Annotated in this window: 393 protein-coding genes, 3 tRNA genes, 3 rRNA genes, 4 pseudogenes and 1 riboswitch (2 of these 404 cut by a window edge); of the genes and pseudogenes, 179 read left to right on the top strand and 224 right to left on the bottom strand. The window is 64.2% G+C overall.

The genetic code is table 11. The features are described 5' to 3' along the window. The 7 genes from hflX to ACMGT0_RS03600 form a co-directional block, all read right to left on the bottom strand. A protein-coding gene (gene hflX, locus ACMGT0_RS03630; protein ID WP_054059424.1) for a ribosome rescue GTPase HflX crosses the window boundary here: on the bottom strand, positions 1 to 599 show its 5' portion. The gene continues 703 nt to the left of window position 1, outside the view; 599 of the gene's 1302 nt are visible here — the first part of the coding sequence; it begins with the start codon at positions 597 to 599; its stop codon lies off the left edge, out of view. A 12-nt stretch (positions 600 to 611) separates the two neighbouring features. Next, positions 612 to 872 (bottom strand): RNA chaperone Hfq, encoded by a 261-nt coding sequence (gene hfq, locus ACMGT0_RS03625; RefSeq protein WP_054059423.1) that lies wholly within the window; start codon positions 870 to 872, stop codon positions 612 to 614. A 91-nt stretch (positions 873 to 963) separates the two neighbouring features. Continuing rightward, a complete protein-coding gene (gene miaA, locus ACMGT0_RS03620) occupies positions 964 to 1944 on the bottom strand; it encodes a tRNA (adenosine(37)-N6)-dimethylallyltransferase MiaA (RefSeq protein ID WP_054059422.1) in 981 nt (326 codons plus the stop codon). Continuing rightward, on the bottom strand, positions 1944 to 3848 hold the full coding sequence (gene mutL, locus ACMGT0_RS03615; RefSeq protein WP_162491333.1) for a DNA mismatch repair endonuclease MutL: 1905 nt from the start codon (positions 3846 to 3848) through the stop codon (positions 1944 to 1946). Before mutL ends, miaA begins: the two co-directional genes overlap by 1 nt. Positions 3849 to 3859: 11 nt before the next feature. Further along, positions 3860 to 5299 carry an N-acetylmuramoyl-L-alanine amidase gene (locus ACMGT0_RS03610; RefSeq protein ID WP_206542421.1) on the bottom strand — a complete coding sequence of 480 codons (1440 nt, stop codon included), beginning with the start codon at positions 5297 to 5299 and terminating at the stop codon, positions 3860 to 3862. Positions 5300 to 5302: 3 nt separating this feature from the next. Further along, positions 5303 to 5773, bottom strand: a complete 471-nt coding sequence (gene tsaE / locus ACMGT0_RS03605; protein ID WP_416771517.1) for a tRNA (adenosine(37)-N6)-threonylcarbamoyltransferase complex ATPase subunit type 1 TsaE — start codon at positions 5771 to 5773, stop codon at positions 5303 to 5305. Beyond that, on the bottom strand, positions 5761 to 6621 hold the full coding sequence (locus ACMGT0_RS03600; RefSeq protein ID WP_054062137.1) for an NAD(P)H-hydrate dehydratase: 861 nt from the start codon (positions 6619 to 6621) through the stop codon (positions 5761 to 5763). Before ACMGT0_RS03600 ends, tsaE begins: the two co-directional genes overlap by 13 nt. Positions 6622 to 6684: 63 nt before the next feature. On the opposite strand from ACMGT0_RS03600, the gene queG reads away from it, so the two are divergent. Beyond that, a complete protein-coding gene (queG, locus tag ACMGT0_RS03595; protein WP_416771515.1) occupies positions 6685 to 7770 on the top strand; it encodes a tRNA epoxyqueuosine(34) reductase QueG in 1086 nt (361 codons plus the stop codon). On the opposite strand, the gene ACMGT0_RS03590 is transcribed toward queG, so the two are convergent. Further along, positions 7752 to 8366 (bottom strand): trimeric intracellular cation channel family protein, encoded by a 615-nt coding sequence (locus ACMGT0_RS03590; RefSeq protein ID WP_192842745.1) that lies wholly within the window; start codon positions 8364 to 8366, stop codon positions 7752 to 7754. The two genes, queG and ACMGT0_RS03590, sit on opposite strands and share 19 nt — an antisense overlap. Positions 8367 to 8488: 122 nt before the next feature. After that, on the bottom strand, positions 8489 to 9031 hold the full coding sequence (gene orn / locus ACMGT0_RS03585; protein ID WP_416771513.1) for an oligoribonuclease: 543 nt from the start codon (positions 9029 to 9031) through the stop codon (positions 8489 to 8491). Between the two features lie 110 nt (positions 9032 to 9141). On the opposite strand from orn, the gene rsgA reads away from it, so the two are divergent. Further along, positions 9142 to 10173 carry a small ribosomal subunit biogenesis GTPase RsgA gene (gene rsgA / locus ACMGT0_RS03580; protein WP_054059414.1) on the top strand — a complete coding sequence of 344 codons (1032 nt, stop codon included), beginning with the start codon at positions 9142 to 9144 and terminating at the stop codon, positions 10171 to 10173. A 48-nt stretch (positions 10174 to 10221) separates the two neighbouring features. On the opposite strand, the gene motB is transcribed toward rsgA, so the two are convergent. Both motB and motA read right to left on the bottom strand, forming a co-directional pair. Then, positions 10222 to 11268: a flagellar motor protein MotB gene (gene motB / locus ACMGT0_RS03575; protein WP_416771510.1), complete on the bottom strand. Its 1047-nt coding sequence runs from the start codon at positions 11266 to 11268 to the stop codon at positions 10222 to 10224. Positions 11269 to 11271: 3 nt separating this feature from the next. Next, positions 11272 to 12123: a flagellar motor stator protein MotA gene (gene motA, locus ACMGT0_RS03570; protein WP_054059412.1), complete on the bottom strand. Its 852-nt coding sequence runs from the start codon at positions 12121 to 12123 to the stop codon at positions 11272 to 11274. Positions 12124 to 12330: 207 nt separating this feature from the next. Between motA and ACMGT0_RS03565 the strand changes: the two genes are divergently transcribed. The 4 genes from ACMGT0_RS03565 to ACMGT0_RS03550 all read left to right on the top strand — a co-directional run bounded on the left by ACMGT0_RS03565 (position 12331) and on the right by ACMGT0_RS03550 (position 17617). Then, a complete protein-coding gene (locus tag ACMGT0_RS03565) occupies positions 12331 to 13872 on the top strand; it encodes an HDOD domain-containing protein (protein ID WP_054059411.1) in 1542 nt (513 codons plus the stop codon). 43 nt (positions 13873 to 13915) lie between these two features. After that, positions 13916 to 14731, top strand: a complete 816-nt coding sequence (locus ACMGT0_RS03560; protein WP_054059410.1) for a rhodanese-like domain-containing protein — start codon at positions 13916 to 13918, stop codon at positions 14729 to 14731. Between the two features lie 18 nt (positions 14732 to 14749). Next, on the top strand, positions 14750 to 15613 hold the full coding sequence (asd, locus tag ACMGT0_RS03555; protein WP_416771507.1) for an archaetidylserine decarboxylase: 864 nt from the start codon (positions 14750 to 14752) through the stop codon (positions 15611 to 15613). Between the two features lie 198 nt (positions 15614 to 15811). After that, complete coding sequence (locus tag ACMGT0_RS03550) at positions 15812 to 17617, top strand: hypothetical protein (protein ID WP_054059408.1); 1806 nt, start codon at positions 15812 to 15814, stop codon at positions 17615 to 17617. A gap of 153 nt (positions 17618 to 17770) precedes the next feature. Here ACMGT0_RS03550 and serB read toward each other — a convergent pair whose 3' ends face one another. Further along, positions 17771 to 18982: a phosphoserine phosphatase SerB gene (gene serB, locus ACMGT0_RS03545; protein WP_416771506.1), complete on the bottom strand. Its 1212-nt coding sequence runs from the start codon at positions 18980 to 18982 to the stop codon at positions 17771 to 17773. Positions 18983 to 19114: 132 nt separating this feature from the next. Between serB and ACMGT0_RS03540 the strand changes: the two genes are divergently transcribed. Further along, complete coding sequence (locus ACMGT0_RS03540) at positions 19115 to 20641, top strand: AhpA/YtjB family protein (protein ID WP_054062131.1); 1527 nt, start codon at positions 19115 to 19117, stop codon at positions 20639 to 20641. 55 nt (positions 20642 to 20696) lie between these two features. On the opposite strand, the gene ACMGT0_RS03535 is transcribed toward ACMGT0_RS03540, so the two are convergent. The 10 genes and pseudogenes from ACMGT0_RS03535 to ACMGT0_RS03490 all read right to left on the bottom strand — a co-directional run bounded on the left by ACMGT0_RS03535 (position 20697) and on the right by ACMGT0_RS03490 (position 30903). Further along, positions 20697 to 21916 (bottom strand): IS3 family transposase gene (locus ACMGT0_RS03535; RefSeq protein WP_152973122.1). Its coding sequence is split into 2 segments (ribosomal slippage): positions 20697 to 21568 and positions 21568 to 21916, totalling 1221 coding nucleotides; the frame shifts between segments, so codons are not numbered across the junction. Positions 21917 to 22024: 108 nt separating this feature from the next. Then, positions 22025 to 22714, bottom strand: a complete 690-nt coding sequence (locus ACMGT0_RS03530; RefSeq protein ID WP_081006017.1) for a PqiC family protein — start codon at positions 22712 to 22714, stop codon at positions 22025 to 22027. Positions 22715 to 22914: 200 nt separating this feature from the next. Continuing rightward, positions 22915 to 25173: a DNA topoisomerase IV subunit A gene (parC, locus tag ACMGT0_RS03525; RefSeq protein ID WP_416771504.1), complete on the bottom strand. Its 2259-nt coding sequence runs from the start codon at positions 25171 to 25173 to the stop codon at positions 22915 to 22917. A 10-nt stretch (positions 25174 to 25183) separates the two neighbouring features. Then, positions 25184 to 25255: pseudogene (locus ACMGT0_RS03520) on the bottom strand (TIGR02281 family clan AA aspartic protease); the annotation flags it as partial. Then, the gene (locus ACMGT0_RS03515) at positions 25252 to 26235 is read right to left on the bottom strand and encodes an esterase-like activity of phytase family protein (protein WP_416771502.1); all 984 of its coding nucleotides are present in this window, start codon (positions 26233 to 26235) and stop codon (positions 25252 to 25254) included. The pseudogene ACMGT0_RS03520 and the gene ACMGT0_RS03515, both read right to left, overlap by 4 nt. Then, positions 26235 to 28139: a DNA topoisomerase IV subunit B gene (parE, locus tag ACMGT0_RS03510; protein WP_054059403.1), complete on the bottom strand. Its 1905-nt coding sequence runs from the start codon at positions 28137 to 28139 to the stop codon at positions 26235 to 26237. The genes ACMGT0_RS03515 and parE overlap by 1 nt, the downstream gene beginning before the upstream one ends. Positions 28140 to 28178: 39 nt before the next feature. Further along, positions 28179 to 28787 (bottom strand): YqiA/YcfP family alpha/beta fold hydrolase, encoded by a 609-nt coding sequence (locus ACMGT0_RS03505; RefSeq protein ID WP_054059402.1) that lies wholly within the window; start codon positions 28785 to 28787, stop codon positions 28179 to 28181. 93 nt (positions 28788 to 28880) lie between these two features. Next, entirely contained in the window at positions 28881 to 29699 is an 819-nt protein-coding gene (gene cpdA / locus ACMGT0_RS03500) for a 3',5'-cyclic-AMP phosphodiesterase (RefSeq protein WP_054059401.1), read from the bottom strand. A 143-nt stretch (positions 29700 to 29842) separates the two neighbouring features. Beyond that, on the bottom strand, positions 29843 to 30295 hold the full coding sequence (locus ACMGT0_RS03495; protein ID WP_054059400.1) for a DUF1249 domain-containing protein: 453 nt from the start codon (positions 30293 to 30295) through the stop codon (positions 29843 to 29845). After that, positions 30286 to 30903, bottom strand: a complete 618-nt coding sequence (locus ACMGT0_RS03490; protein ID WP_054059399.1) for an NUDIX domain-containing protein — start codon at positions 30901 to 30903, stop codon at positions 30286 to 30288. Before ACMGT0_RS03490 ends, ACMGT0_RS03495 begins: the two co-directional genes overlap by 10 nt. Positions 30904 to 31112: 209 nt before the next feature. Here ACMGT0_RS03490 and ACMGT0_RS03485 point away from each other — a divergent pair, with 209 nt between their 5' ends. Then, positions 31113 to 31844 carry an RsiV family protein gene (locus ACMGT0_RS03485; protein WP_416771500.1) on the top strand — a complete coding sequence of 244 codons (732 nt, stop codon included), beginning with the start codon at positions 31113 to 31115 and terminating at the stop codon, positions 31842 to 31844. Here ACMGT0_RS03485 and cytX read toward each other — a convergent pair. Then, positions 31813 to 33105, bottom strand: a complete 1293-nt coding sequence (gene cytX / locus ACMGT0_RS03480) for a putative hydroxymethylpyrimidine transporter CytX (protein WP_054059397.1) — start codon at positions 33103 to 33105, stop codon at positions 31813 to 31815. The genes ACMGT0_RS03485 and cytX overlap by 32 nt on opposite strands. Positions 33106 to 33285: 180 nt before the next feature. Further along, entirely contained in the window at positions 33286 to 35175 is a 1890-nt protein-coding gene (thiC, locus tag ACMGT0_RS03475) for a phosphomethylpyrimidine synthase ThiC (protein ID WP_054062126.1), read from the bottom strand. 147 nt (positions 35176 to 35322) lie between these two features. Then, positions 35323 to 35428: riboswitch (TPP riboswitch) on the bottom strand. A 187-nt stretch (positions 35429 to 35615) separates the two neighbouring features. Here thiC and ACMGT0_RS03470 point away from each other — a divergent pair. Continuing rightward, positions 35616 to 37055 carry a TolC family outer membrane protein gene (locus ACMGT0_RS03470; RefSeq protein ID WP_054059395.1) on the top strand — a complete coding sequence of 480 codons (1440 nt, stop codon included), beginning with the start codon at positions 35616 to 35618 and terminating at the stop codon, positions 37053 to 37055. Positions 37056 to 37100: 45 nt separating this feature from the next. Here the strand turns inward: ACMGT0_RS03470 and waaA are convergent, their stop codons facing one another. Then, positions 37101 to 38396 carry a lipid IV(A) 3-deoxy-D-manno-octulosonic acid transferase gene (gene waaA / locus ACMGT0_RS03465; protein ID WP_416771497.1) on the bottom strand — a complete coding sequence of 432 codons (1296 nt, stop codon included), beginning with the start codon at positions 38394 to 38396 and terminating at the stop codon, positions 37101 to 37103. A gap of 22 nt (positions 38397 to 38418) precedes the next feature. Next, the gene (locus tag ACMGT0_RS03460) at positions 38419 to 39303 is read right to left on the bottom strand and encodes a LysR family transcriptional regulator (RefSeq protein WP_416771495.1); all 885 of its coding nucleotides are present in this window, start codon (positions 39301 to 39303) and stop codon (positions 38419 to 38421) included. 110 nt (positions 39304 to 39413) lie between these two features. Between ACMGT0_RS03460 and ACMGT0_RS03455 the strand changes: the two genes are divergently transcribed. From ACMGT0_RS03455 to ACMGT0_RS03440, 4 genes are all read left to right on the top strand, one after another. Then, positions 39414 to 39746: a DMT family transporter gene (locus tag ACMGT0_RS03455; protein WP_054059392.1), complete on the top strand. Its 333-nt coding sequence runs from the start codon at positions 39414 to 39416 to the stop codon at positions 39744 to 39746. A gap of 69 nt (positions 39747 to 39815) precedes the next feature. Next, on the top strand, positions 39816 to 40991 hold the full coding sequence (locus tag ACMGT0_RS03450) for an NAD(P)/FAD-dependent oxidoreductase (RefSeq protein WP_416771493.1): 1176 nt from the start codon (positions 39816 to 39818) through the stop codon (positions 40989 to 40991). Continuing rightward, the gene (locus ACMGT0_RS03445) at positions 40988 to 41800 is read left to right on the top strand and encodes an aldo/keto reductase (protein ID WP_054062121.1); all 813 of its coding nucleotides are present in this window, start codon (positions 40988 to 40990) and stop codon (positions 41798 to 41800) included. The genes ACMGT0_RS03450 and ACMGT0_RS03445 overlap by 4 nt, the downstream gene beginning before the upstream one ends. 41 nt (positions 41801 to 41841) lie before the next feature. Continuing rightward, positions 41842 to 42807 carry a hypothetical protein gene (locus ACMGT0_RS03440; RefSeq protein ID WP_054056548.1) on the top strand — a complete coding sequence of 322 codons (966 nt, stop codon included), beginning with the start codon at positions 41842 to 41844 and terminating at the stop codon, positions 42805 to 42807. 93 nt (positions 42808 to 42900) lie between these two features. Here ACMGT0_RS03440 and hldE read toward each other — a convergent pair whose 3' ends face one another. The 4 genes from hldE to msbA form a co-directional block, all read right to left on the bottom strand. Then, the gene (gene hldE / locus ACMGT0_RS03435; RefSeq protein ID WP_054056547.1) at positions 42901 to 44322 is read right to left on the bottom strand and encodes a bifunctional D-glycero-beta-D-manno-heptose-7-phosphate kinase/D-glycero-beta-D-manno-heptose 1-phosphate adenylyltransferase HldE; all 1422 of its coding nucleotides are present in this window, start codon (positions 44320 to 44322) and stop codon (positions 42901 to 42903) included. A 63-nt stretch (positions 44323 to 44385) separates the two neighbouring features. Further along, on the bottom strand, positions 44386 to 45036 hold the full coding sequence (gene cysC / locus ACMGT0_RS03430) for an adenylyl-sulfate kinase (protein WP_416771490.1): 651 nt from the start codon (positions 45034 to 45036) through the stop codon (positions 44386 to 44388). Continuing rightward, entirely contained in the window at positions 45029 to 45733 is a 705-nt protein-coding gene (locus ACMGT0_RS03425) for a sulfotransferase family 2 domain-containing protein (protein WP_054062120.1), read from the bottom strand. The genes cysC and ACMGT0_RS03425 overlap by 8 nt, the downstream gene beginning before the upstream one ends. 186 nt (positions 45734 to 45919) lie before the next feature. Then, positions 45920 to 47725 (bottom strand): lipid A export permease/ATP-binding protein MsbA, encoded by a 1806-nt coding sequence (gene msbA, locus ACMGT0_RS03420; RefSeq protein WP_054056544.1) that lies wholly within the window; start codon positions 47723 to 47725, stop codon positions 45920 to 45922. Positions 47726 to 47881: 156 nt separating this feature from the next. Between msbA and ACMGT0_RS03415 the strand changes: the two genes are divergently transcribed. Continuing rightward, a complete protein-coding gene (locus ACMGT0_RS03415) occupies positions 47882 to 49741 on the top strand; it encodes an O-antigen ligase family protein (protein WP_416771488.1) in 1860 nt (619 codons plus the stop codon). Between the two features lie 49 nt (positions 49742 to 49790). Here ACMGT0_RS03415 and ACMGT0_RS03410 read toward each other — a convergent pair whose 3' ends face one another. The 16 genes from ACMGT0_RS03410 to glnE all read right to left on the bottom strand — a co-directional run bounded on the left by ACMGT0_RS03410 (position 49791) and on the right by glnE (position 68762). Beyond that, the gene (locus ACMGT0_RS03410) at positions 49791 to 50411 is read right to left on the bottom strand and encodes a CatB-related O-acetyltransferase (RefSeq protein ID WP_054056542.1); all 621 of its coding nucleotides are present in this window, start codon (positions 50409 to 50411) and stop codon (positions 49791 to 49793) included. Between the two features lie 14 nt (positions 50412 to 50425). Next, entirely contained in the window at positions 50426 to 51310 is an 885-nt protein-coding gene (locus ACMGT0_RS03405; RefSeq protein ID WP_054056541.1) for a glycosyltransferase, read from the bottom strand. Then, entirely contained in the window at positions 51307 to 52461 is a 1155-nt protein-coding gene (locus ACMGT0_RS03400; protein ID WP_054056540.1) for a glycosyltransferase family 4 protein, read from the bottom strand. Before ACMGT0_RS03400 ends, ACMGT0_RS03405 begins: the two co-directional genes overlap by 4 nt. After that, positions 52458 to 53342, bottom strand: coding sequence for a DUF6625 family protein (locus tag ACMGT0_RS03395; RefSeq protein WP_054062117.1), 885 nt, complete (start codon positions 53340 to 53342; stop codon positions 52458 to 52460). The genes ACMGT0_RS03400 and ACMGT0_RS03395 overlap by 4 nt, the downstream gene beginning before the upstream one ends. A 55-nt stretch (positions 53343 to 53397) precedes the next feature. Further along, positions 53398 to 54810: a PIG-L deacetylase family protein gene (locus tag ACMGT0_RS03390; RefSeq protein ID WP_054056538.1), complete on the bottom strand. Its 1413-nt coding sequence runs from the start codon at positions 54808 to 54810 to the stop codon at positions 53398 to 53400. Further along, complete coding sequence (locus ACMGT0_RS03385; RefSeq protein WP_416771484.1) at positions 54807 to 55703, bottom strand: GNAT family N-acetyltransferase; 897 nt, start codon at positions 55701 to 55703, stop codon at positions 54807 to 54809. The genes ACMGT0_RS03390 and ACMGT0_RS03385 overlap by 4 nt, the downstream gene beginning before the upstream one ends. Continuing rightward, positions 55703 to 56833 (bottom strand): glycosyltransferase, encoded by a 1131-nt coding sequence (locus ACMGT0_RS03380; RefSeq protein WP_416771482.1) that lies wholly within the window; start codon positions 56831 to 56833, stop codon positions 55703 to 55705. Before ACMGT0_RS03380 ends, ACMGT0_RS03385 begins: the two co-directional genes overlap by 1 nt. After that, a complete protein-coding gene (locus tag ACMGT0_RS03375) occupies positions 56817 to 58574 on the bottom strand; it encodes a carbamoyltransferase (protein WP_054056535.1) in 1758 nt (585 codons plus the stop codon). The genes ACMGT0_RS03380 and ACMGT0_RS03375 overlap by 17 nt, the downstream gene beginning before the upstream one ends. Positions 58575 to 58754: 180 nt before the next feature. Beyond that, positions 58755 to 60206, bottom strand: a complete 1452-nt coding sequence (locus ACMGT0_RS03370; RefSeq protein WP_416771479.1) for a lipopolysaccharide kinase InaA family protein — start codon at positions 60204 to 60206, stop codon at positions 58755 to 58757. Further along, entirely contained in the window at positions 60206 to 60958 is a 753-nt protein-coding gene (locus tag ACMGT0_RS03365) for a lipopolysaccharide kinase InaA family protein (RefSeq protein ID WP_054062112.1), read from the bottom strand. Before ACMGT0_RS03365 ends, ACMGT0_RS03370 begins: the two co-directional genes overlap by 1 nt. Next, positions 60955 to 61689: a lipopolysaccharide kinase InaA family protein gene (locus ACMGT0_RS03360; RefSeq protein WP_416771477.1), complete on the bottom strand. Its 735-nt coding sequence runs from the start codon at positions 61687 to 61689 to the stop codon at positions 60955 to 60957. Before ACMGT0_RS03360 ends, ACMGT0_RS03365 begins: the two co-directional genes overlap by 4 nt. Next, positions 61689 to 62495, bottom strand: a complete 807-nt coding sequence (rfaP, locus tag ACMGT0_RS03355; RefSeq protein ID WP_416771475.1) for a lipopolysaccharide core heptose(I) kinase RfaP — start codon at positions 62493 to 62495, stop codon at positions 61689 to 61691. Before rfaP ends, ACMGT0_RS03360 begins: the two co-directional genes overlap by 1 nt. Further along, the gene (locus ACMGT0_RS03350; RefSeq protein WP_416771473.1) at positions 62495 to 63616 is read right to left on the bottom strand and encodes a glycosyltransferase family 4 protein; all 1122 of its coding nucleotides are present in this window, start codon (positions 63614 to 63616) and stop codon (positions 62495 to 62497) included. Before ACMGT0_RS03350 ends, rfaP begins: the two co-directional genes overlap by 1 nt. Continuing rightward, positions 63616 to 64680, bottom strand: coding sequence for a lipopolysaccharide heptosyltransferase I (waaC, locus tag ACMGT0_RS03345; protein ID WP_054056529.1), 1065 nt, complete (start codon positions 64678 to 64680; stop codon positions 63616 to 63618). The genes ACMGT0_RS03350 and waaC overlap by 1 nt, the downstream gene beginning before the upstream one ends. 1 nt (position 64681) lies before the next feature. Then, positions 64682 to 65716: a lipopolysaccharide heptosyltransferase II gene (gene waaF / locus ACMGT0_RS03340; RefSeq protein WP_054062110.1), complete on the bottom strand. Its 1035-nt coding sequence runs from the start codon at positions 65714 to 65716 to the stop codon at positions 64682 to 64684. Between the two features lie 106 nt (positions 65717 to 65822). Then, positions 65823 to 68762, bottom strand: coding sequence for a bifunctional [glutamate--ammonia ligase]-adenylyl-L-tyrosine phosphorylase/[glutamate--ammonia-ligase] adenylyltransferase (glnE, locus tag ACMGT0_RS03335; RefSeq protein WP_416771470.1), 2940 nt, complete (start codon positions 68760 to 68762; stop codon positions 65823 to 65825). 9 nt (positions 68763 to 68771) lie between these two features. Between glnE and ACMGT0_RS03330 the strand changes: the two genes are divergently transcribed. From ACMGT0_RS03330 to msrA, 5 genes are all read left to right on the top strand, one after another. Beyond that, entirely contained in the window at positions 68772 to 68966 is a 195-nt protein-coding gene (locus ACMGT0_RS03330; protein WP_152972970.1) for a hypothetical protein, read from the top strand. Positions 68967 to 69145: 179 nt separating this feature from the next. Continuing rightward, positions 69146 to 71791 (top strand): pyruvate dehydrogenase (acetyl-transferring), homodimeric type, encoded by a 2646-nt coding sequence (gene aceE / locus ACMGT0_RS03325; RefSeq protein ID WP_054056526.1) that lies wholly within the window; start codon positions 69146 to 69148, stop codon positions 71789 to 71791. Between the two features lie 11 nt (positions 71792 to 71802). Then, a complete protein-coding gene (gene aceF, locus ACMGT0_RS03320) occupies positions 71803 to 73755 on the top strand; it encodes a dihydrolipoyllysine-residue acetyltransferase (RefSeq protein WP_054062108.1) in 1953 nt (650 codons plus the stop codon). Positions 73756 to 74084: 329 nt separating this feature from the next. Next, complete coding sequence (locus tag ACMGT0_RS03315) at positions 74085 to 76778, top strand: putative bifunctional diguanylate cyclase/phosphodiesterase (protein WP_416771467.1); 2694 nt, start codon at positions 74085 to 74087, stop codon at positions 76776 to 76778. 80 nt (positions 76779 to 76858) lie between these two features. Then, entirely contained in the window at positions 76859 to 77506 is a 648-nt protein-coding gene (gene msrA, locus ACMGT0_RS03310; RefSeq protein ID WP_054062107.1) for a peptide-methionine (S)-S-oxide reductase MsrA, read from the top strand. A gap of 105 nt (positions 77507 to 77611) precedes the next feature. On the opposite strand, the gene ACMGT0_RS03305 is transcribed toward msrA, so the two are convergent. Then, complete coding sequence (locus ACMGT0_RS03305) at positions 77612 to 78448, bottom strand: 23S rRNA (adenine(2030)-N(6))-methyltransferase RlmJ (protein WP_054062106.1); 837 nt, start codon at positions 78446 to 78448, stop codon at positions 77612 to 77614. Between the two features lie 145 nt (positions 78449 to 78593). Between ACMGT0_RS03305 and ACMGT0_RS03300 the strand changes: the two genes are divergently transcribed. Beyond that, positions 78594 to 79088 carry a DUF2165 family protein gene (locus ACMGT0_RS03300; RefSeq protein ID WP_054060245.1) on the top strand — a complete coding sequence of 165 codons (495 nt, stop codon included), beginning with the start codon at positions 78594 to 78596 and terminating at the stop codon, positions 79086 to 79088. Between the two features lie 170 nt (positions 79089 to 79258). After that, complete coding sequence (locus tag ACMGT0_RS03295) at positions 79259 to 80527, top strand: O-acetylhomoserine aminocarboxypropyltransferase/cysteine synthase family protein (RefSeq protein WP_054062105.1); 1269 nt, start codon at positions 79259 to 79261, stop codon at positions 80525 to 80527. Positions 80528 to 80597: 70 nt separating this feature from the next. Here ACMGT0_RS03295 and putP read toward each other — a convergent pair whose 3' ends face one another. After that, positions 80598 to 82082, bottom strand: a complete 1485-nt coding sequence (putP, locus tag ACMGT0_RS03290; RefSeq protein ID WP_054062104.1) for a sodium/proline symporter PutP — start codon at positions 82080 to 82082, stop codon at positions 80598 to 80600. Positions 82083 to 82537: 455 nt separating this feature from the next. Here putP and putA point away from each other — a divergent pair, with 455 nt between their 5' ends. From putA to selO, 5 genes are all read left to right on the top strand, one after another. Continuing rightward, positions 82538 to 86491 (top strand): trifunctional transcriptional regulator/proline dehydrogenase/L-glutamate gamma-semialdehyde dehydrogenase, encoded by a 3954-nt coding sequence (gene putA, locus ACMGT0_RS03285; RefSeq protein ID WP_416771465.1) that lies wholly within the window; start codon positions 82538 to 82540, stop codon positions 86489 to 86491. 188 nt (positions 86492 to 86679) lie between these two features. Continuing rightward, a complete protein-coding gene (locus tag ACMGT0_RS03280) occupies positions 86680 to 88482 on the top strand; it encodes an acyl-CoA dehydrogenase (RefSeq protein WP_054060683.1) in 1803 nt (600 codons plus the stop codon). Between the two features lie 102 nt (positions 88483 to 88584). Continuing rightward, positions 88585 to 90327 (top strand): potassium/proton antiporter, encoded by a 1743-nt coding sequence (locus tag ACMGT0_RS03275; protein WP_054060682.1) that lies wholly within the window; start codon positions 88585 to 88587, stop codon positions 90325 to 90327. Positions 90328 to 90366: 39 nt separating this feature from the next. Then, on the top strand, positions 90367 to 93708 hold the full coding sequence (gene mscK, locus ACMGT0_RS03270) for a mechanosensitive channel MscK (protein WP_416771462.1): 3342 nt from the start codon (positions 90367 to 90369) through the stop codon (positions 93706 to 93708). A gap of 53 nt (positions 93709 to 93761) precedes the next feature. After that, positions 93762 to 95225: a protein adenylyltransferase SelO gene (gene selO / locus ACMGT0_RS03265; RefSeq protein WP_416771460.1), complete on the top strand. Its 1464-nt coding sequence runs from the start codon at positions 93762 to 93764 to the stop codon at positions 95223 to 95225. A gap of 22 nt (positions 95226 to 95247) precedes the next feature. On the opposite strand, the gene ACMGT0_RS03260 is transcribed toward selO, so the two are convergent. Next, on the bottom strand, positions 95248 to 95649 hold the full coding sequence (locus ACMGT0_RS03260) for a helix-turn-helix domain-containing protein (protein WP_416771458.1): 402 nt from the start codon (positions 95647 to 95649) through the stop codon (positions 95248 to 95250). Then, positions 95649 to 95942 (bottom strand): type II toxin-antitoxin system HigB family toxin, encoded by a 294-nt coding sequence (locus ACMGT0_RS03255; protein ID WP_416771456.1) that lies wholly within the window; start codon positions 95940 to 95942, stop codon positions 95649 to 95651. The genes ACMGT0_RS03260 and ACMGT0_RS03255 overlap by 1 nt, the downstream gene beginning before the upstream one ends. Positions 95943 to 96166: 224 nt before the next feature. On the opposite strand from ACMGT0_RS03255, the gene trxC reads away from it, so the two are divergent. Beyond that, complete coding sequence (gene trxC / locus ACMGT0_RS03250; RefSeq protein ID WP_416771454.1) at positions 96167 to 96607, top strand: thioredoxin TrxC; 441 nt, start codon at positions 96167 to 96169, stop codon at positions 96605 to 96607. A gap of 5 nt (positions 96608 to 96612) precedes the next feature. Here the strand turns inward: trxC and ACMGT0_RS03245 are convergent, their stop codons facing one another. After that, positions 96613 to 97389, bottom strand: coding sequence for a ParA family protein (locus tag ACMGT0_RS03245; protein WP_054060676.1), 777 nt, complete (start codon positions 97387 to 97389; stop codon positions 96613 to 96615). 364 nt (positions 97390 to 97753) lie between these two features. On the opposite strand from ACMGT0_RS03245, the gene ACMGT0_RS03240 reads away from it, so the two are divergent. The 22 genes from ACMGT0_RS03240 to ACMGT0_RS03135 are packed head-to-tail and all read left to right on the top strand — an operon-like array spanning position 97754 to position 116683. After that, positions 97754 to 98473, top strand: coding sequence for a beta-ketoacyl synthase chain length factor (locus ACMGT0_RS03240; protein WP_054060675.1), 720 nt, complete (start codon positions 97754 to 97756; stop codon positions 98471 to 98473). Next, complete coding sequence (locus ACMGT0_RS03235) at positions 98449 to 99267, top strand: lysophospholipid acyltransferase family protein (protein ID WP_054060674.1); 819 nt, start codon at positions 98449 to 98451, stop codon at positions 99265 to 99267. The genes ACMGT0_RS03240 and ACMGT0_RS03235 overlap by 25 nt, the downstream gene beginning before the upstream one ends. After that, positions 99236 to 99508, top strand: coding sequence for a phosphopantetheine-binding protein (locus ACMGT0_RS03230; RefSeq protein WP_017903727.1), 273 nt, complete (start codon positions 99236 to 99238; stop codon positions 99506 to 99508). The genes ACMGT0_RS03235 and ACMGT0_RS03230 overlap by 32 nt, the downstream gene beginning before the upstream one ends. A 9-nt stretch (positions 99509 to 99517) precedes the next feature. Continuing rightward, complete coding sequence (locus tag ACMGT0_RS03225; RefSeq protein WP_054060673.1) at positions 99518 to 99772, top strand: acyl carrier protein; 255 nt, start codon at positions 99518 to 99520, stop codon at positions 99770 to 99772. Next, positions 99769 to 100314, top strand: coding sequence for a hypothetical protein (locus ACMGT0_RS03220; RefSeq protein ID WP_054060672.1), 546 nt, complete (start codon positions 99769 to 99771; stop codon positions 100312 to 100314). The genes ACMGT0_RS03225 and ACMGT0_RS03220 overlap by 4 nt, the downstream gene beginning before the upstream one ends. Beyond that, positions 100311 to 101981 carry an AMP-binding protein gene (locus ACMGT0_RS03215; protein WP_416771450.1) on the top strand — a complete coding sequence of 557 codons (1671 nt, stop codon included), beginning with the start codon at positions 100311 to 100313 and terminating at the stop codon, positions 101979 to 101981. The genes ACMGT0_RS03220 and ACMGT0_RS03215 overlap by 4 nt, the downstream gene beginning before the upstream one ends. Then, positions 101974 to 102708 (top strand): glycosyltransferase family 2 protein, encoded by a 735-nt coding sequence (locus ACMGT0_RS03210; protein ID WP_416771448.1) that lies wholly within the window; start codon positions 101974 to 101976, stop codon positions 102706 to 102708. Before ACMGT0_RS03215 ends, ACMGT0_RS03210 begins: the two co-directional genes overlap by 8 nt. Then, on the top strand, positions 102705 to 103643 hold the full coding sequence (locus ACMGT0_RS03205) for a glycosyl transferase (protein ID WP_054061256.1): 939 nt from the start codon (positions 102705 to 102707) through the stop codon (positions 103641 to 103643). Before ACMGT0_RS03210 ends, ACMGT0_RS03205 begins: the two co-directional genes overlap by 4 nt. Continuing rightward, the gene (locus ACMGT0_RS03200; RefSeq protein WP_054062095.1) at positions 103624 to 105168 is read left to right on the top strand and encodes an HAL/PAL/TAL family ammonia-lyase; all 1545 of its coding nucleotides are present in this window, start codon (positions 103624 to 103626) and stop codon (positions 105166 to 105168) included. Before ACMGT0_RS03205 ends, ACMGT0_RS03200 begins: the two co-directional genes overlap by 20 nt. Further along, entirely contained in the window at positions 105161 to 105586 is a 426-nt protein-coding gene (locus ACMGT0_RS03195; RefSeq protein ID WP_054060931.1) for an acyl-CoA thioesterase, read from the top strand. Before ACMGT0_RS03200 ends, ACMGT0_RS03195 begins: the two co-directional genes overlap by 8 nt. Continuing rightward, a complete protein-coding gene (locus tag ACMGT0_RS03190) occupies positions 105583 to 106206 on the top strand; it encodes an outer membrane lipoprotein carrier protein LolA (RefSeq protein ID WP_054060930.1) in 624 nt (207 codons plus the stop codon). The genes ACMGT0_RS03195 and ACMGT0_RS03190 overlap by 4 nt, the downstream gene beginning before the upstream one ends. Then, positions 106190 to 108532, top strand: coding sequence for an MMPL family transporter (locus ACMGT0_RS03185; RefSeq protein WP_416771445.1), 2343 nt, complete (start codon positions 106190 to 106192; stop codon positions 108530 to 108532). Before ACMGT0_RS03190 ends, ACMGT0_RS03185 begins: the two co-directional genes overlap by 17 nt. Then, the gene (locus ACMGT0_RS03180) at positions 108526 to 109683 is read left to right on the top strand and encodes a sodium:proton antiporter (protein ID WP_416771443.1); all 1158 of its coding nucleotides are present in this window, start codon (positions 108526 to 108528) and stop codon (positions 109681 to 109683) included. Before ACMGT0_RS03185 ends, ACMGT0_RS03180 begins: the two co-directional genes overlap by 7 nt. Beyond that, positions 109680 to 110921, top strand: coding sequence for an NAD(P)/FAD-dependent oxidoreductase (locus ACMGT0_RS03175; RefSeq protein WP_416771441.1), 1242 nt, complete (start codon positions 109680 to 109682; stop codon positions 110919 to 110921). Before ACMGT0_RS03180 ends, ACMGT0_RS03175 begins: the two co-directional genes overlap by 4 nt. Next, positions 110918 to 111652 (top strand): class I SAM-dependent methyltransferase, encoded by a 735-nt coding sequence (locus ACMGT0_RS03170; protein ID WP_054062092.1) that lies wholly within the window; start codon positions 110918 to 110920, stop codon positions 111650 to 111652. The genes ACMGT0_RS03175 and ACMGT0_RS03170 overlap by 4 nt, the downstream gene beginning before the upstream one ends. Beyond that, complete coding sequence (locus tag ACMGT0_RS03165; protein WP_054062091.1) at positions 111649 to 112131, top strand: DUF3261 domain-containing protein; 483 nt, start codon at positions 111649 to 111651, stop codon at positions 112129 to 112131. Before ACMGT0_RS03170 ends, ACMGT0_RS03165 begins: the two co-directional genes overlap by 4 nt. Then, positions 112128 to 113324 (top strand): beta-ketoacyl-[acyl-carrier-protein] synthase family protein, encoded by a 1197-nt coding sequence (locus ACMGT0_RS03160; RefSeq protein ID WP_054062090.1) that lies wholly within the window; start codon positions 112128 to 112130, stop codon positions 113322 to 113324. The genes ACMGT0_RS03165 and ACMGT0_RS03160 overlap by 4 nt, the downstream gene beginning before the upstream one ends. Further along, the gene (locus tag ACMGT0_RS03155) at positions 113321 to 113785 is read left to right on the top strand and encodes a hotdog family protein (protein WP_054060923.1); all 465 of its coding nucleotides are present in this window, start codon (positions 113321 to 113323) and stop codon (positions 113783 to 113785) included. The genes ACMGT0_RS03160 and ACMGT0_RS03155 overlap by 4 nt, the downstream gene beginning before the upstream one ends. Beyond that, complete coding sequence (gene fabG, locus ACMGT0_RS03150) at positions 113778 to 114506, top strand: 3-oxoacyl-ACP reductase FabG (protein ID WP_054060922.1); 729 nt, start codon at positions 113778 to 113780, stop codon at positions 114504 to 114506. Before ACMGT0_RS03155 ends, fabG begins: the two co-directional genes overlap by 8 nt. Then, entirely contained in the window at positions 114506 to 115732 is a 1227-nt protein-coding gene (locus ACMGT0_RS03145) for a beta-ketoacyl-ACP synthase (protein ID WP_017903710.1), read from the top strand. Before fabG ends, ACMGT0_RS03145 begins: the two co-directional genes overlap by 1 nt. Positions 115733 to 115756: 24 nt before the next feature. Next, a complete protein-coding gene (locus tag ACMGT0_RS03140) occupies positions 115757 to 116197 on the top strand; it encodes a hypothetical protein (protein WP_054060921.1) in 441 nt (146 codons plus the stop codon). A gap of 39 nt (positions 116198 to 116236) precedes the next feature. Beyond that, positions 116237 to 116683: a hypothetical protein gene (locus ACMGT0_RS03135; protein WP_054060920.1), complete on the top strand. Its 447-nt coding sequence runs from the start codon at positions 116237 to 116239 to the stop codon at positions 116681 to 116683. A gap of 108 nt (positions 116684 to 116791) precedes the next feature. On the opposite strand, the gene ACMGT0_RS03130 is transcribed toward ACMGT0_RS03135, so the two are convergent. The 3 genes from ACMGT0_RS03130 to ACMGT0_RS03120 all read right to left on the bottom strand — a co-directional run bounded on the left by ACMGT0_RS03130 (position 116792) and on the right by ACMGT0_RS03120 (position 118365). Further along, entirely contained in the window at positions 116792 to 117079 is a 288-nt protein-coding gene (locus tag ACMGT0_RS03130) for an addiction module antidote protein (RefSeq protein ID WP_054060919.1), read from the bottom strand. Then, positions 117076 to 117381 carry a type II toxin-antitoxin system RelE/ParE family toxin gene (locus tag ACMGT0_RS03125; protein WP_081006091.1) on the bottom strand — a complete coding sequence of 102 codons (306 nt, stop codon included), beginning with the start codon at positions 117379 to 117381 and terminating at the stop codon, positions 117076 to 117078. Before ACMGT0_RS03125 ends, ACMGT0_RS03130 begins: the two co-directional genes overlap by 4 nt. A gap of 84 nt (positions 117382 to 117465) precedes the next feature. Further along, entirely contained in the window at positions 117466 to 118365 is a 900-nt protein-coding gene (locus ACMGT0_RS03120) for a LysR family transcriptional regulator (RefSeq protein ID WP_054060918.1), read from the bottom strand. 118 nt (positions 118366 to 118483) lie between these two features. Between ACMGT0_RS03120 and ACMGT0_RS03115 the strand changes: the two genes are divergently transcribed. Beyond that, positions 118484 to 119761, top strand: coding sequence for an MFS transporter (locus ACMGT0_RS03115; RefSeq protein ID WP_054060917.1), 1278 nt, complete (start codon positions 118484 to 118486; stop codon positions 119759 to 119761). A 1-nt stretch (position 119762) separates the two neighbouring features. On the opposite strand, the gene gspM is transcribed toward ACMGT0_RS03115, so the two are convergent. From gspM to ACMGT0_RS03000, 23 genes are all read right to left on the bottom strand, one after another. Next, positions 119763 to 120227, bottom strand: coding sequence for a type II secretion system protein GspM (gene gspM, locus ACMGT0_RS03110; protein ID WP_054060916.1), 465 nt, complete (start codon positions 120225 to 120227; stop codon positions 119763 to 119765). Continuing rightward, the gene (gene gspL, locus ACMGT0_RS03105) at positions 120224 to 121321 is read right to left on the bottom strand and encodes a type II secretion system protein GspL (protein ID WP_416771436.1); all 1098 of its coding nucleotides are present in this window, start codon (positions 121319 to 121321) and stop codon (positions 120224 to 120226) included. Before gspL ends, gspM begins: the two co-directional genes overlap by 4 nt. Then, complete coding sequence (locus tag ACMGT0_RS03100) at positions 121318 to 122178, bottom strand: type II secretion system protein GspK (protein WP_416771434.1); 861 nt, start codon at positions 122176 to 122178, stop codon at positions 121318 to 121320. Before ACMGT0_RS03100 ends, gspL begins: the two co-directional genes overlap by 4 nt. Continuing rightward, a complete protein-coding gene (gspJ, locus tag ACMGT0_RS03095; RefSeq protein ID WP_054062086.1) occupies positions 122175 to 122720 on the bottom strand; it encodes a type II secretion system minor pseudopilin GspJ in 546 nt (181 codons plus the stop codon). The genes ACMGT0_RS03100 and gspJ overlap by 4 nt, the downstream gene beginning before the upstream one ends. After that, complete coding sequence (gene gspI / locus ACMGT0_RS03090; protein ID WP_054060912.1) at positions 122717 to 123094, bottom strand: type II secretion system minor pseudopilin GspI; 378 nt, start codon at positions 123092 to 123094, stop codon at positions 122717 to 122719. Before gspI ends, gspJ begins: the two co-directional genes overlap by 4 nt. Then, positions 123084 to 123554, bottom strand: a complete 471-nt coding sequence (gene gspH / locus ACMGT0_RS03085) for a type II secretion system minor pseudopilin GspH (protein WP_054060911.1) — start codon at positions 123552 to 123554, stop codon at positions 123084 to 123086. Before gspH ends, gspI begins: the two co-directional genes overlap by 11 nt. Before the next feature lie 3 nt (positions 123555 to 123557). Next, positions 123558 to 123998, bottom strand: a complete 441-nt coding sequence (gene gspG / locus ACMGT0_RS03080) for a type II secretion system major pseudopilin GspG (protein ID WP_054062085.1) — start codon at positions 123996 to 123998, stop codon at positions 123558 to 123560. A 3-nt stretch (positions 123999 to 124001) separates the two neighbouring features. Then, entirely contained in the window at positions 124002 to 125213 is a 1212-nt protein-coding gene (gspF, locus tag ACMGT0_RS03075; RefSeq protein ID WP_416771432.1) for a type II secretion system inner membrane protein GspF, read from the bottom strand. A gap of 2 nt (positions 125214 to 125215) precedes the next feature. Then, on the bottom strand, positions 125216 to 126679 hold the full coding sequence (gene gspE, locus ACMGT0_RS03070; RefSeq protein ID WP_416771430.1) for a type II secretion system ATPase GspE: 1464 nt from the start codon (positions 126677 to 126679) through the stop codon (positions 125216 to 125218). Then, positions 126676 to 128574: a type II secretion system secretin GspD gene (gspD, locus tag ACMGT0_RS03065; protein ID WP_054059805.1), complete on the bottom strand. Its 1899-nt coding sequence runs from the start codon at positions 128572 to 128574 to the stop codon at positions 126676 to 126678. The genes gspE and gspD overlap by 4 nt, the downstream gene beginning before the upstream one ends. Then, a complete protein-coding gene (locus tag ACMGT0_RS03060) occupies positions 128571 to 129071 on the bottom strand; it encodes a type II secretion system protein N (RefSeq protein ID WP_241494280.1) in 501 nt (166 codons plus the stop codon). Before ACMGT0_RS03060 ends, gspD begins: the two co-directional genes overlap by 4 nt. A 343-nt stretch (positions 129072 to 129414) precedes the next feature. Continuing rightward, complete coding sequence (locus tag ACMGT0_RS03055; RefSeq protein WP_054059807.1) at positions 129415 to 130863, bottom strand: lytic polysaccharide monooxygenase; 1449 nt, start codon at positions 130861 to 130863, stop codon at positions 129415 to 129417. 440 nt (positions 130864 to 131303) lie between these two features. Continuing rightward, a complete protein-coding gene (gene hemE / locus ACMGT0_RS03050; RefSeq protein WP_054059808.1) occupies positions 131304 to 132371 on the bottom strand; it encodes a uroporphyrinogen decarboxylase in 1068 nt (355 codons plus the stop codon). Positions 132372 to 132476: 105 nt separating this feature from the next. Then, the gene (locus tag ACMGT0_RS03045; protein WP_054059809.1) at positions 132477 to 133895 is read right to left on the bottom strand and encodes an FAD-dependent oxidoreductase; all 1419 of its coding nucleotides are present in this window, start codon (positions 133893 to 133895) and stop codon (positions 132477 to 132479) included. Between the two features lie 31 nt (positions 133896 to 133926). Next, positions 133927 to 138375 carry a glutamate synthase large subunit gene (gene gltB, locus ACMGT0_RS03040; RefSeq protein ID WP_054059810.1) on the bottom strand — a complete coding sequence of 1483 codons (4449 nt, stop codon included), beginning with the start codon at positions 138373 to 138375 and terminating at the stop codon, positions 133927 to 133929. Between the two features lie 348 nt (positions 138376 to 138723). Next, the gene (locus ACMGT0_RS03035; RefSeq protein ID WP_416771426.1) at positions 138724 to 140325 is read right to left on the bottom strand and encodes an AAA family ATPase; all 1602 of its coding nucleotides are present in this window, start codon (positions 140323 to 140325) and stop codon (positions 138724 to 138726) included. Between the two features lie 10 nt (positions 140326 to 140335). Then, complete coding sequence (gene aroB / locus ACMGT0_RS03030) at positions 140336 to 141436, bottom strand: 3-dehydroquinate synthase (protein WP_054061336.1); 1101 nt, start codon at positions 141434 to 141436, stop codon at positions 140336 to 140338. 149 nt (positions 141437 to 141585) lie between these two features. After that, positions 141586 to 142104, bottom strand: coding sequence for a shikimate kinase AroK (aroK, locus tag ACMGT0_RS03025; RefSeq protein ID WP_026145113.1), 519 nt, complete (start codon positions 142102 to 142104; stop codon positions 141586 to 141588). Between the two features lie 4 nt (positions 142105 to 142108). After that, positions 142109 to 144184, bottom strand: a complete 2076-nt coding sequence (pilQ, locus tag ACMGT0_RS03020; RefSeq protein ID WP_416771425.1) for a type IV pilus secretin PilQ — start codon at positions 144182 to 144184, stop codon at positions 142109 to 142111. Between the two features lie 11 nt (positions 144185 to 144195). After that, complete coding sequence (gene pilP, locus ACMGT0_RS03015; protein ID WP_054059114.1) at positions 144196 to 144723, bottom strand: type 4a pilus biogenesis lipoprotein PilP; 528 nt, start codon at positions 144721 to 144723, stop codon at positions 144196 to 144198. Next, positions 144720 to 145343, bottom strand: coding sequence for a type 4a pilus biogenesis protein PilO (gene pilO / locus ACMGT0_RS03010; RefSeq protein ID WP_054059113.1), 624 nt, complete (start codon positions 145341 to 145343; stop codon positions 144720 to 144722). The genes pilP and pilO overlap by 4 nt, the downstream gene beginning before the upstream one ends. Beyond that, a complete protein-coding gene (locus ACMGT0_RS03005; RefSeq protein ID WP_054059112.1) occupies positions 145340 to 145906 on the bottom strand; it encodes a PilN domain-containing protein in 567 nt (188 codons plus the stop codon). The genes pilO and ACMGT0_RS03005 overlap by 4 nt, the downstream gene beginning before the upstream one ends. Next, a complete protein-coding gene (locus ACMGT0_RS03000; RefSeq protein ID WP_054059111.1) occupies positions 145906 to 146970 on the bottom strand; it encodes a pilus assembly protein PilM in 1065 nt (354 codons plus the stop codon). Before ACMGT0_RS03000 ends, ACMGT0_RS03005 begins: the two co-directional genes overlap by 1 nt. A gap of 206 nt (positions 146971 to 147176) precedes the next feature. On the opposite strand from ACMGT0_RS03000, the gene ACMGT0_RS02995 reads away from it, so the two are divergent. Next, positions 147177 to 149609: a penicillin-binding protein 1A gene (locus tag ACMGT0_RS02995; protein ID WP_416773405.1), complete on the top strand. Its 2433-nt coding sequence runs from the start codon at positions 147177 to 147179 to the stop codon at positions 149607 to 149609. Between the two features lie 204 nt (positions 149610 to 149813). Here the strand turns inward: ACMGT0_RS02995 and ACMGT0_RS02990 are convergent, their stop codons facing one another. Together ACMGT0_RS02990 and rpmE are read right to left on the bottom strand one after the other, a co-directional pair. Next, positions 149814 to 151082, bottom strand: a complete 1269-nt coding sequence (locus ACMGT0_RS02990; RefSeq protein WP_054062076.1) for a malic enzyme-like NAD(P)-binding protein — start codon at positions 151080 to 151082, stop codon at positions 149814 to 149816. Positions 151083 to 151424: 342 nt separating this feature from the next. After that, positions 151425 to 151643 carry a 50S ribosomal protein L31 gene (rpmE, locus tag ACMGT0_RS02985; RefSeq protein ID WP_054059108.1) on the bottom strand — a complete coding sequence of 73 codons (219 nt, stop codon included), beginning with the start codon at positions 151641 to 151643 and terminating at the stop codon, positions 151425 to 151427. 164 nt (positions 151644 to 151807) lie between these two features. Between rpmE and ACMGT0_RS02980 the strand changes: the two genes are divergently transcribed. The 10 genes from ACMGT0_RS02980 (at position 151808) to ACMGT0_RS02935 (ending at position 164830) form a co-directional block, all read left to right on the top strand. After that, positions 151808 to 154027: a primosomal protein N' gene (locus tag ACMGT0_RS02980; RefSeq protein ID WP_416771421.1), complete on the top strand. Its 2220-nt coding sequence runs from the start codon at positions 151808 to 151810 to the stop codon at positions 154025 to 154027. A gap of 224 nt (positions 154028 to 154251) precedes the next feature. Then, positions 154252 to 155988 carry an arginine--tRNA ligase gene (gene argS / locus ACMGT0_RS02975; RefSeq protein WP_054061522.1) on the top strand — a complete coding sequence of 579 codons (1737 nt, stop codon included), beginning with the start codon at positions 154252 to 154254 and terminating at the stop codon, positions 155986 to 155988. A 1-nt stretch (position 155989) separates the two neighbouring features. After that, complete coding sequence (locus ACMGT0_RS02970; protein WP_054062074.1) at positions 155990 to 156700, top strand: SPOR domain-containing protein; 711 nt, start codon at positions 155990 to 155992, stop codon at positions 156698 to 156700. A gap of 329 nt (positions 156701 to 157029) precedes the next feature. Next, the gene (gene hslV / locus ACMGT0_RS02965) at positions 157030 to 157560 is read left to right on the top strand and encodes an ATP-dependent protease subunit HslV (RefSeq protein WP_017901757.1); all 531 of its coding nucleotides are present in this window, start codon (positions 157030 to 157032) and stop codon (positions 157558 to 157560) included. Positions 157561 to 157613: 53 nt separating this feature from the next. Continuing rightward, positions 157614 to 158951, top strand: a complete 1338-nt coding sequence (gene hslU, locus ACMGT0_RS02960) for an ATP-dependent protease ATPase subunit HslU (RefSeq protein WP_054060056.1) — start codon at positions 157614 to 157616, stop codon at positions 158949 to 158951. Between the two features lie 124 nt (positions 158952 to 159075). Next, positions 159076 to 159456 (top strand): gamma-butyrobetaine hydroxylase-like domain-containing protein, encoded by a 381-nt coding sequence (locus tag ACMGT0_RS02955; RefSeq protein ID WP_054060055.1) that lies wholly within the window; start codon positions 159076 to 159078, stop codon positions 159454 to 159456. 244 nt (positions 159457 to 159700) lie between these two features. Beyond that, the gene (phaC, locus tag ACMGT0_RS02950; protein WP_054062073.1) at positions 159701 to 161380 is read left to right on the top strand and encodes a class II poly(R)-hydroxyalkanoic acid synthase; all 1680 of its coding nucleotides are present in this window, start codon (positions 159701 to 159703) and stop codon (positions 161378 to 161380) included. Positions 161381 to 161489: 109 nt separating this feature from the next. Then, complete coding sequence (gene phaZ, locus ACMGT0_RS02945) at positions 161490 to 162347, top strand: poly(3-hydroxyalkanoate) depolymerase (RefSeq protein ID WP_054060053.1); 858 nt, start codon at positions 161490 to 161492, stop codon at positions 162345 to 162347. Positions 162348 to 162475: 128 nt separating this feature from the next. Next, positions 162476 to 164158, top strand: a complete 1683-nt coding sequence (phaC, locus tag ACMGT0_RS02940; protein WP_416771416.1) for a class II poly(R)-hydroxyalkanoic acid synthase — start codon at positions 162476 to 162478, stop codon at positions 164156 to 164158. Between the two features lie 54 nt (positions 164159 to 164212). Beyond that, positions 164213 to 164830: a TetR/AcrR family transcriptional regulator gene (locus ACMGT0_RS02935; RefSeq protein WP_054060051.1), complete on the top strand. Its 618-nt coding sequence runs from the start codon at positions 164213 to 164215 to the stop codon at positions 164828 to 164830. A gap of 98 nt (positions 164831 to 164928) precedes the next feature. On the opposite strand, the gene ACMGT0_RS02930 is transcribed toward ACMGT0_RS02935, so the two are convergent. The 3 genes from ACMGT0_RS02930 to ACMGT0_RS02920 all read right to left on the bottom strand — a co-directional run bounded on the left by ACMGT0_RS02930 (position 164929) and on the right by ACMGT0_RS02920 (position 166711). Continuing rightward, on the bottom strand, positions 164929 to 165816 hold the full coding sequence (locus ACMGT0_RS02930; RefSeq protein WP_416773403.1) for a phasin family protein: 888 nt from the start codon (positions 165814 to 165816) through the stop codon (positions 164929 to 164931). 10 nt (positions 165817 to 165826) lie between these two features. Then, positions 165827 to 166249, bottom strand: coding sequence for a phasin family protein (locus tag ACMGT0_RS02925; RefSeq protein WP_054060524.1), 423 nt, complete (start codon positions 166247 to 166249; stop codon positions 165827 to 165829). A gap of 186 nt (positions 166250 to 166435) precedes the next feature. Further along, a complete protein-coding gene (locus tag ACMGT0_RS02920; protein WP_054060523.1) occupies positions 166436 to 166711 on the bottom strand; it encodes a polyhydroxyalkanoic acid system family protein in 276 nt (91 codons plus the stop codon). Positions 166712 to 166868: 157 nt separating this feature from the next. Here ACMGT0_RS02920 and ubiE point away from each other — a divergent pair, with 157 nt between their 5' ends. The 11 genes and pseudogenes from ubiE (at position 166869) to ACMGT0_RS02865 (ending at position 175054) form a co-directional block, all read left to right on the top strand. Beyond that, complete coding sequence (ubiE, locus tag ACMGT0_RS02915) at positions 166869 to 167639, top strand: bifunctional demethylmenaquinone methyltransferase/2-methoxy-6-polyprenyl-1,4-benzoquinol methylase UbiE (protein ID WP_054060522.1); 771 nt, start codon at positions 166869 to 166871, stop codon at positions 167637 to 167639. Continuing rightward, on the top strand, positions 167639 to 168256 hold the full coding sequence (locus ACMGT0_RS02910) for a ubiquinone biosynthesis accessory factor UbiJ (protein ID WP_054060521.1): 618 nt from the start codon (positions 167639 to 167641) through the stop codon (positions 168254 to 168256). Before ubiE ends, ACMGT0_RS02910 begins: the two co-directional genes overlap by 1 nt. Beyond that, the gene (ubiB, locus tag ACMGT0_RS02905) at positions 168253 to 169857 is read left to right on the top strand and encodes a ubiquinone biosynthesis regulatory protein kinase UbiB (RefSeq protein ID WP_416771414.1); all 1605 of its coding nucleotides are present in this window, start codon (positions 168253 to 168255) and stop codon (positions 169855 to 169857) included. Before ACMGT0_RS02910 ends, ubiB begins: the two co-directional genes overlap by 4 nt. Before the next feature lie 80 nt (positions 169858 to 169937). Then, the gene (gene hisI / locus ACMGT0_RS02900) at positions 169938 to 170330 is read left to right on the top strand and encodes a phosphoribosyl-AMP cyclohydrolase (protein ID WP_054060519.1); all 393 of its coding nucleotides are present in this window, start codon (positions 169938 to 169940) and stop codon (positions 170328 to 170330) included. A gap of 2 nt (positions 170331 to 170332) precedes the next feature. Then, positions 170333 to 170665: a phosphoribosyl-ATP diphosphatase gene (locus tag ACMGT0_RS02895; protein ID WP_054060518.1), complete on the top strand. Its 333-nt coding sequence runs from the start codon at positions 170333 to 170335 to the stop codon at positions 170663 to 170665. 25 nt (positions 170666 to 170690) lie between these two features. Beyond that, entirely contained in the window at positions 170691 to 170960 is a 270-nt protein-coding gene (locus ACMGT0_RS02890; protein WP_017903199.1) for a twin-arginine translocase TatA/TatE family subunit, read from the top strand. Between the two features lie 10 nt (positions 170961 to 170970). After that, the gene (gene tatB, locus ACMGT0_RS02885) at positions 170971 to 171459 is read left to right on the top strand and encodes a Sec-independent protein translocase protein TatB (protein WP_054062068.1); all 489 of its coding nucleotides are present in this window, start codon (positions 170971 to 170973) and stop codon (positions 171457 to 171459) included. Continuing rightward, positions 171456 to 172247: a twin-arginine translocase subunit TatC gene (gene tatC, locus ACMGT0_RS02880; protein WP_054060874.1), complete on the top strand. Its 792-nt coding sequence runs from the start codon at positions 171456 to 171458 to the stop codon at positions 172245 to 172247. Before tatB ends, tatC begins: the two co-directional genes overlap by 4 nt. Further along, positions 172244 to 172951 (top strand): 16S rRNA (uracil(1498)-N(3))-methyltransferase, encoded by a 708-nt coding sequence (locus ACMGT0_RS02875; RefSeq protein WP_273822609.1) that lies wholly within the window; start codon positions 172244 to 172246, stop codon positions 172949 to 172951. Before tatC ends, ACMGT0_RS02875 begins: the two co-directional genes overlap by 4 nt. A gap of 186 nt (positions 172952 to 173137) precedes the next feature. Next, positions 173138 to 174148, top strand: a pseudogene (locus ACMGT0_RS02870) (methyl-accepting chemotaxis protein); the annotation flags it as partial. A gap of 33 nt (positions 174149 to 174181) precedes the next feature. Next, on the top strand, positions 174182 to 175054 hold the full coding sequence (locus tag ACMGT0_RS02865; protein ID WP_416773401.1) for a methyl-accepting chemotaxis protein: 873 nt from the start codon (positions 174182 to 174184) through the stop codon (positions 175052 to 175054). A 12-nt stretch (positions 175055 to 175066) separates the two neighbouring features. On the opposite strand, the gene ACMGT0_RS02860 is transcribed toward ACMGT0_RS02865, so the two are convergent. The 5 genes from ACMGT0_RS02860 to pip all read right to left on the bottom strand — a co-directional run bounded on the left by ACMGT0_RS02860 (position 175067) and on the right by pip (position 182139). Beyond that, positions 175067 to 175864: a transporter substrate-binding domain-containing protein gene (locus ACMGT0_RS02860; protein WP_081006088.1), complete on the bottom strand. Its 798-nt coding sequence runs from the start codon at positions 175862 to 175864 to the stop codon at positions 175067 to 175069. A gap of 216 nt (positions 175865 to 176080) precedes the next feature. Continuing rightward, positions 176081 to 178651: a glucans biosynthesis glucosyltransferase MdoH gene (gene mdoH, locus ACMGT0_RS02855; RefSeq protein WP_054060878.1), complete on the bottom strand. Its 2571-nt coding sequence runs from the start codon at positions 178649 to 178651 to the stop codon at positions 176081 to 176083. Then, positions 178644 to 180467 (bottom strand): glucan biosynthesis protein G, encoded by a 1824-nt coding sequence (locus ACMGT0_RS02850; RefSeq protein WP_054060885.1) that lies wholly within the window; start codon positions 180465 to 180467, stop codon positions 178644 to 178646. Before ACMGT0_RS02850 ends, mdoH begins: the two co-directional genes overlap by 8 nt. A gap of 266 nt (positions 180468 to 180733) precedes the next feature. Beyond that, positions 180734 to 181171 carry a D-aminoacyl-tRNA deacylase gene (gene dtd, locus ACMGT0_RS02845; protein WP_054060879.1) on the bottom strand — a complete coding sequence of 146 codons (438 nt, stop codon included), beginning with the start codon at positions 181169 to 181171 and terminating at the stop codon, positions 180734 to 180736. Beyond that, complete coding sequence (gene pip, locus ACMGT0_RS02840; protein WP_054060880.1) at positions 181168 to 182139, bottom strand: prolyl aminopeptidase; 972 nt, start codon at positions 182137 to 182139, stop codon at positions 181168 to 181170. The genes dtd and pip overlap by 4 nt, the downstream gene beginning before the upstream one ends. A 242-nt stretch (positions 182140 to 182381) precedes the next feature. Here pip and ACMGT0_RS02835 point away from each other — a divergent pair, with 242 nt between their 5' ends. Continuing rightward, positions 182382 to 183302: a hypothetical protein gene (locus tag ACMGT0_RS02835; RefSeq protein WP_054060881.1), complete on the top strand. Its 921-nt coding sequence runs from the start codon at positions 182382 to 182384 to the stop codon at positions 183300 to 183302. Between the two features lie 43 nt (positions 183303 to 183345). Here the strand turns inward: ACMGT0_RS02835 and hutG are convergent, their stop codons facing one another. The 12 genes from hutG to hutC all read right to left on the bottom strand — a co-directional run bounded on the left by hutG (position 183346) and on the right by hutC (position 198160). After that, entirely contained in the window at positions 183346 to 184149 is an 804-nt protein-coding gene (hutG, locus tag ACMGT0_RS02830) for an N-formylglutamate deformylase (RefSeq protein ID WP_054060882.1), read from the bottom strand. 10 nt (positions 184150 to 184159) lie between these two features. Beyond that, positions 184160 to 185365, bottom strand: a complete 1206-nt coding sequence (hutI, locus tag ACMGT0_RS02825; protein WP_416771409.1) for an imidazolonepropionase — start codon at positions 185363 to 185365, stop codon at positions 184160 to 184162. Between the two features lie 16 nt (positions 185366 to 185381). Further along, complete coding sequence (locus tag ACMGT0_RS02820; RefSeq protein WP_416771407.1) at positions 185382 to 186791, bottom strand: amino acid permease; 1410 nt, start codon at positions 186789 to 186791, stop codon at positions 185382 to 185384. Between the two features lie 300 nt (positions 186792 to 187091). After that, the gene (gene hutH, locus ACMGT0_RS02815) at positions 187092 to 188630 is read right to left on the bottom strand and encodes a histidine ammonia-lyase (RefSeq protein ID WP_273822619.1); all 1539 of its coding nucleotides are present in this window, start codon (positions 188628 to 188630) and stop codon (positions 187092 to 187094) included. 112 nt (positions 188631 to 188742) lie between these two features. Continuing rightward, complete coding sequence (locus ACMGT0_RS02810; protein WP_054057910.1) at positions 188743 to 190266, bottom strand: HAL/PAL/TAL family ammonia-lyase; 1524 nt, start codon at positions 190264 to 190266, stop codon at positions 188743 to 188745. Between the two features lie 11 nt (positions 190267 to 190277). Continuing rightward, positions 190278 to 191108 carry a quaternary amine ABC transporter ATP-binding protein gene (locus tag ACMGT0_RS02805; RefSeq protein WP_054057911.1) on the bottom strand — a complete coding sequence of 277 codons (831 nt, stop codon included), beginning with the start codon at positions 191106 to 191108 and terminating at the stop codon, positions 190278 to 190280. Beyond that, positions 191105 to 191956 carry an ABC transporter permease gene (locus ACMGT0_RS02800; protein WP_054057912.1) on the bottom strand — a complete coding sequence of 284 codons (852 nt, stop codon included), beginning with the start codon at positions 191954 to 191956 and terminating at the stop codon, positions 191105 to 191107. Before ACMGT0_RS02800 ends, ACMGT0_RS02805 begins: the two co-directional genes overlap by 4 nt. 66 nt (positions 191957 to 192022) lie before the next feature. Continuing rightward, on the bottom strand, positions 192023 to 192991 hold the full coding sequence (locus tag ACMGT0_RS02795; protein WP_054057913.1) for an ABC transporter substrate-binding protein: 969 nt from the start codon (positions 192989 to 192991) through the stop codon (positions 192023 to 192025). Positions 192992 to 193092: 101 nt separating this feature from the next. After that, on the bottom strand, positions 193093 to 194565 hold the full coding sequence (locus ACMGT0_RS02790; protein ID WP_054057914.1) for a purine-cytosine permease family protein: 1473 nt from the start codon (positions 194563 to 194565) through the stop codon (positions 193093 to 193095). A gap of 111 nt (positions 194566 to 194676) precedes the next feature. Next, positions 194677 to 196377, bottom strand: a complete 1701-nt coding sequence (gene hutU, locus ACMGT0_RS02785; RefSeq protein ID WP_416771403.1) for a urocanate hydratase — start codon at positions 196375 to 196377, stop codon at positions 194677 to 194679. A gap of 497 nt (positions 196378 to 196874) precedes the next feature. After that, positions 196875 to 197453 carry a HutD family protein gene (locus tag ACMGT0_RS02780; protein ID WP_416771401.1) on the bottom strand — a complete coding sequence of 193 codons (579 nt, stop codon included), beginning with the start codon at positions 197451 to 197453 and terminating at the stop codon, positions 196875 to 196877. After that, on the bottom strand, positions 197450 to 198160 hold the full coding sequence (gene hutC / locus ACMGT0_RS02775; protein WP_192842689.1) for a histidine utilization repressor: 711 nt from the start codon (positions 198158 to 198160) through the stop codon (positions 197450 to 197452). Before hutC ends, ACMGT0_RS02780 begins: the two co-directional genes overlap by 4 nt. Positions 198161 to 198342: 182 nt before the next feature. Here hutC and ACMGT0_RS02770 point away from each other — a divergent pair, with 182 nt between their 5' ends. Then, on the top strand, positions 198343 to 199707 hold the full coding sequence (locus ACMGT0_RS02770) for a formimidoylglutamate deiminase (protein ID WP_416771399.1): 1365 nt from the start codon (positions 198343 to 198345) through the stop codon (positions 199705 to 199707). Between the two features lie 68 nt (positions 199708 to 199775). On the opposite strand, the gene ACMGT0_RS02765 is transcribed toward ACMGT0_RS02770, so the two are convergent. Together ACMGT0_RS02765 and ACMGT0_RS02760 are read right to left on the bottom strand one after the other, a co-directional pair. Then, complete coding sequence (locus ACMGT0_RS02765; protein ID WP_054057919.1) at positions 199776 to 200333, bottom strand: lipocalin family protein; 558 nt, start codon at positions 200331 to 200333, stop codon at positions 199776 to 199778. 31 nt (positions 200334 to 200364) lie between these two features. Then, positions 200365 to 200619, bottom strand: a complete 255-nt coding sequence (locus ACMGT0_RS02760) for a hypothetical protein (protein WP_017903223.1) — start codon at positions 200617 to 200619, stop codon at positions 200365 to 200367. Positions 200620 to 200891: 272 nt separating this feature from the next. Between ACMGT0_RS02760 and ACMGT0_RS02755 the strand changes: the two are divergent. Both ACMGT0_RS02755 and ACMGT0_RS02750 read left to right on the top strand, forming a co-directional pair. Beyond that, positions 200892 to 201926, top strand: a pseudogene (locus ACMGT0_RS02755) (cache and HAMP domain-containing protein); the annotation flags it as partial. Next, positions 201906 to 202784 carry a methyl-accepting chemotaxis protein gene (locus ACMGT0_RS02750; RefSeq protein ID WP_416773398.1) on the top strand — a complete coding sequence of 293 codons (879 nt, stop codon included), beginning with the start codon at positions 201906 to 201908 and terminating at the stop codon, positions 202782 to 202784. The pseudogene ACMGT0_RS02755 and the gene ACMGT0_RS02750, both read left to right, overlap by 21 nt. 185 nt (positions 202785 to 202969) lie before the next feature. On the opposite strand, the gene ACMGT0_RS02745 is transcribed toward ACMGT0_RS02750, so the two are convergent. The 5 genes from ACMGT0_RS02745 to ACMGT0_RS02725 all read right to left on the bottom strand — a co-directional run bounded on the left by ACMGT0_RS02745 (position 202970) and on the right by ACMGT0_RS02725 (position 212372). After that, positions 202970 to 203572, bottom strand: coding sequence for a DUF924 family protein (locus ACMGT0_RS02745; protein ID WP_416771397.1), 603 nt, complete (start codon positions 203570 to 203572; stop codon positions 202970 to 202972). A 4-nt stretch (positions 203573 to 203576) separates the two neighbouring features. Then, the gene (locus tag ACMGT0_RS02740; protein ID WP_054057922.1) at positions 203577 to 204587 is read right to left on the bottom strand and encodes a class 1 fructose-bisphosphatase; all 1011 of its coding nucleotides are present in this window, start codon (positions 204585 to 204587) and stop codon (positions 203577 to 203579) included. Between the two features lie 224 nt (positions 204588 to 204811). Continuing rightward, a complete protein-coding gene (locus ACMGT0_RS02735) occupies positions 204812 to 206176 on the bottom strand; it encodes a DUF3999 domain-containing protein (RefSeq protein WP_416771396.1) in 1365 nt (454 codons plus the stop codon). Next, positions 206173 to 209799: a DUF2339 domain-containing protein gene (locus ACMGT0_RS02730; protein ID WP_416771395.1), complete on the bottom strand. Its 3627-nt coding sequence runs from the start codon at positions 209797 to 209799 to the stop codon at positions 206173 to 206175. The genes ACMGT0_RS02735 and ACMGT0_RS02730 overlap by 4 nt, the downstream gene beginning before the upstream one ends. Before the next feature lie 122 nt (positions 209800 to 209921). Continuing rightward, on the bottom strand, positions 209922 to 212372 hold the full coding sequence (locus ACMGT0_RS02725; RefSeq protein ID WP_054057990.1) for a glycogen/starch/alpha-glucan phosphorylase: 2451 nt from the start codon (positions 212370 to 212372) through the stop codon (positions 209922 to 209924). A 263-nt stretch (positions 212373 to 212635) separates the two neighbouring features. Between ACMGT0_RS02725 and ACMGT0_RS02720 the strand changes: the two genes are divergently transcribed. Continuing rightward, a complete protein-coding gene (locus ACMGT0_RS02720) occupies positions 212636 to 213070 on the top strand; it encodes a YkgJ family cysteine cluster protein (protein ID WP_017901783.1) in 435 nt (144 codons plus the stop codon). A gap of 141 nt (positions 213071 to 213211) precedes the next feature. Here the strand turns inward: ACMGT0_RS02720 and typA are convergent, their stop codons facing one another. Both typA and thiI read right to left on the bottom strand, forming a co-directional pair. Next, positions 213212 to 215032: a translational GTPase TypA gene (gene typA, locus ACMGT0_RS02715; RefSeq protein ID WP_054062061.1), complete on the bottom strand. Its 1821-nt coding sequence runs from the start codon at positions 215030 to 215032 to the stop codon at positions 213212 to 213214. Between the two features lie 139 nt (positions 215033 to 215171). Beyond that, a complete protein-coding gene (gene thiI, locus ACMGT0_RS02710; protein WP_054057992.1) occupies positions 215172 to 216626 on the bottom strand; it encodes a tRNA uracil 4-sulfurtransferase ThiI in 1455 nt (484 codons plus the stop codon). Between thiI and ACMGT0_RS02705 the strand changes: the two genes are divergently transcribed. The 7 genes from ACMGT0_RS02705 (at position 216625) to ntrC (ending at position 223127) form a co-directional block, all read left to right on the top strand. Next, positions 216625 to 216813 (top strand): hypothetical protein, encoded by a 189-nt coding sequence (locus ACMGT0_RS02705; RefSeq protein ID WP_160319833.1) that lies wholly within the window; start codon positions 216625 to 216627, stop codon positions 216811 to 216813. The two genes, thiI and ACMGT0_RS02705, sit on opposite strands and share 2 nt — an antisense overlap. Before the next feature lie 145 nt (positions 216814 to 216958). Next, entirely contained in the window at positions 216959 to 218365 is a 1407-nt protein-coding gene (gene glnA, locus ACMGT0_RS02700) for a glutamate--ammonia ligase (protein ID WP_054057993.1), read from the top strand. 196 nt (positions 218366 to 218561) lie between these two features. Then, positions 218562 to 219122, top strand: a complete 561-nt coding sequence (locus tag ACMGT0_RS02695; RefSeq protein WP_273822643.1) for a chorismate mutase — start codon at positions 218562 to 218564, stop codon at positions 219120 to 219122. A 65-nt stretch (positions 219123 to 219187) separates the two neighbouring features. Continuing rightward, on the top strand, positions 219188 to 219715 hold the full coding sequence (locus ACMGT0_RS02690) for a DUF4124 domain-containing protein (RefSeq protein WP_054057995.1): 528 nt from the start codon (positions 219188 to 219190) through the stop codon (positions 219713 to 219715). 7 nt (positions 219716 to 219722) lie between these two features. Next, positions 219723 to 220361, top strand: a complete 639-nt coding sequence (locus ACMGT0_RS02685; protein WP_416771392.1) for a DUF4124 domain-containing protein — start codon at positions 219723 to 219725, stop codon at positions 220359 to 220361. 247 nt (positions 220362 to 220608) lie between these two features. After that, positions 220609 to 221694, top strand: coding sequence for a nitrogen regulation protein NR(II) (gene glnL / locus ACMGT0_RS02680; RefSeq protein ID WP_054057997.1), 1086 nt, complete (start codon positions 220609 to 220611; stop codon positions 221692 to 221694). Then, positions 221691 to 223127 carry a nitrogen regulation protein NR(I) gene (gene ntrC / locus ACMGT0_RS02675; RefSeq protein ID WP_054057998.1) on the top strand — a complete coding sequence of 479 codons (1437 nt, stop codon included), beginning with the start codon at positions 221691 to 221693 and terminating at the stop codon, positions 223125 to 223127. Before glnL ends, ntrC begins: the two co-directional genes overlap by 4 nt. Before the next feature lie 718 nt (positions 223128 to 223845). Here the strand turns inward: ntrC and ACMGT0_RS02670 are convergent. Then, positions 223846 to 224286 (bottom strand): DUF2283 domain-containing protein, encoded by a 441-nt coding sequence (locus ACMGT0_RS02670; RefSeq protein WP_054062057.1) that lies wholly within the window; start codon positions 224284 to 224286, stop codon positions 223846 to 223848. On the opposite strand from ACMGT0_RS02670, the gene ACMGT0_RS02665 reads away from it, so the two are divergent. Then, the gene (locus tag ACMGT0_RS02665) at positions 224285 to 224749 is read left to right on the top strand and encodes a tRNA (cytidine(34)-2'-O)-methyltransferase (RefSeq protein ID WP_054058000.1); all 465 of its coding nucleotides are present in this window, start codon (positions 224285 to 224287) and stop codon (positions 224747 to 224749) included. The two genes, ACMGT0_RS02670 and ACMGT0_RS02665, sit on opposite strands and share 2 nt — an antisense overlap. 78 nt (positions 224750 to 224827) lie before the next feature. Here ACMGT0_RS02665 and secB read toward each other — a convergent pair whose 3' ends face one another. The 3 genes from secB to ACMGT0_RS02650 are packed head-to-tail and all read right to left on the bottom strand — an operon-like array spanning position 224828 to position 226019. Continuing rightward, positions 224828 to 225307 carry a protein-export chaperone SecB gene (gene secB / locus ACMGT0_RS02660; RefSeq protein ID WP_054058001.1) on the bottom strand — a complete coding sequence of 160 codons (480 nt, stop codon included), beginning with the start codon at positions 225305 to 225307 and terminating at the stop codon, positions 224828 to 224830. 42 nt (positions 225308 to 225349) lie between these two features. After that, the gene (gene grxC, locus ACMGT0_RS02655; RefSeq protein WP_054058002.1) at positions 225350 to 225604 is read right to left on the bottom strand and encodes a glutaredoxin 3; all 255 of its coding nucleotides are present in this window, start codon (positions 225602 to 225604) and stop codon (positions 225350 to 225352) included. Between the two features lies 1 nt (position 225605). Next, positions 225606 to 226019: a rhodanese-like domain-containing protein gene (locus ACMGT0_RS02650; RefSeq protein ID WP_054058003.1), complete on the bottom strand. Its 414-nt coding sequence runs from the start codon at positions 226017 to 226019 to the stop codon at positions 225606 to 225608. 148 nt (positions 226020 to 226167) lie between these two features. On the opposite strand from ACMGT0_RS02650, the gene gpmI reads away from it, so the two are divergent. From gpmI to ACMGT0_RS02630, 4 genes are all read left to right on the top strand, one after another. Next, positions 226168 to 227703 carry a 2,3-bisphosphoglycerate-independent phosphoglycerate mutase gene (gene gpmI, locus ACMGT0_RS02645; protein WP_054058004.1) on the top strand — a complete coding sequence of 512 codons (1536 nt, stop codon included), beginning with the start codon at positions 226168 to 226170 and terminating at the stop codon, positions 227701 to 227703. 139 nt (positions 227704 to 227842) lie between these two features. Then, complete coding sequence (locus tag ACMGT0_RS02640; protein WP_054058005.1) at positions 227843 to 229138, top strand: murein hydrolase activator EnvC family protein; 1296 nt, start codon at positions 227843 to 227845, stop codon at positions 229136 to 229138. Positions 229139 to 229169: 31 nt separating this feature from the next. Continuing rightward, positions 229170 to 230492, top strand: coding sequence for a S41 family peptidase (locus ACMGT0_RS02635; protein WP_054058006.1), 1323 nt, complete (start codon positions 229170 to 229172; stop codon positions 230490 to 230492). Position 230493: 1 nt separating this feature from the next. Further along, the gene (locus tag ACMGT0_RS02630) at positions 230494 to 231273 is read left to right on the top strand and encodes a divergent polysaccharide deacetylase family protein (protein WP_416771388.1); all 780 of its coding nucleotides are present in this window, start codon (positions 230494 to 230496) and stop codon (positions 231271 to 231273) included. A gap of 204 nt (positions 231274 to 231477) precedes the next feature. Here ACMGT0_RS02630 and ACMGT0_RS02625 read toward each other — a convergent pair whose 3' ends face one another. The 7 genes from ACMGT0_RS02625 to ACMGT0_RS02595 form a co-directional block, all read right to left on the bottom strand. After that, positions 231478 to 232233, bottom strand: a complete 756-nt coding sequence (locus ACMGT0_RS02625) for a substrate-binding periplasmic protein (RefSeq protein ID WP_273822654.1) — start codon at positions 232231 to 232233, stop codon at positions 231478 to 231480. A gap of 72 nt (positions 232234 to 232305) precedes the next feature. Further along, on the bottom strand, positions 232306 to 233076 hold the full coding sequence (gene hisF, locus ACMGT0_RS02620; RefSeq protein ID WP_054058009.1) for an imidazole glycerol phosphate synthase subunit HisF: 771 nt from the start codon (positions 233074 to 233076) through the stop codon (positions 232306 to 232308). Positions 233077 to 233085: 9 nt separating this feature from the next. Then, positions 233086 to 233823, bottom strand: a complete 738-nt coding sequence (hisA, locus tag ACMGT0_RS02615; RefSeq protein WP_054058010.1) for a 1-(5-phosphoribosyl)-5-[(5-phosphoribosylamino)methylideneamino]imidazole-4-carboxamide isomerase — start codon at positions 233821 to 233823, stop codon at positions 233086 to 233088. Positions 233824 to 233864: 41 nt separating this feature from the next. Next, on the bottom strand, positions 233865 to 234125 hold the full coding sequence (locus tag ACMGT0_RS02610; protein WP_054058011.1) for a DUF2164 domain-containing protein: 261 nt from the start codon (positions 234123 to 234125) through the stop codon (positions 233865 to 233867). Further along, positions 234125 to 234763, bottom strand: coding sequence for an imidazole glycerol phosphate synthase subunit HisH (gene hisH / locus ACMGT0_RS02605; protein ID WP_054058012.1), 639 nt, complete (start codon positions 234761 to 234763; stop codon positions 234125 to 234127). Before hisH ends, ACMGT0_RS02610 begins: the two co-directional genes overlap by 1 nt. Then, complete coding sequence (gene hisB / locus ACMGT0_RS02600) at positions 234763 to 235356, bottom strand: imidazoleglycerol-phosphate dehydratase HisB (RefSeq protein ID WP_017903926.1); 594 nt, start codon at positions 235354 to 235356, stop codon at positions 234763 to 234765. The genes hisH and hisB overlap by 1 nt, the downstream gene beginning before the upstream one ends. 135 nt (positions 235357 to 235491) lie before the next feature. Then, entirely contained in the window at positions 235492 to 237153 is a 1662-nt protein-coding gene (locus ACMGT0_RS02595) for an OFA family MFS transporter (protein WP_054058013.1), read from the bottom strand. Between the two features lie 389 nt (positions 237154 to 237542). Between ACMGT0_RS02595 and ACMGT0_RS02590 the strand changes: the two genes are divergently transcribed. From ACMGT0_RS02590 to ACMGT0_RS02565, 6 genes and pseudogenes are all read left to right on the top strand, one after another. Next, positions 237543 to 239765: an AsmA family protein gene (locus tag ACMGT0_RS02590; protein WP_416771384.1), complete on the top strand. Its 2223-nt coding sequence runs from the start codon at positions 237543 to 237545 to the stop codon at positions 239763 to 239765. Continuing rightward, positions 239762 to 240829, top strand: coding sequence for an A/G-specific adenine glycosylase (gene mutY, locus ACMGT0_RS02585; RefSeq protein WP_416771382.1), 1068 nt, complete (start codon positions 239762 to 239764; stop codon positions 240827 to 240829). The genes ACMGT0_RS02590 and mutY overlap by 4 nt, the downstream gene beginning before the upstream one ends. Continuing rightward, a complete protein-coding gene (locus ACMGT0_RS02580) occupies positions 240826 to 241098 on the top strand; it encodes an oxidative damage protection protein (protein ID WP_054058016.1) in 273 nt (90 codons plus the stop codon). Before mutY ends, ACMGT0_RS02580 begins: the two co-directional genes overlap by 4 nt. Positions 241099 to 241201: 103 nt before the next feature. Continuing rightward, a tRNA-Phe gene (locus ACMGT0_RS02575) sits at positions 241202 to 241277 on the top strand. Positions 241278 to 241561: 284 nt separating this feature from the next. Further along, positions 241562 to 241753, top strand: a pseudogene (locus tag ACMGT0_RS02570) (PDDEXK nuclease domain-containing protein); the annotation flags it as partial. A 101-nt stretch (positions 241754 to 241854) separates the two neighbouring features. Further along, positions 241855 to 242250, top strand: a complete 396-nt coding sequence (locus ACMGT0_RS02565; protein WP_054058017.1) for a hypothetical protein — start codon at positions 241855 to 241857, stop codon at positions 242248 to 242250. 106 nt (positions 242251 to 242356) lie between these two features. Here ACMGT0_RS02565 and gabP read toward each other — a convergent pair whose 3' ends face one another. Further along, complete coding sequence (gene gabP / locus ACMGT0_RS02560) at positions 242357 to 243748, bottom strand: GABA permease (protein ID WP_416771380.1); 1392 nt, start codon at positions 243746 to 243748, stop codon at positions 242357 to 242359. Positions 243749 to 244280: 532 nt separating this feature from the next. On the opposite strand from gabP, the gene ACMGT0_RS02555 reads away from it, so the two are divergent. From ACMGT0_RS02555 to ACMGT0_RS02535, 5 genes are all read left to right on the top strand, one after another. Continuing rightward, on the top strand, positions 244281 to 245054 hold the full coding sequence (locus tag ACMGT0_RS02555; RefSeq protein WP_017901599.1) for an ABC transporter ATP-binding protein: 774 nt from the start codon (positions 244281 to 244283) through the stop codon (positions 245052 to 245054). A 13-nt stretch (positions 245055 to 245067) separates the two neighbouring features. Next, complete coding sequence (locus ACMGT0_RS02550) at positions 245068 to 245823, top strand: ABC transporter substrate-binding protein (protein ID WP_054058019.1); 756 nt, start codon at positions 245068 to 245070, stop codon at positions 245821 to 245823. Positions 245824 to 245903: 80 nt separating this feature from the next. Next, entirely contained in the window at positions 245904 to 246596 is a 693-nt protein-coding gene (locus tag ACMGT0_RS02545) for an ABC transporter permease (protein WP_054058020.1), read from the top strand. Beyond that, on the top strand, positions 246596 to 247285 hold the full coding sequence (locus ACMGT0_RS02540; RefSeq protein ID WP_054058021.1) for an ABC transporter permease: 690 nt from the start codon (positions 246596 to 246598) through the stop codon (positions 247283 to 247285). Before ACMGT0_RS02545 ends, ACMGT0_RS02540 begins: the two co-directional genes overlap by 1 nt. A 150-nt stretch (positions 247286 to 247435) precedes the next feature. Further along, on the top strand, positions 247436 to 248704 hold the full coding sequence (locus ACMGT0_RS02535) for a methyltransferase (RefSeq protein ID WP_416771376.1): 1269 nt from the start codon (positions 247436 to 247438) through the stop codon (positions 248702 to 248704). A 247-nt stretch (positions 248705 to 248951) separates the two neighbouring features. On the opposite strand, the gene ACMGT0_RS02530 is transcribed toward ACMGT0_RS02535, so the two are convergent. The 3 genes from ACMGT0_RS02530 to ACMGT0_RS02520 are packed head-to-tail and all read right to left on the bottom strand — an operon-like array spanning position 248952 to position 250463. Then, entirely contained in the window at positions 248952 to 249554 is a 603-nt protein-coding gene (locus ACMGT0_RS02530; protein ID WP_416771374.1) for an FMN-dependent NADH-azoreductase, read from the bottom strand. Further along, positions 249551 to 249997 (bottom strand): GNAT family N-acetyltransferase, encoded by a 447-nt coding sequence (locus ACMGT0_RS02525; protein WP_054058024.1) that lies wholly within the window; start codon positions 249995 to 249997, stop codon positions 249551 to 249553. The genes ACMGT0_RS02530 and ACMGT0_RS02525 overlap by 4 nt, the downstream gene beginning before the upstream one ends. Next, complete coding sequence (locus tag ACMGT0_RS02520; protein WP_054058025.1) at positions 249987 to 250463, bottom strand: carboxymuconolactone decarboxylase family protein; 477 nt, start codon at positions 250461 to 250463, stop codon at positions 249987 to 249989. Before ACMGT0_RS02520 ends, ACMGT0_RS02525 begins: the two co-directional genes overlap by 11 nt. A gap of 156 nt (positions 250464 to 250619) precedes the next feature. On the opposite strand from ACMGT0_RS02520, the gene ACMGT0_RS02515 reads away from it, so the two are divergent. The 5 genes from ACMGT0_RS02515 (at position 250620) to ACMGT0_RS02495 (ending at position 255307) form a co-directional block, all read left to right on the top strand. Then, positions 250620 to 252020 (top strand): PLP-dependent aminotransferase family protein, encoded by a 1401-nt coding sequence (locus tag ACMGT0_RS02515; RefSeq protein WP_416771372.1) that lies wholly within the window; start codon positions 250620 to 250622, stop codon positions 252018 to 252020. A gap of 94 nt (positions 252021 to 252114) precedes the next feature. Next, positions 252115 to 252190 (top strand) — tRNA-Thr (locus tag ACMGT0_RS02510). A gap of 245 nt (positions 252191 to 252435) precedes the next feature. Beyond that, the gene (locus ACMGT0_RS02505) at positions 252436 to 252945 is read left to right on the top strand and encodes a Panacea domain-containing protein (protein ID WP_416771370.1); all 510 of its coding nucleotides are present in this window, start codon (positions 252436 to 252438) and stop codon (positions 252943 to 252945) included. Then, positions 252942 to 253295, top strand: a complete 354-nt coding sequence (locus ACMGT0_RS02500) for a hypothetical protein (protein WP_416771368.1) — start codon at positions 252942 to 252944, stop codon at positions 253293 to 253295. The genes ACMGT0_RS02505 and ACMGT0_RS02500 overlap by 4 nt, the downstream gene beginning before the upstream one ends. A 503-nt stretch (positions 253296 to 253798) precedes the next feature. After that, entirely contained in the window at positions 253799 to 255307 is a 1509-nt protein-coding gene (locus tag ACMGT0_RS02495; protein ID WP_416771366.1) for a hypothetical protein, read from the top strand. A gap of 39 nt (positions 255308 to 255346) precedes the next feature. On the opposite strand, the gene ACMGT0_RS02490 is transcribed toward ACMGT0_RS02495, so the two are convergent. The 4 genes from ACMGT0_RS02490 to ACMGT0_RS02475 form a co-directional block, all read right to left on the bottom strand. Continuing rightward, positions 255347 to 257428 (bottom strand): multicopper oxidase family protein, encoded by a 2082-nt coding sequence (locus ACMGT0_RS02490; RefSeq protein ID WP_416771364.1) that lies wholly within the window; start codon positions 257426 to 257428, stop codon positions 255347 to 255349. Between the two features lie 141 nt (positions 257429 to 257569). Further along, positions 257570 to 258505: an alpha/beta hydrolase gene (locus tag ACMGT0_RS02485; protein WP_054060171.1), complete on the bottom strand. Its 936-nt coding sequence runs from the start codon at positions 258503 to 258505 to the stop codon at positions 257570 to 257572. A 141-nt stretch (positions 258506 to 258646) separates the two neighbouring features. Continuing rightward, complete coding sequence (locus ACMGT0_RS02480; protein WP_054060170.1) at positions 258647 to 259933, bottom strand: OprD family porin; 1287 nt, start codon at positions 259931 to 259933, stop codon at positions 258647 to 258649. A 289-nt stretch (positions 259934 to 260222) separates the two neighbouring features. Then, positions 260223 to 260915, bottom strand: a complete 693-nt coding sequence (locus ACMGT0_RS02475) for a DsbA family protein (protein WP_416771361.1) — start codon at positions 260913 to 260915, stop codon at positions 260223 to 260225. Between the two features lie 250 nt (positions 260916 to 261165). Between ACMGT0_RS02475 and ACMGT0_RS02470 the strand changes: the two genes are divergently transcribed. Continuing rightward, a complete protein-coding gene (locus tag ACMGT0_RS02470) occupies positions 261166 to 263256 on the top strand; it encodes a TonB-dependent receptor (protein ID WP_416771359.1) in 2091 nt (696 codons plus the stop codon). Positions 263257 to 263318: 62 nt separating this feature from the next. On the opposite strand, the gene ACMGT0_RS02465 is transcribed toward ACMGT0_RS02470, so the two are convergent. From ACMGT0_RS02465 to ACMGT0_RS02455, 3 genes are all read right to left on the bottom strand, one after another. Beyond that, a complete protein-coding gene (locus tag ACMGT0_RS02465) occupies positions 263319 to 263519 on the bottom strand; it encodes a hypothetical protein (protein ID WP_054060176.1) in 201 nt (66 codons plus the stop codon). Between the two features lie 246 nt (positions 263520 to 263765). Then, positions 263766 to 264872, bottom strand: a complete 1107-nt coding sequence (aguA, locus tag ACMGT0_RS02460) for an agmatine deiminase (protein WP_273822745.1) — start codon at positions 264870 to 264872, stop codon at positions 263766 to 263768. A gap of 146 nt (positions 264873 to 265018) precedes the next feature. Next, positions 265019 to 267931, bottom strand: coding sequence for an aminotransferase (locus ACMGT0_RS02455; protein WP_416771357.1), 2913 nt, complete (start codon positions 267929 to 267931; stop codon positions 265019 to 265021). A 185-nt stretch (positions 267932 to 268116) separates the two neighbouring features. On the opposite strand from ACMGT0_RS02455, the gene rfbB reads away from it, so the two are divergent. The 7 genes from rfbB (at position 268117) to ACMGT0_RS02420 (ending at position 275253) form a co-directional block, all read left to right on the top strand. Beyond that, positions 268117 to 269199 (top strand): dTDP-glucose 4,6-dehydratase, encoded by a 1083-nt coding sequence (rfbB, locus tag ACMGT0_RS02450; protein ID WP_054056349.1) that lies wholly within the window; start codon positions 268117 to 268119, stop codon positions 269197 to 269199. After that, positions 269196 to 270074: a glucose-1-phosphate thymidylyltransferase RfbA gene (gene rfbA, locus ACMGT0_RS02445; RefSeq protein WP_416771354.1), complete on the top strand. Its 879-nt coding sequence runs from the start codon at positions 269196 to 269198 to the stop codon at positions 270072 to 270074. The genes rfbB and rfbA overlap by 4 nt, the downstream gene beginning before the upstream one ends. Continuing rightward, complete coding sequence (rfbC, locus tag ACMGT0_RS02440; RefSeq protein WP_416771353.1) at positions 270071 to 270616, top strand: dTDP-4-dehydrorhamnose 3,5-epimerase; 546 nt, start codon at positions 270071 to 270073, stop codon at positions 270614 to 270616. Before rfbA ends, rfbC begins: the two co-directional genes overlap by 4 nt. Further along, on the top strand, positions 270613 to 271497 hold the full coding sequence (gene rfbD / locus ACMGT0_RS02435) for a dTDP-4-dehydrorhamnose reductase (protein WP_416771351.1): 885 nt from the start codon (positions 270613 to 270615) through the stop codon (positions 271495 to 271497). The genes rfbC and rfbD overlap by 4 nt, the downstream gene beginning before the upstream one ends. A gap of 72 nt (positions 271498 to 271569) precedes the next feature. Beyond that, positions 271570 to 273384: a sensor histidine kinase gene (locus ACMGT0_RS02430; RefSeq protein WP_054062037.1), complete on the top strand. Its 1815-nt coding sequence runs from the start codon at positions 271570 to 271572 to the stop codon at positions 273382 to 273384. After that, positions 273381 to 274775, top strand: a complete 1395-nt coding sequence (locus tag ACMGT0_RS02425) for a sigma-54-dependent transcriptional regulator (RefSeq protein ID WP_054062036.1) — start codon at positions 273381 to 273383, stop codon at positions 274773 to 274775. Before ACMGT0_RS02430 ends, ACMGT0_RS02425 begins: the two co-directional genes overlap by 4 nt. A 22-nt stretch (positions 274776 to 274797) precedes the next feature. After that, positions 274798 to 275253 carry a YiiD C-terminal domain-containing protein gene (locus ACMGT0_RS02420; protein WP_054062035.1) on the top strand — a complete coding sequence of 152 codons (456 nt, stop codon included), beginning with the start codon at positions 274798 to 274800 and terminating at the stop codon, positions 275251 to 275253. A 158-nt stretch (positions 275254 to 275411) separates the two neighbouring features. Here the strand turns inward: ACMGT0_RS02420 and cysQ are convergent, their stop codons facing one another. Together cysQ and nudE are read right to left on the bottom strand one after the other, a co-directional pair. Then, complete coding sequence (gene cysQ / locus ACMGT0_RS02415) at positions 275412 to 276254, bottom strand: 3'(2'),5'-bisphosphate nucleotidase CysQ (protein WP_273826026.1); 843 nt, start codon at positions 276252 to 276254, stop codon at positions 275412 to 275414. After that, the gene (nudE, locus tag ACMGT0_RS02410) at positions 276251 to 276817 is read right to left on the bottom strand and encodes an ADP compounds hydrolase NudE (RefSeq protein WP_054060339.1); all 567 of its coding nucleotides are present in this window, start codon (positions 276815 to 276817) and stop codon (positions 276251 to 276253) included. Before nudE ends, cysQ begins: the two co-directional genes overlap by 4 nt. Positions 276818 to 276906: 89 nt before the next feature. Here nudE and yrfG point away from each other — a divergent pair, with 89 nt between their 5' ends. Then, positions 276907 to 277569 (top strand): GMP/IMP nucleotidase, encoded by a 663-nt coding sequence (gene yrfG / locus ACMGT0_RS02405; RefSeq protein ID WP_054060340.1) that lies wholly within the window; start codon positions 276907 to 276909, stop codon positions 277567 to 277569. Positions 277570 to 277661: 92 nt separating this feature from the next. Here the strand turns inward: yrfG and lysM are convergent, their stop codons facing one another. Continuing rightward, positions 277662 to 278102 (bottom strand): peptidoglycan-binding protein LysM, encoded by a 441-nt coding sequence (gene lysM, locus ACMGT0_RS02400; RefSeq protein WP_416771348.1) that lies wholly within the window; start codon positions 278100 to 278102, stop codon positions 277662 to 277664. Between the two features lie 138 nt (positions 278103 to 278240). Here lysM and ACMGT0_RS02395 point away from each other — a divergent pair, with 138 nt between their 5' ends. From ACMGT0_RS02395 to ACMGT0_RS02315, 17 genes are all read left to right on the top strand, one after another. Beyond that, positions 278241 to 279128, top strand: coding sequence for a LysR family transcriptional regulator (locus ACMGT0_RS02395; protein WP_054060342.1), 888 nt, complete (start codon positions 278241 to 278243; stop codon positions 279126 to 279128). Positions 279129 to 279222: 94 nt separating this feature from the next. Beyond that, on the top strand, positions 279223 to 280062 hold the full coding sequence (gene fdhD / locus ACMGT0_RS02390) for a formate dehydrogenase accessory sulfurtransferase FdhD (RefSeq protein WP_416771345.1): 840 nt from the start codon (positions 279223 to 279225) through the stop codon (positions 280060 to 280062). Beyond that, on the top strand, positions 280059 to 282407 hold the full coding sequence (locus ACMGT0_RS02385) for an FdhF/YdeP family oxidoreductase (RefSeq protein ID WP_054060344.1): 2349 nt from the start codon (positions 280059 to 280061) through the stop codon (positions 282405 to 282407). Before fdhD ends, ACMGT0_RS02385 begins: the two co-directional genes overlap by 4 nt. Before the next feature lie 209 nt (positions 282408 to 282616). Beyond that, positions 282617 to 284632, top strand: a complete 2016-nt coding sequence (locus ACMGT0_RS02380) for a LodA/GoxA family CTQ-dependent oxidase (protein WP_416771343.1) — start codon at positions 282617 to 282619, stop codon at positions 284630 to 284632. Continuing rightward, positions 284633 to 285748, top strand: coding sequence for a tryptophan 7-halogenase (locus ACMGT0_RS02375; protein WP_416771342.1), 1116 nt, complete (start codon positions 284633 to 284635; stop codon positions 285746 to 285748). It abuts the gene before it with no gap. 164 nt (positions 285749 to 285912) lie between these two features. Further along, a complete protein-coding gene (locus tag ACMGT0_RS02370; RefSeq protein WP_054062028.1) occupies positions 285913 to 286359 on the top strand; it encodes a glycine zipper domain-containing protein in 447 nt (148 codons plus the stop codon). A gap of 229 nt (positions 286360 to 286588) precedes the next feature. Next, complete coding sequence (locus tag ACMGT0_RS02365; protein WP_416771340.1) at positions 286589 to 287491, top strand: hypothetical protein; 903 nt, start codon at positions 286589 to 286591, stop codon at positions 287489 to 287491. 463 nt (positions 287492 to 287954) lie between these two features. Further along, the gene (locus ACMGT0_RS02360) at positions 287955 to 289061 is read left to right on the top strand and encodes a methyl-accepting chemotaxis protein (protein ID WP_416771339.1); all 1107 of its coding nucleotides are present in this window, start codon (positions 287955 to 287957) and stop codon (positions 289059 to 289061) included. A gap of 36 nt (positions 289062 to 289097) precedes the next feature. Beyond that, positions 289098 to 289463, top strand: coding sequence for a response regulator (locus ACMGT0_RS02355; RefSeq protein WP_054060801.1), 366 nt, complete (start codon positions 289098 to 289100; stop codon positions 289461 to 289463). A gap of 6 nt (positions 289464 to 289469) precedes the next feature. After that, positions 289470 to 289778, top strand: a complete 309-nt coding sequence (locus ACMGT0_RS02350) for an STAS domain-containing protein (RefSeq protein ID WP_416771336.1) — start codon at positions 289470 to 289472, stop codon at positions 289776 to 289778. A 4-nt stretch (positions 289779 to 289782) separates the two neighbouring features. After that, a complete protein-coding gene (locus ACMGT0_RS02345) occupies positions 289783 to 291813 on the top strand; it encodes a chemotaxis protein CheA (protein ID WP_054062025.1) in 2031 nt (676 codons plus the stop codon). A 2-nt stretch (positions 291814 to 291815) separates the two neighbouring features. Beyond that, on the top strand, positions 291816 to 293453 hold the full coding sequence (locus ACMGT0_RS02340) for a methyl-accepting chemotaxis protein (RefSeq protein ID WP_054059127.1): 1638 nt from the start codon (positions 291816 to 291818) through the stop codon (positions 293451 to 293453). 10 nt (positions 293454 to 293463) lie between these two features. Then, a complete protein-coding gene (locus tag ACMGT0_RS02335) occupies positions 293464 to 293991 on the top strand; it encodes a chemotaxis protein CheW (RefSeq protein WP_054059128.1) in 528 nt (175 codons plus the stop codon). Between the two features lies 1 nt (position 293992). Continuing rightward, the gene (locus ACMGT0_RS02330) at positions 293993 to 294805 is read left to right on the top strand and encodes a CheR family methyltransferase (RefSeq protein WP_416771333.1); all 813 of its coding nucleotides are present in this window, start codon (positions 293993 to 293995) and stop codon (positions 294803 to 294805) included. Beyond that, a complete protein-coding gene (locus tag ACMGT0_RS02325) occupies positions 294802 to 295293 on the top strand; it encodes a chemotaxis protein CheD (RefSeq protein WP_054059130.1) in 492 nt (163 codons plus the stop codon). Before ACMGT0_RS02330 ends, ACMGT0_RS02325 begins: the two co-directional genes overlap by 4 nt. Continuing rightward, positions 295290 to 296345, top strand: a complete 1056-nt coding sequence (locus tag ACMGT0_RS02320) for a protein-glutamate methylesterase/protein-glutamine glutaminase (RefSeq protein WP_054059131.1) — start codon at positions 295290 to 295292, stop codon at positions 296343 to 296345. The genes ACMGT0_RS02325 and ACMGT0_RS02320 overlap by 4 nt, the downstream gene beginning before the upstream one ends. A 128-nt stretch (positions 296346 to 296473) precedes the next feature. Continuing rightward, positions 296474 to 297130 (top strand): response regulator transcription factor, encoded by a 657-nt coding sequence (locus tag ACMGT0_RS02315; protein ID WP_054062023.1) that lies wholly within the window; start codon positions 296474 to 296476, stop codon positions 297128 to 297130. On the opposite strand, the gene ACMGT0_RS02310 is transcribed toward ACMGT0_RS02315, so the two are convergent. Together ACMGT0_RS02310 and ACMGT0_RS02305 are read right to left on the bottom strand one after the other, a co-directional pair. Then, positions 297115 to 297543, bottom strand: a complete 429-nt coding sequence (locus ACMGT0_RS02310; protein WP_054062022.1) for an acyl-CoA thioesterase — start codon at positions 297541 to 297543, stop codon at positions 297115 to 297117. The two genes, ACMGT0_RS02315 and ACMGT0_RS02310, sit on opposite strands and share 16 nt — an antisense overlap. Positions 297544 to 297554: 11 nt before the next feature. Continuing rightward, on the bottom strand, positions 297555 to 298493 hold the full coding sequence (locus ACMGT0_RS02305) for an alpha/beta hydrolase (RefSeq protein ID WP_416771330.1): 939 nt from the start codon (positions 298491 to 298493) through the stop codon (positions 297555 to 297557). Between the two features lie 75 nt (positions 298494 to 298568). On the opposite strand from ACMGT0_RS02305, the gene ACMGT0_RS02300 reads away from it, so the two are divergent. Continuing rightward, positions 298569 to 299183 (top strand): DUF6436 domain-containing protein, encoded by a 615-nt coding sequence (locus ACMGT0_RS02300; RefSeq protein WP_416771328.1) that lies wholly within the window; start codon positions 298569 to 298571, stop codon positions 299181 to 299183. Between the two features lie 119 nt (positions 299184 to 299302). After that, positions 299303 to 301669 carry a penicillin acylase family protein gene (locus tag ACMGT0_RS02295; protein WP_416771326.1) on the top strand — a complete coding sequence of 789 codons (2367 nt, stop codon included), beginning with the start codon at positions 299303 to 299305 and terminating at the stop codon, positions 301667 to 301669. A 12-nt stretch (positions 301670 to 301681) separates the two neighbouring features. Here the strand turns inward: ACMGT0_RS02295 and ACMGT0_RS02290 are convergent, their stop codons facing one another. Continuing rightward, positions 301682 to 302590, bottom strand: coding sequence for an AraC family transcriptional regulator (locus ACMGT0_RS02290; protein ID WP_416771324.1), 909 nt, complete (start codon positions 302588 to 302590; stop codon positions 301682 to 301684). A gap of 114 nt (positions 302591 to 302704) precedes the next feature. Between ACMGT0_RS02290 and ACMGT0_RS02285 the strand changes: the two genes are divergently transcribed. Further along, positions 302705 to 303046: a carboxymuconolactone decarboxylase family protein gene (locus tag ACMGT0_RS02285; RefSeq protein WP_017904402.1), complete on the top strand. Its 342-nt coding sequence runs from the start codon at positions 302705 to 302707 to the stop codon at positions 303044 to 303046. 209 nt (positions 303047 to 303255) lie between these two features. Here ACMGT0_RS02285 and ACMGT0_RS02280 read toward each other — a convergent pair whose 3' ends face one another. Then, entirely contained in the window at positions 303256 to 304221 is a 966-nt protein-coding gene (locus ACMGT0_RS02280) for a GlxA family transcriptional regulator (protein WP_054062017.1), read from the bottom strand. A 224-nt stretch (positions 304222 to 304445) separates the two neighbouring features. On the opposite strand from ACMGT0_RS02280, the gene ACMGT0_RS02275 reads away from it, so the two are divergent. Further along, on the top strand, positions 304446 to 305087 hold the full coding sequence (locus ACMGT0_RS02275) for an HD domain-containing protein (RefSeq protein ID WP_054058705.1): 642 nt from the start codon (positions 304446 to 304448) through the stop codon (positions 305085 to 305087). A 100-nt stretch (positions 305088 to 305187) separates the two neighbouring features. Here the strand turns inward: ACMGT0_RS02275 and ACMGT0_RS02270 are convergent, their stop codons facing one another. From ACMGT0_RS02270 to ACMGT0_RS02235, 8 genes are all read right to left on the bottom strand, one after another. Next, positions 305188 to 306084, bottom strand: coding sequence for an ABC transporter permease subunit (locus tag ACMGT0_RS02270; protein WP_054058706.1), 897 nt, complete (start codon positions 306082 to 306084; stop codon positions 305188 to 305190). After that, entirely contained in the window at positions 306081 to 307001 is a 921-nt protein-coding gene (locus tag ACMGT0_RS02265; RefSeq protein ID WP_054058707.1) for an ABC transporter permease subunit, read from the bottom strand. Before ACMGT0_RS02265 ends, ACMGT0_RS02270 begins: the two co-directional genes overlap by 4 nt. Continuing rightward, complete coding sequence (locus tag ACMGT0_RS02260) at positions 306998 to 308140, bottom strand: ABC transporter ATP-binding protein (protein WP_054058708.1); 1143 nt, start codon at positions 308138 to 308140, stop codon at positions 306998 to 307000. The genes ACMGT0_RS02265 and ACMGT0_RS02260 overlap by 4 nt, the downstream gene beginning before the upstream one ends. Positions 308141 to 308218: 78 nt before the next feature. Then, positions 308219 to 309313, bottom strand: coding sequence for a polyamine ABC transporter substrate-binding protein (locus tag ACMGT0_RS02255; protein WP_054058709.1), 1095 nt, complete (start codon positions 309311 to 309313; stop codon positions 308219 to 308221). 196 nt (positions 309314 to 309509) lie between these two features. Next, complete coding sequence (locus tag ACMGT0_RS02250) at positions 309510 to 310604, bottom strand: polyamine ABC transporter substrate-binding protein (RefSeq protein WP_054062016.1); 1095 nt, start codon at positions 310602 to 310604, stop codon at positions 309510 to 309512. 188 nt (positions 310605 to 310792) lie between these two features. After that, complete coding sequence (locus tag ACMGT0_RS02245) at positions 310793 to 312157, bottom strand: aspartate aminotransferase family protein (RefSeq protein WP_054058711.1); 1365 nt, start codon at positions 312155 to 312157, stop codon at positions 310793 to 310795. Positions 312158 to 312213: 56 nt separating this feature from the next. Further along, on the bottom strand, positions 312214 to 313572 hold the full coding sequence (locus tag ACMGT0_RS02240; RefSeq protein ID WP_054058712.1) for a glutamine synthetase family protein: 1359 nt from the start codon (positions 313570 to 313572) through the stop codon (positions 312214 to 312216). Between the two features lie 41 nt (positions 313573 to 313613). After that, positions 313614 to 314402 carry a gamma-glutamyl-gamma-aminobutyrate hydrolase family protein gene (locus tag ACMGT0_RS02235; RefSeq protein WP_054062015.1) on the bottom strand — a complete coding sequence of 263 codons (789 nt, stop codon included), beginning with the start codon at positions 314400 to 314402 and terminating at the stop codon, positions 313614 to 313616. A 278-nt stretch (positions 314403 to 314680) separates the two neighbouring features. On the opposite strand from ACMGT0_RS02235, the gene ACMGT0_RS02230 reads away from it, so the two are divergent. After that, positions 314681 to 316057: a glutamine synthetase family protein gene (locus ACMGT0_RS02230; RefSeq protein WP_054058714.1), complete on the top strand. Its 1377-nt coding sequence runs from the start codon at positions 314681 to 314683 to the stop codon at positions 316055 to 316057. A gap of 239 nt (positions 316058 to 316296) precedes the next feature. Next, complete coding sequence (locus tag ACMGT0_RS02225) at positions 316297 to 316935, top strand: TetR/AcrR family transcriptional regulator (RefSeq protein ID WP_054058715.1); 639 nt, start codon at positions 316297 to 316299, stop codon at positions 316933 to 316935. 153 nt (positions 316936 to 317088) lie between these two features. Here ACMGT0_RS02225 and tauD read toward each other — a convergent pair whose 3' ends face one another. From tauD to tauA, 4 genes are read right to left on the bottom strand one after another with little or no spacing between them, the layout of a single operon-like run. Then, positions 317089 to 317922, bottom strand: coding sequence for a taurine dioxygenase (gene tauD / locus ACMGT0_RS02220; RefSeq protein ID WP_054058716.1), 834 nt, complete (start codon positions 317920 to 317922; stop codon positions 317089 to 317091). A 50-nt stretch (positions 317923 to 317972) separates the two neighbouring features. Beyond that, positions 317973 to 318803, bottom strand: coding sequence for a taurine ABC transporter permease TauC (tauC, locus tag ACMGT0_RS02215; protein ID WP_054062013.1), 831 nt, complete (start codon positions 318801 to 318803; stop codon positions 317973 to 317975). Then, positions 318800 to 319594 carry a taurine ABC transporter ATP-binding subunit gene (gene tauB / locus ACMGT0_RS02210; RefSeq protein ID WP_054062012.1) on the bottom strand — a complete coding sequence of 265 codons (795 nt, stop codon included), beginning with the start codon at positions 319592 to 319594 and terminating at the stop codon, positions 318800 to 318802. The genes tauC and tauB overlap by 4 nt, the downstream gene beginning before the upstream one ends. Before the next feature lie 47 nt (positions 319595 to 319641). Continuing rightward, the gene (tauA, locus tag ACMGT0_RS02205) at positions 319642 to 320619 is read right to left on the bottom strand and encodes a taurine ABC transporter substrate-binding protein (RefSeq protein ID WP_054058719.1); all 978 of its coding nucleotides are present in this window, start codon (positions 320617 to 320619) and stop codon (positions 319642 to 319644) included. 683 nt (positions 320620 to 321302) lie between these two features. Here tauA and ACMGT0_RS02200 point away from each other — a divergent pair. The 8 genes from ACMGT0_RS02200 to ACMGT0_RS02165 all read left to right on the top strand — a co-directional run bounded on the left by ACMGT0_RS02200 (position 321303) and on the right by ACMGT0_RS02165 (position 328714). Continuing rightward, on the top strand, positions 321303 to 322667 hold the full coding sequence (locus tag ACMGT0_RS02200; protein WP_054058720.1) for an OprD family porin: 1365 nt from the start codon (positions 321303 to 321305) through the stop codon (positions 322665 to 322667). A 323-nt stretch (positions 322668 to 322990) separates the two neighbouring features. Further along, positions 322991 to 323629 (top strand): peroxiredoxin, encoded by a 639-nt coding sequence (locus ACMGT0_RS02195; protein ID WP_054058721.1) that lies wholly within the window; start codon positions 322991 to 322993, stop codon positions 323627 to 323629. 401 nt (positions 323630 to 324030) lie between these two features. Further along, entirely contained in the window at positions 324031 to 324624 is a 594-nt protein-coding gene (gene ssuE, locus ACMGT0_RS02190) for an NADPH-dependent FMN reductase (RefSeq protein ID WP_416771316.1), read from the top strand. Positions 324625 to 324717: 93 nt separating this feature from the next. Then, positions 324718 to 325683, top strand: coding sequence for a sulfonate ABC transporter substrate-binding protein (locus ACMGT0_RS02185; RefSeq protein ID WP_054058724.1), 966 nt, complete (start codon positions 324718 to 324720; stop codon positions 325681 to 325683). A 25-nt stretch (positions 325684 to 325708) separates the two neighbouring features. Beyond that, on the top strand, positions 325709 to 326857 hold the full coding sequence (gene ssuD, locus ACMGT0_RS02180) for an FMNH2-dependent alkanesulfonate monooxygenase (RefSeq protein ID WP_054062009.1): 1149 nt from the start codon (positions 325709 to 325711) through the stop codon (positions 326855 to 326857). A gap of 9 nt (positions 326858 to 326866) precedes the next feature. Beyond that, positions 326867 to 327655, top strand: coding sequence for an aliphatic sulfonate ABC transporter permease SsuC (ssuC, locus tag ACMGT0_RS02175; RefSeq protein WP_416771313.1), 789 nt, complete (start codon positions 326867 to 326869; stop codon positions 327653 to 327655). After that, a complete protein-coding gene (gene ssuB / locus ACMGT0_RS02170) occupies positions 327652 to 328458 on the top strand; it encodes an aliphatic sulfonates ABC transporter ATP-binding protein (protein ID WP_054062007.1) in 807 nt (268 codons plus the stop codon). The genes ssuC and ssuB overlap by 4 nt, the downstream gene beginning before the upstream one ends. Before the next feature lie 40 nt (positions 328459 to 328498). After that, entirely contained in the window at positions 328499 to 328714 is a 216-nt protein-coding gene (locus ACMGT0_RS02165; protein WP_017901475.1) for a TOBE domain-containing protein, read from the top strand. Positions 328715 to 328776: 62 nt separating this feature from the next. Here the strand turns inward: ACMGT0_RS02165 and ACMGT0_RS02160 are convergent, their stop codons facing one another. Then, positions 328777 to 329466, bottom strand: coding sequence for an NYN domain-containing protein (locus ACMGT0_RS02160; protein ID WP_416773396.1), 690 nt, complete (start codon positions 329464 to 329466; stop codon positions 328777 to 328779). A gap of 498 nt (positions 329467 to 329964) precedes the next feature. Here ACMGT0_RS02160 and ACMGT0_RS02155 point away from each other — a divergent pair, with 498 nt between their 5' ends. Then, positions 329965 to 330249, top strand: coding sequence for a DUF6124 family protein (locus tag ACMGT0_RS02155; protein ID WP_416771310.1), 285 nt, complete (start codon positions 329965 to 329967; stop codon positions 330247 to 330249). 157 nt (positions 330250 to 330406) lie between these two features. Here ACMGT0_RS02155 and ycaC (ACMGT0_RS02150) read toward each other — a convergent pair whose 3' ends face one another. From ycaC (ACMGT0_RS02150) to ACMGT0_RS02090, 13 genes are all read right to left on the bottom strand, one after another. Further along, positions 330407 to 331033: an isochorismate family cysteine hydrolase YcaC gene (gene ycaC / locus ACMGT0_RS02150; protein ID WP_054060163.1), complete on the bottom strand. Its 627-nt coding sequence runs from the start codon at positions 331031 to 331033 to the stop codon at positions 330407 to 330409. Between the two features lie 149 nt (positions 331034 to 331182). Further along, positions 331183 to 331812, bottom strand: coding sequence for a class I SAM-dependent methyltransferase (locus ACMGT0_RS02145; protein WP_416771308.1), 630 nt, complete (start codon positions 331810 to 331812; stop codon positions 331183 to 331185). Positions 331813 to 331942: 130 nt separating this feature from the next. Continuing rightward, on the bottom strand, positions 331943 to 332587 hold the full coding sequence (locus tag ACMGT0_RS02140; protein WP_054060956.1) for a methionine ABC transporter permease: 645 nt from the start codon (positions 332585 to 332587) through the stop codon (positions 331943 to 331945). Beyond that, the gene (locus ACMGT0_RS02135; RefSeq protein WP_416771305.1) at positions 332577 to 333698 is read right to left on the bottom strand and encodes a methionine ABC transporter ATP-binding protein; all 1122 of its coding nucleotides are present in this window, start codon (positions 333696 to 333698) and stop codon (positions 332577 to 332579) included. The genes ACMGT0_RS02140 and ACMGT0_RS02135 overlap by 11 nt, the downstream gene beginning before the upstream one ends. A 1-nt stretch (position 333699) precedes the next feature. Continuing rightward, positions 333700 to 334509: a MetQ/NlpA family ABC transporter substrate-binding protein gene (locus ACMGT0_RS02130; protein ID WP_054060193.1), complete on the bottom strand. Its 810-nt coding sequence runs from the start codon at positions 334507 to 334509 to the stop codon at positions 333700 to 333702. Between the two features lie 114 nt (positions 334510 to 334623). Further along, positions 334624 to 336075 carry an LLM class flavin-dependent oxidoreductase gene (locus ACMGT0_RS02125; protein ID WP_416771303.1) on the bottom strand — a complete coding sequence of 484 codons (1452 nt, stop codon included), beginning with the start codon at positions 336073 to 336075 and terminating at the stop codon, positions 334624 to 334626. Then, positions 336075 to 337271, bottom strand: a complete 1197-nt coding sequence (locus tag ACMGT0_RS02120; protein ID WP_054060195.1) for an SfnB family sulfur acquisition oxidoreductase — start codon at positions 337269 to 337271, stop codon at positions 336075 to 336077. Before ACMGT0_RS02120 ends, ACMGT0_RS02125 begins: the two co-directional genes overlap by 1 nt. Before the next feature lie 20 nt (positions 337272 to 337291). Next, the gene (locus ACMGT0_RS02115; protein ID WP_416771300.1) at positions 337292 to 338533 is read right to left on the bottom strand and encodes an SfnB family sulfur acquisition oxidoreductase; all 1242 of its coding nucleotides are present in this window, start codon (positions 338531 to 338533) and stop codon (positions 337292 to 337294) included. A gap of 209 nt (positions 338534 to 338742) precedes the next feature. Beyond that, positions 338743 to 339498: a hypothetical protein gene (locus ACMGT0_RS02110; RefSeq protein ID WP_054062000.1), complete on the bottom strand. Its 756-nt coding sequence runs from the start codon at positions 339496 to 339498 to the stop codon at positions 338743 to 338745. 429 nt (positions 339499 to 339927) lie between these two features. After that, positions 339928 to 340677: an L-cystine ABC transporter ATP-binding protein TcyN gene (tcyN, locus tag ACMGT0_RS02105; RefSeq protein WP_054061469.1), complete on the bottom strand. Its 750-nt coding sequence runs from the start codon at positions 340675 to 340677 to the stop codon at positions 339928 to 339930. Positions 340678 to 340681: 4 nt separating this feature from the next. Continuing rightward, complete coding sequence (gene tcyL, locus ACMGT0_RS02100; protein ID WP_054061468.1) at positions 340682 to 341350, bottom strand: cystine ABC transporter permease; 669 nt, start codon at positions 341348 to 341350, stop codon at positions 340682 to 340684. Further along, a complete protein-coding gene (gene tcyJ / locus ACMGT0_RS02095) occupies positions 341347 to 342144 on the bottom strand; it encodes a cystine ABC transporter substrate-binding protein (protein WP_054061999.1) in 798 nt (265 codons plus the stop codon). The genes tcyL and tcyJ overlap by 4 nt, the downstream gene beginning before the upstream one ends. A gap of 262 nt (positions 342145 to 342406) precedes the next feature. After that, on the bottom strand, positions 342407 to 343402 hold the full coding sequence (locus ACMGT0_RS02090; protein WP_273826357.1) for a D-cysteine desulfhydrase: 996 nt from the start codon (positions 343400 to 343402) through the stop codon (positions 342407 to 342409). 190 nt (positions 343403 to 343592) lie between these two features. Here ACMGT0_RS02090 and epsC point away from each other — a divergent pair, with 190 nt between their 5' ends. The 8 genes from epsC to betT all read left to right on the top strand — a co-directional run bounded on the left by epsC (position 343593) and on the right by betT (position 351009). Further along, the gene (epsC, locus tag ACMGT0_RS02085) at positions 343593 to 344522 is read left to right on the top strand and encodes a serine O-acetyltransferase EpsC (protein WP_054062201.1); all 930 of its coding nucleotides are present in this window, start codon (positions 343593 to 343595) and stop codon (positions 344520 to 344522) included. Positions 344523 to 344754: 232 nt separating this feature from the next. Next, the gene (gene ycaC / locus ACMGT0_RS02080) at positions 344755 to 345381 is read left to right on the top strand and encodes an isochorismate family cysteine hydrolase YcaC (protein WP_019362438.1); all 627 of its coding nucleotides are present in this window, start codon (positions 344755 to 344757) and stop codon (positions 345379 to 345381) included. Between the two features lie 76 nt (positions 345382 to 345457). Beyond that, positions 345458 to 345733, top strand: coding sequence for a hypothetical protein (locus ACMGT0_RS02075; protein WP_054060573.1), 276 nt, complete (start codon positions 345458 to 345460; stop codon positions 345731 to 345733). A gap of 5 nt (positions 345734 to 345738) precedes the next feature. Continuing rightward, positions 345739 to 346758: a hypothetical protein gene (locus tag ACMGT0_RS02070; RefSeq protein WP_054060587.1), complete on the top strand. Its 1020-nt coding sequence runs from the start codon at positions 345739 to 345741 to the stop codon at positions 346756 to 346758. Continuing rightward, positions 346737 to 347513, top strand: a complete 777-nt coding sequence (locus ACMGT0_RS02065) for a hypothetical protein (RefSeq protein WP_054060574.1) — start codon at positions 346737 to 346739, stop codon at positions 347511 to 347513. The genes ACMGT0_RS02070 and ACMGT0_RS02065 overlap by 22 nt, the downstream gene beginning before the upstream one ends. A 7-nt stretch (positions 347514 to 347520) precedes the next feature. Beyond that, positions 347521 to 347727 carry a hypothetical protein gene (locus ACMGT0_RS02060; protein ID WP_054060575.1) on the top strand — a complete coding sequence of 69 codons (207 nt, stop codon included), beginning with the start codon at positions 347521 to 347523 and terminating at the stop codon, positions 347725 to 347727. Between the two features lie 106 nt (positions 347728 to 347833). Continuing rightward, positions 347834 to 348460 carry an isochorismate family cysteine hydrolase YcaC gene (gene ycaC, locus ACMGT0_RS02055; protein WP_186689363.1) on the top strand — a complete coding sequence of 209 codons (627 nt, stop codon included), beginning with the start codon at positions 347834 to 347836 and terminating at the stop codon, positions 348458 to 348460. Between the two features lie 587 nt (positions 348461 to 349047). Further along, positions 349048 to 351009 (top strand): choline transporter BetT, encoded by a 1962-nt coding sequence (gene betT, locus ACMGT0_RS02050; protein WP_193394191.1) that lies wholly within the window; start codon positions 349048 to 349050, stop codon positions 351007 to 351009. A 133-nt stretch (positions 351010 to 351142) separates the two neighbouring features. Here betT and ACMGT0_RS02045 read toward each other — a convergent pair whose 3' ends face one another. Continuing rightward, complete coding sequence (locus ACMGT0_RS02045) at positions 351143 to 351592, bottom strand: DoxX family protein (protein WP_054060577.1); 450 nt, start codon at positions 351590 to 351592, stop codon at positions 351143 to 351145. Positions 351593 to 351690: 98 nt separating this feature from the next. Then, positions 351691 to 352431 (bottom strand): SDR family oxidoreductase, encoded by a 741-nt coding sequence (locus ACMGT0_RS02040; RefSeq protein ID WP_416771294.1) that lies wholly within the window; start codon positions 352429 to 352431, stop codon positions 351691 to 351693. Positions 352432 to 352555: 124 nt separating this feature from the next. Between ACMGT0_RS02040 and ACMGT0_RS02035 the strand changes: the two genes are divergently transcribed. Beyond that, the gene (locus tag ACMGT0_RS02035) at positions 352556 to 353446 is read left to right on the top strand and encodes a LysR family transcriptional regulator (protein WP_054060579.1); all 891 of its coding nucleotides are present in this window, start codon (positions 352556 to 352558) and stop codon (positions 353444 to 353446) included. Between the two features lie 9 nt (positions 353447 to 353455). Here ACMGT0_RS02035 and ACMGT0_RS02030 read toward each other — a convergent pair whose 3' ends face one another. Then, on the bottom strand, positions 353456 to 354499 hold the full coding sequence (locus ACMGT0_RS02030; protein WP_054060580.1) for a LacI family DNA-binding transcriptional regulator: 1044 nt from the start codon (positions 354497 to 354499) through the stop codon (positions 353456 to 353458). Between the two features lie 210 nt (positions 354500 to 354709). Between ACMGT0_RS02030 and ACMGT0_RS02025 the strand changes: the two genes are divergently transcribed. From ACMGT0_RS02025 to mgrA, 3 genes are all read left to right on the top strand, one after another. Further along, positions 354710 to 356959, top strand: a complete 2250-nt coding sequence (locus ACMGT0_RS02025) for a TonB-dependent receptor (protein ID WP_416771292.1) — start codon at positions 354710 to 354712, stop codon at positions 356957 to 356959. Between the two features lie 44 nt (positions 356960 to 357003). Continuing rightward, on the top strand, positions 357004 to 358341 hold the full coding sequence (locus ACMGT0_RS02020; protein ID WP_416771290.1) for an LLM class flavin-dependent oxidoreductase: 1338 nt from the start codon (positions 357004 to 357006) through the stop codon (positions 358339 to 358341). A 451-nt stretch (positions 358342 to 358792) separates the two neighbouring features. Beyond that, positions 358793 to 359830, top strand: coding sequence for an L-glyceraldehyde 3-phosphate reductase (mgrA, locus tag ACMGT0_RS02015; RefSeq protein WP_054060583.1), 1038 nt, complete (start codon positions 358793 to 358795; stop codon positions 359828 to 359830). Between the two features lie 193 nt (positions 359831 to 360023). Here the strand turns inward: mgrA and ACMGT0_RS02010 are convergent, their stop codons facing one another. The 3 genes from ACMGT0_RS02010 to ACMGT0_RS02000 are packed head-to-tail and all read right to left on the bottom strand — an operon-like array spanning position 360024 to position 365241. Then, the gene (locus ACMGT0_RS02010; protein ID WP_054060584.1) at positions 360024 to 363077 is read right to left on the bottom strand and encodes an efflux RND transporter permease subunit; all 3054 of its coding nucleotides are present in this window, start codon (positions 363075 to 363077) and stop codon (positions 360024 to 360026) included. Further along, positions 363074 to 364144 (bottom strand): efflux RND transporter periplasmic adaptor subunit, encoded by a 1071-nt coding sequence (locus ACMGT0_RS02005; protein WP_054060585.1) that lies wholly within the window; start codon positions 364142 to 364144, stop codon positions 363074 to 363076. The genes ACMGT0_RS02010 and ACMGT0_RS02005 overlap by 4 nt, the downstream gene beginning before the upstream one ends. Then, positions 364141 to 365241, bottom strand: a complete 1101-nt coding sequence (locus tag ACMGT0_RS02000; protein WP_416771287.1) for an efflux RND transporter periplasmic adaptor subunit — start codon at positions 365239 to 365241, stop codon at positions 364141 to 364143. Before ACMGT0_RS02000 ends, ACMGT0_RS02005 begins: the two co-directional genes overlap by 4 nt. Positions 365242 to 365411: 170 nt before the next feature. Between ACMGT0_RS02000 and ACMGT0_RS01995 the strand changes: the two genes are divergently transcribed. Beyond that, entirely contained in the window at positions 365412 to 366572 is a 1161-nt protein-coding gene (locus tag ACMGT0_RS01995; RefSeq protein ID WP_054058289.1) for an AAA family ATPase, read from the top strand. A 290-nt stretch (positions 366573 to 366862) separates the two neighbouring features. Here ACMGT0_RS01995 and ACMGT0_RS01990 read toward each other — a convergent pair whose 3' ends face one another. From ACMGT0_RS01990 to ACMGT0_RS01960, 7 genes are all read right to left on the bottom strand, one after another. Continuing rightward, positions 366863 to 367645 (bottom strand): MetQ/NlpA family ABC transporter substrate-binding protein, encoded by a 783-nt coding sequence (locus tag ACMGT0_RS01990; RefSeq protein ID WP_054058288.1) that lies wholly within the window; start codon positions 367643 to 367645, stop codon positions 366863 to 366865. Positions 367646 to 367895: 250 nt separating this feature from the next. Further along, positions 367896 to 368792: a sigma 54-interacting transcriptional regulator gene (locus ACMGT0_RS01985; protein ID WP_054058287.1), complete on the bottom strand. Its 897-nt coding sequence runs from the start codon at positions 368790 to 368792 to the stop codon at positions 367896 to 367898. A gap of 56 nt (positions 368793 to 368848) precedes the next feature. Then, a complete protein-coding gene (locus ACMGT0_RS01980) occupies positions 368849 to 369430 on the bottom strand; it encodes an alpha/beta hydrolase (protein ID WP_416771283.1) in 582 nt (193 codons plus the stop codon). A 320-nt stretch (positions 369431 to 369750) separates the two neighbouring features. Beyond that, the gene (locus ACMGT0_RS01975) at positions 369751 to 370152 is read right to left on the bottom strand and encodes an ExbD/TolR family protein (protein ID WP_054061566.1); all 402 of its coding nucleotides are present in this window, start codon (positions 370150 to 370152) and stop codon (positions 369751 to 369753) included. A gap of 1 nt (position 370153) precedes the next feature. After that, positions 370154 to 370879 (bottom strand): MotA/TolQ/ExbB proton channel family protein, encoded by a 726-nt coding sequence (locus tag ACMGT0_RS01970; protein WP_054061567.1) that lies wholly within the window; start codon positions 370877 to 370879, stop codon positions 370154 to 370156. Positions 370880 to 370920: 41 nt separating this feature from the next. Beyond that, complete coding sequence (locus ACMGT0_RS01965; RefSeq protein ID WP_273825399.1) at positions 370921 to 371745, bottom strand: energy transducer TonB; 825 nt, start codon at positions 371743 to 371745, stop codon at positions 370921 to 370923. 245 nt (positions 371746 to 371990) lie between these two features. After that, positions 371991 to 374363: a TonB-dependent receptor gene (locus ACMGT0_RS01960; protein WP_416771280.1), complete on the bottom strand. Its 2373-nt coding sequence runs from the start codon at positions 374361 to 374363 to the stop codon at positions 371991 to 371993. Between the two features lie 153 nt (positions 374364 to 374516). Between ACMGT0_RS01960 and ACMGT0_RS01955 the strand changes: the two genes are divergently transcribed. Next, positions 374517 to 375464, top strand: a complete 948-nt coding sequence (locus ACMGT0_RS01955; RefSeq protein ID WP_416771278.1) for a LysR family transcriptional regulator — start codon at positions 374517 to 374519, stop codon at positions 375462 to 375464. Positions 375465 to 375659: 195 nt separating this feature from the next. Further along, on the top strand, positions 375660 to 377264 hold the full coding sequence (locus ACMGT0_RS01950; protein WP_416771276.1) for an alkaline phosphatase family protein: 1605 nt from the start codon (positions 375660 to 375662) through the stop codon (positions 377262 to 377264). Positions 377265 to 377322: 58 nt separating this feature from the next. Here the strand turns inward: ACMGT0_RS01950 and ACMGT0_RS01945 are convergent, their stop codons facing one another. Beyond that, a complete protein-coding gene (locus tag ACMGT0_RS01945) occupies positions 377323 to 378231 on the bottom strand; it encodes a TauD/TfdA dioxygenase family protein (protein ID WP_416771275.1) in 909 nt (302 codons plus the stop codon). Positions 378232 to 378413: 182 nt separating this feature from the next. On the opposite strand from ACMGT0_RS01945, the gene ACMGT0_RS01940 reads away from it, so the two are divergent. Beyond that, positions 378414 to 379334, top strand: a complete 921-nt coding sequence (locus ACMGT0_RS01940; protein ID WP_054060965.1) for a LysR family transcriptional regulator — start codon at positions 378414 to 378416, stop codon at positions 379332 to 379334. A gap of 54 nt (positions 379335 to 379388) precedes the next feature. Here the strand turns inward: ACMGT0_RS01940 and ACMGT0_RS01935 are convergent, their stop codons facing one another. Beyond that, complete coding sequence (locus tag ACMGT0_RS01935) at positions 379389 to 380414, bottom strand: ABC transporter substrate-binding protein (protein ID WP_054060964.1); 1026 nt, start codon at positions 380412 to 380414, stop codon at positions 379389 to 379391. A gap of 306 nt (positions 380415 to 380720) precedes the next feature. Between ACMGT0_RS01935 and ACMGT0_RS01930 the strand changes: the two genes are divergently transcribed. The 3 genes from ACMGT0_RS01930 to ACMGT0_RS01920 are packed head-to-tail and all read left to right on the top strand — an operon-like array spanning position 380721 to position 384755. Beyond that, positions 380721 to 382319 (top strand): ABC transporter permease, encoded by a 1599-nt coding sequence (locus ACMGT0_RS01930; protein ID WP_416771272.1) that lies wholly within the window; start codon positions 380721 to 380723, stop codon positions 382317 to 382319. Next, positions 382316 to 383131: an ABC transporter ATP-binding protein gene (locus tag ACMGT0_RS01925; protein WP_054061978.1), complete on the top strand. Its 816-nt coding sequence runs from the start codon at positions 382316 to 382318 to the stop codon at positions 383129 to 383131. Before ACMGT0_RS01930 ends, ACMGT0_RS01925 begins: the two co-directional genes overlap by 4 nt. Before the next feature lie 13 nt (positions 383132 to 383144). Continuing rightward, positions 383145 to 384755, top strand: a complete 1611-nt coding sequence (locus ACMGT0_RS01920; protein ID WP_416771271.1) for an arylsulfatase — start codon at positions 383145 to 383147, stop codon at positions 384753 to 384755. Between the two features lie 122 nt (positions 384756 to 384877). Here the strand turns inward: ACMGT0_RS01920 and ACMGT0_RS01915 are convergent, their stop codons facing one another. Then, positions 384878 to 385966 (bottom strand): fatty acid desaturase, encoded by a 1089-nt coding sequence (locus ACMGT0_RS01915; protein WP_416771269.1) that lies wholly within the window; start codon positions 385964 to 385966, stop codon positions 384878 to 384880. Between the two features lie 96 nt (positions 385967 to 386062). Between ACMGT0_RS01915 and ACMGT0_RS01910 the strand changes: the two genes are divergently transcribed. After that, complete coding sequence (locus ACMGT0_RS01910; protein WP_054061976.1) at positions 386063 to 387067, top strand: AraC family transcriptional regulator; 1005 nt, start codon at positions 386063 to 386065, stop codon at positions 387065 to 387067. Between the two features lie 58 nt (positions 387068 to 387125). Here ACMGT0_RS01910 and ACMGT0_RS01905 read toward each other — a convergent pair whose 3' ends face one another. Then, entirely contained in the window at positions 387126 to 387812 is a 687-nt protein-coding gene (locus ACMGT0_RS01905; protein ID WP_054058217.1) for a Crp/Fnr family transcriptional regulator, read from the bottom strand. A gap of 86 nt (positions 387813 to 387898) precedes the next feature. On the opposite strand from ACMGT0_RS01905, the gene ACMGT0_RS01900 reads away from it, so the two are divergent. Beyond that, positions 387899 to 388423, top strand: coding sequence for a DUF962 domain-containing protein (locus tag ACMGT0_RS01900; RefSeq protein ID WP_054058216.1), 525 nt, complete (start codon positions 387899 to 387901; stop codon positions 388421 to 388423). Positions 388424 to 388569: 146 nt separating this feature from the next. On the opposite strand, the gene ACMGT0_RS01895 is transcribed toward ACMGT0_RS01900, so the two are convergent. The 6 genes from ACMGT0_RS01895 to dibA all read right to left on the bottom strand — a co-directional run bounded on the left by ACMGT0_RS01895 (position 388570) and on the right by dibA (position 394992). After that, complete coding sequence (locus ACMGT0_RS01895) at positions 388570 to 389559, bottom strand: sulfate/molybdate ABC transporter ATP-binding protein (protein WP_054058215.1); 990 nt, start codon at positions 389557 to 389559, stop codon at positions 388570 to 388572. A 3-nt stretch (positions 389560 to 389562) separates the two neighbouring features. Next, entirely contained in the window at positions 389563 to 390435 is an 873-nt protein-coding gene (cysW, locus tag ACMGT0_RS01890; protein ID WP_054058214.1) for a sulfate ABC transporter permease subunit CysW, read from the bottom strand. A gap of 12 nt (positions 390436 to 390447) precedes the next feature. Then, complete coding sequence (gene cysT / locus ACMGT0_RS01885) at positions 390448 to 391266, bottom strand: sulfate ABC transporter permease subunit CysT (RefSeq protein ID WP_054058213.1); 819 nt, start codon at positions 391264 to 391266, stop codon at positions 390448 to 390450. 83 nt (positions 391267 to 391349) lie between these two features. Next, positions 391350 to 392360 (bottom strand): sulfate ABC transporter substrate-binding protein, encoded by a 1011-nt coding sequence (locus tag ACMGT0_RS01880; protein ID WP_054058220.1) that lies wholly within the window; start codon positions 392358 to 392360, stop codon positions 391350 to 391352. Positions 392361 to 392524: 164 nt separating this feature from the next. Then, a complete protein-coding gene (oscA, locus tag ACMGT0_RS01875) occupies positions 392525 to 392707 on the bottom strand; it encodes a sulfur starvation response protein OscA (protein WP_007941032.1) in 183 nt (60 codons plus the stop codon). A 350-nt stretch (positions 392708 to 393057) separates the two neighbouring features. After that, positions 393058 to 394992, bottom strand: coding sequence for a phosphodiesterase DibA (gene dibA, locus ACMGT0_RS01870; protein ID WP_416771265.1), 1935 nt, complete (start codon positions 394990 to 394992; stop codon positions 393058 to 393060). 167 nt (positions 394993 to 395159) lie between these two features. Here dibA and desA point away from each other — a divergent pair, with 167 nt between their 5' ends. After that, on the top strand, positions 395160 to 396344 hold the full coding sequence (gene desA / locus ACMGT0_RS01865) for a delta-9 fatty acid desaturase DesA (RefSeq protein ID WP_054058211.1): 1185 nt from the start codon (positions 395160 to 395162) through the stop codon (positions 396342 to 396344). Positions 396345 to 396492: 148 nt separating this feature from the next. Further along, positions 396493 to 397482: a GGDEF domain-containing protein gene (locus tag ACMGT0_RS01860; RefSeq protein ID WP_054061973.1), complete on the top strand. Its 990-nt coding sequence runs from the start codon at positions 396493 to 396495 to the stop codon at positions 397480 to 397482. Between the two features lie 40 nt (positions 397483 to 397522). Here ACMGT0_RS01860 and ACMGT0_RS01855 read toward each other — a convergent pair whose 3' ends face one another. The 6 genes from ACMGT0_RS01855 to ACMGT0_RS01830 all read right to left on the bottom strand — a co-directional run bounded on the left by ACMGT0_RS01855 (position 397523) and on the right by ACMGT0_RS01830 (position 403200). Then, positions 397523 to 398734 (bottom strand): HDOD domain-containing protein, encoded by a 1212-nt coding sequence (locus ACMGT0_RS01855; protein ID WP_416771263.1) that lies wholly within the window; start codon positions 398732 to 398734, stop codon positions 397523 to 397525. 135 nt (positions 398735 to 398869) lie between these two features. Then, entirely contained in the window at positions 398870 to 400147 is a 1278-nt protein-coding gene (gene gabT / locus ACMGT0_RS01850) for a 4-aminobutyrate--2-oxoglutarate transaminase (protein ID WP_416771261.1), read from the bottom strand. 175 nt (positions 400148 to 400322) lie between these two features. Beyond that, positions 400323 to 401765, bottom strand: coding sequence for an NADP-dependent succinate-semialdehyde dehydrogenase (gabD, locus tag ACMGT0_RS01845; RefSeq protein WP_054058207.1), 1443 nt, complete (start codon positions 401763 to 401765; stop codon positions 400323 to 400325). A 310-nt stretch (positions 401766 to 402075) separates the two neighbouring features. Continuing rightward, a complete protein-coding gene (locus ACMGT0_RS01840; RefSeq protein WP_416771259.1) occupies positions 402076 to 402393 on the bottom strand; it encodes a RebB family R body protein in 318 nt (105 codons plus the stop codon). A 46-nt stretch (positions 402394 to 402439) separates the two neighbouring features. Further along, the gene (locus ACMGT0_RS01835) at positions 402440 to 402976 is read right to left on the bottom strand and encodes a hypothetical protein (protein WP_054058205.1); all 537 of its coding nucleotides are present in this window, start codon (positions 402974 to 402976) and stop codon (positions 402440 to 402442) included. Then, complete coding sequence (locus ACMGT0_RS01830) at positions 402973 to 403200, bottom strand: RebB family R body protein (protein ID WP_054058204.1); 228 nt, start codon at positions 403198 to 403200, stop codon at positions 402973 to 402975. The genes ACMGT0_RS01835 and ACMGT0_RS01830 overlap by 4 nt, the downstream gene beginning before the upstream one ends. A 217-nt stretch (positions 403201 to 403417) precedes the next feature. Here ACMGT0_RS01830 and ACMGT0_RS01825 point away from each other — a divergent pair. Next, positions 403418 to 403494, top strand: a tRNA-Arg gene (locus ACMGT0_RS01825). Between the two features lie 71 nt (positions 403495 to 403565). Here ACMGT0_RS01825 and ACMGT0_RS01820 read toward each other — a convergent pair. From ACMGT0_RS01820 to ACMGT0_RS01725, 20 genes are all read right to left on the bottom strand, one after another. Next, positions 403566 to 408782: a dermonecrotic toxin domain-containing protein gene (locus tag ACMGT0_RS01820; RefSeq protein WP_416771257.1), complete on the bottom strand. Its 5217-nt coding sequence runs from the start codon at positions 408780 to 408782 to the stop codon at positions 403566 to 403568. A gap of 71 nt (positions 408783 to 408853) precedes the next feature. Further along, positions 408854 to 409369: a poly-beta-1,6-N-acetyl-D-glucosamine biosynthesis protein PgaD gene (gene pgaD, locus ACMGT0_RS01815; RefSeq protein WP_054061359.1), complete on the bottom strand. Its 516-nt coding sequence runs from the start codon at positions 409367 to 409369 to the stop codon at positions 408854 to 408856. A 2-nt stretch (positions 409370 to 409371) separates the two neighbouring features. Then, positions 409372 to 410721 (bottom strand): poly-beta-1,6-N-acetyl-D-glucosamine synthase, encoded by a 1350-nt coding sequence (pgaC, locus tag ACMGT0_RS01810; RefSeq protein ID WP_054061360.1) that lies wholly within the window; start codon positions 410719 to 410721, stop codon positions 409372 to 409374. A gap of 4 nt (positions 410722 to 410725) precedes the next feature. After that, positions 410726 to 412723, bottom strand: coding sequence for a poly-beta-1,6-N-acetyl-D-glucosamine N-deacetylase PgaB (gene pgaB / locus ACMGT0_RS01805; RefSeq protein WP_416771254.1), 1998 nt, complete (start codon positions 412721 to 412723; stop codon positions 410726 to 410728). A 12-nt stretch (positions 412724 to 412735) separates the two neighbouring features. Further along, a complete protein-coding gene (pgaA, locus tag ACMGT0_RS01800) occupies positions 412736 to 415216 on the bottom strand; it encodes a poly-beta-1,6 N-acetyl-D-glucosamine export porin PgaA (protein WP_416771252.1) in 2481 nt (826 codons plus the stop codon). Positions 415217 to 415405: 189 nt separating this feature from the next. Next, positions 415406 to 416917, bottom strand: coding sequence for a YdgA family protein (locus ACMGT0_RS01795; RefSeq protein WP_054057378.1), 1512 nt, complete (start codon positions 416915 to 416917; stop codon positions 415406 to 415408). A 252-nt stretch (positions 416918 to 417169) separates the two neighbouring features. Beyond that, positions 417170 to 417805 (bottom strand): hypothetical protein, encoded by a 636-nt coding sequence (locus tag ACMGT0_RS01790; protein ID WP_054057377.1) that lies wholly within the window; start codon positions 417803 to 417805, stop codon positions 417170 to 417172. Between the two features lie 165 nt (positions 417806 to 417970). Further along, positions 417971 to 418621, bottom strand: a complete 651-nt coding sequence (locus tag ACMGT0_RS01785) for a hypothetical protein (protein ID WP_054057376.1) — start codon at positions 418619 to 418621, stop codon at positions 417971 to 417973. Between the two features lie 69 nt (positions 418622 to 418690). Continuing rightward, the gene (locus tag ACMGT0_RS01780) at positions 418691 to 420127 is read right to left on the bottom strand and encodes an efflux transporter outer membrane subunit (protein WP_054061966.1); all 1437 of its coding nucleotides are present in this window, start codon (positions 420125 to 420127) and stop codon (positions 418691 to 418693) included. Continuing rightward, entirely contained in the window at positions 420124 to 421038 is a 915-nt protein-coding gene (locus ACMGT0_RS01775) for an efflux RND transporter periplasmic adaptor subunit (RefSeq protein WP_416771249.1), read from the bottom strand. Before ACMGT0_RS01775 ends, ACMGT0_RS01780 begins: the two co-directional genes overlap by 4 nt. After that, positions 421035 to 421244, bottom strand: a complete 210-nt coding sequence (locus tag ACMGT0_RS01770; RefSeq protein WP_054057374.1) for a DUF1656 domain-containing protein — start codon at positions 421242 to 421244, stop codon at positions 421035 to 421037. Before ACMGT0_RS01770 ends, ACMGT0_RS01775 begins: the two co-directional genes overlap by 4 nt. Continuing rightward, positions 421241 to 423325 (bottom strand): FUSC family protein, encoded by a 2085-nt coding sequence (locus tag ACMGT0_RS01765; protein ID WP_416771247.1) that lies wholly within the window; start codon positions 423323 to 423325, stop codon positions 421241 to 421243. Before ACMGT0_RS01765 ends, ACMGT0_RS01770 begins: the two co-directional genes overlap by 4 nt. Next, on the bottom strand, positions 423322 to 423735 hold the full coding sequence (locus tag ACMGT0_RS01760; RefSeq protein ID WP_054059117.1) for a MarR family winged helix-turn-helix transcriptional regulator: 414 nt from the start codon (positions 423733 to 423735) through the stop codon (positions 423322 to 423324). The genes ACMGT0_RS01765 and ACMGT0_RS01760 overlap by 4 nt, the downstream gene beginning before the upstream one ends. A gap of 132 nt (positions 423736 to 423867) precedes the next feature. After that, positions 423868 to 424113, bottom strand: coding sequence for a DUF2789 domain-containing protein (locus tag ACMGT0_RS01755; protein WP_054059116.1), 246 nt, complete (start codon positions 424111 to 424113; stop codon positions 423868 to 423870). A 240-nt stretch (positions 424114 to 424353) separates the two neighbouring features. After that, entirely contained in the window at positions 424354 to 425286 is a 933-nt protein-coding gene (locus ACMGT0_RS01750) for a sulfotransferase family protein (RefSeq protein WP_416771245.1), read from the bottom strand. Then, positions 425274 to 426062, bottom strand: coding sequence for an aspartyl/asparaginyl beta-hydroxylase domain-containing protein (locus ACMGT0_RS01745; RefSeq protein ID WP_416773393.1), 789 nt, complete (start codon positions 426060 to 426062; stop codon positions 425274 to 425276). Before ACMGT0_RS01745 ends, ACMGT0_RS01750 begins: the two co-directional genes overlap by 13 nt. A gap of 75 nt (positions 426063 to 426137) precedes the next feature. Continuing rightward, positions 426138 to 427655 carry a TolC family protein gene (locus tag ACMGT0_RS01740; RefSeq protein WP_416771243.1) on the bottom strand — a complete coding sequence of 506 codons (1518 nt, stop codon included), beginning with the start codon at positions 427653 to 427655 and terminating at the stop codon, positions 426138 to 426140. Between the two features lie 75 nt (positions 427656 to 427730). Beyond that, a complete protein-coding gene (locus ACMGT0_RS01735; protein ID WP_416771241.1) occupies positions 427731 to 433721 on the bottom strand; it encodes an Ig-like domain-containing protein in 5991 nt (1996 codons plus the stop codon). A 122-nt stretch (positions 433722 to 433843) separates the two neighbouring features. Further along, positions 433844 to 434689, bottom strand: a complete 846-nt coding sequence (locus tag ACMGT0_RS01730) for a sulfotransferase family protein (protein WP_192842830.1) — start codon at positions 434687 to 434689, stop codon at positions 433844 to 433846. Between the two features lie 177 nt (positions 434690 to 434866). Continuing rightward, the gene (locus ACMGT0_RS01725) at positions 434867 to 436456 is read right to left on the bottom strand and encodes a glycosyltransferase family 39 protein (protein WP_416771239.1); all 1590 of its coding nucleotides are present in this window, start codon (positions 436454 to 436456) and stop codon (positions 434867 to 434869) included. Between the two features lie 221 nt (positions 436457 to 436677). Between ACMGT0_RS01725 and ACMGT0_RS01720 the strand changes: the two genes are divergently transcribed. Continuing rightward, on the top strand, positions 436678 to 437265 hold the full coding sequence (locus ACMGT0_RS01720) for a phage tail protein (RefSeq protein ID WP_054061960.1): 588 nt from the start codon (positions 436678 to 436680) through the stop codon (positions 437263 to 437265). A 51-nt stretch (positions 437266 to 437316) separates the two neighbouring features. Further along, the gene (locus ACMGT0_RS01715; RefSeq protein WP_054061356.1) at positions 437317 to 437628 is read left to right on the top strand and encodes a DUF6916 family protein; all 312 of its coding nucleotides are present in this window, start codon (positions 437317 to 437319) and stop codon (positions 437626 to 437628) included. On the opposite strand, the gene ACMGT0_RS01710 is transcribed toward ACMGT0_RS01715, so the two are convergent. Genes ACMGT0_RS01710 through ACMGT0_RS01695 form a run of 4 tightly spaced genes read right to left on the bottom strand, consistent with a single transcriptional unit; the run spans position 437621 to position 442339 of the window. Further along, positions 437621 to 438115, bottom strand: a complete 495-nt coding sequence (locus ACMGT0_RS01710; RefSeq protein WP_054061357.1) for a GNAT family N-acetyltransferase — start codon at positions 438113 to 438115, stop codon at positions 437621 to 437623. The genes ACMGT0_RS01715 and ACMGT0_RS01710 overlap by 8 nt on opposite strands. Before the next feature lie 29 nt (positions 438116 to 438144). Next, positions 438145 to 440241: a biotin/lipoyl-binding protein gene (locus ACMGT0_RS01705; protein ID WP_416771236.1), complete on the bottom strand. Its 2097-nt coding sequence runs from the start codon at positions 440239 to 440241 to the stop codon at positions 438145 to 438147. Continuing rightward, positions 440241 to 441563: an efflux RND transporter periplasmic adaptor subunit gene (locus tag ACMGT0_RS01700; RefSeq protein ID WP_054061958.1), complete on the bottom strand. Its 1323-nt coding sequence runs from the start codon at positions 441561 to 441563 to the stop codon at positions 440241 to 440243. Before ACMGT0_RS01700 ends, ACMGT0_RS01705 begins: the two co-directional genes overlap by 1 nt. Continuing rightward, positions 441560 to 442339 (bottom strand): efflux RND transporter periplasmic adaptor subunit, encoded by a 780-nt coding sequence (locus tag ACMGT0_RS01695; RefSeq protein WP_054061285.1) that lies wholly within the window; start codon positions 442337 to 442339, stop codon positions 441560 to 441562. The genes ACMGT0_RS01700 and ACMGT0_RS01695 overlap by 4 nt, the downstream gene beginning before the upstream one ends. Positions 442340 to 442551: 212 nt before the next feature. On the opposite strand from ACMGT0_RS01695, the gene ACMGT0_RS01690 reads away from it, so the two are divergent. Continuing rightward, the gene (locus ACMGT0_RS01690; protein ID WP_416771233.1) at positions 442552 to 444726 is read left to right on the top strand and encodes an outer membrane assembly lipoprotein YfiO; all 2175 of its coding nucleotides are present in this window, start codon (positions 442552 to 442554) and stop codon (positions 444724 to 444726) included. A gap of 6 nt (positions 444727 to 444732) precedes the next feature. Further along, on the top strand, positions 444733 to 445437 hold the full coding sequence (locus ACMGT0_RS01685; RefSeq protein ID WP_054061287.1) for a DUF3142 domain-containing protein: 705 nt from the start codon (positions 444733 to 444735) through the stop codon (positions 445435 to 445437). Positions 445438 to 445574: 137 nt separating this feature from the next. Here ACMGT0_RS01685 and ACMGT0_RS01680 read toward each other — a convergent pair whose 3' ends face one another. Genes ACMGT0_RS01680 through ACMGT0_RS01665 form a run of 4 tightly spaced genes read right to left on the bottom strand, consistent with a single transcriptional unit; the run spans position 445575 to position 449279 of the window. Continuing rightward, on the bottom strand, positions 445575 to 446441 hold the full coding sequence (locus ACMGT0_RS01680; protein ID WP_054061288.1) for an ABC transporter permease: 867 nt from the start codon (positions 446439 to 446441) through the stop codon (positions 445575 to 445577). An 18-nt stretch (positions 446442 to 446459) separates the two neighbouring features. Then, a complete protein-coding gene (locus ACMGT0_RS01675; protein ID WP_054061289.1) occupies positions 446460 to 447314 on the bottom strand; it encodes an ABC transporter ATP-binding protein in 855 nt (284 codons plus the stop codon). Between the two features lie 5 nt (positions 447315 to 447319). Further along, the gene (locus tag ACMGT0_RS01670) at positions 447320 to 448357 is read right to left on the bottom strand and encodes an ABC transporter substrate-binding protein (RefSeq protein WP_054061290.1); all 1038 of its coding nucleotides are present in this window, start codon (positions 448355 to 448357) and stop codon (positions 447320 to 447322) included. A gap of 25 nt (positions 448358 to 448382) precedes the next feature. Next, on the bottom strand, positions 448383 to 449279 hold the full coding sequence (locus ACMGT0_RS01665; protein WP_054061291.1) for a TauD/TfdA dioxygenase family protein: 897 nt from the start codon (positions 449277 to 449279) through the stop codon (positions 448383 to 448385). Between the two features lie 437 nt (positions 449280 to 449716). Between ACMGT0_RS01665 and ACMGT0_RS01660 the strand changes: the two genes are divergently transcribed. The 5 genes from ACMGT0_RS01660 (at position 449717) to ACMGT0_RS01640 (ending at position 456129) form a co-directional block, all read left to right on the top strand. Next, entirely contained in the window at positions 449717 to 450400 is a 684-nt protein-coding gene (locus ACMGT0_RS01660) for a GntR family transcriptional regulator (RefSeq protein WP_054061292.1), read from the top strand. A 695-nt stretch (positions 450401 to 451095) separates the two neighbouring features. Beyond that, the gene (locus ACMGT0_RS01655) at positions 451096 to 451272 is read left to right on the top strand and encodes a DUF3050 domain-containing protein (protein WP_239688152.1); all 177 of its coding nucleotides are present in this window, start codon (positions 451096 to 451098) and stop codon (positions 451270 to 451272) included. Continuing rightward, positions 451269 to 452216: a diiron oxygenase gene (locus ACMGT0_RS01650; RefSeq protein ID WP_054061293.1), complete on the top strand. Its 948-nt coding sequence runs from the start codon at positions 451269 to 451271 to the stop codon at positions 452214 to 452216. The genes ACMGT0_RS01655 and ACMGT0_RS01650 overlap by 4 nt, the downstream gene beginning before the upstream one ends. Next, a complete protein-coding gene (locus tag ACMGT0_RS01645; protein WP_416771230.1) occupies positions 452213 to 455632 on the top strand; it encodes an amino acid adenylation domain-containing protein in 3420 nt (1139 codons plus the stop codon). The genes ACMGT0_RS01650 and ACMGT0_RS01645 overlap by 4 nt, the downstream gene beginning before the upstream one ends. A gap of 29 nt (positions 455633 to 455661) precedes the next feature. Next, entirely contained in the window at positions 455662 to 456129 is a 468-nt protein-coding gene (locus ACMGT0_RS01640) for an SRPBCC family protein (protein WP_054057380.1), read from the top strand. 93 nt (positions 456130 to 456222) lie between these two features. On the opposite strand, the gene ACMGT0_RS01635 is transcribed toward ACMGT0_RS01640, so the two are convergent. The 4 genes from ACMGT0_RS01635 to ACMGT0_RS01620 all read right to left on the bottom strand — a co-directional run. Then, positions 456223 to 458103: a methyl-accepting chemotaxis protein gene (locus ACMGT0_RS01635; RefSeq protein ID WP_416771228.1), complete on the bottom strand. Its 1881-nt coding sequence runs from the start codon at positions 458101 to 458103 to the stop codon at positions 456223 to 456225. Between the two features lie 316 nt (positions 458104 to 458419). Continuing rightward, positions 458420 to 458535 (bottom strand): 5S ribosomal RNA (gene rrf, locus ACMGT0_RS01630). 109 nt (positions 458536 to 458644) lie between these two features. Beyond that, positions 458645 to 458760: ribosomal RNA gene (gene rrf, locus ACMGT0_RS01625) — 5S ribosomal RNA — on the bottom strand. A 149-nt stretch (positions 458761 to 458909) separates the two neighbouring features. Further along, positions 458910 to 461373: ribosomal RNA gene (locus ACMGT0_RS01620) — 23S ribosomal RNA — on the bottom strand; it runs 427 nt beyond the window's last position.

Here is a 461373-nt window from a genome sequence, read left to right as displayed (position 1 = left end):
GTCGGGATGTCGGCGCGCTTGCGCCCGCGACGGGACTGCTCGCGCTGGCTGCGCACCTTTTCCAAGCGGCCCTTGATCTGCCGCAGACGGACGCGCAACAGGCGCCGGTCGGTTTCCAGCTGGGTTTCACCAGGACCGCGCAAGCCGATACCACCCTTCTGCCGCTCAAGGTGGGTCCAGCCGCGCACCAGCCGCGTGCTCATGTGCTCGAGCTGGGCCAGTTCGACCTGGAGCTTGCCTTCATGGGTACGTGCGCGCTGGGCGAAAATATCGAGAATAAGGCCCGTGCGATCCAGCACGCGACACTCGAAAGCTCGTTCGAGGTTACGTTCCTGACTGGGCGTGAGGACGTGATTGAATATCACGATATCGATCTGCTCGGCCTTGACCAGGTCGCGAAGTTCCTCGACCTTGCCAGTGCCAATCAGATACTTGGCGGTTGGCCGATGACGCGGCACGCTGAACAGCGCGACGGTCTCGGCGCCAGCCGATGATGCCAACTCCTGAAACTCCTGCGGATCTTCGCGCGCCTCAGGGTCCTGACCTTCCAAGTGAACGAGAATGGTCCGCTCACCACCACCGTGGCGCTCAAAGAACAAAGGAGACTCCTATCAGGCGTTACCTGGCTCAGCGCCGCCATTTTCGGAATCGCTGGCGTTAGGCAGGCGAATGGGACGACTCGGCACCACTGTCGAGATAGCGTGTTTGTAGACCATCTGGCTGACGGTGTTCTTCAACAGAATCACGAACTGGTCGAAGGACTCGACCGTACCCTGCAGCTTGATCCCGTTGACCAGATAGATGGAAACCGGGACTCTCTCTTTACGCAAGGTATTCAAGTAAGGGTCTTGTAGCGTATGCCCTTTTGACATGTGCCGCACTCCTTTAAGGATCAATAATAAAAAATGAGCAAACAGTGACTTTTACCGTCCTCCCCCAAGGATAGACGGCATTTACAGGGACTCAGCTCAATATGGAGATGGTCCCGAGGTATTTCAAGGCGCGCGCCAGATTGTCGCAGTCCAGGCTGTCCAGCCAGTGCAGATCAGCCCAACTGCGCAACCAGGTAAACTGGCGTTTGGCCAATTGGCGAGTGGCGATGATACCGCGCTCGCGCATGTCGGCCGCCGTCAGCTTGCCATCCAGGTAATCCCAGACTTGTCTGTAGCCTACAGCACGTATAGACGGCAACCCAACATGCAGGTCACTTCTATTACGCAGGGCTACGACCTCGTCAACGAATCCCTGTTCCAACATTTGTGTGAATCTTTGTGCAATCCGGTCGTGCAATACCTGGCGATTCGCTGGAGCGATGGCCAGATTGGCGACAGTATAGGGTAATTGCGGGCGTCCCGAAGCGGCTGCGTCAGTACTTTGCGCAGATTGTCGCTGTCGGTGGGCCGTCATGCTCAAACCGCTGACCCGATAAACCTCCAGCGCGCGACTCAGACGTTGCGGGTCATTGGGGTGAATCCGCGCCGCCGACTCCGGATCGATGCCTGCCAATTGATCGTGCAGGGCCTGCCAACCAAGGCGTGCAGCTTCTTGCTCGATCTCGGCGCGCACCTGCGGATCGGCCGCGGGCATGTCCGCCAACCCTTCGAGCAAAGCCTTGTAGTAGAGCATTGTACCACCGACCAGCAGGGGGATTTTGCCCCGTGCGGTGATGTCGGCCATGGCCGCCAGGGCATCCTGGCGGAATTCGGCGGCCGAATAGCTCTGGGCCGGGTCGAGAATGTCGATCAGGCGATGCGGGAACTGCGCCAGCAGCTCCTTCGAAGGCTTGGCGGTGCCGATGTCCATGTCCCGGTAAACCAGGGCAGAATCGACACTGATCAGCTCGCAGGGGAGCACCTTGGTCAGTTCGATGGCCAGGTCGGTCTTGCCGGCCGCCGTAGGGCCCATGAGGAAGATCGCCGGCGGAAGGGGTTTTGAAGCTGTCATCAACGTCCGCGCAGGAAAAGTTTGTCCAGGTCATCGAGACCCAGTTGAGTCCAGGTCGGACGACCATGGTTGCATTGGCCGCTCCGCTCGGTATTTTCCATGTCCCGCAGCAGCGCGTTCATTTCCGCCAGTGCGAGCCGCCGGTTGGCCCGCACGGCGCCGTGACAGGCCATGGTCCCGAGCAGTTCGTTCAGGTGCGCCTGGATCCGGTCGCTGGTGCCGTACTCCATCAGGTCCGCCAGCACGTCCTGCACCAACCGGTTCGCCTCGGCCTGCTTGAGCAGGGCCGGGATCTGCCGGATGGCCAGGCTTTCCGGCCCCAGGCGCTGCAGCTCGAAGCCCAGGCGCTGGAACCAGCCCGCGTGCTCTTCGGCACAGTCGGCCTCGCGCTGGCTGAGCGCCAGGGACTCGGGCACCAGCAACGGCTGGCCACTCAGGCCTTCACTGGCCATGGCGATCTTCAGCCGCTCGTACATGATCCGCTCGTGGGCCGCGTGCATATCCACCAGCACCAGGCCCTGGGCATTCTCCGACAGGATGTAGATCCCCTTGAGCTGCGCCAGCGCGTAGCCCAGCGGTGGAACGTCGCCCTGGCCTTCCGGCAGGGCCGGCGCGGCAGCCTCGGGCAAGGGCGCGTAGAACTCGCGATAGACGCTTTGCGCTTCCGCAACGGGCGGCATCTGCGTCGACTGCGGGCGATATTGATACGGGTAGCCGGCCCCCGAACCCGCTCCGGCAGGGGCCGCGGAAGGCGAAAACGGCTGGGACTGTGGCTGCTCCAGCAGGTTGGCCGACAGGCGCATCTCGCCCTGGGGGCCGAATTCGCCGGCCTCAAGACCCGTAGGCCGGACGATGCCGGCGACCGCCGCCGGTGCCGCCAGTTGATCTTCCGGCCGCACATCGCCGAGGGCGCGGTGCAGGGTGCCATAGAGGAAGTCGTGAACCATGCGCCCATCACGGAAGCGCACCTCATGTTTGGTCGGGTGCACGTTGACGTCGACCGCCGCAGGGTCGACCTCGAGGAACAGCACGAAGGTCGGGTGCCGCCCATTGAACAGCACATCGCGATAGGCCTGGCGCACCGCGTGGGCCACCAGCTTGTCACGTACGGCCCGACCGTTGACATAGAAGTACTGCAGGTCAGCCTGGCTGCGGGAGAACGTCGGCAGGCCAACCCACCCCCAGAGATGCAGGCCGTTGCGCTCGACATCGATCGGCAGCGCCTGTTCGAGAAAGCCCGAACCGCAGACAGCCGCCACGCGCCGGGCGCGGGACGCATCGTCATTGGCCTCGTGCAGGGCCAGAATGCCCTTGCCGTTGTGGCGCAAGTGAAAGGCCACATCGAAGCGGGCCAGCGCCAGGCGCTTGATCACTTCCTGCAGGTGATCGAATTCGGTCTTCTCGGCCTTGAGAAACTTGCGGCGGGCCGGAGTATTGAAGAACAGGTCGCGCACTTCCACCGAGGTGCCGACCGGATGGGCCGCCGGCTGGACCCGGGCCTCCATCTCCCGCCCTTCGGTTTCGACCTGCCAGGCCTGATCAGCGTCACGGGTCCGCGAAGTCAGGGTCAGGCGGGCCACGGAACTGATGGACGCCAGGGCCTCGCCACGGAAGCCCAGGCTCATCACCTGTTCAAGGTCTTCCAGGTTGCGGATCTTGCTGGTCGCGTGACGCGCCAGGGCCAGCGGCAACTCATCGGCGGAAATGCCGCTGCCGTCATCACGTACCCGCAGCAGCTTGACCCCGGCCTGTTCGACATCCACGTCGATACGCCGGGCGCCGGAGTCGAGGCTGTTTTCCAGCAGTTCCTTGATGACCGAAGCCGGGCGCTCGACCACTTCACCCGCGGCAATCTGGTTGGCCAGGCGCGGGCTGAGCAGCTCGATACGGGCGCGTTCCTTCAAGACCGACTCACTCATTGCTTGGCCGCCAGTTCGGTGCCGGGAATCGTCAGGGTCTGGCCGACCTTGAGCTCATCGCTGCTGAGGCTGTTGACGCTGCGCAGAGTAGCCACCGACACCTGATAGCGCACAGCGATCATTGCCAGCGTCTCGCCCGGCGCGACGCGATGATCACGCGGCCCCTGGGCGATCTTGCCGGAGTCACGCAACCAGGCGATGTAGGTGCCCGGCGGCGGATTCTGCTGGAAGAACTGACGGATACCGCTGCTGATGGACCGCGCCAGCGCCTGCTGGTGGCTGGTCGAAGCCAGCTTGGAGGCCTCGTTGGAGTTGGAGATGAAGCCGGTTTCCACCAGGATCGAGGGGATATCCGGCGACTTGAGCACCATGAAGCCCGCCTGCTCGACGCGCTGCTTGTGCAGCGGGGTGACCCGGCCGATGTTGTTCAGGACCTTCTGCCCGACGTTCAGGCTGGAGGTCATCGAGGCCGTCATCGACAGGTCGAGCAGCACTCCGGCGAGCATCTTGTCCTTGTCGTCGAGGCTGACATTGCCGGCACCGCCGATCAGGTCGGAACGGTTCTCGCTGTCGGCCAGCCAACGCGCGGTCTCGGAGGTCGCGCCACGATCGGACAGGGCGAACACCGAAGCACCGAACGCAGCCGCCGAAGGCGCGGCGTCGGCGTGGATCGAGACGAACAGGTCAGCGCCTTTCTTGCGGGCGATCTCGGTACGTCCGCGCAGCGGAATGAAGTAATCGCCGGTACGGGTCAGTTCGGCGCGGTAGCCCTTCTGGCCATTGACCTGGCGTTGCAGCTCACGGGCGATCGACAACACCACGTCCTTCTCGTGCTGGCCGCGGGAACCCGAGGCCCCCGGGTCTTCCCCGCCGTGCCCGGCGTCGATCACCACGATGATGTCGCGCTTGCCGGCCGGTGCCGGCGGCAGCTTGATCGCAGGCTCCGCCGGCGTCACCGGAACGGCCGGCAGGGTCGCCACGCTCGGCGCCGGGTTGGAGCTCGGCGTCGGTGTCGGCGCCGCATCGGCCGGGTTGTCGAACAGGTCGACCACCAGGCGGTTGCCGTACTGCGCATTCGGCGCCAGGGTGAAGCTCTTGGGGGTGACCGGTTTCTTCAGGTCGACCACCACCCGCAGGTCGGTCGGGGTACGCTGGGCCGCTCGCACGCTGGTGATCGGCGTATTGGCCGTCGGCACGTTCAGCGGGCTGGCCAGGGTCGCACCATTGATGTCGATCACCAGGCGATCGGGCGCCGTCAGCGTGAAAACGCTGTGCTGGACCGCGCCAGACAGGTCGAATACCAGTCGCGTGTTATCCGGGGCTCGCCACAGTCGAACACTCTTGACCTGTGTCGCCGCCACGGCGTCGACGGTCAGTGCCGCAAGCAACAATCCTGCGACTGCAAGCAACGCGCGAATGCGCATACCAAACCCCATCCTCTATTTGAACTCCAATGCCAAGGCGGCACACCAGGCATCGCCTCGCGATCCCCGGGACAACAGATGCAGCGAACGCCCGCCGCCATGCGGGCTAATGGTAATGGTCAGGTCGGGCTTTGGCAAAAAGCCTGCACCCTTGTCGGCCCACTCGACCAGGCACAGGGCATCGCCTTCGAAATAGTCGCGAATCCCCAGGAATTCGAGCTCTTCCGGATCCACCAGGCGATACAGGTCAAAATGGTAGGCACGAACTTCAGCAAATTCGTACGGTTCGACAAGAGTAAACGTCGGGCTCTTGACCGCACCGGCATGCCCCAGACCGCGAATGATGCCTCGCGACAGCGTGGTCTTGCCGGCGCCCAGATCGCCTTCAAGGAAGATCACCCCGACACCGGCGGTGACTTCGGCAATCTTTCGGCCAAATGCCACCATGCTCTCTTCATCAGGCAATTGAAGGGTTAATTCAGACACGGCGATTGTTCCTCCAACAACTGACGAATAGCTGGAATCAGATCACTGGCCGCCAGCCCACGGCCCTTTTCACCTTGCAACTCGCCGGCGCGGGCATGCAGCCAGACCGCCAGGCAGGCGGCCTCGAAGCCTGCCATGGCCTGGGCACGCAGCGCACCGATCAGGCCGGCGAGCACGTCTCCCAACCCGGCCGTGGCCATTGCCGGATGCCCGCGCTCGCAGAGCGACACCCTTCCATCAGGCGCGGCGACCAGGCTGCCGGCCCCCTTGAGTACGCAGACCGCCTGATATTTCATCGCCAACGCCCGCGCCGCGCCAGGCCGATCGGCCTGCACCTGGGCGGTCGTCAGCCCGAGCAACCGTGCCGCCTCCCCAGGATGCGGAGTGATCACACTGTCGGCAGGCAGGCGTGCCTCGCCATTGGCCAGCAGGTTCAGCGCATCGGCATCCCAGACCTGGGCCACCGCGGTATTCGCTGCGACCGACAACAGGCTGCGGCTCCAGGCGAACCGCCCCAGGCCCGGGCCGACCACCAGCACGCTGGCCTGGCGAAGAACGTCCATCAACTGATTGGCCGACTCGATGCCCAGCACCATCACCTCGGGCAGGCGCGCCAGCGAGGCGGCCACATGCTCCGCACGTGTGGCCAGGGAGACCAGCCCGGCACCGCTGCGCAGGGCCGTCTCGGCACTGAGCAGGATCGCGCCGCCAAAACGCCGGTCCCCGCCGATCAGCAGCACGTGCCCGAACTGGCCCTTGTGGGCGTCCGGTTGACGCGCGGGAAGTCTCGGCAAGGTCGCCGGTGTCAGCGACTGAATATCGGGAAAAGGCGGTTTGGTCTGCGGCATGCGTCGTTCGGCTCTGATGTCTGGCAGAATTATACGCACCAAAGCCTAGGTTTCTCCTGTCTCATGCCTGTAAATAGCGTCGACCTCACCGCCCTCGCCCAATCCATCAAACAATGGGCTCGCGAACTGGGTTTCCAGCAGGTGGGCATCGCAGGCCTGGAACTGGGCGAACACGAGCAGCATCTGCAACGCTGGCTCGATGCCGGCTATCACGGCGACATGGACTACATGGGTGCCCACGGCAGCAAACGCTCGCACCCGGACGAACTGGTGCCGGGCACGCTGCGGGTGGTCTCGCTGCGCATGGACTACCTGCCGGGCGACACCCGGATGGTCCAGTGCCTGGCCGAACCGGAAAAGGCCTACGTCTCGCGCTATGCCCTGGGACGCGATTACCACAAGCTGATCCGCAAACGCCTGCAACAGTTGGCCGAACGCATCCAGCAGGTGATCGGCCCCTTCGGCTACCGCGCCTTCGTCGACAGCGCCCCGGTGCTGGAAAAGGCCATCGCCGAGCAGGCCGGGCTGGGCTGGATCGGCAAGAACACCCTGGTGCTCAATCGCAAGGCGGGCAGCTACTTCTTTCTCGGCGAGCTGTTCGTCGACCTGCCGCTACCGGTGGACGAGCCCCATGCCACGGAACATTGCGGGCGCTGTTCGGCCTGCCTGGATATCTGCCCCACGGCAGCATTCGTCGGACCTTACGTGCTGGATGCCCGGCGCTGCATTTCCTACCTGACCATCGAGCTGAAGACCGCCATTCCGGAGGACCTGCGCCCGCTGATCGGCAACCGGGTGTTCGGTTGCGACGACTGCCAGGTCGTCTGCCCATGGAACCGCTTCGCCCGCCCTACCGTCGAGAGCGACTTCCAACCCCGGCACAACCTGGATAACGCCGGATTGGCGGAGCTGTTTCGCTGGGACGAGGAGACCTTCCTGAAAAACACCGAGGGTTCGCCACTGCGTCGCGCCGGCTACGAACGCTGGCTGCGCAACCTCGCCGTCGGCCTGGGCAATGCGCCGTCGACCATCGCCGTGCTGGAAGCCCTCAACAGCCGACGTGACTACCCTTCCGAGCTGGTCCGGGAACACGTGCAGTGGGCCCTGCGCCAGCACGCCGAACGGGCTGATCAGGCGGCGTCGTTGTAGATGAACTTGGGCATTTCCCAGTGAAAGCGGATCGCCAGAAGACGCAGCAGGAAACCGCCGAACAGCGTGATCAGAATCGCCTGCTCGCTGGGTAGCTGCCAGTAGGTGCAGCCCAGGAAGCACCAGGCTGCGGCGAAGGAGACGCTGGCATAGAGTTCACGACGGAACACCAGCGGGATGTCGTTGCAGAAGATATCCCGCAAGACACCGCCGAACACGCCGGTAATCACCCCGCTGACCGAGGCCACCATCATGCCCTGCCCCATCTCCAGGGCCGTCATGCAGCCGATCAGGGTGAAGGCCACCAGCCCCAGGGCATCGAGCACCAGGAACAGCGAACGCAGATGGCGCATCAGCGGCGCGATGAACACCGTCACCAACGCCGCGACCGAAGTCAGCACCAGGTACTCCGGATGCTTGACCCACGTCAGCGGATAATGCCCCAGCAACACATCGCGCACCGAACCGCCGCCGAGGGCGGTGACGCAGGCGATCAGCACCACGCCGAACCAGTCCATGCCGCGCCGTCCGGCCGACAGCGCGCCCGTCATGGCTTCAGCGGTAATGGCGACGAGGTAGAGCATCAGCAGCATGATGGCGGTCCGGGCAGGAGAAGGCGCGCAGTCTACTCATTTGAGCAGCGCACCAAAAGAGCGCAACCACTGGAGTGCATGCGCCCATGGGGAACACAGCCTGCCATCCAGGCTACGGCAACCGGTCAGAACTTGATGAAGTGCTTGCGGTAGTGCTGCAGCTCGGCGATCGATTCGCGGATGTCGTCCAGCGCCAGGTGGGTACTGCCCTTCTGGAAGCTGTCACGCACTTGCGGCGCCCAACGCGCCGCCAGCTCCTTCAAGGTGGAGACATCCAGGTTGCGGTAGTGGAAATAGCTTTCCAGGGACTTCATGTGACGGGCCAGGAAGCGGCGGTCCTGGCAGATGCTGTTGCCACAGATCGGCGACTTGCCCTTGGGCACCCACTGCTCCAGGAAGGCGATGGTCTGCGCCTCGGCCTCGGCCATGCAGATGCGGCTCTCGCGCACGCGCTGGGTCAGGCCCGAACCGCCATGCTGGCGAGTGTTCCACTCATCCATGCCGGCCAGGATCTCGTCGCTCTGGTGAATGGCGATCACCGGGCCTTCGGCCAGGGTATTGAGATCGCTGTCGGTAACGATGGTGGCCATTTCGATGATGACATCGGTGTCCGGGTTGAGACCGGTCATCTCCAGGTCGATCCAGATCAGGTTCTGTGGATTTTGCATAGCTTGACTCCTCGGCATAGCCGCACAGTTTAGCGCAGGCTGCGCTTGCCGGGCGTGCTAAACTCGCGACCGCTTGACCCTCCCCGACGATTCGACCACACGGAACACCCATGGCCAAACGCCAGCTCAACCGCCGCCAGAACTGGCGCATCGAAAAGATCCAGGGCGAACGCGCCGCACGCGCCGCCAAACGCGAGTCACAGGCCGTGGAAGCCCTGGAGGGCGGTGACCTGGGCCCTGAACAGACAGGCCTGGTGATTGCGCACTTCGGCGTGCAGGTCGAAGTCGAGGCCCTGGAAGGAGAGTTCAAGGGCCAGGTGTTCCGCTGCCACCTGCGGGCCAACCTGCCAGCCCTGGTGACCGGCGACCAGGTGGTCTGGCGCCCGGGCAACCAGGGCATCGGCGTGATCGTCGCGCAACTGCCACGCACAACCGAGCTCAAGCGCCCGGACAGCCGCGGCCAGCTCAAGCCGGTGGCCGCCAACGTCGACATGATCGTGATCGTCTTCGCGCCGTTGCCCGAACCCCACGCCAACCTGATCGACCGCTATCTGGTGGCCGCCGAGCACGCCGGCATCCGCCCGCTGCTGCTGCTGAACAAGTTCGACCTGATCGACGAGCACAACGCCCCGGCCCTGAATGCGCTGCTGGCGGTCTACCGGCAACTGGGTTATCCGCTGCTGGAAGTGTCGGCCCACCACGGCAACGGCATGGAGCAGTTGCAACGGCAACTGGACGGGCGCATCAGCGTGTTCGTCGGCCAGTCCGGGGTCGGCAAGTCCTCGCTGGTCAACAGCCTGCTGCCCGAGGTGGAAACCCGCGTCGGCCCGCTGTCCGAGCTGTCCGGCCAGGGCACCCACACCACCACCACGGCGCGCCTGTTCCACTTCCCCGGCGGCGGCGAACTGATCGACTCCCCGGGTATTCGCGAATTCGGCCTGGGCCACGTCAGCCGCGCCGATGTCGAGGCCGGCTTCATCGAGTTCAACGACCTGCTCGGTACCTGCCGCTTCCGCGACTGCAAGCACGATCGCGAGCCCGGCTGCGCCCTGCTCAAGGCCCTGGAAGACGGGCGTATCCAGCAGCAGCGGATGAACAGCTACCGCTCGATCATCGCCAGCCTGCCGCAAGACAGCTATTGAAATGACAGAAACGACAAGGCCGCGATCATCGCGGCCTTGTCGTCTGGCTCAGGAGCCGGTTCTGGGCTTGCCCGTCTCGTCCATCTTCAATACACCATCCTCGAAGATGTTCAAGCGTTGCCGCACCTCGTGGGCGGGCAGCGGCTGCTTGTCCGCCGGCAGCGCATTCGGGTCGGCCGGGGCCGCATTCGAGGCGCCAGGCGCGCCGGGAACCGGTGCCGCGCCATCCGGCTTGGCCTCGTCCGCGCCCTGCTCGCCCTCAATGGCTTTCTGGGCCTTCTTGGTCAGCACCACGATGTCGATGCGGCGGTTGACCGGGTTGAACGGATCGGCCTTGTCGAACAGCGCCGACGAGGCATAACCCACCACCCGCGCCACTTGCGAGTCCGGATAACGGCCAGCCACCAGTGCACGGCGCGCGGCGTTGGCGCGGTTGGCCGACAGCTCCCAGTTGCCGAAGTCGCCGGTGCCGGCGTACGGCTTGGCATCGGTATGGCCGCTGATGCTGATCTTGTTCGGCACCGCCTTGATGGTGTCGGCCATCGCCAGCAGGATGTCCTCGAAGTAAGGCTTCAGGCGCGCACTGCCGGAGTCGAACATCGGCCGGTTTTCCGCGTCCATGATCTGGATGCGCAAGCCGTCCGGGGTGATTTCGAACAGGATCTGGTCCTTGAACTTCTGCAACTGCGGGCTTTCGTCGACCTTGTTCTGCAACTCCTGCAGCAGCAGTTCCAGGCGCTCCTTCTCGACCTGTTCGGCCATGCCCTCCACCTGCTCGGTGTCGACCGTGACCTTGTCCGGTTGCGGCTGGGACTTCACTTCCGGGTTGAGGGTCTTGTCCGGCGCCAGCGTCGGGGAACCGCCCAGGTCGATGATGTAGGGCGTACCGCTCTCGGAAAAACCGATCGGGTCCTTGAAGTAGCCGGCGATGGCGATCTTCTGCTCCGGGGTCGCGGTGGACAGCAGCCACAACACCAGGAAGAAGGCCATCATCGCCGTCGCGAAGTCGGCAAAGGCGATTTTCCAGGCACCGCCATGGTGCCCGCCGCCAAGGCGCTTGACGCGCTTGATGATGATCGGCTGATTGTTCTCCATGACTCAGCGACCGCGAACCGCTTGTTCCAGCTCGGCGAAGCTCGGCCGATGCTTCGGATAGAGCACCTTGCGCCCGAATTCCACTGCCAGCGAAGGCGGCATGCCGGAGGCCGAGGCCACCAGGGAGGCCTTGATCGCCTCGTAGACGTTCAGTTCTTCCTTGGCATCGTGGGCCAGGGATTGCGCCAGCGGACCGAAGAAGCCATAGGCGGCGAGAATACCGAAGAAGGTCCCCACCAGTGCCGCACCCACGTGCAGACCGATGGACTTCTGGTCGCCATCGCCCAGGGAGGCCATGGTCACCACGATCCCCAATACCGCCGCGACGATACCGAAGCCGGGCATGCCGTCGGCCACGCCGGTGACGGCATGGGATGGATGCTCGAGTTCTTCCTTCATGCTCAGCAGTTCCATGTCGAACAGGCCTTCCAGCTCATGGGGAGCCATGTTGCCCGAGGACATGATGCGCAGGTAGTCGCAGATGAACGCGGTCATGCGCTCATCCTTCAGAACGGCGGGGTACTTGGCGAAGATCGGGCTGGCCGCGGCATCCTCGATGTCACCCTCGATCGCCATCATGCCTTCACGACGGCTCTTGTTGAGGATCTCGTAGATCAGGCCGAGCACTTCCATATAGAAGGTGTGGCTGAAGCGCGAGCCGAACATGCTCAGGGATTTCTTGACCACGTGCATGGTCATGTAGCCGGGGTTGGACTGCAGGAAAGCACCCAGCGCCGCACCACCGATGATCAAGACCTCGAAGGGCTGGATCAGCGCCGCAATCTTGCCGTGGGAGAGCACGTACCCGCCGAGCACGCTCGCGAATACGACAATGATGCCGATGATTTTAGCCATAGAATGAGAGTACTTGTTGAGTCGGGTTCAAGGTCATATTCGGAAGTTAGTAAATCTCTTCTTCTACTTATCGGCGAAACTGCGCCAGACTATAGCCAGTTCAGGCGAAAAGCCAGAAAACCGGCAGTGCATGGCCTCGGCGGCAGGACCAGCGCAGCGCCGTCAGGCCCGTTCCGGGCGCATTAATGGTGATGATCGCGCTTAATCATGACGAATCAAACGGCTGTGTCCAGTGCAAGACCGAACACCCTGCAAGGCTGGACCAGGCTGTTGCAGGGCGTTCGCCTGCCCGTCCCGCAGGACAGCCACGACCGCGTCTGCCGGGCCATCCGCGACAGCCGCAGCTCGCTGCGCGACATCGCCGAGCTGATGCAGGATAGCCCGGCCCTGGCGCTGAGCGTGATCTGCGAAGCCAACCATCACACCCACGGCAGCATGACCGAGCCGGCCGAAAACCTCGAGATCGCGATCAATCGCCTCGGTCTGAAACGTACCGAGGAGTTGCTCGAGCGCCTGCCCGCACGACTGCCCGAAGACATTCCGATCGCCCTGCGCCAGTTGCAACTGATCAGCCAGCATGCCAGCCAGCAGGCCAACGGCCTGTTTGCCGCCCGCCTGGCCCGGCTCTGGCAGGATATCCACTGGGGCAGCCTGCTGTTCCTGGCCCCCCTGTGGCCACTGGCACTGACCCACCCCAGGCTGCTCGAAACCTGGGAACTGCGGGTGCTGCACAAGCACGAGCCCGCCGCCAGGGTCGAACGGGAGCTGTTCGGCGTGCGCCTGCTGGAGCTGTGCCAGGCCATGGCCGAGTTCTGGCGCCTGCCAGTGTGGGTGACCCAGGGTTATCAAACGCTGCTCAACGAACGCAAGACCCTCGCCCAGGCACTGCATATCGCCCGCGACAATGAGAGCCCCCTGCACCAGCAACAGCAACTGGATGCCGACCCGGAACTGCGCCGCTGGCTGAACCAGCCCGCCAACACCGTATTGCTGGCCAACGGCCTGGCCGTGGCGGCGCAACAGGCCTGGGACAGCCCGCACTGCCTGCGCTGGCAGTACCTGTCGAGCCTGTACCTGCAGCAGCCGATGAACGAGTTGCAGCAACAGATCCACCAGCAGGCGGCCCAGAGCGCCAACCAGCATTCGATGCAGGACCTGTGGCACCCGGCCGAGGCTCTGATCTGGCCGTGGCATGTGCGCCGCGTGCATGCCGACCTGTTGCCGGCCGCCGCCCCTGACGCCGCGGCGATGGGGCTCTGGCGCAGGCACTGCGCACAACTGCTGGCCGAACCCAGCCGTTTCACCAACGCCATGCACCTGACCACCGTGGCCCGCGACGCCCTGGCGGCCTGCGGCCTGCGCCGGGTGATGATCCTGATGACCGACCGCAGCCGCAGCGCACTGCGGGTGCACCAGACCGCCGGCCTTCCCGCCGAGGCGAGCAATCTGATCCTGCAGGTGGCCCAGAGCACGCTGCTGCAACGACTGATGAAGCAGCCCGCGCAGATTCGCCTGTCGCCAGAAAACGCTCGCCAGTTCCAGGCACTGCTGCCCAACAGCCTGCGGGCGCAATTCCTTCCCGGCGAACACCTGCTGTTGCGCTCGCTGAGCAACAACGGTCGGGTGGTGATGGTGATCCTGGCCGACCAGGCGGGCGTGCCGTTTTCGGAGATCACCGTGCAAGCCTTCGGCAAAACCATGCAATGTATCGAAAAGGCGCTGCACGCCTTTACCAACCGCAGCGCCTGAAGCTTGCGCTACAATCCTCCCCTTTGCGTCCAGGAGAACCCACATGCCTGACTTCTCTGGCTTGCCGCTGGTGATCGAGCCCAGCGACCTGCTGCCGCGCCTCGACACCCCCGGGCTGATCCTGGTGGACCTGACCAGCAGCGCCCGCTACGGCGCGGGGCATATCCCCGGCGCACGTTTCGTCGACCCCAAGCGTACCCAGTTGGGCCAGCCACCGGCTCCGGGGCTGATGCCACCGCAAGAGGCGCTCGAAGCCCTGTTCGGCGAACTGGGCCACAACCCGGACGCGGTCTACGTGGTCTACGACGATGAAGGCGGCGGCTGGGCCGGCCGTTTCATCTGGCTGCTGGATGTCATCGGCCACACCCGCTACCACTACCTCGACGGCGGCCTGCTGGCGTGGCTGGACGAAGGCCTGCCGGTGTCCGAGGACATCCCGGCGGTTGCCGGCGGCCCGGTTGCCCTGACCCTGCACGACGAACCGACCGCCACCCGCGATTACCTGCAGTCGCGCCTGGGCGCGCCCGACCTGGCGATCTGGGACGCCCGCGGCCCATTGGAGTATTCCGGCGAGAAGGTGCTGGCCGCCAAGGGCGGACACATTCCAGGCGCAGTCAACTTCGAATGGACCGCCGGCATGGACAAGGCGCGCAGCCTGCGCATCCGCAAGGATATGCCGGCAATCCTCGACAGCCTGGGCATCACTCCCGACAAGGAAGTGATCACCCATTGCCAGACCCACCACCGCTCCGGCTTCACCTATCTGGTGGCCAAGGCGCTCGGTTATCCGCGCGTCAAGGGTTATGCCGGCTCCTGGGGCGAATGGGGCAACCACCCCGACACCCCTGTAGAGATTTGAGATTCCCAAGGACCCTTGATGAAAAAGAGTTTGTTCATCCTCAGCCAGTACCTGCTGCCTCACCACCTGCTGTCGCGCCTGGCCGGCTGCATCGCCGAATGCCGGGTGCGCTGGTTCAAGAACGCCTTCACCGCCTGGTTCGCCAAGCGCTACCAGGTGGACATGTCCCAGGCGCTGGTTGAAGACCTGACCGCCTACGAGCATTTCAATGCCTTCTTCACCCGCGCCCTGAAAGACGGCGCGCGACCGCTCGACCCGACCCCGGGGGCGATCCTCTGCCCGGCCGACGGCGCCGTCAGCCAGCTCGGCCCGATCGAGCACGGCCGGATCTTCCAGGCCAAGGGCCACAGCTTCAGCGCCCTCGAGTTGCTGGGCGGCGATGCCGCACTGGCCGCGCCGTTCATGGGCGGCGAGTTCGCCACGATCTACCTGTCGCCCAAGGACTATCATCGGGTCCACATGCCGCTGGCCGGCACCCTGCGCGAAATGGTCTACGTGCCAGGCCGTCTGTTCTCGGTCAACCAGAGCACCGCCGAGAACGTACCGGAACTGTTCGCCCGCAACGAGCGCGTCGTCTGCCTGTTCGACACCGAGCGCGGGCCGATGGCCGTGGTGCTGGTGGGCGCGATGATCGTCGCCTCGGTGGAAACCGTCTGGGCCGGCCTGGTCACGCCCCCCAAGCGCGAACTCAAGACGTTCCGCTACGATGAAGCGGCCCGTGCGCCGATCCATCTGGAAAAGGGCGCCGAACTCGGGCGCTTCAAGCTGGGTTCGACCGCCATCGTTCTGTTCGGTCCGGACCAGGTGAAATGGGCCGAAGGCCTGGCAGCCGGTTCGACGGTGGCCATGGGCCAGGGCCTGGGCTTGCCCAAGGACGCCTGATAGGCTGGTGACCTCGCGGTCCGACGCCGCTCGAACCCGCGAGGTCATGCCACGGACAATCGGTCGCAATCTGAGCCGACCACCAACGATGCACCTGTACCGTATTGCTGTTAGAGTCGTGGCATTATATTGCCACCAATTTTTTGTCACCTTGCCGATGGACGATGCACGTTTTCCTTGCTGGAGCTGGCCCGTTAGATGAGCAATCCAAGCCCCCATCTGTTGTTGCGCGCGCCAACACCCACGCAGTCGAGCCTGTCATTCTGCGATGGCACACCGCGTGATCTGAGACGCTGGATCGCCGAACTGCCAAAAGCCAACCTCGGTGAGACCGCGCGCCTGCTGTATCAGGGGCTGGCCGAACTCAACCAGTTGCTCACCCCCAGCGAAAACCGCCTGCAGTTGCTCGAACTGATACGCCCCGAGGTGTATTACGTCTGCAAGCACCTGGAGCGGCATTTCCTCAACCAGTCCGTCGTACTCGATGAGCGTCCACGCAAGGTCGCCAACCTCTGCCAGGCTTTGCAGAATCACCTGGCCATCGGCTACAAGCAGATCGCGATGCGTGTCGCGTCCAGGTTCAGCAAGGAACGCGCCGGGCTGCTGACCATGGCCTTGCAGCGTGCCCTGCACTGCCTCAATGGCCCGCTGGTCCGGGCCAGCCAGTTGTACTGCCCGGTGCCGGAAGGCCTGTGGCTCGAAGTGCACCAGTTGTACCAGGTCGCCATTGCCCATCAACTGCAGCACAACCCGGTCCGTGACGAACTGGCCAGCCAGACCCCGTCACTGACCATCGAGCAGACCTACATTGTCGCGCTGCTGCTGGGTTGCTCACGCTGCAACCAGATGCGCCAGAACAATATCGCCCGGCTGGCGGAAGTCCTCGAGCCCTGGAGCACGCTGGTCAAGCTGCAGGATGCCGGCCTGGCATCGAGCCTGTTCGCCGTTGCCCCACAGGCCGATGCACCGCCACGCTACACCTCGCTGTTCGCCGCCGAGCAACAGCCCGGTCTGATGGGCATCAACACCCTGAGTCTGGTCGAGGCCATGAAGGAATACCTCGACCTGCCCGTCGAGCAGCGCAGCCACTCGCGCCTGCTGGTGCCCAGTGGCCTGAGCCTGGACACCCTGCAGCACCTTTGCGCGGCCTGGGGCGAATCAGCCGAACGGAGTTTCCAGCGCACACCGGGACAGGGCTCCCTCACGCTGTGCATCGGCATGAGTGCCCTGCATTTCTACCTGGGCGGGCAACGTTCCTTCAGCGAGCTTCTCAAGAGCCCGACCGCCAGTCGCGCCGCGCATTTCACCGCGCAACTGGCCAACAGCAGCCAGAAGGACAGCTGGACCCTGGCTTTCGATGCCGAACGCCAGGGCAGCGCCGACACATTGCTGCCCTACGAGGAAATCCAGTATCACCCGACGGAAGCCGAGATCAGCCAGGCGGCGGCCAACAGCGCCGAGGATTTCCCGACCTTCAGCCTGCAAATCATCAACCACAGCCCTGGCGGTTACTGCCTGGCCTGGCCGCGGGAAGTCCCCAGCCAACTGCAGGCGGGCGAACTGGTGGGCATTCAGGATGCGACGTCCCAGGGCTGGAGCGTCGCGGTGGTACGCTGGATTCGCCAGGTGCGCAGCGGCGGTACGCAGATGGGCATCGAACTGATCGCCCCCCATGCCCAGCCATGCGGCCTGCAACTGGTACGCAACAGCGAGGAAAACAGCCAGTACCTGCGCGCCCTGCTGCTGCCGGAAATCAGCGCCATCGGCGTGCCCGCCACCTTGCTGGCACCGCGCCTGCCGTTCCAGGAAGGTCACAAGGTGATGATCAACACCCATGGCGAGGAGCGTCGCGCCGGGCTGAATAACCGAAAGGCCAGTACCGGCAGTTTCAACCAGTTCGAATATCGACTGTTCGAACAGCCGGCAACGGTCAGGAACGAGACCTCGGGAGCCGGCGTAGCGGGCCCAGAGGAAGATTTCGGCTCACTGTGGAAAACGCTCTAGAAGAGCACCGCCTGCAGCAGCGGCGGTTCGGCGATCCGACGTTCCCGCGAAGGCGCCCTAATGGGCGCTGAAAGCTTCGCGGGCAAGCCCTGCGCCTGCAAGCCCGGTATCAGGTGCCTGGGCACATGAACCCGCCCGGGCAAGGACAGGCCATCAGTTGCGGCCGTGACGGTCCTGCATGCCCAGCAGATACAGCACCCCATCCAGGCCAAGGGTCGAAATGGCCTGCCTGGCCGATTGCTTGACCAGCGGCTTGGCCCGGAACGCCACACCCAGGCCGGCGATCGCCAGCATCGGCAGGTCGTTGGCACCATCCCCCACCGCAATGGTCTGCTCCAGGCTCAGGCCTTCCTTGCCGGCCAGTTCACGCAGCAGGTCGGCCTTGCGCTGGGCATCGACGATCGGCTCGATCGCGACACCGGTGCACTGGCCGTCGACCACTTCCAGCTCGTTGGCGAAGACGTAGTCGATCCCCAGCCTGGCCTGCAACTGCCGGGCGAAGTAGGTGAAACCGCCGGACAGGATCGCGGTCTTGTAGCCCAGGCGCTTGAGTTCGGCAAACAGGACTTCGGCGCCTTCGGTCAGACGCAGCGAGGCGCCGATCGAGTCCAGCACGCTGACATCCAACCCCTTGAGCAGCGCCAGGCGCTCCTTGAAACTGGCGCGAAAATCCAGCTCGCCGGCCATCGCCCGCTCGGTGATCGCCGACACCTGCTCGCCCACGCCGGCGGCCTTGGCCAGCTCGTCGATGACTTCGGCCTCGATCAGCGTGGAGTCCATGTCGAATACCGCCAGGCGCCGGTTGCGACGGAACAGCGAATCCTCCTGGAAGGCCACGTCGATGTTCAGCTCCTGGGCCAGGCCCAGGAATTCGGCGCGCAAGGCCTGCGGGTCGGCCGCCGCACCCTGTACCGAGAACTCGATACAGGCCTTGCTCAATGCAGTCGGAACGTCCAGCGGCAGACGCGCCGACAGGCGGTCGATACGTTCGATGTTCAGGCCGTGGCGCGCAGTGATCGCACTGACCCGCTGCACCTGCTCGGCAGTGACCTTGCGGCTCAGCAGGGTGACGATATGCCGATCCTGGCCCTCGCTGGCGACCCAGCGCCGGTAGTCGTCTTCCGAGACCGCCGTGAAGCGCACCTGCTGCTCCAGGCCATCGGCCGTGGACCGCACCTGCTGCAGCACCGGCGACTGCTCGCCGCCGGGTACCTCGACCAGGATGCCGAACGACAGGGTGTCGTGGATAACCGCCTGACCGATGTCGAGAATGTTCACACCACCTTGCGCCAGCACGCCGGTAATGGCTGCGGTGAGACCCGGACGGTCGCCACCGGTGATGTTAATCAGGACGATTTCGCGCAAAGCGCACCCCCGTTCGTTAAAAAAGTCGCATTCTACCCACTTTCAGTGACCATCGGCACCGCCAGCGCTTTGCCGGTCTAGGGCCTCTCGCTATACTGCGCGTCAACTTCACGGACAAAAGAGCCGCGCTCAGTGAACCGGCCCACGCCAGTCAAAACCGATAACTTCTTCCTGCTGATCTTCCGGGCATTGCGTCACCGCCGGGTACCGATTGCACTGCGTATTGCCAGCCACAACGTGATTCTCGTCGCGCTGGCGCTGGTGATCTACGCCTGCGTGATGGGGCTGCAGTTCAAGGAAGCCATGCACCAGCAGGCCGACGCCCTTGGCCAGAGCCTGACCACCCAGACCGCCACCTCGGCGACCGAGCTGCTGGTGTCCAACGACATCCTCAGCCTCAACGTGCTGCTCAACAACCTGACGAAGAACCCGCTGGTGGCCCATGCGGCGATCTACAGCGTCGACAACCGGATCCTCGCCGAAGCCGGCCAGCGCCCGAAAAGCGGCCTGCTGGGCGAGACCGAAGGCGTCTACCAGACCAAGATCACCTTCCAGGACGTGACTGCCGGCAACCTGCGGATCAGCCTGGACATGGCCCAGTTCCAGCAGCCGATGACCATCAGCCTGCAAAGCATGGGCATCCTCAGCGCCATCCTGCTGGCCCTGGCCCTGGCCCTGAGCCTGCGTCTGGGTCGGCATATCTCGACGCCGCTGCTGCAATTGCGGGTCTGGTTGCGGGACATGGACGAACACACCCCGGCCACCCGGCGTCAGGATGAGATCGGCGACCTCGCCCGCCAGTTGCATTCGCGCTTTGCCCCGGTGAAACCGGAGCCCGAGCCGGAGCCGGAAATCGACTACGACGACTACGAGGAAGAAGCGCCGGCCGGGCAGAGTTTCCAGGTGCGCAACCTGCGTGATCCGAGCTTCGACAGCGGCGCAGCCGCGCCCGCCAGACCGACGGCCCGCCCTGCGCCACGCAACAGCGTGGACGACGAACTGGACGACGAGGAAGACCCGTTCGCCGATCTGCGCGAGGGCCCGCAGGGCACCGCCGCGGCGAAACCGGTGGTTCCCGCACAGCCCCAGCACAGCGCGGTGCTTGCCGTGCAACTGGGTGCCCAGGACCAATTGCGCCGCCTGCCAAAGGCTCGCCTGACCGAACTGCTGGAGCGCTATCGCGACTGTCTGGACCAGGCCGCCTCGCTGTACCAGAGCGAACTGCACACCCTCAACGATGGCAGCACGCTGATGCTGTTCCACACCGAGGACAGCGGCGACGACTACCTGACCAACGCCATCTGCTGCGGCGAACTGCTCAGGGCCCTGGGCCACCAGTTGCAGATCGAAGTCGCCGACAGCGGCATCACCCTGCAACTGCAGTTGGGCCTGACCCTTGGCGAAGAACTGTTCGGCGTCAGCCAGATCGACCTGCTGCTGACCGAAACCGCCCAGGACGCCCTGGCGCTGTCGCAACACAGCCGCAACCTGCTGCTGGTGGAGCGGCAGATCAGCGACGATCCGCTGATTCGCCAGCGTGCCCGTATCCGCCCGATCGCCAGCCCCGAAGGCGCCTGCTGCGTCGAGCGACTGATGGAGCCCTATCCATCGATGCTGGAACGCCAGCTGGCCCGGATGCACGAGAGCAGCGGCAAGTAATCGCCATGTCTAGTCCTGAAATAGGTTTACACCTGTTCAGGTAGGCCCACAGGCCTCAAAACGCCCGATGCACCGCATCGGGCGTTTTGTTTTTCAGGGCCATATGAGGCCGTTCTGTGTTGTAGATCTGCACTGCCTCATCGACCATCTTCCTCGCCTGCTCCAGATTTTCTGGGTTGCTCAACAGCAACTCTGTTTTGAGGATTCCGTTGATGCGCTCAGCAAGTGCGTTTTGGTAGCAGTCATATCCGTCAGTCATCGAGCACTGAACTCCGTGCCGTTGATGAAGTGACTGGTACAGCGCCGAACAGTACTGGATGCCTCGGTCCGAGTGATGAACTAAGGGCTGACGACGACGCCGCTTGCGTAGGGCCTGTCTAAAGGCCTGGGCAACAGACTCCGCATGCAAACCTTCATGCACATGGTGCCCGACAATCTTTCTGGAATACGCATCCGTCACCAGACTTAGGTACAGTGGACCGCTACTAGCGGGCAGGTAAGTAATGTCCGCCACCCAGACGTGCTCCGGCCCTCCAGGGACCACCTGATTCGGGCCTGGCTTGAGTAGATTGGGATGCCGGTAGAAGCGGTGAAAGCTTTGCGTTGTCTTGTGGTACGCCCGCTTGGGCAACACCAGCAAGCGGTGCTCTCCCAAGACCTGAAATAGTCGGTCTCGGCCAATTCGGACCCGCCTATCCGGCTGGCAATGCAGCAGATAGTGCAGCTTCCTTGTACCCAGTCGTGGCTGACGCATCCGGACCTTTTGAACAAACTCAACGACCCGATCTGCCTGGTGTGCTTTGCTGTCAGCCGCTCGATTTCGCTTGTAGTAAGCCTGCCGGCTAATCCCCAGAAACCGACAAGTCCTGGCAATGCTCAGTCCTGCGACCTGACCTTGCGAGAGGACTTGCCGGATCGCTTTTTTACGACCGACACACCGTAGTCATTCTTCAGGACATCAACGACTTTCTCAAAGAACTGAGCCTTCTGGCTCATCAGCTCAAGCTGCTGCTCAAGCTCTTTGATCCGCTGCTCTGGAGTAAGCGTCTTGGGATCGGACATCACGCAGCTCCTCTCGGCTCGGATTGAGGCCCCCTGGCTCCAATCCTGCCGACCATGCTTACGCAACCATACCAGAACCGTCGACCGCCCCTGGATGCCATACCGCGCTTGGGCCTGCTTGTAGGTCAGCTCGCCTTTTTCGATCTGATCGACAACCGCCAATTTAAAAGACAGCGAGTAATCTCGCTGTGTGCGCTTTACACCTTGCTCCATCTGATTCTCCGGGATTTCGGGATGGAAGGTGTAAACCTTATTCAGGACGGGACACCATCCACAAAAAAGCCCGCAACGAATGCGGGCTTTTTGTTATCCGGCGTGGCCTCAGAAGCGGAACACTTCCATATCCGTGCGGATCGGCGTGGCCATCGGGATCTTCGGTTTCTGCGGTTCGGCCTGCTTGGTCGGGGCCGATGTGGCTGGCGGCTTGCTCCGCACTTCGGCAACCGGCGGCTGGTTGGCCAGTGGCTTGAGGGCCACACTCAACTGCTCGGCCAGACGCTGCAGCAACTCTCCCTGGGCCTGGACCTGGGCCGCCGAAGAACCGGCATGCTGCTGCTCCAGGTGCACGATACGGTTGTCCCGCACCTGGCCACGCCGATCCAGCAGGCGCCATTGGGCATCGAGGATCGCCGGCTGCTTGGTGCCGGAGTCCAGGCGGGTGATCGACAGCAGCACCTGCACATCCGGTGTCGCGCCAGCCGTCGCCGGCGACAGCACGACCCGCTGGCTGTCCAGCCGCCAGGCCAGTTGCCGGACCAGCAACTGGTTGATGTCCGAAGACAGGCTACCCGCCCAGCGGCCGTCGGTTGCCGCCGTCAGGCTGCCGTCGGGCTGACGTTGCAGCAGGGTTTCGCGTTGCAGGTAGTCGGCCAGGGTGACAGGGCCCAGTACCACGAACATGCCCGCGCTTTGTTGAGGTTGGCCCGGCGTGCCACTGTCCAGCTGATATAAGGAAACCGGCTTGTTAACGCTGCAGCCGGCCAAACCGAGCACGCCGGTGAGCAGCAACATTAAAGGAAGGCGCAGAACAGTCATCATCCCATCCAGGTGGCCACCGTGAGGCACGCCACAGTCTGATCCAGAAAATTCGTCCGGGCGCTCCGCCATGCGGCCGCCCAAGAGGCGCATATCATCCGTGAATATGCGCCGTTACTCCAGTGTTGCGGCGTCTATCCTGCGCTAAAAAAACAGGACAGACGCACTGGACCGGACTAATTGCCAGTCTCTACCAACAACGCATCGACGCGCTGGAAGCCACGCGGCAACTTGTTGCCCCGACGACCGCGCTCGCCCTTGTAATGCTCCAGGTCATCAGCCTTGAGCGACAAGGTGCGTTTGCCGGCCTGCAGCACCAGCGTCGCGCCTTCCGGCAGCACCGCCAGGTCACTGACGTACTCCTCGCGGCTGGCCACCCGCTCACCGGGAACGCCGATGATCTTGTTGCCCTTGCCCTTGCCCAGTTGCGGCAGGTCGCTGATCTTGAAGATCAGCAGGCGGCCTTCGGTGGTCACCGCCGCCAGCCAGTTCTGCTCGCGATCGGTCACCGGCCGCGGCGCCATCACCTTCGAACCGTTGGGCAGGCTCAACAGCGTCTTGCCCGCCTTGTTCTTGGCCTGCAGGTCCTCACCCTTGACCACGAAGCCGTAGCCCGCGTCAGACGCAATGACATACAGCGCTTCGTCCTCCGGCAGCAGCACGCACTCGAAGCTCGCGCCCGGCGGTGGCGTCAGACGACCGGTCAGCGGTTCGCCCTGGCCACGCGCCGATGGCAGCGTGTGAGCCGCCACCGAGTAGCTGCGGCCGGTGGAGTCGATGAACACCGCAAACTGGTTGGAACGTCCGGCCGCCGCAGTCTTGAAGCCATCGCCAGCCTTATAGGACAAGCCGGTGGCGTCAATATCATGACCTTTTGCACAGCGAACCCAACCTTTTTCCGACAGAACGACTGTTACCGGCTCAGTGGGCATCAGTTCGTTTTCCGACAAAGCCTTGGCTTCGGCACGCGCAACGATCGGCGAACGGCGGTCATCGCCGTAGGTCTGCGCATCGGCAAGCAGCTCGCTGCGCACCAGTTTCTTCAGCTTGGCTTCGCTGGCCAGCAGCGCCAGCAGCTTGGCCTGCTCCTTGAGCAGTTCGTCCTGCTCGCCGCGCAACTTCATCTCTTCCAGGCGCGCCAGCTGACGCAGACGGGTATCGAGAATGTAGTCGGCCTGGATATCGTCGAGGGTGAACCGCTCGATCAGCTTGGCGCGGGGATGCTCCTCGGTGCGGATGATGTGGATCACTTCATCCAGGTTGAGGTAGGCGATCAACAAGCCGTCCAACAGGTGCAGGCGTCTCTCGACCTTGTCCAGACGGAACTTCAGGCGACGACGAACGGTGTTGATCCGGAACTCCAGCCACTCCACCAGCAGCGAACGCAGGTTCTTCAACTGCGGCTTGCCGTCCAGGCCGATGATATTGACGTTGACCCGGTAGCTGGACTCCAGGTCGGTGGTGGCGAACAGATGCTGCATCAGCTCTTCGGGATCGACCCGATTGGAGCGCGGGATGATCACGATACGGCACGGATGCTCGTGATCGGACTCATCACGCAGGTCGGCGACCATCGGCAGCTTCTTGGCCTGCATCTGCGCGGCGATCTGCTCCAGCACCTTGGCCCCGGAGACCTGGTGCGGCAAGGCATGCACCACGATGTCGCCATCCTCGACGCGGTAGACCGCCCGCATGCGCACCGAGCCACGTCCGGTTTCGTAGATTTTCAGCAGATCGGCCTGGGGCGTGATGATTTCCGCTTCGGTCGGATAGTCAGGCCCGGGGACGAACTTGCACAGATCCTCCACCGTGGCCTTGGGCTCATCGAGCAGGTGCACGCAGGCATTGGCGACTTCCCGCAGGTTGTGCGGCGGTACGTCGGTGGCCATGCCCACGGCGATACCGGTGGTGCCATTGAGCAGGATGTTCGGCAAACGTGCCGGCAATACAGCAGGCTCTTCCAGGGTGCCATCGAAGTTCGGCACCCAGTCCGCGGTGCCCTGGCCCAACTCGCTGAGCAGCACTTCGGAGTAGCGCGACAGCCGCGACTCGGTGTAGCGCATGGCGGCGAAGGACTTCGGATCATCCGGTGCCCCCCAGTTGCCCTGGCCGTCCACCAGCGTGTAACGGTAGCTGAACGGCTGCGCCATCAGCACCATCGCTTCATAGCAGGCCGAGTCGCCGTGGGGGTGGAACTTGCCGAGCACGTCACCGACGGTCCTGGCGGACTTCTTGTGCTTGGCATCGGCGTCCAGCCCCAGCTCACTCATGGCGTAGACGATCCGCCGTTGCACCGGCTTGAGGCCGTCGCCGATATGCGGCAGTGCACGGTCCATGATCACGTACATGGAGTAGTTGAGGTAGGCCTGTTCGGTGAAGTCAGCCAATGACCGGCGTTCCACGCCATCCAGGCTGAGATCAAGGGATTCGCTCATGCGGGCCTCATCAGTTCGTAGTCTGGCGCAGCAGCAAGGTGCCACCACGCTGGGTGAATTCAAGTTGTTTCAAAGCGCTCATGGCCGGGCACTCCAGCCGCCTGCCGGCGCGGCAAAGCGCCAGACGATCGGCCGGGCCTCGCCATCGGCGCGGGCCCCGTCGTTGTTGTCCAGGCCGATCCAGGCCCCGTCAGCGTCGACCACCAGGGCTTCGGCCAGACCGTAGTTCTGTGGATAACGCCGTGGCTCGGTCAGCGCCTCGGCGGCAAACGACCAGCAACGCTCGACCTCGCCAGTTTGCGCATCACGGCGACAGATCCGATAGGCGTTGCGCTCCAGGGTAAACAGCTTGCCCTCGAACAGCGACAGGTCGGCGAAGTCGCGGGTCACCGCCCTGGCGTTCGGGAACTGCGCTGGCTGCATCTGGTTGCCATCTTCGCTCATCAGCACGCAGGAGCCCTTGCAGTCCCATTGTGTCGATTGCCGCTCGAGCAGCAACAGGCCACGCCGCTCGCGTTCGGCCGCCAGCCACAGGCGATCGCCCCGCGGGCTGACAGCCAGGCCTTCGAACAGGGCATTGAAGTGCAGCAACATCCCATTGTCCCGTGCCTCGCTGACGAGCTTCGGGGCAATCGCCAGCCACTGCGGTGCCCCACTCGGCGGCACCTTCAGCACCGCCGCATGAGCCTCGCTGACGATATAGCGGTTACCCGCGTCGTCGCAGCTCAGCCCTTCGAAATCCAGCTCGCCACCGCGAATGAACGACGCCGCCCAGGTCTTCAGCCGCAGCCCCCAGGGCAGACCGCTGTCGGGTACCGACGGTACCTCCAGGTGCGTGCCCTCGGCCTTCCAGACCCGGCTCGAGGTGTCCAGCCGATACAGCAGGTCGTCGTCGCGATCCGAAATCGTCCACAATTCCCTGCCACACAGCGCCAACCCGGAGAGGTTGCCACCACGCATGCCCTCGACCGGATGCTCGGACAACAGCTTGAGCTCCGGTACCGAGTCGGCGAGCGCCGGCCATGCGACCAGCAGCAACAGCGCCGCGAGGGCTCTGCGCATCAGACCAGCACCTCCGCCAGGTCGCCCTTGGACTCCAGCCAGGTCTTGCGATCGCCGGCGCGTTTTTTCGCCAGCAGCATGTCCATGATTTCCGCGGTCGCGGCGAAATCGTCCAGGGTCAGTTGCACCAGGCGCCGGGTGTTGGGGTCCATGGTGGTTTCGCGCAGTTGCGGCGGGTTCATTTCACCCAGCCCCTTGAATCGGGTGACCTGCGGTTTGCCACGTTTCTTCTCGGCCACCAGGCGGTCGAGAATGCCGTCGCGCTCGGCTTCATCCAGCGCGTAGAAGATCTCCTTGCCGAGGTCGATCCGGTACAGCGGCGGCATCGCCACGTAGACGTGACCGGCATCCACCAGCGGGCGGAAATGCTGGACGAACAGCGCGCACAGCAGCGTGGCGATGTGCAGGCCGTCGGAGTCGGCGTCGGCAAGGATGCAGATCTTGCCGTAGCGCAGTTGGCTCATGTCCTCGGCGCCCGGATCGACGCCGATGGCCACGGCGATGTTGTGCACTTCCTGGCTGGCGAGCACTTCACCGCCGTCGACTTCCCAGGTGTTGAGGATCTTCCCGCGCAGCGGCAGGATCGCCTGGAACTCCTTGTCCCGCGCCTGCTTGGCCGAACCGCCGGCGGAATCACCCTCGACCAGGAACAGTTCGGAACGCAGCGGGTCCTGCCCGACGCAATCGGCCAGCTTGCCCGGCAGCGCCGGCCCCTGGGTGATGCGCTTGCGCTCGACCTTCTTGCTCGCCTTCAGGCGGCGCCCGGCGTTGCTGATAGCCAGTTCGGCCAGTTGCATGCCCAGCTCGGGGTTGGCGTTGAGCCACAGGCTGAAGGCATCCTTGACCACTCCGGAAACGAACGCGGCGGCCTCGCGGGACGACAGGCGTTCCTTGGTCTGCCCGGAGAACTGCGGTTCCTGCATCTTCATCGAAAGCACGAAGGCAATCCGCTCCCAGACGTCTTCCGGCGCCAGCTTGACGCCACGCGGCAGCAGGCTGCGGAACTCGCAGAACTCGCGCATGGCATCGAGCAGGCCCTGGCGCAGGCCGTTGACATGGGTACCGCCCTGGGCGGTCGGAATCAGGTTGACGTAGCTTTCCTGGAGGCTGTCGCCGCCTTCGGGCAACCACAGCAGGGCCCAGTCGACCGCCTCCTTGTTACCGGCCAGGCTGCCGCAGAACGGCTCGTCCGGCAGGCGTTCGAAACCGCTGACCGAATCCACCAGGTAGGAGCGCAGGCCGTCCTCGTAATGCCATTCGACCTTCTCGCCGGTGCCCTTGTCCTCGAAGCTGACCAGCAGCCCCGGGCACAGCACCGCCTTGGCCTTGAGCACATGCTTGAGGCGGCTGACGGAGAACTTCGGCGAGTCGAAGTACTTGGGGTCCGGCGAGAAATACACGCTGGTGCCGGTATTGCGCTTGCCGACACTGCCGACCACTTCCAGCTCGCTGGCCTTGAAGCCATCGGCGAAGGTCATCTGGTATTCGTTGCCGTCGCGCTTGACCTTGACCCGGACCTGGGTCGACAGCGCGTTGACCACGGAGATCCCCACGCCGTGCAGGCCGCCGGAGAACTGGTAGTTCTTGTTGGAGAACTTGCCGCCGGCATGCAGCTTGGTGAGGATCAGTTCGACACCGGATACGCCCTCTTCCGGGTGGATGTCCACCGGCATGCCGCGACCGTCGTCGCAGACCTCCAGGGAGTGGTCGGCATGCAGGATGACCTGCACCGACTTGGCATGCCCGGCCAGGGCCTCGTCGACACTGTTGTCGATGACTTCCTGGGCGAGGTGGTTCGGCCGACTGGTGTCGGTGTACATGCCCGGACGTTTACGCACCGGGTCGAGGCCCGAGAGGACTTCGATGGCGTCTGCGTTATAGGAGCTAGCGCTGGGAGTGGCCATGGGGTCTCTTCATCAGTCGTCTATGAATAGGGGTCATTCTCAAAGTGCAGAGAAATCGATCGCTTGGTACTTATCGGCAGCGATGCCGGCAAAACTGAGCAACGCCGGCAATTGTCGGGCAAAGCCCTGGAAACCGTGGTCGCCGCCGGCCTGGATACGCAAGGCGCACGCCCGGTAATACTGTTGCGCGGCGCGATAATCAAGGGTTTCGTCGGCCGTTTGCAACCATACCTGAAACCGTTGCGGGTCCTGCGGCGCTGGCACTTCCAGGGCGGCCAGGGCCGTCACGTGGTCAAGGGTCAGCTCCCAGGTTTCACCGCTGTAGAGGTTCTGCTGCGGGCCGAGAAAGCCGTCGAACAGCCGGTGCGGGCTGACCGCCGGGTTGACCAGCAGGGCCTTCAGGCCATGGCGCTCGGCCAGGTGAGTCGCATAGTAGCCGCCGAGCGAGCTGCCGACCAGCAGCGGACGTCCGAGTTCGGCGATCGCCGCCTCGAGCTGAGCCATCGCCTGGCGTGGATGATGGTGCAGGGCCGGGACCCGCAATTGTGCACCAAGCCCCAGAATCGCCATCACGTCTGTCAGTTGGGTGGCCTTCTTCGACTCGGGCGAACTGTTGAAGCCGTGGATATACAGGATCGAACCGGACATGTCATCGCTCGCTGGCGGGCAAAGACGCGCAGTTTAGCCTGAGTCCGGGGCCATGACTCGCCCTGAGATACTTCCTACCTATATTGGGGAAGTTCAGTAACCCGTACCGCCGTGATCGACGGTGAACTCGAAGTCCTGAACACGCGATACCCCGGTCTCCAGTTGGCCATCCGGATGCAGGCGCAGCCAACGGTAGCCGGGAGCCTTGTCGTCGAGCTTGAAATCTTCGCTGCCCGGCGCGAACTGGATACAGGTCGAGGGCGAGGCCAGCAGGCGCAGGCCCTGGTGCTCGCGGTCGAACTCCTGGTGGATATGCCCCCAGAGCAGGGCCCGCGCCTGGGGAAAGCGCTCCAGCACGGCGAACAGCGCCTGCGGATTGCGCAAGCCGATCGGCTCCATCCAGGCGCACTGGATCGATACCGGATGGTGGTGGAAACAGATCAGGTGATGACGCTCCGGCGCCTCACCGAGCGCGCGCTCCAGCAACTGCAACTGTTCATCCTGCAGAAACCCCGGCACCGAGCCCGGCACGGCGGAATCCAGCAGTGTCACGCGCCAGTTGCCGATATCCACCACCGGTTCCAGCAGGTCGCTGCCGGCGGCGGCCGCGGTCATTTCGCGCAGTTCGTCGTGGTTGCCGGGAAACCAGCGGGCCGGAGCCGGAATACGTCCGCTCATCCGGCGAAAGCACTGGTAGGACTCCAGCGTGCCGTCCTGGGACAGGTCGCCGCTGGCCAGCAGCAGGTCGATCCGCGGCTGTTCGGCCAGGACGCAATCGATCACCCGCTGCAGGCTGTCGCGGGTATTCATGCCCAGCAGCGTACCGTCCGCCTCGGCAAACAGATGGCTGTCGGACAGCTGGACCAACAGCACCGAGTCCGTGGTGGTCGATTGAGTGGCTACGCTCGACAAGGCGCTCTCTCCCGCAATTGCTGGCTGGACAGGTTTCAACCGATTCGTTCAAAACCGCATTGCGCGCAATTATGGTCAGGGAACCTGCAAAGAGGAAATGGCTGAAAACGGGCACAGTTCACATTTAGCCGGATACAACCCGATTAACGTACCGCTTCGAATTCATGACCACAGGCCAGGCAGTGGCTCAACCACTCGCCGAGGAAGATGTTGAGCTGGGCCTTCTCATCCGGCTGGTGCATGGCCGCGTTCGGATAGGGGTAGATACTGCGAAAGCGTCGTGCATGCTCGGCGCTGATGACCTCGGCCATGCGCGCATCGTGGTAGACCTGTACCTGCAACTGCGGCACCGGCAACCATGGCAGGCTGTGTTCCTGACGCACCAGCAGGGTGGTGGTGTAGGGACAGTCCTGCAGCACCTCCAGGGCCAGCACGCCAAGCATCTGGTCGCCCTGGGTCACGGCAATCCGGCGGGCGCGTTGCTGGTCGCGCATCTCGGGCAGCAGGCGCATGAGGCGGGCATAGTTCGCCTCGCAGGCTGCCTGCAGCCCGATCAGATCGACCCGATAACGCTCGCGCAGCAGACTTACGACCATAAGCCCCTCACTTCGGCACGATTCAACGCCAGCCACTGCAAGGCAATGATCGACGCCGCATTGATGATCCGCCCATCGCGCACGGCCTGCAGGGCATCATCGAAGGCCCAGACCGTCGCCCGGATGTCCTCGCTCTCCTCCACCAGCCCATACAGGCCGCCGGCCCCCTCGGTCTGGCAACGCCCCAGGTACAGATGAACGAACTCATTGCTGCCGCCAGGCGACGGGAAGTAGCGTGTGATCGGCCACAGCGCCTGCAGCGCCAGATCAGCTTCCTCCTGCGCCTCGCGATGGGCAACCTCTTCCGGCTGCTCGTCCTTGTCAATCAGGCCGGCCACCAGCTCGACCATCCATGGGTTGTCGGTCTTGTCCATGGCGCCGACCCGGAACTGCTCCAGCAATACCACTTCATCGCGCCGGGCATCGTAGGGCAGCACACACACCGCATCATGGCGCACGAACACCTCGCGATTGATCTCCTTGCCCATGCCACCGGCGAACAGCTCATGGCGCAGGTGCAGGCGATCAAGCCGGTAGAAGCCCTTGAAGCAGTTCTCCCGGCGAATGATCTCGACTTTCGTCGGACTGGACTTGCTGATGTCGGTCATGCTGATCCTCTTTGCTGTAGCGGCGAGGCTCCCCCTCGACTTCGCGCCATCCTAACGCGCCGACACCTGCTGATGCAGCCACTTTCCCATTGTCGGGATAGACGGCTGCCACCGAAACCTACTCTAATTAGCGTAGTGGCGAACCGAGTCCGCCGCTGACAGTCAAAGCACGCTCTCCCTGACCTATCTTTCGCCGACGAAGGACGTACATGTCGTTTCTAAAAATCGCCTCGCTGACCTGCATCGCCCTGACCCTCGGGGCGTGCCAGAGTCTGTTCCAACCCGCCACGCAGAAGCCGCTGGAGTTCAAGCGCGACGCCTGGGAACAGGTCAAGCCGGGCTGCAACGATCCGGACTGCCCGCTGGTGAACATCGACACGGTGCACTTTCCGAGCGAACCGCAACTGGACAGCCTGATCGAGCGCCGCCTGCTGCAGATGACCCAAGCCACGCCGTTGCCGACGTCGCTCAAGGCCTACCAGGATCAGTTCCTCGCCACCTCCGCCAGCCGCCAGGGCAGCTATCTGCAAGCCAAGGTACTCGAACAGCATGACGGCCTGGTGATCATCGAGCTGATCAGCTACCTGGACAACGGTACCCCCCAGGGCACGCCGAGTCGCAGCTTCATCAACTGGTCACGCGAGGAACACAAGGCCCTGACCCTGCAGGACATACTGCTGCCGGGCCAGGAAGAAGCCTTCTGGAAGTTGGTCAAGGTCGCCCACAACAGCTGGCAGATCAACAATCGCGTAGACCAGGACTTCGTTCGTACCTGGCCCTTCCAGACCACCCCGAACGTTGCCCTGACCAGCGACGGGGTACTGCTCAAGTACAACGTGACGACCATCGCGCCCTACGCCATGGGCCTGATCGACCTGAAGGTCGACTACTCGCGCCTCAACGGCATCCTCAAGCCCGAGCGGTTTCCCGCCCGGCAGTGAAGACCTTGCCCAACAGCAGTTGCAGCAGCCCTGCCAGCAGCAGCGACGGCAGGGTCGCACCGAGTTCCGGATGGAAACTGGCCAGCAGGTGGTAGGTGCCGATACCCCCCAGCCAGGCCAGCAGCGCCGACCAGCGCAAGGCTGGCGACACCACGACGCAACCACGCCGGCGCAGGATGAAGTGGTCGACCAGCACCACGCCGAACAGCGGCGCGAACACCGAGCCGATCAGCAGGAGGAAGTTCTGGTACTGCGCCAGGGGTGCCAGGCAGGCGATCAAGGTGCAGAGCACGCCGATGGCAAGGGCCAGTTGCTCGACCTTCAATGGCAGCAGGGTCCCGCTGGAGACCGCCGCCGAATGGATGTCGGCGAAAGCGTTTTCCGATTCGTCGAGCAGGATCAGCAGCAGCGGGATCCCCATCCCGGCACCCGCCAGGGCCAGCAGCAGGGCATTGACCTCGCCGCTCGGCGCAAAGGCCAGGGTGTAGGCCACGCCCAGGCTCATCAGCCACAGGTTGCCGATGAAGAAACCCAGCGCGGTGCCGCCGAACACACCTTGCGCACGCTTGCCGAACCGGGAGTAGTCGGCGATCAGCGGCAGCCAGGACAGCGGCATGGCAATCGCGATGTCGAAACCCACGGCGAACGCCATCGAACCATCGCCGGCCTGGGCCCACAGCGCCACCAGGTCGGCCTTGGCGAACAGGTTCCAGGTCAGCCACAGGCACGCCGCCAGCAACAGCCAGATACCCCACTTGCGCAGGATCTTGCGCACGAACGTCAGCGGACCGCTGACCGCCAGCAAGGTGGCCAGCGCGCCGAACAGCAGGGTCCAGAGCAACGGATTGGCAAGCAGGCTGCCTTCGCCGAAGGCCCGGCCACCGAGCAGGCTGGCGGCATCACGCATGACAATGATTTCGAACGCGCCCCACCCCACCAGTTGCAGCAGGTTGAGGATCGCCGGCAGGCTCGCTCCATACTGGCCGAGGCTGAGTTTCAAAGCAGCCATGGAAGCCAGTCCGGTATCGCTGCCGATCACACCGACGGCCGCCAGCAGCAGTACGCCGACCGCCGTACCAACCAGGATCGCCAGCAACGAGCCGGCCAGCCCCAACCCCGGCGCCAGCAGGGCACCGGTCTGCAGCACCATCAGGCCGATGCCGAGGGAGAACCACAGGGAAAACAGGTCGCGCGCGCCGAACACGCGCTTGTCGAGCGGGACGGCGAGATCGGGGGAATAGGTGCTGGCGGGTGTATTCACGGCTGCTCTCGAAAATAGGTGTATGGATTGCAAGGGCGATGGCGCGCTTGAGGGTCTATTCGCGGGCAAGCCACGCTCCTACAGTGCAGCGTCGTACGTGGGGCCTGCATACGACATGGCACTGTAGGAGCGTGGCTTGCCCGCGAAGGCGCCCTCACGGACGCCCCGATAGCTGCCCGGTCAGACCTTCCGGTACAACTGGCTGCCCTCGCGCTTGAAGCGCTCGGCCTGCTCGGCCATACCCTGCACCGCATCCGCATCGACCGCCTCGATCCGCTGGTTGGCCGCATAGTCGCGGACTTCCTGGGTGATCTTCATCGAGCAGAACTTCGGCCCGCACATGGAACAGAAATGCGCGACCTTGGCCGAATCCTTGGGCAGCGTCTCGTCGTGGAACGCACGGGCGGTGTCCGGGTCCAGACCGAGGTTGAACTGATCTTCCCAGCGGAATTCGAAGCGCGCCTTGCTCAGCGCGTTGTCGCGGATCTGCGCCCCCGGATGCCCCTTGGCGAGGTCGGCGGCGTGGGCGGCGATCTTGTAGGTGATGATCCCGGTCTTCACGTCATCCTTGTTCGGCAGGCCCAGGTGCTCCTTGGGCGTGACGTAGCAGAGCATGGCGCAGCCGAACCAGCCGATCATCGCCGCACCGATGCCGGAGGTGATGTGGTCGTAGCCCGGCGCGATGTCGGTGGTCAGCGGGCCGAGGGTGTAGAACGGTGCCTCGTCGCAGCACTCCAGCTGCTTGTCCATGTTCTCCTTGATCAACTGCATCGGCACGTGGCCAGGGCCTTCGATCATGCACTGCACATCATGCTTCCAGGCGATCTTGGTCAGCTCGCCGAGGGTTTCCAGCTCGCCGAACTGCGCTTCGTCGTTGGCATCGGCAATCGAGCCCGGACGCAGGCCATCGCCCAGCGAGAAGCTGACGTCGTAGGCCTTCATGATTTCGCAGATTTCCTCGAAATGGGTGTAGAGGAAGTTTTCCTTGTGGTGCGCCAGGCACCACTTGGCCATGATCGAACCGCCACGGGAGACGATCCCGGTGACCCGCTTGGCGGTCAGCGGCACATAGCGCAGCAACACGCCGGCGTGAATGGTGAAATAGTCGACGCCCTGCTCGGCCTGTTCGATCAGGGTGTCGCGGAACAGCTCCCAGGTCAGGTCTTCGGCCACGCCGTTGACCTTCTCCAGGGCCTGGTAGATCGGCACGGTGCCGATCGGCACCGGCGAGTTGCGGATGATCCACTCGCGGGTTTCATGGATGTGCTTGCCGGTGGACAGGTCCATGACCGTGTCCGAGCCCCAGCGGATCCCCCAGGTCAGCTTGGCCACTTCTTCCTCGATGGAAGAGCCCAGGGCGCTGTTGCCGATGTTGCCGTTGATCTTCACCAGGAAGTTGCGGCCGATGATCATCGGCTCCAGCTCCACGTGGTTGATGTTCGCCGGGATGATCGCCCGGCCGCGGGCGATTTCCTCGCGGACGAACTCGGGCGTGATCTCTTTCGGGATGCTCGCGCCAAAGCTGTGGCCGGCGTGCTGCTGGTCGAGCAGGCCGGCGGCGCGGGCTTCCTGCAGCTTGAGGTTCTCGCGGATGGCGACGTATTCCATTTCGGCGGTAATGATGCCCTGGCGGGCGTAGTGCATCTGGGTGACGTTGGCCCCGGCCTTGGCCCGGCGCGGGTTGTTGACGTGGGCGAAGCGCAGCTTGGTCAGTTCCGGATCGGCCAGGCGCTGCTGGCCGAAATTAGAGCTCAGCCCCGCCAGGCGCTCGGTGTCGCCACGGCTGTCGATCCACGGCGAGCGGACATCGGCCAGGCCCTTGCGCACGTCGATGGTCACGTTCGGGTCGGTGTACGGGCCGGAAGTATCGTAGACCAGCACCGGCGCATTGATCTCGCCGCCGAAATCGGTCGGGGTCACATCGAGGCTGATTTCGCGCATCGGCACGCGGATATCCGGGCGCGAACCCTGGACGTAGATTTTTTGCGAGCGGGGAAAGGGTTGAACCGACTGCTCGTCGACCTTGGCCGAATCGCTGAGGTTCGCGGCGTCTTTTAATCTTGTACTCATCACGGGCTCTCCAGACTGCATCCAGGTGGATTGTCGGGACGAACCTGAAATGCACGGACGCACCATGACTGGCGCTGTGCCTTGCCCGGACCTGCGTTGTTCGATTGTCGAACAACATCCCGGACGCGGCACAAGAGGACTCGCCGGGAGACGAGCAATCTTGTTCCCTACGCAGGCGCTAACCTGATCAGGTTCAACGGGATCCGGAATTATCCGATCTCAGCCTCACAGCAAGGCACCCCGACAAGAACGCGGCGAGTGTAGACCAAGACCGCGACATAACGCCACCACCCTCGTATCCGTCTGGATAAATGGCCGATATGCAGGATTGTTGCGAGCCCCGACGACAACTACACTCGCCTACGGCTTGACGCTACGCCCGGCGCACATTAGCCTCGGCCCCGAATTACAACCGTAATATTTACTCCAAGGATCGCCTCATGCTGCGCAAACTATCACTGGCCCTGGCCGTGTCTTGTGCGACCAACGGACTGGTCTGGGCAACTGAAGCGCCCTTGTCGACCAAGACCGACCTGGTCAGCGTCTACCAGGAAGCCCTGGACAACAACGCCGACCTGGCCGCCGCCCGCGCCGATTACGACGCGCGCAAGGAAGTCGTGCCCCAGGCCCGGGCCGGATTGCTGCCGAACCTGTCGGCCGGCGCCAGCAGCAATAACGTGCACACCTCGATCGACCGGCCCTCGGTGACCACCAACCGCAGCGCCAATGTCTACCAGGCCACCCTGAGCCAGCCGATCTTCCGCGCCGACCGCTGGTTCCAGCTCCAGGCGGCCAAGGACGTCAACGAACAGGCCGCGCTGCAACTCTCGGCCACCGAACAGAACCTGATCCTGCAGAGCGCCGAACGCTATTTCGCGGTGCTGCGCGCCCAGGACACCCTGGCCTCGACCAAGGCCGAGGAAGCGGCGTTCAAGCGCCAGCTGGACCAGTCCAACGAACGCTTCGACGTCGGCCTGTCGGACAAGACCGACGTCCTGCAGTCCCAGGCCAGCTACGACACCTCGCGAGCCAACCGCATCGTCGCCCAGCGCCAGGTCGAGGATGCGTTCGAAGCCCTGATCACCCTGACCAACCGTCAGTACAACTCGATCCAGGGGATTGTCCATACCCTGCCGGTGCTGGCCCCGACGCCGAACGACGCCAAGGCCTGGGTCGATACCGCGGCCAAACAGAACCTGAACCTGCTGGCGAGCAACTACGCGGTCAGCGCAGCGGAGGAAACCCTCAAGCAGCGCAAGGCCGGCCACGCCCCGACCCTTGATGCCGTCGCCCAGTATCAGGCCGGCGACAACGACGGTTTCGGCCTGACCAACCCCAATACCCTGGGCCAGAACTATGGCGGGCCGGTGAAGCAGACCACCGTCGGCCTGCAACTGAACATCCCGCTGTACAGCGGCGGCCTGACCAGTTCCCAGGTGCGCGAGTCCTATTCGCGCCTGAGCCAGACCGAACAGCAGCGTGAAGCCCTGCGCCGCCAGGTGGTGGAGAACACCCGCAACCTGCATCGTGCGGTCAACACCGACGTGGAACAGGTTCAGGCCCGCAAGCAGTCGATCATCTCCAACCAGAGTGCACTGGAAGCGACCGAGATCGGCTACCAGGTGGGTACGCGCAATATCGTCGACGTGCTCGATGCCCAGCGCCAGCTGTACACCTCGGTGCGCGACTACAACAACACCCGCTACGACTACATTCTCGACAACCTGCGCCTGAAGCAGGCGGCGGGCACCTTGAGCCCGGACGACCTGAGTGCCCTGTCGCGCTACCTGAAGGCCGACTACAACCCGGACAAGGACTTCCTGCCGCCGGACCTGGCGAAAGCCGCATCGGCCAACCTCAAGGCGCCATCGCAGCGCTGACGCAAGCCGGATTTATCCGCGAAGCCTTGGGCGGCCTTAAAAGGATTACTCGCGGATGGATCCTGCTCCCGCAAGCAGGCGCGCAAGCCCATCCAGCAGGCGCTGCAACGCGCCCTGGTTGGCCAGCATCACCTTCAGCCCCGCCTCGCCCATCCGGCGGGCGTCCTGTGGCAGCTCGAACAGACTCCGAACGGCCACTGCCAACCCCTCGGCATCATCGACTTCCTGCAGCGCACCCGCCTCGCGCATCAGCGCGGCGATCTCGAGGAAGTTGAACAGGTGCGGCCCGCTCAGGACCGGCTTGCACAGGGCCGCCGGCTCCAGCAGGTTGTGGCCGCCATTGGGCACCAGGCTGCCGCCGACGAAGGCACTGTCGGCCAGGGCATAGAGAAACAGCAGTTCGCCCATGGTGTCACCGAGCAGCACCGAATCCTGCGCCCCCACCGGTTCCGCGGTCGAACGCCGGACCGTCGGGAAACCCTGCTGGCGACAGAGTTCGAAGACGCTGTGGAAACGCTCGGGGTGCCGCGGCACCAGAATCAGCAAGGCATCCGGGTAACTGCCCAGCAATTGCCGATGTGCCGCCAGGATCACCTCGTCCTCGCCTTCGTGGGTGCTCGCGGCAATCCACACCGGACGCTGTTGCGCCTGCCACTGCTCGCGCAACTCGGCGGCCCGCACCAGCAGTTGCGGATCGACGCTCAGGTCGAATTTGATCGAACCGGTGACCTCGACGGACTCGGCCCGCGCCCCCAACTGCCGGAAACGCTCGGCCTCGGCTTCGGTCTGCACCGCGATCAGGCTCATTTCCTCGAGCATCGGCCGGGTCAAGCGGGCAAAGCGGGCATAGCCCCTGGCCGAGCGCGCCGACAGCCGCGCATTGGCCAGGGCCACCGGAATCCCGCGCCGGGCGCATTGGTGGATGTGATTGGGCCACAGCTCGGTTTCCATGATCACCGCCAGCCGGGGGCGTACCGTGTCGAGGAAACGCGCCGCCGCCCAGGGCAAGTCGTAGGGCAGGTAGCAATGCTGGATACGCGGCTCATTGGCGAACAGCGCCTGGATTCGCTCCGAGCCGGTGGGCGTCATGCAGGTCACGGTGATCGGCAACTCCGGGTAGCGTGCCAGCAGCGCCCGGATCATCGGTGCGGCGGCAATGCTCTCGCCCACCGAGACCGCATGCACCCAGATCCCGCCCGGGCGCATCGGCGGCAGGCCCCGGGCGAAACGTTCGCAGATCCGTCGGGCATAGGCCGGCGCCTTGCGCGCCCGCAGCCACAGACGCACGGCCACCAGCGGCAGCCCCAGATGAAACAGCAGGGTGTAGAGAGTTCTATTCATGGCCACGGAGTTTACTGTGTTTTCAGCCGATCGCCTGCAAGTGTTCGGCAAAACGCTCGGCCAACCAGCGTCCTGCCGGCCCCAGGGGCTCGTCGCGACGCCAGACCAGTTCGACGACCAGCGCCGGCGGCGTCCACTCGCTGACCAGCTCGACCATCTGCCCCTGGTACGTCGGATACTGCACCACGTGACGCGGCAGCCAGGCCCAGCCCAGGCCGCGGATCAACCATTCAGCCATCACGTAGAAACTGTCGGCCCGCCAGACCTGTGGGCTGGCCGCCTCGCTGCCGGGGTAGACACTCGACTGCGTCGACATCAGCAACTGCCGGTGCTGGGCCAGTTGCTGACAATTGACCCGTGCCAACTCCGCCATCGGGTGGCCGACGCCGCATACCGTGACCATCTCGATACTGCCCAGCACCCGTCGCTCCAGGGCTTCGGGAATCTGGTCGTGGTAGAACAGCAGGCCCAGGTCGGCACGTCGCTCCACCAGCTTGCGCGCCACATCGCCCTGGGCCGCGCTGGTCAATTGCACCTCGAGATTTGGAAAGCGGTTGGCCAGGGCTTCCAGGCTGTCGACCACCGACTGGTAGGGCATCGCCTCATCCTGTGCCAGACGCAGACAGGCTTCCTGACCCCGCATCAGCGACAGGGCCCGCCCATTGAGACGCTCGCACTGACGCAGCACTTCGCGCGCTTCCTCCAGCAGCGACTCCCCCGCCGCCGTCAGCCGCGGCTGGCGGCCGCTGCTGCGCTCGAACAACAGCACACCGAGGTCATCCTCAAGCAGGGCAATCGCCGAACTGACCGCCGATTGGGCCTTGCGCTGATGACGGGCCACCGCAGAGAAAGAACGCCGCTCGGCGACCTCGACGAACAGCCGCATCTGCTCCAGATTCCATTGCATGGGCGGAACAACCTATCTTCTATACAGATAGGTAATGACTTTACCCCATCTGGGCGACCGCTAAAATGCCGACCTCATCAGCAGGCCCAAAAGATAGGGGAGATCACTTCATGAATGCCTACTACTACCTCGCCATCGCCATTTGCGCCGAAGTCATCGCCACTGTCTCCATGAAAGCGGTCAAGGGCCTGAGCACACCACTGCCCCTGGCCCTGATCATCGTCGGCTATGCCACCGCCTTCTGGATGCTCACCCTGGTGGTGCGCACGGTGCCGGTAGGTGTGGCCTACGCGGTCTGGGCCGGCATGGGCATCGTGATGGTCAGCGTCGCCGCGCTGTTCCTCTACGGCCAGAAGCTGGATGTGCCGGCCATGCTCGGCATGGCGCTGATCGTGCTCGGCGTGGTGGTGATCCAGCTGTTCTCGAAAACCGCCGGGCATTGATGGCAGGCCGTCGACGCCTCTTCCGAACCTGTATACTGCGGCCTTAGTCAGAACAACCGAGGTCGCTGCATGCCATCCGCTATATCCACCGATGTCCTGATTGTCGGCGCCGGCGTCGCCGGCCTCTGGCTGAATGCGCGCCTGCGCCGCCAGGGCTTTTCGACGGTGCTGGTGGAAAGCGCCAGCCTGGGCGGTGGCCAGAGCGTGAAGTCCCAGGGCATCATCCATGGCGGCGCCAAGTACGCGCTGCATGGCGCACTGACCGGCGCTTCTGAAGCCATCGCCGACATGCCGCGCCGCTGGCGCGAGGCCCTGGCCGGCAGCGGTGAACTCGACCTCACCGGCGTACGCCTGCTGTCGGACGCCCATTACCTCTGGTCCCCCGGCACCCTGGCCGGCAACCTCACCAGCTTCTTCGCCAGCAAGGCCGTGCGCGGCCGGGTCGACCAGGTCAAGGGCGACCAGTTGCCAGCGGCCCTGCAGAACCCGCGCTTCAAGGGCAAGGTCTATCGCCTGGCCGAACTGGTGGTCGACGTCCCCAGCCTGATTGCACGCCTGGCCGAACTGGCGGGCGATGGCCTGCTCGCCGGGCAGAAAATCGAACCTCTGCGCGAAGACGGGCAACTGGTCGGCCTGCGCGTCGATGACCGCGAAATCCGCGCCCAGCGCATCGTGCTCAGTGCCGGGGCCGGCAACGCCGAGCTGCTGGGCGCGCTGGGCCTGAGCCAGCCGGCGATGCAGAGACGCCCGCTGCACATGGTGCTGGTCAAGGGCCCGAGCCTCAAGCCGCTGTACGCCCATTGCCTGGGCGGCGGTCCCAAGCCAAGGATCACCGTGACCAGCCATCCGGCGGCCGATGGCCAATGGGTCTGGTACCTGGGCGGCGATATCGCCGAGGCCGACGGTGTGGCGCGCGACAGCGCCGAACAGATCGCCGCCGCGCGCAAGGAGCTCGACAACCTGTTGCCCTGGATCGACCAGAGCCAGAGCCGCTGGGCCACCCTGCGGGTCGACCGCGCCGAACCCCAGCAATCGGGCCTGACCCGCCCGGACAATGCCTTTCTCGCCGAAGACGGGCGCCTGCTGGTCGGTTGGCCGACGAAGCTGGCGCTGGCCCCGGACTTCGCCGACCGGGTCATCGCCAGCCTGCAGCGCGACGCTATCCAGCCGAGCCATCCGCCGGCACTGCCGCAGCTGCCACGCCCACCCCTCACGCAAACCGCCTGGGAGCAACTGCTGCCATGAGCCAGCCAACCCTGCACGACCTGCACCGGCCCCTGGGCAGCACCGGCCTGAGCGTCTCGCCACTGGGCCTGGGCACCGTGAAACTGGGCCGCGACCAGGGCGTCAAATACCCTAGCGGCTTCCAGATCCCCGACGACCAGGACGCTCGCCAACTGCTCAAGCTGACCCGCGACCTGGGCATCAACCTGATCGACACCGCCCCGGCCTACGGCCGTAGCGAGGAACGCCTCGGCCCGCTGCTGCGTGGGCAGCGCCATGAATGGGTGATCGTCAGCAAGGTCGGCGAGGAATTCGAGGCTGGCCAGTCGCGCCACGACTTCAGCGCCGGGCATACCCGTCTTTCCGTGGAGCGCAGCCTGCAACGCCTGGAAACCGACTTCATCGACCTGGTGCTGGTCCACTCCGACGGCAACGACCTGGCAATCCTCGAACAGAGCGATGTCTACCAGACCCTGGCCGGCCTCAAGCGCGAAGGCAAGATCCGCGCCTTCGGCTTTTCCGGAAAAACCGTCGAGGGTGGCCTGAAATCTCTTGAGCAGGGCGATTGCGCGATGGTCACCTACAATCTGAACGAACAGGCCGAAAGAGCGGTCATTGACTATGCAGCTGCCCACGGCAAGGCGATTCTGGTAAAAAAGGCCCTGGCCAGCGGTCATGCCTGCCTGAGCCCAGGTGTCGATCCGGTACGCGCCAGCTTCGAGTTGCTGTTCGGGCATCCCGGCGTCGCCAGCGCTATCGTCGGTACCATCAATCCGCTACACCTGGCCCATAATGTGGCAACCGTAGCCCGGGTCATTCGCCAGAACTGATGCCGCCCACGCGGCCGACCCCGACGCAAGAAGGAGCCGACATGCCGCGAACACTGATCAGAAAGAACCCCAGCAACTTCAAGACCCTGCCCCTGTTCGTCGAAGCGACTCCCGAAGGCCTGAGCTACCAGAGCGTCGGGATGCCGCTGAACTTTGCGCAGATCCTGCACAGGCGCAAGCCGGTGAACGTCGCCGATGCCGGACGTTTTGCCGTGGAACTGGCCAACCTCGGGGTTTCGGTGCGGCTCACCCTGCACTGGCAGAACCGCGACTACTGGGTACTGGTCCGCCAGCGCCGGCAGGACCGCGGCGACGTGGTACTCAAACTGATTTCCGGCTATGTCCCGGCCCAGGAACTGAACCTGCCGCTGCACACCGCCATCCAGGAGATCGCCGAGGAATGCCTGCTGGAAACACCGGAAGGCTGGCTCAGCGGGCGGTTCAATGACACCTGGCTGCCGACGCCCTATTCCGCCGCGCTGCACTACCGCGAGGCGCTGCCGTTTCGCCTGACGCCGCTGTCCGGCTCGGCCTTGCCGGTACGCTGTGGCGCCCAACAGCTGCTGGAGCGGCCGCGGGCCTATGTGCACCTGCCGACCGCATCGCTGCAGTTGATCTACGACCTGCGCCTGGACGTACCTCGGGAGGCCAAGCCCCTGAGCCTGTTCCATGTCGACGAGCGGTTGGAAAACGATGAACTGGTGGCGCGCCTGAACCGCTCCCGGCCCGACCTCTACCTGATGCCATTGAAGGACGGCCAGCCCTGTGCCGAGCTGTATACCCTGAAGAAGGATCAGTTGATTGCCGCCAGCACGCGCGGCCTGTATCTGGCGGAAAGCTTTGCCCGCCAGGATGGCTGGCTGGTGCGCGATGAGCGGGTGCGCTGGAAGGATTGGGTCCGCCAGCAGGGGCTGACGGAACCGGAAAAGGACTCGAGGTTCAGGCGCCTGACCGGCAAGGCCCGGCAGCTTCTGCGCAAGATGGTACCGGCCAAGGCCGGGCGCTGACAGCGGCGCAACCGCGCGGGTCGGGTAACGGACGGTGAATCCGTTATGCCGCTGTTCGCGGATAAACCCGGCTCCTGCAGGAGCCGGTCACCCTCAGTTGCTGCGGATCTTCTCGACGATCGCCGTGGTCGAGCTGTTTTCCACCAGCCCCAACACCTTCACCGTACCGCCGTAGGCCTTGACGATGTCGGCACCGACCACCTGATCGATACCGTAGTCCCCACCCTTGACCAGAACATCGGGCTTGATCTGGGCCAGCAGGTTTTCCGGAGTGCCTTCCGGGAAGCTGATCACCCAATCCACCGCACCCAGGCCGGCCAGGACCGCCATGCGCCGATCGACGCTGTTGATCGGCCGCCCCGGGCCTTTCAGACGACTGACCGAGGCATCGTCGTTGATCGCAACGATCAGCCGATCGCCCTGGGCCCGCGCCTGCTCCAGATAGGTCACATGGCCGGCGTGGAGGATGTCGAAACAACCGTTGGTGAACACGATCTTCTCGTTGTGCGCCCGCGCGTCATCCACTGCCAGCAGCAACTGTTCGAGCCCCAGCACACCGCGCTCGGAACCTTCCTCGCGCTGGATGGCACGACGCAGCTCCGGCGCACTGATGGCCGCCGTACCCAACTTGCCGACCACGATACCTGCCGCCAGGTTGGCCAGGGCCACGGCATGGGGCAGGTCCTCGCCAGCGGCGATCGCCGCTGCCAGGGTGGAAATCACCGTATCGCCGGCACCGGTCACATCGAACACCTCACGTGCCCGGGCCGGCAGGTGCAGGGCCGGATGATCGGGGCGCAACAGGGTCATCCCGTGCTCGCCACGGGTGACCAGCAGGGCTCCCAGATCGAGGTCCTGCATGAGCTGCGCGCCCTTGGAAACCAGGTCGTGCTCATCGGCACAACCGCCGACGATGGTTTCGAATTCGCTGAGATTCGGCGTGATCAGGCTGGCTCCGCGATAGATCGAGAAGTCCTTGCCCTTGGGATCGGCCAGCACGGGAATACCCCGCGACCGCGCAGCCTGGATCAGCGCCTGATGGTTTTTCAGCGCGCCCTTGCCGTAGTCGGACAGCACCAATACCTTGATGCCTTCGAGCAGGCCATCCACTTCTGCACCCAACGCCAGGGCATCGGTGGCGAACGGTTCTTCGAAATCGATCCGCAACAGCTGCTGGTGACGACTCATGACCCGCAGCTTGACGATGGTCGGCTGGTGCGCAATACGCTGGAAAAGCGCGCGCACGCCCGCGCCCTTGAGGCTGTTGCTCAGGCTGTCGGCGGCCTCGTCGTCACCGGTGACACCCACCAGGGACGCCGGCGCACCCAGCGCGGCAATGTTCAGGGCAACGTTGGCAGCACCGCCCGGACGATCCTCGATCTGCTCGACCTTGACCACCGGTACCGGCGCCTCAGGGGAAATCCGTGAGGTACCACCATGCCAGTAACGGTCGAGCATGACATCGCCGACCACCAAGACAGGGGCTTGATCGAATCGCGGCATGGACAACTTCATGGAGCAACCCACATACAAAATGAACAGGGGCGCGATATTAACACAGGGTGGCCCCAGGCTAGCCTATGGCTTCAAGTGAGTGGCTTCGCCATTGGAAATTGCACCTTTATTGATCAGAAAATCCAGCAGGCGCCGGGTCGAGGCCTCCAGCGTCAGCGAGGTCGTGTCGATTTCGCAATCGGCATCGAGGGGCACCTCGTAAGGGCTGTCGAGCCCGGTGAAGTCCTTGATCCGCCCGGCCAGGGCCGCCTTGTAGAGCCCCTTGGGGTCGCGCCGGGAACAGACGTCGAAGGGCGTGCTGACATAGACGCAGGAGAACGCCTGCGGCGTGAACAGCGAGCGGGCCTGATCACGCTCGGCACGAAACGGTGAAATCGCCGAGACGATCACGATCAACCCGGCATCGACCATCAGCCGTGCCACCTCGGACACCCGCCGGATGTTTTCCTTGCGGGCCTTCGCAGACATGCCAAGGTCGCTGCACAGGCCGTTGCGCACGTTGTCGCCATCGAGCAGGAAGGTATGCAGGCCGCGCTGATTGAGTTGCACTTCGAGGGCATTGGCCAGGGTCGACTTGCCCGCTCCCGACAAGCCGGTCAGCCAGATGCAGCAGGGCCGCTGGTGCTTGATCGCCGCCCGCTGCGCCGTGGAAAGCGCCAGGGTGTAGGGGCGGATCTGCGGTCTTTCCAGGGGGATCGTTGCCAGTCTATTCATAGCCCAGTAACTCATAGTCTCGTTGGTAGACGCGACGAACCAGTCGGCGGGTTCTCACCGAACAGAACTCCTTCACCGGCTCCACGCGTCGTTGGCGTGAGTGATTGAGGTGAGGCAGGGTCGAGGCGATGCCAATCCGCTCGCAGACGGAGCGGAAATCCTGCTCCAGATGCTCCTGGCGACCGATGAAGTCCAGCTCCAGATGACCGAGCGAGCCGACCAGAAAGTCCGTCTGGGGGGCGAAATGCAATTGCTTCCTGACATTCTCGGGATGCAGCCAGCGATAGACGAAATCGTCGAAGTCGCGGTATGAACTCACCAGGTTGTGCGCAGACATATCCCGCCGGCATGGCTCGTTGCCCCTGAGAAAGGCGAAAGCCGAATAGGCCCGCTCCAACGGCTCACGCACGAAAGCGAACTTGAAGCTCCTGGCGTACTGCTCGGGGAACTGATGCTCATACCAGTGCAAAGGCAGATGCCCGGGGTGCCAACCGCCGAACAAGGCACCACACACACTGCTGCCGGCGCACTTGGGAACATGGATGAACAGACAGGCACGCTCGGTGAACGGCTGGGGAAACTGCACATTGCCGGACATGACCTTGTTGATGACCTGCCGGTCGACAACCGGGAGACGCCCCAGCAGAAATTCTCGCTGAGCCTTGGGCATCAGCTTCCATAGGTAGCGCTGCAACATTCCAGTACCTGCGCGGAAGGGATAGCCCCTCCGTTGATATCGATGATTCGTTGCCGAACCATAACAATGTCAGGTAGCAGAAAATATTTAGCGATGGTCAAGCTGGGTAAGTATCCGGATACAAACTCGCGGCGCATTGCGCACCGCAACTGCCCGGAAGCGACACTGCGCTCCCGGGCTATTGACTCACGCGGTCCCGGCGGGGGCCGACTCATCCAGCCCCATGGCATGCAGCCGTGCGTAATAGCCATTTTTTTCCAGCAACTGGGCATGAGTACCACGCTCGACTATACGCCCCTGATCCATCACCAGGATCAGGTCGGCCTTCTCGATGGTCGACAGCCGGTGGGCGATCACCAGGGTGGTACGACCTTTCATGACCTTGTCCAGAGCAGCCTGGATATGCCGCTCGGACTCGGTATCGAGTGCCGAGGTGGCCTCATCGAGAATCAGCAGTGGCGCGTTCTTGAGCAACGCCCGGGCAATCGCCAAACGCTGGCGCTGGCCGCCGGAGAGCAGGACGCCGTTCTCGCCGACCTGGGTATCGAGGCCCTTGGGCAACTGATCGATGAAGTCCTTGGCGTAGGCGTCGCGCACAGCCTGCTCGACGTCTTCGCGAGGGGCACCCGCCAGATCGCCATAGGCGATGTTGTTGGTGACCGTATCGCTGAACAGCGTGACATGCTGGGTCACCTGGGCGATATGCCGGCGCAGGTTCAGCAACCGATAGTCTTCGACCTCGATGCCGTCGAGCAGGATCTCGCCCTGTTCATGGTGATAGAACCGCGGAATCAGGCTGGCCAAGGTCGATTTGCCACTGCCGGAGCGCCCCACCAACGCCACCATCTGGCCCGGTTCGACACTGAACGAAATGTCGTCCAGCACCAGACGGTCGGTGCCCGGATAGGTAAAGCTCAGGTTACGCACATCCAGGCGGCCCTCGACCTTGTCCCGCTCGAGGGTGCCATGGTCCACTTCCGGTGCGACGTCCAGTTGCTCGAATATGCTCTCGGCACCCGCCACGCCTTTCTGGATGGTCGAACTGACCTCCGACAACTGACGAATCGGCTTTGGCAACAGACCCGCCAGGGTGATGTAGGCCACCATGTCGCCCGCCGACGCATCGCCGCGCAAGTAGAGCACCAGGAACATCAGCACCGCCATGGCAATGTAGATCACCAACTGCAGCATCGGCGTATAGATCGCACCGGTGCGAGTCATGCGCAGTTGCTTGTCGGTGTTGCTCTGGCTGGCCTTCAGGAAGCGTTTCTGCTCATAGGTTTCGCCACCGAAGCTGCGCACGACACGGTAGCCCTGGATGGTCTCGGACGCCACATGGGTCACATCGCCCATCGCCACCTGGATCTTCTTGCTCTGCTTGCGAAACTTCTTGCTCGCCGTGCGTACCATCAGCGCGATCAGCGGCAGGATGGCGACCATGACCAGAGTCAGACGCCAGTTCATGAAGAGCAGGGAAACGAACAGGAAAATCACCGTCATGCCTTCACGAACCACGACCTTGATCGCGTCGGTGGCGGCCCCGGTCACCATGGTGACGTTGAAGGTGATACGTGAAATCAGATGGCCGGAGTTGTGCTGGTCGAAGTAGCGGTTCGGCAGGGTCAGCAGGTTGTTGAACAACTGGACCCGCAGGTCGTGAACCAGTCCGAGAGAGACCTTGGCCAGCAGGTAGTTCCCCAGGTACGAACCCAGCCCCTGCCAGGCGGCGATCAGGATGATCAGCAGCGGCACGGCCTGCAGCAACTGCAGGTCGCGCAGATAGGGCACGTTGGGAAACAGCGCGGCTTCGGGATTGGACAGGCCATCGACAAAATACTTGAGGATGTAACCCAGCATTGGCTGCGTCGAAGCGAAAATCAGGAAACCGACGATGCTGAGCATGAACAGTCCTATGTAGGGACGTACATAGCTCAGCAGACGGAAGTAGACTTTCAAGCTCGACGGGCTTGCGGAGAGACTGGAGTCGGTCATGTCACGCGGCGGTAATTGAAAAAGGAGGCTGACTTTAGCACAGCTTCTCTGTTGTACTGACTGCCACTTGGCTCAAGCCCACCGCCCACCTGGCGGACGACATTAAATAGCCAGTGCGTTAGTATGGCCTTTCATCTTTCGGAATGACTTTTCAGCATGCAATTCAGTGGCTTGAATAACGCCTCCAACCGAGTTTTCGATTTCATCTGTCTCTGGCTGCTGCCCCTGGGCTACCTGCTGCTGTTGAGCGACATGTTCTTTCTCCCGGGCCGTAGCGCGCATCACAAGATCTACTACGCCCTGTTCAGTGCACCCGCCCTGATCGCCCTGCTGCTACGCCCACGGGAACTCAAGGAACTGGTCCGCGAGCCGCTGTTCATCGCCATCGTGACCTTCGCCCTGTGGACCATCCTCAGCCTGCTGTGGAGCCCACCCGTACCGGATGCCCTGAGCGACACAAAGCCGCCACTGCACACCCTGATGCTCTTCATAGGCTGCAGCCTGCTGGTGCGCTACCGCCCGGACAGTCTGCAACCGCTGATCTTCAGCGCCGCCATCATCGGCCTGTGCGCCACCCTGTACAACCTCTACATATTCTGGCGGACCCATACACCGGACCTGCGCATGGTGGGCGCCGGGGCCTTCGACAACCCACTGCTCAGCTCCCATGTCTTCGGCTTCTTCTGCGTCTACTGGATGAGCCTGAGCATGCTCTGCAAACGCCCGCAGACACTGCTGCTGAGCCTGCCGGCACTGCTGATCATGTTCTGCGCCGTGCTCGCCACCGGTTCGCGAACTCCCCTGGTCGCACTGACCCTGGCAGCCCTGTGGCTGAGCTTCATCTGCTGGAACCGGCGCTCGCTGATGGTGCTGGGAGCGATGCTGGCCAGTGCCATCGTGGTCTTCACCTTCTTCTCCGGGATGCTTTTCGAACGTGGCAACTCGTTCCGCTTCGAACTGTGGCGCATGACCCTGGAGCAGATCGCCTTCCATCCCTGGGTCGGACATGGCTACAACGCCGAACTGAGTATCGATCCCGGGGTCGGTTACAATCTGAGCGAGCCTCACAACTTCGCCCTCGGCGTACTCTTCTATGCCGGGATCATCGGTTTCCTGCCCTGGATATTCATGCTTGGCTGGGGCCTGCTGAGCAGTTGGCGGCAACGTGTCCAACCACTGTTCATCCTGACCTCCAGCTGGCTGGTATTCGGCATCGGCGCCGGGCTCACCGAAGGTGGCGGCACACTGTCCCGCCCCAAGGAGCACTGGTACCTGCTCTGGGTCCCCCTGGCCCTGATCCTCGCCCTGACCGTCGCGCGGCGCACCCGACGCCTGCTGGACAGGCCAGTACGGTACCTGGATGCAAACTCCTTCGCCGGACTGACCCGGGATGCCCGGGTCATTGAGGAGGACGGACTGGGTCCCAAGGTGCTGTGCCTGCAGAGCGGAGACTACCTGAAGCTCTTCCGCTCCCGCCGTTTCTACAGTTCCGGCGGTTTCAATCCACAGTCGGAACGTTTTGCGATAAACAGCGACCGTCTGCGTGCCATGGGTATCCAGACCCCGGAGATCATCGGTCTTTATCACCTCAAGAATGGCAGCACGGCGGTGCACTACCGGCCATTGCCAGGCCAGACGCTCCGCCAGGTTCTGCAGTCGATGGGCTCGGCGGCGGTGCGCGAAGCACTGGTCGAGCGCTTCGGCAGGTTCCTGGGGCAATTGCATGAGCGCGGTGTCTATTTCCGCTCACTGCACCTGGGCAACGTGCTGCTGCTGGAAGATGGCGAATTCGGCCTGATCGACCTGGCGGACATGCGGGTCTACCCCTCGCCTCTCCGACAAGCCCTGCGCCAGCGCAACCTGCGCCATATGCAGCGCTATCGGGAAGACCGTGGCTGGCTTTTCGAAGAGCAGTTGCCGGCACTGCTCAAGGGCTACGCCTCGACGGCTTCCGACAGGTCGGTCACCTCGCTGCGCAAGGAAGCACAACTGCTGAACCAGACCGCCAAGGCCTGAGAAGTGTCGGTCGCCGCCCCGTAAAGGTGCTGCGGCCGATTGCAGGAGGTCAGCCCCGGCGCTGCCGGGCGTACTCCAGGAAGCTCTCGATGTCATCGCTGCACAGCTTGTCCGCCAGACCGTGCAGCTCCTCTTCCGGCCAGTCCCACCAGGCACTGGCCAGCAGGGCATGACGTTGTTCCTCGGGAAAACGCCAGCGCAGGAAACGAGCCGGATTCCCGCCCACTACCGCGTAAGGCTCGACATCCCGGGTCACCAGGGCACCCGCCGCGACAATCGCCCCGGTTCCCACCGTAACCCCTGACAACAGCGTGCAGTTGGAGCACAACCATACATCGTTGCCAATAGTCACGTCGCCATGCGTCCCACTGTACCCGCTGATATGTGCGGCCTGCGAAACCATGGCGGGGAATGGAAAGGTGGTCACCCAGTCGGCCCGGTGATGACCACCCAGGAATATCTGTACCCCTTCGGCAATCGAGCAGTAGGCGCCGATGTTCAGGGTCGAGCCTTCCTGCCAGTCATGGACCTGTGGCAGACCATAACTTCCCCGGCCAAAACCATAATCGGGATAACGCTGCCTGAAACGCGCGGCGCCACGCTCTATCTTTGGGAGCTTGCGGATGGCCCGCTTGGCCCTTTTTTCGAGAAACCGCTGAATCCAGCCCATGCCTCAAGCTCCGTTCAACTCTTTTCCAGCGGCGAAAAGTACAACCGCGCCAGGGCCTTCCAGGTTTTACCCGTCCAGGCCTTGAACGGAATCTGCGCCAATAGTTCGCGAGCCAGCTTGCGATCACGATTGGAGGTTTTCAGGAACATCGAGTTGAGGAACTTGTAACGCACCTGATCGTACAAGGGGTGATCGCTGAACAGCGCATAGGTGCGCAGGATGCTGTCGATCATGAACCGGTGGTTCTTGTAGGAGTTGGTGGCGTGCTTGCGATAACGGGCCATCAGCACACCCAGGCCATCGATGAAGTAGCCGGCGCGGGTGATCTTCAACTCGATCAGCAGGTCCTCGAGACGGATCTGCGGATCGAACCCGCCGACCTTTTCCAGCGCCTCGCGACGGATGAGCAAGGTGGGAGCCGGCGGATAGGGCTTGCGCTCGAGGAACATGTCATCGAAATCCAGACGCCGGAACGGTACGTCACGGCGCTGGCGCTTCTCTGGAAACAGGTTGCCCTCGGAGTCGATCAGCTCGATATTGCCTGCGCAGATTCCCACCTCAGGCTTGCCGTCCATATGGGCGACCTGCACGGCGATACGCTCGGGCAGCATGATGTCATCGGAACCGAACGGCGCAATCAGGCTGCCATGGGAGCGTGCGATGGCACCGTTGAGCGTATTGGTCAGGCCCTGGTTCTGCTGGACCTGGAAATCGAAACCATGCTCTGCCTGCAGGCGGCGAATACGCTCGACACTGTCATCGGTGGAGCCGTCATCGACCACCAGCAACTCGATGTTCGGGTAGGTCTGGTTGAGCACGCTGAGAATGCTCTGCTCAATGTAGGGACCGTGGTTGTACGAAGCGATGATCACCGTCACCAGAGGCTGGGCGTCTGTCATGGATGTTCCTTACCAGCCTGAGCCAGGCCTGATTCAATCAACTCCAGGTATTGCCGACGGAATACCTCGATATCGTGTTGGTCCTGCAGATAGCGGTAGCTCTGCTCACCCTTGGCGCGCAACGCCTCGTCCGACAGACCAAGGTAGCTGTCCAGGGCCGCCGTCAGGGCCGGCACATTCGCCGGTTCCACCGCCAGGCCACCCGCCCCCTGGATCAGCGGCAGCATGGCCGGTACGCTGGATGCGATGACCGGCAGGTGCCCGCTCATGCCCTCCAGCAGCGCCAGGCCCAGCCCTTCGGCGAGGGAAGGCATGGTCCAGATATCGAACGCTCGGACGTACTGCAAGGCGTTCTCGCGGAAACCGAGCAAGTGGGCACGACCATCCAGGCCGAGGCGCTCGATCTCCTGGCGCAGGCGAGCCTCCTCGCGTCCGGCACCGATAATCACCAGCTGAGCTTCGGCATACTTGTCCTTGAGCGCGGCAAAGGCCTGGAGCAGATAGGTATGCCCCTTGACCGGCACCAGCCGTCCCAGCGCACCGACCAGGCGTGCCGAGGGCGACAGTCCCAGCAGTTCCCGGGCCCGCTCACGGGAATGCTGCAGACCCTCGGCCTGCTGGATATCGATCGCATTGGTGATCGCGTAGGTATTGGCATCGGTGAAACCGCAACGGCAGTCCAGCAGATACTGCTTCACCGCAGGCGAGACGCCTACGAAGCGCCAGCTCCGGTCGATCAGGCCCTGGGTCTGCCGCCGCCGATAGAAACGGTCGTACTCGCCAAAACCGTGGGAAATGCCGATACACAAGGGAATCTTCAACCAACGATTGAGTTGCAGCAGCATGTTCACCGGCTTGAAGCGGTTGCACACCACGACATCGAATTTCTCCCTGCGGCAGAACTTGTACAACTGCCACATCGCTCTGAGACGCATGCCCTTGAGGGCGCTGTCGGAGAATTCGAAATACACCGAGCGATCAGCCCGGCTGACAGGCTCGCCCGGCCCGGGACGCCCACGCAGGAATGCCGCCGTGACCTCGAAACGCTCGACAGGCAGGGCCTTGACGATCTGCTCGGCCAGGTCGGCGAAATCGTGCGACTTGACGTTGTAGTCCGGCTGCAGTTGCAGGACCTTGAAACGTTGACTCATAAATCTCCCCGCTGAAACCCTGTCGCATCGATGGTCCACGCCGGTTCCCGGGCCAGCAGCCGGAGTTGCCCGGGGTCGGCTTCAGGTAGCCTGGACCACTCATTACGCTTCCAGCACACAAAGTGAAAATATGGAAAAGAGCGCTCGCCATCGCGATCATTGGTCAGGCGCCCGTTGCGCCAGTACCAGCGGCTCGGAAAGTTACAGGTTCCATCATGCCACTTGATCACGCCGCCCGGCGTGCTGAAACATTCGGTGAATTCACTACGCCGCCGCCAGGGGTTGAACTTGCCCACCAGATCGAACAACGGTTTCGGGAAGTTCTTGCGCCACAGGAAAATACGACTGAATGCCCCCTCATCCAGTGCATGATGCTCATGGTCGGTAAAGCGTTCGCGCCAGTTCCTGATCTGCATGAACACCTCGCGTTTGCGCGCGGTGTTGCGCATCAGGCACAAATGGCCGGCTACCCGGCGCTCATGAGTGGAGAACAGATCGTAACCGGCCAGGCGCTCGGCGGTGAAATACTCGCGCAGGTTGCCATACACCAGGTCGATATCACCGAATGCCCAGAAGTCATAGCCTTCCAGACGATCGGCATGGATATATCCCAGGGCCGGTTTGATATCACAGAGTTTGTAGGCGGCCTTCGGGGCAAAGTCGATCTCCAGTCGGCGGGAGACCAACTGGCAGTAATTGTCGAAACTCATGCTCTCGATAGTGACATTGGGCGGCGTATCCTCCGGCACCCCACAATCGCTGAACAGCAGCCAGTCAATATCCGGGTTGTATCGGCAGCTTTCCAGAAAGAACGGCATCCAGAACGGCCAGCGCCCGAAATAGGGAATGATGAACAGAATACGCGGGTCTGGACGGGTCATTGGCAACTCACTGCAGGCTTCTGGAACTCAAGGGAACACTCTGTCCCAAGGGGCATTACCGACGCTCGAGCAACCAGAGCAATTCATGCCTTCTGACCGCCTTTCGAAAGAACTCGTTCTCGCCGTAGGGGGATTGTACCCTACTAGCCAGAAGCCACTGTATCGAACGTCGCAGTCGCCGCTTGAACGGAGCACGTGGCTGCAGATCATGCATCATGCCCAATGCCATGGCCTTGTCGCGCTGCTGCTCCAGCGACAGCGACAGACTATAGGGTTGCAGCACCAGCGCCGGATCGAAGACCGGCGGCAAGGCGACTCCCGCGCCTGAATCGCCCATGGGCCAGCGATCATTGTCATGCAGGTGGTTGGCATAGCCCAGCAGCGTGGTCGGCTGCCACTCCAATCCCTGCAACGCTTGCATCACCGCCGCCTGGGCGCAGATGTGATCCGGATGCGGATCAAGTGAAAAATGCGGTAACACAATTACCTGCGGCCGGGCCCGGCTCAGCAGCTCGCGCAGGTCGGCCAGCAGGTTGTTCCAACTGGGCACACCATCGCGATCACCGGGGAGGGTGAACGGATTGAGCTGGCGGAACAGGCGGATATCGTCGAGCTCGGCTTCGCGGGACGCCACCGGCTGGTCCGGTGCGGCCTGCATGGCCGGCAGTTGCAGGCAGAAATAGCCGAGCTGCACGCAATGCTCCTGCGGTACACCGGCCCAACGCGGCACCGCGATACTGTCCCAGGCCCGCAGCCGCCCCTTCAGGCGAGCCGCCTCGGCACGGGGCAAGCCCATCGCCTGGTAATGCTCGGCTTCGATTTCGCCCGCGGTCAGGGTCACGATCCAGGTTTCATCAGCCTGGCTGTACAGACCGTAGGCCGCCAACTCGGCATCGTCGGCATGGGGAGCGATCACCATGACCCGCTGCCGCCGCAGGTCCGGCTGGCGGAAAACCCACAGCACCGGCTCACCGAGCAAACGACAGAAACGCCCGCGCAAACGCAACGAGCCCGTGGTCAGCGCCGGGGCAAAGCCACCCAGGTTGAGATAGCGCAAACCATTGACGCCGCGCTCGAATGCCTGGCGATCGGAGGATTGCGCGCTCTCGATTTCGACTGCCGGATCGAGGAAGCGCCCCAGCCAGCGGCTCTTGAGCCTGACCGCCAGGATCAGGGTTTCCTCGCCGTCCAGTGCAAGGGCATCGTCCAGTTTCAACAGCCCACCGTCGAGACGGCCAGCGACCTGCTCACTGCCCTCGGGAAAGGCATATTGATAATCGTCGCCCGGGGAATAGAACAGGTGATCGGCAAACCAGGCTTCATGGGCAACCCAGGCCAGCAGTGCCAGGACCAGCGGCAGCCACCAGGCCACCAGCAGGCCGACCGCGACCAACAGCACCAGGCCGATCAACAGCGTCAGTCGCTTGTTACGGCGATGACGCTTGAGCAACTGCTGTTTACGGCTCATATCCTGAACACCGGCACGGGGTTGCACCAGCGATCCTTGTACTCACGGTCCGCACGCCCGAACGAAAAGCGCAGCGCCTTGCCCAGCGCGCGGGCATCTTCCCAGGCACTCTGGGTGTTGAGGAAGCTCAGCACGCTGCCCGGGCTGAATGCCCGGGTCTGGGGATCGACGCCGCCGTTGATGTACTCGACGCTGATCCACTCGGGCGCCTCGACGCGGTAGATCAGTTGCACCGCGATCGGCGCACCGTTGAGAAAGATCACCGAACCGATCAGCAGTTCGCGCAGCAACTCGATGACCTCGGCCATGCGTGCCGCGCCGGTCGCCGCGAAACCCCAGCGCCGCTGGAACAGGTCGCAATAGATCGCCGCCAGTTCGGCACTGGAAAACTCGCCGACCGGGCGCACCACGCCGCCCGCCTCTTCGAGCAGGCGCAGTTCACGACGCTGGTTGTAGCGAAACTTCTTCGACAGGTCCTCCGGCGTGCGGGCCATTGCCAACTGTTCGGTCTGCGCCTGCAGGCCGCTGAACCGGTCGGCATTCAACTCGGACAGATAACGGCCACGGTGCCGCAACGGCGCCAGCGCACCGGCAGCCGCCGGCAGGATCAGTTCGGCGTTGCCGAGATCGAACAGGCCCTTCTTGCCCTGGCGCTTGAGCACTTCCTTGGACAACGCCAGGTCACGGCCCCAGGTCGCAATCGCCGCCTTCAGCTCGCCACCCTGCTCGAAAGCCAGGTAACGCACCGGAATCCCGGCCAGATGCGCCAGGCGGTCGACCACCAGCGGGTGCGTCGCGACGCTGCCACCAAAACGCTGCCAGGCGGCACTGTAGGTCGCGGCATCCACCACCGACCAGCCGCGCTCGCGCCAACCCTGGAATAGGTTGAGCATCAGGCCTCCGCCGTCAGGTCGGTGACTTGCGGCAGGTGCCAGAAAGCCTCACGGACCGCCTGGTCCGAGAACCTCTCGTGCAACCGCGCCAGCATCCGGTCGGCACAGGCCTGGCGCTGCTCGTCATCCAGCGCAGCCAGGTGCTGCAGCCCCTGGGCCAGGTGCTCGGCATCGCCGAGGGGGAAAAGAATCCCGACACCTTCGACCACTTCCCTGGCCCCCCCACAGGCAGTGGCCAGCAGCGGCACACCGGCAGCCATGGCTTCCAGCAGGACCATGCCGAACGGCTCGTGATCGGAACTCAGGGCGAAAACATCGAACCCACGAAAGTAACGGCGAGCCTGCGGGACCTGGCCGAGAAACAGCACACGCTCGGCGACCCCGAGCTCGGCGGCCAACGCCTTCAGTTTCTGCTCCAGGCGTCCGGTACCGAGTATCGCCAGCCGACTGTTGACCGGCAGACGCTCCAGAGCCTGGGCGAACCCGCGAATCAGCGTCGCCTGATCCTTGTCCGGATGCAGCCGGCCGACATTGCCGACGACCCAGGCGTCAGCCGGCAGCCCCAGGGCGGCACGCGCCTCGGCGGCCGGAAGCTGCGAAGCCTGCAATGCCTCGATGTCGATACGGTTGTAAAGCGTACGAATCCGCCCGGTCGGCCACTTCGGCAGGCACTGGCGCATATCGTCGCGTACGGCATCGGAAACGCCGAGCAGGCTCAGGCGCTTGCGAAACAGGTGGGCAAACAGCTTGCGGCTGCCCCGCACATAGTCACCGAACGCATGGTGTACGCCGATAACCGGCAACGCCGTGCCAAGCAGGGCGATGTAGATCGGCTTGAAGCGATGGGCGATGCAGAAGCTGAAGTCGCGCGAGGCGGCGATCTTGCGCAGGTCGCCGATAGCGCCGAGCTTGAGTCCCCGGATGGCCTTGGAGCTGTACTCCATGAACAGCACTTCGTCCGACGCACAGTCCGCGGCCACCTCGGCATCGGCGACACCGGTGAGAAACACCGTGGTCACCCGATAGCCGGTCCCGCTGAACAGGCTGGCGTACTGACGGGCGCAATCGAGGAACGGCCCGTCATATCCGTGGCAGAACTGCAGCACATGGCGCTCAGCCGAGCGAGTCATAAGCATCCGCGCCGTCTTTGACCACCAGGATGTCTTCCATGATCAGGTACTGCAGGTCGGAACCGAAGAACATGTTCAGGGCATCGGTCGGCGAGCAGATCATCGGTTCGCCACGACGGTTCAGCGAGGTGTTCAGCGACACGCCGTTGCCGGTCAGCACTTCCAGGGCCTTCATCATGTCGTAGTAGCGCGGGTTGTACTCGCGCTTGAGCACCTGGGCCCGAGAAGTACCGTCCTCGTGGACCACTTCCGGCACGCGGGTCTTCCACTCCTCGGCCACTTCGAAGGTGAAGGTCATGAACGGCGCCGGGTGATCGATCTTGATCATCTGTGGCGCAACGGTGTCGAGCATCGACGGGCAGAAAGGCCTCCAGCGCTCGCGGAACTTGATCTGGTGGTTGATCCGGTCGGCCACGCCGGCGACGCTCGGGCAACCGATGATCGAGCGGCCGCCCAGGGCACGCGGACCGAATTCCATGCGGCCCTGGAACCAGGCCACCGGGTTGCCGTCGACCATGATTTTGGCGATCTGCTCCGGCATGTTGTCCAGCTTGCGCCACTTCGGCGAATTCGGGTGACGGGCGCAGGCCGCGATCACGTCTTCGTTGCTGTAGGACGGGCCGAGGTAGACGTGCTCCATCTTCTCCACCGGCACACCGCGGGCGTGAGAAACGTAAGCGGCCGCCCCGACGGCGGTACCGGCGTCGCCGGAAGCCGGCTGGACGAACAGTTCCTTGATGTCATCGCGGGCGATGATCCGCTGGTTCAGCTTGACGTTCAGCGCACAGCCGCCAGCGAAAGCCAGTTTGCCGGTTTCCTTGAGAACGTCGCCCAGGTAGTGGTCAATCATCTGCAGCGCCAGCTTCTCGAACAGCGCCTGCATGCTGGCCGCGTAATGGATGTAGGGCTCGTCGGCAATGTCGCCCTCGCGCTTGGGCCCCAGCCACTCGATCAGCTTCGGCGAGAAGTAGAAGCCCTTGCCCTTTTCCTTGTAACGACGCAGGCCGATGACGTTGGCGTACTCGGTGTTGATCACCAGCTCGCCATTCTCGAAAGAGGCCAGGCGCGAGAAGTCGTACTTGCTGGCATCGCCGTAAGGGGCCATGCCCATCACCTTGAATTCGCCATCGAGCATTTCGAAGCCGAGGAATTCGGTGATCGCGCCATACAGGCCGCCCAGGGAGTCCGGATCGAAGAACTCCTTGATCTTGTGGATCCTGCCGTTTTCACCGTAGCCGAAGAAGGTGGTGGCGTACTCGCCCTTGCCGTCGATCCCGAGGATCGCGGTCTTCTCCTTGAAGCCGGAGCAGTGATAGGCGCTGGAAGCGTGGGCCAGGTGGTGCTCGACCGGTTCGATCCTGATCTTCTTCGGATCGAAGCCCAACTGCTCCAGGCACCAGACGATCTTCTTGCGATAGCGCTTGTAGCGACGGTTACCCATCAGGATCGCATCGAGGGCGCGATCCGGGGCGTACCAGTAACGCTTGGCGTAATGCCAGCGCGCCTTGCCGAACAGGCTGATCGGGGCGAATGGAATCGCGACCACGTCTACGTCCGAGGGCTTGATGCCGGCCTGCTCCAGGCAGAATTTCGCCGATTCGTAAGGCATGCGGTTCTTTGCATGTTTGTCGCGTACGAAGCGTTCTTCCTCGGCGGCCGCGATCAGCTTGCCGTCGATGTACAAGGCTGCGGAAGGATCATGGCTAAGGGCGCCGGACAGGCCAAGAATCGTCAATGCCACAGGGGTCTAGCCTCTTTAAGTCTGCATGCAGGCGGCGATGCGCCTGGAGAAAATGTGTCCTCGCAAGGGGCGAGAAACAGCTAAAGGGCGGGATTATAGCGTAAAAGCGGCGACAAGCCTCTAGGGGCAAGCCGTGAGCGGCAGATCGCCGCGGCGCAAGGGGCCGCGGCGATCACCCGGTCAACTGACCGGCTCGATGGTTTTCGGCAGCCGGGCATCGATGATCTGGTACAAGGCACTGCTCTCGGGCCAGTTGCGCATGAACCGCGCCCGGTCGCGGGCATAGGCCGGGGCAAAGCGGCTGACCGAAGAATGCTGGTGCACCGCATCCAGGTCGATCAGGGTCCAGCGCCCCTCGTGCCAGAACAGATTGTGCCCCTTGAAGTCACCATGGCTGATGCGCTCGCGGATCAGGTCGGCAAACAGCTGCTCCAACGCCTGCAACTCGGCCTCGGGCACCGCACCGCTTTCAACATGGGGTGCAAAGCGCTGGATGATATCCGGCCCCGGCAGATACTCGGTCACCAGATAGGCCTGGCGACGCAACCAGAGAAAGCGTTTTTCCAGTACGGCCAGCGGCCTGGGCGTGGCGATGCCAAGAAACGCCAGGCGATTGCCCTCGCGCCACGAATGCCAGGCGCGGCTGGGGCGCCAGAAACGCTTGAGCCAGTGGGCAAAACCCTTGATGTTGTAGCGCTTGAGCAACAACGTGCGGCCATCGGCTTCGATTCGGCCGACGCTGGCCGCTCCGCCGGTCTTGTACAGGTGCCCCTGGTCGAGCAGATGATCGGCCTGGGCCAGCACCGGCAGCATGGCCGATTCTTCCTCGCGCCGAAGGGCGCGCAAGGCGAACGGCCCGCGCTGCACGCTGAACAGCGTGCACTCACGCCCGACCTTGCCGATGAAGTCCTTCAGGCGCCAGCCGCGGATTCGGTCGACCTGCTTGAGCAGGGCCTCCAACGGCAAGGCGTGCTCGGCATTGCTCAGCAGATAATGCACCAGCAATTCTTCGATGAACGGCTCGAAATGCCTGGGCAACTGGGCGAAAAACACCCCGAGGTTTTCCAGCACCTTCTGCCGCGACAGAGGCTTGCCCGCCTCTTCGGCACAAATCCCGGCACCATCGATCAGGTGCAACTTGCCGCCATGGCGCAACAGGTTGTCCAGGTGCAGGTCTTCCTGCCACAAGCCCTTGGCATGCATCTGCGCGATTGCCGCCAGGGCCTCGCCCAGCACCCGTTGCTGCTCATCAGCCAGGACCGGCAGCCTCTCCACCTGTTTCCAGGCGTCGTCCAGGCTTTCGGCCCCCTCCAGGAACTCGAAAAGCAGCCAGCCGCCCTCGCCTTCCTTCAGACCGTCGGCCAGCAACAGTGGCGTAGTCAGCCCCTGCTCGGCGAGCAGGCGCACACCCTGCAGTTCGCGCTGGAAGTGTCGAGCGGCCTTGCCGCCCACCAGCAACTTGGCCAGCACCGCACGACCGCGCCAGACCCCGGCACCGACATAACGCTGGCCAGGCAGCACCCGCAGCAGACTGAGCAGTTGCAACTGCCCCGGACCGGCAGCATCGGCCAGTTCGATGCTCAAGGGCAGAACCGGCGTACGCCCGGCGGATTTCAGTTCGGACAGGCGCATCAGCGACCCCCCTTCCTGCTGCGCCGTGCCCCCAGGCGCTGAAGCCAGGCATCCACCCGCGAAGCATCCACCGGCTGATCGAGGTAGGCCGCCAGCAGCGTCCGCACATCGGCTTCGCTCCAGACCGGCGCCCGACGCAGCAAGGGTTCCAGATCCTTGACCCGGTCACGCCGGCCGAACAGCAGCGGTCGGGTTTTCTCCAGGTCGATCAACCGCGCCTGGTAACCACCTGCCGTCTCCTGCAGGAAAATATGCTTGGGATAGAAACAACCGTGGATCTGCCGCACCCCATGCAGTTGCCGGGCCAGCAGCCCACAGCATCGCAGGATCGCCTGGCGCTGCGTCGGCGCCAGTTGCGACCACTGCTCCAGCAGCGAGTCCAGGTCGCTCCAGCCATCCAGCGCCCGGGTCAACAATACGGCCCGGCGCTCGCCCTTCACCGCACGCTCGCCAAAGAACGCCGCCTGCAGGGCCGGGATACCCAAGCGCTGATAACGGCTGATATTGCGGAACTCACGGGCAAAGGTCGGTTCGCCCAGTGGGCTGTGCAGGGTGCGCGTCAGGTAATTGCTCTGGCGCTTGAGGTAATAGCCCTGGCCTTCCAGCTCCAGCCGATACACGCTGCTCCAGCCACCGCCACTGGTGTTGGGCTCATCCACCGCGTCCAGCGCCTTGTTCCACAGCGCATCGAAGTTGCCGAGTCCGTTGCGTTCCAGCAACGCGCGGTCGACAGCCGCCAGGAAGTCGGTCATTCCCGTCCCTCGAAAAATCTCAACACATGCCGAATGCGCTTCTTGTCCGCCGCATTCAGCCGACTACGTTGGCGGTACTGCAGGTAGAACCGCAGCCGCTGGGTGGCCGACAAGTGATACTTGGCGACCTTGTCCAGGCAGGCCAGGTCCTTGGTGATCCGATAGCGCAGCCAGAAGCCGCGCCAGAACTCGCCGTTGGGACAATCGATCAGGAACAGCCGGTGCTGGTCATCGACCAGCAGGTTGCGCCACTTCAGATCGTTATGAGTGAAGCGCTGGTCATGCATGATCCGCGTGTAGCGGGCCAACTGCCGACTGATGCCATCGACCCAGGCGCGATCGCGCAACAGCGGATCGTCGCGATTGGCCAGCGCCGAAAGGTCCTCGGTCCTGGGCAGTTCGCGAGTGATCATGGCCCCCCGATGATAGGCCGCGCCACGGCGCTCCAGGCCCCAGGCGATGACTTCGGCGGTCGGAATGCCCCACTTGGCGAAACGCTTGAGATTCTGCCATTCGGAACGGACCCGGGGCCGGCCGAAATACTGCCGCAACCCCTTGCCCGCGCCGGAGTAACGCTTGACGTAATAGTTCACACCGTCGCGGTTGACCCGGATGACCTCGGACAACGGGTCACGGGTCAGGTGCTCGCCCTCGAGGGCGAATACCGCTTCCAGGCTGCCAAAGTCATCCGCCAGCGCCGCGTATTCAGGCTCCAGTTTCCAACCCGACATCAGAGCGCATCCCCGTAGCGCTGCTTGCGCTTGTAGAGTTTGTCGGCCTTGCGTTCCAACCACGCCAGCAGCGCAGCCTCGTCACGCAGGACCTCACGCAGCGGCCGGCGGAAATAGCCCTGCAGAAAACGCAACTTGTCGCGCCGGGTGAGGCCGATATCCAGCACCGAGAAATACAGGCCCGCCAGGTCCTTGTTGCGCCAGCGGCGCGGAATGCTCGGGCGAACCTGCGCACGATGCAGGTCGATGACCGAAAGCTTAAGGTCATCGGCCGTCACCGGCTTGTCGGTATGCAGCAGGAAATGGGCGATATAACAGTCGCGATGGTTGAGCCCGGCCCGATGCATGCCACCGGTCATGCGCGCCACTTCGGCAATCAGCGCACGCTTGAGCCGGGGCTGCGGCGGCTGCACGGGCCATTGCAGGGTGTAATCCTCGAGGCTGACGGTCGGCGCCAGCTCCTCGGTGACGATAAACGAATCCTGGCCGGCCGGATTGCTGCCACGCTCGCCATAGGCCACGCCGGTCATGGTGGGCACACCGGCCTTGTGCAGGCACTCGATAGCACGCCACTCCTGGCCGGCACCCAACACCGGCATTTTCGCGGTCAACAGGTTCTTGAAGATCTCGCGCCAGCCAATGCCACGATGGATCTTCACGAAGTAGCCACGCCCGGCGACTTCCGTGCGCAACGTCCGACGAGCCTCCAGCTCGCGATAAACCTTGCCCTGCAAGCGCTCGACCTCGGCGAACGCATCGCGTCCGGCCCACAGGCTCTTGAAGGGTTCGGCAAGGATCAACTTCATCAATGCTGCTCCGCCAGAATCACATCCGCAGCGTGCTGCGGCATGCTGTAGAGGTCGGCCGTCTCGGCGAAGGCCAGACCGTTGCGGCTCCATGCCGTGCGTGCCGCCCCATCGGACAGCATCCGGTTCAGGTATTGATTGAGCTGGTTCTGCTCGAAGGGCTCGTCCAGCACCAGGCCGCCATCGGCCTCGGCAATGTAATGAGCATAACCGCAGACCGCACTGACCAGCACCGGCAAGCCGGACACCAGCGCCTCCAGCAGCACGGTACCGGTGTTCTCGTTGTAGGCCGGGTGAATCAGCAGGTCGGCGCCCAGCAGGAAACGCGGGATATCGCTGCGCCCCTTGAGAAACTGCACATGCTCGCCCAGCCCCAGTGCCGCGCTCTGCACCTGGAAGACCTTGGGATCGTCCTGACCGATTACAAACAACCGGGTGCGCTTCCTAAGCTCCGCCGGCAATGCCGCCAGGGCCTTGAGACTGCGATCGACGCCCTTGGTCTTGAAACCGGAGCCGATCTGTACCAACAGGCAGTCGTCGTCCGCCAGCTTGAATTCACGGCGGAACTCGGCGCGGATTTCAGCGGCATTGGCCGGCGCCCGGCGGTCCTGGGCAATCCCCGGCGGCAACAGGTGAAAGCGCTCCAGCGGCGTGTCGTAATGCTTGATGAACAGCGGCTGCTGGACTTCGGAGATCATCAGGATCTCGGTCTTCGCGTCGCGGGCGAACACCGCCCGCTCGTACTCGGCGAAGTGCTTGTAGCGCCCCCAGAAACGGTACAGCGAATGACGCAGGTTCTGCGCCTTGTCCTCGAAGCAGCCATCGGCGGCGTAGTAGACATCCAGGCCGGGCATCTTGTTGAAACCGATCAGCCGGTCGACCGGACGCCTGGCCAGGTCGGCTTCCATCCAGGCACTGAGCTTCTCGTTACGCCGATGATTGGAAAACGCCTTGATCGGTACCACCAGCACCTCGAAGCCAGGCGGAACATCGCCTTCCCAGATCAGCGTGTAGACGCGGATCCGGTGCCCGCGCCGCTGGCATTCCAGGGCGATGCGCATGAAATCGCGCTGCAGGCCACCAAAGGGAAAGTACTTGTACAGGACAAAAGCCAGTTGCATCAGTGCCGCTCCTCGGCCAGTAACAACGCGGTCAGCCGGCTGGCAACACGTTCGGGATTGAGCCGCGTGAAGCACAGCGGCAACTCGCGCCTGAGATCGAAGCGCTTCTGGTCTTCGGGGGTGGGCACGTAGGTGCATTTCTTCTGCAGGCAGGGCGCACAGGGGAAGTCGCTCGCCAGGTGGACCTGCGACTTGCCATAGGCCCCGGTCAGCCCAGGATTGGTCGGGCCGAACAGCGACAGGGTCGGCACATCCAGCGCCGCGGCCAGGTGACCGAGGCCGGTATCCACGGCAACGCAGGCGCTGGCATCGGCCAGAACCTTGCCCACACCGGCCAGATTCAGCTTCGGCAACACCACCGCATGCCTCAGCCCCCGGGCGATACGCTCGGCACGCGCCTTCTCGACAGCGTTGCCCCAAGGCAACTTCACCTCGACGCCCAGGTGCCCCATCCGCTCGGCCAGCTCACGCCAGTAGGCTTCGGGCCAATGCTTGGTGTCCCAGGTGGTGCCATGAAGGAACAGCACGAACGGCGTCTTGCTGCGTGGCAACACCACCAGCTTCTCGACATCCAGGCCGTAATCGCCCAGCCCGCCGGGCAAGTCATAGCCCAGCGCCACGGCGAACAACTGCCGCACCCGCTCGACCGCATGCTGCCCCCGCGCCACAGCCAGGCGCCGGGAATAGAAACGACTGGCCAGCGGCTCACGGGCCGACTGTTTGTCCAGCCCGGCAACCGGGGCCTTCACATAGCGGGTCAGGAACGCACTTTTCACCAGCCCCTGGGCATCGATCACCAGGTCGTATTTCGTCGCCCGCACATTCTGCTTGAAGCGCTTCCATTCGCCACTTTTGAACGTCTGCCAGAGGTTCTTGCGCCAGCGGCGGATCGCCACCGGAATCACCTTGTCCACCGCCGGATGCCAGCTCGGAATCTCGGCAAAACCTTCCTCGACCACCCAGTCGAAGCGGATGCCGGGAATGGCCCGGGCCGCATCGGTCAGCGCCGGCAGGGCATGAATCACGTCCCCCAGGGAGGACGTCTTGACCAGCAATACGCGCAAGTTACCGCACCTCGACGGGGGAGCCCTGCAGACGCTGCAGGGCCTCATTCACCGGCGCAGGCAACAGCTGGCGCAGGCAATTGTAGTGCCCGAAGCGGCAGGTACGCTCGAAGCAGGGGCTGCACTCCAGGCCCAGGCGGACGATTTCCACCTGATCCGCCAACGGCGGCGTGAAGCCTGGCGAGGTCGAGCCGTACACCGCCACCAGCGGACGATTCAGCGCAGCCGCCACGTGCATCAGGCCCGAGTCGTTGGAGACCACCGAGTCGGCACAGGACAGCAGGTCGATCGCCTCGGCCAGCGATGTGGCGCCACTGAGATTCACCGCCTCTTCGCGCAAACCGGGAATCAGCCGCTGGCGAATATCCTCGCCGACCGCATGGTCGTTCTTCGAACCGAACAGCCAGACCTGCCAGCCTTCACGGATCTTCGTCTCGGCGACTTTCGCATAGTGCTCCGAGGGCCAGCGCTTGGACTCGCCGAACTCGGCGCCCGGGCACAGGGCCAGTACCGGCCGGTCGAGCACCAGCTCGAACTTGCCCAGCGCCGCCGCGCGGCTGGCCGGATCGATCTGCAGCAAAGGGCGTGGATAAGGCGTCGGCAATTCGGCACCCGGCTCGTAGGCCAGGGCCATGAACCGCTCGATCATCAGCGGATAGCGCTCCTTGTCCAGCTTGCGCACATCATTGAGCAGGCCATAGCGGAATTCTCCACGCCAGCCGGTGCGCTTCGGGATACCGGCAAAAAACGGCACCAGCGCCGACTTCAACGAGTTGGGCAGGAGAATGGCCTGATCGTACTGGCCCGCCAGGGACTTGCCGATCTTGCGCCGGGTGGCCAGGTCGAGCACACCGTGGCCGAGCGGAAAGCTCAAGGCCGCACGAACTTCGGGCATGCGTTCGAGGATCGGGCGACTCCACTCGGGAGCCAGCACATCGATCTCGCACTGCGGGTGGCGTTGCTTCAGGCACTGGAACAGTGTCTGAGCCATCACCATGTCACCGACCCAGCTGGGCCCAACGATGAGAATTTTCATAAATATTCCGGAAACGATCAGGGAGGCCTGTAGCCTCCCCGGTCTTTGCCCATGGCCGTCCCAGGCCGTGTACGAAACCGCCTGCGCGACGAGTTCCATGCAGGCCCTAGCTTAGTCCCAGTTCAGCCCAGATCCGCATCACATCGCGCCGTTCGACCGTGAACTGGTCGCCGCCGATGACGCCGGCCTCCTTCTGCAGGGCCTGGCGGTGGGCGGCGGAACGGTAGGCCTTGTAGGCCTCGCGCAGCAGGGCGGCATCGGCGGCGGGGATCAACCCGGCCTGCTCCAGCCCTTCCAGAATGCGGATGTTATCCGTGTAACGCAGTAATGCCGGGTGCTCTTTCGACCAGGCCAAAGTCGCGTATTGCACCATAAATTCGATATCGACGATACCTCCGGCGTCCTGCTTGAGGTCGAACGGCGCCGTCGCCTCGAAGGCATTGGCCGCGGTGCCGGCCGCGGTCGCCTTGCTGCCGAGGTTGTCGCGCATCTTGGCGCGCATCTCGCTGACCTCCTGGCGCAGGGTCGGCAGGTCCCGCTCACGCCCCAGCACCGCCGCGCGGACTTTCTCGAAGGCCGCCCCGACGCCCGGGCAACCCACCAGCACCCGGGCACGGATCAACGCCTGGTGTTCCCAGGTCCAGGCCTCGTTCTGCTGATAGCGCTCGAACGCCCCGAGGGAACTGACCAGCAGCCCGGAAGCCCCCGACGGACGCAGGCGCATGTCCACCTCATAGAGCTGGCCGGAGTTGGTCTGGGTGGTCAACAGGTGAATGATCCGCTGCCCCAGGCGGGTGAAGAACTGTGCCGTATCGATCGGCTTGGCGCCGTCGGTCTCGGCATTCGGATCGCCATCATGGATGAACACCAGGTCCAGGTCGGAACCGTGCCCAAGCTCGATCCCGCCCACCTTGCCATAGCCGACAATGATGAAGCCGGGATCGCACAGGCTGCCATCGGCACGCCGCGGCGAACCGTACTTGCTCACGGTCTGCCGCCAGGCCAGGGCCAGCACCTGCTCCAGGATCGCCTCGGCCAGCCAGGTCAGGTAGTCGCTGACCTTCATCAGCGGCAGGCTGCCGGAGATTTCCGAAGCGGCGACCCGCAGCCGATGCGCCAGCTTGAAGTGGCGCAGGGCCTCCATCTGCTGTTCGAGGTCATCCTCGGGAATCCGTGTCAGGCGCTCACGCAGCTCGGCCGCCAGCTCCGGTGCCAGCGGCGGCTTGAACAGCCGCCCCTCGTTGAGCAACTCGTCAAGCAGCATCGGGAACCGGGTGATCTGCTCGGCAATCCACGGGCTGGCGGCACACAGAGTCAGCAACTGGCGCAAGGCCCCGGGGTTTTCCGTGAGCAGCACAAGGTAGGCAGAACGCCGGGCGACCGCCTCGACCAGCGGCAACACCCGCTCCAGCACCAGGTCCGGGTCGGCATGTTCGACCGCCTGGGCCAGCAACCGTGGGATAAAGGCATCCAGGCGCTCGCGACCGAGACGCTGCATGGCCCGCAACTGCGCACTGGCACGCAATGATGCAAGCTGCCTCAACGCCTTGGGCGCATCCTTGAAACCGGCTTCCTGCAACTGACGGCTGGCAGCCTCTTCATCCTGGGCCTCTTCCCACAAGGGCAACCATTCGCCACCGACGGCCACCTGGCATTCTTCGCTCTCATCTTCGTCCGGGTCGGCGATGACCTGGCGAAAATGCCAGTCGATCCGGCCACGCCAGTGCATCAACTGCTCATGAAAGGCCGACCAACTGTCGAAACCGAGCATGAAGGCGATACGTGCCCGATCCTTTTCGTCATCGGGCAGCATCTGGGTCTGACGGTCGGCAATCGCCTGGATCGCATGCTCGGTATAACGCAGGAACTCATAGCCGGCGCGCAGTTCGGAGACCACCGCCGACGGCAGGTAGCCCTGGCCCTCGAGGGTGCCCAGGACCTTCAGCAAGGGCCGCTGCTGCAGGCTCAGGTCACGCCCGCCGTGAATCAGCTGGAACGCCTGGGCGATGAACTCGACCTCGCGAATGCCGCCTGAGCCCAGCTTGATGTTCTCGGCCATGCCCTTGCGGCGCACTTCCTGCTGAATCAGCTGTTTCATGGTGCGCAGCGCTTCGATCGCCGAGAAGTCCAGGTAGCGCCGATAGACGAACGGACGGAGCATTTCCAGCAGGTGCGCGCCCGCCGCCTGGTCGCCGGCCACCACCCGCGCCTTGATCATCGCGTAGCGTTCCCAGTCGCGCCCCTGGTCCTGGTAATACTGCTCCAGGGCGTTGAAGCTCAGCACCAGCGCCCCGGCCGAGCCATAGGGACGCAGGCGCATGTCGACGCGGAAGACGAAACCGTCGACGGTGATCGGGTCCAGCGCCTTGATCAGCCGCTGGCCCAGGCGGATGAAAAACTCCTGGTTGTCCAGCGGGCGTTTGACCCCGACGGTCTCGCCGCCTTCCGGGTAGGCGAAGATCAGGTCGATGTCGGAGGACAGGTTCAATTCCACGGCACCGAGCTTGCCCATGCCGAGGATGACCATCTGCTGCGGCTCGCCGCTGCGCCGACCGGTCGGCGTACCGAACTGCTGGCAATGGCGCAGGTACAGCCATTGATAGGCCTGATCGATACAGGCGTCGGCCATGTCCGAAAGGTCGCGACAGGTCTGCACCAGGTCGGCCTGGCGCGTCAGATCGCGCCAGATGATCCGCACCTGCTGGCGATTGCGCTGACGACGCAGGACCCGCCCCAGCTCATCCTCGGTTTCGGCCTGCTGGACGGCGGCGGCGATCTGACCGCACAGTTCGCCGGGAGCGAAGACCCGGTCCAGGTCGCCGAACTGCACCAGCTCCAGCAACATCAAAGGGTCACGAACCACCTGTTCAATAAAGAAGTCGCTGGCGGCACTGACCCGGGCGAAATCGGCCCAGCGCCCGGGCGGCCATCCGGCCAGGCCGTGATCGTCGCCCAGTGCGGAGACGGCCGCACGGAAGGACTGTTCGGCCCGACTGACAAAAGGCTGGAGAACGGCCGGCAAAACGGCCAGTGCAGGTAGGCTCATGGTCTATCCTTGATCGGCGAACAAGCAGCCGCGAACGGTGAGGGCGAGAAGCATGCCCCGGAAAGTAGTGTCGAACAAAAGTTGGAAATAGCTGATAATCGTTTTTTTTTGGCAGCCAACATCAAGCAAACACCTGACAAGGTTTATTTTCAACCAACAATATCGATTATTCTCACAACGCAGCAGGAAGTTTTCGTACGTTGATCTGTAGTTTTACTACTCGTCTATACATTCGAAAGGCTGAAATGGTTGGCGATTTGTAGTAAAACTACAGAACCCCGGATCAACCTCCGGATAATCCAAGAATTTATGTCGTCTGCCCACAAGGCCAGTCGCAAACTCAGGCAACCGATTCTGGAAGCCTTTCCGCCCTGGAGCAAGCCATGCAAGACCTCGATCCCGTCGAAACCCAGGAATGGCTGGACGCCCTGGAATCGGTTCTCGACAAAGAAGGCGAAGACCGTGCTCACTATCTGATGACCCGTATGGGTGAACTCGCGACCCGCAGCGGTTCGCAACTGCCCTACGCCATCACTACGCCGTACCGCAACACGATTCCCGTCACCCACGAAGCACGCATGCCTGGCGACCTGTTCATGGAACGCCGCATTCGCTCGCTGGTACGCTGGAACGCGTTGGCCATGGTCATGCGCACGAACCTGAAAGATTCGGACCTGGGCGGTCACATCTCCAGCTTCGCCTCCAGTGCCACCCTGTACGACATCGGTTTCAACTATTTCTTCCAGGCCCCGACCGACGAGCACGGCGGCGACCTGATCTACTTCCAGGGCCACGCCTCGCCAGGCGTCTACGCGCGCGCCTTCATGGAAGGCCGCATCAGCGAAGACCAGATGAACAACTTCCGCCAGGAAGTCGATGGCAACGGTCTGTCGTCCTACCCGCACCCATGGCTGATGCCTGACTTCTGGCAGTTCCCGACCGTATCCATGGGTCTGGGACCGATCCAGGCGATCTACCAGGCACGTTTCATGAAGTACCTGGAAGCCCGCGGCTTCATCCAGCCAGGCAAGCAGAAGGTCTGGTGCTTCATGGGCGACGGCGAGTGCGACGAGCCGGAATCCCTGGGCGCCATCGCCCTGGCCGGCCGCGAGAAGCTGGACAACCTGATCTTCGTCATCAACTGCAACCTGCAGCGCCTCGACGGCCCGGTTCGCGGCAACGGCAAGATCATCCAGGAACTCGAAGGCGTGTTCCGTGGTGCCCAGTGGAACGTCAACAAGGTCATCTGGGGCCGTTTCTGGGACCCACTGCTGGCCAAGGACACCGACGGTATCCTGCAGCGCCGCATGGACGAAGTCATCGACGGCGAATACCAGAACTACAAGGCCAAGGACGGTGCGTTCGTCCGTGAGCACTTCTTCAACTCGCCTGAACTCAAGGCGATGGTTGCCGACCTGTCCGACGACGAGATCTGGAAACTCAACCGTGGCGGCCACGACCCTTACAAGGTCTATGCAGCCTACCACCAGGCGGTCAACCACAAGGAACAGCCTACCGTCATCCTGGCCAAGACCATCAAGGGTTACGGCACCGGTGCGGGCGAAGCGAAAAACACCGCCCACAACACCAAGAAGGTCGACGTCGACAGCCTGCGTTCGTTCCGCGATCGTTTCGACATCCCGGTCAAGGACGAGGAGCTGGAAAACCTGCCGTTCTTCAAGCCGGAAGAAGGCAGCGCCGAAGCCCGCTACCTGAGCGAGCGTCGTGCCGCCCTGGGTGGTTTCGTACCCCAGCGTCGCGCCAAGAGCTTCAGCGTTCCGACTCCGCCACTGGATACCCTCAAGGCGATCCTGGACGGCTCGGGCGACCGTGAAATTTCCACCACCATGGCCTTCGTGCGGATCCTCGCGCAACTGGTCAAGGACAAGGAAATCGGTTCGCGCATCGTACCGATCATCCCGGACGAGGCCCGTACCTTCGGTATGGAAGGCATGTTCCGCCAACTGGGCATCTACTCGTCCGTCGGCCAGCTCTACGAGCCCGTCGACAAGGACCAGGTGATGTTCTACCGCGAGGACAAGAAGGGCCAGATCCTTGAGGAAGGCATCAACGAAGCGGGCGCCATGAGCTCCTTCATCGCGGCCGGTACTTCGTACTCCAGCCACAACCAGCCGATGCTGCCGTTCTACATTTTCTATTCGATGTTCGGCTTCCAGCGTATCGGCGACCTGGCCTGGGCGGCCGGCGACAGCCGTACCCGTGGCTTCCTGATCGGCGGTACCGCCGGCCGGACCACCCTGAACGGCGAAGGCCTGCAGCACGAAGATGGTCACAGCCACATGCTGGCCGGCACCATCCCGAACTGCCGCACCTATGATCCGACCTACGGCTACGAGCTGGCGGTGATCATCCAGGACGGCATGAAGAAGATGACCGAAGAGCAGCAGGACGTCTTCTACTACATCACCGTGATGAACGAGTCCTACCAGCAGCCAGCCATTCCGGCCGGTGTCGAGGAAGGCATCATCAAGGGCATGTACCTGCTCGAGGAAGATACCAAGGAAGCCGCCCACCACGTGCAACTGATGGGCTCCGGCACCATCCTGCGCGAAGTGCGTGAAGCCGCGAAGATCCTGCGCGAGCAGTTCAACATCGGTGCCGATGTGTGGAGCGTCACCAGCTTCAACGAACTGCGCCGCGACGGCCTGGCCGTGGAACGCAGCAACCGCCTGCACCCTGGCCAGAAGCCGAAGAAGAGCTATGTCGAGGAATGCCTCTCCGGTCGCAAGGGCCCGGTGATCGCGTCCACCGACTACATGAAGCTGTTTGCTGAACAGATCCGCCAGTGGGTCCCATCCAAGGAATTCAAAGTCCTGGGTACCGACGGCTTCGGCCGCAGTGACAGCCGCAAGAAGCTGCGTCACTTCTTCGAGGTCGACCGTCATTTCGTGGTGTTGGCAGCCCTGGAAGCCTTGGCTGACCGTGGCGACATCGAACCGAAAGTGGTGGCCGAGGCCATCGCCAAGTTCGGTATCGATCCGGAAAAACGCAACCCACTGGACTGCTGAGGAGACCCCCTGTGAGCGAACTCATTCGCGTACCTGACATCGGCAGCGGTGAAGGTGAAGTAATCGAACTGTTTGTGAAGGTCGGCGACCGTATCGAAGCCGACCAGAGCATCCTGACCCTGGAGTCGGACAAGGCGAGCATGGAAGTGCCCGCACCGAAAGCCGGTGTCATCAAGAGCCTGAAGGTGAAGCTGGGCGACCGCCTGAAAGAAGGCGACGAGCTGCTGGAACTGGAAGTCGAGGGCGCCGCTGCCGCGGCCCCAGCGGCTGCTCCGGCACCTGCCGCAGCCCCGGCCGCACCGGCTGCCGCACCTGCACCGGCGGCCGCGCCGAGCGCCGCCCCCGCTGCCGCTTCGGCGCAGCAGGTGCATGTGCCGGACATCGGTTCGTCGGGCAAGGCCCAGATCATCGAGATCTCGGTCAAGGTCGGCGACACCATCGAGGCCGATCAGTCGCTGATCACCCTCGAGTCCGACAAGGCCAGCATGGAAATCCCGTCGCCGGCTGCCGGCGTGGTGGAAAGCATCAACGTCAAGCTGAACGACGAAGTCGGTACCGGCGACCTGATCCTGGTCCTGAAGGTCGCAGGCGCTGCGCCTGCCGCTGCCCCGGCACCGGCTCAAGCCGCCGCGCCGGCTGCCGCTCCAGCGCCAGCAGCGGCCCCGGCCGCTCCGGTGGCCGACAGCGTGCAGGACATCCACGTGCCGGACATCGGCTCGTCGGGCAAGGCCAAGATCATCGAAGTCTCGGTCAAGGCCGGTGACACCGTCGAAGTCGACCAGTCGCTGATCACCCTGGAATCCGACAAGGCCAGCATGGAAATCCCATCGCCAGCCGCCGGCGTGGTGGAAAGCGTTTCCATCAAGCTGGACGACGAAGTCGGCACCGGCGACCTGATCCTGAAACTCAAGGTCAAGGGCGCTGCACCTGCCGCAGCTGCGGCACCCGCTGCCGCTCCTGCTGCACCGACCCAGGCCGCTGCTCCGGCTGCAGCCGCACCGGCACCGGTCGCTGCCCCGGCAGCCGCTCCAGCCGCCGCTGGCGCCAAGGTCCATGCCGGCCCGGCGGTACGCCAACTGGCCCGTGAATTCGGCGTCGACCTGAGCGCGGTCAGCCCGAGCGGTCCGCACGGTCGCATCCTCAAGGAAGACGTGCAGGTCTACGTCAAGGCCATGATGCAGAAGGCCAAGGAAGCTCCGGCCGCTGCCGCTGGTGCAACCGGTGGCGCTGGCATCCCGCCGATCCCGGCCGTGGACTTCAGCCGCTTCGGCGAAATCGAAGAAGTGCCGATGACCCGCCTGATGCAGGCCGGCGCCGCCAACCTGCACCGCAGCTGGCTGAACGTGCCGCACGTGACCCAATTCGACTCGGCGGATATCACCGAGCTGGAAGCGTTCCGCGTCGCCCAGAAAGCCGTGGCCGAGAAGGCTGGCGTCAAGCTGACCATCCTGCCGCTGCTGCTCAAGAGCTGCGCGCACCTGCTCAAGGAACTGCCGGACTTCAACAGTTCGCTGGCCCCGAGCGGCAAGGCCGTCATCCGCAAGAAGTACGTGCACATCGGCTTCGCCGTCGACACCCCGGATGGCCTGCTGGTCCCGGTGATCAAGAACGTCGACCAGAAGAGCCTGCTGCAACTCGCCGCCGAAGCGGCTTCCCTGGCTGAAAAGGCCCGGACCAAGAAGCTCTCCGCCGACGACATGCAGGGCGCCTGCTTCACCATCTCCAGCCTCGGCCACATTGGCGGCACCGGCTTCACGCCGATCGTCAACGCACCGGAAGTGGCGATCCTCGGCGTTTCCAAGGCAACCATCCAGCCGGTCTGGGATGGCAAGGCCTTCCAGCCGAAGCTGATGCTGCCACTGTCGCTGTCCTACGATCACCGCGTGATCAACGGTGCCGCGGCAGCGCGCTTCACCAAGCGCCTGAGCGACCTGCTGGCGGATATCCGCACCATCCTGCTGTAACCGGCTATCCGGCCTCCTGCATCAAGGAGGCCGGATGCGCCGTAGCGTTTTCCGAGCGCCACGCTCGTACCTCAACCCCGCCAGATGGCGGGGCTTTTTTTGCGCCTGTGAAAACACCCGCCCGACACGCGCCAAACCGCGACACAGAGCGGTTATCGTCGCCCATCCAGCGCCCTCGATTGAAGATTTCCCAGCTTCGGCCGATACATTGAAGGCACAGAGCCACTGTTCTGCTTGTCAGCCCGACCCGCTTAATGCAACCTTGCCCAACTCGCCAGGAAAAGGCCTCCTCCCCTGTGCGTGATCAGTACTCTTGAAGCGAGCTCTCCATGAAAAGCCAACCCGATGCCGCCAATAGATTGGCGGCCGAGGTAGTGACTCAGTTACCGGTGCCGTCGCGGCTCGGTATGCTGCGTTTCGAACGGCTGAATGAAGCAAGCTGGGCCCTGCTGTTTCTCGACCCCAACTGCGAACGCCAGTTCGGCCTGCCGGCCATCGAGCTGTGCGCCCTGGTCGGCTCGCCCTATGCCAGCCTGATGGAGCCCGAAGCCCGTTATCGCCTGCATGACGCGATTCAGCTGCAACTGGCCGAGAACACGCACTATCTGGTGCGCTACACCCTGCATACCACCCAGGGCCCGCTGACTCTGCTGGAGATGGGGGAAGCCTACAGGCAGCACAACCGCCATCTGCTGCGCGGCTACCTGCTGGTGGTCGAAGGCCTGTTCGGGCTGGAGCCGCAACTGCCGCTCACCGACCTCGCCACCCAGAACAGCCGCCTGCAGATCGCCCTGGAACTCAACCAGCGCGCCCAGCAGGAGCAACTGCAGCACCTCGACCGGGTGCGCGCCCAGCAGGACCTGATCCTGCGCCTGGCCCGACAACGCTACAGCATCAACAATTCGCTGCAGGAAGCCGCCGAGCTGATCACCCGCTGCGCCTGCGACATCTACGAAATCGACTGCGCCAGCATCTGGAACCTCGAAGGGCAGCGCCTGATCCCGATCTCCGCCTACCACCGCCACAACCAGGAATACCTCCTGCCGGACGAGATCGACGCGAGCCAGTTCCCCGATTACCTCGAAGCGCTGCACACCAGCCGCGCCATCGACGCCCATAACGCCACCCGCGACCCTCGCACCCGCGAGATGGCCGAAACCCTGCGCCCGCGTGACGTCAACGCCATGCTCGATGCCAGCATTCGCATCGATGGCCAGGTGGTGGGAGTGCTCTGCCTGGAACAGACCGGCCAGACCCGCGCCTGGCAATCGGATGAAATCGCCTTTGCCGGCGAGCTGGCGGACCAGTTCGCCCAGGTCATCAGCAACCACAACCGGCGCACCGCCACCAGTGCCCTGCACCTGTTCCAGCGGGCGGTCGAACAGAGCGCCAACGCCTTCCTGCTGGTCAACTGCGACGGTGTGGTGGAATACGTCAACCCGAGCTTCACCGCCATCACCCAGTACAGCGCCGAGGAAGTCCACGGCCAGAAGCTCTCCGAACTGCCAGCCCTGGAGAATATCAGCGAACTGCTGTTCGACGCGCAGTCGAGCCTGGCCCAGAGCAACAGCTGGCAGGGCGAATTCAAGAGCCGCCGCAAGAACCTCGAACCCTACTGGGGGCAGTTGTCGATCTCCAAGGTCTATGGCGACAACCGCGAACTGACCCACTACATCGGCATCTACGAAGACATCACCCAGACCAAGCTCGCGCAACAGCGCATCGAACGCCTGGCCTACACCGACAACCTGACCAACCTGGGCAACCGCCCGGCGTTCATCCGCAACCTCGACGAACGCTTCGCCCGCGACAGCGACTCGCCGATCAGCCTGCTGCTGGTGGACATCGACAACTTCAAGCGGATCAACGACAGCCTCGGCCACCAGACCGGCGACAAGCTGCTGATCAGCCTGGCTCGCCGCCTGCGCAACAGCCTGAGCCCGAGCGGCAGCCTGGCGCGCTTTGCCAGTAACGAATTCGCGGTCCTGCTCGACGATACCGACCTGGAAACCGGCCAGCAGATCGCCACCCAACTGCTGACGACCCTCGACAAACCGATGTTCGTCGACAACCAACTGATCAGCGTCACCGGCTCCGTCGGCCTGGCCAGCGCGCCGCTGCACGGGCGCGACCCGCAAACCCTGATGCGCAACGCCGGCCTGGCCCTGCACAAGGCCAAGGCCAACGGCAAGCACCAGGTCCAGGTGTTCACCGAGGCGCTGAACGCCGAGGCCAGCTACAAGCTGTTCGTCGAGAACAACCTGCGCCGCGCCCTGACCCAGAACGAGCTGGACGTGTTCTACCAGCCCAAGCTGTGCCTGCGCAGCGGCCGCCTGCTGGGGATGGAGGCGCTGTTGCGCTGGAACCATCCGGAAAAGGGCATGATCCGCCCGGACCAGTTCATCAGCGTTGCCGAGGAAACCGGCCTGATCATCCCGATCGGCAAATGGATCGCGCGCCAGGCCTGCCGCATGAGCAAGGCCCTGACCGCTTGCGGCCTGGGCAACCTGCAGGTGGCGATCAACCTGTCGCCCAAGCAGTTCTCCGACCCGGACCTGGTCGCCTCCCTGGCCAGTATCCTCAAGGAGGAACAACTGCCGCCGTCGCTGCTGGAGCTGGAGTTGACCGAAGGCCTGCTGCTGGAAGCCACCGACGACACCCGCCAGCAGCTCGACCAGTTGAAGAAAATCGGCCTGACCCTGGCCATGGACGACTTCGGCACCGGCTATTCGTCGCTGAGCTACCTGAAGAAATTCCCGATCGACATCATCAAGATCGACCGCAGCTTCATCCATGAGATCCCGGACAACCAGGACGACATGGAAATCACCTCCGCGGTCATCGCCATGGCCCACAACCTGAAACTCAAGGTGGTGGCCGAAGGCATCGAAACGTCCGAGCAACTGACCTTCCTGCGCCGCCATCGCTGCGACGTCGGCCAGGGCTACCTGTTCGACCGGCCGATCCCGGGAGCCGAGCTGATCCAGCAGCTCAGGCGCTACCCGCGCGGACCTTTGGCCTGACAGCGCAGCAACACTCGGGCACACTGTCGGTCTACTTCAATAGCTACAGCTCATTTCAACCTGACTGAGAGGACTGCGACATGGTCTTGCGCTCGGAAATACTGGTGAACAAAAACGTGCTCCCAACCAAAGAACAAGCTCTTCCTGGCCGTGAAACCCCGATGGCCGTTCCGGACAAGCATTTCGTCAACGGCCACCCGCTGCTGGGGCCATTCCCCGGCAACGTCGAATTCGCGATCTTCGGCCTGGGCTGCTTCTGGGGCGCGGAGCGGCGTTTCTGGCAGCGTGAGGGCGTGTACAGCACGTCGGTCGGCTATGCCGGCGGCTTCACCCCCAACCCGACCTACGAGGAAGTCTGCTCCGGCCTGACCGGCCACAGCGAAGTGGTGCTGGTGGTCTACGAGCCGGAAATCGTCAGCTACGAACAGTTGCTGGCGCAGTTCTGGGAACTGCACGACCCGACCCAGGGCATGCGCCAGGGCAACGACATCGGCACCCAGTACCGCTCGGTGATCTATGCCACCAAGCCGGAGCAACTGGAGGCGGCCCGCAAAAGCGCCCAGGTGTTCCAGGCGGAACTGACCAAGGCCGGGCTGGGCACCATCACCACCGAAATTGCCGAGGCGCCGACCTACTACTACGCCGAGGCCTATCACCAGCAATACCTGGCGAAGAACCCGGAAGGCTACTGCGGCATTCGTGGCACCGGCGTCAGTTGCCCGATCTGAGCACGCCGGCCCTTGTAGGATGCAGGCTTGCCCGCGAAAGCGTTGGCAAGATCGCCAAACGCTTCGCGGGCAAGCCCGGCTCCTACAGCTATCACGGCCACCTACTCACTCGGCAATCAGCCAGTCCATCCGCCAGTCGCCCTGGGTCTGCGCCAGTTTCTGCGCCAGCCACGGCAACAGCTCACGCAGCTCATCCTCCAGCCCCCACGGCGGGTTGGCAATCGCCAGCCCCGAGCCATTCAGGCTCGCCGGCGTATCCAGCGGATGCACCAGCAACTCCACCCGCAACAGCTTCGGCGCGCCGGTACCGGCCAGGTCCTGGTAGAAACGCTTCAGCGCCCGCTGATCCTTGATCGGATACCAGATCGCCGCCACCGTCTGACGCATGCGCCCGATGGCTTCCTTGAGCGACGCGGCACAGCGCTGCATCTCGTCCAGTTGCTCGAATGGCGGGTCGATCAGCATCACTGCACGCTTTTCCGCCACCGGCAGCAGGGCCCGCGCCAGGTGCCAGCCCTCCCCCAGGTGCACCGCCACACGCCGGTCGCCCTTCATGTTGTCCTTGAGCAGCTTGCCGTCTTCCGGGTGCTTCTCGTTGAGCAGCACCCGGTCCTGGCCACGGGTGAGGCGCCGCGCCAATTCCGGCGACCCCGGGTAGTAGCGCAACCCGCCATCGGGATTCATCTCGTGCAGCACCCGCAGGTAATCGGCGGTCATGGCCGGCAGGTCCTGCTGACCCCACAGGCGGGCGATCCCCTCCAGGTATTCGCCGGTACGGCTGGCCTGGTCGCCCTTGAGGTCATACAGGCCGATACCGGCGTGACTGTCGAGATAGGCGAACGGCTGTTCCTTGCGCGCCATCAGGGCGATCAGGCGGGTCAGGACCAGGTGTTTCAAGACGTCGGCATGGTTGCCGGCGTGGAAGGCGTGACGGTAATTCATGGCAACTCCTGCGCAGGAGGCGAAGTTTACCCTGTGCTCCAGCCGCCGTCAGGTCGCAACGTACAGGCGGCAGGGACCGCCGCCGACAGACTCGCCGGAGCGCCCATGGTAACGTCACGCCCTCTCATTCGAAGGATTCGACCCGATGACCACCCGCTACGCCAAAATCGTCCTGAGCCTGGCACTCGCCGCCTTCGCCTTCATGGTCACCTTCAACAACGTCAGCGACTACGCCTCCAACTTCGCTTTCGTCAGCCACGTACTGAGCATGGACACCACCTTCCCTGACAACGCCGTGATGTACCGCGCAATCACCACGCCGATGCTGTGGCACGTCGCCTATTGGCTGATCATCCTCGGCGAAGGCTTGACCTGCGCGCTGCTGGCCTTTGGCGCACTGTCGCTGTGGCGAGCCCGCAAGGCCGACGCCGCCAGCTTCGCCCGGGCGAAGAAAGGCGTCATCGCCGGCACGACCCTGGGTTTTCTGGTGTGGTTCTTCGGCTTCATGGTGGTGGGCGGCGAATGGTTCCTGATGTGGCAATCGAAAATCTGGAACGGCCAGGAGGCAGCCTTCAGGTTCTACATGGCCTTGCTCGGTGTACTGATCTTCGTCAATCAGGCGGACAACGAGCCGGCTTAACCTGGATCACTTGCCGATCCGGCGCCAGTAGCGGACACTGGCGCACCGGTTTGCGGTCCGATTGCGGGCACCCACCCGAGATCCCTGGCGACTCAGACACACGAGACCATTAGGCCACCGCAACTGCCCGGCAGTGCTCAATTAATGGAATTTCACTGAGTCGAGACCTTATGAAAGACGCAACGATTGCGCTCCATCACGGATTCAAGTCGGACCCGACCACCAAGGCCGTGGCCGTACCCATCTACCAGAACGTCGCCTTCGAATTCGATAACGCCCAGCACGGCGCCGACCTGTTCAACCTCGATGTTCCGGGCAATATCTACACCCGGATCATGAATCCCACCAACGACGTGCTCGAACAGCGCCTGGCGGCACTGGAAGGGGGAATCGCCGCCCTGGCCGTGTCCGCCGGCAGCGCGGCGATCCACTACGCGATCCAGACCCTGACCCGCGCCGGCGACAATATCGTTTCCACCCCGCAGCTCTATGGCGGCACCTACACCCTCTTCGCCCACCTGCTGCCCAGCTTCGGTGTCGAAGTGCGGTTTGCCCGCGACGACTCGCCCGAAGCGGTCGCCGAACTGATCGACGAGAACACCCGGCTGGTCTACTGCGAAAGCATCGGCAATCCGGCAGGCAACATCGTCGATATCGAGAGCTTTGCCCAGGTGGCCCACGCTCATGGCGTACCACTGATGGTCGACAACACGGTGGCGACACCGATCCTGTGCAAACCGATCCTGTTCGGTGCCGACATTGTCGTGCATTCGGTGACCAAGTATGTGGGCGGTCATGGCAACGCCCTGGGCGGGGTGATCGTCGATGCCGGTACCTTCCCCTGGGCCGACCATGCGCAGAAATTTCCCGGTCTCAACACCCCGGAAGCCGCCTACCACGGCGTGGTCTACACGGAGAAATTCGGCCCGGCGGCCTTCATCGCCCGCGCCCGCACCGTGCCGCTGCGCAATACCGGTGCGGCACTGGCACCGATGAACGCCTTCCTCCTGCTGCAAGGCCTGGAGACCCTGGCCCTGCGCATGGAACGGCATACCGAGAATGCGCTCAAGGTGGCGAAGTTCCTCAAGGCCCACGAACAGGTGGCCTGGGTCAGCTATGCCGGCCTGCCGGACCACCCGCACCATGAATTGGCGCACAAGTACATGAAGGGCAAGCCGTCGGCGATTCTCTCGTTCGGCCTCAAGGGCGGCTACCAGGCCGGGGTGCGGTTCTACGATGCGCTGCAGATTTTCAAGCGCCTGGTGAACATCGGTGACGCCAAGTCCCTGGCCTGCCACCCGGCCTCCACCACCCACCGGCAAATGACCGAAGCCGAACAGGCCAAGGCCGGCGTGAAACCGGAGATGATCCGCCTGTCGGTCGGCATCGAGGCCATCGAGGACCTGCTCGAAGACCTGCAACAGGCACTGCAGGCCTGAAACGCAGCGGCCCGTCTCCGGGGAGACGGGCCGCCTTGTCGCTACAGGGCTTGCCGCCCCCTATCAAGGATCAGTGTTCCTCGCGGAACTGCTTCTCCGCTGCGGCGAAACGCTGGAGCATCTGCGCCGAGGGCTGGCCCATCCTGCTGACCACGTAGACCGCGATGCTGGCAAAGAGGAAGCCGGGGATGATTTCGTACAATCCCAGCAGGTTGAACTGCTTCCAGACGATCACCGTGATAGCACCGACCAGAATGCCGGCCAACGCGCCATTGCGGGTCATGTCCTTCCAGATCACCGAGATCAGCACCACCGGACCGAAGGCCGCGCCGAAACCGGCCCAGGCGTAGCTCACCAGGCCCAGCACGCGGTTTTCAGGGTTGGCGGCCAGGGCGATGGCGATCACCGCCACCAGCAGCACCATGGCCCGGCCGACCCACACCAGTTCCAGTTGCGAAGCGGACTTGCGCAGGAAAGCCTTGTAGAAATCCTCGGTCAGTGCACTGGAGCAGACCAGCAGTTGGCAGCTCAGGGTACTCATCACCGCGGCCAGGATCGCCGACAGCAACACACCGGCCAACCAGGGGTTGAACAGGATCTTCGCCAGCTCGATGAACACCCGTTCGTGGTTCTCGCTGACCGGGCCGGCAACCTCGGGATGCGCCGAGAAGTAGGCGATCCCGAAGAAACCCACTGCCACGGTGCCACCCAGGCACAGGATCATCCAGGTCATGGAAATGCGGCGGGCATTGGCGATCGACTTGACCGAATCCGCCGCCATGAAGCGCGCCAGGATATGCGGCTGGCCGAAGTAACCCAGGCCCCAGCCCATCAGCGAGATGATGCCGATGAAGGTGGTATTGCGCAGCATGTCGAAGTGCCCCGGATCCTGGGCCTCGATCGCCAGGAAGGTGGTGTCGACGCCACCGGTGGCCAGCAGCACGATGATCGGCGTGAGAATCAGCGCGAAGATCATCAGTGTGGCCTGCACGGTGTCGGTCCAGCTGACCGCCAGGAAACCACCGATGAAGGTGTAGGCAATGGTCGCTGCCGCACCGGCCCACAAGGCGGTGCTGTAGGACATGCCGAAGGTGCTTTCGAACAGGCGGGCACCGGCAACGATGCCGGAGGCGCAGTAGATGGTGAAGAACACCAGGATCACGATGGCGGCAATCACCCGCAGCAGACCGCTGCGATCCTCGAACCGGCTGGAGAAGTAGTCCGGCAGGGTCAGCGCGTCACCGTTGTGTTCGGTCTGGACCCGCAGGCGACCGGCGACGAACAGCCAGTTCAGGTAGGCCCCGACGATCAGGCCGATGGCGATCCAGCTCTCGGACAGGCCGGACATGTAGATCGCCCCCGGCAGCCCCATCAGCAGCCAGCCGCTCATGTCGGAAGCACCCGCCGAAAGCGCGGTCACGACACTGCCAAGACTGCGACCGCCGAGAATGTAGTCGGAGAGGTTGTTGGTGGAGCGATAGGCCATCAGTCCGATCAGGACCATCGCAGCGATGTAGATCACGAAGGTGATCAGGGTTGGGTTGCTTACGCTCATTAAAAAGCCCTGGCATTGTTTTTATTCAGCGGCGATCCGCGACCGACGAAACGACATTTCATGTCAGACGATTAAACGGACCGGGCATTCATGACTGAGTTTCCCCAGGAAAATCATCAAAGGGCGCCTCCCTTCGTAGGAGGTTGCACCTCGATCGAGCATGCTATTCAACAATACGAACAAGGCGCAACCTGTTTTACCCCCATCAGTTGCACCTCGGGACCTTTCCAATTTTTCCCACACGCCTTTACCCCTCGCGCAACGTAAGTCCCTGAAGGGCTGACGAAAACTGAAAACAGCCAATCATCTGCCAGAGCTTGGAAAAGCTGTCCCGGCTAACCGGTGCATATTTTCGAAGAAAAATAGGTTGCACCTGGTTGCACCTACCGCAAGCCAGAGCTAATCTCTCGGCCATCTGACGCCACGCGGTAGTGGCAACCATGAGGACAAGAAAAATGGCGACCACCACCCTTGGGGTCAAACTCGACGACCCGACCCGCGAACGCCTGAAAGCGGCGGCCCATTCGATCGACCGCACCCCGCACTGGCTGATCAAGCAGGCCATCTTCAACTACCTGGAAAAGCTCGAGAGCGGTGCAACCCTGAGCGAACTCAGCGGCCTGCCCCGTGGCGAAGCCGACGACGCCGGTGAAGTCCAGGCCGACCATGGTCACCAGTGCTTCCTCGAATTCGCCGAGAGCATCCTGCCGCAGTCGGTGCTGCGTGCCGCCATCACCGCCGCCTACCGTCGCCCCGAGCCGGAAGTGGTACCGATGCTGCTGGAACAGGCGCGCCTGCCGGCGGCCACCGCCGAAGCCACCAACAAGCTGGCCGCGACCATCGCCGAGAAACTGCGCAACCAGAAGAGCGCCGGCGGCCGTGCCGGCATCGTCCAGGGCCTGCTGCAGGAATTCTCCCTGTCGTCCCAGGAAGGCGTGGCCCTGATGTGCCTGGCCGAAGCCCTGCTGCGGATCCCCGACAAGGGCACCCGCGACGCCCTGATCCGCGACAAGATCAGCACCGGCAACTGGCAGCCGCACCTGGGCAACAGCCCATCGCTGTTCGTCAACGCCGCCACCTGGGGCCTGCTGCTGACCGGCAAGCTGGTCGCCACCCATAACGAGGCCGGCCTGACCTCGTCCCTGAGCCGCATCATCGGCAAGAGCGGCGAGCCGATGATCCGCAAGGGCGTCGACATGGCCATGCGCCTGATGGGCGAGCAGTTCGTCACCGGTGAAACCATCGCCGAGGCCCTGGCCAATGCCAGCAAGTTCGAAAGCAAGGGCTTCCGCTATTCCTACGACATGCTCGGCGAAGCGGCGCTGACCGAGCACGACGCGCAGAAGTACCTGGCGTCCTACGAGCAGGCCATCCATGCCATCGGCAAGGCCTCCCATGGCCGCGGCATCTATGAAGGCCCGGGCATCTCCATCAAGCTCTCGGCCCTGCACCCGCGCTACAGCCGCGCCCAGTACGAGCGTGTCATGGAGGAGCTGTACCCGCGCCTGCTGTCGCTGACTCTGCTGGCCAAGCAGTACGACATCGGCCTGAACATCGACGCCGAGGAAGCCGACCGCCTGGAGCTGTCCCTGGACCTGCTCGAACGCCTGTGCTTCGAGCCGCAACTGAGCGGCTGGAACGGCATCGGCTTCGTGATCCAGGCCTACCAGAAGCGTTGCCCTTACGTGATCGACTACGTGATCGACCTGGCCCGCCGCAGCCGCCATCGCCTGATGATCCGCCTGGTGAAGGGCGCCTATTGGGACAGCGAGATCAAGCGCGCCCAGGTCGAGGGCCTGGAAGGCTACCCGGTGTACACACGCAAGGTGTACACCGACGTGTCCTACATCGCCTGCGCCCGCAAGCTGCTCTCGGTACCGGAAGTCATCTACCCGCAGTTCGCCACCCACAACGCCCACACCCTGTCGGCGATCTACCATATCGCCGGGCAGAACTATTACCCCGGCCAGTACGAATTCCAGTGCCTGCACGGCATGGGCGAACCGCTCTACGAGCAGGTGGTGGGCAAGGTCGCCGAGGGCAAGCTGAACCGTCCGTGCCGCGTCTATGCGCCGGTCGGCACCCACGAGACGCTGCTGGCCTACCTGGTGCGCCGCCTGCTGGAAAACGGCGCCAACACCTCGTTCGTCAACCGCATCGCCGACCAGTCCGTGTCCATCCAGGAACTGGTGGCCGACCCGGTCGCCAGCATCGAGCAGATGGCCCTGCAGGAAGGCAGCTTCGGCCTGCCACATCCGCGCATCCCCCTGCCACGCGAGCTGTATGGCACCGAACGCGCCAACTCGGCGGGCATCGATATGGCCAACGAACACCGCCTCGCCTCGCTGTCCTGCGCCCTGCTGGCCAGCGCCAACACCCCGTGGAAAGCCGCGCCGATGCTCGGCTGCGTCTCCAGCAATGAAACCCCGGCGCCGGTGCTGAACCCGTCGGATCACCGCGACGTGGTCGGCCACGTCCAGGAAGCCAACAGCGAAGACGTCGACAACGCCATCCAGTGCGCCCTCAACGCCGCACCGATCTGGCAGGCCACACCGCCCGCCGAACGCGCGGCGATCCTGGAACGCGCCGCCGACCTGATGGAAGGCGAGATCCAGCCACTGATGGGCCTGCTGGTTCGCGAAGCCGGCAAGACCTACGCCAACGCCATCGCCGAAGTCCGCGAAGCGGTGGACTTCCTGCGCTACTACGCGGTACAGGCGCGCAACGACTTCACCAACGACGCCCACCGTCCGCTGGGCCCGGTGGTCTGCATCAGCCCGTGGAACTTCCCGCTGGCGATCTTCAGCGGCCAGGTTGCCGCCGCACTGGCCGCCGGCAACCCGGTGCTGGCCAAGCCGGCCGAACAGACCCCACTGATCGCCGCCCAGGCCGTGCGCCTGCTGCTCGAAGCCGGCATTCCGGAAGGTGTGGTGCAACTGCTGCCGGGCCGCGGTGAAACCGTCGGTGCGCGCCTGGTTGGCGACGAGCGGGTCAAGGGCGTGATGTTCACCGGCTCCACCGAAGTCGCGCGCCTGCTGCAACGCAATGTCGCCGGACGCCTGGACAACCAGGGCCGGCCGATCCCGCTGATCGCCGAAACCGGCGGGCAGAACGCGATGATCGTCGACTCCTCGGCGCTGACCGAACAGGTGGTGATCGACGTGGTCTCCTCGGCGTTCGACAGTGCCGGCCAGCGCTGCTCGGCCCTGCGTGTCCTGTGCCTGCAGGAAGACTCTGCCGACCGCGTGATCGAAATGCTCAAGGGCGCCATGGCCGAATCGCGCCTGGGCAACCCGGAGCGCCTGTCGGTGGACATCGGCCCGGTGATCGACGCCGAGGCCAAGGCCGGCATCGAGAAACACATCCAGGGCATGCGTGAAAAAGGTCGCAGCGTCTATCAGATGGCGATTGCCGATGGCGAGGAATGCAAGCGCGGCACCTTCGTGATGCCGACCCTGATCGAGCTGGAAAGCTTCGATGAGCTCAAGCGCGAGATCTTCGGCCCGGTACTGCACGTGGTGCGCTACAAGCGCAAGGACATCGACCAGCTGATCGCCCAGATCAACGCCAGCGGCTATGGCCTGACCCTGGGCGTACACACCCGGATCGACGAAACCATTGCCAAGGTGGTCGACAACGTCAACGCCGGCAACGTCTACGTCAACCGCAACATCGTCGGCGCGGTGGTCGGCGTGCAGCCGTTCGGCGGCGAGGGGCTGTCGGGCACCGGCCCGAAAGCCGGCGGCCCGCTGTACCTGTATCGCCTGCTGTCGACCCGTCCGGCCGATGCCATCGAGCAGTCCTTCGCCCGCGTAGACGCACACAATGCACCGGACGTGCGCCTGCGTGCAGCCATGGGCAAACCACTGAGCGCCCTGCAGGCCTGGGCTGCGGCCAACCAGCAGCAGGAACTGGCTGACCTCTGCGCACGCTTCGCCACCCAGTCGCAGAGCGGCATCACCCGCGCCCTGGCCGGTCCGACCGGCGAGCGCAACAGCTACGCCATCCTGCCGCGGGAGCACGTGCTGTGCCTGGCCGAACTCGAGGCGGATCTGCTGACCCAGCTCGCCGCCGTGCTGGCGGTGGGCAGCTCGGCGCTGTGGCCGGAAGGCGAACCGGGCAAGGCCCTGTATGCGCGCCTGCCGAAGGAAGTGCAGGCGCGCATCCAGCGGGTCGCCGACTGGCACAAGGACGAGGTGGTGTTCGACGCGGTCCTGCATCACGGCCACTCCGACCAGTTGCGCGCCGTGTGCCAGCAGGTGGCGAAACGGGCCGGCGCGATCGTTGGCGTGCAGGGCCTGTCCCAGGGCGAAACCGGCATCGCGCTGGAACGTCTGGTGATCGAGCGGGCACTGAGCGTCAACACCGCGGCGGCCGGCGGTAACGCCAGCCTGATGACCATCGGCTGATCCGCCCGCCAGCCTGGCGCCCGCAATGGGCGCCAGGCCTGTTTGCAACAGAACTCAAAAGGCAAGGCAGACCTGGCAAAGGGGCGGACCACGTCGTCGCTTTGACCCTCCATCACCCAGATCAATCTTGCTAGGCACTGTCCATTCAGCCACCTAGACTCGATTCATCCCATCAAAGGTAGGCCGCCATGTCCGAGACGCTGCTCAGTTCCCGCAATCTGGCTTTCGAGCTGTACGAAGTCCTCGATGCCGAAGGCCTGACCCGCCGCGAGCGGTTCGCCGAACATTCGCGGGAGACCTTCGACGCCGCCCTGGACACCGCCCGCACCATCGCCGAAAAGTTCTTCGCGCCGCACAACCGCAAGAACGATGAAAACGAACCGCGCTATGAAAATGGCGAAGCGATCCTGATCCCGGAAGTGAAGCCGGCGGTGGATGCGTTCCTCGAGGCCGGTTTCCTCAATGCCGCACGCAGCTTCGAGGCCGGCGGCATGCAACTGCCGACCCTGCTGTCCCAGGCCTGCTTCGCGCACTTCCAGTCGGCCAACGCCGCGTCGACCTCCTACCCGTTCCTGACCATGGGCGCGGCCAACCTGATCGAGAGCTTCGGCAGCGACGAACAGAAGCGCCGCTTCCTGCAGCCGATGATCGACGGCCGCTTCTTCGGCACCATGGCCCTGACCGAGCCCCACGCCGGCTCGTCGCTGGCCGATATCCGTACCCGCGCCGAACCTGCGACCGACGGCAGCTACCGGCTCAAGGGCAACAAGATCTTCATTTCCGGCGGCGACCACCCCTTGTCGGAAAACATCGTGCACATGGTTCTGGCCAAGCTGCCGGATGCCCCACCTGGGGTGAAGGGTATCTCGCTGTTCATCGTGCCCAAGTTCCTGGTCAACGACGATGGCAGCCTCGGTGCGCGCAACGACGTGTTGCTGGCCGGGCTGTTCCACAAGATGGGCTGGCGCGGCACCACTTCCACGGCACTGAACTTCGGCGATAACGGCAATTGCGTGGGTTATCTGGTGGGCAAACCCCATCACGGCCTCAGCTACATGTTCCAGATGATGAACGAGGCGCGCATCGGCGTCGGCATGGGCGCGGTCATGCTCGGCTACGCCGGCTACCTGTACTCCCTGGAATATGCACGGGAGCGTCCGCAAGGCCGGCTGCCCGACAGCAAGGACCCGAACACCGCACCGGTGGCGATCATCCAGCACGCCGACGTCAAGCGCATGCTGCTGACCCAGAAGGCCTATGTCGAAGGCGCCTTCGACCTGGGCCTGTACGCCGCCCGTCTGTTCGACGACACCACCACCCTGGAATCGGAAGCCGATCGGCGACAGGCCCATGAACTGCTCGACCTGCTGACGCCGATCGTCAAATCCTGGCCGTCGGAGTTCTGCCTCAAGGCCAACGAACTGGCCATCCAGATCCTCGGCGGCCATGGCTACACCCGCGAGTACCCGGTGGAGCAGTACTACCGCGACAACCGCCTGAATCCGATCCACGAGGGCACCCATGGCATCCAGTCGCTGGACCTGCTCGGCCGCAAGCTGGCGCAGAACGGCGGCGCCGGCCTCAAGCAACTGATCCGCCTGATCGCCGACACCGGCCAGCGTGCCGCCGCGTACCCGGCGCTGGATGCGTTGCGCGAACCGCTGGAGCAACTGGTCGCCCGCCTGCAGGCAGTGACCATCGGCCTGCTCGGCGACCTGGCACAAGGCAAGGTCAACAGCGGCCTGGCCAACTCGGCGCTGTATCTCAAGGCTTTTGGCCACACGGTAATCGGCTGGCGCTGGCTGGAGCAGGCGGTGCGGGCCGAGGAAGGCCTGGCCAGGGGCAACGCCGCCGACCTCGCGTTCTATAAGGGCAAGCTGCAGGCGGCCCGCTACTTCCTGACCTGGGAGGTGCCAGGCTGCCATCATGAACTGGCGATTCTGCAGGCACGGGACGACACCTGCCTGTCGATGCGCGAGGAGTGGTTCTAAAGCTTTTGACAGCGGTACATTTCAACAGGTTAGAATCGCTGGCACGCAGACTGCATGGTTCAGTCTGCGCACCCGCCTTTCCAGCTTTATGGAGTACTGCCTTTGAATGCGACGACCATCAACAGCCTGTTCTTGATCGGCGCGTTGCTGGTAGGCGCAAGTATCCTGGTCAGTTCCCTCTCCTCGCGCCTGGGCATCCCGATCCTGGTGATCATCCTCGCGGTGGGCATGACCGCCGGCGTTGACGGCGGCGGCATCATCTTCGACAACTACCCGACCGCCTACCTGGTGGGCAACCTGGCGCTCGCCGTGATCCTGCTCGATGGCGGCCTGCGCACGCGGGTGGCGAGCTTCCGCGTGGCACTCTGGCCGGCGCTGTCGCTGGCGACGGTGGGCGTGCTGATCACCACCGGGCTGACCGGCATGGCCGCCGCCTGGCTGTTCGACCTGAACATCATCCAGGGCCTGCTGATCGGCGCCATCGTCGGCTCGACCGACGCCGCCGCGGTGTTCTCCCTGCTCGGCGGCAAGGGCCTCAACGAACGGGTGACCGCCAGCCTGGAAATCGAGTCGGGCAGTAACGACCCGATGGCGGTGTTCCTCACCGTGACCCTGATCGACATGCTCGCCAGCGGCCAGACCGGCCTGCACTGGAGCCTGCTCGGCCACCTGGTTCGTGAATTCGGCATCGGCGGCGTCATCGGCCTCGGCGGCGGCTGGCTGATGCTGCAACTGGTCAACCGCATCAACCTGGCCAACGGCCTGTACCCGATCCTGGTGATCGCTGGCGGCCTGGTGGTCTTTGCCCTGACCAACGCCCTGCACGGCAGTGGCTTCCTCGCCGTCTACCTGTGTGGCCTGGTGATCGGCAACCGCCCGGTGCGCAGCCGCCACGGCATCCTGCACATGCTCGACGGCATGGCCTGGCTGGCGCAGATCGGCATGTTCCTGGTGCTGGGCCTGCTGGTCACGCCGCACGACCTGCTGCCCATCGCCCTGCCGGCCCTGGGGCTGGCGCTGTGGATGATCCTGTTCGCCCGGCCGCTGTCGGTGGTGGTCGGCCTGCTGCCGTTCCGCGCCTTCCATGGCCGGGAAAAGGCCTTTATCTCCTGGGTTGGCCTGCGCGGCGCGGTCCCGATCATTCTCGCGGTGTTCCCGCTGATGGCCGGCCTGCCCCATGCGCAGCTCTACTTCAACTTGGCGTTCTTCATCGTGCTGGTGTCGCTGCTGGTGCAGGGCACCAGCCTGCCCTGGGTGGCCAAGCTGCTCAAGGTCACCGTACCACCGGAGCCGGCGCCGATTTCCCGGGCCGCCCTGGAAGTGCACGTCACCAGCGAGTGGGAACTGTTCGTCTATCGCCTCGGTGCGGAGAAATGGTGCATCGGTGCCGCCCTGCGCGAGCTGAAGATGCCCGAGGGCACACGCATCGCCGCCCTGTTCCGCGGCCAGCAATTGCTCCATCCGTCGGGTAGCACCACCCTGGAAGTCGGCGACCTGCTCTGCGTCATCGGCCACGAACACAACCTGCCGGCCCTCGGCAAGCTGTTCAGCCAGGCCCCGCAACGCGGCCTCGACCTGCGCTTCTTCGGCGACTTCGTCCTCGAGGGCGACGCCCAGTTGGGCGCGGTCGCGGCCCTGTATGGCCTGAAACTCGAAGGCGACGACCCGAATACCCCGCTGGGCAGCTTCATCGCCCACAAGGTCGGTGGCGCGCCCATCGTCGGCGACCAGGTGGAGTGGAACAACACCATCTGGACCGTGGCGGTCATGGACGGGAACAAGATCGGCAAAGTCGGCGTCAGATTCCCCGAAGGAAGTCGCCCAGGGCCGGGACTCTTCCTCTAAACTGCCCACTTCCCGACTTACCTGGCTCGATCGGTACCTATGTCCTTCTTGCGCTCTGTTTCTCTTGCCGCCCTGCTGGGCCTGAGTCTTTCCGTCGGCACGTTGCAGGCTGCCGAACCGCCCACCAGCGAGTCGGTCCAGCAGAGCCTGGACAAGATCGCCGATCGCAAGCTGCCGGATGCCGATCAGAAAGCCCTGCAACAGGTGCTGCAACAGACCCTGAGCTGGCTGTCCAGTGCCGACGACTACACCAGGCGCCTGGCCGCGACCAAGCAGCAGGTGGCCGAAGCCCCGCGCCAGACCAGCGAGAACCAGCGCGAACTGGCTCGCCTGAAAGCCACCCGGGTGATTCCGGTCGCCCAGCGCTATGCCAGCCAATCGGTGCCGCAACTGGAGCAACTGCTGGCCGAGCGCACCACCCAGCAGGGTGAGCTGCAAAAGGCCCTGGCCGACGCCAACAGCCTGATCATCACCGCCCAGACCCGCCCCGAACGGGCCCAGTCGGAAATCAGCAACAGCCAGACCCGCATCCAGCAGATCAACACCATCCTCAAGCTGGGCAAGGACAACGGCAAGACCCTCAGCATCGAACAACGCAACCAGTTGACCGCCGAGCTGGCGTCGATCAACGCGCTGATCCCGCTGCGCCGCCAGGAACTGGCGGGCAATAGCCAACTGCAGGACCTGGGCAACAGCCAGCACGACCTGCTGATGGAAAAGACCGCGCGCCTGGAACAGGAAATCCAGGACATGCAGACGCTGATCAACCAGAAGCGCCTGGCCCAGTCCCAGCAGACCGTCACCCAGCAGTCCATCGAAGCGCAGAAAGCCGGCGACAGCAGCCTGCTGGCGACCGAGAGCGCGACCAACCTGAGGCTCTCCGACTACCTGCTCAAGAGCACCGACCGTCTCAACGAGCTGACCCAGCAGAACCTGCAGACCAAGCAGCAGCTCGACACCCTGACCCAGAGCGACCAGGCCCTGGACGAGCAGATCAACGTGCTCAAGGGCAGCCTGCTGCTGTCGAAGATTCTCTACAAGCAGAAACAGGCCCTGCCCCGCCTGAAGGTCGACAAGAACCTGGCGGACGAGATCGCCGACATCCGTCTGTACCAGTTCGAGGTCAACCAGCAGCGTGAACTGCTCAGCAGTCCGTCCAGCTACGTGGAGAACCTGCTGGCGACCCAGCCGCCGGAGCAGGTCACCACGCAGTTGCGCCGCACCCTGCTCGACCTGGCCGTGACCCGCAGCGACCTGCTGGAACGCCTGAACCGCGAACTGAGCGCGTTGCTCAACGAGTCCATCACCCTGCAACTGAACCAGAAACAGTTGCTCAGCACGGCCCAGAACCTGCGCGCGACCCTCGACGAGCAGATGTTCTGGATCCCGAGCAACAAACCGCTGGACCTGGAGTGGCTGGAAGGCGTGCCCAACCGCCTGCAGAAACAGGTCACCACGCTGCCCTGGCTGTCCAGCATCAGCGAACTGACTGACGGCCTGCTGCAACGCCCCCTGCTGTTCCTGCCGCTGCTGCTGGTGATCGGCGGGCTCCTGTGGAAGCGCAACTACCTCTACGGGCGGCTGAACAAGGTCCACAAGGACATCGGCCACTTCAAGCGCGACAGCCAGTGGCATACGCCGCTGGCAATCCTGGTCAACATCCTCCTGGCGATGCCGGTCACCCTGGCCCTGGCGCTGTGCGGCTACGCCCTGCAGATCGACGCCCGCGGCCAGAACGCCAACCTCGGCGCCGCGCTGCTGCAAATCTCCCAGGCCTGGCTGGTGTTCTACACCGCGTACCGGGTGCTGGCGCCCGGTGGTGTCGCCGAGCTGCATTTCCACTGGGAAAAACCCCAGGTCGAATTCCTCCAGGGCTGGGTCCGGCGCCTGGGCTTCGTCGTGCTGGCCCTGGTGGCCGTGGTGGCCGTGGCCGAGCTGCAGCCGGCATCGCTGGCCGACGACGTGCTCGGCATCGGCGTGGTACTGACCTGCTATGCGCTGATGGCCTGGCTGCTCAGCCGCCTGCTGCTGGGCAGCCCGAACCACGGCAAGGCCTCGCTGTTCCGCAAACTGATCGGCGTACTCTTCACCGCCCTGCCCATCGCCCTGTTCGTCGCGGTCTGCTTCGGCTACTACTACACCGCGCTGAAACTCAGCGATCGACTGATCGACACCCTGTACCTGCTGATGTTCTGGCTGGTGATCGAGGCCACCTTCGTTCGCGGGCTGGCCGTGGCCGCCCGGCGCCTGGCCTACCAGCGTGCCCTGAGCAAACGCCAGGCGGCCAAGGAAGCGGGCGACGGCGAGGTGGTGGTCGAGGAACCGACCCTGGACATCGAACAGGTCAACCAGCAGTCCCTGCGCCTGATCCGCCTGGCCCTGCTCGGCGGCTTCGTCGCCGCGCTGTACTGGGTCTGGTCGGACCTGATCACGGTGTTCTCCTACCTGGACAACATCACCCTCTACGAATACACCAGCGGCACCGGCGCGGCCATGAGCATGGTGCCGATCACCCTCGGCAACCTGATCGGAGCACTGGCGATCGTCGGTATCACCCTGGCCCTGGCGCGCAACCTGCCCGGCCTGCTGGAAGTCCTGGTGCTGTCCAAGCTCGACCTGGCCCAAGGCAGCGCCTACGCCACCACCACGCTGCTGTCCTACATCATTGTCGGCATCGGTTTCGTCTCCACCCTGTCGACCCTCGGCGTGAGCTGGGACAAGTTGCAATGGCTGGTGGCGGCGCTCTCGGTGGGCCTGGGTTTCGGCATGCAGGAAATCTTCGCCAACTTCATCTCCGGCATCATGATCCTGTTCGAGCGTCCGGTCCGCATCGGCGACACCATCACCATCGGCACGCTGTCGGGTACGGTGAGCAAGATCCGCATCCGCGCCACCACCATCACCGACTTCGATCGCAAGGACATCATCGTCCCGAACAAGACCTTCATCACCGGGCAACTGATCAACTGGTCGCTGACCGACACCGTCACCCGCGTGACCCTCAAGCTCGGCGTGGACTACGGCTCCGACCTGGACCGCGTGAAGGAACTGCTGCTCAAGGCCGCCCGCGACAACCCGCGGGTGCTCAAGGAACCCGAGCCACACGTGTATTTCCTCAACTTCGGCGAAAGCACGCTGGATCATGAGCTGCGCATGCACGTGCGCGACCTGGGCGACCGCAACCCGGTGATCGACGAGGTCAACCGCTTCATCAACCGCGAATTCAAGAAGGAGCACATCAACATCTCCTTCCGGCAGATGGAGGTCTACCTCAAGAACCTGCATGGCCAGGAATACAAGTTGGTGCCAGTGGAAGACGAGGCACCCACCCTGGTACCCGCCAAACCGGATCAAGTCCCTCCCGCGGCCAAGCTCGACTAGCGCAAGCCGGCTAATCCCAGCAGAATGCCAGGACATTCTGCTGGAGATGGCCGTTGAAAGCCCTCGACGAACTGACCTTCGACAACCGCTTCGCCCGCCTGGGCGATGCCTTTTCCACCCATGTGCTGCCCGAGCCCATCGACAACCCGCGCCTGGTCGCGGCCAGCCCGGCGGCCATGGCGCTGCTCGACCTGGACCCGGCGAGCGCCGAAGAGGACGACTTCGCCCAGCTGTTCGGCGGCCACACGCTGTGGGCCGAGGCCGAGCCACGGGCGATGGTCTATTCGGGACACCAGTTCGGCTCCTACAACCCGCGCCTGGGCGATGGCCGCGGGCTGCTGCTCGGCGAGGTCAAAAACGCGGCCGGCGAACACTGGGACCTGCACCTCAAGGGTGCCGGACAGACCCCCTACTCGCGCATGGGCGACGGCCGAGCGGTGCTGCGCTCGTCGATCCGCGAATTTCTCGCCTCCGAAGCCCTGCAGGCCCTGGGCATTCCCAGCAGCCGCGCACTGTGCGTGATCGGTTCGGATACCCCGGTCTGGCGCGAGCGGCAGGAGCGCGCGGCGATGGTCCTGCGCCTGGCGCCGAGCCATGTCCGCTTCGGCCACTTCGAGTACTTCTACTACACCCAGCAGACCGAGCAGCACAAACAGCTCGCCGAATACGTCTTGGCGCAGCACTTCCCCGAGTGCCTGGCACAGCCGGAGCCATACCTGGCGATGTTCCGCGAAATCGTCGAGCGCAACGCCGAGCTGATCGCCAAATGGCAGGCCTATGGTTTCTGCCATGGCGTGATGAATACCGACAACATGTCGATCCTGGGCATCACCTTCGACTTCGGCCCCTTCGCCTTCCTCGATGATTTCGACGCCCACTTCATCTGCAACCACTCCGACGACCAGGGCCGCTACTCGTTCAGCAACCAGGTGCCGATCGGCCAGTGGAACCTCAGTGCGCTGGCGCAGGCACTGACACCGTTCATCAGCGTCGAGGCCCTGCGCGAAGCCCTCGGACTGTTCCTGCCGCTGTACCAGGCCCACTACCTGGACCTGATGCGCCGCCGCCTCGGCCTGACCACCGCAGAAGATGGCGACCAGCAACTGGTGGAGGATTTGCTGCAGCGGATGCAGGTCGGCGGCGTCGACTACAGCCTGTTCTTCCGCCGCCTGGGCGACCAGCCGGCCCACCTGGCGGTGGCACGCCTACGCGACGACTTCATCGACCTCAGGGGCTTCGACGCCTGGGCCGAACGCTACACCGCCCGTGTCGCCCGCGAGCCGGACCAGGATGAAGCTCGGCGCCAGGCACGCATGCACGCGGTCAACCCGCTGTACATCCTGCGCAACTACCTGGCGCAGCGGGCCATCGAGGCTGCGGAAAAAGGTGATTACACCGAAGTACGCCAGCTACACGCGGTACTGAGCCAACCGTTCGAGGAACAGCCAGGGATGGAGGCCTATGCCGAAAGGCCCCCGGAATGGGGCAAGCATCTGGAAATCAGTTGCTCATCCTGAAGCACGAGGCCATACGGCTGGCTCAGATAAAGATCTGCTCCCGTACCCCAAAGCGCTCGGCCAGCCAGCGGATCTGGCGCAGGTTGAGCTGGCGCTTGCCGCTGAGGATCTCGGAGACCACCGATTGCGGCCCCACCCCGGGCAAATCGCTCTGCTTCAGGCCATGCTCGCGCATCATCTCCCGCAGCACATCGGCCCCGCTGGCCAGCGGCATGGGCCAGTGTTCCTTGTCATAAGCCTCGATGTAATCACTGATGATGTTCACCAGACTCATGAGCGGATTCGATTCGTCTTCACCCACGATGCCCAGCAGCTCGTCGAGAGCCTCGACAAGAGCATCGTAATCGGCCTCGTTTTTTGGTTTGCGCAGCAGTGGTTCCACAAACGGCCAGTGCTCGGATGCCTGCTTGACGGCAGCGCTCATCAACACGTCTCCTTCCATTTACCCTTGTCATAGTCGCGGTGGTCCAGCACCTGCTTCATGTACAGCTGCTGGGCACCGTAATGCACACCCGCAATCAGCCGCAGCTTGTTCCCACCGATATCAAACACATGCAGCCTGCCGACCTTGTCTGTCGCCAGAAATATCGCCTTGAGCGCTGAAAAATTTCCAGGACTGCTCCCTTTGATCCGCCTGCACCAGGCATCCAGCGCACTGGCAGCCTCAGGCCATTTCGCCCTGGCCTCGCGAATCCGCTTCTCGGTAATCACCCGCATGCAACATCCTTATCGCATCTTGCTATAGAGACTAGCCGCCGCATCAAACTATCGCAATTTGCTATGAAATAATCTGACCGATGGCATACACCTTCAGGCTAGGCGCTCAACCAAAGACCCCGCGAGTGAAAGTGTGAGGGTATGCGACACCGGCGCAGCGCCTTGATAAAGCGCGCTCCAGCCTCCAGATAGGAACAATGGCCAATCCTGCGGAGCCCATGCCCATGTCCGACCCCCTGATGATCCCCTGCCCCCACTGCAACGGCCTCAACCGCCTGCCTGCCGAACGCCTCGGCGACCAGCCGAAATGCGGGCGCTGCAAGGGCGAGGTGCTGCTGAACAAGCCTTTCGACCTGAACCAGGGCGCTTACGCCAGCCAGGTCAAGGGCGACCTGCCGTTGCTGCTGGATGTCTGGGCGGATTGGTGCGGGCCGTGCAAGTCGTTTGTGCCGGTGTTCGAACAGGCAGCCAGCCAGCTGGCCGGCAAGTGCCGCCTGGCCAAGCTCGACAGCGAGGCCAACCCGCAACTGTCGGCCCAACTGGGCATCCGCTCGATTCCCAGCCTGATCCTGTTCAGGAATGGCCGGGAAGTTGCGCGCCAGAGCGGGGCCTTTCCATTGCCGCAACTGCTGGCCTGGCTGCGCAGCCAGGGCATCGCGGCCTAGTGGCCTTACTGGGCCTTCTCTTCCAGCAGGTTGTGCAGTTCGACGAACTGCTGGGTCAGCTTGTGTCGCGGGTCGAAGTGAATCAGCGGTTTGCTGGCCTCATGGGACTCGCGCATCTTCACCGAACTGCCGAGGTACACCGGTAGCACCGGCAACCCGTCGGCGATCAGGCCGTCGAGCATCTGCTGCGGCAGGCTGGCCCTGGCCTGGAACTGGTTGACCACGATGCCCTCGACCTGCAGATCCTCGTTGTGGTCATCCTTCAACTCTTCGATCTCCGCCAGCAGGCCGTACAGCGCCTGGCGCGAGAAACTGTCGCAGTCGAAGGGAATCAATACGCGATCAGCGGCGATCAACGCTGAAACCGCGTAAAAATTCAGTGCCGGCGGAGTATCCAGGTAGATGCGATCGTAGTCCTCGGCCAATTCCTCCAGGAGTTTGCGCAGCTTGTTGATCTTGTGCTTGGCCTCGAGCTTGGGTTGCAGGTCGGCCAGTTCGGGGGTGGCGGTGATCACATGCAGGTTGTCGAACGGCGTCTCGTAGATATCCACCTGGTTCTTCTTCGAGAACGGCCCGGACGACAGGGTCTGCTTGAAGAAGTCGGCGATCCCCATGGGAATGTCCTCACCGGTCAGGCCGGTCAGGTACTGCGTGGAGTTGGCCTGGGCATCGAGGTCCACCAACAGGGTCCGATAACCTTCGCTGGCACTGACCGCCGCCAGGTTGCAGGCAATGCTCGACTTGCCGACCCCACCTTTCTGATTGAACACCACACGCCGCATGACAAGACCTCCGTGTATCAATGAATGACCGAGTGTAGAGGGCTTGGCTGTCGCTTCGCCACCTCGAGGAGACAAGAACCCCCTCGCGATAACCGATAACTCGGCGAACTCCGAAAGATTCCATTCAATCGAAGGAAACGGCCGACAGATGTCTCACCGAAAACATGAATAATAGCCATATGACATCTATTCGGTTGTCCGTCTGTAAATTTTATCGTGCAAAATGTAGCCAATTGTTTGCTACAAGCCCGCCACACCGGGATAATGCGCGCCACTCGGCCACAGCGCCACGCCAAGGTGGGTATCGCTCCAAGCATCCAGCCGCAGCGTTTCAAGGAAGCCCGCAGGGGCGGGAAGACACTCAGTGATCAACTTCAATATCGCTCAATGGCGCGCCTGGGCCCCGAGCCTCGAAAGCGTGTCCGACTGGCAGGCCTGGAGCCGCCAGCCTACGGTGCCAGCCGCGAGCGATGCGGCTCCCGATGTGTCGTTCCTGCCGGCCATGCAGCGCCGTCGTCTCAGCCGCCTGGCACGCATGGCGTTCAGCGTCGGCTGGCCACTGGCCGAGGGCCATGAGGCACTGCCCCTGGTATTCATTTCCCGCCACGGCGAAACCCCGCGCACGCTGGAAATCCTCAGCGACCTGGCCGCCGACCAGCCGCTCTCGCCCACCCAGTTCAGCCTCTCGGTGCATAACGCCATTATCGGCCTGTGGTCGATCATGCGCGGTGAAACCAGCGAAATGACCGCCCTGGCCGCCAATGGCGACGGTCTCGAGCACGGCATGCTGGAAGCCGCGGCGCTGCTCGCCGAGGGCGCGCCGGCGGTGCTGCTGGTGATCACCGAGGAACAGCCGCCCGAGGCCTACAGCCGCTGGATCGACGACGTGCCGTTCCCCTATGCCGTCGGCCTGCTGCTGACACCGGGCGATGACTGGCAGTTGTCCCTCGGGCGCTGCGAAGACCAGGGCACCCGCGCCGAATGGCCCCATGCGCTGAACCTGGTACGAACCCTGCTCGGATCGCAAACCGCTTGCCAACACACATGGAAGACCCGTGCATGGAACTGGCAACGCCGAGCATGACCAGGCCCCGCGACGCCTATTACTGGCGCCTGCTGGCCACCGCCATCAGCTTTGCCCTGTTCGGCCTGGGCGGCCTGTGCCTGCGCCTGGTGATCTTCCCCCTGCTCGCCTGCCTGCCCGGCGACGCGCAACGCCAGCGCGAGCGGGCCAGACGCACGGTGAGCCGGCTGTTCTGGCTGTTCATCCGCTTCATGGCCCGCAGCGGTGTGCTGACCTATGAGGTCGAAGGCGCGGATCGGCTCGGGCGTCCCGGCCAGATGATCATCGCCAACCACCCGTCGCTGATCGACGTGGTGTTCCTCATCGGCCTGGTGCGCAACGCCAACTGCGTGGTCAAGCAGAGCCTCTGGCAAAACCCGTTCACCCGCGGGCCGGTGCGCTCCACCGAATACATCAGCAACGACGGCAGCATGGAGATGCTCGATACCGCCGTCGGTGCCCTGCAGGGTGGCCAGACCCTGATCATCTTCCCCGAAGGCACCCGTACCTCGCCCGGCACGGCACCGGCCTTTCATCGCGGCGCCGCCGCAATCGCCCTGCGCGGTGCGAGAATCATCACCCCTGTGGTGATCGAGGTCAGCCCCACCACCCTGACCAAGGCCGAACCCTGGTATCGCATCCCGCACCGCCGGGTGCACTTCAGTTTTCGTGTCGGGGCCGATATAGACCCACAGACCTTCGCCAGCCAGGGCCCCGCGCCCCAGGCTTCGCGCAAGCTCAACGATTTTCTGCATCATTACTTCATTAAGGAGCTCGCCACAGATGAGCGATCCAACAAGCGCCCTGCACCTTGAAATCAAGGAGCTGATCATCGAAGCCCTCGGCCTCGAAGACATCAGCGCCCAGGACATCGGCAACGAGCAGACGCTGTTCGGCGAAGGCCTCGGCCTGGACTCGGTGGACGCCCTCGAACTCGGCCTGGCCATCCAGAAACGCTACGGCATCAAGATCGACGCCGACGCCAAGGACACCCGTGACCATTTTTCCAGCGTGGCCAGCCTTGCGGCTTTCGTCACGGCAAAACAGGCAGCGTGAGACACCACCATGCAAACCCGTGAAGACATCTTCAATACCCTGCGCGATGCCCTGGTCGAACTGTTCGAACTCGAACCCGAGCGCGTCACCCTGGACAGCAACCTGTACCAGGACCTGGAAATCGACAGCATCGACGCCGTGGACCTGATCGATCACATCAAGCGCCAGACCGGCAAGAAGATCGCCGCCGAGGAATTCAAGGCGGTGCGCACCGTCAACGACGTGGTCGAGGCGGTATTCCGGCTGGTCCAGCCGGCCGCATGAGCCGACTGATCGGCCTGGGCCTGCTGCTGGCGGGCCTGCTGTACCCCTTCGCGGTGTATTTCGGCATGGAGCATTTCGCCCCCTGGCAGTTCGGGCTGTTGCTCGGCAGCCTGTGGCTGGCCCGAGCCCTGACCGGCGAACGCAAACCCGGCGGCTTGTGGATGGCGCTGTGCGCCATCGCCTTCTGCGGTTTGCTGGGACTGTTGAACAGCCCGTCGCTGCTGCGCTGGTACCCGGTGCTGATCAGCGGCTTCATGCTCGGCCTGTTCGGCCTGAGCCTGAAGTTCGGCCCACCGGTGGCCGAACGCCTGGCGCGCCTGAGCGAGCCGGAACTGCCGGAAGTGGCAATCCGCTATACCCGCCGGGTAACCCAGGTCTGGAGCCTGTTCTTTCTCTGTAACGGCCTGCTCGCCGCCGCCCTGACCCTCTGGGCACCGCTGAGCTGGTGGACGTTGTACAACGGCCTGATCGCCTATGGCCTGATGGGTCTGCTGTTTGCCATTGAATGGCTGATACGACAACGCGTAAGAGGCCGCGCATGAATTGGATAAACCTTGAGCAGTTGTTGCTCGGGATGCACGCCGGACGTGCCGTGACAATCGATCCGCCGCTGGACCACGCCCAGTTCAGCCAACGTGCCCTGCGCCTGGCCGCCGGCTTGCGCGAACGGAACGTGCAACGCCTGGCGCTGCACCTGGAAGATGCCGGGGAACTGGCTGTCGCCCTGTTCGGTGCCTGGCGCGCCGGCGTGGCCGTGCTGCTGTTGCCCGACCTGCAGGACCAGACCCGCCAACGCTGGGCCGCGCAAGTCGACCTCTGGCTGATCGACCATGCTGACCTCGCCGGTCTGCATGCCGAGCCATTGGAGCCGGCCACGCTGGATCCCGACCGGTGCCGCCTAAGCCTGTGCACCTCCGGCTCCAGCGGCGAGCCCAAGCTCATCGAAAAGAGCCTGCGCCAGTTGGCCAACGAAGTGCTGGCCCTGGAGCAGTTGTGGGGTGCCGACCTCGGCCAGGCCTGCATCATCGGCAGCGTCGCGGCCCAGCACATTTACGGCCTGCTGTTCCGCGTACTCTGGCCACTGTGCGCCGGCCGCACCTTCGTGCGCCGGCAACTGGCGTTCCCCGAGGACCTGCAACGCAGCAGCCGCGAGCACCCGCAGTTCGCCTGGGTTGCCAGCCCGGCGTTGCTCAAGCGCATGGGCGACAACCTCGACTGGCCGGCGCTGAGCGCGGTGCGCCGGGTGTTCTCTTCGGGCGGCGCACTGCCGCAAGAGGCTGCCGACAGCCTGCGGCAACGCCTGGGGCAATGGCCGACGGAAATCCTCGGCAGTTCGGAAACCGGCGGCATCGCCTGGCGCCAGGGCGATCGACTGTGGCGCCCGTTCGCCGATGTCCGCCTCAGCCAGGATGCCGATGGCGCCTTGCAGGTCGCCTCGCCGTACCTGCCGGTTGGTCATGTCGAACAGACCGCGGACGCGGCACGCTTCGAGGCCGATGGCCGCTTCGAACTGCTCGGCCGGCTCGACCGCATCGTCAAGCTGGAAGAAAAACGCATCTCCCTGCCAATGCTCGAACAGGCCCTGCTCGAACACCCCTGGGTCGCCGAGGCGCGGCTGGGGGTGGTGCAGGAAAATCGCGCCTATCTCGGCGCCCTGCTGGTGCTCTCCGCCAAGGGCCTGCACACCCTGCGCAACCAGGGCCGGCGCGCCTTGACCGAGGCCCTGCGCCAACACCTGCTCAAGCACTGTGAAGCCCTGGCACTGCCACGGCGCTGGCGGTTGCTGCGGCAGATGCCGCTCAACGCCCAGGGCAAGCTGCCGCAGGCCGAGGTCCAGGCCCTGTTGCAGGCGCCACGGCCCAAATCGCCGGAAGTGCTCGGGCAAAGCGAAACCGACGGCGAATGGCTGCTGCAACTAGCCGTTCCGCCGGACCTGGCCTACTTCAGCGGGCACTTCCCGGTTACGCCGGTACTGCCCGGCGTGGTCCAGGTGGACTGGGCCCTGGAACTGAGTCGCGAACGGCTTGAGCTGCCAGCGAAATTCGCCGGCATGGAAGTGCTGAAGTTCCAGCAACTGGTACGCCCGGGCGACCAGATCGAGCTGAGCCTGCGCTTCGACCAGGCACGCGGCAAGCTCTACTTCGCCTTCCGCAACGGCGAGGCAGCCTGCTCCAGCGGGCGCATCGTGCTGGAGACGGCGCATGCATAAGCCGTGTGCGGTGATTCCGGTGTACAACCACGAGACGGCCGTGCCGGCGGTGGTCGCGGCCCTGCTGGCCGCCGGCCTGCCCTGCGTGCTGGTGGACGATGCCAGCAGCCCGGCCTGCGCCGCGGTGCTGGAGCGTCTGGCCGAGGGCGAGAACACCTTCCTGGTCAAGCTGCCGGTCAACCAGGGCAAGGGCGGCGCGGTGATGGCCGGCCTGCGCGAGGCTTCGCGGCGCGGCTTCAGCCATGCCCTGCAGGTGGACGCCGACGGTCAGCATGACCTGCAGGATGTCGCGACCTTTCTCGACACGTCCCGCAGCCATCCCGAAGCGCTGATCTGCGGCTATCCGCAGTACGACGAAAGCGTACCCAAGGGCCGTCTCTATGCCCGCTACCTGACCCACGTCTGGGTATGGATCAACAGCCTGTCGCTGCAGATTCCCGACTCCATGTGCGGCTTCCGGGTCTACCCGCTGCCACCGGTGCTGGCCCTGATCGACAGCGCGCGGATCGGCAAGCGCATGGACTTCGACCCGGAAATCCTCGTGCGCCTGGCCTGGCGCAACCAGCCGATGCGCTGGTTGCCGACCCGGGTCCACTACCCGCAGGACGGCCTGTCGCACTTCCGCCTGTTCCATGACAACGCGCTGATTTCCGGCATGCACACGCGGCTGTTCTTCGGCATGCTGCTGCGCCTGCCGAGCATCCTCTGGCAACGGTGGCGGGCATGAGCGATACGCAGAAACACTGGGCCGACCACCAGGAGCGCGGCAGCTTCTGGCTGATGAAGCTCACCGCCTTCGGCGTCCGGGTGCTCGGCCGCCGGCTGCTCAGCCCGGTGCTGCATGGCATCGTCCTGTACTTCTTCCTGTTCGGCCGCAGTGCCCGGCACAGCGCCTGGCAATACCAGCAGCGCCTGGCGGCGTGGAGTGGCCGGAGCGCACTGCTGCCGACCCGGATGAAGGTCTTCCGCCAGTTCATGGCCTTCGCCGATGCGCTGCTGGACAAGCTCGACGTGTGGAACGGCAAGCTGAGCATCGAGCAGATCGAGATCATCGACCCGGCCCGGCTGCGCGACCAACTGCGCGGCGAGCGTGGGCAGATGCTGGTCGGTGCCCACCTGGGCAACCTGGAAGTCTGCCGTGCCCTGGCAGAACTGGGCGAAAAGGTCACCATGAACGTGCTGGTACACACCAAGCACGCCGAGCGTTTCAATCGCCTGCTGGGCGAGGCCGGCGCCACCAACCTGCGGCTGATCCAGGTCAGCGAGCTGGACCCGGCGATCATGCTGCAACTGAGCCAGCGCCTGGACCGTGGCGAGTGGCTGGCGATTGCCGGTGACCGCGTCCCCCTGCACGGCGGGCGCAATGTGCGGGTGGACTTCCTCGGTCACCCGGCGGCTTTCCCCCAGGGGCCCTGGCTGCTGGCCGGCCTGCTGAAATGCCCGGTCAACCTGCTGTTCTGCCTGAAGCTTGGGGGCCGCTACCACATCACCCTCGAACCCTTCGCCGAAGCCGTGCAATGGAAGCGTGGCGACCGCGAGCAGGTCATCGCCCAATGGACCGCCCGCTATGCCGAGCGCCTGGGCCAGTACTGCCTGCAAGCGCCCCAACAATGGTTCAATTTCTACCCCTTCTGGAAGACCGATGACAACGCACCCGCTTGAGCCGGTAACCTTCGGCGAACTCCCGCTGCGCATCGAAGACGTGCTGGCACTGGCCAACCGTCAGGTGCCGACGCAACTGCAAAACGACCCGGCCTACCGCCAGCGCATCGCCAAGGGCGCGCAGTTCCTTGACTCGCTGCTGGACAAGGAAGGCGTGATCTATGGCGTCACCACCGGCTACGGCGACTCCTGCGTGGTCGCGGTGCCGCTGCAGCACGTCGAGGCGCTGCCGCGTCATCTCTACACCTTCCACGGCTGTGGCCTGGGCAAGCTGCTTGATCCGCAGGCCACCCGCGCCGTGCTCGCCGCCCGCCTGCAGTCGCTGTGCCACGGGGTTTCCGGGGTACGGGTGGAGCTGCTGGAGCGCCTGCAGGCGTTTCTCGACCAGGACATCCTGCCGCTGATTCCCGAGGAAGGTTCGGTGGGCGCCAGCGGTGACCTGACGCCACTGTCCTATGTGGCCGCGACCTTGTCCGGCGAGCGCGAAGTACTGTTGCGTGGTGAGCGCCGCCTGGCCAGCGACGTGCATCGCGAACTGGGCTGGGACCCGCTGGTCCTGCGGCCCAAGGAAGCCCTGGCACTGATGAACGGCACCGCGGTGATGACCGGTCTGGCCTGCCTGGCGTTCGCCCGCGCCGACTACCTGTTGCGCCTGGCGACCCGCATCACCGCGCTGAACGTCGTCGCGCTGCAGGGCAACCCGGAGCACTTCGACGAGCGCCTGTTCGCCGCCAAGCCGCATCCGGGGCAGATGCAGGTCGCCACCTGGCTGCGCCAGGACCTGGCGATCGACGCGCCGACCGCGCCGCTGCATCGCCTGCAGGACCGCTACTCGCTGCGCTGCGCACCGCATGTGCTCGGCGTGCTGGCCGACAGCCTGGGCTGGCTGCGCGGCTTCATCGAGACCGAACTGAACAGCGCCAACGACAACCCGATCATCGACGCCGAGCAAGAGCGCGTCCTGCATGGTGGACACTTCTACGGTGGGCACATCGCCTTCGCCATGGACAGCCTGAAGAACCTGGTGGCCAACGTCGCCGACCTGCTGGACCGCCAGCTCGCCCTGCTGGTGGACGTGCGCTACAACCACGGCCTGCCGAGCAACCTGTCCGGCTCCGGCAGCGAGCGTGCCATGCTCAACCACGGCTTCAAGGCCGTGCAGATCGGTGCCAGCGCCTGGACCGCCGAGGCGCTGAAAAACACCCTGCCGGCGAGCGTGTTTTCCCGTTCAACCGAATGCCACAACCAGGATAAGGTCAGCATGGGTACCATCGCCGCCCGCGACGCAATCCGCGTGCTGGAGCTGACCGAGCAGGTCGCCGCCGCCACCCTGCTGGCTGCCAATCAGGGTGTCTGGCTGCGCAGCCGGGAAGCCGAGGCCCGCCCACTGCCGCCGGCACTGGCCGCCATGCACGAAGAACTGGCCCGGGACTTCCCGCCACTGATCGAGGATCGCGCCCTGGAAAGCGAACTGCGCCTGTGCCTGCAACGCATCGGCGAACAACACTGGAGGCTGCATGCGTAGTCGTGGCGTGCTGCACGTCGATACGGAGATCCTCGTGCCGTTCTTCGACGTCGATACCATGCACGTGGTCTGGCACGGCCACTACGTGAAGTACCTGGAAGTCGCCCGCTGCGCGCTGCTGGACCATATCGGCCACAACTACGTGCAGATGCGCGAGTCCGGCTACGCCTGGCCGGTGATCGACCTGCAACTGCGCTACGTGCGCGGCGCGGTGTTCGGCCAGAAGATCAACGTGCGGGCCGACCTGGTGGAATGGGAAAACCGCCTGAAGGTGAACTACCTGATCACCGACCTCGCCAGCGGCGAGCGCCTGACCCGTGCCAGCACGGTGCAGGTCGCGGTACACATCGAGAGCCGCGAAATGCAGCTGGCTTCACCCAGGGTCTTCGTCGACGCGGTCGAAAAGGTGCTTGCATGAATATCCTGAAGTACCTGCCCTGCGGGAGCGTGCGAGGCTGGCTGCTGTTGTTGTGCCTGGTGCTTTGCGCAAAGGCCGCGGCCTTCGACCTGCAACAGTTGAGCGAGCAGTTGGCCAAGCCCTCGGTGATCCACGGCAGCTTCACTCAGGAAAAACACCTGCGCGCCCTGCCGCAGCCGCTGACCAGCAAGGGCACCTTCGTCCTCGCCAGGGACCATGGCCTGCTGTGGCTGCTCAAGACCCCGCTGCAACAGGACTACCGCATCACCGCCAAGGGCATCGCGAGACGCGACGCCAGCGGCTGGCAGATGGTCCCGAACAAGAGCGCCGGGGCCGAGCAGAACCGCCTGTTCATGGCCGTGCTGCAAGGTGACAGCAGCGGCCTGCAGCGCGACTTCGAACTGCAACTGCAAGGCCAGGCGAACGACTGGAAGCTGACCCTGACGCCACGCTCGGTGCTGCTCAAGCAGATCTTCACCCGCATCAATATCGATGGCGGCGCCCTGGTGCAACGTATCGAACTGCTGGAAACACAGGGCGACAGCACCGTCCTGCGCATGCAGGACAGCACTGCGAGCCAACCCCTGAGCGAAGCGGAGCAGCATGACTTTGCCGAGTGAACGCCTGCTGCCGCGCCTGTTTCTGATCCTGCTGCTGGCCGTGCTCGCCCTCGCCGGCTGGCAGTGGCGGCACAGTGCGCCGCTGTCGGCGAACCTGATGGAACTGGTGCCGGGCTCCTCGCCCGATGCGCTGGAGCTCAAGGCCGAACAGCGCATGCAGGAACCGCTGAACCGGGAAATGCTGGTGCTGGTCGGCCACGCCGATCGCCAGCAGACCATCGCCATGGCCCGCCAGTTGGGTGAGCGCTGGCAAGCCAGCGGCCTGTTCGAAAAGGTTCAGTGGGATCTGCAGGCCGACCTGCCGGCCCTGCGCGAGCAACTGCTGCGGGGCCGCCTGGCGATGCTCTCGACGAAAGACCGCCGGCAGTTGATCGATGACCCGGCGGCGTTCATCCAGCAGCGGGTGCAAACCCTGTTCGATCCGTTCGCCGGCTTCAGCCTGGTGCCAAGCGAGAACGACTGGCTCGGCTTGACCGGGCGCATCCAGAACAGCCAGCCACAGCGTGGCGCGGTGCAGCTGGACATCGGCAGCGGTGCCCTGGTCGCCGATGCCGATGGCAAGAGCTGGGTGCTGCTGCGGGCCCGGACCACCGGCAACGCCTTCGACATGAAGCTGCCGTTGCAAGTGGCCGAACTGCTCAAGCAGAGCCGCGAGCAGGCGAGCCAGAACGATGTGCAATTGCTGGCCGCCAGCGGCCTGCTGTACGCCGCCAGTGGCCAGCAGCAGGCGACCCGGGAAATCACCTGGGTCGGCGGCGGCGCCACGCTGGGCATCCTGCTGCTGTTGCTGCTGGCGTTCCGCCGCTGGCGCGTGCTGCTGGCGTTCGTGCCAGTGCTGGTGGGCATGCTGTTCGGTGCCGTGGCCTGCGTGGCCTTCTTCGGCCGCATGCACGTGATGACCCTGGTGCTGGGTTCCAGCCTGATCGGCGTCGCGGTGGATTATCCGCTGCACTACCTGTCCAAGAGCTGGAGCCTCAAGCCCTGGCACAGCTGGCCGGCCCTGCGCATGACCCTCTGTGGCCTGAGCCTGAGCCTGGTGACCAGTTGCATCGGCTACCTGGCCCTGGCCTGGACCCCCTTCCCGGCGCTGACCCAGATCGCGGTGTTCTCCGCCGCCGGCCTGCTCGGCGCCTACCTGACCGCGGTGTGCCTGCTGCCGGCATTGCTCAAGGGTGCCGACCTGCGCCCGGCCCAGTGGCCGCTCAAGGTCTGCGAGGCGCTGCTGGCGCTGCGCGAGAAGCTCTTGCAGAAACTCGGCAGCCCCGTGCTGCTGGGCCTGCTGATGTTGTTCTGTGCCGCCGGCCTGTGGCAACTGGGCACGAAAAACGACATCCGCCAGTGGGTCGGCGCACCACCCCAATTGCAGGCCGAGGCCCAGGCCATTGCACGGATCACCGGCTACCAGCCGACCAGCCAGTTCTTCCTCGTCCGCGCCGCCGACCAGCAGCAGTTGCTGGAGCGCCAGACGGCCCTGGCCAAGCGCCTCGGGCAACTGGTGAGCCTGGACAAGCTGCAGGGCTACCTGTCGCTGAACCAACTGGTCAGCCTGCCCAGCGAGCAACAGCGCCTGCGTGATTCGCTCCAGCAACTGCCACGGTACTGGCAGCCGCTGCTCGACCTTGGCGTCCCGCTGGCGGCCCTTCAGAAGGAGCTGGCCGAACTCCAGGCCCTGCCGGTCGAGGATATCGACAGTGCCCTCGCCGGCCCCCTTGGCGAACCCTGGCGGGTGCTCTGGCTCGGCCCCTACGCCGACGGCGTGGCCGGCATGGTCAGCCTGCAGGGCCTGAACAACGCCGAGCTGCTGCGCATCCAGGCGATGGACCTGCCAGGCGTGCAACTGGTGGATCGCCTCGGCGACCTGAACAAGGTGTTCGCCGCCACGCAGATCAGCGCGGCGGAACTGAAACTGGCTTCCTGCGTGCTGATCGTGCTGTTGCTGATCCTGCCGTTCGGCCTCGGCGGCGCGTTGCGTATCGTCGCCCTGCCGCTGCTGGCGGCGCTGTGCAGCCTGGCCAGCCTTGGCTGGCTGGGGCAACCGCTGACCCTGTTCAGCCTGTTCGGCCTGCTGCTGGTCACGGCCATCAGCGTCGATTACGCCATCCTCATGCGCGAACGGATCGGCGGTGCGGCGGTCAGCCTGCTGGGCACCCTGCTGGCGGCGCTGACCACCTGGCTGTCGTTCGGCCTGCTGGCGATTTCCAGTACGCCGGCGGTGAGCAACTTCGGCCTGTCGGTCAGCCTCGGCCTGGCCTTCAGCTTCCTGCTCGCCCCCTGGGCCAGGCAGCAGCATCATGCGACCACGGACAAGGAAGGCGCATCATGTTGATCCTGCTGTTCTGGGGCATGGCGCTGGCCGCATTCGCCGTGGCGACCCGCATCGGCCGCCGGTTCGGCCTGGTGCCGATCGTCAGCCAGTTGCTGCTGGCGACATTCGGCCTGCCGCTGCTGATGCTGTTCTGGATCGAGCCGCACTGGCAGTTGAGCGGCGCCGCGCTGGTCGCTCCCGGCTGGCTCAGGATCGTCTACGGTTGCGCCTTCGCACTGGTGCTGGGGAGCATCCTCGGCGATGTGATCGAACTGAAGATGGACCGCGACAGCCTGAAGATCGCCCTGCCGAGCTTCGGCGTACCATTCGCCTGCGGGCTGGCCTGCGCCGTCTGGCTGCTGCCGGAACAGCACTGGCTCAATACCCTGGCGATCGGCCTGGTGTTCGCCATCACCGCGATCCCGGTGCTGTACCTCTATCTCAAGCACATCGGCTACCCGCCCGGCGCCACCCGGCGCCTGGTGCAGGCCGCGATCCTGATCGACCTGGCCTGCTGGACCCTGTTCGGCCTGGCCCAGGGCAGCCTGCACCTGGGCAGCCTATTGCTGCCGCTGGGCGGGGCCCTGTTGCCACTGCTCCTGTACGGCTGCCGGATTCGCCAGCCGCTGGTCCACAGCCTGGGCTTCTTCGCGCTGCTGGTGCTGGCCGAGCACTTCAAGCTCAACGCGCTGATCCTCGGCATCGGCTACCTGTTCTGCATGGCCTGGCTCAGGGTGCCGCTGGTACCGCCGCTGAAGGCCACGTGGATGGAGCGCCTGCAGACCGGCCTGGCGATTCCGCTGATTCTCACCTTCGGCATCGTGCAGATCAACGTGCACAGCGCCCTGGGCAGCCTGAGCCTGGTGCAGTTCGTCGCGCTGCTGGTGGTCCCGGTCGCCAGCAAGCTGCTGGGCAACTGGCTGGGCCTGGGCTGGGCCGGCAGTTCCTTTCCCGGTGCCAGCCGCTGGAAGGAAAGCCTGCTGCTCAACATTCGCGGCTTGAGCGAGATCGTTTTCCTCAACCTGCTCCTGCAACAACAACTGATCAGCCCGGCGCTGTACTTCGCGCTGATGCTGATGGGCCTGCTCGCCACCCTGCTGCCGGCGTTGGCGGGCCTGAACCGAATTCCCTTGAATAGCGCCGAGACCGGCAAGGAGCCCGTGTGCCAATGACTGAAATGGAACGCCGTGAGGTGCTGGTGATCGGCGCCGGCCCCTCCGGTGCGATTGCCGCCGCCCTGCTCAAGCGCAATGGTCACGATGTACTGATCGTCGAGCGCCAGCACTTCCCGCGTTTTTCCATTGGCGAGAGCCTGCTGTCCCACTGCCTGGACTTCGTCGAGGAAGCCGGGATGCTCGACGCCGTCAATGCCGCCGGCTTCCAGCTGAAGAACGGCGCGGCCTTCGCCTGGGGCGAGCGCTACAGCGCCTTCGACTTCGGCAAGACCTTCAGCAACGGCAAGCCGACCACCTTCCAGGTGCAGCGGGCCGACTTCGACAAGCTGCTGGCGGATCAGGCCGCCCTGCAGGGCGTGGAAATCCGCTATGGCGAGGAAATCGTCGGGGCCGATTTCGAGCGGCCGCAGCCACAGTTGCAGGTCCGTCGCGAAGACGGCAGCGAATATCGGCTCGAAGCCCGTTTCGTTCTCGATGCCAGCGGCTACGGACGCGTGCTGCCGCGCCTGCTGGACCTGGAGGCACCCTCGGGCTTTCCGGTGCGCCAGGCAGTGTTCACCCACATCGAGGACCGCATCGACCATCCCGGCTTCGAGCGGGAGAAGATCCTCATCACCACCCACCCGGAAAAGCGCGACATCTGGTTCTGGACCATCCCGTTCAGCAACGGCCGCTGCTCCCTCGGCGTGGTGGCCGATGCCAGCCACTTCGCCGGCCGCGACGACGACCTGGATGCCTGCCTGAAAGGTTTCGTCGCCGAGACGCCGAGCCTGCAGCGCGTACTGCAGAACGCCGAGTGGGACACCCCGGCACGGGCCATCGGCGGCTACTCGGCCAACGTCAAGAGCCTGCACGGCCCGGGCTACGCGCTGCTGGGCAACGCGGCGGAGTTCCTCGACCCGGTGTTCTCCTCCGGCGTGACCATCGCCATGCGCTCGGCCAGCATGGCCGCCGGCCTGCTGCATCGGCAGTTGCAGGGCGAAAGCGTCGACTGGCAGAGCCAGTTCGCCGAGCCGCTGAAACACGGGGTCGACACGTTCCGTTGCTACGTCGAAGGCTGGTACGCCGGGACCTTCCAGGATGTCATCTACCATCCCGGCAGCTCGGAGGAGATCCGCGCCATGATCAGCTCGATCCTCGCCGGCTATGCCTGGGACGAGCGCAACCCCTTTGTCAGTGAGCCCAAGCGCCGGCTGCGGATGCTCTCGGAAATCTGTGCGAGCACCCCGGCATGAGCAATCAGTACCTGAGCGACACCTACGTCGAGGAAACCCGTTTCGGCTTCTGGTTCCTGCGCAGCCACACCTGGCAGCACCATGTGCTGCGCGTGGCGATCAACGACCTGCGACGGCTGTTCAGCGAGGAGCTGCCGAAAAACCCGGTGCTGCTCGATGCCGGCTGCGGCCAGGGCAAGTCCTTCCAGTACCTGCAGCAGGTGTTCGCCCCGCAACGGCTGATCGGCCTCGATGCCGACCCGCACAGCCTGCAACTGGCCGCCGAGGAAGCCCGGCGGCGCACTATCGATATCGAACTGATCGGCAGCGACTGTGCGACCCTGGACGTGGCCTCCGAGAGCGTCGATATCCTGTTCTGCCACCAGACCTTCCACCACCTGGTCCAGCAGGACCGGGCCCTGGCCGAGTTCCATCGGGTGCTCAAGCCGGGCGGCTACCTGCTGTTCGCCGAGTCCACCGAGGCCTACATCGACACCTGGGTGATCCGCTGGCTGTTCCGCCATCCGATGCATGTGCAGAAAAGCGCCGCGCAGTACCTGGACATGATTCGCGACCAGGGCTTCGAGTTCGCCGAGCAGAACGTCTCGTACCCCTACCTGTGGTGGAGCCGGGCCAAGGACTTCGGCCTGCTCGAACGCCTGCGCCTGAAGAGCCCGCCGCCCTTCGGCCAGCGCGAGGAAACCCTGGTCAACGTGGTTGCCCGCAAACCCCTGGCAGGTCGTGACGAATGATACGTGCACTGTTGCTGGGCTGCTTCCTGCTGCTGGGCGCCTGCGCCAGCCGCCTGCCGCTGCCCACACACACACCGACCCTGGCCCTGCCGTTGCAACTGCTGGTCGAGCGCCAGCAGGACGGCCTGCGCCAGGACTGGCTGCTGGTGATCCAGCGCGAGGCCGGTGGCCTGCGCTGGTCGCTGATGGACCCGCTGGGTATCCCCCTGGCGCGCCAGCTCCTGCAAGACGGTGACTGGCACGCCGACGGCCTGCTGCCACCCAACCCGCAGGCCCGCGAACTGTTCGCCGCACTGCTGTTCGCACTGACGCCGCAGGCCGAGCTGGCGGACAATTATCCGACGGCCCGCCAGCAGGCCGGGCAGCGGGCACTGGGCGAGCAGTGGCGGGTCAGTTATCGCCAGCCGTTGTTCTTCCGTCTCGACCTGCCGCAAGGTCTGCACTACAGCATCAGCCCGTTGAACGAGAGCGCGCCATGACCGCCTACCTGAATGCCCTCGGCCTGATCTGCGCCCTGGGCCGCGACAAGCAGGAAGTCGCACGCAACCTGTTCGCCGGCGACTGCGCAGGGGTTCGCGCCGAAACCGGCTGGGTCCCGGAACGCGCCTTGCCGGTCGCGGCCGTGCGCGGCGAACTGGTGGCCTTGCCCAGTGAACTGAGCGACCAGCACAGCCGCAACAACCAGTTGCTGATGGAGGCCACCCTGCAGATCGCCGAGCCGATCCGGCAGGCCATCGCCACCTATGGCCGCGAGCGCATCGGCATCGTCCTGGGCACCAGCACCTCCGGCATCGACGAAGCCAGCCGCGGTATCGCCAGCTATCTGCGTGACCAGCAGTTCCCCGCCGACTACGACTACCGGCAACAGGAACTCGGTGCCCCGGCCAGTTTCCTCGCCGACTGGCTGCAACTGGACGGCCCGGCCTATGTGATCTCCACCGCCTGCACCTCCAGCGCCCGCGCCCTGATGAGTGCCCAGCGCCTGCTCGACCTGGGCCTGTGCGACGCCGTGCTGTGCGGCGGTGTCGACAGCCTGTGCAAACTGACCCTCAACGGTTTCAGTGCACTGGAGGCGGTGTCGGAGCGACGCTGCAACCCGTTCTCGGTGAACCGCAACGGCATCAATATCGGCGAAGCCGCCGTGCTGTTCCTGATGACCCGCCAGGCCAGCGAGACGCATTCGATCGCCCTGCTCGGTGCCGGCGCCAGTTGCGACGCCTACCACATTTCCGCACCGGAGCCGGCCGGCAAGGGTGCCCGGCAAGCCATGAGCAAGGCGCTGCGCCAGGCCGGCCTGCAACCGCAGGAGATCGCCTACCTGAACCTGCACGGCACCGCGACCCAGCACAACGATGCCATGGAAAGCCTGGCGGTGGCCGGCCTTTTCCCCGGCAAGCTGCCCTGCTCCTCGACCAAGCCCATGACCGGCCACACCCTCGGTGCCGCCGGGGCGCTGGAGGCGGCGTTCTGCTGGCTGAGCCTGAGCGCCGAGAACCCGCAGGGTGCCCTGCCGCCGCACATCTGGGACGGCCAGCCCGACCCGGCGTTGCCGGCGCTGCACTGGGCCGGCCCACAGGACCGGCTCGACCCCACGACCCCACGCCGGCTGATGAGCAACTCGTTTGCCTTCGGCGGCAACAACGTCAGCCTGATTATCGGAGACGCCCCATGATCGATTGGCCGCTCGCCGAATTGCTGCCCCACGCCGCAGACATGATCCTCATCGATCAGGTCCTGGCCTTCGATGAAGAGCAGATTCACACCCGTCTCACCGTGCGCCCCGGTGGCCTGTTCAACCGGGAGGACGGCAGCCTGCCGGCCTGGGTCGGCATCGAACTGATGGCCCAGAGCGTGGCCGCCTATGCCGGCTGCCGTGCCCGCAGCGAGGGCCGTCCGGTGGAACTGGGGTTCCTGCTCGGTACCCGCAAGTTCGAATGCAACGTCGAACAGTTCCCCCAGGGCAGCGAACTGACCATCCATGCCCAGCGCTCCCTGGAGGACGACAACGGCATGGGAGTATTCGAATGCCACCTCAGTGGTCCGGCCATCCAGGCCTCGGCGCGCCTGAACGTGTTCCGTCCGCCCCAGGCCACCGACTATCTCAACGAATCACAGGAATCCAGCCATGACTGAATCCATTCTGGTTACCGGCTCCAGCCGTGGCATCGGCCGTGCTATCGCCCTGCGCCTGGCCCAGGCCGGTTATGACCTGGTGCTGCACTGCCGCAGCGGTCGCGCCGAGGCGGACGCCGTGCAGGCCGAAATCCAGGCCCTGGGCCGCAACGCCCGGGTGCTGCAGTTCGACGTGTCCGAGCGGGAAACCTGCCGGACGATTCTCGAAGCCGACGTCGAGGCCCACGGTGCCTACTATGGCGTGGTGCTCAACGCCGGCCTGACCCGCGACGGCGCCTTCCCGGCCCTCTCGGACGATGACTGGGACCAGGTGCTGCGCACCAACCTCGACGGTTTCTACAATGTGCTGCACCCGCTGATGATGCCGATGATCCGCCGCCGCGCGCCGGGTCGGGTGGTCTGCATCACCTCGGTCTCCGGGCTGATCGGCAACCGTGGCCAGGTCAACTACAGCGCCTCGAAAGCCGGCCTGATCGGCGCGGCCAAAGCCCTGGCGATCGAGTTGGGCAAGCGCAGGATCACCGTCAACTGCGTGGCCCCGGGGCTGATCGACACCGCCATGCTCGATGAAAATGTCCCGGTCGAAGAACTGCTGAAGATGATCCCCGCGCAGCGCATGGGCACCCCGGAAGAAGTCGCCGGTGCGGTGAACTTCCTCATGTCCGCGGAAGCTGCCTATATCACCCGGCAGGTTCTGGCCGTCAACGGAGGCCTGTGCTGATGAAACGCGTCGTCGTCACCGGCATGGCCGGCATCACCTCGCTGGGCAGCGACTGGGCCAGTATCGAGGCCAACTTCCGCGCCGGCCGCAGCGGTATCCGGCGCATGGACGAATGGAACCGCTTCAGCGAACTCAATACGCGCCTGGCCGGACCGGTGGATGACTACGCGGTGCCGTCCCACTGGACCCGCAAGCAGTTGCGCAGCATGGGCCGGGTCTCGCGCTTCGCCGTCGGTGCCGCCGAAATGGCCCTGGCCGACGCCGGCCTGCTCGGCAACGAAATCATTCGCGATGGGCGCATGGGCGTGGCCTGCGGTTCGTCCACCGGCAGCACCGACGAGATCAAGGCCTTCGGCATGATGCTGATCAACTCGGTGGCCGAGGGACTCAACGCCAACTCCTACGTGCGCATGATGCCCCACACCACCGCGGCCAACATCAGCATCTTCTTCGGCCTCACAGGCCGCCTGATCCCCACCTCCAGCGCCTGCACCAGCGGCAGCCAGGGCATCGGCTATGCCTATGAGGCGATCAAGTTCGGTCGCCTGCCGATGATGCTCGCCGGCGGCGCGGAAGAACTGTGCGCCACCGAAGCCATGGTGTTCGATGCGCTCTACGCCACCAGCCTGAAGAACGATGCCCCGCACACCAGCCCACGCCCCTACGACAGCGGCCGCGACGGCCTGGTGATCGGCGAGGGGGGCGGCATGCTGGTGCTCGAGGAGCTGGAACATGCCCTGGCGCGCGGCGCGCATATCCATGCGGAAATCGTCGGTTTCGGCAGCAATGCCGACGGCCAGCACGCGACCCGTCCGGAACAGGCCACCATGCGCCGGGCCATGGAACTGGCGCTGGAGGATGCCGGGCTCGCCCCGGAGGCCATCGGCTATGTGAACGGCCACGGCACCGCCACCGAACAGGGCGATATCGCCGAGACGCTGGCGACCCAGAGCCTGTTCGGCAGCCGCATGCCCATCAGTTCGCAAAAGAGCTTCCTCGGCCACACCCTCGGCGCCTGTGGCGCGCTGGAGTCCTGGTTCAGCATCGAGATGATGAACCGCGACAGCTACGTGCACACCCTCAACCTCGACCAGGTCGACCCGCAATGCGCCGAGCTGGACTACCTGCGCGGCGAGTTCCGGCAGATGAGCAACGAGTACGTGATGAACAACAACTTCGCCTTCGGCGGCGTGAACACCTCGCTGGTGTTCCGTCGCTGGTCCTGATTCTTACCCCACTGGAGAAATGGAATGTCCCTGTTTCGCGTTGTACTGATCGCCCTGGCCCTGCTGGTGACCGCCGGTTGCACCAGCAAGAAGATCATCACCCCGACCCGCACCGTCACGCCCGAGATCCAGACCAGCCAGGAGCAGATGAAACAGGCGATCCTCACCACCCTGGTCAAGCGCAAGTGGAGCGTGCAGCGGGTCAACCCGTCGCAGATCCAGGCCGAGATCACCGTGCGCGAGAAATTCCACGTCGAGATCGACATCAACTACAGCGCCAGCGGCTACAACATCGCCTACCGCGACAGCAGCGGCATGGACTACAAGGACGGCAAGATCCACAAGAACTACATCCGCTGGGTGCGCCTGCTGGACAAGGGCATCCTGCGTGAGCTGCGCGACCACGATGCCCAGAGCACCGCTCGCGCCATCGGTGTCGGCGAGGCGCAGCCGATCAGCCAGTAACCACGTTTTTTCCGTGCATCGCAAAACAAGGAGTTGACCATGAAGACAAAAACCTGGGCCGCCGCTGCCGCGCTGCTGTTGTGCTGCCTGCCAGGCCTGAGCCAGGCGCGCGACACTACGCTGAACCTGCCATTCGACAAGGTGGTGGCCGAAGCGGTCAGCACCGGCAAGATCGATGGCAGCGTCAAGTTCTACCTGGCTGGCAACACGCCCAAGGGCAAGGTCACGGTAGTCAGCCCGGGCGCGGTCACCAACAAGAAGACCAACGCCTTCAACAAGAGCGACGAGGAAGCCTGCGCCTGGGCCCTGCAGTCGGCACTGATCACCCTGCACGACGCAGCGAAAAAAGCCGGGGCGAACGCGGTGACCAATATCGTCAGCTACTACAAGCGTAACGAAACCAGGAGCCCGACCACCTACGAGTGCCATGCAGGCGCATTCATCGGTGGCGTAGCGCTCAAGGGTGACCTGTCGAAGGTGCAGTAACCGGCAGTGAAGGCTGTCAGTTGGTAACAACCGGTGGGTGGTGTCGATCACGACACCACCGCCAGCAGGCCAATGCCAGCGCCAGGGCATTCACGCCACTCGACACACTCAGGTGGAAGCGTGAAGCTTGAGTCCCAAGGCCCTGACCACTTTCAGGATGGTGCCAAACTCCGGGTTACCCTCACCGGACAAGGCGCGATACAAGCTTTCACGAGAAAGCCCCGACTCACGCGCCACATGCGTCATGCCACGCGCCCTGGCGAGCGTCCCCAAGGCCTTGGCTATGAAAGCAGGATCGTCACCGGCCTCCTCCATACAGGCATCCAGATAATTGGCCATGTCCTCTGCAGTCTTGAGGTACTCGGCTGAATCCCATTTTGCGAATTGCTCAGTCATGTTCTCGACTCTCTCCAGGCCTTGGCAATCAGCGAAGCTTGCTTGATGTCGCGGCGCTGGCTGCTTTTATCTCCGCCACAAAGAAGGATCACCAAATGATGACCCTGATAAGTGAAATACACCCGATAACCTGGCCCATAATCGACTCGGACCTCATTCAGTCCCTTACCCACTGACTTCACGTCACCAAAGTTGCCGTCGGCCATACGATCGATACGAACCTGTATGCGAACCCGTGCACGACTGTCAGGCAACATGCTGAGCCATTCGGAAAATGCCGCACTTCGAATAATTTCCATCATGGCCTAGTGTGGCCCAAAGGCTACACCAGAAAGATCAGCCAAATAAGCGCTCCCCGTCTGAAATCTCTACTGAACCCAGCAGAATCAAACCCTCTCTGTTGCCCGCTGCGTCAGCAACTCGACAAACGCCTTGGCCATCGGCGACTTCTGGTCCTTGCGCTGCACCAGCCACACCGAGGAGATCGCGTCCGGGTCGAGCAGGCGCCGGTAGACCACGCCATCGATGCGGATGCGCTGGTAGGACGCCGGCAACACCGAAACCCCAAGACCCGCCGCCACCAGCCCGATGATGGTCATCGCCTCGCCCGCCTCCTGGGCGAAGTGCGGGCTGAAGCCGGCCTGCCGCGCCAGGGTCATCAATTGCGCGTACAGACCGCTGCCATAGCTGCGCGGGAAGAACACGAAAGGCTCCTGCGCCAGCTCCGACAGGTGCAGACCCGCCTCGCTGCCATTGGCCAGCGGGTGCTTGGCGCTGAGCACCGCCACCAGCGGCTCGCGCATCAACTCGACCACATGCAGGGCATCGGGCAACGCCAGCGGACGCATCAGGCCGACCTCGATCGACTCATCCATCAGCGCGTCGGCGACCCTCTTGCTGCTCATTTCCTGCAGGTTCAGGTGTACCGCCGGGTAGGCCTGGCGAAACGAGAAGATCACCTGGGGAATCGTCGAGTTGAAGGGAGCCGACGAGGTGAAACCGATCTTCAGTTCACCCAGCTCGCCCAGTTGGGCACGCCGGGCCACATCCGCCGCCTTGTCGACCTGCGCCAGCACCAGCCGGGCTTCCTCGAGAAACAGCCGACCCGCCTCGCTGAGTTCGACCCGACGGTTGGTCCGCTCGAACAAACGCGCCCCCAGCTCCTGCTCCAGCGCCTGGATCTGCTGGCTCAGCGGCGGCTGGGAGATCCCCAGCAGCTCTGCGGCGCGACCGAAATGCAGCTCTTCGGCGACGGCGATGAAGTAGCGCAGATGACGCAATTCCATGGGCACCTCATTAAGTCGTTAAACCTATCAAACAGGTCGAACAATATATTGGAAAGAATATTTAGCCAGCTATATGATTTTTTCACTGCCTGACCGAATGCACCTCCCGAGGTCCACCGTGAAAACTGCTGTCGCTCCCCTCGCTCACGAAGTTCCCCCCGACGTCCCCGACGCTATTGCCCCCCGCCCCAGCGACACCTACATCGAAAAAGGCACCCCGGCGTTCATGCGCACCGTGCTGGCGCTGTTCTGCGGCGGCTTCGCGACCTTCGCCCTGTTGTACTGCGTGCAACCGATGATGCCGGTGCTGTCGAAGGAGTACGGGATCAATGCCGCCCAGAGCAGCCTGATCCTGTCGGTCGCCACCGCGATGCTGGCCATCGGTCTGTTGATCACCGGGCCGATTTCCGACAGCCTTGGGCGCAAGCCGGTGATGGTGGTCGCGCTGTTCAGTGCCGCGCTGTTCACGATCCTCGGTGCCTTCATGCCCAACTGGCAGGGTGTGCTGCTCATGCGTGCGCTGGTGGGCCTGTCGCTGAGCGGCCTGGCCGCGGTCGGCATGACCTACCTGAGCGAAGAGATCCACCCCCGGCACATCGGCTTCGCCATGGGCCTGTACATCGGCGGCAACGCCATCGGCGGGATGAGCGGGCGGCTGATCATCGGCGTGCTGATCGACTTCGTCAGTTGGCACACCGCGCTACTGGTGATCGGCGGCCTGGCGCTGATCGCCGCGACGGTGTTCTGGCGGATCCTGCCGGAGTCGCGCAACTTCCGCCCGAGCCGGCTCAACACCCGCAACCTGCTCAACGGCTTCACCATCCACTTCCGCGATGCCGGCCTGCCGTGGCTGTTCCTCGAAGCTTTCCTGCTGATGGGCGCCTTCGTGACCCTGTTCAACTACATCGGCTATCGTCTGCTGGCCGAGCCCTACGGCCTGAGCCAGGCGTTTGTCGGCCTGCTGTCGATCGTCTACCTGTCGGGCATCTACAGCTCGGCGCAGATCGGCGCACTGGCCGACAAGCTGGGTCGGCGCAAGGTGCTGTGGTCGATGATCGTGACCATGCTGCTGGGCATCGCCCTGACGCTGGTCACGCCGCTGCCGGTGGTGATCGGCGGAGTGCTGCTGTTCACCTTCGGTTTCTTCGGCGCGCACTCGGTCGCCAGCAGCTGGATCGGCCGCCGTGCCCTGAAAGCCAAGGGCCAGGCCTCATCGCTGTACCTGTTCTGCTACTACGCCGGCTCCAGCGTCGCCGGTACGCTGGGCGGCGTGGCCTGGCACTACGCGGGCTGGAATGGCATCGGGATGTTCATTGGCGGCCTGCTGGTGGTGGCCTTGCTGGTAGCACTGAAACTGGCGCGGTTGCCAGTGCTGGCGAGCAACCAGGCCTCCTGAGCTAGGGCGCCAGCCATACCACCCGCGCCTCCAGGAGCTGATCACGCGGTTCCAGGCTCAGATTCTGCAACCGCGCTCCGCCCTGCTCGATACGCTCCAGCCAGCCGAGCAGGGCCTGGGCTTCTCCCGAAATAGTCAGGCGCAGCGATTGGCCGTCCTGGTCCAGTTGCTGCAGTTCGAGCCCCGCCGCGCGCGCGGTCTCACCCAAGCGGGCCGACAACGGTTGTGTCGAATCCAGCCGGGCGGCGGCCGGTCGCGTATTCTGTACCTCGGCGAGCAGGGCCAGGCGTTGCTGGTACAGGCGCTGGGCCTTGTCCAGGCGTTGCTGCGCCGGTTGCCAGAAGCCGCCGAACAACAGCACCGCCAGCAGGAAGACTCCCAGCCCGGCCAGCCACTGGCGTTCCCGCCGGGCCAGGCGCTGCCAGCGTTCGATCAACAGGGCGACTATCCGCAGGCGACTGATCATCCGTTCTGTTCCTCCAGCGTCAACAACGCCCGCACACGGTTGCGCTCCTTGCTCGCGCTGCCGAGCTGGATGGGCAACTGGTGCTGCCGCCCACGCTCACGCAGCCGTTCCAGCTCGCTGAAGTCACTGGCCGTCAACGCCAGCGTCCAGCCCGCGCCGGCGCGGTATTCGATACGCTGGACCTCGACGCCACTGCCACCGATCACCTGCTCGATCAATTGCACCAGCCGGGCCATCTGCCGGGGTTGCTGCGTCTGCACAGAGCCGAGCGCCCTGAGCTGGGCCGCCAGGTCGACCACCCGCGTCTGCTCCGGGTAAAGCGTCTGGAAATGCCGGACACTCTGTTCGTAAAGCCGGTCGGCCCGGGTTTCCAGATAATGGCTGCGCGCCAGGGAGAAGCCCCACGAGAGGACGGACAGCGCCAGCAGGGTCGCCAGCAGCGGCCGCCACGGCTTGCGCCCACTGGCCGGTCGAAACGGCCCCTGAAGCAACTCCGTCCCCTGCCCCGAACTCAACAGTGCGAAGGCCTGTGCCGATTGAGAGCGATCCAGCCGACAAAGCGCCGCCGGCAATCGGGCAGACAGGCTCTGCAAGGCCGCTTCAGACACTGCCAGGCGGGCTGTCAGGCCACCACCCAGCAGCCAGCGGCCAGCCCACCAGACACAGTAGGCCTGGTCGGCAGGCAACAGGTCGGCATCGGCCTGCACGCTCGCCAACTGCAGCCCCCTCTGTTGCAGCAGGGTGACAATAGCGCCGAAGCGCACCTTGTCGACCACCAGCAATGGATAACGACGAGCCGGATCGGCACTGCCCACGGCCAGGTGCAAGTTGTCCGGATCATCCGTCAGTTGCTCCTCGAGCGCATAGGCCAGCGCCTGGGCGGCCGGTCGGCGGCGGCCCGGCCAGGGCTCGCTGCGCAGCCAACTGCAGAGTTCCATCGGCAGTACCACCCGCACGGGGTTCCCCGCCAGCAGCGCGGCGGCTTCGGCCAGGCTCATGTCGCGCCAATCATCAGACGCCTGCCAGCAGGCGACCGGCCACTGTTCGTCAGGCACATCGAGCCCTGACGGGTAAAGGTACAGCCACGGGATCATAGGGAGGGTTCACCTTGGGTCGGAGCGAGAAAACGGCGCTGCACAACACGCACGCGCCCGGTTTTCGGGTCGAGTTCAAGATCGCTGACCAGCCGCAGTCGGCTGCGCCCGGCCGCGACCTCGACCGAGGCCCGAAACCAGCGGCTGCCTACGCCCAGGCCATGAACGGCGACGCCACGGCCCTTGAGTCCGGAAGCCAGGGCGAAGGTAGCGGCATCCGGATAGCCTTCGGCCGGGCGTTGCTGGATGAGCATCTGCGCATCGCTGTCGGTCATGCCTTCCAGGGTCGACAGCAGCAATGCGTGGGTGGTGTTGACGTTCAGCCTGGCCTCGCCCGGCAGCAGGGCGACCCAGGGCTCCAGGCGACGCAGGCTGGGCTCGTCCATGCCAGGCAGCAGGCGCAGTTGGCTCGGATCGACAACCTCGGTGCCCCGCAATGGCGCCAGGTCGATGGCGGCGATGTCCAGCCGCTCCAGCAGCCGGGCCCAGCGGGCCTGGACGATTTCATCGGCCTTGCCGGGGGCGAGCAGCGGCGTCAGGTTGAAGCGTCCCGCCAGGTCCTCGATGTCCAGGCGCACCTCGACGCCAGGCAGCGTCAACGGTAGCGGCCGTTGCGCCCAGTCCTGGGCCAGGTTGACGTTGCGCATCAGCGTCGGCGATGGCCCCTGCAGCAGTTGGCCGGCCCAGCCCTCCGCAGCGAGCGCCCACTGGCGCAACTGCACCTGGTGAATATGCTGGGTGCTGCCCTGCAAGGTCAGGCGATGGCTGCGCAGCAGACTGCCGGTCAGCAACAGCGCCAGGGCCATGATCAGCAGCACGGTGATCAGCGCCACACCTCGCTGGCGGGGCAGGCTCATGCTGGCTCCGGCAACAGGATGACCCGGCGAATCCCGTCGAAACGCCCGGTGGACAAGGTCACCTCCACCGCCCGCGGCAGCTTGGCGCCAGCCGGCCAGTCGCTGCGCCAGCCCGTCCGGGGATCGTGGAAACGCCAGCGCAACTCGCGTACATCGCCCAGCAGCACCTGCTTGTGGGGAATCGCCAGCTCGGGGCTGCGGCTGTGGCGCCAGAGGCGCTGCGCCTCGAGGCGATAGCTGACCGCCTGGCGCTCGCTGCGTGGCTGGCCCAGCGGGTTGCGCCAGTTGCCCCGCTGCAGGCTCAATTCGCCCTGATGCAGGCGCAAGGCCGGGGAGTTCCCCGAGGCGGCCACCTGCATGAGATCCCGTTCGAGCACAGCCACCGCCCGCTGCAGGCTGCGCAGTGCCTGTTCATGGTCCGCGACCTGCGCCTGTACCCGCAGCAGGCCCTCGTAGAGCCGCCAACTGCCCAGGCTCAGCAGGCTGAAGATCGCCAGGGCGATCACCAGTTCCAGCAGGGTGAAACCGGCCTGTCGGGTCATTGCGCCTCCTCGTTCCCGGTCATCGGCAACCAGCCCGTGAGGCGATGCAGCGGTTGCGGGTCGTTGCCGAGGCGGACCTCCAGCTCGACCTGCATCAGACGCCGGTCGGGGGATGGACTCAGGGTCTGGCTCAACCGCCACTCACGACCGTCGAAGCGCTGCAGCCCTTGTTGCCGCCCGGGTACGGGAGAAGCCTGCAGGCGCAGTTCGGTCAACTGGTTGTCCGCCAGCCAGACGGCAAACAGCCGCTGCTGCAGACTGCCGCCCTGGCGCAGGACATAGTCACTGGCCGACAGTACCGCGGCGGCCAGCACGGCGAACACCGCCAGGGCCACCATGACCTCCAGCAGCGTGAAGCCGCCCTCAGCCTTCATCGATGGCCGGGTCGCCAAGACCGTCTCCCGAAACGCTCAGCCAACGCCGCTGGGCGGTTTCGTAATGCAGGGTGAAGGCACTCATTTCATCGCTGCTCAGCAGCAGCAACTGCGGCTGGTTCGGCCGGTTGCCGAGTTTCAGCGGCTGTCCTTCGAGCTCCAGGCGAAAGTACAGGCCGTCGGGCAGGCGATAGGGGGCGCCGGCCGCACGCCATTCCGGGCGCTCGTACAGCACCACCTGGTAGCCCTCGGCATCGATGCGCAGGCCGAATTCCTGACCTTCGAGCACGGCCTGCTCGCGCAGATGCTGCAGCAACTGCAGCAACGCGCCGGCTTCGTGATGGGCCTGACGCAACGGACTGGGCTTCATCGAAAAGCCGATCAGCCCGGCCACCACGCCCATGATCACCATGGCCACCAGCAGCTCCAACAGGGTGAAACCACGCGAGCGCGCCGGCATCGGTCAGTGATCCCAATTGCCGATATCGGCGGCGAGCTCCTCGCCACCGGCCATGCCGTCGGCGCCGAAGGAGTAGAGATCGTAGCCCTTGGCCCGTGCTCCCGGGTTGAGGTACTGGTACGGCGTGCCCCACGGGTCGACCGGCAGGCGCTTGAGGTAGCCCTGGGGGTTCCAGTTCTTCGCCTGCGGCGCACCCAGCGGCTTGTTCACCAGGGCCTCGAGGCCCTGCTGGGTCGAGGGATAGTGGAAGTTGTCGAGGCGGTACATCTCCAATGCCGTACCGATGGCCTGGATATCGGTACGCGCCGCCGTGACCTTGGCCTGGTCCGTGCGCCCCATGAACTGTGGCACCACCAGCGCGCCCAGCACGCCGATGATGACCACCACGACCATGATCTCGATCAGGGTAAAGCCATGTTGCCGAAAGGATGCGGAGGTTTTCATGAATCAATTCACCGTTTGGTTGAGACTGAGGATCGGCAGCAGGATGGCCATGACGATCAGCAGCACGATGCCGCCCATCGCCACCAGCATGGCCGGTTCGAAAAGGCTCACGACCAGCGCGATGCGGGCCGCCAGGGTTTTCTCCTGTTGCTCGGCGGCACGCGCCAGCATGCTGTCCAGTTCGCCGGCGCGTTCGCCACTGGCGATCATGTGCAGCATCAGCGGCGGGATGTCGCCGCTGTGCTCCAGGGCCCGGGTCAGGCTGCCGCCCTCGCGTACCGAGCGGGCGACCTCGCGCATGCGCGCGCGGATCGCCAGGTTGCCGATCACCGCGGCCGAGATCTCCAGGGCATCCACCAGGGGCACCGCGCTCCTGCCGAGAATCGCCAGGGTGCTGGCGAAACGCGCCGCTTCCACGGCCCGCAGCACGCCGCCGGCCAGTGGCGCGCGCAGCAGCCAGGCGTGCCAGCGCAGGCGCAGGGCCGGCTGCCGCCAGGCACCGCGCAGCAGCAGGACCAGACCGAGCACTCCCGGCAACAGCAGCCAGAAATAGTCGCGCAGGCCCTCGCTCAGACTGATCAACCCACGGGTCAGCAGCGGTAGCTCGCGACCACTGTCGGTGAAGATCCGCACCACATCCGGCACCACGAACCCCAGCAGGAAGCCGACGATGCCCAGCGACGCCAGCAGCAGGACCAGCGGATAGACCAGCGCCAGCTGGATCTTCTGCCGCGCCTGCTGACGCGCCTCGGTGTAATGCGCCAGTTGCTCCAGCACCTGGCCCAGGTGACCGGAACGCTCGCCCGCGGCGATGCTGGCGCGAAACAGTTCGGGAAAGGCTCCGGGGAAGCCGGCCAGTGCCGAGGACAGTGCGTAGCCCTCCAGCACCCGATCGCGCACCGCCGCCAACAGGCTCGCGGTACGCCGCTTGCGGCTCTGCGCCGCCACCGCCCGCAGGGCCTCTTCCAGCGGCAGTCCGGCCTGGACCAGGGTCGACAGTTGCAGGGTCAGCAAGGCCAGTTCGGCAGCGCCCAGGCGCCGGCCGGCTCCCCGACCGCCGAGCACGCCGGAACGTTCCCGGACCGGCTTCAGTACGCTCGGCAGCAAACCACGCTCACGCAGCAACTGCCGGGCATGCCGCGCACTCTCGGCCTGCTGCTGGCCCTTGCAGGACCGGCCATGGGCGTCCTGGGCCTGATAGTCGAAGGTCGGCATCCTCAGTCCTCCTGCGTGACGCGCAGCAGCTCATCGAGGCTGGTGTGCCCTTCCAGCACCAGGCGTTGCCCGTCCTGGAACAGGCTGGGGCCGAGGCAGCGGGCCTGGCGGGCCAGCTCCGGTTCACTGACGCCGTTGTGGATCATCTGCGCGAGGGCCTGGTTGATGCCGATCAGCTCATAGATACCGGTACGGCCACGATAGCCCTGCTGGCAGCGCGGACAGCCCACGGCGCGGAACAGCCTCGGCGCGGCCTGCGGCGCCAGCCCGAGACGCTGGCAGGCGGCCGCATCGGCATGCCCGGGTGCCTTGCACTCGGGACACAGGGTGCGTACCAGCCGCTGGGCCAGCACGCCGACCAGCGATGAGGCGAGCAGGTAGGCGTCCACGCCCATGTCCAGCAGACGGGTCACCGCCCCCGCTGCGCTATTGGTGTGCAGGGTCGACAGCACCAGGTGTCCGGTCAGCGAGGCCTGCACGGCAATGGCCGCGGTTTCCCGGTCGCGGATCTCGCCGACCATCACCACGTCCGGGTCCTGGCGCAGGATCGCCCGCAGCCCCCGGGCGAAGGTCATCTCGACCTTGGGGTTGACCGGCGTCTGGCCGATGCCGGGCAGGTGGTATTCGATCGGGTCCTCGACCGTGAGGATATTGCGCGTGCGGTCGTTGAGATGATTCAGCGCCGCGTAGAGGCTGGTGGTCTTGCCCGAACCGGTCGGCCCGGTGACCAGGAAGATCCCGTGGGGTTTGCCGAGGATTCGCCGGAACCGCTCCAGGGTCTCGCCCGGCATGCCCAGCCGCGCCAGTTCGAGGCGTCCGGCCTGCTTGTCGAGCAGGCGCAGCACCACTCGTTCGCCATGGGCCGAAGGCAGGGTGGAGACCCGCACATCGACCTCATGCCCGGCCAGCCGCAGGGCGATCCGACCATCCTGGGGCACGCGTTTCTCGGCGATATCCAGCCGCGCCATGACCTTGATCCGCGACACCAGCAAGGTGGCCAGCTCACGCCGCGGCTGCAGCACTTCGCGCAGTTGACCATCCACCCGCAGGCGCACCGAGACACTGTGCTCGAAGGTTTCCAGATGCACGTCCGAGGCCTTTTCCCGCACCGCTTCGCTGAGCAGGGCATTGATCAGGCGGATGATCGGCGCGTCGCCCTCCTGTTCCAGCAGGTCGGCGGTGGGCGGCAGGTTATCGGCCAGGCTGATCAGGTCGAGCTCGTCGTCCAGGCCCTGGGCAACCTGCTCGGCGGCACTCTGTCCATCGCTGTAGCAGGCGGCCAGACGGGCGGCGAAGTCCGCCTCGTCGAGTTCCTGCACGGGCCAATCCCGGCCGAGCTGGCGCCGTGCCTCGGCCAGCGCGGTCAACGGCGTGTCCGCCCGGATCAGCAGGGTCGCCCCCTCGCCCCGAGGCTCCAGCAGCACACCGAAACGCCGGGCGAAGCCGAACGGCAGCCGACCGATCATGGCACCGCCTGCTGTCGACGCAGGTCGACCGCGCTGTCATCGCCATCGAACAGGCGCTGCGGATCGCTCGGCAGCAGCAGCGAATTGCCCTGGCGCGCCGAAGGCCGGCTGAGTTCGCGCAAGCGGTTGTAGCCGGTGGTGCTGGCCTCGACCAGGTCCTCCTTGCCACGCACGATGGTCGGCCGCAGGAACACCATCAGGTTGGTCTTCTCATGTTTTTCGCTGCTCCAGCGAAACAGCGCCCCCAGGTAGGGAATATTGCGCAACAGCGGCACGCCGCTTTCCTGGTTGCGGACGCTGTCCTTGATCAGGCCACCGATGACGATGATCTCGCCGTCATCCACCAGGATGGTGCTCTTGAGCGCCCGCTTGTTGGTGATCAGGTCATCCGTCACCTCGCTGCTCGGCGCCAGCTCGGAGTTCTCCTGCTCGACCCGCAGGCGCAGGGTCGAACCTTCGTTGATGTGCGGCCGGATCTTCAGCTTGATGCCGATATCTTCGCGCGTGACCGTGGTATAGGGCTTGTCGTTACCAGTGCCGGAGGTCTGGTAGGAACCGCTCTTGAAAGGCACGTTCTGCCCCACCAGGATTTCCGCCTCCTGGTTATCCAGGGTCAGCAGGCTGGGGGTGGACAGCACGTTGTTGCGCACATTGCTCGCCAGGGCGGAAACCAGCATGCCGAAACGGTCGTTGCCGACGCGCAGCACGGCTCCATCGGGCAGCTTGGCGTCAGCGCCACCAAAGCCCGGCAGGACGACACCGGCGCCGGCAAAGGTGATGCCTCCCTGGGCACTGCCGGCCTTGCCGCCCCATTGCACGCCAATGGCCTCGTTGATGTCCCCGGAAATCTCGACGATCGCCGCATGGATCAGCACCTGGGAACGCGGCTGGTCGAGCTGGCGCACGATGGCCTCCAGGGTCCTGACCTGGCTCGGCTCGGCGATCAGCACCAGGGCGTTCTGGTTTTCGTCGGCCTTGACCACCGCCTTGTTCACCGGGTTGTCCCGGCTGGAAACACCGGCCACGTCCTGACCGAGCCCCTGCCCCATGGCATCCAGCACGTCGGCCAATTGCTTGGCGTCGCTGTAGCGCAGGCGGATCACCCGGGCATTGTCCGCGCCCGCCGGAACCGGCGTGTCGAGCGAACGCGCCAGCTCGACGAGGCGCTTGCGCACCGCCTGGGGACCGATCAGCAACAGCCGATTGCCGCGGGTGTCGGCAATCACCTGGCTGCCCGACTCGGCGCCCTGCTTGCCCAGGGACTGCTCCAGCACCCGCGCCAGGTCGGCAGCCAGGCCGTGCTGCAGAGACAGCACATCATGGGCGTGCCTGTGACCGGCATCCAGCTCGCGGACGATTCTGGCGATACGTCGGACGTTGCCGGCCCCGTCGGTGATCACCACGGCATTGGCCGAGGCCGAGGGACCGACATAACCGTTGACCGAGACCAGCGGCCGGACCAGCGCGGCGATATCGCTGGCCGTACTGTTGCTCAGGGCCACCACCTGGGTGACGAACTGCCCGGCCTGGGCGCTGTGGCTGTCGGCATCGCTGGGCCGGGTACGGGCATCCGCCACCGGCGTGATGAGAATGCGGTCGCCTTCATCGATCACCGTGAAGTTGTGCGCATCGAGCACCGAGTAGAACAGCCGCCGTACCCCTTCGCGATCCAGCGCCTGTTCCGAAAGCACCGTGATACGCCCCTGGACGCGCGGGTCGAGCACGACCGTGGTGCCAAGGATCGATGACATCTCCCGGACCACGTCGCGCAGTTCGGCATCGTTCATCGCCAATTGCCAATGCGGCTCCTCGGCCAACGCCGTCGGCAGCATCAGCGACAACAGCAGGCCACCGGCGAGCAGGCGCCAGGAGGCCAATACTCTGGGGACTCTCATGGGGTTCCCCGAAGCACTGGCCGCAGATGCGAGGAGGTTGTCCCGGCAGCCGGGGTCGCATTGCCGAGTGGCGACAATGACCTTCGAGCCGGCGTCTCTAGCGCCAGCAGTTCCTCGCGACCGTTGCGCCAGAGCAGCACACGCCCGGCTTCGATCCGGCGCAATACGCTACCGCCGGGCAGGCTGTCCCCAACCCGATACACCTGCTGCCCCTGGGCGCCCGCCAGCAACGCACGGGAAGCCCCCGAACTGGCGACAAAACTGGCCCGCAACTGCAACGGCTCGGCGCTGCGAGCCAACGCATCACGGGGCTGCAAGCCGAGTACCGTGGCCACCGCCGCATGGTTGAGCGGTGCTACCGGGGCAACGGCGGCACTGACCACGGCGGCAACCGGCATGCTCGGCAGGTCGCGACGAAACTGCCACTCATCCCAGGCCAACCAGGCGCCATACGCCAATGGCAGCGCAAACGACAAAACCCACACAGGACGCTTCACCCGCGTATACGCCATGGGTAGTGGATGATTCCATGAACGGCACGGCAATCACTGCCAATAGCGGCAAGGATTCGAATAACGAAAAAATTAAGGGACAAGTTCCCCAAAAAAACACTGAACAAGATAATGCAATCCCTATATAGATGGGAGCATCAAACATCCTTATATGAAGCCCGCTCAAGAACACCAATGAATTAACGACAACCAGAAACCCACATAAATAAAAAACAAAAAAACGAGTGGATGATTCCTTGCCTACCCAACAACAGCTCATCCATTGACACCCAGCATCTCCCAGACGGGACCCTGGACAACTTTTTACCCAAGGTCCCGACGGAGACTGTTACTTGGCTATCCAGGCATCCTGCCAGTTTGTTCCGTGACCTGGTTTGTAGTGATGTTCGCTAGGGATCTTGCACCAATCTCCATCCGGGAACGGCTTGCACTCGTAGACGGTGTCATCCACCAGTACAGTGGTGCCCGGCCGATAGCTGGCAATTTCCTGCGGATACACCCAGTCGTAGTCCTGGCCGACACCTTCGCCACCCAGCTCGATGGCCACCAGATCCTGGCGAGTGGTACGGCCGTCAGGCGTCACGCCCACCAGCTTGACCTGATGAGGGCCCGGGGCACTGCGCACATCCACGTTCAGGCTGACAGAGCCGGCCTCGATCTGTTGCGTGATGGAGCCCACAGCCTTGTTGTTGGCATTGAACACCGTGAGTTCGACATTCATCAGGCGGTTACCGAGCAACGGTACCGGCAAGGCGAGACGCCCCTTGTCCAGCACCAGGTCGTTGCCCAGCGTCGCGATACGCAGTTCGGCGGCAGCATCCTCCTGCAGCTCCATCTGCAATTCGTAGCGCTTGACGCCACTCTCGGCCCTGGCAAAGATCTTGTTCGCCCCCTTGATCGGATTGATCTTGCCCTCGTCATCGCGCACACCGGCACGCACCAGCTCCTGGGTCCGGTTGATCTGCTCGGCCAGCTTGAACGACCAGTTCTCCGGACGCCCCTCTTCGGCCGTGGCGATGGCGATCTCGACGCGCCGTTCGTTGATTTCACCCTCATTGCCGAAACCACGCGCCTTGACCTTGTCGCCCACCAGCAGGGCCGTGGCAGTCGGCGTGATGTTGCCGACCGTATGCCAGCCATCCGGGGTGACCGCTTCGGGGAGGATGTTCACATCCGCCACGTTGTAGAACGCCGCTGCGGTATCGCCCACGGTCCAGATGCCGAGGATCACGTGTTGGCCGGTCCTGTCCGACGGAATGGAACAGGCATGCCTGGCACCGGAAACCGGCAGCTCGTTGCGCCCGTCCACTTCGCAGAACGGCGCGCTGTCGAACGAGGCGCGGGTCAGCGGCTGGTTCGGGTTCCAGCCGGCCCGAGTGATGAAGTACTCGTGCTTGGTCGCCGGGTGTGCCGCCGTGTAGTCCCAGGTGAACTCGATATCGCGGTCCTTGATTTCGCTCAGGCTCCAACGCGTCGCGCTCTGGGCATCCAGCGCGGAGAAACTGGCCGAACCGCCGCTGGCGATCTTGCCGTCGATGGGCCCCTGCAAGGGGCCACCACCACTACCTGCCGGAAACCCCTTGAAGGTCTCACCGACACTTTGCGGCTCGTATTGCGCGTTTCCGCAGTCCTTGTTCAACCCCTGCTGGCAGGCATAGGCCCGCGACGGTGGGTTGCTCAGATAACCGTGAGCCGCAGCCTGTTGCGAAGCGACCAGAGCCGTGAGCATGGCCAGCGAGGACATACCTGCTGCGACCGAACCCGAACGTTTTCTCATCATAGTTTCCAATCCCGGAATGAATTACTGAAGTATTCGTATCCATGTAATTCGAGTAGAGAAATACCCTTGATGCGGACATACCTATCCCTGGGAAAGCCCCATCAATCGATAGTCATTTGAGTAGCAATAGAAAACTCCGAATTCCATACCGCTATAACTTCCGCAGTAAGAACTCGGATGTGGATTTTACGAACATTGATTTTTTTAGCTGTAAGAAAATTCCGAGCCAGAAGAGCGAATCATCAGCAATATTGATTTTTCCCGAGAAGTCTCATTTTCAAGGACAGAGAGCACAACAGCCTTCGAAATGACTTTCAGAAAACGACCGGAATAGACGGTAAAAACAGGAATACTCTTACACTACGAGGGGAAAAAAGCGGAACACAAAGAAAAAGACCAACGGCCCCGTCAAAGGGGCCGTGGCTGCCGCCGAAGACTCAGCGGTGATACTGCGCGGAAAACTCGTGCACGGCGTTGATGAAAGCGCCGGCATGCTCCGGATCGACTTCCGGGGTGATGCCGTGGCCCAGGTTGAAGACATGGCCTGAGCCCTCGCCGTAGCTGGCGAGGATCCGCGCCACTTCGGCACGGATGGCTTCGGGCTTGGCGTACAGCACGGTCGGGTCCATGTTGCCCTGCAGGGCGACCTTGCCACCGACCCGGCGCCGGGCGTCGCCCAGGTCGCAGGTCCAGTCCAGGCCCAGCGCGTCGGCACCGGCCTCGGCAATGCTTTCCAGCCACAGGCCGCCGTTCTTGGTGAACAGGATGACCGGCACCTTGCGCCCTTCGTGCTCGCGGATCAGGCCGCTGACGATCTTGCGCATGTAGGCCAGGGAGAACGCCTGGTAGGCCGCCGCCGACAGGCTGCCGCCCCAGGTGTCGAAGATCTGCACCGCCTGGGCACCGGCCAGGATCTGCCCGTTGAGGTAGGCAGTGACCGCCTGCGCCAGCTTGTCCAGCAGCAGGTGCAGGGCCTGCGGGTTGTCGTAGAGCATGGCCTTGGTCTTGCGGAAGTCTTTCGACGAACCGCCTTCGACCATGTAGGTCGCCAGGGTCCAGGGGCTGCCCGAGAAGCCGATCAGTGGTACCCGGCCGTCGAGTTCACGGCGGATGGTGCTCACCGCGTCCATGACGTAGCCCAGGTCCTTCTGCGGATCGGGGATCGGCAGCGCCTCGATGTCGGCCAGGTTGTCGATGACCTTTCTGAAGCGCGGCCCCTCGCCGGTTTCGAAATACAGGCCCTGGCCCATGGCATCGGGGATGGTCAGGATATCGGAAAACAGGATCGCGGCATCCAGGCCCGGGTAGCGGTCCAGGGGCTGCAGGGTGACTTCGCAGGCGAACGACGGGTTCATGCACAAGCTCATGAAATCGCCGGCCTTGGCGCGACTGGCGCGGTATTCCGGCAGGTAGCGACCGGCCTGACGCATCATCCATACGGGAGTGACGTCAACGGGTTGCTTGAGCAGGGCACGCAGGAAACGGTCGTTCTTCAGGGCAGTCATGTCGGCATCCGGAGAAAAAGTGCGGGCATTTTCTCAGAGCTCAACGCAAAAGGCACGGCGAGAGCCGTGCCTTTTGTCTATCGGGTCAATTTGTCGCGGTGTGGATCAGAGACCGAGGTAGTCGAGGATACCCTCGGCGGCGTTGCGGCCTTCGAAAATTGCCGTTACCACCAGGTCGGAACCCCGCACCATGTCGCCACCGGCGAAGATCTTCGGGTTGCTGGTCTGGTGCTTGAACTGGCCCTTTTCCGGAGCGACCACACGGCCCTGGCTGTCGGTCTGGATACCGAACTGCTCGAACCAGGGTGCCGGGCTCGGACGGAAACCGAAGGCGATGACCACGGCGTCGGCCGGAATGATCTCTTCGGAGCCCGGAATCGGCTCGGGGCTGCGACGGCCACGGGCATCCGGCTCGCCGAGACGGGTCTCGACCACCTTCACACCTTCGACCTTGTCTTCACCGACGATCGCGATCGGCTGGCGGTTGTAGAGGAACTTCACGCCTTCTTCCTTGGCGTTCTTCACCTCCTTGCGCGAGCCGGGCATGTTCGCCTCGTCACGCCGGTAGGCACAAGTCACGGCCTTGGCGCCCTGGCGGATCGAGGTGCGGTTGCAGTCCATCGCGGTGTCGCCACCACCGAGTACCACGACCTTCTTGCCCTTCATGTCGACGAAGTCTTCCGGCGACTTTTCGAAGCCCAGGTTGCGGTTGACGTTGGCGATCAGGAAGTCCAGGGCGTCATGCACGCCTGGCAGGTCCTCGCCGGCAAAGCCGCCCTTCATGTAGGTGTAGGTGCCCATGCCCATGAAGACCGCATCGTACTCGGCGAGCAGTTGCTCCATGGTCACGTCCTTGCCCACCTCGGTGTTGAGACGGAACTCGATGCCCATGCCGGTGAAGACTTCGCGACGATTGCTCAGCACGGTCTTTTCCAGCTTGAACTCGGGAATGCCGAAGGTCAGCAGACCACCGATTTCCGGGTTCTTGTCGAACACCACCGGGGTCACCCCGCCGCGCACCAGCACGTCGGCGCAGCCCAGGCCCGCCGGGCCCGCACCGATGATCGCGACGCGCTTGCCGGTCGGCTTGACCTTGGACATGTCCGGACGCCAGCCCATGGCGAAGGCGGTATCGGTGATGTACTTCTCCACCGAACCGATGGTCACCGCGCCGAAACCGTCGTTGAGGGTGCAGGCCCCCTCGCACAGGCGATCCTGCGGGCAGACCCGGCCGCAGACTTCCGGCAGGGTGTTGGTCTGGTGGGACAACTCGGCCGCGGCCAGGATATTGCCTTCGGCCACCAGCTTCAGCCAGTTGGGGATGAAGTTGTGGACCGGGCATTTCCATTCGCAGTACGGGTTGCCGCAACCCAGGCAGCGGTGGGCCTGGTCGGCCGACTGCTGGGGTTTGAAGGGCTCGTAGATTTCCACGAACTCTTTCTTGCGTTGACGCAACAGTTTCTTCTTCGGATCCTTGCGCCCGACATCGATGAACTGGAAGTCGTTACTCAGACGTTCAGCCATTACAAAAACCTCATCAAACTCTTCAGGCGCATCACTGCGGGTTGGCACGGGTGCTGGACAACAGCGACTTCAGGCTGGCTGCCTTCGGCTTGACCAGCCAGAAGCGCCGCAGGTAGTCATCCAGGTTCTCGGCGAGGTTACGACCCCATTCGCTGTCGGTCTCCTCGACGTACTCGTCCAGCACGTTCTGCAGGTGGCTGCGATAGGCTTCCATCGCTTCACCGCTGATCCGCTGGATTTCCACCAGCTCGTGGTTCACCTTGTCGACGAAGGTATTGTCCTGGTCCAGCACGTAGGCGAAACCGCCGGTCATGCCCGAACCGAAGTTGTAGCCGGTCTTGCCCAGTACACAGACGAAACCGCCGGTCATGTATTCGCAGCAGTGGTCGCCAGTGCCTTCCACCACGGCGTGGGCACCGGAGTTACGCACGGCGAAACGCTCGCCCGCGGTGCCGGCGGCGAACAGCTTGCCGCCCGTGGCGCCGTACAGGCAGGTGTTGCCAACGATGGCACTGTCCTGGGTGCGATAGGCGCTGCCCTTGGGCGGCACGATCACCAGCTTGCCGCCGGTCATGCCCTTGCCAACGTAGTCGTTGGCGTCGCCTTCGAGGTACAGGTTCAGGCCACCGGCGTTCCACACGCCGAAGCTCTGCCCGGCCGTGCCCTTGAAGCGGAAGGTGATCGGCGCCTTGGCCATGCCCTGGTTGCCGTGGACCCGGGCGATTTCGCCGGAGATCCGCGCACCGATGGAACGGTCGCAGTTGCAGATGTCCAGGTCGAACTCGGCACCGCTCAGGTCGTTGATCGCAGGCCGGGCCATTTCCACCATCTTCTCGGCCAGCAGGCCCTGGTCGAATGGCGGGTTGCGGTCGACCTGGCAGAACTGCGGCTTGTCCGCCGGCACATGATCGCTGCCCAGCAGCGGGGTCAGGTCCAGGTGGTGCTGCTTGGCGGTCTGGCCTTCGATGACGTCCAGCAGGTCGGTACGCCCGATCAGTTCCTCGAGGCTGCGCACGCCCAACTTCGCCAGCCACTCACGGGTCTCCTCGGCGACGTAGGTGAAGAAATTCACCACCATGTCGACGGTACCGATGTAGTGGTCCTTGCGCAGCTTGTCGTTCTGGGTCGCCACGCCAGTGGCGCAGTTGTTCAGGTGGCAGATACGCAGATACTTGCAACCCAGGGCGATCATCGGCGCGGTGCCGAAGCCGAAGCTCTCGGCGCCGAGGATGGCCGCCTTGATCACGTCGAGGCCGGTTTTCAGGCCGCCGTCGGTCTGCACCCGGACCTTGCCGCGCAGGTCGTTGCCGCGCAGGGTCTGGTGGGTTTCGGCCAGGCCGAGTTCCCATGGTGCGCCCGCATACTTGATCGAGGTCAGTGGCGAAGCACCGGTACCGCCGTCATAGCCGGAGATGGTGATCAGGTCGGCATAGGCCTTCGCCACACCGGCGGCGATGGTGCCGACGCCGGCTTCCGCCACCAGTTTCACCGAGACCAGCGCCTGCGGGTTGACCTGCTTGAGGTCGAAAATCAGCTGCGACAGGTCTTCGATCGAGTAGATGTCATGGTGCGGCGGAGGCGAGATCAGGGTCACGCCCGGTACCGCATAACGCAGCTTGGCGATCAGGCCGTTGACCTTGCCGCCAGGCAGTTGGCCGCCCTCACCGGGCTTGGCGCCCTGGGCCACCTTGATCTGCAGCACTTCGGCGTTGACCAGGTATTCCGGGGTCACGCCGAAACGGCCGGTCGCCACCTGCTTGATCTTCGAGCTCTTGATGGTGCCGTAGCGCGATGGATCTTCGCCGCCCTCACCCGAGTTGGAGCGTGCGCCGAGGCGGTTCATCGCCTCGGCCAGGGCCTCGTGGGCCTCCGGCGACAGGGCACCGAGGGAGATACCCGCCGAGTCGAAGCGCTTGAGGATCGCCTCCAGCGGCTCGACCTCGTCGAGGCTCAGCGGCTGGTCGAGGGTCCTGACCTTGAGCAGGTCGCGGATCATCGACACCGGACGGTTGTCCACCAGCGCGGTGTATTCCTTGAACTTGGCGTAGTCGCCCTGCTGCACGGCAGCCTGCAGGGTATTGACCACATCCGGGTTGTAGGCGTGGTATTCGCCGCCGTAGACGAACTTCAGCAGGCCGCCCTGCTGGATCGGCTTGCGTGCGCTCCAGGCTTCGGCGGCCAGCAGCTTCTGCTCGGCTTCGAGGTCGACGAAACGGGCGCCCTTGATCCGGCTCGGCACGCCACGGAAGCTCAGGTTGACCACTTCCTCGGACAGGCCGATGGCTTCGAACAACTGCGCGCCACGGTACGAGGCGATGGTCGAAATGCCCATCTTCGAGAGGATCTTGAGCAGGCCCTTGGTGATGCCCTTGCGATAGTTCTTGAAGACTTCGTAGAGATCGCCCAGCACTTCGCCGGTGCGGATCAGGTCACCCAGCACTTCGTAGGCCAGGAACGGATAGACCGCCGAGGCACCGAAACCGATCAGCACCGCGAAGTGATGCGGGTCACGGGCGGTCGCGGTTTCGACCAGGATGTTGCTGTCGCAGCGCAGGCCCTTCTCGGTCAGGCGATGGTGCACCGCACCGGTGGCCAGGGACGCGTGCACCGGCAGCTTGCCCGGGGCGATATGACGGTCGCTGAGGACGATCTGGGTACGCCCGGCACGCACGGCTTCCTCGGCCTGGTCGGCGATGTTGCGCACGGCCGCTTCCAGGCCGACGCTCTCCTCGTAGTTCAGGTCGATGATCTGGCGCTCGAAGCCCGGACGTTCCAGGTTCATCAGCGAGCGCCACTTGGCCGGCGAAATCACCGGCGAGCTGAGGATCACCCGCGAGGCGTGTTCCGGCGACTCTTCGAAGATGTTGCGCTCGGCACCGAGGCAGATCTCCAGCGACATGACGATCGCTTCGCGCAGCGGGTCGATCGGCGGGTTGGTCACCTGGGCGAACTGCTGGCGGAAGTAATCGTACGGCGTGCGCACACGCTGGGACAGCACGGCCATCGGCGTGTCGTCGCCCATCGAGCCGACCGCTTCGTAGCCCTGCTCGCCCAACGGGCGCAGCACCTGGTCACGCTCCTCGAAGGTGACCTGGTACATCTTCATGTACTGCTTGAGCTGCTCGACGTTGTAGAACGCCGAACCATGGTCGTTGTCTTCCATGGTCGCCTGGATCCGCAGGGCGTGCTTGCGCAGCCATTGCTTGTACGGATGGCGCGACTTCAGGCGGTTGTCGATCGAATCGGTGTCGAGGATCTGCCCGGTCTCGGTATCCACGGCAAAGATCTGCCCCGGGCCGACGCGGCCCTTGGCGATGACGTCTTCCGGCTGGTAGTTCCACACGCCGATTTCCGACGCCAGGGTGATGTAGCCGTTCTTGGTGGTGACCCAGCGCGCCGGGCGCAGGCCGTTGCGGTCGAGCAGGCAGACCGCGTGGCGACCTTCGGTCATCACGACGCCCGCCGGGCCGTCCCAGGGCTCCATGTGCATGGAGTTGAATTCGTAGAACGCGCGCAGGTCGGCGTCCATGGTCTCGACGTTCTGCCACGCTGGCGGAATCAGCATGCGCACGCCGCGGAACAGGTCGATACCGCCGGTCACCATCAGCTCCAGCATGTTGTCCATGCTCGAAGAGTCGGAACCGACACGGTTGACCAGCGGGCCCAACTCGTCGAGATCGGGGATCAGGTCGTTGGCGAACTTGGTGCGACGGGCCAGGGCCCAGTTGCGGTTGCCGGTGATGGTGTTGATCTCGCCGTTGTGCGCCAGGAAGCGGAACGGTTGCGCCAGCGGCCATTTCGGCAGGGTGTTGGTCGAGAAACGCTGGTGGAACACGCAGATGGCGGTCTTGAGCGTCGGGTCGCCGAGGTCCGGATAGAAGGCGGCGAGATCCGCCGGCATCATCAGGCCCTTGTAGATGATGGTCTTGTGGGAAAAGCTGCAGATGTAGTGATCGGTATCGGCGGCGTTGGCCACCGACGAACGACGACGGGCGCTGAACAGCTTGATGGCGAACGCCTGGTCGCTCAGGCCTTCACCGCCGATGAATACCTGCTCGATCTGCGGCAGGCGCTCCAGGGCCAGGCGGCCGAGGACGCTGGTATCGATCGGCACCTTGCGCCAGCCCACCAGTTGCAGGCCGGCCGCGAGGATTTCGCGATTCATGTTTTCACGCGCGGCTTCGGCTTTGACCGGGTCCTGGTTGAAGAACACCATGCCCACCGCATATTGCTTGGGCAGATCGCTACCGAATTGCGATTTTGCGACAGCACGCAGGAACTGGTCGGGCTTCTGGATCAGAAGGCCGCAACCGTCACCGGTCTTGCCATCGGCGTTGATCCCACCACGGTGGGTCATGCAGGTCAGGGCCTCGATGGCCGTCTGCAACAGGTGATGACTGGGTTCGCCTTGCATGTGGGCAATCAGGCCGAAACCGCAGTTATCCTTGAATTCATCTGGTTGGTACAGACCTGCTTTCATAGACACTTTCTCACCAGGCTGCCTCTCAACGAGGCAAATTTCTTTTCAATTCAACCGCTTACCATCCACGCCGAACGTACGCCGACTTTGTAGGGGCAAAAGGGAGGTCATTGTACACACCGACACAGACGCCCACAAATTTAGCGACGAAATGTCGAAAATTCGTGTCGCATTTATGAAAGGTTTAAAACGATCTTTCGTGCTAGTCAAAGATTTTTTGAATTTTGACCGCTACGACTCAAATCTACCGTGACGCAGACACCACAAGGCACGCAGCTTTGCGGGCTGCGCGCCGAGGTGGAAATTTTGAGGTGCTGGAAAGGCGACCTGGGTAAGGCCGCCGAATCATCAGCGAGTTGTGGCGAGGTCCTGTTGGACGCTGGCGACAGTGCGAGGCCAAGGTTTACCAGCCTGAACCTTCGCTGGCAAGGCCTTGATAGCGCTTACCGCTGCATCGCGGCTGGCGAAGCTACCATAGGTGATCACATAAAGCGGCTTGCCGTTGAGCACTTTCTTGAAATAACGGTACTCGCCGCCCTGCTCCTTGATGAAGTTCTGGGCAGTGGCTTCGGAGCTGGTGCCCAGGATCTGCACCACGTAGTGGCCCGGAGCCTGGCCTGCATACCAGCTACTGCCGGCAGCCGGCTTGGCCGCTGCCGCAACGGGCTTCTCGACCGGTTTCTCGGCCTTGGCCACCGGCTTGGCGGCCGGTACCGGTACGGGCGTCTGCGCAGGCTTGGCGGCTGGAGCGGCCGGCTTGGCCGTGGCCACCTGGGTGGGCGCCGGCGTCGGACGAGCCGGGGTCGGCGCAGGACCTGCCGGCACGCCCAGCGGTGGCGCGGTCGTGGTCACCGTTGGAGGCTGCGCTACGCCACCCTCCACCGCCGGAGCACCGCCGTCGTCGCCTTCCGGCATGCCACCGGCCGCTTCGGCCAACGGGCCGCGCATCACCGGCTGCGACTGGCCGACCAACGGCAGCGGCATCGGTTGCGAATTGCCGGCGAATTCGACCGACGGACCACTGCCCGGCTTCGGCGCCTGTCCCAACGGCAGCTGGGCCTGCTCGCTCGGCGCGCCGGCGGTTACCGGCGCCTTGCTGCGACCAGAACTCATCCAGGCCGCAGCGATCGCGACCACCACCACGCCGGACAACGCCAACACGTATTTCTTTGACATCTTGAACCCCATACTTGGTCGCTTGACCGCGGAGCGGCTGGCAATCATGGCTTCGATCATTGCGTCGCGGGCCACCTGGTTGATGTTGCCAGGCCAGCCTTCGGCGCTTTCGTGAATCTCAGTGATCTGCTCAGCGGAAAAAAGTTCTATCCCCTGTCCCGCACCTTCCAGGCGCTGGGCCAGGTATTCGCGCGTTTCCTCTTCCGTGTAGGGTTGCAGCTCGATCACATGAAAACGCTCTTCCTGCGCACTGTGCGGCTCCAGGGCGGCAATCAGCGACGACTCGCCAAACAGGAAGACATGTGGCCGGCCTTCCGGAGCACCAGCGGCCAGGGCCAGCAACGCCTCGATCGCCGAATCGTCCAGTTGCTCGGCATCATCGACCAGCAGATAGACCTCCTGGCCGGTGAGCGCCAGCTGCACCACCTGCGCCAGGATCGAGGATACGTCGGCTTCGGCCACGTTCAGGGCCTGGGCGATCTGGTACAGCACACCGGCCGCATCGCCGGCGCCACGGGCGGAAACCACCACGCTCTGCACCGACTGCTTGTTGGTGCTGGCCACCAGCGCCTGGCGCAGCAGGGTCTTGCCGCTGCCCAGCGGGCCGGTCACCACCAGCAGCAACTGGCTGTAGCGCGCCAGGTGATGCAACTGCCCCAGCACCGGCTTGCGCTGGGCCGGGAAAAACTTGAAGCCAGGCACCCGTGGAGCGAAAGGATCGTGACTCAACTGATAATGGCCGAGGAAAGCCTCGTCGGCATGCAAACTAGTCATCGGAATCTAATCAACCTTTAAGCTGAGCCAAGGCGCGGTAGTCCGCCCCCAGCGTGGCCTGTAGAACCTCTTTCGGATAATCGTCGGTCACTACGGCTTCGCCCATGCGGCGCAACAGCACCAGGCGCATGCGACCGTCGATCACTTTCTTGTCAACTGCCATGTGTTCGAGAAAATCGGCTTCGGTCATTTCCTCCGGGGGAATGACCGGCAAGCCTGCGCGCTGGAACAGGCGAATACCGCGATCGCGCTCGGCCTCGGTGATCCAGCCCAGGCGCGCCGACATTTCCAGCGCCATGACCGTGCCCGCCGCCACCGCTTCACCGTGCAGCCAGACGCCATAGCCCATGTGGGTTTCGATGGCATGGCCAAAGGTGTGCCCGAGGTTGAGCGTGGCACGCACGCCGGACTCGCGCTCATCGGCACCGACCACGGCCGCCTTGGCCGCGCAGGAACGCTCGATGGCCACGGTCAGGGCCGCCTGGTCCAGGCTACGCAGGGCATCGACATGCTCCTCCAGCCAGGTCAGGAATGGCTCGTCGCAGATGAGCCCGTACTTGATGACCTCCGCCAGGCCCGCCGACAGTTCCCGGGCCGGCAACGTCCTGAGGCTCGCGGTATCGATCAGCACCGCATTCGGCTGATAGAACGCACCCACCATGTTCTTGCCCAGCGGATGGTTGATACCGGTCTTGCCGCCCACCGACGAATCGACCTGCGACAACAAGGTAGTCGGAACCTGGATAAAGTCCACCCCGCGCTGATAACAGGCCGCGGCGAAACCGGCCATGTCACCGATTACCCCGCCACCCAGGGCGATGAGGGTGGTGCGGCGATCGTGACGGGCTTTCAGCAGGCCGTCGAAGATCAGTTGCAGGGTTTCCCAGTTCTTGAAGGCTTCGCCGTCGGGCAGCACCACCGAGATCACCGAATAGGCCGCCAGGCTGCGAGTCAGGCGCTCGAGATAGAGCGGCGCGACGGTTTCGTTGGAGACGATTGCGACTTGCCGACCGGCAATGTACGGCGTCAGTAGCTCGGGCTGGTCCAGCAACCCCTCGCCAATATGAATCGGGTAGCTACGCTCGCCAAGATCGACCTTAAGTGTCTGCATGTGTCCCCACAGTGAAGATGGACGCGGGCGTCCAGTCCCAGGATTAACGATTGTTGGCGGCGTCCGTTTCCGGCGCGGCCCGATGGCCTTGAGCCATGACCGCGGGCGGGCATGGCGGGCGTCGAGAATAGCGCATTTCCTCGCCTGCTTTAACGGGGAGGTAGCTGCTGCAAGCGCTCCAGGATGTCCAGTACGACCATGCGTGGTGGCCGCTCATCGGTTTCCACCACCAGATCGGCGATTTCCCGATACAGCGGGTCACGGATCGCCAGCAGGTCGCGCAGGGTCTTCGCCGGGTCGGCGGTACGCAGCAGCGGCCGGTTGCGGTCGCGGGCGGTACGCCCGACCTGCTGCTCCACCGAGGCATGCAGGTAGACCACCCGGCCGCCGGCATGCAGTGCCTGGCGGTTTTCATCGCGCATCACCGCGCCACCGCCCGTCGCCAGCACCACGCCATCGCTGGCACACAACTCGGCGATCATGGCCTGCTCGCGATCACGGAAGCCTGGCTCGCCTTCCTTGTCGAAGATCCACGGAATATTCGCGCCGGTGCGCAATTCAATTTCCTTGTCGGAATCCTTGAACGGCAGACGCAACTCTTTGGCCAGCAAACGACCTATGGTGCTCTTTCCAGCACCCATAGGCCCAACAAGAATCAAATTTCGCACAGAATCAACGACTCACAGCAATCGCCTGGTTATTCATGATACGCGGAGTCAGGAATACCAGCAGCTCGGATTTTGCTTCCGAGACGATGTCCCGACGGAAAAGGCGCCCAACATACGGCACATCGCCCAGAAATGGCACCTTCTCTTCGGTTTTGCTCTGAGTATTGGAGAATACGCCGCCGATCACCACGGTCTCACCGTCGTTGACCAGCACCTTGGCGTTGACTTCGTTCTTCTTGATCGGCGGTACGTTGTTGAGCACGTTCTGGTAGTCCGGCTCATCCTTGGTGACCTTCACTTCCATGATGATCCGGTTGTCCGGAGTGATCTGCGGCGTGACCTCCAGCGACAGCGACGCCTCCTTGAAGGACACCGAGGTGGCACCGCTGGAACTCGATTCCTGGTACGGGATTTCCGTGCCCTTGAGGATCTTCGCGGTTTCCTTGTCGGACGTGACCACCTTGGGCTGCGACACGACCTCACCGTTGCCGGTCTTCTCCATCGCGCTCAGTTCCAGGTCGAGAATGGTGTTGTCGGTGACGAAGCCGATACCGATACCGGAGGTCGCCGAAGTCGCTCCCAGGTCGACGAACGGCGTGCTGGCGCTCTGGCCGGTCAGCCGGCTCAGGGTCGGCGAACCGCCATTGGTCTTCCAGTTGCCACCGGAAATGCTGCCGCCCCAGCGAGCACCCAGTTGCTTGTCGTAGCCGACGTTGGCTTCGACGATACGCGCCTCGATCATCACCTGGCGCACCGGGATGTCCAACTGCGCAACGATCCGCCGCAATTCGTCGAGGCGCTCCTGGGTCTGGTAGGCAATGATGTTATTGGTACGCTCGTCCACGGTGATCGAGCCACGCTCGTCGCCCTTGCTCTCGGCGCTGGTCACCGACTGGAACAGCTTGGCGATATCCGCGGCCTTGGCATAGTTGACCTGCAGCAGCTCGCGGCGCAGCGGCGCCAGTTCGGCGATCTGCTTCTGCGACTCGAGTTCCTGGCGCTCACGCGCGGCGATCTCGTCCGCCGGCGCCACCAGCAGTACGTTGCCGATCTTGCGCTTGTCCAGGCCCTTGGTCTTGAGCACCAGGTCCAGCGCCTGGTCCCACGGCACGTTCTGCAGGCGCAGGGTGATCCCGCCCTGCACCGTGTCGCTGGCCACCAGGTTCAGGTTGGTGAAGTCGGCGATCAGTTGCAGCACCGAACGGACGTCGATGTCCTGGAAGTTCAGCGAAAGCTTTTCGCCGCTGTAGACAAAGCGCTCGGCGTTGCGTCGCTGAATGTCATCGACGGTCAGCGGACGGACACTGATGGTCAGCTTGTTGTCGGTCTGGTAGGTCGAATAATCGAAGGCACCGCCCGGCTCGATGGAAATGCTCGCGCGGTCGGCGCCAGCCGTGGCATTGACGTACTGCACCGGCGTGGCGAAGTCCTTCACGTCCAGGCGCACGCGCAGGGACTCCGGCAATTGGGTGCGCGGGAAGTCCACGCTGATCTTGCCGCCCTTTTCCTGGATATCCGGGCTGATGGAAGGATCGGAAAGCTCGATGACCACATTGCCTTCGCCCTGCTCGCCACGCTGGAAGTCGACGCTGCGAATGGCCTTGCCCACCGGCGCATAGGCCTTGGGCGCCAGCCGCGCCGGTTGCGCGGCGGCAGCCACCGGCCGGCTGCCGGCCGCCGGACTGGCAACCGCGGGCGCCGCGCCCTGGCCGACCACCACGAACAGGTTGTTGCCATCGATCCGGGTGCTGTAGGGCGCCAGTTTGGTCAGGTTGATGATCAGCCGGGTGCGATCCTTGGCCTCGACCACGGTCACGCTGCGCGCGTTGCCCACGCCCAGGTCGCGAGTCCGGGCGGTCAGCTGGCTGGCCACCCCGGTCAGGTCCAGGGCAATCCGCGCCGGCTGCTCGGTGGTATAGCCGTGCGGAGCCGGGGGAGCGCTGTCGAAGGCCAGCTTGATCTCGACCCGATCCCCAGGCAGCGCCGCCACGTCGAGGGTCTTGAGATTGGCAGCGAACACCATCGGCGACACCAGCGCCATCCATAGCGAAAGGCCGAGGGCGCAAAGGATCCTGTTCATATCGAGTTCCACTATGAGTGCTCTTTCAAGGGGATGGTGCGAGGTCGTTCCAGCCAGCCGCCTTCGCCGTCCGGAACGATCTCGATCACTTCGACCTGGGAATCGGTGATGGCCACGATACGGCCCTCGTTGCGTCCCAGGTAATCGCCCACCTTCAATCGATGAACACCACCGGCCCCGCGCAACAGGGCGTAGGTACCGCTGGCGTTGGAAAGGGTGCCCACCATCTCGAACTGCTCGATGTTGAAGCCTTCGAGGAATTGTTTGGTCCGGTTCGGATCCGGCTTGACCTCGCGCGAGCCCTTCTGGCGATTCACCAGGTCGATCTTGACCGGCGGCTGGAACGGACTGCGCAGCGACGCCGCGCTGTAGGTGAACGTTTCGTAGGACTGGAACTTGGGCGTCGGCTCGATGTTGCCGGCCGGCCGCGCGCGCACCTCGCGCATGTAGGCATCCAGGTCGCTGAAGTCATTGCCACCGCCACAACCGGCCAGCAACAGGGTCAGCAACCCCACGCACAACCCGCGCAAGCCGATCATTTCTGCAGCCCCTTGTCGTTGTAGCGATAGGTCTTGGCGAGAATGTTCATGCGCAGCTTGTTGCCGTTGCCCTCGGTCACCGGCCTGATCTCGAAGTCATGCAGGGTGACGATGCGCGGCAGGCTGGCCACGCCGCTGACGAAGGTGGCCAGGTCGTGATAGGCGCCGGTGACGGTGATCTGGATCGGCAGCTCGATATAGAACTGCTGCGCCACTTCCGGCAACAGCTTGATCTCCTCGAACTCCAGTCCGCTGCCGAGCCCGGTACGCGTGATGTCTTCCAGCAGCCCCGGCACTTCGGTGTCGCTGGGCAGTTGCTTGAGCAGTGCGCCGAAGGAGGCCTCCATGTCGAGCATCTGCTGGGTATAGGCCTCGAGGTTCGCCGCCAGGTGCGCCTTGGTCGCGAACTGCTCCTTGAGAGTGACCTCGCTGGCCCGCTGCTGGTCCAGTTGCCCGGTCAGGTCCTGGATATAAACCACGTAGCCCAACGCCAGCACCAACACCGCGACAATCACCCCACAGAACACCTTGACCGCAGCCGGCCAGGAGCCGATGTTCTGCATGTCGAGATCGGCGATGTCGATCTTGCGCAGGCTCTCCAGCCGTTCGGAAATATTCATTTGGCTGCCCCCGAAACCGGAGGCTGGGTCTGGCGCACGCTCAACTGGAAGACGTTGGCCTGATCCACCGTGCCACTGGTGGTCGCCTTGACCTCGGTCAGGCTGGGGGCCTCGAGCCAGTCGGAGGCATCGAGATTGCGCATCAGGTCCGAGACACGGTTGTTGGACTCCGCCGCACCGGTGATCGCGATGGTTTTACCGGTCATTTTCACGTCCGTGAAATACACGCCATCGGGCAGAGTCCGCGTCAGTTGATCGAAGATCCGCCCGCTGATCGAGCGGTTGCCCTGCAGGTCCTGGATGATCTTCATGCGTTCGATCAACTGCTGGCGACGGGCTTTCAAGTCGCTGATCTGCTTGATCCGCGAGTCGAGCTGGGCGATTTCCTTGCTCACATAGGCATTGCGTGCAACCTGGTGATCGATGGAATGGCTGATGTACTGGTCGGCGATCAGGACGATACCGACCGAAATCACCAGCACTCCGACCAGGGCCGTCAGGAAGCGTTTGCGTCGCTCTTCACGCAGTTGTTCACGCCAGGGCAGAAGGTTGATCCGCGCCATCAGTCAAAACTCCTCAACGCCAGGCCACAGGCGATCATCAGGGCTGGCGCATCGCTGGCCAGCGCCCCGGCATTGACCTTGCTGCTCAACGCCATGTCGGCGAAAGGGTTGGCGACCATGGTCGGCGTGCCCAGCCGCTGCTGGATCAGGTGATCGAGCCCGGCAATGGAGGCGGTGCCGCCGGCCAGCAGGATGTAGTCGACATCGTTGTACTGGCCCGAGGCGAAGAAGAACTGCAGGGAGCGCGACACCTGCTGGACCAGGGCATCCTTGAACGGCTGCAGGACCTCGACGACATAATCGTCGGGCAGGCCGCCCTGCTTCTTCGCCAGCCCCGCCTCCTCGTTGGAAAGGCCATAGCGCCGCTGGATTTCCTCGGTAAGCTGGCGTCCGCCGAACAATTGCTCGCGGGTATAGATGATCCGCCCGTTATGCAGGACGCTGAGGGTGGTCATGGTCGCACCGATATCGACCACCGCGACCGTCAGCTTGTCGTGGTCGATGGCCAACTGGGACGCCAGCAGGCCAAAGGAGCGCTCCAGCGCATAAGCCTCGACATCGACCACCCGGGCATCGAGCCCGGCCAGGCCGAGGGCCGCCTCGCGCACCTCGACATTTTCTTTCCGACAGGCGGCCAACAGCACCTCGACCCGCTCGGGGTTGCGCGCCGAATACCCCTGGACCTCGAAGTCGATGGCGACTTCCTCCAGCGGATAGGGAATGTACTGGTCGGCTTCGATCTTGAGCTGGCTCTCCATGTCATCATCGGAGAGCCCGGCATCCATTTCGATGGTCTTGGTGATGACCGCGGAACCGGCCACCGCCACCGCGGCTTCGCGTGCACTGGTCCGGGCCTTGAGCAGCACTCGCGTCAGGGCCTGGCCGACGCCTTCGAGTTCGGCAATGTTCTTCTCGACCACGGCATTGGGCGGCAGCGGTTCCACGGCATAGGACTCGACCCGATATCGATTGCCCGAGCGGCTCAATTCGAGGAGCTTGACCGAGGTGGAACTGATGTCTATGCCCAGGAGCGAATGCGCTTTTTTGCCGAAGAGTCCAAGCACTACCGATTCCCTATTACTATCCGCGACTTACGGACCCTTTATGATGAAGGGCATTTAATAGCAGTCTTGACATAAGCGCAAATGACGCTCAAGGCCAAAAATGCTTATAATGCCCCACGCTTTTCTCCGAGTCGTCGAACCAGCGCTTGCCGTGAATCTAGCCTGACGCCCAACTCATTCTTTTATCTGGAAATCCACAAGCCTTGATTCGTCTGCTGAAGTTTTTCGGGTGGTCTTTCGTCGCCATATTCTGCGGGCTGCTGCTCGTCCTGAGCGGCGCGTTTCTCTATCTTAGTCCGGGCCTGCCGTCCGTGGAGGCCCTGCGAAGCATCCAGTTGCAGATTCCACTGCGGGTCTACACCAGTGATGGCAAGCTGATAGCCGAATTTGGCGAAATGCGTCGCTCTCCCATTCGCTTCGCCGACATCCCCCCGAACTTCATCAACGCCCTGCTCAGTGCCGAAGACGACAACTTCGCCAACCACTATGGCGTCGACCCCAGCAGCCTGATGCGCGCCGCGACCCAACTGGTCAAGAGCGGCCATATCCAGTCCGGCGGCAGCACCATCACCATGCAGGTGGCGAAGAACTTCTTCCTGTCCAGTGAGCGTAGCTTCTCGCGCAAGACCAATGAAATTCTCCTGGCCCTGCAGATCGAGCGGCAACTGACCAAGGACGAAATCCTCGAGCTGTACGTGAACAAGATCTACCTCGGTAACCGTGCCTACGGTATCGAAGCCGCATCGCAGGTTTATTACGGCAAGTCGATCCGCGACATCAGCCTGGCCCAGATGGCCACGATCGCCGGCCTGCCCAAGGCACCGTCGCGCTTCAACCCGCTGGCCAACCCGGTACGGGCCAAGGAGCGCCGCGACTGGATCCTCGGCCGCATGTACAAGCTGGGCAAGATCGACGAGGCCGCCTACCAGGCCGCTCTCGCCGAGCCGATGAACGCCAGCTACCACGTGCCGACACCGGAAGTGAACGCGCCGTACATCGCCGAGATGGCCCGCGCCGAAATGGTCGGCCGCTACGGCAGCGACGCCTACACCGAAGGTTTCCGCGTCACCACCACGGTGCCGAGCAACCTGCAGGAACTGGCCAACCATGCGGTTCAGGAAGGTCTGATCACCTACGACCAGCGCCACGGCTACCGCGGCCCCGAGTCGCGCCTGCCGGGCAAGACCCGCGAGGCCTGGAACCTCGAGCTGAGCAAGCAGCGCACCATCAGCGGGCTTGAGCCGGCGATCGTTACCCAGGTGGACAAGAACGCCCTGCACGTATTGACCCGCAACGGCATCGAGAGCGTGGCCTGGGACACCATGAAGTGGGCCCGCCCCTACCTGAACACCAACAGCATCGGCGCGGCACCGAAACAACCTGCCGACGTCGCCCAGGTCGGCGACCTGATCCGCGTGCAGCGCCAGGCCGACAACAGCCTCAAGTTCAGCCAGATCCCGGCCGCACAGAGCGCGCTGGTCTCGCTCGACCCGCAGAACGGCGCCATTCGCGCCCTGGTCGGCGGCTTCGCCTTCGAGCAGAGCAACTACAACCGCGCCATGCAGGCCAAGCGCCAGCCGGGTTCGAGCTTCAAGCCGTTCATCTACAGCGCAGCCCTGGACAACGGCTACACCCCGGCCAGCCTGGTCAACGACGCGCCGATCGTGTTCGTCGACGAATACCTGGACAAGGTCTGGCGGCCGAAGAACGACACCAACACCTTCCTCGGCCCGATCCGCCTGCGCGAAGCGCTGTACAAGTCGCGCAACCTGGTCTCGATCCGCCTGCTGCAGAGCCTGGGCGTCGACAAGACCATCGACTACATCGCCCGGTTCGGCTTCAACAAGCAGGACCTGCCGCGCAACCTGTCCCTGGCCCTGGGTACCGCGACCCTGACGCCGATGGAAATCGCCACCGGCTGGAGCACCTTTGCCAACGGCGGCTACAAGATCACGCCATACCTGATCGACAAGATCGAAAGCCGCAACGGCGAGACCCTGTTCGTCGCCAACCCGCCGAGCGTACCCACCGGCATGGCGGCCAGCAGCGGTATCGCCGCACCGAGCCATTCGACCTTCACCATCAATGGCACCAGCGAAGGACCGGCGCCTGCCGCCCAGGCACCGGCGGTCGCCGAGCGTATCGTCGACGGGCGCACCACCTACATCCTCAACAGCATGCTCGAGGACGTGATCAAGCTCGGCACCGGCCGCCGCGCCCTGGCCCTGGGCCGCAGCGACCTGGCGGGCAAGACCGGTACCACCAACGAATCCAAGGATGCCTGGTTCAGCGGCTACAACGCCGACTACGTGACCACGGTCTGGACCGGCTTCGACCAGCCGGAAAGCCTTGGCCGCCGCGAATTCGGCGGCACGGTGGCGCTGCCGATCTGGATGGACTACATGGGTGCCGCGCTCAAGGACAAGCCGCCACACACCCAGGCCGAGCCGGAAGGTATCCTCAGCCTGCGGGTCGACCCGGTCAGTGGCCGTGCAGCGGTACCGGGCACGCCGAACGCCTACTTCGAGCTGTTCAAGAGCGAGGACACGCCGCCATCGGTCAATGAGCTGGGCACGGGTGGCAGCGCCCCCGGCAGCCCGCTGCCGGCGGACGAGTCGGCACCGATCGACCTGTTCTGATCTGGGACAAAACCGCGGCGCTGCCTTCGCGGGCAAGCCCGGCTCCTACAGTTTCGTGTCGTACACGCCCCCGTGTGCAGCACAGGCCTGTAGGAGCGTGGCTTGCCCGCGAATGGCCTGCGCAACTCTCACGCTTATCCCGACCACGAACAAAAAAGCCCCGACTCATCCGAGCCGGGGCTTTTCATTCGACGCTACAGCGGCTTAGCCGTTGAACACGTCATCCACGCTTTTCAGCGGGTAGTGCTTCGGATACGGCAGGGTCGCCACGCCGGTCTCGATCGCGGCCTTGGCCACGGCATCGGAGATCACGGTGATCAGACGGGCGTCCAGCGGCTTCGGAATGATGTACTCACGACCGAATGCCAGCGAGTCAACACCATAGGCCTCGCACACTTCCTTCGGCACCGGCAGCTTGGCCAGATCCTTCAGGGCGTTGGCTGCGGCGATTTTCATTTCCTCGTTGATGCGCTTGGCGCGAACGTCCAGGGCACCACGGAAGATAAACGGGAAGCCCAGCACGTTGTTGACCTGGTTCGGGAAGTCCGAACGACCGGTGGCCATGATCACGTCGCTACGGGTGGCATGGGCCAGCGCCGGGGCGATTTCCGGATCCGGGTTCGAGCAGGCGAACACGATCGGGTTGGCCGCCATGGACTTCAGGCCTTCAGCGCTCAGCAGGTTCGGGCCGGACAGACCGACGAACACGTCAGCGCCTTCCAGGGCATCGGCCAGGGTGCGCTTGTCGGTCGCGTGGGCGAAGACCGCCTTGTACTGGTTCAGGTCGTCACGGCCGGAGTGGATCACGCCGCTACGGTCGATCATGTAGATGTTCTCGATCTTCGCACCCATGCTGACCAGCAGCTTCATGCAGGAGATCGCGGCAGCGCCGGCGCCCAGGCAGACGATCTTCGCTTCCGGCAGGGTCTTGCCGGCGATTTCCAGAGCGTTGATCATGCCGGCCGCGGTAACGATTGCGGTACCGTGCTGGTCATCGTGGAACACCGGGATGTCGCACTGCTCGATCAGGGCGCGCTCGATCTCGAAGCACTCGGGTGCCTTGATGTCTTCCAGGTTGATGCCACCGAAGGTGATGGAGATGCGCTTGACGGTGTCAATGAAGGCTTGTGGGCTTTCCGAGTCGACTTCGATGTCGAACACGTCGATACCGGCGAAACGCTTGAACAGTACGCCCTTGCCTTCCATGACCGGCTTGGAGGCCAATGGGCCGAGGTTACCCAGGCCGAGGATCGCGGTGCCATCGGAAATGACCGCAACCAGGTTGCCCTTGCCAGTGTACTTGTAGGCCAGTTCGGGATCGCGGCCGATTTCACGTACGGGCTCGGCAACGCCAGGGCTGTAGGCCAGCGACAGGTCGCGGGCGGTCGCGGTGGCTTTGGTGAGCTCGACGCTCAGCTTCCCCGGACGAGGATTGGCATGATATTCGAGAGCGGCAGTTTTCAAATCTGACATGTGGGCATTCCGCTTTTTACTGTGGGACAGACGGACCGCCGAGGATACGCGTGTCGCAAAGTCCTCACAAGACTGACCGGTCACCCGTGTCAAGGGTCGCAACCTACGACTTTGGCCCAAGAGCCACGGAATACAAGGCGCAAACTGTTCACAATCGAGATGAAAAATGTCTACACTTTTTCTCGAAAGGCTCTTACAAAGACCTGGTATCACTTCAAGAATAGCAGTCGCCACGCCCCCGCCCTGACGCCGGCCAACCTTGCGCCCACAAAAAAGGCGCTCACAAGGAGCGCCTTCTTCATCAGCGTGGAACAGCCATTCAGGCTGCCCAGTAAAAAGGCCTCAGGCCTTTTTCGCGCCGAATGCACCGAAACGATCGGCGAACTTCTGAACGCGGCCGCCGGTGTCCAGAGTCTTCTGCTTACCGGTGTAGAACGGGTGGCACTCGTTGCACACGTCGATTGCCAGAGGCTTGGCGAAGGTCGAACGGGTTTCGAACTTGTTGCCGCAGCTGCAGGTAACGGCAACTGCTGGGTATTCTGGATGAACGTCTGGTTTCATGGTGACTTCCTCGGCTAGCGTGCCGCCGCCCAACACTATTGTTGAACACCGCACGTAATTTAGCCGGCGATAATACCACCCTTGCAGAATGAAGCAAGCTGTCACCGGCACCAGTCGTCTGCTAGGCTCCCGCCCTTCTCATCGCCATTACCCGGGATAACCGCGTGTCCGAAGCCATTCTGCGCCTCGCCCTGCCCTCGCCCCTGCGCCGCCTGTTCGACTACCGGGCGCCCAAGGGAGTGCCGCGTAACGCGCTGCACCCCGGCATGCGGCTGCGGGTGCCATTCGGGCGCCGGGAAATGATCGGCATTCTGGTGGAAGTGGCCGAGCACAGCGAAGTCCCGGCGGACAAGCTCAAGCCGGCACTGGCCCTGCTCGACACCACGCCACCGCTGCCGCCGGCGCTGTTCCGGCTGTGCCTGTGGACCGCCCAGTATTACCAGCACAGCCTCGGCGACACCCTGAGCTGGGCCCTGCCGGTGCTGCTGCGCCAGGGCGAGCCGGCCGAGGCGCGCCAGGAGCGTTTCTGGTCGATGGCACCGGGCGCGCGCCTCGACGACCCACGGATCGCCCGGGCACCCCGCCAGCGCGAGGCCCTGGCCACCCTGGCGCAGCACCCCCACGGCGTGGCACACCAACTGCTGGGCAAACTGCAACTGAGCAAGGACAGCCTCGACCTGCTGCTGGCCAAGGAACTGGTGCAGGTGGAAATCCGCAGGCACGCCCCCGGCGAGCGCCACGAGCACTGGCTGGCGCAACCGGAACTGCCGCTCAACGAGGAACAACGTGCCGCCTGCACGGCAATCCGTACCGGCTTCGACAGCTTTCACGCCTTCCTGCTGGCCGGCGTCACCGGCAGCGGCAAGACCGAAGTCTACCTGCAACTGATCCGCGAAACCCTGGAGGCCGGCAAGCAGGCCCTGGTGCTAATCCCGGAGATCAACCTCGGTCCACAGACCCTGGCGCGCTTCGAGCAGCGCTTCAACGCCCGGATCGCCTTGCTGCACTCCGCCGTCAACGATCGCGAACGTCTGGATGCCTGGCTCGCCGCCCGCGACGGCGAAGCCGACATCATCATCGGCACCCGCTCGGCGCTGTTCACACCGATGAAGACCCCCGGGCTGATCATCATCGATGAAGAGCACGACGGCTCCTATAAACAGCAGGAAGGCCTGCGCTACCACGCCCGCGATCTGGCCCTGGTCCGCGCCCGCCAGGAAAACATCCCGATCGTGCTGGGCTCGGCCACCCCGTCACTGGAAAGCCTGCACAACGCCCATATCGGCCGCTACGGCCTGCTGCGCCTGACCCAACGCGCCGGCGGCGCCAAGGAACCGCGTTTCCTGCGCCTGGACGTGAAAAGCCGCCCACTGGACAGCGGCATCTCCGGGCCGATGCAGCAGGCCATCGGCCAGACGCTCGCGGCCGGCCAGCAGGTGCTGGTGTTCCTCAACCGCCGTGGCTTCGCGCCCACGCTGTTGTGTCACGACTGCGGCTGGATGTCCGAATGCTCGCGCTGCGATGCACGCATGACCGTACACCAGCGCTATGGCGAACTGCGTTGCCATCATTGCGGCAACGTCGAACGGGTACCGCGCAATTGCCCACAATGCGGCAAGGTCGACCTGCGCCCGGTCGGTGCCGGGACCGAGCGGGCCGAAGAGCGCCTGGCGATCCTGTTCCCCGACTACCCGGTGTTGCGGGTCGACCGCGACAGCACGTCGCGCAAGGACGCGATGAACCAGCTGTTCACCACCATCCAGAAAGGCCAGCCGTGCATCCTGGTCGGCACGCAGATGCTTGCCAAGGGCCATCACTTCCCACGGGTGACCCTGGTCGCGATCCTCGATGCCGATGGTGGCCTGTTTTCCGGTGACTTCCGCGCCAGCGAACGCATGGCCCAACTGATCGTCCAGGTCGCGGGCCGTGCCGGGCGGGCGGAAGAGCCGGGCAAGGTGATCATCCAGACCCACCTGGCGGATCATCCGTTGCTGGTGCAGTTGACCGAACAGGGTTACTTCGCCTTCGCCGAACAGGCCCTGAGCGAGCGCCGCGCCGCCGGCCTGCCGCCGTTCGCGCACCTGGCCCTGCTGCGTGCCGAAGCCCACAAGCCAGGCCAGGCGGAAGGTTTCCTCGATGAGGCCTGCAGCGAGGCGGAACGCCTGCTGGGTGAGATGGAGCTGGGTGGCATCGAGCTGTTGGGGCCGGTACCGGCACCGATGGAGCGCCGTGCCGGGCGTTTCCGCGCGCAATTGCTGCTGCAGGCCAACGCCCGCGCGCCGCTGCATCGCCTGTTGAGCCATTGGCTGCTGGTGCTGGAACAGATGCCGGGTGGGCGGCAGGTCAGGTGGTCGCTGGATGTCGATCCGGTGGACCTCTATTGATCGCGAGATCCTCTTCGCGGGCAAGCCACGCTCCTACAGGACGGAGTCGAACACAAATCTTGTGTACGCCACGGACCTGTAGGAGCGTGGCTTGCCCGCGAAGTGTCCCTCAAGCACACCACAAGTCCGCAACCTGTTGGCAAGCTCGCCCCGGCAACGGATAATATCCAGTTTTTCCACCTGCGCCTTGGGCGCCGCCGCGCTCGCGGTCGAAAGAGAAGACCATGAAAGACACCATTCGCCAGCTGATCCAGCAAGCCCTCACCCAACTCGTCAACGAAGGTGTGTTGCCTGAAGGCCTGACGCCGGCGATCCAGGTCGAGAACACCCGCGACAAGACCCATGGCGATTTCGCCAGCAACATCGCGATGATGCTGGCCAAGCCTGCCGGCCTGAAGCCCCGCGACCTGGCGGAAAAGCTGATCGCCGCCCTGCCGGTCGATGAAAACGTCAGCAAGGCGGAGATCGCCGGCCCCGGCTTCATCAATTTCTTCCAGAACACCCAGGCCCTGGCCTCGCGCCTGGACGCCGCCCTGGCCGACGCCCGCCTCGGCGTGCGCAAGGCCGGCGCGGCCCAGCGCACCGTGGTCGACCTGTCGGCACCGAACCTGGCCAAGGAAATGCACGTCGGCCACCTGCGCTCGACCATCATCGGCGATGGCGTGGCGCGGGTCCTGGAGTTCCTCGGCGACACCGTGATCCGGCAGAACCACGTCGGCGACTGGGGCACCCAGTTCGGCATGCTGATGGCCTACCTGCAGGAAAACCCCATCACCAGCGACGAGCTGTCGGACCTGGAGAACTTCTACCGCGCCGCCAAGCAGCGCTTCGACGAGTCGCCCGAGTTCGCCGACCGCGCCCGCGGCCTGGTGGTCAAACTGCAGGCCGGCGATGCCGAGTGCCTGGCGCTGTGGACCCGCTTCAAGGACATCTCGCTGTCCCACTGCCAGAAGATCTACGAACTGCTCAACGTCAAGCTGACCATGGCCGACGTCATGGGTGAAAGCGCCTACAACGATGACCTGATCAACGTGGTCAACGACCTCAAGGCCGCCGGCATGCTGGTCGAGAGCAACGGCGCCCAGTGCGTGTTCCTCGACGAGTTCAAGAACGCCGAAGGCGAGCCGCTGCCGGTGATCATCGTCAAGGCCGATGGCGGCTACCTCTACGCCACCACCGACCTGGCCGCCGTGCGCTACCGCAGCCGCCAGCTCAAGGCCGACCGCGCGCTGTACTTCGTCGACCAGCGCCAGGCCCTGCACTTCCAGCAGGTGTTCGCCGTGGCCCGCAAGGCCGGCTTCGTGACCCATCCGATGGAAATGGAGCACATGGGCTTCGGCACCATGAACGGCGCCGACGGCCGTCCGTTCAAGACCCGCGACGGCGGCACGGTCAAGCTGATCGACCTGCTGACCGAAGCCCGCGAGCGCGCCTACAACCTGGTCAAGGAAAAGAACCCGGACCTGGCCGAAGCCGAACTGCGCGAGATCGCCCGGGTCGTGGGTATCGGCGCAGTGAAGTACGCCGACCTGTCCAAGCACCGCACCAGCGACTACAGCTTCAACTTCGACCTGATGCTGAATTTCGAAGGCAACACCGCACCGTACCTGCTGTACGCCTACACCCGCGTGTCCGGCGTATTCCGCAAGCTGGGCAAGGACTTCAGCGAAGTCGACGGGCAGATCGTCCTCGAAGCCGCCCACGAGCAGGAACTGGCGGCGAAGCTGGCGCAGTTCTCGGAAGTGCTCAATAGCGTTGCCGAGAAGGGCACGCCGCACATCCTCTGCACCTACCTGTACGATGTCGCCGGCCTGTTCTCCAGCTTCTACGAGAACTGCCCGATCCTCGGCGCCGATACCCCGGCCCGCATGCAGAGCCGCCTGCGCCTGGCGGCGCTGAGCGGTCGTACCCTAAAGCAAGGCCTGGAGCTGCTGGGCCTGGAAACCCTGGAGCGCATGTAAGTTGGCAGCGAAGAAAAAACCCGCACCGAAACGCGGCGCCAGCCGCTACCAGGCTCCCGAAAAGAAGCCGATCCCGGGCTGGTTGTGGCTGGCCATCGGGCTGGGCGTTGGCGCCTTCATCGTCTTCCTGATGAAACTGGAACCGGGCAAGGGCGATGACGTCAAGCGCGTGCGCCAGGAACAGCAGAAAGCCGCCAAGGTCGCCGAAGCCAACAAGACGCCTCCGAGCCCGACCCAGCCGGTGAAGCCCAAGTACGACTTCTACACCCTGCTGCCGGAATCGGAAGTCATCGTGCCGCCGGAGGCCGTGCCGGAGAAAACCCTGCCGACCCCGCAGACCGTGCCAACCCCGCAAACACCGGTGACCCCGGCCGAAGCGGCGAAGATCGACACCGCCCGGGCCCAGGCGGCGCTGGCCGGGATCACCCCGCCACCGCCACCACCGGTGGCCAAGGCGGAACCGGCGGCGGTGACGAAGTTCTTCCTGCAGGCCGGTTCGTTCCGCAAGGAAGCCGACGCGGACAAGGTCCGGGCGCAGATCATCCTGCTCGGCCAGGCGGTTTCGGTGGAGTCCGGCACGGTGAAGGACGAGACCTGGTATCGGGTCCTGGTCGGTCCGTTCAGCAACCGCGAACAACTGACCACGGCCCAGAAACAACTGGCCGCCAGCGGTTTCAGCAATCTGTTGTTACAACAACGCCAGAGCCGCTGACCCTGCCGGCCTCTACGGAGGGTTGGGCCGGGCTTGAAGGCCCATGCGCTGGCCAGTCAGGCGCCCACGGGCCCGTGTCGCACGCCGATTGCGTGCACGGCCCGCCCTCCCTGCGGAGCCGGCTTGCTGGCGATCCGCCGCAGACGACCATTCAATATCGTCCTTGGCGCTGGCAAGGCCACTATCGCCAGCAAGCCGATTCCCACAGGATGACGCGCACTTCTCCTACACCACTCGTCCCCCAACCTCACCCGAGGTTGAAAATCCCTGCACCACCCCCATATGAGTTTCCATCAGGCATTTTCGCCCCGCTGCGTGGAGACACTCCCTTGACCACCATCGTTTCAGTTCGCCGCCACGGCAAAGTCGTCATGGGTGGCGACGGCCAGGTTTCCCTCGGCAATACCGTCATGAAGGGCAACGCCAAGAAGGTTCGCCGCCTCTATCACGGCCAGGTACTCGCCGGCTTCGCCGGTGCCACCGCCGATGCCTTCACCCTGTTCGAACGTTTCGAAGGTCAACTTGAAAAACACCAGGGCCACCTGGTCCGTGCCGCCGTCGAACTGGCCAAGGAATGGCGTACCGACCGCTCCCTGAGCCGCCTGGAAGCCATGCTGGCGGTTGCCAACAAGGACGCCTCGCTGATCATCACCGGCAACGGCGACGTGGTCGAACCGGAGCACGGCCTGATCGCCATGGGCTCCGGCGGCAACTATGCCCAGGCCGCGGCCAGCGCCCTGCTGAAGAAGACCGACCTGTCGGCCCGCGAGATCGTCGAGACCGCCCTCGGCATCGCCGGCGACATTTGCGTATTCACCAATCACCACTTCACTATTGAGGAGCAGGACCTCGCGGAATAGGCAGTGCCAGCCCTGTATCGACACTGACTCAACCGCTTGAGGCCCCACATACCATGTCCATGACTCCCCGCGAGATCGTCCACGAACTCAATCGCCATATCATCGGCCAGGACGATGCCAAGCGCGCTGTCGCCATTGCCCTGCGCAACCGCTGGCGCCGGATGCAGCTCCCTGAAGAGCTGCGCGTCGAAGTGACGCCCAAGAACATCCTGATGATCGGCCCGACCGGCGTCGGCAAGACCGAAATCGCCCGGCGCCTGGCCAAGCTGGCCAACGCCCCGTTCATCAAGGTCGAAGCGACCAAGTTCACCGAAGTCGGCTACGTCGGACGCGATGTCGAATCGATCATCCGCGACCTGGCGGACGCCGCGATCAAGCTGCTGCGCGAGCAGGAGATGGTCAAGGTCCGCCACCGCGCCGAAGACGCTGCCGAGGAACGCATCCTCGACGCCCTGCTGCCACCGGCCCGCTCCGGGTTCAACGAAGAGGCCCAGCCAAGCCAGGACTCCAACACCCGCCAGTTGTTCCGCAAGCGCCTGCGCGAAGGCCAGCTGGATGACAAGGAGATCGAGATCGAAGTCGCCGAGCACACCGGCGTCGATATCTCCGCGCCACCGGGCATGGAAGAGATGACCAACCAGTTGCAGAGCCTGTTCGCCAACATGGGCAAGGGCAAGCGCAAGAGCCGCAAGCTCAAGGTCAAGGAAGCGCTCAAGCTGGTCCGCGACGAGGAGGCCGGGCGCCTGGTCAATGACGAGGAACTCAAGGCCAAGGCCCTCGAGGCGGTCGAACAGCACGGCATCGTGTTCATCGACGAGATCGACAAGGTCGCCAAGCGCGGCAATGTCGGGGGTGCCGACGTGTCCCGCGAGGGTGTGCAGCGCGACCTGTTGCCGCTGATCGAAGGCTGCACCGTCAACACCAAGCTGGGCATGGTCAAGACCGACCACATCCTGTTCATCGCTTCCGGTGCGTTCCACCTGAGCAAGCCGAGCGACCTGGTTCCCGAGCTGCAGGGCCGCCTGCCGATCCGTGTCGAGCTCAAGGCGCTGAGCCCGGAAGACTTCGAGCGCATCCTCAGCGAGCCACATGCTTCGCTGACCGAACAGTATCGCGAACTGCTCAAGACCGAAGGCCTGAACATCGAGTTCCAGCCGGAAGGCATCAAGCGCCTGGCGGAGATCGCCTGGCAGGTCAACGAGAAGACCGAGAACATCGGCGCCCGTCGCCTGCACACGCTGCTGGAGCGGCTGCTCGAGGAAGTCTCGTTCAGTGCCGGTGACCTGGCCGGCGCCCAGGGTGCCGAGCCGATTCGCATCGACGCCGACTACGTCAACAGCCACCTCGGCGAATTGGCGCAGAACGAAGACCTGTCGCGGTATATCCTGTAAAGAACGCCACCTCCCTGCAGGAGCGTGGCTTGTCCGCGAATGGGGCCTCAAGGCCGTCAAAAACTTCGCGGGCAAGCCCTGCTCCTGCAAGAGCGGCTTTCACATCGACAGGTCCGCGCACGTCATGACAACCCGCATCCCCACCGCCATCAATCTGCACAAGGCCTCAAAAACCCTGACCCTCAAATACGGTCCGGACGAGGAATACCATCTGCCCGCCGAGTTCCTGCGGGTGCACTCTCCCTCCGCCGAGGTCCAGGGACACGGCCAGCCGATCCTGCAGTTCGGCAAGCTCAACGTCGGCCTGAGCAAGCTCGAACCCGCCGGCCAGTACGCACTGAAACTGACCTTCGACGACGGCCATGACAGCGGCCTGTTCACCTGGGATTACCTCTATCAACTCGCCTGTCGTCAGGATGACTTGTGGGCCGAGTATCTTGCCGAACTCAAGGCAGCCGGAAAATCCCGCGACCCTTCCGAATCGATCGTCAAGCTGATGCTCTAGCTCGCGCGTCTTGCCATTTGGGGCGTATTTTCTAATCTGTTCTGATCCAATACCCGGAAGCAGCGGCTGACGTTCGGCGCGCTTGCGAAAAAAATTAAACTCGGGTAACCAATGGACTTGGCAAGTCCCGTGCATTTAACGATGCGCAATCAACCGGTCACCCGAGCAGCAGTACTTGGCATTCGTTGTGCCTGGTCGCACAGTGTTTACCCGGTACTCGTCTCAGGACAATGGAGCGTCGTAGATGAGTGACAAGAACAGCGATGACCTCAAGCGTCAGGCCTCGGAAAACACCCTGGGCCTGAACCCCGTCGTCGGCTTGCGTAGAAAGGATCTTCTGACTTCGGCACGAATGGTACTGGCCCAGACCCTCCGGCAGCCCATCCACAGTGCCAAACACGTCGCCCATTTCGGCGTCGAACTGAAGAACGTGCTGTTCGGCAAATCCGAGTTGCAGCCGGACAACGACGACCGTCGCTTCTCTGACCCGGCCTGGAGCCAGAACCCGCTCTACAGGCGCTACCTGCAGACCTACCTGGCCTGGCGCAAGGAACTCCACGACTGGATCGACGACAGCTCGCTCTCGGCCCAGGACATCAGCCGCGGACACTTCGTCATCAACCTGCTGACCGAAGCCATGGCCCCGACCAACACGGCGGCCAACCCGGCGGCGATCAAGCGGTTCTTCGAGACCGGCGGCAAGAGCCTGCTCGACGGCCTGTCGAACCTGGCCAAGGACCTGGTGCACAACGGCGGCATGCCCAGCCAGGTCAACATGAGCGCCTTCGAGGTCGGCAAGAACCTCGGCACCAGCGAAGGCGCCGTGGTGTTTCGCAACGACGTGCTGGAGCTGATCCAGTACGGGCCGATCACCGAGCAGGTGCATGAACGCCCGCTGCTGGTGGTGCCGCCACAGATCAACAAGTTCTACGTCTTCGACCTGAGCCCGGACAAGAGCCTGGCGCGCTTCTGCCTGCGCAGCCACCAGCAGACCTTCATCATCAGCTGGCGCAACCCGACCAAGGCGCAGCGCGAGTGGGGCCTGTCGACCTATATCGAGGCGCTCAAGGAGGCTGTCGACGTGGTCTGCGCGATCACCGGCAGCAAGGACCTCAACATGCTCGGCGCCTGCTCCGGCGGCATCACCTGCACCGCCCTGCTCGGCCACTACGCGGCCCTGGGCGAGAAGAAGGTCAACTCCCTGACCCTGCTGGTCAGCGTGCTCGACACCACCCTGGACACCCAGGTCGCGCTGTTCGTCGACGAACAGACCCTGGAAGCCGCCAAGCGCCACTCCTACCAGCAGGGCGTGCTGGAGGGCAGCGACATGGCCAAGGTGTTCGCCTGGATGCGGCCCAATGACCTGATCTGGAACTACTGGGTCAACAACTACCTGCTGGGCAACGAGCCGCCGGTGTTCGACATCCTCTTCTGGAACAACGACACCACCCGCCTGCCCGCCGCGTTCCACGGCGACCTGATCGAGATGTTCAAGAACAACCCACTGGTACGCGCCGATGCACTGGAAGTGTGCGGCACGCCGATCGACCTGAAGAAAGTCGACGCCGACATCTTCGCCCTGGCCGGTACCAACGATCACATCACGCCGTGGAAGTCCTGCTACAAATCGGCGCAACTGTTCGGTGGCAAGGTCGAGTTCGTACTGTCGAGCAGCGGCCATATCCAGAGCATCCTCAACCCGCCGGGCAACCCCAAGTCGCGCTACATGACCAACGAGGAGATGCCGGCCAAGGCCGAGGACTGGCAGGAAAACTCCACCAAGCATACCGACTCCTGGTGGCTGCATTGGCAAGCCTGGCTGGCGGCGCGCTCGGGCAAGCTGAAGAAGTCGCCGACCAGCCTGGGCAGCAAGGCATACCCGTCGGCCGAGGCGGCACCGGGCACCTACGTGCACGAGCGATAGACCGCGCCGCCCCTTGTAGGAGCCGGCGGTACGGCGACTCCTGCAAGGATCGCGTGCACATGAGGGATCACGTGCACACAGAAGCAGGATTCAACACAGGGCTCGCAGCATGCCGCAACCGTTCATTTTCAGAACCATCGAGCTGGACGGCCAGACCATCCGTACCGCGGTTCGCCCCGGCAAGCCACACCTGACGCCACTGCTGATTTTCAACGGCATCGGCGCCAACCTGGAGCTGGTGTTTCCGTTCGTCCAGGCGTTGGACCCGGACCTCGAAGTGATCGCCTTCGACGTCCCCGGCGTCGGTGGTTCGTCCACACCCAGCCGCCCCTATCGCTTTCCCGGCCTGGCCAAGCTCAGCGCGCGGATGCTCGACTACCTGGACTATGGCCAGGTCAATGCGGTCGGGGTGTCCTGGGGTGGCGCACTGGCGCAGCAGTTCGCCCACGATTATCCGGAGCGTTGCAAGAAGCTGATCCTGGCGGCCACCGCCGCCGGCGCGGTCATGGTCCCGGGCAAGCCCAAGGTGCTGTGGAACATGGCCAGCCCGCGCCGCTACATTCAACCCTCCCACGTCATCCGTATCGCGCCGACCATCTACGGCGGCGCCTTCCGACGCGATCCGCACCTGGCCGCCGAACACGCGGCCAAGGTGCGTTCGGCCGGCAAGCTGGGCTACTACTGGCAACTGTTCGCCGGCCTCGGCTGGACCAGCATCCACTGGCTGCACAAGATCCGCCAGCCGACCCTGGTACTGGCCGGCGACGATGATCCGCTCATTCCGCTGATCAATATGCGCCTGCTGGCCTGGCGTATTCCCAATGCCCAGCTACACATAATCGATGACGGCCACTTGTTCCTGATCACCCGGGCCGAAGCCGTGGCGCCCATCATCATGAAGTTCCTCGACGAAGAACGTCAGCGGGCCGTCATGCACCCGCAACCGGCGCCCTTCAAGAGCACCTGAGGGGCACCCATTCGCAGCGTGCCCACCGGCAGGATATCGGCAGGGCACGTCAGGGACGGGGCAGTGGACAGCCCCGGTCCGATGCGATGTATCGGTTGATCAGCTTGATGACGAAGGAGTGTTGACTCATGCCAGACAGACCAGCGACGGGTTCGCTACCCGCAGCCGCGACGCCCATCAATGTACAGAGTGCGATTACCGGCCTGCGCGGCCAGGATCTGCTCTCCACCCTGCGCAGCGTCGCCACCCACGGCCTGCGCAACCCGCTGCACACGGCGCGGCATGTGCTGGCGCTGGGGAACCAGTTGGGCAAGGTGTTGCTCGGCGAGACACCGCACCAACCCTCTCCACGTGACTCGCGCTTCACGGACCCGGCCTGGAGCCTGAACCCGTTCTACCGACGTGGCCTGCAGGCCTACCTGGCGTGGCAGACCCAGGTCCGGCACTGGATCGACGAAAGCCGGATGAGCGATGACGAGCGCGCCCGGGCGCACTTCATCTTCACGCTGTTCAACGATGCGGTGGCGCCGTCCAACACCCTGCTCAACCCCCTGGCGGTCAAGGAGCTGTTCAATTCCGGTGGCAACAGCCTGGTGCGCGGCATCAGCCACCTGGTGAACGACATGCTGCACAACAACGGCCTGCCCAGCCAGGTCACCAAGCATGCCTTCGAAGTCGGCAAGACCGTGGCCACCACCCAGGGGGCGGTGGTGTTTCGCAACGAGCTGCTGGAGCTGATCCAGTACCGGCCGATGAGCGAAAAGCAATACGCCAGGCCGCTGCTGATCGTGCCGCCACAAATCAACAAGTACTACATCTTCGACCTCAGCCCGACCAACAGCCTCGTGCAGTACGCCCTGAAAAACAGCCTGCAGGTGTTCATCATCAGCTGGCGCAACCCCGACGTGCGCCACCGTGAATGGGGCCTGTCGAGCTATGTCGAGGCGGTGGAGCAGGCGATGAACGTCTGCCGGAGCATCACCGCGAGCCGCGAGGTCAACCTGGTGGGCGCCTGCGCCGGCGGCCTGACCATCGCCGCCCTGCAAGGCTACCTGCTGAGCAAGCGGCAGTTGCGCCGGGTCGCCAGTGCCACCTACCTGGTCAGCCTGCTCGACAGCCGGCTGGACAGTCCGGCCACCCTGTTCGTCGACGAGCAGACCCTGGAGGCAGCCAAGCGCCGCTCCTACCAGCAAGGCGTGCTGGACGGCCGGGACATGGCCAAGGTGTTCGCCTGGATGCGGCCCAATGACCTGATCTGGAACTACTGGATCAACAATTACCTGCTGGGCAAGGAGCCGCCGGCCTTCGACATCCTCTACTGGAACAACGACCACACCCGCCTGCCGGCCGCGCTGCATGGCGACCTGCTGGACTTCTTCAAGCACAACCCGCTCAGCCACCCTGGCGGGCTGGAGGTCTGCGGCACGCCCATTGATCTGCAGAAAGTCACGGTGGACAGTTTCCATGTCGCCGGCATCAACGACCACATCACGCCATGGGACGCGGTCTATCGCTCGACCCTGCTGCTGGGCGGCGACCGCCGCTTCGTGCTGTCCAACAGCGGCCACATCCAGAGCATTCTCAACCCGCCGGGCAACCCCAAGTCCACCTACATCGAAAACCTCAAGCTGAGCAGCGACCCGCGGGCCTGGTACTACGATGGTCGGCAGGTCCAGGGCAGCTGGTGGCCACAATGGCTGGAATGGCTCCAGTCGCACTCGGGAGCCCTCAAGGAAACCCGGCTGACCCTCGGCGACGCCAGGTATCCAACCATGGAAGCCGCACCCGGCACTTATGTGCGGGTGCGATGACTCTCACCGGACACGGCTGCCCGGCAGCCGTGACACCCAACCTAAGAAGACTGGATGAAGACCCGCGACCGGATTCTTGAATGCACACTGCAACTGTTCAACCAGAAGGGCGAACCGAATGTCTCGACCATGGAAATCGCCAATGAACTGGGGATCAGCCCGGGCAATCTCTACTACCACTTTCATGGCAAGGAGCCTCTGGTGCTCGGGCTTTTCGAGCGCTTCCAGGCGGAGCTGGCACCGCTGCTGAACCCTCCGGCGGATGCCGAACTGGCACCGGAGGACTACTGGTTCTTCCTGCACCTGATCGTCGAGCGCCTGTCCCAGTACCGCTTCCTGTTCCAGGACCTGTCCAACCTGGCCGGCCGGCTGCCCAAGCTCGCCAGGGGTATCCGCAACCTGCTCAACGCGCTCAAGCGTACCCTCGCCTCGTTGCTGGCGCAGTTGAAGACCCAGGGCTTCATCGTCAGCGACACCCAGGCGCTGGGGCAATTGGTGGAACAGATCACCCTGACCCTGCTGTTCTCGCTGGACTATCAGCGAATCCTGGGCCGCGAGGGCGAAGTCCGGCTGGTGGTGTACCAGATAATGATGCTGGTGGCGCCGCACCTGCTGCCGCCGGCACGGTTGGCGACTGAACGGATGGCCTTGCGTTATCTCGAAGAGCCTTGATAACCGGCCCAAGGTATGGAGCAGAACAGGGCTGCCAAGCCCGAAACAAAAACGCCCGGCCTTCACAGACCGGGCGTTTCCATTGCGCGAAGCGCCACTCAGGACTGAGAGGTCGGCGCCGACGGAGCCGGGGCCGCAGCCGGAGCGGCTGGAGCAGCCGGGGACACCGAATTGGTGGTGGTCGGTGCCACCGCCGGTTTCGCCGCGGCAGGAGTTGCCGGCTTGGCAACGGCCGGCTTGGCCGCCGCAGGCTTTTTCACCGCTGCAGGCTTCGCGGCAGGTTTGGCTGCCGGTTTTGCAGCGGCCGGCTTCGCAGCAGGCTTGGCCGCTGGTTTCGCGGCGGGTTTGGCCGCGGCTACCGGCTTGGCTGCTGGCTTCACGGCTGGCTTGGCAGCCGCCGTCTTGGCCGCAGGCTTGGCGGCGGGTTTTGCAGCCGGCTTGGCTGCCGGTTTGGCCGCAGCGGTTTTAGCTGCCGGCTTGGCGGCGGGTTTGGCCGCAGCCTTGGCCAGCGGCTTGGCCGCCGTCTTCGCTGCCGGTTTGGCTGCCGCCGCTTTCGCCGCCACCGGGGTCACCTTCTGGCCAGTGAGTTGCTCGATCTGCCTGGTCAGGGTGTCGACCTTGCTGTGCAGGGCCTTGACCTCATTGCGGCTGGGAACACCCAGACGCGAGATGGCACTGTTCAGACGCTTGTCGAAAGCCTCCTCCAGTTCGTCCCACTTGCCCAGGGCGCGTTCCTTGACGCCGGTGATGCGCGACTTGGCCGAACCGGCGGAGTCCTTGGCCGCCTCGACAGTCTTGCCCACTGCACTCTTGGTCAGCTTCTCGGCTTTCTCACCGTCCTTCACCAGGCTCTCGAAGACCTTGCTGCCGTCACTGTCGATTTTCGAGTACACGCCTAAACCGGCCAGCCAGATCTTGCGGGAGTATTGCTCAACCTTCCCGATCCACGAGCTGCCTTCTTTCTCAGTATTCTTCTTGCCAGCCATCCCGTTCTCCTTAATGTTTACGCGCGACACGTTCGAGCAATGCCGTCAACTCATCGAGCTTAGCAGAGAGTGCCTCAACGTCATGTTTAGACGGAATCCCGATGCGATTCAAGGCACTGGCGACACGGCTGTCGAACGCTTTCTCGACCTTGTCCAGTTGCACTTCGACCCGACCCTTGAGGCCGCTGACATCGCTCTTCACGCTGTCGATCTGGCTGTTGGCGGCTTCAAGCTTTGCGTCGACAGCCTTTTTCCCTTCCTTTTCAATTGCTTGGCCGGCCTTGACGAGTTCCTGGAAGTACTCGCTGCCTTCCTTGCCGACCTTGGCGTAGGCGCCCAGACCCGCCAACCAGATCCTGCGGGCATAGAGTTTCACTTCAGCCAGGGCGGTGGGCTGAACGTCGGATTTTTTCTTCAGACTGACTTTGGCCATGGTGCACCTCACACGTGAACGGTTGGAGGAACTGCCCGCGCAAGCGGGGACTGCAGCACAAAGTAGTGGCAAAAATTAGAATGGGCACCCTAACCGATGTGGCCAGGGGTCACTTGTGGAAACCGGATTCACCCGTGGCAGCCGGCTCCCACAGGATTGACTGCCACAGGTTCGGATCCGACGGGTTCAGGCCAGCGCCTTGTCCAGCGCCTTCTCGATCTCGCTCTTGATGGTGCCGCTCATGGCCGACATCAGCATGCCCAGCTCGACATCCACCCTGATCCGGTCCTCGGCGATCGTCACCTCGCCGCTGACGCCGGAGCGCTTGAGGCTGACGGTATCACCCGACCAACGCGGCGCCAGGCCATACTGGTCGGCCAGTTTCTGCACCAGCGCCTCGGCCTTCTCACGCGCGCCTGCCAGACCGAGATGATGGGCACGCTCGACACTAATCCGGGCCATCGATTGACTCCTGTTCCATGAATGTAGGCCGGGGCGGCCTTGAACTGCGCTGCGTCAATCCGCCCCGGTCGCCCACTATACTTACATTCCGCCTTTGCCAAGACAAAGCCGGCTACCGGGATTAGAATGGCCCGCATTCTCTTCTGGTGACAGCGATATGACTGATCAGCGCAAAGGCAGCGATGCCGAACCCACCACACACTTCGGCTACAAGAATGTGCCGGAAAGCGAAAAGGCCGGCAAAGTCGCCGAAGTCTTTCACTCGGTGGCCGCCAAGTACGACCTGATGAACGACGTCCTTTCCGGCGGCATGCACCGCCTGTGGAAGCGTTTCACCATCGAGCTGTCGGGCGTGCGCCCCGGTAACCGGGTGCTGGACATCGCCGGCGGCACCGGCGACCTGGCGGCGAAGTTCTCGCACCTGGTGGGTCCCACCGGCCAGGTGGTGCTGGCCGATATCAACGCCTCCATGCTCAAGGTCGGCCGTGATCGCCTGCTGGATCGCGGCGTGGCCGGCAATATCGAGTTCGTCCAGGCCGACGCCGAGAAGCTGCCGTTCCCGGACAACCACTTCGACTGCGTGACCATCGCCTTCGGCCTGCGCAACGTCACCCACAAGGAAGATGCCCTGCGCTCCATGCTGCGGGTGCTCAAGCCCGGTGGCCGCCTGCTGGTGCTGGAGTTCTCCAAGCCGACCAACGCGCTGATGTCCAAGGTCTACGACGCCTACTCGTTCGCCTTCATGCCACTGGCCGGCAAGCTGATCACCAACGACTCGGAAAGCTATCGCTACCTGGCCGAATCGATCCGCATGCACCCGGACCAGGAAACGCTCAAGTCGATGATGGTGGACGCCGGCTTCGACCGCGTGACCTACCACAACATGACTTCGGGCATCGTCGCCCTGCACCGCGGCATCAAGCCCTGATGCTGCTCAGCGGCCTTCTCGCCGGCGTCGAACACGGCCTCAACCGTGTGCTGCGCCTGGACAGCACTGCCCTGGGCCGCCTCGGGCACCTGACGGGCAAGGTCATCGAGGTCGACAGCCCGGCCTTGAAGCTGTTCATCCTGCCCAGCGACGAAGGCCTGCTGCTGGCCGCCCACTGGGCCGCCGAGGCCGACTGCATCCTCCGTGCGTCCACCACCCGCCTGCTCAACCTGGCCCTGAGCAAGGACAAGAGCGCCGTGCTGCATGGCCCGGACGTGCACCTGGAAGGCGACAGCGCGGTGCTGCTGGACCTGGCCGGAGTGCTGCAGGACCTGGAGCTGGACTGGGAGTACGAGCTGTCGCGCTGGCTCGGCCCGGTCGCCACGCAACTGGTCAGTGGCCACCTGCGCAGCCGTGCCGGCTGGTACCGGCAGGGTTTCGCCAGCCTGAACCAGAACCTGGCCGAGTACCTCAGCGAAGAGTCGCGGGCACTGGTCGGCAAACACGAGGCCGAAGCCCGTTTCGCCGAACTCGACCGGCTCAAGCTCGATCTAGAACGACTCGAGGCACGTTTCGAACGCCTCTCCCGATCCCTCAATTCCAGCGATAACGCATGAAGCTGCTCGCCGTCCGCCGTCTGTTACGCATTCTGAGCGTGGTCATCCGCTACCGTCTCGATGACCTGCTGTTCGACCTGCCCCTGCCCTGGTTCCTCCTGGCATTGCGTTTCGCCCTGCCGTGGCGCTGGTTGCCGCGCAAGCCGCTGGACCTGAGCCGCGGTGCACGGCTGCGCCTGGCCCTGCAGGACCTGGGACCGATCTTCATCAAGTTCGGGCAGATCCTCTCGACCCGTCGCGACCTGCTGCCCGAGGACATCGCCGACGAGCTGATGCTGCTGCAGGACCGTGTCCCACCGTTCGACCCGCAGAAAGCCGTGGAGCTGATCGAGTCGCAACTGGGCCGCAAGATCGGCGAAGTCTTCAGCCGCTTCGACATCGAACCGCTGGCCTCGGCCTCGGTGGCCCAGGTCCACGCCGCGCAGCTCAAGAGCGGCGAGGAAGTGGTGGTGAAAGTCATCCGTCCAGGTCTCAAGCCGGTGATTGCCCAGGACCTGGCCTGGCTGTTCCTGCTCGCCCGCACGGCCGAGCGGCTCTCCGCCGACGCCCGCCTGCTGCATCCGGTGGACGTGGTCAGCGACTACGAGAAGACCATCTACGACGAACTCGACCTGCTGCGCGAGGCGGCCAATGCCAGCCAGTTGCGGCGCAACTTCGAAGGCTCGGACATGATGTACGTGCCCCAGGTCTACTGGGACTGGTGCCGGCCGAAGGTGCTGGTGATGGAACGCATCTACGGCATCCAGGTCACCGACCTCGCGACCCTGGCCGACCAGCGTACCGACATGAAGCTGCTCGCCGAACGCGGCGTGGAGATCTTCTTCACCCAGGTGTTCCGCGACAGCTTCTTCCACGCCGACATGCACCCCGGCAATATCTTCGTCAGCACCGTCAAGCCGTGGAGTCCGCAGTACATCGCCATCGACTGCGGCATCGTCGGCAGCCTGACTCCGCAGGACCAGGACTACCTGGCCCGCAACCTGTTCGCCTTCTTCAAGCGTGACTACCGCCGCGTCGCCCAGTTGCATATCGACTCGGGCTGGGTTCCGGCGGACACCCGACTCAACGAGTTCGAGGCGGCGATCCGCACCGTCTGCGAACCGATCTTCGAAAAGCCGCTGAAGGACATCTCCTTCGGCCAGGTGCTGATGCGCCTGTTCCAGACCGCGCGGCGCTTCAACATGGAAGTCCAGCCACAGCTGGTGCTGCTGCAGAAGACCCTGCTCAACATCGAAGGCCTGGGCCGCCAGCTGTACCCGGAACTGGACCTGTGGAGCACCGCGCAGCCGTTCCTCGAACGCTGGATGCGCGAACGGGTCAGCCCGAAAACCCTGCTGGGCAACCTGCAGAGCCAGGTCGAGCAACTGCCGCACCTGGCCAACATGACCCGCGACCTGCTCGAACGCCTGTCGCAGCCCCATGCCGCCGACCCGCAGCCGCCGTACAAAAAGCGCAAGGACGACTGGCTGCTGCGTCTGCTCGGCTCACTGCATCTTGGGGGGGGCGCGTTTCTCGCCGCCAACGGGCCGCTGCACGAATGGGGTCACTGGCCGGCGGCAGTCATGCTGGCCATTGGTTTGTATCTGGTCGTGCGCCGATAGCCAGCAAGGCTCGCGGCTGGCAAACTGTTCATTCGCCGAGGCCCAACCACGCAGGTTGCGCCCGGTTGTCGGAGTCGAAAATGAAAGACTGGCTGGACGAGATCAAGTGGGACAGCGACGGCCTGGTGCCGGCGATTGCCCAGGATCACAAGACCGGGCGCGTGCTGATGATGGCCTGGATGAACCGCGAGGCGCTGCAACTGACCGCTCGCGAGAACCGCGCCATCTACTGGTCACGTTCACGTGGCAAACTGTGGCGCAAGGGCGAGGAGTCCGGCCACGTGCAGCATCTGCATGAAATGCGCCTGGATTGCGACGCCGACGTGATCATCCTGATGGTCGAACAGGTCGGCGACATCGCCTGCCACACTGGCCGCCAAAGCTGCTTCTACCGCGTCTACGAAAACGACGGCTGGAAGACGGTCGATCCGGTCCTCAAGGACCCGCACAGCATCTACGCAGCAGGACACTGAACATGACTGATACCCTGACCCGTCTGGCCCAGGTACTGGAAGAGCGCAAGGGTGCGGCACCCGACAGTTCCTATGTCGCCAGCCTGTACCACAAGGGTCTGAACAAGATTCTGGAAAAGGTTGGCGAGGAGTCCGTCGAAACCATCATCGCGGCCAAGGACGCTGCCCTCAGCGGCGACTGCAGCGACGTGATCTACGAAACCGCCGACCTGTGGTTCCACAGCCTGGTCATGCTCGCCCAGCTGGGCCAGCATCCGCAGGCCGTGCTGGATGAATTGGACCGTCGCTTCGGACTGTCCGGACACGCCGAGAAAGCCTCGCGTCCGTCCGCCTGAACAACTTTTCGAGAGGAGAAACACCATGGGCATTTTTGACTGGAAACACTGGATCGTCATCCTGATTGTCGTCGTGCTGGTGTTTGGTACCAAGAAGCTGAAGAACCTCGGCACCGACGTCGGCGAGTCGATCAAGGGCTTTCGCAAGGCCATGAACGATGACGAGAAGCCGGCCGAGCCGGTGGTCCCACCGACCGTGCAACCTGCCCAGCCACAGCCGGGCGCCCAGCAGAACGCGCCACACACCATCGATGTACAGGCGCAGAAGGTCGAAGAGCCCCGCAATCATTCGTGAGCACTGAATAATGTTCGGTATCAGCTTCAGTGAACTGCTGCTCGTCGGCCTGGTGGCGCTGCTGGTCCTCGGCCCCGAGCGCCTGCCGGGTGCCGCGCGCACGGCTGGCCTGTGGGTCGGACGGCTGAAACGCAGCTTCAACGCGATCAAGCAGGAAGTGGAACGGGAAATCGGTGCCGACGAAATCCGTCGGCAACTGCACAACGAGCACATCCTGTCCCTGGAACAGGAGGCTCGCAAGATCCTGTCGCCGGTCCAGGAGCCGGCTCCCCAGGCTCAGCCCCAGAGCCAGCCGGCCGCCCAATCCGTGACCCAGCCGGCCGGTGAAACACCGCTGCCGAGCGACCTGCCACCGGCCACCGTCGCCCCGGGCGATGCCGTACCGGTGCTCGGCGCCGTCGAACCGGCCCCGCATGTTCCGGGCGAAACCGTCACTCCCGCGCCGACGCCAAGTGCGCCAGCTTCTCACGACCCAACTGTGCCGCCGCGAGCCCCATGAGCGATTTTCCGGAAAACGACCAGCAGATGCCGCTGGTCTCGCACCTTACCGAGTTGCGCACCCGCCTGCTGCGCTGTGTCGCGGCAACCTTCCTGATCTTTGCCGGGTTGTTCGCCTTCACCCAGCAGATCTACACCTTCGTCTCCACGCCATTGCGCCAGTACCTGCCGGCCGGCGCGACGATGATCGCCACCGACGTCTCCTCGCCGTTCCTGACGCCGCTCAAGCTGACCATGATGGTCTCGCTGTTCCTGGCGATCCCGGTGATCCTGCACCAGATCTGGGGTTTCATCGCCCCGGGTCTGTACAAGCATGAGAAACGCGTGGCCGTGCCGCTGCTGGTGTCCAGCATCATCCTGTTCTACACCGGCATGGCTTTCGCCTATTACCTGGTGTTCCCGCTGATCTTCAAGTTCTTCGCCGCCGCCACCCCGGCCGGCGTCGAGATGATGACCGACATCACCAGCTACCTCGACTTTGTCATGACGCTGTTCTTCGCCTTCGGCGTGGCGTTCGAGATCCCGGTGGCCGTGGTGCTGCTGGTGTGGATCGGCGTGGTCGACGTCAAGTACCTGAAGAAGATCCGCCCGTACGTGATCATCGGCTGCTTCGTGGTCGGCATGATCCTGACCCCGCCGGACGTGTTCTCGCAGACGTTGCTGGCGGTGCCAATGTGGCTGCTGTTCGAGATCGGCGTGCTGTTCGGCGGCCTGGTCAGCAAGCGTGGCGAGGCGTCGGAAGAGAAACCCACCGACACTGGCCCACAGCCGCCAGCCCCGCTCGCGTGAACCTGCTGCTTCTGGAAGAGGCCGACTTCATTGCGGCCGACCGGGTGGTGCTGCGTGACCGGCGCCTGACTCACATGCAGGAAGTCCATCGCGTCGCGGTGGGCGACAGCCTGCGGGTCGGCCGGCTCGGCGGGCTGATGGGCAATGCCCGGGTCCTGCACCTGGAGGCCGGTGAAGCCCAGCTGCAGGTCAGCCTCGACCAGCCACCGCCGGCCAAGCTGCCGCTGACCCTGGTGCTCGCCCTGCCGCGCCCGAAGATGCTCCGCCGGGTCTTCCAGACCATCGCCACCATGGGCGTGCCCAGGCTGGTGCTGGTCAACAGTTACCGGGTGGAGAAGAGCTTCTGGCAGACACCGTTCCTGGAACCCGAGGCGATTCGCGAGCAACTGGTCCTGGGCCTGGAACAGACCCGCGACACCGTACTGCCGCAAGTCATCATCGAGAAGCGCTTCAAGCCTTTCGTCGAGGATCGCCTGCCGGCCATCAGCGCGGGCACCCTGGGCCTGGTCGGCCATCCGGGCCACTACCCGCCCTGCCCACGGGCGGTGGACGAACCGGTCACCCTCGCCATCGGCCCCGAAGGCGGCTGGATTCCCTACGAAATCGACCTGCTGGGCAAGGCCGGCCTGCAACCGGTGCAGCTCGGCGAACGGATCCTGCGGGTCGAAACCGCCGTCACCGCCCTGCTCGCCCGCCTGTTCTGAACGCTCCCGGGGCACCAGCAGACCTGTGGAAGCTGATGTTCCCCCCCAGAAGATCAGTTCCCACGGGTTCCGTGGGGCACATTGAAGGATCGCGGCGCTACAGAATCGCTCTACGCCGCCGATACAACGGCAATATTGGAAATCCGTCCGCCACCAGGCGTACGAGCGCCGTCAGGAGTCCGACCCATGTACCGTTGGCTAACCCAGAGCCTGGGCAATGTGAGCATCAACCTGAAACTCGGTATCGGCTTCGGCCTGGTACTGCTCCTGACCATGCTCATCACCTTCACCGGCTGGAGCGGCCTGGGTTCGGTGATCAACCGTGGCGACAAGCTGGGCTACATTTCCTCGCTGAACATGCTGACCAAGGACCTGCGTATCGCCCGCCTGGACTACGAGATGCGCAAGGGCGAACAGGGCCCGGGCACCGTCGCCGGCCTGCTGGACAAGCTGGAAAACGGCCTGCAAACAGCCCGCCAGCAGTTACAGACCCCGGAAAGCATCACACTGATCGACCAGCAACTGGCCACCCTTGTCCAGTACAAGCGCGCGTTCGCCGACATGACCCAGGCCACGCAGAACCGCGAGGCCGCCCGCAGCAAACTCGGCGCCAGCGCCGACAATGCCGTCGCCAAGGTTGCAGAGGTCGAGAAATCGATGCTGCAGGGCGACAGCATCGCCCAGTTCAACAGCGTGATCGAGCTGAGCAAACTGATCCAGCAGGCCCGTTTCCAGGTTCGCGGCTACACCTACAGTGGCCGCAGTGATGCCGAGCAACCCGCACTGGATGCCATCGACAACGCTCTGAAGAACCTGGAGAGCCTGCCGGCCAGACTGCCCGAGCAGCACCTGGCCAACCTGCAGCAGGCCAGCGACTCCCTCAAGGCCTATCGGGCTGCCGTCAGCGCCTTCCGCGACTCCCAGATCGCCAGCGCCCAGGCGCTCAAGAATATGGAGGAGCAAGGCAACCATCTGCTGGAACTGAGCAACCAGCTGACCGACCTGCAGACCGCCCGCCGCGACAGCGATGCCGACCAGGCGAAGAGCCTGCTCGGCATTTCCGCCGGCCTGGCCCTGCTGTTCGGCATCATTGCCGCCTGGACCATCACCCGGCAGATCGTCACACCACTGCAGCAGACCCTCAAGGTGGTCGAGCGCGTTGCCTCCGGCGACCTCAGCGAGGACCTGCAAGTCAGCCGCCGCGACGAACTCGGCCAACTGCAGCGGGCCATGCAGAGCATGACCATCAGCCTGCGCAAGCTGATCGGCGGTATCAGCGATGGGGTCACGCAGATCGCCAGCGCCGCCGAGCAACTGTCGGCCGTGACCGAACAGACCAGCGCCGGGGTCAACAGCCAGAAGGCCGAGACCGACCAGGTCGCCACCGCCATGCACGAGATGACCGCCACCGTGCAGGAAGTGGCACGTAACGCCGAAGAGGCCTCGGAAGCCGCGGTCGCCGCCGACCAGCAGGCCCGCGAAGGCGACAAGGTGGTCGGCGAGGCCATCGCCCAGATCGAACGCCTGGCCGCCGAAGTCGGTCACTCCACCGAAGCCATGAGCCACCTCAAGGCCGAAAGCGACAAGATCGGCAGCGTGCTCGACGTGATCAAGTCGGTGGCCGAACAAACCAACCTGCTGGCCCTCAACGCCGCCATCGAGGCCGCCCGTGCCGGCGAGGCCGGGCGTGGTTTCGCCGTGGTCGCCGACGAAGTGCGCAGCCTGGCCCAACGCACCCAGAAATCCACCGAGGAAATCGAGGAACTGATCGTTGGCCTGCAAGGAGGCACCGACCAGGTGGCGACCATCATGGACAACAGCCGCAGCCTGACCGACAGCAGCGTCGAACTGACCCGCCGTGCCGGTGGCGCGCTGGGGAGCATCACCCGCACGGTGTCGGCGATCCAGACGATGAACCAGCAGATCGCTGCCGCCGCCGAGCAACAGAGCGCCGTGGCCGAGGAGATCAACCGCAGCGTGCTGAACGTGCGCGACGTCTCCGAACAGACCGCCTCGGCCAGCGAGGAAACCGCCGCCTCCAGCGTCGAACTGGCGCGCCTGGGCAATCACCTGCAAGTACTGGTCAGCCGCTTCCGTGTCTGACCCTGACCGAACTCAGTCGAGGTCGGCCAGCCAGGCGGTGTCCTTGAACCACTTGTCGTGGATCCGGTCGTAGGTGCCGTCCTCGGCGATCTGGTTCAGGAAGTGGTTGATCCAGTTCAGGCTGTCGTGGTCGCCCTTCTTCAGACCGAACGCCAGGCGCTCGTAGGTGAAGGGCTGGTCCAGGCACAGCAGCTTGCCAGCCCCCAGCCGGTTCACCGCCACCAGGTTGTAGGGTGCATCATGGATGAAGGCGTCGGCCTTGCCGTCGAGCACATCGCGCACGCCCTCCTCCTCAGTGGCGTAACTGACCAGTTGGGCCTTGCCGATCAGCCTCTTCGCCACGATCTCACCGGTGGTGCCGGCCTTGACGCGGATGCGGTAGGCGGCATCGTTCAGGTCCTCGAAACTCTGGACCTTGCCCCCCAGCTCCAGCGGAATCAGCATGGTCTGCCCCACCACCATGAAGGGATCGCTGAAGTTCAGGCGCAGGTTGCGCTCCGGGGTCAGGGTCATGCCGCTGGCGATCAGGTCGGTCTTGCCCGCCAGCAGGTCGGGGATCAGTTGCGGGTAGCTGCTGGGCAATATCTCCAGGCGCACCCCAAGGGCTTTGCTCATTTCATGCAGCAGATCGATCTCGAAACCCACCACCCGCCCCTGTCGGTCGGTCATCTGGAACGGCATATAGGTCGGATTGGTCCCCACCTTGAGGCTGCCCCGCCTGACCGCTTCGTCGATGGCGCCCGCCTGGAGCCCGCAGGCCTGCAGGAATGCGGCAACGCCCAGCAGTATCGCCAGGTACCTTCTCGTCATGAAAACTCCTTGATCCATTTCCCGATGGGATCGCCCCGTCCGGTCTACGCGGAACTGGCGCAGGCCGGCGGGCCCAATTTCGGGGCGCGATCCTAACGCACCCGAACAGGCCGTCGAGCGGATGTTTTGTTACCAAATGACAATGGGTACAGGCGGGAGAGAAACGGCTTGCAAGAGGTCGCATCCCCCCTGGAGCAGGCTCCAGGGGGGATGGAGTCAGGCGGGTTGACCGATTGCCACAACAGGTTGCAGCGGCAGCAGCGGTGCATGCGGATCGGCCTTGACCGACGCACGCCAGGCATTGAGCCACTCGCCATGGCCTTCGCTCCAGACCTGCGCATGCAGGCGGCCCAGGGCAACCGGGTCGCTGAGCAATTGCAGGCGGGCGTTGTTGTCGAGGCCCGCCGGGCCGACTTTCAAGGCATGCCGGACACGCTCGTTGCGCAGCCACTCGATCGGCTCGGCCTGCCGGTGACGGGAGGTCGCCAGGGCACAGGCCAGGGCGTTCTGCCGCGGGTCGACCACCGCCCGGACGAAACCGTCGTTCAGCGCGTGCCAGCGGTTCTCGTGGGTGTATTCGTCGGTCGCCAGCAGCGCCTGGGGCGGGTTGTATTCCTCGGGGATGAGGAACAGCTGCTCATCCTTCGAGCGCAGGCCCAGGTTGACCCGGCTGGAGATCACCGAAACCGGGATCGACAACATCAGCGAGCCGACGATCGGCACCAGCCACCACAGGAAGCTCGGGTTCAGCCAGATCACCAGCAGGGCCCAGAGGGCACCCAGCAGGGTCTGCGGACCGTGACGGCGCACCGCCTCGCTCCAGGGCGTGGAGTCGTCGTCACGCTGCGGCGAGTTCCAGGTCGCCGCCCAGCCGAGGAACGCGGCCAGGACGAAACGGGTGTGGAAAATCATCCGCACTGGCGCCAGCAGCATGGAGAACAGCATCTCCAGCAGCATCGACACGGTCACCTTGAACTTGCCGCCGAACTCCTTCGCGCCCTTGGCCCAGATCAGGATGACGCTGAGCAGCTTGGGCAGGAACAGCAGCACGATGGTGGTGGAGAACAGCGCCACCGCCTTGTCCGGGTGCCATTGCGGCCACAGCGGATAGAGCTGGCGCGGCTCCATGAAGTACTGCGGCTCCATCAGCGTGTTGACCGCCAGCAGCGCCGTCGACAGCACCAGGAAGAAGAACCACAACGGTGCCGACAGGTAGGACATCACGCCGGTGAGGAACACCGCGCGATGCACCGGGTGCATGCCCTTGACCAGGAACAGGCGGAAGTTCATCAGGTTGCCGTGACACCAGCGGCGGTCGCGCTTGAGTTCGTCCAGCAGGTTCGGCGGCAATTCCTCGTAGCTGCCGGGCAGGTCGTAGGCGATCCACACGCCCCAGCCGGCACGACGCATCAGCGCGGCTTCGACGAAGTCGTGGGACAGGATCGCACCGGCGAACGCGCCCTTGCCGGGCAACGGCGCCAGGGCGCAGTGCTCGATGAACGGCTTCATGCGGATGATCGCGTTGTGACCCCAGTAGTGGGACTCGCCCAACTGCCAGAAGTGCAGGCCGGCGGTGAACAGCGGGCCGTAGACGCGGGTGGCGAACTGCTGCATGCGCGCATACAGGGTGTCCATGCCCGACGCCCTTGGCGCGGTCTGGATGATCCCGGCGTCCGGCGTGGCCTCCATCAGGCGCACCAGGCTGGTCAGGCATTCGCCGCTCATGACGCTGTCGGCGTCGAGCACCACCATGTACTTGTAGTCGCCCCCCCAGCGACGGCAGAAGTCGTCGAGGTTGCCGCTCTTGCGTTTCACGCGACGACGGCGGCGGCGGTAGAAGATCTTGCCGAAGCCCGAGGCCTCACGGCAGACATCCAGCCAGGCCTGCTGTTCGGCCACGCAGATATCGGTGTCGTTACTGTCGCTGAGGACGAAGAAGTCGAAACGGTCCAGGTCACCGGTGGCCGCGACCGACTCGAAGGTCGCCCGCAGGCCGGCGAACACCCGCGCCACGTCCTCGTTGCAGATCGGCATGACGATGGCCGTACGGGCATCCGCCGGGATCGGCTCGCTGCCGGCGCTGGCGCCGGAGATACGGTACTTGTCATGCCCGGTGAGCAGTTCGAGGAACCCCATCAGAGCGGTCCAGAAACCGGCCGAAACCCAGCAGAACAGAATCCCGAACATCACCAGGATGGTGGTCTGCAGGACATAGGGCAGCACCTGCCGGGCGGTCTGCAGGACCGGCTGGTGCAGGACCTCGTTGAGGTCGACGAACGACCAGCCCTGGTAAGGCATGATGCCTTTCATGTACCAGCCGGCGACGATGGTCTGGCCAAGCATCAGAATCAGCAGGATGTAGCGTCGGATCGAGCCCACGGTACGCCAGCGGGCATGAGGCAGCTCGCGCCTGTCGTCCTTGGGTGCCGGCGGGTTGCTGCGCCCGGTCAGGCGCCGCCAGGCGCGGACCAGGATATTGGTCCGCCAGGGCTCGGGAACGACCCGGGTGCGCCGGATCGGCGGGGTGGCCTTGAGGCACACCCGGCCGCTGGCGTCCACCGAGAGCATCTCGGCATCTTCCAGGTCGGCGGCGCTGTCGAGGGTCAGGCGACGCCCCACCGAGGCTTGTGCAGCCTCGGCGGAGTCGGCGGACGGTTGCGCACCGAGCCGCTCATGCAACTCGGCGAACGACTTGCAGTTCGCCAACTCGGCGCGCTGCTCGGTACTAAGCGGCAGGTGCGCCAGATACTCGGAGAGAGCCTCTGGCTGGGCGATAGGATTACTCATCGGCAGGCAACTGGTAGCTCCAGGTCTCGGTCAGGACTTGTTCGGTTCTGGCCGGCTCCGGGGTGGTTGGGGCAGCCTCGGCAGCCGGCGCCGGGGCGTCGTGCTCTTTCTTGTCCTTGGCCTTGTCTTTCTCTTGAGTCTTGGCCGCGTCCTTTTCCGCAGACTTGGCTGCGTCCTTGTCCTGGGCCTTGGCCGCTTCCTTCTCGTGCTTCTCCTGGGACTTGGCGGCAACCTTGTCGGCCTTGACCACCTGGGACGAAGCCTTCACCGGCTCGGCGGCAGCGATGTCCTTGACCAGCGCGGCGCGCAGCTCGGTGGACTTGCCCGGATCCTTGATCTTCAGGCGCAGGGTCAGGCGCCAGCCCTGGGTTTCCGGGTTGTAGCGCAGGCTGTTCTCGACCACTTCGGCGTTATCGCCGACGCTGACCTGGCTGCGCACCGGCGCATCTTCCGGCAGGGCCTTGAGGGACGGGCCCTCGAAATCGATCAGGTAGGCCACGCTGCCATCCGGCTGGCGGATCAGGTTCGACTGCTTGACGTCGCCGGTGGACTTCAGGGTCTGCTTGACCCAGGCGCTGTCCGGCGAATGCAGGGCAGCTTCGTCCTGAGTCCAGTGCAGACGGTAGGCGAAGTTCATCGCTTCACCCGGCTGGGCGAGCTTTTCCGGGTTCCAGAAAGCCACGATGTTGTCGTTGGTTTCATCGGCGGTCGGGATCTCCACCAGGTCGACGGTGCCCTTGCCCCAATCGCCCTTCGGCTCGATCCAGGCGCTTGGACGCTTGTCGTAGCGGTCGTCGAGGTCTTCGTAGTGGCTGAAGTCGCGACCGCGCTGCAGCAGGCCGAAACCACGCGGGTTCTCCACGGAGAAGTTGCTCACCGCCAGGTGTTTCGGGTTGTTCAGCGGACGCCACAGCCACTCGCCGTTACCGGCATGGATCGACAGGCCGGCGGAGTCGTGCAGCTCGCGACGGTAGTTGAGGACTTTCGACGGCTGGTTGGCACCGAACAGGAACATGCTGGTCAGCGGGGCCACGCCCAGCTTGCCGACCTTGTCGCGCAGGAACATCTGCGCCTTGACGTCGACGATGGTGTCGGCACCCGGACGCAGGGTCAGGCGATAGGCACCGGTCGCCCGTGGCGAGTCAAGCAGGGCGAAGATCACCAGGTGCTTGTCGGTCGGCTTGGGCTGCTGGATCCAGAACTCGGTGAAGCGCGGGAATTCCTCGCCGGACGGCAGGGCGGTATCGATCGCCATGCCACGGGCGGACAGGCCATAGGTCTGGCCCTTGCCCACGACGCGGAAATAGCTCGCGCCGAGCATGGTCATGATCTCGTCCTGCTTGTCGGCCTTGTTGATCGGATAAAGCACGCGGAAGCCGGCATAACCCAGCTGTTCGGTGGTTTTCGGATCGAATTTCAGGTCGCCGAAGTCGAAACGGCTCGGATCGTACTTGATCTCCGAGACGTCGTTGGCGGTGATTTCGTTGATTTTCACCGGCGTGTCGAAGTGCATGCCCTGGTGATAGAACGACAGCTTGAACGGCGTCTTCTGGTCAGCCCATTCGGCCTTGTCGGTCAGGAAGCGGATTTTCTGGTAGTCCGCGAACTTCATCTCCCGGAATTCGTTCGGCAGATTACTGCGCGGAGCCTCGTACTTCTGCCCGGCCAGGGTCTTCGCCTTGGCCGCCACATCGTCCAGATTGAATGCAAAGATTTGCCCGGCACTGAGCAGGCAAAGCAGTGCGGAGCCCGTCACCAGTGCTTTTCTCAACCCTCTGGCAGTCAATTTTGGTGCATTACAGGGACTAACAATCACGAGCAACCCTCGCCGAAAACAGATCAAAAAACCAACGGCTAGCTATCTATGCGCCAGGTTGGCGAGCATTGTTCCGACTCCCCTGGGGCGAAATGATTCCCCAAACGATGTCGGACAAGTCTCTACCTAATTCAAAATGGACCAACGAACGCTGATCCCCGTAGCGCGCGATTATCTAGTAGGCGGCGTTACAACGCATCAGGCGAAACAAAGTATTTATCGACAAAATGCCCTGTTTTCAGCCCGATACGCGGTTTTTTTCATTTTCAGGTGTGTAACAGGAAGGTTACCGGGCCATCATTGACCAGATGAACCTTCATGTCCGCCCCGAAACGTCCCGTCGCCACCTGACCATGCAACTGCTGCGCCTGTGCCACCACGTAGTCGAAAAGTTCTTCGGCCAGCGCCGGCGGCGCTGCCGTGGAGAAGCTCGGGCGTAGCCCGCTACGGGTATCGGCGGCCAGGGTGAACTGCGACACCAGCAGCAAACCGCCGCCGGTATCCGCCAGGGACAGGTTCATCTTGCCCTGGGGATCGCTGAACACCCGATAGTTAAGCAGCTTATGCAAGAGTTTGTCGGCGCTGGCCCGGGTGTCCCCGGGCTCGACGGCCAGCAGCACCAGCAAACCCTGGTCGATGGCACCCACCACCTGCCCCTCGACCTCGACCCGCGCGCCACTGACGCGCTGCAACAGGCCCCTCATGCTTCTTCGGGAGGCAGGTCGAGCAGGCGTCGCGCCATCTGGTTCGCGGCGCGCACCAGCGCATCGGTGATGCCCGGCTCCGAGGCGGCATGGCCGGCATCGCGAATCACCTGCAGTTCGCTGTTCGGCCAGGCCTGGTGCAGCGCCCAGGCGTTGTCCAGTGGGCAGATGGCATCGTAGCGGCCGTGCACGATCACGCCGGGCAGATGGGCGATCCGGTCCATGTCGCGGATCAGTTGATCGGGCTCCAGGAACGAATTGTTGGTGAAGTAATGGCACTCGATCCGCGCGATGGACAAGGCCCGCTGCGGCTCGGAGAAACGATCGACCACCAGCGGGTTCGGCCGCAGGGTCGCGGTACGTCCTTCCCACAGCGACCAGGCCTTGGCCGCGTGCATCTGGGCGATCTGGTCGTTGCCGGTCAGGCGCTTGTGGAAGGCGCCAAGCAGGTCTTCGCGCTCATCCGCCGGGATCGGCGCCACATAATCCTGCCAGTAGTCGGGGAACAGGCGACTGGCGCCGTTCTGGTAGAGCCATTCGACATCCTGCGGACGTGCCAGGAAGATCCCCCGCAGGATCAGGCCATGGACCCGCTCGGGGTGGGTCTGCGCATAGGCCAGCGCCAGGGTCGAACCCCAGGAGCCGCCGAACAGCACCCATTTGTCGATACCCAGGTGCTCGCGAATCCGCTCCAGGTCCGCCACCAGATCCCAGGTGGTGTTGTTTTCCAGGCTGGCGTGTGGCGTCGAGCGACCGCAACCACGCTGGTCGAAGGTCACGATCCGGTACAGGGTGGGGTCGAAATAGCAGCGGCTCTGGGCATCACAGCCGGCACCCGGGCCACCGTGAATGAAAACCACCGGCAAGCCCTCGGGCGAGCCACTTTCGTCGACGTACAGCACATGCGGCTCATCCACGGCCAGATCGTGCCGGGCGTAGGGTTTGATCTGCGGGTACAAAGTCTGCATCACGCGCTCCGTAAGGGTCGGGGTCATCCCTGGGGGGACTTCTTTGATTGTGCCGTCCGGCATCATAAACCCGAATCACGCAAACGGCATGTCCTTGTCAAAAGCGCGGTTGTTTGCTGGCAACTAGCCGTTTGGTCAGTGTTCAAATCGGCTCGATGAGCGATTCAATAAGGAGCGTCAAACCGAGCGGCAGGAGCCGCTTTCCGTGGCTGCCCATAGCCAGAAAAGACAGGGAGTTCCCGATGAACCAGCACCGCTTGCCCGATCTGCTCGTCTACCCGGAAAAAGCCGTTATCGTCGCCGACAGCGAAATGTTTGTCCGCGGCCTACGTGAACTGGGGCTGGAAGCCAGTCTACTGGGCAGCCTGGAAAGGCTGCCGGCACAGAGCCTGGCATTTTCCTTTTCCCGCCAGGGCGCCCGGCAACTCTATCAGCGAGCGGCGCGCACCGCGCACAAACAGACCCTGCTGTGCCCACTGCATGCCTTCGATACCGGCCTGGAGAACGCGCTCTACAGCCTGATGCTGTTGCTGCGCTGCGATTTCGCCGACTGCCTCAGGCGCCAGCAGCACTACCTGACGCTGCTCAACGGCCTGCGCCGCCTGCACCTGACCAGCGCCAACAGCCGGGCCGAGGTCTGGCTCAACGGCAACTGCGCACCCTATGCCCTGACCCGCAACGAGATCGGCGAAAGCTTCGTGCTGTCGGTCACCGAGCTGTTCGAGGTGCACTATGCCCACATGCGGCCCGACTGCCCGGATATTTTCCAGGTCAGCGGCGTCCTGCATGTCAGCGGCCTGCTGCTGTCGCGCAGCAGCCGGGCGCGGCCGTTGCCCGACGGCCTGGTGGACGACATGCGCCGGCTGGCGGCACAGGTCGCCCATCACGATGCCTGGTTGCGCATCGAACACAACCAGGTGCGCTCGTTCGTGGTCGCGGGGGAGGAATACCTCCAATTGCTGAGCCAGGCCGCCGGACACCGCGGGCTGTATCTGAGCGAGTTCGCCATCGGCGTGAACGACGCCATCGGGCCGAACATCAACTACCTGCGCAACTCACCGATAAACGAAGGCATCCTGGGCGTGCATGTCGCCCTGGGCGATGGGCTCAACGGCTATCACATCGACTTCCTCAGCCCCGGCATCGAGGTGCTTCCCGGCTGATGTCACGGTGGCCGGCCTGTCGGAGACGGCAGGAAGACTCCACTCAACGCCCGTAGCGCTCACGCCCCCAGGCCAGCAGCCCCTGCAGCAGTTCCTTGAGCACCACCCGCGTCGGCTCGGCCAGATCGCTGCGATAGTTGAACGGCTCGAACTCTTCCATGTAGTTGCACTGGCCCAGCTCCAGTTGCACGGCATGGATGTGCTCGGCCGGGTTGCCGTAGTGACGGGTGATGTGCCCGCCCTTGAAGCGTCCGTTCAGCACGTGGCTGTAGGCCGGATGCCCGGCACAGATCGCCTCCAGCCGTGCAGCCAGTCGGGCATCGCAACTGGCGCCATTGAAGGTGCCGAGGTTGAAATCCGGCAACTTGCCTTCGAACAGGTGCGGGATCACCGAACGGATCGAATGGGCGTCGAACAGCAGCGCATAGCCGAACTCGGCCTTGAGCCGCGCCAGCTCCTCCTGCAGGGTCCGGTGGTACGGCGTCCAGACCTGCTCCAGGTAACCCGCCCGCTCCTGCGCGCAGGGCTCGCGGCCGGCCTGGAACAGCGGCACGCCATCGAACAGCGTCGCCGGGTAAAGCCCGGTGGTGGCTCCGGCGTACAGCGGCTTGTCGTCGGACGGACGGTTGAGGTCGATGACAAAACGCGAGTACTCGGCGGCCAGGGTGCTGGCGCCCAGCTCCTCGGCAAAGTCATAGAGCCTGGGAATATGCCAGTCGGTGTCCGGCAGGCTGCGGGCCTCGGGAATCAGCCCGTCACGGACCGCCGGCGTCAGTTTCAGCCCGGCGTGGGGCATGCTGATCAGCAGCGGCACCCGGCCTTTCTTGAAGTTCAGGACGTTATCCACAAGCACTCTCCTAGATCACTACATCAATACCGTGGCGAACCACGCGTTTGCCCAGGTCGCCGCCCAGCCAGTAGGCCAGGTCCGCCGGCCGCTCGATCTGCCAGGCGACGAAGTCGGCGACCTTGCCGACCTCGAGGGACCCATGGCTATCGCCCATGCCCAGGGCCGTGGCGGCGTGCAGGGTGACACCGGCCAGGGCTTCCTCCGGGGTCATGCGGAACAGGGTGCAGGCCATGTTCAGCATCAGGCGCAGGGACAGGCCCGGCGAGGTCCCGGGGTTGAGGTCGGTGGCGATGGCGATCTTCACGCCGTGCCGACGCAGGGCCTCCATCGGCGGCAACTGGGTTTCACGCAGGAAATAGAAGGCACCGGGCAGCAACACCGCCACCGTGCCCGCCGCCGCCATGGCGATGGCGTCCTCCTCGGTCATGAACTCCAGGTGATCGGCGGACAACGCCTGGTAGCGCGCCGCCAGGCTCGAACCGTGCAGCGAGGACAACTGCTCGGCGTGCAGTTTCACCGGCAGACCCAGGCGCTGCGCGACCTGGAACACCCGCTCGACCTGGGCCGGGGAGAACGCCAGGTATTCGCAGAACGCGTCGACCGCGTCCACCAGCCCCTCGGCAGCCAGCGCCGGGAGCATGTCGTTGCAGATATGCTCGATGTAGTCGTCGGCGCGATCCTTGTATTCCGGCGGCAGCGCATGGGCCGCCAGGCAGGTGGTGCGCACGCTGACCGGCAGCTCCTCGCCGAGACGACGGGCGACCTTGAGCATCTTGCGTTCGTTTTCCAGGTCCAGGCCATAGCCGGACTTGATCTCGACGCTGGTCACGCCATCGCGCAGCAGGCAGCTCAGGCGCTGCCGGGCACTGGCGAACAGCTGCTCCTCGCTGGCCGCGCGGGTCGCCCGCACGGTGCTGGCGATACCGCCGCCAACGGCGGCGATCTCGGCGTAGCTGACACCCTGCAGGCGCTGCTCGAACTCGCCGCTGCGGTTGCCGCCGAACACCGTGTGGGTGTGGCAGTCGATCAGCCCCGGTGTGACCCAGGCCCCAGCCAGGTCATGGACCTGTGGATAATCCGCCGCCGGCAGCTCGGCGCGTGGGCCGATCCAGTCGATCTTCGAGGCCACGGTCACGATGGCGGCATCCTCGATGATCGAGTAGGTGCCTTGCGCCATGCTTGCAACGTGACAGTTGTGCCAGAGCGTTTTCATCCGGGGCCTCCGTGGGCTATCGATGAGACAGGGAAGGATCTTGGGCGACCCGTGCCGCCTGGGCCACCGCCGGCTTGACCCAGATCAGGTACGCCAGCACCAGCAGGCCGAGCCACACCGCACCGACGATCAGCGCCGGCCGGCTGTCCGGGAACCAGCCCAGCACGCCGAAGATGAAGATCATGAAGGTGATGGCGGCAATCGGCGCATAGGGCCACAACGGCACGGGGAACTTGAGCTGGGCGGCCTCTTCACGGCTCATCGAGCGGCGCATGGCAACCTGGGTGACCAGGATCATGAACCACACCCAGACGGTGGCGAAGGTGGCGATCGAGGCGATCAGCAGGAACACGTTTTCCGGGATCAGGTAGTTCAGCAGCACGCCACCGAGCAGCGCCGCACCCATGACCACCACGGTCATCCACGGCACGCCGGCACGGGACAGCGTGGCAAAGGCCTTGGGCGCCTGCCCCTGCTGGGCCAGGCCGTACATCATGCGGCCGGCACCGAAGATATCGCTGTTGATCGCCGACACCGCCGCCGAGATCACCACGATATTGAGAATGGTCGCCGCCGAGCCGATCCCCAGGTTCTGGAAGATCTGCACGAACGGGCTGCCCTGGCTGCCGATCTGCGGCCAGGGGTAAATGGACATCAGCACCAGCAGGGTCAGCACGTAAAACAGCAGGATCCGCACCGGCACTGCGTTGATCGCCTTGGGGATGACCCGCTGCGGGTCGCGGGCCTCGCCGGCGGTGACGCCGATGATCTCGATGCCGCCAAAGGCGAACATCACCACCGCGAAGGAAGCGATGATGCCGGCCACGCCGTTGGGCATGAAGCCGCCATGGGCCCAGAGATTGCCGATACCGACCTCGGCAGACGGCGTGGCGGTACTGATGCCGAAGAACATGATGCCGAAGCCGCCGAGGATCATCGCGACGATCGCGCCGACCTTGAGCAGCGACAGCCAGAATTCCATTTCACCGAAGACCTTCACCGCGCACAGGTTCAGCGCGCCGATGAAGAACACGATGCCCAGGACCCAGATCCAGCGATCGACCTCCGGGAACCAGAAACCCATGTAGATACCGAAGGCGGTGACGTCGGCCAGACCGACGATGACCATCTCGAAGGCATAGGTCCAGCCGAGGATGAAGCCCGACATCGGGCCGACGTAGGTACTGGCGTAATGGCCGAAGGAACCGGACACCGGGTTGTGCACCGCCATCTCGCCGAGGGCGCGCATCACCATGAACACCGCGGCACCACCGATCAGGTAGGCCAGCAGCACGGCCGGGCCGGCCATCTGGATCGCCGAGGCGGAACCATAGAACAGGCCCGTGCCGATGGCGGAACCCAGTGCCATGAAGCGAATGTGTCGGGCGGAAAGCCCGCGTTTCAAACCTTTTACTGGCTGTTGCATTACTCGTCCTTAATTATTCTTATCGGTACAGGTCGACAAGAATCAGACTTGGGGCGAAGGTCTTGCGGCCACCCGGCCGCAAAAAGGGGTCGCAGAGTACCCAACCCGACCCGCTCAGGCAAAAAGCATCTGCCCGGTGGTGCCGCGAATCTGTGGCAGCCGGCTCGCTTTTGTAGGAGCCGGCTTGCTGGCGATCCGCCAAAGGCCGTCATTCATCACCCTTCACGGCCAAGCTCGCCCCACAGGGCCGCCGCTCAAACGGGCCGCTGCCCCAGTCCGTTCCTGTGTAACGCTTGGCGCCTACAGGCTCGGCAGCAACTTCGCCGGCACCAGCGCGGTCAGGCAGCGCGACGCCAACAGTTCGGTGGCGGCCTCGATGTCCGGGGCGAAGAAACGGTCCTTGTCGTAGTAGGCGACCTTTTCCCGCAGGGTCGCGCGCGCGGTTTCCAGGGTCGGCGAGGTTTTCAGGCCATTGCGCAGGTCCAGGCCCTGGCAGGCGGCCAGCCACTCGACGGCGAGAATTCCGCGGGTGTTTTCAGCCATTTCCCACAAACGCTTGCCGGCAGCCGGTGCCATGGACACATGGTCCTCCTGGTTCGCCGAAGTCGGCAGGCTGTCGACGCTGTGCGGATGGGCCAAGGCCTTGTTGTCGCTGGCCAGCGCCGCGGCGGTCACCTGGGCGATCATGAAGCCGGAGTTGACGCCACCGTTGGCCACCAGGAACGGCGGCAACTGCGACATGTGCTTGTCCATCATCAACGAGATGCGGCGCTCGCTCAGCGAACCGATTTCGGCAATCGCCAGGGCCATGTTGTCGGCGGCCATGGCCACCGGCTCGGCGTGGAAGTTGCCACCGGAGATCACATCCCCCTGGGCAGCGAACACCAGCGGGTTGTCGGAAACGGCGTTGGCCTCGACCACCAGCACCTCGGCCGCCTGGCGGAACTGGGTCAGGCAGGCGCCCATGACTTGCGGCTGACAGCGCAGGGAGTAAGGGTCCTGGACCTTCTCGCAGTTCTGGTGCGAATCGGACACTTCGCTGCGCTCGCCGAGCAGGTGGCGATAGCTCGCCGCGGCGTCGATCTGGCCGCGCTGGCCACGCGCTTCATGGATACGCGCATCGAACGGCGAACGCGAACCCAGCACCGCCTCGACGGTCAGGCCACCGGCAACCAGCGCACCGGCGAACAGGTCCTCGCCTTCGAACAGGCCACGCAGGGCGAACGCGGTGGACACCTGGGTGCCGTTGAGCAGTGCCAGGCCCTCCTTCGCCGCCAGGGTCAGCGGTTGCAGGCCGGCCTGCTTCAGCGCGGCCGGCGCGTCCAGCCACTGGCCCTGGTAGCGGGCCTTGCCCTCGCCGAGCAGCACCAGCGACATGTGCGCCAGTGGCGCCAGGTCACCGGAGGCGCCGACGGAGCCCTTGAGCGGAATGTGCGGGTAGACCTCGGCATTGATCAAGGCGATCAGCGCATCGATCACCTGCCGGCGAATGCCGGAGAAACCGCGGCTCAGGCTGTTGACCTTGAGCACCATGATCAGCCGCACCAGGTCATCGCTGATCGGCTCGCCGACACCGGCGGCATGGGACAGCACCAGCGAACGCTGGAGGTTCTCCAGATCGGCGCTGGCGATGCGGGTCGACGCCAGCAGGCCAAAGCCGGTATTGATGCCGTAGGCGGTACGGTTCTCGGCCAGAATCTGCTCGACGCAGGCGACGCTGGCGTCGATCTGCGCGTCAGCGCTGGCGTCCAGGCTCAGTTGCACCGGCTGTTGGTACACGGCACGCAGTTGCGCCAGGGTCAATTGGCCGGGAATAAGGTTCAACGCAGTCACATTCATGCTCCTTTTGAGAGTGTTATCAACTGCCAGTCGCTCCGGAAGCTTCCGTTATCCGTCGCTGTCCGCTTTTTGGGCGGATGGCGCCTTGGCACGCTGGCTATCTTTGTTTGAATCAGTTCAGGTTCGGCAATCTTTCGGGCAAGAGCCGCGGGTCGCGCAGCAGCGCCGCCACGGTGGCGATATCCGGTGCCAGCCAGCGGTCCTGGTCATAGGCCGGCACGTGCTCGCGCAGCAGCCTCCAGGCGACGTCGGTACCGGCGCCGAAGCGCTGTTCCTTGAGGAATTCGAAGGCCTGGGCCGCCAGCAGGTACTCGATGGCGAGGATCTGCGTGCAGTTCTCCAGCACCTGGTGCAACTTCAGCGCAGCGTTGGTGCCCAGGCTCAGGTGGTCCTCCTGCAGGCCCGAGGTCACGTAGTTGTCGAGCACCGCCGGTTGCGCCAACTGACGGTTCTGCGCGCAGAGGGACGCGGCGACGTACTGCACGATCATCATCCCCGAATTGACGCCCGGCTGGCTGACCAGGAATGCCGGCAGGCCGCTGACATGCGGGTTGATCAGGCGGTCGAGGCGCCGCTCGGCGATCGAGCCGATCTCCGCCATGGCGATCGCCAGCAGGTCCGCCGCCAGGGCGACCGACTGGCCATGGGGGTTGGCCTGGGACATCACCCGGAAATCGTCCGGCGTGCCCAGCAGCAGCGGGTTGTCGGTGCAGCCGTTGAGTTCGATCTCGACCTGCCGGGTGACGTGGGCCAGTTGGTCGCGGGCCGCGCCGTGCACCTGCGGGATCGAGCGGATGCTCAGGGCGTCCTGGGTGCGGATGCCCTTGCTCGCAGCGATCACTTCGCTGCCGTCGAGCAGGCCACGCAAATTGCTGCCGACCTGTTGCATGCCCGGGTGCGGCTTGAGCGCGATGATCTCGGCGTCGAACGCGGCGATCTGGCCGCGCTGGGCCTCGAAACTCATCGCCGCGGTGACGTCGGCCCATTGCGCCAGGCGGTTCGCGTCAGCCAGGGCCAGGCAGCTCAGGCCGGTCATGCACGGCGTGCCGTTGACCAGGCACAGCCCGTCCTTGGCACCCAGTTGCACCGGTTGCAGCCCCTCTTCGGCCAGGGCCTGCGCGGCAGGCACGATCCGGCCGCGATAGCTGACCTGGCCGACCCCGAGCAGGGCCACGCCGACATGGGCCATGTGGGTCAGGTAACCGACAGAACCCTGGGACGGCACCTGCGGGGTGATGCCGCGGTTGAGCAGCGCCAGCAGCGCCTCGACCACCTGGCGATGCAGGCCGGACCTGCCGTGGCTGTAGTTGATGATCGCCGCGCAAATGATCGCCCGGGTCTGTTCGTCGGCCAGTGCCGGGCCGACGCCGCAGGCGTGGCTGAGCAGGGTATTGCGCGACAGCTGGCTCAGTTGCTCGCCGGACAGCGAAACGTTGGACAGCGCCCCCAGGCCGGTGTTGATGCCATAGGCGCGCTCGCCGCTGACGACGATGCGCTGGACGATCGCCTGGGCGTTGTCGATCCGCGCCCAGGTCTGCGGGGTCAGTTCCAGCAGCGCGCCGTGACGGGCGACCGCAACCACATCCTGCCAGCGCAATGGCGCATCGGCGATAACGATTTTCTCGACCTGGGACATATCCGACCTCATCACACCGTCGCCGCCCGTCGCTGGACGAAGCGGTCCACATACTCGTCCGCCGGCGAATGCAGAATCTCCCGCGGCGTACCGACCTGGATCAGCCGGCCATCCTTGAGAATCGCGATCCGGTTACCGATGCGTACCGCCTCGTCGAGGTCATGGGTGATGAACACGATGGTCTTGTGCAGGGTCTTCTGCAGTTCGAGCAACTGGTCCTGCATCTCGGCGCGGATCAGCGGGTCGAGGGCACTGAAGGCCTCGTCCATCAGGATGATGTCGGTGTCCGCCGCCAGGGCCCGGGCCAGGCCGACGCGCTGGCGCATGCCGCCCGACAGCTGGTGCGGGTACTTGTTCTCGTAGCCCTTGAGGCCCACGGTATTGATCCAGTGCAGCGAACGCTCGACACACAGTTGCTTGCTCTCGCCGCGAACCTTGAGGCCATAGGCGACGTTATCCAGCACGGTCTTGTGCGGCAGCAGGCCGAAGCTCTGGAACACCATGCTGATCTTGTGCCGACGGAATTCGCGCAGGGCGTCCATGTCGTGCTGCAGGATGTCCACGCCATCGACCAGGATCGCCCCGCTGGTGGGATCGATCAGGCGGTTGAAGTGGCGCACCAGGGTCGACTTGCCGGAACCCGACAGGCCCATGATGACGAAGATCTCGCCGGTGCCGATGCTCAGCGACAGGTCGTTGACCCCGACCACGCAGCCGGTCTCGGCCAGCACCTGGTCCTTGGTCTTGCCCTGGCGGATCAGGTTCAGCGCATCACCGGCGCGCGAACCGAAGATCTTGAAGACGTTCTTGACTTCGATCTTGCTGACGATGGAATCAGTCATTTGCTCACCTCGTGGCGCGGACGACCGTAGGCCTGGGTAATGCGGTCGATGACCACGGCGAGAATCACGATGGCCAGGCCGGCTTCCAGGCCACGCCCGACGTTGAGGGTCTGGATGCCCACCAGCACGTCTTCGCCCAGGCCACGGGCACCGATCATCGAGGCGATCACCACCATCGACAGGGCCATCATGGTGGTCTGGTTGATCCCGGCCATGATGCTCGGCAGGGCCAGCGGCAGTTGCACGCCGAACAGTTGCTGCCAGCGGTTGGCACCGAAGGCGTTGATCGCCTCCATCACCTCGCCGTCCACCTGGCGGATACCCAGGTCGGTCAGGCGGATCAGCGGCGGCGCGGCGTAGATCACCGTGGCGAAGATCGCCGGAACCTTGCCCAGGCCGAACAGCATCAGCACCGGGATCAGGTACACGAAGCTGGGCATGGTCTGCATGATGTCCAGCAGTGGCATCAGCACCGAGCGCAGGCGGTCACTGCGCGCCGACAGGATGCCCAGCGGAATCCCGATCAGCACCGAGATCAGCGTCGCCACCAGCATCAGCGCCAGGGTCTGCATCAGCTTGTCCCACAGGCCGACCGCCCCCACCAGGAACAGCAGGCCGACGATCACCGCGGTGCTGACCAGCTTGCGGGTGGCATGCCAGGCGATACCGCCGACGATGGCCAGCATCAGCCACCATGGCACCAGGCGCAGCAGGCTCTCGAGGTTGACGATGGCCCACAGCAGGGTGTCGGAAATGTGGCGGAACACATCACCGTAGTTGGTCACCAGCGAATCGACCCAACCGTTGACCCAGTCGGCGATGGAAAACGTGAAATTCTCGGGAAACATTGGAAACTCTCGATCAAGTGGATGTAGCGTCCCGGTCAGCCTCTCGGTTGACCGGGAGGAATCGACCTACAGAGCCGCGTTGATTTTCTTGGCAGCGTCAGCGCTGACCCAAGCCTGCCAGACCTCAGGGTGTTCCTTGAGGAAGATTTTCGCCAGCTTCGGCGACTCGATCCGCTCCTTGCTCATGCGCCCCAGGTTCTGGTTCAGCAGGTCGATCGGCAGGTTGGCCTTCTCCAGCACGGCCACCAGTTCAGGTGCCTCGTCGTGGAAGGTCTTGGACAGACCGACCTTGATGCTCACACTCTTGTCGACGCCCGGCTTCTCGTCCAGCTTGATCAGATCGACCTGGCCCATCAGCGGCGTCGGCGACCAGTAGTAGAACAGGATCGGCTCGCCACGCTTGTAGCTCGACAGCACCGCGGCATCCAGAGCCGGCCCGGTCCCTGGACGGAAGTTGGTGTAGGCGTTTTCCAGGCCGTAGCTCTTGAGCATCTCGCTGTTGTCCAGCTCGCAGGTCCAGCCGGCCGGGCAGTTGTAGAAACGGCCCTTGCTCGGTTCTTCCGGGTCCTTGAACACCGAGGCGTATTGCGCCAGGTCGGCGATGTTCTTCAGGTTCGGCGCCTTGGCCTGGAGCTTGCGCTTGGCATCACCCTCGACCACATAGCGCGGCACGTACCAACCTTCGATGGCCCCGACCACCGGCGCGCCGACGCCGACGACCTTGCCGGCCTTCTCGGCCTTGTTCCAGACCTCGCTGCGGCCCACCCACTCTTCGGCGAAGACCTGGATATCGTTGGTGCTCAGCGCGTTCTCCATGGTGATGGAGTTGCCCGGCAGGCTGTCGGTCTTGCAGTCGTAGCCTTTTTCCAGGACGAACTGCAGGACGTCGGTCAGCAACATGCCGCTTTCCCAGTTGAGGCCCGCGAACTTCACCGGCTTGCCGGACTCGCACCAGCCGGCGGCCTGGCTGGCGCCGGCAGCGGTCAACAGGCCGAGGGACAACGCCGTGGTCAGCAGGGTCTTTTTCATTTTCATTATGTGACGCTCCTAATCATGAATGGGTTAACGGCAGTCAAGAGGCATCCGGCCCGGGTTGGCCCAAGGGGCCCTGTCCACGTCTTGCTCAGGCTCGGGATTCAGGCCACCGACGACGGCTGGACCCGGCCACTGGCCTGGGGTGCTGCGACCTCGCCCTGCTCTGGCGGCAGGATCAAGCGATCAGGAACCGCGCCGTGCCACTTCTTCGCGGCGTAGTAGTACAGCGCTGCCGGAACCACCAGGCCGATGATCCAGGAGATATCGGTATCGCCCAGACTCGCCACCAGGGGACCGGTGTAGAAATGCGTGGAGATGAACGGCATCTGGATCAGCACGCCGAACACATAGATGCTGATGCCCATGATGTTCCAGCGCCCGTAACGGCCGTTGGGATCGGACAGCGCGGGAATGTCGTAGCGTTCCTTGGTGATGCAGTAGAAGTCCACCAGGTTGATCGCGCTCCAGGGCGTGAAGAACGCCAGCAGGAACAGGATGAACGCGGAGAATTCCTTGAGGAACGAGTCCTTGCCGAGCAGCGCCAGGGCCGCCGCGAGGCTGACCATGACAAAGATGTACAGCAGGCGCACGCCGCTGCCGATGTGCCGGTTGCCACGGAAACCGCTGATGATGGTGGCGATCGACATGAAGCTGCCGTAGGCATTGAGCGTGGTCACGGTGACCTTGCCAAAGGCCACGGCGAAGTACAGCGCCGCGGCGATCACGCCGGTGCCGCCAAGGCTGACAATGAATGAGACTTCGTGGTGAGCGAACTGCGAACCGGCCAGGGCCGCCGCGAACACCCCGAAGACCATCGACGCCTGCGAGCCGATCACCGACCCCAGGCCCACGGCCCAGAAGGTTTTCGACGCTGAAGTGCTGCGCGGCAGGTAGCGCGAGTAGTCCGCCACGTAGGGCCCGAAGGCGATCTGCCAGGACGCCGACAGCGACACCGCCAGCAGGAAGCTCGCCAGGGAGAAATGCTTGTTGGCCAGCAACGCGGAAACATCGTTGCCCGCCAGCAGTCTGTAGAACAGGTAGATGAAGGCGATCACTCCCAGCACGCTGGCGACCCGGCCGATGCCGTGGATCACCCGGTAGCCGAAGATGGTGAAGACCAGGATCGAGGCGGCGAACAGCACGATGCCGACCCAGTCCTCGACGTGCAGCAGTTGCGCCACCGCCTGTCCGGCCAGCAGCGAGCCGCTGGCCGAGAAGCCGATGTACATCAGGCACACCAGCACCAGCGGGATCACCGCGCCGTAGACGCCGAACTGCACGCGGCTGGAGATCATCTGCGGCAGGCCCAGTTGCGGCCCTTGCGCGGCATGCAGCGCCATCACCCCGCCGCCGAGCAGTTGCCCCAGCAGCAGGCCGACCAGCGACCAGTACACGTCGCCGCCGAGCACCACCGCCAGCGCACCGGTGACGATCGCGGTGATCTGCAGGTTGGCCCCCAACCACAGGGTGAACTGACTGAGTAGACGACCGTGTCTTTCCGCTTCCGGGATGTAGTCGATCGAACGCCTTTCGATCAACGGTTTGTTGCTTGCACGATCATTCGATACAGCCATTTATCGTTCAACCTCTGTGGATTGTCTTCCGGTGCTCACGCAATGCCTGCAAAACACGGCCTCCTGTGGGAGCCGGCGCCCAAGGGCAAAGCCGGCTCCCCTCCAGGCGCCTTATTTGCCGGTGATCATCGGCAGGTTCAGCCCCTGCTCCTTCGCGCAGTCGATGGCGATCTGGTAACCGGCATCGGCATGACGCATGACCCCGGTGGCCGGGTCGTTGTGCAGGACGCGGGCGATACGCGCGGCCGCCTCGTCAGTACCGTCGCAGACGATGACCATGCCCGAGTGCTGCGAGAAGCCCATGCCGACGCCGCCGCCGTGGTGCAGGGAGACCCAGGTCGCGCCGCTGGCGGTGTTGAGCAGGGCGTTGAGCAAAGGCCAGTCGGAGACGGCATCGGAACCGTCCTGCATCGACTCGGTTTCACGGTTGGGGCTGGACACCGAGCCGGAGTCCAGGTGGTCGCGACCGATGACGATCGGCGCCGACAGCTCGCCGCTGCGCACCATCTCGTTGAACGCCAGGCCGAGCTTGGCGCGCAGGCCCAGGCCGACCCAGCAGATCCGCGCCGGCAGGCCCTGGAAGCTGATGCGCTCGCGCGCCATGTCCAGCCAATTGTGCAGATGGGCGTCGTCCGGGATCAGTTCCTTGACCTTGGCGTCGGTCTTGTAGATGTCCTGCGGGTCACCCGACAGCGCTGCCCAGCGGAACGGACCGATGCCGCGGCAGAACAGCGGACGGATGTAGGCCGGAACGAAACCAGGGAAGTCGAAGGCGTTCTCGACGCCTTCTTCCTGGGCCATCTGACGAATGTTGTTGCCGTAGTCGAAGGTCGGGATGCCCTGCTTCTGGAATGCCAGCATCGCCTTGACGTGCACCGCCATCGACTGCTTGGCGGCCTTCACCACGGCGGCCGGTTCGGTCAGCGCGCGGGCGCGGTACTCTTCCCAGGTCCAGCCGGCCGGCAGGTAGCCGTTGAGCGGGTCGTGGGCGCTGGTCTGGTCGGTGACCATGTCCGGGCGCACGCCGCGACGGACCAGTTCCGGCAGGATTTCGGCGGCGTTGCCGCACAGGGCGATGGAGATCGCCTTGCCTTCGGCGGTGTACTTGGCGATGCGGGCCAGGGCGTCATCGAGGTCCTTGGCCTGCTCGTCGACGTAGCGGGTCTTGAGGCGGAAGTCGATGCTGGTCTGCTGGCATTCGATGTTCAGCGAGCAGGCACCGGCCAGGGTCGCGGCCAGCGGCTGCGCGCCGCCCATGCCGCCCAGGCCGGCGGTCAGCACCCAGCGGCCCTTGAGGTTGTTGTCGTAGTGTTGGCGACCGGCTTCGACGAAGGTTTCATAGGTGCCCTGGACGATGCCCTGGCTACCGATGTAGATCCAGCTGCCGGCGGTCATCTGGCCGTACATGGCCAGGCCCTTGGCGTCCAGTTCGTTGAAGTGTTCCCAGGTGGCCCAGTGCGGCACCAGGTTGGAGTTGGCGATCAGTACGCGCGGGGCGTTGCTGTGGGTCTTGAACACGCCGACCGGCTTGCCGGACTGCACCAGCAGGGTTTCGTCGTCATTGAGGTGGGTCAGGCTCTCGACGATCTTGTCGTAGCACTCCCAGTTGCGCGCGGCACGCCCGATACCACCGTAAACCACCAGTTCCTTGGGGTTCTCGGCCACCTGCGGGTCGAGGTTGTTCATCAGCATCCGCAGCGGCGCTTCGGTCAGCCAGCTCTTGGCGGTCAGCTTGTTGCCACGGGCGGCACGGATTTCGACGTCACGGCGCTTGGTAAAGGTGGCGGTAGGTTTCTGGGTATTCTCAGTCACGAAAAAACTCCTCTGCGATCGTCCGAACCCGCCCAGGCAGTGGGCAAGCGAGCCTGTGCCGGATACCCCGTCACAAGCGAAAAATGAGTGGGTGCGTAATGCCTCCCTGACGACTCATACGCACACATATTTACTTGTACATACAAGCATATGCAATCAAGCGGCCAACTCGGAATGCGAGCCCTGAAGAATTTTTCAGAGTAGTCGCCAAGTGCCGTGGGACGTGGCCTGGAGCGAAAAATGAATTTGTAGGATTAGGCGAAGCTGTAGGTGGGAAGCTGTTACCGGAAGAGGCTTTTGCGCCACGTTGGGGCGTTCGGTAACAAAATAGTGCGAGAGGGAGTACCCGAAATCGACGGGAGGCACGCACACCCTGTGGAGACCGGTTTTATCCGCGAAAAGGCTCTCAAGCCCTGCGCCGCTTGCGCGGACGCTTTCGCGGATAAATCCCACGGGAATCGGGGGATGACCTCAAAATAGAGTGGGATTTAGCGGAATCAGGCAGGCATCAGCTCGATCACACCGCAACGGCCGGTCACCGCCACTTCCTGCAGCCCGACGCTGCCGTCCAGCCGCAGGCAGTCATGCCGGCCGAGTACTTCATAACCCGTGTCGGCCAGGCCGACATGCAACTGGTCGCTGACACTGAAGATCAGCAGCACCGCCGCCGAAGTGAAGAAACGCTTGGGCTGCACGGCATCGAGCCATTGCAGCCGGGCACTGTAGCGCTCCGGCGCGTAGATCAGGTTGAAATCGCGGATCGGGCCCTCGAGCAAGCTACAACTGACCTGGCTCGCGCCACTGAAGGCGAACGGGTCCAGCGGCAGCAACGCGCGGGTGCGTTGACCATCGACCTGCAGGGTCATGCCCGCGCCCTGCAGCACGGTGATGATCCGCTCATAGCCGGCAAAACTGGAAAAACCGCCCGACTCGCCGATATCGGCAATCGACAGGCGCCAGCCGAACCCTTCCAGGCCCTCGCCCTCGTCGCGGGTGATCTCTTCGGTGCTGCCACCGCCGTTTTTCCACGGCATGCGCGGGTAGTCCGCCGCACGCAAGACTTTCAGTGAACTCATTTGGTAAAGCGTCCTTCCAGACGATGACGGGAACCGGGGTGAATCAACCGGGCGGCGGTCACCGGCTGGCGACCGGACCAGGTCCGCCGGCGGATCATCAGGCACGGCTCGCCAGGCTCGATCTGCAACAGCTCGCACTCGGTGGCATCGGCGAGAATCGCCTCGACCACATGCTCGCCCTCGGTCAGCGGTGCGACCTGTGACAGGTAGGCGTAGGGCGTCTGCAGGGTGAAATCCTGCTTGAGGTAGTCCGGCGCCACCTGCGCGTTGACGAAACGGTCCTCGATCTGCACCGGGATGTCATTCTCGAAATGCACGATCAGCGAGTGGAAGACCTTCTGCCCCTCGCGCATGTCCAGGGCCACGGCACGCTCGGAGCCGGCGGTCTCCTCGCCGAGGGTGATGATCTTGCAGGTGTGGCGATGACCGCGCGAGGCGATCTCGTCGGCGATGTTATGCACCTCGAACAGCGCCGACTGGGTCTTGGGCTCGGCGACGAAGGTGCCGACCCCCTGCATGCGCACCAGCAAACCTTCGGCGGTCATTTCCCGCAGGGCGCGGTTGATGGTCATGCGGCTGTAGCCCAGTTGCTCCACCAGCTCGCTCTCGGACGGCACGCGGTAATGCGGCGGCCAGTTTCCGCTGTCGATCTGCTGGGTGATCATCTGTTTGACGCGGGCATATAACGGCGCCGGACTTTCGCCCATTTGGGCAGCCAGCGGGTTGTTGGCAGGCGGAGTCGGCACAGTAAATCCTTGTTCGGTTCCAGGGGTGGCTGTAGGTCATGTCACAGGCGTCTGCAGGACAGGATACCAGCTTGCCGGAGTTTACCGGGCAGGCAAACGTCTGTATATGTATATACAAATAACACACGATGGGGTGCTGAACCATGTCCGCCTTCTTTGCCGAACGCGCGCTGCTGCCTAGTGGATGGGCCAAAAACGTACGCCTCGAGGTCGACGCCCAGGGCGTGCTGGCCCGGGTCGAGGCCGATTCCGATGCACAGGGTGCCGAACGGCTGGGCGGCCCGCTGCTGCCGGGCATGCCGAACCTGCACTCCCACGCCTTCCAGCGGGCGATGGCCGGGCTGGCGGAAGTCGCCGGCAACCCGAACGACAGTTTCTGGACCTGGCGCGACCTGATGTACCGCCTGGTGGGCAGGATCAGTCCCGAGCAGATGGGCATCATCGCTCGCCAGCTCTACATCGAGATGCTCAAGGCCGGCTACACCTCGGTGGCCGAGTTCCACTACGTGCACCATGATACCCAGGGCCAGCCCTACGCCGACCCGGCCGAACTGGCCCTGCGCATCAGCCAGGCCGCCACCGACGCCGGCATCGGCCTGACCCTGCTGCCCGTGCTCTACAGCCACTCCGGTTTTGGCGGCCAGGCACCCAGCGACGGTCAGCGACGCTTTATCAACAGTACCGAGAATTACCTGAAGTTGCAGGCACGTTTGCAGCCGTTGCTGGCAAGACAGCCGGCCCAGGCCCTGGGCCTGTGCTTCCACTCGCTCAGGGCGGTGACTCCGCAACAGATCAGCGAAGTGCTGGCCGCCAGCGACCGGCACTGCCCGGTGCACATCCACATCGCCGAGCAGCAGAAGGAAGTCGACGACTGCCTGGCCTGGAGCGGCAAGCGCCCGTTGCAGTGGCTCTACGACCATCTCGAGGTGGACTCGCGCTGGTGCCTGGTGCATGCCACCCATGCCGATGCCGAGGAAGTCAGCCACATGGCCCGCAGCCGGGCGATTGCCGGCCTGTGCCTGACCACAGAGGCCAACCTCGGCGACGGGATTTTCCCGGCCGTGGACTTCCTCGCCCAGGGCGGTCGCCTGGGCATTGGTTCCGACAGCCATGTGTCACTGAGCGTGGTTGAGGAACTGCGCTGGCTGGAATATGGCCAGCGCCTGCGCGACCAGCGGCGCAACCGCCTGTACCGGGCCGATCAGCCGATGGTCGGGCGCACGTTGTTCGACGCGGCCCTGGAAGGCGGTGCCCAGGCGCTCGGGCAAGCCATTGGCGGCCTGGAAGTGGGCAAGCGCGCCGACTGGCTGGTGCTCGACGGCAACGACCCGTATCTGGCGACCGCCGAGGACGACGGCATTCTCAATCGCTGGCTGTTCGCCGGCGGCGATCGCCAGGTGCGTGACGTGATGGTCAACGGCCAGTGGGCGGTACGCGGTGGCCGACATGCGGCAGAAGAGGAAAGCACGCGAGCCTTCGCCCAGGTGTTGCGTGAACTGCTGAACTGAAAACGCGAAGCGTCACGGGTTGCGTTCCCACGCGGAGCGTGGGAACGAGCGAGCAGCGGCCCGTAAACTCAGTGGGACATCTTCGAGTCGGGCGTACGCCAGATCAGTCGGGTGGTGTCATACCCCTGCTGCCGCGCCCGGCTCAGCAGGTCCTCGCGGGTATCGGCGCTGATCTTGGTGCTGCGCGACAACAGCCACAGATAGCGCCGGCTCGGGTCGCCGACAATCGCGGTGTGGTAGTCGTCGCTGACATAGAGAATCCAGTAGTTACCCTTCGCCACGCCCGGCAGCAGCGTGGTGAACCAGTTGTCGAAACGCACCCAGAGCTTGTCGGTCTGCCCTTCGACCTGCGGTGTCGCGGTGCCCTTGGCCTCTTCCCAGGTCCACTGCTCGGTCAGGCAGCGGTTGAACACCGCCATCCTGCCGTCGGGCATCAGGCTGTAGCGGGCCTCGGACTGGGCACAGTTGCGCTGGAAGTACATCGGCATCCGCGCCAGCTCGTACCAGGTGCCCTGGTAACGCTTGAGGTCGACGTGACCTGCGGTCTTGGGCGCCAGATCGTCACCGGACGTAGCGCAACCGGCCAGCAACAAGCCAGCCAAAAGAGTAACCACTAAACGCAACATTTCTTCTTCTCCCGAGGGCTTGTGCCCCGGTTTACTTCAGGCCTTGCCCGGAAAACATCAGGACTTTGTCACCGGCGTACTGCACGCTGATAAAGCTGTTCTTGTCACCCCAGGTGCAACTGGACATGCCCAGCGCGCCGGAACAATCGGACGGCGAACCGAGCAATGCCTCGACTTCGGCCTTGGGCATGCCCGTGGACAACTTCGAGTAGTTTGCCTGGTTGACCTTGCTGCAGGCGGCCAGCAGCACGCAGAACGACAACAGAGCGAGAGAGCGCAACGACATGGGGAGAAACTCCTGGGGACGGAAAGGTCGGCACGGGGGCCTACCGCAAGCTTAGAAGAGAAAACCGCCATCTGGTTCCCGAACCTACGACCTTTTCTTACAGGGCTTTCCTTTGCAGATCAGCAGTTTTGCGGGCGGAACTGGCGTTTCGTCGGCTTTACCGTCAAGAAACTAATCTTTAACGAGACGATGCCGAGAGATAGAGGCGCGACGCCATTAAACGTGGCAAATTGTCGCCCTTCGTTGACCCGCCTTTTGCAGACAGCCATTTCATGACCAGAAACCTCAAATTCAGCCACAAGATTCTCCTGGCTGCGGCCCTCGTGGTCGCCGTGGCGTTCGCCTGCTTCATCCTGTTCAACGACTATCGGCAGCGCCAGGCGCTGTACAACAGCACCCAGGCATCGATGCAGGAACTGGGCAGTCTGACCACCAGCAACATCCAGACCTGGCTGGAAAGCCGTATCCAACTGCTGCAGTCGCTGTCCCAGCAGATCGCCGTGGACGGCAGCTCCGCCGACAGCCTCAAGCGTGCGGTCGGCCTGCCCGCCTATACCGGCAACTTCCAGTTGAGCTACTTCGGCAGCCAGGAAGGCGTGATGTTCTCGGTGCCGGCCGGCAACCGCCCCGCCGACTACGACCCACGGGCCCGCGGCTGGTACAAGGCTGCCAACGCCGCCCAGCAGACCATCGTCACCGAGCCCTACATCGCCGCCTCGACCGGCAAGCTGGTGATCACCATCGCCACGCCGGTGCAGCATGAGGGCAAGTTCATCGGTGTGAGCGGTGCCGACATCGACCTGGGCAGTGTCAGTGCAATCATCAACTCGCTGAATTTCGGCGGCCACGGCCATGCCTTCATCGTCAGCGCCGACGGCAAGATCCTGATCCACCCGGACAGCAAGCTGATTCTCAAGAACCTCGCCGAAGCCTATCCGGACGACACACCGAAGATCAGCCCCGGCCTGAAGGAAGTGACGGTGGGTGGCAAGACCCAGTTCATCTCCTTCACCCACGTCAACGGCGTGCCCTCGGCCGACTGGTACGTGGCGCTGGTGCTGGACCAGGACACCGCGTTCTCGATGCTCAGCGAGTTCCGCACCTCGGCCATCGTCGCCATGGTGATTGCCGTGGTGATCATCATCGCCCTGCTGGGCATGCTGATCCGTGTGCTGATGCAGCCGCTGCACCTGATGGGCCGGGCGATGCACGACATCGCCGAGGGTGAAGGCGACCTGACCAAGCGCCTGACCATTCACGGCCACGACGAGTTCGGCACCCTGGGCATGTCGTTCAACCGTTTCGTGGAGCGCATCCACACCTCGATCCGTGAAGTGGCCTCGGCCACCGGCCAGGTCAACGAGGTCGCCCTGCGCGTGGTCAGCGCCTCCAACTCGTCGATGTTCAACTCCGACCAGCAGGCCAACCGCACCAGCAGCGTGGCGGCAGCGATCAACCAGCTCGGCGCCGCGGCCCAGGAAATCGCCCAGAACGCCGCCCTCGCCTCGCAGCATTCGAGCGAGGCACGCAACCTCGCCGAGGACGGTCAGCAGGTGGTGGACAAGACTATCGGCGCGATGCAGCAGTTGTCGGCGCAGATCAGCGACTCCTGCGGCAACATCGAGACGTTGAACAGCAATACGGTGAACATCGGGCAGATCCTCGACGTGATCACCAGCATTTCCCAGCAGACCAACCTGCTCGCGCTCAACGCCGCCATCGAGGCGGCCCGGGCTGGCGAGGCCGGTCGCGGCTTTGCCGTGGTCGCCGACGAGGTGCGCAACCTCGCCCACCGCACCCAGGACTCGGCGCAGCAGGTGCAGAAGATGATCGAGGAGCTGCAGGTCGGCGCCCGCGCGGCGGTCACTCTCATGACCGACAGCCAACGCCAGAGCGAAAACAGCGTCGGTATCGCCAACCAGGCCGGCGAACGGCTGGGCAGCGTGACCCAGCGGATCGGCGAGATCGACGGCATGAACCAGTCGGTGGCGACCGCGACCGAGGAGCAGACTGCGGTGGTAGAGTCGATCAACGTCGATATCACCGAGATCAACACCCTGAACCAGGAAGGGGTGGAGAACCTGCAGGCAACCCTGCGGGCCTGTGCCGACCTGGAACAGCAGGCGGCACGCCTGAAGCACCTGGTGGGCAGTTTCCGGATCTGACGACCGCGCCGGCGCCTTCGCGGGCAAGCCCTGCTCCTACGAGCGCCGTACACATGGCTTGTGTACGGCACAAACCTGTAGGAGCGTGGCTTGCCCGCGAAAGCAATCCGGCAACCGAAACCTCGTCACCTGACACACCGCTATCGCCACCAAGCCGGCGCCCACAAGGGCAGCACGCGCAGATACTAGAAGCGTGAGCCGGGCTCACGCAGAAACGCCACTTCATCGGCCGTGGACTTGCGCCCCAGGATGGCGTTGCGATGGGGAAAGCGCCCGAACCGGGCAATGATCCGCTGATGCCGCTCGGCATAATCCAGCTGACTGGCAAACACCGCCCGCTGATCCTCCGGCTGCTCGCGCAGCAACGCCGCGAACCGGGACACCGCCTCGTTCTGCGCCGCCGGATGCTCGCAATGCTCGAACACCAGGTAGATGAAGGAACGCTGTATCGCCGGCAATTGCCGGTCGAAGTCGGCGGCAATCCCCTGCGCCACCAGCGCCTGGGCGCGGGCATCACCGGAAAAGGCCGCAGGGGAATCGCGGAAGATCATCCGCGGCAGTTGATCGAGCAGCAGTACCACGGCCAGCCAACCCTGCGGACATTGCGTCCACTCGGTCAAACCGCCGGCCAGGGCCTGCTCGACCCAGGGCCCGAAACGCTCGCGCGCCTCGCGGTCCTGGCTGTCACGCTTGCCGAACCACAACCGACCCTTGTCAGCCTCGATCTCACTGGGCAGCCCGGCTGAACCGAACCACCATTGGAGCAGAGGCTGCCAGGGCGCGGACATGGGTTTATTCCTTGTGGTAGCCGGTGATCCGTTCCACTTCTTCCTTCGAACCGAGGAACACCGCGACACGCTGGTGCAGGCCGTCAGGCTGGATGTCGAGGATGCGCTGGTGGCCGTCGGTGGACGCGCCGCCCGCCTGCTCGATCAGGAACGACATCGGGTTGGCTTCGTACATCAGACGCAGTTTGCCCGGCTTGGACGGCTCGCGGCTGTCGCGTGGGTACATGAACAGGCCGCCACGGGTCAGGATGCGGTGCACGTCGGCCACCATCGCGGCCACCCAGCGCATGTTGTAGTTCTTTTTCAGCGGACCGGTCTCGCCGGCCAGCAGCTCTTCGACGTAACGCTGCACCGGGGCTTCCCAGTGGCGCTGGTTGGACATGTTGATCGCGAATTCCTGGGTGGAAGCCGGGATGGTGATGTCCTCGTGGGTCAGCACGAAGCTGCCCATCTCACGGTCCAGGGTGAAGCCCTTGACGCCATTGCCCAGGGTCAGGATCAGCATGGTCTGCGGGCCATAGATCGCGTAGCCGGCGGCGACCTGCTGGGTACCCGGCTGCAGGAAGGCCTTTTCGTTCAGGGCTTCGTTCTGGCTCAGGTATTCGTTCGGGCAGCGCAGTACCGAGAAGATGGTGCCGACCGGGGCATTGATGTCGATGTTCGACGAGCCGTCCAGCGGGTCGAACACCAGCAGGTAGGCGCCTTTCGGGTACTTGCCGGGGATCTGGTAGGCATTGTCCATCTCCTCGGACGCCATGCCGGCCAGGTGGCCGCCCCACTCGTTGGCTTCGAGCAGGATTTCGTTGGACAGGACGTCGAGCTTCTTCTGCACCTCGCCCTGCACGTTCTCGGTGCCCATGCTGCCCAGGACGCCACCCAGCGCGCCCTTGGAGACGGCGTGGCTGATTTCCTTACAGGCGCGCGCAACCACCTCGATCAGGAAACGCAGATCGGCAGGCGTGTTGTTGCTGCGGGTCTGCTCAATCAAAAAGCGACTCAGGGTAACGCGGGACATGGATGACTCCGGAGAAAGGGGGGGCTTGAAAACCCGCGCAGTTTAACGCGAGTTGCGCTGCAAATCCTCCTGCTCAGACAGGGATGACGCATAGAGAGTTCACAGGTCGGCTTCAGCGTAGACCAAAAGCGCCGGCAGGCCCCTTCTGTAGCCCCCTAAAGCAGGGGGCCAGGCTGTAGAGAAGGCCCAGACCGGACTGCCCCCAGGACTCTATGTGCCGGTCGTCAGCCCTGCGGCTTGCGCAGCAGGCTGAAGGCCATGCCCCCCAGCGCCGCCACACCCAGCAGCAGCACCGCCCACAGGCCGATCTTTTTCCAGTCGGTCGTTGGCGCCGCCGCGACCGCCGGGGCTTGCGGCGCGGCCGCCTGCGCTGCGCCCGCAGTGGCCTTGCCGACCCCGGCCAGGCGCTGCGGGCTGTAGTCGGGAATCAGCGTCGACAAGGGCAGGTTTGCCGCCCCCACCGTCGCATTGCCCAGTGCCAGGGAGAACGGTGCGTTGCCACGGGCCAGAAACACCAGTTGCGTCGGCCGCACGGCATAACTCAGCGCCGGAGCCTTTGCTCCAAGCCCACCGCCACGCTCGTCGACCACCAGTTTCAACTGCGCAACGCCGTAGCCGGACAGCTCCAGGGCGTCCTGCAACACATCCTGGCCGCCCTGCGTCAACCGATAGAGCAGGCCACTGCCCAGCGTCTGCCAGGCCTCGTTGCCACTGCGCCGCCCATACAGGCTCACCGGCGCCAGGCTGTTGGGCTGGGCCAGCTCGATCCGCACCTGTTCCAGGTTCATTGCCGTGGGCAGCCTCCAGGTGTATTCGCCCGACTTGGCCGTACTGCCAGCCAGCGGTTGCGACCAGGCCAGCGGCGACGCCGAAAGGCTGCTGGTGCTGCTTACCAGTTGTGCCGCATTCAACACCGGTGCCGACTGCGGCGACCGCCACAGCAGGCGCAGGTAACGCGCCGACTGCCCCGGCAGGCTCACCTCGCGCTGTTCGATGCGCTCGTCGGCAAAGGACAGTCGCGCCACCTGACCCTCGCCCCAGGGCTGCCAGTGCTGCAGGTCATCGCTGGCCTCGATGCTGAAACGCTGGAAGCCGTCGCGCTCGCTGGTCCAGTCGAGCACCAGTTGCTGCAACGGCGCCTTGATCGCACTGGCATCGAGCAACCAGCCACGCAGCACTTCTTCGCCGGCTTCCAACTGGCTGGACGGCGTCACCTCGACCAGCGTGCCGGACGTCGTCGATTGCACCCGCACGCTGGGCGCGGCCTGGGGGGCATCGACCGAGCTGTAGAGCGGAAACCACTTCACATCGGTCTGGCTGCGCTGCTGGCTCGACTGTGCCTGCTCCTGGAGCAGGGCGTAGGCCTGCGGCTCCCCCGCCGAGTTGAACACCCGGACGTCGTTCAGTTCGGCCTGGCGGGCCTGGGCCTGCAAGGTCAGCGGCAGTTCCAGCCGGTACCAGGGGCCCTCGCCGCTCAGGGCCAGGGGCACGATAGTGCTGAAGTCCGCCGGCTTTTCCTGGGCCGACAACGATGCACTCAGGCACAGCAGCAGCACGCCCAGGCGACCCGGGCTCAACTTGCGAATCAAGACGACACTCCTTCCGTTTGCTTGTCGGTCGGCTCGGCCTCCGCGCGCTTGGGCGGCAGCGGCGCGAAATAGCCCACCACCAGCATCAGCACACCGACGCCGATGAACGAGACGATCCGCGCCAGGCCGCCACGGTTGCTCAGCTCGACGAAGAACAGCTTGGCCACCACCACGGCGATCAACGCCGCACCCATCAGCCAGACCTCGCGACGATGGCGCAGGTGGCCACCGATCATCAGGCTCAGGGCGATCAGGCTCCAGGCGATCGACAGACCGGCCTGCACCAGCATCGACCCCAACAGCGCATCCAGCTCGAAATCCACCCCACCCCAATGGTGGGCGGCGCGCATCACCAGCGCCGTGACGAAGGCGAACAGCGACAGGCTGCAGACCGCCTGGGCGGCCAGCTCGGCGTGGGCGGCGCGTACACCCAGCTGGGGCACCGCGCTGCGCGACCAGATGTAGAGGCTGCCCAGGGCGAACAGCAACCCCAGTTCCAGCGGGTTGAGCAGCGGCACGTACGGCAGCGGCTCGGCGTGACCGTCGCTGAAGCTGTTGGCCAGCCAGAACCAGCCGAGCATCAGCAAGGCCAGCGGTGCGGCAGCGTACAGGCGGTATTCGCGTGAGTAGGCGGCAATCGGCCACGGCCATTCGCGCGGCGCGGCCATCAGCACCAGGTACAGGCTCGGCAGGATCGCGTAACCCAGCCAGCGCCAGGCGTTGTAATGCTCCGACAGCAACAGCAGGCCGTAGCGCAACTCCAGCGCCAGCACGCCAAGGATCAGCCAGCAACCCAGCACGTGGGCGACACTCGACACCCGTGCCGGCAACTGCGGCGCCAACTTGCGCAACGACAGCAGGTGCACGGCGAACAGCGCCGGCCACACCAGCCAGCCGAACTGTGCCGCCGGGTTGTAGAGGCGGGTCCAGTCCAGCAGCAGGATGATCCCGGCCACCGGCACCAGCAGGCTGCACAACCGGGCCAGGTCCGGCCAGCGCAGGCGCACCGCCAGGAGTGCCCAAAGCGCCACACTGGCCGTGGCGATTGCCAGCATCCAGGACGCCCAACTGGACGGCGCGGCGAACAGCATGACCTCACCGGCCCAGGCCAGTGCCCACCAGCCGGTGCCCCAGACCAGCAGCACCTGGGACAGACGCTGCAGGCTCAGGACATCGAACACCGTCGGCAGGCTGTCCCGCTGCAGGCGCCAGGCGCCGACGAAGGCAGCCAGTCCGAGCACCAGCGGCGTCCAGAAACCGCTGTGGCCGAGCAGACGCAGGCCATCGCTGTCGAACGCGCCGAACTGCACCGCCCCTTCGAGCAGGAAGGCCCCGCCACCGATCAGTTGCAACAGCAGGCCGAAGAGGAAACTCAGACGCTGACGCAGGTACAGGCTCAGCCAGATGATCAGCAGGCCGCTGGCGGCCCAGACACCACTGGCCGTGCCCCAGGGCAGTACGAACAGCACCGCCAGGTTGATCAACGCCAGGCCTGCCAGCAGGATTACCGACAATGCCCGCAGCAGCCGGGCATCGTTGCGCACCATCTCGTCGCGGGCCGCCAGCAACATCCCGCCGATCAGCGACAGGCCGATCAGCGAAGCACTCATCAGGCCGCTCCAGCCGGCACTGAACACCGCCGACGACTCGCCTTCGGCCCCCTGCAGCCGCGCCAGGAACAGCGCGCCGCCGAGCAGTTGCACGGCAAACGCGCTGAACAGGAACGCCCGCGATTGCAGACGCAGGCCGGCAAACAGCGTCGCCAGCCCGGCCAGCGCCCAACTGATGGCCGTGCCCTGGCTGAGGAAGAACAGCGGCGCCAGCAGATAGAGGAAGGCCAGGCCCAGGCAGGCCAGCACCGGAACGCCGCGCCGCTCCCACTCGGCCGCCTCTCCGGGCGCGGCCTGGCGCAATTGCCAGAAGCTGAACAACAGGGCCAACCCCAGCAGCAAAGCGCCCAGCGGCGCGGCATCGAGCAGGCTGTGTTCGCCCGCCTGCAGGGTGCCGGCGAACGACAGGGCCGAGCCCAATTGCAGCAATAGCGCGAAGATCCGCGCGAACGGCCGTTGCTGGCGCAGGCCGAGCCAGAACACCCCCGCGCCCTCCACTGCCCAGGCCGCCGCCGTCCAGCGCGCATCGAGGCCCAGCGGAATCGCCAGGCTGGCGAAGATCACCCCCAGTGCCAGGCAGGTTTCCGCCAGCAGCAGCGCGCGGCCGCCCATCAGCAGGCGGGCCAGGCCCATGTAGATGATCCCCAGCGCCAGGGCGCTGAACGCCGCCGCGAGCTCCAGATGCTGGACCAGCGCGAACTGCAGCCCGAAGCCCACCAGCGGCGGGCCGAACAGCAGGGTGCCATCGACGTAGTCGCCCTGGCGCGCCGACCAGTGCAACAGCCCTTCACGACTGTCGTCCTGCGGCCCGCCGGTCATTTCCCGCAGCTTGCGCCGGGCGAACAGCAGGCCGATAGCCAGGTACATCAGGAAGAACAGCACCAGGAACGGCTCGGTGCTCCACAGCAGCTCGGGCTGGTAGGAACGCACGCCCCAGGCGAAGCCGATACCGAAGGTGCCGACGAAGCCGATCAGATTGAGCAGGCGCCAGGCCTTGAACCAGGCGATCGCCAGGATGCCGCTGTTCAGCAGGATGAAGTAACTGAACAGGGCGACATGGTTGCCGGAGCCGGTGGAGGTCAGGATCGGCGCGGCAAAGCCGCCCAGCGCGGCAGCCGCGGCCAGCCCGAGGGCGTCCTGGGTCACCGCGAGAATCGCCGAGAACACCGTGACCGCCACCAGCAGGCCAAGGGCGGCGGAAGGGTCGAGCAACGGGTGCAGGCGCATCGCGGCGAACACCGTCAGGTACAGCACGGCGATCCCCGTGCCCTGCAGCATCAGGCCGTAGCTGCCATTGCGCAGGCGCAGCCACCAGCCCAGGCCGAGCAGCCCGAGCGCACAGCCGGCGACGCCGGCGTAGCGCAGCTCGACCGGCACCACCATGCCCTCGGTGGCATAACGCAACAGGAAGGCCAGGCCGAGGAACAGCAGCAGCACGCCGACCCGCAGCACGGTGTTGCCACCGAACAGCCAGTTGCGGGCGCCCGCCACGGCACGCTCGATCAGGTTCGGCTCGCGGGGAGTCGGAGGTACAGGCGGCGCGACCGGCTCGCGCACCTCGATCGGCTGCGGCGTCCAGGCGTCGACTTCGGGGCGTACGGCCTGGGGCTCATTGCGCGGCGAGAGCTCTTGCAGTTCCGGCGGGAGTTCCCAGATCAGTTCGGGCTCGGCGCGTGGCGCCTGCGCAGCCGGCTCGACGATCGGCTCGGCTGCCTGGGGGGCGACAGGTGCTTCGTCGACGACCGGGGTGGGCTCGACGGCAGCGGCAACAGGCGGTTCCGCCCGGGCGACGCCGACCACCTCCAGTTCGCGAACCCGCTGCTCGAGGCTGGCCAGCGCCTGTTGCGCCTGCTGCAAGCGGGCCTCCTGAGCGCGAGCCCTGCGCCCCAGGCTCCCGAGGCGGAACGCCTGGCCGATCACCAAACCGAACAATGCGCCGATCAGGGCGTCAAGGATGATCTCGTCGACCATCCAGCCCAGTACCAACCCGACCAGCATCAGAATCCATTGCATGCACGATATCCCTAAGCGGCGTCACGACACGCCCGCTCTTGTGGGAGCCGGCCAATCTGCCGCGTAGTATATCGATCCGGCCCCACCAGAGTGGGGTCGGCCTCACAACTTATTGCAAAAGATTACTCCAACGCTTTCCAGATCTCGGTGGCGTACTCGCGAATGGTCCGGTCCGAGGAGAACCAGCCCATCCGGGCACTGTTCAGCACAGCCGAGCGCCACCATTCCTTGCTGTCGTGCCAGAGCGCCTCGACCTTGCCCTGGGCGGCCCAGTAGCTGTCGAAGTCGGCACAGACCAGGAAGCGGTCGTAGTCGATCAGCGAGTCGACCAGGCCGACATAGCGTGCCGGATCGTCCGGGGAAAACACCCCGCCACGAATCGCCTGCAGCACATCGTTGAGCCGATGGGAGGCGGCCACGTCCTGCGCGGCACTGAACTCGCCATTGCGCTTGCGCGATTCGACCTGCTGGGCACTGAGGCCAAAGATGAACATGTGCTCCTGGCCGACCCGCTCGCACATCTCCACGTTGGCGCCGTCCATCGTGCCGATGGTCAACGCGCCATTGAGGCCGAACTTCATGTTGCTGGTGCCCGAGGCCTCGAAACCGGCAGTGGAGATCTGCTCCGACAGGTCGGCGGCCGGAATGATGCTTTCCGCCAGGCTGACGTTGTAGTTGGGCAGGAACACCACCTTGAGCAGGCCGCGCACGGTCGGGTCGTTGTTGACGGTACGGGCGATGTCGTTGGTCAGCTTGATGATCAGCTTGGCCTGGTGATAACTCGCCGCGGCCTTGCCGGCGAAGATCTTCACCCGCGGCACCCAGTCGGTTTCCGGCTCGGCGCGGATCGCCTGGTACAGCGCCACAGTGTGCAACAGGTTGAGCAACTGGCGCTTGTATTCGTGGATCCGCTTGACCTGCACATCGAACATCGCCGCCGGGTTGACCGCAATGCCCAGCCGCTCCTGGATCAATGCCGCCAAGGCGCGCTTGTTGTGCAGGCGCTGCTCGGCGAACTGCTTGCGAAAGCCGGCCTTTTCGGCGAACGGCTCCAGGCCCACCAGCAGATCCTCGGGGCGATCGAGCACTTCGGCCCCCAGGGCATCGACCATCATCTCGGTCAGCCGCGGGTTGGCCTGGTACAGCCAGCGGCGGAAGGTGATGCCGTTGGTCTTGTTGTTGATCCGCTCCGGGTAGAGCTTGTGCAGCTCGGAAAACACCGTGCTGCGCATCAGTTGCGTATGCAGGCCGGACACGCCGTTGACACTGTGGGAACCGAGGAACGCCAGGTTGCCCATGCGCACCCGGCGGCCGTTGTCTTCCTCGATCAGCGACACCGAGCGCAGCACGTCGAAGTCATGGATGCCCTTGGCCCGCAGCGCATCGATATGCTGGGCATTGATCAGGTAGATGATCTGCATGTGCCGCGGCAGCATGCGTTCCATCAGGCCCACCGGCCAGGTTTCCAGGGCCTCCGGCAGCAGGGTGTGGTTGGTGTAGGAAAGCGTTTCGACGGTCACCTGCCAGGCCGCGTCCCAGGTCACGCCGTGCAGGTCGACCAATTGCCGCATCAGTTCGGCGACGGCAATCGAGGGGTGGGTGTCATTCAGCTGGATCGCCGCATGTTCACCGAGACTGAGCACCGAGTCGTGCATGTTCTTGTGCCGCCGAAGCAGGTCCTGCAGCGACGCCGAAACGAAGAAGTACTCCTGGCGCAGCCGCAGTTCCTGCCCCGCCTCGGTGCTGTCCGCCGGGTAGAGCACGCGGGAGATGCTTTCGGCCCTGGCGACCTCGGCCACCGCCCCCAGGTGGTCGCCGGCATTGAAGCGTTCCAGGTGCAGTTCCTCCGTGGCCCGGGCCCGCCACAGGCGCAGGGTGTTCACACTGGCCCCGCGCCAACCGACCACCGGCGTGTCATAGGCGACCGCCCGCACGGTTTCCGCCGGCCACCAGACCTGCCGGGCCTGGCCGGTCTCGTCATGCACGGTCTCGACGCTGCCACCAAAGCCCACCGGGTAGATCACCTCGGCCCGCTCGAACTCCCAGGGGTTGCCGAAGTCCAGCCAGTTCTCGGTCTGCTCCTGCTGCCAGCCGTCGACGATCGCCTGACGGAACAGCCCGTGCTCGTAGCGGATGCCATAGCCATGACCGGCGATACCGAGGGTCGACATGCTCTCCATGAAACACGCCGCCAGGCGCCCCAGGCCACCGTTGCCCAGCGCCGCGTCGGGCTCCAGCAGGCGGATGCGTTCCAGGTCGACACCGAGGTCCACCAGCGCCTCGCGGGCGATATCCAGCAGGCCGAGGTTGCTCAGGCTGTCGTACAGCAGGCGACCGATGAGAAACTCCAGGGAAAGGTAATAGACCCGCTTCTGTCCCTTGCGGTAGATCTGTCGCGTGTGATCCATCCAGTGCTCGACCATATGGTCGCGGGCGGCCAGGGCAATCGCCTCGAACCAGTCGTGGTCGAAGGCATGGTCGGGGTCCTTACCCACTGCATAGGTAAGTTTGGCAAGGACGGCGGCACGAAAGGCAGCCACCTCAGTTTCACGGACAAGCGTTTCCTGAGACATCGATGCGACCTCTAGCGAGATGGACAATTTACGGGACGAGTTGTCTGAGCCTAGTCGGTTCGACACAGGGTGATGGCTCTGGTTCGGGGTTTTTTCCACTCGAAGTGGCGAAGGCCGGTAAATTCGAGGGGCCGCTCAAGACCCGGATTCGCAAAAAATTTCCCGGTAGATCCGCGATTGTGCGAAAAACCGTCAAAAGGTTGTTCACAAATCCACAGGCCCCGGTATGATCGCGCGCCCGATACACCCCTGGACGCCACCTGATGAAACCGACCCTGATCGCAGCCGCAGAGCTCGACCGCCTGGAAACCTGGCAGAAGTACTCCAGCCACATGTGTGGCGGCTGCATGTCCAGCTGCTGCACCCTGCCCGTGGAAGTGAAGATCAAGGACCTGATCCGCATCGGCATCGTCGATGAGTTCGAGCGTGGCGAGCCGGCGAAGAACATCGCCAAGCGCCTGCAGAAGGAAGGCATCGTCGAGCGCTACAACCAGAAATCGGAGATCTTCACCCTGCAGCGCATGAGCAACAACGATTGCCTGTACCTGGACCGCAAGACTCGGCTGTGCACCATTTATGACAAGCGCCCGGACACCTGCCGCAACCACCCGAAGATCGGCCCGCGCCCGGGCTATTGCGCCTACAAGCCCAAGCCCCAGGAGCGCCAGGCGCCGAGCCGGAACCTGGAACGGTTCTGACTTCAAACCGGCGGTGCACCCTTCGCGGATGAATCGGCGAAGACGTCCGCCCAGCCATCGCCCCACCTGGCTTCTTGCGCACAAAAAAACGCCCCCGGCCTTTCGACCGGGGGCGTTTTTCATTCAGCCGGAGCTAGAAGATCAAGCCTTGGCTTTCTTGGCAGCGCGGGTACGCTCGCCTTCGTCCAGGATCTTCTTGCGCAGGCGGATCGACTTCGGCGTGACTTCGCACAGCTCGTCATCCTGGATGAATTCCAGGGCCTGTTCCAGGGTGTGGCGAACTGGCGGAACCAGGGCGATCACCTCGTCCTTGCCCGAAGCACGCATGTTGTCGAGCTTCTTGCCCTTGGTCGGGTTGACGCCCAGGTCGTTGTCACGGCTGTTCAGACCGATGATCTGACCGTTGTAGATGTCCTGGCCGTGCTCGATGAACAGCTTGCCGCGAGCCTGCAGGGTTTCCAGGGAGTAGGTCAGGGCCTTGCCGGTCTCGATCGAAACCAGAACACCGTTCAGACGGCCGGACATCTGGCCTGGCTTCATGGTGTCGTAGCGATCGAAGATCGAGGTCAGGATGCCTGCACCGTTGGTCAGGGTCAGGAACTGGTTACGGAAACCGATCAGACCACGGGCTGGAACGTTGTATTCCAGACGGACACGGCCCTTGCCATCCGGCGCCATGTTGGTCAGGTCGCCCTTGCGCAGACCCATTTCTTCCATGACCTTGCCCTGGGATTCCTCAGGGATGTCGATGGTGACGTTTTCGAACGGTTCCTGCTTCACGCCGTTCACTTCGCGGATGATCACTTCAGGACGGCCCACGGCCATTTCGAAGCCTTCGCGACGCATGGTTTCGATCAGAACCGACAGGTGCAGCTCACCACGGCCGGAAACCTTGAACTTGTCGGCCGAGTCGCCTTCTTCAACGCGCAGTGCCACGTTGTAGAGCAGCTCCTTGTCCAGACGCTCCTTGATGTTACGGGAGGTCACGAACTTGCCTTCCTTGCCGCAGAATGGCGAGTCGTTGACCTGGAAGGTCATGGAAACGGTCGGCTCGTCGACGGTCAGAGGCTTCATCGCCTCGACGGTGTTCATGTCGCACAGGGTGTCGGAGATGAACAGTTCGTCGAAACCGCTGATGCAGACGATGTCGCCGGCAGCGGCTTCTTCGACGTCCACACGGTGCAGACCGTGGTGGCCCATCAGCTTCAGGATACGGCCGTTGCGCTTCTTGCCGTCGACATCGATCGCCACCACCGGAGTGTTCGGCTTGATGCGACCGCGGGCGATACGACCCACGCCGATCACGCCCAGGAAGCTGTTGTAGTCCAGCGCGGAGATCTGCATCTGGAACGGACCATCGCGGTCGACGTCCGGAGCCGGCACGTTGTCGACGATCGACTGGTACAGCGGGGTCATGTCTTCGGCCATGTCGGTGTGGTCCAGGCCGGCGATGCCGTTCAGGGCCGAGGCGTAGACGACCTTGAAGTCCAGCTGTTCGTCGGTGGCACCCAGGTTGTCGAACAGGTCGAAGATCTGGTCCAGAACCCAGTCAGGACGCGCGCCCGGACGGTCGACCTTGTTGATCACGACGATCGGCTTCAGACCGGCTTCGAAGGCCTTCTTGGTCACGAAGCGGGTTTGCGGCATAGGGCCGTCCTGGGCGTCGACCAGCAGCAGCACGGAGTCGACCATCGACATCACGCGCTCAACCTCGCCACCGAAGTCGGCGTGGCCGGGGGTGTCGACGATGTTGATGTGGTAGCCGTTCCAGTTGATGGCGGTGTTTTTCGCCAGAATGGTAATGCCGCGCTCTTTTTCCTGGTCGTTGGAGTCCATCACGCGCTCGTCGTTGAGCTCGTTGCGTTCCAGGGTGCCGGATTGACGCAGCAGTTTGTCAACCAGGGTGGTCTTGCCATGGTCAACGTGGGCGATGATGGCGATGTTGCGTAGATTTTCGATCACTTGTGTATCTCGATCAGAGGATTCGGTTTGCTGACAAGTCTTGGCAGCGATTGACGGTAGTGTCCGGCGTGGCCGTTACAGCTTGACGGCGGCGTCGGGGGGCCGGTGACGCAGGCCACAGGCAAACAGCCCCGGGCACTTAGCTCGGTCGATAAACGCGCACATTGGCATGCCCCTCACTGAGCAGATGGTGGGCATGCAGGCGACTCATCACGCCTTTGTCGCAATACAGCAGGTACTGGCGAGTAGGGTCCAGTTCCTTGAAACGAGCATTCAGTGCATAGAACGGCATCGTTTGTACCTCGATGCCAGCCAGTTCCAGCGGATCGTCCTCCTGGGCATCCGGATGCCGGATGTCGAGGACGATATGACCCGCCAGCGCCTCGCTGACCTCTTCGATCTGCAGATCCTGGCCCAGTTCGTCGATCACGTGATCGATCGAGACCAGCCTGGCGCGTTCGAGCGCACGCTCGAGGATCGCCATGTCGAACGCTTTCTCTTCGTGCTCCACGCGGTAGCGCTTGGCGTGGGTCTTGGGGTTGACCGAAATCACCCCGCAGTATTCGGGCATGTGCCGGGCAAAATCGCCGGTGCCGATCTGGTCGGCCAGGTCGATGATGTCCTGCTTGTGGCTGGCGATCAGCGGCCGGATCACCAGCTTCTCGGTCACACAGTCGATCACCGACAGGTTCGGCAGCGTCTGGCTGGAAACCTGGGAAATCGCCTCGCCGGTGACCAGCGCATCGATGTGCAGCCGCTCGGCCATCGCCGACGCCGCCCGCAACATCATACGCTTCAATACTACGCCCATATGACCGTTATCGACTTTGCCGAGAATTTCTCCCAGCACTTCCTCGAACGGCACGCTGATGAACAGCACGCGGTGGGAGCTGCCGTACTTCTTCCACAGGTAGTGGGCGACTTCCATCACCCCCAGCTCGTGGGCGCGGCCACCCAAGTTGAAGAAGCAGAAGTGGGTCATCAGGCCGCGGCGCATCATCTGGTAGGCGGCGACGGTGGAGTCGAAGCCGCCGGACATCAGGGTCACGGTCTGCTCCACCGAGCCCAGCGGGAAGCCGCCGAGGCCCTCGTGCTGGCCGTGGATGACGAACAGCCGCTGGTCGCGAATCTCGATCCGCACCTCGACTTCCGGGTCCTTCAGGGAGATCCCGGCGGCACCGCATTCACGCCGCAGGCGGCTGCCGACATGCTTCTCGACGTCCATGGAACTGAAGCCGTGCTTGCCACCGCGCTTGCAGCGCACGGAAAAGATCTTGCCCGGCAGCACGTCAGCGTAGTGCTGCAGGCACTTGGCGGTAATGTCGTCGAAGTCGCCCAGCGGGTATTCGTCGACCTGCAGCAGGTGCGCGATACCCGGCGTACAGCACAGGCGGGCCTTGAACTCCTGCAGAGCCTTCGGATCGGTCAGCGCGGTTTCCAGTTCGAGGTTGTCCCACACGCCATTCACCACCACGGCCGGATCCAGGTCCTTGAGCACGGCACGGATGTTCTTCGCCAATTGACGAATGAAGCGCGTCCGGACAGGGCGGCTCTTGATGGTGATTTCGGGGAAGACTTTGACGATTAGTTTCATGAAAACAGCGCGCGAACGGCCGGCCGAAAAAAGTGGGGCGCGGATTATAGCGGAAATTGCTCAAGGTTTGACCAGTTATTGTACGGACGGTTTTCTGCGCACCAAAAAAGGTCGAATCGATATTTTCCGGCACCACAAAGGTGCGGCGAATGCCCGAAAATTCTCCTACCCTGGCTGGAACGCTTGAGATTGGGGCAAAAAACCCATCACGGGGCACTGGCATGCAATTTGCTCCCTTGTGAGGCAGGTTGCCTTGGCCGAGTATTCGCGCCGGCATCACTACTATTTCAGGGCTACTCCACTATCCAGCCCGAAGCCACCCGGAGGACACCATGTCGAAGTCGGTTCAACTCATCAAAGATCATGACGTTAAATGGATTGATCTGCGCTTCACGGACACCAAAGGCAAACAGCACCACGTGACCATGCCAGCTCGCGATGCGCTGGATGACGATTTCTTCGAAATCGGCAAGATGTTCGACGGTTCCTCCATTTCCGGCTGGAAAGGCATCGAAGCCTCCGACATGATCCTGATGCCGGACGACAGCACCGCGGTGCTGGACCCGTTCACCGAAGAGCCGACCCTGATCCTGGTTTGCGACATCATCGAACCTTCGACCATGCAAGGCTACGACCGCGACCCACGCGCCATCGCCCGTCGCGCCGAGGAATACCTGAAGTCCACCGGTATCGGCGACACCGTTTTCGTCGGTCCGGAGCCTGAATTCTTCATCTTCGACTCGGTCAAGTTCAAGTCCGACATCTCCGGCTCCATGTTCAAGATCTTCTCCGAACAAGGCTCCTGGATGACCGACCAGGACGTGGAAGGCGGCAACAAGGGCCACCGTCCGGCCGTCAAGGGTGGCTACTTCCCGGTTCCTCCGTGCGACCACGACCACGAAATCCGTACTTCCATGTGTAACGCACTGGAAGAAATGGGCCTGGTGGTCGAAGTTCACCACCACGAAGTGGCAACCGCCGGCCAGAACGAAATCGGTGTGAAGTTCAACACCCTGGTGGCCAAGGCCGACGAAGTCCAGACCCTGAAGTACTGCGTACACAACGTGGCTGACGCCTACGGCCGTACCGCCACCTTCATGCCGAAGCCTCTGTACGGCGACAACGGCTCGGGCATGCACGTTCACCTGTCCATCGCCAAAGAAGGCAAGAACACCTTCTCCGGCGAAGGTTATGCCGGCCTGTCCGACACCGCCCTGTACTTCATCGGCGGTATCATCAAGCACGGTAAGGCCCTGAACGGCTTCACCAACCCGTCGACCAACTCCTACAAGCGTCTGGTACCAGGCTTCGAAGCTCCGGTAATGCTGGCCTACTCGGCTCGCAACCGTTCCGCCTCGATCCGTATCCCTTACGTTTCCAGCCCGAAAGCGCGCCGTATCGAAGCCCGCTTCCCGGACCCGGCTGCCAACCCATACCTGGCCTTCGCGGCCCTGCTGATGGCCGGCCTGGACGGTATCCAGAACAAGATCCACCCAGGCGATGCCGCCGACAAGAACCTGTACGACCTGCCGCCTGAAGAGGCCAAGGAAATCCCACAGGTTTGCGGCAGCCTGAAAGAAGCCCTGGAAGAGCTGGACAAGGGCCGTGCGTTCCTGACCAAGGGCGGCGTTTTCAGCGACGACTTCATCGACGCCTACATCGAGCTCAAGAGCGAAGAAGAAATCAAGGTCCGCACCTTCGTACACCCACTGGAATACGACCTGTACTACAGCGTCTGATATCCGGCCCGTGCCTGCGCAAGCAGGCACAACCTGCAAAAATGCCCCGCCTCGAAAGAGACGGGGCATTTTTCATGGGTGATGGAAAACCCGGACGCCGGGGGCAGCATTTTCATGAAAATGCACTGGCGTGCGCAGCGTCTTGTGGCGTTAACTCTGGCCCCTGCCTCCACCACCGGAAAAGCCGGAGCCCACCATGTCACCGAACAACCGTATCGCCAGCCTGTTGCTGGCCGCCTGCCTGAGCACCAGCGCGCTGGCCGCCAGCCCACCCGCACCGGACAGCCTGGCACCGCTGCTGCAGACCATCAGCGAGCGCCTGACCATCGCCAACCAGGTAGCCCTGACCAAATGGGACAGCGGCAAACCGGTCGAGGACAGCACCCGCGAACAGCAGGTGATCGCCAACGCCCGGGAACAGGCACAGGCCTACCAGCTCAAGCCGGAAGAGGTCGGCCAGTTCATCGCGGCACAGATCGAGGCGAACAAGCTGGTGCAGTACGCCCTGCTGGCCAAATGGCGCAACGCCGGCAAGGCTCCGGTGATCGCCCGACCCGACCTGGTCACGCAGATCCGCCCGGTGATGGATCAGTTGCAGGTCAAGCTGCTCAAGCAATACGCCGCGTTCGCCCCCCATCGGCAGGACCCGCAATGCCCGGCCTGGCTGAGCCAGGCCCGCCGCGACCTGGCCTTCGACAACATCCACGACCTGGCCCTGGTGCGCGCCGTGGGCGAATTGTGCCTGCACCCACAGTGAAAGGACCGGCGGTTCTGCTCTATGCTGACAGCTTGTCACGACCAGGACCTTCACCGGGAGCCGCCATGGGTCGACCCCTGCTCTATCTGCTGCTGACCTTCGCCCTGCCGGTGTCGGCGCAGATCTACAAGTACACCGATGCCAACGGCAACACCGCCTACAGCAGCCAGCCGCCCGACGGCATGGCCGCCCAGACCGTGGAACTGCCGCCGCTCAACAGCGTCGAGACGCAAAAGCCGGGCACACCGGCACCAGCCCGGCCAGTCGCCGCGCAACCGGCCGCCCCTCATGAAAACGCTGCGCCGTACAACACCCTCGAACTGACGGATATCCCGACCGAAGAGGCCCTGCGCGCCAACAACGGGACGTTCACCGTCGGCGTGAAGATCGAGCCGCGCCTGCAACGCCAGCATCTGTTGCGACTGCTGCTCGATGGTGCACCCTACGGCCAGCCGAGCAACGTCCCGCGCCTGCAACTGGTGAATGTCGACCGTGGCGAACACACCCTCGGTGTACAGGCCCTGGAGGGCGAGAAGGTCGTACAGCAGAGCCCTGCCGTGACCTTCACCGTCCAGCGGGTGCACAAACCTTGAGTCGTTCATGAGCGGATCATTCATTCGGGTGCTGGGCCTGGCATTATCGCTGGTCACCCTGCCAGCCGCGGCCGAGGTCTACACCTACATCGACAGCCAGGGTAACCGGGTCTTCACCGACCAGCCCCACAAGGGTGCGACACGGGTGCCGCTGGCGCCGAGCAACCGCATGTCGGCCCATCCCCGCAGCCAGGCGGCAACACCTGCCACCAGCAAGGCCAGCCCGAGCCCCGGGCCGATCTTTCACTACCAGATGGTCCGCGTCCTGGTGCCCGACCCGGATGCCACGGTGCGCAGCGCCGAGGGCAACCTGATCGTCAGCGTCACCAGCGAACCGGGACTGCAGCCCGGCCATGGCTACCGCCTGCTGCTCGACGGCAAGCCCACCGGAGCCGCCGGCACCAGCCCGGTTTTCGCCCTGGAAAACATCGATCGTGGCACCCACCAGCTCGCGGTGGAAATCCTCGACGAACAGGGCCGCATTGCCGAGCGCACCGCCAATCAGCCCTTCCATATGGTGCGCATGTCTCTCAGCCAGAAACGCCAGGCCCGCCCCTGCCAAACGGCCGACTACGGCCAGCGCCCGGAATGTCCGCTGGCGGACAAACCCGAGGAAGAAAAGAGCGGCATCCTGCCGTTTCTGTAACCTGGATCACAAAAGCACCAAATCGGTGCACCAAACTACCTCCTCACTCGGGCTCGATCCCATTTTGGTTCGAAATCACCTGTCGTAGCCGGCAGAACGCCACTCAATCGAGCCTGAAATGGGCACTTCAGACTGTTTGCGCTTCTTTTCGGAGCCTTGGTTTGGTTTTTGCATTTTCCCCATATCGGCGCCTTGTTCGCGCACAAACGGGACCACTCCCGTTTGACATGCTCCAAAAGAGGTCCCCATGACCATCAGCGATGCCCTGCACAGACTGTTACTCGACAACCTGACCACCGCGACCATCCTGCTCAACGCTGAACTGCGCCTTGAGTACATGAACCCCGCGGCCGAAATGTTGCTCGCCATCAGCGGCCAGCGCAGCCACGGTCAGTTCATCAGCGAGCTGTTCACCGAGTCGACCGAGGCCTTGAACTCCCTGCGCCAGGCGGTCGAGCAGGCGCATCCGTTCACCAAGCGCGAAGCCATGCTGACCGCCCTGACCGGCCAGACCCTGACCGTCGACTACGCCGTGACGCCGATCCTCAGCCAGGGCGAAACCCTGCTGCTGCTGGAGGTCCACCCCCGCGACCGGCTGCTGCGCATCACCAAGGAAGAGGCCCAGCTGTCCAAGCAGGAAACCACCAAGATGCTGGTGCGCGGCCTCGCCCACGAAATCAAGAACCCCCTCGGCGGGATCCGCGGCGCCGCCCAGTTGCTGGCCCGCGAACTGCCGGAGGAAAGCCTCAAGGACTACACCAACGTCATCATCGAGGAGGCCGATCGCCTGCGAAACCTGGTGGATCGCATGCTTGGCTCGAACAAGCTGCCCTCGCTGGCCATGACCAACGTCCACGAAGTGCTGGAGCGGGTCTCCAGCCTGGTGGAAGCCGAGAGCCAGGGCTGCATCACTCTGGTGCGCGACTACGACCCGAGCATCCCCGACCTGCTGATCGATCGCGAACAGATGATCCAGGCCGTGCTCAACATCGTACGCAACGCCATGCAGGCCATCAGCAGCCAGAACGAGTTGCGCCTGGGCCGCATCAGTCTGCGTACCCGGGCCATTCGCCAGTTCACCATCGGCCACATTCGCCACCGCCTGGTGACCAAGATCGAGATCATCGACAACGGCCCGGGCATTCCTGCCGAACTTCAGGAAACCATCTTCTATCCAATGGTCAGCGGTCGCCCCGACGGTACCGGGCTGGGCCTGGCCATTACCCAGAACATCATCAGCCAGCATCAGGGCCTGATCGAGTGCGACAGCCATCCCGGCCATACCACGTTCTCGATCTTCCTGCCCCTGGAACAAGGAGCCACATCGACATGAGCCGTAGTGAAACCGTGTGGATCGTCGATGACGACCGTTCTATCCGTTGGGTCCTGGAAAAAGCCCTGCAACAGGAAGGCATGACCACCCAGAGCTTCGACAGTGCCGATGGCGTCATGAGCCGCCTGGCCCGTCAGCAGCCGGACGTGATCATCTCCGACATCCGCATGCCCGGCGCCAGCGGCCTGGACCTGCTCGCCCGGATCCGCGAGCAGCACCCACGCCTGCCGGTGATCATCATGACCGCCCACTCGGACCTGGACAGCGCAGTCGCCTCGTACCAGGGCGGGGCCTTCGAGTACCTGCCCAAGCCGTTCGACGTCGACGAGGCCGTCTCGCTGGTCAAGCGCGCCAACCAGCACGCCCAGGAACAACAGGGCCTGGATGCGCCGCCGACCCTGACCCGCACCCCGGAAATCATCGGTGAAGCACCGGCGATGCAAGAGGTATTCCGTGCGATCGGGCGCCTCAGCCACTCGAACATCACCGTGCTGATCAACGGCGAATCCGGTACCGGCAAGGAGCTGGTCGCCCACGCCCTGCACCGTCACAGTCCACGGGCCGCCTCGCCGTTCATCGCGCTGAACATGGCGGCGATCCCCAAGGACCTGATGGAGTCGGAACTGTTCGGCCACGAGAAAGGCGCCTTCACCGGCGCGGCCAACCTGCGCCGCGGACGCTTCGAACAGGCCGATGGCGGCACGCTGTTCCTCGACGAGATCGGCGACATGCCGGCGGACACCCAGACCCGGCTGCTGCGGGTGCTGGCCGACGGCGAATTCTACCGGGTCGGTGGCCATACCCCGGTCAAGGTCGATGTGCGAATCATCGCCGCGACCCACCAGAACCTGGAAACCCTGGTGCACGCCGGCAAATTCCGCGAAGACCTGTTCCATCGCCTGAACGTGATTCGTATCCATATCCCGCGGCTCTCGGATCGTCGCGAGGATATTCCGACCCTGGCCAAGCACTTCCTCGGCCGGGCGGCGCAGGAACTGTCGGTGGAACCCAAGCTGCTGAAGCCGGAAACCGAGGAATACCTGAAGAACCTGCCCTGGCCCGGCAACGTGCGCCAACTGGAGAACACCTGCCGCTGGATCACCGTCATGGCGTCCGGGCGCGAGGTGCATATCAGCGACCTGCCGCCGGAGCTGCTGAACCTGCCGCAGGACTCGGCACCCGTCACCAACTGGGAGCAGGCCCTGCGCCAGTGGGCCGACCAGGCGCTCGCCCGGGGCCAGTCGAGCCTGCTCGACAGCGCCGTGCCGAGCTTCGAGCGGATCATGATCGAGACCGCACTCAAGCACACCGCCGGCCGCCGCCGCGACGCCGCCGTGCTGCTGGGCTGGGGCCGCAACACCTTGACCCGCAAGATCAAGGAGCTGGGCATGAAGGTCGATGGTGGGGATGACGAGGACAGCGAAGAAGCCTGATCCCCCTCGCGTCGAACAAAAGCCCCCTGCAGTCTCGCTGCTGGGGGCTTTTTACTGGCTGTGAAGAACAGGGCAAGGCTTGCGGGCCTATTCGCGGACAAGCCCGCTCCCACAGAGCCTGCTGGCGGCCATGCCCTCCCCGACGCACCATGAGAATGCACCCTGACCCGCCATCGGGCAGCTTTCAGAACCGCCCGCTCTCCAGCCCAGCGCACATTTTTTCGGAAGAAGTCCCGGATTTCGGGGCCTCCAGCCACTTCAGAAAAATTTCGCACACAACTTGAAGCATTTTTCCAAAGCTGGCACGCCCTCTGCAATAACCCCTGTACTACCCAGTTTTGGGGACCTTGGTACAGGCAGGCCGGGGAATCCCCTTCTTTACATGCGGGACTCATACCGCTCAGAGCGACGGGTCCCACAAGTTTTGGAGACCCCGGTACAGGCAGGCCGGGAATCTCCATCTTTGACCCGGGATCCGCTCCTCCCAGAGTGGGCAAATCCCAGCTGTTTCGGGGACCTCGGTACAGGCAGGCCGAGACTCCCCCCTTTACATCCGGGGCTCATACCGCTGGTAGCGACGAGCCCCAACCGTTTCGGGAGCCCTGGTACAGGCAGGCCAGGGATTCCCTCTTTAACCGCCGGGACTCGCCCCGCTCAAGGCGACGGGCCCCGAACCGTTCAGGGAGCTTTGGTACAGGCAGGCCGGAGATTCCCTCTTTTATTCCTCGCGGAGACTGATCGACAGTCTCCAGCGCCCATCGACCTTCGCCCCGGCCCACTCACCCTGCAAGGGCCGTGCGGCCACCAGGGTCAGCAACACCCCCTTGTCAGTCAGGCGCAAGCGCCAGTTGGCGTCCTTGCCGGCAACCTTGAGGCGACCACCCTGGGCCTTGCCCTCGGCATCGAACAGCAGCGCCACGGTGCCATCCACCTGCTCGCCATGCACCTTCGGTTCGCTGGAGAACCACACCACCAGCGCATCGTCCGCCGCGTCGACCTGCTGCAACTGCGCCGGTTCGGGGTTGGTCAGGCGACCGATCATCAACCCCACCATCACCCCGAAAATCGCCAGGGCGCCCATCACCCGCAGCATTAGCTTCGGCCGCGGGTCCTCTTCGGGGGTAGAATGCTGCCCATCTTCATCTGCGGAGCCGTGCATGTTTCACGTCATCCTTTTCCAACCAGAAATTCCGCCGAATACCGGCAACGTTATCAGGCTGTGCGCCAACAGTGGCTGCCATCTGCATCTGATCGAGCCCATCGGCTTCGAACTGGATGACAAGCGCCTGCGGCGCGCCGGCCTGGACTACCACGAATACGCCACGCTCAAGGTCCACCCGGACCTGGCCAGTTGCCTGGAAAGCCTGGGCAATCCGCGACTGTTCGCCTTTACCACCAAAGGCTCGCGGCCGTTCCACGATACCCGCTTCGCCGAGGGCGACGCCTTTATTTTCGGCCCGGAAAGCCGTGGCCTGCCCGCCGAAGTGCTCGACAGCCTGCCAGGCGAACAACGCCTGCGCCTGCCGATGCGCGAAGGCTGCCGCAGCCTGAACCTGTCCAACACCGTGGCGGTGGCGGTCTACGAGGGCTGGCGCCAATTGGGTTTTGCCGGGTCCGTGTGAACCTTGGTCGCACAAAAAAAGCGCCGCAAAGGCGCTTTTTTTGTGGGAACCGGCAAAGGCCCCACAAGGGCCACGTCCTTACTGGACGGTCGGCGAACCTTCCTGCTGCAGGCGCTGCAGTTCCTGCGCGTACAGCGCATCGAAGTTCACCGGAGCCAGCATCAGCGCCGGGAACGAACCACGGGTCACCAGGCTGTCCAGCGCTTCACGCGCGTACGGGAACAGGATGTTCGGGCAGAACGCGCCCAGGGTGTGGCTCAGGGAAGCCGCGTCGAGGTTCTTGATCAGGAAGATACCTGCCTGCTGAACTTCGGCAATGAAGGCAACCTCTTCACCATTCTTGACGGTAACCGACAGGGTCAGCACCACTTCGTGGAAGTCGGCCTCCAGGGCTTTCTGGCGGGTGTTCAGATCCAGGCCGACGCTCGGCTCCCACTGCTGGCGGAAGATCGCCGGGCTTTTCGGAGCTTCGAAGGACAGGTCACGCACGTAGATGCGCTGCAGGGAGAATTGCGGTTGGCTTTCTTCGTCGGCAGCAGTGTTCTGTTGGTCAGTCATGGCAGATCCTTCTTGATCTTCAGGTCTTTAAGGGTTTCGGAATCAGGCGTTGAGCAATGCGTCGAGTTTACCGGCGCGCTCGAGGGCGTACAGGTCATCGCAGCCACCGATGTGCCGGCTGCCGATCCAGATCTGCGGCACGGACGTACGCCCGGCCTTGTCCGCCATCTCGGCACGCACCTGTGGCTTGCCATCGACCTTGATCTCTTCGAAGGCAACCTGCTTGCTCGCCAGCAGTTGCTTGGCGCGCGAGCAGTAAGGGCAATAATCGCTGGAGTAGACGACAACCTGGCTCATGTCACTTCACCAATGGCAGGTTGTCGGCTTTCCAGCTGGAAATGCCGCCGGACAGCTTGGCCGCGGTGAAACCGGACTTGAGCAGTTCACGGGCGTGGGTCCCGGAATGCTGGCCCTGGGCGTCGACCAGAATCAGGGTCTTGGCCTTGTGTTTTTCCAGCTCGCCGATACGGGCCATCAGCTTGTCCTGGGGAATGTTCAGCGCGCCGACGATATGCCCGGCGGCAAACTCCTTGCTCGGGCGCAGGTCGATCACCACGGCCTGGTCCTTGTTGACCAGCGCAGTCAATTGCGCCGTGCTCAGGCTGGCGCCACCGCGGCTCATCTCATGGGCGATCAGCAGGGCCAGCAGCAGGACGAAGGCACCGGTCAGCAGGTAGTGGTTAGTGGCAAATGCAATCAGATGATCGACCATCAGGAGGTTCCAGGGCGTTAAAATGTCGGCCAGTATACACAGCCGTCAAGGTGGGCCAAACCCCGCCTGGCGGTGACTGCGTTTGAACTTGCCTTTAAACTGCGACTCTTTTTTCCATGTTCTTTCAATCCAGCCGCGAGTGGGATCTATGACTGCCACGCCTAAACCTTTGGTCCTGATCATCCTGGATGGCTTCGGTCACAGCGAGCGCCAGGACTACAACGCCGTCTACTCGGCGAAGAAACCGGTGCTCGACCGCCTCACCGCCAGCATGCCCCATGGCCTGATCTCGGGCTCGGGCATGGATGTCGGCCTGCCGGACGGACAGATGGGCAACTCGGAAGTCGGCCACATGAACCTCGGCGCCGGCCGGGTGGTGTACCAGGATTTCACCCGCGTCACCAAGGCGATCCGCGACGGCGAGTTCTTCGAGAACCCGACCATCTGCAAGGCCGTGGACCAGGCCGTGGCCGCCGACAAGGCTGTGCATATCCTCGGCCTGCTGTCCGACGGCGGCGTGCACAGCCACCAGGACCATCTGGTCGCCATGGCCGAGCTGGCCTTCAAGCGCGGCGCGCGGAAGATCTACCTGCACGCCTTCCTCGACGGCCGCGACACGCCGCCCAAGAGCGCCGAGTCGTCCATCGAGCTGCTGGATGAAACCTTCCGCACCCTGGGCAAGGGCCGTATCGCCAGCCTGATCGGCCGTTACTTCGCCATGGACCGCGACAACCGCTGGGACCGCGTGGCCCAGGCCTACAACCTGATCGTCGACGGCCAGGCCGAATTCCACGCCGCCACCGCCCAGGAAGGCCTGCAGGCCGCCTACGAGCGCGGTGAAAGCGACGAATTCGTCAAGGCCACCCGCATCGGCGAGCCGGTCAAGGTCGAGGACGGCGACGCCGTGGTGTTCATGAATTTCCGCGCCGACCGCGCCCGCGAGCTGACCCGGGTGTTCGTCGAGGACGACTTCAAGGACTTCGAGCGCGCCCGTCAGCCCAAGCTGGCCGGCTTCATCATGCTCACCCAGTACGCCGCCAGCATTCCCGCGCCATCGGCCTTCGCGCCGGGCAGCCTGGAAAACGTGCTGGGCGACTACCTGGCGAAAAACGGCAAGACCCAGCTGCGTATCGCCGAGACCGAAAAATACGCCCACGTGACCTTCTTCTTCTCCGGCGGCCGCGAAGAGCCGTTCCCGGGCGAGGAACGCATCCTGATCCCGTCGCCGAAAGTCGCCACCTACGACCTGCAACCGGAGATGAGCGCGCCGGAAGTCACCGACCGCATCGTCGAGGCCATCGAAAACCTGCGTTATGACGTGATCGTGGTCAACTACGCCAACGGCGACATGGTCGGCCACAGCGGCGTGTTCGAGGCAGCCGTCAAGGCCGTGGAATGCCTGGATTTGTGTGTAGGACGGATCGTCGACGCCCTGGAAAAGGTCGGCGGCGAAGCGCTGATCACCGCCGACCACGGCAACGTCGAGCAGATGGAAGACGAGTGCACCGGCCAGGCCCACACCGCCCACACCACCGAGCCGGTGCCGTTCATCTACTACGGAAAGCGCGACCTGAAGGTCCGTGAAGGCGGCGTGCTGGCGGACGTGGCGCCGACCATGCTCAAGCTGCTGGGCCTGAAACAGCCCGCGGAAATGACCGGTACTTCGATCCTGACGGACCGTTAAAAGCTGAAAATCCGGCCGACAGCGTGCTGTCGGCCTACCTCTTTATCGGAAACGCCTGAAAGCAACCGCTTTTGGACGTTTTTTTTACAACGTATGGCGGGCATACTAGGCCGTCCCGTTTCCAGGTGCTGCCCGCCCCATGCTTCGCGCCCTTATCGCCCTAGCCCTGATCTGCCTGTTCCAACCGGCCTTCGCCGACGAGCGCGCGCAAACCCAACAGCAGTTGGAGGCCACGCGCCAGGACATTGCCGAGCTGAAGAAGCTGCTGGGCAAGCTGCAGGAAGAAAAGTCCGGCGTGCAGAAAGACCTGCGCGGCACCGAAACCGAGATGGGCAAGCTGGAAAAGCAGGTCGAAGCCCTGCAGAAAGAGCTGAAGAAGAGCGAGAGCGAACTGCAGCGGCTCGACGGGGAGAAAAAAAAACTCCAGAGCGCGCGCACTGAACAGCAACACCTGATCGCCATCCAGGCCCGCGCCGCCTACCAGAGCGGCCGCCAGGAATACATCAAGCTGCTGCTCAACCAGCAGAATCCGGAAAAATTCGCCCGCACCCTCACCTACTACGACTACCTGAGCCAGGCGCGCCTGGAGCAGTTGAAGAACTTCAACGAAACCCTGCGCCAGCTGGCCAATGTCGAAAAGGACATCAACCTGCAGCAGGCACAACTGCTGGTGCAGAAAGGCAACCTCGACAGCCAGCGTGAAGAGCTGGAGAAAGTCCGCCAGGAACGCCAGGCCGCCCTGGCCAAGCTCAACCAGGATGTGAAGGACCGCGACCAGAAGCTCGCCGCCCGCGAACAGGACCAGGCCGACCTGTCGAAAGTGCTCAAGACCATCGAGGAAACCCTGGCACGCCAGGCCCGTGAGGCGGAGGAAGCGCGCCAGAAAGCGCTGCTCGCCCAGCAGGAAGCGGAAAAAAAGCGTCAGCGTGAGGCCCAGGCCCTGGCCGATCGTGATGACGACAGCCCGCGAAAACCGCCGCGCTCAACGCCCGGCCCACTGGTTTCCAGCGCCGGAGAATCCTTCGGCGGCCCTTTTGCTGCAGCCCGCGGCAAACTTCCATGGCCAGTTGATGGTCGATTGTTGGCACGCTTCGGAGAAACCCGCGGTGATGACGCCCGTAGCAAGTGGGACGGCGTGATGATCGGTGCCGCCGCCGGCAGCCAGGTGCATGCCGTGCATGGGGGGCGCGTGGTGTTCGCCGACTGGCTGCGCGGTGCCGGTTTGCTGGTGATCCTGGATCATGGCAACGGCTACCTGAGTTTGTATGGCCACAACCAGACCCTGCTTAAATCGGCGGGGGATGTGGTAAAAGCCGGTGAGTCGATCTCTACTGTAGGCAACAGTGGCGGTCAGGAGGCACCGGCGTTGTATTTCGCTATACGTCAGCAGGGTCACCCGAGTGATCCGGCCCAATGGTGTCGCGCGCAAGGATAGGCGCCGTACCTTATTTAGGAGTTCGTTCGACATGCTGCATTTGTCCCGCCTCACCTCGCTGGCCCTGACGATCGCCCTCGTGATCGGCGCGCCCCACGCGTTCGCTGCGCAACCTGCCCAGCCCGCTCCGGCGGCCGCTCCTGTCGTCACCGCCAAGGCCCCGCTGCCGCTCGACGAGCTGCGCACCTTCGCCGAGGTCATGGACCGGATCAAGGCCGCCTATGTCGAGCCGGTGGACGACAAGACCCTGCTGGAAAACGCCATCAAGGGCATGCTCAGCAACCTTGACCCGCACTCCGCCTACCTGGGCCCGGAAGACTTCGCCCAGTTGCAGGAAGACACCAGCGGCGAATTCGGCGGCCTGGGTATCGAGGTCGGCATGGAAGACAACTTCGTCAAGGTGGTCTCGCCGATCGACGATACCCCGGCGTCCAAGGCCGGTATCGAGGCCGGTGACCTGATCGTCAAGATCAACGGCCAGCCGACCCGCGGCCAGACCATGACCGAAGCCGTCGACAAGATGCGCGGCAAGGTCGGCCAGAAGATCACCCTGACCCTGGTGCGCAACGGCGGCACGCCGTTCGACGTGACCCTGACCCGGGCCATCATCCGCACCAAGAGCGTGCGCAGCCAGATGCTGGAGAACGGCTACGGCTACATCCGCATCACCCAGTTCCAGGTCAAGACCGGTGAAGAGGTGTCCAAGGCCCTGGCCACGCTGCGCAAGGAGAACGGCAACAAGAAGCTCAACGGTATCGTCCTCGACCTGCGCAACAACCCCGGCGGCGTCCTGCAGGCGGCAGTGGAAGTGGTCGACCACTTCATCACTAAGGGCCTGATCGTCTACACCAAGGGCCGCATCGCCAACTCCGAGTTGCGCTTCTCGGCCACCGGCCACGACGAGAGCGACGCCTCGCCGATGGTGGTGCTGATCAACGGCGGCAGCGCCTCGGCTTCGGAAATCGTCGCCGGCGCGCTGCAGGACCAGAAGCGTGCGGTGCTGATGGGGACCACCAGCTTCGGCAAGGGCTCGGTACAGACCGTGCTGCCGCTGAGCAACGACCGCGCGCTGAAACTCACCACCGCGCTGTACTTCACCCCGAACGGCCGCTCGATCCAGGCCCAGGGCATCATCCCGGACATCGAGGTCCGCCAGGCCAAGGTCACCGGTGCCCAGGACGACGAAACCTTCAAGGAAGCCGACCTGCAGGGTCACCTGGGCAACGGCAACGGCGGTGCCGACCGGCCGAGCGTCAAGTCGGCCAAGGGCAAGGCCCGCCTGCAGGACGACGACTACCAGCTGAGCCAGGCGCTGAGCCTGCTCAAGGGCCTGAGCGTCACGCGCGGCAACTGAGATGCGGCGCTGGACCCTGCTGGCGCTGTTCGGCTGCCTGATCGGCGTTGCCCAGGCAACGCCGACCGAAACGCCAACCCCGGCGAAAGCCTACCTGACCGTGATCATCGATGACCTGGGGCAGAACCTGCCCCGGGATCGTCGCGTGCTGGCCCTGCCCGGCCCGATCACCCCGTCGATCATGCCCGACACGCCCCACGCCGCCGAGCTGGCCCGTGAGGCGCACCAGGCCGGCAAGGTCGTCATGCTGCACATGCCCATGGACCCGGCCACCGGACCATTCGCCTGGCATCCCGAGCTGCCTCTGGAAGAACTGCAGAAACGCCTGGCAGCGGCGTTCCTGGCCGTGCCCTACACCAGCGGCATCAACAACCACGAGGGCAGCCGCATGACTGCCGAACCGGTCGCCATGGCCTGGCTGATGGGCGAGCTGCAGCGGCGCAACAAATTCTTCGTCGACAGCCGCACCAGCGCCAGGACGGTTGCCGCCTCCGAAGCGCAGAAGATCGGCCTGGCGAGCGTATCGCGGGATGTGTTCCTGGATAACGAACGCACCGAGCCGGCGATCACCGCGCAGTTGCAGACCGCGATCAGGCTGGCGCACAAGCAGGGTAGCGCGGTGGTGATCGGCCATCCGTATCCGCAGACGCTGGCGGTGCTGGAGCGTGAATTGCCCAGGCTCAAGGAGCAGGGCGTGGAGTGGATCGACATCCGCTCGATGATTGCCCTGCGGGGCAACCAGGCCACTTCGGGGCATGGCAGGAATGGGGTCTACCGCTAGTTATCCGGCGACCTCTCGCGGACAAACCCTATACAATGTGGTCGCCGCAGGACTGTAGGAGCCGGGCTTGCCCGCGAAGCTTTCAGTGGCCGCACTGGCCTCTTCGCAGGCAAGCCTTGCTCCTACAGTGCGTGTCATACCCGGGACTTGTGCCCACACTGCCTCTGTGGGGCAGGATTTATCCGCGAAGAACGATAACGCGCTCTACAGGTAGCGGGCCATGATCTCGTCGATCTTGCCTTCCTTGCGCAACTGATCCAGCGCCGCCTGCAGCCTGGCGACCACCTCGTCCGGCACCTCCCTGTTCAGCGCCAGGTACAGTTCGGCGCTGTTGAAACGCAACACGGTCTTGAGCCCCGTCACCCCTTCCTGACGCGCCAGGAAGCGTCCTGCCGGGTCGCCGGTGGCCCAGAGGTCGATCTGCCCGTCCACCAGTTTCCGGGCATTGTCCTGGTCGCGCAGCACCAGTACCGGCTCCAGCCCCTGGCGCGCCAGGGTTTGCGCAATGGCATCGCCCTTGTAGGCACCGACCTTGTACTTGCGCGCCTGCGCCAGCGCCGTCAGCGCCAGCTTGCTGTCGGCGCGGGCGAGCATCACCCAGTCATCCGGGCCGATCGGCCCGACCCACTTGAACAGGGTCTCGCGCTCCGGCAGGCGCGCCATCACGAACACCCCGTAGCCGGGCTGCTCCAGGGCGAGCTTGTAGATCCGTTCCCAGGGAAAGCGCAGGGTCAGGCTGTAGCGGATATCGGCGCGCCTGAAGGTCTCGCGGACGATATCCACGGCAATGCCTTCGATATTCTCGTCCTGGGCGAAGTTCTTGCCGTTCTTCGCCATGTTGTACGGCGGGAAGTTCTCGGTCAGCAGGACCAGCGAAGTATCGGTGCTTTCCTGCGCGAAGGCGGGCCCTGTCAGCAGCAGCGAGGTGCCGGCGACGGCCAGTAGAAGACGTTTGAGCATGCTGTACTACCGAAGTCCATGGCGTGCCCAAGAGTGGCCCGGGCCCGCCATGCTGTCCAGTGATCCCTGTATTCAGCGGACCACGATACCGCGTTGCGCCATATAGGCCTTGGCTTCGGGCACGGTGTATTCGCCGAAGTGGAAGATGCTCGCAGCCAGCACGGCGCTGGCATGGCCTTCAAGGATACCGTCGGCCAGGTGCTGGAGATTGCCGACGCCGCCGGAGGCGATCACCGGAATGCCCAGGGCATCGCTGATGGCACGGGTCACGCCGAGGTCGAAGCCGCTTTTCATGCCGTCCTGGTCCATGCTGGTGAGCAGGATCTCACCGGCCCCCAGGCCTTCCATCTTCTTCGCCCACTCCACCGCATCCAGCCCGGTCGGCTTGCGCCCGCCGTGGGTGAAGATCTCCCAGCGCGGGGTTTCGCCCGGCTGCGAAACCTTCTTGGCGTCGATGGCGACGACGATGCACTGCGAGCCGAAGCGATCGGCCGCCTCGCCGACGAACTCGGGGTTGAACACCGCCGCGGTGTTGATCGACACCTTGTCGGCACCGGCGTTGAGCAGGTTGCGGATGTCCTGCACGGTACGCACGCCACCGCCCACGGTCAGCGGGATGAACACCTGGCTGGCCATGCGCTCGACGGTATGCAGCGTGGTATCACGGCCATCGACGCTGGCGGTGATATCGAGGAAGGTGATCTCGTCCGCGCCCTGCTCGTCGTAGCGACGGGCGATTTCCACCGGGTCACCGGCATCGCGGATGTTCTCGAACTTGACGCCCTTGACCACGCGACCGTTGTCGACGTCCAGGCAAGGGATGATGCGTTTGGCCAGCGCCATGGTCAGTCCTCAGCCAGTGTAGGAATCGCAGAAGGCTTGCGCCTCGGCGACATCCAGGGTGCCTTCGTAGATCGCCCGGCCGGTGATCGCACCGATGATGCCCGGGGCCTTGGCGTCCAGCAGGGTCTTGATGTCGCCCAGGTTGTGGATACCGCCGGAGGCGATCACCGGTATGCGGGTGGCGGCGGCCAGGGCGGCGGTGAAGGGCACGTTGCAGCCCTGCATCATGCCGTCCTTGGCGATGTCGGTGTAGACGATCGCGGACACGCCGTCAGCCTCGAAACGCCTGGCCAGGTCGATCACCTGCACCGAGCTGACTTCCGCCCAGCCATCGGTGGCAACGAAGCCGTCCTTGGCATCCAGGCCGACGATCACCTTGCCGGGGAACGCACGGCAGGCCTCGGCGACGAACTCGGGCTGCTTGACCGCCTTGGTGCCGATGATCACGTAGCTCACACCGGCCTTCACGTAGTGCTCGATGGTCTCCAGCGAGCGGATGCCACCGCCGATCTGGATCGGCAGGTGCGGGTAGCGCCTGGCGATGGCGGTAACCACCTCGCCATTGACCGGCTGGCCTTCGAAGGCGCCGTTCAGGTCGACCAGATGCAGACGGCGGCAGCCGCCCTCCACCCACTTGGCAGCCATGCTCACCGGGTCATCGGAGAACACCGTGGAATCTTCCATGCGGCCCTGGCGCAGACGGACGCAGGCACCGTCCTTGAGATCGATAGCGGGGATAATCAGCATCTGGCAAACCTTAAAGTCGTTTTTTCAGCTTCACTCGGAAATCAGTTTTTCTCGAGCGCCCACAGGTCGCTTTCGATGCTCTCGAACCTTTCCTTAAGGTGCGTCTGCACATCGAAAATCGCCCTGTTGTAATAGTGCGGAGCAATTTCGCGGGTAAACAGTTCGAGGACTTCAGCCGCCTCGAACGAACCCAGGTCCAGCTCGAAGCGATCCTCCATGAACCGCTTGATCTTGCGGCAAGCCTCGCTTTCCTGTTCGGGAGTCAGCGTCAACAACGGCGGCTTGCCCTTCTTCGCGGCCATTACCAACGGCCGTCCCAGGCAGCGAAGTTCTGCAGCAACTGCAGGCCATGGGTGTGGCTCTTCTCCGGGTGGAACTGCACGGCGAAACGCGAGCCATCGGCCAGCGCCGCGGCGAAATCGACACCGTAGTGACCGTTGCCCACCACCTGCCGCGGATTGCCGGCGGCGATGTAGTAGCTGTGCACGAAATAGAACCGTGCCAGGTCCGGAATGTTGTGCCACAGGGGGTGATCCACCGCCTGCTTCACTTCGTTCCAGCCCATGTGCGGGACCTTCAGGTGCGCGCCGTCTTCCTGCAGGTCCTTGCCGAAGAACTTCACCTGGCCGGGGAACAGGCCGATGCAATCGACGCCCTCGTTCTCCTCGCTGCGATCGAGCAAGGCCTGCATGCCTACGCAGATGCCGAGGAACGGCCGGTCCTGGCTGACTTCATGCACCAGAGAGTCGAAGCCCAGGCGACGAATCTCCGCCATGCAGTCGCGAATTGCGCCGACGCCGGGGAAGACCACCCGGTCCGCCTCGCGAATCACCGCCGCGTCGCTGGTGATCAGCACCTTGCCGGCACCGACGTGCTCGAGGGCCTTGCCCACCGAGTGCAGGTTGCCCATGCCGTAATCGATAACCGCCACTGTCTGCATCAGAGCACGCCCTTGGTGGAGGGCATCTGCCCGGCCATGCGGTCATCCAGCTCGACGGCCATGCGCAGGGCGCGGCCGAAGGCCTTGAAGACGGTTTCGATCTGGTGATGGGTGTTGTGCCCGCGCAGGTTGTCGATGTGCAGGGTGACGTTGGCGTGGTTGACGAAGCCCTGGAAGAACTCCTGGAACAGGTCGACGTCGAAACCGCCCACGGTGGCGCGGGTGAACGGCACGTGCATCTGCAGGCCGGGACGGCCGGAGAAATCGATGACCACGCGCGACAGCGCTTCGTCCAGCGGCACATAGGCATGGCCGTAGCGGCGGATGCCCTTCTTGTCGCCGATGGCCTTGGTGAAGGCCTGGCCGAGGGTGATACCGACGTCTTCCACGGTGTGGTGGTCGTCGATATGCAGGTCGCCCTTGCTTTCGATATCCAGGTCGATCAGCCCGTGACGGGCGATCTGGTCGAGCATGTGTTCAAGAAAAGGCACACCGATATCGAATCGGGCCTTTCCGGTGCCATCCAGGTTGATCGAGGCTTTGATCTGGGTTTCCAGGGTGTCGCGCTCGACGGACGCCTTACGTTCGGCCATCACCAGCTCCGCAAAATCATTGGGCGAAAAAGGTGATCATTATAGGCGTGCGGACGGTAAACAGAAACATGGAAGGTGAGTTCCCTGACGGGCTGAAACCAGCACCGTCAGGGCTATACCTGTCAGGACAACCGCTTAGTGGAACAGTACGGCAGTCTTTTGCAGGGTGATCCAGACACCCCAGGCCAGCGGAATGCCCACCACCAGCCAGGCGGCAATCGCCAGGGGCTTGCTGCCCGGTGCGGCTTTCCACTCCAGCACGGTGCTGCCATCGGCGCCCTTGTCATGACCCAGCGCCTGTTCGGCGGCCAGTTCGGCGTCGGTCATGAAGTACTTGTCGGCCACCGGACGCACCAGCAGGTTGCAGATGAAACCCAGCACCAGCAGGCCGGCGAGAATGTACAGGGTGATGTCGTAGGCGGCAGCCCGCGGTACACCGATGCTCAACTGGTACTCGCGCAGGTAGTTCACCAGCACCGGACCGAGCACGCCAGCCGCGGCCCAGGCGGTCAGCAGGCGACCGTGGATCGCACCGACCATCTGCGTGCCGAACAGGTCCGCCAGGTAGGCCGGCACCGTGGCGAAACCGCCGCCGTACATCGACAGGACCACGCAGAATGCCGCCACGAACAGCGCGACGCTGCCCAGGTGACCGAGGCTCGGTACCGAGGCGTAGAGCGCGAAGCCCAGAGCGAAGAACACGAAGTAGGTCGCCTTGCGGCCGATGTAGTCGGAGAACGAGGCCCAGAAGAACCGGCCACCGATGTTGAACAGGCTCAGCAGACCGGTGAAGCCGGCGGCGATCGCGGCGATCTGCGCCAGTTGCGTGGCGTCCAGCTGGCTGAAGCTCAGGTCGTTACCCAGCAGCTTGCCGGCGAACACTTCCTGCAGCAGCGGCGAAGCCATGCCAAGGATGCCGATGCCGGCGGAAACGTTCAGGCACAGTACCAGCCACACCAGGCGGAACTGCGGGGTTTTCCAGGCCACGTTCACATGCACGTGGCGGTTGGTGATCATCGCGTTGCTGGTCTTCTTCGCCGGCGCGGTCCAGCCCTCGGGCTTCCAGCCGGTTGGCGGCACGCGGTAGGCCAGAGCACCGCCGATCATGAAGACGAAGTAGATCGCCGCCATGGCGACGAAGCTCTGCCACACGCCGACACTGGTCGGCGAAGCGAAGTGGCCCATCAGCGCGGTCGCCAGCGGCGCACCGACCATCGCACCACCACCGAAGCCCATGATCGCCATGCCGGTAGCCATGCCACGCTTGTCCGGGAACCACTTGATCAGGGTCGAGACCGGCGAGATGTAGCCCAGGCCCAGGCCGATACCGCCGATCACGCCCGAACCGAGCCACATCAGCCAGATCTGATGGGTATGGATGCCCAGCGCGGAAATCAGCAGGCCGCCGCACCAGCACAGCGCCGAAACCACACCGGCCTTGCGCGGCCCGGCGTGCTCCAGCCAGCCACCCCAGATCGCCGCCGAGCAGCCGAGGAAGATGAAGAACAGGGTGTAGATCCAGCCGAGCATCGAGATCGGCCAGTCGCATTGCGACGAGAACACCTGCTCGAAAAAGCCGATATCCGCCCCACAGGTGACCGGGGCGGTGATGCCCAGGGCCTTGGACAGTGGCAGCCAGAACACCGAGAAGCCATAGGCCATGCCGATGCACAGGTGAATGGCCAGGGCGGCCGGTGGAACCAGCCAGCGGTTGAAACCGGGCTTGGCGATGATGCGTTCCTTGGACAGGAACGCCGGCTCGGCGGCAAGGCTGCCCGCCGTAATGCTAGTGCTCATTGGTGTTTTCCCCCATTGGAATTGTGGTCCGCCGGACACACCTCATTCCCAACCTTCGTGCACGCAGGCGTGGTCGTTTTATTGAAATGAAGCTCCGAAACGCGACAATAGGCCGCAGAAAGACAGGCGAACTGCGAGAGATTACCACTTGCGCGTTACAGATAAAGCAAACTGATATCGTCTTTTGCAATCAAACTGCACCGCAGTGCCACTTCCGCTCCGCGGGAAATGATTTTGCTCTCCCCTTGCGCGAGCGGGCGGGCTGGCGATGACGCCCACAGATGCTCCGGGCGAGTCACAATCGTCAACAACCTAGCGCCAACCGAGCATGCTCGTAGCGTTATACTCGCCAGCTGACTTCAAATTCGACTCAACACAAGGATTCGCCCATGAAAGCGTTCGGCAAAATCCTGGGTCTGGTACTTCTCGGACTGTTGCTGATCATCGTGGCGCTGGGCTTCGCGCTCACCCACTGGTTCGATCCCAACGACTACAAGAACGAGATTCGCCAGATAGCCCGCGACAAGGCCCACATCGAGCTGACCCTCAATGGTGACATCGGCTGGAGCCTGTTCCCGTGGCTGGGCCTGGAACTGCATGACGCCAGCGTGGCGACCCTGAACAACCCGAGCAAACCGTTCGCCGATCTGCAGATGCTCGGCCTGTCGGTGCGTGTCCTGCCACTGCTGCGCCGCGAAGTGCAGATGAGCGACGTGCGCGTCGAGGGCCTGAACCTGATGCTCAACCGCGACAAGGACGGCCACGGCAACTGGGAAGATATCGGTCGGCCGTTGCCGAGCGCGACAGCGGCCGGCACGGCGGAACAGGCCACCGGCACGTCACAGGGTGGCGGCAGTGCCGAGGCCGAAAAGCCCTCGCAGCCGATCCGCATGGACATCGACAGCCTGACGGTGAACAACGCCCGGGTCGAATTCAACGATGAGAAGACCGGTCGCCAGATCACCTCGGAAAGCATCCAGCTGAGCACCGGACCGGTTCATGAAGGCAAGGAAATCGCGGTCAAGCTGACGGCGTTCTTCGGCACCAACCAGCCGGTACTGCGGGCCCGGACCGAACTGGGCGGCAACCTGCGCTTCGACCGCGCCCTCAAGCGCTACCAGTTCGAAGACATGCGCCTGAGCGGCGAAGCCTCGGGCGATCCGCTGCAGGGCAAGAGCCTGACCTTCTCGATGCAGGGGCAGTTGCTGGTGGACATGGCCGCCAATATCGCCGAGTGGACCAGCCTCAAGCTGTCGGCCAACCAGTTGCGCGCCATCGGCGAACTCAAGGCCCGTGACCTCGACAAGACCCCGCAGGTCAGTGGCGGCCTGTCGATTGCCCAGTTCGACCTGATGAAGTTCCTCGACAGCATCGGCCAGCCACTGCCACCGGTGGCCGACGGCAGCCTGAGCAAGGTCGAGCTGGTGACCCGCCTGAGCGGCACGCCGAGCAGCCTGGAACTGAACAACATCAACCTGAAACTCGACGACAGCACCTTCAGCGGCCGCGTTGCCGTCGAAGACTTTGCCAAGCAGGCCTTGCGCGTACAGCTCAAGGGCGACAAGTTCGACGCCGACCGCTACCTGCCGGCGAAGTCGGCCGATGCCGACAGCGCCTCGAAGGCGCGCCAGGCCGAGGTCCAGAGCAGCGAAGCGAATGCCGTCGGCGGCACCACGCCGCTGCCCGACTCACCAACCAAGGGTGCCTGGAGCAACGACCGGCTGCTGCCGATCGAGCGCCTGCGCAGCCTCGACGTGGACGCCGACCTGAGCTTCGACCAACTGACCCTGAAGAAGCTGCCGATCGACAACGCCGCCCTCAAGGCCACCGGCCAGGGCGGCCTGCTGACCCTCGCCAGCCTGCGCGGCGAGCTCTACAACGGCAGTTTCGACAGCAAGGGCAGTCTCGATGTCCGCAATGACACACCGCGACTGAACCTGCAGACCCGGCTGAACCGGGTGCCGGTCGAACGCGTGTTGCAGGCCCAGGGACAGAAGCCGCCGATCAAGGGCGCGATCACCCTCGACAGCAACCTGAGCGGTACCGGCAACAGCGAAAAGGCGCTGGTCGACAGCCTCAACGGCACCGCCAGTTTCGTCCTCAACAACGGCGTGCTGCTCAACGCCAACCTGGAACAGCAGCTCTGCACCGGTATCGCCCTGCTCAACCGCAAGACCCTGAGCAGCGAACCGCGCGGCAAGGACACTCCATTCCAGGAACTCAAGGGCAGCCTGAGTATCCGCAATGGCGTCGCCAGCAACCCCGACCTGAAAGTCCGCATCCCCGGCCTGACCGTCAACGGCAACGGCGACATCGACCTGCGGGTGCTGGGCATGGACTACCGCATCGGCGTCATCGTCGAGGGCGACAAGAGCGACATGCCGGACCCGGCCTGCCAGGTCGGCGAGAATTTCGCCGACATCGAGTGGCCGTTGCGCTGCCGCGGTCCGCTGGAGCTGGGCGCCAAGGCCTGCCGCATCGACAAGGACGGCCTCGGCCAGGTGGCCGCACGTGCGGCCGGTAACAAGCTGAGCGAAAAGATCGACGAGAAACTCGGCGACAAGGTCAGCCCGGAACTGAAGAACGCGATCAAGGGGCTGTTCAAACGATGAGAGCCGAGCAGTTTTCCACGGCGGTGCTGGACTGGTACGACCGCCACGGCCGTCATGACCTGCCCTGGCAGCAGGACATCAACCCTTACCGGGTATGGGTGTCGGAAATCATGTTGCAGCAGACCCAGGTCAGCACCGTGCTGAACTACTTCGACCGGTTCATGGCTTCATTGCCGACCGTCGAAGCCCTGGCGGCCGCGCCGGAAGATGAAGTGCTGCACCTGTGGACCGGCCTGGGCTACTACACCCGGGCGCGCAACCTGCAGAAGACCGCGAAGATCGTCGTCGCCGAACATGGCGGCGAATTCCCGCGGGATGTCGAGAAGCTCACCGGGCTGCCAGGCATCGGCCGCTCCACCGCCGGGGCCATCGCCAGTATCAGCATGGGCATCCGCGCACCGATCCTCGACGGCAACGTCAAGCGCGTACTGGCCCGCTACACCGCCCAGGAGGGCTACCCGGGCGAGCCCAAGGTGGCGAAACAGCTGTGGGCCAACGCCGAGCTGTTCACGCCGCAGACCCGGGTCAACCACTACACCCAGGCGATGATGGACCTCGGTGCGACGCTGTGTACCCGCAGCAGGCCCAGTTGCCTGCTCTGCCCCCTGGAGAGCGGTTGCGAAGCCCACAAGTACGGCCTGGAGACCCGCTACCCGATCCCCAAGCCGCGCAAGAGCGTGCCACAGAAGCGCACGCTGATGCCGCTGCTGGCCAACCGCGAAGGCGCCATCCTGCTTTACCGCAGGCCGTCCAGCGGCCTCTGGGGCGGCTTGTGGAGCCTGCCGGAGCTGGACGATCTGGACGACCTGCCGCACCTGGCCCTGCAGCACTCGCTGGAGCTGGGGCCGCAGCAGGCACTGCCGGGCCTGACCCACACCTTCAGCCACTTCCAGCTGGATATCGAGCCCTGGCTGGTGCGGGTCGAGGAGTCCGCGCACCACGTGGCCGAGGCCGACTGGCTCTGGTATAACCTCGCCACCCCACCGCGCCTGGGCCTTGCCGCCCCGGTGAAGAAGCTGCTCAAGCGCGCAGCCGACGTTTTGAATGCAGGAGAGTCGTCATGACCCGCACCGTAATGTGCCGCAAGTACCACGAAGAACTGCCAGGCCTGGATCGCCCACCGTATCCGGGTGCCAAGGGCCAGGACATTTTCGACCACGTCTCCCAGAAGGCCTGGAGCGACTGGCTGAAACACCAGACCCTGCTGATCAACGAGAAGCGCCTGAACATGATGAATGCGGACGACCGCAAATACATCCAGGGCGAGATGGACAAGTTCTTTTCCGGCGAGGATTACGCCAAGGCCGAAGGCTACGTTCCACCGGCTGAATGATCCCGTGTTTTCGAGGCTTGAGTCGTAAGCGACGGTAATAATTAAAAATTTTTTGAAATCTTGCTTGACGCATCCTCGAAAAACGCTTTTAATGCGCCCCGTTGCCCAGATAGCTCAGTCGGTAGAGCAGGGGATTGAAAATCCCCGTGTCGGCGGTTCGATTCCGTCTCTGGGCACCACTAATTACTTCAGGTGGTGCCAAAGCCAGCTGAAACAAAAAACCCGCCCAGTGCGGGTTTTTTATTGCCTGGAATTTGCTAGCGTCGGCTTCTGACATCAGCGTCGACGAAACCTGCCGAGGTTTCGCGACCAACGCCAGGAAAACGCCTGAGGACAGCTTCCGGCTGCTCCGCAACGCTGTGCGCTTCCGACAGCATCGCCACGCCCTTCATCGCGACTCTTCTACAAAGCTTTCCCAACGCGTGACGCATTGCGCCACGAATTGAGCTGGACCCGCTACCGTCCGAACGACGGACCGACGGTCCGTATCATCCTGTGCTCGAAGAAAGACGAGTCGCTGGTCCGTTATTCGGCCCTCAACGGACATGAGCAACTATCCGCCAGCAAGTACGAGCTGATACTGCCAACGGAGGAAGAGCTGCGCACGGAGCTGGATCGTGAGCGAGCGGTGGCGACTCAAAAGCTGCTGCGCCAGAAACGCCAGCAACCTTGCCCCCTCGACAAAATGCACTTTGGCATTCCCCCGGTTCACTGGGATAATTCGCGCTTGTTCCCTTTTTCAAAGCACCGCAGCCCATGGCATCCCAGAACAAGCAACACAAACGCGCACAACGGGCGAAAGCCAAGGCCAAGCAGAACCGTGTCCGTCGCGCCAGCGAGCCGGCCGAGTCGCTGCCGGTGGACGACGATCGGATCGATCTCGAATCGGTCGACCTGACCGACCTGTTCAAGAGAATGCGCGACGCCGAAGCCACCAGCCAGCAGGCCATGTGCCGCGTCTTCCTGGAAGACCCGCTGCTGGAATTGGTGGTTGAACAGGAGGGTGACGAGGGTGCGACGGACTTCATCCTGTCGGCGCTGCTCGAGTACCGTCAGTGGTCCACAGAATGCACCGAAGAGGCCGCATTGGCCTGGATCGAGAGCCCGGCCTTCCAGGCCGACTATGTGGCAGCCTCGCAGGCCCTGCACTAGACCACGGAGCAGGAGAGGCGCCCTTCAGGGCTCCTGGGACATCGCCAGCAGGTCGGCCTGCTGGCGACAGAGCCCCCTGGCAAGGGGCCCAGGCAAGCCAGTGCGCTTAGTTCAGCACCACACGCCCGGCCTTCTCCAGCCGACGCCGACGCGACACCAACAGCCCCGCCGCCACCACCAGGATGCTCAGCAGACCGGTAGCCAGCACTTCCACGCGATGGGCGTCCTGGAACAGCATCACCGTCAACACCGCAACGATGAACGCGATCACTGCCCAGGTCAGGCCCGGGAACAGCCACATCTTGAAGTCGATCGTCTCGCCCTTGGCGACCCGCTGACGACGCATGCGCAGTTGCGACACGGCGATCACCAGGTACACCAGCAGCGCGATCGCGCCCGAACTGGCCAGCAGGAACTCGAACACCGCCGCCGGCGCAACGTAGTTGGCGAACACCGCGAGGAACGCCGCCCCGGTCGACAGCATCACCGCCCAGTAGGGCGTGCCGCTGGCATTGGTGCGCTTGGACATCGCCGGTGCATCACCGCGCTTGCCCAGGGAGAACAGCATCCGCGAAGCGGTGTACAGGGCCGAGTTCAGGCAACTGGTCACGGCAACCAGCACCACCAGGTCGACGATCAGCTTGGCGTTCGGGATACCCATGCGATCCAGCACGGTCTGGTAGGAACCGACAGCCGCCAGGCTCGGGTCATTCCACGGCACCAGCGACACCACGATGAAGATCGACACCAGGTAGAACAGGCCGATCCGCCAGATCACCGAATTGGTGGCCTTGGAGATCTGCTTGCCCGGATCCTTCGATTCGGCAGCGGCAATGGTCACGATCTCGGTGCCCATGAACGAGAACATGGTGGTCAGCATGGCTGCCAGCACCGCCCCCAGGCCGTTGGGCATGAAGCCCACGGTGTCGACCAGGTGCGAGACGCCGCTGACCTGGCTGGTCGGCAGCAGGCCGAGGATCGCCAGGATACCCAGGGCGACAAAGCCGATGATCGCCACCACCTTGATCAGGGCGAACCAGAACTCGAACTCGCCGTAGTTCTTCACACTGAACAGGTTGGTCACGGTCAGCAGCAGGGTAATGACCAGGGTAAAGGCCCAGATCGCCACATTGGGGAACCAGGCATGCAGGATCGTCGCGGCGGCGTTGGCCTCCAACGGGATCACCAGCACCCAGAACCACCAGTACAGCCAGCCGATGGTGAAGCCGGCCCAGTGCCCGATGGCGCGGTCGGCGTAGGTCGAGAAGGAACCGGTATCGGGAGAGGCCACGGCCATCTCGGCCAGCATCCGCATCACCAGTACCACCAGCGCACCCGCTGCGGCATAGGCCATCAGCACGGCCGGCCCCGCTTCGGCAATCGCATGCCCGGAACCGACGAACAGCCCGGCGCCGATCACCCCGGCGATCGACAACATCGTCACATGCCGGGGTTTGAGCCCTTGCTCCAGATTGTTGGAATTATGCGTACCGCTCATTGGGAGATTACCTGTGCAATGAAGAGCTATTCATTCCACCCCGCGTTACCGACCACCTTGTAAAAGGAACTCAACGGGGCGTGTTTTATTTTTTACGCAAATTTTGCGCCAAAATATTACAAGCCCCCGGCTCCCGGGGCCCGGGCAGCCGACCGAAGGACAATCGCAAGTCCTTGAGATTAATGGCTATTAGCCAGAACGTTACCGAGCCACCCAGATTCAGACCCGCCGGTCGCACCGGAAACAGGCAAAATTTGTCCACGCGCCCCATTTGAGGGCGAAGCAATGTCCGTTGAGCCGGTTTACCCTTCCAACCCTCGGCCAAAGCTGGCAACATCGCGCCCTTTTTGACGCGACGGTCAAGGTAAAGACGGATCAAACGGGTGTTCGGTTGTTGATGGGGCGACAGTCTGCTGTGCCGATGCGACAACCTGCCACGGCACCGACCTACCCCGTTCGAACCCTATGCTAGCTTGGCGCTCGCCAGGAAGGCAGCCAACAGCAGGAGCGCAATGAACAATGAGGAACGCACATGGCTGAGGCCACGCCCGCGCTTGAAATCCGCAACTTGCACAAACGCTATGGTGAGCTGGAGGTACTCAAGGGTATCTCGCTGACCGCCCGTGACGGTGATGTGATCTCGATCCTCGGCTCCTCAGGGTCCGGCAAGTCCACGTTCCTGCGCTGCATCAACCTGCTGGAAAACCCGCACCAGGGGCAGATCCTGGTCAACGGCGAAGAACTCAAGCTCAAGGCCGCGAAGAACGGTGAGCTGGTGGCCGCCGACGGCAGGCAGATCAATCGCCTGCGCAGCGAAATCGGTTTCGTGTTCCAGAACTTCAACCTCTGGCCGCACATGACCATCCTCGACAACATCATCGAGGCTCCGCGCCGGGTGCTCGGCCAGAGCAAGGCCGAGGCCATCGAGATCGCCGAAGCGCTGCTGGCCAAGGTCGGCATCGCCGACAAGCGCCACGCCTACCCCGCCCAACTTTCCGGCGGCCAGCAACAGCGAGCGGCCATCGCCCGTACACTGGCCATGCAACCCAAGGTCATCCTGTTCGACGAGCCGACCTCGGCCCTCGACCCCGAGATGGTCCAGGAAGTGCTCAACGTGATTCGCGCCCTGGCCGAAGAAGGCCGTACCATGCTGCTGGTCACCCATGAAATGGGCTTCGCCCGCCAGGTATCCAGTGAAGTGGTGTTCCTCCACCAGGGCCTGGTGGAAGAACAGGGCACGCCGCAGCAGGTCTTCGAGAACCCGCAGTCGGCGCGCTGCAAACAATTCATGTCCAGCAACCGCTAACGGAGCAACACGCATGCAGACCTGCAAAAAAATCCTCCTGGCCGCTGCCGTCTCCATGGCCTTCAGTGCCAGCGCCCTGGCCGAGACCCTGAAAATGGGCATCGAGGCCGCCTATCCACCGTTCAACAACAAGGACGCCAGTGGCCAGGTCGTAGGCTTCGACAAGGATATCGGTGACGCTCTGTGCGCCAGGATGAAAGTCGAGTGCACCGTCGTCACCTCCGACTGGGACGGCATCATCCCGGCCCTGCAGACCAAAAAGTTCGACTTCCTGATCTCCTCCATGTCGATCACCGACGAGCGCAAGCAGGCGGTCAACTTCACCGACCCGTACTACTCCAACAAGCTGCAGTTCATCGCAGCCAAGAAAGATACCGACTTCAAGACCGACAAGGCCTCGCTCAAGGGCAAGATCATCGGCGCGCAGCGTTCGACCCTGGCCGGCAGCTGGCTGGAAGACCACCTGGGCAGCGATGTCACCATCAAGCTCTACGATACCCAGGAAAACGCCTACCTCGACCTGCAGGCCGGTCGCCTGGACGCCATCCTGGCGGACAAGTACGTCAACTACGAGTGGCTGAAGAGCGACGCCGGCAAGGCCTACGAATTCAAGGGCGACCCGGTGGAAGAAAGCGACAAGATCGGCATCGCCGTGCGCAAGAAGGACGACGCCCTGCGTGAGCGCCTGAACGCCGCACTGAAGGAAATCATCGCCGACGGTACCTACAAGAAGATCAACGACAAGTACTTCCCGTTCAGCATCCTCTGACCCGCCCCGATGGCCGGCACCCCGAAGGGCCATAGAGCCCGACGGGTGCCGCTCGTCCCCAAGCAAAGCCTGCCTTGCCCATGAATATTGATCTCTACGGATTCGGCCCGGCGCTTGCCGCCGGCGCGCTGATGACCGTCAAGCTCGCGCTCTGTGCCCTGTGCCTGGGGCTGGTGCTCGGGCTGCTCGGCGCATTGGCCAAGACTTCCCCGTACCAGCCGCTGCGTTGGCTGGGGGGCACCTATTCGACCCTGGTCCGTGGCGTGCCGGAACTGCTCTGGGTGCTGCTGATCTACTACGGCACCGTCAACCTGATGAGCGCCCTGGGCGACTGCTTCGGCAACCCCGACCTGGCCCTGAGCCCATTCGCCGCCGGGGTGATTGCCCTGGGGCTGTGCTTTGGCGCCTATGCCACGGAGGTGTTCCGCGGGGCGATCCTGGCGATTCCCAAGGGCCATCGTGAGGCCGGCGTCGCGCTGGGCATGTCACGGCCACGGATCTTCACCCGGCTGATTCTGCCGCAGATGTGGCGCATCGCCCTGCCGGGGCTGGGCAACCTGTTCATGATCCTGATGAAGGACACCGCACTGGTGTCGGTCATCAGCCTGGAAGAAATCATGCGCCAGGCGCAGAACGCCGTGCAGTTCACCAAGCTGCCCTTCACCTTCTATCTGGTGGCGGCCTTCATGTACCTGGGCCTGACCATCCTCTCGATGATCGGCATGCACTGGCTGGAAAAACGTGCCGCTCGCGGTTTTGTGAGGACCACATAATGGAATGGGAAGTCATCCTCAAATGGCTGCCGAAGTTCTTCCAGGGCGCGGCACTGACCCTGGAACTGCTGGGCATCGCCGTGGTGCTGGGGCTGGTCCTCGCCGTGCCGCTGGGCATCGCCCGGGCCTCGAAGCTCTGGTACGTGCGCTCGCTGCCCTACGGCTACATCTTCTTCTTCCGCGGCACACCGCTGCTGGTGCAACTGTTCCTGGTGTACTACGGCCTGGCGCAGTTCGACGTGGTACGCGACAGTTTCATGTGGCCCTACCTGCGCGACCCGTTCTGGTGCGCGGCGGCAACCATGACCCTGCACACCACCGCCTACATCGCCGAGATCCTGCGTGGCGCGATCCAGGCCATCCCGCCGGGCGAGATCGAAGCGGCGCGGGCGCTGGGCATGTCGCGGCCCAAGGCGCTGTTCTACATCATCCTGCCACGAGCGGCGCGCATCGGCCTGCCGGCCTACAGCAACGAAGTGATCCTGATGCTCAAGGCCAGCTCGCTGGCGAGCACCGTGACCCTGCTGGAACTGACCGGCATGACCCGGACCATCATCGCGCGCAACTACCTGACGGTGGACATGTTCTTCACCGCCGGGGTGTTCTACCTGGTGATCTCGTTCCTGCTGGTGCAGGCGTTCAAGCTGCTGGAGCGCTGGATGCGGGTCGACGCCTGCCAGGGGCGCTGATGCGATTGGAGAGCAGGGGACTTAAAATCCCCTGCATCAAAGAAAATTTCTGGCGATTCCGGGAGCCGGCTCTCTTGTGATCAGTGCGACACTGTGGGGGGCCGGATTCATCCGCGAAAAGGCCAACCCCGACACCCCGGACTCTCCAGCATGCCCCCCATCCTCCAAGGCCCCGCCCTGCAAACCCGCTTCCAGGCCCTGGACACCTTCCTGTCGGCCCACCAGCAGCTCTGGCGCCCACGGCCCTTCACTCACCTGCAACTGCCCTGGGAGGCCGCACACCCGGAACTTGCCAGTTGGCTACGCCAGCGCAGCTTCGAAGACGCCGAAAGCAGCCACAACCACCCGGAACGACTCGGCGCTCCGGCCCCCTTCCCGGAGCTGGCCGCCGAAGCCGCAGCGCTGGGCACGGTCGGCAACCTCCCCGACAAACCGCTGCCAGCCGCCCGCCCACGCCTGAACGTCGACGTCCCCGGCCGTAAGTGGCAGCAGATCGAAGCCTTCGCCGCCTGCCTCGATTTCGCCCGCACACCTGGCCATTGGCTCGACTGGTGCTCCGGCAAGGGCCACCTCGGCCGTCGATTGCTGCAGCCCGGCCAGCAACTGACCTGCCTGGAGTACGACCCGGCCCTGGTCGCCAGCGGCGCCCAACTGAGCCAGCATCACCACCTGCCCGCCAGCCATGTCCAGCAGGACGTCATGGCCGCCGAAGCCGGCTTGCGCCTGAACGCCGGACACACACCGGTCGCCCTGCACGCCTGCGGCGACCTGCATGTGCGCCTGATGCAACTGGCCAGCCACGCCGGCTGTGGACAACTGGCAATCGCTCCGTGCTGCTACAACCGCATCGGCACCGCGAACTACCAGCCCCTGTCCACCGCCGCCCAGGCGTCCAGCCTGCAACTGTCCCTGGATGACCTCGCCCTGCCCCTGAGCGAGACCGTGACCGCAGGCGCCCGGGTACGCCGCCAGCGCGACTGCTCCATGGCTCGTCGCCTGGCCTTCGACCTGCTGCAACGCCGATTGCGCCAGAGCGATGACTACCTGCCCACCCCGTCGCTGCCCAGCGCCTGGCTGGACAAGCCCTTCGCCGACTACTGCCGCGACCTGGCCGCGCTCAAGGAGTTATCCACAGTCGGCGAGCAGGATTGGGAGCAACTGGAGGCAGCAGGTTGGCAACGGCTGGCCGAGGTACGCAACCTGGAACTGCTGCGCGGCCTGTTCCGCCGCCCGCTGGAACTCTGGCTGGTGCTCGACCGCGCGTTGTACCTGGAAGCACAGGGCTACCGCGTGCGCCTCGGCCAGTTCTGCGAAAGCCCGTTGACTCCACGCAACCTGATGCTCCTGGCCGAACGCGACGAACCGTCACATTGCCAGGCACAGCCTGTGGATAACTCTGTTGATGCTTTTGCCCGATAACCCCTGAAGACAACACCTGCAACGCCGACAGGCGGCTGGTCATTTTTTGTTCACAGAATAAATCGACGAGAAAACAGTCAGTTGCAACATGCTGAGAACGCGTTCACAAATCCTTGCGTTCGTTGCGCCGCTGACCCACCACTTGTGCATAAGCCCCCAAGCCAACGGCAATAACTCCCCTTCCGTAGAGCGCGCGATCCCTGGGGTAGCCGGCTCGCTGGCGATCCAACGAAGGCGGCCATTCAACTCAACCAACCACCGCCGCCAGCCCCTCCAGAAAGCATTTCCTGGCCTCAACCATCTCCCGTCGCACCGCCTCATCTCCCCGCACCGAACCCTGCAGATAGATGAAGTTCACCTGCCGAATGCCCACGCAATCCAACTGTGCCGTCAGACAAGGTGTCAGAAAATCCGGCTGATTGGCCCTTTCCCCCTGAATGAAACCACCCGAGCTGACCAATACGAAGGTCGGCCGATCCCTGAGCAGGCCCACCTTCAACCCCACTTCATTGCGGCCAAAACTGCGCTGAATCCGTACCACATGATCGACCCACACTTTCAGCGCCGCAGGCTGCGTGAAGTTGTGCAGCGGCGTACACAGCACCAGCAGATCGCTGCTCTCCAATTCGACGATCTGCCGCTCGGACACCTCGACGGCCGGGGCCTGCCCGTCCAGCGCAGTCACGGCCGTCGCATAGTCGCGGGTCACCGCAGGCAAAGGCTCGCGCCCCAACTGCCGTTCGATCACCTCAGTGACACCGGGCCAGTCCCGCAACACGTCGGCGGCCAACTGGTAGCCGCGAGCGGCCGTGCCATGGGGGCTGAAGTTCAACAACAACGCACGGCTCATACCGTCTGCTCCAGGTCCTGAAAGAAGTGCATGCCCTTGGCCAGCATCCCCTGGCGGAAATAGAAACGTTGCGCCAATGGCATATGCAGACCGGTATCGAGCACCAGATACCGGCAACCCAGGGAGCGGGTATGCCGCCGCACCGCTTCCAGCAAGGCAGCCCCCAGCTCACGCCGCTGCTGTGAGGCGGTCACCACCAGGTCGTCGACATAAACGAAGCGCCCGTAGAGAAAATTCTCCGTCACCCGAAAGCCGGCCAGGCCGATCACCTGCCCCTGCTCGCGTAGCGCCAGCAGGCGATAACCCTGTTCACCCTGGCGAAACACCTGCTCGACGAAGGACTGTTCGTCATCCAGTTGGGGGCGCAACTCACGCATCACCGCAAAACATTCGCGACAGCGGGCTTCGCTTTCGATCAGTTGATACTCCAGATCACCGTTCACGGGCCGCCTCCTCATGCTCACGGACACCGGGCGGCACCAGCCGGAAACCCACACCCACGCGGTTGAGCGCATTCATCAGGCCGATCGCCAGCGTCAGGTCAGCCAGCTCCTTTTCACCGAACACTGCCGCAACGGCCTGATACTCCGCATCGGGTATCGCGGTCTGGTGCACCAGGGTCACCGTCTCGGCCCAGGCCAGGGCAGCACGCTCACGCGCATCGAACAGCGACTCGGCCTCGCGCCACACCGGCACCAGTTGCACCTTGTCGGCACTGACGCCCAGCTTGAGCAGATCGCGCGAATGCTGGTTGATGCAGTAGGCACAGCCGTTGATCTGCGAGACCCGCAGGTACACCAGATCGATCAGTTGCGCGGCCAGCCCGCAACCCTGTACATAACTCTTCACACCACCCAGCGCCTTGTAGCCCTGGGGTGCGGCGGCGAAATAATCGAGACGTTGCGTCATGGTCGGTTTCCTTGTGGGCTCATCGAAGATCTGGCCCCCAGTCTGCTGAGCACCGCCCGGTGCCGACAGGGCCAAGATCGAACAAGCCACTTGGGACATGTTCCACCGCCGCAATGGGTTTAGACTGAACCGTTGTGCCTGACCACGGAAAACCCCATGCCCCCAGCCAGCCCCGCCGCCGAACCGGGCCTGCCGAAATACCTGATGGTCTATCGACGCATTCGCGGCGCCATCGGCGACGGCCAGTTGCGCCCCGGCGACCGGGTGCCGTCGGTGCGCGCCCTGGCTGCCGAACTCAACCTGGCCCGGGGTACCGTTGAGGCGGCCTATGCGCTGCTGGTCAGCGAGGGCTACCTGACGGCACGCGGCCAGGCCGGCACCATCATCGCCCAGGACCTGCCGGCGGCTCCGGCCCAGCCGCCCTCCGGCACCACCAAGGCCGAACAGGACCACCCGCGGCCCCTGCAACTGGGCATGCCGGCGCTGGACGCCTTCCCGCGCAAGCTCTGGGCCCGGCTGATCACCCAACGCGCCCGCCAGACCGACATCGCCAGCCTCGGCTTCAGCGACCCACGCGGCCATGCGCCCCTGCGTGCGGCCATCGCCCAATACCTGGGGTTGTACCGGGGCGTGCACTGTACGCCGGACCAGGTGTTCATCTGCCCTGGCTACAACGCCGTGCTCGAACTGATCTGCGAGAGCCTGGAAATGAGCGGCCAGGACTGCTGGTTCGAAGACCCCGGCTACCTGCATGCCCGGCAGCTCCTGCTCAATCGCGGCGTAAGGCTGGTTCCGGTAGCAGTCGATGGCGATGGCCTGCAAGTACAGCAGGGCATCCAGCAGGCGCCGACGGCACGGCTGGCGGTCGTCACCCCGGCGCACCAGAGCCCATTGGGCGTGGCCCTGAGCCCGGCGCGCCGTCAGGCGCTGCTCGACTGGGCACGGCAACAGTCGAGCTGGGTACTGGAGGACGATTACGACAGCGAATTCCGCTACCGCGGCCGCCCCCTGCCCGCCCTGAAGAGCCAGGACCGGCACGACCGCGTGCTGTACGCCGGCACCTTCAGCAAGATGCTGTTCCCCGGCCTGCGCCTGGCCTACCTGGTGGTGCCACGGGCGCAGATCGAACGCTTCGAGCAGCGTGCCCGGCTGCTGCGCAACCGCTGCCCGGAGCTGCTGCAGGCAACGGTCAGCGACTTTCTCGGCCAGGGCCACTTCACCCGTCACCTGAAGAAGATGCGCCAGCTGTACAGCGCACGCCGGACACTGCTGGTCAAGGCGTTGGAAGAAGTGTGCGGTGGCCTTCTCAAGGTCGACCCGCAGGCCGGCGGGATCAACCTGCTGGTACGCCTGCTGATCGATGTTCAGGACACCCACGTCGCCCAGCGTGCGAAGGCGAATGGATTGGCGATCGAACCTCTGTCGCGCTGGCAACTGACAGCCGGACAGGAGGGCGGTTTGCTGATGGGTTTTACCAACGTGGCCTCGACCGAACAGGCCAACGAGGTAGCCGGAAGGTTGCTGGCGGTGCTCCGGGAAACGCGCCAGGATGGCTGATACCCGGCGCTCGACCGCCATCCGGCCCGCAAAAATAGTCAAATATCAGGGGTTTACAGAACCCCGCCAATCGCTATAATCGTCGCCCTGACATGCCGGTATAGCTCAGATGGTAGAGCAACTGACTTGTAATCAGTAGGTCCCGGGTTCGATTCCTGGTGCCGGCACCATGTTCAAAGCCCCGCAATGCGGGGCTTTGTTGTTTCTGCACAATCAATAGACACATCACAAGTCTTGCCATCAGACAGCCGCAGAAAGCTGTACATAGATACAGTTTTATCCTTGCGTTTAGCCCATAGCTACTTATCATGGAATCCATAATCGCTGTGCCATACTGGTGTCCGAAGGAGACGTACTAGCTGGAGTTGGAGCATTCCGATAGCCAGGCTCCCGAGCTCGCTGAAGGAGGAAAAACGTGTTCAATGCAAAGTCTATAGCTAATTACTTTCTCGAACTGGCAGCCACCAGAGGCGAGTCCATTAGCCCCATGAAACTGCAGAAACTCGTTTATTACGCCCATGGTTGGTATGCCGGCTATACCAACCAACCGCTGATCAACGAGGCTGTGGAAGCCTGGCAATATGGCCCAGTCATCCCCTCGTTGTATCACGAGTTCAAACGCTTCGGCTCAGGCGAGATCGCGGGCAAAGCATTCGAATATGACGCTCTGGGTGTCAGAGAAGCCGCCGTTCCGACAGATCCTGACATTCGCACCTTCCTGCAAAACGTTTATAACAGCTATGGTCGTTATTCTGGTATTCGACTATCAGAAATGACACATGCCTCCGGCACTCCGTGGCATCTGACTTGGTCTGCTGCAAATGGGGTACGTGGTGTGGACATCCCGTTCCCGATGATTGCGGCCCATTTCAAAGAAGCAACCCAGAAAGCCCAGAGCGGACAAGCAGCGGTCCAAGCCTCATGAACCAGAATAAAGGCCTGGGTTCACTGCCTATTGATCCAGCAGCTGAAGCCGCTACACCGGTGCTCAACGGCTCAGGCAACGATGAAAATGCTTTTTTTGCCAACGGCCAACAGCATTTCCGCCTGCAACACAATCAACAAAACCTCGGTTGGCTGGGTAAGTTCTGGGGAGCAACCGATAGAGCCGCCCCCACAAACATCGCCGGTTTCGTGATTGCCGTCTCGGCTCTTCTGATTGTAGGAAGCTTCTTCATGCAAGAGTCTCCCGAGCTAAACGAAGCCAGAAAATGGTTGTACGGACTGACAACATCAGCGCTCGGGTTCGTATTCGGCTCTGCCACCAGGAAGTGATCGTCACGCAGCGATCAGATGGGCATACAGCCGGTGCCAAACCAAGTCTTCTACTACGGCGCCGACGCCCCACTGACCGATCTGCACGAATGCGCCACCCAACGCTGCAACGCCGCCCGTGACCTCATGTACAGCATCACCTGCCTCGGCTTCAGCCAGATCGATGACAGGACCTACGACACTTCTCCACCGCCGCCTGGCTCCTCCTCCAGGATGGCTGCGATGTGCTGGCGGCCATCGGCTGGAAGATGGAGCACGCCGTCGCACACTAGAACCCGCAAAACCAGGAGTCTCCCGCAGGATGAACACGCCTGCGGGAGCGAGACGCAACAGTGACGCTCAAGAAAGCAGCCCATCAAACACGGCACTCTTCACCGCTGCCGTGAATACCTTTCCCACCTGACCCACTTCACATATCTGACTTGCCCCCCACACCAGCAATTTACTCCCGCCCCCGAAAATGAGAAAAGCTACCCAGCCTTTTCCCTGGATACGGACCTTCCATGTCTCGCCTGAAGCTGCTCATCAAACTGCCCGTCATACTGATCGTCGCTGCCGCACTGTGGTACATGTGGATCATTCTCAGCGCCAAGCTCGAATGGGGCGGTGGCAGCCCGGACCAACAGACACTGGGCGCGGTGCAGGACGTTCGCCAACGGGCGATGACCCAGTTCTGCACCGGTGTCGTCGCGACCCCGCAAGGTACCTGGCTGGTCGGCCGCGTCGAGGCCGACGCCAAGGATCTGCAACCTGCCGCCAACGTGGTGGACCTGGACGCCGTGCTTTACGGCAAACCGGCGCAGACCGAGGATAAGGACGCGGAAGAATCCGGCACCTTCTCCAGTTTCCTCTCGCCACGCCAGAAGGAAACCACCTTCATCTCGCGCCTGAACGACCAGGGCCGGTTCGAGCTGGTGGCCCATATCACCGACCCCGCCTGTCTGGTGGCCAGTCCGGATGGCAGCCGGGTCTTCCTGCTGAGTGGCCTAGATCGCCCCGAAACCGATACGCCCCCCGACGATGGCAAGCCGCAGGTGCTGTTTGCCGGAACCCAAAGCGCGGTGTTTCGCACTGACGACCAGGGCAAGCACTGGAGCTGGCTGCCCAAGGGCTTTTTCTCCGAAGCCGATCACATTGCCTGGAACCTCAAGCCGTACTTCCACGGCCAGAACGAGATCTGGGCCTGGAGCTCGCCAAGTCAGGAATCGATGGGTTATGGCGACATCCCCGACGGCATCTCTACGGGGGTGTTCTACTCGGCCGACGGCGGTGCGACCAACACCGAGATCTTTGCCTCCCAGTCGCTGCTGGTGACGCAGGCATATGCCCAGGGCAAGCGACAGGAAGTCACCGAGTGGTTCAAGGACTCCAGCGACACCGGAGACCTCCAGACCCATGTCACGCAACTGGATGCCCAGCACGCGATCATCTGGGTATCGCAACGTTTCTGGGGACGCAATCCGGCTGAAGGGGACCGCAACCTGGCGGTCAGCGTGACGACCCGCGCCCAGCTCAAGCGGGACGCCAGCCAGTGGCAGGTGGAGTCCGTGCAGCGTGAAGACGCGCTGTTCATCGATGCCCTGGTGGATAACGGCAATGGTCGCGTCATGGGTCTGATCGATCAGGGTGATCGGGGTCAGACCTGGATCGGCGAACTGGACATCGCCAAGCTGGGCTGGAGTATCGTTGGCGAACTGCCCAGCGTGTTCGGTCCAATGGGGTCCCATACCCAACTGCGCGAGGGGCATTTCTGGATGGGGCAGAACAGCCTGCTGATCAACACCTCCAGCAACCACCATCCGCCACGCTGGATGTACTGGTGGTCGAAAGCCACGATCTCCGCAGACGGGGTGTTCTACTCGACGGACTGGGGACGCTCCTGGCAGCGCCTGGCGATCGACGGCTACCTGGGCATCCTCGGCTTCCAGCAAGCACAGGATCGGGTGTTCTGGGCCAAGGGGAACTGGTACAACAGCCGTGACCTGGGGGTCTATTCCTACGGCCTGCACTGACGCAAGCCCGCCTACCGGCGAGCCTGCATCGGTACTGACTCAGTGGTGCGCCCCCTGCACCACTCCACCGTTACCATCCGGCAGTTCGATCTTCACGCTCTGCATCATGCCCTGGTCCTCATGGTCGAGGATGTGGCAATGCAGCACGAATTCGCCGATGTAGCGCTCGTAGCGGGTGCGCACGTACAACGTATAGACCCCTTCTCCCTTCGGAAATGTCTTGGGTTCAGAGCGGCTTTTCACGAACAGCGTGTCTTTCCACACACCTTTCAAGCCCGCGTATTCGTTGTCCGTGTCGGTTTTATCCACAGCCCCCGGCAGACTCAGGTCGGTGCCATCCGGGCCGATGATCCTGTCGATCTGGAACGGGTTCACATGGATATGGAACGGATGGCTGGCGAAAGCCGATTGCAGCTTCCACTGCTCCGCCGTGCCCAGTTGCAGATGACGGTTGACCACACCCGGCTTGAACGGCTCGGCATCCGCCAGGGTATTACCCACGGCAAACCTGGTGTTGTCAGGATCGGAGGTATCGATCAGGAACACCAATGTCTGGCCTTCGCCCTTGAGTTCGCTGTCGGCGATGTCCGCATGCGGGATGAACTTGTCCAGGCGCAGGTCCTTCTTCAGGTCGGCGACCACCGTGTCACGCACCTCGGCCGGCATCTGCCGTTCGGCGGCCGCGACCAGTACCCTGGTCAGGTGCGCCGTGGTGTCCGGGACCTTCTCGCCGGGGCCGACGTCGACGAAACCCAGCACCTGCCGACCACTGGCAGCCTGGTCGACGTTGCTCGCCTTGCTCGCCGCCTCATCGATCACGCAGTAGCGTCCCGACTCGGGAAAGGTCAGCAGCAAATCGTTGCGATAGCCCGGCTGCAGGGTCACCAGGTTGCGCGCCTGGGCCTGCTTCATGGTCAGGCCATCGGAGGCGATGACGTGGTACTCGACCGGCTTGCCCGTGCATTGCTGGCTGATGAACTGTTCGGCCTTCTCGGCACCGACCCCCAGGTCGCTGGTGGCCTTGGCGCTGTCTTCCATGCGCCGGAACTGCAGCTTGATGGTGTCGCGAATCCCCCCATGGACCAGCCGCCAACGCTCGACCTGCCCCGGCTTGGCACCGTCGAAGATCGGCTGCACCAGACCGTTGACGCTGGTGTAGCGACCGGATGGCCCCCAGGTGCCGAACTCCATCTGGTCGAATGACTCGACGACGCCGACTTCGCCCTTGTTGCAGGTCCAGTCGATGACCATCACGGCCTTGCCATCCTTGTCCTTGACGATATTGCCGTCCTTGTCCTTCTTCGGCTGGTAGCGGAAGTTGCCATCGGGCCCCTTGCACGCATACGGAATCTGCTGGAACACCAGCAGCCGCTCGGGAAACGCCTGGCCCTGGGCATCCTTGAGCAAGGTGTCGATATCGCCGTTGACGTCCTTGCCCGGCAGACGGTCGCCGTGAATGATCAACGCGCCGGCCATGCCGCTGGCGACCTGGAGGGCGGTGGAACCGTGGCGATGCGGGTGGTACCAGAAGGTGCCCGCCGGGTGGTCGGCAGGGATGTTGTACTCGTACTGGAACTTGACCCCGGGATTGATCGACAGCAGCACGTTGTCGCTGTTGCCAGCCGGGCTTACCCACAGGCCATGGGAATGCAGGTTGGTGCCGTTGAAGCAGTGTGGCTTGTCGGGGTTCTCCGGCGGCTGGGTGCAGCTCGGGTCCGGCTTCAACTGGTTGTCGAGGCTGATGCGCACCGTGTCGCCCGGCGTGACGTCGATGGTCGGCGCGATGAACGGCGCCGCCGGATCGACATCCGGACCGGTATAGCTGCGCAGCGACACCGGGACATTCTCGCCGGTCGCCGGGTTGAAGATGTGGTTGTCGGTGTACTGGATCGTCAGGTCCAGGCGCCGCTCGTGGCCGGCGTGCCCCTGGGCGGTGCTCGTTTCGAGGGTTTGGCTGCTCTTGAGCAGCAAGGTGCCGCTCTTGGGCTTGGGCGCTTCCTGCTGCAGCGCCGGCGGGTTGTTGAACAGCCGGGAAGGCTCCGTCGCCAGAGCCTGACCCGCCACCGCCAGGGCCATCAGGCCCAGCGCGCAGCGCGCCTTGTCGTTACGCAATCCTGTCATGGGTACTGCTCCTGCAAAGCAACCGGGAAGGTCAGGGGTCGGCACAGGAGTGATGATGAAACGCAGACGTGCGAAGTCCGTTTTCGATGGCAGCAATCCGTGCTGGCATAAAGCTAGCGCGTTATCGGCGCAGTGCAATGTTTATTGGGCTTTGACAGCGTTTTGGCCGGCAAAGCCAGTGGCAATCGGCGCGGGGAAACCGGCGAAGGCCTGGCGCAAGGCCTTGGCATATTCGCGGCTGCCGAGGGTCATGCTGTTGATATGGTTGCCGCCCTTGATCAGCAGCAGATGCTTGGGCTGTGCGGCTGCTTCATACAGCGTCTTGCTGAAGCGCGACGGAACGTAGGGGTCGTCGGTACCGTGAACGATCAGCACGGGAATGCCGATCTGGCTGATCTTGTCGATGGAGGCGAATTTCTCCGAGAGGATCCAGCGCACCGGCAACGAAGTCGGGATCGCCGCCCGGGCCGCGTCGCCGAGGTCGGTAAAGGTCGATTCGATGATCAGTCCGGCCGCCTTGGGCGACTGTTTGTCAGCGGCCAGGCGTTCGGCCAGCTCCACCGCCACCGCACCGCCGAGGGAATGGCCGTAGATGTAGCGTTTGCGGGCATCGGGCTGCAGTTGCACCAGGCGCTTCCAGGCATTGCCGGCGTCCTGGTAGACACTGCGCTCGGACGGCAAGCCGCCAGGGCTGTCGCCAAAACCGCGATAATCGATGGCCAGCACCGAGAAGCCCAGCTCGCGCAGTTGGGTGATCCGCCCGACCTGCGCCGTCAGGTTCCAGCGGGTACCGTGCAGGTAGAGGATGGTCGGCGCATCGGCGCGACTCGACGGCCACCACCAGGCATGCAGGTAGTCGCTGCCGGCCAACCCGTCGCTGACCGGGATCTGCATTTCCCGCACACCACCGGGCAGGCCATTGAACCAACCCGCGGTGCCCGGCTGGATATTGAACAGCAGCTCGCGCTCCTTGTAGGCCAGCCGCGAGCAGCCGTAGGGCAGGCCAACAGCAAGGAACATCGCCAGCAATCCCAGGGACAACCAGCGACGACGGGCGATAAGGGTTCTGACGGTCATGGCGCCCGGCTCTCAATCCTGGAAAAGCATCAACTCACAAGCCCCACAGATTACCCGCAACCGGCACAAACAAAAACGCCCCGAACCGGTCGGGGCGTCTGTTCAACCTGGGATCAGGTCGCTACAACGTTGTCGCGTCGATCAGAACACGTTGATCGGGTAGTCGACGAACACACGCACTTCGTTGCCGCTCACGTTGTATTCGCTGGACTTCTGCGACACGCGCAGGATCGAGCTGCGCAGCTTCACGCTGAGGTCTTTTGCCGGGCCGCTCTGGACCACGTACTTGACCTGGTTGAAGATTTCGCGCTCGGTACCACCGGTGCTGGTGGACGTGGTGATGTTGTCACCACGGACATAGGCCACGTTGTAGCTCAGGCCCGGTACGCCGAAGGCGCCGAAGTCCAGGCCGTAGCCCAGTTGCCAGGAACGCTCGTCCGCGGCGTTGAAGTCGGACCAGTAGGAGTTGGCCAGGTAGATGGAGTTGCCACCATCGCCCACGCGCCCCTGGCCACGCTGGTAGCCGCCGTACGGGTAGCCCAGCAGGCTGTCGCCGGTGCTGCGCTGGTGCGCCAGGGTAAAGGAGTGGGCACCCAGGGCGTAGGTGGCCGCCAGGCTCCAGATCTTGTTGTCGCGGCCATCGGCGTCGTGGTCGGCCGCGTAGTCCTTGTCCAGCTTGGTGCGGTAGCCGTTGAAGTCCAGGGTCAGGGACTGATCCTGGGCAACCGGGAACACGTAGTTCAGGTTCACGTACTGCTTCTTCAGCACGTCTTCGACATCGGAGGCGTACAGGGCCGCCTTGAAGTTGTCGGTGAACTGATAGCTGCCGCCCAGCACGTTGATGCTCTTCAGACCACCGCTGTCACGGCCTTCATCGCTCTTGCGCGATTCGGCGGTGAAACGACCGGCGTTCAGTTCCAGGCCCTTGATCTCCTTGGAGGTGATCAGGGTACCGGTGTAGCTTTCCGGCAGCAGGCGGCCGTTGTCATAGCTCAGCACCGGCAGGACCGGCATCTGGTCGCCGTAGGTCAGTACGGTGTTGGACAGACGGAATTTCACCGCGGCACCGGCCTTGGCGATATCACGCTCAGGCGAGCCGTTGTTGTCCTTGGCGAAGAAGTCGATGCCCTGCGCACCGGTGGTGCCCTTGCCACCGTCCAGACGCACGCCGTACAGGCCGAAGGCGTCAACGCCGACACCCACGGTGCCCTGAGTGAAACCGGACTTGAAGGTGCCGATGGCCGCCTGGCCCCACTCGGCCTTGTCCTTGTTGCCATCCTTGTAGTCGCGGTTGATGTAGGCGTTGCGCAGCAACACGTTCAGGTGGCTGTCTTCGACGAAACCCTTGGCGTCCGATTGATCGCTTGCCATGGCCTGAGTGGCGCTGAGGATGCCCAGTGCGAGCAGACCGATCCGTTTGTTCAACATGTTGTTTTCCTTATTGCTGGATGAAACGCCCTGCAGCTCCCGAGCTGAACCTGTGTGTTGGTATTTTCAGACAGAAAAAAGAAGGCCCGCCTGCAGGTGAATGCAGCGGGCCTCTTATTATTTTGGGTATATGGCTTATAGCCACAGGCGTGTCGCGAATCCTATCTGCGACACGACTAAAGTGTCAATTTCGTGAATCCTCGGCAATTAGACAAGAATTTTTGGTCAACCTCGAAAAATGGCATATCAGCCAACGCCACGACAGTCTTGCGATAACGACAAGAGCGACTCAACCGGCGCAACCCTCCAGCCCGCAGGCCGGGCCTGATGGTACACCTGCGGGCAGCCCGGTCGACTCACGCAACCACTGGGCGAACACCTCGGGCCGGCCCAGGTAGGGGCCGATGTCGACCAGGCTGAAGCGACCATCACGCTCCAGCACCACGGTCGGAAAACCCTGCCCGCCAACGCGCGACAGCAGTGCCCGGCTGTTCTTGAAGTGCTCGGCCACCACCGCGCCGCCGTTGCGCTCGAATGCCGCCAGGAAAGCCTGCGGCTCCAGGCCCAGCTCGGTCGCCAGCTCCAGCAGCACGTCGGCGTCGGCGATGCGTCGTCCCTCCAGGTAATGCGCCGTCTGCAACCTGCCAAGCAACTCAAGCCCACGTCCGGCCAATTCTTCGGCGGCCAGCACGGCACTGGTCGGCGGTGCGGAATCGAATACCGCCGAGCGGTCCCGCAACAGCCCCTCGAAATAAGCCTGACCGAACGGCTGGCCGGTGTACTCGGCAATGCGCCGGTCATGGGGCATGACGTAGTCACGCAGGCTGGGGCTGACGAACTGACGACTGTTGCCGGCCATCATGCCGCCGCCATGCAGGGTCACCGGCAGTACCTGGCTGGCGGCCTGCACCAGCGGCTTGGCGCCATAGCACCAGCCGCACAGGGGATCATAGATGTAATGAAGGGTGACGGGAGCGGTCATGGCGGTCTCCAGGAAACTCATCAGCAGGCAATGTCCACAGGTTAGCGCCGGACAGCTGTTCGAAAAACGCCGATATGGCGGCTGGTTTGTTGCGTGAATCGGTCATATCCCCGGCCATGTAACAGCGAAGACATATTTGGATACACACCAGCCAAGGCGCGCTATTGGTAATAGTTATCAATTAGTAATAATACTCGATAACATTAACGCTCTTTCCCAACCCCTGCACCTTCACGGATACATCCCCGTCATGCCTGCCCCTTATCGCCTGGCGCCCGTTACCTTCGGGCTTTGCGTTCTGCTGTCCGCCGGATTCACCAACGCCACCACCACTCTGCCGGAACTGTCGATCAGCGCCGATGCCGACCCGGACGACCCACGCGTCACGGATGTCAGCACCGCGACCCGCACGGCCACGCCGGTGCGTTACGTTCCCCAGGCCATCGACTCGGTGAAGACCGCGAATGTGCTCGACTATGGCACCAACGACCTGGGCAAGGCGCTGAGCGGCATTCCCAACGTCAGCAGCGGCGCGGACACCCGTTTCGACAGCTTGCGGATCCGCGGTTTCGACGCCAGCAACGACTTCTACCTGGACGGCATCCGCGACGACAGCCAGTACGTACGCGACCTGCACAACATCGAGCGCATCGAGGTGCTCAAGGGGCCCGCCGCAGTCCTCTACGGCCGTGGCAGCCAGGGCGGGATCGTCAACCGGGTGAGCAAGCTGCCGCAGTTCGGCCGCCGCTCCACGGTCGAGGTGCAGGGTGGCAGCGACGACCTGCGCAGCCTCTACGCCGACCTCAGCGCCGACCCGACGCAGGACCTCAGCCTGCGCCTGAACCTGGGCAACCAGGACAGCAACAGCTTCCGTGACGGCGTCAGCGGCAACCGCCAATTGTTCGCCCCGTCGATGAGCTGGCAACTGACCCCGCAGTTGAACTGGCTGGTGCAGTACGAATACAGCCGCTACAACCGCACGCCGGATCGCGGCATCCCGGGGATCAACGGTCGCCCGGCCGATGTCGGCCGCGACATCAGCTATGGCGACCCACGAGACTACATCGACGACAAGGCGCAATCGCTGCGTTCGAAGCTCACCTACGCCCTGAACGACAACTGGCAACTGCGCCATACCCTCGGGCTGTTCAAGCTCGACAGCGACTTCGACAACACCTATCTGACGGGGTACACCCCCGCGACCCGCCGGGTCACCCGCCAGCGCTGGCAGCAGGACCTCAACACCCGCAATCTCTACAACAACCTGGAAACCGAAGGCAGCTTCGACACCTTCGGTCTCGAACACCGCCTGCTGACCGGCCTGGAACTGGGCAGCCAGCGCCGAGATCCGAAGCTCTACACCTCGCTCGCCGCCAACCGTGGTGGCCAGGCGGTGCCGGCGCTCGACCTGTTCAACCCGAACCACAACCTGAGCCACACCGGCCCCATGGTGCCCTCCAGCAACAACCACACCGAAGTCCAAAGCCGTGCTCTCTACGTCCAGGACCAACTGCGCCTGAACGACCAGTGGCAACTGCTCGCCGGTCTGCGCCACGACCGCTTCGAGGTCGAAACCACCAACAACCTGACCAACGTCAGAGACAGCCGCGACAGCCACAGCACCAGCCCGCGCCTGGGCGTGGTCTGGACGCCGGTGCAGGATCATTCGTTCTACGCGTCCTGGAGCAAGAGCTTCTCGCCGGTGGGCGGCGGCCTGATCGGCATCACCCCGAATGCCGCCGGCAACGGCAACGACCTGAGCCCCGAGTTGACCCGCCAGAAGGAAGTCGGGGTGAAAAGCGACTGGCTCGGCGAAAACCTGAGCACCACCCTGGCCGTGTATGAACTGGAACTCTACAACCGCCGCACCAGCGACCCGCTGAACCCCGGGATCACTCTGCTCAGCGGCCTGCAGCGCTCGCGCGGCGTCGAGCTGACCGGCACCGGCCGGATCGTCGGCAACTGGTACCTGCGCGGCGGCCTCGGCATCCAGGACGCCACCATCGTCAAGGACAACAACGGCTTCGAAGGCAAGCGCGTCGGCAACGTCGCCAAGCGCAACGGCAGCCTGTTCCTGACCTGGAAACCGGAAATGGGCTGGTACGCCGAAACCGGCCTGACCCTGGTCGGCGACCGTTACGCCGACAACGCCAACACCGTGATCCTGCCGGGCTACGGCACCTGGGATGCGCTGGCCGGGTTCCGCACCCGCGACTGGGACCTGCGCGCCACCTTGAGCAACATCAGCGACCGCACCTACTACACCTCGGCCACCAGCGCCTTCCAGATCCAGCCGGGAGCCCCGCGCAATCTGGTCGTCACCGGTACCTACAGTTTTTAAGGCCCATGAAAAACGCCGCTGTCCGGATCGCTCCGGGCAGCGGCGTTTTCATTCAAATCCATTTAACCCTGCAAAACCCCCAACAATGCCTCCAGTTCAGCTTCGCTGAACAGGCCCGCGGGGTAGCGGTCGATAATCATTCGACGAGGATCCTGAGCACGGGTTGCACGCGTTCCATTGCTTTTCAACCACTGAGCCAGAATTTGAAGCGACTCGCTCGTCACCGACAGGGGATGCGAAACTCGCTCGCTGGCTACGTTCATCTCGGCGCTCTCCTGGTTCATGAGCGGCTAAGTTACTCAAGGTTTATGACAAAACATCGCAGCCCGAAGACGGCTCCGTCTGTATGCCAGGCAGATACAAGAGCTATGCCAAAATGCCACTTCTGTACGCCAGCGCCCATAAAAAAACCCGCGCCCCATAAGGGCCGCGGGTTTGATGAAGAAAAATTTACAATGATGCAAAAGTGCCACTATTTGGCAGGGTGACACCCGATGTTACAGCCTCACTCACCCCTGGTGCGGCGCAGGCTGCTGTTGGGTAAGGCAATGGATATTGCCACCGCCCAGTAACAACTCCCGCCCCGGCACCATCACCACCTCATGCTGCGGGAACAGTGTCTGCAGGATCTCCCGGGCGATGGCGTCCTTCGGATCGTCGAAGCTCGGCGCGATGATCCCGCCGTTGACGATCAGGAAGTTCACATAGGAACCGGCCAGACGCACCGAAGGGCTGCGTTCCTGGCTGCCGGCCACGGCATCGATACCGGCACATTCTTCCTCGGTGGCGTAGAGCGGCCCCGGAATCGGCATTTTGTGCACCACGAAGGCGCGGCCCTTGGCATCACGGGCACTTTCCAGCACCTTCATCGCTGCCTGGCAGCGCGGGTAGTTCGGATCCTGCGGATCGTCGGTCCAAGCCAGCAGCACCTCGCCAGGACGCACGTAGCAGCAGAAGTTATCCACATGGCCATCGGTTTCATCGTTGAACAGGCCGTCCGGCAGCCAGATCACCTTTTCCACCGCCAGGTGCTCGCCAAGAACCTTCTCGATCTCCTCGCGGCTCAGGTGCGGGTTGCGGTTGCGATTGAGCAGACATTCCTCGGTGGTGATCACCGTGCCCTCGCCATCGACATGGATCGAACCGCCTTCGAGCACGAAGCCTTCGGTACGGTATTCCTGGCAGCGCTCGATTTCGAGAATCTTGCCGCCCACCTGTTCGTCGCGGTTCCACGGGAAGTACAGGCCACCGTCGAAACCACCCCAGGCGTTGAAGCCCCAGTGCACGCCACGGACTTCGCCCTGGTGGTTGATGACGAAGGTCGGCCCGCTGTCGCGAACCCAGGCGTCGTCGCTGGACATCTCCACCAGGCGAATGTTCGGCACATCCAGGCGCGCCCGGGCATTTTCATACTGGCCGGCGGATACCGCGACCGTCACCGGCTCGAACCGGGCGATGGCCTTGGCCACTGCCGCATGGGCCGCCTGCGCCGGCTTGCCGCCCAGGCGCCAGTTGTCCGGGCGCTCGGGCCAGATCATCCAGACCTGGGTCTGGGGGGCCCATTCGGCAGGCATGTGGAAGCCGTCGGCGCGAGGGGTGCTGTGCAGGATACTCATGGGGATCAGGACTCCAGTGAACCGTCGAGGGTGTTCAACGTAGGTAATGCCGACTTTATAGCCGATAAAAATCGGCTTTTAAAGCTAATAAATTATTACTCGCTCTCATATAGACATAATTTACCGATAACAATCGGCTTTATATTTCAAAGCCCCTCGTCCAGTACCTTCGACAGCATGTCGACGAAGAAGTCCACGCTACGGCGCGTGGTACACATCGGCGGCTTGATCTTGAGGATGTTCAGATGATCGCCGGTCGGCTGCATGAAGATCCCCAGCTCGCGCAAGCGGTCGCATAACAGCGCGGTTTCCTCGGTTGCAGGCTCCAGGGTCTCGCGATTGCGGATCAACTCCGCTCCCAGGTAGAAACCGGAACCATGCACCGCCCCCACCAATGGATGACGATCGATCAAGGCTTCCAGCCGCTCCTTGAAGTAGCTGCCGACGACCTGGGCATTCTCCCAGAGCTTTTCCTCGGCCATCACGTCCAGCACGGCCATGCCGATCCGGCAACTGACCGGGCTGCCGCCCGACGACGAGAAGAAGTAGCCCTCGGCCTCCAGCGCCTCGGCGATCTCCCGCCGGGTGATCACCGCACCCAGCGGCTGGCCGTTGCCCATGCCCTTGGCCATGGTGATGATGTCCGGCACCACGCCCTGCTCCTCGAAGCCCCAGAAGAACTTGCCCATGCGCCCGTAGCCGACCTGCACCTCGTCGGCGATGCACACGCCGCCCCGGGCCCGTACCAGCGCATAGACCTGTTGCAGGTAGCCCGGCGGCAGCGCGATGCCGCCGGCATTGCCATACACCGGCTCGCAGATGAACCCCGCCAACTGGCGGTTCTGCCCGGCCAGCTTGGCCAGTTGCTGTTCGACGCTACGCACGTAGTCCGGCGTGCTGTCACTGCCGCGGAACGCCCCACGATAGGTATTGGGTGCCGTCACCGGGTGTACCCAGTCCGGGCGGCTCTCCAGCGCCTGGGGGTTGTCGGCAATGGAGGTCGAGACCGCGTCGGCCGCCACCGACCAGCCGTGATAGGCCTCCAGCACGCTGAGCATGTCGCGCCCACCGCTGTAGGCCCAGGCCAGGCGGATCGCCAGGTCGTTGGCCTCGGTCCCGCTGTTGACCAGGAACACCCGGTCCATGGAGTCCGGCGCCAGGGCCAGCAGCCGCTCGGAAAACTCGGTCACCGCGGCGTAGTGGAACCGCGAGTTGGTGTTGAGCAGCGACCACTGGCGCGCCGCCTCGGCAGCCATCCGCGGATGACCGTGGCCGAGCACCGCGACGTTATTGAGCATGTCCAGGTAGGAGCGGCCCTGCATGTCGATCAGGTGGTTGCGCCAGCCACGCTCGATACGTGGCGGATCGACGTAATAGTGTTTCTGCGTGCGGGCAAAGCTGGCGTCACGCCGGGCCAGCAGTTCAGCCGCGTCCAGTTCCGGCTCGGCATCGCAGGCAAGTCCCAGCAACGCCGCCGGCGAGGGGCAGAGCGCCTGCCAGGCGGCAGCGCGCGATGGCGTGCAGAACAGCGGCGCTTCCAGCTCGGCATGCCGGCACAACTGAACGCGCAACGCCGCTCCCGCCTCTCCCAGCACCTGCCCCTTGACCACGGCCGCTCCCGGCCTGAGAGACGCCTCCAGCCCCCACAGCCGCAGGCTCAGTGGCTTGCCCACCAATTGCAGCACACCCTCCTCCAGGGTCTGCAGGGTACCGGCGAACGGCGCTTCCACCGTCGTTCCGGCCGGGACCCGCAAGTCGACATGCAACGGGCAGGTATCCGGTTCTACCGCACTGTCGGGACGCGTGCGCGACAGGCGGTACTGCCCGTAGCGGCTGGCCGCCAGGCCGTGCAACGTCGCGGCCTCGGCCAGCAGGCGCTGGTCGGCGCCTTCCTGCTCCCAGTTGCCGGCCTCGAAATGCGGGCTGAGCACGCCCAGGTCGATCAACGCGAACTCCCGCCCGACCAGCCCCGGCAACAGCGGCGCAAAGCCTTCGCTGGCGACCGGTTCCAGGGGCTGCCCGACGGCGGTGAGAATTGCCGCTTCCATCAATTCGAACGGCACCGAGGTCGCCACCTCGAAAATCTCCCACTCATGAGCCAGGTTGTCGCGGCTGTAGCGGTTGTCCGGGTCGATACTGACCTGCTGCTCGCCACTGAGCACCAATACGGCGGCCCGGGCAACGATCAGCGGCCACAGTGCCAGCCACTCCTCCCGTTGCAGCGGGTTGACCGCATGATAGGCCTGGATCGCCGGCAGGATCACAAAAGGGTCGTCCGCGGCATGATGCAGCAGCGCCGCGCAGGTCACCGACAGATCGGCGATCCGCCAGGTGCGGCTCAGGTCGCCGAAGTCGATCACGCCCTGCAATTGCCAATGGCGCTGCGCATCACGGCGCCAGACCACATTGTCATCGGTGATATCCAGGTGGACGGCCTGTACCGGCAGCTTGTCCACCAGCGGTTGCAGACGGCGCGCGGCCTGGGCCGCGGCCTCGCGGATGACCGCCTGCTGCTGCGGGTCGCGAATCACCGGCAGCAGGTGCCCGATCAGCGCCCCGGCGTGCCGTGGGTCCCACTGCAGGGTGCGCTCCAGGCCAGGGTGCTGGAAGTCCGCCAGCGCCCGGTCCATCTCGCCGCACAGGCGTCCCAGGCCGACCACCAGTTCGCGGCCGAGGTGCTTGAGATGGGTCAGCGACTGGCCTTCGATGTACTCCAGCAGCCGTACATGCAGCGGCTGACCGGCCAGCTCGAGGGTCAGCAGGTCCTGGCCATTGTTCGCCGCGATCACCCGCGGTACCCGCAGGCCGTCGCGGCCGGCCAGGTGCCCGAGCCCGGCGTGCTGAGCCTGCAATTCAAGGCTGGCGTAGTCGCCATGGCAGATTTTCAGAACGAACCGACCCTTGTCACTGTCGACCCTGTAATTGAGGTCCTGCTGGCTGCCCAGCGCCTGCAGGGTTCCAGAGAGTCCGTAATGCTCCTCGAGCAGTTGCAGCGCCGAAGACATCGAGACATTCGGGCTCGGCAGACTGGCACGGCGGATCAACGTGGCGAGCAACATGTAACGACTCCCTGAAGTTTTTATCGGGTGTCTATATCGCCATCGGCGCCGTCAATACGCAAGTGCGAAGTAAAGTAGGAAGAGTCCGCACCGATACAGGAGCAATCGCACTTGCACCGTTGCCTCCCTCCCCACAAGCTATGCTGCATCAACTGAATGTCCGTCTAAGGAAAAGGCACACCGACATGCGTATTCTAGTCACCGGCGGCGCCGGCTTTATCGGTTCCGCCCTGATTCGGCACCTGATCCGCAACACCGAGCATGAAGTGCTCAACCTCGACAAGCTGACCTACGCCGGCAACCTCGAGTCGCTGACCAGCATCGCGACCGATACCCGCTACGAGTTCGTCCAGGCCGATATCGTCGACCAGGCTACCGTCAGCGCGGTGCTGGCCCGCTTTGAGCCCCACGCGATCATGCACCTGGCCGCCGAGTCCCATGTCGACCGCTCCATCGACGGCCCGTCGGACTTCATCCAGACCAATATCGTCGGCACCTACAGCCTGCTGGAAGCCGCCCGCGGCTACTGGTCGAAGCTCGCCGAGCCGCAAAAAAGCGCCTTTCGCTTCCACCACATCTCCACCGACGAAGTGTACGGCGACCTGCATGGCGTCGATGACCTGTTCACCGAGACCACCCCGTACGCCCCCAGCTCGCCCTACTCGGCGAGCAAGGCGGCGTCCGACCACCTGGTCCGCGCCTGGCATCGCACCTACGGCCTGCCGGTGCTGCTGACCAACTGCTCGAACAACTACGGGCCGTTCCACTTCCCGGAAAAGCTGATTCCGCTGGTGATCCTCAATGCCCTGGCCGGCAAGCCGCTGCCGGTCTATGGCGACGGCCAGCAGGTCCGCGACTGGCTGTTCGTCGAGGACCACGCCCGCGCCCTGTTCAAGGTGGTGACCGATGGCGTGGTCGGCGAGACCTACAATATCGGTGGCCATAACGAGCAGAAGAATATCGACGTGGTGCGTGGTATCTGCGCCCTGCTGGAGGAACTGGCGCCAGCCCGCCCGGCCGGTGTGGCGCGGTACGCTGACCTGATCACCTTCGTCAAGGACCGCCCGGGCCACGACCTGCGCTACGCCATCGACGCCGGCAAGATCGAACGCGAACTGGGCTGGACCCCGGAAGAAACCTTCGAAAGCGGTCTGCGCAAGACCGTGCAGTGGTACCTGGAGAACCTGGAATGGTGCCGCCGGGTACAGGACGGCAGCTACCAGGGCGAACGCCTGGGCTCCCTCGACCACAAGGAATTGTTGGCATGATGAAAGGTATCGTACTGGCCGGTGGCTCCGGCACCCGCCTGCACCCGATCACCCTCGGGGTATCCAAGCAACTGCTGCCGATCTACGACAAGCCGATGATCTACTACCCGATCTCGGTGCTGATGCTGGCCGGCATTCGCGACATCCTGATCATTTCCACCCCGCAGGACCTGCCGCAGTACCGCAACCTGCTGGGTGACGGCAGCCAGTTCGGCGTGCACTTCAGCTATGCCGAGCAGCCGTCGCCGGACGGCCTGGCCCAGGCGTTCCTGATCGGTGAGGCATTCATCGGCAAGGATCCGGTGTGCCTGATCCTCGGCGACAATATCTTCCACGGACAGTCCTTCAGCACGCAGTTGCAAAGGGCCTCACGTCAGCCGGCAGGCGCAACGGTGTTCGGCTACTGGGTCAAGGACCCGGAGCGTTTCGGTGTCATCGACTTCGACGACGAAGGTCGTGCCCTGTCCATCGAGGAAAAACCGGCCAGGCCGAAATCCAGCTACGCGGTCACCGGCCTGTACTTCTACGACAACGATGTCATCGAAATCGCCAAGGCGGTCAAGCCGTCGCCACGCGGCGAACTGGAAATCACCGACGTCAACAATGCCTACCTCAAGCGTGGCGACCTGCGGGTCGAGCGCTTTGGCCGCGGCTTTGCCTGGCTCGATACCGGCACCCATGACAGCCTGCTGGAGGCTTCGCAGTACGTGCAGACCATCGAGCATCGCCAGGGCCTGAAAGTCGCCTGCCTGGAAGAAATCGCCTACCAGAATGGCTGGATCGACCGCGAACACCTGCTCGAACGCGCCCGGTACTTTGGCAAGACCGGTTATGGACAGTACCTGTTCACCCTCGCCGGAGAGGAACAGCAATGAAGGCAACTCCGACACGCCTGCCCGGTGTGGTGATCCTTGAACCCAAGGTCTTCGGCGACGAGCGCGGCTACTTTTACGAGAGCTTCAACGCGCGGGCCTTTCAGGAAGCCACGGGGCTGAACCCGAATTTCGTCCAGGATAACCATTCGCGCTCCCAGAAAGGGGTGCTGCGCGGCCTGCACTATCAGATGCAGAACACCCAGGGCAAACTGGTACGGGTGATCGCCGGCGAAGTGCTCGACGTGGCCGTCGACATCCGCCGCAGCTCGGCGCATTTCGGCCAGTGGGTCGGCGTGCGCCTGTCCGGCGAAAACCATCGCCAGCTGTGGGTGCCCGAAGGCTTCGCCCACGGCTTCGTGGTCCTCAGCGACTACGCCGAATTCCTCTACAAGACCACCGACTACTACACCCCCAGCGCCGAACGCACCATCCGCTGGGACGACCCGACCCTGGCCATCGACTGGGAATTCGAAGGGGTTCCACAGCTCTCGGCCAAGGATCAGAACGGTAAACCCCTGCACGAGGCCGATCTGTTCGAATGAGCACCTCTCCCCTGAAAATCCTCATCAGCGGCCAGCATGGCCAGGTCTCCCGCGAGCTGCAGAAACGTCTTGGCGACCTCGGCCAACTGGTGGTGCTCGGACGCGACCAGCTCGACCTGGCCCACCCCGAGCAGATTCGCCAGCAGGTCCGCGCCCACCGCCCGGGCCTGATCATCAACGCCGCGGCCCATACCGCCGTCGACCAGGCCGAGTCCGAGCCGGACCTGGCCTTCGCGATCAACGCCACGGCACCGGGCGTGCTCGCCCAGGAAGCCGCCGACCTCGGCGTACCGCTGATTCACTACTCCACCGACTACGTGTTCGACGGCAGCAAGGCCGAGCCCTACACCGAGGACGATGAGACCAACCCGCTGAGCGTCTACGGCCGCAGCAAGCTGACCGGCGAGCGGGCCATCGCCGCAGCCCAGGGCCAGCACCTGATCCTGCGCACCAGTTGGGTCTACTCCAGCCACGGGCGCAACTTCCTGCTGACCATGCAGCGGCTGCTGCAGGAGAAACCGGAACTGCGCATCGTCGCCGACCAGGTTGGGGCACCGACCTGGGCCGGGACCATCGCCAACAGCACCCGCGCCCTGATCGAACGCTGGCAGGCCGGCCAGGCCGGCGCCTGGGGCACCTACCACCTGACCGCCAGCGGTGAAACCTCCTGGTTCGGTTTCGCCCAGGCAATCGGCGAACAGCTGCTGGCCCTGAACAAGCCGTGCGCGATCCTCGAGGCCATCCCGTCGAGCGCCTACCCGACGCCGGCCACCCGCCCGCTGAACTCGCGCCTGGACTGCAGCCGCCTGTTGCGCGAATGGCAGGTGAGCCAGCCGGATTGGCATACGGCATTGCGCGAGTGCCTTGCCGAACAGGGCTGAGGCCGGCGAAACGTCATTTATTGATTGCGCGCCCTCCCCCATAATGCGTCGGACTCCACCGGCGCATTCCCGATGATCACGACTCCACCCATTCCCCGCAGACCCCGCTGGCGCAGCCTGGCCCTGCTGTTCCTGTGCCTGGCGCCGCTGCTGTGGCCACTGGAACATCTCGCCGAGCGTTACTACCGCAGCGAACTGGTGAGCCAGAATCGCCAGACCCTCGACCTCTACGTCGCCAACCTGCTGGGTACCCTGCACCGCTACGAGGTCCTGCCGCAGATCCTCGGCGACCTGCCGGCCCTGCGCGCCGTACTCGCCGAGCCGGACCAGAGCCTGCGTCTGGAAAGCGCCAACAGCCTGCTGCGCGACATCTGCAACCAGACCGGTGCCGAAGTCATGTACCTGATGGACACCAGCGGCAAGACCCTGGCCGCCTCCAACTGGGACAAGCACGACAGCTTCGTCGGCCGCAATTTCGCTTTCCGCCCCTACTTCAGCGAAGCCATGGCCGGTCGCCTCGGGCGTTTCTTCGGCCTCGGCACCACCTCGGGCAAGCGTGGCTACTTCTTCGCCGCGGCGGTACGCGACGGCGACAAGGTGATCGGCGCGCTGGTGGTCAAGGTCGACCTGGACCACACCGAAAGCCTCTGGGGCAAGACCCCCGAACAACTGCTGGTGACCGACCACAATGGCGTGGTGATCCTGACCTCGCGGGCGGAGTGGCGCTTTCGTGCGACCCGCCCCCTGGACGGCAACGAACGCGATGCCATCACCGCCGTCCAGCCCTACCCGACGCGCAATCCGCAGCCGCTGAACCTCAACCCCACGGCCTGGCTGACGCAGACCCGGCAGATCGACGAAACCGGCTGGAGCGTCAGCATCCTCGCCCCGCGGACGCTGATCGATCGCCCCGTGCGCACCGTCGTCGCGGTCGGCGGCGCGACCCTGCTGGTGCTGATGCTGCTGCTCGGGCTGATGATGCAGCGCCGGCGGCATTACCTGGAGCGAATCGCCTTCGAGGCCAAGGCCCGCCGCGAACTGGAAATGCGCGTCGCCGAGCGGACCAGCGACCTGGAAGGCCTCAACCGCCGACTCAAGCAGGAAGTACTGGAGCGCGAGCATGCCCAGCAGGAACTGGTGCGCGCCCAGGACGACCTGGTCCAGGCCGGCAAGCTTTCGGCCCTGGGCACCATGTCGGCAAGCATCAGCCACGAACTCAACCAGCCACTGGCGGCGATCCGCAGCTACGCGGAAAACGCCGAAGTGCTGCTCGATCACCAGCGCACCGACGACGCCCGCGGCAACCTCAAGCTGATCAGCGAGCTGACCGGACGCATGGCGTCGATCATCGCCCACCTGCGCGCGTTCGCCCGCCGCGACCGGCATGCCCCGGAAAGCGTGGCCCTGCAGCCGGCGCTCGACGACGCCCTGGCCCTGCTGGCCAAGCGCCGACGGGCGATGGAAGTCGAACTGATCCGTGACCTGCCGGCTGCCGCGCTGTGGGTCGAGGCCGGCGAAACCCGGTTGCGCCAGGTGCTCGGCAACCTGCTGGCAAACGCCCTCGACGCCCTGACCGAAAAGGCCCCGCCGCGCAAGCTGTGGCTCAGTGCCCAGGAATCGCCGGAAGGCGTGACCCTGACCATTCGCGACAACGGCCCGGGTTTCTGCCTGGAAGCCCTGGGTCGCGCCGGCGAGCCGTTCTACACCACCAAGACGCGCACCCAAGGGCTCGGCCTGGGCCTGGCGATCTGTGATTCCCTGATGCGCGCCTTCGGCGGCGAACTGCTGTTTGCCAACCACCGCGAAGGCGGCGCCCTGATAACCCTGCGGATGCGCGCCGGCGCCCCCGGCGTCAGCCTGCAACCGGCCGAGGACTCGAGTGTATGAATATCGACCACCAGACCCAGGTGGTACTGATCGACGACGATCCCCACCTGCGCCAGGCCCTGAGCCAGACCCTGGATCTGGCCGGCCTGAAGATCCTGCCGCTGGCCGAGGCCCGTGGCCTGGCCGCGCGCATCGAGCGCGACTGGCCGGGTGTGGTCGTCAGCGATATCCGCATGCCGGGCATGGACGGCATCGAACTGCTCAACGAGCTGCATGCCCAGGACCCGGAGCTGCCGGTGCTGCTGATCACCGGCCATGGCGACGTGCCGCTGGCTGTCCAGGCGATGCGCGCCGGGGCCTATGACTTTCTGGAAAAACCTTTCGCCAGCGATGCCCTGCTCGACAGCGTGCGCCGCGCCCTGGCCCTGCGCCGCCTGGTGCTGGACAACCGCAGCCTGCGCCTGGCCCTGAGCGATCGCCAGCAACTGGCGACCCGCTTGCTCGGCCACTCGCCGCAGATGCAGCGCCTGCGTGAACAGATCGGCGCGCTCGCGGCGACCAAGGCCGACGTGCTGATCCTCGGCGAAACCGGCGCCGGCAAGGAAGTCGTCGCCCGTGCCCTGCATGACCTGTCGAACCGGCGCAACGGCCCCTTCGTGGCGATCAACGCCGGCGCCCTGGCCGAGTCGGTGGTGGAAAGCGAGTTGTTCGGCCACGAACCGGGCGCCTTCACCGGCGCGCAGAAACGCCGGATCGGCAAGTTCGAATTCGCCAACGGCGGCACCCTGTTCCTCGATGAAATCGAAAGCATGAGCCTGGATGTCCAGGTCAAGCTGCTGCGCCTGTTGCAGGAGCGGGTGGTCGAACGCCTGGGCGGCAACCAGCAGATCCCGCTGGATATCCGCATCATCGCCGCGACCAAGGAGGACCTGCGCCAGTCCGCCGATCAGGGCCGCTTCCGCGCCGACCTGTACTACCGGCTGAACGTCGCGCCGCTGCGCATTCCGCCACTGCGCGAACGCGGTGAGGATGTGCTGGTCCTGTTCCAGCATTTCGCCGACGAAGCCAGCGGCCGCCATGGCCTGCCGCCCCATGGCCTGCAGCCGGCGCAACGGGCGCTGCTGCTGCGCCACGGCTGGCCGGGCAACGTGCGCGAACTGCAGAATGCCGCCGAGCGTTTCGCCCTTGGCCTGGAACTGGCGCTGGACAACAGTGCCCCGGAAAGCCTCGATGCGCAGATCGCCGTTGGCAATCGCGCTGGCGGCCTGAGCGAACAGGTCGAGCACTTCGAGAAATCGCTGATCGCCGCCGAACTGGCGCGCTCCCACAGCTCCCTGCGCAGCCTCGCCGAAGCCCTCGGCATCCCGCGCAAGACCCTGCACGACAAACTGCGCAAACACGGCCTGAGCTTCGACAGCGGCAGCCACAGCGGCGGCGAGGAGCTCGAATGAATCACACCACAGAGGTCACTGCATGAACCGCGACAGCCACTACCTGGAATCCATCCTGCACCACGACATTCCCCTGACACGCGAGATGGGGCTCAAGGTCGGCGGCTGGGAGGGCGGACAACTGCGCCTGTGGCTGCCGCTGGAACCCAACGTCAACCACAAGAGCACCATGTTCGGCGGCAGCCTGTACTGCGGCGCGGTGCTGGCCGGCTGGGGCTGGCTGCACCTGAGCCTGCACGAGGCGGGTATCGCGGACGGGCACATCGTGATCCAGGAGGGCCAGATCAGCTACCCGCTGCCGGTCACCGGCGATGCCGAGGCGATCTGTGCGGCACCGGACGAGAAGGTCTGGAAAAAATTCCTGGCCACCTACCAGCGTTACGGCCGCGCGCGGCTGACCCTGGAGACCCGGGTGATGAATGTCGGCAGCGAAGACGAGGCGGTGCGTTTCAGCGGCCAGTACGTGCTGCACCGCTGAAATCCCCCCGTAATTGCAACCCTCAAAAAACGAACCTGCCACGCACTGTAGGAGCCGGGCTTGCCCGCGAACCGCCAAAGGCGGCCATTCAAAACCGTTCCGGATGGCCGCCGCTGGCGGTTCGCGGGCAAGCCCGGCTCCTACAATCAGTAAAACGTCTAGGCCTGCGGCATCTTCGGCAACTGCTCCCGCCACAACGCCTGCTCCGGCAAGGCCAGGAAAAACGGATTGAGCAACGACTCCCGCGCCGGATAACTGAAGCGCTCGCCGCTCAGTTCCAGCACTTCACCGCCCGCCCCCTCCAGTACGCCCTGGGCCGCCGCCGTATCCCACTGGGAGGTTGGCGCCAGGCGCGGATAGAAGTCCGCGGCGCCTTCGGCCAGCAGACAGAACTTCAGCGAACTGCCGATATTCGCCAGCTCCAGCTCACCCAGGCTGGCACTCAGCCCGGACAGCAACCGCTCCTGCTCGGGGCTGGAATGCCGACGGCTGGCCACCACCGTGAACGCGTTACCGGCCGGCGGCTGGGTCCGCACCCGGATCGGTTCGGGCGGCAGGCCGCGGTCCGCGCGCCAGGCGCCCAGACCGGCGCCGCCGAAATAGGCACGACCGCTGGTCGGCATCGAAACCACGCCAAACACCACCCGCCCCTGCTCGATCAGCGCAATGTTCACAGTGAACTCTTCACTGCCGGAAATGAACTCCTTGGTACCGTCCAGCGGGTCCACCAGCCACCAGCGCTGCCAACCGGCACGCACCTCGCGGGGGATGTCGGCGTCTTCCTCGGACAACACCGGGATATCCGGCGCCAAGGCGCTCAGGCCGGCGACGATCAGGTGATGCGCCGCCAGGTCCGCGGCCGTCACCGGCGAGGCATCGGCCTTGTCCATCACTTCGACATCAGCCCGCCAGAACGGCAGGATCGCCTCGCCGGCCTGGCGGGCCAGTTCGATGACCGGGGCCAGGAACGGATGCGGCAGGCTCACAAACGAATCACTCATGGTTGAAACACTCCACGCTGGGTCAACAGGTCACGGGCCAGGTACAACGCCGCCAGCGCACGACCCTCGGTGAATTGCGGGTTCTGCGCCAGGCCGGCCAGCTCGCGCAGGTTCACCCGGTCGACCCGCATCGGCTCGGGCTCGTCACCCTCAAGACGCTCTTCATACAGGTCGCTGGCCAGGACCACCTGGATCTTCTGGCTCATGTAGCCCGGCGACAACGACAACTCGGTCAGGTGCTCCAGTTGCCGGGCACCGAAACCGGCCTCTTCCTTCAGCTCCCGCTCGGCCGCCGCCAGCACATCCTCGCCCGGCTCGATCAGCCCCTTGGGCAGCGACAGTTCGTACTCATCGGTGCCACCGCAATATTCCTCGACCAGCACCGCATGCTCGGCATCGAGCATCGCCACGATCATCACCGCACCGTAACCGGTGCCCTTGCCCACCAGTCGTTCATAGGTGCGCTCGACACCATTGGAAAAACGCAACTGGACCTGCTCGACACGGAACAGACGGCTGCTGGCGACGATTTCACGGGCAAGTACGGTGGGTTTCTGGCGCATGGCGGCTCCTGGGCGTTAACGGGTTACTATACCGTGGCTTTTCCGATTGTCTGTGTCGGATATCCTTTTTCCCGGTCGAGAAGTTTCCCATGCCCTCATTACCCTGGCGCGACATCGATACCGTTCTGCTGGACATGGACGGCACCCTGCTCGACCTGCATTACGACAACCACTTCTGGATGGAACACCTGCCGCGACGCTATGCCGAGCTGCACGGCGTCAGCCTGGCCATGGCCGAGGCGGAGCTGGGTTCACTGTTCCGGGACCACGCCGGCCAGTTGCAATGGTACTGCCTGGACTTCTGGAGCGAGGAGCTCAAGCTGCCGGTGCGCGAGCTGAAGCTGGAAACCGCGCACCTGATCGCCCTGCGTCCGGACGCCGACACCTTCCTGAAGGCGATCCGCCAGGCGGGCAAGCGGGTGATCCTGATCACCAACGCCCATCGCGATTCGTTGTCACTGAAGCTGGAGCGGGTCGAACTGGCACCCTACTTCGAGCGCCTGATCAGTTCCCATGATTACGGCTTCGCCAAGGAATCCCCGTCATTCTGGGACGCGCTGCAGGCCGATATCGGCTTCGATCCGGCACGCAGCCTGTTCATCGACGATACCCTGCCGATCCTGCGCAGCGCCCGGCGATTCGGCGTCGCGCACCTGCTGGCGGTGCGCGAGCCGGACAGTCGCAAGGGGCCCAAGGACACCGAGGAATTCGCCGCCGTGGGCGACTACCGCGAATTGATCGCGGACTTGTAGGAGCGGGCGGTACGGCGATCCGGCTTGCCCGCGAACGCGTCATGAGGGCGCTAAAAGCTTCGCGGGCAAGCCCTGCTCCTACAGGCCGTGCATTACTCGGGAATACGCAGCGTCTGACCCGGATAAATCTTGTCCGGATGTGACAGCAACGGTTTGTTGGCCTCGAAGATCCTGTTGTACTGGTTGGCGTCGCCATAGACCGCCTTGGAGATCGCGCTCAGTGTGTCGCCCGACTTCACCACGACAAACCGCGCGGCCGCCTGCACCGGCCCACTGACCGTGAGCTGGTCGTCGACGCTGCCGATACCGGCAATGTTGCCCAGCGCCAGCAGGATCTTTTCCTTCTCCTCCTGGCTGGCGACCTCGCCCGTGACCGTCACCTTGTCGCCCTCCACCGTGGTCTGGACATTCGGGTTGCCCAGGCCGACCCTGGCGATATGCGCCTTGAGTTGCTCGCCGGCATTGGCATTGCCCGGGGTCAGCAAGTCGAGCAGCTTCTCGCCCGCCTCTTTCACGAAGCTGAGGATACTCATGGTTTCTTCTCCTTGATGGGTGATATCCAGACGCGAACCACTGGACCGGGCACGTCTGCGACAGGTTCCGGACAGACCCATGACTCAGCGTAGCCCAACCGCGCTAGAATCCGGGCCTGGACCGCGCCTGGAGCGACGATGGACATCAAACAGCTGAAATTCCTGATTGCCCTGGACGAAACGCGACACTTCGGCCAGGCGGCGGCACGCTGCCACATCACCCAGCCGACCCTGTCCATGCGCCTGCGCAACCTGGAGGAAGAACTCGACCTGCAACTGGTCAACCGCGGCCAGCGCTTCGAGGGTTTCACCGCGCCCGGCGAACGAGTGCTGGCCTGGGCCCGCACCGTGCTGGCGGCCTACGATGGCCTGCAGGCCGAGGCCGCCGCCTGTCGCGGCAACCTGATCGGCACCCTGCGCCTGGGCGTGGTGCCGCTGTCGAACTTCGACCCGCTGCACCTGATGCAGCGCCTGCATGCCGAACACCCGGACCTGCGTTTCGAACTGTCGTCCCTCAGTTCCGAACAGATTCTCGAACAGTTGGCGAGCAACCGCCTCGACCTCGGCGTCTCCTACCTCGATCGCCTGGACACCGAGCGCTTCGACGCCCTGCCCCTGAGCGAAACCGCCATGGGCCTGCTCTACGACCAGCGCTTCTTCGACTTCGGCGACCAGCCGCTGAGCTGGGAGGCGCTGACCGAACTGCCGCTGGGCATGCTCACCAGCGGCATGCACTTTCGCCAGTCCATCGACCACAACTTCCACAGCCGTGGCCTGAGCCCACAACCGCTGCTGCAGACCGACGCCGTTCATCAATTGTTGCAAGCCGTGAATGGCGGCCTGTGCTGCGCGATCATGCCGCTCAACAGCGGCCTTGAGACCCTGACCGACCACCTGAGCCTGCAACCGATCGAAAATGCCCGGACCCTGGCCAACCTCGGCCTGATCATGCGCCGTGGCGCGCCGCGCTCGGCCCTGGCCGAAGCCTGCTTCAGGCTTTATCAGAAATCGCCAAGCGGACTTTGATCGACATCATCTATCGGTGGATCAGTACTAGCGATTAGACGTGACCTTTTGCCGCGCCTAGTCTTAGCACCGTACATTTCGCCGGTAATCCTCCATGCACGCCAAGCCAGACGGCTGCGCGATTCCTGTCACCACAGCAGCCGCGCCGGCCGCCAGCCAGAGCTACCAGTACAGCGACCTCGATCATCACGAAGCCGCTGAGACCTCACTCGCCGAAGAAGTCGCGCTGGCCATCGCCTACAACGGCATCAGCCAGGCCGTGATGCTGGTCACACCCACCGACCTGGAAGACTTCATCGTCGGTTTCAGCCTCGGCAGCGGCATCATCCATGACGCCACCGAACTCTACGACCTGAAACTGACCAGCAATGGCGCTGCCCATTACGCCGAAGTGGAGATTTCCAGCCGCGCGTTCTGGAGTCTCAAGCAGCAGCGCCGACAACTGGCCGGCACCAGCGGCTGCGGCCTGTGCGGCGTCGAGGCGCTGGAGCAGGCCCTGCCGGAACTGAACGTACTGCCCGGCGCACCACTGCCGCCGGCCGCCTGGCTGGTCGACCTGCGCCAACGCATCAGCGCCTTCCAGCCGCTGGGCCAGCACTGCGGTGCCGTGCATGCCGCCGTGTTCATGAACGATCAGGGCGAACTGCTGCTGGGCCGCGAAGACATCGGCCGGCACAACGCCCTCGACAAGCTGATCGGCGCGCTGGTCCGCCAACAGATCCCGACCGCCGGTGGCATGGCCATCGTCACCAGCCGCTGCAGTCTCGAATTGATCCAGAAAGTGCTGCGGGCCGGCATCCAGACCCTGGTCAGCCTGTCATCCCCCACTGGCCTGGCGCTGCAATGGGCGCGTCGGCACAACCTCAATCTTATTCACCTGCCGCAGAAAAGTGCGCCGCGGGTCTACAGCCCTGCGATGGAGAATCCCGCGTGAGCAATCATAATCAAGCCGACCAGATCCCGACCCCACGCTACAAGCCCTACAAGGGTCCGGCCGGCGGCTGGGGCGCACTGATCAGCGTGGCCCAGGCCTGGTTGACCAGCGACAACGCGCTGAAGAACATCCGCATGATGCTCAAGACCAACCAGAACGGCGGCTTCGACTGCCCCGGCTGCGCCTGGGGCGACTCGCCGGAAAGCGGCATGGTCAAGTTCTGCGAGAACGGCGCCAAGGCCGTCAACTGGGAAGCCACCAAGCGTCGGGTGGATGCCGCGTTCTTTGCCAAGCACAGCGTCAGCTCGCTGTTCGAGCAGTCCGACTACTGGCTCGAGTACCAGGGCCGCCTGACCGAGCCGATGAGCTACGACCCGACCACCGACCGCTACAAGCCCATCAGTTGGGACGCGGCGTACGCGCTGATCGCCAAGCACCTGCTGAACCTCGACAGCCCCGACCAGGCCGAGTTCTACACCTCGGGCCGGGCCAGCAACGAGGCGGCGTACCTGTATCAACTGTTCGTCCGGGCCTTCGGCACCAACAACTTCCCCGATTGTTCGAACATGTGCCACGAGGCCAGCGGCGTGGCCCTGGCGCAGAGTGTCGGGGTCGGCAAGGGCACCGTGACCTTCGACGACTTCGAACACGCCGACGCGATTTTCGTCTGGGGCCAGAACCCCGGCACCAACCACCCGCGCATGCTCGAACCGCTGCGTGAAGCCGTGAAACGCGGTGCCCAGGTGGTCTGCATCAACCCGCTCAAGGAGCGCGGCCTGGAGCGCTTCCAGCATCCCCAGCACCCGCTGGAAATGCTCACCAACGGCAACAAGCCGACCAACACCGCCTACTTCCGCCCGGCCCTGGGCGGCGACATGGCCGTGCTGCGCGGCATGGCCAAGTTCCTGCTGCAATGGGAGCGCGAGGCCCAGGCGGCGAACGAGCCGTCGGTGTTCGACCATGACTTCCTCAACGAACACACCGCCAACGTGCTCGACTACCTGGCCGCCATCGACGAAACCCCGTGGGCACAGATCGTCTCGCAATCGGGCCTGCCCCTGGTCGAAATCGAGCAGGCGGCGCGGATGTACGCCAAGAGCAAGAGCGTCATCATGTGCTGGGCCATGGGCATCACCCAGCACCGCCATTCGGTGGCAACCATCCAGGAAATCGCCAACCTGATGTTGCTGCGCGGCAACATCGGCCGGCCGGGCGCAGGCCTGTGCCCGGTACGCGGCCACAGCAACGTGCAGGGCGACCGCACCATGGGCATCAACGAGCGCCCACCGGTGGCCCTGCTCGACGCCCTGGAACGCCGCTTCCAGTTCAAGGTACCGCGCAGCAACGGCCATAACGTGGTCGAAGCCATCCATGCCATGCTCGAGGGCCGCGCCAAGGTGTTCATCGGCCTCGGCGGCAACTTCGCCCAGGCCACCCCGGACAGCCCGCGGACCTTCGAAGCCCTGCGCAACTGTGACCTGACCGTGCAGATCAGCACCAAGCTCAACCGCAGCCACCTGACCCACGGCAAGGAAGCGCTGATCCTACCGTGCCTGGGCCGCACCGACATCGACCTGCAGGCCGAAGGCACCCAGGCGGTGACCGTGGAAGACTCGTTCAGCATGGTCCACGCCTCCAACGGCCAGTTGCAGCCGCTGTCGAAACAGATGCGCTCGGAACCGGCGATCATCGCCGGCATCGCCGCCGCGACCCTCGGCTCGCACCCGGTGGACTGGAACTGGCTGGTGGGCGACTACAACCGCATCCGCGACCTGATCGCCGACACCATTCCCGGCTTCAAGGACTTCAACCAGCGTATCGGGCACCCGGGCGGTTTCTACCTGGGCAACGCCGCCGGCGCCCGGCGCTGGAACACGCCTTCGGGCCGGGCGAACTTCCGCTCCAACGGCCTGCCGAGCGACCTGATCCACGAGCTCACCCACGCCACGGGCAGGAAACCGGACCTGATCCTGCAGTCGATGCGTTCCCACGACCAGTACAACACCACCATCTACGGCCTCGACGACCGCTACCGTGGGGTCAAGGGCCAGCGCGAGGTGCTGTTCGTCAACGAGGCGGACATCATCCGCCTGGGCTTCAAGCCGGGGCAGAAGGTCGACATCGTGTCGCTCTGGGAAGACGGTCGCGAGCGCCGGGTCAAGGGCTTCACCCTGCTGGCGTTCGACATCCCCGCCGGCCAGGCCGCCGCCTACTACCCGGAAGTGAACCCGCTGGTGCCGCTGGAAAGCGTCGGCGACGGCAGCCACACCCCAACCTCCAAGTTCGTCGCGATCCGCCTGGAAATGGCCAGCGAGAACGGCCTGATCCTCGCCCAGGCCAGTTGATCCGAGCCGCCCCGGACGCCTTGCCAGAGGTGCCCGGGGAATCTCCCGCCGTAATAGCAAAAAGCCATTCGACAAACCGCAAGCCCTTTACTAGAGTCTGCGGGCGGTGCTCCTCACGCCCTCATCCGACGGTGCTGACCGGCACCCGCCCAGGGATCCTGCCCGCAGGTCGGGCACATCCTCTTTAGCACGGAACGCGGAGAGCACTCATGTCGATCACCCCCGGCCATACCCCGCATCACCACGGCAGCCAAACCCCTCCCAAGGACAAGCGCATCGTCAGCGCCGCGATCCATCCCGCGATCGGCGTGGCGCGGGTCGGCAACAGTGAATCGGACTACTTCATCGGCCCCCAGGTGACCGAGCCGCGGCCCGAGCCACTGGGCTTCTACCGGGACGCCCAGGGTGCACTGAAGCGCCAGGCCGCCGAGTTCCGCATCTATGGCTACAACCTGGCTGGAGAGGTGGTCGCCGAACTGACCGCGCAAGACGCCGAGATCACCTGGTCGGCCCATGTCGCCAACCGCAAGGCGCAGTGGTACCAGTGGCAGTTGGCGATGGACATTCCCGAAGCCGCCAGCAAGGTGCTGCCCCTGCGCAATGCCGAGATCAAGGACCCCAAGGCCCGCGCAGCCCTGGCCATCGACGGCGGCCTGCAAAGCATCCGCGGCACGAACCAGGCCGGTGTCGAGTTCAACGGCCAGTACGAAGGCGTGCCAGTGTATCTGGGTGAGTTGCGCACCGATGCCCAGGGTCGCCTGCTGTTCCTCGGCGGCCGCGGTGTATCGGCCTCGCCCCGGAACACGCCGATCTTCAACCCCAAGGACGACAACAGCTTCATCAACGCCGATGGCTGGTACGACGACACCAGCGATGGACCGATCAGCGCCCAGGTCAGCATCGGCGGCCGGTCGATTCCGGTCGAATCGGCCTGGGTGGTGACCGCGCCGCCCAACTATGCACCCCAGGTCAAGACGGTACGCACGCTCTACGACCTGACCTACGACCTGTTCATCCAGGCCGGCTGGCTGAAGCCGAACACCTCGACCTCCTTCCGCCAGGATGTCTACCCGATCCTGCAACGTCTATCGGGCCTGCAGTGGGTCAACCAGGGCTTCGCTACCCAGTTCGGCCACAACAGCCCCTACAACTTCGAAGACCCGGCCTTCATCGCCAAACTGGCGCACAAACCGGCACCAGGAGACTACGACGTATTCCAGGAAACCCGCCGACAGATCCTCAACAGCTTCCGCCTGCCTGAACCTGCCGACAACAACCCGCTGCCCTGGCCTTGGATCTACGGCGATGACATGGAGCTGGGGAACAACCCCAGCCCACGCCAGAACTCGTCGATCACCCAGACACAGTACCTGGCGCTCAGCCGCTGGGCTGACGGCCAGTTCGAGGCCGACTGGCCCGGCGTCCCACTCCCGGACAATCTGGATTCGGTAGCCCTGGCAGAGCAGCCAGCCATGCTTGACCGCGCCGCCCTGGACTTCTGCCTGGCCGACGCTTTCCACCCCGGTTGCGAACTGACCTGGCCGATGCGCCATCTGCCGCTCTACGCCAAGCCCTGGCGCATTCGTCAGCGCCCGGCCGGCAGCCCCCAGCCGGACTACGGCCCAACCCTGAACCAGACCCAGGCCCTGGCTGTCGGTGGTCCGTTGTACGGGCAAGGCCCCGGCGACCTGAACCGCTGGATGGGCTTGCCATGGCAGGCCGACACCGCCTATTGCCGAGGTGGCTACAACCCAGACTACAGTCCGTTCACCGCGACCTTCTGGCCGGCGCGCGTGCCCAACCAGGTACTCAGTGACGCGGACTATGCCCTGGTCATCGACCCTGCGACCAAGCCCGAGCAGCGTCTCGACGCGTTCGCCGATCGCAGTAACTGGAATGCCCCGCTGCTGGTCGAAGGCCCGAAAACCTCGACCGCCAAGCAGATGACCACGATGGTGGATATCTTCGGCTCCATGGGCCTGCTGGAAGTGCGCAAGCACGTTTTCGACAGCCCGCTCTATCCGAACACCATGATGGTTGCCAGCTACGGGCCGCAGATCCCCACGAGCCAGACCTTCGCCAGCCCGGCGCTGGCTGCCGACTTCGTCGCGGCGGGCGCGCCGACGGACGACACCGCGGGGGCACCACGGCCACCACGGGGCGCCAACTTCAGCAGCCAGGAAGACGCCGAGCAGGCGCCACGCGGCGGGAGACAGTCGCGCTAAATGGAGCGCTACGACGTCGCCATCGTCGGCGGCGGCCCGGCCGGCTCCGCTACCGCCATCACCCTGGCGCGCCTGGGTCGGCGGGTGCTGCTGGCCGACTCCGCGCCCATCGGGCGCTTCCGGGTGGGCGAGGGCTTTCCGCCCAGTGCCCGCTCGCTACTCGCCGACCTGGGCGTGCTCGACGGCTTTCTCGCCGCCGGGCACCGTCCCAGCTACGGCAACCTTTCCGTATGGGGCTCGGACGAGCCGCACATGGACGATTTCATCTTTCAGACCCAGGGTCGCGGCTACCAGTTGGACCGCCTCGCCTTCGACACCCAGTTGCGGGCCACGGCACGCCAGCTCGGTGTAGCGGTCCACGAAGCCACCCGGCTGGTCGCCACACCGCGTGAGGCCGGTTTCAGCCTGCGCCTGGCCAGCGCCGACGGCGAGCGACAGGCCGAATGCCGCTGGCTGATCGACGCCGGCGGCCGCCCGGCGGTACTCGCCCGTCAGCAGGGCGCCCAGCGCCAGGTCGAAGACCGGCTGACCGCCTTCTACCTGCTGCTGCATAGCCGGCAAGGCACCGATCGCGATGGCCGCACGCTGGTCGAGGCGGTGGAAAACGGCTGGTGGTACAGCGTGCTGCTGCCCTCGGGGGAACGGCTGGTGACCTTCCTCGGCGACCTGGACCTGCTCGACCGCCAAACGCTGCTGAGCGGCGATGGGCTGTGGCAGCAACTGGCTCATACCCGCCTGTTGTCGGCCTTGTGTCGTGAACACGGCTACCAGCCCGGCAGTTCCGTCCAGGGCATGGATGCCGCCAGCGGACAGCTTTCGCAATTTCACGGCGAACACTGGACGGCCGTAGGCGATGCGGCACTGGCCTTCGATCCGCTGTCGTCCCAGGGCATTGCCACCGCGCTCTATTGTGGCCAGTATTGCGCTCGCGCCGTGCACGCCACGCTGAATGGTGAGCGCGAAGCCCTTCCCACCTATGCGGATCTGCTCAGGCGGATCTACAGCGCCTACCTGGGCAACCGGCAACAGTTCTACGGGATGGAAAAACGCTGGGGCGAATCGACGTTCTGGAAGCGGCGCCAGCCTCTTCCAGTGCGCGCACAAGGCGCGAAATGATGGGGTTCAAGTAGCCTCAGACCTTCCAAAATCAACTAAGTTCCCTAGTAAAATCAGTAAGTTATCTTTTTGTATACAGGTCGTGCTATTCGTCGGATTTCCGTTGTAAGCCCACTGTCACAAGCCTCAGGATCGCGCCGTCATCCCTAGGAGGCTCCTCTCAAATGAAGTTCTCGTCGATTCTCTTGTTGTCCCTGAGCCTGGCCAGTGGCCTGGCTTGCGCCGGAGGTACCACTGAGGCCGGTATCGGCGGCGCATTGGGCGGTGTACTCGGTTCGGCGGTCGGTCAGTCGCTGGGCGGCAACACCGGCTCGACCATCGGCGCAGCCCTGGGCGGCGCAGGCGGCAGTGCGGTCGGCGCGGACAAACGCAGCCGTGGTGAAGCGGCGATCGGCGGCGCACTGGGCGCGGCCGGCGGCAACGTCATCGGCCGCAGCATGGGCGGCACCACCGGCAGCCTGATCGGCGCGGCGGCAGGCGGCGGCGCAGGCGGTGCGCTGGGCAACTACATGGGCAATTCCAGCGACCGCGAAGATCGCCATTATCGCGACGGCCATCGTGGCCGTGGCCATGCCTATGGCCACCGCAAACACCGCCACTGGCGCGACTGAGCCCCCTCACCCGGGAGTGCTGCAACAGCACTCCCTCGGCCGCTCCCATCGGCCAGTGCAGAAAGCCTGCCGTCAAACTGCCCGACCATGCAGATTGCATGGTCCCAAGATCCACTCCCCGTCCCAACCCCTTGAATCGATTGCTTATTCAGCAAAGCAGGATTTGGCACATCCGCTGCTATCTCCCCCGTGAAGGCTGTAGGTCTCTCACTGATGGAGCACAACAACAATGATCGGGAACGCTGAAATTCATCCTGCCGCATTACACGACCCCTCGAACCACTCGGGAGTCTCCTGGGCGGCGATCTTCGCCGGGGCCGCCGCCGCCGCCGCACTGTCCCTGCTGCTGCTGATGCTCGGCTCCGGGCTGGGTCTGGCCGCCATCTCGCCCTGGTCGGGCGAAGGTATCAGCGCCAAGGGCCTGGGTATCTGGGCGATCATCTGGCTGGCTCTCACACAAATCCTCGCTGCGGGGATGGGCGGTTATCTCGCCGGCCGACTGCGCGTGAAGTGGGCCAACGTGCATGGCGACGAGGTCTACTTCCGTGACACCGCCCATGGCTTTCTCGCCTGGGCCGTCGCGACCCTGCTCATGGCGACACTGGCGGCCGGCTCCGTCAGTGACGTCCTCGGCGGTGGTGCCAAGGCCGGGGCCACCGTCGCCGCCGGTGCCGCCAGCAGCCTCGGCAGCGATGCCCGCCAGGGCAGTGGTTCCGACTACTTCATCGACCTGCTGTTTCGCGACGACCGCCCCGCAGCGGTGAGCGAGGACGCCGCCCACGCCGTGGCCACCCGGATCTTCGTGCACAGCCTGGGCAATGGGCAGTTGAGCGTCGAGGACCGTGCCTACCTGGCGCAACTGGTGGCCCAGCGCACCAACCTCAGCCGGGTCCAGGCCGAACAGCGTGTCGACCAGGTCTATGCCCAGGCCCGCCAGGCCGCGGACAGCGCCAGGCAGGTAGCCGACCAGGCAGCCAAGGCCGCGGCCTGGTCAACCCTGTGGATGTTCATCGCCCTGCTGATCGGCGCCTTCTTCGCCAGCCTGGCGGCAACCTTCGGCGGCCGCCAGCGCGATGGTGTGGTCTACCTGCAAGACACCGAATACCAAACCCACACCGCGCCCCTGCACTAACCCGAGGAGAATGAAAATGCGCTCACTTCTACTGTTCTTTCTGGGTGTACCGATCCCGGTGATCATCCTCATCGCCCTGTTCGTGCATTGACCCTTGCCTCGCGGCCCCTCATCCAGGGGCCGCGTTGCTCAGGCGCTACGCTTAAGCCAGGGAGCGGCCATCCACCCGCCGCTGCCACTCTCGACCAGCCCGCCCCTGGAATGAACGGCCCGTAACATTCAATTACATCCGCACACGGCAAAATACCTTAGGGCTAATTCCTAGAAGGTCCAGGCTAGAGCTCTTTCGTCGTGACGCCAGGAAGCGGCGCCGTTATTGGATGATGAGTCAAATACCTGCCCGACCAGTCAGTTCCAGAACACCTTCCCGACTCGAAATATCGTGCCTGAAGTCCCGTAGGATTAAGGGTTATCCCGATACTGATATCAATATGCTACCGATATGATCCGCGCCACTTGAGCTATGCAATGGAAGCAGGGGATGCGGATTTATCTGGGAATCTGGTCAGGGATCGCACTAAGTGCCATCGGGTTTTCTCTGGCCCAGCCTCTGCTCAACGGCGCCGGCCTGGCGCTGATCGCCATCGCCACCGTCGCCCGGCAGATCGGCAAATCGCCGAACACCCCCGCCGCCCCCTCCCTTACGCCACATCCTGATACCGTCACTGCACCGGCCGAACTGCAAACCCTACTGCCAGTGATCGCCCCGGCCTGGAACGATGGCATCGGCCAGAGCCGCCACCTGCTGCAATCGAATATCGGCGAGCTGTTCGAACGCTTCGCCAGCATCGCTGCCCGCCTGGAAGGTGGCCTGCACAATTGCGAAGGTGTCCTCGGCAGCGGCGGCGTCGGCGAAAGCCTGCGTGACGCCAACGAGCGCCTGCGCGAAGTGACCCGGTCGTTCGAAGCCAGCAGCCAGCGTCAGCACGAACTGCTCGACACCATCAGCCACCTGGGCGACTACGCCAGTCAGTTGCAGCAGATGGCCAAGCGTGTCCAGGAGATCGCCAACCAGACCAACCTGCTGGCCCTCAACGCCGCCATCGAGGCAGCCCGGGCCGGTGACTACGGCCGCGGCTTCTCGGTGGTCGCCGACGAGGTGCGCAAGCTCTCTACCCTGTCCGCCGAGACCGGCCAGGGCATGGACACCAAGGTCGGCGAGATCAACCATGCGATCCAGACCACCATCACCGCCGCCGCCGAGCTGGGCAGCAGCGAACAGGCCAACCTCGACTTCCTCAATCAGGCGGTGACCCAGGTCATGACGCGCCTGGGCGACAACCTCGGCGAACTGACCGACGCCTCCCGCCTGCTGCAACGGGACGCCCGGGAAACCCAGGCCGACATCCAGGCAATCATGGTCAACCTGCAGTTCCAGGACCGTACCGACCAGATGCTCGACCATGTCCAGACCGACCTCGCCCACCTGCTTGAGGCCATCGAGCAACAGGATGTCAGCCTCAACGATCCGTCCGCCTGGCTCGAACGCCAGCGCCAGCGTTTCACCACCGACGAGGAGCGACAGGGTCGCTCCCAGGTGACAGCCAGCGACGACGTGACCTTCTTCTAGTTTCTCTCCGCTTTTCCCTTTGCAAGAGTGATGAACATGGCCAAGACCATCCTGATCGTCGACGACTCCCTGTCCATGCGCCAACTGGTGAAGATGAGCCTGACCAGTGCCGGTCACCAGGTCATCGAGGCCTGCGACGGCCGCGATGCCCTGAACAAGCTGACCGGGCAGAAGATCAACCTGATCATCAGCGACGTGAACATGCCCAACCTCGATGGCATCGGCCTGGTGAAAGAGGTCAAGGCGCGCAACGAGTACCGCTTTACGCCGATCATCATGCTCACCACCGAAAGCGAGCAGTCGAAGAAGGCCGAAGGCCAGGCCGCCGGCGCCAAGGCCTGGATCGTCAAGCCATTCCAACCGCAGCAACTGCTGGCGGCCGTCGAAAAACTGCTGGGATAACCCGCCATGTTCTCGCTGACGCCCGCCACCGACGACATGCCCGCGCAACTCCGCCTGCAGGGCGACCTGACCCTCTACGAAGTCAGCATGGCGCGCGAGCAGTTGCTCGGCCTGCTGCCATTGCCCCCGGGGCCCTGGCAGTTGGACCTGTGCGGCCTGAACGAACTGGACAGCGCCGGCGCGCAACTGCTCCTGGCCATCCAGCGGGCGCTGTCGTCCATCGACCATCCGGCCACCGTCAGCCGGGTCTCGGACACCGCCCGGGAACTGCTGACGCTGCTGAACCTGGAATCGCTGTACCCGACCGAGGCCTGACCCCATGCTCAGTGGCGAACAATGGAACCAGTTGCTGCTGGGATTTCTCAGCGAAGGGCGCGACCTGCTCAAGGAGGCCGAAGACAGCCTGCTGCGCCTGGAAACCAGCCCGGGCGACACGGACGCGGTCAACGGCCTGTTCCGTGCCGTGCATACCCTCAAGGGCTCGGCCGGGATCTTCTCGCTGACGCCCCTGGTCAACCTCACCCATCACCTGGAAAGCCTGCTGATGTCGGTGCGCGACGGCCAGCGCGAGCTGACCCCGGCGCTGACCTCGCTGATGCTCAACTGCATGGACGAGCTGAACGCGATGATCGAGCGTGTCGACCCCGACAGCGGCCTGCTCGACGTCGACGAGGCACGCCAGGCGCCGCTGCTGGCGGCATTGTTCGAGGCCCAGGGCGGCAACGCGGACGATCCGGCGCAAACCGGGCCGCAGCACGCTCCCGCCGTCGCGGCGGACCGGCTCACCTGGCAGGTCTCGATCAGCTTCTGCGAAGAGCTGTTTCGCAACGGCTTCGACCCTGCGGCCTTCCTGCGCTACCTCAACCGCCTGGGTGAGATCACCACGCTGCACACCCGCAGCGACGCCCTGCCGGCTCTCGATCGGCTGGACCCGGAAACCTGCCACCTGGGCTTCGACTTCGAGTTGTACACCGCGGCCAGCCGGGGCGAAATCGAAGACGTCTTCGAATTCATCCAGGACTTCTGCGAACTGCGCCTGAACCCTCTGCAACCACCGGCCGCGACGCCAGCCGAACCGCTCGCCACGCCTCGCCCGGGCGCCGAACCGGCCACCCCGAAAACCGCTGCCGTCCGCGACCGCCGCAGCCTCGACACGACACTGGTCAAGGTCGCCGCGCACAAGCTCGACGAACTGATCAACCTGGTCGGCGAACTGGTGATCAGCACCGCCAGCGCCCAGATGCAGGCCCGGCGCAGCAGCGACAGCGGCTGCATGGAGGCCACCCAGGCGGTGCACCAGCATGTCGAGCAGATCCGCGAGGCGGCGTTGAAACTGCGCATGGTGGAAGTCGGCGAGACCTTCAACCGCTTCCACCGGGTGGTGCGCGATGTCAGCCAGGAACTGGGCAAGAACATCCAGCTGAGCCTGGTCGGCGGCGAAACCGAACTGGACAAGTCGGTGATCGACAAGATCGCCGATCCCCTGACCCACCTGGTGCGCAATGCCATCGACCACGGCATCGAGTCGGCCGCCGAACGCCTCGCCGCCGGCAAGCCGGCCGCGGGCAACCTGCGCCTCAACGCCTACCACGACTCGGGCATGATCGTACTCGAAGTCAGCGACGACGGGCGCGGCCTGAATACCGAACGGATTCTCGCCAAGGCGATCGACAAGGGCCTGCTGGAAGCCGACGCCCCGCTCAGCGACCAGGACATCCACCTGCTGATCTTCGAAGCCGGCTTCTCCACCGCCGAACAGGTCTCCAACCTCTCCGGCCGCGGTGTCGGCATGGACGTGGTGCGCAGTGCCATCGACCAGTTGCGCGGGGTGATCGAAATCGATTCGGTGGCAGGCCAGGGCTGCACCTTCCGTATCCGCCTGCCGCTGACCCTGGCGATCATCGACGGCTTCCAGGTCGGCGTCGGCCAGGACAACTTCGTCATTCCGCTGGATATGGTCACCGAGTGCATGGAAGCCGGCCCCGAGTGGCTGCAGCAGGGCCAGGGCTACCTCAGCCTGCGCGGCAAGCCGCTGCCGTGCATCGCCCTCGACCGGCACTTCGGCCTGGCGCCCAGCCGGGCACGGCGGCGCAACATCGTCGTGGTCAGCCAGGGCCGCCAGCAGGCCGGCCTGATCGTCGACCAACTGTTCGGCGAACTGCAGACCGTGATCAAGCCCCTCGGCCAGATGTTCCAGCACCTGCGCGGCATCAGCGGCTCGACCATCCTGGGCTCCGGCCAGGTCGCGCTGATCCTCGATATCGCCAGCCTGTTCCGACACCTGCAGACGTCGACCGAACCCACGACGAACTCGCTCAATCCACCCTTGCCTAGCCTTTCAGGAGAGTAATCATGCAGTTCATCCGCAACATGAAGATAGGCATCCGGCTGACAGCGGGCTTTCTGCTGGTGGTGGTGCTGACCGGTGTCATCGGTGTGATCGGTATCCGCAACCTGTCCCAGGTCAACGACTTGTCGGACCGCATGTACGAAGTCGATGTCACGGGTCTGCGCCAGATGCAGGATGCCAACATCCAACTGGTGACCGCCGGTCGTGCGATGCGCCATAGCCTGCTCGCCACCACCCACGCTGGCCGCGAACAGGCCGCCAACCTGGCACGCAGCTCGCTCGAACAGGCCCGCAAGCTGATCGCCGACGGGCGCAAGTCGTTCCTCAGCAAGGAAGGCCAGGCCCAGATCGACAGTATCGAGGGCCCGCTCAAGGAATACGAAAGCGTGATCAACCAACTGCTGACCAGTCACCAGCAGTCCGGCCAGTTGCAGGAGAACAGCGAGATCACCGACCTGCTGCCCAAGGCCGTGAGCAGCGGCGAAGTGGTGGACCGCCTGATGGGCGAGGCCACCCGTCGCAAACAGGAGCGTGCCGCCGAGGCCAACCAGCAGATCAGCGATATCGCCGCCAGCTCCCAGACCCAGATGATTGCCCTGATCATCGCCGCAACCCTGCTCGGCATACTGATCGGCGTACTGGTCACCCGCAGCATCACCCGTCCGCTCAATGGCGCCGTGGAAGCGGCCAACCGCATGGCCGCTGGCGACCTGAGCCAGGACCTGCCGGTGACCAGCCAGGACGAAACCGGCCAGTTGCTGGCCGCCATGCAGAACATGGCCGAACGCCTGCGCAGCATTCTCGGCGATGTCCGCAGCGCCGCCGACTCGCTGTCCTCGGCCTCGGAACAGGTCAGCTCGACCTCGCAATCGCTGAGCCAGGCCGCCAACGAGCAGGCCGCCAGCGTCGAGCAGACCAGCGCCTCGGTCGAGCAGATGTCCGCCTCCATCGCGCAGAACACCGAAAGCGCCAAGATCACCGACGGCATCGCCGGCAAGGCCGCCAACGACGCCGTGCAGGGCGGCGGTGCGGTCGGTGACACGGTGCTGGCGATGAAACAGATCGCCGACAAGATCAGCATCATCGACGACATCGCCTACCAGACCAACCTGCTCGCGCTCAACGCCGCCATCGAGGCCGCCCGTGCCGGCGACCACGGCAAGGGCTTCGCGGTGGTCGCCGCCGAAGTGCGCAAGCTGGCCGAACGCAGCCAGGTGGCGGCCCAGGAAATCGGCCAGGTCGCCTCCAGCAGCGTGCAACTGGCCGAACAGGCCGGACGCCTGCTCAACGAGATCGTGCCAAACATCCAGAAGACCTCCGACCTGGTCCAGGAAATCACCGCCGCGTCCCAGGAGCAGAGTGGCGCCGCCGGGCAGATCAACATCGCCATGGGCCAGATGAACCAGATCACCCAGCAGAACGCTTCGGCCTCCGAGGAACTGGCGGCCACTGCCGAGGAGATGAATGCCCAGGCCGGGCAGCTGCAGGAACTGATCGGTTTCTTCCGCTTCGAGGAAGAGTCCGCCCACAGCCACCGGCCACCGTCGCGCGGCCACGACGGCTACGCCTTCAACGGCTCGCGTGACGGTTTCAAGAGCCGGGCGGCGGTCGACGAAGGCCAATTCGTGAGTTTCAACTGAGGGCCGGATCATGACTGCAAGCCTGAGCCGCGACCTCGCAACGCTGCCCGACGCTCCGCCGGCGTCGAGCATCCAGCACCTGTCGTTCCGGGTGCGCCAGGCCGCCTACGCGGTGCCCATCGACCTGGTGCGCGAAATCATCGAATACGGCGACGTCACCGCCGTACCGATGATGCCGGCGTTCATCCACGGCGTGATCAACCTGCGGGGTAACGTGGTGCCGGTACTGGACCTGGCCACGCGCTTCGGTTTCGAGGCGACCGCGGTCGGCAGGCGCACCTGTATCGTCATCATCGAACTGGACCTGGAGGACTTCAGCCAGCGCATCGGCCTGGTGGTCGACGCGGTGGATGCGGTGCTCGACATCGACCCGCAACAGGTGGTCGCCGCGCCGACCTTCGGCGCCGGCATCCGTACCGACTTCATCGCCGGCATGGCCCGTGGCGAACAGGGTTTCACCATCATCCTGAACATCCCGCAAGTGTTGTCCCTGGAGGACATCCGCCAGCTCAGCCTGGCCGCAGCCCAGGGCCACTGAGATGTCCAGCCAGCTCAAGCTGCCGACCCTCGGCGACGGCGAGTTCCGCCGCCTGCAGACGCTGATGGCCGAAGCCTCGGGCATCATCCTGGCGCCGAACAAGCGGCCGCTGGTGGCCGGCCGGCTGATGAAACGCCTGCGTCATTATCGCCTGGACAACTATGCCAGCTACCTGCAACTGCTCGACCAGCCGGAATACCTCAAGGAACGCCGGCTGGTGGTGGACCTGCTGACCACCAACGAAACCTATTTCTTCCGCGAGCACCCGCACTTCGACTTTCTCGGCAACTGGCTCGGCGGGCGCAAGGGGCCGCTGCGGTTCTGGAGCGCCGCCTGCTCGTCCGGCGAGGAGCCCTACAGCATGGCCATGGTGATCCAGGAAAACCTGCGCAGCGGCGACTGGTCGATCCTGGCCAGCGACCTGAGCCTGAGCATGCTGGAGAAGGCCGCCGAAGGCATCTACGACATGGCCCAGGCCAAGTACTTTCCCCAGGGCTGGCTGCAACGCCACTGCCTGAGCGGCATCGGCGACATGCGCGGGCGCTTTCGGGTCCAGGCGGCCCTGCGCGAGCGGGTCAGCCTGCGGGAGATCAATATCGTCCAGCCGCTGCCGGAAGGGCTCGGGCCGTTCGACGTGATCTTCCTGCGCAACGTGCTGATCTATTTCAACAATGAGGAAAAGCAGCGCATCGTCCAGCGCCTGGTCCAGCCGTTGCGGCCCGGCGGCCTGCTGTTCATCGGCCATGCGGAAAGCATCCACGGTTTCGACCTGCCGCTGCGGCTGCTCAACCCGTCGGTCTACGAACGCCTATGACTGCGCCGCTCTTCCTGCGTCCCGGCGACTACTTCTTCGGCCGGCACGAGGGCAGGGTCACCACCCTGCTCGGCAGTTGCGTGTCGATCATTCTCTGGCACCCGCGCAGGCGTCTGCTGGCGGTCTCGCATTACCTGCTGCCCAGCGATCCGATGGCCCGCAACGGCCTCGACACCCGCTACGGCGAAGGCGTGTTCCGGCGCATCCAGGCCGACATGCAACGCCACGGCACCCACCCCGGCGAGTACCGCAAGGGCATATTCGGTGGCGGCAGCCTGGTGCGTTTCGAAGGCATACGCGGGCGCAGGATCGGCCACAGCAACAGCGCCTTCGCCCGTGAACAGTTCAGCCGACGCAACTGGGCGGTCGACCACTGCGACCTCGATGGCCAGCACTATCGCCGCCTGCACATCGACGGCAGCAGCGGCGCGATCGATTGCCAGCGCAACAGCGTGCGGCCATTGCTGCTGGGGATGCGGCCACGATGATCAGGGTATTTATCGTCGACGACTCGGCCCTGGTGCGCCAGGTGCTGACCCAGTGCCTGGACAGCCATCCGAACATCAAGGTGATCGGCCAGGCGGCCGACCCGCTGTACGCCATCGACAAGATGCGCCGCGACTGGCCGGACGTGCTGATCCTCGACGTGGAGATGCCGCGCATGGACGGCCTGACCTTCCTGCGCCAGATCATGGCCGAACGGCCGACACCGACGCTGATCTGCTCGACCCTCACCGAGCAGGGCTCGGCGGTCGGCGTCGAAGCCCTCGCGGCCGGTGCCGTCGGGGTGTTCACCAAGGCCCGGCTGGGGCTGCGCCAGAGCCTGGAACAACTCTGCGTCGAACTGATCCGCAAGGTCGAGGAGAGCGCCCGGGCGCGGCCCATGGCCCTTCGCCACAACCCCCCTGCCGCAGAATCGGGCCCCATGGTGGGCGCGGCCCCGACGGTGCTCAGGACCACGGACCGGGTGGTTGCCCTGGGCTGTTCCACCGGCGGCACCCAGGCATTGGAATTCATCCTCAGGCAATTGCCACGTGACTGCCCGGGGATTGTCATCGTTCAACACATGCCGGAGAAGTTCACCGCCGATTTTGCCCGGCGCCTGGACAAGTTGTGCCAGATCGAAGTCCGCGAGGCCAGACACCTGGATCGCGTCCACAGCGGCCTGGCCCTGCTCGCTCCCGGAGGTTTGCACATGCAGCTCAAACGCAGTGGCGCGCACTATCAGGTGGAAGTGCTCGACGGCCCGCCGGTCAATCGGCACAAGCCTTCGGTGGACGTCCTGTTCCGCTCGGTGGCGCGCCAGGCCGGCGCCAATACGCTGGGCATCATCATGACCGGCATGGGCGACGACGGTGCGCGCGGACTGCTGGCCATGCGTGACAGTGGTGCCGCCACCGTCGCCCAGGACGAAGCCAGTTGCGTGGTGTTCGGCATGCCCAGGGAGGCCATTCGGCTGGGGGCGGCCCAGGTGGTCGAACCCCTGGGGAAACTGCCGAAACTGATCCAGCTCTTCGGCGACAGCAGCCGCCACGGCTGAACGGGACCCGAGGCCGCCGTGGGTCGCCAGCATCGATGCGAACCCCTGGGTTGCAATCCAGATACGAATAACCGTGGCAGGCCGGTCCGGCTGCTGCGCCCTTCCCTTTGCGCCATGGGCTAGAGCTTATGCTTTGTCGAATACTGCTTGCCGACGATTACCCGCTGTTTCGCGCGGGCATTCGGGCTCTGCTGGAAAAACAACAAGAATACGAAGTCGTCGGCGAAGCGGGCGATGGCCAGGCGGCCATCGAACTGGCCTCCAGGCTCAAGCCGGACATCGTGCTGCTGGACATGTCGATGGAGCGCATGAACAGCGTCGCCGCGCTCAAGGAACTGTCCCTGCGCGCACCGCGCAGCAAGGTGCTGATGCTGTCGATGCACACCGACACGCACTTCGTGATGAAGTGTCTGCAACTGGGCGCCCATGGTTTCCTGCTCAAGACCGCGACGGTGCTGGAGCTGGAACTGGCCCTCAAGGCCCTGCGCCATGGCGGCCAGTACCTGTCATCGGCGGTGGTGCCGCTGGTGGTCAACCAGGCGGTGCGGCAAAGCCACGAACCGCCGGCCAAGACCAGCCGGGTCGCCCTGACCGCCCGCCAGCTGGAGATTCTGCGGCTGATCGCCCGGGGCGAAACGACCCGTTCCATCGCCGTCGGCCTCGGCCTGAGCATCAAGACCGTGGAGGCGCACCGCTCCCAGATCATGCACCGGCTGCGGATTCACGACATCGCCGGGCTGGTGCTGTTCGCGGTGCGCGAAGGGATCATTCAGATCAACGACTGAAAGGCTTCGCGCAAGCCGTCGGGGAGCGATACCGGCCGGTTGCTCGCACGGTCGACGAACACGTGGACGAAGCGCCCGGCGGCGCAGGCGTCCTCTTCACCGGCCTTGAACACCGCCAGCTCGTATTGCACCGAACTGTTGCCCAGCTTGCCGACCCGCAGGCCGACCTCCAGGCGCTCGGGGAAGGCCACCGAGGAGAAATAGTCGCAGGCGGAACTGACCACGAAGCCCACCACTGCGCCGTCGTGGATATCCAGCCCGCCCCGCTCGATCAGGAAGGTGTTCACCGCCGTGTCGAAAAAGCTGTAGTAGGTGACGTTGTTCACGTGGCCATAGACGTCATTGTCATGCCAGCGGGTGAGGATCGGCTGAAAGTGGCGATAGTCGCCACGCTGCGGCAGGCGGTCGGTCATGTAGGCCTCGATCAGAAGTGGGCGCCGAGAAAGCGGAAATAGCGTTCGCGGTATTCGGGAAGTTCATTGGCCAGATGATGCCGGGCCTGCGCCAGCATGAACACCTCGGGCTGGTCGAATTTGCGGCGCAGCACCGCCAGGTTGTGTTGCCAGTCGACGGTCATGTCGCCATCGCCCTGCACGATCAGCGGCCGGCGCGGGCTCGCCGTGGCGCTTTCGATACCCGGAATCCAGCGGGCCAGGGCGCCGACCCAGGCGGTCGGCAGGCGCTGCGGCTGCAACGGATCGGCCTGCAGGAACGGCATGAACGCCGGGTCGTGGGTGTTTTCGCTGAAGCGTCGGGCAATGCCTTTGACGAAGGGCCTGAGCAGGTGATAACTGAGCTTCGACCAGCCCCAGGCCCGCGGCCGCACCAGCGGCGAGAGCAGCACGACCTGGCCCTGGGCCGGGCTGTCCAGGCCATGCCGGAGCAGGTGATCGACCACGATGGCACCGCCCGTGCTCTGGCCGAACAGATGCCAGGGCTGCGGCAGATCGAGGGACCGGGCCTCGTCGAACAACCCCTGCAAGGCCCGCTGGTATTCGGCGAAATCCTCGATGCTGGCCCGCTCGCCACTGGACAGGCCGTGCCCCGGCAGGTCGCAGGAGATCACCGCGAAGCCGCGGTCCAGGGCCCAGTCGATGACGTTGCGATACAGCCCCATGTGGTCGTAGAAGCCGTGGAACAGGAACAGGGTGGCCACCGGCTGCGGCGGCAGCCAGAGCTGGCTGACCAGCTCGAAGGCGCCGCTGCGGAAGCCGCCGAGGTGGCGGGTGAACGGCGCCGGGCGATGGGGCAGGTCCAGGCCGTAGAAACGCTGGTAGGCCTGCGCCGCCGGCGACAACGGCTGTGCCTCGGCCAGCGGGCGCAGGCTGGCGCGCAGGGCATCGGGGTCGAAGGTGGCGGGCATGCAAGGCCTCCAGGAAAAAGTACGGCAACGCCGAGGCGTTTTACTGATCTGCGATATTCTTCTGTCAGGACAGGCATGGCAAGCTACGCGACCTTCGAGGACCGAATCGCCATGCTCCAGACGCGTCACAAGACATTTTTCGCCGGCCTGCTGGCCGTGCTTTGCGCGGCGGGCCTGTGGCTGGCCTACGACTGGTTCCAGGGTCGCTATATCCGCGCTTTCAGCGACCAGACCGCACTGTTCGCCGGTGATCGGCTCAGCCTGCCGACCCAATTGGCCGGCCCGGGGCGTATTCGCCTGGTACATTTCTGGGACCCGGCCTGCCCGTGCAACGTCGGCAACCAGCAGCACCTGGGCGAACTGTTCGAGCGCTTCGCGCCGCTGGGCGTGGACTTCTACGCCGTGCAGAAACCCGGCAGCCAGGGCCGGCTACCGGTCAACCTGCAAGCCATCCAGCCACTGCCGGGGCTGCCCGGAGCCGAACACCTGACCGTCAGCCCGGCGGTGGCGATCTGGGACCGCAACGGCCAATTGGCCTACTTCGGCCCCTACAGCCAGGGCGCCACCTGCAATTCCGGCAACAGTTTCATCGAGCCGATCCTGCTGGCCCTCAGCGAAGGCCGCCCGGTGCACGCCACTCACAACATGGCCGTAGGCTGCTACTGCCCCTGGCAGGAACCCGGCCATTGACCAAGGCGAACCGGACTTTTTAGCGTAATCGGCCCCTCGTGCGATGCATCCGCCTGGCGGGCTGTGCTACACCTTAGCGGCTGAACCACGGCAGCCCGCCCCCCCACAAGGAACCCCGCATGAAACGCAGCCTGACCGTTCTCGCCGTCCTGATCGCCGCCGTCGCTGCCGGTGGCACCTGGTACGTCCAGAGCAAACTGCCGACGCGCCAGGGCCAGGTCACGCTGGGCAACCTGCAGGGGCCGGTCACCGTGCGCTACGACGAGCGCGGTGTCCCGCATATCCGCGCCGAATCCGAGACCGACCTGTACCGTGCCCTGGGCTACGTGCATGCCCAGGACCGGCTGTTCCAGATGGAGATCGTCCGGCGCCTGGCCCGTGGCGAACTGTCCGAGGTCCTGGGGCCCAAAACCCTGGAAACCGACAAGCTGTTCCGCAGCCTGCGCATCCGCGAGCACGCCGACCAGTACGTCGCCCGGCTGGACCGGCAATCCGCCGCCTGGAAGGCCCTGCAGGCCTACCTGGACGGCATCAACCAGTACCAGGCCAGCCACGCCAGGCCGATCGAGTTCGACCTGCTCGGCATTCAGCCGCGGCCCTTCACCGCCGAAGACACCATCAGCATCGCCGGCTACATGTCCTATAGCTTCGCCGCCGCCTTCCGTACCGAGCCGCTGCTGACCTACGTGCGCGACAAGCTCGGGGCCGACTACCTCAAGGTGTTCGACCTGGAGTGGCGCCCGCAGGGCATGCTCGGCTCGCCGACACCCCTGGCCGCGGCCGACTGGAAGGGGCTCGGCGCCCTGGCACGGGTCAGCGAGCAGGCCCTGCGCGAGGCCGGCGTGCCACAGTTCGAAGGCAGCAACGCCTGGGCCGTCTCCGGCAGCCGGACCAAAAGCGGCAAGCCGCTGCTGGCCGGCGATCCGCACATCGCCTTCTCGACCCCGGCGGTGTGGTACGAAGCGCAACTGTCGGCGCCGAACTTCGAGCTGTACGGCTATCACCAGGCACTGGTGCCGTTCGCCTTTCTGGGCAACAACCAGGCGTTCGGCTGGAGCCTGACCATGTTCCAGAACGATGACCTGGACCTGATCGCCGAAAAGACCAACCCCGACAACCCCAACCAGGTCTGGTACCACGGCCAGTGGGTCGAGATGACCCGCAGCGAGCAGCAGATCGCGGTCAAGGGTCAGGCTCCGGTGACCTTCACCCTGCTGCGCTCGCCCCATGGTCCGATCGTCAACGACGTGCTCGGCGCCAATGCCGGGACGAAGCCGATTGCCATGTGGTGGGCCTTTCTCGAAACCCCGAACCCGATCCTGCAGGGTTTCTACGAACTCAATCGCGCCGATACCCTGGACAAGGCCCGCGAAGCCGCGACACGAATCCAGGCGCCCGGCCTGAACCTGATGTGGGCCAACGCCAGGGGCGACATCGGCTGGTGGGCCGCCGCGCTGCTGCCCAGGCGGCCGGACGGGGTCAACCCGGCCTTCATCCTCGACGGCAGCACCGGCGAGGCGGACAAGGACGGCTACTACCCGTTCAGCGCCAACCCGCAGGAAGAAAACCCGCCACGCGGCTACATCGTCTCGGCCAACACCCAGCCGGCCTCGCCCACCGGCATGGTGATTCCCGGCTACTACAACCTGGCCGACCGCGGCCAGCAGTTGAACCGGCAGTTGGCCGACAACAGCGTGCGCTGGAGCGTGGAAAACAGCCAGAAGCTGCAACTGGGCACCACCACCGACTACGGTCCGCGGCTGCTCAAGCCATTGCTGCCGGCGCTGCGCGAGGCGGCGCAGGACGCGGCCGAACTCAAGCTGGTGGAACAACTGGCGACATGGAAAGGCGACTACCCGATGAGTTCCACCAGCGCCACGCTGTTCAACCAGTTCCTCTACGAACTGGCCCGCGCGGCCATGCATGACAAGCTGGGCGACGACTACTTCAACACCCTGATCAGCACCCGCGTGGTGGACGCCGCGTTACCCCGCCTGGCGGCCGATGAAACCTCCCCATGGTGGAACGGCAACCGCAATGCAGTGGTGAAACAGGCCTGGCAGGCAACCCTGGCCCACCTCAGGGCGAGCTATGGCGACAACAGCGGCGGCTGGGTCTGGGGCCGGGCGCACACCCTGACCCACGGTCATCCGCTGGGTCGGCAGAAGCCATTGGACAGACTGCTAAACGTCGGCCCGTTCGACGCACCGGGCACCCATGAGGTGCCGAACAACCTTTCGGCGAAGATCGGCCCGGCGCCGTGGCCGGTCACCTATGGCCCCTCGACCCGACGCCTGATCGACTTCGCCGACCCGGATCACAGCCTGACCATCAACCCGGTAGGCCAGAGCGGCGTGCTGTTCGACAAGCACTACAGCGACCAGGCCGAGACCTATGTGGAAGGTGGCTATGAGCAGGTGCACATGAACGACGTCGAGGTGTCGGCCAATACCCGCAGCGTGCTGAGGCTGGTGCCGGGCAAGTAGGCAGATTGCCACCTACCCCCCGGCCTTGCGCACCTGCCCCGGCGCCTGCCCATAAACGTCCTTGAACTTCTTGCTGAACGCCGCCTGCGACTGATACCCCACCTGCAGCGCGATCTCGCTCAAGCCCAGGTGCGAACGGCTCAGCAGGCCATGAGCCAGTTCCATCCGCACCCGGGTGAGCAGTACCCACGGCGATTCCCCCGCGACCTTGACGAACGCGCGCATGAAGGTCGCCCGCGACATGTTCGCCAGCGCCGCCAGGCCGTCGATGCTCCACGCGTGGGCCGGGTCGTCGAGCATGCCCTGCCAGGCCCGGCTCAGGCGCTTGTCGGCCAGCAGGGCGAGGGTCCCGCTGGCCTGCACCTGCTGTTGCAGATAGACCCGCAGAATCAGCGTGAACAACGCCGACGACAGCGCATCCACCAGGAATCGCCCACCGGCCTGGTCGCCATCGGCCTCCACCCGCAATAACCCCACCAGCGCCGCCAGCTGATCGCTGGCCGGCAGGTCGCGGCTGGACACCACCAGGTAGGGCGGCAGGGCGGCGAACAGCATCGACTCGCGCTGGTAGTGAAAGCGTCCGCAGAGCAGATCGAGGGCCGGCCCCTCGCGGCCTATCCGGTGCAGCGGCAGCAGGCCGCCCTGGCTGACCCGCGTGGCCGTCGGCGCCACCCGCCGCCCTTCGCTGCGCAACAGGTGCGTACCGCCACCGGGCAACACCAGGATGTCCCCCGCCCCCAGGCGAACCGCCTGCCCGTCGGGCAGCTCGACCTGGCATTCCCCGGCCAGCACGATGTGATAGGGCGCGATACCGGCGTTTTCCTGCTCGTGGTCCAGCGCCCAATCGCCCTGCAACCGGCAGCGCAGATCCAGGCTGCCGCGTACGCCGGCCAGGCCGATGAGCCGATCGATCGAAGTCATTTGCGCCTATCGGACAAAGGGTTGAGTGGATCGAACAAAAATGCCGACCTCCAATGGATGACACTGGAGTCGTTGCTTAGCCAGTCTACCTTCAGCCTTTCAGGAGTTACCACCATGTTCCTCAATTGGTCCGAACTGTTGCCCACCATCAAGAATGCCTTCGGCGCACTGGGCAAATCCAACCCCAAGATGGTCCAGGCCTACATGAAGCTGGGTGAAGCCGCTGCCGAAAACAATGTGCTGGATGCCAAGACCCGTGAACTGATTTCCATCGCCGTGGCGATCTCCACCCGCTGCGACGGTTGCATCGGTGCCCATACCGACGCGGCGATCAAGGCCGGCGCGACCCGCGAGGAAGTCGCCGCGGCGCTGGCGACGGCGATTTCGCTGAATGCCGGGGCGGCCTATATCTACTCGCTGCATGCGCTGGAGGCGTACGACAGCCTGAAGCCTTGATCGACTCCCTTGGCCGTTCCGGCAGAGCCCGGACACCTGGTTGTCACGGGCTCTATCGGACACTTCATGAGTTGCGTCGACTTCAAGGGCCTCTTCGCGGGCAAGCCCCGCTCCTACAAAGCCTGTGTCGTGCACAAATGCTGTGATCGCCAAGTAACTGTAGGAGCCGGGCTTGCCCGCGAAGGGGCCCGACAGCCAACCACAAGACCTCAGGCCAACCCGGCGAAATGCTGCCGAAACTGCTGCGCACTCACCCCCAGCCGCCGCTGGAACACGCTGCGCAGATGGTGCGCATCGCGAAACCCGCACTCATAGGCGATGGTCTTCAACGGCACACCGCCGCTTTCGAGCAGCACCCGCGCCGCATCCACCCGCGCGCTTTCGACGAACTGGGCCGGAGTTACCCCGCTCTCGCGGACAAATACCCGGGAAAAGTTGCGCGCACTCATGTTCGCCGCCTTCGCCAGCTCGGCAATGCTCAGGTCCGCCGTCAGGTGCGCCAGCACATACTCCTGCACCCGGGCCACCGGTGAGTCCGGTTCGGCATGGGGCGTCAGGTAGGGGCTGAACTGCGACTGGCCGCCCGAACGCTGGGTGAACACCAGCAACCGCCGGGCCACGCGCAACGCGATGTCGCTGCCCTGCTCGCGGGCCAGCAGGTACAGCGACAGGTCGATCCCCGCCGTCACCCCCGCGGACGTGAACAACTCGCCATCCTGCACGTAGAGCCGATCAGCCTCGACCTGGGCCGTCGGACACAGCTCGGCGAGTGCCTGGGCGTCATTCCAGTGGGTGGTCACCGTGCGCCCCTCCAGCAAACCGGCCCGCGCCAGCATGAACGCACCGTTGCAGATCGAGCCGAACAGCCCCGCGCGAGCGGCGGCGGCCCGTAGCCAGGCATGAAATTCGGCACCGAAGTCCTGCCCCGCCAGATCCGGCCCGCCGGCGCACAACAGCAGGTCGTAGCGTTCCAGGGCCTCGCTGAAATGCCGATGCGCCTGAATCGCCAGGCCATTGGAACACGCCACCCAGCCCTGCTCGACGCCCACCACCTCCAGGCGATAGCCGGCCTCGGGCGGCAGGAAGCGATTGGCCTCAGCGAATACATCCATCGGCCCGGTGACATCCAGGGACTGGACGCCGCGGAACACGACAACGGCAACGGTGCGGGTCATGGTAAAGCCTCTTGCGGATCGACATCCGGCGCTGGAGCACTCCTGGCCGAACCGGACCTACGGTAACCAAAGCCTCGCCGGGATACGAGGTGCAGAAGGCCGCTGGCACGAAACCCGCCGCGAATGGCCGGAATCGTCACCCTGTATCGATAGCAGCCAAATCCGCCCGGCGCCAGACTGATCCCATCGGCGCCACTGCGGCGCTCGCCACAGGAGTCATGACCATGAGCGACACCATTGCCGGCATCCGGATCCCCGACAGCGCACTGGCCCGGGCCGCCACCGAATACATCCGCGATGTGGAAAGCGATCTGCTCTATCACCACTCGCGCCGCGTGTTCCTGTTCGGCGCCCTGAGCGGCCAGCGCAAGCAACTGGCCTACAACCCGGAACTGCTCTATATCGGCGCGATGTTCCACGACCTCGGCCTGGTCGAAGGCCAGCGCAGTGACAACGACCGCTTCGAAGTCGACGGCGCCAACGCCGCCAAGGCCTTCATGCAGCCCTATGGGCTATCGGACGACGATATCGAGCAGGTCTGGCTGTCGATCGCCCTGCACACCACGCCGGGCATACCGCAATACCTGCGCCCGACCGTAGCCCTGGTGACCGCGGGCGTGGAGATGGATGTGCTGGGGATGGACTACGCCGCGTTTCCCGCCGCCCAGCGCGAGGCGGTGGTGCATGCGCATCCACGGGGGGAGAAGTTCAAGGAGTGCATCATCTGCGCCTTTGCCGACGGCTTGCGCCATCGTCCGCAGACCACCTTCGGCAACGTCAAGACCGACGTGCTGAAGGACAAGGACGTGAGCTTCACGCCGATGAATTTCGTCGAGGTGATCCGGCAATCGCCTTGGGCCGATTGAATCCTCGGAGGCCCATTCGCGGGCAAGCCCGCTCCCACAGTCCGTGTCGCTCGACACAAAACTGTGGGAGCGGGCTTGCCCGCGAAGCTTTTTCAGCAGGCTACGCGGCGGTTCCCGCCGCAGCCGGTGCACGCCGCACATCCGGCTGCTTCCAGGAGTCCGCCGCACTTTCCTCGATGGCCTGCTGGATCGCCTTGCGCCGACGCTCTTCGGCCTGACGGCTGAAGTACCAGACCAGGAAGGTCACCAGCGATACCGCCAGCAGGATCAGGCTCGCCACCGCGTTGATCTCCGGCTTGACGCCCAGGCGCACCGCCGAGAACACCTCCATCGGCAGGGTGGTCGAACCCGGCCCGGACACGAAGCTGGCCAGCACCAGGTCATCCAGCGACAGGGCGAACGACATCATGCCGCCCGCCGCCAGCGACGGCGCGATCATCGGGATGGTGATCAGGAAGAACACCTTCCACGGCCGCGCGCCCAGGTCCATGGCCGCCTCTTCGATGGACAGGTCCAACTCGCGCAGGCGCGCCGACACCACTACCGCCACATAGGCCGAGCAGAACGTGGTGTGGGCGATCCAGATGGTGGCGATACCACGCTCCTGGGGCCAACCGACCATTTGCGCCATGGCCACGAACAGCAGCAGCAGCGACAGGCCAGTGATCACTTCCGGCATCACCAGCGGCGCGGTGACCATGCCACCGAACAGCGTGCGGCCCTTGAAGCGGGTGATGCGGGTCAGCACGAACGCCGCCAGGGTGCCCAGCGCCACCGCCGCCAGGGCGGTGTAGCAGGCGATTTCCAGCGAGCGGCCGACCGAGCCCATCAGTTGGGTGTTGTCCAGCAGGCCGACGTACCACTTCACCGACCAGCCCCCCCACACCGTCACCAGCTTGGAGGCGTTGAACGAGTAGATCACCAGGATCAGCATCGGCAGGTAGATGAACAGCAGGCCCACCACCAGCATCAGGTTCGAGAAACTGAAGCGCTTCATACCCGGCCCTCCATTTCCTTGGCCTGACTGCGGTTGAACAGGATGATCGGTACGATCAGGATCGCCAGCATCACCACGGCGAGCGCGGACGCCACCGGCCAGTCACGGTTGTTGAAGAACTCCTGCCACAGCACCTTGCCGATCATCAGGGTTTCCGGACCGCCCAGCAGCTCGGGGATCACGAACTCGCCCACCACCGGGATGAACACCAGCATGCAGCCGGCGATGATGCCGTTCTTCGACAGCGGCACGGTGATCTTCCAGAAGCTGTTGAAGGTGCTCGAGCCCAGGTCGGACGCGGCTTCCAGCAGGCTCGGGTCGTGCTTCACCAGGTTGGCGTAAAGCGGCAGGATCATGAACGGCAGGTACGAATAGACCACGCCGATGTACACCGCCAGGTTGGTATTGAGGATCTGCAGCGGCTCGCTGATCAGCCCGGTCCACATCAGGAAACCGTTGAGCAGCCCGTTGTTGCTGAGGATGCCCATCCAGGCATAGACGCGGATGAGGATCGCGGTCCAGGTCGGCATCATGATCAGCAGCACCAGCACGGTCTGCACTTCCTTGCGGGCCTTGGAGATGGCATAGGCCATCGGATAGCCGATCAGCAGGCACAGCAGCGTGCTGAAGAAGGCCATCTTCAACGAACCGAGGTACGCCGCCAGGTACAGCTCGTCGTCACCCAGCATCGAGTAGTTGCCGAGGTTCAGCACCAGTTGCAGCTTCTGCTCGACGAAAGTGTAGATCTCGGTATACGGCGGAATCGCCACATCCGCTTCAGCGAAGCTGATCTTCAGAACGATGAAGAACGGCAGCATGAAGAACAGGAACAGCCAGATGAAAGGGATCCCGATGACCACATGACGGCCGGAGGGGGTTATTCGTTGCAACCGGCGCTTGAGTTTTCGCATGTTCATGAGCGCAGTACCACGCCGCTGTCGTCTTCCCACCAGACGAACACTTCGTCACCCCAGGTCGGCCGTGCGCCCTGGCGTTCGGCGTTGGCGACGAAGGACTGGACCAGCTTGCCGCTCGGCAGCTCGACGTAGAACACCGAGTGACCGCCCAGGTAGGCGATATCGTGGACCTTGCCGCGCGACCAGTTGTGCTCGCACTCCGGCTGGGTGGTGGTGACCAGCAGCTTCTCCGGGCGGATCGCGTAGGTCACGTGCTTGTCCTGCACCGAGGTGCTCACGCCGTGACCGACGTAGATGTTGCGCTCCAGCTCCGGGCTGGCGATGCGCGCGTAACCTTCGGCATCGTCGACCACTTCACCTTCGAACAGGTTGACGTTGCCGATGAACTCGCAGACCAGGCGACTGGTCGGGGTCTCGTAGACGTCGATCGGGCTGCCGATCTGGGCGATCCAGCCCAGGTGCATGATGGCGATCCGTTCGGCCATGGTCATGGCCTCTTCCTGGTCGTGGGTCACCATGACGCAGGTCACGCCGACGCGCTCGATGATCTCGACAAGCTCAAGCTGCATTTGCGAGCGCAGCTTCTTGTCCAGAGCACCCATGGGCTCGTCGAGCAGCAACAGTTTCGGCCGTTTGGCCAGGGAACGGGCCAGGGCCACCCGCTGGCGCTGGCCACCGGACAACTGGTGCGGCTTGCGCTTGGCGTACTGGCTCATCTGCACCAGCTTGAGCATTTCGGCCACGCGGGCATCGATCTCGGCTTTCGGAATGCGGTCCTGCTGCAGGCCGAAGGCGATGTTCTGCGCCACGGTCATGTGCGGGAACAGCGCGTAGGACTGGAACATCATGTTGATCGGCCGCTCGTAGGGCGGCATGTCGGTGATGTCCACGCCATCGAGGAAGATCCGGCCTTCGGTCGGCCGTTCAAAACCTGCGAGCATGCGCAGCAAGGTGGATTTACCCGAACCCGAGCCGCCGAGCAGGGCGAAGATCTCGCCCTTCCTGATTTCCAGGGACACATCGTCCACGGCGATCGTCTCGTCGAACTTCTTCGTGACCCGGTCGATCTTGACCAACACCTGCTTGGGTGATTGGTCGCCCTCGAGGGCTTTCTTATAGGCGCCGGAGGCAACAGCCATTTGCAAAACTCCCAACAAAATTTAACCGCGAGGCCCAGACGGCCTGGCATTGAATGGTTTGACCCGAGTCCTTGCGGACTATTTGCCCGACTTGATCCTGGTCCAGCTACGGGTCATCACACGTTGGATTTTCGGGGGTAGTTCCGAGTTGACGTACAGCTTGTCCACAACAGCTTGCGGTGGGTAAACCGCTTCGTCGGTGCGCACGGACTGATCCATCAGTTCGCCAGCCTTTGGGTTCGGGTTGGCATATCCGACATAATCGCTGACCTGGGCGATCGCTTCAGGTTGCAGCAGATAATTGATGAACGCATGGGCCTCCTTCACGTTGCCGGCGTCCTTGGGAATCGCCAGCATGTCGAACCAGAGGTTGCCGCCCTCCTTGGGAATCACGTAGGCGATATCCACGCCCTTCTTCGCTTCTTCGGCGCGCTTCTTCGCCTGGAACACATCGCCGGAGAAACCGGCCGCCACGCAGATCTCGCCGTTGGCCAGATCGGTGATGTACTTGGACGAGTTGAAATAGGTGACGTACGGACGAACCTTGAGCAGTTTCTCCTCGGCCGCCTTGTAGTCCTTCTCGTTGGTGCTGTTGGGGCTCAGGCCCATGTAGTTGAGCACCGCCGGCAGCATTTCATCGGCGGAGTCGAGGAACGCCACGCCGCAACTGGAAAGCTTCTTGATGTTTTCCGGCTCGAACAGCATCGCCCAGGAGTCGATCCTGTCGACGCCGAGCACGGCCTTGACCTTCTCGACGTTGTAGCCGATGCCGTTGGTGCCCCACAGGTACGGCACCGCGTACTGGTTGCCCGGATCGTTCTTCTCCAGCCGCTTCATCAGCACCGGGTCGAGGTTGGCGTAGTTGGGCAGCAGCGACTTGTCGAGCTTCTGGAAGGCGCCGGCCTTGATCTGCTTGCCGAGGAAGTGGTTGGACGGAACCACCACGTCATACCCGGTATGTCCGGCCAGCAACTTGCCTTCCAGGGTTTCATTGGAATCGAAGACGTCATACACCGGTTTTATACCGGTGGCCTTCTCGAAATCGGCCAGGGTTTTCTCGCCGATATAATCGGACCAGTTATAAATATGCACGGTCGGGGCAGCGTACGCACCCGCAGCCAGCGTCAGGCCTGCGCCAACCAGCAAAGTCTTGCAAAACAAAGAAATAGACACTCGGAGGTCCTCTCAATAGTTGGGCCTGAGTTGCCCGGGCCATATGGCGCCAAACCGCCCGATGACAAAACCGGCGCGCAACTTACCCTCGATAAGCCGATCCAGCAAAAGTTTTCTTTGATTGATATTTATCCTGCTGGAACCGGCGCCCGGATGAGTCCGGTTCCAGCAGGTGGAACGTGTTACATCAGGCCGGTCACTTGCCCGACTTGATCTTTGTCCAGCTGCGGGTCAGCTCACGCTGGGTAGCGGCAGGCAGGTCGGCAATGGCGTAGAGCTTGGCCTGCACGTCTGCTGGCGGATAGATACCCGGGTCGCTGGTGATGCTCTTGTCGACCAGTGCGGTGGCCTTCTCGTTGCCGTTCGGGAAACGCACGCTGTCGGTGATCGCCGCCATGACTTCCGGCTTGAGCAGGTAGTTCATGAACTTGTAGGCGCCGTCGACGTTTTCCGCGTCTTTCGGAATGGCGACCATGTCATAGAAGCTGCCGGCACCTTCCTTCGGAATGGCGTAGCTGACTTTCACCTTGTCACCGGCTTCGGCAGCGCGGGACTTGGCCTGCTGGATATCGCCCGAGTAGCCGACGGCCACGCAGATGTTGCCGTTGGCCAGGTCCGAGATGTACTTGGACGAGTGGAAGTAGGTGATCGAAGGACGGATCTTCAGGAACAGATCCTCGGCCTTCTTGATGTCATCCTTCTTCTGGCTGTCGGTTGGCAGGCCCAGGTAGTGCAGCGCCACCGGGATCATCTCGGTCGGCGAGTCGAGGAAGCTCACGCCGCAGCTCTTGAGCTTGGCGATGTTCTCCGGCTTGAGCAGGGTGTCCCACGAATCGATCTTGTCCACGCCCAGCGCGGCCTTGACCTTCTCCGGGTTGTAGCCGATGCCGATCGAGCCCCACATGTACGGGAAGGCGTGCTGGTTGCCCGGGTCACTGACCGAAACCGCCTTGAGCAGCGACTTGTTCAGGTTGTCGTAGTTGGACAGCTTGGACTTGTCCAGTTCCTGGTAGACGCCAGCCTTGATCTGCTTGGCCAGGAAGTTGTTGGACGGCACCACGATGTCGTAACCGGACTTGCCGGCCAGCAGCTTGGCTTCCAGGGTTTCGTTGCTGTCGAATACGTCGTAGACGACCTTGATCCCGGACTCCTTCTCAAAGTTCGCGATGGTGTCCGGTGCGATGTAGTCGGACCAGTTGTAAACGTGCAGCACTTTGTCGTCCGCGTGAGCGGCACCGGCCATCGCTCCGGCCATGGACAGGGCCAGGAGAGTCTTGCCAGCGTTCTTCAAACCTAATGCCTTCATGCGTCATGCTCCAATTTTTCTTTTTAACCAGCTGTTCGGCGGCCGATTTCCGGGCAACTCGGAACAGTGGGGTAGTCTGGCAAGATCCAAGGCCGGCTTTCAAGGAAAGACCCGCCTTTGTGATCACTCCGAGCGAAAGCGCCTGCAACTCGCCCCCGCTCAGAGCCTAGCACCTAGCCCTGCAACGCACTCAGGGTCAGGTCCAGGCATTGACGGGCCTTGGCCACCAATTCATCGATCTCGGCCTTGCTGATCACCAGTGGCGGGGCAATGATCATGGTGTCGCCGACGGCACGCATGATCAGCCCGTTATCGAAGCAGAACTGCCGGCAGATCATGCCGACGCCCTTGCCTTCATAGCGCGCACGGGTGGCCTTGTCCTTGACCAGCTCGATGGCCCCCAGCAGACCCACACCGCGAACCTCACCCACCAGCGGGTGATCGTTCAGTTCCCGCAGACGCTTCTGCAAATAAGGTGCCGTTTCGGCCTTGGCCCGTTCGATAATTTTTTCATCGCGCAGGATGCGGATGTTTTCCAGCGCCACCGCCGCGGCCACCGGGTGCCCGGAGTAGGTGAAACCGTGGTTGAAATCGCCACCCTCGTTGAGCACCGCGACCACGTCGTCACGCACGATCAGGCCACCCATCGGGATGTAGCCGGAGGTCAGGCCCTTGGCGATGGTCATCATGTGCGGCTTGAGGCCGTAGAAATCGCTGCCGAACCACTCGCCGGTACGGCCGAACCCGCAGATCACCTCGTCGGCGACGAACAGGATGTCGTACTTGGCGAGGATCTCCCTGATCCGCGGCCAGTAGCTTTCAGGCGGCACGATCACGCCACCGGCCCCCTGGATCGGCTCGGCGATGAACGCACCGACGTTGTCCACGCCCAGTTCGAGGATTTTCTCCTCCAGCTGGTTGGCCGCCCAGATACCGAACTCTTCCGGGCTCATGTCGCCGCCTTCGCCGAACCAGTAGGGTTGCGGGATATGAACGATGCCCGGGATCGGCAGGTCGCCCTGCTCGTGCATGTAGGTCATGCCGCCCAGGCTGGCGCCGGCCACGGTGGAGCCGTGATAGCCATTCTTGCGGCTGATGATGGTCTTCTTCTGCGGCTGGCCCTTGATCGCCCAGTAGTGGCGGACCATGCGCAGCATGGTGTCATTGCCTTCGGAGCCGGAACCGGTGAAGAACACGTGGTTCATGCCCTCGGGCGCAATCTCGGAGATCACCTTGGCCAACTCCAGCGCCGGCGGGTGGGCGGTCTGGAAGAACAGGTTGTAATAAGGCAGTTCGCGCATCTGCTGGCTGGCGGCCTCGGCCAGCTCGTCGCGCCCATACCCGACCGCCACGCACCACAGGCCGGCCATGCCGTCGAGGATCTTGTTGCCCTCGCTGTCCCAGAGGTAGACGCCCTTGGCGTTGGTGATGATGCGCGGGCCCTTTTCCTTCAATTGCTTGAAGTCGCTGAAGGGAGCCAGGTGATGATCACTGCTGAGGGTCTGCCACTCACGGGTTTGCGGGTTGTTGCTGGTCATACGGATCTCCTAGATTCCAGTGAAGGCGCGGCCAGATACCCGCCGCGCCCGCTGCATCAGACGGCGAAGAGCAGGAATTCCCGCTCCCACGAACTGATGACACGCTTGAAGTTTTCATGCTCGGCCCGCTTTACCGCGACGTAGCCAGTGATGAATTTCTTGCCCAGGTACTTCTCGATGGTCTTGCTGTTTTCCATGCGCTCCAGGGCGTCCTCGATGGTCAGCGGCAGGCGCAGGTTGCGCCGCTCGTAACCACGACCGACCACCGGCGCGCTCGGTGTCATGCCTTCGACCATGCCGATATAGCCGCACAGCAGGCTGGCGGCGATCGCCAGGTAAGGGTTGGCGTCGGCGCCCGGCAGGCGATTTTCCACCCGGCGGTTCTGCGGGCCGGCATCCGGCACCCGCAGGCCGACAGTGCGGTTCTCTTCGCCCCACTCCACGTTCACCGGCGCCGAGGTGTCCGGCAGGAAGCGGCGGAACGAGTTGACGTTCGGCGCGAACAGCGGCAACAGCTCGGGAATCAGCTTCTGCAGGCCGCCGATGTGGTTGAGGAACAGCTCGCTCTTGGTCCCATCCTCATTGGAGAAGATGTTCTTGCCGGTCTGGATGTCGATGATGCTCTGGTGCAGGTGCATGGCGCTGCCCGGCTCGCCGGTCATCGGCTTGGCCATGAAGGTGGCCGCCACGTCGTGCTTGAGCGCCGCCTCGCGCATGGTGCGCTTGAACACCAGGATCTGGTCGGCCAGGGACAGGGCATCGCCGTGACGGAAGTTGATTTCCATCTGCGCCGTGCCGTCCTCGTGGATCAGCGTGTCGAGGTCCAGCTCCTGCAGTTCGCACCAGTCGTAGACATCCTCGAACAGTGGATCGAACTCGTTGGCGGCCTCGATGGAGAACGACTGGCGACCGATCTCCGGGCGCCCGGAACGACCCACCGGCGGTTGCAGCGGATAGTCCGGGTCGTCGCTGCGCTTGGTCAGGTAGAACTCCATCTCCGGCGCGACGATCGGCTGCCAGCCGCGGTCGGCGTAGAGCTTCAGGACCTTCTTGAGCACGTTGCGCGGCGACAGCTCGATCGGGTTGCCCTGCTTGTCGTAGGTGTCGTGGATCACCTGCGCGGTCGGCTCGATGGCCCAGGGCACCAGGTACACCGCATTGCCGTCGGGGCGGCAGATCATGTCGATGTCGGCCGGGTCCAGCAGTTCGTAATAGATGTCGTCTTCGACGTAGTCGCCGGTCACGGTCTGCAACAGGACACTTTCAGGCAGACGCATGCCCTTTTCGGCGATGAACTTGTTGGTTGGCGAGATCTTGCCCCGGGTGATGCCGGTGAGGTCGCCAATCATGCATTCGACTTCTGTGATCTTGTGGTCTTTCAACCAATCGGTGAGCTGGTCGAGGTTGTTACTCATAAATGCCTCTGGGCTGGGTTTCCTGAACTACATAATAGGAGTCAGGCGCTCGTTAAAGCATCAGTGTCGCGTTGTTTTGCCCGTTTTCGGCAGGCCTCGCCGAACGCCTGGAAAATGGCGAGGTAGACCGGATTGCTTTCGACCTGCCATTCCGGATGCCATTGCACACCTAATGCAAAGGCGTTAGCAAAAGCCTTGCCGCCAATCACCGAGACCGCCTCGATCAGGCCGTCCGGGGCCCGGGCCTCGATCCGCAGGCCAGCGGCCAGGCGGTCGATGCCCTGGCCGTGAATCGAGTTGACCGCGAACTCCGCCGGCAACCCGAGCCCCGCCAGGACCCCACCGGGCTCCACCCGCACCGGGTGCGCGGGGCCGTACTGGACCTCCAGCGGCTGGCTCTCGTCTTCACGATGATCGATAAAGGTTCCCACTTCATGAACCTTCTGGTGCAGGCTGCCGCCGAACGCCACATTCATCTCCTGGAAACCGCGGCAGATGCCGAGCACCGGCACGCCGGCCGCCACGGCGGCACGGATCAGCGGCAGGGTGGTGCGGTCGCGTGCAGAATCATGAGCAGTGCCTGGCTCACTGGCCGGGCCACCGTACAAATGCGGTTCGACGTTGGAGGGAGAGCCGGTAAAAAGAAGGCCGTCGAGGCTGTCCAGAATATCGGACGGTTCAAGCAGTTCCGCCAGCGAGGGGATGATCAGCGGCAAGCCCTGGGCAGCGCTTGCGACTGCGCGGACATACTTGTCACCACTGATGTGATAACCATGCAAACCCACCTGTTTAGAGCAGGCGGTGACGCCGATCAACGGCAGGCGAGACATGAAACACCCCGGTATTATTGCTGTTATGGGTTTTAATCGAGCTTAGCCTTGTTCATTTTTTTACACAACACCCCCGTAAAAAATACAACACGGCCCGCTCAAGCCTGCGGTGCCCACGGGAGTCAGCGGGAAAAAAACGCCCCAAAATGCCCCAAAAAAGCCACTCGGGCGCTTTTTCAGGGCAGAAATTGCCTCGCTTGACTTCGGCATGCCGTTCGGGTTGACTGAAACCAGAAAAGATCAATGATTGATATTTTTAACAACAAAGGTGTTGCATCATGTCGGTACCCCCGCGTGCCGTTCAGCTTAACGAAGCGAACGTGTTCCTTAAGGAACATCCTGAGGTTCTGTACGTTGACCTTCTGATTGCGGATATGAATGGTGTGGTGCGAGGCAAGCGCATCGAACGCACCAGCCTCCACAAGGTTTACGAGAAAGGCATCAACCTGCCGGCCTCACTTTTTGCCCTGGACATCAACGGCTCGACGGTGGAAAGCACCGGCCTGGGCCTGGACATCGGCGACGCCGACCGGATCTGTTACCCGATTCCCGGCACCCTGAGCAACGAGCCCTGGCAAAAGCGACCCACCGCGCAACTGTTGATGACCATGCACGAACTCGAAGGCGAACCTTTCTTCGCCGATCCTCGTGAAGTGCTCCGCCAAGTTGTAAGCAAGTTTGACGACCTCGGTCTGACCATCTGCGCCGCCTTCGAACTCGAGTTCTACCTGATCGACCAGGAGAACGTGAATGGCCGCCCACAACCTCCCCGCTCGCCGATCTCCGGCAAACGCCCGCACTCGACACAGGTCTACCTGATCGACGACCTCGATGAATACGTCGACTGCCTCCAGGACATCCTCGAAGGTGCCAAGGAGCAAGGGATCCCGGCCGACGCCATCGTCAAGGAAAGCGCCCCGGCGCAGTTCGAGGTGAACCTGCACCACGTGGCCGACCCGATCAAGGCCTGCGACTACGCGGTCCTGCTCAAGCGCCTGATCAAGAACATCGCCTACGACCATGAAATGGACACCACCTTCATGGCCAAGCCCTACCCGGGCCAGGCGGGCAACGGACTGCATGTCCATATCTCGGTACTCGACAAGGACGGCAAGAACATTTTTGCCAGCGAGGATCCCGAGCAGAACGCCGCGCTGCGTCACGCGATCGGCGGTGTGCTCGAGACCCTGCCCGCGCAGATGGCCTTCCTCTGCCCGAACGTCAACTCCTACCGCCGCTTCGGCGCGCAGTTCTACGTACCGAACTCGCCGAGCTGGGGCCTGGACAACCGCACCGTGGCCCTGCGCGTGCCGACCGGCTCGCCGGACGCTGTGCGCCTGGAACACCGCGTGGCCGGAGCCGACGCCAACCCGTACCTGCTGATGGCCTCGGTCCTGGCCGGCGTACACCATGGCCTGACCAACCAGGTCGAGCCACCGGCACCGACCGAAGGCAACAGCTACGAACAGAACGAGCAGAGCCTGCCGAACAACCTGCGCGATGCCCTGCGCGAGCTGGACGACAGTGAGATCATGGCCCGGTACATCGATCCGAAGTACATCGACATCTTCGTGGCCTGCAAGGAGAGCGAGCTGGAAGAGTTCGAACACTCCATCTCCGACCTCGAGTACAACTGGTACCTGCATACCGTTTAAGCGGGTGCGGTAATAGAAGGAAGAACGCCGCCGGCCCCTGGGCCCGCGGCGTTTTTTTTGACGGGGGCATCGAGGTGGCCTCTTCGCGGATACATCCGCCGCCCCAGCCTTGCGCCGTACACAGGGTTTGCGTTCAGCACGATCATTGTGCAGCCGGATTTATCCGCGAAGCTTTTGGCGATCTCACAGCCTGCACAGGACCTCGCGTACAATCCCCGCAGCCCTTGCCGGAGAACGCTATGCCCCGCCCCGCCACCGCTCGCAAACCCCGTGCCCGCAGCCAGGCGCGGATCGATTCGATTCTCGACGCCGCCCGCCACCTGCTGGCCGCCGAAGGCGTGGCCAACCTGTCGATCTACAGCGTCGCCGAGCGCGCGCAGATTCCGCCGTCGTCGGTCTACCACTTCTTCGCCAGCGTCCCGGCCCTGCTCGAAGCCCTCACCGCCGACGTCCACGCCGCCTTCCGCGCCTGCCTGCAGGCACCGATCGACCACGCCAGCCTCAACAGCTGGCGCGACCTGTCACGGCTGGTGGAACAGCGGATGATGGTGATCTACAGCGAAGACGCGGCGGCCCGCCAACTGATCCTCGCCCAGCACGGCCTGACCGAGGTGACCCAGGCCGACCGCCAACACGATATCGAGCTGGGCGACCTGATGCACAAGCTGTTCATCCGCCACTTCGAACTGCCGGCGCTGCCGACGGATGTCGACGTGTTCGCCCTGGCGATGGAGTTGGGCGATCGGGTCTATGCGCGCTCGATGCAACTGCACGACCAGATCACCCCGCGCATGGCCGAGGAAGGCATGCGGGTGTTCGACGCCTACCTGGGGCTGTACCTGCCGCCGTACCTGCCCAAGCGCGACATCCCGCTCTGAAAAACTTGTGGGAGCCGGCGGTCCGGCGCCCCGGTTTATCCGCGAATAGGCCAGCACCGTCACCACCGCCCCCACAGGCAGTCTGACCGCTCATCGGCGGCGCACTAAAGACAGTTGGCTCCCACGGCAAGAATGCCTGCTCCCTGAGGAGTGCTAGAACGGCGCGTCACCGAGGATGGTCGCCCGGTGCATCACCCGTCGGTTCGGCCGGTAGTCATCCACTGCGTAGTGCTGGGTCACGCGGTTGTCCCAGAACGCCACGTCGTTCTCCTGCCAGCGCCAGCGGATGGTGAACTCCGGCCGCGTCGCGTGGGCGAACAGCAGCTTGAGGATCGCTTCGCTCTCCGCCTCTTCCAGCTCATTGATCCGGGTGGTGAAGCCCTCGTTGACGAACAGCGCCTTGCGCCCGCTCACCGGATGCGTGCGAATCACCGGATGGGACAGCGGCGGATTGTTCCGGCGGGTTTCCTCCCAGCGCGCCAGATCTTCCGGCGTACTGCCGAAGCGCTCGACGGGGAACGACTTGATGAAATTGTGCGTAGCCGTGAGTCCGTCCAGCAGCCGCTGCAACGGTGCCGACAAGGCCTCGAACGCAGCGATCCCGCTGGCCCACAGGGTGTCGCCGCCAAAGGCCGGCAACTGCTTGGCCGCCAGCACCGCACCGAGCGCCGGGGTCGGCAGGAAGGTCACGTCGGTGTGCCAGATGGCGTTGTCACGCACATCGGTGACCGCCGTATCGAGGACCAGCACCTGCGGCTGTTCCGGCACGTTCGGGTAGATCGGATGAATATGCAGGTCGCCGAAATTCGCCGCGAACGCCGCCTGTTGCTGCGGGTTCAGCGGCTGGTTGCGGAAGAACAGCACCTGGTACTTGAGCAGCGCCTGCTCGATGGCGTCGCGCTGCTCGAGGTTGAGCGGCTCGCTCAGGGCAATGCCATCGATCTGCGCACCCAGGGCCGCGCTCAGGGGAGTAAGGGTCAGGCTCATGGTCGGTTCTCTTCAAAATACGCGCCGAGCGCTCGGCGAAATCAAGTCTGTCAGTGAGCCTGGCCGTGCCACGGCACCAGCTTGCGTTGCAGGGCGCGCAGGCCCATCTCCATGGCGAAGGCGATCAGGGCAATCACCAGGATCCCCAGCACCACCACATCGGTCACCAAAAACTGTGCCGCCGACTGGACCATGAAGCCCAGGCCGCTGGTGGCCGCGATCAGCTCGGCGGCGACCAGCGTCGACCAGCCGACGCCCAGCCCGATGCGGACACCGGTGAGGATGTCCGGCAGGGCGCTGGGCAGGATCACGTGACGGATCAGCTGTGCCCGGGTCGCGCCCAGCGACAGCGCCGCGCGCAGCTTGGCCGGGTCGACGGTGCGCACGCCGGTGGCGGTCGCGATGGCGATCGGGGCGAAGATCGCCAGGTAGATCAGCAGCACTTTCGACAGCTCGCCGATACCGCACCAGATCACGATCAGCGGCAGGTAGGCCAGCGGCGGGATCGGCCGGTAGAACTCGATCAGCGGGTCGAGGATACCGCGGGCGATCCGGTTGTGACCGATCGCGATGCCCACCGGGATGGCGGTCAGCACGGCAATCCCCAGCGCCAGGCCGATACGGCCGAGGCTGGCACCCAGGTGCTGCCAGAGGGTCGCATCCATATAGCCCTTGGTCACCAGCAGCCAACCCTTCTCCAGCACCGCCGACGGCGGTGGCAGGAACAATGGCTCGATCACGCCGAAGGCGGTGACCGCCCACCACAGGGCAATCAGCCCCAGCAGGGTCAGCACGCTGATCCAGCGTGTACTCAAGCTGCGCCGTGCCGCAGGCACGGTCGGTTTGGTGGCGGCCGCCACCGGCAATTCATAGCTGCTCATACGAACTCCTGCCGCGAAGCGGCGCTGCGCTGGGAGAACACACGGGCCAGCACGTGCTCACGGGTTTCGATAAAACGCGGATCGGACTTGATCGAGCGGGCGGATTCGCCGGCGCTGTAGCGCTGGCCGAAATCCAGCTTCAGGTGTTCCACCACCCGTCCCGGATCGGGTGCCAGCAGGATCAGGTCGGTGGCAAGGAACACCGCCTCTTCAATATCGTGGGTAATCAGGAACACCGGCTTGGCGGTACGCTTCCAGACTTGCAGCAACAGCTCCTGCATCTGTTCACGGGTGAAGGCATCGAGGGCGCCGAACGGCTCGTCCATCAGCAGCACCCGCGGGTCCGCCGCCAGGGCGCGGGCCAGGCCGACACGTTGTTTCTGGCCGCCGGAGAGTTGCCAGATACGGCGCGAGTCGAAGTTCGCCAGGTCGACCAGTGCGAGCATTTCCCGGGCACGGGCTTCGCGCTGTTGGCGAGGAACACCGGCCAGTTCCAGGCCGAAGCCGACATTGGCCAGCACGTCCTGCCAGGGCAGCAGGGCATCGTCCTGGAACACCACCCCGCGCTCGGCGCCCGGGCCCTTGACCGGCACACCGTCGAGCGTGATGCGCCCGGCGCTGGGTTCGACGAACCCGGCGATCAGGTTCAGCAGCGAAGTCTTGCCGCTGCCCGACGGCCCGAGGGCCACCAGCAACTGCTGGGGCCCCAGACTGAGGGAAATATCCGACAACACCGGCTCGGCCGCACCGGGGTACTGTGCGCTGATGCGCTCCAGTTGTAACAAGGCCATGGCGATGGGCTCCTCAGTCCTGGGCTCGGGCAATCAGGCCCGTTGAATCAGTTGGTGATGAATTTGGCGCTGACGTAGGGGGCGTAGTCCGGCAGGACCGCCTCGACCTTGCCCTGCTCTTTCAGGAACGTCGCGGTGTCGGTGATCGCCTGGGCGGTCGGCTTGCCGAGGACGGTGACCTGGTCAGCCGCCAGCGGGTAGACGTTGCCCTGCAGCAGCAGCGGAATGTCACTGGCCTTGGCGCCGGAGAGCTTGACCAGCTTGTCGACGTTCGCTTTGTCAGCCAGCCAGGCCTGTGGGTCTTTTCGGTATTGCGCGTAGGCATCCAGTGTCACTTTGGCGAATGCCTTGACGATCTCCGGGTGCTTCTCGGCAAAGTCCTTGCGCACGATCCAGGCATCGAACGTCGGTGCACCGAGCTTCGCCAGTTCGCCGGAGGTGATCAGCACCTTGCCGTTTTCCTTGGCCACGCCCAGGGCCGGGTCCCAGACGTAGGTGGCATCGATATCGCCGCGCTTCCAGGCGGAGATGATCGCCGGCGGCGCGAGGTTGAGGACCTGCACCTTCGCCGGATCGATGTTCCAGTGTTTCAGCGCGGCCAGCAGGCTGTAGTGGCCGGTGGAGACGAACGGCACGGCGACCTTCTTGCCGACCAGGTCCTGGGGCGAGTTGATCCCGGAGCCGTCGCGAGCCACCAGGGCCTCGGCGGCGCCGATCTGGGTGGCGATCAGGAAGGTTTCAACCGGTACCTTGCGGGTGATGGCCGCAGTCAGCGGGCTGGAGCCGAGGTAGCCGATCTGCACGTCGCCCGAGGCGATGGCCGAGATGACGTCGGCGCCATTGTCGAACTTGCGCCAGTCGATCCTGGCCTGGCTGACTTTTTCGTAGGTGCCGTCGGCCTGGGCGACCTTGGCCGGATCGACGGTGGTCTGGTAGGCCACGGTCAGGTCGGCAGCCTGGGCGAACAGGCTAGCCCCGGCCAGGGACAGTGCCGCCAGCAGGCGGAGTGGGGAATTGGGTTTCATCGGAGAAGCTCCTCAACGGATGACCGGGACTCGGCGTGTCGAGAAGACTAAATGATCTAAGAATCTTAAAATAAATAACTTATTTGCATTAGCTTATGAGAGGAAATATGTCTTTCATGTCCCCGGAAACCGGGGTCATATCGCGCTGTGGAGACAAGCGGATTCGCGACACGGCATTTCGTGATCTATGGTTGAGGGCCAGTCCGACAAGTCACGCTCCGGACCGGACGTCGGAATGTGACAGGTACATGGCAATCTTGTTCTGACAAATGCTGTAATAAATTGACGAGAGTGGCAGCGTTTCGCCATGATTGCGTCGCCTTTTTGATCGCCCATGACGTACGGAGACGCCTCCGCAAGTCGCCGGGTTCTAAAAAGAGGCAGAAAAATACTTTTCAGGAATGAGCCCGGCGGTCGATAACACCCTCTGGCGCGGCGTTCGATCAAACACCATATTCCTGAATCGTCTGAAAAAGGACGAAATGATTCTTTTTGGGTTTATGACAAAGTCATTACTCTGCACGGACCAAACACCAGCGGTTAGACCAAAGTCGTAGGCAGGCGGGTCTCGATTGACTTACCGGTCACGATCCGGCGCTAATCGCGAAATCTGTGGCGCCAAAGGGGCGTAGATCCCGAGCCAATCAGAAATACAAAAATTAGAAATGAGAGGAGCAAGACCAATGAAGAAGTCCACTCTGGCCCTGGCTGTGGCCGTGGGGGTTCTGGCGCAGCAGGCAGGCGCCGCAGGTTTCATCGAAGACAGCAAGGCCACTCTGGGTCTGCGCAACTTCTACATCAATACCGATAACCGCGATGGCGCCAACACCGCTACCAGCCGGAACAAGAACGAAGAATGGGGCCAAGGCTTCGATCTGCGCTTCATCTCGGGTTACACCCAAGGCACCGTGCAGTTCGGTGTCGATGCGATCGGTCTGTACGGCATCCGTCTGGACTCCAGCCGTGACAAGAGCGGTAACGCCAACGGTGCTGCCAACGGCGGCACAGTCTTCCCGACCAATGGCCAGAATGGCGCAGTACCAGACTTCGCAAGCCTGGGCCTGACCGGCAAGGTCAAGGTTTCCCAGACCGAACTGAAGATCGGTACCCTGCAGCCGAACAACCCGGTCATCAAGACCAACGACGGTCGCCTGCTGCCACAAACCTTCACCGGCGGCGAGATCAAGTCGAACGAAATCAAGGATCTGACCCTGACCGGCGGTCTGATCAACTCGGCCAAAGGCCGTAACTCCACCAACGACCAGAGCCTGTCGATCGCTGGCGCCAACGGCACTACCGCTGCCGCGCGTGACAGCAACAAGTTCTACTATGGTGGTGCCGACTACAAGATCACCAAGGACCTGACCGCTTCGTACTACTACGGCGAGCTGAAGGACTTCTACTCGCAGAACTTCCTGGGCCTGGTGCACAACTGGGCAATCGGCCCTGGCGTACTCAAGAGCGACCTGCGCTACTACCGCAGCCGTGACAATGGTGCCAATGGCGACACCGCCAACTACTACACCACCGGCTGGTACTCGGATCACACCACCAACGCCACCAAGGTCAAGGGCAAGGTCGACAACGACCTGTACAGCTACCTGGCCCTGTACTCGGTTGAAGGCCACACCTTCGGCGCCGGCTACCAGTACACCAAGGGTGACAGCGACTTCCCTTGGCTGAACCAGGGTGACGGCTCGTCCAACAGCACCATCACCGACGTGCAGATCCAGAAGTTCGCCCGTGCCGGCGAGCGCACCTGGCAGGCTCGCTACGCCTACGACTTCGCCAAGGTTGGCGTACCTGGCCTGACCGCCGGTATCGTCTACCTGCGTGGCGACAACATCGATACCATCGTATCGGGCGTACGTGCCAACGGTAGCTCCGAGTGGGAACGCGACATCAGCCTGGCCTACGTCGTACCGGAAGGTACCTTCAAGAACCTGGGCTTCGCCTGGAAAAACGCCATGTGGCGTACCGACCTGCCGAACACCCGTTCGCAGGACGAGAACCGCCTGATCGTCAGCTACTCGATCCCGCTGCTGTAAGAAGCGCGTGATCGTCTAGTAGAAAGATCCACACTCGGCCCGGCGCAATGCCGGGCCGAGTGCTTCACGTCTTGCATACAGCACTACCATCAGCTTCGGCCTCCCGCCAAACCTCGACATCGCGGCGTTCGGCACTCCACTGAGTTACATCCCCTTAGCCCTCTCACAAGCTGTGGACAAGAGTGCGCCTGGTCGCCTTGCGCGTCCAATGAAGATGTTTTTAATATTTCTTTATCTTCTAAATAAATCGATATTTATTCTTTTTAAATAATCCGTACTACAGGCACATTAGGACTCATCCACCTTCACCCAAGGAGCAGCACATGAGCCTCAGACTGGGCGACATCGCCCCCGACTTCGAACAGGATTCCAGCGCCGGCAAGATTCGTTTCCACGAGTGGCTCGGCGACAGCTGGGGCGTGCTGTTTTCCCACCCGGCGGACTTCACCCCGGTGTGCACCACCGAACTTGGCTTCACCGCCAAGCTCAAGGACGAATTCGCCCAGCGCGGCGTCAAGGCCATCGCCCTGTCCGTGGACCCGGTGGACTCGCACCACAAGTGGATCGAGGACATCAACGAAACCCAGCACACCCTTGTCAACTTTCCGATCCTGGCCGACGCCGACCGCAAGGTGTCCGACCTGTACGACCTGATCCACCCCAATGCCAGCGACACCCTGACCGTGCGCTCGCTGTTCGTGATCGACCCGAACAAGAAGATCCGGCTGACCATCACCTACCCGGCGAGCACCGGCCGCAACTTCAACGAGATCCTGCGGGTGATCGACTCGCTGCAACTGACCGACAACCACAAGGTCGCCACCCCGGCCAACTGGCAGGACGGTGACGACGTGGTGATCGTGCCGTCGCTCAAGGACGAGGAAGAGATCAAGCGTCGCTTCCCGAAAGGCTACCGCGCGGTGAAACCGTACCTGCGCCTGACGCCGCAGCCCAATCGCTGAGATCCATGTGAAGGGCAGCCAGCGCCCTCCCCCTGTAGGAGCGTGGCTTGCCCGCGATCGGCTGCGAAGCAGTCGTGAAATCGCCTGATGCGGTGTTCCTGATGAAACGGGTGCTCAGGATTTGCGAGTGCTTCGCACTCGATCGCGGGCAAGCCACGCTCCTACAGGGATCGAGAACATCGGCCGTTTTTTTCAGTTTCAAGGTATTCACAAAGCAGGGGTTTTCAGGCCGTTTCGACGGCCTATTTTTTGCCCGGAACAAAACCCGCCTTATATGCACTTTAAGAATAAACAAATGAATAAATAAGATTTATAGATATAAAAAATCACTGGTAAGGTCTGTCAACCCAAGCGAGATCGCAACCCGCGAATCGCCGTCATATGTTTGAGGAAAGACCTACATGCTGGTCGTGACACTCGGAGGAAGCCCCAGCCAGCGATCGCGCTCCGGGGTACTGCTGGACCGCGCCAGAGACTGGCTCAACCGGCAAGGCATCGAGGTAGTGAACTACCAGATCCGTGATTTCAATGCCGAAGACCTGCTCCATGCACGCTTCGGCAGCCCGCAGGTGGTCGATCTGCTGCAGCATATCGAACAGGCCGACGGCCTGGTGATCGCCACGCCGGTGTACAAGGCCTCGTTTTCCGGCGCCCTGAAGACCCTGCTCGACCTGCTGCCCGAGCGCGCCCTGAGCCACAAGGTGGTCCTGCCCATGGCCACCGGTGGCAGCATCGCCCACATGCTCGCCGTGGACTATGCGCTCAAGCCGGTCCTCGCCGCGCTGAAGGCCCAGGAGATGCTCCACGGCATCTTCGCCGAGGACAGCCAGATCGCCTATGGCGAAGGCAGCGCCCAGGCGCAACTGGCCCCGGCGCTGGAACAACGCCTGGACGAGGCCCTGGAGCAGTTCCACCGGGCCCTGGCCCGCCGGCCCAGGCCCCTGGACCCGGCCGTGCTGAATGATCGTCTGCTGAGTGCTCGCTGGAGCATCTAGCCCGTTTCACCCGCAATCGATGTACTGGCCTTACTCGCCCGCCAACGGGCAAGCAGGTGCAGCCAAAACCCCAACTGCAAAAAGGAGAGCGCCATGCGCACTGTCATTTTGCGTCGTGGTCTGGTCGCTCTGTTTGCAGCGGCTGTCACCTTCGGCGCCATTACCCAAGCCCAGGCCGAATCCCTGCGCATCGGTTATCAGAAATACGGCACCCTGGTCCTGCTCAAGGCCAAGGGCAGCCTGGAAAAACGCCTTGCCGCGCAGGGCGTACAGGTGCAATGGACCGAGTTCCCCGGTGGCCCGCAACTGCTCGAAGGGCTGAACGTCGGCTCGATCGACTTCGGTGTCACCGGCGAGACGCCACCGGTATTCGCCCAGGCCGCCGGTGCCGACCTGCTCTACGTCGCCTCCGAGCCGCCCGCGCCGACCAGCGAAGCGATCCTGGTACCCAAGGACTCGCCGATCAAGTCGGTACAGGAACTCAAGGGCAAGAAGGTCGCCCTCAACAAGGGCTCCAACGTCCACTACCTGCTGGTCCGCGCCCTGGAAGACGCCGGCCTCAAGTACAGCGACATCCAGACCGTCTACCTGCCGCCCGCCGATGCCCGCGCCGCCTTCGAGCGCGGCAGCGTCGACGCCTGGGTGATCTGGGACCCCTACCAGGCTGCCGCCGAGCAACAGCTCAAGGCCCGCACCCTGCGTGACGGCAAGGGCCTGGTGGACAACAACCAGTTCTACCTGGCGACCCGCCCCTACGCGCAAAAACACCCCGAGGTGATCAAGGCCCTGGTCGAGGAAGTCCGCGCCGTCGGCGACTGGTCCAAGGCCAACCCCGAGGAAGTCACCGCCCAGGTCGCGCCGCTGCTCGGCCTGCCCGCCGACATCACCCTGACCTCGGTGAAGCGCCAGGGCTACGGCGCGCAGTTCCTCACCCCCGAGGTGGTCGCCGCGCAACAGAAAATCGCCGACAGCTTCTACCAGCTCAAGCTGATTCCCAAGCCGCTGAGCATCAAGGACGTGATCTGGACACCACCGGCCGCCGTTGCCACCGCACCTTGAACCGTATTCCTTAGGAGACAACTCCATGAGCCTCAACATCTTCTGGTTCCTGCCTACCCACGGCGACGGCCATTACCTTGGCACCGCCGAAGGCGCACGCGCCGTCGACCACGGTTATCTGCAGCAGGTGGCCCAGGCCGCCGATCGCCTCGGCTTCGGCGGCGTATTGATCCCCACCGGGCGTTCCTGCGAGGACTCCTGGCTGGTGGCCGCCTCGCTGATCCCGGTGACCCAACGGCTGAAATTCCTCGTCGCCCTGCGCCCCGGAATCATTTCCCCGACCGTGGCGGCGCGCCAGGCGGCGACCCTCGACCGGCTGTCCGGCGGACGGGCGCTGTTCAACCTGGTGACCGGCGGCGACCCGGACGAGCTGGCCGGCGACGGCCTGTTCCTCGACCACGAAGAGCGTTACCAGGCCTCGGTGGAGTTCACCCGCATCTGGCGGCGGGTACTGGAAGGCGAGACCGTCGACTACGACGGCCAGCACATCAGCGTGAAGGGCGCCAAGCTGCTCTATCCGCCCCTGCAGCAGCCGCGGCCACCGCTGTACTTCGGCGGCTCGTCGGAAGCCGCCCAGGACCTGGCCGCCGAACAGGTGGACATGGTCCTGACCTGGGGCGAACCGCCGGCCGCCGTCGCCGAGAAAATCGAACAGGTCCGCGCCAAGGCCGCCAGACAGGGCCGTACCGTGCGCTTCGGCATCCGCCTGCACGTGATCGTTCGCGAAACCAATGCCGAGGCCTGGAAGGCTGCGGAGAAACTCATCTCGCACCTGGACGATGACACCATCGCCCGCGCGCAGAAATCCCTGGCGCGCTTCGACTCCGTCGGCCAGCAGCGCATGGCCGCCCTGCACGGTGGCAGCCGCGACAAGCTGGAAGTCAGCCCCAACCTGTGGGCCGGCGTCGGCCTGGTACGGGGCGGTGCCGGCACCGCCCTGGTCGGCGATGGCCCGACCGTGGCGGCACGGGTCAAGGAATACGCGGACCTGGGCATCGACACCTTCATCTTCTCCGGCTACCCGCACCTGGAAGAGTCCTACCGGGTCGCCGAACTGCTGTTCCCGCACCTGGACATCGAGCGCCCGGAGCGGCCGAAAAGCGCCGGTTACGTCAGCCCTTTCGGTGAGATGGTCGCCAACGACATCCTGCCCAAAGCCGTGTCCCAGAGCTGAGGCCGCGCCATGACGACCCTGACCCGTATCACCCACCGGCTGGCGCCCTGGGCGCTGCCGATCCTGCTGCTGGCGGTGTGGCAACTGTCGGTCTCGGCCGGCTGGCTGTCGACCCGGATCCTGCCCGCGCCGAGCGCCGTGGTCGAGGCCGGCGTCGCCCTGGTGCAGAGCGGCGACCTCTGGACTCACCTGGCCATCAGCGGCTGGCGCGCCGGCCTCGGTTTCCTCATCGGTGGCAGCATCGGCCTGACCCTGGGCTTCATCACCGGCCTGTCGAAATGGGGCGAACGCCTGCTCGACAGCTCGGTGCAGATGATCCGCAACGTGCCGCACCTGGCGCTGATCCCACTGGTCATCCTGTGGTTCGGCATCGACGAGTCGGCGAAGATTTTCCTGGTCGCCCTCGGCACCCTGTTCCCGATCTACCTCAACACCTACCACGGCATCCGCAACGTCGATCCGGCCCTGGTGGAGATGTCGCGCAGCTACGGCCTGTCCGGCTTCAACCTGTTCCGCCAGGTGATCCTGCCGGGCGCGTTGCCCTCGATCCTGGTCGGCGTGCGCTTCGCCCTCGGCTTCATGTGGCTGACCCTGATCGTCGCCGAGACCATCTCGGCCAGTTCCGGCATCGGCTACCTGGCGATGAACGCCCGGGAGTTCCTGCAAACCGACGTGGTGGTGTTGGCGATTGTCCTCTACGCGGTCCTGGGCAAACTCGCCGACCTCGCGGCCCGTGGCCTGGAGCGGGTCTGGCTGCGCTGGCATCCGGCCTATCAGAGCAAAGGCGGTGCCGCATGACAGCCCAACAACCTCCACGCCTGCTGCAAGGCATTCCGCTGGCGGCGCGCAAGCTGCAGAAAACCTTCGGCGAGCGCCAGGTCCTGCGTGAGATCGACCTGCATATCCCGGCCGGACAATTCGTCGCCGTGGTCGGCCGCAGCGGTTGCGGCAAGAGCACCCTGCTGCGCCTGCTGGCCGGTCTCGACAAACCCACCGGCGGTGACCTGCTGGCCGGCGCCGCGCCGCTGAGCGACGCCCGCGAAGACACCCGGCTGATGTTCCAGGAAGCGCGCCTGCTGCCGTGGAAAAAAGTCATCGACAACGTCGGCCTCGGCCTCAAGGGCAACTGGCGTCCCCAGGCCCTGCAGGCACTGGAAGCGGTCGGCCTGGCCGATCGTGCCAACGAGTGGCCGGCGGGCCTGTCCGGTGGCCAGAAACAGCGCGTGGCCCTGGCCCGCGCCCTGATTCACCAGCCTCGACTGCTGCTGCTCGACGAACCGCTGGGGGCGTTGGACGCCCTGACCCGGATCGAGATGCAGCAACTGATCGAGCGCCTTTGGCAGCAGCATGGTTTTACCGTGCTGCTGGTGACCCACGACGTCAGCGAAGCCGTGGCCATCGCCGATCGGGTGATCCTGATCGAAGACGGCCAGATCGGCCTCGACCTGCACGTCGAACTGCCGCGCCCGCGGGTGCGGGGTTCCCATCGCCTGGCGGCGCTGGAGACCGAAGTGTTGAACCGGGTGCTGTCGCTGCCTGGCGCGCCACCCGAACCGGAACCTGTTTCACCCTTGCCCACGCAATTGCGCTGGGCGCTGTAACCAAGCCTTGCCTACTCAATCAAAGACAGGAATCAACGCCATGACCATCAAAGCCATCAACGTGCGCAACCAGTTCAAGGGCACCGTCAAGGAAATCGTCACCGGCGACGTACTGTCGGAAATCGACGTCCAGACCGCTTCCGGCATCGTCACCTCGGTGATCACCACCCGTTCGGTCAAGGAACTGGAACTGGAAATCGGCAGCGAAGTGATCGCCTTCGTGAAATCCACCGAGGTGTCGATCGCCAAGCTGTAAGCGGTGGCACCCAGCGCCCCCGGACGGCCAAGGCCCTCCGGGGTTTTCTTTTTCGGGGAAGCTCACCAGTAGCACGGCTTTCTCGCCGGTTTTTTCCGGGTCGGCACTTGATGTGGAAACTGGCAGGCAGCCAGCTCCTCCTGTGTGACGACCTGACGCATCCAGTTGGAGTGATTCTTCAATGAGCCAGGAGGTGTGCGCTTGATACCTTCACGGTTCGGCAGAACTACACCCACTTGAATCTCGGGATGATCCTCCCGGATAGCCCTGAGGGCAGGGGTCATATCCGTGTCGGCTGACACCAGCACGATTTGCCCGATACGTTCAGAAGCAGGCAACGACGCTTGTTTGGCAGCAAGACGATACATGCTGATCGCGATATGAACATCGGTTTCCTTTTCTTCGAGCTTCCAGATAGCGACCTGGTCCTGCCTTGAGGCCGGTGTATTTCGATCGACAAATCGAGGCGCAAGCCTCGGCTCCAATTGGTGCCGCCCATAATGGACATGCACACCTCTTTCAATGAGCGCACGCAAATAGGTGTCCTGGGCCTCCTTGGAGAGCCGGCCACGACTGGCAAGATCGGGTTTGACGCCCGAAGTGAAGAAAAATATCGAGACCAGTTCGCTCTCGGGTTGCTCGGCGCAAAGGATGAGGAGAAGCAGCGCCGGAAGGTCCAGCCATTTATACTGGGTTCCTGCCAATAAGCCATAAAACAGGTTGTATCCGTCCACAAAGCAGGCTGTGCGCACAGGTTTCAGTCCCTTGAAACGAAAAAACCGGCACGAGGCCGGTTTTTTCACCCCAACGGCCAGCGAACTGAATCGCTGCGTACGGGGCTGAGTGGTTCTTCAAGAATGCCACAGATGACGTTGATGTCAACTCACTACGACCGTTGGATACATTCTTGTTGCAGACGCTAAGACCCACCAGCAAGACGATTCCCTTTCCCTCGCCTGAAGTTTCCTAGAAAATCCTTTTGGCTTGCGCCTGTCGATCTGCGGGACCTAGGCTGACACCTGTCACTGAAAAACAGTGACCGGGTTTGGTCACCCGTTCAATGTCAGGCGCACCAGCGCCACCAAGGTTTCAGGCACTTCCTGTGTCTGTCGTTTCATGGTGGGCTGTGCGCGGGGCGCCTTCGGGTGCGCCGGGTGCCTGACATCCCGGTTGACCAACCTGCGTACCGCCCGCCACCTCTCGTTTGGTCACGACGGTGACGGGTTCTCGACCATGTCAGGAGAATCGCCATGTTCAAAGTCACGCCCAACCCGCCCAAAAGCGAACCGGCACTCCAAGCCGCTACCGAGCGCGCTTTCGCCCACTACGAACTACCCGCAGATCCCATCAGCAGGACACCTCACCTCGAAGACACCCTGAACAACCTCGACTCGATCCTGCGCTCGGCCGCTGCGACCGCCTATGAGTCCGCCGAGCAGTTGAGCGGCCTGCCGCGCCATCTGGCGATGGCCTCGGTGCACCTGATCGAGTTGGCGCAGAGCCAGGTAGATGAGTTGCTGGGGCAGCAGCACTGAAGCATCCGGGAACACCGCAACTCCTGTGGGAGCTGGCTTGCCAGCGAAGGCGTTCCTGAAGCCGCCAGAAGCTTCGCGGGCAAGCCCTCTCAAACGCGATCCGGTCTGCGCAAAGCAAAAGGCCCGCGCGGAGGCGGGCCTTGTGGTTCCGGGTGGATTAACGGGCCGTCAGCGCCGCGTAGCTGTTCATCAGGTTGCGGTAGTTGGGGATCCGCTGCGACAGCAGGTTGCCCAAGCCTTCGATGTCGTTGCGCCAGTCGCGGTGCAGCTCACAGGCCACCGAGAACCAGTTCATCATCTGTGCGCCAGCCTGGGTCATGCGGTTCCACGCGGCCTGCTGCACGGTTTCGTTGAAAGTGCCGGAAGCGTCGGTCACCACGAACACATCGAAACCTTCAGCCAGCGCCGACAGCGTCGGGAACGCCACGCAAACGTCGGTCACCACCCCGGCGATGATCAGTTGCTTGCGGCCGGTGGCCTTGATCGCCTTGACGAAATCCTCGTTGTCCCAGGCGTTGATCTGGCCGGGGCGGGCGATGTACGGCGCGTCCGGGAACATCTCTTTCAGCTCTGGAACCAGCGGGCCGTTGGGGCCCTGCTCGAAGCTGGTGGTCAGGATCGTGGGCAGGTTGAAGAACTTGGCGAGGTCGGCCAACGCCAACACGTTGTTCTTGAACTCGTTCGGCGAGAAGTCCTGCACCAGGGAAATCAGACCGGTCTGGTGGTCGACCAGCAGGACTACGGCGTCGTCTTTGTTCAGGCGGTTGTAGGTTGGCTTGCTCATGGGGGGATCCTTTTTCGTTTAAGTGGTGGGAAGCTGTGTCGTTCAATGTGTGACCAGATTAATGAGCCGCCGAAAAAGGAAAAAGCGGCTCAAATCGGTTTGACTGTCCTCTCAGGATGGACAATCCAGCGCCCTGCCTCATCGCACCGCTAACGCTTGCGCCAGACAATCGCCAACCACGGCTGCTGCTCGCGGGGCAGTCCGGCGGGACGGTAGTAGTGCTCCAGTTCGATGAAGCCCGCCGCCGTGAGCAACGCCCGCCAGGCCTCCAGGTCGTGGTAAGAGCCATAACGCTCGCCATTCCAGCCCTCCTGGTTTTCCCCCCGCGGGTTGGAACTGAACAGTACCCCGCCCGGCTTGAGCGTGGCGTGCAGTTGCTCCAGGACGCGCGGCAGCTCCTGCAGCGGAACATGGAACAGCACGGCATTGGCAAAGATCCCGTCGAAACGTTGGGCCGGCAGGTCCAGCTCGAGGAAGTTCTGCTGCAGCACCTCGCAGCCGCTGTCCTCGCGGGCCATTTGCGCGAAGCGCTCGGAGCCGTCGAGGCCGACGGCGACATGACCCAGGCGGGTGAAGGCCTTGAGGTCGCGGCCGGGGCCGCAGCCGAAGTCCAGGAGGGTGAACGGCGCCGTGCCCTGGATATGTCGCAGCAGGGCGTCGATGTTCTGGCTGACGTCGTGGTCGCGGGTGCCTTCGCGGAAGCCTTCGGCGGTACGGTTGTAGTGGCCGAGGGTGGTGGAGGCGATCTGGTGGAGGTCGTCGGGGCCGAGGGTTTTCATCGGGGATCTGCGCTTTGGGGTGGATGAGCTGAATATATCACCCTGCAGATTTCTGCTGCGCCCGGGAGGGCCCTTTCGCGGGCGGCGATCCGACTTGCCCGCGAAAGCGATGCTCCAGACGCCAGATATCTCAGCGCTTGTTGAGCACCCGCGCCAATCGGTCCCCACCGAACTGGATCGCCGCCACCAGGATCACCAGCAACACGATCACCGTCAGCATCACCTGGCTGTCGAAGCGCTGATAGCCATAGCGATAGGCGATGTCCCCCAGGCCTCCGGCACCAATGGCCCCGGCCATCGCCGAGGAGTTGATCATGGTCACCAGGGTGATGGTGAAACCGCCGACGATCCCCGGCAACGCCTCGGGCAGCAGCACGTGCCAGACGATATGCCAGCGCCGGCAGCCCATGGCCTGGGCCGCCTCGATCAGGCCATGGTCGACCTCGCGCAGGCTGACCTCGGCGATCCGCGCAAAGAACGGCGTGGCGGCGATGGTCAGCGGCACCACGGCCGCCCACACCCCATAGGTGGTCCCCACGACCAGCCGGGTGAACGGGATCAGCGCCACCATCAGGATCAGGAACGGAATCGAGCGGAACAGGTTGACGAACGCCCCCAGCACCCGGTTCACCGTGGGCGCCTCGTAGATCCCGCCCTTGTGGCTGGTGACCAGGATCACCGCCAGCGGAATGCCCAGCAACAGCGCGATCAGCGACGACACGCCGACCATCAGGAAGGTGTCGATCACCCCCTGCCACAACCGATCAAGCCACATAACCCAGCACCTCCACCTGTTGCGCCCAACGGGCCGCGCGCTGGCGCAACGCCTCGGCGTCCAGCGACGAGCCACTCACCGACAGCAGCAACTGCCCCAGGGCATGCCCCTGGATCCGTTCGACACCGCCCTGCAACAGCCGCACCCGCCCGCCGAGAGCGCTGAACAGCGCGGCCAGGTCCGGTTCGTCGCTGGCACTGCCGGTGAACTGCAGGCGCAGCACCACGGCCGCCCCGGCCGACTCCGGCTGCGCCCGCAGGCGGCCCTGCAGTTCCTCCGGCAACGCGTGCTGCAAGGGCGCCAGCAAGGTCCGGCTGACCTCATGCTGCGGGTCGCCGAACACTTGCCACACCGGCCCCTGCTCGACCACCCGCCCGCGCTCCAGGACCACCACGCGATCGCAGATCTCACGAATCACCGCCATCTCGTGGGTGATCAGCACCACGGTCAGGCCCAGGCGCCGGTTGATCTCGCGCAGCAGGCCGAGGATCGACTGGGTGGTCTCCGGGTCGAGCGCCGAGGTCGCTTCATCACACAACAGAATCGCCGGGTCATGCACCAGCGCCCGGGCAATGCCCACCCGCTGTTTCTGCCCGCCGGACAGCTGCGCCGGATAGGCCTTGTGCTTGTCCCGCAGGCCCACCAGTTCCAGCAGCTCGCGCACCTTCTGCTCCCGCGCCAGCCGGGGTACCCCGGCCACCTTCAGCGGCAGCTCGACGTTCTGCCAGACGGTCTTGGCCGACATCAGGTTGAAGTGCTGGAAGATCATGCCGACCCGCCGCCGCAGTTCCACCAGGCGGTCTTCGTCGAACCCGCCGATGTCCACCTGGTCGATCAGCACCCGCCCCGCCGTGGGTTGCTCCAGGCGGTTGATGGTGCGGATCAGCGACGACTTGCCGGCGCCACTGCGGCCGATGATGCCGAACACCTCGCCGCACTGGATCGCCAGGTCGATGCCCTGCAGGGCGTGCACCGGGCCCTGATGGCCGTCGTAGGTCTTGCCCACGCCGATGAAGCGCACATGGGCCCGGTTGAGTTCGGGATGCAATTCGGTCTGTTCGGCTTCGCGTGGCGCTTCGGCCAGCGGGCGCTGGAGGCTGGCGACACTCATGTCAGCCTTCCCAGCCGGCCTGGTACAGCTTGCCGTGGGCCTTGTCCAGGGCAGCGCGTACGGCCGGCGAATGCTGGTAGATATCGACGAACTTGATCAGCCGCGGGTCGTTCTTTTCCTTCGGCTGGATGACGAACTGGATCACGTACTCCTTGTGGTCGAGGCCGTCGAACAGCAACGCGGAGCCGGCATCGAAGCTTTTCGCCAGACGGATGTAGGCCGGGTAGCCCTGCACCAGGTCAGCGTCATCGTAGGCGCGCACCAGTTGCACGGCCTCGACCTGAAGGATCTTGAGCTTTTTCGGGTTGCTGACGATGTCGTCCTCGGTGGCCTTGTAGCCGACGCCGGGCTTGAGGGTGATCAGCCCGGCCTTGGCCAGCAGTTGCAGGCCGCGACCGCTGTTGATCGGGTCGTTGGCGATGGCCACGGTCGCGCCTTCGGGCAGTTCGTCGAAGCGCTTGTACTGCTTCGAGTAGAGGCCGACGTTGTTGATGATCCCCGGAGCGAAGGGCACCAGGTCGAAACCGGCGGCGGCCTTGGCGTTTTCCAGGAACGGGATGTGCTGGAAGTAGTTCACGTCGATATCGCCGGCGGCCAGGCTGACGTTGGGCGCGATCCAGTCGGTGAACTCCACCAGTTCGACTTTCAGGCCCTGCTTGCCGGCCTCTTCCACGGCGGCCTCCAGCGGGATGGCGAAGGCGGCGGTGGTGCCAACCTTGAGTGGGGCGTCGGCGGCGTGGACAGCGGCGCTGAACAGGCCAAGGGCGAGGGCCAGTGCCTTGACTGGCTGAACGAAGCGTAGGGTTTTCATGATCGGTTTCCAGTCGATAATCGTCTGTAGGATTCGCACCAACCTTGTAGGAGCGTGGCTTGCCCGCGAAGCTTTTAGCGCCCTTGAGGACGCCTTCGCGGGCAAACCCGGCTCCTACAGGGCCAGCGTTTGTTTTTCGATGGCGCCAGGCGACAGCGGGGCCTGCGGTGTTTTTTCGATGGCGCCAGGCGATAGCGAGGCCCGGCGATAAGCTGATCCGGCATGCGCCGGCGGCAGATGCGCCTCCTCCCCGAACAGTTTCTCGCGCAAGGTCCCCTGCTCATACGCGGTCTTGTACGAGCCGCGTCGCTGCAACTCGGGAATCACCAGGTCGATGAAGTCCTCGTAGCTTTCCGGGGTGACGATGCGGGTCAGGTTGAAACCGTCCAGGCCGGTCTCGGCAATCCACGATTCCAGTTCGTCGGCCACCTGGGTCGGCGAACCGACCACCGTCACGTAGCGCCCGCCCAGGGCGTGCTGTGCCAGCAACTTGCGCCGGGTCCAGTCGTTGTTCTGCAGGTTGCGGGTCGCCGACTGGATCGCGTTGCTCTTCACATAGCGGATCGGCTCGTCCAGTTCGTACTCGGCAAAGTCGATGCCGGTGGACGCCGAGAAATGCGCCACTCCAGCTTCCGCACTGGCGTAGCCAAGGTACTCCGCATGCTTGGCCCAGGCCGCCTCCTCGGTTTCAGCGACGATCACATTGATCCCCATGAACACCTTGATCGCCTGCCCGTCACGCCCCGCCGCTTCGGCACTGGCACGGACCTTGTCCACCTGGGCCCTGGTCGCGGCCTTGTTCTGCCCGCTGATGAACACGCATTCGGCATGTCGCCCGGCGAACAGCAGGCCGCGCTCGGAGCTGCCGGCCTGGAACAGCACCGGCGTGCGCTGCGGCGACGGCTCGCAGAGGTGATAGCCCTCGACCTGGTAGAAGTCGCCCTTGTGCCGCACCTTGTGGACCTTGTCCGGCTCGGCATACACCCGCCGCACCGGGTCGTTGATCACCGCGTCGTTCTCCCAACTGCCTTCGAGCAGCTTGTAGAGCACCTCCAGGTATTCGTCGGCCTGGTCGTAGCGACGGTCGTGCTCGGCCTGGGCATCCAGGCCCATGGCCTTGGCGGCGCTGTCGAGGTAGCCGGTGACGATGTTCCAGCCGACCCGGCCGCGGCTCAGGTGATCGAGGGTCGACAGTCGGCGGGCGAACAGGTACGGCGCCTCGTAGGTCAGGTTGGCGGTCAGGCCGAAGCCGAGGTTTTTCGTCACTGCGGCCATGGCCGATACCAGCAGCAGCGGGTCGTTGACCGGCAGTTGGATCGACTCGCGCAGCGGCACGTCCACCGACTGCTGGTAGACGTCGTAGACCCCGACGATATCGGCGATGAACAGTCCGTCGAACAGCCCGCGCTCGAGCAACTGCGCCAGCTCGGTCCAGTATTCGAGCGTCTTGTAGCGGGTCGACTGGTCCCGTGGATGCGTCCACAGGCCGTGGTTGATATGCCCGATGCAGTTCATGTTGAAGGCATTGAGCAGGATCTTCTTTTTCGTTTCCAAAGGCCGACTCATCAGATGGTCCCCCGCAGCGGCGGGTTTTCCTCGTTGAGGTAGTAGTTGCCCACCGCGTGGTACTTCCAGCGCACCGGGTCGTGCAGGGTGTGCACCCGGGCATTGCGCCAGTGGCGGTCGAGGCCGTGCTCGGCCAGGGTCGCCTGGCTGCCCGCCAGTTCGAACAGGGTGCTGCCGGCGGCCAGGGAGATTTCGGTACTGATCGCCCGGACCTCGGCAACGGCGATCGAGGCCGCCGCCACGCTGTCGGCATTCGGTTCGGCCTGGGCACGGTCGAGCCATTCTCCGGCACGCTCCAGCAAGGCTTCGGTGGCACTCAGGCGGATGCTCAGGTGGCCGATGCTCTTGAGGGTCAGCGGGTCGTCGACAGCTTTTTCGATACCCGAATCGATCCATGGCCGGGTGCGGGTACGGACGAAATGCAGGGTGTCCTCGTAGGCCGCCCGGGCAATCCCGGTGTCGATGGCCGCATGGAGGATCTGCGCCAGCGGCCCGACCGGCGTCGGCCGCTCGAACGCGCTCTGGAACGGGATCACGTCCTCGGCGGCGACGAACACGTCCTCGAACACCACCGAGCCGCTGCCGGTGGTGCGCTGGCCGAAACCGGTCCAGTCGTCGATCACCGTCAGCCCGGCGCTGTCCCGCGGGACGAAGGCCAATTGCTGCACGCCCTGCTCGTCGACCACCGAGGTGGGAATGCGCTGGGCATAGAGCGAACCGGTGGAATAGAACTTGCGGCCGTTGATGCGATAACCCTCGCCCTCGCGGCGCAGGTGGGTCACCCGGTCGTGGGCGGTCTTGGTCCCCAGCTCGGCCAGCGCATTGCCGAAGCGGCGACCGGCCAGGACTTCGGCATACAGCCGGCGCTTCTGCGCCTCGCTGCCGTTCACCCGAAGCACTTCCAGGGCATAGAAATGGTTCTGCGGAATCTGCCCGAGGGAGGCGTCGGCCTCGGCGATCAGTTGCGTGACCTTGGCCAGGGTGACGTTCGATACCCCGGCGCCCCCGTATTCCTTAGGCACACTGATGCCCCACAGGCCGGAGCGGGAAAACACCTCCAGCTCGGGCAGCGGCAGGCGCCGTTCACGGTCGCGCAGTTGGCTGTCGCGCTTGAAATCCTCGGCCAGGTCGCTGGCGACGATCAAAGCTTGCTCGTCGCTGGAAATGACCGCGACGCGTGGGGAAAACTGTGACATGGGTGTCTCCAGAGGTCTGGTCAGATCCAGGAATGGCGGGCCGGCAAGGTGCCGTTGAGGCGGTAGGCACCGACCGCGTGATACTTCCAGCGCACCGGGTCGTGCAGGGTGTGCACCCGGGCGTTGCGCCAGTGCCGGTCGAGGTTGAACTCGGCCAGGGTGGCGCGGCTGCCGGCCAGTTCGAACAGCTTTTCGCTGGCCAGCAGGGAGATCTCGGTGGTCAGCACCTTGGCCTCGGCCACGGCAATCGAGGCCCGCGCCGCGGCGTCGGCGTCCACCGGCCCGGCACTGATCCGGTCCAGCACCTGCCCGGCCTTGCGCAACAGCGCCTCGGCGGCATGCAATTCGATTTTCAGCTTGCCGATATCGGCAATGACATACAGGTCGTCGCTGGCCCGCTCGACCTTGGCATCGACCCACGGCCGCGACCGCTCGCGGACGAAGGCGATGCTGTCGTCGATGGCCGCGCGGGCGATCCCGGCGTCGATGGCCGCCTGGATCAGTTGCGAGACGGCGCCCTGGATGTTGGGGGTGGCGCCCTGGCGCCAGTTCTCGACGACGTTCTGCGCTTCGACCCGCACGTTGTTCAGCAACACGGTGCCGCTGGCGGTGGTGCGCTGGCCGAACCCGGACCAGTCATCGACCACCCGCAGGCCCGGGGTGCCACGGCGGACGAAGGCCATGACCTGGCGGCCTTCATCGTCGAGGGCCTTGACCGCCACCCAGTGGGCGAACAGGGCGCCGGTGGAATAGAACTTCTGCCCGCTGATGACGAAGCCGTCACCGTCGGCACTGATGCGGGTCCTGATCTCCAGGGTGTTGCGGGTGCCGCGCTCGGGGCCGGCATTACCGATCCGCCAGCCGTCGAGCACGCTCTGGAACAGTTGCTTCTTCTGCCGCTCGGTGGCCGTGCCGAGCAGCGCCTGGAGAATGCCGAACTGGTTCTGCGGGATCTGTCCCAGGGCCGGATCGGCGGCGGAAATGATCGCGAACACCTCGGCCACGGTGACGAAGGACACCTGCGGGCCACCGTATTCGCGGGGGATGGTGATACTGCCCAGGCCGCTGCGGGTGAACTGCTCGATTTCGGCCCAGGGCAGCTTGCGCTGCTGGTCGCGCCGGGCGGCGTGCAGCCGGGCGACCTCGGCCAGCTCATGGGCGGCCTGCAGGGCTTCGGCGTCGTTGCGCAGTACCCGCGCCGGCAGCAGCAGCGGCGCGATGTCCTGATCGCTGTGGACCTGTGCGTCGTTCAAGTTAGACATCAGCGCCACTCCGTGGCGTGCGCAATGCCCCGGCGATCCGCACAAGGGTGATTGTGTTCCTGACCATACCTACCTCATCTCTCTCAAGAGGCATCGCGAAAGCGATACCGACGAAATCAAACGGGTCCGGTGGTCCGGTTCATATACCCTAAACGCGTATAAAAATTAAATGAACTAACCTTTAGGAATATGCATAGAAGGTCCGTCGCTCACTCCCGGCGGCGTTGGGCGGCGCGGGAAAAGCCGGGGGCAACGGGCCGGACGAAATGCCGCGCGGCACCCACGCGCAGGCGCCGTGGCGGCGCCCAGCGGGAATTGTTGCCGACCCGGTCGATCACGCAGTAGGTGATGTCCAGCCCGCGGTCCTCGCCGGCTTCGAGGATCACCGCGGCCGGCACGAACACCGTGACCGGCTTGCCGATATCCGCGGGCGTCAGCTTGGGCAGGTCGAAGCGTACATCGCCCCAGAGCAGGGTGATTTCATCCTCGGCGGCCATGTTCGGATAAGGCTCCAGGGTCAGCGGCACGCCGCGCTTCATCTGGTTCGGGTTGACCCCGTAGCGGCGGATCGGCGAAGGAATGATCGGCGGCGCCAGGCCCTGGTTCTCCTCGCCGATCGGCAGGCCACCGGGGCAACTCAGCTTGACCGGCAACTTGAGTGGCGGGGAAGTCTGCGCCATACGGCCAATGCGCATGAGCCGGTAGTGAATCCGCGCCACACCGTCGAGGACGAAACTCTGCGGCACCCGCAGGCTGACCGGCTGGCCCTGCTCGCCCGCCTGGATCTGCCGGGACGTCACATAACAACCGTCCCAGAACAGCTCGAGCAGGTCGCCCTCGTCCATGCCCGGATAGGCCGGGATGCACACCGACAATTGCTCGGCGGCCAGGCGGCCGATGCCCCGCCGGTGCGCCTGGGGCACCACGGGCAGCGCGAGTCGGGAGTGCTCGAGAGAATCGTTCATGAAATCGTCCTTTTTATAAGTTGTCGATAAGTTCAACTTTAAAGAAGCGGCCGGGTCCGTTCGCAAAGCCGGGCCAGTGCTTCTTTCGCCGCATCCTTACAGCCGAAATGTTATGGCGCGGGCATCACGCAGACACCCCCGAACAGGCGGGCAATGCAGATAACGCCACACCAGCAGGAAGTCAGCTAAGAGTTTTGCCGGGCAAGTGTCAAGACCTTGATCGACAATGATTCCGATCGCCCTGTTATTCGGACGAGTCCTACTTTGCGCCTCTATTCAGGGGCTCTCGGAAGTTTTATTTGGAGGAAAGGGGGATCATTTGAAACAGTCGCCAGGTAATAAAAGAAGATGACCCGCAACTATCGAGAGAGTTACTCATTGAATAGCGTACTCATTCCCTGAGTACGTTATTTAAACTAAAGAACCGTCCTACGCATCACCCAGAAACTTACTGAGGAACTGCCGGGTACGTTCTTCTTTCGGATTGGCAAACAGCGCCTTGGCTTCACCCTGTTCGACAATCACGCCCTTGTCGAAAAAGATCACCCGGTTGGCCACGTCGCGCGCGAAACTCATCTCGTGAGTGACGATGACCATGGTGCGTTTTTCTTCCGCCAACCCGCGAATGGTCGCCAGCACTTCACCCACCAGTTCCGGGTCGAGGGCCGAAGTCGGTTCGTCGAAGAGGATCACCTCGGGTTCCATCGCCAGCGCCCGGGCAATCGCCACGCGCTGTTGCTGACCGCCGGACAGCCGCCGTGGATAGGACTCTTCCTTGCCCGCCAGGCCCACCTTGGCCAGCAGCTTGCGGCCCAGGGCCACGGCCTGGTCGCGCGGGGTCTTCTTGACCACGATCGGGCCTTCGATGACGTTCTCCAGCGCCGTGCGATGGGGGAACAGGTTGAAGTTCTGGAACACGAACCCCACCTGCTGGCGCAGCTTGCGGATCAGGTTCTGCTGCTGGCTCAACGGGCGGCTGCCGTCGATCTCGATCTCGCCCACCTGGATCCGGCCGCTGGAAGGTTCCTCGAGGAAATTCAGGCAACGCAGGAAGGTGGTCTTGCCGGAACCGCTGGGGCCGATGATCGCCACCACCTCGCCGGCCTCGACCGTCAGGTCGATGCCCTTGAGCACGCTCTGGCCATTGAATTGCTTGGTCAGTTTTTCAACCACGATCATGCTGTCAGGACTCCTGGTCATGCCGATTGACCCGTGCCTCCAGCTTGCCCTGCAGGTGCGCGAGCACGCTGGAAAGCAGCCAGTAGATCAGGGCGGCGGCAAGATACATGGTGAAGATTTCGAAGGTCCTGGCACTGATCAGCTGTGCCTGGCGGAACAGCTCGGGTACCTGGATGGTCGCCACCAGCGAGGTGTCCTTGACCAGCGAGATGAAGCTGTTGCCCAGCGGCGGCAGGGCCGTGCGCGCGGCCTGCGGCAGGATCGCCCGGCGCAGGGTCTGGGCGCGGGTCATGCCGATACTGGCGGCCGCCTCCCATTGCCCACGGTCGATCGCGCCGATCGCCGAACGCAGGATCTCGCAGGTGTAGGCCGCCAGGTTAAGCGACAGGCCCAGCAGGCCGGCCGGAATCGGGTCCAGTTCGACCCCCAGTTGCGGCATGCCGAAATAGATCCAGAACAACTGCACCAGCAAGGGCGTGCCGCGAAAGAACGACACGTAGATACGTGCCGTCCAGTTCACCACCCCGATGCGCGACATGCGCATCAGGACCAGCACGAACCCCAACAGGAACCCGAAGAACAGGCCGCCGACACTCAGGACAACGGTGTAGTACAGCCCCTTGAGCAGGTAAGGGGCCGAGTCCAGGACAAGTTGTGGGTTCAGCCCGATCATTTGGTCACGTCAGCATCGAAGTACTTCTGCGACAGCTTCTTCAGGGTACCGTCGGCGCGCAGTTCGTCGATCGCCTTGTTCACCGCGGCCAGCAGCTCGGGCTCACCTTTGCGCAGCGCGACGCCGGCTTCCTGGCGGGAGAACGGTTCGCCGGAAACGGCCAGGGTGTCGTTGGTTTTCTTGATCAGCTCGAAGGCGGCCAGGCGGTCCACCAGGATCGCGTCGATGCGGCCGATGCGCAGGTCCTGGTACTTGGTCGGATCGTCGTCGTAGGTCTTGATGATGGCCTTCGGTACGTTGTCCTTGAGCCACTGCTCGTAGTTGGTACCCAGGCCGACGCCGACCTTGTGGTCAGCCAGATCGGCGGCGGTCTTGAACTTGCTGGCGTCCTTCTTCTGCACCAGGGCCTGGATCCCGGAGACGGTGTACGGCTCGGAGAAGTCGTACTTCTTCTTGCGCTCCTCGGAGATGGTCACCTGGTTGATCACCGCGTCCAGGCGCTTGGACTCCAGGGCAGCGAGAATGCCGTCCCACTTGGTCGGCTGCAGGTCGACCTTCACGCCCAGCTTCTTCGCCAGGGCTTCGGAGAACTCGACCTCGAAACCGGCCAGCTTGCCGTTTTCGTCCTGGAAGCTGAAAGGCGGGTAGGTGCCTTCCAGGCCGACCTTGATCACCCCGGCTTTCTTGATGTTGTCCAGTTGCTCACCGGCAAAGGCTTGGCCCAGCAGGCCTGCGCCCAGCACCAAGCCCAGGCTGCCGACCAGCAGACGCTTGCGAAACGCGGAAATATTCATGAAGAGCCCCGTGTGTTTTTTTATGGGAAAAGGAAGGCAAACCTGACACTTTTATTACCAGCGGCCATCCTGCCTCAAAGCAGTATTGGCGTCTCGTGGCAAATTCGCCTGAGGCGAAACTATAAACGGCTCCTTTTATAATTTTAAATAATATAAAAGAATCCAATTATAACTAATTTGATGTTAAGCAGGGCGTACTGCGGTACCTGGTTCGCGGATTCATCCGCGAACCAGGCAACACCGACTCCCTGTCCGGAACAGGTCAGGCAAACGACGCGTCGTAGGCAAACAACGCCGGCGCCCCGCCGGTGTGCAGGAAAATGATCGGCCCCTCGTCGAAACGCTGCAGACCGATGCCATCGAGCAACCCGGCCATCGCCTTGCCGGTGTACACCGGGTCGAGCAGGATGCCTTCCTGGCTCGCCATCAGCCTCACCGCCGCCAGGGTCCCGGCATTCGGCTCGCCATAGCGCGGGGCGAAATACTCGTCCCACAGTTGCACCTTGAAGCTGGCCGGCAACGGCACCTCCAGCAGTTCGGCGGTGCGTTCGGCCAGCCCCTGCACCTTCGGCCGCTGCGCCTCGTCGCTGCGCGAGACCGTCACGCCGATCACCGGCAGTTGCGGCAGGGTCTCGCTCAGGCCCAGGGCCAGGCCACTGTGGGTCCCGGCGCTGCCGGAAGCCAGCACCACCGCGGCGAACTCCAGCCCCGTGGCCTCGATCTGCGCCGCCAGCTCCAGGCCCGCACGCACGTAGCCCAGCGCACCCAGGGCGTTGGAGCCGCCAATCGGCACCAGGTATGGCTTCTTGCCGTTGCTGCGCAGGCGCTCGGCCAGGGCCTGCAACTGCTCGTCGGCGTTGTCCAGGTTGTCCACCAACTCGACCCGCGCGTCGAACAGGTCCAGCAGCAGGCGGTTGCCGTTGCCGAGGTAGTTGCCATCCCCGGTACCGATCGGGTTTTCCAGCAAGGCCACGCAGCCCAGCCCCAGGCGAGCCGCCAGGGCGGCGGTCTGGCGCACGTGGTTGGACTGGATCGCCCCGGCGGTGATCAGCGTGTCGGCCCCCGCCGCCAGTGCATCGGCGGCCAGGTATTCGAGTTTGCGCAGCTTGTTGCCACCCAGTGCCAGCGGGGTCAGGTCGTCGCGCTTGATGTAGATATCGCGGCCTGCCCATGCCGACAGACGTTCGAGTTTTTCCAGGGGCGTGGCCTGCTCGAGAAGCGGCAGGCGGTCGAAGCGGGCGAGCTGTTGTTTGATCATGAGTCTGAACTGACGGTAGGAAATGTTTCGACTATAGGCAGGCACTTTTCCCCAGGCAACCGTGGACGCCTTATTTCAAAACGTTCTTAGCAAAGCACTATTCGTTCTTAATTACCGTTCAGGGCCGTGCCGTAAAGTGAAAGCCATTCAGGTGGCCCGATTGTCCGGCCGCCAGGTCGGAGATTTGATCGTGAGCGAGCGTTCCAGCCATTGGCAACTACAGACCATCGTCAGCCAGTTGCGCAGCGCCAGGGATGAGTGGCGTACCCGCAACGGGCGGGTCAGCGATGAACAGGGCGGGCGCGAACTGCCGTCGCGCCAGGCCATGGCCGAGATTCTCGAGGCCCTGTGCGGGGCACTGTTCCCGATGCGCCTGGGGCCGGTGGACCTGCGCGAGGAAAGCGAGGACTTCTACGTCGGCCACACCCTGGACGCCGCCCTCAATGCGCTGCTGGCCCAGGCCCGGCTGGAACTGCGCTACGCCGCCCGGCATGACGGCCGGGACGATGCCGAGGTGCAGGCCAAGGCCCTGCGGCTGATCCAGGACTTCGCCATGGCCCTGCCGCAACTGCGCCGGCTGCTCGACACCGATGTCCTGGCGGCCTACCACGGCGACCCGGCGGCGCGCAGCGTCGACGAAGTGCTGCTGTGCTATCCGGGGATTCTCGCGGTGATCCACCACCGCCTGGCGCACCACCTGTACCGTGCCGGCCTGCCGCTGCTGGCGCGGATCAGTTCGGAGATCGCCCACTCGGCCACCGGTATCGACATCCACCCGGGCGCACAGATCGGCCCCAGCTTCTTCATCGACCACGGCACCGGCGTGGTGATCGGCGAGACGGCGATCATCGGCGAGCGGGTGCGCATCTACCAGGCGGTGACCCTGGGCGCCAAGCGTTTCCCGGCGGACGAGGACGGCCAGTTGCAGAAGGGTCATCCGCGGCACCCGATCGTCGAGGACGACGTGGTGATCTATGCCGGCGCGACCATCCTGGGACGCATCACCATCGGCAAGGGCGCCACCATCGGCGGCAACGTCTGGCTGACCCGCAGCGTGCCGGCCGGGTGCAACCTGACCCAGGCGAACCTGCAACAGCACGAGAGCGAAATCCAACGCTGAGAGGGCGATTGACACAGACCATTGTGGGAGCGGGCTTGCCCGCGAAGGCGTCCTTGAGGCCGTCAAAGCTTCGCGGGCAAGCCCGCTCCCACGAGGTTCGGTGTTGAATTGTCCATCCCTGAGTGACAGTCAAACCGATTTGAGCCGCTTTTTCCTTTTTCGGCGGCTCATTAATCTGGTCACAAGTTGAACGACACAGCTTCCAGCCACTTAAACGAAAAAGGATTCCCCCATGAGCAAGCCAACCTACAACCGCCTGAACAAAGACGACGCCGTAGTCCTGCTGGTCGATCACCAGACCGGCCTGATTTCCCTGGTGCAGGACTTCTCGCCGAACGAGTTCAAGAACAACGTGTTGGCGTTGGCTGACCTGGCCAAGTTCTTCGAGCTGCCGACCATCCTGACCACCAGCTTCGAGCAGGGTCCGAACGGCCCGCTGGTTCCAGAGCTGAAGGAAATGTTCCCGGACGCGCCGTACATCGCCCGTCCCGGCCAGATCAACGCCTGGGACAACGAGGATTTCGTCAAGGCGATCAAGGCCACCGGCCGCAAGCAGCTGATCATCGCTGGCGTGGTGACCGACGTTTGCGTGGCGTTCCCGACGCTGTCGGCGCTGGCTGAAGGTTTTGACGTGTTCGTGGTGACCGACGCTTCCGGCACTTTCAACGAAACCGTGCAGCAGGCCGCGTGGAACCGCATGACCCAGGCTGGCGCACAGATGATGAACTGGTTCTCGGTGGCCTGTGAGCTGCACCGCGACTGGCGCAACGACATCGAAGGCCTGGGCAACCTGCTGTCGCAGCGGATCCCCAACTACCGCAACCTGATGAACAGCTACGCGGCGCTGACGGCCCGTTAATCCACCCGGAACCACAAGGCCCGCCTTCGAGCGGGCCTTTTGCTTTCAAGCGCCTTTCAGGGCGGGACACTATCAAGTGCTGACCCTCGATGCTCAGCCGCCGCAGAGCCTTGGTTTAAAGGTCGACCAGAGTCAGGTCCTGATTGGTACGGATGACGCTATGCTCCAAACCATTGAGCCGACGCTGCTGGTACGCCTTCAGACCAGCGGAGTAGCTGACTTCAGGGAAACAGCCTCCATCGCCGCTGTGAAGCGAACCCAGTTTGATACCGGCACAACGCTATCTGTAAATCTATTTTTTGACTTGTTAACTACTTTTATTTACAGTTTGAAAATAAGGTTAACAGGATGATAAAGATGTCCAGCCTAAAGGATGATGTAAAGGCCTACGTCGAGTCGGTACTCGGGCTACCGATCGAGTTGAAGCCTGCGCGACTTAAGCTTCCGTTCCATATCTTGGATTTGTACAAGCCTGTTCAAATGCAGATAGACGTGGGTAAGGACTGGATCTCTACGCTTCTGCTGTTACCAGTATCGGACGAATACCCAGGTGCCGTTGCGCTGCAAAAGCACATCACCCAAGTGCGGAAAGCTACGGATGAGGTGATTGTCTACGTCACGAAGTCACTGACACCTCATGAGCGCCGTAGCCTGATCAGTCATCAAATCAATTTCCTCCAGCCTGGGTATCAGATGTTCATCCCGGCCCTGGCCATGGACTTGCGAGAGAAGGTGCGCCAGCGTCGAGATGAAGAAGAGGTTCAAGCGCTTCTGCCGGCAGCCCAAGCGATGCTGCTCGGTTGCTTGTACGAGGGGTGGTCCAGTGAACAGCTTTTCACCAGCAATGCGATCATGGGTGACTTCCGCTACAGCCGTGTAACCCTTTCCAAGGTGGTAGACCAGCTCCTGACGCTAAAGCTGTTGAAAGTCGTCAAAGCCAGAGGCTTCAAGAACCTGTATGCCTTTGATGGCAACACATTTGAGATATTCAGACGCGCCCGGAGATACATGAGCTCGCCTATCAGGCGAAAAGTCGCAATTGATACAAAGCTGCAACTCGGTGAAGGTGTGTTCCTGGCGGGCGAAACCGCCCTAGCGAAGTACACGATGTTGGCGGAGCCGACTAAGCCAGTATACGGCATGAACAGGCGATGCTTCGCGGAGTTGATCGAGAATGGGTCTTTGCGCATCACCGACTCAGTCGATGACACGTCTGCGTGGGTGGAAGTCTGGTCTTATAACAGCTTGGCAAAGAATAAGAACATTGCAGACCAGGCTTCCTTGCTGCTGAGCCTGGAAGATAACCCGGATGAACGAATCCAGATCTCCCTGGACGAACTCAAGGAGCAGATTGCATGGCTATCGTCAGAGGACTAGAACGGTTCGGTAAGCATTTCAGCGAGTACAAGGACAAATACGTACTGATTGGAGGCGTCGCATCCGCTCTCACAATGGATGATGCGGGTCGCGATTTCAGAGCGACAAAAGATCTCGATATTGTTCTGATCATTGAGGCTTTGGACACCGCATTCGTGGCCCGCTTCTGGGACTTCGTGAAGGCGGGTGGGTACCAGATCAAGCAGGCGGGTGGAGAGCGCCCAGTCTTCTACCGCTTCCAGCATCCGACTGATGAGTCTTACCCGGTACAAATCGAGTTGTTCTCGCGTACTCCCGAGGGGCTCGAACATGAGGAAAACGCGACGCTGACACCGATTCCAACTGATGAGTCAGTCTCCAGTTTGTCCGCAATTTTGCTCGACGATGCCTATTACGAGTTCTTGTTGGATGGCCGCCAGCAGAATGATGAGTTGTCGTATATCAGCGCTGACCGGCTGATCCCACTCAAGGCGCGGGCCTGGCTTGATCTGTCAAAGCGCAAGGATACGGGAGAAAAGATCGACTCTCGTAACGTCAGAAAGCATCGTAACGATGTTTTGGTATTGGCAGGCCTACTCTCTGGTGAGCCCATTGAGCTGACCGAAATCATCCTGGCCGACATGAAAGAGTTTTTGGAGCGCCTGGCCAAGGAAGAGGTGAATCTGAAAGATATTGGGCTGAGAGGCAGCCTCGCCGAGCTCATCTCTCGCCTTGAGCAGAGCTTCGGGCTCGTGCAAGAACAGGCGGCAACGTGATGGCCACATGATGCCGATGGAAGAGCCACCGCCAGATACACAGAAGCCCATGGTGGAAACGCGTCTCGCGGCTGCTTCCTTCGTTTTCCTGAAGATCGAACACGGCCTCTCAGACAGCCGCCGCGAGAGCAGCGATGATGTCCTCGGCAGCATCATTGAACCATTAGTTAATTCACCTACCAATTCCTTGATCGGACTGTCCATTCCAGGGTGACAGTCAAACCGATTTGAGCCGCTTTTTCCTTTTTCGGCGGCTCATTAATCTGGTCACAAGTTGAACGACACCGCTTCCAGCCACTTAAACGAAAAAGGATTCCCCCATGAGCAAGCCAACCTACAACCGCCTGAACAAAGACGACGCCGTAGTCCTGCTGGTCGACCACCAGACCGGCCTGATTTCCCTGGTACAGGACTTCTCGCCGAACGAGTTCAAGAACAACGTGTTGGCGTTGGCTGACCTCGCCAAGTTCTTCGACCTGCCGACCGTGCTGACCACCAGCTTCGAGCAAGGTCCGAACGGCCCGCTGGTTCCAGAGCTGAAGGAAATGTTCCCGGATGCGCCGTACATCGCCCGTCCCGGCCAGATCAACGCCTGGGACAACGAGGATTTCGTCAAGGCGATCAAGGCCACCGGCCGCAAGCAGCTGATCATCGCTGGCGTGGTGACCGACGTGTGCGTGGCGTTCCCGACGCTGTCGGCACTGGCTGAAGGTTTCGACGTGTTCGTGGTGACCGACGCTTCCGGCACTTTCAACACCACCGTGCAGCAGGCCGCGTGGAACCGCATGACCCAGGCCGGTGCGCAGATGATGAACTGGTTCTCGGTGGCCTGTGAGCTGCACCGCGACTGGCGCAACGACATCGAAGGCCTCGGCAACCTGCTGTCGCAGCGGATCCCGAACTATCGCAACCTGATGAACAGCTACGCGGCGCTGACGGCCCGTTAATCCACCCGGAACCACAAGGCCCGCCTCCGAGCGGGCCTTTTGCTTTCCAATCATTCTCACGCCCCACGCCGATCGTTCCCACGCTCGGCGTGGGAATGCAGCCCGTGACGCTCTGCATCACCAGAGCGGACGCGGAGCGTCCTGTGAGGCATTCCCACAGGGACCGTGGGAACGATCAGATCATTCTCACGCCCTCGCCGATCGTTCCCACGCTCAGCGTGGGAATGCAGCCCGTGACGCTCTGCGTCACCAGGGCGGACGCGAGCGTGCTGTGAGGCATCTCACGGGGACCGTGGGAACGATCAGACTCCAGCCCCCACCAAATGAAGCCGCTCAATCCACCGATCACTACCTACAACCTTTGCTGAAAGGCACTGTCAGAACAATACCGTCGAGCCCTGCGATTGGTCCCAGACACCCGATTCATGTTTAACTTGAATGCTCGTTCAAGTTAAACCGGCAGCTCGCTGCCCGCTCACAACAGGAGGCCTGCCTTTGCTGAGTCCGAAATATCCAGCCACGTGCCACCCCTTCGAGGTACCCGCCGCATGAGTACCTCCACGACCGCAACCAGCGGCCTGATCCGCATGAACCCGCCCGTTTTCTACTTCGCCGCGACCTTCATCCTGCTGTTCGGCCTGCTGGTCATCAGCCAGCCCGAAGCCGCCGGCCAGTGGCTGTTGGCCGCGCAGAACTGGGCGGCCAACACCGTCGGCTGGTACTACCTGCTGGCGATGACCCTGTACCTGGTCTTCGTGGTGGTCACCGCCTTGTCCGGCTACGGCCGGATCAAGCTCGGTGCCGACCACGACGAACCCGAGTTCAGCTACCTGTCCTGGGCCGGCATGCTGTTCGCCGCCGGGATCAGCATCACCCTGTTCTTCTTCTGCGTCTCCGAGCCGCTCACCCACATGCTCCAGCCGCCTCAGGGCGAAGCGGGCACGCCGGCCGCCGCGCGCCAGGCGATGCAGATCCTGTTCCTGCACTGGGGCCTGCACGGCTGGGGCGTGTTCGCCTTCGTCGGCATGGCCCTGGCCTACTTCGCCTACCGGCACAACCTGCCGCTGGCACTGCGGTCGGCGCTGTACCCGCTGATCGGCAAGCGCATCAACGGCCCCATCGGCTACGCGGTGGACGGCTTCGGCATCATCGCCACGGTGTTCGGCCTCGGCGCCGACATGGGCTTCGGCGTGCTGCACCTCAACTCGGGGCTGGACTACCTGTTCGGCATCTCGCATACCCAGTGGATCCAGGTCGGGCTGATCGTGCTGATGATGGGCGCGGCCATCGCCGTCGCGGTGGCCGGCGTCGACAAGGGTGTGCGGGTGATGTCCGACATCAACATGCTGCTGGCCTGTGCGCTGCTGCTGTTCGTGCTGTTCGCCGGGCCCACCCAGCACCTGCTCAACACCCTGATCCAGAACCTCGGCGACTACCTCGGGGCGCTGCCGACCAAGAGCTTCGACCTCTACGCCTACGACAAGCCCAGCGACTGGCTCGGCGGCTGGACCGTATTCTACTGGGCCTGGTGGATTGCCTGGGCGCCGTTCGTGGGCCTGTTCATCGCGCGGATTTCCCGCGGCCGGACCATCCGCGAATTCGTCTTCGGCGTGCTGCTGATCCCGCTGGGCTTCACCCTGGCGTGGATGTCGATCTTCGGCAACAGCGCCATCGAGCAAGTGCTCAACCACGGCATGAGCGCCCTCGGCCAGTCGGCCATCGACGATCCGTCGCGCACCCTGTACCTGCTGCTGGAAACCTACCCGTGGAGCCGCACGGTGATCGCGGTCACGGTGTTCATCAGCTTCGTGTTCTTCGTCACCTCGGCCGACTCCGGCACCGTGGTGCTATCGACGCTGTCCGCCCGTGGCGGCCATGCCGACGAGGACGGACCGAAATGGCTGCGGGTGTTCTGGGGCGCGATGACCGCGCTGATCACCAGCGCGCTGCTGTTCTCCGGCAGCATCGACGCGCTGAAATCGGCGGTGGTGCTGACCTCGCTGCCGTTCTCGCTGATCCTGCTGTCGATGATGTGGGGGCTGCACAAGGCGTTCTACCTGGAGTCGCAGAAACGCATCGCCCAACTGCACTCGCTGGCGCCGGTCTCGCAGGCACGTCGCGGCCGGGGCGGCTGGCGCCAGCGCCTGAGCCAGGCGGTGCACTTCCCATCGCGGGACGAGGTGTACCGTTTCCTCGATCAGACCGCACGGCCGGCGATCGAAGAGGTCACCGCGGTGTTCGTCGAGAAGGGCCTGAACGTGCTCACCCAGCCCGACCCGGCCAACGACAGCGTGAGCCTGGAGATCGGCCATGGCGACCTGCACCCGTTCGTCTACCAGGTGCAGATGCGCGGCTACTTCACGCCCTCCTTCGCCCTGGGTGGCCTGGGTTCGCGGGACCTGCGCAACCGCCGCTACTACCGCGCCGAGGTGCACCTGAGCGAGGGCAGCCAGGACTATGACCTGATGGGCTACAGCAAGGAGCAGATCATCAACGATATCCTCGACCAGTACGAACGGCACATGCAGTTCCTGCACCTGGTACGTTGACCCGCCAGGCGCCCAGGCCTTGTCCGGCAGCATGGACAGGGCCATGGCGATGGCCGGCACACCGACGATGAACGCGATCGCGGGGTGCATGACAATACCCGCGCGGGGAAGGCCGTGATCGATCGTGGTCGTCTCAACGCCGGCAGTGCAGCCTGTGATCCAGGGAATAGCGTCCTGCCCCCCGGAACACAATGTAGCCCGCCAGGAACAACATCAGCACCGGGTACTCGATGCCCCGGTCGATCCACGGCCAGGTCGGGCCCAGCAGGTAGCTGATCACCGCCATCTGCACAGCCATCATCGCCGCCAGCAGGCGGGTGCCCAGCCCCAACGCCAGCAAGGCGCCGCCCACCCCTTCGAGCAGCGCCACCAGCAACGCCAGGGTGTCCGCCGCCGGCAAATGCAGAACATTGCCGATCAGGTTGGCCGAGGCCGCCAGCGGATCAGCCATGGAGCCATGGGCCTCACCCAGCAGCTTCGGCACCCCATGGGTCACCATGATGATGCCGAAACACAGCCGCAGCAGGCTGTAGGCGATAGGTTCGAGACGGCCATTGAACAACGGGGAAAATACAGACGGCATGATCGCGCTCCAATCCTGGCAAACCTTCACTGAGGGGCCCACGCATCACCACGCAACGGCCGGCGAACCGGTCGGTCACCCGGGAGCTGCGCGGACGATCAGACCAACCCACCATTGGCCCGCAGCACCTGCCCGTTGACCCAGCCCGCCGCCGGGCCGACCAGGAACGACACCACCTCGGCGATATCCTCCGGCTGGCCCAGGCGCTCCAGCGGCGGCATCCGCGCGAAGGTCTGGATCTGCTCCTCGCTCTTGCCCTGCAGGAACAACTCGGTCGCCACCGGCCCCGGGGCCACGGCATTCACCGTGATGCGCCGGCCACGCAGTTCCTTGGCGAACACCTGGGTCAACGACTCCACCGCCGCCTTGCTGGCGATGTACACCGCGTACCCCGGCAGGTTCAGCCCCACGGTACTGCTGGAGAAGTTGACGATGCGCCCATCGTCATTCATCCGCTTCGCCGCCTCGCGCAGGGTGTTGAAGGTGCCGCGGGTATTGATGGCGAACGTCTGTTCGAACAGCTCGTCACTGTGCTCGGCCAGCGGCAGCACCTTGAGGATGCCGGCGTTGTTGACCAGCACATCGACCTTGCCCAACTGCAACTCGACCTCATCGAACAACCGCGCGACATCGGCAGAGTTGCCCACGTCGGCCTTGACCGCTATGGCCGAGTGGCCGGCCTGGCGCAGTTCCACTACCAGCGCCGAGGCCTCGTTGGCGCTGCTCGCATAGTTGATGGCTACCGCAAAACCCTCTGCGGCCAACTGGCGGGCGATCACCGCGCCGATACCCCGCGAGGCGCCGGTGACGATGGCCACTTTTCGGGAGTGCTGAGTCATGTCGAATCTCCTGGGATGTGCGTTGAAGTGAAGCCAATTTCACATGTTTATCCAGGGCGATAAATGCGCGATAGTTGACCTGACTATTCAACAATCACCAACAATCGAGTGTCGCGGAGCCGCCATGGACCAGGTCAGGGCAATGAAGGTTTTTGTACGGATCTATGAACGCAGCAGCTTCACCCTGGCCGCCGAAGACCTGAACCTGCCACGCGCCACCCTGACCCACACCCTCAACCAGTTCGAGGCCTGGCTCGGTACCCGGCTGCTGGAGCGCAACACCCGCCGCGTGCGACCGACCCTCGACGGCGAGGCCTACTACCCGCGTTGCGTGCAATTGCTGGCGCAGCTGGAAGACGCCGAACTGGCCTTCCGTACGGTGGCGCCCAAGGGCCGCCTGCGGGTCGACCTGCAGGGCACCCTGGCGCGCTATTTCGTGATTCCGGCGCTGCCGGCATTCCTCGAACGCTACCCGGAGATCGAGGTGTCGATCAGCGAAGCCAGCCACTTCATCGACCTGATCGCCGAAGGTGTCGACTGTGTGCTGCGCTCGGGCAACCTCGGCGACTCGTCACTGATCGGCAAGCGCGTGGCCAACCTGCGCCAGGTGACCTGCGCCAGCCCGGCCTATCTGCGCCGGCACGGCGAGCCGCGCAACCTGGCCGACCTCAGCCGGCACCAGGGGGTGAACTACGTGTCGCGGGCCACCGGCAAGCTGTTCCCCTTCGAGTTCATCGAAAACGGCGAGCCACGGGAAGTGCCGCTGGCCGGCCGGGTCTCGGTGTTCGGTGCGGAAATCTACGCGGCCTCGGCGGTGGCCGGGCTAGGCCTGATCCAGGTGCCGCACTATCGGGTGGCGGAACAGATCGAACAGGGCTTGCTGCGCGAAGTGCTGCCGGACCATCCGCCGCCGCCGATGCCGGTGTCGGTGCTCTACCCGCAGAACCGGCACATGTCGCCGCGGGTACGGGTGTTCGTCGACTGGATCAGCGAACTCTTCGCCGACGCCGCCTGAGGCAGCGGCTCAGGCGCTCTCGCGCTCGATCACCTGGCAGGTGAGCAGGTTCAGGCGCTGTACTTCATCCACCGGCAACACGCCCAGGCTCTCCAGCACCCGGGTCGCCGCCAGCACGCCGATGTCCAGCGCCGGCGGCTTGATGGTGCTCAGGCTCGGCAGGAGCATTTCGGCGAACGGGTAGTCGCCAAAGCCCAGCACCGCGCAATCCTCGGGGATCTTCAGCCCGGCGCGCTGCCCGGCCAACTGGCCGCCGGCGGCCAGGTTGTCGTTGGCGAAGATGATCGCGTCGGGCCGGGTCGCCCCGCTCATCAGCGCCTGCATCGCCTGCTTGCCGGCCTCGAAGGGTGCCAGACCGGCCTGTGGCGCGAACACCCAGGGCTCCAGCCCCAGCTCGCGCACCGTCGCCGCATAACCGTCGCGGCGCTCCAGCGCACTGAAATCGCCGGGGGCGCTGTTCTGCACGAAGGCGATGCGCCGATAGCCCTTGCCATGCAGGTAGCGGGCGGCGCTGACCCCGACTTCATGGTGGGAAAAGCCGATCTGCAGCGGCCCGCGCTGCGGCTGGTAGTCCCAGGTCTCGACCACCGGGATATCCGCCTCGGCGATCATCTTTTCGGTGCCCGCACTGTGGAAGCGGCTGGTCAGCACCAGGGCCGCCGGTGACCAGCCGAGAAATGCCCGAACCGCGCTTTCCTCCTGCTCCGCCGAGAAGTAACTCGACGCCAGCAGCAACTGATAGCCATGCCGATTGAGGGTGTCGCTGAAGCCCTGGATGGTGTTGGCGAAGATCGGTCCGGAGATGTTCGGAATCACCATCGCGACGATCCGCCCGCGGGCCGAGGCCAACCCGCCGGCCACCAGGTTCGGTACATAGCCCAACTGCTCGACCACCGCCGCGATCCGCTCGCGACGCTCGGGCGAGACCTGCTCGGGGTTGTTGAAGTAGCGCGAGACGGTGATCGCCGACACCCCGGCCTCCTGGGCGACCGTGCTCAGGGTGACCCGCCCGGCCCCCCGGCGCTTGCGGTTTGGCGCTTTGTCAGCAGTCAAGGATGCGACCCTTATTGAAAACCAAAAGGAATATAAAAGTAATTTTTCAGTATTGGACGGTCTATATCGACCTTTCCGATACTGGCGATGTTAGCGCTAACAAAACGCTTTGTCTGCCTGCTACTCGCTCGAGCGAATGCCCCAAGACAAATCAGGCGCTGTCGACGCAGAGCGACGGCGGTTCAGGGTCATTTTTCGAGCGGGCAACACATGCACAACAGATTCGGGGAGCAACACACACTGGCACGGGCGATCCAGGCCGCCACGCCGCGGCGCCCACACCTGGCCTGGCTGCTGGCCGGGTTGGCGGCACTGCCGTCGCCCGCGGTATTCGCCGCCGACACCGGCAGCGACCAGGAGCCGACACTCAAGGCGGTCACCGTCACCGCCACCCGCCGCGAGGAATCGCTGCAAAAGGTCCCGGTGGCGGTCTCGGTGGTCGATGGCGAGCAGTTGGAACGCGACAGTCGCAACGGCGTCTCCAGCATCGTCCAGCAGGTGCCGACGCTGAACTTCCGCACCGGCGCATCGAACAAGGACACCTCGCTGTTCGTCCGCGGCGTGGGCACCATTTCCACCTCGCCCGGGGTCGAGCCGACCGTGGCCACGGTGATCGACGGCGTGGTCTACAGCCGCCCCGGCCAGGCCACCCTCGACCTGCTCGACCTCGACCGCATCGAAGTGCTGCGCGGCCCGCAGGGCACGCTGTTCGGCAAGAATGCTTCGGCCGGTGTGCTGAACATGGTCACCAAGGCACCGACCGCCGAAACCCACGGCTACATCGACCAGTCGTACTTCAGCGGCAACGAAAGCCGCACCCGCTTCGGCATCGGTGGCAGCCTGGTGCCCGACACCCTCAAGGGCTCGCTGACCACCCTGTTCGGCAGCTACGACGGCAACGTCGACAACAAGGCCAACGGCCAGGAAGTCAACGGCTACAACCACAAGGGCGTGCGCGGCAAGCTGGAGTTCACTCCCAACGAGGACGTGACACTCACCCTCGCCGCCGACTACATGCAGTCCCACGACGACGCGCCCAACGGCGTGGTCAGCAAGTCCCTGAGCCCGGCCTTCACCAACGCACTGAACCCGGTGCGGCCGTCCTCCGACAACCGCGACATCAACACCGATACCCGCAGCTACGTCGACGACATCAACAAGGGTCTGTCCGCCCAGCTCGACTGGAGCCTCGGTGACTACACCCTGACCTCGATCACCGCCTGGCGCGGCTGGAACAACCACCAGTACCAGGACGGCGATCGCCTCGGCAGCGTCACGGCGGCCTTCCCCGGCACCGCCGACCGCGGCGCGCTGGACTTCAACCAGTACTCCCAGGAAATTCGCCTGGCCTCGCCCAAGGGCCAGTTCCTGGAGTACGTCGGTGGCCTGTTCTACCTGCACGGCAAGGACGAAGAGACCTACCAGCGCACCCTGACCACGACCACCAGCGTCAACCGCGGCGTGGCCGACTACAGCACCACCAGCGACAGCTACGCGGTGTTCGGCGAGAGCACGCTGAACTTCACCCCGACCTTCCGCGGGATCGCCGGCCTGCGCTACACCCACGACGACCTGTCCTACGATCACCGCCGCGTCTCGACTTCCGCGACCACGGTCAGCGGCATACAGCCGGCCACCAGCAGCCATGGCTCGGTGGACGAGGACGGCTGGTCCGGGCGCCTCGGCGTGCAGTACGACCTGAGCGACAGCGTGACCAGCTACGTGACCTACTCGCGTGGCTACAAGGGCCCGGCCTACAACGTGTTCTTCAACATGCAGCCGCGGGACACCAACGCACTGAAACCGGAAACCTCCAACACCTGGGAAGCCGGGATCAAGGCCACCAGCTGGAACAACCGCCTGACCACCAACCTGGCGGTGTTCCACAGCGACTACGACAACTACCAGGCGAACTTCTTCGACACCGTCGCCGGGCAGGTGGTGACCCGCCTGATCAACGCCGGCAGCGTCAGCACCGAAGGCGTGGAAGCCGACTACGCGCTGCAGGCCACCAGCAACCTCAAGCTCTCCGGCGCCCTGGCCTACACCAAGGCACGCATCGACGAGTTCTCCTGCCCGCCGGGTGCGGCGGCCAGTTGCAACGTCAACGGCAAGCCGCTGCCGTTCAGCCCGGACTGGAAGAGCTATGTGCGTGCCGACTACACCGTGCCGCTGAACAACGGCCTGGACCTGGAACTGGGCACCGACTTCAGTTGGCAGAGCGAAGTGCAGTACGACATCGCCCAGAACGTCGACACCAGACAGGGCGCCTACGGCATCTGGAACGCGGGCATCGCCCTGGCCGACTACAACCAGGGCTGGCGCGTGGCGCTGCTGGGGAAAAACCTCGCCGACAAGTCCTACTCGCCGTTGCTGGCCAGTGGCGGCAACTACATCTACCGGGCCGTGCCACGGGATGACGAACGCTACTTCGGTATCCAGGTACGTAAGGATTTTTGAGCCGTTGCGTGCACAACCCTCAATCAACCGCCAAGGAACCTGCCATGACCCAAACTCCGCGCCAGTTGAAACTCGGTGCCTTCCTGATGGCCACCGGGCACCACGTCGCCGCCTGGCGTCACCCGGAGGTGCCGGCCACCGCCGGCCTGAACTTCGCCCACTACAAGCAGTTGGCGCGCATCGCCGAGGCGGCGAAGTTCGACGCCCTGTTCGTGGCCGACAGCGTCGCCGCCGCCGAAGGTGAAATCGCCAGCCGCATGGCCCGCTCGGATCACTTCGAGCCGCTGACCCTGCTCTCGGCACTCAGCGCGGTGACCGAACGCATCGGCCTGATCGCCACCGCCACCACCAGCTACAACGAGCCGTACCACGTGGCCCGCAAGTTCGCCTCGCTGGATCACCTGTCGGGCGGACGCGCCGGCTGGAACCTGGTGACCTCGGACGCCGCCGCCGAAGCGCTGAATTTCGGCCGCAGCGAACACATCAGTCACGCAGAGCGTTATGCGCGGGCCCGCGAGTTCCACCAAGTGGTCACCGGCCTGTGGGACAGCTGGGAGGACGACGCCTTCAGCCGCGACAAGTCCAGCGGCCAGTACTACGACCCGGCCAAGCTGCACGTGCTCGATCACCAGGGCGAACACTTCCGCGTCCGCGGCCCGCTGAACGTCGCCCGCTCACCCCAGGGCCAACCGGTGATCGTCCAGGCCGGCTCGTCGCAGACCGGCCTGGAACTGGCCGCGCAAACCGCCGAAGTGGTGTTCACCGCGCAGTCCTCCCTGGCCCGGGCCCAGGCGTTCTACGCTGACCTCAAGGGCCGCCTGGCGCGCTCCAACCGCTCGGCAGAGGCTCTGAAGATCATGCCGGGCGTGTTCGTCGTGGTCGGCCAGAGCGAGAGCGAAGCCCGGGAGAAACACGAGGCGTTCCAGGCACTGGTCGAGCCGCAGGTCGGGGTCGCCCTGCTCGGGCGCATGCTGGGCAACTTCGACCTGTCGGGCTATCCACTGGACGGCCCGTTGCCCGAGCTGCCGCTGACCGACAGCGGCCAGCAGAGCCGGCAGAAACTGCTGACCGAACTGGCCGGCACGGAAAACCTGACCCTGGCGCAACTGGGCCGACGCATCGCCGGTGGCCGTGGGCACTACAGCCTGGTCGGTACACCGACACGGATCGCCGACGAGTTGCAGGCCTGGTTCGAACAGGGCGCGGCGGACGGCTTCAATGTACTGGTACCGCACCTGCCGGGCGGGCTGGAGGACTTCGCCACCCACGTGGTGCCGGAACTGCAGCGCCGCGGGCTGTTCCGCCGCGAGTACCAGGGCACCACGTTGCGTGAACACCTGGGGTTGGAGCGGCCGGCAAACCGCTTTGCACTACCTTTGTAGGGCTGGCCGCAGGCCAGAAAAACGCTGCCGGACGACGATTTGATCATTTTTTGAGCAAGATCAGTCACCAAATCGTACTATATCGTAATACGTAGTACTTATACTGACTGTAACTTTTTGAATCTTCTATAGATTGCTGGGCAAAAACGAAGTTTCGCCGGAGGGTCAAAAGTAAGCAGGTATGTACTAACTTGTACTGACCAAAAATTACCCAACCATGGAAAATTGAAAGTCAAGCGCAAATTTTCGGAGCAGGCAGAAATTCGCCGGCCAGGAAATTTGCGCGAGCGACGACACGCCCGGACCGAAATCCGGAAAAACATGAAACGTTTCAGTCACGGATCGAATCCGAGATAGGTGTGGTCTGTCCAAGGCGTATGCTGGTTGATCCGGACCGCAATAGAAGTGGGCGCTGCCCTGTGAAATTTTCCGCGCAATGAGAGAGGATTCGATGACTTATCAAGCTGCCGAAAACCGCTACGACTCCATCCCCTACCGCCGCGTCGGGCGCAGCGGCCTGGTGCTGCCGGCGCTGTCCCTGGGGCTGTGGCACAACTTCGGCGACAGCACGCCGATCGACACCCAGCGCGCCCTGCTGCGCACCGCCTTCGACCTGGGCATCAACCACTTCGACCTGGCGAACAACTACGGCCCGCCCTACGGCAGTGCCGAAATCAACTTCGGCCGCCTGCTGCGCGAGGATTTCAGGCAGTACCGCGACGAGCTGATCATCTCCAGCAAGGCCGGCTGGGACATGTGGCCCGGCCCCTACGGCCAGGGCGGCGGATCGCGCAAATACGTGCTCGCCAGCCTCGACCAGAGCCTGCAGCGCCTGGGCCTGGACTATGTGGATATCTTCTACTCGCACCGCTTCGACCCGGACACGCCACTGGAAGAAACCGCCAGCGCCCTGGCCACCGCCGTGCAGCAGGGCAAGGCGCTGTACATCGGCATCTCGTCGTATTCCGGGGTGAAAACCCGCGAGATCGCGGCCCTGCTCAAGGAATGGAAAGTCCCGCTGCTGATCCACCAGCCGGCCTACAACCTGCTCAACCGCTGGGTGGAAAAGGACCTGCTGGACACCGTCGAGGAGCTGGGTACCGGCGTGATCGCCTTCACCCCGCTGGCCCAGGGGCTGCTGACCGACAAGTACCTCAACGGCATTCCGCAGGACGCGCGGATCAACCGTCCGGGCGGTGGCTCGCTGCGCGAGTCGCACCTGTCCGAGCAGAACATCGCCCATGTCCGCGCCCTCAGCGAAATCGCCAGGCGCCGCGGCCAGAGTGTGGCGCAACTGGCCCTGGCCTGGACCCTGCGTGATCCACGGGTGACCTCGGCGCTGATCGGCGCGAGCCGGCCGGAGCAGATCGTCGAGAACGTCGGGGCGTTGCAGAACCTGGCGTTCAGCCAGGAGGAACTGGCGGAGATCGACCGCTTTGCCCGGGAAGGCGGGATCAACTTGTGGGAGAAGCCGTCGACGGCCGAATGATTGTCGCCCGCCCCGCCCCCTCATCGCGGGCGCAGGCAACCTCCCCGTTTGGCACCACCCTGCAGGCGCAGGCGGTGCGGCCACCCGACTTGCCCGCGAAGGTTTTAGCGCCCTTGAGGCCCCTTCGCGGGCAAGCCGCGCTCCTACAATATCGCGGGCGCAGTCCAGCACCGGGTGGATGCCATACCAGGCCTCAGGCCGCGTCGCGTTTCGGCTCGCGAATCCGGTACCACGCCACATACAGCGCCGGCAGGAACATCAGCGTCAGCACCGTCGCCGCGACAATGCCGCCGATCATCGCGTAGGCCATCGGCCCCCAGAACACTTCCCGGGCAATCGGGATCATCCCCAGGCTCGCCGCCGCCGCCGTCAGCAGGATCGGCCGCCGTCGGTGTTCGGTCGCTTCCACCACCGCGTCCCACGGCTCGTAGCCATTGCGCTCGTATTCGTCGATCTGGGTCACCAGTATCACCGAGTTGCGAATGATGATGCCGATCAGCGCGAGAATCCCGAGGATCGCCACGAAACCCATCGGCGTGCCGGTCGGCACCAGCGCCAATACCACGCCGATCAGCCCCAGCGGCGCAACGCTGGCCACCAGGAACATCTTCTGCACGCTGTGCAGCTGGATCATCAGGAAGGTCGCCATGAGGAACAGCATCAGCGGCACCACCTGGGCAATCGGCCCCTGGGCCTTGCCGCTCTCCTCCACCGTACCGCCGGTGACCACCTTGTAGCCCGCCGGCAGGCCGGCGGCGAACCGGTCTATATCCGGCTTCAGTTGCCGCACCAGGTCGGTCGGCTGGATGCCGCCGCGCACGCCGGCCTTGAGGGTGATGGTCGGCAGCCGATCGCGCCGCCAGACCAGCGGCTGCTCCAGCTCATAGCGCACCGTGGCGAACGCCAGCAGCGGGATCGAGGTGCCGTTGGGTGTGACGATCTGCAGGTTCTGCAGGGTTTCCGGCGTACCGCGCTCGCTGTCTATCGCACGCCCGACCACGTTGATCAGGTAGATGTCGTCTTTCACCTGGGTCACCGGCGCGCCGCTGACGATGGTGTTCATCAGCTTGGCGACGTCCTCGGACGACAGGCCGAACTGTCGTGCCTTGTCCTGGGCGATGTCGATGCGCAGGACCTTGCCCGGCTCGTTCCAGTCGTAGATGGTCTCGCCGACATTGGGGTTGCGGTCGAGGATCGTCGCCAGCTCGATGGCGTGCTTGCGCACCTGGTCGATGTCCTTGCCGCTGACCCGGTACTGCAGCGGCCGCCCCACCGGCGGGCCCATCTCCAGGGTCTGGACGAAGCTGCCGATGCCGACGAAGTCGTCACGCAGGCGCTTGTTCAGCCGATCCATCAACGCCGCGCGCTGCTCCAGGCCCTTGCTGACGATGATCAACTGCGCGTAGTAGGGGTTCTGCAACTGCTGGTCGAGCGGCAGGTAGAAGCGGATCGCGCCCTCGCCGATGTAGGTGCTCCAGCGCAGGATGTCCGGGTCGTCCTTGAGGCTGGCCTCCAGCCGGTCCACCGCCTTGCGGGTCTCGTTGATCGAGGCGTTCTGCGGCAGGTTGAGGTCCACCAGGATCTCCGGGCGGTCCGAGGACGGGAAGAACTGGTTCTGCACGAAGCGCATGCCGAACACCGACAGGGCGAAGATCAGCACCGTCAGGCCGATGGCCCACCAGCGATTGCGCAGCGACCATAGCAGCCCGGCGTTGAAGGCCCGGGCCACCCGGCCATTGCCACTGTCGTGGGCCTTCACCTGCTCGCTGAGAATGTGCACGCCGATCACCGGGGCGAACAGTACCGCGACGATCCACGACACCAGCATCGCCACCGCGATCACCGCGAACAGGGTGAAGGTGTACTCGCCGGCCGAGCTGGCGTTGAGGCCGATGGGCACGAAGCCGGCGACGGTCACCAGGGTCCCGGTGAGCATCGGAAAGGCCGTGGAAGTGTAGGCGAAGGTTGCCGCCTGTTCCTTGCTGTCGCCCTTTTCCAGCCGGGTGACCATCATCTCCACGGTGATCATCGCATCGTCCACCAGCAGGCCAAGGGCGATGATCAACGCGCCGAGGGAGATGCGCTGCATGGTGATGCCGCTGTACTCCATGAACACGAAGACCATCGCCAGCACCAGCGGGATCGAGCAGGCCACCACCAGCCCGGCGCGCAGGCCGAGGGCGACGAAGCTCACCACCAGCACGATGATCACCGCTTCGAACAGCGCGCTGGTGAAGCCGCCGACGGCCTTCTCCACCACCTCGGCCTGATCGGAAACCTTGTGCACGCCGACCCCCACCGGCAGGTCGGCGGTGAGGCTGTCCATGCGCTCGTGCAGGGCCTTGCCGAACGCCTGGATATTGCCGCCCTTCTTCATGGCGATGCCGAGACCGATGGCGGTCTGGCCGTTGTAGCGGAACAGCGGCGTCGGCGGATCGACGTAACCGCGGCTGATCTCGGCGATGTCCGCCAGCCGGTAGAAGCGATCGTTGAGCTTGAGATTGACCGCCTGCAGGTCCTTCTCCGAGGCATACTGCCCGGACGCGCGCACCGAGATGCGCTCGGGCCCGGCCTCGATCACCCCGGCCGGCGTCACCGCGTTCTGCGATTGCAGGCTCTGAACCACCTGGCGCTGGTCGATGCCCAGGGCCGCCAGCTTGCGGGTGGAGAAGTTCAGGTAGAGCACCTCGTTCTGCTCGCCGATCATCTCGATCTTGCCCAGCCCCGGCACATCGCGGATCTGCGCGCGAACCTGCTCCACATAGTCGCGCAGCTGGCGCATGCTCAGACCGTCGCTGGTGAAGGCGTAGACCGAGCCGAACACATCGCCGAACTCGTCGTTGAAACCCGGGCCCTGGATGTCCTGGGGGAACTCGCCGCGGATGTCGTCGATCTTCTTGCGCACCTGGTACCAGATTTCCGGAATGTCCTTGCCGCTGGTGGTGTCGCGCAGGTACACGAACACCGTCGACTCGCCGGGCCGGGTGTAGCTCTTCACATAGTCGAGGGAGTCGAGTTCCTCGAGCTTCTTCTCGATACGGTCGGTGACCTGTTCCAGGGTCTCGTCCACCGTGGCGCCGGGCCACTTGGTCTGGATGATCATGGTCTTGATGGTGAAGGACGGGTCTTCCTCGCGCCCCAGGTTGATGTAGGAGAACACCCCCATCAACAGCGCGACGAACATCAGGTACCAGACGAACGACTGGTGTTTGAGTGCCCACTCGGACAGGTTGAAACTCCCTTTCATCGTGGGTTTTCCTCGTCGATTCTGACTTTCTGTCCGGGTTTGAGACTGTTCACCCCGGCGCTCACCACCTTCTCGCCGGCCTTGACCCCCGAGCCCAGCAGCATCGTCTCGCCCTCGCGGCTGACAACCTTGACCTCACGGGGCGAGACGGTTGAGGTCTGCGGGTCGACGATCCAGACCTGCGTCCTGCCCTGGCTCTCCCACAGCGCCGACAGCGGCAACTGGGTGCGCGGCTCGATGGCCGAGCTCAGGGTCACGCTGATCGACGTGCCCAGGCGAAACGCCGCCGGGGTTTCGGCCAGGGTCAGCCGGGCCCGTCGGGTACGGGTGGCGCTGTCGGCCTGGGGCTCGATTTCCCGCAGGCGGGCGGTGGTGTTGACGCTCGGGTCGAGCTGGCTGGCGACGCGGAACTCGACCCCTTCGCGCAACTGGTCGGCCAGGGCGGCCGGCAGGTCGATCACCGCTTCCTTCACGTCCGGCCGGGCCAGGGTGACCACCTCCTGGCCGGCGCTGACCACCTGGCCGGCCTCGACCTTCCAGTCGGTGACCACCGCGGCGTGGTCGCTGCGCAGTTCGGTGTAGCCCAACTGGTCCTGGGCCTGGCCGACCGAGGCACGGGCCTGTTCGCGGGAGGCGCTGGTGGTTTTCAGGTCGGTCTGGGCCACGTCCAGTTGCGCCTGGGCACCGACGCCCCGGTCGAACAATTCCTGCTGGCGGCGGGCATTGGCCTGGGCATTGATCCACTGCGCCTCGATGCGCGACAGGTCGCCCTGGGCGGCGCGCAACTGGTTCTGCTGATCGGTCGGGTCGAGGCTGGCCAGCAGCGCACCCTGGGCCACCTCGCTGCCGACATCGACATGGCGCCGGGCAATGCGCCCCGAGACCCGGAAGCCCAGGGTGCTCTCGTAACGGGCCTGGATGCTCCCGGCAAACCGCCCGAGGCTCTGCACCGACTCCGGCCTGACCTCGATGAACAACACCGGCCGCACCGGTTCCGGTGCCGGCTCCTGCTTCGAGCAGGCGGCGACCAGCAGGCCACCGAGCAACAGCAGCGACAGACGCTTCATGGCGGGTTCCCTCCGGCGACCTGGGCCGATGGCTGGGCGATCTCCACCAGCATCCCCGGATGCAGCAGTTGCCCACCGGCGACCACGACCTTTTCGCCGCCCTGCAGGCCCTCGCCGATCAAGACATGGCCGGTCAGGTAGCGCGCGACCTTGACCTGGCGCAGGCTGACCTTGCCGGCCTCGTCCACCAGCCACACGGCGGGCTCGCTGACGTCCTTGGTCAGGGCCGACCAGGGCAGTTCGATACTGGCCTTGGCCGGCGCCGTCACGGTGGCGCTGACCACCGAGCCGAGGTCCATGCCGGCCGGCAACGGCTCCAGGGCCACCTTGACCTGCACCGTGCCGCTCTGGGCGGAGACCGCCGGGGTCACCTCGCGGACCTTGCCCACCGCCTTGATCGCCGGGTTGTCGAGCAGGGTCACGGTGATCGGCTGGTCCTGCGGCGGCTCCACCAGCAGCGACTCGTAGACATTGAACACCGCATCACGCTCGCCATCGCGCGCCAGGCTGAAGATCGGCATGGTCGCCTGCACCACCTGGCCGACCTCGGCCTGGCGCGCGGTGATCACCCCGGGCGCCTCGGCGATCAGCGCGGTGTAGCCCAGTTGCTCGCGGGCATTGGCCAGTTGCGCCTGGGCCGCGGTCAACGCACTCTTGGCGCTGAGCAGGCCGGCCTGGGCGGCATCGTATTCGCTGCGGCTGGTGTAGCCCTTGGGCAGCAGCTTCTGCTGGCGGACGAACGCCGCGCTGGTCTGCTGTACCCGCGCCTGCTGGGCGTTGACCTCGGCCTGGGCGCTGTCGACGTTGGTCTGCAGATCCTTGGGATCGAGTTTGGCGAGCACCTGTCGGGCGGAGATTCGCGCGCCGACATCGACGTTACGCTGGATGATCTTGCCACCGACGCGGAACGACAGATCGGTCTGCACCCGCGCCTGGATATCGCCGGTGAGGGTGACGGCGGCACCGAAGTCCTGGCGCTGAACCTGTTCGACGAAGACACGCGGGCGTAACGGTTCCGGAGGTTTTTCATGGCCGCAACCACTCAGGAGCGCCAGCGACACCAAGGCGACTTCCCACTTCATTCGACGCCCATTCATACACACTCCTTCGCGTAATACCTACTCGCAGTGTCGTTACGACTGATAGCGTAGAACAGGGTTCCGTCTCTGCACGACGATGCCGTTGATCTGTGGCAGCGCGACTGCGAATCGGTGTTTCGCGGCGGCCAATCGGGCACACTGGAGGTTCAATCGCCAGGACCCGTCCCATGCTCAAGACCCTCGCCGTGGCCAACTATCGCTCGATCAACAAGCTGGTGGTGCCCCTGGAGCGCCTGAACCTGATCACCGGCCCCAACGGCAGCGGCAAGTCCAACCTGTACCGCGCCCTGCGCCTACTGGCGGAAACCGCCCAGGGTGGGGTGGTCAACGCGCTGGCCCGCGAAGGCGGGCTGGACTCGACGTTCTGGGCCGGCCCGGAGACGATCAGTCGACGCATGCGCAATGGCGAGGTCGACGTGCAGGGCGTGGTGCGCCAGGGGGCCAAGCGCCTGCGCCTGGGCTTTGCCGGTGAAGACTTCAGCTACGCCATCTCCCTGGGGCTGCCGGAGCCGAGCAACTCCTGGTTTTCCCTCGACCCGCAGATCAAGCGCGAATGCATCTGGGCCAGCGCCCTGTATCGCCCGGCCAGCCTGCTGGTGGATCGCTCCGGGCCGATGGTGAAAGCCCGCGGCGAACAGGGCTGGGAAGTGCTGGCGCAGCACACGCCGACCTTCGACAGCCTGTTCGACCAGGTCGGCAACCTGCGCAGCTCGCCGGAGGTGCTGTTGCTGCGCGAGCACATTCGCGGCTGGCGCTTCTACGATCACTTTCGCAGCGATGCCGACGCACCGGTGCGCCAGCCACAACTGGGCACACGCACACCGGTGCTGCATCACGACGGCCGCGATCTGGCGGCGGCGCTGCGCACCATCATCGAGATCGGTGATCCACAGGCGCTGCAGGAAGCGATCAGTGACGCCTTCCCCGGCTCGCGACTAGGCATCGCGGTAGCGCCGGGCGCACGCTTCGCCATCGAGTTCCACCAGGACGGCCTGCTGCGTCCGCTGTCCGCCGCCGAACTGTCGGACGGCACCCTGCGCTACCTGCTGTTGGTGGCGGCCCTGCTGACACCGCGGCCACCGACGCTGATGGTGCTGAACGAACCGGAAACCAGCCTGCATCCCGACCTGCTGCCGGCGCTGGCACGGCTGATCATCCGCGCGTCGCAACACTGCCAGGTGTGGGTAGTGTCCCATGCCAGCCGGTTGATCGCGGCCTTGCAGCAGGACTCGGCGTGCAACGCCATCGTGCTGGAGAAGGTGCTCGGCCAGACCCAGATCGTCGGCCAGGGCATGCTCGACGAACCGGCCTGGAAATGGCCGGACTGAGCGGACGATCCTGAATTTGCCGGATAGTCGGCGGGCAGCTATTTTCCTTGCAGCGGGTACGGATCTTTTCCCGCGAAGAACGCTCCAAGCACGGACGAAAACGGTCCGGTCGGTGACCGTTCCATAACAAGGAAGACACTATGGCCCAGGTACAAGCGCCGCAAAAACTCGACCCAAAGGACATCGTCAAACTGCTGGTGGCGTTGCGCCGGGCGGTGAACGCCCAGGCATAAAAAACGCCGACGCTAATCGCTCGTCGGCGTTCAAACCTTGAAGGGGTTGTCGCTGGATCAGAACGCCGGCAGCACCGCGCCCTTGTACTTCGAATCGATGAAAGCCTTCACTTCAGGGCTGGTCAGTGCCTTGGCCAGCTTCTGGATGGCGTCGCTGTTCTGGTTGTCAGGACGGGCCACCAGGAAGTTCACGTAAGGCGAGTCCGAACCCTCGATCAGCAGGGCGTCCTTGGCCGGGTTCAGGCCGGCTTCCAGCGCGTAGTTGGTGTTGATCAGGTCCAGGTCGACCTGGTCCAGAACCCGTGGCAGCAGAGCCGATTCCAGTTCCTTGAACTTGAACTTGTGTGGGTTCTTGGCGATGTCCTTGGGCGTCGACAGCGCGTTTTTCGGGTCCTTCAACTCGATCAGGCCCTTGCTCTGCAACAGCAGCAGGGCGCGGCCGGCGTTGCTGCCTTCGTTCGGGATCGCGATGGTCGCGCCGTCCTTCAGTTCGGACAGGCTCTTGACCTTCTTCGAGTAGCCGCCGAACGGTTCGACGTGCACACCGATCACGGTGACCAGGTTGGTGCCCTTGCCCTTGTTGAAGCCATCCAGGTAAGGCTTGGTCTGGAAGTAGTTGGCGTCCAGGTGTTTCTCGGCGACCTGGGTGTTGGGCTGTACGTAGTCGGTGAAGACCTTCACTTCCAGATCCACGCCTTCTTTGGCGAGGGTCGGCTTGATCAGTTCGAGGATTTCCGCGTGCGGAATCGGCGTGGCCGCCACCACCAGTTTTTCCCCAGCCTGGGCCAGGCCAGCGGTCAGAGCAGCCGCCAATGCAGTAAACAGCAGAACCTTTTTCATGCAGTGTCCTTATCGAAAATCACGGTCGTCACCGACGACAGCCTGGAGAAGAGGGGTGCAAGCAATTTGATATCGCTTGCATGGAATGGAAGATACCGGGATTTTTTATTCCCGAACAATACCTTTTATTCATCTTCATATTCCATTTTGCTCATACAGCTTTCCCGCCTTGTACCACACCTGTAGGAGCAAGCCACAGGGAACGCACACGCCGCAGGAGGAATGAGCGCTCCACAGCATAGACGTTCGATCAATCCAACAGACGCTTGAGCGCCGCCCGCTCCTCTGGCGAACTGCCCGCAAGCAGGTGCTCGATCACCGCCAGCGGCTGCGGCAGGTTCAGGTGCTCCGGCAGGATCTCGTCGCCACTGCTGACCAGCAGGGCGAAGTGAATGACGTTCTCCAACTCGCGGGTATTGCCCGGCCAGCTGTGGCGTTCCAGGGCGCGCTGGGCGCTTTCACTGATCAGCGGCACCGGCAGGCTCAGCCGCTGGCTGTAGATGCCGAGGAAATATTCGGCCAACGACAGGATGTCGCCCACCCGCTCGCGCAGCGCCGGCAGCTCCAGGCGGCCTTCGCTGAGGTAACTGTAGAGCCGTTCGTGAAACTTGCCCACCGCGACCGCCTGGGCCAGGTCGATACTGGTCGCCGCGACCAGCCGCACGTCCACCGGGCTCGGCTGGTGTGCGCCGACGCGGGTGACTTCATGGTTCTCCAGGGCCGCCAGCAGCTTGATCTGGATCGGCAGCGGCAGGTCGCCGATCTCGTCCAGGTACAGGGTGCCACCATTGGCCGAGCCGAACCAGCCGGCGCGGCTGCTCGCCGAGCCACTGTGGGCCCCGGCCGCATGGCCGAACAGCTCGGCATCGGCATAGGTCGGGCTGATGGCGCCGCAGTTGACCGAAACGAACAGCCCGCCCCGATCGCTGGCCCGGTGAATATGCCGGGCCAGCAGCTCCTTGCCGCTGCCGGTTTCGCCGCGGATCAATACCGGCAGCGCCTTCGGCGCCAGTTGTTCAAGCTCCTCGCGCAGTTGGCGCGAGCGCGGATCGACGAACACCAGCGCCTTGGCGCGAATGCTCAGCGGACTTTTCTCCGCATCGGGAAAGGTCAGCAATGGCTGACCGAAGGTTTCATGCAGACTCATGACAGACTCCCGCCCGGATCCGCCGGGTGGCGGGGGCGTTGAACGAGGAAAGACATTCAGGCGCGGCGCAGGGAATGGTGTTCCATGCGGGTTTGCAGGCGATACAGGTAGGCGAATCCCTGCTCCCAGCGCTGGTGGCCGGACTTGACGTTGATGTGCCCGGCACCGCTGATGATGCCGGCCTCGGCGCCCCACTGGCGGGCCAGTTCCAGGGCACGCGGGGCGCTGACCGCCGGATCGTTGTCGGAGGCGACGACCTGGCTTGGGAAGGGCAACGGATCGTCCGGGATCGGCGCGAAATGACGCAACGCTGGCGCGCAAGCGGGCCGCTCGACATCGGCCGGGGCCACCAGCAGCGCCCCCTGGACCTGATGCAGCAGGTGCGCCGGCGCGGTGCGGGCCCAGTGGGCCACGGTGATGCAACCCAGGCTGTGGGCGATCAGGATCACCGGCGTGCTGTCGGCGGCGATGGCTTCGGCCAGGGCCGCGACCCAGTCTTCGCGGCGGGGCGTCAGCCAGTCGGCCTGTTCCACCCGCGCGCTGTTGGGCAGGCTGTTCTGCCAATGGGTTTGCCAATGATCTTCTGGCGATCCTTGCCAGCCCGGCACGATCAGATAACGAATCGACTCGTTGCGCATGGGGTACACCTCCTCCAGCGTTTGCGTTCCTGATCGAGTATAGGGAGGCGAGATATATTCGTTAAGGAATAAGAAGCTATTTATTAATACTAATAAGAAATATCAGAGCATCCCCTTGTAGGAGCGAGGCTTGCCCGCGAACCGCCCATGGGCGGCCATCCAATCCGGTTTCTGATGGCGGCCTACGGCGGTTCACGCCGATCCGCCGCCCCGACAAGCCTCTCACCTACAGAAGCTCCGACGGCACACGCCTGGCGGAAATAAAAAAGGGCCGCACCCTGCCAAGGAAACGGCCCGAGAAACGCGAGGTTCGGTTGCGGTCAGCGTGCGGTGATCACCGACAACCTGGTGATGCCCGCCCGCTCGATGGAGGCCATGGCTCGCGCCACTTCGCCGTAGTTCACGCCATTGTCGGCCTGCAGTTGCACGCGCAGTTCCGGGTCCTTGGCCTTGGCTGCCTGGAGGTTGGTTTCCAGCAGGTCGGGCTGGATCTCGTCCTTGTTGATGAACAGCTTGCCGTTGCCGTCGATGCTCACCACCAGCGGGTCCTTCTGCTCCACCGGCGCCACCGCTTCGGTCTTGGGCAGGTTGATCGGGATCGCGTTGGTCAAAAGCGGCGCGGTGACGATGAACACCACCAGCAGTACCAGCATCACGTCCACCAGCGGCGTGACGTTGATCTCGCTCAGCACTTCATCGCTGTCTTGAGTGGAAAAGGCCATGTCAGGACGCCTCCTTCACTTTCTGCGTCGAACCCTGGGCAGCGCCCTTGTTCGCGGTCGGGTGCACCAGCACGCGGAACGCGCTCTTCTGCGCCAGGCTGTAGAAGTCGTGGGCGAAGTCGTCGAGGTCGGCGGCGGTGAGCTTCAGACGCCGCAGGAAGTAGTTGTAGACCAGCACCGCCGGCACGGCGACGGCGATGCCGACACCCGTTGCCACCAGGGCGGCACCGATCGGCCCGGCCACGGTTTCCAGGCTGGCGGAACCGGCGGCGCTGATGCCTTTCAGGGCTTCCATGATCCCCCACACGGTCCCGAACAGACCGATGAACGGCGAGGTACTGCCGATACTGGCGACCACCGCCAGGCCGGTTTCCAGCGAGCGTCGCTCACGCACGATCTGCTGACGCAGGGCGCGCTCCAGACGGTCCTGGTGGTTGATCGCCTGGCTCAGGTCGGCGGCATGGCTGCCGTCACCAACCTGGATCGCCGCATAACCGGCCTGGGCCACACGGGCTGCGGCACCGGGCTGGGTTTCGCTCAACTCGGCGGCCGAGTCGAGGCTGGAGGCGGCCCAGAACTGTTTGTGGAAGCGCCGATCCTGGCCTTTCAGGCGACCGAACTGCACCGCCTTGAGCAGCGCCAGGCCCCAGGTGACGACGGAGAAGACCACCAGCAGCCAGATCACCGCGCTTTCGATGGATTGAAGTGGAGATGCCAGTAAACTCATGATGTGTTCCCTCTAAAAACGTTCAGCGCATTGGCGGCCGGTCAGTGGATCTTGAAGTCGATGGGCACGCTGACCCAGCCGACCTGGGCGACATCGCCCTGTTTGGCAGGGACGAAGCTCCAACGCTTCACCGCTGCCAGGGCAGCGTCGTCGAGTTGCTGGCGACCACTGCTTTTCTGAATCTGTATCTCGCCCGGTTTACCGCTGGCCAGGACCTGCACCCGCAGCACCACCGTGCCTTCCCAACCGCGACGCTGAGCCAGCGACGGGTATTCCGGCGCCGGGTTCTTCAGGTACGCGGCGTTGGCCGACGCAGGCGTCACCGGGGCCGGAGCAGGCGGCGCCGGCGGTGCCGGTGGAGCGGGCGGCGCGGCGGGCTGCGGCGGTGCGGGCGGTTGCTCGACCGGCTTGGGCACAGGCTTCGGCTCAGGCTTGGGCACCGGTTTCGGCTTGGGCTTGGGGATCGGCTTGGGCGGCGCGGGCTTGGCCGCCAGTTCGTCGACCACCGGTGGCGGTGGCTCCACCACGGGAGGTGGCGGCGGAGGCTGCACCGGCGGTGGCGGTTCGACCACGGGCGGTGCCGGCTGGGAGAACTCGATGGTCATCGGCGGGATTTGCGGCGGTACCACTGGCAGTACCGGGGTCTGCTGCTGGCTCAGCCAGTAGATCACCGCGCCATGCAGCACCAGGGCGAACGCCCCGAGCAACACCGCCTCGCGCCGGCTGAGAATGCCCTTGGGGGCTTTCTGCAGGCGCAGTTGCCCCAGCGGCGCACGGTGCGGCCGGCCGAGATCGACCAACTCGCCACCCGGTGCCTGGCGCCAGAGCACCTCGTGTGCACTGGCAGCGGTCTGGACATTGCCCATTGAATCACTCCTGCGGTCTTCAGCTAAAAATCGTCGCGGCGCACGTGGGGGCCTTGAGGTGTCGATGATCCCCGCAGGCTGCTTAGTCCTTAAAGTAATCTTTGAAGTTATGGATATGCCTAAAGTGAATATGTGTTTTTGCCGATCCGCGCAAGGCCGCGTGTTTCAAGGGCTGCAGCCTATCGGTGAAAAACCGATGCTTTTCAGGCATGAAAAATATTCCCCCAAGGCATCAGGCTGGACACCTAGAAGTCATAACGCCCGGTCACCCCCAGGGTCCGCGGCGTACCGAGCAAGCCTTCATAGCCGCCGTTGCTGGCGGTCCAGAGGGTGGTGTAGTAGGTCTTGTCGAAGGCGTTCTTCAGCCACAGCGAGACATCCCACTGGCCCTGGTTGAAATCGCCGCGCAGGCCGGTGGACAGGTTGACCACGGCGTAACTGGGAATCTGCCCGTAGCTGGAGTCCTCGACCGTGCCCACTGCCTTGGAGCGGAACGCATAGCTGGCGGTGACGTAGGGTTCCAGGCCGTTCTCCAGGTTCCACTTGTACTCGCCGTTGGCATTGGCGATCCACTTCGAGGCCCCGACCACCTGGTGCCCGGTAAGGTCGCAGGACGCCGGTGCCCCCGGACGCAGGCTGACTTCCGGCGGGCATGGCGCATCCTTATAGGACAAGTACCGCACATCGTTGTAGGAACCGTTGAGGTTGAGCGTCAGGCCACGCACGGGAATCAGTGTGCTCTCGACCTCCACCCCGCGCGAGCGCACCGAGCCGGCGTTGGTCAGGTACTGCACGCGGTTGGCGTCGTCGTAGGCGTTGGTCTGGTAGCCGTTGACCTGGGTCCAGAACAGGTTGGCATTGAGTTGCAGGCGCTTGTCCCACAGTGTGCTCTTGAAGCCCAGCTCGGCGTTGTTCGCCCGCTCGGTGCCGATCAGCAGTGAGTCGGCACCGGCGGTGGGTGCCGAGCCGACCGCGAGGTTCACCCCGCCGGACTTCTCGCCATGGGACAGGGTCGCGTAGCCGAGCAGGTCGTCACTGAAGCGATAGCTCAGGTTGAGCAGGCCGGACGGGCTGGTGCTGTACTGGCTGAGGTTGCCGGAGTCGTAGGCGCCGGCGCGGGCACGCCGGGCGTTGGCGGCGGCACCGGTCACCGCGGCACCGCCGAGCGGGGCATCACGGGTCACCCAGGCGCTTTTTTCCTCGTAGCTGCCACGCAGACCGGCGGTGAAGTCCAGGCGCTCGGTCAGGTGCCAGGTGCCCTGGGCGAACAGCGCGAAGCTGTCGGTTTCGATATGGCCGTTGCCGATGCTGGTGACGTTGTTCAGTGCACCGGTGGCGGTGCCGTTCCAGATATCGGCCTGGGGCCCGTAGTAGTTGAAGCTCTTGTTATCGAGCCTGGAGCCGAAGTAGTAGGCCCCCAGCACATAGTCGAAGAAGCCGCCGGTGGGCGAGGCCAGGCGAATTTCCTGGGACCACTGCTTGTCCTCCACCGAGACCCCGGCGTTGTAGTACGCGGTGGTGTTGAGCCCGTCGTCGTTGCGTGGGGTGAAATTCCACCAGCGGTAGGAACTGACCGAAGTCAGGGTGAAGTCGCTGGGCAGGGTCCAGTTGGCCTCCAGGGAACTGCCGCCCTGGAACACCGTGACCCGCTGCTGGCCATTGAGATTGACCTTGCGATCCGCGCCATTGACCAGGGTCGCCCCGGCGGCAGCGGCCCGTGACTGGTAGAGATTGACGCCGTTGATGGTCGGCCCGGTGCTGTACAGCACGCGGGTACCGGCGCTGGAGTCTTCCTCGTTGTAGTCGCCGATCCAGCGCAGGTTGAAGTTCTCGTTGGGCTTGAACAGCAATTGCGCGCGGAAACCGTCGCGCGAGCCGCCGTTGAGGTCGTGACCGTCGTACTCATTCCTGATGTCGCCATCGCTGCGGGTGCGATAGGCCGACAGGCGCCCGGCCAACTGGTCGTTGATCGGCCCGGAAAGGCTGCCCTTGGTCTGGAAGTAGCCGTCCTCGCCCACCGACGTCTCGATGCTGCGCTCCGGGGTGAAACTCGGCGCGCGGGTGTTGATGTTGATCACCCCGGCGGTGGTGTTCTTGCCGAACAGCGTACCCTGGGGGCCGCGCAGCACTTCCAGCTGTTCGATATCCATCAGGTCGAACACCGCCATGCCCGGCCGCCCCAGGTAGACGTTGTCGATGTACAGCCCGACGCTGCCTTCCAGGCCGTCGCTGGCCGGGTTGTTGCCCAGGCCGCGGATCGACACGCTGGACTGGCGCGCATGCATGTAGGCAACGTTCACGCTGGGCACCAGTTGCTGCAGGTCCTGGATGCGATAGACCCGCTGGCTTTCCAGGGCCTGGCCACTGACCACACTGATCGGCGTGGGCACGCTCTGCGAACTCTCCTCACGGCGCCGGGCGGTGACGGTCACGGTGTCCAGGCGCCCGCTGTCGGACTTGGCCTTGCTGGTAGTGGCGGCCGGCGCAGCCTCCTGCGGGGTCTCGCTCTCGGCGGCATGGCCCAGCGACCAGCTGGCGCTCCCCGCCAGCAACAGGGCCAGGGGCAAGCGCTTGAGCCGTCGGGAAGGGTGGTGCACTGCTGGATTGGGCGAAGTCATGGGCGGCTCCCGATCAAAAAATATACAACCTGTATATTCTTTAAAGTTATTTATTTATGTTTTTACAAAGATTTACTGCATAAGAGATTGCCTTTATAAGGAGTCGAGCGGATGCATAGCCAATGCATTTCCCCGATATTTTTTATGTGAAAAATGCATATCGATCTGCGCCAACTTCGCCACTTCATTGCCCTAGCCGAGCACCGCAGCTTCGTCGCCGCCGCGTTGGCGGTGAACCTCTCGCAATCGGCCTTCAGCCGCAGCATCCAGGCCCTGGAGCACAGTGCCGGCTGCCAGTTGGTGGACCGTGGCCGCAAGGACCTGGCGCCGACCAAACAGGGCCAGGTCCTGCTCGAACATGCCCGGCGGCTGGTCAGCGGCGCCCAGCAACTGGCCAACGAGATCAGCCAGTTCAACGGCCTGGAGGCCGGCGAGCTGCGCTTCGGTTGCGGCCCGGCGCCGGCCTCGGGGCTGATCCCGCAGGCCATCGGCCATTTCATCGGCCGCTACCCCAGGGCCCGGGTACAGTTCCAGGTGGATGACTGGCAGAGCCTGGGCAAGCGTCTGCTCAATGACGAGTTCGAGTTTTTCGTCGCCGATACCCGTTATTTCGAGGCCAATCCGGACTACCAGACCCAGCGCCTGCGCCCACGCAAATGGTATTTCTGCTGTCGCGCCGGGCACCCGCTGGCGTCCCGCGAAAGCGTGACGGCCGAGCAGTTGCTGAGTTATCCACTGGCCTCGACGATCCGCCCGCCGAACCTGCGCAAGGTGATCGCCGACCTCAGCAGCCGACCGGACTTCACCCCGCAGGTGGAATGCGAGAGCGCCTTCAGCCTGCTCGGCGTGGTGTTGCGCTCGGATGCCATCGGCATCTGTGGGGAGAACAGCGATGCCTGGGACTATGCCCGGGGTGAGTTGGTGAAGCTGAAGGTCGAGGGCTTGGCCGATGACCGGGAGGAGCTGTACACCCGCTACGGCATCGTCAGCCGCGCCGGCTATCGGCTGTCGCCGCTGGCCGAGGCGATGATCGAGCAGATCAAGTGCGAGGATGCGGTGGAGGTGGGTGAGGTGTGCAATCTGGAGCAGGTGGCTGTCTGAGATGACCTATTCGCGGGCAAGCCCGGCTCCTACATACGGTACGTGAACCCTGTAGGAGCCGGGCTTGCCCGCGAATAGGCCCTCATGCCCCACCGCCATGCACCGGATGCATGAAAAACAGTCACCGAATGCACTTGCCGAAACCCGCCCCGGCCCGCGAAATCGCCTACCTGTCCTCCACCGCGGTGAACCCCCATGTCCCACGTGCGCAACGTGCTCTACATCATGTGCGACCAGCTGCGTCGCGATTACCTGTCCTGCTACGGCCACCCTCACCTGCACACGCCGAACATCGACCGCCTGGCCGCCGCCGGCGTGCGTTTCAGCCGCGCCTATACCCAGGGCACCATCTGCGGCCCGTCGCGGATGTCGGCCTATACCGGGCGTTATGTCAGCAGCCACCAGGTGGCCTGGAACGCCGTGCCGCTGCCGCTGGAGGAGCTGACCCTCGGCGATTACCTGCGGCCCCACGGCATCCGCACCGCACTGGTCGGCAAGACCCACGCCACGCCCAATCTCGACGCCCTGCAACGGTTGGCCATCGACCCCGACAGCCCGCAGGCCGAGCCGCTGAACGAGGTCGGCTTCGAACCCTGGATGCGCCACGACGGCATCTACCCCGACAGCCCGCTGTTCGCCGACAAACGTGAATCGGCACCCTACACCCATTACCTGCGCAAACTCGGCTACAGCGGCGAGAATCCCTGGCACGACTGGGCCAACGCCGCCGAAGGCAGCGACGGTGAAATCCTCAGCGGCTGGAAGATGCGCAACGCCCACCGGCCGGCGCGGATTCCCCAACAGCACTCGGAGACCGTGTACACCACCGACCGTGCCATCGACTTCATCCGCGAACAGGGCGAGCGGCCCTGGTGCCTGCACCTGTCGTACATCAAGCCGCATTGGCCGTACATCGCCCCGGCGCCGTATCACGCGCTGTACGGGCGCGAGCAGGTGATCGCGCCGGTCCGCCCGGCGCCTGGCGCGGCCAGCGACCACCCGGTGTACAACGCCTTCCGCCAGCATGAGGAAAGCCTGAACTTCTCCCGCGACGAAGTGCGCCTGAACGTGGTGCCGACCTACATGGGCCTGATCAGGCAGGTGGACGACCAGCTCGGACGACTGTTCGATGTGCTGCAGCAGAGCGGGCGCTGGGACGACACACTGATCGTCTTCACCAGCGACCACGGCGACTTCCTCGGCGATCACTTCCTCGGCGAGAAGGAGTTCCTGCTCGAACCTGCAGTCGGCGTGCCGCTGATCGTGCGCGACCCACGTGCGGCAGCGGACAGTACCCGGGGCACGGTGGATGAGCGGCTGGTGGAAACCATCGACGCGCTGCCGACCTTTCTCGACGCGCTGGGGCTGCCGGGGGCGGAGCATCGGCTGGAGGGGCGTTCGCTGGTACCGCTGCTGCATGGCGAACAGCCGGACTGGCGCCGCTATGCCATCGCCGAATACGACTATGCCTTCCAGGCGCCGGCGCGGGAGCGACTGGGCCAGCCGATCGACCGTTGCCGGATGACCATGGTGCGCAGCGAGCGCTGGAAATACCTGGCCTACGACGGCTTCCGTCCGCAGTTGTTCGACCTGGAAAATGATCCACAGGAGTTGCACGACCTCGGCGCCGACCCGGCGTTCGCGGCGGTGCGCGAGGAGCACCTGGGCCATCTGCTCGACTGGCTGCGCGGCCTCAAGCGCCGGACCACCATCAGCCATGAGGAGATCGACCTGCGTGGGCAGCGGTTCCGCTATGGCGAGCCGGAGACGGAGAAGGTGGTGCAGATCGGGGTCTGGTGACTGGCGGGATGAACTGATCGTTCCCACGCTCTGCGTGGGAACGATCGGGGTATGGTCTTCAGCTTGCCCCGCGAAGGGTCTGGCTGCGCTGCCCCTGCACCCCCACCGGCACCTCGCCCTTGAGCGTCACCCGGCGCACGATGCGCGCCTGGGTGCCGTAGTCGTCGACCGCGTAGTGCTGGGTCGCACGGTTGTCCCAGATCGCCACGTCACCGGTCTGCCAGCGCCAGCGCACAGTGTTTTCCAGGCGCGTCACGTGGCTCTGCAGCACGCTGAACAGATGCGCCGAATCCGCCGGCAGGTAGCCCTTGATACGCTTGACGAAGTGCCCCAGCAGCAGGCTGCGCTCGCCGCTGATCGGGTGCACGCGCACCACCGGATGTTCGGTTTCGTACACAGTGGAGGTGAACACCTGGCGATAGCGTTCCTGCGCCTGCGCCGAGACGTTCGGCCGCAGACCGGCGTAGTCGTACTCGTTGCTGTGCACCGCCCAGAGCTTGTCCGCCAGTTCGCGCAGTTCCGCCGGCAGTTCCTCGTAGGCCGCTGCCGCGTTCGCCCACACGGTGTCGCCACCGACCGCCGGGGCCAGTACCGAGCGCAGGATCGAGGCTTTCGGATAGGCGTCGACGAAGGTCACGTCGGTGTGCCAGGAGTTGGCCCGCTGGCCCTGGGTGCCGTCCAGTTCCATCAGGTAGCGGGTGCCGTCGCGCACCGGCACCGTCGGGTGCGCTACCGGCTCGCCGAGCAGGTGGGCAAAGGCCTCCTGGCTCTGGTCGTCGAGGTGGGTCTGGCCACGGAAGAAGATCACCTTGTACTGCAACAGCGCCTGCTGGATCGCCTCGATGACACGGGCATCCAGGTCACCGGACAACGCGACGCCACGGATCTCGGCACCGATCCGACCGGCCACCGGGTGAATGTCCAGGGCGTGTACAGCGGGTTTTACAGCCAGTGCGGCATTGCTCATGGAAGGTCCCTCGTCGACTGCTTGCGGTTGGAGCCGCCGCGAAGCAATGCTCTATCTATATTCCATTTACATCTAATAGATATTGACATGCTTCGTTGACGGAATAAGAGCTTGCATTTAAAACCTCAAGCCCTGCTCGTCGCAAATACCTTCGAGCTATTTTTCGGATGCCGGGAAAGCATATGGATCTTCGCCAGTTGCGTTACTTCATCGCCCTTAACGAACACCGCAGTTTTGTCCGTGCGGCGGACGCCATGGGCATCACTCAGCCGGCCTTCAGCCGCAGTATCCAGGGGCTGGAGCAGGAGTTCGGCTGCGTGCTGGTGGACCGCGGCAACAAGGACCTGCGCCCCACCCCCGAAGGCCAGGTGGTGCTGCAGCACGCCCTGAGCCTGGTGCAGGGCGCGGCGCTGCTCAGTGCCGAAGTGACGCAGATGACCAAGCTCGATGCCGGCGAGTTGCGCTTCGGTTGTGGCCCGGCACCGGCGGTGAAGCTGGTGCCGGAAGCGGTGGCGCGGTTCCTCAACGCCCACCCGAAGGTGCACACGCGCTTCCGTGTGGATAACTGGGAACGGCTCAGCCGCAGCCTGAGCCGCGAGGAGATCGAGTTCTTCATCGCCGACATCCGTCATTTCGAGGCCGACCCGAATTTCCAGACCCAGGCGCTGCGGCCCCGTGGCGGGGTGTTCTTCTGCCGGCCGGGGCATCCGTTGCTGGCCAAGGAAAGCCTGTCGACCAACGACATGTTCGACTACCCGCTGGCGACCACGCTGATTCCGCCGGGCATTCGCAAGGTGCTGGCGAATCTGAGTGGGCGCACGGACTTTTCGCCGAACATCGAGACCGAGCATTTTCCGGCGCTGGTGAAGATCGTGCGCCGCTCCAACGCCATTGGGCTGGGCAGTCGGGAGGCGTTCGAGGAGGATGTGGAGAAGGATGCGCTGGTACAGCTGCATTGGCGCAACCTGCCGCAAAACATCGAGCACCTGAGCGCGCGCTGCGGCATCGTCAGCCGCACCGGGTTCCGGCTGTCGCCGGCGGCGCGGGCGATGATCGAGACGCTGGTGGCTGTGGATAGCCAGGAGGAACGGGTGGCGGTCTGACTGTCCTGTTCGCGGCGGTTCGCCGCCGCGACAAGCCCTAAAGAGCAACGCTGATCACAGCCCCGCCGCCGCCAGGTTCGGCGCCACCCAGTCCGTCACCTTGAACGGCCGGCGAATCAGCTTCTGCTGCGCCGCCAGGTCCACCGAATCCTGCAACTTGCCGAGGAAGACCGGGTCCAGCTGCGAAGGGAAAATTTCGCTCAGTTTCTCGTCCTTGAGGTCCTGTTGCAGAATCACCTGTGGATAACTCGCCAGTCCGGAAACCAGCTGCACATAGGCGTCCTTGTTGTCCTCCCGGGTCAGCCAGTCCACCGCCTGCTGTTGCGCCTTGAGCAGTTGGGCGACCAGCTCCGGGTGGGCATCGACGAACGCTCCCGAGCCCAGCAGCACACTCTGGATGCTGCCCGCACCGCCCAGGGTCCTGGTGGTCACCGGCAATTCGGCCAGGCCCTTGGCCTGCAACGCCGTCAGGTTCGAACCGCCCCAGGACGCATCGACCTGTTTTGCCGCCAGTGCCGCCACCGCCGCGCTGAAGTCCAGGTTGATGACCTTGAGGTCCTTCTCGCTCAGGCCCTGGCTGGCCAGCGCGGCATCGAAGGACAGTTGCGAGGCGGTGCCACGGAACACCGCCACGCGCTTGCCCTTGAGGTCCTGCAGGGAATTGATCCCGGAACCGGGCACCACGCCCAGGTACTGCTTGACCCCGCGTGCGGTCGCACTCAGCAGCCGCGTATCCAGCCCGTTGGACTTGCCGATGATCGCCGCCAGGTCGCCCAGATAGGCAAAGTCCACCTGACCATTGGCGATCGCCTCGTTGATCACCGGGCCGGCGCCCTTGAAGAAATTCCACTGGATCCTGATGCCCTGGTCGGCAAAGGCCTTTTCCAGGATCTGCTGGCTGCGCAGCACATCCACCACGCCCCCGCCGCTGTGCTGGGTGCCGGCGCTCAGGTCGGGCACCGCAATGCGGATCTCCCTGACCTCGGCCGCTGCGCCAGACAGCGACACGCCGCTCAGCACGCCGGCCAGCAAAGGGGTGGCGAACAGCCGGGCAAGACGGCCATTGAACAGGGTTTTCATGGTGGGTGCTCCTTGGTGACAGGCTTCGAGGCGCTGAAGGTAGGCACAGTTCTCACCAACAATAAAATACTAATAATTCACATTTTAGTAACTTTAGGAAATATAAGCCGTCAAACCTCGTCGCTGCGCGGATATGCAGCAAACGCATGGAAAATATTCTCCGAATGCATTGGATGCCTGCTCCACACGAGCCTTAAATGGCCTTTCCTTATCTCTCAATAGAATTGATAAGATTATTTATAGATCGAATAAGCATATTTACCTTCACGCCGTGCATCGCCCGGAAACCGACAACGGAGGTCCGCCATGGCCCGTGTTTCTCTGCTCAGCCTGCCGCTGACGCTACCGCCCGCCGGGACCCACCGGCGCTGGCCCAACCTGGGTCGGCACCTGTTGCCCTGGCTGCTGCCGCTGGCCCTCGCCGCCTTGTGGTGGACCGCCAGCCGTCAGCACTGGATGAGCCAGCAGATCCTGCCGTCGCCCGCGCTGGTGGCGCAAAGCGCACTGGAGCTGGGCTGCGGCGAGCTGTGGGGCCATTTGTGGATCAGCCTGCAACGGCTGCTGTACGGCCTGCTCGCGGGTGTCGGCCTCGGCGCCCTGCTCGGCGCCAGTCTCGGTTTCAGCCGTCGCGCCGAGCGCCTGGTATTCCCCACCTTCAGTGCCCTGGCGCAGATTCCGACCCTGGCCTGGATTCCGCTGTTCATGGTGTTTTTCGGCATCGGCGAACTGCTCAAGCTGGTGGTGCTGATCAAGGCCATCGTGGTCCCGGTGACCCTGCACACCCTGGTGGGCGTGCGTGATACCCAACCGCGCCTGCGCGAGGCCGCCGCGGTACTGCGATTGTCGCCCTACCTGCTGGTGCGCCGATTGATCCTGCCCGCCGCGCTGCCAGCGTTCATGGCCGGTTTGCGCCTGGCCCTGGCCGCCGGCTGGACCTCGCTGCTGGCCGTGGAACTGCTGGCCTCCAGCGAGGGCATCGGCTATCTGATGGTCTACGCCCGGCAGTTGTTCATGCTCGATATCGTCTTCGTCTGCATCCTGGTCATCGGTGTGATCGGCGTGCTGATGGATCGCGGCATCGCCCTGCTCGACCGGCGCCTGGTGCACTGGCCGCATCCGGCCACCGCGCAGATTCCCCGGGGCCCGCGTTACCAGGGCTGGCAGCGCCTGCAACCGTGGCTGCTGCCGCTGACGCTGCTGGTGCTCTGGCAACTGGCGAGCGAGCTTGAGTGGATCGACGGCGGCATCCTCGCCAGCCCCCTGGCGGTGCTGCACAGCACCTGGAACGGCCTGCTCGACGGCAGCCTGCCGGGCGGCCTCGGCCTGAGCCTGAAGCGCACCTTCGCCGGCCTGCTGCTCGGCGGTTCGCTGGGCCTGGGCCTGGGCTTGCTGCTGGGCTTGTCGAGGACCTCCGAACGCCTGCTCGGCCCCAGCCTGTCGGCGCTGCGCCAGATCGCGATCTTCGCCTGGGTGCCGCTGATCACCGCCTGGTTCGGCCTGGGCGAAGGGGCCAAGGTGGTGTTCGTCGGCCTCGCCGCGTTCTTCCCACTGTTCATCGCCACCCAACGCAGCGTCGCCAACCTTTCGCCACAACTGACCGAAGCGGCCCGGGTGCTGCGCCTGAACCTCTGGCAGCGGCTGCGCAGGCTGGTGCTGCCCGGCGCCGCGCCGGGGATCTTCGCCGGCCTGCGCCTGAGCCTGGTCTACGCCTGGCTCGGCACCCTCGGCGCCGAATATTTCATGCCGTCCAACGGCGGCATCGGCTCGCTGATGATCGGCGCGCAGCAGTTGCTGCAGATGAACGTGATCATGGCCGGCATGCTCGTGGTCGGCCTCACCGGCGCGCTGATCAACCTGCTCGGCCAACGCCTCGAAACCCGCGCCACCCGCTGGAGACACGCATGAACACAGCACTGGTCAGTTTCAACCAGGTCGGCAAATCCTTCGACGTCGACGGCGCCGAACTGCAGGCCATCGACAATTTCAGCCTGGACATCGGCGAAGGCGAATTCGTCGCCATCGTCGGCTCCAGCGGCTGCGGCAAATCCACCCTGCTGCGCCTGCTGATCGGCCTGGACACCGCCTTTCGCGGCGAAATCCGCGTCGATGGCCGGGTGGTCGACGGCATCGGCAGCGAACGCGGCATCGTCTTCCAGGAGCACCGGCTGTTTCCCTGGCTGACGGTCGAGGAGAACATCGGCCTGGGCCTGGTCAACGAAGCGCTGGACAAGCGCGAACGCCAGCGGCGCATCGAGCAGTTCATCCAACTGGTCGGCCTGGCCGACTTCGCCCGCGCCTATCCGCACCAGCTCTCCGGCGGCATGGCCCAACGCGTGGCGATCGCCCGCGGGCTGGTGGCCAGCCCGCGCATTCTGCTGCTGGACGAGCCGTTCGGCGCCCTCGACGCGCTGACCCGCCAGCAGATGCAGGACGAACTGCTGGCGATCCGCGAACGGGCGAAGATCACCACGCTGCTGGTCACCCACGATGTGGAAGAGGCGATTTTCCTCGCCGACCGGGTGGTGGTGATGGAGCCGCGCCCCGGGCGGATCAAGCGCGTGGTCGAGATCGCCCTGCCCCATCCGCGCCAGCGCAGCGGCTTCGAGTTCCACCGCCTGCGCGAGGAGCTGCTGCATGAACTGACCAGCGACGACCACTACCAGCCGCCGCAACCCGAACAGATCCGCGACCTGCCCCTGACCTTCATCGCCTGCTGAGAGGAACCCCGACATGGCGCAACGTCCGAACTTCCTGGTGATACTGGCCGACGACCTCGGCTTTTCCGACCTTGGCGCCTTCGGCGGCGAGATCGCCACGCCGAACCTCGATGCCCTGGCCCATGGCGGCCTGCGCCTGACCGACTTCCACACCGCGCCGACCTGCTCGCCGACCCGCTCGATGCTGCTGACCGGCACTGACCACCATATCGCCGGCATCGGCACCATGGCCGAGGCGCTGACCCCGGAGTTGATCGGCAAGCCGGGCTACGAGGGCTACCTCAACGACCGGGTGGTGGCGCTGCCCGAGCTGCTGCGCGAATCCGGCTACCAGACCTGGATCAGCGGCAAGTGGCACCTGGGCCTGACCGCCGAACAGGCGCCTCACGCGCGCGGTTTCCAGCGCTCGTTCTCGCTGCTGCCGGGTGCGGCCAACCACTACGGTTTCGAGCCGACCTACGACGAGACCACCCCGGGCCTGCTCAAATCGACCCCGGCGCTGTACATCGAAAACCAGGATTTCGTCGAACGGTTGCCGGCCGATTTCTATTCCTCCGATGCCTTCGCCGACAAGCTGCTGCAGTACCTCAAGGAACGCGACCAGAGCCAGCCGTTCTTCGCCTACCTGCCGTTTTCCGCGCCGCACTGGCCATTGCAGGCGCCGGCCGAGGTGGTCGCCCGCTACAAGGGGCGCTATGACGCCGGCCCTGAAGTGCTGCGCCTGGAACGCCTGGAGAAGCTGCGGCAACTGGGTCTGGTCGACAGCGCGGTCGAGCCGCATCCGCTGCTCGGCCTGAGCGCTGAGTGGGACTCGCTGAGCGAGGAGCAGCGCCAGCGCTCGGCGCGGGCCATGGAGGTGTATGCGGCGATGGTCGAGCGAATGGACTGGAACATCGGCAGGGTCGTGGCTTACCTGCGCAAGCAGGGCCTGCTGGACAACACCTTCATCCTGTTCATGTCCGACAACGGTGCCGAAGGTGCCCTGCTGGAAGCCTTCCCCAAGTTCGGCCCGGAACTACTCGGCTACCTGGACCGGCATTACGACAACAGCCTGGAGAACATCGGCCGGGCCAACTCCTACGTCTGGTACGGCCCGGCCTGGGCCCAGGCGGCGACGGCGCCGTCGCGGCTGTTCAAGGCCTTCACCACCGAGGGCGGCATCCGTGTGCCGGCGTTGCTGCACTACCCGCCGCTGACCCGGCCAGGGCAGATCAGCCATGGCTTTGCCACGGTGATGGACATCACCCCGACCATTCTCGACCTGGCCGGCGTGCGCCATCCGGGCAAGCGCTGGCACGGCAGGGAAGTGGCGCCGCTGCGGGGCAAGTCGTGGCTGGGCTTCCTGTCCGGCGAGACCGCGCAAGTGCACGACGAACACACGGTGACGGGCTGGGAGCTGTTCGGCCGCCGGGCGATTCGCCAGGGCCACTGGAAGGCGGTGTATATCCCCGGCCCGGTGGGCCCGGCGACCTGGCAGCTATACGACCTGAGTGCCGATCCAGGAGAAATCCACGACCTGGCCGAGGCACAGCCGGAGCGGCTGGCGATGCTGATCGAACATTGGCAGCGCTATGTCGAGGAAACCGGGGTGATTCTCAGCGCGTCGCCGTTTCAGCCGGATTGAGCGTTCCTCGCCCCTGCAAGCTGCACTGATCGTTCACGCTCTGCGTGACAATTCAGCCTATAACGCAGAGTATCCAGGGAGGCGTTCCCACGCAGCGCGCGGGAACGATCGAAAGCAGCCCTTCAGCCCTGTACGACCCTCACCGCCTGTACACGGCCACGTTCCTGGCGGACAAACCGGTTCGCCCGGGCAAAGGTGCCGAAATCATTGAAGCGCACGCCCATCTCGGCCATCACCTTGTGGGCCACCGGCGCGGTCATCTGGCGAAGGTAGAAGGGTTCCTTGACCACGAAGTGATGAATGCCGTGGGTGCTGCCGAAGTTGAAGCAGAACGCCTGCAGCGGCCACAGCCACCATGGGTTGAGCACCTGGGTCTGCTGGATCACGTTGCCCGGCTCGACATCGCCGTAGTAGTGCATGTTCGAGCTGATGAAATGCAGGCAGAAGGTACGCAGCACGTTCGGCCCGATGATCACCACCGCCGCGATGTCGATCACCCGCATCGTCGCCAGGGTCCCGGCCGACCAGTCGATCGAGGTCCCCAGCAGCGCGGCGACGCCGTTGGCGCCATGGAACCCGAGGAACACATACCAGGCGCCCCAGTGCAGCAGGGCCAGTGGTGCATAGACCAGCACCACACGCTTGAGAATGGCGCGCCGGTGCGCCCAGCTCTTCGCCCGGCCTGCGCGGATCAGCGCCGACATCACGTTGTCGCCGACCATCAGCAGCCGCGCCAGCCCCCACGGCTCGCCGTTGGTGATCGCACGCTCCTCCATGTCGGCCTCGGTGCCGGAAACCTTGTGGTGGTTGAGGTGCAGGTGACGGCGCACCCAGGGGTTGATGGTGCTCGGCCGCGCCAGCCAGACCAGCGCCAGCATCAGGTTGTGCGGCACGCGCCGCCTGCGGAAATACATGCTGTGGATCAGGTCATGCTCCAGCTCGTGGGTCAGCGAGGCGAGGAAGGCGTTGACCAGCAGGCACGCCCACCAGGCCAGGTAGCCCTCGATATAGAGCGCCGCCGAGCCGATCATGCCGGCCAGGGCGAAGGCCAGGATGCCCGCGCCGATGGCGTCCTGGTGATTGAGCAGCGGGTAGCGCCGACGCAGTTCGACGCCCCGGGCCAGCACCACCTCACGAATGCGCGCGCAGCGCTGCTGATCGTCCAGCGCCTGAACATTCGTGGCCTGGGGACTTGCGCAAACACCTTCCATGATTCCATCCTCTGGTCATTGATGTTCGCATCTTGCGCCGTAGCATCTCTGAAGGCCGTAGCCGCGAACGCCAACCCGTTGACCGGACGCGCCAACATGCCTGAACCGACTTCGCTTTCCAGCTGGACCCGCGCCCTGCGCAAGCAGCTCGACGCCCTCGGCCTCGACAGTGCCGCCCTGTGCCGCGAGGCCGGGGTCGACCCGCAACTGATGGACGATCCCAACGCCCGCTACCCGCTGTCGGCCACCACCCGTCTCTGGCAGTTGGCAGTGCAGGCCAGCGGCGATCCGGCGATCGGCCTGCGGGTGTCGCGGTTCGTCAGCCCGACCACCTTCCATGCCCTCGGCTATGCGCTGGTCGCCAGCGGCAGCCTGCGCGAGGTGTTCGAGCGCATCGTGCGCTACCACACGGTGGTCAGCGATGCCCTGGAGCTGGAACTGAGCCGTGAAGGCGAGCGCTACCGCTTCAGCCTGCGGGTGCCCAAGGGCAGCCCGGAGCCGGCCCCGGAAGCCATCGATGCGTTCGCCGCGATCTACGTGCGCACCTGCCGCAACCGCCTGGGCCGCGAATACGCGCCGTTGGCGGTGCACCTGCGGCGGGCCGAGCCGACGGACCCCAAGCCCTGGCACACGGTGTTTCGCGCGCCGGTGTTCTTTGCGGCCGCGCAGGATTGCCTGGAGTTCGCCTGCAGCGATTTCGACAGCCATCTGGACGACGCCAACCCGGAGCTGGCCGAACACAACGAAGCGGTGCTGAACCGCACCCTGGCGCAACTCAAGCCGCTGACCTGGGAGCGCAAGGTGCGCCAGGCCATCGAGGCGCAGTTGCCGGAGGGCGAGCCTTCGGCCGAACGCATCGCCCAGGCCCTGCACCTGAGCCTGCGCAGCCTGCAACGGCACCTGGCCGACGAGGGCTGCCGCTATGACACGCTGCTCAACGAATGCAGGGAGAACCTGGCACTGCTGCACCTGCGCGATCCGCAGTGTTCACTGAGCGAGATCAGCTACCTGCTCGGGTTTGCCGATACCAGCAGCTTCAGCCGGGCGTTCAAGCGCTGGACCGGGATGACGCCGGGGCAGTTTCGTGACGGGTTGCGTTGAGGCCCCTGCAAACTTCGTCAGGTTCGAGAGCCTATTCGCGGCGGAGCGGCGTCACACCTCAACTGCTGGCCGCATGACGCAGGCGCGCCAGGTCGGTGATGATGATCTCGCCGTAGTTCAGGCGCAGGATGCCTTCGTCCTCAAACCCCTTGAGGATCTGGTTGGTGGTCTGCCGCGACAGCGACAGCATCAGCGCCAGCTGGTCCTGGGACAGCGGAATCAGTTGCCGCGAGTGGTTGAGCTCGCCATAACCCTCGGCAATCTGCAGCAGCCGATGGGCCAGCCGCTCGCGGGCCGGCAGCAGGCTCAACTGCTCCAGGCCGATGAAGGTCAGCCGCAGCTTCTGGCTCATCAGCAGGGCGAAATGCCGCCAGTACTCCGGGTGCTCGTCCAGCAGTTGCAGCAGCACACCCTGCGGCACCTGCAGCAGGATGGTGTGGCCCACCGCATAGGCATCGTGGGTACGCGGCAGGCCGTCGAACAGCGAGATCTCGCCGAACCAGTACGGCAGTTCGATCACGCTCAGCAGGGCCTCCTTGCCCTTTTCGCTGACCGCGCCGACCCGCACCGAGCCTTCGAGCACCGCGTACAGGCCACAGGGCGGGTCGCCGCGCTTGAACAGCCGCTGGCCGGGCGTCAGGCGCCGGCCCTTGGCTGCCGCCAGCAGGCTATCCTGCAAGTGAGCCGGCAGATTGCTGAACCAGTGACCCGTCAGCAGGCGTGAACGCCAGGCAGATACTTCCATGGGAACTCCGAGACGATTGTCGGGTAGCCGACAGCGCAAAGTTTTCGAGCAGGGCATGATCCCATCACCCTACAGGAGGAATAACAATGAAAAACCTCGTCGAGCATCTCAGTCAATATGCGGCGTACCACCGTGATCCGCGGAACATCGCCAGCCATTTCATCGGAATTCCGCTGATCGTGATCGCCGTCGCGACCCTGCTTTCAAGGCCGGGATGGCCGGTGGCCGGGCTCTGGCTGACCCCCGCAGTGCTTCTGACGGTGGCTTCGGCCTGGTTCTATCTGCGTCTGGAAGTGGCTCTTGGGGTACTGATGACGGTGCTGCTCGGCCTATCCGTTTGGCTAGGCCAGATCATTGCCGCGCAGAGCACCCTGGTCTGGTTGAGCAGTGGGATCGGTCTGTTCGTGCTCGGCTGGGTGATCCAGTTCATCGGGCATTACTACGAAGGGCGCAAGCCGGCGTTCGTCGACGACCTCAGCGGGTTGATCGTCGGGCCGCTGTTCGTGGTGGCCGAGCTGGCGTTTCTGCTCGGGTTGCGCAAGGCGCTCAAGCAGGAGATCGAGGCGCGGGCGGGGGGCGTACGGTTGCGCGAGAAGCGCGCGGCGGCCTGATGGTTTGGTGGTGTTTGGCAGGGCCTCTTCGCGGGCAAGCCCGGCGCCTGCGGATTTGAGATGTCCATCGCTCTTGTGTACGACGCGTACCTGGTAGGAGCCGGGCTTGCCCGCGAAGAGGCCAGCAAGCCCTGCAACCTTGAGGGTCAGACGTTCGCCAGCTTCTGCCAGACCTTGGGCTTGAAGAACAGCGTCTCGCCCCGCGCCAGGCCGATCAGGCTGTCGTGGTCCTTGACCACCTCGGCCTCGATCAGTTCGCTCTGGCCTTCCACCTTCAGCGTCACCCGGGTCGTCGCGCCCAGCGGACGGATGTCGCGCACTTCAGCGACATGGTGATCCTCCAGCTCATGGCGCGACAGCGACACTTCATGCGGGCGGAACAGCACGTGGTGGTCCTCGCCCAAGTGCAACCGGTTCGAGTCCCCGAGGAAGTGGTAGACGAAGTCGCTGGCCGGGTTCTCGTAGACCTCGCCCGGTGAGCCGATCTGCTCGATCACGCCCTTGTTCATCACCACGATGCGGTCGGCGACTTCCATCGCCTCTTCCTGGTCGTGGGTCACGAACACCGACGTCAGGTTGATGTCTTCGTGCAGCCGCGCCAGCCAGCGACGCAACTCCTTGCGGACCTTGGCATCCAGCGCGCCGAACGGTTCGTCCAGCAGCAGCACCTTGGGTTCCACCGCCAGGGCACGGGCCAGGGCGATCCGCTGGCGCTGACCACCGGACAATTGTTCCGGGTAGCGGTCGGCCAGCCAGTCCAACTGCACCATGTTCAGCAGTTCGTGGACCTTGGTGGCAATCTGGCTTTCGTTCGGCCGCTGGCTCTTGGGCTTCATGCGCAGGCCGAAGGCGACGTTGTCGAACACCGTCATGTGGCGGAACAGCGCGTAATGCTGGAACACGAAGCCGACGTTGCGATCGCGCACGTCATGGCCGGACACGTCTTCGCCGTGGAACACGATGTTGCCGGCATCCGGGGTTTCCAACCCGGCGATGATCCGCAGCAGGGTGGTCTTGCCGCAGCCGGACGGGCCGAGCAGGGCCACCAGTTCGCCGCTGCTGATATCCAGGTTGATGCTGTTCAGGGCCTTGAAGGCGTTGAAGTTCTTGCTGACGTTACGGACTTCGATCGACATGACTTATTCCTCCGCGGCGCTGGCGCGCAGGCGGTTGATACGGTTTTCGCTCCACTGCTTGAGCAGCAGGATGAAGAGCGCCAGGATCAGCAACAGGCTCGCCACGGCGAACGCGGCCACGTGGTTGTATTCGTTGTAGAGGATCTCGACGTGCAGCGGCAGGGTGTTGGTCACCCCGCGAATGTGCCCGGAAACCACCGACACCGCGCCGAACTCGCCCATCGCCCGCGCCGTGCAGAGCACCACGCCGTAGATCAGGCCCCACTTGATGTTCGGCACGGTCACATGCCAGAACATCTGCCAGCCGTTGGCGCCCAGCAGCCGGGCGGCCTCTTCTTCCTGGGTGCCCTGCTCCTGCATCAGCGGGATCAGTTCACGGGCGACGAAGGGCACGGTGACGAAGATGGTCGCCAGGACAATGCCCGGCAGGGCGAAGACGATCTGGATGTCATGGTCGGCCAGCCACGGACCGAACAGGCCCTGGGCGCCGAACATCAGCACGTAGACCAGGCCGGCGATCACCGGCGACACCGAGAACGGCAGGTCGATCAGGGTCACCAGGATGCTCTTGCCGCGGAAGCTGTACTTGCTCACGCACCAGGCGGCGCTGACGCCGAACACCAGGTTCAGCGGCACCGAGATCAGCACGGCGATCACCGTCAGCTTCAGCGCCGACAGGGCATCGGGCTCGAAGATCGCGGTGAAGAAAGCCCCCAGGCCGTTCTTCAGGCCCTGGGACACCACGATGAACAGCGGCAACAGCAGGAACAGGGCGAAAATCAGCCAGCCGAGGCCGATCAGGATCCGCCGCGAGGTGGCACTGCCACGCCGGGCGGCATTGGCCGAAGACGCGGCGGCAATGGACGATTGGGACATGTTCGCGCCTCCTTATGGGGTTTCGATACGCCGCTGCAGCAGGTTGATCAGCAGCAACAGGACAAAGGAAACCACCAGCATCAGCACGCCGATGGAGGTCGCGCCGGTGTAGTCGTACTGGTCGAGCTTGACCATGATCAGCAGCGGCAGGATCTCGGTCTTCATCGGCATGTTGCCGGCGATGAAGATCACCGAACCGTACTCGCCGACGCCGCGGGCGAAGGCCAGGGCGAAGCCGGTCAGCCAGGCCGGCAGCAGCGCCGGCAGCAGGACATGGCGGAACACCTGCAGGGGCTTGGCGCCCAGGCAGGCGGCCGCCTCCTCGACTTCACGGGGAATGTCGGCCAGTACCGGCTGTACCGTGCGAACCACGAACGGCAGGGTCACGAAGGTCAGCGCCAGGGTGATGCCCAGCGGGGTGTAGGCGATCTTGAAGCCCAGGTCGGCGGCGAACTGCCCGACCAGCCCGGTGGGGGTGTACAGCGCGGTCAGCGCGATACCGGCGACGGCGGTGGGCAGGGCGAACGGCAGGTCGACCATCGCATCGATGATCTTGCGGCCGGGGAAGGTGTAGCGCACCAGCACCCAGGCCAGCAGCGTGCCGATGACACCATTGATGACCGCCGCGTACAGCGCGGTGCCGAAACTCAGCTTCAACGCCGCGATCACCCGCGGTGCCGAGATGATGTTCCAGAACTGATCCCAGGTGAGTTGGGCGGCATGCACGAACATCGCCGCCAGCGGTATGAGCACAATCAGGCTGAGGTACACCAAGGTGTAGCCCAGCGTCAGCCCGAAGCCGGGTATGACGGGGGAGATACGACGCGACATAAAAGTCCTTGGTTTTGACGCACAAAAGCCCCGAACGGAATCCGGGGCCCTGGGCTTGGCTTATTTCAGTTTACCGACCCCGATCACTGGGCCTGGTAGATCTTGTCGAACACGCCACCGTCATTGAAGAATTTCGGTTGGGCAGTTTTCCAGCCGCCGAAGTCCTTGTCGATAGTCACCAGTTGCAGTTTGGGGAACTGCTTCTCGTACTTGGCGGCAACCTTCTCGTCACGCGGACGGTAGAAGTTCTTCGCGGCGATTTCCTGACCGGCCGGGCTGTACAGGTGCTTGAGGTACTCGGTGGCGATCTCGGTGTTGCCCTTCTTCTCGGCGTTCTTGTCGACCACCGCCACGGGCGGCTCGGCGAGAATCGACAGGGACGGCACGACGATGTCGAACTTGTCGGCGCCGCCATCTTCCTTCAGTGCCAGGAACGCTTCGTTTTCCCAGGCCAGCAGGACGTCGCCCTGGCCGTTGTTGACGAAGGTGATGGTCGAGCCGCGGGCACCGGTGTCCAGGACCGGCACGTGCTTGAACAGCTCCTTCACGTACTCTTCGGCCTTGGCTTCGCTGCCACCGGCTTTCAGGCCGTAGGCCCAGGCGGCGAGGAAGTTCCAGCGGGCGCCGCCGGAGGTTTTCGGGTTCGGGGTGATGACCGACACGTCTTTCTTGATCAGGTCGCCCCAGTCCTTGATGCCCTTGGGGTTGCCCTTGCGCACCAGGAACACGATGGTTGAGGTGTATGGGGTGCTGGCGTCCGGCAGGCGCTTCTGCCAGTCCTCGGGCAGGGTCTTGCCGAGCTTGGCGACTTCGTCGATGTCACCGGCCAGGGCCAGGGTCACCACGTCGGCGCGAAGACCGTCGATCACCGCACGGGCCTGTTTGCCGGAGCCACCATGGGACTGCTGGATCTTCACGTTGTCGCCGGGGTGGGCCTGCTTCCAGAAGCTGGTGAATTCGGCGTTGTAGTCCTGGTACAGCTCACGGGTCGGGTCATAGGACACATTGAGCAGTTCGTAGTCCTTGGCAACGGCGGAACCGGCAAACACGGCGCTGGCGAGCGCGGCCAGGGCATAACGGCGAATCGACGACATGGTGAAGCTCCCGAAAAAATGTGAGGTATCGGCTTTTTTCTTATGGCGCATCAGGCCCGCATCCGGGCCTGAACGCTGCTGTCTTTACGTGGAGGGGGGCATGAATGGATGCGCCCTCCGGTTGACCAGTCGGGCCTCTGATGGCTCAGAGGGTGTTGCGATGTTCAGCTTGGCTTGTTGCCGGGATTTTGCAGACGGAATTTTTCCTTGCGTTCGATCTGGACCACCTGGGCGTTGTGCACGGTGATCTCGACCGCGCCGAAACGCAGGTCGCGCAAGGCGCTCTGGATCTCACGCAGAATGGTTGCTTCGTCCTGGCCGTCAACGCTACGCAGAGATGCGCTCATGGTCGTGCTCCTGAAATGAGAGTTGCCGCGGCAGTGGCGGCACTGCTTTTGGGCGTTGAGGCCATCTTAGACAGGCGCATTTATTCTTAAAAATACTATTTAAGAATTTTGATATAACTAAATTTAGATAACGAAAGAGGATGACCGTCGCATGCCGGCTCAAGGGTTGCGCGCCGTGCAGGAGCGTGGCTTTCCTGCGAATAGGCCTGCATCGGCACCGCCGATCCGGTTGAATGGCCGCCTTGCCTCGGTTCGCGGGCAAGCCCGGCGCTTACAAGGGCCTTTGCCAGCAGCAGAGCTGGTGGGAGCCGGCGGGCTGGCGATGGCGCCCGAACAGGCGCCCCCCTGCCTCAGACTGTCGCGCAGATCTGCGGGGCATGCTGCCAATCGAGCCGCGGCGCCGGCACCGGCCGGCCGAACCAGTAGCCCTGGCCCAGGTCGCAGCCCTGTTCGAGCAGGAACCGCGCCTGTTCCTGCTGCTCGATGCCCTCGGCATGTACCCGCATGCCCATGCTCTGCGCCAGGGCGATCACCACGCGAACGATCGCCGCGTCGTCCTCGTCCCACGGCAGGCCGGCGACGAAGCCCTGGTCGATCTTGAGCTTCTGCACCGGCAGGCGCTTGAGCCGCAGCAGCGAGGAATAACCGGTACCGAAGTCGTCGATCGCCAGGCTCACCCCCAGTTCACGCAGGCGGTGCAATTGCTCCAGCGCCACTTCGGGATCGTCCATCACCGCGCTTTCGGTCACTTCCAGCTCGAGCAGCGCCGGGTCCAGGCCGGTGTCGTCGAGCACCTTCGCCGCCTGCTGGTACAGTTCGCGCCGGGCGAACAGGCGGCTGGAAACGTTCACCGCGATGAACGACAACGCCAGGCCCTCGCGCTGCCACTGGCACATCTGCTGGCAGGCCTGCTCCATGACCCAGGCATCGATTTCGGCGATCAGCCCGGTGCGCTCGGCGATCGGAATGAATTCGCCGGGCGAGACCAGCCCACGCTGCGGATGCTCCCAGCGCACCAGTGCCTCGACCCCGACCAGGCGGCTGCCCTGCAGCTCGTGCACCGGCTGGTAGTACACCCGCAACTCGCCCTGCTCCAGCGCTCGGCGCAGCTCGCCGGCCATTTCCACCCGGTGCTGGGCATGGGCGGTCAGTTCCTCGGTGTACAGCGCGTAGCCCTCACGGCCGGCGCTCTTGGCCTTGAACAGCGCCGAATCGGCGTTGCGCAGCAATTGTTCGGCGTTCAGCGCATCGCTGGGGAACAGGCTGATGCCGATACTGGCATTGATGAACAACGAGTGGCCTTCGAGCTGGAACGGCTCCCTGAGGCCTTCGATCACCCGCTGGGCCAGGGCTGCGGCCTGGACCACCTGCGGGCAGTTCTCGGCCAGCACGGCGAATTCGTCGCCGCCCAGGCGCGCCAGGCTGATACCGGTGCCGAACAGGCCCTGCAGGCGCTCGCCCACCGCCTTGAGCAACTGGTCGCCGATGTTGTGGCCGAGGCTGTCGTTGATGATCTTGAAATGGTCCAGGTCGATCAGCAGCAGGGCGCAACCGCGCTTGTGCACCTGCGCCGAGGCCAGGGCCTGGGCGGCCCGGTCGGAGAACAGCAGGCGGTTGGGCAGGCCGGTCAGCGGATCGTAGTGCGCCAGCTGGCTCAACTCGTGCTGCGAGTTCTTGATCGCGCTGATATCGGAAAACACCGCGACGTAGTGACTGAGCTGGCCGTGATCATCGCGAATGGCCCGGATGGTCTGCCACTGTGGGTAGATTTCCCCGCTCTTGCGCCGGTTCCAGATCTCGCCGCTCCACTCGCCGCTGGCCTCCAGGGCCTGGTAGACCTTCTGGTAGAACTCCGCCGGATGGCGCCCGGACTTGAACAGGCTCGGCCGCTTGCCGAGCACCTCGGCCTCCTGATAACCGGTAATGGCGACGAACGCCCGGTTGACGTGGACGATCAACCCCTCGCGGTCGGAGACCAGCACCCCTTCGCGGGTACAGTCGAACACCGCCGCGGCCTGGCGCAGGCGCTCGCGGTCTTCGCCCGCATCCGCCGACTGCTGTTCCCGGGCGGCCTGGACAAACCGCTGGTAACGCGCATGGATCAGGAAAATCAGCACCGCACTGACACTGACCCACAGGTAGCCGCGAACGATCTGCCACTGCACCAACTGCTCGGGCTCATCGAAAAAACTGCTCAACAGCTGCTGGCTGAGCTGGATCCAGAGGATCGACAGCAACAGGTACAACACCCCCGCCTTCAGAGCATTGCGGTATGAACTTGCCATAAGCGGTGCTAATTCCCTCTAGAAATGCCAAATTGCCCTACAAAACGGCCGGAATTATAGAGTAAGAAACATCCCGGCACTCTTATCTGAAACGGCGACTGGTTTTCTCTGGTGGCTCGGTGATAATGCGACGGCTGTTCTTTACTTTATCGAGGGCCATACAGCCTATGTGGTACAACGGTTTTCTTGACCTGTCAGCCTGGCAACTGGTGGCGGTCACCCTGTTGATGACCCACGTGACGATTGTCGGCGTCACGGTTTACCTGCACCGCTATTCGGCCCACCGCTCCCTGGAACTCAACGGCGGTCTCAAGCACTTCTTCCGTTTCTGGCTGTGGCTGACCACGGCACAGAATACCCGCGAGTGGACCGCGATCCACCGTAAACATCACGCAAAATGTGAAACCGTCGACGATCCCCACAGTCCGGTGATCCTCGGCCTCTCCACCGTGCTGCGCACCGGTGCCGAACTGTACCGGGCCGAGGCGGGCAACGCCGAGACCCTGCGCATCTACGGCAAGAACTGCCCGGACGACTGGATCGAACGCAACCTCTACAGCCGCTACAAGCTGCTGGGCGTAGCCCTGATGGGCCTCATCGACCTGCTGCTGTTCGGCGCCATCGGCATCACCATCTGGGCGATCCAGATGATCTGGATCCCGTTCTGGGCCGCCGGCGTGATCAACGGCCTGGGCCATGCCGTCGGCTATCGCAACTTCGAATGCCGCGACGCCGCCACCAACCTGGTGCCCTGGGGCATCCTGATCGGCGGCGAGGAACTGCACAACAACCACCACACCTACCCCAACTCGGCCAAGCTCTCGGTGAAAAAATGGGAGTTCGACCTGGGCTGGGCCTGGATCAAGGTCTTTTGCCTGCTGCGACTGGCCAAGGTACAGCGTGTCGCGCCGATCGCCCATCGGGTCGAGGGCAAGGGCCACCTGGACATGGACACCGCCATGGCGATCCTCAACAACCGCTTCCAGATCATGGCCCAGTACCGCAAGCTGGTGATCGGCCCGCTGGTGAAACAGGAACTGGCCAAGGTCGATCATTCGGTACGCCAGAAATTCCACCGGGCCAAGCGCCTGCTGTCGCGGGAAACCAGCCTGCTCAGCGACAAGCACCAGTTGCGCATCCAAGGCATGCTGGAGCACAGCCAGGCGCTCAAGGTAATTTACGAGAAACGCCTGGCCCTGCAACAGATCTGGGTCAAGACCAGCTCGAATGGCCACGACATGCTCGCGGCGATCAAGGACTGGGTGCACGAGGCCGAGGCCAGCGGCATCCAGTCGCTGCGCGAATTCGCCAACCAGCTGAAAACCTACTCGCTGCGCCCCAGCGCCGCCTGACACCGCTGATCGGCGCGCCTCGCTTCGAGGCGCGTCGTTCGGAACTTAGCGACCATTCCTCTATCTCAAATGCACTTCGCCAGACAGGCGGATTGTCAGTGTCGTCGTGCCTGAAAGCGGCGCGGCCCACCTTCTGAGATGTGTGCCGATGGTGATAAAAAAACCGCAACCGTCCTTGCTCCAACAGTGGCCGGAGGCCGCTGAAACCCTGCTTGCGCTGGTCCATGCGCAAGGCGAGGTCGCGCGCCTGAGCGAGCGCGAACAGTTGTTCAGCTCCCTGCTGGTCAGCGTCAACGCGGTGCTCTGGGCCTTCGACTGGGAGGCGCGGCAAATGCTCTATGTCAGCCCGGCCTACGAGCGCATCTTCGGCCGTTCGGCCGGGCTGTTGCTGGCCGACTACGACGAATGGCGCAACAGCATCTACCCTGACGACCTCGACCACGCCGAGCGCAGTCTGGCCGAGGTGCTGGAGAAAGGCGCGGTGGAAGACCGCGAATACCGCATCATCCGCGCCGATGGCGAAATCCGCTGGCTCAGCGACAAGTGCTTCATCAGCCGTCACGCCGAACCGGGCCAGCGGGTGATCGTGGTCGGGATCGCCGAGGACATCACCGAGAAGAAGGTCCTGGAAGACGAATTGCAGCGCCTGGCCACCACCGACGTGCTGACCGGCAGCAGCAACCGCCGGCACTTCTTCGAATGTGCCCATCGCGAGTTCGAGCAGGCCCGGCTGCAGGATTCGCCGCTGGCGTTCCTGCTGCTGGATATCGATGACTTCAAGCTGATCAACGACACCTACGGCCACCCGGCGGGCGACCAGGTGCTGCAGCGAATCGCCGAGACCGGCCGTGCGGCGTTGCGCAGCGGCGACCTGTTCGGGCGGATCGGCGGCGAGGAGTTCGCCGCCCTGCTGCCCGGCTGCGCCCCGGACATGGCCATGGCGATCGCCGAGCGCCTGCAGCGGGAGATTCAGCGCCTGGCGTTCAACCACGACGGGGAAAACTTCGGCACCACCGTCAGCCAGGGGCTGACCAACCTGACCGCAGAGGATCAATTGCTCGACAGCCTGTTCGCCCGGGCCGACGGGGCGATGTACCGGGCCAAGCGCCAGGGCAAGAACCAGATCGTGCTGGCCTAGACCCGGCGCCCACAGGTTCGGAGGGCTGCACGAGGGCCGGTCAGTTCTTGCGCAGTCGCGTCAGGTCCGCCAGGCCGATCTTGAGCAGCCTGGCGGCACGGCTCCTGGCCACTTCCTCGATACTCTGGCTGGGCGTCAGGTGCGCCAGCTGGGCCGCCAGGTTCATCGATAGCGCCTCGCGGGAATACACCCCGCCACCAAGCTGGTAGACCGCCGCAATCAGCTCGCGCAGCTCCAGCGGCAGGCGCCAGCGGGTGCGCAGCGCCGAACCGTAGCTGGCGCCCAGCGCGAACAGCGACTCGCCGATCTGCTCGTCATCCAGCTCGCCGCCCGCCTGCCGCCATTCCTGCAGGCAACGCAACAGGGCCAGGTCGCCCAGGCGATGCAGCAGCCCGGCGCAATAGCAGCGCTCCTGGTCGAGGTCGTACATCCGCGCCAGGGTCCGGCCGTACTCGGCGGTATGCAGCGACAATTGCCAGTAGCGCTCGGCGTAATCGGCCAGCGCGACATCGCTGAGCTTGGCGCTGCGCTTGAGGCTCAGGCCGAGGATCAGGTTCATGCTTTGCGCCGAACCGAGGCGCTGCAGGGCCTGGGCCAGGGTCTGCACGGCGCTGCCGTGATGCTGCGCCGCGCTGTTGGCGGCGGCGATCAGCACCGCAGTGATCTGCGGGTCGGTGCCGATTTCCTGCTCCAGCTGCTTCAGGTCGAGGCCGTGGGGGTTGAGGCTGCGTTTCACCGCGACCTGCACGTCGGCCATCAGCGGTGCACCGTCCGATTGCTCACGGCGGCGTTCGAGGAAGGTCCTCAGGTCCATGCCCGGCGCCAGAGCCGGCACTTCGCAGAAGACGCTCTGCCCGGCATCGAGCAGCAGGTCCTGCAGGCGCTGGGTCAGGCCATCGACATTCAGCGGCTTGGTCAGGTAGGCGGTGGGTTGCAGCGGCAGGGCTTCGCGGACGCTGGCAACGTCGCTGCGCGAACTGATCAGAATGAACGGCAACAGGGGAGAACGTTTTTTCTGGCGCATGCTGTACAGCAGGCTCAGGCCATCGACCCCCGGCAACTCGCGGTCGGCAATCACCAGGTCGAAGGCTTGCTCGGTGAGTTGCTGCAGGGCGTCCTGGCCGTTGGCGCAAAGGGCCAGTTGTGCGTCGCAGCGCACGGTCAGCAATACCTGTTTCAACAGATCCCGCGCCCAAGGGTCCGCCTCGGCAATCAACACACGGGGTACAGCGGGTAAATCCAAGGCACTCATCTTGCACTCTCCGAGGGCAGTCCTGACACATTAGTCAAAACTGACCGGCAGGTACAACCGCCAGCCCCCGCAACCGGCCGTCGTGACAAAAAAAACCCGCCGAAGCGGGTCTTTTTGTCCAGCCCATCACCCGGCTCAGAGTTCAGCGAAGCACTCTTCGATGATCGCCAGGCCCTTGTCCAGTTGCTCGTCCGGCGAGGTCAGCGGAACCAGCACGCGCAGGACGTTGCCGTAGGTGCCGCAGGACAGCAGGATCAGGCCCTTGTCACGGGCCTTGGCGACGATCTGCGCGACGGCTGCCGCGTTCGGCTTGTGGGTGTCGCCGTCGTCGAACAGCTCGACCGCGATCATCGCGCCCAGGGCACGCACATCACCGATCACCGGGTACTTGGCCTGGATTTTCTTCAGACCGGCCACCAGGCGCTCGCCGACCGCCTTGCTGCGGTCCAGCAGGTGCTCCTCCTCGAACACTTCCATCACGGCCAGGGCCGCGGCGCAGGCGATCGGGCTACCGGCGTAGGTGCCGCCCAGGCCGCCTGGAGCGATGGCGTCCATGTACTCGGCCTTGCCGCACACGCCGGCCAGCGGGAAGCCGCCGGCGATGGACTTGGCGAAGGTAGTCAGGTCAGGCGCGACGCCCATCTGCTCCATGGCGAAGAAGGTACCGGTACGACCGGCGCCGGTCTGCACTTCGTCGGCGATCAGCAGGATGCCGTGCTGGTCGCACAGGGCACGCAGGCGCTTCATGAACTCTTTGGGCGCAACGTAGAAACCGCCTTCGCCCTGTACCGGCTCGATGATGATCGCGGCGATGTCACGTGGCTCGGCGTCGTTCTTGAAGATGCGCTCGATGCTGGCGATGGAATCGTCAATGCTCACGCCGTGCAGTTCGTTCGGGTACAGCGCGCGGAAGATGCCGCCTGGCATCAGGCCCATGCCGGCCGAGTAGGGCACGACCTTGCCGGTCAGGCCCAGGGTCATCATGGTACGGCCGTGGTAGGCGCCGGTGAAGGCGATCACGCCAGCGCGGCCAGTGGCGGCACGGGCGATCTTCACGGCGTTCTCGACGGCTTCGGAACCGGTGGTGACCAGCAGGGTTTTCTTGGCGAAGTCGCCTGGAACGCGGGCGTTCACTTTCTCGCACAGTTCCACGTACGGCTCGTAGGCCAGGACCTGGAAGCAGGTGTGGGTCAGCTTGTTCAGTTGCTCGGTCACCGCGGCGATGATTTTCGGGTGCACGTGACCGGTGTTCAGTACGGCGATACCGCCAGCGAAGTCGATGAACTCGCGGCCTTCGACGTCAGTCACCGTGGCATTCTTCGCCGAGTCGGCGAAGATCGGGTGGATCTGGCCGACGCCGCGTGGAACGGCGGCCTGGCGGCGTTGCATCAGGGATTCGTTGGTCTTGCTCATATTGTCCTCATTCACCGCTCATCGGGCGGCGTGGTTCAAGGATGACGCGGCAGGGAGAGCACTGCACCAGCATACGATGATCGACTGGCACAGGGTTCCGGCCACATTGAAGTGACGTTTGAAACGCGACAGGAGCAGCGCTCTCGTGCCCCTGTCGCCGAAGCATCCGACCGGGTTAGACGCCCAGGCAGAGGTATTTGATTTCCAGGTAGTCTTCGATGCCGTACTTGGAACCTTCGCGGCCCAGGCCCGAGGCCTTGATACCGCCGAACGGCGCGACTTCGTTGGAGATCAGCCCGGTGTTGACGCCGACCATGCCGTACTCCAGTGCCTCGGCCACGCGGAACACACGGCCCAGGTCACGGGCGTAGAAGTAGGAAGCCAGGCCGAACTCGGTGTCGTTGGACATCGCGATGACGTCGGCCTCGTCCTTGAAGCGGAACAGCGGTGCCAGCGGACCGAAGGTTTCTTCCTTGGCCACGGCGGCGTTGTTCGGCACGTTGACCAGCACGGTCGGCTCGAAGAAGTTGCCTTCCATCGCGTTGCCGCCGGTCAGCACGGTAGCACCTTTGCTCAAGGCGTCGGCGATGTGCTCCTTGACCTTGGCCACGGCCTTCTCGTCGATCAGCGGACCGGTGGTGGTGCCTTCTTCCAGGCCGTTGCCGATCTTCAGCTTGGCCACCGCCGCCTTCAGTTTCTCGGCGAAGGCATCGTAGACACCTTCCTGCACGTACAGGCGGTTGGCGCAGACGCAGGTCTGGCCGTTGTTGCGGTACTTGGAGATGATCGCGCCCTCGACCGCCTTGTCCAGGTCGGCGTCGTCGAACACGATGAAGGGCGCGTTGCCGCCCAGTTCCAGGGACACCTTCTTGATGTCCTGGGCACATTCGGCCATCAGCTGGCGACCGATTTCGGTCGAACCGGTGAAGGACAGCTTGCGCACGATCGGGTTGCCGGTCAGTTCGCCGCCGACTTCGCCGGCGCTGCCGGTGACCACGCTGAACACGCCTTGCGGGATGCCGGCGCGCTGGGCCAGCTCAGCCAGGGCCAGGGCCGAGAACGGGGTCTGCGATGCGGGCTTGAGCACCATGGTGCAACCGGCGGCCAGGGCCGGGCCGGCCTTGCGGGTGATCATCGCGGCCGGGAAGTTCCACGGGGTGATCGCGGCGGTGACGCCGATCGGCTGCTTGATCACGATCAGGCGCTTGTCCGGCTGGTGGCCGGGGATCACGTCACCATAGACGCGCTTGGCTTCTTCGGCGAACCACTCGATGAAGGAGGCGGCGTAGGCGATTTCGCCCTTGGCTTCGGCCAGCGGCTTGCCCTGTTCGAGGGTCATCAGGCGGGCCAGGTCGTCCTGGTTCTCGATCATCAGTTCGAACCAGCGGCGCAGCTTGTTGGAACGCTCCTTGGCGGTCAGGGCACGCCAGGCCGGCAGGGCCTTGTCGGCAGCCTCGATGGCACGGCGGGTTTCGGCGGCGCCCATCTTCGGCACGGTACCCAGGATTTCGCCCGTGGCCGGGTTGTTGACCTTGATCGTCTGACCATTGTCCGCGTCGGCCCATGCCCCGTTGATGAAGGCTTGCTGGCGGAACAACTGGGTATCTTTGAGCTGCATGTAGGCTTTCCTTAACAGCACCGCGCACGCGCGGAGCGAATTATCGATTGTAGAAAGGCGCCTTGGGGGCTGCCGTCAGGAAATTCATTCACCGGGCCGAAGCACATAAATAGCGCACATGCGATCGATGTGCGGTTCAGCACCCAGACAGGAGCGTTTGAAATCTCAAACGAATCCTAGGAGCAATGGGGTCAAAGGACAATAGTCTGTTCGAAAAAAAGAACGAGAATAGACCACCGGCGGGGATTTTTCTGATCAACGTCATCTTGGGCCCGGCGCTGCGCCTGGCAGCACGGGGCCCGCCAGACAATCACTTGGACTGGAAGGATTTCAGCACGGTCAGCAGGCTGGTGAGATTGTCGGAAACCCCGGCCTGCGCGATTTTCTCGTTGGCACCGGCGGCCGCGGTCGTGTCCAGGCTGTAGATCTGCATCACACCCTGGGTGGCGGCCGCCTGGGCCAGGGTGTTCTGCTGTTGCTGGGTACTCACCGCATTCTCGAACAGGATGCCGGTGGAATGGGCCATGGACTGGTAGAGGCTGCCCAGGGCCATGGCGGGTGCTTCGGCCACGGTCTGGACGTTCGACTGGGTGACGGCATCCGTGATCTGCGGGTTCACTTCGGTCATGATCTGACTCCTTGTGCTGGACGATAGGGCCTGTTGCGAATGTCGTTCACTCGGAAGACGTGCGTTCGCAAAGATGCGCGCTGAAGCGGGCAATGCTCTGGTCGATGCGCTCGATCGCCCCGGTCACCGCCTCGGCGTCCAGTACCCCGGTGGCCGCGGCCACTGCGGCGGCGCCACTGACCAGCAGGTGAGTGTTGAGCGCGCCCAGGGCGCTTTCGTTGGCCGCATCGAGATCATCCTTGAGAATGCTCTCGGTCATCTGCCTTAGCAATACCCCCTGGGAAGCCAGGGCCAGCTTGGTGACCCCGTCGAAGTAGCTGGCCGCCGACTGCGCGACCAGGCCGCTGGCCTGGCGGGTCAGCAACTCCGGTCCCAGTGCCGACAGCGCCGGCACCTGGGCCGTCAACTGGGCATTGATCAGGTTCACCGCCTCGACGATCTGCCGGTTCAGGGCCTCGTTGCCGATGCCGGCGGCGGCCTGCTTGAGCAACTGTTCGTTGAGTTCTCCCAACAGCGCCGATGCCGTTGCCGCCGGATCCTGCGCCGAGTGTTGCTGGGCGCCAGCCTGGTCCTCGCTGCTCATGAGCGCCCTCCTACCGCGAGAATCTGCTGCACGGCGGACGCCACCGTGGCATTGCCGATGATGTTCAGCGCCTGCTGTTGGCTGACCGCATTCTGCAGGGCCAGGCTGACCGCGTGGCTGCTGACCTGGCAGAGCGAAGCGATCGCCGTGGCGGGCGCGCTACCGACGACCTGGACGTTCGACTGGGTGACCGCGTCGGTGATTTGCGGGTTGACGGTGGACATGCCTCTCTCCTGGAAGTGGCGACAACGAGGAAAACGCTCGGCGAACCCGTAGCAGGAGAACGATAGATCAGTTGCGCCAAAGCGCCAGAAAGCGCCCTGCCGGGGAATCCGTGCCACTGGCGTGCAGGAAAATGAGCCGCCGGGACAGGATAAGGTCGACGGCTGAAAACCACCGTGGACGCCCAAGGCCGAGATAGGTATGATGGCGCCCGCACAAGCACTCGTAGCTCAGCTGGATAGAGTACTGCCCTCCGAAGGCAGGGGTCGTGGGTTCGAATCCCGCCGAGTGCGCCATCTTTCGAAAATGCCCTGGATCGTCGATCCGGGGCATTTTTGTTTTCAGGGTACCGACAGCGCTCAGCCATCTAGGCGACTCGAATGAAGAACACCACGATCCGCTGCGAATCCGGCACCCGCTGCAAACCGGCGACCAGCTTCACCAGCCGCCCCTGCTCCAGCGCCTCCCTGGCCGGTCGCAGCCTCTCGCTGTAGCCGATCGAACGGGTATCGACCAGCCGGCGCAGCCAGTCATCCGTCAGTTGCAGCGGTGCCCCCCGGGAACGGAACAGCTCCAGGGCATCGGTACCGGTCCACTTGAGCAGGAGCAGGTAACGGTGCTCGGAACCCGGGTGGGTGCACTCCAGGTTGACCGAGATGAAGGAGCGGCCCTTGGGTACCTCGTTGACCACGAAACCATGGCGCAGGAGGACGTCTTTGACGGCGCGCTCGGCGTGCAGGGACAGGTCCATGACCCGGTGCCGTCCCTCGACATCGAAAAAGCGCGGGTTGATGACGTGGGAAGGCTCGAAGTCCAGTCGGGAAAAGCCCGCCTCCCCCTCCGGCAGACCGATACGAAAGAGCCGTCGGGCAGTTCGGCCGTCCAGCTCCCTGAACAGCACATGCAGGTCCACCCCCCGGGTACCCCAGGTCTCCAGCGTGCGCTTGAGCGCCACCATGCGGCTGGCAGTGACTGCCGTGCCGCCGCCGGTGTCGGAACGCTCGATCAGTCGATTGAGCGTACGGGCCCGGCTGTCCGCGGTCATGCGCCTGGTGAGGGGTTCGAGCAGCTCTCGTCCGGGAGCGTCGAACAAGGGCGCGCGTGGCGTCCAGATGCCGGTTCGTGGGTCGAAACTCACCGGGATCGGCTGCTGGTCCAGGTGGGACCACCAATGCTCGAATTCGCTCAGCGCCAGATCGGCCAACGGGCCAGGACGCCTGATGAAAACGATCTCGGGCTCGATGTCCGAGCCATCGGCCAGCAGTTCGAAATAACGATCGTCGAGCTTCAACAGGCGGGCATCGCTGCCCCGCCGTCGGTACAGGTCCTGGCCTGTCGGCAGCTCCACGACTTCGTCCTCGGCCAGTGCCAGGCCCCAGTTCCTCCAGTGCGTGGATGACACGGCCGGACGGCGGCTCATCCACTCCGGTCGCAACATCGGAGCAGGTGCCGGCGCGGGGCTCGGCCTCGTTTCCCAGGGCCGGTGGAAAGGGCTGCGACTGGGCCCCGGCTGCGGTTCGGGGGCGTCGGCACGCAACAGGTGCTCACCCGACTCGCGGATGTACAGGATCAACTCGTTCGGCTGTGCGGCCGTCCGCTTCAGGCGCAGGACCTGCTCGCCCTTGGGCCGGTAGACCTCATAGCGATGCACGCCGTCGCTGATGAACTGCACGCCGTTTTTCACCTGGCTGCCGGCGTTGGTCGGGCCGTGCAGGCGTACCCCATCATCCCCGGCGATGTTCGCCGCATAGCCCGGCAGTGGCGGTGCGGGACGGCTGCCCGCATCGAGCCTTTTCAGCGCGGCTGCGCCCTTGCCATATAACGTGCGGCGCCGACCGATGCTTCTCAGCGCCGCCCGTGCCCAGTTGCCCAGGGCGGCCCGTGCTGGCCGGACGCCTGCCGCCAGCGGATAGACGATCGGGGCGACATCGATGAGGGTCATGTGCACCGCCTTGAACAGCTCGAACGCATCGCGCGGATCACCACTGCGGGAGAACCGGCGCAAGGCCGCGGCACTATCGTGGACGTCGACGGCGATGCTGGCGATCGGCACCACCGACAATACCCTCAGCCAGTACGCCGTGCGCTGCTCGTGTTCATGCACCTCACGCTGCTGCGCCAGTTGCCAGCTGGAGTTCGAGACCACCCTGGCGCGCTGCTGCGCCTGCAGCACAAGGGCGTGGGCGAGGATCAGCGCCAGGTCCGAACGCGGGGTCTTCTCCAGGCGCAGCCAATGCCCGGGGTTCTGCCCGATCTCGCGCAGGACTTCCTGCCTGAGCGCCTCGGGCCCCGGAAAAGGCTGCTCCACCTCGCTGTTCCACCAGCTCCGGATGACCTTGAACAGCCAGCCAGGTCTGGCCGTCAACAGCGGCTCGGCCAGCGCAGCGGTCGTCGCCGGCGCCAGGCCAGCGTCCGGGCAGGCCATGGCAGGCGTCCGCTCGGCGGGGTACTGCGCGATGACCTCTGCCGCCCAGCCCGCCGCCAGGCGCTGGGCGATATCCCCAGCCCGTTGCAACGCCTGCCCACCGTCGACCAGCGCCCGCTGCGCCGCCAGCAGATCCGGGTACTCGGTCAGCACCTGGGCATGGGGCGCCCCCGGCAGGTAGACCACGGTCATGCCGGACACCCTGTCGCGGATCGCCACGGCATTGCCGACATGCCGGGCCTTGGCGAAGGCCCGGCCGGCGAAGGTGATGAAGTACAACTCCGGTGCCGGAGCGTCGTGGCGCGGGTTCGCGACAGGTGTGTCGTTCAGGGCCTGTTCGAACAGCCGCGCGGCCTGCTCACCGAGCCCCTGTTGTCGCGCGCTGAACAGTTCCAGGCGAGCCCGCTGGCGAACCAGACGATCCAACAGTGCCCGCTCAAAGGCCGGCACCGCTTCGCTGCGGGGGTCGTCGACACCGTAGAAAGCCTGCTGGATCAATGTATCGTACTGCCCGCCCAGGTCCAGGGCGGAGATGGTCGAGATCAGGTAGTCCGGCGTCAGGCGCTGCTGCCACGCGGAGTCCAGGATCCGCCCCTGCTGCAGCCGCAGTCGGGTGCCGGGCGCTTGCGGGTCGAGGTTCTCCAGGGCCAGTTGCAGGAAACTGTAGCGGTGCCGTTGCTCGCTGACCACCGTCTTCGGGCCGGCCCCTCCGACCGGATTCTCGGGATGCCCAACCCACACCCGCTCGACGCTGTCGGGCAGGTCGAACAACGGCTTGTCGATCTCCAAGCCCGGATGAAGGCCGTCCTGCCTGAGCCGCTCGATGAGCTTCCCGCGGGCGAAGTCATCCAGGTCCGGCAGACGCTGTTCCAGGCGCCGGGTCAGGGCCTGCGCGCTCAGTTGACAGGACCTCAGCAGGCGAGCGTACTGCTGGCGCCTGCCGAACGTCGCCTGCGCCAGCCAGGCGGGCAGCTCACGGGCCTGGGCCGCCGTCAGTTGCAGGGCGGCGATGTTCTCCAGCGCCTGCTCACGGGCGTCATGCTCCGGGACATTCAGGCTCTGCTCCAACTCATGGGCGAGCATCTGCAACGAGCTGCGCGCATCGCCGATTTCCGAGAAGGGTCGCAGCCCGCCTTCGATCGCCTGGCAGAGCCGCAGGTGCTCGCGGATCTGCTGTCGCAGCCCGTGCCGCACGGCATCCGCGGCGATGACCCGGTAATGCACGGGCACCCGCGCCCCTGGAGCCAACTGACGCAGCCAGTCGCGTAGCGCACCGCGCCGGTCCCGGGCAACCAGCGGCCAAAGGGTCTCACATTCAGGGTCGAGCAGGGTCAGGCCCAGTTGCTGCGACAGGCTTTCGAGGCTGACGAACACGGCCAGGCCACCCAGCCGGCCTGGCACGAACAGCCATGTCGCGGTGTTCAGTTGCGGATCCGCCAGGGCCTGACGGGTGGTGACGATGCAGGCCCCGGTCAGCGCCCAGGACGAATCCTCAGGTCCCACCGCAATGCCTGCCACCTGGGTATCGAGCGCCGTTCGCGACGCAGCCGGAAGGACATCGAGCAGACGCTCCAGCTCAGGTTGCTCGATCAGCCCGAGCTGCCGTTGCATCCGCGCCTCATGCAACAGGGCCTGGCAGTGACCATCGAGCAGCCTGTCGGTCAGCTCGACACCCTGCTCGTCCTTGCCGCTCCAGAATGCTGGCCGGGCATAACTGTCACGGTCCCGCAGCAGTTCACGGACACGGGCCACCTGCCGCAGCCACGGCTCATGATCGTCCAGTAACGCCTTGGGCTGCGAGCCTGCATGTTGCTCGAACAGCTTGAGCAGGCCGCGCTCCTGTTCGCGAACCTTGCCTTGCCGCAGACGCAGGGGAATGTCGGCGGCCAGGCTGCCAAAGGTGATCGCCAGCATCCCGTGCCGTTCATCACTGCGCAGCAGGCGTGCGAGCAGCGGGCGAATCGCCGGCAGGTGGGCCAACGCGCCACGGGTCTGCTGCATGGCCTCTATGGCCTGCAAGGGTTCCAGGCCTGCGCTGTCGGTCGACAACTGCGGCAACAGGCGGGCCGTATTGAGCTGCAACGCAGCGGCCCACTCGCTGGCCAGTTGCGTTTCCAGTCGGGCCAGGGCGCTGTGGGCCAGGGCATCGTCGGCCAGTGGCGCACATTCCAGGAAACCATAAGGCAGGGCGGTAGGATCCGCCGGGGCAAACAGCTGGTGACGTTCCTGCAGCGGCAGCAGTTGCCAGGCTGAATAGTTGCCCGGCGCATTGAGGTGCGTTGGCAGTTCGCGCTGCAGTTCGGCCAGGTTGGTGAACTCGAAGAACTCCTCGGCCACCCCCGGTACGTAGACGATCTGTCGACCGGACAGCTCGCTGCCCGAACTCCACAGGTGCAGGGCGCCACTGAGCCTGGGGGCAACCTGGCCGACACCCGGCCAGACCAGTTCCGACACCGCCAGTTTGGCCCAACGCCCGCCGGCAAGTGCCCGGGCCTGGGCCGACGGTGTGTCCAGCAGGCCCATCAGCATTGCCGTTGCCGCCGGGGACAGCACGCCAAGGCCATGGGCAAGCAACACCTTGTCGTGAAACAGCCGCTTGTGCAGCTCGACCAGCCGCTCCCGGCGGGAAACGTGGCTGCCCTGCGCCGGCTGCTGCCAGTAGTGGAGCAGACTGGCGGCGATGCTGGAGGCCAGCCCCAAGGCCTGGAGGCGTGCCAGGATCTGATCGGGTGTCAGTGCCAACGGGCTGTCCGGCTCGCCAGCCAGTGTCAGCCGCGTTCCCGTTTGCAGGGAGAGGAATGGATTGCGCAACATCGACAGGGCGAGTTGTATCAGGCTGCGTTCCGTCTGCCCACTTTCCCGGCCCGCAGGAGCGCTGAACAGCAGGCGCTGCGGATCATGCCCAAAGGCTTCGCGCAGCAGTTGCCCGAGCACGACATCGATCTGCGGTGCCCGCTCCAGCAGTCGCCCGAGTTCGCGTTGGCTATCGAGACCGCGCGTCAATGCCGCCTGGAGCCGATTGAGCGACAGGCTGGGATGCCGCGAAGCGGCCAGGTGCTTGAACAGTCGCTCTTCGAAACGCTTGAGCAGCAGGTTGTCGGGCACCGGCAACACCGCCGCCCGAGCCGTGCTGGCCGGGTCCTGCTGGAGGCTCTCCATGAGCTTTCCCTCTTTTCCATGAAAAAAGGCAAAGCCTAAGGCGCCAGTTGCCAGGTCCAGGCGTTAGATAATTAGCCCTGCGGCTTGCCATCCCCCTCCGACGGCAGGCGGATCACATGCGGATGCGCCGGCGGCGCCAGGGGCGAAGGCTGCTCGCCCGGCTCGACCCGATACAGATGGGTGATCACCTCGCGCACCCCGCCGTCCTCGTCGTTGTGCACGATCATCGAGCCGGACTCGCGCATCCGCGCGAACTTGTCCTCGCTCAACCGGAAGCTGCGGCTCAGCCCGTCGTCGCCGACCACCGGCGGGGCCAGGCGCCGTTGCGCAAAGCCACGGCTCTTGCGCTGCTGATAACGGGCCCAGGCGATCAGCACCAGCGCATTCAGCAAGGCCACCCACAGGTAGATCTGCAGGGTGTCGAGAGCCTTGAAGAACGAAATGTCGATGCGCGGGCCGGCGTGGCCGTCGAACATCGGCCACAGCCCCTCGACCAGCAGATACAGGAGGCCGGCCCAGGCCAACAGGGTGACCAGCGTATCGATGAGCACCATCAGGGGATGCTGGCGGGTCTTGATGATTTTCATGCTCACACCTTCTGCTTGTCGCCATCGAACGGCTTGATGCCCCGGTCCGGGCTGACCCAGCGGGCCCGCCTGCCGGCCTGGCCGAACAGCACCCGGGGAAAGCTGACCAGGGTGGTGAACAGGCTGATGAGCCAGAACACCAGGGGGTACCAGATCACCCAGAACATGATCTTCCACAGGTCCCGTTCATAGCGGCGGTCGATCAGCACACTGACCGCGAACTGCCCCAGGCAGACCACCGCCAGCAGCAACCCGGTAAAGGCCGGGGGCAGGATGCGCTGCACGTTGATCGCCTCCGGCAGTTCGATGAACAGGCCCAGGCAGTAGAAGATGATCGACAGCACGAAGGTGAACGCCCAGCCGGTGGACAGGCAGTACTCGAACAGCAGTGGCCACAGGTAGCGATGGCGCCAGTGCCAGATGCCGCGCACGTTCTTGAACAGCACTTCCGCCCCGCCCCGGGCCCAGCGCAGCCGCTGCTTCCACAGCCCGCGCAGGGTTTCCGGCATGAGGATCCAGCACAGCGCCCGAGGCTCGTAGAACACGCTCCAGTGATCGAGCTGCAGCTTCCAGCTGATGTCGATGTCCTCGGTGATCATGTCCGGGCTCCAGTAGCCCACCCGGTCGAGCGCCGTGCGGCGGAAGGCGCAGACCACCCCGGAGACCGTGAAGATCCGCCCGAACACCCGTTGGGTGCGCTTGATCAGGCCGATGATCGAGGAGAACTCGCCGACCTGGACCCGCCCGACCAGGGTCGAGCGGGTGCGGATCCGCGGGTTGCCGGTGACCGCGCCCAGCCGCGGGTTCTGCAGCAACGGTGCAACCAGGTAGGCGGCGGTATGCGGCGCCAGCAGCGCGTCGCCATCGATGCACACCAGGTACTCGCTGCGAGCCGCCACCGCGCCCATGCTCAGGGCCACCGCCTTGCCCTGGTTCTGAGCCAGGTGAATGACCCGCAGGCGCGGGTCCTGCAGCGCCAGCTCGTCGAGCATCTGCCCGGTGTTGTCGCTGGAACCGTCGTTGATGGCGATCACTTCGATGTTCGGGTAATGCTGGGCCAGTGCCGCGTCGATGGTCTCGGCAACATTGTCGCCCTCGTTGAAGCAGGGGATCAGGATCGAGATCAGCGGCTCGCCCGGCAACGGCGGCGGCAGGGTATCGGCCTCCCAGGGCCAGTGCCGCTCCCAGTGCAGCCAGAAGTACAGGCCGCCGGCCATCCACAGGCCCGACATGAACAACGGGTAGAAGAACACGAAGTCCATCAGGAATTGCCCGGTGACCAGGAAAATCACGCCCAGGGGAAAACCGAGGACGAGCGCCAGGACGATCAGTGCCACGATTCGATCCATCATGATCTTAAGGATTCCACTTGTTGGAAAGTGCCGGACGCACCACCTGCACGGCTGGGCGGCCATCGAGGAAGTTGTCCGGGTAGTAGCCGAAGCTGGTGGCGCCCTTGCGCTTGAGCTGGCCCATCCATTGCACCAACTGTTCGCCGTCCAGATCCTGCGCCGGCTGGCTGCGCCAGTCCCGCGCCTGCAGTTCGAACACCGTGCGCTTGAGGGCACCGGGGCGCTGCCCGACCTTGTCGACCAGCGCCTGCAGCCAGTCGGCCGCGTGCCGCTCGCTCTGCCCTTCCATCAACGGCATGGCCATCGGCGCGGTCCAGTCGTAGTTGGCGAGAAAGTCATCGAGATTCTGCGCGAACCAGGCCTCGCTCTGCGGGTTCAGTACCGGTTCGGCGAACAGGTTGCGCGCGGTCTGCACCTGCGGCCCGCGAATGGCCCGGACCTTGGCGGTCAGCTCATGGGTGAAGTCGATCAGGTAGCGGCTCTTGAAACGCGCCCAGCGTTGCAACGTGGCCGGATCGTCGCGCAAGGCACCGATACTGCCCGGCAGACCGGCGGCGGCGTAGGTCCGCAGCGCCTGCGGGCTGGCATCCTCGAAGTCGGACAGCACGGCATCGTCGTGATAGAGGATGCCGTCGACCGAGGTCAGCCGGGCCAGGTCCTCGTAGATCTCGCCGACCACCCGGCGTACCTCGGGGTCGAACGGCGACAGGCGCCGATACTGTTGTGGATCGACCGCAACCTGCCCGGTGGCCGGGTCCCAGCGGCTGACCCGCGGCAGCTTTTCATCCAGGGCGAAGCTGAGCACCGGCATCCAGGCGAACACCTGGACATGGGCGCGGGTGCGCAACTGCCAGGCGACCCGGTCGAACAGGTCGGCACGCACCGGCAGGTGCCGGTTGGGGAAGTACAGTGAGCGGGCCAGGCCGTCGCCCGTCGGGTCGGCGAAGGCCTGCAGGAACACGGTGCTGGCGCCCAGGTCGGCGATGCGCTGCACCAGCCGGCCGAGGTTGGCCTCCTGCTGGCCCGGATCCGGGTCGTAGACATTGTCCAGGTCGACATGTACCACCCGCATCGGCACGTGGTCCTGCATCGCCACGACGCTGCTGGCGAAGTGCACCAGATCCGGGTCGGAAGACACCAGCAGGCGCGGGCTGTTCAACAGTTGATCGAGGCTGTCGATACCGTCATCCAGGGTCAGGGCGACCTGGTAACCCTGGCTTTCGATCACCTTCAGCGCCGTGCCATCGGCGACGCCGTAGGGCCAGACCCAGACCCGTGGCGAGTACCCGGTGGCCGCGCGGATCTTCGCCGAGATCGCCTGCACGTCGGCCCGCAGGCGCGCCTGGAACTCGGCCTCGCTTTCATAGCGGCCGGTCTTGGCGTCGTAGCGGCGGGTCGCCGCCGCCGGTTGCAGGTTGCCCTGGGGGTTGGCAAGCACGCCCTGGTGGCTGGCATTGGTGTGGGCGGCGATTTCCACCAGCCCGGAAGCCGCCACTTCGCGGATCTGGGCCCAGGTCAGGAACTGCGAGCGCGGGCGCAGTTGGCCGGCGAAATCCACCGGTTTGTCCGCCGGGGTGTCGATCCACACACCGACCGGCGCCAGCACCGCCGGCCAATGATAGCTGCGCAGCAGCGGCATCACCCGGGTGTAGAAGCTCGAGTAGCCATCGTCGAAGGTCAGCAGCACCGCCTTGGGCGGCAGCTCCGGGCCGCCGTTGCGCGCCGCCAGGATCTGATCCACGCTCACGGGCCGGTAGCCGTTCTCGCGCAACCAGGCCAACTGGTCGACCAGCCGTTCGGTGCGCACCGCGACGACTTCCTGGTCGGGGTCGCGGTCCTGGACATCGTGGTAGGTCAGGCTCAGGAAGTGGTTTTTCGGCCAAGGCGCCTCGTTGGCCGGCACCGGCCGCTGCGCCGGCGCGACGAACTCGGCCGGAGCCTGCGCGCAGGCTCCGGCCAGCAAGGCTCCCAGCAACAGGACGCAACGCGTGATCAGAAGCATCATCCACCTCGGCTAGAAGCGGTAGGTAAGGTCCAGGAGCAGGCGCACGTCGCGCTCGCGTTCACCGTCATAGGGTCTGCTGATCCAGCTGAGGTTGGCCCCGGCCTCCAGCACATCGTTCCAGATCACCCGCTGGCCATAGCCCAGCAGGGCAATCGCACCGGTGGAATGATCGCGCTGGCTGTAGCTGCCGGCACCGACCTGGAACTGCTGGCTCCACTGGGTTTCGTAACGGTGGTACAGCACATGGTTGATATTCACCGTCGGCAGCACGCTGAAGTCGGACTTGGGATTGAAGTACGGCACGTCCTCGTTCTTGCTGTTGTGGCTGGCGCCGACTTCCAGGCCCAGGTCCACTTGCACGTGGGCGGTGCTGTAGAGGCCCTCGCGCCCGGTGAGCAGGTATTCGGTGCGATGGTTGCCGTCGCTGAAATGCGACGGGGTGATCGCCAGTTTCCATTCGCGGCTTTCATTGGCCCGCCAGCGCAGGAAGGCGCTGGCCGAATTGGCGCTGATGTCGTTCTTCAGGGCGCGCAGCGGTGTCGCCGCCGCCAGGCGTTCGAGGCTGCCGCCGTACTGCCAGTGATCGTCGATGTCGAAGGCGGCCGATAACCGGGCGCCGAGCTTGTTGCCATAGCCATAGGACTGGTTGGAGATCTCGGCCTGCAGGGTCATGTCGCGGGAGCGGTTTTCCACCCCCAGCCGCTGCCAGCGGCGCCGGGCATCACCTTCGGTGAAACGGCCGAAGGCATAGCCGGCGCCGGCGAACAGCCGCCAGTCTTCGTTGATCGGCGGGCTGTAGAGCACGCTCTCGATACCATAGTCGCGGCTGCCGGTGACCGCGCCGGCGCCACTGCTGCCACCCCCGAAACTCCGGCCGGTGTAGCCCTCGACCCGCAGTTCGGCCATGTCGTGGACCTCCCGCTGCCGTGCCAGGCGCTGGACCTGCTGGTTCTCCGGGAAACGCGCGACGACGTCATCGGTCAGCACATCGAGCTGGCGCCACTCCTGCAGCGCCAGGGCGGTATTGGCCTGGGACAGCTCGAGGCCCAGGTTGCGTGGCAGTACGCTTTCGGTCTCCTTGTTGAGGGCCTCGGCACGTCGTGGCCAGCCACGGGCCAGATAGGTGTCGGCCTGGGCGACCCGCACGCTGACGTTGCCCGGGGCCTTGCTCGCCAGGGCCTCCAGACCCTGCTCGCTGGCGGGCAGGTTGCCGTTGTGCTGGCCCATCTGCGCCGCCAGTTGCTGGGCGTCGATCCACTCGTCATTGGGTACGCCGATGGGCTGGCCCTTGAGCTCGAGGCGGGCCTGGGTGGTCCTGGCCAGGTTTTCGGCGACCTCAAGGGCCTCTTCCGGCCGATCGCTTTCGATCAGGGCGTAGGCCAGTGCCGAGGTATCGTCCACCCGGTCGGCCGGATCGGCATCGGGTGACGCCAGCTCCTGACGGTACAGTTGCGCCGCGTTCTCCGGCTGCCGAAGCGCCAGGTAGGCCGCCGCCACCCAGCGCTGGGCGTAGGTCGGAAGCGTCACGCCGTCATCGAGCAGCTTTTGCTGCTCGGTCAGCACCTCGGCATTACGCGAACGGGCCTTGAGCGCCCCCAGACGGTCGATGCGCCAGCGCACCAGGTCGTCATGGGCCTGCGGGTCCGCCGACCAGGTGGCAAACAGCCGGTCGTAGTCGGCCAGGGCCCGATCGGCCACCTCAAAACGCTCCCGCTCGGTGCGGCTCGGCCGTTCCGCCAGGCGCACCCGCTCAGCGGCCAGTTCGCCTTCGAGACGACGGGTCGCGGCCGCGTCGAGCAGCCCGGGATGCCGCTCGGCCAGGCGCAGGGCCGGCTCCGGCAGGCGTGCCCGTTGCAGGGCGAATACGTATTCGCGCAATACCTGGGGCTTGTCCGGAGCGCGGGCAAAGGCCTGGTCGTATTCGAACAGGGCATCGCTGTCGGCGCCCGAGCGGGTCAGTGCATAACCCAGCGCCATGTGGCCCGACGGGTCGCCGGGGCGCCGTGCCACCTGCTCGCGGGCGCGGCGTATCGCGTCCTGGGGATTGCCGTCATCGGCCTCGGTCACCGCCAGCCCCAGTTGCAGGTCGATATTGCCCGGTTCGCGCTCCAGTGCCCGGCGATACAGGCGCTCGGCATCGTCCCAGCGTTTCAGGTTGCGATAGGCCCGGGCCACGGCGCCCAGGGCCTGGGAGGGCAGGACGCGCTGCACGCCCTGGGTTTCGTAGACGCTGACCACTTCGGCATCCAGCCCGGCCCAGCTGGCGATCTGCAGATGGTCGCTGACCTGCCCGGCCGATTGCCGGGTCGCCGGCAGTTGCCGCAGGAACGTCAGTGCCGGCGTATAACTGCCGTCACGGGCCTGGCGGATCAGCTGATCGTAGGAGGTATCGGCCTGCGCGGCGAGTGGCCACAGCAGTTGGCTGCACAGCGCCACACCGAGCAACGGGCGCAATCTGCCGCCTGGGCAGAACAGGGTATTACGCGGCATATCGTCCAATTCCCGAAGGCAGCCGGAGTCCAATGCTCCCGCCTGTTCCAGACGGGCAGGACGGGGCCTCATGACAGCAGGCGGAACCCATGGTTCCGCTGTCTTTCAGGAAGGGTAGACGAAAAAAACGGGGGCAGGATCCAGAGTGGAAGGGCATCGGCCAGGACGGCCGATGCCGCGTTCGAAACGTTACTCGGCCGCTTCCGCGCCGCCCAGGCCACCGGCCTTGGACATGATCAGGGCAATGAAGTCTTCCACCGGCATTTTCTGTCCGTTGAAGTCCACCTGGCCTGCGGCATAGTGCAGCTTGGACACGATATCCATGCCCTCGATGGTCGCCATCTCGGTGGACAACGCCATGGTTCCGGCCATCTCACTGGTCATCGACGCCTGCTGGGCGATCAGCTTGGGATCGGTCTGGCCTTCGAGCAGCGCCTGTACGCCGGCCAGGTCGGCGATCATCGGCTTGGACAGCGACAGCTTGGCGTCCAGCTGCGAAACCAGTTGCTTGCCCAGTTCCAGCGGCGGCAGTTGCGTGGACGACGGGTTGTCCAGATTCACCTGCAGGTTGAAGCGGCTTTCACCATTGGCGGTCTTGAACGACAGGTTCTCCACGGCGATCTGCGGCTTGCCGGCCAGCAGTTTCCTGATGTCGGCCTGGGCCTTGATCTGCTGCTCGGCGCTCAGCTCGGGCACCGCCGGGGCGTCTTCACCCTGGGTGGCGGCCTGTTGCATGGCCTTCAGTTCGGCCCGGTACATCTCGGTCAGCGAACGCACCGCCGGGATATCCAGGTTCTTCGCGCTCAGGTTCAGTTTCGCGCTGCCCACCGACTTGCCGTTGTAGCCGATGTCGCCGACGGTGTAGTCCAGACGACCGGACAGCACGTTGCCGTTGGCCTCCAGGTTGTCTTTCTGTTCGAAGTCCTTGACCGTCACCACCACCGGTTGCTCACCATAGGTGACCTTGGCACTGCTCAGCTCCAGGGTGTTGCCGCCCAGGTAGAAACCGAAGTCGCTGCGGGTCAGGTCGCTGGCCACGGTGAAACCGCCGAGTTCGACCGACACCGGGCCGTCCTCTTCGGACTGGCCGGTGATCTTCACGCTGTCCATGTAGCCGTTGGCCTTGATCTTCGCACCCTTTGCGGTGCCGGCCACGTTCAGGTTGAGCCCGGAAAACTTCACCGTGCTCTTGTCGTCCGGGGCGAAATCCAGCGGGATCAGTTCGATGTTGCCGTCGACCGAACGGTCGTAGCCCAGCGCGACCATACCCTTGAGCGGTGCGGCGCCCTTGGCGGCATCGAACCATTTGGCGGTCAGGTCGTTCTTCTCCAGCTCGTAGTTGCTGTTGAACATCACCGGCGCCAGCTTGAACGACTTCAGGCGCGACCATGGCAGCGGACCGTGCTCGATGTGATCGACGAACAGCAGCTCGATGTCCTGGTTCTCTTCACTCAGTTGCAGGTTCTGCAGCTTGAGCCGGTAGTGCGCGGTGCTGGTGAACAGGTTGCGCTCCAGCGACACCAGTTCGATGCTCGCATTCGCCCCGCCGCTGTTCAGGGCTGTCTTGAGTTGGGCGTTGGCCTCCTGGATGGAGCTGTTCAGCGCTCCTTCCAGCTGATTGCCGGTGTACCAGGCACCGGCGGTGCTCAAGGCACCCACCACGACGACAACCCCCAACAGCAAGCCTGCTGATTTATTCATGAATGACCCGATCAGATATCCGTTGTGTTGAAAAATGCTGGTCTTCCCTGAACCCTTGACCGGGTTCGGCTCGACGGCGCCCCGAAAGCGCGCAGAGTAGCATTTGCACCAGGATGGACGCACCTGCCGACCTCGCCTCGGCATGTGACGCAGAAAGCAAAATGCACGCAAAGATACCGCTCGCCCGGCGGACACGCCGGGCGACGGTGGATGAACCCCGGGCCGAAGACCCGGTGACGGACGGGCGAAGACTCAGGAGTATTGCAGTTCCATCTCGTCCAACTGGTGATCGAAGGTTTTCAGCCGGGCGGTCCAGGTATACACCAGCACCTCGAAGTCGCGGTTGATCACCACCCCGTCCGGCGAGTCGTTACGCGGGTCGCAGACGTCCAGCTGATAGCGCTCACGGGCCATGGCGCTGGCCACGTCCGCCAGCTCGCGGGCGTTTTTCAGCCAGTGGCGCTCGTCGTGGGCCACTTCCCGGTCGAGTTTCAGGCATTGGCTCTTGAGGGTCTCCAGGCTTTTCTCCAGCGGCGTGCCGGTCAGCTCGCCCATGACCTCCTGGAAAGTCCGCCCGGGCTGCCAGTAACTGCCCCAGAAATAGCGGTCGAACACGGTTTCGACCCGGCGCAGGGCAACCTTGGTGTCCCAGACCAGCACCAGGGTCTTGCTCTGCGACAACTGTCGCTTCCTGATCTGTTGGGTCTGGTAGCTGGCCCAGGCCACTACCACGATGGACATCACGGCGATCAGGGCACAGACGCTGTCGAGGAACACCAGCGCCTTGTCGATCTGGTGGGCGAGCATCACGCCATAGAAGTACGCCGCCGACAGCAGCACCAGGGCGACTACCGCACACCAGAAACCGGGAGCATAAGGGTTTTTCATTATTAGAATCCCCATCAGGCCACGCCGGCCGCGCCAGGGGATTCACCCGAAGCCCCGAACCAGCGGCGGCCAGCCGCTAATTCAGAGCATAGCAATGGACTTGGCGTATCGACGGACGACCGAAGCTCGTTCGTCCGAAGTTCTTCTACCGGGCCGGAAGTGGGTTCATGCACACACGGGGATGAGAACTTTCTGCGTGTTCTCATTGCTCGCGGCGTCTTTCATGACGAACTCCAGCTCATGTTCGTGGCCGGAATCGGCAGGTATCAGCACCTGGCAGTGCATGTACTTGGCAGACGTCCCATCAACCGGAATCACCTTCCCTCCCGACCGGACAAGAACCCCCTGGGGGACCGGGAAGTTGATCCCGTCATCATCGACCCGGAACAGCACTCCAACCGTCTGGCCCGCCTTGATCACGCGCGAATCGAGACGCAGCTCACCCAGCCGGGGGATATCCGATTGCGCGGCAGGTCGCGGTGGAGTCAGGTCCAGCACGTCTTCAGAGGCAAAGAATCCTGGATGGCGCTCCGTCATCAGCAGGTCTTCCACCTGCTCCTTGATGTGATGCCCCAGCCACTCCTGCATTTCGAGCATCCGGGTCTGCATATCCTGCTGATTTCGCAGCAACGCGGTGCGCAAGGCGTTCAACTGCTGGAGCTCCAGTCCCCGCTCGATCCGCTGGCTGTCCAGCGCCGAGATCGTCTCCTTCATTTCCCCATCACGCTTCTGGATGAGATAGACGCACCAGGCGATAACACCGGAGGCGATGATGCTGATGACCGTACAAACTACCGAAAGAGTATCGGAATCCATGTTCTGCTGATTTCCCGAGAGTGGCTGACCCGACAACGATTATACGGGGTCGTCATACCGGATCCCGATTCACTTGCCAGCGGTTGCGGATGTACTTTCCCACCCCCCGCCCAGCGCCAGGAACAGCTCGATCTGACTCATCGCCACCTGGGTGTTGGCAGAGGCCAGTTGCGCGCGCATGTCGGTGTAGGTGCGGGTGGCCTGCAGGTCGGCGAGGAACGACGCGCGGCCGGCGGTGAAGAAGCGGTGCGTCTGCTCCGCGGCCAGCTTGGCCGACTGCTCGGCATCGGCCAGGGCATCGCGGCGGTCGAGTTGCGCGGTGTACTGGGCCAGGCTGGTCTGGGTCTCGCGGATGGCGTTGAGCACCACCCCGTCGAAATGCGCCAGCACACCTTGAGTGGTCGCCTCGGCTTCGCGGATACGGGCCCTGGCACCATTGGTCGGTACCGTCCAACTGATCGCCGGGCCGAACCCCCAGCGGTTGGTCGAGGGTTCGCCAAGGTCCTTGGCGAAGCCGACCGTGCCAAGGGTGGCGCCAATGCTGATGTTCGGATACAGCTCACCCGTGGCGACGCCAATCCCGGCGGTCGCCGCCGCCAGCCGGCGTTCGGCCTGGCGGATGTCCGGACGGCGCTTGAGCAGTTCGGCACCGTCGCCTACCGGCAGCAACTGGGCGATATGCGGCAACTGGGCGCAATCGGCGACACCGGCCGGCAACTGATCGACGGGTTTGGCCAGCAGCATCGACAAGCGGTACAGGCCGGCCTGGCGCGCCGCCGTGTAGCGCGGCAATTCGGCGCGCAGGGACTTGAACTGGGTCTGCGAGCGGGTGACCTGGGTTTCGTCGCCGCGCCCGGCATCGCGCAGGCGCTTGGTCAGCTCGGTGCTCTGGGCCTGCAGATCGAGGGAGTGTTCGGCGATCTCACGCTCCTCGTTGGCCGCGCAGATCTGCGTATAGGAACGCACCACGTCGGCCACCAGGGTGATCCGCGCCACGTCGCCCGCCGCCTGGGTGGCATCGGCATTGGCCTTGGCCGCCTCGATGCCACGCTGCAGGGTGCCCCACAGGTCGAACTGGTAGGAAGCGGACAGCGAGATATCGGCGACGTTCGCCACCGGCACCTTCTCCGCCAACAGGAAGGCCTGCCCGGATTCCTGCAGGCGTTGCGCGCCGGCCTTGATGCCGGCACTGAAACCACCGGCGGCCTCGGCCTCGTCCACCTGGGCCCGAGCCCGCGCCAGGCTGGCCGCGGCGACCCGCAGGTCGGTGTTGGAAGCCAGCGCCTGGCGAACCAGCTCGTTCAATCGCGGGTCCTGGTAGAGCCGCCACCAATCGGCCGGTACCGGCGCCGAAACGACGTTGTCGCTCTCACCGGCGATCGAACCTTGCAAGTCCTTGCGCTGCATCGCCGCGTCAGCCGGCAGGTGATAGTCCGGACCGACCATCGAGCACGCCGACAGCAACAGGCCCAGGCCCAGGGTCGTTACCTTTGCCAGCGGTTTCATTTCGAGGCCTCTGGCTTGGCTTGCGGCTTGGCCGTGTCCTTCGCGGCGTCGTCGATGATCGAGACGGTGGCCGTGCGCCCGGCGATCATGCGGAAATCCTCCGGCACCTCATCGAAGGCGATGCGCACCGGGATACGCTGGGCCAGGCGCACCCAACTGAAGGCCGGGTTGACGTTGGGCAGCAGATTCGAGCCACTGGTGCGGTCACGGTCCTCGATGCCGGCGACGATGCTCTCGACATGACCGCGCAGGCGGGCATTGTCGCCGATCACGCGGATATCCACGCTCTGGCCGACATGAATGCCGTCGAGCTTGGTTTCCTCGAAATAGCCGTCGATATGGAACGAGGCGCTGTCGACCACCGACAGCACCGGACGGCCGGCGGTGACGAATTCCTGCTCGCGCGGCGCGCGATCGTTGACGTAACCGTCCACCGGGCTGCGGACCACCGAACGGTCGAGGTTCAGTTGCGCGGCATCCACCGCCACCCGGGCTTCGGCCAGGGCCGACTCGGCCCGCGCCACCCGCGACTGGCTTTCTTCCAGTTGCTCGCCGGGTACCAGGTTGCCCAGGCCACGGTTGCGCTTGTTCTCGCGCTGCGCCTGGGCCAGGGTCTCCTGGCGATCGGCGACAGCCGCCTGGGCCTGGCGCAGGGCCAGCCTGAAGCGGTCCTGGTCGATGCTGAACAGCACCTGGCCACGCTTGACCGGCTGGTTGTCGCGCACCTGGACCTGCTGGATCAGCCCGGAGACATCCGGGGCGATCTGCACGATATCGGCGCGGATATGCCCGTCGCGGGTCCAGGGGGCGAACATGTAGTACATCACCATGCGCCAGATCACGAGACAGGCGAAGGCCACCACGAGCAAGGTCAGGACCACGCGGCCGATGGTCAATATAGGTTTTTTCATGTCATCAGGTATCGACTGAACGAATCCACAACGCCCAGCAACAAAGCGTAGAGACCGACGTTGAACAATGCCCGGTGCCAGACCAGGCGATAGAAGTGGATGCGCGTCAACAACTCGTGCACCACGAGGTACAAGCCATAGGTGATGCCCATCAGCACCAGTAGCGTGGGCAGGAACACCCCGCTGATATCCACGTCACCGATCATAACGGCACTCCATTGATCCCATAGGGCACGTTGTCCGACTGATCGCCGCTGTCGACGAACTCCACGCCGGGCAGCAGCGCCAGGCGCAGTCCGCTCAGGGCGTGCAGCAGGTGTCGACGGGTTTCGCCGTCGTCCAGCCCCTGGGAACTCAGGGCCCGACGCGTGCGGTCCAGCGTCATCAGCAAGGGCGCGGGCGCCGGCAGGCGCTCGCGGGCCTTGAGGCAGGCGCGGAAATACTCACCGACCTCCTCCACCACCTGCTTGAGCAACACGTTGCCCACACCGATCACCCGCGGGGTATAAGCCAGCAGGTCGAGCAGGTTGAGCGCGACCCGCAACTCGCGCAGCGCGGCCCCGGTATCCTGGCCGGTCAGGGCCAGGCGCGGCAGGTGCTGCATCAGCCGGTCGAGCATCTTCACCCCCATGTGCCGGTGTTCGGCCAGGGTCGCAGGCTCGGTCAGACGGACGATGTCGCGCCAGCTGAAACGGGTCAGGCGCTTGCTCGCCAGCTCGGCGCCGAAGGGCCGGACCACCAGGGTCCAGACGAAGGCGAACAGCAGGCCTACCGGCCCCGCCAGGTTGGCGTTGGTGAAGTTCAGGAAGTCCGCGTCATAGGCACCGGAAATGCTGATGAAGGACGAGGTGTTGACGATGGTCAGCAGGGTCCCGAGGTAGAACGCCGGCTGCAGCGTCAGGGTGCCGACGCAGATGAACGGCACGGCGAACGCCAGCACCAGCATCGGGAAATCGTGCAGATTGGGCAGCACCACGAACAGGTAGAGGCTGGCGAAGATCACCGACATCGCGGTCCAGAAGAAGAACCGGTAGATCTGCGGTGCAGGGTCGTCCATCGCGGCGAAGAAACTGCAGGCCACCGCGGCGAGGATCACCGCACTGGCACCGTCGCTCCAACCGGTCAGGATCCACAGCACCGAGGCGACGGCGATCGCCAGTACGGCGGTGCCGGCCGAATAGAGCATCAGGCCACGGTCGATGAACGGCGACAGCCGCGCCAGCCGCCAGTGACGGTAGACCGCACGCCAGTTGTCCTGGCTGTCGCACTGGATGGCCTCCTGCAGGCTGCGCAGGTCCTGCCAGAGGTCGATCCACTCGCCAAGGCGATAGAGGGCGTTGGAGAACAGCAGTTGTCGGCGATCATCGAGTTCGACAGCGCTCGGCTGCAGGCTGTCGACCTGGGCGCGCAGGGCCTGCCAGTGTTCGTGCGGTGCGCCCCGGGCGGTGCTCTCCAGCCAGGCCTGGGCCGCCGCCAGCAACGGCTGGAACCGTGCGACCAGCTCCGGCGTGCGCCGCTCCAGGGCATACAGTGCATCGTCGAGGGCATCGACCACCGGCAACAGGTGGATCATCCGCCCGCGCAGTTCCTTGGCATTGCGCACCATCTGCGGCCGGGCGCCCTCGTGGCGCAACTGGCCGATCATCAGTTCCAGGCTGTTGAAGGTCGCGACCATGGCCGAGCGCAGGGCGCTGACTTCATCGGTCTGCACGTTGCGCGCGAGGAACTTCTGGCTGTAGCTGGAGGCCGAGCCGAACCACTTGCCGGCGGCATCGAGCAGCACCGGCGCCAGCCGACGCGGCCAGAATAGGCTACCGACCACTGCGGCGACGACGATGCCGAGGAAGATCTCCTCGGTCCGCGACACGGCGATGTCGAACACGTTCAGCGGGTTGTCCACCACCGGCAGGGCGATCATCGGCATGGTATAGCCGGCCAGCATCAGCGCGTAGCTGTTGGCGGTGCGCAGGTGCAGCGAGAGGAACAGCAGGGTGCCGGTCCAGAGCGCGACCACTATGGCCAGCAGGAACGGGGTCTGCACGAACAGCGGCACGAACAGCACCGCCGCCGCCGCGCCGAGGAAGGTCCCGACCGCCCGGTACAGCGCCTTGGAACTGGTGGGGCCGACGAAGGGGCTGGAAACGATGTACACCGTCGCCATCGCCCAATAGGGCCGCGGCAACTCCATCAGCAGCGCGATGTACAGCGCGATCATCGACGCCGCGAAGGTCCGCACACCATAGAACCAGTCGCGGGCCGGCGGCATGCCTGTCCAGAAACCTTTCAAGAGTCCGCCACTCCCGACGCCTGCCCGGCGGCCTCGAAGGCGCGAATCACCCGCAGCGCGGCTTCCAGGTCGGCCAGGGGCAGGTCGCCCAGCACCTCATGGCGCAGGCGGACCAGCTGCTTTTCGATGTCGTGGAACAGGCTCTGGCCGGCCTCGGTCAGGCCGAGGGTCTTGGCCCGCCGGTCGCTGGGGTCCTCGGTACGCTGCACATAGCCGGCACCGCACAGTTGATCGAGCAGGCGCACCAGCGACGGACTCTCCATCCCGGCGATCTGCGCCACGGTGACCTGACGCACGCCGGGGCCCATGCGGCCGATGATCAGCAGCGGCATGGCGCAGGCCTCGGAGATGCCATAGTTGGCCAACGTGGTCTGGCAGACCCGCCGCCAGTGGCGCGAGGCGAGCACCATGCCGGTGCAGATAGTCTGCTGGAGCTGTTCGAGGGGCTTGGACACAGGAGGATTCGCATAATGTTAGTTTGCTAACTATCAATATCGCGCATCGATCAGGATTTCGTCAAGCTTTGAAACAAATTTGTGATTTCAGCCGCCGCGCCCCTTCCTCAGCAGCACATTCAACTGATCGATCACTTCGGCCCAATCGGCGTCCTTCAGCACTTCATTGCGCAGGAAGTCGGCCTGGGCCTGGCTCCAGAAAAACGCATCGGCCAGGTGCAGCTCCGGCTTGAGGGGGGAATGGGCGGCGATGAATTGGTCGATGCTCACCGCGTCGCTGGGCAGGCCCAGTTGCTCGAACAGGGCGGTGAGGCTGTGGGTCGGGGAATCCATGGACATCTCCAGTTATCGGGGGAAGTATCGGGCACGGCGTTGCGACAGGCCCGCACCCATCAATGGAGGGGACGAGAAACGCAAAGGTTCAGTGGCCTGTCTTGAGCGCCGGGGAACAGGGCGCCATGGCCAGCCATGAATAGAAGTCTAGGCCGTCCGGCGCCGGGTGCATCTGAAACCGGATCGGGGCAGGCGCGCTTGTGTCCTTGAGCGGACTTTCGAGGGGATTCGTACCGCAGATCAGGCCAGGCGCAGCCGCTCCAGGGCCTGGTAGGGCGCATCGGCCCAGAAGGACACGCGTTGCCTGAGCCGCTCGGAAGCCTCCCGGTGCTTGTCCTGGCTGTCGGGCACGAAGGCCTGGTCCGGTTGCTTGGCATGCTGCCCGGTCACGGCAAACACCCGGCGGCGCTCCCGGGCATCGAGTCCGAAGAACTCGCCCAGATACCCCTCCAGCGCCAACGGCAGTTCGCGGTAGTTGACCGGCAGCCCGCCCAGGGCCTGGCAATGCTGCGCCGCCCACTGGAACATCCGCCCCAGGCGCGCGGCGATGTAGTCCTCCCGCGAGTCGTCCTGGCCGGACGTCTCCAGGCAGCTTGCGCCAATCATCCCCGGCACCATGTGCATGCCTGCCCGGCGCCAGTGGGAGACGGCAATTTCCAGGGGGTCGCGGTACACGAACAGCCACGGCGTCTCGGGAAAACACTCGCGCAGCAGCGGCAGTTCGCCGATGTTCCAGGCATCGAGCTTGATCACCAGCGCCCGCTCGTCGCCATGCCGACGCTGCCCATAGGCCGCCAGCAGGCCACGCAGTGCCGCACGACGCTCCTCGGCATCGAGTTGGCCACGCAACAGGCTGTCCAGCGGCGGCGGTTCGCTGACCACGATGTGCTCGTCAAGCTGCGCCAGCATCTGGCAGAGCAGGGTCGAGCCGCAGCGCGAGGCGTGGTAGATGAAGGCCGTCGGCGCGACAGCCGGCATCCGCCATTCGCTGAGCGCCGCCAACGGGGTTTCCCGACGGAATGCCTGGTTGAACGGCAACCGCAACGCCTCGTCCACCGCATCACGAAAGAACGGCTGGGTCAGCCTGCGCTCACCGAACCAGCACCAGTCCACCCGCCAGTCGCCGGCCTGCTGCCAGATTCGGATCGGCAGCCAGTGCTTCAGAAGCTCCATTGTCGACTCCAGGCGTTACGCCCCTGGCGCATCGCCGCACGCAGGTCCTCGCGGCCGAAACGCAAGCCGCGTTCGGCCGCCAGTGCCAGTGTGCAGGCGATGAAGGCTTCGGTGTCTTCCAGGCCCTGCAAGGCCTCGCACAGCGCCGGCTCGCTCTCCAGCAAGGCCCGGAACCGCGCAAGGTCGCCGGCCGCCCGGCCAATACCGGCGGCCGGCGTGGTCGCGAGGCCGGCGGCGATCTGCTGGTCCAGCCAGGCCTCGGGGCGACAGTCGAGCACCAGGTGAATGCGTTCGCCCTCCCCCCAGTTATCGACGCTGTGGGGCCGGGCCAAGTCGAGGAACCAGCACTCGCCGGCATTCATCGGGATACGTTGCCCGTCGAGCATGAAATCCACGCCGGGCGGACTGAGCAACGGAATATGCAGGCGCCGGTCCGCGTCCGGTGCGCCCAGGTCGTAGTCGCGATGCTCATGGATGCGCCCACCCGGCCCGAGCCGCAGCAAGCGGGCCGAGCGAATCGACAGCGGCAGATCGAGGGCGCAGGCCCAAGTCGCATCCCGCAGCCAGGGTTCGCGCTCGACCGCCACACCGGCTCCGTGGCTCAGTTCGCCCCGCGCGTCAGCCGGGGAAATCAGCGCCACGCCGCTCCAGTCGCCGTCGTAGTAACCGGTATTGAAGTGCGGCTTCCAGGCCGCCTCGGGAATACGCGCAAGCGCCTGCAGCAACGGTGGCAGGGCCAGCGTGACCGGCAGGCGGGAGAAGGCTGGCAGGCTCAGGACATCACCCCGGCGCGATGCCCCTGAAGGCCCTCGCGCAGAAGACGATGGGGGCTCCTCCGTGGTACCAGCAAGTTACTGCTGCACCTTGGCATCGGGCGCTGGCGTGCTGATGTTCCCGGCTGCCCACTGCGACTCGCGGCTGGCCAGGGCACTGGCAATCGCCTGAACCTTGGTCGAGAAGACTTCCGGTGGCAACGGGTCCAGGCCCGCACTGGCGAAGATCTGCCCGTAGGCGTTACGCAGGTCGGCATAGGCCAGGTCGCGGCGCAGGTCGGCCTGCAGGTTGTTCAGTTCGCCCTGGATCAGCTCCAGCTCGCCGATGCCCGCGGCCTGGTGGCGGTTACGCAACTGGCCGACGATCTGCCCGTCGATGCTGGAGAGTTTCTGGCTGGTCTTGAACTGGCGCAGCGCCTCGCGGTAGTTGGCGTTGGCCACGTAGAGCTGGGCCAGTACGGCGATGGACATCGCCTGGCGCCGGGCACCGGCGACTTCCTCGCCGGCCTTGGCCACGTCGATGGCGGCTGGGGCGGAGATCACGTTGAACAGGTTCCAGGTGACCTTGACGCCGTAGTCGGCCCACTTGTCGTTGACCAGGAACGAGTTGCTGTCGTAGTGCCCGCCGGCCGAGAACTCCAGCCCCGGCAGCAGGCGCAGCATGGCCTTGCGGGTCTCGTTGGCGCTGATACGGGTCTGGTAATCCTGCTCGCGCAGCTCGGGACGGCTGGCCAGGGCCTCCTGCTCGAGCTTGGCCATGTCGACCTTGAGCTCGGGAATCGCATAGTCGTCGGTGGTCGCCAGGGTCAGGTTGGTGCCCAGCGGCAGGTTGATCAGGGTCGCCAGTTCGGTCTTGGCCAGGGTCAGCGCCTTGCGCTGTTCTTCCAACTGGCGGGTGGCCTCGATCAGCGCACGCTGGTAGCCCAGGGCCTGGATCGGGTCGCCGATGCGCTGGTCACTCATCTGCTGGCTGTTGTTCTGTGCCGCCTCGACCCGCGCCATCAGGCTGTCGATCTGCTTGAGCAGACGCTCGGCCGCCACCGCCCGCCAATAGGCCGAACGCACGTCCTGGACGATGGTGTTGATCACCTTGCGCCGACGTTCCTGGACGATCAGGCGCTGGTCACCCTGCTGCTTGGCATTGATGTAGCTGACGCCGAAGTCGAGCACGTTCCAGACCATGGTCAGGTCGGCGACGCGGCGATCGCGGTCCTGGGAGGTCGACGGTTCCAGGGATTGGCTACCGGTCTCGACACTGCGGCTACTGGAAGCACTGACATTGTTGCGCCCGGCATAACCGGCCGACAGCGCCATGCGCGGCAGCATGTCGAAGCTGGCGAGGTCCAGCTGACGCTTGGCCAGGGCCTCCTCCATGATCTTCAGACGGCCTTCGAGGTTGTACTTCACCGCGCGGGCCATGGCCTCGTGCAGGGTCAGCGGGCCATTGAGCGGCTCCTGATCCTTGTACATGTTCTGCAGATCGCTTTTCGCCCGTTGCTCGCTGACGCTGCGATCGATCGGTTGGCTGGTGACGGCACAACCGCTGACTACCAGCGCCAGCAGGCTGACGCTGAACAACTTCTGACTTCTTCTCATCCCTAGCATCGCCCCTGACTGCCGCTTTTTTCTTTATGGGCGCCGACGCGTGTCGGCGCGGATTGCCAATGATTTTCAGGCCGGTATTGCGCTGACACCGACCTGTTCCAACGCCCAGGCTAGCTCATGCAGTTGTTTCTGCTCGCTGTCCTTGAGTTGCTGCAACTGCTGACCGAGGGTCGGCGCACCGAAAACGCCGCGCAGGCCCTGGGCCGGATCACCCAGGCTCTTGCTGCCCTGGCGCTCGAAGGCCTTGGCACCGCTGGCGTCGCCAGTCGACGACTCACGGTTGAACAGCCCCGACAACGTGCTGCTGCCGAACACCCCGCCATCACCGCCGCCGAAGCCGAGGAAACCCTGGCCCGTGCCATTGCCACCGCTATCGCTGGAACTGAAGACCTGGGCGATGAAACTCGGCGCCAACGCCCCATTGTTGAGGAAGATGCTGCCGGTCGGCGGCAGCCCCGCGCCCATGTCACGCTGCTCGAACAGCGGCGGGAAGCCCAGGGGCGAACCGAGGTTGCCGGTGGGCGGGCCGAAGATGGTCGGTTGCAGCGGCTGGTTCGGCGCACTCGGTGTCGACACGCTCGGGCCGCTGACGCGGAATTGTGGATCGCCGCCCTGGGCCACCGTGTTGATCGCATAGTTGTTCGAGTTGGCGAAACCGACGCCGGCGTTACCGGCCAGGTCGGTCACCAGGCTGGTATCGAGGGTGATGAAGTTGCTCGGGTCGTTCAGGTTTGCCGTCGGCGTCAGGGTCGCGGTCCAGGTCTTGCCGCCATCGCTGCTGGCCAGGTTGGACAGCGTACCGCTGGCCACGCTGAGGTCGTCCAGGCTGAAGCCGGTGACCTTCTCGCTGAAGGTGAAGGTCACGGTGGTGCTCTGGCCGGCAGTCAGGTTCGGGTTGGCGACCACGATGGTCGCGGTCGGCCGGTCGCCGTCGATCACGTAGTTGTTGGAGATGGCGATATCGGCTCCGGCGTTGCCGGCGTTGTCATTGACCAGCGCGGTATCGAGCACGATCAGGTTGCTCGGGTCGGTGATCGCCGCGGTGGGCGTCAGGGTCGCGGTCCAGGTCTTGCCGCCGTCGCTGCTGGCCAGGTTGGACAGTACGCCGTTGGCAACGCTGAGATCGGCCAGGCTGAAACCGCTCACCACCTCGCTGAAGGCGATGGTCACGGTGGTGGTCTGGCCGATGCCCAGGTTGGGATTGGCCACGGTGATGGTCGCCGTTGGCCGTTGGGTGTCGATTGCGTAGTTGTTGGACGTGGTGGTGCCGCTGCCGGCGTTGCCCGACGCGTTCTGCACGCCGCTGTTGTCCAGGGTGATGACGTTGGTGGTGTCGGCGATGTTCACCGAAGGCGTGAAGGTGGCCGTCCAGGTCACGCCACCGTCGCTGCTGCTCACCGCGCTGAGGGTACCCTGCTCCACCGTCAGGTCGGCATTGGTGAAACCACTGACCGCCTCGCTGAAGGTGATGGTCACCTGCGAGGTGGAGCCGACATTCAGCGCCGGGTTAGCCACCACGATGGTCGCCGTTGGGCGCACGGTGTCGATGGTGAAGTTGGCCGAGTTGGTCACGCCGACACCGGTGTTGCCGGCCAGGTCGGTATAGCCGGTGTTGTTCAGGGTAAGCACGTTGCTGGTGTCGCGAACATTGGCATTCGGGGTGAAGGTGCCGGTCCAGGTGATGCCGCCATCGCTGCTGGTGAGCGTGCTCAGGGTACCGTTGGGCACGCTCAGGTCGCTATTGTCAAAACCGGTCACCGCTTCACTGAAGGTGATGGTCACGGTGGTGCTCTCGCCAGCCGACAGCGTCGGGTCGCTCATCACGATGGTCGCCGTCGGCCGCACGCTGTCCACTGCATAGGCATTCGAGGCGGTGGCGCCTGAGCCCGCGTTACCGGCAACGTCTGTCACGCCGGTGTTATCCAGGCTGACATGGTTGTTGCTCGCGTTCACACCCGCCGCCGGGGTCAGGGTGGCGGTCCAGGTGATGTTGTCGCTGGTGCTCAGGTTGCTCAGGGTGCCGTTGGACGCCGTCAGGTCGGCCAGGCTGAAACCGGTCACCGCCTCGCTGAAGGTGATGGTCACCTGCGAACTGCCGCCAATGCCCAGCTGGTTGTCCGCCACGACGATGGTCGCGGTCGGCCGCTGGGTATCGATCACGTAGTTGTTGGACGTGGTCAGGCCCGTACCGGCGTTACCCGAGGAGACCGCATTGACGCCGCTGTTGTCCAGGGTGATGTGGTTGGCGGCGTTGCTGATGTTGCCGGCCGGGGTGAAGGTCGCCGTCCAGGTGATACCGCCGTCGGCGCTGCTCACCGCGCTCAGGGTACCGCCCACCACCGTCAGGTCGGCATTGGTGAAGCCGGACACCGCCTGGCTGAAGGTGATGGTCACCTGCGAGGTGTCGCCGATCTTCAGCGCCGGGTTGGCCACCACGATGGTCGCGGTGGGACGCACGGTGTCGATGGTGTAGTTCACCGAACTGGTAGTGCCGGTGCCGCTGTTGCCGGCGATATCGGTCACTCCGGTATTGGCCAGGGTGATGACGTTGGTCCCGCTGCTGGTATTGGCATTCGGGGTGAAGGTCGCGGTCCAGGTGATGCCGCCATCGCTGCTGCTGAGGTTGCTCAGGGTACCGTTGCCGGCGTTCAGGTCGCCCAGGGTGAAGCCGGTCACCGCTTCGCTGAAGGTGATGGTCACCTGCGAGGTCTCACCGGCGCTCAGGGTCGGGTCCGACATGACGATGGTGGCGGTCGGACGCTGGGTGTCGATCGCGTAGTTGTTCGACACGCTGGTGCCGGTCCCGGCGTTGCCGGCCGTATCGGTGTAGCCGGTGTTATCCAGGGTGATGACGTTGCTGGCGTTGGTGATGTTCCCGGTCGGGGTGAAGGTCGCGGTCCAGGTGATGCCGCCATCGCTGCTGCTCACCGCGCTCAGGCTGCCGCCCGACACCGTCAGGTCGCTGTTGGAGAAGTTGGTCACCGCCTCGCTGAAGGTGATGGTCACCTGCGCGGTCTGGCCGATGATCAGCGAGCTCTTGTCGATGGCCACGGTCGCGGTCGGCCGCACGCCATCGATGGCATAGTTGTTGGACGTGGTGGTGCCGCTGCCGGCGTTGCCCGCTCCGTCGACCACGCCGCTGTTGTCCAGGGTCACGTGGTTGCTCGCACTGTCGACGCCCGCTGTCGGGGTGAAGGTGGCGGTCCAGGTGACGCCGCCGTCGCTGCTGGTCACCGAACTCAGGGTACCGTTGGTCACGGTCAGGTCATCGTTGGTGAAGCCGCTCACCGCTTCACTGAAGGTGATGGTCACCTGCGACGTCTGGCCGATGCCGATGTTCGGGTTGGCGAACACGATGGTCGCGGTCGGCCGTTGGGTGTCGACCGAGTAGGTGTTGGAGTTGGTGGTGCCGGTACCGGCGTTGCCCACCAGGTCGGTGACCCCGGAGTTGGTCAGGGTGACCACATCGCCGCTGTGGGTGACACCGTTGGTCGGGGTCAGGGTCGCGGTCCAGGTGATGTTGTCGCTGGAGGTCAGGTTGCTCAGGGTGCCGTTGGACGCCGTCAGGTCGGCCAGGGAGAAACCGCTCACCGCCTCGCTGAAGGTGATGGTCACCAGGCTGCTGCCACCGATGTTCAACGTATTGTTGCTGACCACGATCGTCGCGGTCGGCCGCTGGGTATCGACCGCGTAGAGGTTGGACAGGGCCACGCCGGCGCCGGTGTTGCCCGAGGCATCGGTATAGAGGCTGTTGTCCAGAAGGACGTAGTTGTTGTTGCTGGTATTGCCAGCGTTCGGCGTCAGGGTCGCGGTCCAGTGGATGTTGTCGCTGGTGCTCAGGTTGCTCAGGGTGCCATTGGTCGCCGTCATGTCGGCCAGGCTGAAACCGCTCACGGCCTCGCTGAAGGTGATGTTCACCGTCGACGTGTTGTTGGTGGTCAGCGTGGCGCTGGCGACCGTGATGGTCGCGGTTGGCCGTACGGTGTCGACCGAGTAGTTGTTGGACGTGGTGGTGCCGCTGCCCGCCGTACCGGTCGAAGTGCTGTTGACGCCGGTATTGTCCAGAGTGATGACGTTGCTGGCACTGCTGACGCTTGAATTTGGCGTGAGGGTCGCAGTCCAGGTGATATTGTCGCTGGTGGTCAGGTTGCTCAGAGTGCCGTTGGACGCCGTCAGGTCGGCCAGGGCAAAACCGGTCACCGCCTGGTTGAAGGTGATGGTCACCAGCGAGGTGCTGCCGATGTGCTGGGTCGTGTTGCTGACCACGATGGTCGCGGTCGGTGCCGGATTGTAGGCGGTGTTCAGGACACCACCATCGTTGTAGATGCCGTCCACCGCCGACGGCGTCGCGCCCTGGCCACCCGCGCCCGAGCCGCCGATACCGCTGGCCCCCTTGTTGCTGCCGCTGCCCAGCGCGCTGTAGTTGGCCGCAGTGATCCGCAGCGTGCCCCGGTTCCAGATCGCCCCGACGCCCTTGCCGCCGGCACCGCCCGGGTCGGAGGAGGCGCCTGCACCGCTGCCACCACCACCGCCGCCGCCACCACCGGCCGCAACGTTGTTGGAGATGACCGAAGTGCCGACGATGGTCAGGGTGCCAGTAGTACCGTTGTAGATACCGCCGCTGGCCGCAGCGCCGGCACGGCCGGCGCTGTCCCAGCCGGAACCGCCACCGCCGCCACCGATGGAAAGGGTGCCGTTGTTCGCTGTGCCACCACCGCCACCATTGCTGTAGCCGAAGGCGCCCTGGCCCCCTGCACCACCGGTGCTGCTGCCGCCGCGGCCGCCCATGACGGTAGGGTTGTAGCCACCGCCATTGCCGCCGGTATTGGCCGTACCCGCCTTGCCGGCGTAGTAGCCCTGACCGTTGCCGGCATCACCGCCACGGCCACCGGCCTGCCCGCCAAGGGCACCGCCACCGCCGCCACCGCCGCCCACGGTGCCGCCCCTGACACCGCCACCACCACCGCCGCCGGAAGCGGCGTTGGCGGTCACCGTGACGTTGTTGAGGGTCAGGTTGCCGAGGTTGACGATACCGCCGCCCATGGACGCGGAGGCGTCCGAACCGGCGTTGGCACCCTGGCCGACGGCCAGGCCCTTGGTAATGACCAGCCCATCGAGGGTCGCGGTGACCCCGGCATTGACCCGCAGCACCTGGGTCTTGTACTGCCCGCTCACGGTCACGTCGGCGGTGCCGTCGTTGTTCAGGTCGCCATCGACGGTGAGGTTCTTGGTGATGACCAGTTGCGAGTTCAGGTTGACCGTCATCGCACTGTTGAACGTGACGATATCGCCGGCCACCGCATCGCTCAGCGCCTGGCGCAGGGAGCCGGCGCCCGTGTCGTTGCTGTTGGTCACGGTGATGGTCGCCAGGCCGTACTGGTAGGCGGCCATGGCATCGGCCGAGAGCACGTTGTGGCTTTCGATGGTGCCGGTGGCGATTTCCAGGGTCCAGTCGCCGCCCAGGCCGGTGCGGTTGGTGGACGCGGCGATATCCCGCCCGGTGTACTGGGCCAGGGAGTCGACGAAACTGATGCCCTTGTCGCCGGCGGCGGTGTTGCAGGCGTAGATCAGGATGTCGCCGCCGACGTTCATGTCGCTGCCGATGCGCGCCAGCACGTCGGCCCGCGCCGCCACGTTGTCGGCCGACAGGTAGGTGTTGCCCAGCCACAGGTCTCCGGAGTTGCCGTGGGCGAGGATTTCCACGGTGCTGATACCCTGGTGGGTGTCCAGGTAGTCGGCGATCTGCTGCAGGCCGTCCTTGCTGGCGTCGAGCACCACCACCTGGGTGCCGGGGGCGACGCCCTTGAGCAGGCTGTCGAAATCCTTCACCCGCGAATCGACGAACACCACCGACTGGCCGGGCACCGCTGTCGGCGTGGCGGCTGGAGTGGCGTCGGACTGCGCGTGGGTGTCGCTGCTGGCCGCCGCGTGATCGCTGGTGGGCGCCTTGGCCGCGTCGGTGCTGGCGGTGGCGTGGTCGGTCGGCTGCGCGGCCTCGGCCACGGTCGCGGCCACGGCGCCGTCGAACAGCATGCGTGGCTCAAGCGGGATGATCATGGGTGAAGCCAGGGTTCTCACGCCTTCAGCCCGCGCTTTCGGTTTGCTCCACCACATGCTTCACCTGCACTTGAGCGTTCATGCGCCCAAAGAATTTTTCTGTTGAGATTAAAAAACCGCGATCAGTTGACCGCGGTGTTGGTTTTCATGCGAATCACATTCGCGGCGCTGGCCGTTCCATCGTTCCAGAACGACAGCTCTGCATATTTCTCGAACAGGTCCGGCGGCAGGATGGTGCGCCGTGACTCCAGCGCCACCTTCGGCTTGACCTTGTGCAGGCCGGCGACACCGAGGGCCTGGTCGAACTCGGGCGCGTCGTAGGCCAGGTTGTCGAAATCGTGCTCGAACCAGGGCTCGCCAATGAAGTCGTAGACCAGCCGCAACACCCGCTCCGGCGCCTGGGACAGCAGGTCGTAGTCGACCAGCAGCAGGGAGTCGGCGTGTTCGCCGTAATAGGCTTCCTTCAGCGCGGTCCAGGCGTAGCCCACCAGGCGATTGCGCTGGGCCAGGGTTTCGCAGCGGCTGTAGACCGTGTTGCGCTCGACATCGTCAGTGAACAGCTTGGTGTTCTCGAAGGGGTTGGCGCGGTACAGCCGTTCCAGGCTGTCCATGACCCAGGCCACGTTACGCACGCAGACGATGACCTTGGAACGGGGAAACAGGTCCTGCAGCGCCGGCAGGCGCGCGGACCACTGCCGATTGGTATCGAAGATGACGGACTGGCTGGTCTTGTCGGCGTAGTAGGAGTCGAACAGCCCACGCAACAGGCGGCGGCGGGTGTCGGTGTCGATCACTGCGCCGAATTCGCTGCCGGCGCTGCAGTTTTCCAGCACGCCGTTGAACAACGTGCCGACCGGGCTGCTCATGCCGGCATGAAACCGCGGGTTCTGCAGGAGAATGGCGGACAGCAGGGTCGAGCCTGAGCGCGGCAAACCGGAGATAAAATGGAAACTGCGCAATCCCTTCACCCTAGACGTAAGTCCCTTTGTAGGACAAAGCCTAGCGTAAGGAAGTGTTTCAGACTAGTAGTGTTTTGATATCAATCATCCGTGCCTTAAGCCGGAAAAGGCCCATGAACACGGGACTTCGCCCGTTTCCACAGCTCTTGAGAACGCTCCGATTGAGCTATATCAAGCCCTTGGCGGTTAGTGTTCACTACATGAAGGATGGCAGGTCTCATATAAAACCGCCTGCGTATCGCCCCCCGCGTGCTGGTCGATTTTCCGCCAGCCGGTCGGAATCGACGGGAACTCATCCGGTGCAACCCGGCTCATCACCAGCCAGACCCGCCCATTGCCCGCCGGCAGGTCCTCCAGGTGATCGAGATAAACCCCGGCCTTTTCGTCGATCAGCGTGCCGAATCCGTAGCGATTGGGCCGGGTCGATTCGCCCTTGGCGGTCGGCGGCGTATACAACCGCGGCGCAGTGGCGCTCCTGTCGTAGTAGCCCCAGGTCAGGTACCAGAACATGTCGCCCAGCACCACCTGGTCGCCCGCCTGGCTGTGCTGGTTCATGTATTCGACCATGTGGTTGAACTGGTCGTCGGCATCCACTGTGTAGTTGTTCCTCAGCCCCACCCCTTCCGCGGCCAGCACCGCCAACAGCAACAGCCCGGCCAGGGCCTTGCGGCCTCGCGCGAGGCGGTCGATGGCCAGGGCCAGGAGGATCGGCAGGCCCAGCGCCGGCACCGTCAGGTAACGCTCGATGAAGACCGGTGAAATGAACGACACCGCGAACACCAGCAACAGCGGCAGGGCGCTGTAGATGACCAGCAGCGTTTCCAGGTGGAAGCGGCTGCGATCGCCGCAGACAATGAACACCATCACCAGCACCATGGCACTCGGCAAACTGGCGAACAACCACAGCGGCATGCCCACGCCATCGTCCTGGGCCAGCACCTGCCAGATCATCGACGGCAACGAGCCCAGGGTCACCGGGGGTTCCCAGCCGACATCACCGCCGGCCTTCAGCTCGTCCATGTGCAGCACGAGATCGATCAGGCCGGGCAACCAGGGCAGGAACAGCAGCACGATCGCCACGTTGGCCAGCCACCAGTCGCGGCAGGCGATGGGGCGTTGCCCACTCTCGGGATGGCGACGCAGCAACAGCAGCCAGCACCAATGCGACAGCACGCACAGTGCGGTGAAGTAGTGGGTGTAGAAGCCGGCGGCCATCAACAGCACGTAGGCCACCAGGTAGCGCTTGCGCTGCGGGTTGTGCACCCAGTAGACCAGCGCCAGGGTCGCGCCCAGCAGCCACACGCCCATCAGCGAATACATGCGGATTTCCTGGCTGTAGCGCACCGCCGTGGGCAGCAGCGTCAATAGCAGACCGGCCAGGATCGTCGCCCGACGACCGGCGGCGACCAGGTGCGCCAGCCAGATGCCAAGGAACACCACCACGACCCCGGGCAAGGCGCTGGCCAGGCGGATCGAGAAAATCGAGTCGCCGAACAGGCTGATCCAACCGCGCAACAGGGCGAAATACAAGGGCGGGTGAACATCCCGGGCGGCATGAGTCCACAGCTCGGTCAGCGGGTATTGCGCCAGCAGCAGGCTGGAACCTTCGTCGCCCCAGATCGCCGCAGCTGTCAGCTGATAAAGGCGCAATGCCAGGGCCAGCGCCAGCAGCGGTACCAGCCAGGGTTCGCGAAGCAGTTGCACAAGGGGTTGCAGGGGTATGACAGGCTGATCGTAAAGCCGCTTTATCGTTTCATGACTACCGGGAACGCCCATTACCACCCTCAACAAGTCAACGACTGCCTCCCCGGGAGGCATGACGCGGTGAATTGTAGGCTAGAACGACATCGGCTTGCCCAGCTGTTCCATTCGCGACTTTTGTCCGACAAAAAAAACCTAAACGTCAAAGACAAAGGCTACTCTGTCACCCGGTGCACTACAGACTCGGGATAGCCGGGCGCAGCACCTCACTCAACACAGCTGAAGGAAATGGATCCATGGAAGTTTTTGTCGGTACTATCCAGATGTTCGGATTCAACTACGCCCCTCGGGGCTGGGCACTCTGCGCCGGGCAGTTGATGAACCTTTCGCAGCAACAGGTGCTGTTCGCCCTGATCGGCACCTACTACGGAGGCAACGGCACCACCAACTTTGCCCTCCCCAACCTGCAGAGCCGCCTGCCCGTCGGCCAGGGCACCGGACCCGGCTTGTCCTCGCGCACCATCGGCCAGAGCGCTGGCACCGAGAACGTCACCCTGCTGAGCACCAACGTGCCAGCCCAGCAGATCTCCACCGCCGGGCTGACCGTCACCACCACCATCGGCCTGGCGAGCGCACCCAGCAATGCGGTCACCGCACCAACGGCGACCAACTGCTACATCGGCGCCTCCGCACCGTCGGGCCCACCCTCGGCCGGCATCTTCTCCGACCAGTTGGGAACGGCCGTTCCGCTCAAGGGCGTGGGCAGCACCATCGGCGGCACTCTGAACACTGTCGGTGGCAGCATACCGATCAACGTGATCAACCCCTACCTGGCGGTGAACTTCAGCATCGCCCTGGAAGGGCTCTACCCTTCGCGCAACTGATAGAGCCCGTGGGAGCCGGCTGCCCGGCTCCCATACAAACGGAGAGCATCAATGCTGCAACATGTTTCAAGCGAACACTTCCAGCCCCTGGTGGATCAGTCCTGCCCGCTCTACCTGCCCGACGGCAGCCCGTTACAAGTCCGGATCGAGTCCATAGCGCTGCGCTCGCAGGCACAGTTGCCGGAAATGACACGTACGCCGTTCATCGTCCAGTTGCACAGCCTGCAACCGACGGATTTCGTCGACGGCCTGTGCAGCCTGGAGTTGCCAGGCCTGGGGCGGCTCGAGGAGGTGTTCGTGTCGCGGGAGCCGGCGTTGGGCCGTGATCCGGCCCTGGGCTACTTCAACATCGTCTTCAACTGAAACCCGGATACCACACCAGCCGCTCGGCCCCCGGTGTGCTCTCTTCGACCTGAAACCCCAGCGCCAGGTAATGCTGGCGCGCCTGGGGATTGCTCGCCCAGACCGTCGTCGCGACCGGGCAGCGCACCTGGGTGGCGGCCTTCTGCACGTCCTGCAGCACCATCCGACCGAAACCCTTGCCCCGTGCCGCCGGAATGAACGCCAGGTACAGGACGCGGATTTCATTGGGCCCGAAGTCGGCGCTGAGCACGCCGATGGGCGTATCGAGCTTCTCCACCACATAGTGCAGGGCATTGGGGAAATGCTCGCCGATACCCTGTTCCTGAACCTGGAACTGCTGGGCGATCACCTGCTCGATCAGCTCCGGCTCGGCATCGATCAACTGCAATTCCGGACGGGCCGACTGGTAGAGACTCTGCAGAAAGGGCGCATCGGTGGGCCGCGCGGGCCGCATGGACAAACCGGCAGCCGACGAACTGTTCAACATCGGAATATTTCCCTGAACCTGGTTAATGGTCAAAAACCGCTTTCACGCACGCCCAGCGCCGCCATCCGGCGCCAGGCGATGCCCAGCAGCGACTCGCTGCGTCCCTGCAACACCGCCACGCCGCGCAGCGGATGACTGGGTGTCGGCACCTCTTCGAGCAGCTTCAGCCGCGCGCCATACTGCGCCTGCACCGGCTCCGGCCGGCGGTTCTCGTCACGGCGCACGGCAATCGGCCCGTGGTGGTCGGACGTCAGCGCCTCCTGGTCGATGACGGATACACCGTTGGCATCGACATCCAGCAGTTCCACCGGCCAGGCCGGGCGCATCGGGTCATCGGCGACGAAACGACCGCTCGCACCGGGCGCGACCCGCCACAGGTCCTCCTCGGCCAGATAGCCGCGCAGGCGCGTGCCCTCCTCGACGATCCGCGCCAGCGGCTCGCGGGTCGAAACCCAGCGTCCGGCACGCAACTGCGGCATCAGGTCACGCACCTGGCCGGCCTGGGGTGCCCGCAACAGCAGGCGTTCACGCCGGGCCTGCAGGCCACGGTACTCGGCCACCGATTCGGCCAGCCGCTGTTCGAGAATGCCGACATCCGCCGCGGTTTCGCTGCGACCGGCCTGGCGCCGCAGCTGCAATTGCAGGATATCGATCTCGCGCCGGACGATGATCGAGCGCGATTCGATATCCGGCGACTCCAGTTCCACCAGCACTGCGCCCTGCTCGACCCGCTGGCCATCCTCCACATTGACCTGGCGGACCCGCGCCGCCACCGGCGCATGCAACGCCGTGACCCGCCCGGCCTCGAGCATCGCCGGCACTTCCACGCTGCTGCGCCAGGGAACCGCCACCAGCAACAGCAGGCCCAGCAGGCCCAGGCCGCTGAGCAGTACCCGCGGGGTGTGCGCCTGTTCGCGGCGTGCCCACCATTCGCGGGTCTCCTTGAAGATCGGCAGGAAGATGAACCAGCCCAGCTCCACCAGCATCAGGAAGATACCCAGCAACTTGAAGAACAGGTGATAGACCGCCAGGGCGATCCCGAAAAACAGCGCCGCCCGCCACAGCCAGGACATGAAGCCCCAGCCCAGCAGCCGCCGGCGCATGCTGGCCGACCAGGGCTCGGGTGCCGGCTCGCCGTAGCCGAACAGCGCCTCGCGCAAGCGCCAGCGACACAGGGCGAAGGCCCGGCCCTGGAGGTTGTCGACCTCCCAGAAATCGCTGAGCAGAAAATAGCCATCGAAGCGCATGAACGGGTTGAGGTTGACCGCCAGGGTCGTCAGCCAGGTGGCACTGGCGAGCATGAACGCCGCCGTGCGCGCCGCGCCGTCCGGCAGCAGCGACCAGGCCAGCAGGGCGATGCAGGCCAGCAGCATTTCCGCCAGCACCCCACCGGCGCCGATCAGCAGCCGTGCCTTGCGGTCGTTGACCCGCCAGGCATCGCTGACGTCGGTATAGAACAGCGGCAGCAGCACCATGAACGCCACGCCCATGCTCTGCACCCGGCAGCCGGCGCGCTTGGCCATGAAGGCATGGCCGAATTCGTGACAGAGCTTGGCGAAGAACAGCGCCACGCCAAAGGCCATCGCCCCGCCCAGGCTGAACAGGTGGGGAAAGGTCGCGAGAAAGCGCTCCCAGTCCCGCGAGACCAGGAACACCCCGAGGCCCAGGGTCAGCGGCAGCCCGTAGCGCAGCAACCGCGGGCCGAAACGCGCCAGCCATGGCCAGGCGCGGTTGAGAAAGGCATCCGGACGCCACAGCGGAATACGGAAGAACAGGTACTGGTGCAGCGCCATCTGCCACAGGCTCTGGCGCGAGGCGGCGGCCTTCCAGGCGTAGCTGGCACGCTGTTGCGGATCGAGTGCGGCGATCAGGTCGTGGCTGCGCAGGAAGACCAGCATCTGTTCCAGTTCCGGCTCGCCCAACGGCAGACCCGGTTCGTCGTTCGCCGCCTGCAGCACCCGCGCCGGGTCACCCAGCGACCAGTGCCGCAGCAGGCGAATGGCCTGGGCGCCCAGCTTGAAATAGCGACCGCGCACCGGATCGGCCAGGGTCCAGCGTGGCGAGCCGTCGAGGGCCGCCGAGGCGGGTGTGAGTTGCAGGTCCGCGCGCAGGCTGGGCAGGTTCATTACAGGCCGACGCTCTGGCGCAGCCCGGCCAGCGGCCGGCGCAGCAGGTACAGGGCCAGCGGTGCGCGCTGGCCGAAGATTTTCGCGGTGCCGCGCAGGCCGATACGCGGTGGCGGCGAGTCGCTGAAGCTGGCGTCCAGGCGATAGGCCAACTGGCCGGCCGGCGTGGTCTGCGCCTCATAGGCCACCCGCTCGAGCCTGGCCGAATGGCGCTGCAGCGGATCGCTGTCGAGGAACAGCGCCACTTCGGCGTCCGGTTCCAGGGCGATGGCGTCACCCACCGCCAGTTCGATGCGCAGTTCGGCCTGGCTCGGGTCGGCCAGTTCCATCAGGCGCTCACCGGTCTGCACCGGCTTGCCGGTCCAACGCTCGGCATCGGCGAATACCGCGATGCCGTCGCGCTCGGCGCGCACCTCGCTGCGCTTGAGCAGTTCGGCGGCGTAGTCACGCTCGGCGCGCTTCTGCTCGACCCGGGCCGCCAGCAGGTCGAGTTTCGCACTCGATTCGGCATCGGCGAAGGCCCGCTGGGCGTTGGCCTTCAATTCGGCCTCGGCCACCCCGAGTGCCCGCTGGGCCACATCGGCCTGGGCCTTGAGGGTGGTGCTTTCGAAACGGACCAGCAAATCGCCGGTCTTCACCGTCTGGTTGGGCTTGACCAGGAACTCGGCGACCACCCCGTCCAGCGGCGCCGCCACCACCCGCCCGGCCAGCGGCACGACCTCGGCCGGCGCCAGCACCGACTGGCGCACCGGAATCAGCAGGCTCAGCAGCGCCAGGGCCAGCAGCAGCACCTGGCGCTTGCGGGTCAGGCGCAGCCGCCACGGCCGACGCGGCTGCAGGGCCAGCCAGGCATGGCTGTAAGTGTCGCCCAGTTGTGCCAGCAACACCTGTTCGGAAGGGCTCCAGGGATTGTCGCGGGCCAGCCACAGGCCGCCGAACACCTCGCCCTTGTGGTCCAGCAGCGGCAGCCAGAACACCTGCGACGCCGACAGGCTCTGCCAGTCTTCGACCACCGACGCACTGAAAGCCTCCATCGGTACCACGGTGGCGGGCTTGGCCCGTTCCAGCTTGAACAGTTGCGCCACGGCGTGTTCGACGAAGGCTACGAACGGCGCATTCGGCTCCACCGCGCTGACCCCGGTCACCGCGCGCACCTTGCCGGCGATCAGCAGCGCGGCATGGCGAAAGCCGAACAGCGCCTGGCCGTCATTGACCAGGCTGTAGGCCAACTGCTCGGTGGTGCGGGCGGCCCGGGTCAGCCGCTCCAGGTCGAGGAACTGGGCAAAGACCCGCTCCACCGCTCCCGCCACCGGTGCGTTCATTTCAGCTCCGCGAAATGCGCCGTGCCGCTCATGCCCGCCAGCAGGCCTTCGGCCTTGGGCAGGCTGGCCACCAGCAGCAGGGTCTGGCTGCCTTCGTCGATCCGCGCGCCGAGGCGCTTGATGGTGGCGGTCAGCGGCTGGCCGGTTTCATCCGGGACGAAGCTGAAGGTCTGTCCGGGCTTGAGCTTGCCCATCCAGCGCGACGGCACCAGCAGGTGGATTTCCAGGGTGCGGTTGTCGACGATCTCCAGCATCGGCGAGCCGACCGAGACACTTTCGTAGCGCTGGACCTTGCGCTGCACGATCTGGCCGTCATAGGGCGCGATCACGCTGCAACGCTTGACCTGAACCTGATAGACCTGGGCCTGGGCCTGGGTTTCGGCGACCTTGGCCTCGGCCCGGGCCACCTCGAAACGACCGACCGAATTGAGCGAGGCGAGCTGGCGGTTGTGGGCCAGTTCCTCGTTGGCACCGCGGCCGGCGGCCTGGGCCGCATTGAGCTGGGCCTGGTAGGCCGAGCAGTCGAAACGCGCCAGGGTATCGCCCTGCTTGAAGGCTTCGCCTTCGCTGAACGGCAGCTCGACGATGCGCCCGGACAACTCGCTGGCGAGCATTGCCTGGTCCCGCGCGCGCAACACGCCACGGGCCTCGCTGGCGGCGGTCGCATGGGCCGCCGGTGCGGCCGTGTCCAACAGCGGGTCGGTCTCGGCAGCCTGGGCCTGAGCCACGTACGCCACACAGGACAACCCGAAAACCACACCCCAAAAACGCTGCATAACAGTGACTCCTTGTCGGACAATCGCGAGTCTACGGTAGCCAGGGTGAGCGTCAAGCAAATTGCCAGTATGAAGCCCCGGTTCACCGATGTGCGGCAGGTCACAGCCTGCGTTGCCTGGCCCCGTACAAGCATAGGTGTACATCCCGGGCTTCGGTATGATGAGCACCCTCCCGGCCTCGGCGCCGCACGTTTACGGATTAAGGACAATTCATGCGTATCGCTCTTCTGACATCCCTGGCGCTGGGCGTCGCCTTCTCGTCCCAGGCCCAGGCGAGCTCCGATGATTTCTGCTATCCACGCTGGTCGATGATGCAGTACGGCCTGGACCGTTGCAGCAACCTGGCCTTCCTCGCCCCCGGTAACGACAGCCGGGTCAACCTGCGCCTGCTGCTGGCGGACCAGGGCAAGCTGCCGCTGGCACCCAACGAACTGAGCGAAGACGACCTCGCCGAAGGCTACGGCCCGGTGCCGTTCGCCAACACCCGGCTGCAATCGAGTGTGCCGGACGCCAGCGGCGAGGTGAGCAACGCCGAAAGCGTCGAGCTGGACGAGACCCTGGAAAAGCTCGGCATCAAGCGCGGCGACGAGGCACCGGCCGGCGACGCCTTCCTTTCCGGCGAAGGCAGCCGCTGCCGCAGCAACTCGGAGGAAAGCACCAGCGCCTTCATCGAGGCCCTGCTCGGCACTGGCGAGCTGTCCGAAACCGAACGTCAGGCCCTGGCCCGCTCGCGGGTCCAGATGCTCACCGCCTGCAACTGGGACCCGGCACAGCAGGCGGCGTTGCTGCCCACCGATGTGCAGTCCGCGCCAGGCCAGGCGTTCGTCGCCTACCTGCGGGCCGCCAGCGACTTCTACAGCGGCCGGTTCAGCGAGGCCGCCAGCGGTTTCGCCAGCCTGGCGCAGAACAGCCAGCCCTGGCTGAAGGAAACCGCGCACTACATGCAGGCGCGTACCGCCCTGAACATCGCCCAGCAGAACAGCTTCGATGCCGAGGGCATGCCGACCGACAAGGAGGCCGACCCGGCGCAGTTGAAGCAGGCCGAGGACGGCTTCAATGCCTACCTCAAGGCTTATCCACAGGGCGCCTACGCCACTTCCGCCCGCGGCCTGTTGCGCCGGGTCTACTGGCTGGCGGGTGACAGCGACAAGCAGGCGGCCGAGTACCTCTGGCAGTTCAGCCTGCCCGAAGACGCCCCGCGCAACGTTTCCTCGGACAGCCTGGTGCAGGAAATCGACAGCAAGCTGGTGTTCGGCGTCGGCGAAATCAAGGACCCGCTGTTCCAGGCCGTCAACGACCTGATGGCGATGCGCACGACGGGCGACTACGAAACCAGGAAACAGCTGACACTGGAAACCCTGCAGGCCCACAAATCGATCTTCGCCGCCCAGCCGGCGCTGCATGACTACCTGCTGGCGGTGTTCCACCTGTATGTCGAGAAAAACCCGGAAGCGGCGCTCAAGAGTCTGCCCGGCGAGATTCCGTCGAAACTCGACTACTTCGCCTTCAGCCAGCAGGTGCTGCGCGGTCTGGCGCTGGAGGCCAGGCAGGACTGGCCGGCGGCCGAGAACCTCTGGCTGCAATTGCTGGCCCAGGCGAAGCAGCCGTTGCAACGTGAACAACTGGAACTGGCGCTGGCCAACCACTACGAGCGCAGCCAGCAGGTGGCCAAGGTGTTCGCCGCCGACTCGCCGATCAGGACCGCCCAGGTGCGCGCCATCCTGCTGCGCCACGTGGCCGATGCCGAACTGCTGCGCCAGCAGGTCAAGCAGGGCGCGGATGCCAGCGAACGCGACAGCGCGCTGTTCGTGCTGCTGTACAAGGACCTGCGCCTGGGTCACTACCAGGACTTCAGCGAAGACCTGAAGCAACTGCCCGCCGAACCGGCCGACACCAAGCTGGGCAGCAGCCTGGGCTACGTCTACAGCGGTGGCCAGTCGCTGAAGCTGTTCCGCTGGAATGGCGCCAAGGCCGAATCCGGCTACGTTTGCCCGACCATCGCCGAGACCGTTGCCAGCCTGCAGGCCGATGCCAAGGCACCGGCGGCGCTGAACTGCCTGGGCGAATTCATCCTGCGCAACGGCCTGGACGGCATGCCGCTGGACAGCCAGCGCAACAAGGACGAACTGGGCGGCACCCCATCGCTGTTCAAGGGCCCGCTGTACTCGCGCCTCGACGGCTACCAACTGGTCCTGGCCGATGCCAAGGCCTCGCGCACGGACAAGGCCTACGCGCTATTCCGGGCCATCAACTGCTACGCCCCGGCCGGCTACAACAGCTGCGGCGGCAAGGAGGTCGAGCCGGCGCAACGCAAGGCCTGGTTCAAGCAGTTGAAGGGCAGCTACGCCGACACCCAGTGGGGCAAGTCGCTGCAGTACTACTGGTAAGTGTCGATGGGCCGTGGGTGCTGGCTGCTGCTGGCCGCCTGGCTGAGCGCCGGCCAGGCGCTGGCGGCGGTCGATGCGCGTGAGCATGATGCGTTCTGGCTGTGGAGCGGGGTCGCGCCACAGCCGGTGCTGGCCCAGGCGCGCAGCCTGTACGTGCTGCAAGGGCAGATCAGCCAGTCACGCCAACAGGGTGTCCGTTTCATCGCCCAGGGCATCGCGATTCCGCGCCTGACCCGGGGCGAGGTCTGGGTGGTCTATCGCGCCCACACCCTGCGCTGGCCGGAATCGGTCTATCGCCAGTTGCTCGGCCAAGTGAAACGCTGGCAGCAGGCGGGCAACCCGGTGGTGGGCATCCAGATCGACTTCGATGCCCGCACCCGCTACCTCGACGAGTACGCCGACTTCCTGCGCGACCTGCGCAAGCGGCTGCCGACTGATTTGCGCCTGAGCATCACCGGGCTGATGGACTGGAGCAGCAACGCCGACCCGACGGCCATCGCCCAGTTGCGGGGAGTGGTGGATGAAGTGGTGGTACAGACCTACCAGGGCCGCCGCAGCATTCCCGACTATGCCGCATACCTGCCGCGAATGAACCGGCTGGGGTTGCCGTTCAAGGTCGGCCTGATCCAGGGTGGGGAGTGGCAGGAGCCCGGGTACCTGAAGGGCAGCGAGTGGTTTCGCGGGTATGTGGTGTTTTTGCAGAACCCTTGAGTCAGGCGGTGCCTGGGCCTATGCCTTCGCGGGCAAGCCCGGCTCCTACAGGGCCGCGTCGAACACAGAGGTTATGTACCACATGATTCTGTAGGAGCCGGGCTTGCCCGCGAAGGCTTCAGATCGAACCACACCGCTTAGCGCTGCATGCCCCAGCGCTTCACCGTCACCCGCTCCAGGCTGTCGAACACCAGGTTCTCCACCAAAAGGCCTATCAGGATCACCACCGCCAACCCGGCGAACACCTTGTCGGTGTAAAGCTCGTTGCGGTTCTGGAAGATATACCAGCCCAGCCCGCCCTTGCCGCTGGTGGCACCGAACACCAGTTCCGCCGCGATCAGGGTGCGCCAGGCGAATGCCCAGCCGATCTTCAACCCGGCGAGGATCGACGGCAGCGCCGCCGGGATCAGGATGAACAGCACGAAGCGCAGGCCCCTGAGGCCATAGTTGCGCCCGGCCATGCGCAGGGTCTCCGACACGCCGAGAAAGCCGGCGTAGGTATTGAGCGCCAGCGCCCAGAGCACCGAGTGCACCAGCACGAAGATCAGGCTGTTCTGCCCCAACCCGAACCACAGCAGCGCCAGCGGCAACAGGGCGATGGCCGGCAGCGGGTTGAACATCGAGGTCAGGGTGCCGAGCAGGTCGCGGCCGAAGCGGCTCGACACCGCCAGGGTGGTCAGGCCGAACGCCAGCACCACGCCCAGCACATAGCCCTTGAGCAGCACCTGTAGGGAAATCCATACCTTGCCCAGCAGCTCGCCACTGAGCAGGCCGTCGTACAGGGCACTGGCGGTCTGCAGGAAGGTTGGCAGGAGCAGGTCGTTGTCCTGGTAACGCGCCACCGCCTCCCAGAGTACCGCCAGCAGCACCAGGATCAGGCTCTTGCGCAGCCAGCCCTGTTGCCACAGCCGTTGCGCCAGCGACAGTTCGCGCTCCAGCGGCACTTCGAGCAGCGGCTCCAGGATGACTTCATATTCTTCACGCACGGGGGATGAAAGACTCATCGGCAACTCTCCAGCCGCTCAATAGGCAATGCGGATATCGGCAAAATCCAGTTCGGTTTCGGCCTGCGGGGTTTCGTCGAACAGCAGCCGATGGATGCGCCGCGCCGAGGCCTGGAAGTCCGCACCGCCCAGGCTGTGCAGGTCGTACTGATGGCTGTGGATCTGCGCCCGCACCCGCCCCGGATGGGGCGACAGCAGCAGGATACGGTTACCCACCACCAGCGCCTCTTCGATCGAGTGGGTGACGAACAACAGGGTGAAACGCACCTCTTCCCAGAGTTGCAGCAGCTCTTCCTGCATCTTGCGCCGGGTCAGGGCGTCGAGGGCGGCGAACGGTTCGTCCATCAGCAGGATTTTCGGCTGCATCGCCAGGGCGCGGGCGATCGACACCCGGGCCTTCATGCCGCCGGACAGGGTGTGCGGATAGGCTTCGGCAAAGGCCGCCAGGCCGACCTTCTCCAGGTAGTGCAGGGCGCGCTCCTCGGCCTCGCGGCGCTTGAGGGTGCCGGAGGCGAGCAGCGGGAACATGACGTTCTGCTTGACCGTCTTCCACGGCGGCAACTGGTCGAACTCCTGGAACACCACGATACGGTCCGGGCCCGGCTCGGTGACCACCTGGCCCTGCAGGCGGATTTCGCCCTCACAGGGCCGGATGAACCCGGCCGCCGCCTTGAGCAGGGTCGACTTGCCGCAGCCCGAGGGCCCGAGCAGGACGAAGCGGTCCTGCTGGTCGACTTCGAAACTGACCCGGTGCGTGGCCCGCACCACCCGCTGCGGGGTGCGGTACTCCAGGCTGACCTGGTCGACCGCCAGCAACGCGGGGGTGGTAGCGGTCGGTTTGCTGGCCGTGTGGCCTTGCAAGGGGGCATTCATGACGGTCAGCTCCCCTGCAGCGGCTTGGCGTCCTGGAAGAAGTAGTCCTTCCACGACTCGGGTTTGTGCTTGATGGCGCCCACGCGATAGAGGAATTCGGCCAGCGGGTAGGTGTTCTTCGGCGTCACGGTGAATTCGAACTGCGGGTTGTCGATGATCTTGAGCAAGGCCGCCCGGTCGATCTTGGCCTTGGTCACCCGCAGGTAGGTGTCCGCCGCCGCGCCCTTGTCCTTCTGCGCGAAATCGGCCGCTTCGGCCAGCGCTTCGACGAAGGCCTTGTAGGTCTTGGGGTTGTCGTTGCGGAACTTCTCGGTGGCGAACAGCACGGTCGGCGAGTTCGGCCCGAACAGGTCGTAGCTGTTGAGCACCACGTGGACGTTGGGGTTCTCCAGTGCCTGCTCCTGGAACGGCGGGTTGGAGAAGTGCCCGGTCAGTTCGGTGCCGCCGGCCAGCAAGGCCGCGGTGGCGTCCGGGTGCGGGACGGCGACGGTGTACTTGTCCAGGCGGTTGAATTCCTTGTCGCCCCACAGCTTGGCCGCCGCGTACTGCAGGTAGCGCGACTGCACCGAGACGCCCACCGCCGGCAGGGCGATGCGGTCCTGTTCGGTGAAGTCGGCAATGGTCTTGACCTTGGGGTTGTTGCTCACCAGGTAATAGGGGAAGTTGCCCAGCGACGCCACGGCCTTGACGTTCTGTCGGCCGTAGGTGCGGTCCCAGATGGTCAGCAGCGGGCCGACGCCAGCGCCGGCGATGTCCACCGAACCGGAGAGCAGCGCGTCGTTGATCGCCGAGCCGCCGGACAGTTGGGTCCAGTCCACCTTGATGTCGATGCCTTCGGCCTTGCCGTGCTTCTCGATCAGGTGCTGGTCGCGAACCACGTTGAGCAGCAGGTAGACGATGCCGAACTGTTCGGCGATGCGGATCTCGCCTTCGGCGTGAGCGCTGGCCGGTGCCAGCAGGCTACCGGCCAGCAGGCTGAGGCTCAGACCGAGGGTGGTGGTGAGGCGGCCGAGTTTCGGCAGCAGCGCAAAGGGTGCAGGCATGACGATGCTCCTTCAAGCGATCAGGTCAGAATGGGGCATCGCCCTGGATGGTGGTGCGGTAGAGCTTGCGGCGCAGATGGTTCGGGCAGCCGGCAGCCAGATGAATCAGCGAGCGGTTGTCCCAGAACACCAGGTCGTGGGGCTGCCACTGATGGCGGTAGATGTTTTCCGGGAGCACGCTGTGGGCGTAAAGCTCGGCGAGAATCTGCCGGCTCTCGTCGTCCGGCAGGCCGACGATGCGGGTGGTGAAACCTTCGCTGACGAACAGCGCCTTGCGGCCGGTCTCCGGGTGGGTGCGGACGATCGGGTGCACCACCTCGGCGACCTGGGCCAGTTGTTCCGGAGTCAGGGTCGGGCGCCAGTTGCCCTCGAATTTGCTCTCGCTGTAGCGCGCGGTATACGAATGTGCCGCCGAGCGGCCTTCGACCGCCTTGCGCAGCCCTTCGGGCAGGCTGTCCCATGCCTTGTGCTGGTCGGCGAACAGGGTGTCGCCACCTTCGGCCGGCAACTCCTGGGCATGCAGCATCGAACCGAGGCTCGGCAGTTCCTTGTAGGAAAGATCCGAGTGCCAGAACTTGCCGGCATCGCCCAGACCGATGTTCTGACCGTTCTCGACGATGTTGGAGACAATCAGGATCTCCGGGTGCCCGGCCAGCAGGAATTGCTTGAGTACATGGATCTGCAACACGCCGAAACGACGACTGAAGGCGATCTGCTGCTCGGGGCTGATACGCTGGTCACGAAACACCAGCACATGGTGATCCAGGTGCGCACGGTGGATGCGGGAGAAGTCCTCTTCGTTGACCGGCTGGCGCAGGTCCAGGCCGATGATTTCGGCGCCTGTCGCGCCGACGAAAGGGCGGATCTCGAAGGATTGGGACGCCGCCACCGGCGCCGGGGAAACCGCAGAAACCAAAGACATGTATTCACTCCCACGCAGAGCACGCCCGACAGCGCGCCTCGATCAGAAACTCACGGTGGTCCCGTGTTGGTTCAGTTCGTGCGGCGCACCGATTGGTCGGTGGGTACGCAGTGGGACGACAATATAGTCATAAGAGAAATAATTTAAATATCATTTGGGAATATGCATAGGACACTGGCGGACTTCGATCCGGGGCAACGCCCGACGGTGTGCAAAATGCCTCGCCGCTGCAAAGTAAAACGTACTTACAAAATGACGGAGACCTACACTTATCAGGGAAACGATTGATAGTTCCGCAGGCTTTGCTGGAAGAAAATGGCACCTTGCAATTATCGCTGTGGAAGGACCCCGGCAGCGGTTTGACCAGCGTCCGGGTGACGGCAGGCATTGCGTCGAATTCGATTTCAGCTGCCCATCGAGCAGCAGGTGGTCTGAACGTGGCAAAAAAACCGAACCCTCTGGGCAGCATCCTCGTCAGCGGCCCGATTCCCGCCTACCTCGCCCGGGCGGTGATCGAGGAAACCTTGCGCGGCGCCATTCTCGACGGGCGATTGCCCTGCGGCACGGCCTTGCGCCAACAGGAACTGGCCACGCTGTTCGGCGTCAGTCGCATGCCGGTCCGCGAGGCGTTGCGCCAACTCGAGGCGCAGTCGCTGCTGCATGTCGTACAGTACAAGGGCGCGGTGGTGGCGCCGCTGATCGACGATACCTCGACGGAAAACTACGACCTGCGCATCCTGCTGGAGTCCCAGGCCCTGCGCCTGTCGGTGCCACTGCTCAGCGCAGAAGACCTGGAGCGCAGTGCCGCATATGTCGACGAACTGGAAGCGCAGACCGACTACACCCACGTGGGGCGGCTCAATCGCCTGTTCCACATGAGCCTCTATTGCAAGGCACCCAACCAAAAGCTGCTGGCGCTGATCGAACAGGGCCTGGTGGAGGAGGAACGCTTCCTGCGCTTCAATCTGTCGGCCATGGGCCTGGGGAAACTCTCCCAGGACGATCACCGGGAACTGCTCCAGGCGGCCCGTGCCGGCCAGGTCGATGCCTGCGTGGCGCATCTGCAACAGCACTTGCGACGAGGCATCGAAGTCATCCAGCGCTACCTTGGCAAGTCCTGATCCGCCCGCCGGCGCACGGGTGCCGGCCAGTCGCGGCATCGCCCCGAGCGCTCTCATGAGGCCTGCCCCGCGTCACCCTGGCTGACGCGGGATGACCAGGCCCGGTCGAGGCGTCGGACGTGCTGCGCCTCCTCAGGCGATAGCCGAGCCGCGCATTTGGGCACACCCTTGCCAATCGACGCGGTACGAACCCGCCACGCGATACCCGGATAGGAGACTCACCAGAAGGAGCTTTGCCACAGGCCGCAAGGCACGGAGCAAGCGTGTCCCGGCCCTGCCGACCCAAACCATCGTTCAACCGTTTGAAGAGTGGCCCGAGTGAGGCATTCACTCATTGTTTTAATTCTGCCGGTTATTGGGCGGAAAAGGCACTCTTACGCCCAATAAAACAAAATTGAATTGTTTTATAAGCACCGCTCATTCCTTATAAAAGTGGAAACTTCAATAAACTTAAAAACAACTTGATCGAAACTTGTCTTGTGTACTAGGTTTGAATAACCGGAAACACGCACCCCAGCCCTGCCCTCGCAGCGCTGTGGCGCATGGCTCAGACCGGTCATCCATGCTGCTGCCTCAGGCCTCTCGACTTTCAATTACCGGTTGAGGCCTTCGTTCGCCTGTTATTCAGCCCATGGCAGCAATGTATGGAATCGGCTGTTTATCGCCATCCAACTTACCAACCACCAAGGTGGCCAATGAATATTTATGAAAAACGCCTCGAATATGAACAGGCACAATTACTTGAGCATCCTGTTTTCAGTGAAGTCGATTCACTGAAACGACTTATGCGCTTCATGGAAAGCCATGTCTTCGCGGTGTGGGACGCCGTGCTCCTGAAACTGCGGGCCGAGCCCATCGGAGTCGCCTCATGAACGCCGCCGACTACAGCGCCTTCGTCGAGGCCTGGGAAAACCGCGCCAGCATCCGTACCCGTCCGCGGCGCCTGCTGGAGGACGATGACCGGCTGATCTACCCGCTCAGCCGCCAACCCCTGGCCAACAGTGGCACCCTGCTCGCCCACTGCCCCGAGCAGCGCGACTTCGTGCTGACCCAGAGCCTCTACAAGTTCATCAACGATGTGGTGATTTTCGAGACCGAGATCGTCGACCGTACCGCACGGCGCATTGCCAAGGACCGCTTCCCGATCCGCTTCCCGCTGGCCTGCCGCTATGCCGCCATGACGGTGGTGGTGGATGAGGATTACCACGCCCTGGCGGCAATGGACTTCATGCAGCAGACCATCGCCCTGACCGGCATCCAGCCGCTGGCGATGCCCGGCGAGATCGAGCTGAGCCGCGCGATACCGGCAGCCCTGGGCATGGCGCCGGAACACTTGCGCGGCGCCGTCGAGCTGATCTGCGTGGCGATGGCGGAAAACACCGTGACCAACGATGTTGCAGCCTTCGCCCAGGAGGGGTCGGTCAAGGCTTCGGTCAAGGGGCTGATGGCCGACCACCTGCTCGACGAAGGCCGTCATGCCGGGTTCTGGACCCGCCTGGTACGGCTTTACTGGCAGGGTGCGAGCGAGGCGGATCGTGAAGCGCTTGCCGAGATCCTGCCGGTGTTCATCGTCCATTACCTGACCAACGACCTGCAGAAAGCCTTCGACTTCACTGTCATCGAACACCTGCCGGTCGGCGAGCCGATCCGCCAGGCCCTCAGGAGCGAAGCCGCCAGCCTGGCCTACCCGCTCAATCGGCATCACCCGCTGGTGATCAATATCGTGCGCTTCCTGCGCAACAGTTCGCTGCTGGACTCTGCCTGCGTGCAGGAGACGCTGGGTGACTATCTGCTCCAGCCCGGGAGCGCGTCATGAGACGCCTCGACATCCTCCTGGTCGGGCACAGCCAGGTGCTGGATGACCTGAAGAGGGAGTTGGAGCAGCAGGGTCATGTGATCCGGCACCAGAGCGGCGACGCAAGCCGGCCTTGGGCTGCCGACCTGCTGATCGAGGATGGCAGCCAGCCGCTGCCGGTGGCGGGCGGCAACGCGCCACGGCTTGGCTTGCGCCTGGAGTACGGCCCGCCGGCGCCCGGCCCGCTGCCGGCGCTGGCCCTGCGCTGCTGGCAGGACGGACGACTGATCCGGCGCCAGCCGCTAGCCCGGGACGACAGCGGCAATGGCCAGGTCCTGCGGCTGGCAGCAAGTCGTGAGCTGGTGGAACTGGGTGCGCTGCTGGTCAGCCGTTTCGCCCGTGAGCGTGGCTATTTTCTTGAAGTCCCCTCCATCACCCCACCGCCCGGTGGCGTCGAGCATCCGCTGTCGGCCCTGGAGTCACTGGCCTTCGAACACCGCCTCAACCACACGGCCCGGCCCGAACTGCTGGCCCTGGCAGCCGTGCCGGTGATCCAGCGGATCGAAGACAGTCTGCGGCAGTTCGCCGAACGTCCGGCCCTGAATGTGGCCGGCGCGGTGACCCGTTACCGCCAGTTGCATGCCCACGGCCTGGCGATCCAGGAGCGCCTGCTGGCGGCCCTCGCCCGACTGGATAGCCGTGAGGAGCCCGCCGTGATCGGCCTGTGCCTGGCGAAGACACCGGCCTTCTACGCCAGCCTGCTGGCCATTCTCGGCTGTGGCGCGGTCTACCTGCCCCTGGACCCGAATCAGCCACTGCAGCGCCAGCAGTTCATCCTGGCGGACGCCGGGGCCGCCCTGCTGCTGCATGATGGCCGGCACCCGATGGGTGATCGCCTGCCCTCGCTGGATGTCACCACCGTGCGTAGCGACGACGGCTCATTGGGCGCGTCCCTGGTACGCCATGCCCTCACCGCGCAAATGCCGTGTCTGGCGCTCTATACCTCGGGCACCACCGGCCAGCCCAAGGGCATCCTGCTCAGCCAGGCCAACCTCGCCCATTTCTGCGCGTGGTATGCCGATTACGTGGAACTCGAAGCCCGGCACCGGGTGCTGCAGTTCTCGACACCGGGCTTCGATGCGTCACTGATCGATATCTTCCCCAGCCTGATCCAGGGCGCCGAACTGGTGGTCGCCAGCGAGGATCAGCGACGCGATCCCGCACAGCTCGCCCGACTGATCCGCGGGCAACGGATCAGCCATGCCTTCCTGCCGCCGATGCTGCTCGGCCTCCTGCCGCTGGAGCCGCCGCTGGGCCTGAGCCATCTGCTGACCGGCGGTGATGTCTGCGAGCCGTGGATCATCGAACGCCTCGCCGGGCAGACGAATTTCCATAACCTCTACGGCCCTGCCGAGGCGACGGTGCTGATCACCGCGCGGCAGTGGCGCACCGACACCGGCCACCGCAGCCTGGGTGGACCGATCGCCAACAGCCAGGTGTTCATTCTCGATGAATGCGGCCAGCCGGTGGTCGAGCAGACGGTCGGCGAACTGCATATCGTCGGGCCAGGTGTCAGCCTGGGGTACCTGAACGCTGCGGACCGGAGCGCCGGGAGCTTCATCGAACTGCGCCCCGGCGGCGGCCCGGCACTGCGGGCGTATCGTACCGGCGACCTGGCCAGGTGGACCGCCGAGGGGATCGAGTTCTGCGGGCGTCGGGACCACCAGGTGAAGATCCGCGGCTTTCGGGTCGAGCCCCAGGAAATCGAGCGCTGCCTGCGCGACAGCCGCTTGTACCGCCAGGTGGCGGTGGTCATCGACAGCCGTCGGCAGGTCCTCGCCTACCTGGCCCAGCCGACCAGTGCCGACCGCCACCGCGAAGCCCTCAGGCAGTATGTCGAGCGCTGCCTGCCGGACTACATGCACCCGGCCGCCTATGTCGAGCTGACAGCGTTGCCGATGGCCGCCAATGGCAAGGTCGACCGCCGGGCGCTGCTGGCCTTGCCGGTCCGGCTGGGTGGCAGTCCAGGCCTGCGGCAGCCGGCCAATGCCGACGAGGCCTGGTTGCAGGCGCTTTGGGCCAGGCTGCTGGGATTGCCAGCCGAGGGGATCGCCACCGATGAAAGTTTCTTCAACCTGGGCGGGCATTCGATCCTGCTGTCGAAGATGCTGCTAGGCATTCGCGCCCGTTACGGGCATGGCATCTCCATCAACCGCTTCATCGAGGAGCCGACCCTGTGTCGGCTGGCGGTGCTGGTCAGGGGCGAGTCGGCCGCTGGGGCATTGAGCCCGCGGATACGGGTCGATGCCGAACGCGGGCTGGACTGGCAGGCGTTGCCGGCGCAGCGTGCCGGTGACCGCGGCAAGGTGCTGCTGACCGGTGCCAACAGCTTCGTCGGCGTGCACCTCGTCGAGGCCCTGCTGGCGGCGGGCGTCAGCGAGATCGCCTGCCTGGTCCGCGACAGCGCCAGCGAGCCGGCCGCCGCGCGTTTTGCCCGGGCCCTGCGCGACAACCGTCTGGAGCACCTGAACCTGGAGCGTGTGCGGGTCTACCCTGCGGATATCCGCCAGCCGCACCTGGGGCTGGCCGACGATGTGTACGAACGCATCGACCGCGAGTTCGGGGTACTGATCCACAACGCCGCCCACGTCAATCACGTGCTCGACTACGAGGCGCTGGCACCCGACAACGTCGCTCCGCTGTTCGAGTGCCTGCGCCTGTGCGAGGGGCGCAGCAAGAAGATCTTCAACTTCATCTCCAGTCTGTCCGCCTGCAGCCGGGTCAGCGACCAGGGCCGGGTGCTGGAACAACCGCCGGCCGAGACGCCGCCGATCTACATCCGCAATGGCTACAACCTGTCCAAGTGGGTCGGCGAACGGATTGCCCAGCGGGCTCGCGAGCAAGGCGCGTGGGTCAATCTCTTCCGTCCCGGCAATATCGCCTTCAACAGTCGCAACGGCGTCTGCCAGCCGCACCGCAATCGCCTGCTGCTGATGCTCAAGGGCTCACTGCAACTGGGCCAGGTGCCGGCCCTGGCGCTCAATTTCGACCTGATGCCGGTGGACTTCCTCGCCCGCTTCATTGCCGCCCACAGCCGACGCCTGCCGGACAGCACCGGGGTCTTCAACCTGCACAACCCGCAACCGCTGAGCTGGAACGACTACGTCGCGGCGTTCCGCGAGGCCGGGTACGCGTTCCGGCTGGTCAGCGTCGCCGACTGGCAGCGGCAACTGCAGCGGGTCGAGCGCGATAACGCGCTGTTCGAGGTGCTGGGTTTCTACCTCAACGGTTTCGAAGAAGACATCGGCGACATCTCGACGATCGAGCACAGCCAGGCCGAGGCCGGCGTGCGGCGCATGGGGGCGACCTATCCGGTCAAGAGTGCGGCGCTGCTGCGCAAGGGCTGCGACTACCTCAGGCAGATCCGATTCATCTGATTCACCACAACCACCTGGAGCACATCATGATGCACTCCCTGCAACCCGATACCCTGATCCGCAACCCTCGAGGCGAGGCCGTGACGTCCACGGTCGAGCTCCCCACCAACGCCGCCAGCGCCTGGGCCATGGTCGGCGACTTTGCCGGCTTCGCCGTGTTCGTCACGGCGCTTTCGCATATCGAGATGATTGGCGAAGGCGTGGGCGCGCTGCGCAAGAAGTCGTTCAAGGACGGCCATGTGGTGGTCGAACAGCTCAACAGCCGTGACGAACAGGCGATGCGCATGACATGGACCACGCTCTACAACACGCTTGGGGTTGGCCAACTGTGGGCGATGATGAGCGTCGAACCGTTGGCGCAGGAGCGCTGCCGGGCGACCTGGACCATCATCGCCGAACCGGCGGCGGCCAGCGCCCAGGGGACGCCGGGGTTTCGGCGTTTCATCCAGGAGTTCGCCGATGAGGCGATGGGAAATGTGCGGGCGTTGTTGAGCTGAGGACGCTGGTGTTCCTGTTCGCGGGCAAGCCCGCGAACAGCTTTTTACTGACGCCGCCCCTACCCTTTCGCAGGAGCGGACTGTCGGCCGGAATCAGATCTTGAAGCTGTCCACCAACTGCTTCAGGCGACCCGCCTGCTGTGCCAGCGCATCGCAGTCCTTCAACGTCTCGTTGAGGTTGGCCACGCCCTGCTGGTTGAGCAGGTTGATCTGGGTGATGTCGAGGTTGAGAGCCTCGACCACCGCCGTCTGCTCTTCGGTCGCGGCCGCCACCGACTGGTTCATGCCATCGATCTCGCCGATCCGCTGGGTCACGCTGATCAGTCGCGCACCGGCCTGGTTGGCGACTTCGACGCTCTCCTCGCTGGAGGCCTGGCTGGCATTCATGGTGGTCACCGCCTCGCGGGAGCCGACCTGCAACGAGGTGATCATCTTGTGGATCTCCTCCGCCGATTCCTGGGTACGGTGCGCCAGGTTGCGCACTTCGTCGGCGACCACGGCAAAACCCCGTCCGGCCTCACCGGCACGGGCTGCTTCAATGGCGGCGTTGAGGGCCAGCAGGTTGGTCTGCTGGGAAATGCCCTTGATCACGTCGAGGATGTGCCCGATGTTGTCGGTGCTGGCGTTCAGGGTCTCGATCTGGGTGCAGGACAGACTGATCTTCTGCGACAGCTCGGTCATCGACTGGATGGTGCGTTCCACCACTTGGCGGCCATCGTCGGCCTGCTCGCTCGCACCGCTGGCGTGCTGCGAGGCATCGGCGGCATTGCGGGCGATTTCCTGCGTGGCCGCACCCAACTGGTTGATGGCGGCGGCGACACTGTTGGTCCGCGCGCTTTGTTCATCGGAGCCGATGATCGAGGCGTTCGAGGAGTTCATCACCCGCTGGGACAGGTCGTGTACGTGGCGCGTGGCCGAGGACACTTCGGCGATCGAGGCATGAATCCGCTCGACGAACTGGTTGAAGGAGCCGGCCAATTCGCCGAACTCGTCCTTGTGAACGATGTGCAGGCGACGGGTCAGATCACCCTCACCCTGGGCGATATCCTGCATGGCCCGGCCCATGGTGGTCAGCGGACGCATCAGCACCTGGATGAGCAGGCTCAGCAATACCGCGATGGCGGCCACCGCGATGAACATCGCGATCAGTGCCGAGGTGCGGAACTTGCTCAGTGGCGCGTAGGCCTTGTCCTTGTCGATGGACAGGCCGATGTACCAGTCAGCCGACGGCAGGCCCACCACCGGGGTGAACGACAGGATGCGTTCCTGGCCGTTCAGGGTGACCTCCTGGATGCCCTTGGCGATACGAAGGGCCGAACCCGAGTAGATGTCCTTGAGGTTCTTCATCACCTGGTCCTTGTCGGGGCTGACGATCACCTGACCGTCACCGCTGACCAGGAAGGCGTGGCCGATCCCGCCGAAGTCCACCGAGTTGATGATCTTCACCAGGGTTTCCAGGCTCAGGTCGCCGCCGACCACACCCAGCAGTTGCCCGCTGCCTTTGACCGGCATGGCGATGGTCACCACCAGCCCGCCGACCGAGGCCATGTAGGGCGGGGTGAGCATGGTCTTGTCGGCCGCTACGGCGGCCTTGTACCAGGGACGCTGACGTGGATCGTAGCCGTCCGGCATCTTCGCGTCGGGACGCTGGGTGAAGGTGCCGTCGGTCTGGCCGACGTAGGTGAACTGGAAGTTCGAGGTGAAGGCCGGTTGGTCCACCAGGCCTGGGTAATCGGCCTTGCTGCCCTGGTGCGCGATGTTCTGCGCGAGGTTTTCCAGCACCAGGATCCGCCCGCTCAGCCAGTTCTGCACACTGCTGGCGGTAAGGTCGCCCGCTTGCTCGACCGATGATTCGAGGTTCTGCCCGATGGTGCTGCGTTGCAGGTAATCGTTGTAGAGGGTGAACAGCGCAAAGGCCAGAACCACGACACCGGAAGCGGCCAGCAGGATTTTATGGCTGAATTTAAGATTCATTTCACGGAACTTCTCATGCCGAAGATTGGGGGTGCGTACACGATGCGACAGTCCCTTCAGTAGCGCAGATGACCGTCCATGGGTGCTCTACTTTGGTGCACGCACGGCTCTTCCTCTTGTCGGCATCATCGGCAGAAAACTTAATGGCCTTATCGCAAATGTCGCGGTTCGCCGACGAGAGGGCAAATAGCCCGTGCTGATTCGTGCTCCCAGGTCAGGGGGAAAATACGGGGGTGAGACGGACGGTGTCCAGAGAGAGTAGCCGGAAAAAACAAAACCCCTACCTGCCTGCGCAGATAGGGGTTTCGGAATTCAATCTTGACGATGACCTACTCTCACATGGGGAAACCCCACACTACCATCGGCGATGCATCGTTTCACTTCTGAGTTCGGGATGGGATCAGGTGGTTCCGATGCTCTATGGTCGTCAAGAAATTCTGTGGCCGGTTCGTCGCTCGTGCAACGCCCCAGCAAAATGAGGAACTTCTACAAAAAGACAAAACCCCTACCTGCCTGCGCAGATAGGGGTTTTGGAATTTAATCTTGACGATGACCTACTCTCACATGGGGAAACCCCACACTACCATCGGCGATGCATCGTTTCACTTCTGAGTTCGGGATGGGATCAGGTGGTTCCAATGCTCTATGGTCGTCAAGAAATTCGGTAGCCGGCTCGTTGCCTGGGCAACGCTCCAGCGAATCGGGTACGTGACAGTTTTCGGTGCTTTGTGCGTGGCAAACTTTCGGTTCACTTCGTCTTCATACACCGCAATCTGCTCATTCGACGCAAATTGCTTGGGTGTTATATGGTCAAGCCTCACGGGCAATTAGTATGGGTTAGCTCAACGCCTCACAGCGCTTACACACCCCACCTATCAACGTCGTAGTCTTCGACGGCCCTTCAGGGAACTCAAGGTTCCAGTGAGATCTCATCTTGAGGCAAGTTTCCCGCTTAGATGCTTTCAGCGGTTATCTTTTCCGAACATAGCTACCCGGCAATGCCACTGGCGTGACAACCGGAACACCAGAGGTTCGTCCACTCCGGTCCTCTCGTACTAGGAGCAGCCCCTCTCAAATCTCAAACGTCCACGGCAGATAGGGACCGAACTGTCTCACGACGTTCTAAACCCAGCTCGCGTACCACTTTAAATGGCGAACAGCCATACCCTTGGGACCGGCTTCAGCCCCAGGATGTGATGAGCCGACATCGAGGTGCCAAACACCGCCGTCGATATGAACTCTTGGGCGGTATCAGCCTGTTATCCCCGGAGTACCTTTTATCCGTTGAGCGATGGCCCTTCCATACAGAACCACCGGATCACTAAGACCTACTTTCGTACCTGCTCGACGTGTCTGTCTCGCAGTCAAGCGCGCTTTTGCCTTTATACTCTGCGACCGATTTCCGACCGGTCTGAGCGCACCTTCGTACTCCTCCGTTACTCTTTAGGAGGAGACCGCCCCAGTCAAACTACCCACCATACACTGTCCTCGATCCGGATAACGGACCTGAGTTAGAACCTCAAAGTTGCCAGGGTGGTATTTCAAGAATGGCTCCACGCAAACTGGCGTTCACGCTTCAAAGCCTCCCACCTATCCTACACAAGCAAATTCAAAGTCCAGTGCAAAGCTATAGTAAAGGTTCACGGGGTCTTTCCGTCTAGCCGCGGATACACTGCATCTTCACAGCGATTTCAATTTCACTGAGTCTCGGGTGGAGACAGCGCCGCCATCGTTACGCCATTCGTGCAGGTCGGAACTTACCCGACAAGGAATTTCGCTACCTTAGGACCGTTATAGTTACGGCCGCCGTTTACCGGGGCTTCGATCAAGAGCTTCGCTTTCGCTAACCCCATCAATTAACCTTCCGGCACCGGGCAGGCGTCACACCCTATACGTCCACTTTCGTGTTTGCAGAGTGCTGTGTTTTTAATAAACAGTCGCAGCGGCCTGGTATCTTCGACCGGCATGGGCTTACGGAGCAAGTCCTTCACCCTCACCGGCGCACCTTCTCCCGAAGTTACGGTGCCATTTTGCCTAGTTCCTTCACCCGAGTTCTCTCAAGCGCCTTGGTATTCTCTACCTAACCACCTGTGTCGGTTTGGGGTACGGTTCCTGGTTATCTGAAGCTTAGAAGCTTTTCTTGGAAGCATGGCATCAACCACTTCGCGTCCTAAAGGACACTCGTCATCAGCTCTCGGCCTTAAGATCCCGGATTTACCTAAGATCTCAGCCTACCACCTTAAACTTGGACAACCAACGCCAAGCTGGCCTAGCCTTCTCCGTCCCTCCATCGCAATAACCAGAAGTACAGGAATATTAACCTGTTTTCCATCGACTACGCTTTTCAGCCTCGCCTTAGGGACCGACTAACCCTGCGTCGATTAACGTTGCGCAGGAAACCTTGGTCTTTCGGCGTGGGTGTTTTTCACACCCATTGTCGTTACTCATGTCAGCATTCGCACTTCTGATACCTCCAGCAAGCTTCTCAACTCACCTTCACAGGCTTACAGAACGCTCCTCTACCGCGTCACTTGCGTGACACCCGTAGCTTCGGTGCATGGTTTGAGCCCCGTTACATCTTCCGCGCAGGCCGACTCGACTAGTGAGCTATTACGCTTTCTTTAAAGGATGGCTGCTTCTAAGCCAACCTCCTAGCTGTCTAAGCCTTCCCACATCGTTTCCCACTTAACCATGACTTTGGGACCTTAGCTGACGGTCTGGGTTGTTTCCCTTTTCACGACGGACGTTAGCACCCGCCGTGTGTCTCCCACGCTCGGCACTTCCAGGTATTCGGAGTTTGCATCGGTTTGGTAAGTCGGGATGACCCCCTAGCCGAAACAGTGCTCTACCCCCTGGAGTGATACGTGAGGCGCTACCTAAATAGCTTTCGAGGAGAACCAGCTATCTCCGAGCTTGATTAGCCTTTCACTCCGATCCACAGGTCATCCGCTAACTTTTCAACGGTAGTCGGTTCGGTCCTCCAGTCAGTGTTACCTAACCTTCAACCTGCCCATGGATAGATCGCCCGGTTTCGGGTCTATACCCAGCGACTAAACGCCCTATTAAGACTCGCTTTCGCTACGCCTCCCCTATTCGGTTAAGCTCGCCACTGAATATAAGTCGCTGACCCATTATACAAAAGGTACGCAGTCACAGAACAAAGTCTGCTCCCACTGCTTGTACGCATACGGTTTCAGGATCTATTTCACTCCCCTCTCCGGGGTTCTTTTCGCCTTTCCCTCACGGTACTAGTTCACTATCGGTCAGTCA

The sequence above is a fragment of the Pseudomonas sp. RHF3.3-3 genome (assembly GCF_048069595.1).
Lineage (GTDB): Bacteria > Pseudomonadota > Gammaproteobacteria > Pseudomonadales > Pseudomonadaceae > Aquipseudomonas > Aquipseudomonas fuscovaginae_B.
The sequence above is the reverse complement of the archived record's forward strand: the minus strand, read 5'-3'. Positions and strand labels throughout refer to the sequence as shown.

What these genes read in the sequence shown, in the direction of transcription:
- ACMGT0_RS02685 (WP_416771392.1), top strand. Translation starts at nt 219,723, where the DNA reads ATGAGCGGATCATTCATTCGGGTGCTGGGCCTGGCATTATCGCTGGTC.
- tauA (WP_054058719.1), bottom strand. Translation starts at nt 320,619, where the DNA reads ATGAAACCCAATTCCCCACTCCGCCTGCTGGCGGCACTGTCCCTGGCC.
- ACMGT0_RS01700 (WP_054061958.1), bottom strand. Translation starts at nt 441,563, where the DNA reads ATGAACGCACCGGTGGCGGGAGCGGTGGAGCGGGTCTTTGCCCAGTTC.
- tcyJ (WP_054061999.1), bottom strand. Translation starts at nt 342,144, where the DNA reads ATGAATATTTCCGCGTTTCGCAAGCGTCTGCTGGTCGGCAGCCTGGGC.
- thiI (WP_054057992.1), bottom strand. Translation starts at nt 216,626, where the DNA reads ATGAAACTAATCGTCAAAGTCTTCCCCGAAATCACCATCAAGAGCCGC.
- cysW (WP_054058214.1), bottom strand. Translation starts at nt 390,435, where the DNA reads ATGTCCCAATCGTCCATTGCCGCCGCGTCTTCGGCCAATGCCGCCCGG.
- ACMGT0_RS03370 (WP_416771479.1), bottom strand. Translation starts at nt 60,206, where the DNA reads ATGCGCCTGTCCGAACTGAAATCCGCCGGGCGTACGCCGGTTCTGCCC.
- ACMGT0_RS02805 (WP_054057911.1), bottom strand. Translation starts at nt 191,108, where the DNA reads ATGACTGATTCCATCGTCAGCAAGATCGAAGTCAAGAACGTCTTCAAG.
- aroB (WP_054061336.1), bottom strand. Translation starts at nt 141,436, where the DNA reads ATGCAGACACTTAAGGTCGATCTTGGCGAGCGTAGCTACCCGATTCAT.
- ACMGT0_RS02060 (WP_054060575.1), top strand. Translation starts at nt 347,521, where the DNA reads ATGATGCCGATGGAAGAGCCACCGCCAGATACACAGAAGCCCATGGTG.
- ACMGT0_RS01990 (WP_054058288.1), bottom strand. Translation starts at nt 367,645, where the DNA reads ATGAAAAAGGTTCTGCTGTTTACTGCATTGGCGGCTGCTCTGACCGCT.
- ACMGT0_RS03450 (WP_416771493.1), top strand. Translation starts at nt 39,816, where the DNA reads ATGCCATCCGCTATATCCACCGATGTCCTGATTGTCGGCGCCGGCGTC.
- grxC (WP_054058002.1), bottom strand. Translation starts at nt 225,604, where the DNA reads ATGAGCCAGGTTGTCGTCTACTCCAGCGATTATTGCCCTTACTGCTCG.
- pgaB (WP_416771254.1), bottom strand. Translation starts at nt 412,723, where the DNA reads ATGCTTCTGATCACGCGTTGCGTCCTGTTGCTGGGAGCCTTGCTGGCC.
- hutI (WP_416771409.1), bottom strand. Translation starts at nt 185,365, where the DNA reads ATGAAAACGCTCTGGCACAACTGTCACGTTGCAAGCATGGCGCAAGGC.
- ACMGT0_RS02540 (WP_054058021.1), top strand. Translation starts at nt 246,596, where the DNA reads ATGGAATGGGAAGTCATCCTCAAATGGCTGCCGAAGTTCTTCCAGGGC.
- ACMGT0_RS02195 (WP_054058721.1), top strand. Translation starts at nt 322,991, where the DNA reads ATGAGCCTCAGACTGGGCGACATCGCCCCCGACTTCGAACAGGATTCC.
- ACMGT0_RS01675 (WP_054061289.1), bottom strand. Translation starts at nt 447,314, where the DNA reads ATGAATGCCCCCTTGCAAGGCCACACGGCCAGCAAACCGACCGCTACC.
- ACMGT0_RS02860 (WP_081006088.1), bottom strand. Translation starts at nt 175,864, where the DNA reads ATGACGAGAAGGTACCTGGCGATACTGCTGGGCGTTGCCGCATTCCTG.
- waaF (WP_054062110.1), bottom strand. Translation starts at nt 65,716, where the DNA reads ATGAAAATTCTCATCGTTGGGCCCAGCTGGGTCGGTGACATGGTGATG.
- motB (WP_416771510.1), bottom strand. Translation starts at nt 11,268, where the DNA reads ATGGAGAACAATCAGCCGATCATCATCAAGCGCGTCAAGCGCCTTGGC.
- hisA (WP_054058010.1), bottom strand. Translation starts at nt 233,823, where the DNA reads ATGCTGATTATCCCCGCTATCGATCTCAAGGACGGTGCCTGCGTCCGT.
- ACMGT0_RS02865 (WP_416773401.1), top strand. Translation starts at nt 174,182, where the DNA reads ATGCAGAGCATGACCATCAGCCTGCGCAAGCTGATCGGCGGTATCAGC.
- glnA (WP_054057993.1), top strand. Translation starts at nt 216,959, where the DNA reads ATGTCGAAGTCGGTTCAACTCATCAAAGATCATGACGTTAAATGGATT.
- ACMGT0_RS01650 (WP_054061293.1), top strand. Translation starts at nt 451,269, where the DNA reads ATGAACGCCGCCGACTACAGCGCCTTCGTCGAGGCCTGGGAAAACCGC.
- ACMGT0_RS02040 (WP_416771294.1), bottom strand. Translation starts at nt 352,431, where the DNA reads ATGACTCAGCACTCCCGAAAAGTGGCCATCGTCACCGGCGCCTCGCGG.
- ACMGT0_RS01960 (WP_416771280.1), bottom strand. Translation starts at nt 374,363, where the DNA reads ATGACTTCGCCCAATCCAGCAGTGCACCACCCTTCCCGACGGCTCAAG.
- ACMGT0_RS02290 (WP_416771324.1), bottom strand. Translation starts at nt 302,590, where the DNA reads ATGACTTCGATCGATCGGCTCATCGGCCTGGCCGGCGTACGCGGCAGC.
- ACMGT0_RS01725 (WP_416771239.1), bottom strand. Translation starts at nt 436,456, where the DNA reads ATGGGCGTTCCCGGTAGTCATGAAACGATAAAGCGGCTTTACGATCAG.
- ACMGT0_RS02135 (WP_416771305.1), bottom strand. Translation starts at nt 333,698, where the DNA reads ATGAGTGTCGCCAGCCTCCAGCGCCCGCTGGCCGAAGCGCCACGCGAA.
- ACMGT0_RS01955 (WP_416771278.1), top strand. Translation starts at nt 374,517, where the DNA reads ATGCATATCGATCTGCGCCAACTTCGCCACTTCATTGCCCTAGCCGAG.
- ACMGT0_RS03505 (WP_054059402.1), bottom strand. Translation starts at nt 28,787, where the DNA reads ATGTCCGGTTCGATCCTGTATATCCACGGCTTCAACAGTTCGCCCGAG.
- ACMGT0_RS02000 (WP_416771287.1), bottom strand. Translation starts at nt 365,241, where the DNA reads ATGAATGGGCGTCGAATGAAGTGGGAAGTCGCCTTGGTGTCGCTGGCG.
- ACMGT0_RS01915 (WP_416771269.1), bottom strand. Translation starts at nt 385,966, where the DNA reads ATGGAAGGTGTTTGCGCAAGTCCCCAGGCCACGAATGTTCAGGCGCTG.
- ACMGT0_RS02565 (WP_054058017.1), top strand. Translation starts at nt 241,855, where the DNA reads ATGGCATCCCAGAACAAGCAACACAAACGCGCACAACGGGCGAAAGCC.
- parC (WP_416771504.1), bottom strand. Translation starts at nt 25,173, where the DNA reads ATGAGCGAATCCCTTGATCTCAGCCTGGATGGCGTGGAACGCCGGTCA.
- ACMGT0_RS02925 (WP_054060524.1), bottom strand. Translation starts at nt 166,249, where the DNA reads ATGGCCAAAGTCAGTCTGAAGAAAAAATCCGACGTTCAGCCCACCGCC.
- ACMGT0_RS02320 (WP_054059131.1), top strand. Translation starts at nt 295,290, where the DNA reads ATGATCAGGGTATTTATCGTCGACGACTCGGCCCTGGTGCGCCAGGTG.
- ACMGT0_RS01750 (WP_416771245.1), bottom strand. Translation starts at nt 425,286, where the DNA reads ATGGAGCTTCTGAAGCACTGGCTGCCGATCCGAATCTGGCAGCAGGCC.
- ACMGT0_RS01910 (WP_054061976.1), top strand. Translation starts at nt 386,063, where the DNA reads ATGCCTGAACCGACTTCGCTTTCCAGCTGGACCCGCGCCCTGCGCAAG.
- ACMGT0_RS03515 (WP_416771502.1), bottom strand. Translation starts at nt 26,235, where the DNA reads ATGCGCAGAGCCCTCGCGGCGCTGTTGCTGCTGGTCGCATGGCCGGCG.
- ACMGT0_RS02550 (WP_054058019.1), top strand. Translation starts at nt 245,068, where the DNA reads ATGCAGACCTGCAAAAAAATCCTCCTGGCCGCTGCCGTCTCCATGGCC.
- ACMGT0_RS02490 (WP_416771364.1), bottom strand. Translation starts at nt 257,428, where the DNA reads ATGACAGGATTGCGTAACGACAAGGCGCGCTGCGCGCTGGGCCTGATG.
- yrfG (WP_054060340.1), top strand. Translation starts at nt 276,907, where the DNA reads ATGCCCTCATTACCCTGGCGCGACATCGATACCGTTCTGCTGGACATG.
- rpmE (WP_054059108.1), bottom strand. Translation starts at nt 151,643, where the DNA reads ATGAAACCAGACGTTCATCCAGAATACCCAGCAGTTGCCGTTACCTGC.
- ACMGT0_RS02115 (WP_416771300.1), bottom strand. Translation starts at nt 338,533, where the DNA reads ATGTCTAACTTGAACGACGCACAGGTCCACAGCGATCAGGACATCGCG.
- dtd (WP_054060879.1), bottom strand. Translation starts at nt 181,171, where the DNA reads ATGAGGGGCCTGTTGCAGCGCGTCAGTGGCGCGCGGGTCGAGGTCGAG.
- ACMGT0_RS03045 (WP_054059809.1), bottom strand. Translation starts at nt 133,895, where the DNA reads ATGGCTGAACGTCTGAGTAACGACTTCCAGTTCATCGATGTCGGGCGC.
- ACMGT0_RS03205 (WP_054061256.1), top strand. Translation starts at nt 102,705, where the DNA reads ATGAGCGATACGCAGAAACACTGGGCCGACCACCAGGAGCGCGGCAGC.
- ACMGT0_RS03195 (WP_054060931.1), top strand. Translation starts at nt 105,161, where the DNA reads ATGCGTAGTCGTGGCGTGCTGCACGTCGATACGGAGATCCTCGTGCCG.
- ACMGT0_RS02310 (WP_054062022.1), bottom strand. Translation starts at nt 297,543, where the DNA reads ATGACCGACCGCCTGCCGCAGCGTGGCGACTATCGCCACTTTCAGCCG.
- ACMGT0_RS02725 (WP_054057990.1), bottom strand. Translation starts at nt 212,372, where the DNA reads ATGTCTCAGGAAACGCTTGTCCGTGAAACTGAGGTGGCTGCCTTTCGT.
- ACMGT0_RS03005 (WP_054059112.1), bottom strand. Translation starts at nt 145,906, where the DNA reads ATGGCGCGGATCAACCTTCTGCCCTGGCGTGAACAACTGCGTGAAGAG.
- ACMGT0_RS02035 (WP_054060579.1), top strand. Translation starts at nt 352,556, where the DNA reads ATGGACCAGGTCAGGGCAATGAAGGTTTTTGTACGGATCTATGAACGC.
- argS (WP_054061522.1), top strand. Translation starts at nt 154,252, where the DNA reads ATGAAAGACACCATTCGCCAGCTGATCCAGCAAGCCCTCACCCAACTC.
- ACMGT0_RS02820 (WP_416771407.1), bottom strand. Translation starts at nt 186,791, where the DNA reads ATGCAACAGCCAGTAAAAGGTTTGAAACGCGGGCTTTCCGCCCGACAC.
- ACMGT0_RS03130 (WP_054060919.1), bottom strand. Translation starts at nt 117,079, where the DNA reads ATGACTGAGCAATTCGCAAAATGGGATTCAGCCGAGTACCTCAAGACT.
- ACMGT0_RS03440 (WP_054056548.1), top strand. Translation starts at nt 41,842, where the DNA reads ATGCCGCGAACACTGATCAGAAAGAACCCCAGCAACTTCAAGACCCTG.
- tauB (WP_054062012.1), bottom strand. Translation starts at nt 319,594, where the DNA reads ATGGCCTTGTTACAACTGGAGCGCATCAGCGCACAGTACCCCGGTGCG.
- ACMGT0_RS03380 (WP_416771482.1), bottom strand. Translation starts at nt 56,833, where the DNA reads ATGACTCGCTCGGCTGAGCGCCATGTGCTGCAGTTCTGCCACGGATAT.
- pilQ (WP_416771425.1), bottom strand. Translation starts at nt 144,184, where the DNA reads ATGAACAGGATCCTTTGCGCCCTCGGCCTTTCGCTATGGATGGCGCTG.
- ACMGT0_RS02330 (WP_416771333.1), top strand. Translation starts at nt 293,993, where the DNA reads ATGTCCAGCCAGCTCAAGCTGCCGACCCTCGGCGACGGCGAGTTCCGC.
- ACMGT0_RS02380 (WP_416771343.1), top strand. Translation starts at nt 282,617, where the DNA reads ATGTCGATCACCCCCGGCCATACCCCGCATCACCACGGCAGCCAAACC.
- ACMGT0_RS03260 (WP_416771458.1), bottom strand. Translation starts at nt 95,649, where the DNA reads ATGAGCGCTGCCGTCAAGCAGGCATCCGAGCACTGGCCGTTTGTGGAA.
- phaC (WP_054062073.1), top strand. Translation starts at nt 159,701, where the DNA reads ATGAGTGACAAGAACAGCGATGACCTCAAGCGTCAGGCCTCGGAAAAC.
- ACMGT0_RS02485 (WP_054060171.1), bottom strand. Translation starts at nt 258,505, where the DNA reads ATGACCGTCAGAACCCTTATCGCCCGTCGTCGCTGGTTGTCCCTGGGA.
- ACMGT0_RS03400 (WP_054056540.1), bottom strand. Translation starts at nt 52,461, where the DNA reads ATGAGTCAACGTTTCAAGGTCCTGCAACTGCAGCCGGACTACAACGTC.
- gspF (WP_416771432.1), bottom strand. Translation starts at nt 125,213, where the DNA reads ATGCCGACCTTCGACTATCAGGCCCAGGACGCCCATGGCCGGTCCTGC.
- hutC (WP_192842689.1), bottom strand. Translation starts at nt 198,160, where the DNA reads ATGGGCGAAAGTCCGGCGCCGTTATATGCCCGCGTCAAACAGATGATC.
- glnL (WP_054057997.1), top strand. Translation starts at nt 220,609, where the DNA reads ATGACCATCAGCGATGCCCTGCACAGACTGTTACTCGACAACCTGACC.
- ACMGT0_RS02300 (WP_416771328.1), top strand. Translation starts at nt 298,569, where the DNA reads ATGGCAAGCTACGCGACCTTCGAGGACCGAATCGCCATGCTCCAGACG.
- pgaC (WP_054061360.1), bottom strand. Translation starts at nt 410,721, where the DNA reads ATGATGGATCGAATCGTGGCACTGATCGTCCTGGCGCTCGTCCTCGGT.
- ACMGT0_RS03100 (WP_416771434.1), bottom strand. Translation starts at nt 122,178, where the DNA reads ATGAGCCTGCCCCGCCAGCGAGGTGTGGCGCTGATCACCGTGCTGCTG.
- ACMGT0_RS01640 (WP_054057380.1), top strand. Translation starts at nt 455,662, where the DNA reads ATGCACTCCCTGCAACCCGATACCCTGATCCGCAACCCTCGAGGCGAG.
- ACMGT0_RS01945 (WP_416771275.1), bottom strand. Translation starts at nt 378,231, where the DNA reads ATGAGCAATGCCGCACTGGCTGTAAAACCCGCTGTACACGCCCTGGAC.
- ACMGT0_RS01715 (WP_054061356.1), top strand. Translation starts at nt 437,317, where the DNA reads ATGCTGCAACATGTTTCAAGCGAACACTTCCAGCCCCTGGTGGATCAG.
- ACMGT0_RS01995 (WP_054058289.1), top strand. Translation starts at nt 365,412, where the DNA reads ATGCTCAAGACCCTCGCCGTGGCCAACTATCGCTCGATCAACAAGCTG.
- mdoH (WP_054060878.1), bottom strand. Translation starts at nt 178,651, where the DNA reads ATGAGTAATCCTATCGCCCAGCCAGAGGCTCTCTCCGAGTATCTGGCG.
- ACMGT0_RS03255 (WP_416771456.1), bottom strand. Translation starts at nt 95,942, where the DNA reads ATGCGGGTGATTACCGAGAAGCGGATTCGCGAGGCCAGGGCGAAATGG.
- ACMGT0_RS03455 (WP_054059392.1), top strand. Translation starts at nt 39,414, where the DNA reads ATGAATGCCTACTACTACCTCGCCATCGCCATTTGCGCCGAAGTCATC.
- ACMGT0_RS02120 (WP_054060195.1), bottom strand. Translation starts at nt 337,271, where the DNA reads ATGTCACAGTTTTCCCCACGCGTCGCGGTCATTTCCAGCGACGAGCAA.
- pgaA (WP_416771252.1), bottom strand. Translation starts at nt 415,216, where the DNA reads ATGCCGCGTAATACCCTGTTCTGCCCAGGCGGCAGATTGCGCCCGTTG.
- ACMGT0_RS02340 (WP_054059127.1), top strand. Translation starts at nt 291,816, where the DNA reads ATGCAGTTCATCCGCAACATGAAGATAGGCATCCGGCTGACAGCGGGC.
- ACMGT0_RS01635 (WP_416771228.1), bottom strand. Translation starts at nt 458,103, where the DNA reads ATGAATCTTAAATTCAGCCATAAAATCCTGCTGGCCGCTTCCGGTGTC.
- ACMGT0_RS02590 (WP_416771384.1), top strand. Translation starts at nt 237,543, where the DNA reads ATGAAAGCGTTCGGCAAAATCCTGGGTCTGGTACTTCTCGGACTGTTG.
- mgrA (WP_054060583.1), top strand. Translation starts at nt 358,793, where the DNA reads ATGACTTATCAAGCTGCCGAAAACCGCTACGACTCCATCCCCTACCGC.
- ACMGT0_RS02720 (WP_017901783.1), top strand. Translation starts at nt 212,636, where the DNA reads ATGAAACCGACCCTGATCGCAGCCGCAGAGCTCGACCGCCTGGAAACC.
- ACMGT0_RS02260 (WP_054058708.1), bottom strand. Translation starts at nt 308,140, where the DNA reads ATGGCTGTTGCCTCCGGCGCCTATAAGAAAGCCCTCGAGGGCGACCAA.
- ACMGT0_RS03410 (WP_054056542.1), bottom strand. Translation starts at nt 50,411, where the DNA reads ATGGGCTGGATTCAGCGGTTTCTCGAAAAAAGGGCCAAGCGGGCCATC.
- ACMGT0_RS02955 (WP_054060055.1), top strand. Translation starts at nt 159,076, where the DNA reads ATGACAACCCGCATCCCCACCGCCATCAATCTGCACAAGGCCTCAAAA.
- ACMGT0_RS01930 (WP_416771272.1), top strand. Translation starts at nt 380,721, where the DNA reads ATGGCCCGTGTTTCTCTGCTCAGCCTGCCGCTGACGCTACCGCCCGCC.
- ACMGT0_RS02425 (WP_054062036.1), top strand. Translation starts at nt 273,381, where the DNA reads ATGAATATCGACCACCAGACCCAGGTGGTACTGATCGACGACGATCCC.
- ACMGT0_RS01950 (WP_416771276.1), top strand. Translation starts at nt 375,660, where the DNA reads ATGTCCCACGTGCGCAACGTGCTCTACATCATGTGCGACCAGCTGCGT.
- ACMGT0_RS03305 (WP_054062106.1), bottom strand. Translation starts at nt 78,448, where the DNA reads ATGAATTACCGTCACGCCTTCCACGCCGGCAACCATGCCGACGTCTTG.
- ACMGT0_RS03175 (WP_416771441.1), top strand. Translation starts at nt 109,680, where the DNA reads ATGACTGAAATGGAACGCCGTGAGGTGCTGGTGATCGGCGCCGGCCCC.
- ACMGT0_RS02740 (WP_054057922.1), bottom strand. Translation starts at nt 204,587, where the DNA reads ATGTCCCGCGTTACCCTGAGTCGCTTTTTGATTGAGCAGACCCGCAGC.
- gspH (WP_054060911.1), bottom strand. Translation starts at nt 123,554, where the DNA reads ATGCCGGCGCGCTCGCGTGGTTTCACCCTGTTGGAGCTGCTGGTGGCC.
- desA (WP_054058211.1), top strand. Translation starts at nt 395,160, where the DNA reads ATGTGGTACAACGGTTTTCTTGACCTGTCAGCCTGGCAACTGGTGGCG.
- ACMGT0_RS02360 (WP_416771339.1), top strand. Translation starts at nt 287,955, where the DNA reads ATGCAATGGAAGCAGGGGATGCGGATTTATCTGGGAATCTGGTCAGGG.
- ACMGT0_RS02475 (WP_416771361.1), bottom strand. Translation starts at nt 260,915, where the DNA reads ATGACCGCTCCCGTCACCCTTCATTACATCTATGATCCCCTGTGCGGC.
- ssuB (WP_054062007.1), top strand. Translation starts at nt 327,652, where the DNA reads ATGACAGCCCAACAACCTCCACGCCTGCTGCAAGGCATTCCGCTGGCG.
- tauD (WP_054058716.1), bottom strand. Translation starts at nt 317,922, where the DNA reads ATGAGCCTGACCCTTACTCCCCTGAGCGCGGCCCTGGGTGCGCAGATC.
- gspJ (WP_054062086.1), bottom strand. Translation starts at nt 122,720, where the DNA reads ATGACCCGACAGGCCGGTTTCACCCTGCTGGAACTGGTGATCGCCCTG.
- putA (WP_416771465.1), top strand. Translation starts at nt 82,538, where the DNA reads ATGGCGACCACCACCCTTGGGGTCAAACTCGACGACCCGACCCGCGAA.
- ACMGT0_RS02065 (WP_054060574.1), top strand. Translation starts at nt 346,737, where the DNA reads ATGGCTATCGTCAGAGGACTAGAACGGTTCGGTAAGCATTTCAGCGAG.
- mutY (WP_416771382.1), top strand. Translation starts at nt 239,762, where the DNA reads ATGAGAGCCGAGCAGTTTTCCACGGCGGTGCTGGACTGGTACGACCGC.
- ACMGT0_RS01970 (WP_054061567.1), bottom strand. Translation starts at nt 370,879, where the DNA reads ATGAGTTTACTGGCATCTCCACTTCAATCCATCGAAAGCGCGGTGATC.
- ACMGT0_RS03315 (WP_416771467.1), top strand. Translation starts at nt 74,085, where the DNA reads ATGAAAAGCCAACCCGATGCCGCCAATAGATTGGCGGCCGAGGTAGTG.
- gspI (WP_054060912.1), bottom strand. Translation starts at nt 123,094, where the DNA reads ATGAAGGCTGAGGGCGGCTTCACGCTGCTGGAGGTCATGGTGGCCCTG.
- parE (WP_054059403.1), bottom strand. Translation starts at nt 28,139, where the DNA reads ATGGCCACTCCCAGCGCTAGCTCCTATAACGCAGACGCCATCGAAGTC.
- ACMGT0_RS02750 (WP_416773398.1), top strand. Translation starts at nt 201,906, where the DNA reads ATGTCGTTCAACCGTTTCGTGGAGCGCATCCACACCTCGATCCGTGAA.
- ACMGT0_RS02910 (WP_054060521.1), top strand. Translation starts at nt 167,639, where the DNA reads ATGCTGCTCAGCGGCCTTCTCGCCGGCGTCGAACACGGCCTCAACCGT.
- gspG (WP_054062085.1), bottom strand. Translation starts at nt 123,998, where the DNA reads ATGAAAACCTCCGCATCCTTTCGGCAACATGGCTTTACCCTGATCGAG.
- ACMGT0_RS02810 (WP_054057910.1), bottom strand. Translation starts at nt 190,266, where the DNA reads ATGTCCCAGGTCGAGAAAATCGTTATCGCCGATGCGCCATTGCGCTGG.
- ACMGT0_RS02535 (WP_416771376.1), top strand. Translation starts at nt 247,436, where the DNA reads ATGCCCCCCATCCTCCAAGGCCCCGCCCTGCAAACCCGCTTCCAGGCC.
- ACMGT0_RS02630 (WP_416771388.1), top strand. Translation starts at nt 230,494, where the DNA reads ATGCGGCGCTGGACCCTGCTGGCGCTGTTCGGCTGCCTGATCGGCGTT.
- ACMGT0_RS02265 (WP_054058707.1), bottom strand. Translation starts at nt 307,001, where the DNA reads ATGAACATGCGAAAACTCAAGCGCCGGTTGCAACGAATAACCCCCTCC.
- hslU (WP_054060056.1), top strand. Translation starts at nt 157,614, where the DNA reads ATGTCCATGACTCCCCGCGAGATCGTCCACGAACTCAATCGCCATATC.
- ycaC (WP_019362438.1), top strand. Translation starts at nt 344,755, where the DNA reads ATGAGCAAGCCAACCTACAACCGCCTGAACAAAGACGACGCCGTAGTC.
- tauC (WP_054062013.1), bottom strand. Translation starts at nt 318,803, where the DNA reads ATGAGCAGCTATGAATTGCCGGTGGCGGCCGCCACCAAACCGACCGTG.
- ACMGT0_RS02895 (WP_054060518.1), top strand. Translation starts at nt 170,333, where the DNA reads ATGACTGATACCCTGACCCGTCTGGCCCAGGTACTGGAAGAGCGCAAG.
- ACMGT0_RS02555 (WP_017901599.1), top strand. Translation starts at nt 244,281, where the DNA reads ATGGCTGAGGCCACGCCCGCGCTTGAAATCCGCAACTTGCACAAACGC.
- ACMGT0_RS03225 (WP_054060673.1), top strand. Translation starts at nt 99,518, where the DNA reads ATGCAAACCCGTGAAGACATCTTCAATACCCTGCGCGATGCCCTGGTC.
- ACMGT0_RS02500 (WP_416771368.1), top strand. Translation starts at nt 252,942, where the DNA reads ATGAACCAGAATAAAGGCCTGGGTTCACTGCCTATTGATCCAGCAGCT.
- hldE (WP_054056547.1), bottom strand. Translation starts at nt 44,322, where the DNA reads ATGAAGTTGTCCATGCCGCGATTCGATCAAGCCCCTGTCTTGGTGGTC.
- rsgA (WP_054059414.1), top strand. Translation starts at nt 9,142, where the DNA reads ATGGCCAAACGCCAGCTCAACCGCCGCCAGAACTGGCGCATCGAAAAG.
- fdhD (WP_416771345.1), top strand. Translation starts at nt 279,223, where the DNA reads ATGCACGCCAAGCCAGACGGCTGCGCGATTCCTGTCACCACAGCAGCC.
- queG (WP_416771515.1), top strand. Translation starts at nt 6,685, where the DNA reads ATGCCTGTAAATAGCGTCGACCTCACCGCCCTCGCCCAATCCATCAAA.
- ACMGT0_RS03185 (WP_416771445.1), top strand. Translation starts at nt 106,190, where the DNA reads ATGACTTTGCCGAGTGAACGCCTGCTGCCGCGCCTGTTTCTGATCCTG.
- ACMGT0_RS02420 (WP_054062035.1), top strand. Translation starts at nt 274,798, where the DNA reads ATGAACCGCGACAGCCACTACCTGGAATCCATCCTGCACCACGACATT.
- gpmI (WP_054058004.1), top strand. Translation starts at nt 226,168, where the DNA reads ATGACTGCCACGCCTAAACCTTTGGTCCTGATCATCCTGGATGGCTTC.
- ACMGT0_RS03055 (WP_054059807.1), bottom strand. Translation starts at nt 130,863, where the DNA reads ATGAGAAAACGTTCGGGTTCGGTCGCAGCAGGTATGTCCTCGCTGGCC.
- ACMGT0_RS01820 (WP_416771257.1), bottom strand. Translation starts at nt 408,782, where the DNA reads ATGGAGAGCCTCCAGCAGGACCCGGCCAGCACGGCTCGGGCGGCGGTG.
- ACMGT0_RS01795 (WP_054057378.1), bottom strand. Translation starts at nt 416,917, where the DNA reads ATGAATAAATCAGCAGGCTTGCTGTTGGGGGTTGTCGTCGTGGTGGGT.
- ACMGT0_RS03350 (WP_416771473.1), bottom strand. Translation starts at nt 63,616, where the DNA reads ATGCAACTGGCTTTTGTCCTGTACAAGTACTTTCCCTTTGGTGGCCTG.
- ACMGT0_RS01680 (WP_054061288.1), bottom strand. Translation starts at nt 446,441, where the DNA reads ATGAGTCTTTCATCCCCCGTGCGTGAAGAATATGAAGTCATCCTGGAG.
- ACMGT0_RS02730 (WP_416771395.1), bottom strand. Translation starts at nt 209,799, where the DNA reads ATGCAATGGATTCTGATGCTGGTCGGGTTGGTACTGGGCTGGATGGTC.
- gspE (WP_416771430.1), bottom strand. Translation starts at nt 126,679, where the DNA reads ATGATCGGTCGGCTGCCGTTCGGCTTCGCCCGGCGTTTCGGTGTGCTG.
- ACMGT0_RS02780 (WP_416771401.1), bottom strand. Translation starts at nt 197,453, where the DNA reads ATGAGTTCACTGAAAGTCTTGCGTGCGGCGGACTACCCGCGCATGCCG.
- nudE (WP_054060339.1), bottom strand. Translation starts at nt 276,817, where the DNA reads ATGCGCCAGAAACCCACCGTACTTGCCCGTGAAATCGTCGCCAGCAGC.
- ACMGT0_RS03610 (WP_206542421.1), bottom strand. Translation starts at nt 5,299, where the DNA reads ATGGGGTTTGGTATGCGCATTCGCGCGTTGCTTGCAGTCGCAGGATTG.
- ACMGT0_RS03405 (WP_054056541.1), bottom strand. Translation starts at nt 51,310, where the DNA reads ATGACAGACGCCCAGCCTCTGGTGACGGTGATCATCGCTTCGTACAAC.
- gspD (WP_054059805.1), bottom strand. Translation starts at nt 128,574, where the DNA reads ATGAGAGTCCCCAGAGTATTGGCCTCCTGGCGCCTGCTCGCCGGTGGC.
- ACMGT0_RS03235 (WP_054060674.1), top strand. Translation starts at nt 98,449, where the DNA reads ATGGAACTGGCAACGCCGAGCATGACCAGGCCCCGCGACGCCTATTAC.
- tcyL (WP_054061468.1), bottom strand. Translation starts at nt 341,350, where the DNA reads ATGATCGGGCTGAACCCACAACTTGTCCTGGACTCGGCCCCTTACCTG.
- cysQ (WP_273826026.1), bottom strand. Translation starts at nt 276,254, where the DNA reads ATGAGTGATTCGTTTGTGAGCCTGCCGCATCCGTTCCTGGCCCCGGTC.
- ACMGT0_RS02240 (WP_054058712.1), bottom strand. Translation starts at nt 313,572, where the DNA reads ATGAGTAACAACCTCGACCAGCTCACCGATTGGTTGAAAGACCACAAG.
- ACMGT0_RS02280 (WP_054062017.1), bottom strand. Translation starts at nt 304,221, where the DNA reads ATGACCCGCACCGTTGCCGTTGTCGTGTTCCGCGGCGTCCAGTCCCTG.
- aguA (WP_273822745.1), bottom strand. Translation starts at nt 264,872, where the DNA reads ATGAGTATCCTGCACAGCACCCCTCGCGCCGACGGCTTCCACATGCCT.
- tatC (WP_054060874.1), top strand. Translation starts at nt 171,456, where the DNA reads ATGAGCGATTTTCCGGAAAACGACCAGCAGATGCCGCTGGTCTCGCAC.
- ACMGT0_RS03180 (WP_416771443.1), top strand. Translation starts at nt 108,526, where the DNA reads ATGTTGATCCTGCTGTTCTGGGGCATGGCGCTGGCCGCATTCGCCGTG.
- betT (WP_193394191.1), top strand. Translation starts at nt 349,048, where the DNA reads ATGAACCCGCCCGTTTTCTACTTCGCCGCGACCTTCATCCTGCTGTTC.
- ACMGT0_RS02365 (WP_416771340.1), top strand. Translation starts at nt 286,589, where the DNA reads ATGATCGGGAACGCTGAAATTCATCCTGCCGCATTACACGACCCCTCG.
- ACMGT0_RS02125 (WP_416771303.1), bottom strand. Translation starts at nt 336,075, where the DNA reads ATGAGTCGGCCTTTGGAAACGAAAAAGAAGATCCTGCTCAATGCCTTC.
- ACMGT0_RS02270 (WP_054058706.1), bottom strand. Translation starts at nt 306,084, where the DNA reads ATGAAGCGCTTCAGTTTCTCGAACCTGATGCTGGTGGTGGGCCTGCTG.
- ACMGT0_RS01690 (WP_416771233.1), top strand. Translation starts at nt 442,552, where the DNA reads ATGCGTATCGCTCTTCTGACATCCCTGGCGCTGGGCGTCGCCTTCTCG.
- pilP (WP_054059114.1), bottom strand. Translation starts at nt 144,723, where the DNA reads ATGATCGGCTTGCGCGGGTTGTGCGTGGGGTTGCTGACCCTGTTGCTG.
- putP (WP_054062104.1), bottom strand. Translation starts at nt 82,082, where the DNA reads ATGAGCGTAAGCAACCCAACCCTGATCACCTTCGTGATCTACATCGCT.
- ACMGT0_RS03460 (WP_416771495.1), bottom strand. Translation starts at nt 39,303, where the DNA reads ATGCAATGGAATCTGGAGCAGATGCGGCTGTTCGTCGAGGTCGCCGAG.
- ACMGT0_RS01705 (WP_416771236.1), bottom strand. Translation starts at nt 440,241, where the DNA reads ATGAACCTGCCCAGCCTGCGCGCGGACCTGCAACTCACACCCGCCTCG.
- ACMGT0_RS02345 (WP_054062025.1), top strand. Translation starts at nt 289,783, where the DNA reads ATGCTCAGTGGCGAACAATGGAACCAGTTGCTGCTGGGATTTCTCAGC.
- ACMGT0_RS02665 (WP_054058000.1), top strand. Translation starts at nt 224,285, where the DNA reads ATGTTTCACGTCATCCTTTTCCAACCAGAAATTCCGCCGAATACCGGC.
- ACMGT0_RS03415 (WP_416771488.1), top strand. Translation starts at nt 47,882, where the DNA reads ATGCAATTCAGTGGCTTGAATAACGCCTCCAACCGAGTTTTCGATTTC.
- cysT (WP_054058213.1), bottom strand. Translation starts at nt 391,266, where the DNA reads ATGTCGCGTCGTATCTCCCCCGTCATACCCGGCTTCGGGCTGACGCTG.
- ACMGT0_RS02045 (WP_054060577.1), bottom strand. Translation starts at nt 351,592, where the DNA reads ATGCCGTCTGTATTTTCCCCGTTGTTCAATGGCCGTCTCGAACCTATC.
- gspL (WP_416771436.1), bottom strand. Translation starts at nt 121,321, where the DNA reads ATGATCCCGTGGCTGTACCTTTACCCGTCAGGGCTCGATGTGCCTGAC.
- hisB (WP_017903926.1), bottom strand. Translation starts at nt 235,356, where the DNA reads ATGGCCGAACGTAAGGCGTCCGTCGAGCGCGACACCCTGGAAACCCAG.
- ACMGT0_RS03035 (WP_416771426.1), bottom strand. Translation starts at nt 140,325, where the DNA reads ATGACTAGTTTGCATGCCGACGAGGCTTTCCTCGGCCATTATCAGTTG.
- ACMGT0_RS02610 (WP_054058011.1), bottom strand. Translation starts at nt 234,125, where the DNA reads ATGGCCGCGAAGAAGGGCAAGCCGCCGTTGTTGACGCTGACTCCCGAA.
- ACMGT0_RS03135 (WP_054060920.1), top strand. Translation starts at nt 116,237, where the DNA reads ATGAAGACAAAAACCTGGGCCGCCGCTGCCGCGCTGCTGTTGTGCTGC.
- trxC (WP_416771454.1), top strand. Translation starts at nt 96,167, where the DNA reads ATGTCCGACCCCCTGATGATCCCCTGCCCCCACTGCAACGGCCTCAAC.
- ACMGT0_RS02155 (WP_416771310.1), top strand. Translation starts at nt 329,965, where the DNA reads ATGTTCAAAGTCACGCCCAACCCGCCCAAAAGCGAACCGGCACTCCAA.
- ACMGT0_RS03165 (WP_054062091.1), top strand. Translation starts at nt 111,649, where the DNA reads ATGATACGTGCACTGTTGCTGGGCTGCTTCCTGCTGCTGGGCGCCTGC.
- pgaD (WP_054061359.1), bottom strand. Translation starts at nt 409,369, where the DNA reads ATGAAAATCATCAAGACCCGCCAGCATCCCCTGATGGTGCTCATCGAT.
- ACMGT0_RS03470 (WP_054059395.1), top strand. Translation starts at nt 35,616, where the DNA reads ATGCTGCGCAAACTATCACTGGCCCTGGCCGTGTCTTGTGCGACCAAC.
- ACMGT0_RS03390 (WP_054056538.1), bottom strand. Translation starts at nt 54,810, where the DNA reads ATGAGCCGTAAACAGCAGTTGCTCAAGCGTCATCGCCGTAACAAGCGA.
- ubiB (WP_416771414.1), top strand. Translation starts at nt 168,253, where the DNA reads ATGAAGCTGCTCGCCGTCCGCCGTCTGTTACGCATTCTGAGCGTGGTC.
- tcyN (WP_054061469.1), bottom strand. Translation starts at nt 340,677, where the DNA reads ATGATCGTGGTTGAAAAACTGACCAAGCAATTCAATGGCCAGAGCGTG.
- ACMGT0_RS01685 (WP_054061287.1), top strand. Translation starts at nt 444,733, where the DNA reads ATGGGCCGTGGGTGCTGGCTGCTGCTGGCCGCCTGGCTGAGCGCCGGC.
- ycaC (WP_054060163.1), bottom strand. Translation starts at nt 331,033, where the DNA reads ATGAGCAAGCCAACCTACAACCGCCTGAACAAAGACGACGCCGTAGTC.
- ACMGT0_RS01740 (WP_416771243.1), bottom strand. Translation starts at nt 427,655, where the DNA reads ATGAGAAGAAGTCAGAAGTTGTTCAGCGTCAGCCTGCTGGCGCTGGTA.
- ACMGT0_RS01785 (WP_054057376.1), bottom strand. Translation starts at nt 418,621, where the DNA reads ATGGATTCCGATACTCTTTCGGTAGTTTGTACGGTCATCAGCATCATC.
- ACMGT0_RS03160 (WP_054062090.1), top strand. Translation starts at nt 112,128, where the DNA reads ATGACCGCCTACCTGAATGCCCTCGGCCTGATCTGCGCCCTGGGCCGC.
- ACMGT0_RS01790 (WP_054057377.1), bottom strand. Translation starts at nt 417,805, where the DNA reads ATGAAAAACCCTTATGCTCCCGGTTTCTGGTGTGCGGTAGTCGCCCTG.
- ACMGT0_RS02225 (WP_054058715.1), top strand. Translation starts at nt 316,297, where the DNA reads ATGCCCCGCCCCGCCACCGCTCGCAAACCCCGTGCCCGCAGCCAGGCG.
- ubiE (WP_054060522.1), top strand. Translation starts at nt 166,869, where the DNA reads ATGACTGATCAGCGCAAAGGCAGCGATGCCGAACCCACCACACACTTC.
- rfbA (WP_416771354.1), top strand. Translation starts at nt 269,196, where the DNA reads ATGATGAAAGGTATCGTACTGGCCGGTGGCTCCGGCACCCGCCTGCAC.
- ACMGT0_RS01925 (WP_054061978.1), top strand. Translation starts at nt 382,316, where the DNA reads ATGAACACAGCACTGGTCAGTTTCAACCAGGTCGGCAAATCCTTCGAC.
- ntrC (WP_054057998.1), top strand. Translation starts at nt 221,691, where the DNA reads ATGAGCCGTAGTGAAACCGTGTGGATCGTCGATGACGACCGTTCTATC.
- ACMGT0_RS01775 (WP_416771249.1), bottom strand. Translation starts at nt 421,038, where the DNA reads ATGAAAAAACCTATATTGACCATCGGCCGCGTGGTCCTGACCTTGCTC.
- ACMGT0_RS02595 (WP_054058013.1), bottom strand. Translation starts at nt 237,153, where the DNA reads ATGAGCACTAGCATTACGGCGGGCAGCCTTGCCGCCGAGCCGGCGTTC.
- ACMGT0_RS02515 (WP_416771372.1), top strand. Translation starts at nt 250,620, where the DNA reads ATGCCCCCAGCCAGCCCCGCCGCCGAACCGGGCCTGCCGAAATACCTG.
- ssuD (WP_054062009.1), top strand. Translation starts at nt 325,709, where the DNA reads ATGAGCCTCAACATCTTCTGGTTCCTGCCTACCCACGGCGACGGCCAT.
- ACMGT0_RS03245 (WP_054060676.1), bottom strand. Translation starts at nt 97,389, where the DNA reads ATGCGGCGTGTGGTGTTCAATCAGAAAGGTGGGGTCGGCAAGTCGAGC.
- ACMGT0_RS02430 (WP_054062037.1), top strand. Translation starts at nt 271,570, where the DNA reads ATGATCACGACTCCACCCATTCCCCGCAGACCCCGCTGGCGCAGCCTG.
- ACMGT0_RS02165 (WP_017901475.1), top strand. Translation starts at nt 328,499, where the DNA reads ATGACCATCAAAGCCATCAACGTGCGCAACCAGTTCAAGGGCACCGTC.
- ACMGT0_RS02800 (WP_054057912.1), bottom strand. Translation starts at nt 191,956, where the DNA reads ATGTTTCCCGAGAATTTCACGTTTTCCATCGCCGACTGGGTCAACGGT.
- ACMGT0_RS01695 (WP_054061285.1), bottom strand. Translation starts at nt 442,339, where the DNA reads ATGCAGCGTTTTTGGGGTGTGGTTTTCGGGTTGTCCTGTGTGGCGTAC.
- ACMGT0_RS03425 (WP_054062120.1), bottom strand. Translation starts at nt 45,733, where the DNA reads ATGTTGCAGCGCTACCTATGGAAGCTGATGCCCAAGGCTCAGCGAGAA.
- fabG (WP_054060922.1), top strand. Translation starts at nt 113,778, where the DNA reads ATGACTGAATCCATTCTGGTTACCGGCTCCAGCCGTGGCATCGGCCGT.
- hisI (WP_054060519.1), top strand. Translation starts at nt 169,938, where the DNA reads ATGAAAGACTGGCTGGACGAGATCAAGTGGGACAGCGACGGCCTGGTG.
- ACMGT0_RS02690 (WP_054057995.1), top strand. Translation starts at nt 219,188, where the DNA reads ATGGGTCGACCCCTGCTCTATCTGCTGCTGACCTTCGCCCTGCCGGTG.
- ACMGT0_RS02640 (WP_054058005.1), top strand. Translation starts at nt 227,843, where the DNA reads ATGCTTCGCGCCCTTATCGCCCTAGCCCTGATCTGCCTGTTCCAACCG.
- ACMGT0_RS01855 (WP_416771263.1), bottom strand. Translation starts at nt 398,734, where the DNA reads ATGAGTGCCTTGGATTTACCCGCTGTACCCCGTGTGTTGATTGCCGAG.
- ACMGT0_RS02835 (WP_054060881.1), top strand. Translation starts at nt 182,382, where the DNA reads ATGAACCAGCACCGCTTGCCCGATCTGCTCGTCTACCCGGAAAAAGCC.
- pilO (WP_054059113.1), bottom strand. Translation starts at nt 145,343, where the DNA reads ATGAATATTTCCGAACGGCTGGAGAGCCTGCGCAAGATCGACATCGCC.
- rfbB (WP_054056349.1), top strand. Translation starts at nt 268,117, where the DNA reads ATGCGTATTCTAGTCACCGGCGGCGCCGGCTTTATCGGTTCCGCCCTG.
- mscK (WP_416771462.1), top strand. Translation starts at nt 90,367, where the DNA reads ATGTCCTTCTTGCGCTCTGTTTCTCTTGCCGCCCTGCTGGGCCTGAGT.
- hisF (WP_054058009.1), bottom strand. Translation starts at nt 233,076, where the DNA reads ATGGCGCTGGCCAAACGCATCATCCCTTGCCTGGACGTCGACAACGGT.
- phaC (WP_416771416.1), top strand. Translation starts at nt 162,476, where the DNA reads ATGCCAGACAGACCAGCGACGGGTTCGCTACCCGCAGCCGCGACGCCC.
- ACMGT0_RS01655 (WP_239688152.1), top strand. Translation starts at nt 451,096, where the DNA reads ATGAATATTTATGAAAAACGCCTCGAATATGAACAGGCACAATTACTT.
- ACMGT0_RS03385 (WP_416771484.1), bottom strand. Translation starts at nt 55,703, where the DNA reads ATGCTCAACCTATTCCAGGGTTGGCGCGAGCGCGGCTGGTCGGTGGTG.
- ACMGT0_RS02010 (WP_054060584.1), bottom strand. Translation starts at nt 363,077, where the DNA reads ATGAAAGGGAGTTTCAACCTGTCCGAGTGGGCACTCAAACACCAGTCG.
- ACMGT0_RS02295 (WP_416771326.1), top strand. Translation starts at nt 299,303, where the DNA reads ATGAAACGCAGCCTGACCGTTCTCGCCGTCCTGATCGCCGCCGTCGCT.
- rfbC (WP_416771353.1), top strand. Translation starts at nt 270,071, where the DNA reads ATGAAGGCAACTCCGACACGCCTGCCCGGTGTGGTGATCCTTGAACCC.
- tatB (WP_054062068.1), top strand. Translation starts at nt 170,971, where the DNA reads ATGTTCGGTATCAGCTTCAGTGAACTGCTGCTCGTCGGCCTGGTGGCG.
- gspM (WP_054060916.1), bottom strand. Translation starts at nt 120,227, where the DNA reads ATGATCAGTCGCCTGCGGATAGTCGCCCTGTTGATCGAACGCTGGCAG.
- ACMGT0_RS01835 (WP_054058205.1), bottom strand. Translation starts at nt 402,976, where the DNA reads ATGAGCAGCGAGGACCAGGCTGGCGCCCAGCAACACTCGGCGCAGGAT.
- ACMGT0_RS03230 (WP_017903727.1), top strand. Translation starts at nt 99,236, where the DNA reads ATGAGCGATCCAACAAGCGCCCTGCACCTTGAAATCAAGGAGCTGATC.
- ACMGT0_RS01840 (WP_416771259.1), bottom strand. Translation starts at nt 402,393, where the DNA reads ATGACCGAAGTGAACCCGCAGATCACGGATGCCGTCACCCAGTCGAAC.
- ACMGT0_RS01760 (WP_054059117.1), bottom strand. Translation starts at nt 423,735, where the DNA reads ATGGTGCTCGCCTCGCGCCACTGGCGGCGGGTCTGCCAGACCACGTTG.
- phaZ (WP_054060053.1), top strand. Translation starts at nt 161,490, where the DNA reads ATGCCGCAACCGTTCATTTTCAGAACCATCGAGCTGGACGGCCAGACC.
- ACMGT0_RS02695 (WP_273822643.1), top strand. Translation starts at nt 218,562, where the DNA reads ATGTCACCGAACAACCGTATCGCCAGCCTGTTGCTGGCCGCCTGCCTG.
- ACMGT0_RS01670 (WP_054061290.1), bottom strand. Translation starts at nt 448,357, where the DNA reads ATGCCTGCACCCTTTGCGCTGCTGCCGAAACTCGGCCGCCTCACCACC.
- hisH (WP_054058012.1), bottom strand. Translation starts at nt 234,763, where the DNA reads ATGCAGACAGTGGCGGTTATCGATTACGGCATGGGCAACCTGCACTCG.
- ACMGT0_RS03170 (WP_054062092.1), top strand. Translation starts at nt 110,918, where the DNA reads ATGAGCAATCAGTACCTGAGCGACACCTACGTCGAGGAAACCCGTTTC.
- ACMGT0_RS02795 (WP_054057913.1), bottom strand. Translation starts at nt 192,991, where the DNA reads ATGAAAATGAAAAAGACCCTGCTGACCACGGCGTTGTCCCTCGGCCTG.
- ACMGT0_RS01935 (WP_054060964.1), bottom strand. Translation starts at nt 380,414, where the DNA reads ATGAAAACCCTGTTCAATGGCCGTCTTGCCCGGCTGTTCGCCACCCCT.
- ACMGT0_RS02520 (WP_054058025.1), bottom strand. Translation starts at nt 250,463, where the DNA reads ATGACGCAACGTCTCGATTATTTCGCCGCCGCACCCCAGGGCTACAAG.
- ACMGT0_RS01720 (WP_054061960.1), top strand. Translation starts at nt 436,678, where the DNA reads ATGGAAGTTTTTGTCGGTACTATCCAGATGTTCGGATTCAACTACGCC.
- ssuE (WP_416771316.1), top strand. Translation starts at nt 324,031, where the DNA reads ATGCTGGTCGTGACACTCGGAGGAAGCCCCAGCCAGCGATCGCGCTCC.
- ACMGT0_RS02920 (WP_054060523.1), bottom strand. Translation starts at nt 166,711, where the DNA reads ATGGCCCGGATTAGTGTCGAGCGTGCCCATCATCTCGGTCTGGCAGGC.
- ACMGT0_RS02235 (WP_054062015.1), bottom strand. Translation starts at nt 314,402, where the DNA reads ATGTCTCGCCTGCCGTTGATCGGCGTCACCGCCTGCTCTAAACAGGTG.
- ACMGT0_RS01900 (WP_054058216.1), top strand. Translation starts at nt 387,899, where the DNA reads ATGAAAAACCTCGTCGAGCATCTCAGTCAATATGCGGCGTACCACCGT.
- ACMGT0_RS03395 (WP_054062117.1), bottom strand. Translation starts at nt 53,342, where the DNA reads ATGACCCGTCCAGACCCGCGTATTCTGTTCATCATTCCCTATTTCGGG.
- ACMGT0_RS02020 (WP_416771290.1), top strand. Translation starts at nt 357,004, where the DNA reads ATGACCCAAACTCCGCGCCAGTTGAAACTCGGTGCCTTCCTGATGGCC.
- ACMGT0_RS01710 (WP_054061357.1), bottom strand. Translation starts at nt 438,115, where the DNA reads ATGTTGAACAGTTCGTCGGCTGCCGGTTTGTCCATGCGGCCCGCGCGG.
- ACMGT0_RS02745 (WP_416771397.1), bottom strand. Translation starts at nt 203,572, where the DNA reads ATGTCCGCGCCCTGGCAGCCTCTGCTCCAATGGTGGTTCGGTTCAGCC.
- ACMGT0_RS02890 (WP_017903199.1), top strand. Translation starts at nt 170,691, where the DNA reads ATGGGCATTTTTGACTGGAAACACTGGATCGTCATCCTGATTGTCGTC.
- ssuC (WP_416771313.1), top strand. Translation starts at nt 326,867, where the DNA reads ATGACGACCCTGACCCGTATCACCCACCGGCTGGCGCCCTGGGCGCTG.
- ACMGT0_RS03565 (WP_054059411.1), top strand. Translation starts at nt 12,331, where the DNA reads ATGACGAATCAAACGGCTGTGTCCAGTGCAAGACCGAACACCCTGCAA.
- cysC (WP_416771490.1), bottom strand. Translation starts at nt 45,036, where the DNA reads ATGAATAGACTGGCAACGATCCCCCTGGAAAGACCGCAGATCCGCCCC.
- ACMGT0_RS02200 (WP_054058720.1), top strand. Translation starts at nt 321,303, where the DNA reads ATGAAGAAGTCCACTCTGGCCCTGGCTGTGGCCGTGGGGGTTCTGGCG.
- gltB (WP_054059810.1), bottom strand. Translation starts at nt 138,375, where the DNA reads ATGAAAGCAGGTCTGTACCAACCAGATGAATTCAAGGATAACTGCGGT.
- ACMGT0_RS01770 (WP_054057374.1), bottom strand. Translation starts at nt 421,244, where the DNA reads ATGATCGGTGACGTGGATATCAGCGGGGTGTTCCTGCCCACGCTACTG.
- rfaP (WP_416771475.1), bottom strand. Translation starts at nt 62,495, where the DNA reads ATGAAGTTGATCCTTGCCGAACCCTTCAAGAGCCTGTGGGCCGGACGC.
- lysM (WP_416771348.1), bottom strand. Translation starts at nt 278,102, where the DNA reads ATGAGTATCCTCAGCTTCGTGAAAGAGGCGGGCGAGAAGCTGCTCGAC.
- ACMGT0_RS02470 (WP_416771359.1), top strand. Translation starts at nt 261,166, where the DNA reads ATGCCTGCCCCTTATCGCCTGGCGCCCGTTACCTTCGGGCTTTGCGTT.
- hemE (WP_054059808.1), bottom strand. Translation starts at nt 132,371, where the DNA reads ATGACTGCCCTGAAGAACGACCGTTTCCTGCGTGCCCTGCTCAAGCAA.
- ACMGT0_RS02355 (WP_054060801.1), top strand. Translation starts at nt 289,098, where the DNA reads ATGGCCAAGACCATCCTGATCGTCGACGACTCCCTGTCCATGCGCCAA.
- hfq (WP_054059423.1), bottom strand. Translation starts at nt 872, where the DNA reads ATGTCAAAAGGGCATACGCTACAAGACCCTTACTTGAATACCTTGCGT.
- ACMGT0_RS02130 (WP_054060193.1), bottom strand. Translation starts at nt 334,509, where the DNA reads ATGAAAACCCTACGCTTCGTTCAGCCAGTCAAGGCACTGGCCCTCGCC.
- ACMGT0_RS02395 (WP_054060342.1), top strand. Translation starts at nt 278,241, where the DNA reads ATGGACATCAAACAGCTGAAATTCCTGATTGCCCTGGACGAAACGCGA.
- ACMGT0_RS03550 (WP_054059408.1), top strand. Translation starts at nt 15,812, where the DNA reads ATGAGCAATCCAAGCCCCCATCTGTTGTTGCGCGCGCCAACACCCACG.
- ACMGT0_RS03295 (WP_054062105.1), top strand. Translation starts at nt 79,259, where the DNA reads ATGAAAGACGCAACGATTGCGCTCCATCACGGATTCAAGTCGGACCCG.
- thiC (WP_054062126.1), bottom strand. Translation starts at nt 35,175, where the DNA reads ATGAGTACAAGATTAAAAGACGCCGCGAACCTCAGCGATTCGGCCAAG.
- ACMGT0_RS02650 (WP_054058003.1), bottom strand. Translation starts at nt 226,019, where the DNA reads ATGGTCGATCATCTGATTGCATTTGCCACTAACCACTACCTGCTGACC.
- secB (WP_054058001.1), bottom strand. Translation starts at nt 225,307, where the DNA reads ATGACTGACCAACAGAACACTGCTGCCGACGAAGAAAGCCAACCGCAA.
- ACMGT0_RS01980 (WP_416771283.1), bottom strand. Translation starts at nt 369,430, where the DNA reads ATGCGCAACGAGTCGATTCGTTATCTGATCGTGCCGGGCTGGCAAGGA.
- ACMGT0_RS01645 (WP_416771230.1), top strand. Translation starts at nt 452,213, where the DNA reads ATGAGACGCCTCGACATCCTCCTGGTCGGGCACAGCCAGGTGCTGGAT.
- ACMGT0_RS02935 (WP_054060051.1), top strand. Translation starts at nt 164,213, where the DNA reads ATGAAGACCCGCGACCGGATTCTTGAATGCACACTGCAACTGTTCAAC.
- ACMGT0_RS02325 (WP_054059130.1), top strand. Translation starts at nt 294,802, where the DNA reads ATGACTGCGCCGCTCTTCCTGCGTCCCGGCGACTACTTCTTCGGCCGG.
- ACMGT0_RS03360 (WP_416771477.1), bottom strand. Translation starts at nt 61,689, where the DNA reads ATGTCGGGTTGGAAACTGGAGCCTGAATACGCGGCGCTGGCGGATGAC.
- ACMGT0_RS02350 (WP_416771336.1), top strand. Translation starts at nt 289,470, where the DNA reads ATGTTCTCGCTGACGCCCGCCACCGACGACATGCCCGCGCAACTCCGC.
- ACMGT0_RS01665 (WP_054061291.1), bottom strand. Translation starts at nt 449,279, where the DNA reads ATGTCTTTGGTTTCTGCGGTTTCCCCGGCGCCGGTGGCGGCGTCCCAA.
- ACMGT0_RS02275 (WP_054058705.1), top strand. Translation starts at nt 304,446, where the DNA reads ATGAGCGACACCATTGCCGGCATCCGGATCCCCGACAGCGCACTGGCC.
- ACMGT0_RS03155 (WP_054060923.1), top strand. Translation starts at nt 113,321, where the DNA reads ATGATCGATTGGCCGCTCGCCGAATTGCTGCCCCACGCCGCAGACATG.
- ACMGT0_RS02185 (WP_054058724.1), top strand. Translation starts at nt 324,718, where the DNA reads ATGCGCACTGTCATTTTGCGTCGTGGTCTGGTCGCTCTGTTTGCAGCG.
- ACMGT0_RS03220 (WP_054060672.1), top strand. Translation starts at nt 99,769, where the DNA reads ATGAGCCGACTGATCGGCCTGGGCCTGCTGCTGGCGGGCCTGCTGTAC.
- ACMGT0_RS03495 (WP_054059400.1), bottom strand. Translation starts at nt 30,295, where the DNA reads ATGGTCGTAAGTCTGCTGCGCGAGCGTTATCGGGTCGATCTGATCGGG.
- ACMGT0_RS02790 (WP_054057914.1), bottom strand. Translation starts at nt 194,565, where the DNA reads ATGGCTGTATCGAATGATCGTGCAAGCAACAAACCGTTGATCGAAAGG.
- ACMGT0_RS02315 (WP_054062023.1), top strand. Translation starts at nt 296,474, where the DNA reads ATGCTTTGTCGAATACTGCTTGCCGACGATTACCCGCTGTTTCGCGCG.
- ACMGT0_RS01755 (WP_054059116.1), bottom strand. Translation starts at nt 424,113, where the DNA reads ATGGATTCCCCGACCCACAGCCTCACCGCCCTGTTCGAGCAACTGGGC.
- ACMGT0_RS03280 (WP_054060683.1), top strand. Translation starts at nt 86,680, where the DNA reads ATGTCCGAGACGCTGCTCAGTTCCCGCAATCTGGCTTTCGAGCTGTAC.
- ACMGT0_RS03120 (WP_054060918.1), bottom strand. Translation starts at nt 118,365, where the DNA reads ATGGAATTGCGTCATCTGCGCTACTTCATCGCCGTCGCCGAAGAGCTG.
- ACMGT0_RS03530 (WP_081006017.1), bottom strand. Translation starts at nt 22,714, where the DNA reads ATGTTGCTGCTCACCGGCGTGCTCGGTTTGGCCGGCTGCAGCGTTAAC.
- ACMGT0_RS02335 (WP_054059128.1), top strand. Translation starts at nt 293,464, where the DNA reads ATGACTGCAAGCCTGAGCCGCGACCTCGCAACGCTGCCCGACGCTCCG.
- ACMGT0_RS03210 (WP_416771448.1), top strand. Translation starts at nt 101,974, where the DNA reads ATGCATAAGCCGTGTGCGGTGATTCCGGTGTACAACCACGAGACGGCC.
- ACMGT0_RS02635 (WP_054058006.1), top strand. Translation starts at nt 229,170, where the DNA reads ATGCTGCATTTGTCCCGCCTCACCTCGCTGGCCCTGACGATCGCCCTC.
- ACMGT0_RS01940 (WP_054060965.1), top strand. Translation starts at nt 378,414, where the DNA reads ATGGATCTTCGCCAGTTGCGTTACTTCATCGCCCTTAACGAACACCGC.
- ACMGT0_RS01905 (WP_054058217.1), bottom strand. Translation starts at nt 387,812, where the DNA reads ATGGAAGTATCTGCCTGGCGTTCACGCCTGCTGACGGGTCACTGGTTC.
- ACMGT0_RS03200 (WP_054062095.1), top strand. Translation starts at nt 103,624, where the DNA reads ATGACAACGCACCCGCTTGAGCCGGTAACCTTCGGCGAACTCCCGCTG.
- ACMGT0_RS02765 (WP_054057919.1), bottom strand. Translation starts at nt 200,333, where the DNA reads ATGTTGCGTTTAGTGGTTACTCTTTTGGCTGGCTTGTTGCTGGCCGGT.
- ACMGT0_RS01895 (WP_054058215.1), bottom strand. Translation starts at nt 389,559, where the DNA reads ATGTCGATCGAAGTCCGTAACGTCAGCAAGAACTTCAACGCCTTCAAG.
- msbA (WP_054056544.1), bottom strand. Translation starts at nt 47,725, where the DNA reads ATGACCGACTCCAGTCTCTCCGCAAGCCCGTCGAGCTTGAAAGTCTAC.
- ACMGT0_RS02110 (WP_054062000.1), bottom strand. Translation starts at nt 339,498, where the DNA reads ATGAACGATTCTCTCGAGCACTCCCGACTCGCGCTGCCCGTGGTGCCC.
- oscA (WP_007941032.1), bottom strand. Translation starts at nt 392,707, where the DNA reads ATGAGCGCATCTCTGCGTAGCGTTGACGGCCAGGACGAAGCAACCATT.
- ACMGT0_RS02090 (WP_273826357.1), bottom strand. Translation starts at nt 343,402, where the DNA reads ATGATCAAACAACAGCTCGCCCGCTTCGACCGCCTGCCGCTTCTCGAG.
- orn (WP_416771513.1), bottom strand. Translation starts at nt 9,031, where the DNA reads ATGCAAAATCCACAGAACCTGATCTGGATCGACCTGGAGATGACCGGT.
- rfbD (WP_416771351.1), top strand. Translation starts at nt 270,613, where the DNA reads ATGAGCACCTCTCCCCTGAAAATCCTCATCAGCGGCCAGCATGGCCAG.
- hutH (WP_273822619.1), bottom strand. Translation starts at nt 188,630, where the DNA reads ATGAATGTGACTGCGTTGAACCTTATTCCCGGCCAATTGACCCTGGCG.
- ACMGT0_RS02670 (WP_054062057.1), bottom strand. Translation starts at nt 224,286, where the DNA reads ATGCACGGCTCCGCAGATGAAGATGGGCAGCATTCTACCCCCGAAGAG.
- aceE (WP_054056526.1), top strand. Translation starts at nt 69,146, where the DNA reads ATGCAAGACCTCGATCCCGTCGAAACCCAGGAATGGCTGGACGCCCTG.
- ACMGT0_RS02625 (WP_273822654.1), bottom strand. Translation starts at nt 232,233, where the DNA reads ATGCTCAAACGTCTTCTACTGGCCGTCGCCGGCACCTCGCTGCTGCTG.
- ACMGT0_RS03190 (WP_054060930.1), top strand. Translation starts at nt 105,583, where the DNA reads ATGAATATCCTGAAGTACCTGCCCTGCGGGAGCGTGCGAGGCTGGCTG.
- ACMGT0_RS03145 (WP_017903710.1), top strand. Translation starts at nt 114,506, where the DNA reads ATGAAACGCGTCGTCGTCACCGGCATGGCCGGCATCACCTCGCTGGGC.
- gabT (WP_416771261.1), bottom strand. Translation starts at nt 400,147, where the DNA reads ATGAGCAAGACCAACGAATCCCTGATGCAACGCCGCCAGGCCGCCGTT.
- ACMGT0_RS03560 (WP_054059410.1), top strand. Translation starts at nt 13,916, where the DNA reads ATGCCTGACTTCTCTGGCTTGCCGCTGGTGATCGAGCCCAGCGACCTG.
- ACMGT0_RS02025 (WP_416771292.1), top strand. Translation starts at nt 354,710, where the DNA reads ATGCACAACAGATTCGGGGAGCAACACACACTGGCACGGGCGATCCAG.
- ACMGT0_RS03365 (WP_054062112.1), bottom strand. Translation starts at nt 60,958, where the DNA reads ATGACCGACTTCCTGGCGGCTGTCGACCGCGCGTTGCTGGAACGCAAC.
- ACMGT0_RS02495 (WP_416771366.1), top strand. Translation starts at nt 253,799, where the DNA reads ATGTCTCGCCTGAAGCTGCTCATCAAACTGCCCGTCATACTGATCGTC.
- ACMGT0_RS01965 (WP_273825399.1), bottom strand. Translation starts at nt 371,745, where the DNA reads ATGGGCAATGTCCAGACCGCTGCCAGTGCACACGAGGTGCTCTGGCGC.
- ACMGT0_RS02480 (WP_054060170.1), bottom strand. Translation starts at nt 259,933, where the DNA reads ATGTTGAACAAACGGATCGGTCTGCTCGCACTGGGCATCCTCAGCGCC.
- ACMGT0_RS02375 (WP_416771342.1), top strand. Translation starts at nt 284,633, where the DNA reads ATGGAGCGCTACGACGTCGCCATCGTCGGCGGCGGCCCGGCCGGCTCC.
- ACMGT0_RS02990 (WP_054062076.1), bottom strand. Translation starts at nt 151,082, where the DNA reads ATGTCAGATTTGAAAACTGCCGCTCTCGAATATCATGCCAATCCTCGT.
- ACMGT0_RS01880 (WP_054058220.1), bottom strand. Translation starts at nt 392,360, where the DNA reads ATGTCGTCGATTCGCCGTTATGCCCTGGCCGCGCTCGCCAGCGCCGTG.
- ACMGT0_RS02245 (WP_054058711.1), bottom strand. Translation starts at nt 312,157, where the DNA reads ATGACCAGCAACAACCCGCAAACCCGTGAGTGGCAGACCCTCAGCAGT.
- ACMGT0_RS01985 (WP_054058287.1), bottom strand. Translation starts at nt 368,792, where the DNA reads ATGAGTCTGCATGAAACCTTCGGTCAGCCATTGCTGACCTTTCCCGAT.
- ACMGT0_RS01735 (WP_416771241.1), bottom strand. Translation starts at nt 433,721, where the DNA reads ATGATCATCCCGCTTGAGCCACGCATGCTGTTCGACGGCGCCGTGGCC.
- ACMGT0_RS01780 (WP_054061966.1), bottom strand. Translation starts at nt 420,127, where the DNA reads ATGAAACCGCTGGCAAAGGTAACGACCCTGGGCCTGGGCCTGTTGCTG.
- ACMGT0_RS03445 (WP_054062121.1), top strand. Translation starts at nt 40,988, where the DNA reads ATGAGCCAGCCAACCCTGCACGACCTGCACCGGCCCCTGGGCAGCACC.
- ACMGT0_RS02770 (WP_416771399.1), top strand. Translation starts at nt 198,343, where the DNA reads ATGTCCGCCTTCTTTGCCGAACGCGCGCTGCTGCCTAGTGGATGGGCC.
- gabP (WP_416771380.1), bottom strand. Translation starts at nt 243,748, where the DNA reads ATGAGCGGTACGCATAATTCCAACAATCTGGAGCAAGGGCTCAAACCC.
- ycaC (WP_186689363.1), top strand. Translation starts at nt 347,834, where the DNA reads ATGAGCAAGCCAACCTACAACCGCCTGAACAAAGACGACGCCGTAGTC.
- asd (WP_416771507.1), top strand. Translation starts at nt 14,750, where the DNA reads ATGAAAAAGAGTTTGTTCATCCTCAGCCAGTACCTGCTGCCTCACCAC.
- ACMGT0_RS02230 (WP_054058714.1), top strand. Translation starts at nt 314,681, where the DNA reads ATGTCGGTACCCCCGCGTGCCGTTCAGCTTAACGAAGCGAACGTGTTC.
- ACMGT0_RS02005 (WP_054060585.1), bottom strand. Translation starts at nt 364,144, where the DNA reads ATGAAGCGTCTGTCGCTGCTGTTGCTCGGTGGCCTGCTGGTCGCCGCC.
- pip (WP_054060880.1), bottom strand. Translation starts at nt 182,139, where the DNA reads ATGCAGACTTTGTACCCGCAGATCAAACCCTACGCCCGGCACGATCTG.
- glnE (WP_416771470.1), bottom strand. Translation starts at nt 68,762, where the DNA reads ATGAGCCTACCTGCACTGGCCGTTTTGCCGGCCGTTCTCCAGCCTTTT.
- ACMGT0_RS02705 (WP_160319833.1), top strand. Translation starts at nt 216,625, where the DNA reads ATGAAAACAGCGCGCGAACGGCCGGCCGAAAAAAGTGGGGCGCGGATT.
- ACMGT0_RS02580 (WP_054058016.1), top strand. Translation starts at nt 240,826, where the DNA reads ATGACCCGCACCGTAATGTGCCGCAAGTACCACGAAGAACTGCCAGGC.
- ACMGT0_RS03490 (WP_054059399.1), bottom strand. Translation starts at nt 30,903, where the DNA reads ATGACCGACATCAGCAAGTCCAGTCCGACGAAAGTCGAGATCATTCGC.
- ACMGT0_RS02370 (WP_054062028.1), top strand. Translation starts at nt 285,913, where the DNA reads ATGAAGTTCTCGTCGATTCTCTTGTTGTCCCTGAGCCTGGCCAGTGGC.
- ACMGT0_RS02530 (WP_416771374.1), bottom strand. Translation starts at nt 249,554, where the DNA reads ATGAGCCGTGCGTTGTTGTTGAACTTCAGCCCCCATGGCACGGCCGCT.
- ACMGT0_RS02545 (WP_054058020.1), top strand. Translation starts at nt 245,904, where the DNA reads ATGAATATTGATCTCTACGGATTCGGCCCGGCGCTTGCCGCCGGCGCG.
- ACMGT0_RS02140 (WP_054060956.1), bottom strand. Translation starts at nt 332,587, where the DNA reads ATGTGGCTTGATCGGTTGTGGCAGGGGGTGATCGACACCTTCCTGATG.
- ACMGT0_RS02305 (WP_416771330.1), bottom strand. Translation starts at nt 298,493, where the DNA reads ATGCCCGCCACCTTCGACCCCGATGCCCTGCGCGCCAGCCTGCGCCCG.
- ACMGT0_RS02455 (WP_416771357.1), bottom strand. Translation starts at nt 267,931, where the DNA reads ATGTTGCTCGCCACGTTGATCCGCCGTGCCAGTCTGCCGAGCCCGAAT.
- ACMGT0_RS02930 (WP_416773403.1), bottom strand. Translation starts at nt 165,816, where the DNA reads ATGGCTGGCAAGAAGAATACTGAGAAAGAAGGCAGCTCGTGGATCGGG.
- ACMGT0_RS03215 (WP_416771450.1), top strand. Translation starts at nt 100,311, where the DNA reads ATGAATTGGATAAACCTTGAGCAGTTGTTGCTCGGGATGCACGCCGGA.
- waaA (WP_416771497.1), bottom strand. Translation starts at nt 38,396, where the DNA reads ATGAATAGAACTCTCTACACCCTGCTGTTTCATCTGGGGCTGCCGCTG.
- ACMGT0_RS01860 (WP_054061973.1), top strand. Translation starts at nt 396,493, where the DNA reads ATGGTGATAAAAAAACCGCAACCGTCCTTGCTCCAACAGTGGCCGGAG.
- ACMGT0_RS01920 (WP_416771271.1), top strand. Translation starts at nt 383,145, where the DNA reads ATGGCGCAACGTCCGAACTTCCTGGTGATACTGGCCGACGACCTCGGC.
- ACMGT0_RS03600 (WP_054062137.1), bottom strand. Translation starts at nt 6,621, where the DNA reads ATGCCGCAGACCAAACCGCCTTTTCCCGATATTCAGTCGCTGACACCG.
- ACMGT0_RS02465 (WP_054060176.1), bottom strand. Translation starts at nt 263,519, where the DNA reads ATGAACGTAGCCAGCGAGCGAGTTTCGCATCCCCTGTCGGTGACGAGC.
- ACMGT0_RS02145 (WP_416771308.1), bottom strand. Translation starts at nt 331,812, where the DNA reads ATGAAAACCCTCGGCCCCGACGACCTCCACCAGATCGCCTCCACCACC.
- dibA (WP_416771265.1), bottom strand. Translation starts at nt 394,992, where the DNA reads ATGGCAAGTTCATACCGCAATGCTCTGAAGGCGGGGGTGTTGTACCTG.
- ACMGT0_RS03300 (WP_054060245.1), top strand. Translation starts at nt 78,594, where the DNA reads ATGACCACCCGCTACGCCAAAATCGTCCTGAGCCTGGCACTCGCCGCC.
- ACMGT0_RS01830 (WP_054058204.1), bottom strand. Translation starts at nt 403,200, where the DNA reads ATGTCCACCGTCAACCCGCAAATCACCGACGCGGTCACCCAGTCGAAC.
- ACMGT0_RS02285 (WP_017904402.1), top strand. Translation starts at nt 302,705, where the DNA reads ATGTTCCTCAATTGGTCCGAACTGTTGCCCACCATCAAGAATGCCTTC.
- miaA (WP_054059422.1), bottom strand. Translation starts at nt 1,944, where the DNA reads ATGACAGCTTCAAAACCCCTTCCGCCGGCGATCTTCCTCATGGGCCCT.
- motA (WP_054059412.1), bottom strand. Translation starts at nt 12,123, where the DNA reads ATGGCTAAAATCATCGGCATCATTGTCGTATTCGCGAGCGTGCTCGGC.
- ACMGT0_RS01975 (WP_054061566.1), bottom strand. Translation starts at nt 370,152, where the DNA reads ATGGCCTTTTCCACTCAAGACAGCGATGAAGTGCTGAGCGAGATCAAC.
- ACMGT0_RS03125 (WP_081006091.1), bottom strand. Translation starts at nt 117,381, where the DNA reads ATGATGGAAATTATTCGAAGTGCGGCATTTTCCGAATGGCTCAGCATG.
- ACMGT0_RS02070 (WP_054060587.1), top strand. Translation starts at nt 345,739, where the DNA reads ATGTCCAGCCTAAAGGATGATGTAAAGGCCTACGTCGAGTCGGTACTC.
- msrA (WP_054062107.1), top strand. Translation starts at nt 76,859, where the DNA reads ATGGTCTTGCGCTCGGAAATACTGGTGAACAAAAACGTGCTCCCAACC.
- ACMGT0_RS03485 (WP_416771500.1), top strand. Translation starts at nt 31,113, where the DNA reads ATGTCGTTTCTAAAAATCGCCTCGCTGACCTGCATCGCCCTGACCCTC.
- ACMGT0_RS03140 (WP_054060921.1), top strand. Translation starts at nt 115,757, where the DNA reads ATGTCCCTGTTTCGCGTTGTACTGATCGCCCTGGCCCTGCTGGTGACC.
- gabD (WP_054058207.1), bottom strand. Translation starts at nt 401,765, where the DNA reads ATGCAGCTCAAAGATACCCAGTTGTTCCGCCAGCAAGCCTTCATCAAC.
- ACMGT0_RS02760 (WP_017903223.1), bottom strand. Translation starts at nt 200,619, where the DNA reads ATGTCGTTGCGCTCTCTCGCTCTGTTGTCGTTCTGCGTGCTGCTGGCC.